This window comes from Bifidobacterium asteroides (assembly GCF_048001765.1).
In the GTDB taxonomy this organism is placed as follows: domain Bacteria; phylum Actinomycetota; class Actinomycetes; order Actinomycetales; family Bifidobacteriaceae; genus Bombiscardovia; species Bombiscardovia asteroides_K.
Genome location: NZ_CP181447.1, coordinates 865,071 through 1,326,443 on the forward strand (window position 1 = coordinate 865,071; position 461,373 = coordinate 1,326,443).

The window sequence follows — 461,373 nt, forward strand, 5'->3', positions numbered from 1 at the left end:
AGCTGCCTGGCGCCGACCTGAGCAATGAGGACTCTTCGGTGACCGTCATCCCCATGCAGGGCGATGAATTCATCTGCTCCAACTGCTTCCTGGTCAAGCATCGGAGCCAGCTGGCCTACACCACCCCTGACGGCAAGCCCGTCTGCAAGGAGTGCGCCGCCTGATGGCCTATGACGAGTCCTACAACGAGCCTGAAACGGTCGAGGTCCTGTTCAAGTCCTTGGATGGGGCCGAGGTGCCGGAATACGCCATGCCCGGTGATGCGGGAGCCGATCTGCGAGCCAGGGTGGCTGTAGATCTGGCCCCCTTCCAGCGGGCCTTGGTACCTACCGGCGTTGCCCTGGCCCTACCCAACGGCTATGTCGGCTTGGTTCATCCCCGCTCGGGACTGGCGGTCAAAATGGGTGTGACCGTGCTCAATGCACCCGGGACCATCGATGCCGGCTACCGGGGTGAAATCAAGGTTCCACTGATCAACCTGGATCCGCATGAATCGGTCCACTTCGAGCCGGGGGAGCGGATCGCCCAGCTGGTCATCCAGCGCTACGTGCAGGCCCGTTTCGTGCCCGCCGAACGCCTGCCTGGCTCGGTGCGTTCGGATGGCGGATTCGGCTCGACCGGCCGTTGAGGCACCCTTCGGACACGAGCGGCCAGAATGGGCCAGGCGCAAGTGTAGGATTGGTGCATTATATCGGGACATTGGAGGCTTGAATGGTCACTCAGGAGGGCAGCGTCTGCAGCAATGATGTCGGCGATCAGGCCCCTTCCGGCCTGTCCTCCAGAGCTCTGGGCTGCGAGGTCAGCGACGATCCGCTCAACCCCCTGATGCCCATCTGGGAGATTTGCGCCGCCCATCATCCGGGCGAAGATCTGTCCATGCTCCAGCGCGCCTACGACCGGGCTGTGGTCCAGCATGCCGATCAGAGGCGCAAATCCGGCGAGCCCTATATCATCCATCCGCTGGCTGTGGCACAGATTCTGGCCGACCTGGGCATGGGGCCCACGGTGGTTTCGGCAGGTCTGCTGCACGACACCGTGGAGGACACCGACTACACCCTGGAGCAGTGCAGGGACGAGTTTGGCGACACGGTGGCCGGCCTGGTGGACGGGGTCACCAAAATATCCAAGATGGACTACGGCGATTCGGCCCAGGCCGAGACCATCCGCAAGATGATCGTGGCTATGAGTCGGGATGTGCGCGTCCTGGTGGTCAAGCTGGCCGACCGGGTCCACAACGCCCGCACCTGGCGCTATGTCAAGGCCGCATCGGCCCAACGCAAGGCCCGCGAGACCCTGGATGTCTATGCGCCCCTCGCCAACCGGCTGGGCATGAATGCCATCAAGACCGAGCTGGAGGAGCTCAGCTTCAAGACCCTCTATCCCAAGATCTACAACGAGATCGTGGTCCTGGTCTCCCGCAGGGCCGGCCAGCGGGAGGTCTACCTGCAGCAGATCCTGGACGAGATCCACGAGGATCTGGATGCCCAGGGCATCAAGGCCCAGGTGACAGGTCGGCCCAAGGACTACTTCAGCATCTACCAGAAGATGATTGTGCGCGGGCACGATTTCGCCAACATCTACGACCTGGTCGGTGTGCGCATCATCGTGGATACCATTCGTGACTGCTATGCGGCCCTGGGTGCCGTCCATGCCCGGTGGAGCCCAGTGCCCGGGCGGTTCAAGGACTACATCGCCATGCCCAAGACCAACCGCTACCAGTCCCTGCACACCACGGTGGTGGGACCTGGCGGCAAGCCGGTCGAGATCCAGATCCGCACCTGGCAGATGCACCGTCGTGCCGAGTTCGGCATCGCCGCCCACTGGAAGTACAAGGAGAACGGGTCCGCCGGCCGCGAGCTCTCCCAGCCTGACAAGTCCGATGTCAAGCGTGAGCGACAGGAGGGGGAGCTGAGCCAGGAGGACAACCTGACCTGGATTCAGCAGCTGGCCGACTGGACCAGCGAGACTCCTGACTCCAATGAGTTCCTGGGCTCTCTGAAGGACGATCTGGGCGCGGCCGAGGTCTATGTGTTCACGCCCAAGGGCAAGATCATCTCCCTGCCGGCTGATTCGACACCGGTGGACTTCGCCTATGCCGTTCACACCGAGGTGGGCCACAGAACCATGGGCGCGCGCGTCAACGGCCGTCTGGTCCCCCTGGACACCAAGCTGCGCAACGGGGACACGGTTGAGATTCTGACCAGCAAATCGGACACCGATGGGCCCTCGCGCGACTGGCTCAGCTTTGCCAAGAGCCCCCGCGCCCGCAGTAAGATCCGTCAGTGGTTCAGTAAAGAACGCCGTTCGGAGACCATTGAGGAGGGCAAGGACGAGCTGATCCGCGCCATGCGCAAGCGGAACCTGCCCGTGGCCACCCTGCTTACCCCCGAAGCCATGGTGGGAGCCGCCGACGAACTCAACTATCCCAATGAGAAGGCGGTCTATGCCGCCATTGGCGATGGACAGGTCTCCACCCAGAACGTGATCTCCCGGCTGGTTCACGATGCCGGCCGTTCAGCCCTCGAGGATGAGGTCGAGCAGGAGGCCATTCCCCTGCAGCGGGTCACCAAGTCCAGTCGGCCGGAGACCTCCCAGGGAATCTCGGTCAAGGGCGTGGACGATGTCTGGGTCAAGCTGGCCCGTTGCTGCACTCCGGTGCCGGGAGACCCCATCACCGGATTCATCACCCGCAACCAGGGCGTCTCGGTTCACCGGTCCGACTGCCAGAATCTTCTGGATCTGCGCAAGAAGCAGCCAGAACGGATCATCGAGGTTTCCTGGACGGGCAAACAGGGCACCTTCATGGTCCAGATCCAGGTGGAGGCCCTGGACCGGCCCCACCTGCTCTCCGACATCACCCAGGTACTGTCCGACCATGGCGTCAATATCCTGTCGGGCAGCCAGTCCACAGGCAGGGACAGGGTGGCGGTCAGCCAGTTCGTCTTTGAGATGGGCGACCCCCAGCATCTGAACACCCTCCTGTCGGCTGTCAGGAAGATTGACGGGGTCTTCGATGCCTACCGGCTGACCGGAGCCAAGGGCTCGACCAGTCCCCATATGCGGGCCATCTGACCTTCCCCTGCACCCCAGCAATTACCACTTTGTCAGCTTTCCCTCCAGACTCCTGCGACGGCCTCCTTCATTCTGTTCTGTCGAAGTGATCCATTGCTTTCAGCCTTGATAATTCGCCTGGCCAAAGGCGAAAAGACGGTTATCAACGGCGGTTACAGAAGGACCCCCGGTGGTCAATGACCAAGCCGGGGGTCCAAGCTGAAACGGCTGCGATCAGCGCACGGCGTTCATCCACTGCTCCTTGGTGGCCTTCTCGGCCTCCAATTCCTGCTTCTTGGCCGGATCCTGCTCGGCGGCGATCCGCCGGTCCAGATCCTTAAGCTGGGCGGTCAGCTGCTGCTCGAAGCTGGAGACTCGGGCATCGGCCTCGGGGTCGGACTGATTCCAGGCGGCATCCTCAACGGCCTTGATCTGCCTGTCTACGGCATCCATCCTGCCCTCAATACGACGCACGTCGTCACGGGGAACGAAGCCAATGGCATCCCATTCCTCCTGAATCTTGGCCAGTTCCTGGCGGGCCTGCTTGGCGGCCTTGGTGTCCTTGACGGGCAGTAGGGCCTCAGCCTTGGCCACCAGGGCCTCCTTCTTGGTCAGGTTCTCACGCTCGTTGACCGAGGTCTTGTCACGGTCGGCCTGGCGGGCGTTGAAGAAGACATCCGCGGCCTGGCGGAAGCGAGCCCATAGAGCATCGTCATCCTGACGTCCTGCACGTCCGGCCTGCTTCCAGCGGTCCATGAGCTCGTTGAACTGGTGAGAGGTGGGTCCCCAGTCGGTGGAGTCCTTGATCTGGTCGGCCTCAGCGATGATCTCGTCCTTGATCCGCTTGGTTTCGGCCCGCTGGGCGTCACGCTGCTGGGCCCACTTGCGGTGGGCCTGGTTGAAGGTGGTGCGGGCGGAGGAGAAGCGCTTCCAGAGCGCGTCCGCATCTGCCTTGTCGATGCGGATGGTGGTGCGCTGGTGGTGCTGCCACTGCTCGAAGAGGGAACTGAACTTGTCCGATGTGGAACGCCAGTTGGTGGAGTCGCCCAAGGAGGCGGCCAGCTCTTCAGCCTTCTCCACAATGGCGGTCCGCTCCTTGATGGCCTTGGCCATGGCGTCCTTGCGGGCCTGTGCCAGCTCGGCCTTACGGGCCTGCCCCTGCTCGGCCAGTTGGTCCAGCTGTGTGCGCAGGGCGGCGAGGTCGCCGACGGCCTCGGGCTGGCTGGTCTCCTCCTTGAGCGAGGCTACGGACTCGTCGATTTCGTGGGCCTTGATCTTGGGGCTGCGCAGCCGGGAGGCGAAGAGGTTCAACTTCTCCTTGAGGTCCAGGTATCGGCGGGCATAGAGATTTAGGGCCTCCTTGGCATCAGCGTTGGGGAACTGGCCCACCTGGCGCTCCTGGTCGCCCTCGCGGACGAAGACGTTGCCCTGCTCGTCCACCCGGCCGAAGGCTTCTGCCTTGTCTATCTCCTCCTGGCTGTATGTGGGAGCGGCGGGAGCGGCCTTGACGTGAGGGGCCTTGCGGGCCAGGGCTGCAGGCGAGGGGACTGCTTTGGGCTTTGCCGGCTTAGGTGCAGCGGGTGCTGGCGCAGGCGCTTCGACAGTTGCAGGCTGGGGCTCAGCCGGCACCTGTGCGGTCTGTCCCTGTCCGGCTTCGGGTGTTGTCGCAGCGGCGACCTGGCCCTCCGCGTCCGCGGTGTGCTCCTCCTGCGGTGTCGAGGTGTTCTCGGGTGTGATGGCGGTGTTGTCGGCCATGGCCAGCTCCTTAGGCTTGTGTGTTGGAGAGATCGCAAAATATGGCAATACCATTTTCCTTGACCTCCTATAGTATAGGTTCTTATGGCAAAAGGCACATCTCTATCCGGTTTTCCTGAATGGCTTCCTTCACAAAGAGTGGTGGAGCAGCGCATCATCGACACGCTCCGCAAGGTCTTCGAATTGAACGGCTACATCGGCATTGAGACCAGGGCCGTGGAAGAGGGCTCCAGCCTGCTCAAGAAGGGGGAGACCAGCAAGGAGATCTACCTGCTCTCCCGACTGCAGGACCTGGGTCAGGAAAAGGATGTGCCGGTAGAGCGTCGGCTGGGCCTGCATTTTGACCTGACTGTGCCGTTGAGCCGCTATGTGGTGGAGAACAGCAACGACTTGACCTTCCCTTTCAAGCGCTGGCAGATTCAGAAGGTATGGCGTGGGGAGCGCCCCCAGGAGGGACGGTTCAGGGAGTTCGTCCAGGCTGATATTGATGTGATTGGCAACGGGGAGCTGCCCGACCACTACGAGGTCGAGGTGCCCCTGGTCATGCTGAGCGCTCTGGAGGAGCTGCGGGCCTTCGGACTGCCCAAGCCTACTGTGCACGCCAACAACCGCAAGCTTTCCGAGGGATTCTACCGGGGTTTGGGTCTGGAGGATGTCGAGGGCGTTCTACGTGAGATCGACAAGCTGGACAAAATCGGCCCTGACGAGGTGGCCAGCCTGCTGGTCAGTGAGTGCGGTGCCAATCAAGACCAGGCCAGGGCCTGCCTGGATCTGGCCGAGCTGACCGCCGACGATGGCAAGCAGCTGCGCCAGCGCTTTGATGCCCTGGTTGACAAGGTCGGCATCGACAAGGAGTCTTCTTCATATGCCCTGGCCATTGAGGGGCTGGAGACACTGGCCATGATCATTGATGAGGCCGCCCGCATCCGGCCGGGCTCGGTCATCGCCGACCTGAAGATCGCCCGCGGTCTGGACTACTACACCGGCTCGGTCTACGAGACCTTCCTGGAGGGGGCGCAGTCCCTGGGATCCATCTGCTCCGGCGGCCGCTATGACAACCTGGCCAGTCAGGGCAACCGCACCTATCCCGGTGTGGGGCTGTCCATCGGGCTTTCTCGCCTGCTCTCCTACTTGCTGGCCCAGGGCGTCCAGGCCTCCCGGGTCTCTCCGGCGACGGTCATGGTAGCCGTCTGGGACGAGGAGGATCGCACCATCAGCAACCACATCGCCCAGGACCTTCGTGCCAGGGGGATCGCCGCCGATGTGGCTCCCACCGCAGCCAAGATCGGCAAGCAGATCCGCTATGCCGACCACCTGGGCATTCCCTATGTCTGGTTCCCGGCCAAGGAGGGCCAACAGGAGGGTGACCAGGTCAAGAACATCATTACCGGCGAACAGATTCCGGCTGACCTGGTGTCGTGGACGCCGGATAGCCTGTATGCCCGGCAGAGTGTGGAATACCAGGCCTGACGCAGGGGCAGGCCGAGCATTATGGAGGTACAGGAAAGCATGGGCCAGTCGGCTTACAGAACGAGCTACGCCACGGATGTCACGCAGGATATGGTCGGTCGCCAGGTCACGGTGGCCGGATGGGTGGATCGGCGCCGTGATCATGGAGGTGTGGCCTTCATCGACCTGCGTGACCGCTCCGGTCTGGTGCAGATCGTCATCTACGACGAGGAGGAGGCCCGGCCCCTGCGCAGCGAGTACGTGATCCAGGTCACCGGCAAGGTTCGCGAACGTCCCGAGGGCAATGACAACGAGCACCTGTCCACCGGGCACATCGAGATCGTGGCGGACAAGATCGAGGTTCTGGCCAAGTCGGCAGCCCTGCCCTTCCAGGTGTCCACAGCCCTGGAGAACGAGGCCGAGAACAAGCTGCCCGGCGAGGATGTGCGGCTGCGCTACCGTTATCTGGACCTGCGCCGCCCTTCCATGCAGCGCAACATCCGTCTGAGGGCCGCCATGAACCGTGCCGCCCGTGCCGCCCTGGACAAGATGTACTTCTGCGAGATTGAGACACCGACCCTGATCAAGTCCACTCCCGAGGGTGCCCGCGACTTCCTGGTGCCGGCCCGTCTGGTGCCCGGATCCTGGTACGCCCTGCCGCAGTCCCCCCAGCTGCTCAAGCAGCTGCTGATGGTGGGTGGCTTCGAGCGTTACTACCAGATCGCCCGTTGCTACCGCGACGAGGACTTCCGTGCCGACAGGCAGCCCGAGTTCACCCAGCTGGACATCGAGATGAGCTTCGCCTCCCAGGAGGACGTCATGGCCATGGCCGAGCAGGTCATCGCCGAGGTCTGGAAGGCTGCGGGATTCGAGATCACCCTGCCCATCCCCAGGATCAGCTGGCAGGAGGCCATGGACAAGTACGGCTCCGACAAGCCCGACCTGCGTTTCGGCAATCCCATCGTCGAGCTGACCGAGTACTTCAAGGACACCCCCTTCCGGGTATTCCAGGCCCCTTACGTGGGTGCCGTGGTCTACCAGGGTGCGGCCAACCTGCCCCGCAGGCAATTCGATGCCTGGCAGGAGTGGGCACGCCAGCGGGGTGCCAAGGGACTGGCATACGTCCAGTTCACCGGCGACGGCACCCTCAAGGGCCCCGTGGCCAAGAACCTGTCCGATGCCGAGCGTCAGGGTCTCAAGGAGGCTGTGGGAGCCTCGGATGGAGATGCAGTCTTCTTCGCCGCCGGTCCCCGTGAGGCCTCGCAGACCCTGCTGGGTGCGGCCCGTGTGGAGATTGCCCGTCGCCAGGGGCTGCTCAAGCCCGACGAATTCGCCCTGACCTGGGTTGTGGACTTTCCGCTCTTCAAACCCACTGACGACCCGGACGACGACGATGTGGCAGTGGGCCATTCCAAGTGGACCTCCATGCACCACCCCTTCACCATGCCCTCGGCCGATTGGATCGACCGTTTCGACAAGGATCCCGAGCACGCCATGAGCGACTCCTACGACATCGTCTGCAACGGCGAGGAGATGGGCGGCGGCTCGGTGCGTATCCACCGCGACGACATCCAGGACCGGATCTTCAAGGTGCTGGGCATCGGTCCCGAGGAGGCCCAGGAGAAGTTCGGCTTCCTGCTGGATGCATTCAAGTACGGCGCTCCGCCCCATGCGGGCATCGCCTTCGGCTGGGACAGGACCGCACAGATTCTGACGGGAGCCGACTCCATCCGCGATGTCATAGCCTTCCCCAAGTCCGGCGGCGGCCAGGATCCCATGACAGGGGCTCCGGCACCCATCTCCGACCAGCAACGCGCCGAGACCGGTGTGGACTGGGAGCCGGATCAGGAGGATGCCGACTGAGCGCATTCCGTCACTGATCGACGAGAGTCTAAGAGGGCTGGAATCCTGCGGGGTCCCGGCCCTTATGTTCCTGTCCGTTTAAGCCTTGGCAGGTCGATCAGTCGCGCCTGGCCAAGGCCTCTGCTTTACAGGAGAACCGTTTCTATGGCCGTTCTGCAACAAAGGATGAGTAAACTGCCCAATATGAGCGAAACAACCAAACATCCGTCGGAGCGGATTCTGCCGGAGAGACCGGTCTCGGATCTCCCCGCCAAGGACAAGTCCGGGCCGCTGGTCGAGCTGGCCCACGTCGAGAAGCATTTTGGGAGCCTGCATGTCCTCAAGGACATCAACCTGCAGGTCGAAACCGGCGAAGTGCTGGTGGTGGTCGGACCCTCAGGCTCCGGTAAGTCAACCATGTGCCGGACCATCAATCGCCTGGAGTCCATCGACTCCGGTGTCATCAGGATCGAGGGGGAGCCTCTGCCCCAGGAGGGACGCGACCTGGCTCGGCTCCGGGCCGAGGTGGGCATGGTCTTCCAGTCATTCAACCTGTTCGCCAACAAGACCATTTTGGAGAACATGACCCTGGCACCCATCAAGGTGCGCCACATGGCCAAAAAAGAGGCCGAGGACCTGGCCATGGACCTCTTGGCCCGTGTGGGTGTGGAATCGCAGGCCTCCAAGATGCCCTCCCAGCTCTCAGGCGGTCAGCAGCAGCGAGTGGCCATAGCCCGCGCCCTGGCCATGCAGCCCAAGGTCATGCTCTTTGACGAGCCCACATCTGCGCTGGACCCGGAGATGGTCAACGAAGTGCTGGACGTCATGATCCAGCTGGCCCAGGAGGGCATGACCATGATCTGCGTGACCCATGAGATGGGTTTTGCCCGTCAGGCCGCCGACCATATCGTCTTCATGGCCGATGGGCGCATCCTGGAGAAGGACGACCCTGACGACTTCTTCGACCATCCCAAGACCCAGCGGGCCGCTGACTTCCTGTCCAAGATTCTGACCCACTGAAGCAGGAGGGAAGCATATCCGCATGAATGCAAGCATGCATGGCATGGGTCAGCCGCTGAAACGGCTGGCCAGGAATCTGACCGCAATCCTGTGCGCTCTGGGTTGCCTGGTCTCTTTGGCGGCCTGTGGCTCCGACAAGGAGGCAGGCAAGATCCGCGTGGGCATCAAGTTCGACCAGCCTGGTCTGGGCTTCAAGAAGGCCGGGACCTATGTGGGCTTCGACGTGGATGTGGCCACCTACATCGCCGACAAGCTGGGTTACAGCCCTGACGACATCGTCTGGAAGGAGGCGCCCTCCAAGCAGCGTGAGGCCATGCTCCAGAACGGTGACGTGGACATGATCCTGGCCTCATACTCAATAACTGACGAACGCAAGCGGGCTGTCTCCTTCGCTGGACCATACATCGTGGCCGGCCAGGACCTGCTGGTGCGCAAGGAGGACCATCATATCCGCGGCCCCGAGGACCTCAACGGCAAGAGGCTTTGCTCGGTGACCGGATCCACCTCAGCCGTCACCGTCAAGAAACGGTTCGCCAAGGAGGTCCAGTTGATGGAGCAGCCCGGCTATGCCGAATGCGCCACCGCCCTCTTCTCCGGCATCGTCGATGCGGTCACCACTGACGACATCATCCTGGCCGGTCTGGCCTCCGCCTCCCGTGGAAGGCTGCGGCTGGTCGGTAAGCCCTTCACCCAGGAGTACTACGGCGTGGGCATCAAGAAGGGCAATACCAAGCTGGCCCACAAAATCAATGCGGCTCTGGCTGACATGGAAGCCAACGGCTCCTGGCAGCGGGCGCTGGAGAACAACACCCGGGGCACCCACTACAAACCCGACCCGCGCTACAACCCGCCCAAGCCCAAGGAAGGGGAGTGAGATGTCAACCATCATCGAACTGTTTTCCGACTATGACATCCCGGCAGCCTTCTGGGTCAACATCCAGCTGACCCTCTGGTCGGCCCTCTTCTCACTGATTCTGGGCATCATCCTGGTGATTATGCGCATCTCGCCCATCTCCTCCCTGCGGGCCGTCGGCCGCGGGTACGTGGAGTTCTTCCAGAACATGCCTTTGACCATCATCATGGTCTTCATGGTCCTGGGTGCCTTCGCCCAGCTCAAGATCAGCTTCTCGCCGGAATTCTCCGTCAACTTCTTCTGGCTGGCGGTGACGGGCCTGTCCCTGTATACGGCGGCCTTCGTCTGCGAGTCCCTGCGATCGGGCATCAACACGGTGCCTCTGGGCCAGGCTGAGGCGGCCCGTGCCCTGGGCCTGAGCTTCTTCCAGTCGGCTTCGCAGATCATTCTGCCCCAGGCCTTCCGCGGTTCGGTGGCGCCCCTGGGCAACACCTTCATCGCTCTGCTGAAGAACTCCACCGTGGCTGCAGCAGCCTCAGTGGCCTCCGAGAGCTCCTCCCTGATGAGCGAGATGATCGAGTTCCACGCCAACGCCATCGTGGCCATCTTCCTGATTTTCGCCCTGGGATACGTGGTCCTGGTTCTGCCCATCGGGGCTTTGACCACGTACCTGTCCAACAAGCTGGCAGTGAGGAGGTGAGCAGCCATGGCACAGGACAATGAGAGCTCGCTGCTCTTCGATCAGCCCGGTCCCAAGGGTCGGCGCACCATACGAATAGTCAACTGGATAGCTGCCGTCATCTTCGCCATCGTGGTCATCCTGGTGCTGATGAGGCTGCACAACCCTCCGGAGGGTGAGAACCAGCTGAGCTGGGAGCTCTGGCGCCCGGCCCTGGACTACGAAGCCTGGTCGGACTTCTACCTGCCCGGGCTCTGGCTGACCATCAAGGCCTCGGTTGTTGCCGTGATAGGCTCGGTCATCTTCGGATTCGTCTTCGGCATCGGCCGTCTGCTGCCCAACGGGCTGGTAAGGGCAGTCTCGGGCGTCATAGTGGAGTTCTGCAGGGCCGTCCCGGTGCTGATGATGATGATCTTCTTCTGGCGTTGGTTCGCCTTTGCTGGAGTCAGCCAGGCCTCCTATTGGGCCGTCGTGCTGGGTCTGATCCTCTACAATGGCTCCGTGGTGGCTGAGCTCATCCGTTCGGGCGTGGGTAATCTGCCCAACGGCCAGCGTGAGGCCTCTCTGGCTCTGGGGCTGACCAGGACCCAGTCGCTGATACAGATCGAGGTTCCCCAGGCTGTCTATGCCATGTTGCCGGCGGCAGTAACCCAGCTGGTTGTGGTCCTCAAGGACACGGCTCTGGGCTCCATCATCATGTACACGGATCTGTTGCAGGAGTCCCGTCGTCTGGGCTCCATGTACTTCAACATCCTGCAGACCCTGGTGGTGGCCTCGGTGGTCTACTTCTTCGTCTGCTTCCTGCTGTCCCACTTCGCCCGCTGGCTGCCCAAGAAGATGCAGGAGCGCACCGCCGCCCCCGCCGACTTCGTGGAGCCGGCCGCGCCAGTGGCCATTATGGACCCCTCCAATGTCAATCAGATAGCCGTGGCCAAGGAGGTGGACGAGGATCGGTACGGAGGTGCACCGCGGCAGTACCACGCCCACCACCGTGGATCCAATGCCTCCATCCAGCACTGGAAGAAGACCCGCTATATCCAGGGCTATGACAGGACCCAGCCCGACACGCTGGTCGATCCTCGCAAGGGGATGGAGATTCCGGAATTCCTCAAGCCCGGGCGTGGCAGCCGCTCCAGCAGTGGTCAAAAAGCCGAAGGCGGAAATAGGAAAGGCGAGAAGAAGGAAGGCAGGAGTAATAGGGAACGCAAGGAAAAGGACTGACCGGTCCCCAGCCCCTGTAGCTTGCTTGGATGGCCCATGATCCGCAGCCAATCTCCGGCCGGACTTGTGTGCCTGGCCGGATAGACTGGTGGACATGGTCCAAGAACATGCTGATTCCCCAACCGCCTCAACCGACCAGCCTCCATCCCTGGGCGACCTGGTCCCCGAGGCGGGAGGCCCGCGCAACCTGACCGAGGATCAGATCTACGACCGCTTCTTCTCCTGGGTGGCTTCCCGAGGCATTACACCCTGGCAGCATCAGGAGGAGGCCGTCCTCTCCCTGGTTTCAGGCGACCATGTGATTCTGTCGACACCGACCGGCTCGGGCAAGTCCATGGTGGCCCTGGCCATGCACTTCATTGCCCTGTGCACTGGACGGCGCTCCTACTACACGGCCCCCATCAAGGCCCTGGTATCCGAGAAGTTCTTCGACCTGGTCTCGGTTCTGGGCCGCGACCGGGTGGGCATGATCACCGGCGACACCCACATCAACACGGATGCCCCGGTCATCTGCTGCACGGCCGAGATCCTGGCCAACCAGGCCTTGAGGGAGGGCAGGCATGCCGACATCGGTTGCGTGGCCATGGATGAGTTCCACTATTACGGGGATCCGGATCGAGGTTGGGCCTGGCAGGTACCCCTGCTGACCCTGCCCGATGTGCAGTTCCTGCTCATGTCGGCCACCCTGGGCGACGTGGATCAAATCGCCCAGGACCTCGAACGCAAAACCGGGGTGGGGGTGGATATCGTGGCCGATGCCCCCCGACCGGTGCCACTGGATTATCGCTACGTGGACACCCCCTTGCCTAACACTGTGGAGTCATTGCTGGCCGATGGGGATTCGCCCGTCTACATCGTTCATTTCTCCCAGGATGCCGCCCTGGAGACGGCCCAGGCCCTGTCCAGCACGGGGGTCTCCGACCGGGGGCAGCGGGACCGGATCAAGGAGGCCATGGCCGGCACACGCTTCACAACGGCCTTCGGCAGGATTCTGCAGCGGCTGCTGCGCACCGGGGTCGGGGTCCACCATGCGGGCATGCTGCCTCGATACCGGCGCTTGGTGGAGCAGTTGGCCCAGGATGGCCTTCTGCCGGTCATCTGTGGTACGGACACACTGGGAGTCGGCATCAACGTGCCCATCCACACCGTCCTGCTGACCGGACTGACCAAGTTCGACGGCTACAAGATGCGTCGTCTGCGGGCAAGGGAATTCCATCAGATTGCGGGCAGGGCCGGACGCATGGGCTTCGATACCAGTGGCCTGGTCGTGGCCGAGGCGCCTGAATACGAGATAGAGAACGCCAGGGCCGTGGCCAAGGCGGGCAATGATCCCAAGAAGCTCAAGCGGATCAAACGCAAGAAGCCCCAGGAGGGGTTCGTCACCTGGGGCAAGGGGACCTTCGACAAGCTGATTGAGGCTCGTCCCGAGACCCTGACGCCGCACCTGAAGATCACCCACGCCATGGTCCTCAACGAGGTCGACCAGGGCGGAGATGCCAGGAGGCGGGTGGAGGACCTGATCGAGGACTCACGCCAGACCCCACAACAAAAGGAGCATCTGCAGGACCGGGCCGACGAAATCTTCCAGACCCTGACCGACACCGGGGTCATCGAGACCGAAAGGAACCCGGACGGCGGCCTGGACTACTTCACGACCGTGGACCTGCCCGAGGACTTCGCCCTGGATCAGCCACTTTCCCCCTTCCTGCTGGCTGCCCTGGAGCTGCTGGATCCCGAGGATTCTGATTACGACATGGATCTGCTCTCCATGGTCGAGGCCACCCTGGAGGACCCCCGGCAGATACTCAAGGCCCAGCAGCGGCAGGCCCGCGACGCTGCCATCCAGCAGATGAAGGAGGACGGCCTGGAGTACGAGGAACGGATGGAGCGACTCCAGGAGGTGACCTGGCACAAACCCCTGGAGGAGCTGCTGGGGGAGGCCTTCGACCGCTACCGTCGGGACGTTCCCTGGGCCAACGACTATGAGATCCATCCCAAGTCCGTGCTGCGGGACATGATCGAGACGGCCTCGGACTTCAACGGCTACATCGCCCGTTATGGAATATCCCGGTCGGAGGGGACGCTGCTGCGGTATCTATCCGATGCCTATCGGGCTCTAAGCCGGACGGTTCCCGAAGAGTTCATGGATGAGCGGCTGGAGGACATCCTAGCCTGGCTTGGTCTGATAGTCCGTTCGGTGGACTCCAGTCTGGTGGATGAGTGGGAGGCCGCAGGCAGGGCCGAAAATGGCGAGGTCGCAAGCGGTCTGGATGCCGCCCCGCCCAAGGTGGAAAACCAGGTGGTGGCGGACCGGCGGGGGCTGACCCTGCTGGTGCGCAACGCCATGTTCCAGCGGGTGGAGCTGGTGGCCGCTGACCGCCCGGAGGCCCTGGCCGACCTGGATGCGGACTGGGGCTATGGCCTGCGGGCCTGGAGCGACGCACTGGACGACCTCTACGAGGACCATGAGCAGATCCTGACCGATGCCCAGGCCAGGTCCTCGGACTTCCTCAGCCTGGATGACCGGGACGAGCGTCAGGGACACACCTGGCGGGTCCAACAGATCTTCGACGATGTTGAGGGGGAGCGCGACTGGGGAATCGCTGGCATCGTGGACCTGGACGCCACTCAAGACAGCGGCCAGGTGGTCTTCAAGGAATACCGGGTGGGTCCCATCGAGGAACTGATGGACCTCTAGAACCGGGGCCTTACAGGACTTTGGAGAGGAATGACTGCAGCCGGGGGCTCTGCGGGTGACCGAAGATCTGCTCGGGAGTGCCCTCCTCTTCGATGATTCCGGCGTCGGTGAAGATCACTCTGGAGGAGACCTCCCGGGCGAAGGCCATCTCGTGGGTGACCAGGATCATGGTCATGCCGCCCTCTGCCAGGGAGCGGATGACCTGGAGCACATCGCCCACCATCTCCGGATCCAGGGCCGAGGTGGCTTCGTCGAAGAGCATGATGTCCGGGTGCATGGCCAGTGCGCGGGCAATGGCCACACGTTGCTGCTGCCCGCCCGACAGATCCGTGGGTCGTGCGTCCGCCTTCTCTTGAAGTCCTACCGTCTCCAGCAGGTCCAGGGCCTGCTGCCGGGCATCCTCCTTGGGCGTCTTGTGCAGCATATGGGGGGCCAGCATGATGTTGTCGGCCACGCTCATGTTGGGGAAGAGGTTGAAGTGCTGAAAGACCATGCCCACATGCTCGCGCAGTTTGTCGATGTTGGTTTTTGGATCTGAAATGTCGATTCCATAGACGCTGATCGTGCCCGAAGTCGGCATCTCCAGGGCGTTGATGCAGCGCAGCAGGGTGGACTTGCCCGCTCCCGAGGGGCCGATGATGGAGATGACCTCGCCAGGCTTGACCTCCATGTCGATCCCCTTGAGGACCTCGGTGTCGCCGTAGCGCTTGTGCAGGTCGCGGATGGATACTGCCGCCTGGGATTCTCCACGGTTGCGGCGATTCTGGTTCTGACGGATGCGACGGGTCAGTCGTCCGGTGTCCATGTCCGGGTCCTCGAAGTTCATCGATGCAGCCTCCTATCGAGCATATTGGCCATCCAGGTCAGGGCGCTGATGGCGACGAAGTAGATGACGCCCACCATGAAGAGGGTTTCGGTCACGCGGAAGTTGGCCGCGTAGATTTGCTGGGCCTGGTAGAGCAGTTCGCCGAAGCCGATGGCCAGCAGCAGGGAGGAGTCCTTGAGCATGATGACCAGCTGGTTGATGATGGAGGGCGTGGCGATTCTGACGGCCTGAGGCAGGATGACCCGGCGCAGGGCCATGCGACGTGTCAGGCCCAGACTGCGTGCACCTTCCATCTGCCCGACGTCAACCGAATCGATGGCCCCGCGCACGATCTCGACCAGGTAGGCTCCGGAGTTCAGGGACAGGGTCAGCGCGCCGGCCAGCCAGATGCTGATGCGGTGGCCGATCAGCTGGGGGACGCCCAGGTAGAAGAAGAAGGCCCAGACCAGGACGGGTGTGCCCCTGAAGACCGCTACGTAGATCCGGGCAATCCAGGACAGGATTCGGTTGGGGCTGATTCTCCACAGTCCCAGGATGATGCCGATGGCCAGGGCGATGACGAATGATATGGCCGTGATAGCCAGGGTGTTGCGCAGGCCCAGCATCAGGGAGGGGAAGGCCTGGCGGACCAGTTCGAAGAATCCTGGCCGGGAGGCGGAGGCCTTTTTGTCGGAATTGCTGCTGCCAATGTAGGTATCGACCAGCTTTTTATAGCTGCCGTCGGCCTTCATCTTGGCCAGACCCTCGTTGAAGGCGGCCACAAACTCCTTGTTCTCGCCCTTGCGGACGGCTGCCCCGTAGGAGGCGCCAGGCTCCTTCTTGGTCACGGTCTTCAGCCCGTTGCCCTGGGCGATGCCGTAGGCCAGGACCGGATAGTCGTCAATGACTGCTTGTGCATTGCCGGACTTGACCATCTCGTACATGGTGGAGGACTGGTCCACCGCCTTGACGCTAAATCCGTACTGGTCTGCCCGCTGCCTGGCGAAGGCCTCGCCCTCGCTGCCGGTCTTGACGGCCACCACGCTGCCCCGCAAATCCTTGTAGCTGTGGATCTGGTCGTTGTCCTGGGCGATGGCCATCTGCACGCCGGAGTCGAAATAGGGGTCGGTGAAGTCGTAGACCTGCTTGCGCTGGTCGGTGATGGTCATACCGGCTATGACCACGTCGGCCTGCTGGGAGTTCAAGGCCTGCAGGGCGGCGTTGAAGCCCAGGGACTGGATCTGCACTGAGAAGCCCTCGATGTCGGCGATCTTGCGGATCAGATCCATGTCGATGCCGACCAGGTTCCCGGAGGAGTCCCTGAATTCGAAGGGGGCAAAGGTGGTGTCGGTGGCGACGCGGAAGGTGCGTCCGTGGGCCGCCTGCGCGGCGGGGGAGTCCTGGGCCGCCTGCGCCGGCGTGGCCAGGGGGGCGACGATCAGGGCTGAGAGCCCCAGGACCAAGGCGAGCAGGCCCATGGCCCACCTGCCTGGACCCGATGTCCATCCCTGGCGAACATGCTTGGCGATCACTGGCGATTCTCCTTATTGTTCCGACTGTGCCGGTCCCGGTTTTCCATGGGCCTACCTGAAGATATTCAGGCGGATGACCAGTAAACTGTACACACACCGTGTTTCTGAGGCCCAACTACGCGCTGGGCGATACGGCCATATGGGTTCCCAGTCTAGCGCGTTCGTCTTTCTATTTGCGGCAGGCTCGGGCTTATGCTGGTGAGGGCAGGGAGCCATAGGGGCCCCGAGGAATGAGGTATTGCAGATGGTTGATGATCTCTTCCAGGCGGCGGATCCCCCCGAGGAGCACACACTGCCTCTGGCGGTCAGGATGCGGCCCAGAAGCCTGGACGAGGTGGTCGGCCAGGACAAGGTCACGGCTCCCGGAACCCCCTTGGAGCGGCTGGCCCGGTCGGATCCGAACAACCGTCTGACGGCTCCCAGCTCGGTCATTCTTTTTGGTCCTCCCGGGGTGGGCAAGACCACCTTGGCCTATATCGTGGCCCGACAGTCAGGGCGGCATTTCGAGGAGCTTTCGGCCGTCACCTCGGGGGTCAAGGAAGTGCGGCAGGTTCTGGCCCAGGCTCGGGAGCGGCTGGTCAGCCAGGGGCAGGAGACGGTCCTTTTTATCGATGAGGTCCACCGCTTTTCCAAGTCCCAGCAGGATGCCCTACTGCCCAGCGTGGAGAACCGGGATGTGACTTTTATCGCAGCCACCACGGAGAATCCCAGCTTTTCGGTCATTGCGCCCCTGCTTTCCCGCTCGGTGGTGGTCAAGCTGGAGGCCCTGGACGACCAGGACCTGGCCAAGCTGGTTCGCAGGGCCGTCAAGGACCAGCGTGGGCTCAAGGACCAGGTACGGCTGGATCCCCAGGCCCTGGACCAGATTGTGCGTTTTGCCGGGGGTGACGCCCGCCGCGCCCTGACCATTCTGGAGGCTGCGGCCGGGGCCGTCACCGAGGACGGGCCTCGTGCCAAGGGGGCGCGTCGACCTCTGATCAATGCCAAGGTGGTCTCCTCGGTCATGGACGTGGCCGCCGTCCGTTACGACAAGAAAGGCGACGATCACTACGATGTGGCCTCGGCCTTCATCAAGTCCATGCGGGGTTCCGACGTGGATGCGGCCTTGCACTACCTGGCTCGGATGATTCGGGCCGGCGAGGACCCGCGCTTCATCGCCCGACGGATCATGATTGCCTCAGCCGAGGAGGTGGGCATGGCCTCTCCCGAGGTGCTGGAGATCACGGTCGCGGCTGCCCAGGCCGTGGCTATGGTGGGAATGCCGGAGGCCCGGCTGATCCTGGCTGAGGCGGTCATCGCCGTGGCCACAGCGCCCAAGTCCAATGCCTCCTACCTGGCCATCAACCAGGCCCTGGAGGACGTGGATGCCGGGCATATCGGCCAGGTTCCCCTGCATCTGAGAAACGCCCCCACCAAGCTGATGAAGGCCTGGGGCAACCATGAAGGCTATCAGTATGCCCACGATGCGCCGGACGCAGTGGCACCCCAGCAGTACATGCCGGACGAACTGGTCGGACGACGCTACTACCATCCCAACGATCGGGGCTATGAACGTAAGCTGGGCCCACGTCTGGAGGCCATCAGGGCCATCCTGGACAGGGCTGCCGGGGCGGAGGGAAACGCCGGGTCTGGGCAATGACCGTCCAGCCTCCTATACTGGGCACCCAATAGACGTTGAGCAGCCACACAATGACCGAAACGCCGCAGGGTTCAGACCTTCCATATTGACGGTCGCCATGCTCCCACAAGGAGCCTGTCGCTGTCGGCAGGTCTGGCATGGACGCATGGGGCATGCCTGCCTCATGCACGGGCGCGAGGGTGACGATGTCGACAGCGGTCATTGACAATGCAGACATATCCGAACAAACGAAGGGCCTCGGCGTGGCCGAGGACGACCTGGCGGTCCGCGAGATTACCCGGCGAGTAGACAATGCTCGCGAATCGGCTACTTTTTACAAGATCGTGGCCTTGGTGGCCGCGGGAATGCTCATGGACAGCATCGATGTCTATGTGGGCAGCGCAGTAGCCAGTTCGGCCTTGAGCACCGGATGGTCCACGGTCGCCCAGAATTCCCTCTTCCTGTCGGCTGGATTCCTGGGGCTCCTGGTGGGCTCGCTGCTGGCCGGTTTCATCGGAGATCTGCGGGGGCGTAAGACGGCCTATCAGATCAACCTGCTGCTCTTCGGCGGCTTTACCCTGCTGGGCGCCTTGGCACCGAACATGGCCATTCTCTCGGTCTGCCGTCTGGGGGCCGGTCTGGGGCTGGGCGCCGAGATTGTCACTGGTTTTTCCATGGTCAACGAATTCGCTCCCATCAAGCACCGGGGCCGTTGGAGCGCCATCGTCTCGCTGGTGGCCAACACCGGAGTGCCCCTGGCCATGCTCCTGTGTGCTTGGATCATTCCGCGCTGGTCCTGGCGGCCGCTCTTCGTGGGCATTGGTCTGGCGGCGGCGCTGATTTGGTACCTGCGGCGTGACATCCCCGAGTCCCCCCGCTGGCTGGCCCTGCACGGGCGGATGGACGAGGCCGTCCAGGTGGTCCAGCTTTTGGAGGCCGATAATGGTCAGGGAAAGTCTGACTCTGGCTCTGGCAGTGGTGACGCCCTCGCCGGAAAGAATGAGGGCGTTAAGGCATCTGCCAAGGCATCGGGTAGCGTGGTTCGCGGCCTTATTGTGGCCACTGTGGCTGTCTCGGCCACCAACGTCTGCTCCTATGCCTTCACATCCTGGGTGCCCACCATCCTGCTCAAGCGGGGCATAGATCTGAGCGGATCCCTGTGGATCAGCACGCTGATGATGCTGGGCGCCCCCCTGGGCTGCCTGATCGGATCCCTGCTTCTGGACCGGATCGGCCGCAAGCGGATCATCGTCACGGCCTTCCTGCTGACGGCGGTCTTCGGTCTGCTCTACGCTGCGCAGACCAGCCAGGTTACGGCCATTCTGGTGGGCATCCTGCTTATGGCCAGCCTTTACGTCCTCATGTCTTCGGTGGTGGCCGTCTATGCGCCTGAGCTCTTCCCGACCACGGTCCGCTTCCGCTGCGTGGGCATCGCCAATGCCGTAGCCAAGCTCTGCAACGTTCTCATGCCTGTGCTGATTGGGGCCATGCTCAGCCAGTGGGGGAGCACCTCAATCTTCGTCACCATCAGCCTGGTTGCTCTGGCCTCCATGCTGGTTGTGGGCCTGATGGGATGGGAGACTTCCGGCCGTTCGGTAGGCTGATGGGGGCTGACCCAGGGGCGTAAATAGCCTAAAATCAAAAGACCCGGCATGAGCCTGGTACCGTCGAGAGGCGGTCAAGGAATCGGCCAGGTCTTTTCTCGATGAGAGAGATCAGAGCTGGTTGGCCAGCAACCGGTTGTATACGCAGCGCAGTTCACTCTCAAAGGTCTCGGGGTCGATATCGGGATTCTGCTTGAACAGGTCGATCCACCAGTTGTTGACCAATCTGATTCTCTTGCGCGCGATGTCTGCGCCTGACCTGGTCAGTGCGATGATATTGACCCGGTGATCGGCGGGGTTCTGTTCACGGCTGACCAGTCCCTGGGCCTTCAAAGCCTTGAGATCCCGGGCCAGCAGACTGGGGTCTACACACAGGTCCCGGGCTATCTGGCGCTGGCTGAGGCCTGGATGGTCATAGAGGTATACAATCAGATCACCCTGGGTGCCTCGTAAGGTGGTTTCGCCTGTGTACCGGCTGGCATCGTTGCGTGCATGCCGGTAGATTCCGGCTATACAGCTGCTCAGGTTGTGGTAGTGGCTCTTCTTCAACATCGCTGCTGCCCCCTAGCTGGTAAGGAAGATCAAAGAGTTCGGCGGGCATGATTGACCGCATAGACCCCTTCGGCGCCGTTCCCCTTCCAGACCTGTTTCCGGCAACTCCCTAGCCTCGGCCTAGCACGGACGACGCATTTTCATCATATCAATACCGTCGACACCATAGGTATCGTCCACGATCCAGACATGGGCCAGGCAAGCATGATTTCTCTGGTACCGATCCTGTTCGAAGCCATTCATCGTCGATTATCCAAGGATTGTCTGCCTACTTCGGGCCTGTGCTTAGGCTGGTGGGCTAACAGGAATTGCCTTGTTGCTCTGCCAAGGAGGTCTGCATCTGGCAGGGCAGGGCCAGCCGAGGTCAGGGACTATCACCGTCATTGCTCCACGGTATGCTAAGATGTCCCCTTTCGCGACGAGATCTGGAAAGGATTGGCATGCGGGTACTGGATTTCGACGGCACCATCTACGATGGCGAGAGCCTGCTTGACTTCTACCTGTTCACTGCCCGCAAGGATCCGCGGGTGTTGCACTACCTGCCGATTGCCCTCTTCTATGCAGTCCGCTACCGCCTGGGTCGGGTCACCCTGGAGCAGCTGGATTCGGCCATGCGTCGGGTGGGCTCGCGTTACCTGCGTCGGTTGACCTCGCGTCCCGGCTTTGACATGGACCGACTGGTCAGCCAGTTCTGGGATGCCAACATGCACAAGATCATGGATTGGTACACCCCCCAGGCCGACGATGTGGTGGTGACCGCCTCCTTCGATTTAGTGGCGGGGGAGGCCTGCCGACGGCTTGGCATCACCCGCTGCATCGGCTCCACCTTGGATTTGGAATCCCTGACCGTGGGCTACCTCAACTTTGGACCTGACAAGCCTCTGCATTTTCAGCGGATCCTGGGTCAGGAGACGGCCATCGACGCCTTCTACACCGATTCGGCCTTCGACCTGCCCATGATCGATCTTGCCCGGCGGGCCTACCTGGTCGAGCATGGCAAGGTTCGCCGCATCAAATAGGCAGGCTGGTCACCACAGCTTTAATCAGTCAGTTCATGATTCGAAGGGAAAGGCCAATCCCCACTGGCGGCGCAGGGAGTCCATGAGCTCCATGATGCGCAGGGTGTCCTTGTGGGGCATCTGGGCGCACTCGCTCTTCCCGTCCAGGATGGCCTGTGCGGCGCCGGCCACCTCGTACTCGTAGCCGGTCAGCTGGTCGGGGATGGGGTAGCGCTTCCTCAATTTGTGGTCCCCGTCGTACAGGTCAATGGACTCCACGTTGTTGATGTTGGCGCACTGCAGGTAACCCCGGTCTCCCCAGATGCTGCCGGTCCGGTCGCTGTCCGAGACCATGGAGCTGGTCGCCGCGCCCATGGATCCATCCTTGTAGAGAATGGTCGTGGAGTTCTGGCTGTCCACGCCCTCCGGACTGCGGACCCAATCTGTGCAGACCCGCTCGATGGGCTTGGGCCCCATGACCATGTCGATGAAGTTGAGAGGGTAGACGCCAACGTCGAGCAGAGCGCCGCCGGCAAGGGCCGGATCGGTCATTCTGGCCTTGCCTACGGTCACGTAACCCAGGTTGGCGGTGACTGTCCTGACAGTGCCGATTTCCCCTGAGGAGATGATCTCGTCGATGATGGAGCGCGAGGGCATGTACCTGGTCCAGATGGCCTCGGTGCAGAGCAGGCCGGTGCTTTCGGACGTCTCAATGACCTGCCTGGCCTGATCGGCGTTGGCTGTGAAGGACTTCTCGACCAGCACGTTCTTTCCGGCCTTCATGCAGGCGATGGCCTGCTCGGCGTGGAGGCTGTGAGGCGTGGCGATGTAGACCAGATCCACTTGGGGATCATCCAGGAGCTCCTGGTAGGAGCCATAGGAATGCTGGAATCCATATTTTTTGGCGAAGGCGGCCGCGCGATCCCCATCCCTGGAGGCCACAGCATAGGGGGCCACCAGGTGGCTATACCGTTGATCCCCAGCCATCATCACCACCGTCTTGGCCAGGGCGTTGGCTATCCTTCCGGCACCGAGAATGGCGAAGTTGATCCGCATGCCCTTCTGCTCAGCCTCTTGCCGCTTGCCGTTCAATCTGCTCATCCTTGACTCCTTCGTTTGGATCGCCATCTGCGGTGATGGCCTCATACAATTCCTGCAGGGTTTCCTCAGCATGGTGGGCATCCAGCTGGCACTCCCAGACAGTGAAGACCCGCCAGCCCATGGCTTTCAGCTTTTTGCGCTGCTCCTGATCCCGCAGACGGTTCCTCGTCAGCTTTGTGGTCCAAAACTCCACATTGGATTTGGGAAGGGAGAATTTGGCACACCCCTCATGCATATGCCAGAAACAGCCATTGACGAATACCATGGCCCGCCACTTGGGCAGAACCACATCAGGATGGCCCGGGTACCTCTTGTCGTTCTTGCGAAACCGCAGACCGCGCGAAAAGAGGTAGGACCGGACCTGGCGCTCTATTGATGTTTCCGTGCCCCTGATTCGGGACATGGTGTAGCTGCGTGTGCCGGGCTGGAATCTGCTGGATGTCTTTTTCGAAACCATCCCCGGCCCGGCTCAGAGGACTTCGACGCTGTTGATGAAGACCGGCTCCAGGGGACGGTCGCCCGAGTCGGTGGCCACGGCATCCAGCTTGTCGACCACCTTCCGGGAATCCTCGTCGGTAACCTGGCCGAAGATGGTGTGGTGCCCGTTCAACCAAGGGGTGGGCACGGTGGTTATGAAGAACTGAGATCCGTTGGTGCCGTGGGTCTTCCCGGTGGCGGGGTCCCGGCGTAGCCCCGCATTGGCCATGGCCAGCTTGTAGGGTTCCTCAAAGGTCAGGGAGGGATCGATCTCATCATCGAACTCGTAACCGGGACCGCCTGTGCCGGTACCCAGCGGGCAGCCGCCCTGGATCATGAAGTCCTTGATGATCCGGTGGAAGGTCAGCCCGTCATAGAAGGGATCCTGACGCTTCTGGCCCGTCTCGGGGTCGGTCCAGTCCTTGCGGCCGGCGGCCAGATCCAGGAAGTTGGCTACGGTTTCGGGGGCCTGATCGTCAAAGAGGTCCAGGCGGATGTCGCCTTCTGAGGTATGCATGATGACTGTGCTCATGTCCCCAATCCTTTCATAAGACGGCGACGCGAACCGAGGACCCGAAGGGCATCAGGGCCAGGCGGGCCATCTTGAAGGCCTGCAGGCCGAATGGTATGCCCACCACGGTCAGCATGGTGACCAGACCGGCCGCCAGATAGGCCAGAGCCAGCCACCAGCCGCCAAGGATGATCCAGAGCAGGTTGGCCAGCCAGGATCCCAGCCCGCCTCCATAGATGACCTGCCTGCCGAAGGGGGTCAGGGTGAGTCTGGCCATCTTGAAGGCCTGGACGCCTAGGGGGATGCCCACCACAGTCAGGCAGAGCACGATGCCCACCAGTGTCCAGGCCAGTGCGATGGCCAGTCCTCCCAGCAGCAGCCAGCAGATGTTGCCGATCAGGCGCATGTAGGTCCTTCCGTCAGGGTGGCGGTGACGGCCTCGGAGCAGGCGGTCACTTTCTCGATGATTGTGGTCAGTCGTTTCTGCCGTTGTTCGGGGGCCAGTTCCTGGTCCAGGGCATCAATCAATCGCATACCGGATTGGACAATGCCTCGCGTCACCTCCACGCCCATGGCCGGATCCGCTGGTCGCAGGGCTGTCCAAGCCTGGATCAGCGGCTTGTTGACCTGCCGGTGGAAGTCCAGCAGAGCCTGGACCTGCCGGCCTGTGGACCGATCGCTCCTTGTGGTGCTCTCATGGGGATTCGAGGTGCTCCCGTAGATCAGGGCCTGACGTAGCTGTTCGTCGTGCTGCTCGGCGTAGAGGTTCATCAGCCAACCGTGTCCGTGCAGTCCGGCCTGCTCCAGATTGGTGCGGGTCCAAATCTCGACTGTTCGGCGCGGGTCTTCTGCCTTGCCCAGGGCTTGGTCCAGGGCACGACCCCAGTCAGGCAGGTGTCGCTCCATGACCATGTCGCAGAGCTGATCGGCGTCCCGGGCGTAGCGGTAGAGGGAATTCCGTGCCAGATTGGCTCGTCGGGCCACCTCGGCCATGGTCAGCTGGTCGCGTCCGCCGGTGCGCAGGATGGCCTCGGCGGACGCGATGATCCGGTCCAGGGTTTTGGCTCGGTGCTCCTGGAGCGTGGATTCGCGAATCCTGGGCATGGTCCTCCTTGGTCTGGCCAGCCGGGTGCTGCGGTTGTGAATCGGGTTCAGCCGGTCTTGGGGCATATGATATGGCCTATTTGCAGCAGAGCCAAGCCGCCAAGGCCTCTTTAGCCTGCGGCTTGTCCGCGCTGAGTGAACTTGCCAGACAGGTTTTCGCGACGTATAGTCGCAAAAAATCGCAGACCATGGTGAGGGGAGATCTGATGACCGGATCGGCAAGCATAGACGTGAAGAAAAGCCGTCAGAAAGGCAGCCAGGAGTCTCCGGAGGCGGCACCGCCCTGGCGTGCACTCTGGGTGCTGGCCCTGGGTCTGGCCATGATTGTGCTGGATTCGTCCATCGTCAACGTCTCCATTCCTTCCATCATCGCTGCCATCCACATCAACCTGGCTCAAGCCCAGTGGGTGACCGCTCTCTACAGCATCGTCCTGGCGGCCCTGCTCCTGCCTTCCGGTCGGTTGGGGGACATGATCGGGCGCAAGCGGATTCTGCAGGTGGGCACGGTCATCTTCGTGCTGGGATCCGTCTTCGCCGCATCGGCATCCTCCGGTACATTGCTGCTTCTGGCGCGGCTTGTTCAGGGAATCGGCGGCGCCCTGGTCATGCCATCCACCCTCTCCACCGTGTCCGCAACCTTCCGGGGTCGTCACCGGGCTACTGCATTCGGCATCTGGGGGGCCGTCATGTCCTCCGCTGCGGCGGTCGGCCCCTTCCTGGGCGGGGTCTTCACCAGCACCATCGGATGGCGGTGGATCTTCCTGGTCAATCTGCCCTTGGGGCTGATTGTTCTTGTGGCCAGTGCATTTTTTGTGCCCGAAACCAAGTCAGCGCCCGGGCAGACTGGCAACCGCTGGGGGATGCTTGCCGACTGGAAGGGCATACTTCTTTCGGCCCTGGGATCGGCCCTGGTGGTCTTTGCGCTGATCGAGGGGCAGACCTACGGCTGGTGGCGTCCCCGTGCTGCACTTGAACTGGGCCCCCTGCACTGGTCTGCATCGGCAGCCCTGTCGCCGGTTCCGGTGAGTCTGATCCTGGGATTGGCCCTGCTGGCCGCCTTCGCGCTGATCGAGCTGGCCAGGGCGCGCAGGGGCAAGATGGTCATCCAGGACGTGTCCATGTTCGCCATTGGCACCTTCGGCTGGGGCAATCTCACGGCCGCCATTGTCAACGCCGGTCAGTTCGCGGTCATGTTCATCCTGCCTCTCTACCTGATCAACGCCAGGGGCCTGAGCCCCCTGGGGGCCGGATCCATCCTGGGTGTCATGGCCCTGGGGTCAGTTGTTTCGGGCGGTCTGGCCCGGGTGGTCTCAGCCCGTCTGGGAGCCGGCGGCACGGTTCAGACGGGCCTGCTGATGGAGATTGTCGGCGTGGCCCTGTCCATTCTGCTCATGCGTGGGTCGGTACCGGTCTGGCCCATGACCCTGACTCTTATCATTTACGGTGCCGGTCTGGGCTTTGCCTCGGCACAGCTGACCAGCCTGGTGCTCTCCGGCGTTCCGGTGGCCCAGTCCGGCCAGGCTTCGGCCACCCAGTCCACCATCCGCCAGTGGGGGACCGCCTTGGGCGCTGCAGTCTCAGGTTCTGCCCTCTCCCTGGCTCTGAGTCTGGTGCTGCCAAGGCATCTGACAGCACTCAAGGGAATTTCGGCGCAGATGGCCGATGGCCTGGTCAGATCTGTCCAGTCTTCAGCCGGAAACGCCATTGTCGGCATGCGGGCCCAGGGCACCCGGGGCCGGCTGGGAGTCCTAGGGCCTCAGGTGACCAACGCCCTGACCGAGGGGTTTACCCAAGGCGCCCAGTGGGCCATGGGCTTTGCAGTCCTGCTGCTTTTCCTGGGATTGGTCGCCTCGGTACTGGTGCGTCGGGCCGCGCGTAAGGCTGGTGCCGATAAGGTCTGACGCGTCCGCAATCCCGTCTTCTCCGTATCGCTCCCTATCCGGGACTGTCTGCCCGTGGGCCGGCCCTGACACGGTTTAGAATCATGGGTATGGGCATACAAGAGGAACAGCCGCGGCGGGATGGCGATCTGCTGGTGGCTCTGGCTCAGATCGACACCTGTGTGGGCGATCTTGACGGCAACGCCGACATTATTATGGACTACTCCCGAAAGGCGGCTGAGCAGGGGGCGACCCTGGTGGTCTTTCCCGAGATGAGCCTGACAGGTTACCCAATCGAGGACCTGGCATTCCGGGCCAGCTTCCGTCGGGCCGCCTGGTCTCGGGCCGACCGTCTGGCCAGGGAGCTGGAGGAGCAGGGTCTGGGCCATCTCTATGTGATCGTGGGAACCGTCGGCACCGACACGGATCAGGACAGGCCCCGCAACCGGCTGGTGGTCCTGCATCAGGGTCGGGTCGAGGCTGGCTACGACAAGCACTTCCTGCCCAACTACGGTGTCTTTGACGAGTACAGGATCTTTACCCCGGGGGATAGGACTGTGGTCCTGGAGGTGCAGGGGCACCGGATAGGGCTGGCCATCTGCGAGGATATCTGGCAGGATGGCGATCCCATCAGCGACCTGGCTGACCGGAACATCGACCTCCTGGTAACCATCAACGGCTCCCCATTCGAGGAGGGCAAGGGGCACGTCCGTTACGAGCTGGCGACTCGTCGGGCCAAGCAGGTCGGCGCGCCTCTGCTCTATCTGAACCAGGTGGGCGGTCAAGACGATCTGGTCTTTGACGGAGGCAGTTTTGTGGTGGACCAGGATGGCACCCTACTGGAGCGCTCGCCAAGGTTCGTCCAGGATCTGTCCACTTGGACCCTGCCTGCACCAGGGGAGCGGCCTCTGCCCAGTGAACCCTGCATGGCTGAAGAGATGCCTGGGGATGAGGAGGTCTATCGGGCCTGCGTGCTGGGTTTAAAGGACTACATGGCCAAGAACCGTTTCACGGGCGTCTGCCTGGGGCTGTCAGGCGGGATCGACTCGGCCCTGGTGGCCACCATGGCCGCCGATGCCTGCGGAGGGGAGCACGTGCGCGGCATCTCCATGCCCAGCCGCTACTCCTCGGAGGGCTCCCGGGATGATGCAGCCGACCTGGCCCAGCGTCTGGGCGTGCGTTACGTGGTGCAAGCCATAGGCCCTGAATTCGACGCCTTCCAAGGGCAGTTGCATCTGGAAGGGGTGGCTGAAGAGAATCTGCAGGCCCGGATACGCGGCGTCATCGTCATGGCCTACGCCAATGCCGAGGGGCTTCTGGCGCTGGCCACAGGCAACAAGTCCGAGCTGGCCTGCGGCTATTCAACTATCTATGGCGATGCGGTCGGTGGCTATGCGCCCATCAAGGATCTGCTTAAGACCAGGGTCTGGCAGCTGGCCCGCTGGCGCAATGCCCAGGCCCAGGCGCGGGGCGAACGTGAGCCCATCCCGGTCAACTCCATCGTCAAGCCACCCTCGGCCGAGTTGCGTGAAGGGCAGAAGGACTCTGATTCCCTGCCGGACTACAACCTGCTCGACAAGGTCCTGGAGGCGTACATCGAGCATGCGCATGGTCGGGCCGACCTTCTGGCCGACGGCTTCGACCCCGACACGGTCGACACGGTCATGCGGCTGGTGGATCGGGCAGAGTGGAAGCGGCGTCAGTACCCGCTGGGGCCCAAGGTCACCTCTCTGGCCTTCGGCCGTGACCGTCGGCTGCCCGTCACCAACGCCTTCAGGGAGTGATCACCATGGGTCTCCAAGAGGAGCAAACGGCCTGGTACTTCAACACCGTCACCGGCAGGCCTGAACAGGGCAAGCTGTCACCACAGGACAGGCGGATGGGCCCCTACCACAGCAGGCAGGAGGCTCTCGATGCCTGGAAGATCGCCAAGCGCAGGAACAAGGAATGGGATGAAGAAGACCGCCGTTGGCGGCAGGCCTGGGAGGGAGACCCCGGGCAGGGACAGTCGTCAGCTGACAGATGAAGCTCTTGCTGGATCGCCCTCTATCTTTGGCGACCTGTTGGTCGTACAGTCAGGGCGGTTCGGGACTCAGGCGGTGTGCCGGGCGACCTCGCAAGATATGGGCGTGGCGCCCATTGCGAGTCTGCTCGCAGTGTGATATAGCTCACGTCGCGATTCGGTTTCCCGTGGTAGTGCGCACCCTATACTTGAAAGTGACAGTGGTGTGAGGAAGCGCCATTGACCATATCAACAAGGAGTTGACTATGACAGCAGTTGAGACCAATACCGTCTCTCCCGCAGAGCTGCAAGCCAAGGCTTGGAAGGGCTTCAAGGGCGAGGACTGGAAGAAAGACATCGACGTTCGCGACTTCATTCAAAAGAACTACACTCCGTACACCGGTGATGAATCCTTCCTGGCGCCGGCTACGGAGAAGACCAAGTTCCTGTGGAACTACCTGGATGACAATTTCCTTGCCGTAGAGCGCAAGCAGCGCGTCTACGACGTGGACACCCACACTCCGGCGGGCATTGACGCCTTCCCGGCCGGATACATCGACGGCAAGCCTGCCGGCGAGACCCAAGACGACGTGATCGTCGGCATGCAGACCGACGTTCCCTGCAAGCGCGCGATGATGCCCTACGGCGGCTGGCGCATGGTTGAGCAGGCCCTCAAGGAGGCCGGCAAGGAGCCCGACCCCGAGGTCAAGAAGATCTTCACCCGGTATCGCAAGACCCACAATGATGGCGTCTTCGACGTTTACACCAAGAGGATCAAGCTGGCCCGCCACAACAAGATTCTGACCGGTCTGCCCGATGCCTACGGCCGTGGCCGTATCATTGGCGATTACCGTCGTGTGGCCCTCTACGGCATCGACGAGCTGATTGCCCGCAAGAAGGCCGACAAGGATTCGATTCCTTACCGCAACGACTTCACCGAGGAAGAGATCGAACACTGGATTCGCTTCCGCGAGGAGCACGCCGAGCAGATCAAGGCTCTGAAGCAGCTGCTGACCCTGGGCAAGGAGTACGGCCTGGATCTGAGCCGTCCTGCCATGAACGCCAAGGAAGCTGTCCAGTGGACCTATATGGCCTACCTGGCCTCGGTCAAGAGCCAGGACGGCGCCGCCATGTCCATCGGCCGTCTGTCTGCCTTCTTCGACGTCTACTTCGAGCGTGATCTGGCCGCTGGCCTGATCGACGAGACCGATGCCCAGGAGATCATCGACAACATCGTGATGAAGCTGCGCATCGTGCGCTTCCTGCGGACCAAGGACTACGACAACATCTTCTCGGGCGACCCCTACTGGGCCACCTGGTCCGACGCTGGTTTCGGCGACGACGGCAGGCCCATGGTCACCAAGACCTCCTTCCGTCTGCTGGCTACTCTGACCCTGGAGCACCTTGGACCCGGCCCCGAGCCCAACATCACCATCTTCTGGGATCCGAAGCTGCCTGAGGGCTACAAGCGCTTCTGCGCCCGTATCTCCATCGACACCTCCGCCATCCAGTACGAGTCCGACAAGGACATTCGCGCCCACTGGGGCGATGACGCTGCCATCGCCTGCTGCGTGTCCCCCATGAGGGTCGGTAAGCAGATGCAGTTCTTCGGCGCCCGTGTCAACTCCGCCAAGGCCCTGCTCTACGCTATGAACGGCGGCCGTGACGAGATGACCGGTATGCAGGTCATCGACAAGGACGTAATCAAGCCTGTCACCCCCAAGGAAGACGGTTCTCTGGACTTCCAGGAGGTCAAGGACAACTACGAGAAGGCCCTGGAGTGGCTGAGCGAGACCTACGTCGAGGCTCTGAACATCATCCACTACATGCACGATAAATACGACTACGAGTCCATTGAGATGGCCCTGCACGACAAGGAGGTCTACCGCACCCTGGGTTGCGGCATGTCCGGCCTGTCCATCGCCGCTGACTCCCTGTCGGCTATCAAGTACGCCAAGGTCTACCCGATCTACAACAAGGATGCCAAGGGCACCCCTGAGTATGTCGAGGGCGCTGACGACGACCTGATCGTCAACTACAAGACCGTTGGCGAGTTCCCGATCTACGGCAACGATGATGATCGCGCCGACGACCTGGCCAAGTGGACCGTGTCCACCGTCATGGGCCAGATCAAGCGCCTGCCCGTCTACCGTGGCGCTGTGCCGACCCAGTCCATCCTGACCATCACCTCCAACGTGGAGTATGGCAAGAACACCGGGTCCTTCCCCTCCGGCCACAAGAAGGGCACCCCGTATGCTCCCGGTGCAAACCCCGAGAACGGCATGGATTCGCACGGCATGCTGCCTTCGATGTTCTCCGTGGGCAAGATCGACTACGACGATGCTCTGGACGGCATTTCGCTGACCAACACGATCACCCCTGACGGCCTGGGCCGTGACGAGGATGAGCGCATCAACAACCTGGTGGGCATCCTGGATGCCGGCAACGGCCATGGGCTCTACCACGCCAACATCAACGTCCTGCGCAAGGAGCAGCTGGAGGATGCTGTCGAGCACCCCGAGAAGTACCCGCACCTGACCGTGCGTGTCTCGGGCTACGCCGTCAACTTCGTCAAGCTGACGCGCGAGCAGCAGCTCGACGTGATCTCCCGCACCTTCCACCAGGGCGCGGTGACCGACTGATCGCCCTTGTGGCGATAGCCAACCGTCTATGAGACGGTGAATCATGGGGCGGGGCGCACCAAGGCCCCGCCCCCTTTTCGTCTTTTTCAGGAGGATCCGATGACGGAGACCACCACCTTCCATACCACACAGCCGCACATGCTCAAGGAATCCAAGGTCTACCAGAGCCAGACCCTGATGGGCGGCCTTTCGGGGTTCGAATCGCCTATTGGACTGGACCGGCACGACCGCATGAATGCCCTGCGCACGGGCGACATCGGATTTGTTCACTCCTGGGACATCAACACCTCAGTGGACGGACCGGGCACAAGGATGACCGTCTTCATGAGCGGATGCCCCCTGCGCTGCCAGTACTGCCAGAATCCTGACACCTGGAAGATGCGCGACGGCCAGCCCGTCTACCTGCAGGCCATGATCGACAAGGTGGCCCGCTACCAGGACCTCTTCAAGAGCACGGGCGGAGGAATCACCTTCAGCGGCGGTGAGTCCATGATGCAGGCAGCCTTTGTCTCACGCGTCTTTCGCGCTGCCAAGGAGATGGGCGTCCACACATGCTTGGACACATCAGGTTTCCTCAATCGCAACTACACCGATGCCATGATTGACGATATCGACCTGTGCCTGCTGGATGTCAAATCCGGCGACGAGGCCACCTACAAGAAGGTGACCGGTGGTACGCTGGCCCCCACAATCGAATTCGGCAAGCGTCTGGCTGCCCGCGGCAGCAAGATCTGGGTTCGCTTCGTGCTGGTGCCGGGGCTGACCGACTCCGAGGAGAACGTCGAGAATGTGGCTCGGGTGTGCGAACAGTTCAAGGATGCCATCGAGCACATTGATGTGCTTCCCTTCCATCAGCTTGGACGGCCCAAGTGGCATGAGCTGCGCATTCCCTACCCGCTGGAGGATGCCAAAGGCCCTTCCGCGGCCCTGAAGGATCGGGTCAAGAAGCAGCTGGAGGCCCATGGCTTCGTGGTCTACTGAGGCGCAGAACTAGTTTGGTTCCCGGGTAGCCCAGGAACAATCAGAATAATTTTCTTATGACTCCCCACGGCTAACACCGTGGGGAGTTTTGTCTGCTTGTGTGAAGGCCAGCCGGTCAATCAGCGAATGGCGGACTCGCTGAATGGCGGAATCATTAAATGACTGGAACGTTGAATGACCGGCTTTATGAATGACCGATACTGTACATCGATAAATTGCCGACAAGGCATGCTTGGCAAAGGTCTTCCAGTGGGTTGAGGGCATGGACTATGCTTTCAGGCGTGTGTTTTCCGGGCCGGTCGGCCCGGTGTCGTGATGGAAGACAAACTACAAAAGAGGTTGAGCGCAGGTGACCACGGAGCCTAAGACGCAGCTGCTTTCAGAGCCCGCCCAGGGTGTGCCGTCGGTCATTGACGATATGGCCGGGTACAGCCGGGCCTGTCGGATGCTGTCCCAGGGCAGCGGTGCACTGGCCGCGGATGCTGAACGGGCCTCGGGCTTCCGCTATGGCCACGACGACTACCTGGTCCAGTTCAAACGCCGGGGGGCGGGGATATTCCTGCTGGATCCGCCCGCTCTGATGCAGGCCGGCTGTGACTGGTCGGAATTCAATAAGGCTGTTGATGGGGCCCAATGGATCATTCATGACTCCCCTCAGGATCTGCCTGGCTTCTATGCATTGGGCATGAGGCCATCATCGCTCTTCGACACTGAGTTGGCGGCCAGGATGCTCAATTTAGGTCATTACGGCTTGTCTGCAGTGACAGCACATTACCTGGGGCTGACGCTGGCCAAGGAGCACTCTGCTGCGGACTGGTCCTATCGTCCACTGCCGCGTGATTGGCGCAATTACGCCGCCTTGGACGTGGAGCTGCTGGATCAGGTGCGAGTGCGCGAGCTGGAGGATCTGCGCCGTCACGGCAAGGATGAATGGGCCAGGCAGGAATTCGCCTGGCTGCTGGAGCGGTGCAAAATCCCCAAGCCGGAGCCTGAGCAGCCCTGGCGGCATATCTCGCATATCAACGCCCTGCACAATGACCGTCGAGGCCAGGCTGTGGCCCGTTCCCTGTGGACCACCCGAGACCAGCTGGCCCGCCGCTACGACATAGCTCCGACGCTGCTCCTGCCCGACAAGGCCATCATCGAGGCCGGCAGGCTCAAGCCCCACAACAACGCCCAATTCCGGGCCATCAGATCCCTGAACGAGAGGGTCAGGATCCACACCGGCGGCGAGCAGGACCGCATGTTCGAACGCTATGCGCCCATACAGCGCCGGGTCAGGCCCTCGGTCTGGAAACAGGCCATTCTGGAGGCACTGAGTCTGCCTACCGAAGAGCTACCGGTGCCTCCCAAGCCGCGAGGGGAGGAGACCAACGCCCCCAAGTCCATGCAGGCCTGGAGACGCCGCCATCCGGACCGGTTCGCCAGGCTGGAGGCAGCGCGCAAGGCAGTGACTGAAGTGGGACACCGGACCAACACCCCCGACGAGATTCTGATTAAGCCCCGCTACTTGCGCAACCTCTGCTGGACAGACGAACCGGAGAAACGGGATGTGGCCGACTTCCTGCGTCAGGAGGGGGCCCGTCCCTGGCAGGTTTCGCTCCTGTCAGAGTCCCTGACTCGCGCTATTATGTAACGGTTGCCTTACTGGCAGATCAAACGGTTTGGATGAATTGGAGCGCAGCGTGAAAATCAGCGTCAGAAACCTCGAGCCCACCAAGGTCAGGCTCACCATCACCGTCGATCCCGATGAGCTGAACCCCTACCTGGATCAGGCCCGTAAGGAGATCGGCAAGCAGGTGACCATCCCCGGCTTCCGCAAGGGCCATGTGCCCGGACCCATCATCGATCAGCGCGTGGGCTTTGCCAGCGTGGCGGGCGAGGCCGTCAACGCCGGCGTGCCCGAGCTCTACTCCAAGGCCCTGGAGGAGAAGCAGCTGCACGCCATGGCCCAGCCGCAGATCGACGTCAAGGACATTCCTTCCTCGGCCAAGGACGACACCAAGCTCAAGTTCACCGCCGAGGTGGAGATTCGTCCCAAGTTCGAGCTGCCCGATATTGAGGGCATGGAGATTGAGGTCCCCAAGCCCGCCGTCACTGATGAGGACGTGGACAAGCGTCTGGACAACTTGCGTCAGCGCTTCGGCACCCTGGTCAGTGTGGATCGTCCCGCTTCCAAGGGCGACTACGCCAACATCGATCTGGATGCCGTCATCGACGGTGAGTCCGTGGACTCCCAGCAGGGGGTCAGCTACGAGCTGGGCTCCAACACCATGCTGGACGGCCTGGATGAGGCCCTGGACGGGCTGTCCGCCGGGGAAGAGACCACCTTCGAGGGCACCCTGGAGGCCGGTGAGCACCAGGGCGAGAAGGCCCAGATCAAGGTCAAGGTCAACTCGGTCAAGGCCGAGGAGCTGCCCGACCTGGACGACGAGTTCGCCAAGGAGGCCTCGGAGTTCGAGACCCTGGAGGAGCTGCGCGAGGACGTGCGCAAGCAGTGCCAGGTGGATGCCGAGGGTCGGCAGGCCACTGATGCCCGCGATGCCTTCATCGCCAAGCTCCAGGACGGCCTGGACATCCCGGTGCCCAAGGGCATCAAGCAGTCCATGGTTACCGATCAGCTTAAGAACACCGGCAAGGATCCGGACAAGGCCAGCAAGGACGAGAAGGCCGAGGCCGAGGAGAGCGTGGAGAAGGAACTGCGCGACCAGATGACCCTGGACGCTCTGGCTGAGAAGCTGGGCATCACGGTCAGCCAGGCCGACGTGACCAACTTCCTGGCCTCCATCGCCCAGCAGTACGGCATGGATCCCAGCGCCTTCATCAACGGCATCGTCCGCAACGGCCAGCTGGGTTCGGCTGTGCAGGAGGTCGGCCGCTCCAAGGGCATGCTGGCCGGCATGCGGGCCGTCACCTTCAAGGATCCCGATGGCCAGGTGGTGGACCTGAGCCGCTTCCTGGGCGAGGATGAGCCTGAGGCCCAGGAGGAGCAGGACGAGAGTGTCCAGGCTGCCTCCGCCGCGGCTGAAGTGGCAGACCAGCTCTCCCAGGATCAGGAGTAGCTTTCAAAGCAGCGAACAGGGCCGTACCCAGTGGCGAAACAGCCTGGGTGCGGCCCTGTCGTAGCGGTTGCGCAAAGAGCGGAAAGACCGAGACCGCGTCGATTGCGGGGGCTACTCTCAATACAGATACGTTTATCGAAGGAGACAGGGTGAACAACTCATTGGCAACCAGTCCCGTGATGGAGGAGGGGGAGGCCCCTACGCCGACCGATCCCATCTTCAACCGACTGCTCAAGGACAGGATCATCTGGCTGGGGGACGAGGTCAAGGACGCCAACGCCAACGTCATCTGCGCACAGATGCTGATGCTGGCAGCCGAGGATCCCAAGAAGGATATCTGGCTCTACATCAACTCACCTGGCGGATCCATTACGGCCGGCATGGCCATCTACGACACCATGCAGCTGATTGAGCCGGACGTGGCCACGGTCGCGGTCGGCATGGCGGCATCCATGGGCCAGTTCCTGCTTTCCAGCGGGGCCAAGGGCAAGCGCTTTGTCACCTCCCATGCAAGGGTGCTCATGCATCAGCCCTCTGGCGGCGTCGGTGGCACAGCCACTGATGTCAGGATCAACGCCGAGCTGATCATGGACATGAAGCGCACGCTCTCCCAGCTGACGGCCGAGCAGACCGGCCACACCCTGGAGGAGATCTACCGGGACAACGAATACGATCACTGGTTCACGGCCCAGCAGGCCCTGGAGTACGGCTTTGTCGACCGGATCGTGACCACCCACGGCACTATGACCGCGGATCAAGGGAAGTGAGCACTCCACATGGCATCTGAAGAAGCGCAATTCGTAGCACGGGCCCGTCGACTGGCCGGCCCCCGCGGCCTGGCCTCCATGCCCACCGACCGCTATGTGCTGCCGCAGTTCGAGGAGCGGACCCCTTACGGCTACAAGCGTCAGGACCCCTACACCAGGCTCTTCGACGACAGGATCATCTTCATGGGCGTCCAGGTGGATGACACCTCCTCGGACGACATCATGGCCCAGCTGCTGGTTCTGGAGAGCCAGGACCCCAACCGCGACGTGATCATCTACATCAACTCGCCGGGGGGCTCCATGACAGCCATGACCGCTATCTATGACACCATGCAGTACATCAAGCCCGATGTGCAGACCGTCTGCCTGGGCCAGGCTGCCTCGGCTGCCGCCGTTCTTCTGGCGGCCGGCACCAAGGGCAAGCGCCTGATTCTGCCCAACGCCCGTGTGCTCATCCACCAGCCGGCCATGGAGCAGGACTTCGGCAAGGCCACTGAGATCGAGATTCAGGCCAAGGAGATGCTGCGCATGCGCACCTGGCTGGAGGAGACTCTGGCCAAGCACACAGGCCAGGATGTGGAGAAGATCCGCAAGGACATCGAGGTGGACACCATTCTGACCGCCCAACAGGCCAAGGATTACGGGATGGTGGACGAGGTCCTGGAGCACCGCAATTAGCTCCGGTGACTGCACGCATGATTGATCGTCCGGATGGCGGCGGGTCCCTTGGACTCACGGCCTCCGGACGTTTTTGGCATCATGGTTGATGCCAGTTAAAAGGTTTGATTTCGGCGATCCTCGGGGATTCTCCGGGAAGGGAGAGCCATGGGCCGTGTGGTCAGCTACAATGACGGACTGAATCGCTGCGAGTTCTGCGGCAAGGACGAGCACCAGGTGCGCCGCCTGGTCAAAGGGCCTTCCTGCGCCATCTGCGACGAATGCATACGTCTATGCGCCCAGATCATCCAGGAGGACATGGCCAAGGATGCCGCCGACCAGAGGGTGACCCTGCCTGCGCCCTCGAAGATATTCGCCTATCTGAACCGGTATGTCATCGGCCAGGAGGCTGCCAAGCGCACCCTGTCGGTTGCTGTCTACAACCACTACAAGCGCGTCAATATGGACCTGGGCGACCGTGGCCGTGTTGCTGACACCGCGTTTGATCGAAAGGACGCGGCACCACGCGTCCAGGTGGACAAGTCCAACATCCTGCTCATGGGCCCCACCGGCGTGGGCAAGACCTACCTGGCGCAAACCTTGGCCACCATCATGAACGTCCCCTTCGTCATTGTGGATGCCACCAGCCTGACCGAGGCGGGGTATGTGGGCGAGGACGTGGAATCCGTCCTGCAGGGACTGCTTCAGGCTGCAGACGGCAACATGGACCTGGCCCAGCGGGGGATTATCTACATCGACGAGATCGACAAGATCGCCAGGAAGTCTGGCGAGAACACTTCCATTACCCGGGACGTGTCCGGCGAGGGGGTCCAGCAGGCCCTGCTCAAGATCATCGAGGGCACCCAGGCCCGCGTGCCGGTACAGGGTTCGCGGCGGCATGGGGATGTCCGTACGGTCGTCATGGACACAGCCAACATCCTCTTCATCTGCGGCGGCGCCTTCGTCGGCCTTGAGGAGATCGTCCGCCGACGGCTGGGTCTGCGAGAGAGCGGATTCTCGGCTACCCAGGGGACTGACAGGGTGCCCGACGACCGGGTCATGAGTCAGGTCAGGGCTGAGGACCTGGAACAGTTTGGCTTGCTTCCCGAGTTTGTGGGGCGATTGCCGGTAATCTCCACACTTGAGCCGCTGGGCGCCGATGAGCTTCGGCGGGTGCTGACCGAACCGGACAATGCCCTGGTCGACCAGTACCGGCGCATGTTCCTGGATGACGGGGCCGATCTGGTCTTCACCGATGCCGCCTTGGATCGGGTTGCCGCCATCGCCCTGGAGCGCAAGGTGGGCGCCCGAGGGTTGCGGGGGATTATTGAGCATACCCTTGAGGCAACCATGTTCGAACTGCCTGATAGGACGGATGTCTCCCGTGTTGTGGTGGATGCCGATGCTGTGGACGGGACGGGATCACCCCGCTATGAGACCGGGCAGGGCATGGCTGCAGCTGCTGGTCGTCGTTTGGCCTGACCCCGCCACGATGAGCTCTGCTGTTGGCCGGGCCCGATAGGATGTTCATTGTTGCCGGAAGGGAGGCCCCATGGGTGCTCGTAGCGCTGTCGTGGTCACGCACAGCCGGGTCCGGGCAAGCGGCCACCTGGTGGATGAGGTCGAGGAGCAGCTGCGCCGGGACGGATTTCGCGTCTCGATTGTCGACAATATTGCCGCCCCGGAATTCGGCAGCCCCAGCCAGAAGGTAGCCGACGACACCGAGATCGTCATCGTTCTGGGCGGCGACGGGACCATTCTGCGGGCTGCAGAGCTGGTCAAGGGCACCGAGGTACCCATCCTGGGGGTCAACCTGGGTCACGTGGGATTCCTGGCGGAGTTCGAGAGCTTCCAGATAGGGGAGGCCATTCGCCGGGTGGCCGATCATGACTACTCCATCGACGAGCGCATGGTGGCCCATGTGGACCTGTGGATACCCGGAGCCGATCGACCACTGAGCGACTGGGCCCTTAATGACATGACCCTGGAACGATATGATCGGGGCAAGATGATCGAGGTATCGGTCAGAGTGGACGATGTGGAGATGAGCTCCTTCGGCTGCGACGGCATGATTGTGGCTACCCCGACCGGATCGACAGCCTATGCCTTTTCGGTGGGCGGGCCCATCGTCTGGCCTGATGCGCAGTCGTTGCAGATGGTGCCCATAGCTGCCCACGCCCTTTTCGCCCGATCCCTGATCATCGGCCCAAAGTCGCAGTTCACCCTGGATATCCTGGGTGATTCCCAGTCGGCCGGCTGGATTTGTAATGACGGGCGCCGCCAACGGCCTGTGCCCAAGCGGTCCCGCATTGTGGTGCGGCAGTCCCACGACATCCTGAGGCTTGCCAGGCTGTCCGGGGTGCCCTTTACCAGACGGCTGGTTTCCAAGTTCGACCTGCCGGTGGTCGGCTGGAGGGAGCAGCATCGCCCCTCGGCGGCTGCGAATGGACAGGACCAGGGGGAGTCGCAGGAGTCGAACAAGGAGCACTGATGCTGGAAGAGCTGGAAGCACGAGACCTGGGTCCCATCCATCATGCCCTGTTACGGCCTGCCGCTGGCATGACGGCCATCACCGGGGAGACCGGGGCTGGCAAGTCCATGCTGCTCAACGCCATCAGACTGATCTCGGGGTCCACTGCCCGACCGCAACTGGTGTCGCCTGGGGCAAGCGAGTCCTGGGTGCAGGGGATTTTCGATGCCGGAGCAGCAGGAGTCGAGAATCCAGTGACCGCTGCCATAACCGAGGCTGGCCTGCCCTTGGAGGATGAGGGGCAGATCTTCCTGGCCCGAACCATGCCGGTCAAGGGTCGTTCCCGTGCCGCTCTGAACGGCAGGACGGCACCTCGTGGTCTGCTGGAGGAGGTGGCTGGGATGCTGGTCACTGTTCATGGCCAGGCGGATCAGATGCGTATGGCCAGTCCGGCCCGGCAGCGCGAATTTTTGGATGCCTATGCCGGTGACGGCCCGCAGCTGGAGGCTTTTTCCAAGGCCTTCAGGCAGTACCGACAGGCCCAGGACCATCTGGAGGAGCTGCGCAACCAACAGTCCGGCGCTATGGCCCAGGCTGATTATCTTCGTGAATCCATCGCCCGGATCGATCGCGTTGACCCCCATCCCGGTGAAGATCGTGAACTCAAAACCCAGCGGAATCGGATCGAGCATGCCGCCCAGATCAGTCAGGGAGTCATGTCCGCGCTGTCTGCCTTGGACTCCGGCCAGATCGACCCGGATGCGGACACACCTTCGGCTACGGCCCTGGTGGAACGAGCTATTGCCGCCCTGGAGGGCATCGGTGTGGAGGGGATCTTTCAGGAGTCGGCCCAGCGGTTGCGGTCGCTGAATGCTGATCTGTCTGACTTGGTCTTCACCCTGAGCAGCCAGTTGGATGACGAAGGCCAGGAGGGAGATCTGGACAAGATCAACGCCCGCATCCACGATCTGGATGAACTGACCCGACGCTGGGGACCGGACATCGACGATGTTCTGGCCTGGCGCAAGAAGGCTGCATTTGAACTTGAGGACATGGATGCCTCACCCGAGAAACTGGAGGAGCTCCAAGGTCAGGTTGAGCAGCTTCGCGGAAGCGCCTTGAAGGCGGCACGGAATCTGTCTGCGTCACGGGCCAAGGCTGCACGAAGGCTGAGTGATCTTGTCGATGGCGAATTGCACTCCCTGGCCATGGCGGGTGCCGGGCTTGAGATTCGCGTCAGGCCGCGTCAGGACCAGGACATGGACGGGCATGGTCTGGACCAGATCGACTTCCTCTTCAGACCGTATCCAGGTTCGGATCTTCTGCCCATGGGCAAGAGCGCCTCGGGCGGCGAACTCAGCCGGCTCATGCTGGCTCTGGAGCTGGTGGCCGCGGAAGCCCGGACATCATCGGGGTCTGACGGAGCTGATGCTGGGCATACTGGACTAGATTCCCAGGTTGGCGACCCGACGATGACCTTCATCTTTGACGAGGTGGATGCTGGTGTAGGCGGACGGGCTGCTGTAGAGCTTGGTCGTCGTCTGGCCCGGCTGGCCGTCACCGCCCAGGTGATTGTGGTCACCCACCTGCCGCAGGTGGCTTCCTGGGCCAATCGGCAGTTCGTCGTGGCCAAAGGGCGCGAAGGCGGCGATGTCGTAGAGACTCTGGTCCGCCAGGTAGAAGGCGAGGACAGGGAGCGGGAGATCGCACGGATGCTGGCCGGCAGCGAGTCTGCAACCTCCCTGAAGCACGCCCGAGAGCTTCTGGCTTCAAGCAGACTCCAGACCAGCTAAGTCTGGTTGTCGTCTGCTCTTTGCTGTACCTAAGTCCGACAATTCAGCGAATTTGACAAGCTTTTGTGGCCGTGCAATGCATGCTCGACATCCGTCATTCCGTTGCTTTTCATTCTGAGACTTTGACTGCAGGCAATCGGCTGTCAATGAGCCTGTGGCAATGGACGTGCCGGATTTTCGTTGATGACACCGTACCCGCCCTGGATATGAGCAATGCGGCGATGATCTGTTTCAAATGGATTTTCTCCGAAGTCGTAATCGGCCGGGATTTCAGCACTGCAGCACCGTTTCTGTCGATTCTTGAATCGCGCAGACAGAAGATCAATGGCGGATTGTCTTCATGGCGAAACTGTTATAGTGTATACATGAACACCGGTACAGCTCAGCCAGGGTCGTGCCGACAATCAATGAAAGGGGCTTGGATGAAGCTGATCATCTCATCCCTGTCCGGACAGCCGATTTACCGGCAGATCGAGGACCAGATACGTTCGGCCATCCTGACCGGAGACCTGAAAGCGGGGGAGGGACTGCCTTCTCTGCGACATCTCTCGCAGGAGCTCAGGGTGTCCGTGCTGACCGTGACCCGCGCTTATACCGAACTCGCCCAAGAGGGCTTGGTGGAGAACATCCAAGGCAAGGGGACCTTCGTGGCCGACAGCGGCGACAAGGTCATGCGGCAGCATTTGGAGGACCGCGTGCAGTCCCTGCTGGGGGAGGCGGTCGATACGGCTCGTCGGGCCGGCATGGAGCCGGACCGGATTCGCGGCCTGCTCGACGGCCTGCTCGGCAACAGGGGTTCTGCACCCGTGTCCGAAGAAGGAAAGGAATAGGAGTATGCGTGCATCACCGCCGATGACAACTTCCGGTGAAGAGGTCGACTATGCCCTGCGCGTCAGTGACCTGGGGAAAAGCTACGTCAAGGCTGACGGCACGGGTTTCCGTTTGCAGCAGGTCACCATGGACCTGCCCATGGGCTACATCATGGGATTGATAGGCCCCAACGGTGCAGGCAAATCCACCCTGATCCGGCTCTTGCTGAACATGACCCGCCGAGACAGCGGAGAAATCAGCATTCTGGGCCGTGATCCCTTGAGCCAGGAGGAGGAGGTCAAAGCGGATCTGGGTGTGGTCTTCGATTCCATCTATTTCCTTGAGGCATGGAAGGTCAAGGCCATCGAGCCAGTGATGGCACCCATGTATCCCTCTTGGAACAGTGAACGCTATCAGGACTATCTGCGTCGGTTCGGGCTGCAGGAAAACCGCAAAATCGGCAAGCTCTCCCGTGGCATGCAGATGAAACTGATGCTGGCTGTCGCCCTCAGCCACGACGCAAGGCTCCTGATTCTGGATGAGCCCACCAGTGGTCTGGATGTCCTGGCCAGGGACGAGCTCATGGATATTCTGCTGAACTACATCGGCGACGGTCGTCATTCCGTGTTGTTCTCCACGCACATCACTGCGGATCTTGAACGGGTGGCTGATTTCGTTACCTACATCAATCGAGGGTCTGTCTTCTACACCGGCCCCAAGGACGAGTTGATGGAGGCTTTCCAGATAGTGAGAGGAGGGCCGGACGATCTGGCCAGAGCGCAAATGCCGCATCTGATGGGCTTGCAGCGTTCCGCCACCGGTTTCGAGGCTTTGGTCCCCACTGAACACTTGAAGGATTTTCTGGCATCGGCTTCTCCTGCCGCCGTGGAGCCTTCGGATGGTCGTTACCTGGTGGAGCGGGCCGACTTCGACAACATCATCAGACTGACCGCGGGCTCACCTGCCGCGACTGACAGGTGTAAGGAGATGGAGTCATGAAGGCGATAGCCAAGCAAATCAGGTTGGACATGCAACGTTTCTCAGGAACAGGGAGACCTTGGGTTGGTGTGCTGATTTACATGTCTGTGCCCTGCATCGGAATCCTGCTGAACCTAGTCATGGTCCTGACAGGCAATGATGGGGAAGATGCAAGGACTGCCTTGACGGGAGCAGTGGCCGGCATGGGAATCGGACTGATTGTAGGCCAAGTATTCGGCTTGTTCGCCGATTTCAACAATACGGCAATTCGGTTGAACGGTCTGCTGCCCGTAACACGTGATCACCAGGTATTCGGACGCTATGCTGCTGTAATTCTGCTGGTCCTGGTTCAGTCTTGCGGCTATGCAATATTCTTCTTCTACGCTACTGATTCATTTTTGCATGGTCGGGACCATTGGCGTGACACTGTCTTGTTTGCTCTGGGGTTGTTCCTGTTGGAATCTTTGCTCTTTGCAGTAGCTACGCCCTTGTTTTATTGGCTGGAACCAGTTAAGGCAATGATAGTCTTCCTGGCGCTTCTTGGTTTGGTACCAATTATGGCCCTTATCGGCAGTTTGTTGCCCTTTGACTGGGGGACCTTCTGGAATTCAATCTTGCGATTTTTGACATCCGATCTGTGGCGGCCAGTGCTCCTCGGTTTGGCCTTGATTCTGGCGGTTGATATGGTTTCGATAGTCTTATCTCGCAAGGTCTATGTCAGGAAGGAGATCTGAGTCGATTCGCTCAGGCTTCAGGACTGCATGACCGCGTGGCGGACGTAGTCGGACATGTCCCCTGGATCGATGCAGTCCTGGAAGCGCACAGGTGCGTTTTCCAGGGCGCGCAGAGCCTTGGGGGGCCTGGTGTTGGTGGCCTCGGCCAGGATGTCCATACAGCCGAAATCGCTGTCCGGGGTCTCCAGGCCCAGGGATTGGCAGACCACCCGGGGGAACTTGTAAGGACTGGCCGTGGAAAGCAGCACACGGGGCACAGCGGAATCCCTGTCGGTCTGCCCGGTCATGACCTGGTAACCGCAGGCCGTATGCGGATCGATCAGGTATCTCCGGTCCTCCCAGCAGTTGCCGATGGCCGATGCCACCTGGTCCTCATCAGCCCAGCCGCAGGAGAAGAGTCCGCGGATTCTGGTCATAACGGCTTCGGGCACCTGGTATCGTCCCGTGGACTCCAAATCGCTCATAAGCGAGGCAATCAGTTTGGTGTCGCCGTCGGCCATGTAGTAGAGCATCCGCTCCAGGTTGGAGGAGATCAGGATGTCCATGCTGGGGGAAGTGGTGGTGTAGAAGGGACGGTTGCGGTCATAGATGCCTGTGGTCAGGAAGTCGTTGAGGACCCGGTTACGGTCCGAGGCCACGGTCAGGCGGGCCACTGGAAGCCCCATCATCTTAGCGTAGTATCCGGCCAGCACATCGCCGAAGTTGCCGGTGGGCACGCAGAACTCGACCGGATCCCCAGGTCTGATTACTCCCCGTTCCATCAGGAACCCATAGGCCCGGAAGTAGTAGACGACCTGCGGGGCCAGGCGGCCGACATTGATGGAGTTGGCCGATGAGAGCACGGTCGAGGCCTTCTCGCTCAGTTTGCGAGCCAGGTCAGTGTCGGCGAAGATGGATTTGACAGCGGACTGGGCATCGTCGAAATTGCCCCGAACCGCACAGACCTGGAGATTGCCGCCCTCCTGGGTGACCATCTGCAGGCGCTGGATCTGGCTGACCTTGCCCTGCGGGTAGAAGACGGTGATGCCCGTGCCCGGCGCGTCTGCGAATCCGGCCAGCGCAGCCTTGCCCGTGTCCCCGGAGGTGGCTGTGAGCACCATGATCCGTTCGCCATCGTCACCGGCCAGGGCCATCAGTCTCGGCAGAAGCTGCAGGGCCACGTCCTTGAAGGCCGAGGTGGGCCCGCGGAAGAGCTCCAGTACGAAGTCGTTGCCGCCCAGGTCCACCAGAGGGGTGATTGCCGGATCGGACCACTGTTCTCCGTATGCTGCATCCAGGCAGGAGTCCAGTTGAGCGGAGGAGTAATCACTCAGCAGTTCCGAAAGAACCAGCTTGGCTGTGCCCCTGTAGTCCAGACCGGCGACCGAGGCGGGGTCAATGGCTAGAGCATCCAGCTCATCGCTGACGTAGAGTCCGCCGTCAGGAGCCAGGCCTCGTCTGATGGCCTGCTTGGACTGCAGCTGCCCCTTGCCGCCTCGGGTGCTGTGGTATGTGCTCATGGTTGCCTGCCCCTCCGCCATGTCGCCGAACTGATCATTACCAGGGCATTCTACCCCGTGCTTGGGTCCGAACCATGGTCCTGCTCGGTTGGCGGAGCAAACCATCTATGGACGCGAGGGCCTGCCAGGGGTCGGCATGGCGTACAGTATTGCCCACCAGCCCCTGTATCCGAGGCTGTACGTTAAAGACAAAGGAGCGACCCATGGTCGAAGAGAACCCGGTACAGCAATCCTACGATGTCCTGAACTCTTCGATCTCGCAGGTGGATCCGGAGATCGCTGCACTGCTGGATGGAGAGTTGGAGCGTCAGCGCGGCGGTCTGGAGATGATCGCCTCTGAGAACTTCGTGCCCAAGGCCGTCTTGCAGGCCCAGGGATCCGTGCTGACCAACAAGTATGCCGAGGGCTATCCTGGCAGACGCTACTACGGCGGATGCGAGTGGGTGGACCAGGTCGAGAACCTGGCCCGGGACCGCGCCAAGGCCCTCTTCGGCGCCGAGTACGCCAACGTCCAGCCTCATTCGGGCGCCCAGGCCAACGCCGCCGTTTACCAGGCCCTGATCAAGCCCGGCGACACCGTGCTGGGACTGGCCCTGGACCATGGCGGCCACCTGACTCACGGAATGAAGATCAACTTCTCCGGACGCTTTTATCATGCCGAATCCTACGGGGTCGATCCGGACACCTTCCGCATCGAGCCCGAGATTATCCGTCAACGGGCCCTGGAGACCCATCCGGCCCTGATCATCGGCGGGTGGAGCGCCTATCCGCGCATTGAGGACTTTGCAGCCATGAAGGAGATCGCCGACGAGGTGGGGGCCAAGTTCTGGGTGGATATGGCCCACTTCGCGGGTATGGTGGCAGCCGGTCTGCATCCCAGCCCGGTGCCCTATGCCGATGTGGTCTCCTCCACGGCCCACAAGACTCTGGGCGGACCCAGGTCCGGATTCATCCTGGCCCGTCAGGAGTATGCCAAGAAGCTCAACTCCTCGGTCTTCCCCGGCAACCAGGGCGGGCCGCTCATGCATGTGATCGCCGCCAAGGCCGTGGCCTTCAAGCTGGCCGGCACGCCTGAATTCAAGGAACGCATGGAGCGCACCTTGGAGGGCGCAAAGATTCTGGCCGAGCGTCTGATGGCCAAGGATGTGGCCGACAACGGCATCACCGTGCTCACTGGAGGGACGGACGTCCACCTGGTCATGGTGGATCTGCGCAACAGCGAGATGGACGGTCGCCAGGGGGAGGACCTGCTGGCCAAGATCGGCATCACTGTCAACCGCAATACGGTGCCCTTCGATCCGCGCCCGGCCTCTGTGGCCTCCGGTCTGCGCATCGGGACCTCCGCCCTGGCTACTCGCGGATTCGGCCCGGCCCAGTACGAGGAGGTTGCCGACGTGATCGGCACTGCGCTGGCCCTGGGCCCCCAGGCGGATCTGGATGCCCTCAAGGCCCGGGTGGACCGGCTGGTTGAGGCCTTCCCGCTCTATCCTGACCTGGACCAGACCCACTGATTGGCCTTTGGAGGAGGGAGAGCAGCAATGCCCTCCCTCCTCCTGTCGTCATTGCCCCTGCTGAGGGTTACAATCGGTACAGAAATGGGTCTGGCGGACCCGTGAGGGCGAAAGGATCTGACGAACATGAGTGAAAGCGATAACTCCGGTCGCCAGGATGTGTTCGATCGGGTCTGTGCCATGGCCGATGCGGCAGCCGCTGCACAGGCAGGTCTGGCGGGCATGACCGGTCAGGCCAGGAACGCTCTCTTGCTGGCACTGGCCGATGCACTGATCGACCAGGCCGATCAGATTGCCGCAGTCAATGAGCAGGACTGCACCCAGGCTTTTGAAGAAGGAATGAGCGCCGGTCTGATCGACCGTCTGCGCTTGGACAAGGTTCGTGTCGCTGATGCCGCCCGGGCCGTGCGCATGGTGGCTGGGCTGACCGATCCCCTGGGCGAGGTGGTTCGCGGCCATGACATGCCCAACGGCATGCGGCTCAATCAGGTGCGGGTTCCTCTGGGTGTGGTGGCCATGATTTACGAGGCCCGCCCCAATGTCACCATCGATGTGGTGGCCCTCTGCCTCAAGTCCGGCAATGCGGCCCTCCTGCGAGGAGGCCATGCGGCCGATCGCACCAATCGGGCCCTGGTGGAACTGATAGGTGGGGTTCTTCGTGAGCAGGGGCTGGATTCGGCTCTGGTGGCTTCCGTGGACCGATACGGTCGCGAAGGGGCCCAGGCTCTGATGAAGGCACGCGGTCATATCGATCTGCTGGTGCCCAGGGGTGGCCGCGGGTTGATTCGCAGCGTAATTGAGCAGGCCACCGTGCCCACCATCGAGACCGGGGCTGGCAATGTCCATATTTACGTGGACCGCTCGGTGGACATGGATCAGGCCATTCCCATCATCGTCAACGCCAAGACCCAGCGGGTGGGCGTCTGCAACGCCGCCGAAAAGCTGATCATCCACCGGGATGTGGCCGCTGAATTCCTGCCCCGTGTGGCCCAAGCGCTGACAAGGGCCCAGGTCGAGCTGCACCTGGACACGGTCTCCATGGACATCCTTGCCGGACATGGTCTGCCTGAAGACCTGCTGGTCCGTGCAGAAGAGGCTGACTGGGATCGCGAATATCTGGATTTGAAGATGGGGGTCCGCGTGGTGGACTCCCTGGATCAGGCCATTGAGCACATCAACCGTCACTCCACTGGTCATACAGAGGCCATCCTGGCCCGGGACTACGAGGCTGTGGAGGAGTTCTCCCGCCGGGTGGATTCAGCTGTGATCATGGTCAATGCCTCGACGCGATTCACCGATGGCGGCATGTTCGGCATGGGTGCCGAGCTGGGCATCTCCACCCAGAAGCTGCATGCCCGAGGGCCTATGGGTCTGCAGGAGCTGACCACCACCAAATGGATCGGCTACGGCAGGGGGCAGGTGCGGCCGTGAACGAGAAGATCGAAGAGCTCTTCCAACGCGAACACGACAATCCGCGTATCTGGTTGAGGGTGGCTTCAGAGCGGTTGAGTCTGTTGCGGTACGTCTTTCTGGTCCAAATCGAGGACGGCATCCCGGATGCTGACCAGCGCTCCTGCCTGGAGTACGCCGATGCAGTCCTGATTGGTTGGCCTGACGAACATGCCGATGATGTGCGTGACTTGGATCAGGACCAACTCAACCAGGTCAGGCACGACATCACCGTCATGGAGGAGCGGGTGCCGGTCTTCCGTAAGCAGGAGCAGGAGGGGCGCATCGCCGACCTGTCCGACTCATTGGTAGCCATCACCGGCTGCGTGGCCCAGGTCCGTCGGGCCTATCAGCCGGGCTTCCCTCTGCCCACCTATTCCGAGATCCGCCGTGTGGTCCAGGAGGAGTGGAATGCCGACATGGAGCGGATCGATCCTGACCGGGTCAACCCCAGCGCCGAGCAGATGCGCCAGGAGGCCGAGTCTGAGAACGAGGAGAACGCCTCGGAAGCCAGACGGGAGGGCGAGCAGGCGTGAACCGGATGATGTCTGAACTGTCCAAGGAGGGGGAATCGGGGCAGGAGCCATCAGATATTGACGGGGCCTGTGGACCGGCCCACCCTAACCGTCCACCCCGGGTGGGAATCATGGGCGGCACCTTCGATCCCATCCATAATGGCCACTTGGTGGCTGCCTCGGAGGTGGCCTGGGTCTACAACCTTGATGAGGTCATCTTTGTGCCCACCGGCCGCCCGGCCTTCAAGCTGAATAAGACGGTGACCAATGCCGAGGACCGCTATCTGATGACCGTGATCGCCACGGCCTCCAACCCCAAGTTCACGGTCTCCCGAGTGGACATTGAGCGTCCTGGCATCACCTACACGGTGGACACCCTGCGCGACATCAAGCGGATGCGTCCCGACAGCGACCTCTTCTTCATCACCGGGGCGGACGCCGTGGCCGAGATCATGCGTTGGAAGGATGCCAACAGAATGTGGGACCTGGCCAAGTTCGTGGCCGTCTCCCGACCCGGCTACTCCTCCAGTCTCGACAACCTTCAGGTGCCTGCCCACTGCGTTGATACCCTGGAGATTCCGGCCCTGTCCATCTCGTCCACGGACGTGCGGCGTCGTTCGGCCCGGGGAATGCCGGTCTGGTACCTGGTCCCGGACGGGGTGGTGCAGTACATCAACAAGCACGGGCTCTACCGCTCGGCTTCCTGAGCTTCGCGTACCGTCGTACTCGCCAACACGGACTGCCCTGCTGTGTCAGCGCGCGCCATTATTATGGAGGCTGTCCGCTTCAGCGAAAACAACGTTTGGAGATATGGTGAGCGCGATACTCAAAGGCAGACCAGGAAAAAATCTCATACTTGTCACAGGCCGGACCCATCCCAGACTCGCGGCGGACGTGGCCGATCAACTCGGCATTGACGTCCTGGAGACGACAGCATACGACTTTGCCAACGGCGAGATGTATGTGCGTTATACGGAGTCGGTGCGTGGTGCGGATGTCTTCGTTTTGCAGACCCACTCCGACCCGGTCAACAAGTCCATCATGGAACAGCTGATCATGATCGACGCCCTCAAGAGGGCCTCGGCGCGGTCCATCACCGCAGTCTGCCCGCTCCTGGGCTACTCCCGTCAGGACAAGAAACACCTGGGCCGCGAGCCCATCTCCTGCCGACTCATGTTCGACCTGCTCAAGGCGGCCGGTGCGGACCGAATCATGTCGGTCGACCTGCACGCTGCCCAGTCCCAGGGCTTCTTCGACGGGCCTGTGGACCACCTGATCGCCATGCCTGTGCTGGTGGACTATGTGCGTGACCGGATGGATCTGTCCAAGGTGGCCGTGGTCTCTCCCGATGCGGGCCGCATCCGGGTGGCGGAGCAGTGGGCCCAGCGCCTGGGAGGCGTGCCCCTGGCCTTCATCCACAAGACCCGTGACATCACCCAGCCCAACAAGGCTGTGGCACATCGTGTGGTGGGCGACGTGCGCGGCCTGGATTGCGTGCTGGTGGACGACCTGATCGACACCGGCGGCACCATCGCCGAGGCCTGCAACGTCCTGGATGAGGCTGGCGCCAACTCCATCACCATTGTGGCCACCCACGGTGTCATGTCCGGACCCGCCGTGGAGCGGCTTAAGTCCTGCAAGGCCAAGGAGGTCATTCTGACCGACACGGTCCCCATTCCCCAAGAGAAGCGTTGGGACGGGCTGACCGTCCTGTCCATCGCCCCCCTGCTTGCCTCGGCCATCAAGGCGGTCTTCGAGGACGGCTCGGTGGCCCGGCTCTTCGACACCTATCCTGCCCATCATGGCCAGGGCTTCCTCTTTGCTTAAAGCCTTGCCTGCCCGCCATGGCGTGGCGTAATCGTCCGGCTGTGGCATAATGAACCTGGCGGGGCCCCAGGGTTCCGCCTTTCCCCCATGGTGTAAAGGCAGCACACGGGTCTTTGGAACCCTTAGTCTTGGTTCGAATCCAGGTGGGGGAGCTTACGCTCGCCGATTCCGGTCGGAGACGGCCTCCTAGGGGTCGGTGACCAACCGAAAGGAACTGTCTTGGCAGTCAAGAAGATCGAAACCTGGCTCACCGACATGGACGGCGTGCTGGTGCACGAGAACACGGCCCTGCCCGGCGCTGCCGAATTCATCGACACCCTCAAGCGCAACAACCGCCAGTATCTGGTGCTGACCAACAATCCCATCTACACCCCTCGTGACCTTTCGGCCCGCCTCGGTCGTTCGGGCATCGACGTGCCCGAGGATCGGATTTGGACCTCGGCCCTGGCCACTGCCGACTTCGTGTCCCGGACCATGCCGCGGGGATCGGCCTACGTGATCGGCGAAGCCGGGCTGACCACGGCCCTGCACGAGGCCGGATTCATTCTTTCCGACATCAACCCGGACTATGTGATCCTGGGCGAGACCCGAACCTACTCCTTTGAGTCCATCACGACAGCCATCCGCTTGATTCTGGGCGGCGCCCGCTTCATCTGCACTAATCCGGACGCCACCGGCCCCAGCGAGAACGGCGTCCTACCGGCAGCCGGCGCGGTGGCGGCCCTGGTGACCAAGGCCACCAATCGGGAGCCTTACTTTGTTGGCAAGCCCAATCCCATCATGTTCCGCACAGCCCTGAATAGGGTAGGCGGCCACTCCGAGACCACGGCCATGATCGGCGACCGGATGGATACCGATGTGGTGGCCGGAGTCGAGGCCGGCCTGAACACCTTCCTGGTGCTGACCGGTATCACCACACGATCCGAGGTGGAAACCTTCCCCTACCGCCCAGACCAGGTGGTGGACTCCATTCAGGATCTGATCGACATCGCCGAGAGCGGGGTGGTGGAGTTTTGAGCGGCGGGCAGACGCTGACCGCTGGCATCATTCTGGCCGCAGGCGAGGGCACTCGTATGCGCTCGGCCCATCCCAAGGTTCTGCACACCCTGGCCGGCAAGACCTTCCTGCAGAGGGTCATGACTTCGGTAACTGCACTCAATCCCGAGCTCACGGCTGTGGTGGTTCATCATCAGGCCGACCTGGTGGCGCAGGCTGCACGCTCCTATGATTCCCAGGTGCGCATCGTGCGTCAGGACAGCCGACCGGGAACGGGGCGTGCGGTCCAGTGCGCCGTGGACCAGCTGGATGGGGAGCTTCGGCACGACGGCCAGGTGCTGATCGTCGCCTCGGACATGCCCCTGCTGGACGCGGACACGCTGCGTAGCCTGCTCGACTACCATGTCAGCTCCGGCGACGGAGCTACGGTGTTGACCGTCAATCTGGACGACCCCACCGGATACGGCCGCATCATCCGTGACCAGGATGGACGGGTCCTGCGCATCGTCGAACAGCGGGACGCCACCGGCACCGAGCTGGCCGTCAAGGAGGTCAACACCTCCGTTTACGTCTTCGAGGCAGACCTGCTCCGACAGGCGGTCCGCGGTCTGGATGACAGCAACGCCCAGGGCGAGTTCTATCTGACCGATGCCCTGGAGACTGCCCGCCGCCTGGGCAGGGTCGGGGCCTTCGCTGCCCCTGATCCGCTCAAGGTCGAAGGTGTCAACGACAGGATCCAGCTGGCCGATCTGGCCAAGGCCCATAACCTGCGGGTCTGTCGAGAGTTCATGCGTCAGGGGGTGACCATCCTGGACCCGTCCACCACCTGGATCGAGGACGATGTGGTCATCCAGCAGGATGCCGTCATTCTGCCTGGATGCTTCCTGCAGGGTCATACCGAGATCGCCTCGGACGCGGTCATCGGCCCCTATACCACCCTGATCGATGCTATCGTCGAGCCGCAGGCCAAGGTGGAACGTTCCCGCGTGCAGGAAACCAGGATCGGAGCCCGGGCCAACATCGGTCCATGGACCTATCTGAGGGCTGGCAACGTCCTTGCCGAGGACACCAAGGCCGGGGCCTTCGTGGAGATGAAGAAGGCCACCATCGACCACGGGACCAAGGTGCCTCATCTTTCCTATGTTGGGGATGCCCACATAGGCCACGACAGCAACGTGGGAGGCGGGTCCATCACAGCCAACTATGACGGCGTGCACAAGAACCGCACCGAGATCGGATCGGAAGTACACGTGGGCGCAGGGAACCTCTTCGTAGCTCCCGTCCAGGTGGGCGACGGAGTTACAACCGGAGCCGGATCGGTCATCCGCCATCCAGTCGAGGATGGGGCCATGGTCTATTCCACCAACGACCAGCACCAGGTTCCGGATTGGAAACCCGCCTGGGAGCGGTAACCTGACAGCATCTGCTTGACAACAAGGAAAGGCGTGACAAGTGCCAGCATTGCAGGAATCCATCGACGCGGTCCGGGTGGCCGCTCGGGCCGCCAATGATGTCAAGGCCATGGACATAGTGGCTTTCGACGTCTCACAGCCCATCGCCATCACCGACATCTTCATGGTGGCCACCGGCAGCAATGAACGTCAGGTCCTGGCCATCGCCGAGGAGGTGGAGAAGCAGCTCCACCTGCAGAAGAATCTGGACCCGCGCTCGAGGGAGGGTGTCCAGGAGGCCCAGTGGGTTCTGCTCGACTACGGTGATTTCGTCGTTCATATCATGCACAAGCAGGCCCGTGCCTACTACGACCTGGAACGGCTTTGGAAGGACTGCCCGCAGGTGGACCTGCAGCTGGAGCACCCCTTTACCCTTGCCGATGATGACCCGGATGGCCGGGTGCCCTCCAAGGCGGATGACCTGAATGGGGATGATCTGCGCAGCCGTTTCGCTGACCCTCAGGAAAGCCATGACTGATTCGGATACCGCCGCTGAAAATGGCCAGCATGTGCGCTCCTTGACCGTGGTCCGTCATGGGCAGACCTCATACAATGCCGGACACAGGATGCAGGGCCAGGTCGACATTCCCCTCAACAGCGTAGGCCGCTGGCAGGTGGAGAGGACCGCCGAGGAACTTCGGGCTGAGTATGTGGATGGCGCCCCTCAAGACCGTCATCTGCTGGTGGTCTCCTCTGACCTGGGTCGGGCTGCCGCCACCGCCCACGCCTTCGCCGACCCCCTGGGCCAGACGGTCCATCTTGATCCCGGGCTGCGTGAACGCGGCTTCGGCGAGTGGGAGGGAGCCAGCGCCGAGGAGGTCCGTCAACGCTGGCCCGAGGATTACGAATCCTGGTCCCGGGGCGCCGGGGGAGAGCTGCTCCACGGTGCCGAGACCAAGCCTCAGGTGGGCAAACGAGGCCTGGAAACCCTGAACCGATGGATCCATCGGGCTGGTCCGGACACGGATCTCATGGTCTTCTCCCATGGGTCCTTTATTGCTGAGGCCCTTCAGGCCTTGCTGGGCATGGCTGCTGCATATCCCGAATACCTGGGTCTGGTCACCATGCGGAACGCCCACTGGGCGCGACTGATGCCAAGAGACCTGCCGGACGGCAGCCTGCGCTGGTCCATGATCGACTACAATCGCGGTCCGGCCATCGCCATGCGTGGGGACTGGGACAATCCCCGGGGGCTGGTCCAGACCGACTGAGGCTCATGGGCGGTCGGCATACCATCACAGTATCGCCATGACTACCAGCTACCATAAGAGCGCAGCCACCAGCCATAGGATCAAAAGGGGTCGGAGTGAAGCAGTTCTTTCATGACATTTCCTGGGCGCAGATCATCGCCGGCGCTCTTGCAGCCATGACCTCCTTCTGGCTGGCCGCCAAGATCGGCGTGGCTGGATCCATCATCGGCGTTGCCATCGGTTCCATTGTCTCTGCCGTGGCCTCGCAGATTTACAAGAATGTTTTGGAAGCCTCTGGCCAGAAGCTGCAGGAGTCCGTGGTCGGCGGTGCTGACCAGGACGATGACGACTCGGATTCGGATGGACAGACCACGACGAAACCGGCTCAGAGCAAGGATCGCCCTGGCGATTCCAAGGATGCTGCCGACGGGTCAACCCAGGTCATGGCCCCGGTAGATGGTTCCACGCAGGTCATGCCTCCCGTCGGTGACGAAAAGTCGGCATCCAAGACCGGCAGGACCATTTCGTCCAGCAATGGTCCACGAACACACGCGGCCTCAATCACGGCAAACAGCAAGAAGAAGCTGGATCAGCGCCGACGCAATGTCATCATCGTCTCCGTGGTCAGCGCCCTGGTGGCCGTGCTGCTGTCCGCCCTGGCCATCAATGCCCTGACCAAGGGCGAAGGCACCGACAAGGTGGTTCGCAACGTGGTCAGCCCACCGACCAGCCAGGTGGTAACCCCCAGCCAGGAGGAGGAGACCCCCTCCAAGCCCGCGCGGCGCACCGAGGAGCCTGAATATCAGGCGACTCCCGGTGCCCCTCAGAACCAGCCCTCCGGGTCAAATCAGAACCAAGGCAGCGAACAGGGATCCGGGCAGGGTCAACAGCAAGGAGGAAACCCCACGAGCTCGCCTTCGCCGTCTGCCGACGCGACCGGCTCCACGCCCAGTCCCTCCAGCACGACTCCTACGCCACAATCGTCACCGACGAGTACGGCCAGTCCTTCGGCTCGTAGCTAATAACCAACCTGCCGCTCGGCGTGGCACACCCATCCCACCATGTAATGTGACTAGGGTCACTTTCGGGCGGTTCAAGAGGCCCGTCCCTAAGGATCTGGTCCCGAAGGCGGAATCAGCAATGAGAAAGGTGTGTATATGCGCAAGGTTCTGTGCTCTCCAGGCTCCTATGTTCAGCAGGAGGGCGCCATGGGAAAGCTGGCCGAAGAATACACGGCTCTGGGCACCAAGGGCGCCCATCTGATCGTCGACCCGGTCATCGACGGGCTCTACCACGACGACATCGTCGCCTCCTTTGAGCACGATGGGATCCCCTACGAACTGATGAAATTCGGCGGCGAGTGCTCCATGGAGGAGATCGACCGTCATCGTGCCCATCTGGGTGACAGCGATGTGGTGGTCGGTATCGGCGGTGGCAAGACCTTGGATACAGCCAAGGCCGTGGCCCATTTCGCCAACCTGCCGGTCATGATCGTGCCCACGGCAGCCTCCTCTGACGCGCCCTGCTCACGACTGTCTGTGCTCTACACGCCTGAAGGTGTCTTCGATCGTTACCTGCCCCTGCCTGCCAACCCGAATGTGGTCCTGATGGATACCGACGTGATTGCCAAGGCTCCGCTTCGGTCACTGGTGGCCGGTCTGGGCGATGCCTTCGCCACTTACTATGAGGCAGCCGCCTGCGTGCAGTCGAACGCGGTGACCATGACCGGGGGACACGCCACCATGGCCGCCTTCGCCCTGGCCCGTCTCTGCCGCGACACCCTGCTGGAGGATGGCGTCAAGGCCGTGGCCTCCGTCAAGGCCGGTGTGCGCACAGCCGCCCTGGAGAAGATCATCGAGGCCAACACCCTGCTGAGTGGTCTGGGCTTCGAGAGCTCCGGCCTGGCTGCAGCCCATGCCATTCATGACGGAATGACCGCCCTGGAGGGTACCCATTCCATGTTGCACGGCGAAAAAGTGGCCTTCGGCACCCTGGCCCAGCTGGTTCTTGAGGATCGGCCTTTGGAGGAGACCCGCAGAGTCTACGACTTCTTCCGCAGCGTGGGTCTGCCCACCTCTCTGGAGCAGATCGGCATCGGTCAGGCCAGCGATGAGGACTTGCTCAAGGTCGGCGAGCACGCCTGCGGCCCTGACGAGACCATGGGCAATATGTCCTTCGAGGTGACCCCCACCGACGTGGCTCACGCTCTGCGTGCAGCCGATCAGCTCGGCAAGCAGCTCTGAGTTCTCCTGCCCTGATCCCCTGTAAAGGGCAGGCGGCCGCCGGCATGAAGTCGGCGGCCGCCTGTATTTTGACTGGTTTTGCGCTGGTCACCTTTGCAGGGAGGCAGCAGCCTTTCGTATGGCTTCCTCATCAGGGCAGGTAGCTGGACCGGGCTGTGTAGTGGAAAGGGCCCCTGCGCAGTTGGCCAGTGTCAGCGCCTCCTCGATGGGCAGGCCTTGGAAGATGCCCGCGCAGAGGACACCCGAGTGGGCATCGCCGGCACCGTTGGTGTCTATGGCATGGACCTGTGGTGTGGGAATGTACTCGATCTGCATCGAATCCTTGGGCTGGCAGTACCAGGCACCACGGGCACCGGCCCGCAGAACCACCGGACTGCCCAGTTTCTGCGAAAGCGAACGGCAGGTGGATTCCAGCTTGGTTTCACCGCGAACATCTGGTCGGCATCCCAGACGTTCCGCTAGGATTGGTCCCTCGCGTTCATTCAGCGACCAGATCGGATGCAGTCCGTTGACCGTTTTCAGCACATCCAGCGCAATATCGGCCACCATGGGTCCCAGGTCGAAGAGCACGGGGAATCCTTTGCCCTGGTGTCTGTGAGCGAATCCGACCAGGCTTCGGGTGTTGTCCCCGTGGCAGAAGGAATATCCGCTCAGGTAGATGACATCGCCGGCAACCAGGTCCATGCTTTCGTAGGTTCCCTCCGGCACGCGGGTCTCTGCGCCCCTTGTCGATACGAAGGTGCGTTCCCCCGAGGGCTCGATCATGGCCACTGAATAGCCGGTATCACAGTCGTCCAGCACAGGCCCTTGGGCGGGAACTTGAAGGGCGGCAAGGGCTCCACGGGCCATGTCCGCCATCGGACCTGTGCCAATCGCCCCCATATAGGCTATCGGTGCCCCCATCTGCCTGGCTGCGTGGATCACGTTGTATCCGCCGCCGACCTTTATGGCGCTCCGTCTGGCGAATATGTCCCCGCCACGTTCCGGAAGGTGGTCGATGTCCATGCTCAGGTCAATCACCACCTGACCCAGATGGAGAATCCTTGGCTCAGTCATTGCCGCTGCCCCTCACCGCCACGGAATCACTGGAGAGGAGGTGCAAAATGGCGTAGAGGATTCCTCCCAGGAGAAGGGATACCAGCCACGCCAGGCCGTTCCTTCCCAGGAAGCTGCCGGCCAGCGGTCCTGAGAACCAGACCTCGTTCTTGGAGACCTGGGCCGTCACGAACAGGAAGCCGACGACTATCCCGACCAGCCAGCTGATGATGGCAGGGAGGTTGACTCCGTGCCAGTACCAGTATGGGGAATCGGCTTGAAGGTTCAGAAGGCCGTCCGAATCGTAGCGTTTGCGGAAGATTATATCTGACAGGAAGATGCCTGCCCAGGTGCTCAGCGGCACTGCCAGTAGGGAGATGAAGGTAACGAAGGGGCCGTAGAATCCGTCGGAACCCAGCGTGAAGTACAAGGCTCCACAGGTGGTCACCACCACATCGACGATAACCGCATAGACACGGGGGATTCTGATGCCCAGAGTGATGGTGGTCAGACCGGCCGAATACACGGAAAGGTTGTTCGACATGAGCAAGCCGGCGAATGCGGCAATCAGATAGGGGATGGAGACCCAGGCGGGCAAAGCGCTTCGAACCGCGGCAACTGGATCAGCGGCGGAGGCAATGGTGGAGTTGCCTGCTGTCAGGACCGATCCCAGGCCGATGACCACGACCAGGGGGATGCCGGCACCGGCCGCTGCAGTCAGAATCAGAGAGCCGGATTTCACCGAGGTCTTCTGGTAGCGGGCCATGTCTGCGCCGGAGTTGACCCAGCCGATTCCCGTTCCCGCGGCTATGGTACCGACACCGATAAGGAAGGCGCTGGCTGAGCCGGGAGTATGGCCGATGAAGGAGGACCAGTCGACGGTCGTGGCCAGATAGATGGCAACCAGGAGGGTGAGGGCGCCGAATATCCAGGTGGCCCATTTCTGCACGGTGAGAATGAAGGCGTGACCGGCGGCCGAGACCACCACGGTCAGGGCTACGAAGACGGCGATGCAGACGAAGGTCAGGAAGGGGGAGCGCTTGGCATCAGCCGGGGTGCCGAAGATGATGGCGATCAGGGAGAGCAGTGCAAAAGCGCCGGTCATCGTGTTCACCGTCTCCCAGCCCAGTCTGGACAACAGGGCCACCAGGGTGGGGCCTGCATTGCCTCTGACGCCGAAAATGGCCCGGGACAGGGTCAGTGTGGGGGCCCCTCCTCTTCTGCCTGCTATAGAGATGATGCCGACCAGGGCGAAGGATCCGAAGGCTCCGATGGTGGTGGCAAGCAAGGCCTGCCAGAGGTTGAGGCCCTGGGCAATCAGTGTTGCTCCCAGAGGGATTCCCAGGATCGAGATATTGGCGGCGAACCAGACCCAGAAGAGCTGGCCGGGCGACCCGTTCCTCTGGTCCTCGGGCACGGGTTCTATGCCCCTTTGCTCAACCCTGGAGAGGATGGTGCCCTCTTTTGGTGCAGTTGACATGGATTGTCTCCTTTGACTCAAGATGTACTGAATGTAGTGAGGATTGCCTGGATTCTACATTTTCGTATTCCCGGCTGATTCAGTCTTATCGGTTTTACGCTTTACTGCCTTAGGGCAATCAGGCCTCGGGCTGTCCGCTGCAGGTCGAGGCGGGATACCGAAGCCACCTGGGAGCAGAGTGCAGGGTCGAAGACCTCGGGGCCGGTGCATGCGCCGGTCATTGCTCCGGTCATTGCGGCGATGGTGTCCGTATCACCGCCAAGGTTGACCGCAGTGAACAGAGCCGATTGGGGATCGTCGGCAAACCTCCAGGCCAGGGCGAAGGCGGCTGCCACGGACTCATTGGACTCGACCGAGGTTCCGCAGTCTTCAATGAGGTGGCGTTCGAAATCGTCCTCATCGCTGAATTCCTCAGATAGTCGTATTGCCTGGCGGGCGCGTGCGGGGACCGACGCCTTGGGAGTCCAGGCCCCGGGGGTCTCCATGGCTGGCACCAGGCGCAGGGATTCATTCAGTGCCTGGCGAACGGTCATTCCTTCAAGTCCCAGACTGACTGTCGTAGCGATCAGCGCGGCACTTTGAAAGCCTGCGACCGTGTCGTGGGTGACCTGGCAGGACTCGTAGATGCGATTGGCCAATCGTTTGGTGTCTTCGGGTCTGTTGGCTATGCCTACCGGGGTGACTCGCATGGCCGCCCCATTGGTGGTCCCGGTCCTTCCCGTGGTCATGATGTCTGCGCATCGGCGAACCTGTTCCAGAGCCAGCTTGGTTGAGGGCCCCAGCAGATCGAACGATCCGCGCGACTTCATGTCATCCTCCCAGGCCAGAAGGCACTTGGCGAATTCCTTTGGATCGATGTGTCCCTTGCCTTCGATGATCAGATTCGCCACAATCAGCGCCTGCTCGGTGTCATCGGTCACAGACCCCGCAGGCATACCGGGAGCTATAGGCTGATCCGCGATGGCATCACGAAGTGTGCCAACCCTGCCGTAGGCCTCATGGATAGCTGCTGGACTCATGCTCTGCGTGGGCATGCCCAGTGCGTCCCCCAAAGACAATCCAGTAAGCGCGCCCAGTGCGCCTTTGTCGGTTCTGGTCATTGTTGCGCAAGCCTCCGGAGTCGTTGCGATGGATCCATCAATCTGTCTGTAGATGGATTGCGAAATTTCTGATCGGAATCATTGTATGCCCTTGGAACATTGTCGGCACAGGCGGTGAAAGATGCCTAACTTGCAATGGAGAATGGGAGCCCGATTGAGTTCCATCCCTGTGAAGTGGGAGATAAAAACAGTGCAGGCACACCATGGTTACAGACTTGATCAAGGTATGGGTTCTATAGAGCGTGGACGACAATTGGCTGAGATTGCCCGTTGGAACCGTAACTGGGTTTGCCGCTGTGTCTTAGTCCAGGCTCTCGCAGTTGCAGAGGCGCTGGATATAAAAAAGAATCCCGAGGTGACCTCGGGATTCTATCTGTGGAGCTAGGGGGGTTCGAACCCCCGACCTTCTCCATGCCATGGAGACGCGCTACCAGCTGCGCCATAGCCCCGTGCTTGCCTTGCTTGGTGAAGCCTTGCTTATAGTACACCGGGATTGGCGAATGGAGCAACTCAGTGTGTTGCCCCGGAATTGCAGGGATTGTGAGCCATTTGATGGATTTTATCCTCGAATGGTCTTGAGTCATTCCTGAGCTTGCAAGTGCGCTAGCATGATGAACAAGGGGCGACCAAGGGGGTCGGCAGCAACGGAAAGGCGGCGGACCATGACCGGCAAAAACGATGCCGAAGTGCGGGCTGAAAAGCGGAACGGGAACCATCCTGGGGACCAGCTCATCATCAACTGCCTGCCCTTGGACCAGAGTGAACGACAGGAATTCCTCCAGGCGGCTCCAGGCGTTCGTCAGGAGTTCATTGTCGACACGGACATGCGGCAGAGCATGCATTGGCTCATCGATGTCCCTCAATCCCTCCGATCGGAGGCCACGATCATTTTGGGTAATCCGCCGGCCGAGCAGGTGGTTGCCTGCCGTAACCTGGTCTGGCTGCAGACCAGCAGCGCGGGTGTGGATGCCTACCTGAAACCGGGGGTTCTGCCTTCGGATGCCATGTTGACCAGTGCCTCAGGCGCTTACGGGCAGTCGGTCTCCGAGCATATGTTCGCCATGATGTGGGCCCTGATGAAGGACCTTCCTGGTTACCGGGACAATCAACGCATGGGCCGTTGGGAACCTCGCGGGGCTGTCCTTTCACCGCGCGGTTGCCAGGTTCTGGTGTTGGGCACGGGGGATATCGGAGCCTCCTTCGCCCGTCTGGCCAAGGCTGTAGGCGCTCGGACCATCGGCATCAGGCGGCATCCCGACCAGTCGGTGGAGGGGTTCGACCGTCTGGCTGGTTTTGACGATCTGGATGCCCTGCTGCCTGAGATGGATGTAGTGGCTCTGGCCCTGCCTTCAACGCCGCAGACCAGACATATCATCGACGGCCATCGTCTTGCATTGATGAAGTCCACCGCCGTGCTGATCAACGCGGGCAGGGGAGATGCCGTGGACTGCATGGCTCTGGCCCAAGCCCTGGATAAGGATGGCATTTTCGGTGCAGGGCTGGATGTGACCGAACCGGAACCTCTGCCTGAAGACCACCCACTCTGGAGGCAACCACGCTGCCTGCTCACTCCGCATGTAGCCGGGGGAGCCTACCTGCCCTCCAACATGGACAAGGTTCGGGAAATCTGCCTGGATAACCTTCATCGATTCATTGATGGCAGGCCCCTGCGCAACCGGATGAGGTGACCACTGTGCCTACAGAGCGAAACCGCAGCGGCCGCCGTCATCGGCGGACAATGGTTCTGCGGTGGGCGGCTGTCCTGCTGGCGCTCGCATTGATTGTGGCGGGCTCCTTGGCCCTGGCTGGCAGGCTGGTGGGCATCGGGCCTGCTCGCCATTCAGACAATCAAAACTCCTCCGCAAACGGCCCCAGGACCGCTTCTCACGGCCCGCCCGGGTATTCTCCAGAGCAGACCGCGGCCCATCCGCCTCTGACCTCGCCTGTGGACTACAACCATGACGGCGTGGATGACTACACGGCCATGGTGCGTGGAGCCCATCAGGAGGCCCGCCGCCATCCTCATTATGACAGTGGCTACTACCAGGGCGGCTATCCTCCCGATGACCGCGGCGCCTGCACCGACGAGATCTGGAGGGCCTTCCGGCAGGCCGGCTACGACTTGAAAGCCATGGTCGATGCCGATATCGCCTCGTCTCCTGGAGCCTACGCCGGAGTGATCAACAGCCCGGATCCGAACATCGACTTCAGACGCACCAACGTCCTCGGCGTATTCCTATCCCGGCATGCCCAGCGTCTGACCAACGACACCGTGGCCACCGACCAGTGGCAACAGGGCGACATTGTCATCTTCGACACCTCCTGGCACATCGGCATGGCCTCGGATAAAAGGGACAGCCAGGGCATCCCCCTGCTTCTGCACAACATGGGTCAGCGCGCCAGGGAGAACGACTACCTGGGGTCACCGGGCCATCGTCCCATCACCGGCCATTTCCGATTCGATGCCTCCAAAATCCAACCCGCCGTCCTGCGCCCATGGAGGGGGTGACCCGGGACTACCCTGCGAAATTGAGCACGGCGACAACTGGTTATCTGCTACTATCGGTTCGGCCAGACACGTCGGCCAGGTCCGAGCATGAGAGGCGGTGATGGCGATGATGAGAGTATTCAGCACCATGAACGGGCAGATCGAGCAGATCGGCAAGGCTTCCAAGGGCTCATGGATATGCTTATCGGCGCCCACCGATGTCGAGCTGGCCAACGTCTCGCAGACCACGGGCATAGACCTGGCTGACCTGCGTGCCCCCCTGGACGATGAGGAGCGTTCCCGCGTGGACGTGGAGGACGAGTACACCATGGTCATCGTCGACATTCCCCGGGCCGAGGAGCGCGACGGCCGGGACTACTACGAGACCATCCCTCTGTCCATCATCGTCACCGAGGATCTGATCGTCACCGTCTGCATGCAGGACACCGTCCTGCTCCACCCCTTCATGGAGGGCACCATCCGGGGTTTCAACACCTTCATGAAGTCCCGCTTCATCCTGCAGATCCTCTACCGCAACGCCACCCTCTACCTGCGATACCTGCGCATCATCGACCGCGAGTCGGACCGGCTGGAGCTCAAGTTGCGCCACTCCATGCAGAACCGAGAGATCCTCATGCTGTTGGAGCTCAACAAGACCTTGGTCTATTTCGCCACCAGTCTCAAGTCCAACGAGATCGTCCTTGAGAAGCTGACCGGCCTGGAGCGGATCAAGCGCTACCCGGATGATGAGGACCTTCTGGGCGACGTGATCACGGAGAACAAGCAGGCCATCGAGATGGCCAACATCTACTCAAGCGTGCTTTCGAACATGACCGATGCCTTCGCCTCCATCGTCTCCAACAACGTCAACAACGTCATGAGGATCTTCACCATCATCTCCATCAGCCTGTCGGTGCCTACGCTGATCTTCTCCATGTATGGCATGAACTTCAACCAGGGTATGTTCGGCATGCCCTTCACTGACAAGCCTTGGGGTTTTGCGGTCGTGGTGATTCTTTCGGGCCTGGTGACCGCCTTGGTAACCTGGTTCCTGACACGTTCGAAAATGTTCAAGTAGGGATCGATCATGTTTGCACGCAGGATTGCGGCGGCTCTGCTGGCACTGGTTCTGGCGGTGCCCCTGAGCGGGTGCGGATCGCAGGAGGATTCCTACCGTGCGGGTTCCATCGGTCCCAAGATCAGCGTGGGCATCTCCTTCGACCAGCCTGGACTTGGATTCGCCCAGTCCGGCCAGTACCGGGGACTGGATGTGGACGTGGCCCAGTATGTGGTCCACGAGCTTGGATACGCCGAGTCGCAGATCGTTTTCCGCCAGGTGAAGCCTGCGAACCGCGAGCGCATGCTCGAACAGGGCCAGGTGGACATGGTTGTGGCCGGCTACTCCATCACCCAGGAACGGCAGAAGCTGGTGGATTTCGCCGGGCCCTATCTGGCTGCCGGGCAGGATTTGCTGGTTCGCCGCACCCAGAACGACATCGCTGGAGTGGAGGATCTGGCCCAAAAGCGGGTCTGTGTGGCAGCGGGATCCACCTCCGGGGCACTGGTGCGCTCGCTGGCCCCGGATGCCCAGGTCCAGGAGCGGGATGAGTTCCCCGAGTGCATCACGGCCCTGCTCAGCGGGGATGCGGATGCTGCCAGTGGTGATGACTTCGCCCTGGCTGGCCTGGCTCATGTTCGTGGTGGCGGCCAGTTGCGCCTGGTCGGCAAGCCCTTCTCCCATGAACGGTACGGCATTGGCGTGCCCCACGGGGATCCTGAGCTGGTGGACGTCATCGACCAGGCCCTGAAGAGGATGATGCGGGACGGATCATTCAAGGCTGCCCTGAGCCGGGCATCCAAGTCGATTGGTTTCTCCGTGGATGGCGCCGCCCGCACCCTGCAGCCTGGCGATCACTGAGCACGGATTCCGCCAGGATGACGGATGCTGGACATCAGCCTGGCCGTGTCCATGTGAATGGCGATAATTCACCATATGAACGCGAACGAAGACAGGGATCATCAGCAGACCCAGGAATCCAATCAGCCTCAATTCCGCTACGATGCCGCCATGGCTCAGACCATCGAGGAGCACTGGCAGCAGCGCTGGGACAAGGAGGGCACCTTCTGGGCCGCCAACACCAAGGGTGACCTGACGGATGCCCACGGAGATCACGCTGGAGGCCGCAGTCCCTACTTTGTCATCGACATGTTCCCCTATCCTTCGGGTAAGGGCCTGCATGTGGGCCACCCCCTGGGCTACATCGCCACAGACGTGGTCAGCCGCTACCACCGGATGAAGGGGGAGAACGTCCTGCACGCCATGGGCTACGATGCCTTCGGTCTGCCCGCCGAGCAGTACGCCGTCCAGACCGGCCAGCATCCCAGAGTCACCACCGAGCAGAACATCGCCAACATGCGCTGGCAGCTGCATCGGCTGGGACTCAGCTTCGACGATCGCCGCTCCTTCGCCACCATCGATACCGACTATGTGCGCTGGACCCAGTGGATCTTCTCGCGCATCTACGAGTCCTGGTACGACCCCGACTACCGCCGTGCCGACGGGGGGATGGGCTCGGCCAGGCCCATCAGCGAACTGGTCGAGGCCTTCAAGTCCGGAAGCAGGCCCATTCCAGGCCATCCCGGCGCTTCTTGGGAGGAGCTGGACGAGGCTGAGCGCTCCGAGGTGCTCAACGACTTCCGCCTGGCCTACATCTCGCGCTCGCCGGTCAACTGGTGCCCCGGGCTGGGCACGGTCCTGGCCAACGAGGAGGTGACCGCCGAAGGACGCTCCGAGCGGGGCAACTACCCGGTCTACCAGCGCGAGCTCAAGCAGTGGTCCATGCGCATCACCGCCTACGGCCACCGGCTTCTGGAGGATCTGGACATTCTGGACTGGCCCGAAAAGGTCAAGCTCATGCAGCGCAACTGGATCGGGGAGTCGCACGGGGCTTCGGTGGACTTCGCCGTGCCCAGCCCTGACGGCGATCAGACCATGGAGGTCTACACCACCCGTCCCGACACGCTTTTCGGCGCCACCTTCGCCGTGGTCTCTCCCGAGCATGACCTGCTCCAGCACCTGCCCGAAGAGTGGCCCGAGGACGTGCCCGAGCAGTGGAAGGGCGGCTATGCCAATCCCACGGAGGGTGTACAGGCCTATCGGAGGGCCGCCGAAGCCAAGACCGCCAAGGATCGTGTGGACGAGGGCGGAGTCAAGACCGGCCTGTTTACCGGGCTGTATGCGGTCAACCCCATCACCGGGGCCAAGCTGCCCATCTTCACTGCCGACTACGTGCTGATGGACTACGGCACCGGAGCCATCATGGCTGTGCCCGGTGGCGATCAGCGCGATTACGACTTCGCCGTCAAGTACGGCCTGCCCGTCGTCTACACGGTCAGCCCACTGGCTGATTCCGGCCAGACCCTGGACGACTACCGGGGCAAGGCGCCTTTCGTCTCCCACGACGGCATTGTGGTCAACTCTTCGGTCCGGGCCACCCAGGCCGCTGGCGACCAGCTCAGCCTGGACGGCCTGCGGGTTGACCAGGCCATCGAGAAGGTCACTGCCTGGCTGGAGTCTGCCGGGGTGGGCCATGGGACGGTTTCCTACCGGCTGCGCGACTGGCTCTTTTCACGTCAGCGCTACTGGGGCGAGCCTTTCCCGGTGGTCTATGACGACCAGGGCCTGCCCCATCTGCTGCCCGACGATCAGCTGCCGGTGGCCCTGCCGGACGTGCCCGACTATTCGCCCAAGACCTTCGACCCCGAGGATGCCCAATCCAGCCCGGAGGCACCGCTGAGCCGCAACCAGGACTGGGTGAACGTGACCCTGGACCTGGGTGACGGGCCCAAGGTCTACCACAGGGACACCAACACCATGCCCAACTGGGCCGGCTCCTGCTGGTACTACATGCGCTACATCGATCCCAAGGATGACCGGCACATGGTTGATCCGGAGGAATACGACTACTGGCTTGGACCCAAGCACAATGCCACGGCCGGGGAGTCAGGCGGTGTCGACCTCTACGTGGGCGGCGTGGAGCACGCGGTGCTGCACCTGCTCTATGCCCGCTTCTGGCACAAGGTCCTCTATGATCTGGGTTACGTCTCGTCCAAGGAGCCCTTCCACAAGCTCTTCAACCAGGGGATGATCCAGGCCTACGCCTACACGGACCAGCGCGGCCAGTACGTGCCCGCCGCCGAGGTGGAGGAGCATGAGGAGGGCGGCAAGGTCAGCTACACCTGGCAGGGTCAACCGGTCAACCGCGAGTTCGGCAAGATGGGCAAGAGCCTCAAGAACATCATCACCCCCGACGACATGTACCGCACCTACGGGGCCGACACCTTCCGCCTCTACGAGATGAGCATGGGTCCCCTGGACGAATCCAGGCCCTGGAACACACGCAACGTGGTGGGTGGCATGCGCTTCCTGCAGCGGCTCTGGCGCAATGTTGTGGACGAGCAGACCGGCGAGGTGGTCCTGGACGAGGGTGAACCCGACCAGAAAACCCTGAAGCTGCTCAACACCACCATCCACGACGTGACTGCCGAGATGGAGGCCATGCGGCCCAACACGGCCATCGCCAGGATGATCGTGCTCAACAACCATCTGACCGGGCTGAATCCGACGCCCAGGGCGGCCATCGAGCCGCTGGTGCTCATGCTCTCGCCCATCGCTCCCCACATCTGCGAGGAGCTTTGGAGCCGTCTGGGTCACAATGAGTCCCTGGCACATGCCCAGTGGCCGACCTGGGATGACCGCTATCTTGGCGAGGACACGGTCACCGCCGTGGTCCAGGTCAAGGGCAAGGTCCGCGGCAAGCTGCAGGTCAGTCCCGATATCGCGCCCGACCAGCTCAAGGCCATGGCCCTGGCACTGCCCGCCGTCCAGGAGCGGCTGGGCGGCAAGGAGCCTCGGAAGGTCATCGTCAAGGCCCCCAAGATCGTGTCGGTCGTGCCAGCCTGACATATTGCACTGTCCGCAGCCAGGCCAGGCTGTGGACAGGCGACGACCTTTGACCACATAGCCCCTCGACTTCATACCGGGGGGCTTTTTCATGTCAGGCTGGGTCCATGAGCATCAACAGCACCCAGCCGCCGGCGCCGCCCCTTCAGGCGCTGGCCCTGAATCAATCGGTCCGTTCGGAGGGGCCAGCCTTTGGCATGGCCGAGTCCAAGGTTCGACGGAATCGGCCTGTCTGGTCATTTACGCCGTTGCAGGCCTTGACAGCCATCCTCATTCTGGTGGCGGCCCTTGCCCTAAGCCTCACCCTGCTGGCCCAACAGGGACGGGCCCTGGCTGCAGGAGTGACTGTTGACGGATCCGGGACCGGCTCATCGGCTCCAGCGAACGGTAATGTGAACAGCGCTGCACACCGAGACAAGCAAGTCTCGGGTAACGAACATGGCCGGAGCACTCCGAGTGAAACGGGTAGCGAGCAGGCCAATCCGGCCTTAGGTTCCGCCCAACATACGGAAAAGGCCGACGGTGCCGCTGCCGCTCCGGCCTCCAGTGCCTCCTCAGGTTCGGCCGATCAGGCGGGACGTGTGAATCTCAATAGCGCCAGCCAGCAGGATCTGGAAAACGTCAAGGGGATTGGTCCTGTCAAAGCTGCAAAAATATTGGAACATCGGCGCGCCATCGGCGGTCGCTACTCGTCAGTCGACCAGCTCCTGGATGTCCCCGGCATCGGTGCCAAGACCCTGGCCCGATTACGCCCATATCTGGTGGCGCAATAATGGCCGGTCATTCAAGAGTCCATGATGCAACTGATCGGGAGAACGGCAGCCGCAATCTTCGGATGCTCCCCGCTGCCTGTCTGGCCTGGGCGGTTGCACTACTAGTCCCTTGGCTGCTGGACCTGGGCAGGGGCGGTGATTTGACCAAGTCGTTGGGGGAGTCCAGAGGCGACATGGCCGGAGCTAGTACTGCCGGTGGAAGTATGGGCATGACGGTCTGGATGACACCGCTTGTCCTGGCACTTTCCTTATTCCTCGCAATGGTCCTGCTTGCCATCAGGCTCGTCTGCTTGGTCGCCACAGAGGACACCGATTGCAGGAGTCAGATATTTCGCCGGCCCCATCGCTCACGCAGACGGCACCAACTGTACCAGGTTTGTGTGCCTCGTAGGAATAGAGATGACCAGGGCGAAAGTCCTTGGAACGAAAACCATCGTGGTATCCGGTTTCGGTGGTTGCACCGGTTCTCAGGCCAACGCTCGCATGCTGTGTTCAGGCGCTGTTCCGATTGCAGGTCTTCCTCATTCCGCCCCTCTTCCGTGCTTGTTTCCGCCTTGCAGTCATTGGTGTCCACCTGGTCTGGTCCTCGGAGGCTACCAATGCTGGCCGTCCTGGCTGCGGTGGCTTTGGCTGTGGCAGTTGCCGCTGCAGTTGGTCATGAGTCAGTGTGCGGTGGGCCGGCGGCCCGTCAGATCCGTCAGGGGAAGGCGCTTGTCGAGGTGCGCGGCCGGGCTGTGGGCCCTATGAGCGCATCCTCTCGACGAGGTTGGGACTGTCAGGCGGAATTAAGGCTGCAATGGGTGACTGTGGCTGGGGTGCGCATGCCCTCCGATGAACGGATTGTCCTCTTCGCCCGTAGTCGGTCATGCCTGTTGCAACAGGGTGGACAGTATCGTGCGCAAGGCCTCTTGGAACCCTCCGCTTACGGACGTCCTATGCCTTGGCTGGCCGTGGAAGGCGGAATAAAAGAAGTCAGGCCGCCAGGCCCCAGTAGACAATTGATCGCTCGCATGCAAGGGGCTTTTCTTGAACAGACCAGCAGGCTGGACGACCAGGGGCGGATCCTGGTCCCGGGGTTGACCATGGGCATCCTGGGCAACCAGGCCCTGCCGGGTTCGGACGGGTCCTTGGGCAGAGCGGCAGTGGAGCCCGCCTATGCCGCCCGTCTGACCCAGGATTTCCGGGCATCAGGCATCCTTCATCTGATGGCTGTCTCCGGCGGGCACTTCATGATCCTGGCCTTGCTGCTGGTTTCGATCATGCGGGCCCTGCGCTCGCCGCCCCTGCTGATGGCCTTGGTTTTGTCTGTAGCCTATCTGGGTTTGGGAATGCTGATGGTCCCCGGGGATTCAGTCTTGCGAGCTCAGGCCATGGGGTTTCTTTCAACACTGGCTCTGGCCGCCTGCCGGCCTGCACAGTCATTGAATACCCTGTCCTGGTGCGTGCTGCTGGTCCTGATTCTGCGGCCTTCCATGGCCGCAAGCTACGGTTTTGCGCTCTCCTGCGGTGCCGTGCTGGGCATAGGTCTGGGCAACCGGCGGTTGACGAACCTTCTTGAAGACCATCTTCCGGCATTTCTGGCGCGTCCATTGGCCACGACCCTGTGTGCCCAGGCCGGGACGCTGCCTGTGCAGGTGCTCATGAGTCCCGGACTGCCTCTGCTGGCTCCAATGGCCAACCTTCTGGTCACTCCTGTGGTCGACGCTGCCACGGTGACCGGCCTGCTGGCTCTGCTCACCTCCTGGCTCTGGCCTCCAGTAGGGCTCTTGCTGGCACGACTGACCTCCCTGGGTACCGGAGTCATGGCTTTTGCCGCCACATGGCTGGGCGAGGCTGTTGCTCCGGCGGCCTGGCCATCGGGGCCAGTCGGCAGTGCCTGCCTGCTTGTTCTGGGTCTGATGGCCGTAATTGATCACAGGCTGATTCGACTCATCCGTGCCCGGAGGCGGGACTGTTCATGGTCATCTGTGACAGACGTGATCTCGGGGGTTCCCTTTCGTCCATCGGCCTGGGTGTCAATCAAGGGCTGGTTGCAGCAAACCTATGGTCTTCTAGCACAGTTGGCCTTCAAAAACGACCGAGGTTAATGTCCAGTGATGAAGGGAGATTTGAGTCATGACCAAAGCTCAGCAGGAGAACCCTTCCGTCCATCTGGTGGTCGGCGGCGATCCCTTCCTCAACGGGCAGCGTGTCAAGGAGCTGTGCGCACAGGCATGTGCCGCCCATCCGGACAGTGAATACATAGAGATGGACGCGGCAGACTGCGACGCTTACGCCTTTCAGGAGGCGGTCGGACCTTCCCTGCTCAGTCAGACGGCCGTGATCCTTCTGGATGATCTGCAGGCGGCCGACGAGGCCTTGACTCAGGCCTTGGTGGATTTCTGCCGCGAGCCGGCAGGTTCCGAATCCAGCATCGTCATCGCACACCATGACGGGGGCAACAGGGGCCGCAGGCTTTTGGACCAGATGGAACGGGCCGGAGCAGTCATAGAGCGTATGCCGGATCTGAAGAAGTTCGATGACAAGGTCGACTTCGTCTATGGACAATTCAAGGCTCATCAGCGCCGAATTCAGCCACGGGCGGCTCAGCGTCTGGTGGATGTCCTGGGCGAGCGTACTCCTGAACTGGCTGCCATGTGCTCTCAGCTCTGTTTCGATTTTGACCAGGATCCTATGACCTTGGAGATCGTCAATCGCTATTTGACCGATAACCCGGCTGTATCGGGGTTCGCCGTGGCGGACAGGGCCCTTGCTGGCCGACCGGCCCAAGCCGTCGTCGCCCTGCGTTCAGCTTTGGAACAGGGTAACGAACCGGTATCACTTATCGGAGTACTGGCTCTGAAGTTGCGGACGCTGGGCAAGGAGGCGGCCATCGAGTCAGGGTCCATCACGACAGCCGAGGCCAAAGCCGCCTACTGGCAGTTGCGGGAGGCAAAACGACAGCTGCATGGATGGACCTCCTCCGGTCTGGCGGCCTGCATTGAGGCCTTGGCCCAGGCTGATGAGATAAGCAAGACCAGCAGCGGCGACGCCCGCTATGCTCTGGAGCGGGCAGTGGAGTTGATTGCCGCCAAGGGAAGGACATTGGCATGAGCCTGCAGGACAGCGCCGGACATCAGGATGGATTCGAGCTGGCCGTTCCTACAGGTGAGGACATGCAGCGTCTGGGCAGAAACCTGGCCTCGTGTCTGCAAGGCGGGGATGTGGTCCTCCTGTCCGGGCCTCTGGGGGCGGGCAAGACCACGCTGGCCCAGGGACTGGGCAACGGACTTGGAGTGGACGGCCCTGTAGTCTCGCCCACGTTCACCATCGCAAGAGAGTTGCATGGCCATCTATCCGACGGCTCGCCGGTCACCCTGATTCACGTTGATGCATACCGGCTGGGCGGACAGGACTATCTGCCAGGCGAGGATGCCGTGGATCGGCTCCTGGATGAGCTGGAGTCCCTTGGTCTGGACGAAGAGCTGGAGGATCCGGGCCAAAGCACGATCATCCTGATGGAATGGGGTGAGCAGATGGCCTCGGCGCTGGCCGATCAACGTCTGGAGGTGATCATCGACCGACCCGTGGATGCCCGGGAAGATCCTGACGCGCCACCCAGCTCCCAGGGTCAGCGTATGGTACGTCTGCGTGGAGTGGGTCCTTCATGGGCCACCAGACTGGAGCAGCTGAGAAAGGCGATGACGGCATGAGCGGGAGCGATACGCCCCTTTTGGTGATCGATACCTCATATGGCTCGACTGTGGGGCTGCCCGGGAGTGAGCCTTGCATCGAGACTGACTCGCGCTCGCATGTGGAACGCCTCCAGGTCAATATCGCCAAGGTCATGGACCAGTCTGGGCTGTCTGCAGACGATTTGAGGACCATCGTGGTGGGACTGGGTCCTGCACCCTTCACTGGTCTGCGGGCAGGCATCGTCACTGCCAAAGCTCTGGCATTTGCCACGGGTGCTCGCCTGCTGGGACAGGACGTCCTGGAGCCGCAGGCCCGCTATGCTTACAGCCGGTTCAACCAGCAGGACCAAGACCATTCCCGGCTCCTGGTCCTGGCAGTCAATGATGCTCGGCGTCGGCAGCTCTACTATCGGCTCTTTGACGACTTTGGAGACGTGGAAGCCCCGGCCCGGCCGCTGACCGAAATGAGCATCGACTATCCAGCCGCTATCTGTGAGAGAATCACGGCCGTTGTAGAAGAGCGTGAGTCTGTGCACCAGGGTCCTGTCACTCTGGTCATCAGCGGCCACGGAGCCGGTCGCTACGCTGACCAGTGGGAACATTTGGATAAGGATTCTGATATACGGGTTGTGCTGGACGAAGGGTCCTTCCTGGAGGATAGGGCACAAGGAACGGGTCTGATGGCTGCTTGTGCATGCCGACGTGCCCAACAGGGGCTGATTGATTCGGTGGAGCCGCTTTACCTTCGCAGGCCGGATGTCTCCGTACCCAATCCGCTTAAGCACGTGGCAGTCCAGTCATGATTCGCAGGGCGGCTTTGGGGGACCTGGACCAGCTTGTCGATCTGGAGGCGTGCGTTTTCGGCGACCAGGCCTGGAGCCGGCATGAGCTGCGGTTTGAGTTGTCTGCGCCCTCGCGCACCTACCTGGTGTGGGATGGCCGGGGTGCCATCCTGGGCTACGGAGGTTATTGGTCGGGTGAAAGGGATGCCGAGCTGATGACTATAGGGGTGCTGCCGGAAGCCAGGAATCGAGGCATTGCGGGATCCCTGCTGTCCAGGCTGATCGCAGGAGCAGATCGCGAGGGTCTGCAGCGCATGAACCTGAAGGTGCGCGTAGATAATCCCGCGGCCATCAATCTCTACAAGGATTTTGGCTTCTCGAAGACGGGTCTATCCAAGGGCTACTATCAGCCTGAAGGCGTGGATGCCTGGGCTATGACCAGACCTTTAAGCTCGGTCGGGCCGGGTCCGGTGGGCTCTGTCGGCAACAGGCTTTCAGAAGGACAGGAAAGGATCATTGACCATGAGTGAGCCTCTGGTGCTTGGCATCGAATCCACCTGCGATGAGACTGCGGCCGCCCTGGTTCAGGGCAACCGGCTGCTGTCCAACGTGGTGGCATCCTCCATGAACGAGCACGCCCGCTATGGCGGTGTCATACCCGAGATCGCCTCGCGGGCACACGCTGAGTCCTTTGTGCCGGTCGTCTCAAAGGCCCTGAAAGATGCGGACATGGACCTGTCACAGGTCGATGCCATAGCGGTCTCGGCCGGACCAGGACTGGCCGGATGCCTGGCCGTAGGTGTTTCCGGTGCCAAGGCGCTGGCCTGGGCGGCGAAAAAGCCTCTGTATGGCATCAACCATGTCATCGGCCACATAGCGGTCACCCAGCTCCAATTCGGTCCCTTCCCTCAGAATGCCCTGGCCCTGATCGTTTCCGGCGGCCACACCTCGCTGCTGCAGGTTGATGACCTGGCGCGATCGGTTCAGGTGGTGGGTACCACCCTGGACGACGCGGCGGGGGAGTGTTTCGACAAGATTGCACGCCTGCTCGGCTTCCCCTATCCCGGCGGCCCCCACATCGATCGCCACGCCCGTCTGGGCGACCCTCACGCCATCGCTGTGCCCCAAGGGCTGACCAAGGGCCGGGCCGGGGCCGAGCATCCCTATGACTTCAGCTTCTCCGGAGTCAAGACCGCCGTGGCTCGATGGGTCGAACGCAGACAGCAGGCCGGGCTTGACATTCCTGTGGATGATATTTGCGCCTCCCTGGCGGATTCCGTGGCCACCGTCCTCTCCCGCAAGGCCATGGCCGCCTGTCATAGGTTCGACACGGATACCCTGATTGTCGGAGGTGGTTTCTCTGCAAACTCGCAGCTGCGCGTCAAGCTTCAGGAGTTCGGCGACCAGGAGGGCGTCAAGGTCCGTATTCCGAAGATCAACCTGTGCACGGACAATGGTGCCATGGTGGCCATGCTGGGCGTCAATCTGGTCCAGGCTGGCCTGTCTCCCTCTGCTCCTGACTTCTCCATTGACTCGGCCATGCCCATGGACAGGATCCTCATGTAATCGACACGCCAAGTTGTCGGATATGAAAGTCCGGACTATAGTATGGTAATTGTGTTCAGCGAGAGTTGAACGGGACATTCCCGCATAGCTCAGTTGGCAGAGCGTTCGACTGTTAATCGAAATGTCGCTGGTTCAAGCCCAGCTGCGGGAGCTCTCAACCGCCGGTGATCCGGCGGTTTTCTTTATCTGTCAGAGGTCTTTATATTGTAAAATCTGTCATGTAAATAGCCCTTTCCCTTCTCTCAAATACTCCTGGTTGTTGAAAATATAAGTATCGGAATCCTCAGCCGACTGAATTAATGTGAGGTCTCCTGACCCGAGGCCTGATGCCTCGGCATGTTGTGAGTATTCTCATCCCTAGTGTGAGATGAATGATTATGTAGCATTTCGTTCGGCACGAGGACAGGCGTTTTTGTGATTACATGGGACCACAGACGGATGGCTCGTCGAATTCACAACGTTGTACTATTCAGATGTTCCATAGTTCCAACATGGACGAAAAACGTGGACGATAAAGTCAGAACGAAGGAGTCAGACGGTGACGCAAGGGCAGCAAACTCACAGCGGCAGGGCACAGTTCAGGATGGACGAGGAGCAGGAGTCTACGCCCATTGACGATCGCCTCTTCGGCTCCTTTGTGGAGCACCTAGGCAGGGGAATCTACTCGGGCATCTATGAGCCGGGCCATCCAAAAGCGGATGAGCAGGGTTTTCGCAGGGACGTCATGGATCTGGTCAAGGAACTGGGCGTGACCACCATCCGATACCCGGGCGGTAACTTCGTCTCGGGCTATCGCTGGGAGGATGGCGTGGGACCGCGCGAAAGCCGTCCTCGTCGTCTCGACCTGGCCTGGCACTCCGGCGAAAGCAACGAGTTCGGCCTGCACGAGATGAGCGACTGGCTGGACAAGCTGGGCGGCAATGAGCTTATGGAGGCCGTCAACCTAGGCACCAGGGGCATGCAGGAGGCCCTGGATCTGCTTGAGTACTGCAATGTGCCATCGGGCACCGAGCTTTCGGAACGGCGTCGTGCCAACGGCCATGATCGCCCCTTCAACATCAGGATGTGGTGCCTAGGCAACGAGATGGACGGCGACTGGCAGATCGGCCACAAGAGTGCAGAGGAATACGCAGATCTGGCCAACCGGACAGCTGTGGCAATGCGCATGATCGACCCGGACTTGGAACTGGTTGTATGCGGCTCCTCCTCGCACACCATGCCCACCTTCGGCCTCTGGGAGCGTACCGTGCTGGAGCGCTGCTTCGAAAATGTGAACTTTCTCTCATGCCATGCCTATTACGCGCCCAAGGATGGGGACATGGCCAGCTTCCTGGCTTCCGGCGTGGACATGGACAGTTTCATCACCGACGTGGCGGCCATCATCGCAGCCTCGCGTGCCCGGCTGGGCAGTGATCATCAGGTTTTCATCTCCTTCGACGAGTGGAATGTCTGGTACCAGGATGCTGAGGCCAGCAGATCGCCCGAAGGTATCGGCAATTGGCCTATAGGCGCGCCGCTCTTGGAGGATGTCTATTCGGCGGCAGATGCTGTGGTGGTGGGCGACCTGCTGATCACCCTGCTTAGGCATGCCGACGTCGTTCATGCGGCCAGCCTGGCCCAGCTGGTCAATGTCATCGCCCCCATCATGACCAAGCCCGGCGGCCCGGCCTGGAGGCAGACCATTTTCTACCCCTTCGCCCTGACCGCCCGTTATGCACGAGGTGGCAGCGTGCTCAAGAGTCTGCAGAGCGGCGACACCTATGAGACATCCCGCTATGGCCAGGTGCCCATGACTGATTCAGTGGCCGTCAGAGGTGCCGATGGCTCCCTCAGCGTTTTCGCCGTCAACCGCAGTCTTGACCGTTCTGTTGATTTCAGCATCGCCCTGCCTGAACAGGATCGAAATCGGCATGCCACAGTCAGCACCCTGCACGAGGAGGACCCCTCTGCACACAACACGCTTGAAGACCAGGAGCGAGTCGTCATGCATGCCCGGAAGGACTTCAGGATGGATGAGGACGCCTTGAACCTTCAACTGCCTCCCATCTCCTGGACGGTCATTCATCTGGCTTAAAAGGCCGCTAAAAGCATCTAGGCCGGGAACCTTTCGAGGATGCTCGATTATGGTTCTCTTGCGGTCTGTGTTGATGTGGACGACTACATATTCGACCACATGCCTCCTTCCGGTTCACGTGGCTGCGGCATCCAATCCATCATGATGGTGGGCGCCCAATCGGGCATCCACGATGACGGAATGAAGGTGCGACTATGGCCTGTGCGCGTGACCATAAGAACAAGGGCATCAGGCGGGTTACCGGCCGGATGCCCATCATGCCTTCCGGCTGTCGGCCCCCATGGTTTCCCAGGACCCTGCTGGTGTTGATGCTGGCACTGGTCCTGTCGGCTGCGGGGCCGACGGCAACCGTCACGGCTCAGCCTGCGCCGACCCTGCCTTCGGCTGCAGCTCCGGCGCAGAGGGGTCGAGTTGCCTCGTCGACTGTAGCCTGCCGCCGGGGCTGGCTGTGGCCCCTTGAACCTCTGCCTGGTGACAAGGCCGCCCCGCTGGTTATGCGTCCCTTCGATCCCCCGGATCGTCCATGGCTGCGCGGTCATCGCGGGATAGATTTGGCGGCGGAGCAAGGCAGTGACATCCGTGCTCCGGCAGACGGGGTCATAGCCTTTGCGGGTTCCGTGGCAGGTAAGGACGTGGTCTCCATACGTCACGGCAACCTGATCTCCACCTATGAGCCTGCACAGAGCTCTCTGCCGACAGGAACCCGACTGCAGGCCGGTGCAGTCTGGGGAAGGGTGCAGGGAGCCTCCGACCACTGCGCCCAGGAGTGCCTGCACTGGGGCCTGAAAGACGATCAAGGCCATTATCTGGATCCTGGCGCTAGGGTCGGATGGCATCGCATTCGTCTCAAGCCCCTGTAGGAATGTGAGGTTTGCTTGCAGGACTCGCGCGTTTGCAGACCGGGTATATCGCCAGCCCGGCAGAGCGGTTAGAATCGTTATGCATAAAGCCGTTTCAGCAGGGAGTGGTCATGCAGAACATGCAGCAAGAATTCACGCGTCCGCTTGAGAAGCCGATAGATGCTGATGTCAGCGTCTTCTCTCTGCTTGAAGACAGGGTGGAGCGCCTGGGCGACGATCCCGTAATCGAATACCGGAGCGGACGTGAGTGGAACACCATCACGGCCCGTGAGTTCCGGGATCGTGTAGTCGGACTGGCCAAGGGGCTTATGGCCCGGGGGATAGGCCGGGGGGACTCGGTAGCCATCGTGTCGCACACCCGATGGGAGTGGACTGCCCTGGACATGGCCATCCTGTCCATTGGAGCGGTGACAGTGCCGGTCTACGAGACGGACTCGCCCGATCAGATCCGGCGCATCTTCAACGACTCCCATGTGGGCATGGCCTTTCTGGAGGATGACGACATGAGGGCCCGGGTGGACGCGGTTCGTTCCCAGTGCGCCTATCTGAACGACCTGTATGTGATCACCAGGGGGGCGCTGACCACCATGACCGCCTACGGACGGGCTGTGGACCAGGCAGACTTCCAAGCCCGGGCCGACTCGGTGCAAGGCTCCGACCTGGCCACTATCGTCTACACTTCAGGTTCCACGGGCAAGCCCAAGGGCATTGAACTCAGCCACGGCAACATCGTCTTCACCGTGCGGTCAGGCGCTCAGGCAGTCCCTGACATATGCTTGGGTGAGGGCAGACGGCTTCTGCTCTGCCTGCCCCTGGCCCACGCCTTCGCCCGCTGCCTGCAGTTCTTCGCCATCGCTACGGACCTCACCTTGGGGCTTACCGGATCCATCCGCAATCTGCTGCAGGACATGCAGACCTTCAAACCCACTTTCATCCTGGCTGTGCCCCGAATCTTCGAGAAGATCTACAACGCCGCCTCCCAGCGAGCAGGCACAGGCACCCGGGGCAGAATTTTCCTGGATGCCGCAGGAGTGGCCAGGCAGTGGTCCCGCCATCAACAGAACGGCACCCGCGTCCCCATGTCGCTGAAGACCAAGCACCTCATGTACACGGGAACCGTCTATGATCCCATCTTGGAGGCCCTGGGCGGCCGGGTCAAGTATGCCATTTCGGGCGGCGCCCCCCTGGACAGGGACATTGCGGACTTCTTCAATGGCATAGGCCTGCCCCTGCTGGAGGGCTACGGTATGACCGAGACCATGGGTCCTGTGACAGTCAACCCAACCGAAGGCTATCGGCTGGGCACCATCGGTCTGCCCATGCCCGGCATCACTGTGGGCATCGACCAGGAGGGCCAGCTCTGTGTCAAGGGCCCGGATGTCTGCATGGGCTACCACAACCATCCCGAAATCACCACCAGGCAGATTCGCGACGGCTGGCTGCTGACCGGCGATCTGGGCAGTCTGGACGAGGACGGGTTCGTTCGGCTGACTGGCCGGCGCAAGGAGATCATCATCACTGCAGGAGGCAAGAACATCTCGCCGGCGCTGTTGGAGACGGCTGTTGAACGCTCGCCCATCATCAGCCACTGCATGGTCATCGGGGACCGCAGACCATTCATCTCGGCCCTGATAACCCTCAATCCCGATGAGGTCGACCGCTGGCTGCGGGACCAGGGTGCTGAGCCCTTGAAAGATGCCGCTGCGGCCGGGGAAAACCCCATTATCCGCACCGAGGTCGATCGTGCCGTGGACGCGGCCAACGCTCAGGTATCCCGGGCCGAGGGCATCCGTCGCTATCTGATTCTGGACCAGGACTTTACTCGTGAAAACGGATTGCTGACCGCATCATACAAGCCCCGCCGTCAGGAGGTTCTCAAGCGGTATGAGGACAGGATTGAGCAGGAGATTTATGCTCAAAGACCTGCGTCGGCTGGCTTGATGTAGCCTGTATCGATCAGCGCCGCCTTGAGGTTGGAGGCCGAAACCGCGACCAAGGGTCTTGACAGGCGACGCACCTGTTTGCCGTCCTGGTTGACGGTCTGGATCGTCTCCATCGCTGGCGCCTTGCCCTGGCTGTTGAGGCCGACGCAGACCTTGGCAATATCAGCCGCAAGCCCCAGCCTGTCCTCCAGTCCGGTCATCCACTGCTGTCCGTCCACTATTTGAGGAATGTTGTCAACGTAGGCGCCGTATCCGCTGATGATGGGCCAGGCAGTGTGGTCGTCCGAGGGCGTTGATTCCTGGGTTTTGCCCGTAGTCTGCGAAGAATCCTCTTGTGACCCCGTCGAATTCTGGGGTGTAGGGCTTTGGGCGGGTTTGGGCACGCGCTGTCGATGCAGATCCTGGCGGCCGGCCATGGATCCCACGATACCGGATATGGAGATCTCCGGGTTGACGTCCGCTGACGAACCCCGGTATCCCAGATCCCCGAGCTCAGAAACCACTCCGGAAACGATGAAGTCGTTCATGGCCAGAATGCCATCCACTTCGGTGTGGGTCTTGGCGCCATTGTTCATGGCCAGGCGGGTCGCCAGCTCTTTGCCTGTAGCCGAAGCATCCTTGCCCGGATCGAAGGCGACCGCCGTCCAGTCCTTCTCGGTGCTATCTGCATTCAAACGTCCCGATGGACTGACAACCCGCCCGTCCTTGAAGTAAGGACCCAGCACCTGCCAGATTCCAGCGAAGGCCTGGGCGGGGAAAGAACTCTGCCCATCCTGCTCCTCTTGCTGGTCCTGCTCAGCCTGGCCGGATTCAGCATCCTCGTCAGCAGAGGGTGCATCAGAGGAGGATGTCTCGGCTGTGCGGTTCGGCAGCAGAATCTCGATGCGGCAGGGGTTGTTCCTGCTGACCTTGTCCAGTTCCAGCTTGCTGGCCAGCTTGTCCGCCTGCATCTGACCGATGGCCCGAGCATCGGACAGCTGTACAAACAAGTCCGGCTGAATGCCCGGAACCTGATTGGCCAGCAGCACCACATGCATACCCGAGCCCGCGGCCAGACGCAGAGATGAGACCAGACGTACGCGCGCCTTGTCCTTGGCATCGGCAACCAGTGACTTGCTGATGTAGTCGCCGTACTGGCGGGTAATGGAGTCTGGCGAGGTCATGGGTGCCACCACCAGTGTGGTCGGCTCCGAGGCCTTCCCGGCCCTGCGCTCCGAAAGACGGCTGACCACGTAATCCTGCAGTTCCTTGCTTTGGTCCTCCAGATTCCCGCTGGTATAGGTATCGATGCGCTTTCCGGAAAGATTTTCCTTGGTCAGTGCCGTCCTGAGCTCTGGAACCAGGGCGGCCCACTTGTTGATGGGCGTGTGCTGGGAGAGGGTGATACCGTCAGAGGGAGTGAAAATGGCCACCCGACCTGGTGCTTCGGCAGCTGCCGTTGAGGTCGCCGGGCTCTGCTGAGCGCTCGGGGATTGTTTCCCTCTGCCCATTGCCGGACCGCAAGCACCAGTCGATGCCACCATGACCAGGCATGCCAGCAGGGCCAGCAAGCCGGACAAATGCCGTGCAAAGCCGGTCTTCTTCACATTCGCTCCTTCGTTCCGACAGAGCCCGACTCTGGCCGGGTCCCGAGCAACCATTCTATGGGTTCTCGGGCAGGAGCGTATGGAGTCTCCTTGCTTTTGCGCACAAGGTTCGCGCCTAAGGGGCAGACAGACAGAACCGAACAGAGCAGATTAACCTCCTGCAATGGCCAGGAGATGATGCCCCGTCTGATATGTTAATCCGCCTTGGGTCCCGTGGCCCCTGTCGCAGCTGAAGCCATACGCTCGGCGAGGGCATGGTCCAGGGCATCCATGAACCCTTCGGTGTCCAGCCAGGGCTGATCAGGACCGACAAGGCTGGCCAGATCCTTGGTCATGCGGCCGGAGCGGACGGTCTCGATGACTACGGACTCCAGGGTTTGCGCGAACTGGGCTACCTTGGGCGTGTCATCCAGCCGTGCCCGTTGCTTGAGTCCGCCGGTCCAGGCAAAAATGGAGGCGATCGGGTTGGTGGAGGTGGTCTCTCCCTTGAGCCAGCGCCGGTAATGCCTGGTCACGGTCCCATGGGCGGCTTCGGCCTCTACGGTCTGCCCGTCGGCCGTCATCAGCATGGAGGTCATGAGGCCAAGGGACCCGAACCCTTGGGCTATTGCATCGGATTGAACATCGCCGTCATAGTTCTTGCAGGCCCAGACATAGCCGCCCTGCCATTTGAGCGAGGAGGCCACCATGTCGTCGATCAGCCGATGCTGGTAGGTCAGTCCCTCTTGTTCGAACCGACTCCGGTACTCCTGCTCGTAGACCTGGGCGAAAATGTCCTTGAACCGGCCGTCGTAGGCCTTGAGGATGGTGTTCTTGGTGCTCAGGTAGACCGGGTAGTGCCTCTGCAGGGCATAGTTGAAGCAGGAGCGCGCAAAGTCGCGGATGGAGTCGTCAAGGTTGAACTGCACCTGGGCCACGCCCGGACCTGGGTAGACGGTCACCTCTCTGGTCACCGGATCGTTCCCGTCCTCGGGGGTGAAGGTGACACTCAGCTTCCCCGGCCCAGGCACGGTGAAATCAGTGGCCTGGTACTGGTCGCCGAAGGCATGGCGGGCCACCACGATGGGTTTGGACCAGCCGGGGACCAGCCGGGGGATGTTGTCGATGACGATGGGCTCGCGGAAGATGGTTCCGCCAAGAATGTTGCGGATGGTGCCGTTGGGCGACTTCCACATGCGCTTGAGTCCGAATTCCTTCACCCGGGCCTCGTCAGGGGTAATGGTGGCGCACTTGACGCCCACATGCTCGCGCTGGATGGCCTGGGCCGCCTGCACGGTGACCTTGTCGTCGGTGGCGTCCCTGTTGCGGATGCCCAGGTCGTAATAGTCCAGGTCCACATCCAGATAGGGCAGAATCAGCCGTTCCTTGATCATTTTCCAGATGACCCGGGTCATCTCGTCACCGTCGAGCTCGACAATGCGTCCCTTCACGGCGATCTTCTCCATGGCGGTCTCCTAACAGTGGGCGGGTCGGGGGCCGGATCCTGCTCCCGGTGCCGCAGTTGCGCTCGCGAACAGTTCTATCCCAAGTTTGTTACTCTCCATTCCCCTGCTCGTAACCCGTTCGTAGCAAGCCGGAGCGTCATCATGAGGCGCTAGGCTGGCAGATATGACACAGGAAATCGAAATAGGTCTCGGCAAGAAGGCCACGGTGGCCTACACGCTCGATGATGTCTCCATACTCCCGTCAAGAAGGACCAGGGACCCACAGGATGTTTCCACGGCCTGGCAGGTGGATGCCTACGAGTTCGACCTGCCCCTCTTGGCAGCGCCCATGGACTCGGTGACCAGCCCCGAGACGGCCATCGCCCTGGGTCGGTTAGGCGGATTGGGCGTGCTTGACCTGGAGGGGCTGTGGACCCGATACGAGGATCCGCAACCGCAGCTGGACCGGATAGCCCACGCCTCGCCGGAACAGGCGACCGGGGTCATTCAGGAGGCCTACCGGGAGCCGGTCAAGGCGGAGTTGATCACCCGCCGTCTGCAGGAGATTCGCAAGGCCGGAGTCACAGTGGCCGGGGCCCTGTCGCCTCAGCGTACCCAGGAGTTCTACACCACAGTGGTCGACGCGGGCGTGGATCTCTTCGTAATCCGTGGAACGGCGGTCTCGGCTGAGCATGTCTCCACCAGTCATGAACCCTTGGATTTGAAGAAGTTCATCTACGACCTGGACGTTCCGGTCATCGTCGGCGGTGCCGCGACTTACCAGGCTGCCCTGCATCTGATGCGCACGGGTGCCGCCGGGGTGCTGGTCGGGTTCGGCGGGGGAGCATCCTCAACTGACTCCGCCACAATCGGAATTCAGGCACCTATGGCCACTGCCATCTCGGATGTGGCCGAGGCGCGTCGCGACTACCTGGACGAGTCCGGTGGACGCTACGTTCAGGTCATCGCCGACGGGGAGACCGGCACCTCGGGGTCCTTTGTCAAGGCCTTGGCCATGGGGGCCGATGCGGTCATGCTGGGCACGCCCCTGGCCAAGGCCACGGAGGCTCCTGGTCAGGGCATGCACTGGGGGGCCGAGGCCCATCATCCTGAGCTGCCTAGGGGTCGCAGGGTCCAGGTCGGCCAGGTGGGGAGCCTGGAGCGCATACTCTTCGGGCCCAGCGATCGCACCGATGGCAGCCTGAACCTGATCGGGGCACTGCGCCGGGCCATGGCCTCCACCGGATACGTGGATGTCAAGAACTTCCAGAAGTGCCGTGTGGCAGTGACTCCTGCTCCCCGCTGCTGAGCAGGACAGGGCATTCAAAGCCTATTTATCCACAATCCGTATCAAGGCCGGTTCAGGTTGACCACATTCCTGAACCGGCCTTTACATTGCCTGAGCGCATTCTTACTCTGGACGTAATCGCTGTCGTTGCGTCGGTCGCCCAGTGCACCTCGCCGGCATGAGAGGGGGAACAAGCACATCGAAGTGCGAGGGGAGAAGTATGACGGAGTATATGGATCTGGCGCCGACCTGGGATGGGGATCAGGCAATTGAGGATTCGCCGGGACAGGAGTTCGGCGGCTGGTGGCCGTCTACCTGTGCCCAGGTGCCGTTGGGGCTCGGGGACATCAACCTGACAGTGCGAACCGTCAACTTCATCCGGCCGGCGGATGCTGCTGGGCCTGAGGGTCTGACAGGGGATCTGAAGCGAATTCTCGTCAACCTGTGTGCGCTGGCATGCAGGGTCTTCGATGTACTGCGGGGCCGCCTGCCGATGAAGAGCCTGGACCGTATGCTCAACCGTGTCTGCATGGAACGGCTGGCTATGCTGGCACAGCTGATGCGTGATCGGCATCTGGGTATGGTTCGCACGTCAGATCATGTCGGCCTGGCCTACCTGCCACTGATTCCTAAACTGGTCGAACTCTACCGCGTTGACCGCGACCGGTACGAAACCACCATCGGATTCCTGGTCGGCGAGCGCACGGTGCTGACCAATCTGATCGTTGCAAGAAGCGGTTCGCGCTGGGTCTGTGTGCGCTTCGACATGGGCTAGACGGTGGCTTTGGCGGGGTCGCCCATATGATGGTGGGTATGTTGCGTGAATATACGGTCGAGCTTCAACACCCGACGACGGACAAGGACACCATCTATTCACTCCTGGCAAAACGCACTGCCCGCGATCCTGAGGAGCTGGTTGCCCAGTGGCAGGATCCCATGACCAGAAACTGGCATGACGTCAAGGCCGGGCAGATGTCCGCACGGGTTCGCGCCGTGGCCAAGGGCATGATGGCCCTGGGCGTGGAAAAGGGCAGCACCGTGGTCATCTACGCCTCAACCAGCTATGACTGGGGGGTCACGGACTTCGCCTGCGCCGCCATCGGAGCGGTTTCGGTGCCAATCTACGAGACCGACTCGCCCAGCCAGGCCCAGAAGATCGTCCAGGACGTGGACTGCGTCCTGGCCTTCGCCGGCGACTCGGAGCATGCACAGATTCTGGAGCAGGTTCGTGGGTCCTCGCCAAAACTCAAGTATGTCTTCAACTTCGAAGCCGGTGGCCTGAATGCAGTCAGCGAATTCGGCCAGGGGATCGACGACGAACGCCTTGACCGGGCCATCGCCCAGGTCAAGGCCGACGATCTGGCCACCATCGTCTACACCTCGGGCTCAACCGGTGAGCCCAAGGGCGCCATGCTCTCCAACCGGAACTTCGTCCACATCGTCTTCGTGGGCTGGGATGTGCTCTACCATATGCTGGCAGCGCCCTCGCGTCTGATGCTCTTCCTGCCCCTGGCACACTGCTTCGCCCGTTACATCCAGTACGTGGCCATCGGCGCCCAGGGCGTGGTCGGGTACGTCTCCAACGCCAAGCACCTGCTGACCGACCTGCGCACCTTCCGGCCCACCTATCTGCTGGGTGTGCCCCGTGTCTTCGAGAAGGTCTACAACGCCGCCTCGCAGAAGGCCGGCACAGGCCTGGCCGGCAAGGTCTTCGCCAAGGCCACCAGGCACTTCATCAAGTGGTCCAAGGACGAGCAGGAGGGGCGCGGCCACTCGCCGCTGACGCGCCTGGCCCACGCTTTCTATACCAAGACCGTCGGCAACACGATCGAGTCCGCCCTGGGCTCCAACCTGAGCTACCTGGCCTGTGGCGGCGCGCCCATGAACGCCGACCTGGCCCACTTCTTCAACGGGATCGACGGGATCACCTTCATCCAGGGCTACGGGATGACCGAGACGGCGGCACCCTGCATCGTCAACTTCGAGGATGCCAACGAGGTGGGGTCGGTCGGCCGCCCAGGTTCGGGCATCACGGTCAGGCTGAGCGACGACGACGAGCTTCTGGTCAAGGGACCCAGTGTCTTCATGGGCTACTACCACCAGCCCGAGCTGGATTCCACTGTTCTCGATAAGGACGGCTGGCTGCACACCGGTGATCTGGCCCAGATCGACGACCAGGGCTTCGTCTTCATCACCGGCCGCAAGAAGGACGTCATCATCACCGCCGGCGGCAAGAATGTCAGCCCGGCGCCTTTGGAGGATGTCATCAGCACCTGCCCGATTGTCTCCCAGGCCGTGGTCGTGGGCGACGGCAGGCCCTTCGTGGGCGCCCTGGTCACCCTGGATGCGGGCATGCTGAAGTCCTGGCTGACCTCCCAGGGTCTGGACGCTGACATGAGCATGGAGCAGGCCAGCCATAACGATGCCATCCATGCCTTCATCCAGCAGTATGTGGACAAGGCCAACTGCAACGTCTCTCGGGCCGAGTCGGTGCGCAAGTTCCTGGTGCTGGACCAGGACTTCAGCCAGGAGGACGGCACCCTGACCCCAAGCCTGAAGGTGGTGCGCCCCGAGGTGCTCCGCCAGTACGCCGAACTTGTGGACAAGGTCCTCTATGCGCCCAGGACGCCAGCCAAGCCCGCCTCCAAGGAGAATGACATTGTCAGCAGGGCACGGACCACCATGAGCGATTCCCTGGCCAGCATGACCGGACGCAAGCGTGATGGCCGTCCGGAGGGGGAAGCAGCCCCAGAGGACGAGAAGGACGGCCGCGACGGCCGGGATGACGAGGAGTAGGCAGTGGCGATTCGTACAATCAGAGTGGTTCCCGATCCGGTTTTGCGCACCCCCTGCGATCCTGTGACCAGTATCACCCCGGCTGTGCGCAGTCTGGTGCGTGACCTGGTGGACACTGTCGACGACCCGGGCAGGGCAGGCCTGTCGGCCAACCAGATCGGCGTGGGCCTGCGCGTCTTCTCGTATAACATCGGCGGCAAGGTGGGCTACATCATCAATCCGGTCATCGACAAGACCTCCGGCGAGCAGTATGGCGAAGAGGGATGCCTGTCCCTGCCCAACCTCTGGTATCCGACCCGGCGGGCCGATTACGCCCGGGCCCACGGCATCGATCTGGACGGCAAGACGGTGACCCTTGAAGGCCATGGCATCATGGGGCGGATGATCCAGCACGAGTGCGATCACCTGGACGGCCATGTCTACGTGGATCGGCTGGAGAGCGATGTCCGTCGCAAGGCCATGCAGCAGCTGAGATCAGCCAGGTAGGCAGAGAGCGAAAGCGATACCCGAGGTCATTGGCCTCGGGTATGATTGTTATTTGGCGTGTCATTGCGCAGGTCCGCTGTCACGGGTGGGCAGGCGCGTCCAGAGTATTCCCGAACACACGCCGCAAATTCGCGCCATGTCCGCGACGTCCTGTGTCGGTCGGCTCCTCGGAGTTGCACGCAGGTGCACATGGCCAGGCAATAACCGACAATGAAAGGTACGGACATGGCACAGATCACCATGAGCGAAATGCTGAAGGCCGGCGTCCACTTCGGACACCAGACCCGTCGTTGGAACCCCAAGATGAAGCAGTACATCCTGATGGAGCGCAACGGCATCCACATCATCAACCTCTTCAAGTCGCTCGGTCTGATCGACCAGGCCTATGACTTCATCAAGCAGACCGTGGCCCACAACGGCACCGTGCTCTTCGTGGGGACCAAGAAGCAGGCCCAGGAGGCCATCAAGGCCCAGGCCACCCGGGTGAACATGCCCTACGTCTCCGAGCGCTGGCTGGGCGGCATGCTGACCAACTTCCAGACTGTGACCAAGCGGGTCGGCCGCTTGAAGGAACTGGAGGAGATGGACTTCGACGACGTGCACGGCTCGGGGCTGACCAAGAAGGAGCTTCTGCTCCTGCGGCGCGAGAAGGACAAGCTGGAGCGTCAGCTGGGCGGCATCCGCAACATGAGCCGCACCCCTTCGGCCCTTTTCGTGGTCGATATCAACAAGGAGGCCCTGGCGGTCTCCGAGGCCAACAAGCTTGGCATCCCGGTCGTGGCCCTGGTGGACACCAACACGGATCCTGAGCTCGTCACCTACCCCATTCCCGCCAACGACGATGCCATCCGCGGCGTCGAGCTGCTGACCAGACTGATGGCCGATGCCGTGGCCGACGGTCTGCTGGAGCGCTCCGGCAAGGCCGCCAAGACCGAGGAGGCCTCCGACCAGCCCATGGCCGAGTGGGAGAAGAACCTGCTGGAGAACAAGGACGGACAGCCACAGGAGCAGGCCCAGGAGACCGCTCAGGCTCCCCAGGCCGAGCAGCCTGCGCAACCGCAGCAGGAGACCCCCGCTGCCGATCAGGCCGCCTGAAATCTGGCGTCTAGATAGGAGAGTTTCATGGCAAAAATCACCGCTGCACTGATCAAGGAGCTGCGTGATCAGACCGGCGCCGGCATGATGGACGTCAAGAAGGCCCTGACCGAGGCCGAGGGCGACATGGCCCGCGCCAAGGAGATCATCCGCGCCACCGGCATCCAGGCCGCAGGCGCCCGCGAGGGCCGCAAGGCCCAGGAGGGCCTGATTGCCTCCACCGTCGTCGAGGGCGGACAGGGCCAGATCGGCTACGCCGTCGAGCTCAACTCCGAGACCGACTTCGTGGCCAAGACCCCTCAGTTCATCGAGTTCGGCCAGGAGGTCATCGACGACGTGGCCAAGGCCGATGCCTCCAACGCCGAGCAGGTCGATGCCGCTCCATCCAAGTCCGGCACCGTCAAGGAGACCGTTGAGGAGGCCGGCGCGCTCTTCCATGAGCACGTCAAGGTCGGCCAGGTGGCCCGGGTCGAAGGTCCCCGTGTGGAGATCTACGCCCACCGCAAGTCCGTGGAGATGCCCCCCTCCATCGTGGCCATGATCGCCACTGATGAGGCCGGCGCCCAGGTCGCCCATGAGGTGGCCCTGCAGATCTCCGCCATGAGCCCCAAGTGGCTCAGCCGCGAGGATGTGCCTGCCGACGTGGTGGAGTCCGAGCGTCGCGTGGCCACCGAGAAGTCCCAGGCCGAAGGCAAGCCCGAGAAGATCATTCCCAAGATCGTCGAGGGGCGTCTGAACGCCTTCTTCAAGGAGACCGTCCTGCTGGAGCAGCAGTACGTCAAGGACACCTCCAAGACCATTGGCGACCTCTTCAAGCAGGCTGGCGGCAAGGCTCTGGCCTTCGCCCGTCTCGAGGTCGGTAAGGGCGACGAGGAGTAGTAAGTAGTCCAGCAATGTTTGACGACGTCTTGCCTGATCCTGTCTGAGGGACGGGCGGACGACCGGCATTGACGGTAGGGGAGTGGCTTTTATGGTCGCTCCCCTTCTTTTGTCCTGGGCCTCCTCAAGGAGGGGTTGTCGTCCAGCCTCGATACCCTAGTTAGCGGCGTATTCCGCCTGTCATTGTCTGGAGAAAGGGCTTTTATGACCGGATCCGATTCAGCACAAAACCCAGCATCGCCTCGTCGTGTGCTGCTCAAGCTCTCCGGAGAGGCCTTCGGGGGAGGCGAGGTCGGCATCGACGTGCAGGTGGTCAAGCGGGTGGCCAGGGAGATCGTCCAGGCGGTGCAGAGCGGCGTTCAGGTGGCCATCGTGGTGGGCGGTGGTAACTTCTTCCGTGGAGCCGAGCTCAGCCAGGCCGGAATCGAACGCTCGCGCGGCGACTACATGGGCATGCTGGGCACGGTCATGAACTGCCTGGCCCTACAGGACTTCCTGGAGCAGGCTGGACAGGCCACCAGGGTACAGACGGCCATCACCATGGGCCAGGTGGCAGAACCCTATATCCCGCTTAAGGCCATCCGTCACCTGGAGAAAGGGCGTGTGGTTATTTTCGGCGCCGGATCCGGTATGCCTTACTTCTCCACAGACACCGTCTCCATCCAGCGGGCCCTGGAGATCCACTGCGTCGAGGTCGTCATGGGCAAGAACGGGGTGGACGGCGTATACACGGCTGATCCACACAAGCAGGCTTCTGCGCGCATGTTCACCAATTTGAGCTACCAGCGGGCCCTGGTGGACAACCTGGCCGTCATGGACGCGGCGGCACTGTCCATGGCCCGGGACAACGACATGCCCATCCGTGTCTTCGGACTTGAAGGAGAAGGCAATGTGACCGGAGCGCTCGAGGGCCAACGTCTGGGCACCCTGGTCCACGGCGGTCCTGATCGTACCCTGTGACCGGTTGCGGGCACGCCTCGCGCCGCTTGGCCCCGTGGCCCCATGGCCGTAGAGTATAAGAATGACGGACCTTGCGCGCACAGGCGGATGGTCCATACAACAAGGAGCAGATCATGACCACAGTGGTGGACCAGGCCGGAAGGCAGATGGACAAGAGCATCGAGGCGACCAAGGAGAACTTCTCGGGGATCAGGACCGGGCGTGCCAACCCCTCCTTCCTCAACGACATCATGGTGGAGTACTACGGCACTCCCACGCCCATCAAATCGCTGGCATCCATCGGCGTCCCGGAGCCTCGCACCCTGGCCGTCACCCCCTTCGATCCATCCCAGGCAGGCGCGGTCGAGAAGGCCATCCGCGACTCGGATCTGGGTGTCAACCCCAGCCGTGACGGCAACGTCATCAGGGTCACCATGCCCGAACTGACCGAGGAGCGCCGTCGGGACTACGTCAAGCTGGCCAAGAACAAGGCCGAGGAGGGCAAGGTGGCCGTCCGCAACATCCGGCGCAAGGTCAAGGAGGAGCTGGAGGCCAAGGTCAAGGATGGTGACCTTGGCGAGGACGAGGGCAACCGGCTGCAGAAGGAGCTGGAGACCGTCACCAAACAGAAGAACGATTTGATCGATCAGCTCCTGGATGCCAAGGAGAAGGAGATCCTCGAGGTCTGATCCGCTCGGGGAGGATCCACTGTTCATGAGTACTAAGGAAAGCTCCGCCGAGAAGGCAGGCCAGGATGCCGTCGCAACCCTGAACAAGCGAACCGGGCGCAACATGCCGCAGGCGGTGGCCACTGGCGCGCTTCTGGTGGTCATCATCCTGGCCTGCATCCTGGTGCGCATCGACGCATTCATCTACCTGATCGTGATCTTCATGACCCTGGGGCTCTGGGAGCTCAGGGTGGACTTTGCCACGGCGGGCCTGCATATACCGGTGGTCGAGCTCTGGATCTGCTCGGCGGCCACCATGTTGGCCTCCTTCTACGCGCCGGACCATGTGGCGGCCATGACTGCCGGTGTTCTGGTGACTGCCTTGGTCGGGGCTCTTGCGGCCACACGCAACCATCGCCTGGGTGGCCGTCTGCTCAAGGCAGTGAACGCCAAGCTCTCGGGCAAGGATGCGCAGACCATGGCCGATGCCTCCTACGGTGCCGCCGAGGGGAACAGCCGATCAAGCAGCCTGGCCAATGTGGGTGTCACCCTCCTCACGGTTGTCTACATCACCCTTCTGGCCTGTCTGATAACCCTGCCCACCACCTTCGGCGGGCATCCTGCCGCACATGCCTTCATGGTGATTTTCCTGCCTGCCTTGAGCGACATCGGCGGACTTCTCTTCGGCTCGCTCTTCGGCAAGCACAAGATCTCGCCCCGCATCTCTCCCGGTAAGTCGTTGGAGGGACTGGCAGGCTCCATGCTCTGCTGTCTGATCGGCGCCCTGGTCATCTTTGCGGCCACCTATCCCATGGCGGATTGGGGACGGATTTGGTGGGTCGCCCTGCTCATGGGCATTATGGTCGGAGCCACAGGCACTCTAGGGGACCTGAGCGCATCCTTGATCAAACGCGACCTGGGGATCAAGGACATGGGCCATCTGCTCAAGGGTCATGGCGGGGTGCTGGACAGGGTGGATTCCATCCTCATGTCCGCACCGTTCATCACACTGGTTCTTTTGGTCACTGGCCTGTGATTGGAATTGATGGCGATACAGGATGAGGTAGAGGTATGACGGATGTCGATATGACCGGTGCCGAGCCTGAGACCGGCATCACCCCCGGAGGCAAGGATGGCGCTTTCCGCGACGTGCTGGCGGCCGACCATGCTAGGCGTGGCAAGCCGCCGCGCCACTTTACGGACATGGACCAGCAGGAGCGTCAGGAGATCTGCGCCCAACTGGGCCTGCCGAAATTCCGTGTCTCGCAGCTGGCCAACCATTACTTCAATCACCTGTCCACCAACCCGGACGACTTCACGGACTTTCCTGCAGCTAGCCGTCAGGAGGCCGCACGCCGCTTCTTCCCTGAACTGATCACCCCGGTCACCGTTCAGAAGGCGGATCAGGGTACCACCATCAAGACCCTCTGGGAGCTCTTCGACGGGTCCAGGATCGAATCGGTGCTTATGCGCTATCCCTCCAGGGCCACCCTCTGCATCTCCAGCCAGGTCGGCTGCGGCATGGGTTGCCCCTTCTGCGCCACCGGTCAGCTGGGACTGACCAGGAACATGTCGACCGGTGAGATTCTGGAACAGGTCAGGGCCGCCTCCAAGATGATGAGGTCCGGACAGGTCGCCGGAGGACCCGGGCGCCTGAGCAATATTGTCTTCATGGGGATGGGCGAGCCCATGGGCAACTACCGGGCTGTGCTTTCCGCAGTCAGGCAGATCAGCGCCCTGCCACCCAAGGGATTCGGCATCTCGGCCAGGAACATCACCGTCTCCACGGTCGGCGTGGTCCCCGGTATCCGCAAACTGACCAAAGAGGGAATCCCGGTTCGTCTGGCCGTCTCCCTCCATGCTCCCAGCGACAAGCTGCGCGACGAGCTGGTTCCCATGAACCGCCGCTTCAACACCACCCAGGTTCTGGATGCAGCTCACGACTACTACCTGGCCAGCGGCAGACGGGTCAGCATCGAGTATGCCCTGATGCGCGGCATCAATGACCAGGCCGAGCATGCCCGCCTTCTGGCCAAGCGCCTCAACCACTACGGGGACGACTGGGCGCACGTCAATCCCATACCTTTGAATCCGATTGAGGGGTCTCGTTGGACGGCCTCCAAGCCTGAGGATGAGCAGCGCTTCCTGGACATCCTTCACAAGGCCGGCATCACTGCAACCATGAGGGACACCCGCGGATCGGACATCGACGGCGCCTGCGGACAGTTGGCAGCTAAGGCCGTCAAGCTCCAGGCCTGATTCAGCGTTTGCAATGTGGTCATGCCATAGTGTGGACATGCGGCAGTCTTCAGACACCGCAGAAGCTAGTGTCGTGACTCAAACAATTCGGTTCAGGCAGGAAGGCAGGTCGCATGACGGTAGCGGTTCGTGTCATTCCCTGTCTTGATGTCGACCAGGGCCGTGTGGTCAAAGGCGTCCACTTCAAGAACCTGCGCGATGCGGGTGACCCTGTCGAACTGGCTTCCGCCTACTACCAACAGGGAGCCGACGAACTGACCTTTCTGGATGTGACCGCTTCGGGCAGCGGGCGAGCCACCATGGTTGACCTGGTCAAGAGCACGGCCGACCAGATTTTCATTCCGCTAACCGTCGGCGGAGGCGTGCGCACCCCGCAGGATGTCGACACTCTCCTGAGATCCGGGGCAGACAAGGTCGGGATCAACACGGCAGCCATCGCCAATCCGCAGGTCATAGGCGACATCGCACAGCGGTTCGGCCGCCAGGTGCTGGTGCTCTCGGTCGATGCCCGCCGATCCGATGCAAGGGGGATTACCTCAGGATATGAGGTAACCACCATGGGCGGCCACCAGTCAACCGGCATCGATGCCATCGACTGGGTCAAGCAGGCCCAGGAACTTGGGGCCGGCGAGATCCTCCTCAACTCCATGGATGCGGACGGCACCCGTCAGGGATTCGATCTGGAGATGATCTCCGACGTGCGCAAGGCCGTATCCCTTCCGCTCATCGCCAGCGGCGGGGCAGGCAAGGCCGCCGATTTTCCTCCTGCTGTCAAGGCCGGAGCCGATGCTGTCCTGGCGGCTTCCGTCTTCCATTTCGGCCAGGTGTCCATCCAGGACGTCAAGCAGGCGCTCCATGCGGCCGGGTATCCGGTTCGATGGCAGGCCTGAACCAATCCACGCAGATAATTTCGGCACCGCACGGTGCATGGCATTTGCAGACCGTGTTGGCAGCCATCGGGAAACCATACCCATACCTTGAACAATCAACTGACAAAGGTAAGTCGGACAAATCAGGAGAATGAGGATCAATGTCACAGTCTTCGAAGGACCAGGAAGCACGTTTGGATCCGAGCATAGCGGCCAGGCTCAAGAAGGATGCCAAGGGACTTGTTGCCGCTGTGGTCCAGCAGTATGACAGCCGTCAGGTCCTCATGGTCGGGTACATGGATGAGGAGGCCTTGAGACGAACCCTGACCACGGGTAGAGTCACCTTCTGGTCCCGCTCCAGACAGGAATACTGGCGCAAGGGAGACACCTCCGGGCATGTCCAATACGTCAAGGGAGTCAGCATCGACTGCGACGGGGATGCGCTGCTTATCGAAGTGGACCAGGTGGGGGCGGCCTGCCACACCGGAAGCAGGTCGTGTTTTGAAGCCGGAGGACCCTTGCCGGCGGTGCAAGGCAACCGTACGCAGGCACAAATGCAGAGTGAGGAAGGGTAATCCAGTGCAGAAAGACGCTAAGGTTGTGGCAGGGAACATACAGGAAACTGGAGGGAAGGGCTCTATGACCGTCTTGGATGAACTGGTGGCCGGCGCCGTGGAGGATGCAAGGAGCCGGGTACAGACGATTCCCTTGGAAAGCCTCAAGCAACAGGTCAGGAGTATGAAGCGCAAACCTCTGGACGCCGCCCGCCTGCTCAGGGAAAGCGTCGGCATTCCGATAATCGCGGAAATCAAGCGCGCCTCGCCCTCCAAGGGGTATCTTGCCGACATCAAGAATCCCGCCGCCCTGGCCCGGCAGTATGCCAACGGGGGCGCTTCGGCCATATCGGTCCTGACCGAGGGCAGGCGCTTCCTGGGGTCCTTGGAGGATCTGCGGCAGGTCAGACAGGCCGTGGGCATTCCCGTGCTCAACAAGAACTTCATTGTTTCCGACTATCAGGTCTGGGAGTCCAGGGCCAATGGGGCCGATATGATCCTGCTGATTGTGGCTGCCTTGGATGACACCCGTCTCAAGCACCTGCTCGACCTGGCCGGGAGCCTGGGTATGACCGCCCTGGTCGAGACGCATGATCGCCAGGAGATCGAGCGGGCCATTGCGGCCGGCGCCAGGGTGATCGGCATCAATGCCCGGAATCTGAAGGACCTGAGCGTTGATGTCGACCAGTATGCCCGGTTGGCCTCCAACCTGCCCAAGGACGTGGTCAAGGTGGCCGAGTCCGGAGTGTTCGGGACGGTCGAGTTGGAGCGCTATGCCCGGGCAGGTGCCGATGCGGTCCTGATAGGTGAAGGTCTGGTCACCTCCCAGGACCAGGAAGGGACGGTCCGCCTGCTGGTTCAGGCTGGTCACCGCTTTAAGGCCGCCGAGGCCAGGCCCCTCTCGACCCATGACGGTCCTTATTTCGGCCCCTATGGCGGACGTTTCGTTCCTGAGGCCCTGGTTGGCGCCCTTGACGAGCTGGAGCGGGTCTACAAGGAGGCCAAGGCCGATCCGGCCTTCCGTGAGGAGCTGAACAGGCTCAACCGGGTCTATGTGGGGCGTCCCTCGGCCCTGACGCCGGCTCCCAGGTTCGCCGAGCTGATCAGCGACCGGGTCGGCGGTCAGGTCAGGGTCTTCCTGAAGAGGGAGGACCTGAACCACACGGGCGCCCACAAAATCAACAACGCACTCGGCCAAGGGCTCCTGGTCAAGCGCATGGGCAAGACCCGGGTCATCGCGGAGACCGGCGCCGGGCAGCACGGCGTGGCGACGGCTACGGTCTGCGCCCTCCTGGGCTTCAAGTGCCGAATCTACATGGGGCAGGTCGACGCCCGTAGACAGGCCCTGAACGTGGCCAGGATGCGAATGCTGGGAGCCGAAGTCGTCGAGGTGACCACCGGTACCAGGATTCTCAAGGACGCCATCAATGAGGCCCTGCGCGACTGGGTGACCAACGTGGAGTCCACCCACTACCTGCTGGGCACGGTGGCCGGCCCACACCCCTTCCCGACCATCGTCAGGGATTTTCAGAAGATCATCGGCGAAGAGGCCTCCGCCCAGCTTTCCGCATACGGCATCGACCATCCTGACGGGGTTGTGGCCTGCGTCGGCGGAGGTTCCAACGCCATCGGCATCATGAACACCTTCCTGGACGATCCCCGGGTCTCCCTCTATGCTTACGAGGCCGGCGGGAACGGGCCCGGTTCGGGCGAGCACGCCATACGCCTGTCGCCCGGCACCGGTCAGGTCGGCGTCTTCCAGGGGACCAAGTCCTATCTCTTGGAGGACGACCAGGGCCAGACCATGGACACCTACTCCATCTCCGCCGGTCTGGATTACGCCTCGGTGGGACCTGAGCATGCCTGGCTGCACGACCTAGGCCGGGTCAAGTATGACTATGCCACCGACAAGGAGGCCATGCAGGCTTTCAGCGACCTCTGCCGGACCGAGGGCATCATCCCCGCCCTGGAGTCCTCGCATGCCTTGGCCGGAGCCAGCAAGGCGGCAACCGACCTTTTGCGCAAGGGAATCAGGAATCCTGTCATTCTGATCAACATCTCCGGCAGGGGCGACAAGGATGTGGCCACGGCGGGCAGATGGTTCGGCTACCTTTCCGAGCAGGAGGCCAGCGCTCTGGAAGCCCAGGCCGGGCACGCCAAGAGCAATGAAGCAGAAGAGGAGGCCCGTTGATGGTCAACCAGCAATGGCAATGGCAGAAAGCCCCCGTCCAACCTGTCCAGCCCAAGGGGTTCAGCCGCGCGACCAGCCCGGTGGCGTCCACGCTGCAGGCCCTCCGCCAGCAGGGCAGGCCGGCCTTTATCGGTTATTTCCCCTATGGATTCCCAGATGTGCCCACATCCCTGGAGGCCATGAGGGTCATGGTGAGAAGCGGGGTCGATATCGTCGAGATCGGACTGCCATACAGTGACCCGGTTATGGATGGTCCGGTCATCCAGGCGGCCAGCAAGTGCGCCATCGACAATGGCGTCAAGGTCGAGGGTGTTTTCGATGCGGTGCGTCAGGTTCAGGCGGACGGCGCAAGGGCTCTGGTCATGAGCTACTGGAATCTGATACTGCATCACGGTGTGGCGGATTTTGCACAGAGCATGGCCGAGGCCGGTGGGTCCGGGCTGGTCACCCCGGATCTGATCGTCGACGAATCCGGGGAATGGATAGAGCAGTCGGACCGCTATGGCCTCGATCGGGTCTATCTGGTCTCGCCCGACTCCACCGATGCACGTCTGCAGCTCACCTCCCGGGCTGCCAGGGGCTTCGTCTATGCGACCTCACGGATGGGAGTGACCGGCGAGCGGACCAGCATGTCCAATTCAGCCCAGAACCTGGTGGCTCGGGTCAGGCATGCGGGTGCTCCTTATGTCTGCGTGGGCATCGGGGTTTCGACCGCCCAGCAGGCCTCTCAGGTCGGCGCCTACGCGGACGGGGTCATCGTCGGCTCGGCTCTGGTCCACTGCCTTCTGGATGACGAGGGCAGGCCGCGGAAGGACCGCAGAAAGGCTCTGGAGGCACTGGCTGAGGTCTGCTCAGATCTACGCTGGGGCATCTCCCAGTCCAGGAAGTGAGTGGGGCTGTAAGGTCCAGGGGCTAGATTGGGGCTTTATGACGCTTGCCTACATTCCATCGCCGGGAATATCCAGCTTCCAACTGGGGCCGGTCACCATCAGGTTCTATGCGCTGACCATGCTCCTGGCCATCATCGTGGCTGCCTGGATCACGGCCAGGCGCTGGAAGAAGGAGGGTGGCAGGACCGACCAGATTCTGGACATCGCCATCTGCGCGGTACCGGCCGGCATCGTCGGTGCAAGGCTATATCACGTCATCACCACCCCCGAACGCTACTTCGGAGCCAACGGCAACCCGGCAGACATCCTGCGCATTTGGCGTGGAGGGCTGGGCATCTGGGGTGCGGTCCTCCTGGGAGCTCTGGCAGCCTGGGCCTGGTGCCGTCACAAGAATTACCCGACCGCCCTGCTGGCAGACAGCGTGGCTCCTGCCCTTCTGGTGGCCCAAGCCATCGGGAGGCTGGGCAACTGGTTCAATCAGGAGCTCTACGGGGCTCCCACCACGCTGCCCTGGGGATTGAAGATCGACGCGGCAGGTTCCGCCATCGGCAGCAGCGAACAGTGTTATGACGGGGCCACCTGCCCGACCGGCACCCTCTTCCAGCCCACATTCCTGTATGAGATGATCTGGAACCTGATCGGCGCAGCCCTCCTGGTCTGGATCGGCCACAAGGCGGTGAACGTCCTCAAAGCCGGATCCCTTTTCGCCCTCTATGTCATGTGGTACACCCTGGGGCGCACCTGGATCGAGGCCCTTCGCATCGACTTCGCCCACGAATTCCTAGGTGTCAGAGTCAACGTCTGGGTGTCCATGACGGTCTTCTTCCTGGCGGCCGCAGCCTTCGTCCTCATAGCGCGCAAGGGCAAGCCGACCTCCCTGTTGTCCGAAAAACTTAGGACCATCACCGAGCTCGAGGTCCGTCAGGAATCCGAGGCCCAGAGCAAGTAGGGCAGTGGTCGGCCACCCAAGGGCCGGGACCTGTGCAATTGAGCCACAAACCGGTGCCACCCGTCTTCCGTACAACATAGAATAATCTCCATGAGCATTCAGATAGCACCCAGCATTCTTTCCGCCGATTTCGCCAACTTGGAGCGGGATCTCAAGGCTATTGCCAATGCCGATATGGTCCACGTGGACGTGATGGACCACCATTTCGTTCCCAACCTGACGCTTGGCGAGCCTGTGGTGGAGCGCATCTGCCAGGTGACCGACCTGCCGGTTGACGTGCATCTGATGATTGAGGACCCCGACCGCTGGGCTCCTGAATTCGCCAAGCTGGGTGTCGCCTCCGTCACCTTCCATACCGGAGCCGTCCATGCCCCGGTCCGTCTGGCCCGCCAGTTGCACGACATGGGGGTCAAGGCCTGCCTGGCCGTGCGCCCCGCCGAGCCTGTGGAACCGATCTTCGATATTTTGGATGAGTTTGACATGATTCTGGTCATGACCGTGGAGCCAGGCTTCGGCGGCCAGAAGTTCCTGGACAATCAGATGCCGAAGACCCGCCGCCTGCGTGACCAGATCACCGCCCGGGGCCTTAAGACGCACATCCAGGTGGATGGCGGGGTAAGCCCCACCACGGCTCCCATCGTGGCAGGGGCTGGAGCCGATGTGCTGGTGGCGGGCTCAGCGGTCTACGGTGCTGACGACCCGGCCAAGGCCATTGACCAGATCAGGCAGGCCGCGCAGGTAAGCTACAAGGACTGACAGGTTTTGCAGGAAGAATGGAGATAGCCAGATGAAGACCTTCGATGGGTTGTTTGAGGAGCTCTCGACCAAGGCCAAGGAGCGCCCGGAAGGATCCTTGACTGTTGAAGAGCTGGACAAGGGCACGCATTTCATCGGCAAGAAGATCAATGAAGAGGCCGGAGAAACCTGGATCGCCGCTGAGTATGAGGGCAAGGAGCGGACGGCTGAGGAGATGAGCCAGCTCCTGTATCACATCCAGGTCATGATGATCGATCGGGGCATCACCCTGGAGGATGTCTACAGGTACCTGTGACTTCCAATCCCATCCCGCAGTAGATTCGCTTCCGCAATTAGGAGGTTGGCCGTGTTGAAGGTCGCGGTGCCCAATAAAGGCATGTTGTCCCAGCCCGCATGGAGGCTGCTGTCAGAGTCTGGCTATCGTCTTCGTTCCAACGATCGGCAGCTGGTGGTCGATGACGTCGACAACGACATCCAGCTCTTTTACTTAAGGCCCAACGACATAGCGGTCTATGTTGGCCTGGGAACCATTGATTTGGGCATCACCGGGCGTGATCTTCTGCTGAACTCGGGTACCGGGGCTGTAGAGGTCACCCAGCTGGGATTCGGCGCTTCAACCTTCAGGTTCGCCGCTCCCGAGGTCAGCGCTATCAGGAGTCTGCAGGATGTGGACGGCAAGCGGATCGCCACCACCTTCGACCGGCTTCTTGGCGATTACCTGGCCGGCAAGGGACTCAAGGCGGAACTGATCCACCTGGATGGGGCGGTGGAGTCCTCCGTCCAGCTTGGCGTGGCCGATCTGATCGCTGATGTGGTCTCCACCGGCACCACCTTGCGCAACGCCGGGCTTCGCGTCTTCGGCGATCCCATCCTGAAATCCGAGGGGATTCTCATCAGGTCCCCGCACCTGGATCCGAATGATGAGCGTCTGGCGGTCATGTCCCGCAGGCTGGAGGGTGTGCTGACAGCCCGCCGCTATGTGTTGATGGATTATGACATCCCGGTCGAGCGTGTAGCCATGGCTGTAGGCATCACGCCCGGTTACGAGTCTCCGACAGTCTCCTCCCTGCACGACAAGCAGTGGGCGGCTGTCAGGGCCATGGTACCCAGGGATCAGGTGAACAATCTCATGGACCGTCTCTATGAGATTGGTGCGCGCGCCATCCTTGTAACAGCCCTTCAAGCTTCTAGAATGTAGTCGGATGGCACTGATTGATCGAATTTCACGCAGCAGGTACAGCCCTGAGCCGCGGTCGGTAATTTTCACCGTACCGAATGTCATCAGCCTGCTTCGCATCCTGTCCATACCTCTTATTGCCTACCTGGTGGCCAACCGGCATCTGATCATTTCCCTGGTGGTCATGCTGATTTCGGCCCTTTCGGATGGTGTGGACGGAATCATTGCTCGCAGGTTCAACCAGGTCAGCAAGCTGGGTCAGATTCTTGACCCGGTGGCCGATCGTCTGCTCATCCTCTGTTCCGTCCTGGCTCTGAGCATCGCCTCCATACTGCCCTGGTGGCTTCTGGCTCTGGTCGGTGCCAGGGATGTGCTCATGGGACTGCTGGTTCTGGCTCTTGCCCAACACAACTACGGCCCTCTGCCGGTGCACTTCGCGGGCAAGACCGGGACGGCCGTGCTCATGCTGGCCATACCTGCTCTGATTTTCGCGGATGTGGGCACCTCTGCCTTCTTCCGCGTCTTCCATCTGGTGGCTCTCGCGGCCGTCATCTGGGGTGTGGCGCTCTACTGGCTGGCAGGGCTGATCTACGCACGTCAAGGCATCGGGCTGCTTCGCCAGGACCGTCAGGACCGCCACGATGACTGAACCGCAGATGACGCCTGAGTCCTTCCCCGTGCCGCCCGACCGTGCCCTCATTCATCGGCGGGCGGCTTTTTCGCACTCCAGTGCCGGCCTGGAACGCCACTATGTGGATGAGGAGAGCTCTGAGCCCTCCCAGGAGTCCATCCGGCGGCGCATGGCCGATGAGTCCCTGAGGCTGATCGATGACCTGACCAACCGCCCCATGGATCCCATGTTCGAGGATGCCCGCCTGTTGCCCGCTGAGCGTAGATCACCGGTGAGCGTGTGGGTGAACAGGATTCTGGTCTTCGTCATCTGCGTGTTGGTCGGCTTGGCCGGCACTGGCATAGTGCAAGTGCTCCACAGGGACCCGCGTCAGAAGGTGCGCGAAAAGCTGATTACCCAGGTTGAAGCAGTCAGCAAGCGCGCCAACGACCTTAACGGACAGATTTCGGACCTTAACGGCAATATCGACACGCTTTCGGGTCAAGTGGGCGGCCAAGGCCAGGACGGCACGCAGACAGCCGACGATCTGACCAACGGCACCAGCAAGGTGCAGGGCCAGGGCATCGTCATCACCCTGGCCAACCCTATAGCCTCCAAGGATTCCCGGGATAATGCCGATCAGATCAAACTGGTCACCGACCAGGACCTGCAGTGGTTTCTGACCAAACTCTGGTCTGCAGGAGCAGAGGCCATCGCCATCAACGGCAATAGAATAGGAACACAGACATCAGTGCGCACGGCCGGTCAGACCATCCTGGTGGGTACCGCCTCCATCGAGGCCCCCTACAAGATCGAAGCCATAGGAGACCAGGGTGCCCTGTCTGATCTGATGTCTCGCAGCGATTTGCAAAGTCGCTTGCGTGACCTGAAGAATGCGAATATCACCGTCAATGTGAACAAGCAGCGACGGCTGAACCTGGATGCCGTCGGTCTGCCCAATCTGTCCTATGCCGGAAGGAGTCATTGACATGTCGGCAATTCTCGGCCTGATTCTAGGCGTGGTGGCGGGCATCTTTCTCAAGCCCGACATTCCCATCGTCCTGCAGCCCTACCTGCCCATTATGGTGGTGGCCGCCCTGGATGCATTGATGGGCGCGGTCCGTTCCTACTTCGAGCGCAGTTTTTCGGACAGGGTCTTCGTGGTCTCCTTCATCTCCAATGTGATCACGGCCACCCTTCTGGTCTTCCTGGGCAACCAGCTGGGCGTGGGATCTCAGCTGTCCACGGCTGTCATCGTGGTCCTGGGCATCCGCATCTTCTCCAACGTATCCGCCATTCGACGTTTCATTTTCAAGGGGTGAGCATATGAGACATACCCTCAGGAAGAAACGCGATGAACAGATGCCCAAGAGCATTCCACCAAGGCGGCCTGGGCGGGTAAGGGCTCCATCCGACGATACGCAGACCGGCGCCTTTCCGGTGGTCCGTCGGCGTCCTCTGCGCACGCTCAACTCCAACGCCACCAGGGTCAGGCTGGTCACCAGCGTCCTGGTAGCCCTTATGTGCGCCCTGCTGGGCTTCGGGTACGCTGTCCAGGTGCGCAATAACCAGTCCTCCTACCAGAGTCTGTCTGAGGAAGAGCTGGTGCGGGTGCTGGACGAGACCAGCAACCAGGTCGATAAGCTGGAGGAGCGCAAGAGCCAGCTCAACCAGCAGCTGACCTCCATCAAGTCCGCCGCCGACAAGCAGAAGGAGGCAGCCCGCATCGCACAGCAGAACGAGCAGAGCAGCGGCATCCTGTCCGGACGGCTGCCGGCCCAGGGCAGGGGAGTGGTGGTGACGGTCACCGAGGACAGTGATCGTGTGGATGCCTCCACCATGTTCAACCTGATTGAGGAGCTGCGCAACGCCGGGGCCGAGGTCATATCCTTCAATGATGTCCGGGTGGTCACGAGCACCTATCTGCTGGATACCCGCACCGGCCTGCAGTGCGATCATGCCAAGCTGCACAGCCCCTACGTCGTCAAGGCCATCGGGGATCCGGACAGTCTGCAGAACGCCATTCAGATCGCCGGGGGAGTGGGCTCGCGGATCAAGGTGCAATTCCATGCATCCGTGTCCGTGGATCAGTCCGATAGTGTCAAAATCGACCAGGTTCGACGCGTGCAGGACTACCAGTATGCAAAGCCTGTAGAATAGGCAGTTATGACAGAACCTATTCCCACTGCGGGCGAGACGACCATCATCGGCATGCCGGCCCTGAACATTCCAGTCACCTCCAACGGTGACCGTCCACTGACCAAGGACGATTTGGAAACCATGGCCCGATTGCCCGAGGGTACAGCCCTGCTGATCTCTACCAGGGGAGCGGTGTCGGGATCGCGCTATCTGTTGGACGAGGACCAGGTCAGCGTAGGCCGCGATCCGAAGGCCGACATTCTGTTGGATGACTCGACGGTCTCCCGGGCGCACGCCATATTCGTAAGGACCGATGACGGCTTCCGTGTCGAAGATACGGGCAGCCTCAACGGCACCTACGTCAACCGTGAACGCGTGGACCAGGCTGATTTGCACAACGGCGACGAGATTATGATCGGCAAGTTCCGGTTGGTCTACTTCGATAATCGGGCAGTCATCGCCAAGAACTGACAGGGGGCTTGACATGGCCGAAGAGGTGCCGATGCTGGTGCAGGGGGAACTCTTTTCGCCTGAGCAGGCCGAGGGCACGACCCGTGGCTATCGAGGCACGGTTGCGGCCAAGGTGGCCGGCATCACCTATCGGCAGCTTGATTATTGGGCACGCAAACGAATCGTAGAGCCCTCGATCAAGGCTTCGCACGGGTCAGGCTCCCGCAGGCTTTATTCCTTCAAAGACGTGGTCATCCTGGCTGTCCTTAAGCGGCTTCTGGATGCAGGTGTCAATCTGGTCAACGCTACAAGCACCGTGACTTACCTTGAGCGTCGTACCGTCGGTCAGCTTGAGCATGTGACCGTGGTCTGCGACGGTGATCAGGTAACCGAATGCACAGGCCCCGATCAGGTCTTCGCCTTGATGCAGTCCGGGCGCGCCGTTTTTGCTATCTCTGTGGGCGCAATCTGGCATCGTATGGATCTGGAATTGCAAACCTGTGACCATGTGGATTTGACTACTGGACAGCTGACCCCAGGACTTCCTGAGCGGCCCATTGACGAGCTGACGGCCATGCGCCTGCGTCAACGACTGGAGCACCAGCACGAGCAGCGCCAGCGGGCTGCATGATTGATGGGACAACATTGTGCGACGGCATGCAGCGCGGCCAAAACAGGGGAGAAAAACAATAAGTAATTTGACATAACGTACATTATCGGCCTATTAGATCATGATTATGATTTTGCCATTTTCCAGAGATTCATGGTCGATCTATTGTGGTCAAACTTGGTGACGCTTCACTAGCTTCACTCAAAGATTGCAAAGGGCCACCCAGGTAATCTTGGGTGGCCCTAGGTGGTCCTAAAAGGCAGGATACAGTTCTGGTCGACTCAGTGCTGAGTTTGATCGTTATCGAAGTAATCTTCGGCGGCCTGGGACAATTGGTCGACTTGATCGATGACTCGGTAGCATCCGTGGGACTCAAGTTCTCCGGGCTCGGCATAGCCCCAGCCGCATCCCAGACAGTCCAGACCGGTTTCCTGCGCACCATCCGCATCGGTCCAACGATCGCCGACCATAAGGGCCCTGTCGCTGAGCTTTGCATTGAAGCCAATCTGCTCTAGCGCGTAGGTGATGACCTGATCCTTGGTGACCCTTGTGGAGTCCTTGCTGGCGCCATAGACTCCATCTACCAGTGGCCTCAATCCGAAGTGGTCACAGACGGGCAGGGCCTGGTACTCGGGTTTGCAGGTGGCCACGGCCAATGTCAGTCCACGCTCGTGCATACGATTCAGCTGCTCTGGGATGCCATCGAAGACGGAGGCGAGCAGGCGTCCAGGTATGTGTTGTCCAGGATGCTCTGGATCCTCGAATGTTGCCATCTCGCTGTAATAGCGCCGGTATATCTGTACGCCCCTGTCGAGGTCTTCCTCCCTGACGCCGTTGCGTCGCAACGATACTTTCACGGCCGGTCCGATGAATCTGCGAAGCTCGCTTTCATCGGGCACGGTATAACCGAGATCTTTAAAGGTTTGTACCACGGAAGCGATAATGCCTGGGTGTGAGGCGGTCAGGGTGCCGTCGAGGTCCAGAAGAACCAGACGGCGCGGTGATTTACTCATAGTCGGGGAACCATCCTTCGCGATGCATTTTCAGGCGCTTGTCCAGTACGGCCTTGAGCTCGTCCTCGGATCGACGCTCCAGCAGCATGTCCCAGTGGGTCCTGGTCGGCTTGCCGGTCTTACCGGAATCCTGCTCGTCATGTCCTTCAAGGTGAGCGATCTGCCCGCAGCGGCACTCCCACTCCTGCGGCACCTCAGCGCCCTCAGCCAGCGGCAGAATGGTCCGATGGCCCTTGGGGCAGATGTAGGCGACCTCGCTGCGTGCCGCGAAGTCCACATTCTGATCAGATTCCAGGGACTTCGCCCCAATACTCATGCCGCGAAGACTGCGCTCTGCCATGATTCCTCCATACTCGTGTCCGTCACTGCCTCCAAGCTACAGAACAGTGTTGACCTGAAACTTATTCCCTGATCGGGCCTGTGTTCACTCCACGCCCGTGTAAGCCACAATGCCGCGATTGACCTGGTCTGCGGCGATGCTGGCAGTTCTGGCTAGGTGATGCCCTCCCCTGCCCAGGTAGGGTTCCACCTGGACGATTTGGGTGAGCACATCGGACAGGCGTTTGGCATTGCGCACGAAGTCCCCCGCCGTCAGATCGCTGTCATGCAGAATGGTGGTCAGCGAGTCGCCGCATGCCCAGTCGTAGATGGTCGGTCCCAAGCCAAAGTCGATTTCCGGCGGCAGTTCCAATCCAGCCTGATCACAGCGTTCCTGCACTTGCGACCACTGGCGCTTCATATCCTCCATAGCCTCGACCAACCTGGGAGCTCGATACCCGGCCCTCTCCCCCGGCTGCTCCCCTACCCCACGGCGGGATTCGTAGACCAGCCCGGAGACTGCGGCTGCCAGTTCTGCCGGCTCCAGATCGTCGAGGATGCCCCGATCCAGAATCTCGGCAAGGCTCAGATCCTGCTCGCTGTAGATGCGCCGGAGTAGCTGGCCTTTCCTGGTCATTCGGCAGTCGTCAGGCTCCACGGGGCGGGTGTAGCGCAGGTCAGCCAGAATCTGGCAGATCCTGTCGAACTGGCGTGAGACTGACCCGGTTTTGGACTCGTACTGTTCCCGGGTGTGCTGCAACTCCTTGTCCATGCGGATCCACCGGTTCCCCCAGCGCAGATGCTTGGGCAGGTCCGGGCACTGGCGGCAGGGATGGTTGCGTTCCTGCTCGCGCAGCTGGTCGATGTGCAGGTCAAGGTCACGGAATGCCCGGTCACGAGCCTTCTCGCTGGTAAACCTTTGACGCTTCAAGCGGCGGCGATCATTCTTCTGTGCCGAGGATAGGGCCGCACGGATGCGCATGAACTCGATCAGATCGCCACGGCTGCATTGGGCTGCCTTCCGGTAGTCCTCCAGGCCGCTGGTCAGGGTCTCGATGCGCTCCTCCAGCTCCGAAGCTGATCGATTGGCCTCCCACTGGGCAAAGGAGTGGTCCAGGGTGTCCCTGGCCCGGCTGTAGCTGGATGAGTTGAGCAGGTTGACGGCCATGTTGAAGGTGGGCCGGAAACTTGAGTGCAGCGGGTAGACCCTTCTGCTGGACAGGGCTGCCATGGTCTTGGGGCTGAAGTCCCGGTGATCAACCACCACCACATGGCCGATGTCGTCGATGCCCCGCCGGCCCGCCCGACCGGTCAGCTGGGTGAACTCGCCAGGCGTCAGGGCTACATGGCCGGTGCCGTCGAACTTCTCCAGTTTTTCGACCACGACGCAGCGGGCGGGCATGTTGATGCCCAGGGCCAGGGTTTCGGTGGCGAAGACCACCTTGAGCAGTCCCAACTCGAACAGATGTTCGACTATCTGTCGGAAGAGGGTGACCACGCCGGCATGATGGGCGGCAAAGCCCTGCTCCAGAGCGAAGCGGAACTGGGAGAATCCCAGCGCCTTGAGATCCTCCTTGCTGAGCTGGCCGGCGGCCATGGAGTCCACGATGTGCCGTATACGGCGGGCCTCCTCGTCAGTGGTCAGTTGCAACCCTGCCCGGATGCATTGCTGGACGGCCTGGTCGCAACCGGTGCGGGAGAAGATGAAGTAGATGCCGGGCAGCATATCCATGAAGTCCAGCTCGTCGACCACGTCGGCCCGGCTTGGACGATACCGCTCCCCCATCCTTCGCTCCGGCCTGCCGCCTCGGCCATGGCGATGGTGATGCCCCTTGTCGCGGACCTGGAGGCGCTCCTGTCCGGCCTTGTCCAGCTGAGCCAGTCGGGAGACAAGCCTCGGGTTGATCTTTGGCGTCTGCCGTCCTGAGCCGTCGTGTCGATATAGGTCCAGGATCTCGGGCTCGGTGTGTCTGTCGGCCTGGACCAGGACATGCTGCTCCAGCGGCACAGGCCTGCGCTCAGAGACCACCAGATGGGTGCGTCCACGCACCGAGGATATCCAGTCGGAGAATTCCTCCACGTTGGACACGGTTGCCGACAGCCCCACAATCCGGGTGGAGGCCGGAAGATGGATGATGACCTCCTCCCAGACGGGCCCCCGGAAGCGGTCGGCAAGATAGTGGACCTCGTCCAGGATCACGTACTTCAGGGCCGTCAGGGTGGAGGACTGCTCGTAGAGCATGTTGCGCAGGACCTCGGTGGTCATGACCACGATGTCCGCCTCGGAGTTGATGGAGGTATCACCGGTCAGCAGCCCCACTCGGTCCTCGCCGTAGCGGTCGACCAGGTCATGGTATTTCTGGTTGCTCAGCGCTTTGATGGGGGTGGTGTAGAAGGTCTTGACGTTCTGTTCCTGGGCCAGGAATACTGCGAAGTCGGCCACGATGGTCTTGCCGGCACCGGTGGGAGCGGCCACCAGGACGTTGTCACCATCCTCCAGGGCGGTGATGGCCTCCAGCTGGAAGTCGTCCAGAGGGAAGGGCAGCTTGGACTGAAAGCGTGCGGACGCACCGGTCATGCGTTTGCGGTGACGACTGAAACGGGCGTAACGTTCCGCCGGCCCCGGTTCGGATGTCGATGAATCCTGTCCGTGGTGACGATGACCTGACATGTTCCTCCAAGAACTACCTATTGAACTGCTTCCACCGCCGCCAGATGCGGCCGTGGTTCCTCCTGCGCTGCTCCTTGCGTTGCAGGACCAGGGCATGGGCCTGGCTGTAGCGCTCTGTTGACTGCGACAGGGGCAGGGCGAAGGCCGGACCTTTAGTCCTATCCGTAGCCTGTGACTGCCCTGCTGCCGGGGGCTGTGGCATGTGACGGATCAGATCGTCCGAGACCCGCCCGATCGAGCGGCTGGCTGCCATGGCGTGTCGGATGGCGTAGATTGCTCCGCCGATCAGCATGGCAAGCATGAAGATCACCAGAAGAATCCAGATCCATCCAGGCATGGCACTCCTTTCCGACCGGAATTAGTGCCGGTCCTGCTCCTTGTCGTGAGCGTCGCTGATGGTGATCTCGCGCTGGGCACGGGCCAGGATCATGGTGCGCAGGGTCTTGGGCGCCACTGCGGTGATGTGTTTGGCGTGGGCGATGCAGAAGGCCACGAACCAGGAGTCCGAGGAAACGGTCAGGTGAACCTTCTGCCCGGACCCGCAAGGCTCCACAGAGGCACCCGGCAGGGACTTGATGTAGGGCAGGTCCGGCCGGTCGGTGATGAAGACCGCAGCCGTGCCGTTGTCGAAGGACCACTTACGCAATTCGCTGACCGGTACGTCCGGGAACTCCACCTTGTGGCTGGGCTTGACGATGGTCGCATGCTCGATTCTGGCGATTCGTAGAACCTGCCACTGCCGGTTGCGCCCGGTGCCCTGCTTGAGGTGGCGGCTGGAATCCGAGGGAGCGTCCGCAGCCTCGGTGCCCTCTGCGGCGTCACCGATGTCGGTCCAGGCGGCGACATAGTAGACGCCCTCATCCACGAAGATCTTGGCTGGGGCCACAACCTTGCGGCGGGTACGGCCGGCTGCGTCCGTGTACTCCATATCCAGCAGGGACTCGGTCTTGATGGCCCGGCGCACCACCGAGAAACTCTTGGGTTCGGTCTCATACCCGGTAAGGGAGAGCCAGGGTGTCTCGCCCGGCCCAACATGCGTGCGCAGGCGCTGGTAGAGGGACTCGGCCTGGCTGCGGGACTCTTCGGGCAGCAGGGGCGAATGGGCCAGGTAGTTGAGCGAGGCGGTCAGCATGCTCAGGTACTGGGGTGAAATGCCAGCTAGCCGCTCCAAACCCAGTGAGTTGGTGGCCGAGACGATGCCGCTGTCGTCCAACAGGGACCAGTCGATGTCGAAGAACTGGCTGCCGGCCATCTCCCCGTCGTCCGAGACCGTGGTCAGGGTGTTGATGTCCTTGTGGATGGTATTGACATACTTGCGCAGCTCTTCCTTGCTGTTCGGGTGGCCGATGAAGCGGTCAGCCAGCTCGGCCAGGGAGAATTCCTCGCCCAGGTGTGCGGACAGGAAGAGCATGAGCCGCAGTCGGCGGTCCACCTCGGACCCGGTCTGGAATGAGGATGCACTGGCCCTGCGGGCGTGCCGTAGGTCGGTGTCGTCGTCGCTCAGGTCACTGGCGAAATGCTCGACGCTGGTCCGGGCGATCTCCGGGGAGATGACCGTTGCCGCGCCGGGGCTCTGCGACTCGTCGGCCAGCTTGAAGCGGGTGGCTGCATCCAGACGGCGCCGGAAAGCATCCGCAGCCTCCTGTGGGCTGACGATGGAGGCATCGGGGTGCTCCAGGACGAACATGGCCAGATCGTCCGAGTCGGCATAGGCCACGTTCAGGTTCTCCCCGTCCACGTCCACGGTGGCGGCGAAGCGTCGGGAATCGATGACCTTGACCAGGTTATCGGGAATACGCTGAGTACCCAGTCCCGGAGCTATGGAGTCCAGACCCAGGCCAGGGATGGGCACCTGCGGCACTCGGGGCGTGGTGCGTGAGACTGGTCGGGTCGGCTCTTCGCTGGCCTCCTGGGACATGGCAATGGATCGCGCCAGGTAGTTGGCTGCGGCCAGTACCGGCATGTCTTCCTGGTTGAAGTGCATACGGATGCGGGGCTCGTCCCCCAGCTGCAGACGGTAGGAGGCGAAATCCTGGCCCTCGGACTTGGAGGAATACTCGGGCTGGCGGGATTCGATGGCAATGCCCATGGCCGCCAGCTTGGCCCGGTCACGCTGGAACTGCTTGGCGAAGGCAGCCTTGGCGGCCTGGTCGGCCAGCTCGCCATAAGAGTCGGCATAGGCCTTGACCCGTTGCGCTATTTGCCGTGATGTAAGCCATTGCGGGAAAGCGGACGATAAGACGGCCAGGACATCAAGTTCGTGCTTGCCCCACTTATCCGAGAAACGCCGTCTTCCGTTCGTGCCTTCTGCCATCAGTCCTCGCGTATCGTTAAAATTTTGTGTATCAGTGCGCCTAACGCACATCTATCTATCATAGATTGATTTTCAGAACCGTGGGAGCCAAACACCCAAATATGGTCCCTTTTCTTGACAGGCTGAACCCTGATGCGCCCGGCCTTAGACCCACTCGTCCGGTTCGATTCCTTGGGGTCCTACATACTGACCATTGGGTACGTATGAGGAGCGCCCCTGATCGCTCAGATGGGCATCCGCATACAGGGTCACATCCCTGCCGAAGGTCCAGTCTCCCTCGATGGTGACCGTGTTGGCGGCTGCCAGGCTGGGAACCCCGTAGGGGAAGCGCTCATCGAAGTCGGCGATGTACTTGTAGTAGCGCTCATCCAGCTGGACGTTGGGGAAATCGTAGTTGCCGTCCTCCATTTCATAGGAGTCGGTCAGATGGAAGCGGTCGGAGCGCATGATGAACAGATCATCGGTGGTCTTGACCGGCAGGAAGCGCATACGGTCCACCTGTACACAGATGGCTCCCTCGAAGAGCGTGGCGGCAGAGCCCATGGCGGTCTCCAGTTGTACCACGGGTCTGGTGGAAGGATCAGTGGGGTCGACGGTCTTCCGGTTCTCGATGATGGGAAGGGGCAGCACGCCGTCATATTCGGCCAGCTTGTCACGCAAGGCATCGACCCTGACCCAGATGCTGTTGGTATTGAAATAGGGATGCTTGCGGATGGACGTGGCCGAGCTGCGGTCGTGCGGGTCCACCTGGGACATCTCCCGTAGGATGAGGCGTCCGCTGGCCTTATCGATGACGATGTGGCCGCCTTTGCGATCTGCCTCGGTCCGCTTGGCCACCTCGATCATGAAGGGCGCTCCGGACTGTGCGAAATAGCCGGCCAAGGTCCTTGAAGGCCTGGCGCCCAGGTTGTCGGAGTTGGAGATGAACAGGTAGTCGATTCCCTGTTTTTTGAGTGTGTCCAGCAGGCCGGTCTCCCAGATTGTCGAGAAGATGTCGCCGTGGCCGGGAGGGCACCATTCCAGGTCGGGATTGGCCGGGAAGTCGACAGGACGGCCGGTGTCGGCATCGATCTTGGGTTCGATGTGCTGAATGATCTCCATGGGCACGTCGTTCTGGACGAAGCGGCGATCCTGTTTCACCACGCGCATGGTGTCTCGTGAGGTGCGGAAGGAGTTCATGAAGATCAGCGGCAGCGGCACCCCTAGACGCTTGCGTGCAGTCAGCACCTGGCCCATGATGATGTCCAGGAAGCGCATCCTACGGGCCTTGTGTCGGCGGATGGGCAGCAGGGACTTTGCCTTCTCCAGACCCATGGAGGTGCCCAGCCCTCCGTTGAGTTTGATGAAGGCGGTGCGGGAGAATGCGTCCAGAGCCATGTCCATGTCCATGGCGTCGTGGATGTCCTTGGTGCGGGGCACGTCCTTGAGCGGGGTGACGTCCTTCTCGCGCACGCAGGCCTTGGCATCTCCCCGTTCCCAGGTTTCGTAGAGGTGCTTGAACTGGTTGATGGAGACTTCGCTCATGCCCTTGTCTCGCATCTTCGCGGCCGAAAGGTCGAAAACGTCTGTGCTCATGGAACCCCTTCCGGGCTGGGACGACTTGCGGCCGACGCGGGTTGCGCCGACCGTCCAGAATCATGATAGCAAGTTGAGCATGGGACCCGGCCTGTCTGGTCTAGTCTGCCAGGACTCGCCGGACCGTTGTCGGCCCGGTGACGCTGTGCTACTATCTCTACTCGGTGCTGATGCACCGTCGGGCCGTAGCGCAGTTTGGTAGCGCACTTGACTGGGGGTCAAGGGGTCGCGGGTTCAAATCCCGCCGGCCCGACCAAATAGCAACGATTCCAAGGTCTTAGGCCTTGGAATTTTTTGTATGCCTCGAATCGGGCACATATCGGGCACATCGCCCTCCAATTCGGAAGAGTTTCAGCTCATTCGGGCCGCACGGTGTTACGGCATATCAGGGCCGCCACATCCTCGGGCCGGTATCTGACCAGTTGTCCTATATGTACGTATGGGAGCTCGATTTCCTGCGCCCTCCAGGCGTTCAGGGTGCTTACCGGTATCACTAGGATCTCTGCCGCTTCTGCTGGCGTCAGCATTCTGGCCGGAGTCGGGGCCGGGTTTTCGCTAATTGTCTCGTGTGTTTGGTTCATACCTGTTCCTATGCGTCAGCGTGGGCCGCCTCGGGGTCGTGCTGGTTATCGCTAATTGGAATGAGTTGGTATCTGACGCATAGAGGTTGTCATGGCAAAAGCATGGATAAACGATAGGTGGTTGAAGGCCGCCCAGGTCACGACGGGGCAGGACCGTATCTGCAAGGAGGAGCCGTCCGCATATATGAAACACTCCCTATCCAAATACACGGATGACCCTGAGAACGCCAAAGTCCCTGTGCAATACAGGGCCAAGGATTTCGGAAAGGGTCGCGTTGGGAGGTGCGATGGAGGACTGATGGCACCACCCGAAGAAAACTGTTCCGCTACTACGGCGAAGCTGAGGCTTTCATGGCCGAGATCGAGGACCGGATACGGTCAAACCGGTACATGGATTCCAGGGACTCACGCCGGTCCTTGCGGCAGGCTGCGGACTTATGGCAACAGGGTCTCGCAGGTACGATTAAGGGTTCGACCGAGGGACGTTACAGGTGCGAGCTGTGCGTTTGGGTCATGCCCCGATGGGGGAATGTGGCCTTGAGGGATATTACCACGGTGCAGATCCAGCACTGGTATGTCAGCCTGGCCGAGGGGACTGCGCCTTATGGAGGTGAACAAGGTTCCGCCTCCACACTGTCTGCGTCGTCGATTCGCTCAGTGGGTAAGATTGTGCTGGGGTCCATTCTGGATGTAGCGGTGGAGAACCGTTGGATTGACTCAAATCCGGTGGCGAAGGCCAAAGTGCCACATGACAGGACGGTTCAACGGCGGATATATTTGACTCCACAGGAGATCAGGATTATTGCTGGGCAGATGGACTCGGCTAACGCCACGGTCGTCTACCTGCTTGCATACACGGGGCTGCGTATCGGTGAAGCCTTGGCCCTGAGATGTGGAGACGTGGATCTGAGCAGGAACCGGCTTAACGTGCTTCGTACCCAGTCGGTCGATGCCAACTCACACTTGGTCGAAACCCTTCCGAAGGGGAACCGGACCAGGTTCGTTCCCATACCCAGCAAGCTGTTGCCCATGGTCAAGACTTTGCTGGAGGACCATGGTACTGAGAATTATCTGCTGCGTGGACCGCGAGGTGGCAGGCAGACCACCACCAACTGGGCGGAATCGCATATGTGGGCGCCGGCCCTGCGTGATGCCGGCATGCAGGATATTGAAGGATTGGTCATTCACTCTCTGCGCCACACCTACGCCTCTCTTGCGATCAAGGCCGGCGCGGATGTGAAGAGGGCTATAGGAACTAAACGCGTTGTTTATGTTGGGGGTTTGGCCTTGTGGCTGTAAGCGTGTTGGGTGGTTGTTAATAGGTCGGGTTGTTAATAGGGGTCTTGCAGGGGTGCCCGTTCCTGTTCGATTGGGGAATGAGAACCAGATCGAAGAGGGCCAGGCATTGCCCCATATGCCATGGGCGGATGCGCAAGCATGGGCGCAACAGATCAGGCACGCAGCGCTGGATGTGTCCGTCCTGCTCGATCGCGTCCACCGCGCGCAGGCAGGACCGGGCCCGCGCCGCGCAGTTGAGGGAGTTCCTGGACTGGCCGCTGACGGGCAGGACCCGGGAACAGATGGGGGCCATGGGCGCCAGGGCCTGGCGTAAACGGGTCGGCTGGTGCTGGAACATCAAGCCGGCAATCACACCGGACGGGGTGGTCCATCACACGCTCATGGCCGACGGCACGTATATGGCACACGGCTGGTGCCTCCTGATAGCGATCGACGGGCAGACGGGCCAGGTCATCGACCGGCAGTGGTGCCATCAGGAGAACACGGCGGCCTACACGGCCCTGTCCTCCCGCATCCCCGGGCCCGACGTGCTCATCACCGACGGCCTTCGCGGCGTGCAGAAAGCCTGCCATGCCTGCTGGCCGGGCACGCGCATCCGACGCTGCCTGGTGCACGTGCAACGCACCACCAAAACCGACCTGACACTCAAACCACGACTTCAGGCCGGCAAGGAACTCAAGCGACTCTCCGACCAGCCCACCCGGGTCCATACCATCGAGGAAGCGGTGCGTCGGGGTGAGGCCTTGAACGCCTGGCACGAAAGATGGAAAACCCTCATCGACGAACGCACCATGGCCAAGGACGACCCAGCCAACCCCAAAGCCAGCCACCAATCCTGGTGGTGGACCCACCAGGAACTCCGCCGCTGCTACCGCAGGCCCGAACACCTCTTCCAAGACAGGCAGCTCTTCGCCTTCCTGGAACCCGAACCCACCGCCGGCGGGCCAGTGGAACGCACCACCAACCGGCTGGAAGGAGGAGTCGACTCACCCATCAAACGCACCCTCCTGCAACACCACGGCCCACCCGAGAGCCACATGAGACGCGCCTGCGAACGGCACTGCTACATGAAAACCGACAACCCCGACCCCGCCAGCCTGATCAGGGACGAACACCACCAGCCACAACCAGCACCCAAACGGGAAACCAGACAGGAACAGGACGAGCCCGAACACTACGGCACCGCCATCAACTGGAACGAGTTCCACACACCAGTCAGATACCCCAACACCACACTCTGACCAACACACAACCAAACCCACACACAGAACCTAAAACAACGCGTTTAGTTCCTATAGCCCCTGATGCCGGAGAGACCGTTCTGTATCAGCATAGAGGCTAGATTGGCTGAGCTCTGATAAGGATGCGAAGGGTAAGGAATACGAGCGGTGTCCATCTCAGTTACACCCCTTTAGATAAAAAAGTGCCGCCCTAGTGTGCATATCATATAAATATGATAGAGGCAGTGGCGGCTTCTAACAAGCTTTAATATACTCGGGATATCAGTTAGAAAGCTTCATCAAGATAAAGCTTCACAATATAAACACATTTCTTATCGGATGGTCTTTCTTCTATCATGAGCTACTGCAGATCACCCTTCAATCGGCAAACATAAAACTGGTCGGCTCGGCCGGGGTTGTGGTCATCGGCGGCTGCGCCTTGATGTCTGGCCGCCGCTGTCGCACGCCTGCGGCGTGCTGCTGAAGGGGTTGGGAATGTGGTGTTTGTGCCGCCCCCTTCCATTCTGGCCCGGGCCGCTGCGACTCAAGCCCCGAGCGTCTCCGCCCACACCCCGCTCCGGCCGAGGGGGCCGAACAGCATGCCCCCTCGGCCTCCGGGGGAGTGTTCGGATCCACGCGGGGGCTTGACTCTCCGCTATACCCGGGCCGCCATTCCAGGCGTCGGCACAAACAGTCCCGGCACCAAGGAAAGGAACACCCATGAACACCACAACCACAGTGACCATGCTGCCCATCGACGCCATCAGGCCCAACGACGCCAACCCCCGAAGCGAGATAGGAGACGTGTCGGAGCTGGCCATGAGCATCGCGTCCCAAGGCATACAGCAGGCCCTGGTCGTCACACCGGCGAACCAGGAGGGGCGGCACACCCTGGTCATCGGACACCGGCGGCTGGCGGCCGCCGAGCAGGCCGGCCTTGCAACCGTGCCCTGTATCATCACCGACATGGACGAGCAGACCCAGGCGGAGGTGATGCTGGTAGAGAACATACACCGTGACCAGCTCACCGCCCTGGACGAGGCACGCGGATACGCCCACCTCCTGGACCTTGGCGAAGACGTGGACCAGATGGCCAAAGCCACTGGCCGCAGCCGCAGCACCGTGCAGCGACGGCTCAAAATATCGTCCATCGACGACGAGAAAATACTCGCGCTGCCATCCCAGCTGAGCTTCGAGGAATTGGAGACGATAGCCGACTTCCGCGACGACGAAGGCCTGCAAGACCAGCTCATCAAAGCCGCAGGCACCAACAACTGGAACATGACACTGCACCAGGTCCAGGCCAAACGGTCGCTGGACAAGTGGATCGAACAGGCCCAGGAAGCCATCAAGCAGGCCGGGCTGCCCATCGTGCCGCTGACACCATCACAATCCTGGTCTGACCCGGAAGGTTGGCGCACCATCGCCCGATTCTCCCCGGATACCGACCCCGACCCCAAGCAGGCCCTCGACACATGGCTGGAGGAATGGGAAGGCGACAAACCCACGGCCGCCGGACTGCTCGACCGTGGCGGACAGTGGCGCGTCAAAATCACCCTGCTGGAGCCATACACCCAACAGGACCAGGAGGACGAACGCCGGCAAAGAGAGGATGACCTGGCCAGGTGGCAAGCCGAACAAGAAGCCGAAATCGCACCGGCCAAGCAACTGGACACGGCAAGCCACGACCTGCGGCTGGCCTACACGCAACGGCTCATGTCCCTCAAACGCCCCGCCAAAAACCAGTCCCAGGCCCTGTCCATGCTGGTCATCGCCCAAGCGAGCCAACGCACCTGGTGGGTCAGCCGGGACCAGGTGCGGGACACATGGCGCGCCATCGTCCAGGACCAGGAAGCCGAGCTGGCGCAAAAGGCCGACCTTGACGAGAGTCGCCGCACCCAGACGGCCTTCGCCCTGTGCCACGCCATCATGGAGACACAGATCAACCACGAGACCTGGCGCAGCCAAGACGACATAGACGGCCTGCTCAAACCCCTCTACCGTGCCCTCCAAACCGCAGGCTACGCCATCAGCGACGAAGAGCAATCCGGTCTCGACGGCGACCTGGTGCCCCGACCTGAAGAGGAAGACAACGAAGGGAACGAAGATGAAACAGACGACGGCGACCAGGAGGAGGACACCAAAGAGTGAATGAACCCCGCAGCCGGCGGCGGCGCAGCGATGCCTCGCGCCACCCCACGGGGTGGAATCGGCATCGTCGAACGCCCCGCGTTCGGACAGCCAGACCGCAACGCGAGGAACGCACGACTGGTTTGTATGTGCAATTTGTACTACACTCATGGTCATGGAGATCGAGATAGAGCAATCAGCCCGCAAGCACGGCTGCGCCGACGACGAAATCAGGCACGCGGTCCTCCACTCCATAGGCCACGAACAAATCGAGGGCTACGGCGACGAGATGACGGTGGTCTTCGTCGGCCAGCCACACCCCGGGGCCCTACCCGACAACCTGCTCGAAGTCATCGTCAGCAAATGGCAGGACGGCCAGCTCCACGCCTTCCACGCCATGCCGCTGACCAGCCGGTGGCAACATCTCAGATACCAATAGACACAACCAACAAGGAGCCAGACCATGACCAACACACAGACACCCGCCGACAGGGCAGCACACGCCGAAGCACTCGACCGCATGGCCGACGCCGGCCAATTCACACCCATCGAAGGCACCCGGGTATACCGGGGCTACGACGCCGGCCCCCTGACCGACGACGACCTGCTCTCCATCTTCGCCGGCCGCCCCCGCGACGAACTCAAACAACCCACCAGCAAAACCTGGCAGGTACGCACCACCCCGGCCCTGGACCAATGGGCCGAAGCCGCCGTCAAAACAGAAGGCACCAACCTATCGGCACTGATCCGCCAAGCCACCGCCGAATACCTGGCACACCACTACCCAGGACTCCGAAGCCAGATGGCCTGACCCATCAGGGCAACATCATCAAGGGACCCCTCAACGGGGTCCCTTTTTCCATGCTCGGCTCGGCCGGGGTTGTGGTCATCGGCGGCTGCGCCTTGATGTCTGGCCGCCGCTGTCGCACGCCTGCGGCGTGCTGCTGAAGGGGTTGGGAATGTGGTGTTTGTGCCGCCCCCTTCCATTCTGGCCCGGGCCGCTGCGACTCAAGCCCCGAGCGTCTCCGCCCACACCCCGCTCCGGCCGAGGGGGCCGAACAGCATGCCCCCTCGGCCTCCGGGGGAGTGTTCGGATCCACGCGGGGGCTTGACTCTCCGCTATACCCGGGCCGCCATTCCAGGCGTCGGCACAAACAGTCCCGGCACCAAGGAAAGGAACACCCATGAACACCACAACCAGCCTCCAGGACGACGTCAAGCAACTGAGCCAGGACCACCAACTCATGCTCACCGCAGGCCGACAGGCCCTCGACAGCATCATGCGCATACTCGACGGCACCCACCAGCCCGAAGCCATAGGACACGACCGGCTCACCCGCATGGCCGCGCTGATAGAAACCTCACTGCCGCACCGCGACGCGCTCCTGGTCGCCGCCATCAACCCCGACACCACCCGAGACGACCTGACCACCATCACCGAACAACCCCACGACCCCGCCGCCGTCAAACTCATCTTCACCAGCCTCACCACCTGCTTCGAAGGCCGGACCCCCGTCAACCAGGAACGCGCCGACAGAGCCTACAACCTCTTCGACCAGCTCACCGCCGCCGTCGGCCCCACCCCACACCTCAGCGCCTCCAGAGCCTACCTGGCCTGGGCCGCCCGCGACCCCGACCAAGCCAGCTCATACATGGTCCAAGCCCTCACCCTCGACCGAACCAACAACCTCGCAGCGCTCATCGCCCTGGCCCTCAGTAAGAACATCAACCCCACCGACGACTAACACCACACACAACCAAACCGAAGAGGTCTCCTCCCAAACCAAGGAGGAGACCTCTCCGCGTCCGATGCGTTTCTCCCGCCCCATAAAAGGGGCACTCGAATCCGCTTCATTCCCTAGGAATGATCGTTGTTTAGATTAATCATGCTTGTCTGCAGCATCAACGGCATGAATGACGAGTAGGGAGATGAGAATGGTGAGAACCTCAGTTATCAAAGATGAGAGCGCCATGGCTTCCCACCTGCTGAAGGCCAAGGCCATCAACCCCATGAGAAACACAAAACTCACAACTTCGCTAACAAGCTTCTTCAAGACCTTGTGACTGCTCATGCTAAACAACACATCCACCAACGCATCAGTTATGTAGGTACCAAAGAACCACAACAGAAAGATAACGATGGTACCCAAAACCCCACGCCACCCATGCACCCAGGAACGAACGCCACCGAAAGGGAGCAAGCGATAAGTGACACCAATGCCGACCGCAAAAGGAAAGACAAAACCCAACAACACAGTTCCGAAAAAACCAACACCGGTAATCGCATCCGAAACCGTTACATGGTCTGATCGTCCACGGTCACTCATCGCTCACCCCTCTCTCCATGAATCAGAGGAACAAATCAACCCATGTCGCCGTGTATTCAGCAATATCGTAAGGGATGCCCAGCTGCATCAAACCTGAGACGATAGCGGCATGAGTCCAGACGCCGGTGGCTTCCAGGAAGTCTGCAATCCGACCGGCCCACGGAGCAATCTTGGCAGGAAGCTTGGAACCTCCCCAGCGCAGAAGCTTAATGACAGCTTTCTTGGCGATCGTCGTAGCCCAATTCCTCGATTGGAAGCCATTACCGGCAGTGCCATCATGCATCGAGAATGCATACTCGGTCAGGATGCCAGCACCTTCATAATCACCGTTTTCCCATGCGGTATCCGCTATCTCCAGCACATCCCTCGGAGTCAGCGAATCGGTGACTTGACTCACGATAGATGTCGAAGCGGTATCCACAGGCTCTGCAGCCATCGCCTGACTGGGAACCATGGCGACTCCCATAGACAGCGCAAGTGGAACAGCAACGCTGGCGAGCAACCTACTTTTGATAGTGTTCAGAGCTTTCATCATAAGCCCCTTTCCGTTTGTTGAGTCAATTCATCCTTGATAACCAATAACGAAGTCAGCGGTGTCAGCCATGGCACCTCTGACAACCCAGCTAAAACTGGAATACTGCACTGATAGATAGGCCTAACTATCATTCTTGAGTTATTACATCAACGGTGACAGTAGCACCACCGTTACACCATCATAGGGCTATAGGAACTAAACGCGTTGTTTATGTTGGGGGTTTGGCCTTGTGGCTGTAAGCGTGTTGGGTGGTTGTTAATAGGTCGGGTTGTTAATAGGGGTCTTGCAGGGGTGCCCGTTCCTGTTCGATTGGGGAATGAGAACCAGATCGAAGAGGGCCAGGCATTGCCCCATATGCCATGGGCGGATGCGCAAGCATGGGCGCAACAGATCAGGCACGCAGCGCTGGATGTGTCCGTCCTGCTCGATCACGTCCACCGCGCGCAGGCAGGACCGGGCCCGCGCCGCGCAGTTGAGGGAGTTCCTGGACCGGCCGCTGACGGGCAGGACCCGGGAACAGATGGGGCCATGGGCGCCAGGGCCTGGCGTAAACGGGTCGGCTGGTGCTGGAACATCAAGCCGGCAATCACACCGGACGGGGTGGTCCATCACACGCTCATGGCCGACGGCACGTATATGGCACACGGCTGGTGCCTCCTGATAGCGATCGACGGGCAGACGGGCCAGGTCATCGACTGGCAGTGGTGCCATCAGGAGAACACGGCGGCCTACACGGCCCTGTCCTCCCGCATCCCCGGGCCCGACGTGCTCATCACCGACGGCCTTCGCGGCGTGCAGAAAGCCTGCCATGCCTGCTGGCCGGGCACGCGCATCCGACGCTGCCTGGTGCACGTGCAACGCACCACCAAAACCGACCCGACACTCAAACCACGACTTCAGGCCGGCAAGGAACTCAAGCGACTCTCCGACCAGCCCACCCGGGTCCATACCATCGAGGAAGCGGTGCGTCGGGGTGAGGCCTTGAACGCCTGGCACGAAAGATGGAAAACCCTCATCGACGAACGCACCATGGCCAAGGACGACCCAGCCAACCCCAAAGCCAGCCACCAATCCTGGTGGTGGACCCACCAGGAACTCCGCCGCTGCTACCGCAGGCCCGAACACCTCTTCCAAGACAGGCAGCTCTTCGCCTTCCTGGAACCCGAACCCACCGCCGGCGGGCCAGTGGAACGCACCACCAACCGGCTGGAAGGAGGAGTCGACTCACCCATCAAACGCACCCTCCTGCAACACCACGGCCCACCCGAGAGCCACATGAGACGCGCCTGCGAACGGCACTGCTACATGAAAACCGACAACCCCGACCCCGCCAGCCTGATCAGGGACGAACACCACCAGCCACAACCAGCACCCAAACGGGAAACCAGACAGGAACAGGACGAGCCCGAACACTACGGCACCGCCATCAACTGGAACGAGTTCCACACACCAGTCAGATACCCCAACACCACACTCTGACCAACACACAACCAAACCCACACACAGAACCTAAAACAACGCGTTTAGTTCCTATAGGCCCATTTAAATCAGTTGAGTCAACATTGTTGTATAGGATATGCCCCGAATCCGGCCTATAAAAAGCCTCCAATAGGGAAAGCAGCGTAGTTTTACCTGAACCCGACGAGCCCACGATGACGGTTCTTTGGTGTGGGACTGCGCTAAAACTAATGTTCTGCAGAGTGGTATTTCGTTCATCATCTTTGTCCGCTGTATTGTAAGAAAAGCATACATCTTTGAACTCCAGCGTAATGTTGGCTGTATCAAACGAGGAATGCCCATCTGGGGAAAGCATATTGCTCGAACTTACGGTTTCGCTTTTATCGCGCAAAGATTCAATGTCTTCTATTCTCCTGAGTGGTCCTAAAGCTTTGAAAGCCGTGGTTATAGATGAGGAAAAGGAGCTTAGCGAAGAAACAACCATAGTCAAATACATTGAAAAGGAGATGAAATTAGAAATATCAAGATCCCCTTTCGCTATTTCCGCGCCGCCAAAGGAAAAAACGATTAGTAAGGTCAGCTGTATGGCGCAGTTCACAATGGACCGAATGATTGTTTCCTTGTTGGCCACTTTTACTGTTGCCCGATACACTTCTTCTGCGGTACCGACTACTCTTTTCGTTTCAGGCACTGTTGCCATAAAGGCCTTAATTGTGCGAATTCCAGCTAATGATCGCAGTATGGCATTAGACAGTCTTGCTGTCTTAGCTTGTACCAGTTCGGTATAGGCCTGCAGACGAGAAGAAGCAGCAATCATCAACAGAATGGATGTGCACGAAGTTATAAGTGCCACGGCAAAGAGTCTGGTATCAATGAACAGCATAGCGACAGCTGATCCGCAAGCTGTTAACAGATTCGCGGCCACTTTAAAGAAGTCTGATGACAGGGCTGAGCGTAACTCATTAGTATCTGAGATGACAGTTGAGACATAGTCACCCGACTCCCTCTTATCATACTCTTGTACCGGCAGGCCGAGGATACAGGTAATGAGATTGCTACGTTTATCGAAAACTATTTTCGCCGCAAGGCGGTTTGCCATATTGGATCCCAAACCATCCAGGACGATGCCTGCTACAAACAAAAGCGCCAAGACTGCAATTGGTCTCACCAACTTCTGACTCTGTTCTATGGCGTGTAGAAGATAATTGACACACAGAGGTTGTAGTAACGCCAGACCTGAAGACACTATACCCACAGACATCACAACAACAGTGATAGCTGTGTGCGGTTTCAATAGTCTGAATACATTAAAAATTGTGGTTTTTTGACGTTGCTGAGTTTGCATAGTTGACATGATTTCCGCTATTCGCCTATGGCTGTTTGGACGGTTTCAATTGCCGATCGCTTCAAACTAGAACGTGCAGAGAAAAATGTGGAAAGTGTTCCCGCGGCGATAATGGGCACAGCAAGGATAATGAAGAACTTCCAGGGGAAGACCACTACAAAGAGATTCTTGGAAAGAGGGAGGAATGTCACAGCGGTGAAAACTCCGACGAGCAAGGTGGCCCCCGCAGAGATAAGGATACCGGTGGTCACGAGGATGAAACCATCCAAGGCCGATATGGCAAGTAGCTGTCCGGGCACAGCGCCCGCGATGGAGATAAGGGCCAGATCAAGGTTGCGTTCCTTGGCAGAGATGGCGAAACTGGCGACCGCACCGATTACAGCAATGAGCAAGGCCGACCACAGGCTGGACATAAGCTCTATCGGTGTGGCTGATCCCATGTCTTTCAACTGGGGAAAGCCACTTATGGCAGCAGTACTGGTTTGACCTGTGATTAACAATCCACCGAGCAGGAACAGGCAAGCAGTCAGTGAGATGATGGTGGAGCCGAATGCCTTCCCGCGACTTCTCACAATGGCTTGTGCCCGTGCGATCTTCCAGACATCGGATTGCACAGGAACCAGATTCGTCCATGTTTTGGTGGCCCATTGGATGATGGGTCCTCCAGAATAGGCCAGAGCGACCAGAAACAGCAGTATCGCGATGATCGGGCCTAATGACATGGGTTGCATGATGATGCCCAATTGGGTCTTACTCAGAGTTTTGGGGTCGTTCAACACCAGGATGACGGCAGCGACAGCCGGTGCCAGCAGGGCGATGAAACCACCGATAATAAGGAATCTCCTCAGACCGCGCCCAGCTCTCGTGACGTGGACTTCCTCAGTTCCTGAACCTCTCAGCAGCTCAACCGGAAGCACTTTCCTCAAAGCACGCAGAGTAAAGAGAGCACCCAACAAAGCCACAATGAAACCGACTGCAAGCCCCCTCAAAGCAAAGTCTAAGAAACCCTGCCAAGTAAAAGTGATAAGCGGCGGTAACAGCACGGCCTCCAACTGGAACTTTAGAATCCGTGGGGCAAGAATTGGCGCCAGCGCCATACCAACGATGGAGGAGATCAGAGTCAGCACGAACACCTGCACCATGGTGAGGGTCAGCACCTGCCTAGGTGTGGCACCAAGCAGGGACAACAATGCAAGTCCCTTCCGCCGCTGCCTTATGGAAGCCTGAATCGTCACCATAATGACCAGGCAACCCAGGACCATTGCTATCTGGTAGACCGAGTCCACGTTAGTGCTGAGATGGTGAGATACCACACCCACTTCCCCCGGGGAATCATGTTTGAGATCATTGATTCCCTTGCATACACTCATGGCGCACAGAATCGTCTGCGTGACCACAAGCACAAGAAACACACCGGCCCAGATTCCTCTATTGGCTTTCAGATCATTCAACGCCCACTTCATGACTTACACCTTTCACGCCGCATCGCCATACAGAATCAGGGCAATAACTACGCTTGCTCTTCCACATTCCCTGATGCGACAAATCCGCCATCACTCATGGTGTATACGACGTCGCATTGCCGGGCCAGGCGGAGATCGTGTGTGACCACGACCACGCATTTACCGGGTCGATGGGAGAAGTCCCGCAACTGCGAGAAAACCAACTGTCCGGACTTCTGGTCAAGAGCACCTGTCGGCTCATCGGCGAACACAACATCGGGATCCGCGACCAAGGTGCGAATCAAGGATACCCGCTGCTGCTCACCACCTGAGAGCGAACTAGCTGCGTCATTGTCGTGCCCGCTCAAGTGGAACTTATCCATGAGGGCATCGATGCTTCCTTGATCGACCTTGCGATGGCTGAGAGTCAAGGGGAGCAGGATATTGTCACGAACGGTCATGGACGGGACAAGATTGTAGGACTGAAACACAAACCCGATATGCGATCTGCGAAACAAAGCCAAGTTACGCTGGTTCTTCTTAGTTAGTTCCTCACCCAGCACCCACACATTTCCTTGAGATGGCTGTTCAAGACCAGAAAGGCAATATAGCAAGGTGCTCTTACCACATCCAGAGGGCCCTGTAATTGCGGTCATGGCACCACCAGCAGCAACAAAAGAAAGATCATTGAACACCACAGTGGGAGTCCCGTCACCCGAGACGAAATTCTTACTTAGCTGTTCAGCTACTACCACACCATCACGCATAATATTAACCTTCATGGTACTGAGATCAGAGTATCGCCAGACCTCATGCGATTATAAAGCCCCACGACAACGAGTACTGAATCGGACATTTCTATTGAAACAAACGCCCCATATCTGAAAAAGATAGGTCCGTTATTGTACCTTAAATCACTGAGGATATAAGGTCCTGGTTCACCGCCTATTGCTTCCTCTAGTTTGAGGGTTAATCTTTCAAGATGCTCATCAGAAAAGGGATATATGGTTATGAATTTTCCACTAGAGCTGCGTCCTGCATATTTGGTATTGGAGGATCGGTACTGTTGTTTATCCCTGAGATATTTGAACATAACATGCTCTGAAATACAGATTTTAGAAACTTTTTCTAAAACTGATTGTGCATTGTCAAGGGAAGCCGTCACATGAATTTTCCATCCGTGGGTCCTCATTATGCAAGCAGTCGGCTGCATATATGTCCATACTACGGATTTATTTGAAGCCCATCCTATCGGACAGTCAGGTTCAGGATCCCATGACTCTTCGGCATGTGCCATGAGACTACGGCTATCGACAAAGAAAGGAGATCCTGGGTGCGTCGCCCGCATGTATACAGCTTCCCCAATCATTGCGTCTCCCATCGTTGCGGACTATGCTTTGTAGTAATATTATCAGAACCCGGTTCAGTGTCAACTTCTGTTTTAACTCGCTTCTTGAATATTAATAACTTGCTCATTGCCTTTGATAGCTAAGTACCCATACGTCGCCTTTTAAGATGGCAACTTTCCTTTGAGTAGAGATGGACCTTCAATTGCTGCATCCAATGATGTCAAGACACCAAGCCGTTTGCATAGCAAACTTTTCCCAGCGTCTATACTTACCTGATCCTCCCCCGTGGCTTCCATTCTGAATGATATTAACGACTGCGTCTGCACCGATTTCCTGGAGCAGTGACACCCACTTCAGAGATTCTGGGCTATAGGAACTAAACGCGTTGTTTATGTTGGGGGTTTGGCCTTGTGGCTGTAAGCGTGTTGGGTGGTTGTTAATAGGTCGGGTTGTTAATAGGGGTCTTGCAGGGGTGCCCGTTCCTGTTCGATTGGGGAATGAGAACCAGATCGAAGAGGGCCAGGCATTGCCCCATATGCCATGGGCGGATGCGCAAGCATGGGCGCAACAGATCAGGCACGCAGCGCTGGATGTGTCCGTCCTGCTCGATCACGTCCACCGCGCGCAGGCAGGACCGGGCCCGCGCCGCGCAGTTGAGGGAGTTCCCGGACCGGCCGCTGACGGGCAGGACCCGGGAACAGATGGGGCCATGGGCGCCAGGGCCTGGCGTAAACGGGTCGGCTGGTGCTGGAACATCAAGCCGGCAATCACACCGGACGGGGTGGTCCATCACACGCTCATGGCCGACGGCACGTATATGGCACACGGCTGGTGCCTCCTGATAGCGATCGACGGGCAGACGGGCCAGGTCATCGACTGGCAGTGGTGCCATCAGGAGAACACGGCGGCCTACACGGCCCTGTCCTCCCGCATCCCCGGGCCCGACGTGCTCATCACCGACGGCCTTCGCGGCGTGCAGAAAGCCTGCCATGCCTGCTGGCCGGGCACGCGCATCCGACGCTGCCTGGTGCACGTGCAACGCACCACCAAAACCGACCCGACACTCAAACCACGACTTCAGGCCGGCAAGGAACTCAAGCGACTCTCCGACCAGCCCACCCGGGTCCATACCATCGAGGAAGCGGTGCGTTGGGGTGAGGCCTTGAACGCCTGGCACGAAAGATGGAAAACCCTCATCGACGAACGCACCATGGCCAAGGACGACCCAGCCAACCCCAAAGCCAGCCACCAATCCTGGTGGTGGACCCACCAGGAACTCCGCCGCTGCTACCGCAGGCCCGAACACCTCTTCCAAGACAGGCAGCTCTTCGCCTTCCCGGAACCCGAACCCACCGCCGGCGGGCCAGTGGAACGCACCACCAACCGGCTGGAAGGAGGAGTCGACTCACCCATCAAACGCACCCTCCTGCAACACCACGGCCCACCCGAGAGCCACATGAGACGCGCCTGCGAACGGCACTGCTACATGAAAACCGACAACCCCGACCCCGCCAGCCTGATCAGGGACGAACACCACCAGCCACAACCAGCACCCAAACGGGAAACCAGACAGGAACAGGACGAGCCCGAACACTACGGCACCGCCATCAACTGGAACGAGTTCCACACACCAGTCAGATACCCCAACACCACACTCTGACCAACACACAACCAAACCCACACACAGAACCTAAAACAACGCGTTTAGTTCCTATAGGCCTGTGAAGACCCTCCAGGCCGTCCTGGGCCACGCCTCTGCTACCGAGACCCTGGCACTTACGCTGATCTGTGGCCGAATCGCACCGGTGAAGTGGCAGTAGTTATCGGAAAGGAGATCCGAATTTGACAATGGAAGTTTGCCCATAGCTGCGACCATGCTGGACGGCAATCAGGCTCTTGGAGCTTCAAAATAACGAGACGGTGCTTCTGCTCAAAAATGTGCCCAAGCACTGTCTTCTGTGAATTTGTTAATACCTCAGACTTTTGCAATAACTATGCAATAATGCGCAATTCTTTGACGTTTTACGCCTATTCGTAAATAACAATGGAAAGCTATAGGAGCGCATCCCAGGTGCTGGTCCAACGTGGGACAGGGGCATCCGAGCATACCTGCGTCATCGCTGACGCATGCGGGAGTTTTTTATGACTGTGGTCGTTATTAATTGGCTCACTCATTCTTTGATGTAACCCCCTTCGACGATTGATTTGACTGTTTTATAATCAACTTTCCATGTATCGCCCTCTTTAATAAATCCCAAGTCCATGACGACAGGAGTAGTCAAGACCGCGGTTCGGCCATCTCTACCTTTCATCACTTTGCCTTCATCGATTCCGTTCGTGATTTTATTGAAATCTTCTGTACGGTTCTTCGTAAAACGCATAAGGGTCGATCCGGTGGCATACTTAGCTTTCACCGAGGAATCCTCTAAGCACTCATGACTTCCAAGGCTAAGAGCTTTCTGTCCATCACCCATATAAATGTTTTTAAAGTATTCCTTGGCAACGCCCTTAATCTGAGAACTCTCTTCTACTGATAAAGATTGGTTACTATGCGATAGTTTTCCAGAGTCCTGACCGCACCCGGATAAAATTGAAATACACAGAATAGCAGATAGCAGCGCAGCCAGGAATGCTTCGGCTTTCCTGGACGTTTTGATGCTCATTAATCGAAGAAGCATTGTCGTCTCTTTCACTTATTTTGGTGGTCTCAAAAATAAAAGATCCGGCAGGCAAATAAACTAGGATTCACTCGCACAGGCCTTTCAATTAATGATAAAATTCCTTGTTAATTCAATACGAATCCTACTATGAAGGTACTATTCCATTGAATTATCTACACCAAGCAACACTCGGCGTACTGCAGAAGCAGAACGAGTAAGAGCTCATACCTCTGCCTCGGCTTGCTTTAGATTGAGTCTCAGCGGTTTTTTGTAAACTGAAGACGTAACCCATGTTCTTTCACCTCCTATTCTACTGTTAGTGGCGGCGTTGGAATTTTACAATGCACCAGGCTAAAACTACTGGGGCAAAAGAAGAAGCTGTAGGAACTGTATTTATTGCCCCTTTGATTTTCTCCAGCCTGCTTCTGCAACGATAAAACAAAACCCATTTTGACTCTTTAAGATGCACTACATATGAATATGTGGCATTGCAAACAATTCTTAACCATCCATAGACTGTGGATTATCGAAGACACCGACTCACCAGCGAATCTATTTTCACAATTTTAAAGAAAAGTGGTTACTGGCGCAACCTACAGACTAAATGAAATTCCTTTGTTGTTCTGGTAACAGACAGAATTCTAAGCATAACGCGTGCTGCTGAGCCGTTCTATCTTGTGGAGCTTGCGCCATAAGGTATCGCGAGCAGCTCGCCACTGATCGCTGAAAAAGTAAACACAATACTCCAAGAATCTTCCTGAAAACTTACACACTTATTGCCACAGTCCCGAGGCCACAAGAGATGCCATGTTTGACAAGTGGGGCGAAAAGTATCCTGCTATTCAACGACTATGGGAGAACGCGTGGGGGCAATTCATTCCGTTCCTGCACTATGATGCGGAGATCCGCACGGTCATCTGTTCCACTAACGCTATCGAAAGTTTGAATGCTAGGTTCCGAAGGTCGGTGCGAGCCCGGGGTCATTTCCCGACCGAGCAAGCAGCACTCAAATGTCTCTACCTCACGGCACGCTCACTGGATCCTACTGGGAAGGGCCAAGTACGCTGGACCATGCGATGGAAACCAGCATTGAACGCGTTCGCCATCACTTTCGCTGACCGCTGGCCCGACGCGAAAGACTACTAAATGAAAATCGCCAGTTACACACATAACGAGACAGTCCCATTATCGGGGTTGTCAGAGTACATTTTGATGCTTTTCTACATTTCTTGACCACCCGACGACAGGTGTTCCTGCCTTGAAATCAGAGCAGACTAGATGCTTACTCGTCATTTCATGCTCACCGTTATTTTCAAATCTTCTTATACTGCTGGCCGCAACCAACAACCCACTTGTCGTTACACTGTCGGGGAGCTATTGACTAACTACCCTATGCGAGGGTGAAATAAAATCGGGCACATTTCGGGCACCTCGCTACTCATAAGTACCTGCGTCAGTTCGTATCAGTTAGTACTCGGAACATGCTAGGATTGGCTGTATACCTTGGATTATTAGCATCAGTTAAAGGCAGATCGCATGTACCAGAACAGCGGCTTATCTTACAATGGGTCGCGGGTTCAAATCCCGCCGGCCCGACAAGAAACCAATGGTTCCAAGCCGCTTGGGCTTCGGAACTTCTCTTATTTCCAGAGTCGGGCACATTTCGGGCGCATTGCTTGTGCAAGGTTCCCTTCCCAGCTCATTTCGGCCGTACTGTGTTTCGGGTTATACACCAAAACAAAGCTTATGGAACTGTACTGAGTCAAGTGTGCTGTATGGCAAATCAGGCTGCATGCTTGTATGAGAGCCCGCTATCACTCTGCAACGGTTGGCGGCTGGACCTTAAATGCACCTGAGGTCAAAGCAAGAAGAAGATCTGCCCGGGCTGCTTGCTGGGACAAAGCTACCTTCTTGTCGTGGCCTTATCCGGCCAGTTGGTACAGGTAAAGCCCCCGTTTCCCGTTGCCAGCCGAGGACGGCTGTCACCAGAGCAGGGCCGCAAGAGCGTACCCGGCAACAGCGCAGACCACGATTACGAGCAGCAGAAACAACAGCCTCTTCCTCAGGCTGGGCATATGGACACGATCAGATCGGTCCACCTCTTCACCCGCCAGGAAAGCCTTGATCTCCCTGTAGGTCCGGATATCGTTTCGTCGTTTGATGTTCTCCTCAAGGCCGATGATCATTCCGAACAGGACCAGGAGGGCGAGGAGCCCCATGAGTGAAAGCGGCCACGGCCACTCCCGCTTGGCAACTGCGACCCCATACAGCACCAGCCCATCCACGATGAAGATGACCGCGGCCAGGCCAGAGAGGATCATGTTCAGGATCTTCATGCTTCGTACGTCTTTATCGAGCGCCTGCTTCATGGTGTCGAGGTCTCCTTTGATCAGCTGGTCGACGCTCACGTCGAAGAGGTTGGACAGGAGGAGCAGGTTCTGCACGTCCGGGTAGGTACGGTCGTTCTCCCAGTTGGATATGGTCTGGCGGGACACAAATATCCTCCCCGCAAGATCGTCCTGGGACATGCCCCGCTCCGAGCGATACCGGCGAATCTGACTGCCCAGTTCCATACCCCTGCCACCCGCCTTCCCCGGCCATCGTCCGCTGATCGATGTTAGTTGATGACCATGCGCCTGCATCATCGAGGCCTGCGCAGGTCCGACCCCTTCAAGCTATCAACACACCCCCCTCCATACCAAAAATTCCCCCGCCAAAAGTCTTTGACACCCTTGTTTTTCAAGGATTATCGGCATAATTCAGTCTCAATAGAGGTTGGACAAACATCCCCAGATGGGCTATCAGCGCCGCACCAAGCACTCTCCTCTTATTGCCCATTGCCTAGCTGCTGACCTCGGCGGAGGCGGTGGTACATCATCCTTGAAGTGAATCTTCGCACAGTAGGTCGTCGAGTTCACTCGCGAGGCGGATGTTGCCGCCGCTGGATTTCATTTCTGTCGCCATCGCCGCCAAGGATTCGCGGATCCGGTGGCTATTCATGACCTCTCGGGCAGTATGGGCCAAGGTCTTGGAGGACAGGTCCTGACGGCGGATGACCCGGCCCAGTTCCAGCTCCTGGACCCGCCCGGCGACGGCTGGCTGGTCGTCGGCCATGGGCACCAGGACCATGGGCACCTGGCTGTAGAGGGCTTCGTTGACGCTGTTCATGCCGCCGTGGGTGATAAAGAGAGAAGTGTGGTCAAGTACCGCCAGCTGGTTGACTGAATCGTAGATGTGGAAGTTGCCGGGGATGCGGCCGAGCTTGGATCGGTCGAACCTGGAGCCGACGGCCATGACCACCTCGACCGGCTGGTCGCCGAAAGCCCGGATGCAGTCCAGGTAGAACTTGGTGAAGTCGTTGAAGAGCGTGCCCAGTGAGGCATAGATGATCGGCCGGTCCCCGGCCTCCTCCACCAGCCGGTCGACCGTCTCGTCTGTGCGAGGTCGCCCGTCCAGGGAGGGGCCGATGAAGTGGAATCGATCCGCAGGCAGGCTCTCGTGGTCCATCTGGAAGGACTCGGCCGTATAAACGTAGGTCATGGTGGGCAGGTTGGCGACCATCTCCCGAACCAGGTCATCGCTCTCGATCAACCCCCGGCGATGCATCAGGCGGGAAAGCAGCTTCAACGCCAAGCCGCCCTTGAGCATGAGCGAGACATGCCAGCCGCCGGTGGCGGTGATTGTTTCCAAGACTTTGGGCGTGTATGCGAAGATGGAGTTGAGGCGGATGGAGGGCAGCCCGAGTCGGTCGGCCAGTGTCTTGCCGTAGACGAAGAAGCCCTCGTAGAGCAATGCGCTGTACTTTCCCTCCCTGCCCACTCGTAAGACAGTGCGCGCGGCCTGGGCGATCGACTTGACTGAACTCTCGAACCTGCCGGGGTGCTCACTATAGGAATCATAAGAGATGAACCGCGCTCCGGTGGCCTCCACCGCCTCCCGCCAGCGCGGATCAGCGATATAGTCAACCCTGTATCCCTTCCCCATCAGAGTCCGAACCGTAGCCAGAGTCGGGTTCATGTGCCCCTGATAAGGCAGATTCACCATCAGCAGTCTCCTTGGCCGGTGGGCGTAGATCTCGGTGTTGTCCAATACCCTGTCACTGCCTTGCTCCATACACCACACCGTCCTCTTACTGTGGATCCAACATCATCGTCTTACTGGAATAACGTACTTATTCGTTCTCTGGGACCTAGAGAATTTCCACTCGTGAAGCATCACTTTCAATCACATATAGTGGGGTGCCTGCTTTTTTCTCAACAACAGTTCCAGACAAACACCGAGACCCTAGAAGCAATGATCCATTAATAGACTTTACATGATATCCGTTTTCTGGTTGATGACTTTCATATAAAGTCACCCTTGATGATGAAGCAGAAATTGAACACTCTTCCTTCACCTGTAATGATGTTGAGCTGATACTGCTGTTGGTTACGGAGAACGTCGCGGATATGCATGAACTGTGCTGTATCTGTAAGGATCCACCGGAAAACTGACCTCCAAGTTTTCGGACATTGATGCCATCAATACGGGCGGAACCAGATGAAACCTGAATATTCAGCTCATCCAGTATGTGATGCTGCGATAGAGCGATCACCAGCGAAGGATGAGTCCACAACCAAAATAATGAGGGTCTTCCCCTATCTGCCTTGTTTCTCCAGATCGGAAACCGTTGTGCAATGGTCAGAGTATTTCCATGCGTCTTGCTTGTGGTGAAGTTGCCTTGGTCACAAGAGCGAAAATAAATACCAGGATATTGCGAAGACAAAACAATTATTTGTATATCACTGGTTGATGTTGATATCGAACTGAGTTGATCCAATTCCATATATTTATGAAGGCTTTTTACGTCTATCATGTTCTACTCTCCCCCCTGAACGCTTGTACGGCTGCCTCGAAACAGATGACAGCAAGGACGAAGGCGACAACTATGGACACCGTCATTCCTCCATCCATTCCGAAGCCTACCGCTTGCCTGGCACCTTCAACAATGTAAGTAAGTGGGTTGAAACGAAATTCCAGCCGGATCAATCGGGCCTAGTGCAAGCACTACATATTAGACAAATTTGACTACATATTCATTCTGTCGAACGGTCAACTATAAGACAGATACACTGATAGTCAGCTTTTACTATCTGAATGGACGAATATTGGCGGTATGGAGTTACGGTGGGCGTAAACATCACAAGACTTTTGGTTCTCGGAGTGGTCATCCTACGGGAACCGTCATACGGATACGAAATCGAGAAGGAACTCAAAAATTGGAATGCGAATCTATAGGCCGGCATAGCGAAAGCTTCCGTCTACAACCAGTTGAAAACCCTGGCAAATAATGGCATGTTGAAATTCGATTCAACCGTAAAGACGAAATTCGGCCTACACAATATCTGTATTGCACAACTGAACAAGGGAAGCAAGAGTTCAATACCACCAACCCTCAGCCAGGCGGCCTCATGTCGATACTGTTATTCATTCCTTTCCTGTCTCAGGAAGAAATATCAAATGCTTGCCAAAACCGTTACAGTATTATTCCTCATTTATCAAATCATTCAATAAAGAAATGGAGAAATGGTTTCCACCGGAGACAGAGAGGATATCGTATATAAAAGAGATTTTTATTGCGAAAAAGCCGCAATCGAAGCAGAGCAAACGTGGTTGCTGGATTTTCTCGACAGACTCCCTTCATACTTTCGCCACTGATGACCGTCTCCGAATACAATCGATAAGATTCTCTGCACTGAAATAAGGCTGCAAACCAAATCGGGCATATTCCGGGCACATTGATACACTGACGTACCCGTTCAGCTCGTATCAGTTAGTACTCGGAATACGCTAGTATCGGCAGTATTCCAGTCGTTATTAACAGCAGTTACGGGCAGCTAGTATGTACACGTACAACAGCCTTTTTCAACAAGAGGTCGCTAGTTCAAATCCCGCCGGCACGGTCAAATCAACGAATCCAAGGTTTTTGGCCTTGGAATTTTTTTTATTCCCGGACGTTGGGCGCGTATTTGGTATTTCGCCGGCCTTCCGGTATTATTTGCTCTTTCTCTGCACTGCGCTGTGGCAGATTGAGGGTGGCATTTTTATATGAAGGCACAATACAACCGGAATTTCACTAACTCGCGCCCCCTACCCTGCACACCAATATCAGGCTGCTGGGTGTCCTGGAATCATTTGGCCTCCCAGCGTATCGAACTTACAGCGTCCAGGAGGCTTTCGTCGTGGGAGACGACCACTAGGGCTCCTTTGTAGGGTGCCAGTACCTCGGCCAGAGCTGACTGGGAACGTAGGTCCAGATGATTGGTCGGTTCATCCAGGATCAGTAGCTGGGGATGCTCCAAGAATCCCAGGCACAGCAATAATTTGCGGCCCTCGCCCGCAGAGAGTTCGTGGCCGGCCAGGAGATCTTCCGGGTCAGCGTTGAGCTGGGCGTAAGCCGTCATCAGTTTCTTTCTCTGAGCTCCAGGCAGTGCGGCCGCGTCCTTCAAGGCCCTGTGTATTCGTGCCGAGCCAATGATCTGAGGCAGGATCAGGCGGGGTAGATCCGTGGGCAGACCGGCGACCAGCAGCTCGAGCAAGGTGGATTTTCCACGTCCATTCGGACCACTGATGCCGATGTGGTCTTTCGGCCCGATGCTGATGGTCTCTAGGGCTGGCCCATGCTGGCTGTCTGTCCCGCTGTCTGTAGCTGCATTCCCGCGAAGATACAGGTTGAAGTCTTCGACGCCGTGTCTCTCCATCCAGTCACGTAGGTCGCTGCCATCAACCCGGACCAATTCACGTTTGTGGCTGGCTTCGGCCTGCAGGCTCATGCTCCCGTCATAGCGTTTGGCGGCAGTCTGTAGGTCGGCGGTTTGTCTGCTAATTGCGGCGATGCGAGCGTCGGCCTGCCGGTAGCTGCGGGCGGCTGCCGTTCCCGAGGCTCCGGGCCTGGCCAGTTTGTGACTGTTTCGGGCGTCGTGGTCGTGGGGGTCGATCCTTCCTCCCTGCTGTCTCAGAGCATCTACATGCTGGAGTTTCTGGAAGCGGGCAGCCTTGAACTGATTGAGCCTGTTCAATTCCCGGCGGTTGCTACCCAATTCCTCCTGGACGTGACGATCCTCGGCCTTTTCCTGCTCCTCGATCTGCGCCAGACTGCCCTTGAACTGGGTTAGCGTCAACACATTGCCGTCCTGTGTGTGACGTGTGCGGAAGACCAACGACCGAGGGCAGCTGGCATCAATCAGGGCCCGGTCGTGAGAGATTAATAAACCGATGCCTGCGAAGCTGTCCATGGCCTGGCCGATACGAGTCCTAGATGCTGCATCCACATGGTTGGTCGGCTCATCCAGGATCAGCAAATCAGGTTCACGGCTGAGGGAGCAGGCTACTTGGATGCGCTTCGCCTCGCCGCCGGAGAGGGTCGAATACCGGTAGGCCCAATCATCTGCTATGCCCAGGGTCCGCCTTACGGCTACGGCCCGCTGCGACCAATCGTTGGCGAAATCGTCCAGGTTACGAGGTTGTTCGGCGATGGCCTGGGGGCAGTATTCGCAGATCAAGCTGCTGGGTTCCGGACTGATTCGTCCTTGGGTCGGCGATAGGCGTCCGCACAGAAGCAGAGCCAGGGTGGTTTTGCCGCAGCCGTTGTCGCCGAGCAGGGCGGTCCAGCCCCGCTCCAAGGTCGCGGACAGATGCTCAAAAATGTCGTATGGGCTGTCCGGGTAGGCGAAGCTGAGATTGGTGATGGTGATGATACTAGGGTTCGACACGAATTTCCTCCTGATGGTGATGCGGTCTGGTTCATCATTAGGGGAATCGTCGGCTGTGACTGGTCAGCCGGTTGCTCAGCCAATCGTCGTGTAGCTGTGGCACACTGGCATCATGCTGGCATGAACGCAGTGGATGGTGCGAATACGAGTGACATAAGTTTTGGCCTGAAAACTCCCCTGCTGGCGACAGTCGCCGCAAAGAACCGCGAGTCCGTACTTTGATCACTACGCGTGGTTGGTGCATTGGAACAGGACTCACCAATTCCGGCGGTCTACGCTGACCGCCTGGGCAACTGTCTCATCACAGGCGCAAGTCGAGATCCTCTTTCTCTCGGAACACCTTGGCATATGGGGCTGTTCCTCAAAATAGCTTTCTTCCCTCAATTTTAGCCCAGAGTCTCCTCCTTTGCATCGCAGTTTCAGACAGATGTTGGTTGCTGGGCTGCCTGTGGCGAATTGGTTGAGAAATCAGCATGATTTTGTCCCTCATCATTAGTCGTTGTGAACTTGGGAGATGGTAGAGCTGATGTACTCCAACAGGGCTGCGGTTGCTGGTCCCCTCCTGTTCTGTTTACAAACACCAGGAGTGGGCTGGGGACCGCTACGGGGTCTGTAAAAGGATCGAAAATCAGGTTGGACAAAGTGATGAACTAACCTACCGGTTTCAGCTTGTATCGGTTGGTAGTGGGACTTGCTCGCGTCGGCTGAGTTCCAGTCGTTACTAGCAACAGTTAAAGGTGACTAGCATATACACGTACGGCAGCCTTTCTTAACAATGAGTCGCGGGTTCAAATCCCATCGGCCTGGCAAGACATCTGAGTCGCAAGTAAAGTTGTTCGACAGCTGTGAGAGAAAGTGTTATGCCAACTCGCCTGACATATAGCTTTGAGCTTTGCTGATTATGAGTTCTTGCAACTATTCTATTACGCTATACCAAGCGTTATTGTCAGAAATTTTGATTGAGACAAACTTATTAAATGTTATAGTCGCTGTGATCAATGGTATGAAATATGACGTGCTTGAAACGTATATTAGGCATGGGGAAAGAGAAAGGCTTCGCCGCGCTTATTGAATCGGCGGCTTTCGTTTTGCCTGTTCTGCAAAGTAAATCAGCATTGAAAGTGATAATAAGAAAAGAATGAAAAATAACAAGGCACAAATCCACGCAAGATCTGATTGCGACGAATCGAATTGAGTGAAAAGACTAGGGTGCTCGTCGCTGTAATAGCCAGCCTGAATTTGTATGGTAGCTGTGACAATCAAGCCTAATATGCTCACCGCATTCATTATTATTGCAACCACTTTCATAACTACCCCTTTTCACCGGTATTGGCCTGCGACTACTAATGGTGATTTAATTTTAGGGTATTTAACTTGACGGTAAATGTAGTCTGCACACAGCTATCACGGGCACTATCGAGCACACATCAAACGGCGCATCTAAATTAGTGCCTACTCTGTTTAGCTCGCCTCATCAATGAGCCTTAACGGTGATAACGCCACATGGCGTGTATTCTCTCTAATGATTATCAGCATTGCTTTACCTTCCAGTATCTACACTTTCAACACATAAGCCACTTCTAATGATCTGCGTTCGAAACTGGCATCGCTTCGACAAAGGAAGACGGACTTTCCTTATTGCATTAGCATGCACGAATCCCAGCACGGGACTACCCACCTCCGAAATCGGACAAGCACATAAAAGAAGCTATTTCAGATACTTGAACCGTGGCTCAACTGCCTCTCATCCTCCTGTGGTGTAGCGCTTTCTGATGCAGCACTGTAATAATCTCCCAGATCGCTGGGGGCTGTTTTTCGCCGCTATAGCTTATCGCCGATATCCCTACAAGCCGGAGTGAGTATTCTCATTCCTTCCCATTTTCAACCCTTTCGCAGGCACTGACCAATGGGGAGAACTTTCCAAGATTATTTCCATATCGGGCAGAGCTTGGATGTCAATGTGGGTGATATCACCTGAGATCGAAATGTTATGACTTGGAGCGCGGCAGGCTTAAATCCGCGAATCGTCCTCATTGTTATAACCGCTAGATGCTGTTGTAATTGCATTCAATAATAGGTCGGCACTCATTTTCAATCCCCTGCAGCTAGTAAAGATGGAATGATACGTATTATGTGCAAGCGCATCGACTCACCTTGTTTTGCTTTCTTTGGTCAATTGAGGTTTGATTGCTGGGTGAGTTTCAAGGCCGAAATATGTTTTCGATGGTTGAATCGAATACGTACGCCAGGCGGAAAGCGAGTGGCAGTGAAGGGTCGAAATGGCCTTTTTCGATCGAAATTACTGTTTGACGACTTACTCCCAGTTTTTTTGATAGTTGCTCCTGGGACCAGCCACGCTCCTTTCGCATTTTTGCCAGGCGGTTATCCATGATGGGCGAACCTCACAAGTGCATACGACAGGGCAAGGATCAAGAGCATCCCTATGAGAACAAACACCAGCATAAGAGCCCATTGATCGGCTCCCATCAAACTGGCCAGCAGGCAACCAGCCGACACCAACCCGATGAAAATACGGTATGAAAGTTGCTCGGCCTTTCCGTACCAGTGGCTCTCTATGTTCTCTTCTGCATGCGGATTTGATCCAGGCAAGGTATCGGGGTCCACCAAAATTAACCACCAAAGGCTCACGGATATGGGACAAAGTACTACGGCCACTATTAGAGCCTTGATCATCCATGGCACGGACTGTGGCATGAAGCCAGCCAGAAGGATTCCCAGAACTATGCTGCTTGCTAGGCCTGGAACCAATGCGGTTGTGAGCGCTGGCATCGAACGGGAACCGAAACGAACAGTGCCAAACGATCGGTGCTGCACATCGACAGTTGCGTCATTGCTCTTCTTGTCCTTCATGGGCTTCTCCTTTTTGGAACTCAATTCAGGATCGGGCGACCTGTATGAGCATCAGAATAAAGTAAAGTAAACTTTACGTCAAGCCAATTTGATATCTTTAACTTTACGTGGTTTACCTAACGTCTTTTACTGCGACATTTGACGTGGGACTCGAGTTTATTTTCGGTCTTACGGTCGCTATGAAACCAGGCTGTTGGGGAAAGCCACTCTGGGTGTCAGCGAAAGATCTTTCTGCTAAAAAGAATCTTAGAAACCCTTGCCCCTGATACTGTGGAAACAGTGATGGGCTCACGCATCAACCGAAGAAGATTGATATGTTTGCATTAATCAAGATTTGGCGCACGGAAGATCTTGTGACCTCAATAGGATGAGAAAATTTCTGTCTATACCGGTTACGCAGGGTTTTGCCTATTACCGATAGCAACTATTTCCTGGGCCATGGGAAGATCTGGAAGGACTTTGTAACAAGTCGTTATACAATAATTAGTTTAATTTGCGGGACCATAACCTATTGTGCGATTGTGTTTATCCTACCTTTACTGTGCAGAAAGCTTGACTGTAGTTATTAGACCGAGTATTCCAAACTCGCGGTTTTGTCATGGTAATGACGCAGGTGATTATTGGGATGACAGTTTGCTCATCGTGTTGTTCGGGATGCCTCTCTTACTTGTAATTCGACTTGTATGTTTTCGCTGAACTTGAGTGCCCATTGAGGACACCTGTTGTCTTTTGTATTAGCAGAGGAAGCCTGGTTGCGTTTGAACCCAGTTGCCATTGAGGCACGCTTGGGACAATCGACAACCCATATTGCTGATTGCGGTTTTTGCAGGACTTGATCTAAGCCTACTAAGTAGGCAAATCCAAGAATGCTTAGCTGTGGGATGCATTGCTCATATAATCATTGCTTCATTATTCTTTATGCTATAGATGTAGCTTAAATGTGCATGATTATGGCCTTTGCCTAAATGTAATTCAGAGATTGGTCTTGGCCCAATCCCTGAAACAAGCCAAGCAAAACAATGCTGATCGGTCTCAACAAACGATATTGATTGCTGCTATTTGGTACAGCTGTTTCAGCAAACATTGAGAAATCCTCATGATTCTTTTTAAGGAGTCCAATCAGTTTATAAAGGCAAGTTCGAGGAATATCCCAAGCAGACGCTGTTTACTATGAGTCATGAACGCAACGAATATTCTCGAAAGAAACATCAGCGAGCAGCACTATGTACCTGACAGGCGCCCTGCTGGCAACAGGCAAATCCCACTGGGTGAGGTTGATTCGCCTGTCTTTTACGGCAGTCCAAAACCGGTCGACGCCGATATTGTCATTCCCATATACAACGAGGATGTTCAGCTGGCTGATTCCGTATCCACTTTATGCAGCTTTCTGGATCGTCACGCCAGAGACCTGGCACCCTTCAGCTGGAATATCGTGATTGCGGACAATGCCAGCACAGATTCCAGTTGGCAGATAGCCAAGTCCCTGTGTGACTGGTGTCCCAATCAGGTACGCGCCTTGCACCTCGCGAGAAAGGGTCGCGGGTACGCTCTGAAACAAGCCTGGCTTAGCTCCAGGGCGGCAGTCGTCGCATATATGGACGTGGATCTATCCACCGACATCGGCTCTACGGGCAGCCTTATTCTTCCCCTGCTCCAGGGCGGGGCTGACATCGCCTTTGGCTCGCGTCTTATGCCGCAGTCTCAGGTCACCCGCTCCCCCAAACGTGAATTCATTTCGCGCACCTACAACCTCATGCTCCGCTCATATCTGGCGGTCTCCTTTCATGATGCCCAGTGCGGCTTCAAGGCCATCACTGCCCAGGCTGCGGATGCTCTGCTGCCGCAGGTAAAGGATGATGAGTGGTTCTTCGATACGGAGCTGCTTGTGCGCGCCCAGCAGGCTGGAATGACCATGTTGGAGCTTCCTGTTCGTTGGGTGGAGGATGCCGGCTCGACAGTCGACATTCCAGACACGGTAAAGAAGGATCTGGAGGGCATGCATCGGGTCAGGGAGGGTATGGAGGCCCGAGCGGTCGAGGAGCTTCGCGTCGACCTGGACTCCCCTGCCGTCTGGGATCAGATACGTCAGCATGAGCTGCGCGGATCCCTCTTGCCTGCCAAAGAGGGGGATTCGCATTCACGTATGCAGAATCCAGGCAAAGAAGCTGCCGCTTGCTGAGCGGCTGACAGCAAATGAAATTTCATACAGAAAGAGCAAACTTCACCTATCATGAACGCTTCATTGGCTTCTAACAGCAGCTATGGCTTTTCCCCGTATTCACAGGCTTGCAATCCGCCACAATCGACAAGCGCAGATGCAGGCGCTGATGAGCACGCTTCCCGCGCGTATATCCTGCCGCGGCGGACTCGTGGAGACTGGGTGGCAATGGGTGTCATGCTGCTTGCGGCCTGTGCAATATTCTTCATCAACCTCACGGCCTCCGGGTATGCCAATGAGTTTTATTCGGCTGCGGCCCAGGCAGGATCGGTCAGCTGGAAGGCCTTTCTCTGGGGTTCCCTGGACTCGGGTAATGCCATCACTGTGGACAAGCCGCCGGCAGCCCTCTGGCTGATGGCGCTTTCCGTGCGCATCTTTGGCCTGAATTCCTTTGCCATCCTTCTGCCGGAAGCACTGATGGGGGTGGCAACCACCTATCTGCTCTATGCCACCGTGCGTCGATACTGGGGCAACTGGGCGGGCATTGTCACCGGATTCATCTTCATGCTGACTCCGGTAGCCGCGCTCATGTTCCGCTTCAACAACCCCGATGCCTTGCTGGTGTTATTGATGACCGGTGCCACTCATGCACTCCTCAGATCTCTGGAGTATGCCAACCATCCTTCTGGCAATCGAAAGCGCACCTGGTGGATGGTCTTGGCCGGTGCTCTGATTGGATTCGGCTTCCTTACCAAGCAACTGCAGGCGCTGCTCGTACTGCCTGGCTTTGCCCTGGCTTTTCTTCTGGCATCGCCTACAGGCATGGTTCGTCGCATCCTGGATTCACTGGCTGCCATTGGTTCCATGATCGTCGCCGCTGGCTGGTGGGTACTGCTGACGGTCATCGTGCCAGCCAGCGACAGACCTTATATAGGCGGCTCCCAGCGCAACTCCTTCCTTGAGCTCACCTTTGGCTACAACGGTTTTGGACGCTTGACCGGCAGCGAAGAAGGATCCGTCATACCTGGCCACGGTCATGAGGGAGGCGGCATGCCGGCTGGCGGCGGTCGCGGTGGTAGCATGTGGGGCCAGACTGGCCTCAATCGTCTGTTCAGCGGCGAGTTCGGTACGCAGATTTCCTGGTTGGCTCCTTTGGCTTTCGCAGGCATTGTCATCAGCTTGCTGGTTATCGGCAGGGCCGTTCGCACTGACGTGCGCAGGGCCAGCGTCATTGCGTTCGGAGGTTGGCTCACCGTCACCTGGCTTATTTTCAGCTTTATGGCCGGCATTTTCCACCAGTATTACACCGTGGCTCTGGCTCCTGCCCTGGCTGCTCTGGTGGCTATCGGTGCATTCAGTCTGTGGATCGCCCGGGATAAGCTCTGGGCCAGGATCGTCACGCCGATTCTTATCGCCTTCACGGCCTTCTGGGATTTCAGCCTGGCAGGTCGATCCCAGTGGCTCCCCTGGCTCAAGTGGGCCATTCTCATAATCGGTCTCATGGGCGCCCTCGGTTTTGCCCTGGCTGGACTGTTGCGAATACGACGACTCGCTCTTGCAGCCTTGATTCTCTCAGTCATAGGGCTTATGGCTGGCCCTGCTGCATGGACGCTGTACACCGTATCCCAAGGACACATGGGATCAATCGTCCTGGCCGGACCCAGCCTGACTTCAGGGAGCATGGGTGGCGGCCCCGTTGGTATGCCCGGGGGTGCTCCTGGTGGCGGTCAGCCTGGCGGTGGGCAGGCAGGCGGCATGGCACCTGGCAATATGCAGCAAGGCATACCTGGTGGTGACGGCGGTCCCATGGGTTCATATTTAATGGGCCAAGACCCGATGAATCAGCAGGGTCAGTCACGCCAGCAGGGCCAGATGCCTGGCGGCAGTTCTAATGGTCAACAGGCTCCCAGCATGGGTTCTCAAGGACCAGGTCCAATGGGCCAGGATTCCTCGGGGCCACAAGGGGAATCCAGCCCTTCGGGTGCGCCCTCCATGCGTTCACAGCGCAGAAGCCAATCTGGATTCCAGGGTGGACCAGAAGGAGGAAGGATGAAAGGAGGAAGTCTGCTTGGTGGAGGCCGGTCCAGTTCCAAGATCGTCGCCAAACTGGAAAAGTCATCCGACTCCTATCGCTGGGCCGCGGCCACGACAGGATCCCAGCAGGCGGCGGGCTATCAGCTGGCTTCTCAAAAGCCGGTCATGGCCATTGGCGGGTTCAATGGTTCCGACCCCTACCCCAGCTTGGAACAGTTCAAGCAGTACGTGAAGGATAAGCAGATTCATTACTACATAGCTGGTGAGATGGGCGGCCATCAGATGGGGGGTTCAGACACTGCCACGCAAATCTCACAGTGGGTGGCCAAGCACTATACCGCAAACACGGTTGATGGCGTCACCATTTATGATTTGACCCAGTAGCAGGCCAGCTGAGCGCAAAGAGGGCCGAACTATCCAAAAGCTACTCCCTTCGTTTGCGATAACAGGATAAAGATGAGACGAGCTACTGACTTCTAATCTGTAGGTTGCGAGTAGTTGCCTCGTTTGCGCGGTGAAAAGTGCAAAGCAGTTAAGAGCTAAGCAGTGAGCGGACTGGGACTATCCCAGCCCGCTCATTTCTTATTGATCAATATAGGACGGTATTTACGTCTGATTAGTGCAAGACCAGTTATTGCAGACCAAGTCACTTCAGGTCAAACTCAATAGCGCCATTGATTTCATCACGCTGGTCTGCGTTGCAATGGTCTGCATTGCACGGTAGTGCGTGATTCTTACAAATAGAACCATTCCCAAATGAGCGAGGATCAATAAGACTTTGACTACCTCTGTGACGCAAATAGAAGGACAAATACTCACAAACAGCCGATTGCAGCGCTGAGATACCATTTAATCGGCCTGGCTTCATAGTTATAGAATTTATAACTATACAAGCAGACAATGGGGTGTCGATCAGGGAGTGAAATGTCCAAAAAAACGGACGGGACAAAGTCCAAACGCAAATGGAGGTGGGTCCTCCTTGCCCTGGCAATAGTACTTGTTCTCGTCTTGGCAGTCATTCTGCCAGGGGCTTCCATTTTGGTCTATGAGGACACTTTCGGAAAACGGTATAACACTCCCGGCTGGATGCGATATACGCTCGCAGACTTCCCCGGCTTGCGCATGAAGCGTTGCGTCTTTAGGTCCAAGGAGGGTAAGAAACTGGCTGGATATCAGTATTCAAGAGAGAATCCAAACCAGCCTGGGGACAAGGCTGAGGGCCTCGTGGTCATTGCTCATGGTTTCGGTGGCGGCGGACAGAATACCTACATGGATGTTGCCAACTATTTTACCGCCCAAGGCTTCCTGGTCTTCGCCTATGACGCCACCGGCAACGATGAAAGCGCCGGCAAGTCCGTCAGGGGCCTTCCTCAAGGAGTCGAGGATCTTGATCAGGCTCTTCGTTTCGTCGAGGGTGAGCAATCATATAAGGGCCTTCCTCTTTTCCTGTTCGGACAGAGCTGGGGAGGCTATGCTGTTGGCGCTGTTCTCAACCTTCACCCAGAGGTCAAGGCTGCAGTCATGGTTTCTGGATTCAATCGCTCGATTGATATGATGCGTCAGCCTGGTAGAAAAATCGCTGGCCCTGCCGTCTCGCTCATCCTGCCCTGCTTGAGCTTGTATGAGCATGTAAGGTTCGGGAAGTTTGCGGGCTATACCGCTTTGGATGGCTTGAAGAAATCCAAGGCGGGAATTTTCATCACTCAGAGCCGGGATGATCAGGTGGTACCGGTCAGATATAGTTATGACCTCTTCCATGAGGAATTTCAGTCCAATCCACGATTCCGGTTCCGTGAATACCAGGATCGCGGGCACGCCTATGTCTACTATTCCCAGAACTCGGTGCGATACCGAAAGCAATTCGACCAGGAATACAAGGAGCACATGAAGCTACTCGGTCAAAAGCCTTCTAACGAAAGCTACAACGCATATTCAGCTAAGCATTTCGACAAGTCGAAGGGCTTCGAAATGGATGTGCCGTTGATGAACCAAATGGCAGACTTCTATCGCCAATATATGGATTAAGCTGAAAAAATACAGCTGGATGTAGTCCTCTTCCATCTACGGATAAGCCCGCTTGCATTCAGCACTATTCAGTGGTTTGCCATGTTGTCCTGGTACCAAAGGACGGCGATGTTGATCCGATCCCTGACCTTGAGTTTTGCCAGTATACGACTGACGGTCTTTTTGACCGAGTCAGGTTGTAGCTGGAGGCGCTCGGCAATCTCCGTATTCGTCAGGCCTTGGCTGACCAGCGAAGCTACCTCAAGTTCGCGTTTGCCCAGTCGCGCGAATTTATGGCGAGCCTCCGATTCATCATTGGCTTTTGGCCTTGGAACTCCTTTCCTGATCACTTCGGCCGTGATGCGCGGCGTGAGAATGGCATCGCCTGCATGCACCGCGTGGATGGCTCTGTTCAGATCGGCTGTCTTGACATCCTTGAGCAGGAATCCGGATGCGCCTGCCCCTAAGGCTGTGAACGCATAGTCGTCCTCGTCGTAGGTGGTCAGAATAAGAATGCTCATTTCAGGATGGAGCTTTTTAATACGGCTGGTGGCATCCAGCCCGTCCATGACAGGCATGCGCACATCCATCAGAATCACATCGGGCAGAGGCTGCTGATTTTCGGCGGCTGTAGCCAGCTGATCCAGAGCGTCTTGGCCGTTGGCCGCCTGTGCTACGACATGCAAGGTTGGATCCTTGGCGACCATGAGTGCCAGTCCCATGCGGGTCGGGCGCTGGTCGTCGACGATCATGACACGGATCATGCACTTTCCTCCTTACCCTTGTTGTCAGCTGCCGTAGCAGCTAGTGGGGGTATGCGAGCCTGCAAGGTCCAACCGTCAGGACCAGGGCCCGAACGGAAGCTGCCGCCATGAGCTTGCACTACGGCTCTTAACCTGGCAAGGCCTGTACCGTTGTCACCGTTGTCGTCAGCATCATTGTTCAAGAGCTGGCCATCATCACGAACGATGATGTCTATACAGCCCCGGCTGTCGTGATCCCAGGAGACCACGATGCGGTTGACCTTCCGTCCATGGCGGAGGGCATTGGTGACTGCCTCCCTAGTCACGGTGAAAGCGAGGTTGGCCTGTTCGGAATCCTGCGGTCGATGGCCAGTCTCTGTCAGGGCAGTGCTGATTCCGGCTTGGCGGGCGTGGTCGAGAATGGGTTTGATGTCATCCCAGCCATGCCCCTCCCCTATGGACTGCGCTGGGTTGTTTTCAGTTCTTGCCTTTGATTGCAGGGTTTTTACAGCTGTTCGGGTGTCATCCAATCCCTGCCGTGCCAGGTTGTTGATCATCGAGATAACCTCATCGATTTCCGGCTTTCCGCTGGCATGATCCATCCCCTCGGATAGGGCGATGATGGCGGTCAAGTCGTGACCCACGCTGTCGTGCAAATCGGCGGCGACCTTGGACTGATACACGGCCTCGTCCCGCTCATGGGCCAGGGTTAGAGCATGCGAGTGCTCCTTCTCCAATGCCTGCTCTGACAAGTGTGATTGCCTTACGGAGCGTGAGAGGAAGGCGACTGTCAGGCATAGGGCGAATGCCAGACCGGTTGGATATAGAAGGTCAGTGAAGTGGACATCATGATGCCAACTGGCACAGAGTGCGATGCTGAGCAGGCCCAGAATGGCGGAACTACACAGTCCAGCTGCCAATGATGTCATGGTCTTGATTTCTACAGCGCAGGCGTAGAGGCTGACGAGCCAGGGAATGATCAGATAGGTGCATCCCGAGCCATAGATTGCGGCAGAGAGCGCAAGCAATCCACTGACCGCCAGTAGGGTCGCCAAGGGATATAGTCGGCGCAGGCATAGGGTGACAAGTGTGAGAAAAATAATGACCACAAACAGGGGCAATCCCCAGCTGGCGGACTTCATTACCTGGTAGAGGGTCCGGTTGGCGCTGCTCGGGGCGAGGATCAGCCTGGTCAGCATCATCGTCTCGTAGAGGGCGCAGAAAAAGACTGCCACGAAAGCCGTATATGGCCGGGTCCACAACTGAAACCAGCCTTGAGTTTTCTTGCCTGCTCTCATCGGTGAGCCTCTTCCTGATAACTGCCGGTATTCCATTATGCTGTCAGACACTGAGATATGCGACCTTGCGAGTGCTGCATCCTCTCATTATTGATTTTGTATTTGAGGCTAAATGGCTCTGCGGGCCTGGTGTCGGAACATGAGGAGGCTAATCAGCACCCAGAGGATTGCCGCCATGCACGAACCCGCCATAGAAATCGTGGATGCGATATTGCCCATGTCGCGGGCTGCGGATGCAGTGGTGATCAAGGCCAGAGGATAAGGCAGCGCCAAGGCTGGTGCGGCAATCGACAGCGCACAGCCTGCCAGGGTGAGCAGAAACATGATACTCATGGTTGAGGCAAAGGATTCGGCTCTGGCAGCTATGGCCTGGGTCAGAGTCATAATGGCCCACATTGCCAACGTCATCGGTAAGCCACGCATAAGATAGGGACCAAGTTCCACTGGGCTGAATCCTCCTACCAGAACACCCACGAGTATGAATTCGGATTCGAAGATGGCGACGGTAAGGAGGGAGGCCAGCAGTCCATGCATCACCTTCCCGGCTAGGGCAGTCCCGACCATGCCTGAGGCATTAAGACGCTGCCAGTTTCGTCCCTTGTGCTCGTTGGCTTCAACCTGGGCTGCAAAGGCCGCGACCAGGACTGGCATGAAGACCATGCTTGGCAGAAGGATCGCCTGCCCCCAGACCGCAGCCCAGGTCACCCCTTGAGCCTGGAAGTCCGGTTTGTAGCTCTGATACTGGTCCCAACCGTTGAAGATTCCTATGGCGTCGAAGAGCATGGTGGCCAGCCAGTACCAGAGATTGCCGGCCTTGCGAATCTCCCATTTGAAGGCGGCGGCGATTGATGGCTTGTGGCGATGCATTGGGGTGATGGTTATAGCGTTTGCAGGGTGTTGCCTGTTCATCGGCCTGACTCCTTGACCTTGATGATGAATGCTGATATTCCCGACCAGATAATGCAGACCAGAAGGCTAGTCAGGACTTTTGGCCAGGGATTGGCGACCAAGGTCATTCTGGCAAAACCATCAGAGCTGGATGAAAACAGGAACGGGCTGGCCGCGGAACTGATCCCGGCTGGGAAGAACCAGCCCAGAGCCGGCATATTCATCGGGCCCAGTCCAGTCCCGATCAGACCGGCTATCACACCCAGACCTAGGCCTATGGCCTGTCTTTCGATAGTCAGGGAGAGGGCGAGTTGTATGGCCGTGACAGCCATGGATGAGAAACAAGCAATCAGTGCCGGAAGGAGTATGTATTCGGCCAGACTGCCATCGAGATGGAACCCTTGTGCTGAAGCTGCCAGCGGTATCCACGCCAGAGGAATCACGAAGCATAGCGAAATCACACACCCCGTAACTACGAGCTTGACAAGAAACCTCCCAGTCGCACTCTGGCCTAAGGATTGCCATTTGAGATCCATGCGCTCGCTGCTCTCCATGACGGCAAGCCGGCTGGTCAGCAGGGCCGCGAGGATAGGTGCCAGCAGTCCGACAGTTTGGAATATCTCACCTTGAGCAAGAGCTACGGTACGAGTGGCGGGGTTCGCAGACTCGGCTCGTTTCATAAAGGCCAAGCCCGACCATGCCGAAACTAGAGCAATCATGCCCAAGGCCATCCACCAAAATGAGGAGCCTTTCAACTTGCGAAGCTCCATCGAAAGCAGAACAAGCAGCCTTCCTGGATGGGATGAGCGTGGCGGTTTTCCCGATCGAAATTCTTCGGGCCACATGGAGAATGATTCGACAGAGCTCATCGTGCGCTCCTCCGTTTAAAACCGGACGGCTTCATATCACTCTGCGCTACATGGTTCTGTAAGACATAGTTTTGTGGAATATGGTTCTGCGGGTTTTCCACGAGTTCGAGGAAGGCCTCTTCCAAGCTCTTGCGTTTGGAAGCGACACGGTATACCTGCAGGCCATACGATACCAGCCGAGTCACCAGCGCCCCGATTCGCGGATCGGGTATCTCGGGAATGCGCAGGGTTGCACTCTTCCGGATATATTCGTGGTGAATTCCTTGAGCTTCGAGCACCTCTGATGCGAGTCCAGGATCGGACACCCGTAGATCGATATGGCCCTCTTCGCGCAGATTTTCCAAAGTCCCCTGGTAGAGCAGGTGACCACCGGCAATGATGCCAACTATTGGAGCCATCTTTTCGATTTCGGACAGGATATGGCTGCTGATGATGACGGTGACTCCCTCGGAGGCGGCCAAGTCCATAATCATCTGTCGCGCCTCGACCACCGCCTCTGCATCCAAGCCATTGGTGGGCTCATCCAGGAGCAGGAGCTCCGGCTGCGAGATCAGCGCCATGGCGATGCCCAGCCGCTGCTTCATTCCCAGGGAGTAGGCGCCCGCCTTCCTCTTCTCGTATCCCCGCAATCCAACCTTGGTGAGCACTTCTGAGGCAGCTGAAACTGGCAGACCCAGATAATCGGCTACCATGCGGCAGTTGTCCAGGCCCGACAGGCCTGGGTAGAAGCTGGGTCCTTCAATCATGGAGCCCACACGGCCTGGCTGGATCGTGGTCTTCTTTCCTACCTGCTGTCCCAGCAGCCACATGCTCCCCGCAGTCGGTTTTGTCAATCCCAGAAGGAGCTTCATGGTGGTCGATTTTCCTGCCCCGTTTGGTCCCAGCAGTCCGTAGACCCCGCCAGCCGGCACCCGTAGGTTCATCCCATCCACGGCTTTAAATCCGCCATAGACCTTGACCAACCCCTGTGTGGCCACAGCCAGCTGTGGGTGATCGCTTCCGTCTGCATATGCCATTGTGCTTACCCTTCCAATAGGCGTTCAACTGATTTCTATGCAAGTTCGGCGGGCGCAATCCTTCAACGCCGGAAAAGAAAATGTCCCCGACAGGGGACAAGTCGCTGCTGACGAGACTGGTTTACATCAACGGGAAAGGCTCCTCGCTGGATTTGGTCGTCTTCATGATCAGGGAATACTTCGCAAACAAGCAGGGCCAAAAGCGTCCTCCTCAAGAACCTGTTATTGGGATGCTTGAGGCCGGTGTTTGCATGCATTCCCTCACCCCCATCCTCAGGAAACAATTGATTTGACCTTGACATGATGGCAGGGTTTAGGGTCAAGACATGACACGAGAGAGCGAATTCAGTGGCGAGGGCAGCAAGAGCGGCTTGAGCATCGGTCAGATGTCTGAGCTTATGGGGGTCAGCCGGAGAATGCTGCGACACTGGGAAGAGGAAGGACTGATTTCTCCCATTCGTGGCCAGTCGAATTACCGGCAATATATGCAGGATGACGTCGCACAGCTGGAGCGAATTGTGACCTACAGGGAGATGGGATTCAATGCGCGACAAATCAAGGCATTGCTCAATTGCACGGCAACCCTGGCCTTGGACGAGTTGCAGGGACAGCGCTCGCGAATTGATGAGAAAATCCAGCTTCTCAGGAAAGCTGCAAATCGTTTGGACCGGCTCATAGCCCTTGCCCAGGGGAAGTCAGGCAATGATTCAGCCGCTGCGAAGACCGATCAGGAGGACCAGTACTTTTCGGAAGCATACGAACGCTGGGGTACCGGCAGGCAGTGGCTTGAGTATGCGGAGCGAAAAGCCATGTGCTCCGAGCAAGAGCAGAAAAAGGACACTGCCCGGCTCAAAGACGTGGAAACCGAGCTTGCACAAGCAAAGCGAAAAGGTCTGGCTCCCACCTCGGACGAGGTTCTCGAACTGATTGACGAGCATCGGCAGGCTTTGTCATGGTTCTATGTAACGCCGTCCATGCACGTCATTCTGGGGCGGATGTATGTGGCCGACCCGCGTTTCAGGCGCCATTACGAACAACTGGAACCTGGATTGGCGAAATGGATGCTGATCGCAGTAGAAACTGCAGCGCGTGCAAACGGGATAGATCCAGCCAAAGCCAGATGGGAGTGACGCAGTCAGTATCCTCCATCTACGTGTCACATTTTTTGTTTGACAACCCAATTGAAAATCCTTCAACCAAGGAACGAGGTAACCATGCACAACCATGGCCAGACCAAAGGTTCTGCTTATACAGGAGCAGCAATCATCAGTCCCGTGCCGGAGCCAGGAAAGAATGCGGAACCGCCGGAGCCATATAGGGGCATCTATCTCATGCCCATGTTCATGTGCCTGTATAGCCATGATCTAGAAGAATCAGAGGTTTTCTGGACGCAGGGATTGGGTTTCATCAATTTATACACCATGCCAGGCATGATGATTCACTTGCGGCGCTGGGCCTTTCAGGATGTGCTGATCCGCAAGAGTGGCCTCAATGCTGGCACCCCTGATTCGGATATGGAGTCCGTAGGAAGCCTGAGCGTAGCAGTCACGGAAAAGCAGATCGGCAGGATTGTGGATGCATGCGAGCGCCTTCGTCCGGGATCCACCTCAGCTCCAATACGTAAGCCGTGGAACTCGCTTGAAGCTAGGATTCACACTCCGGAAGGCCTGGCCCTTACCCTTACGGCTGCCTTGGCTGTCGATAAAAGGCAGACCGAAGTTTATCTGAACTCGCACGGTCAATGAGCAAAGATCAAGCCCTTCTCCCCCGTCATGATTTGATTCTAAGAGCAACGATTAAATGTCTCGAGCGGCGGAGGGAAAATGGAAATAACTATAACGTTGGTTCTTCTATAACGTTGGTTCTTGCCCCAGATCCAAAAGAGGCTATCGGTTAAGAGACTATTGGTTATTAACGCTAGTCGTTCTGGTTTACTGATCGGGTCTTAGGCCTAGAGTTTCGATGGCCTCCGCTACAGCAGCCGTGCGATCGCTTACCTCCAGCTTGGCGAAGATCCGGCTGAAATATGTTTTCACTGTTGCCTCGCTGATGTATAAGTGCTCTGCAATTTGCCGATTGGTCATGCCTTTGGCGGCCTCGCGCAGCACACGCGTCTCTTGTTCGGATAGTGCTGGTCTGGTCGCTGGACGCAGTGCCTTGCTGACTGCTTTCGCTGCGGTCGGATTCAGTACCGTGGACCCTGCAACAGTGTCACGGATGGCTTGGGCCAAAACATGAGGTTCGACGTCTTTCAGCAGATATCCGTTGGCTCCGGCTTCTATGGCCGGCAGAATATCGTCGTCGGAATCGTAAGTGGTCAGGATTAATACCTTGGTTTTGGGATAAGAAGCCAGCACCTTCCGAGTGACTTCAGGCCCGTTCATGTCAGGCATCCGCAGATCGAGTAGCAACAAATCTGGCTGTGTTTTCGCTACAGCCGCTATAGCCTGGGCGCCATTGCATGCTTCGGCAACCACTTCAAGATCCGCATGGCGCTTCAGCATGCTGCGTATACCCTCCCGAACCATGGGGTGGTCGTCGGCCATGACAAGTCGGATCATTCTTTCTCCTTATCTGGTCGAACAGCATTACTTGGTCTTTCGACAGGGATATTTACAGTTAAAGAGGTGCCTTGCCCGGGAACTGAGGTTACCGTACAGCGCCCACCCGCATCTTGAGCTCGTTTGGCCATATCTCGCAGACCATAGCCATGTCCGGCCTTTTCCATCTCCTGGAAATCCAGGTTTTGAATATCAAAGCCACAACCATCATCCTTGATCTGAAGCTGCAATAGTTCCTGCCCTTTCAAAAGCAAGCTCACTTGTACATGCTTGGCATTGGCATGCTTGGAAATATTAGTCAGGGACTCTTGGACTATACGTAGCAGATTGACTTCGGTCTGCTTAGGCAAGGGCGGCAAGGTTCGTTGAATCAGGCACTGTGATTGACAACCTGTCTTTGCTGCAGTGGCATGCACCGTCCGCTCCAGGGCCGTCCTCAGGTCTCTACCATCCAGATCAGCCGGTGCCGAATCCGCGATCATCCTTCTGGTATCATCCAAAGAACTTTTCGACGTGCTGGAGATCATTTCCAGATGCTTTCGCGCTGTAGGCAGGTCGTCATCCAGTTCTTCATGAGCGACCCTGGCCAAGGCCAGAATGGAAGTCAAAGACTGGGCGATTGTGTCATGCATTTCATTGGCCACACGTTCCCGCTCAATGGATGCTCCTTCAGCTCTGCTGAGTCTGCGAATCGTCTCTTGTTGAGACTCCATTTTGTCCAGCAGCATTTGATTATGCCCGTTGGTCAAAGCCAGGACATTGAAGGACTTTCCAATCATTGCCGAGAATACCACCACGAGAATCATGAGCATAAGATTGCCGGTTAGGTCGGTACTTAAGAATCTCTTTCCAGCCAAGACCATGCCCAGATAGGCTATATTCAGGACTCCTACCAATCCCAGAGCAGGAAGGTAGGCAAAAGCAATGAAGAGTTGTGGCACGATAAAAAGCTGAGCCAGAATAACAGTACCATCCAACCAAGCACCCATGGGCAGGCAGACCAGTGACAGCAGGGCAAAAATCCAACCATATGCTCCTGTTTTGCTTACTGGCTGATCTGCCGTTTGCCGGTCAGACCCTTGAGGTTTGTCAAATACCCTAGGCAGAACCAAGATCATGAAAAACAAGCAGGGCAATAGGATGAGAAGGCTTGAAACAAGCTTGTGCGTCATGGTTGCAGTCGAGAAGAAGCAATCGGCTCCTGTTACGCAGCCTGCTTCCACAATGAAATACCAGTTCCAGGTGTTATGAAGACGTCGGCGCTGGGCATCCGTTCTTGTAGTCGCGTCAAGTTGACCGTCACTGCAATCACCATCCAGATTCATCGAGAGCCGGTCTTGCCCTTGGCCTTCTCGATTGATTTCCTCAGTGATCTTCACTCAGGTCTCCCATGTCTTGCACACTTATTCACCCTACTGCCAAAGATCGAAAGAGATTGTTGGGTTTTTCTGTTCCTAAGTCTCGAAACCTGGATCTTCATTGGCTATCGATCGGCTTCTCAGTGAAAATCTGCTTACTTTTTCGGGGATACAAGAGAGCCAAGGGAATGAAAAGTAAAGACATACAGGCCATAGCTAGGAAGACCTTACTGCTGCCGCTGGCATAGGAGGCCCTGATCAGAGGCATGATCATATTCCGCACGGATTGGGGCATGCCTGTCAATTGTGATCGAGCACCTGCTGAAGTTCCAGATCCAATAGTATCTGCGATGGCTTGCGCTCGGGATGTACTTACTCCATACTTACCCAAGGCCTTATGAATATCCAAGGCAAAATAATGGGTGCACAATGGTCCCAGCATTGCCATGCCCAAGGCGCCGCCGAAGTTTTTGAAGGTCTGATTGATGGCAGTGACTTCGCCATAGGAAGCGTCGATGGCCCGATTGACCGCATCAGTGGATGATGGTGAGAACATGAATCCGATCCCTGCGCCTGCAACCACCATGGAAAGCGACAGCCAGACAGTATTTGAGGGCAGTCCTTTATCGAGTGAACCGGCTGTAAGTGACATGAGGGAGAAACCCGTTGCGGCTATCAAGCCGGCAATCAGCAATACCGGTTTCATGCCATGTCTGTTGAAGAGTTGGGCGCCCAGCAAGGCGGAAACCAGGAAACCTAAGAAAAAGTAGAGGATGAATAGGCTGGTCATCAATGTTGACCGGTTGAGTGCAAGGAGCCCATAGACGCTGAGGAAGTACATGATGGGTTGGAAGATCACGGCGGCTACCAACATGGCGAGCTGGGAAATGTCGAATGGTGGGTTGCGGAAGATTCTAAGTTTAATGATTGGATTGTCAACGTGCGAATCCCAGAAGCCGAACACCAGGAATAGCACAAGGCTGGCACCAAAACTGGCAATAATGCGCCAATCCGACCAGCCAACGGTGCTGCCCTGTTGAATTGGCACAATCAAAGCTATCATGGCGAGTCCTACGGCTAGGCCGCCAGCCCAGTCAATATGCTGACTGCCGTGTTCGGTTGTGGGCGAGTCCTTCGGAATCATCGAGACGATCATGACGATGGCCACCAGAGCCAGAGGCAGGTTGATAAAGAAGATGTCGCGCCAGGAGTATTGAATCAGCCAAGATCCCAGAATGGGGCCCAAGCATGTCATGGCTCCTGTGATGGCGAAGAACAAAGCCATGTTCCCGGCCCTTTTGTTTTCGGCCGAGTAGGAGAACAGAATACCGATGGCGGCCGGGAACATCATGGCTGAACCGATTCCTTGCAGTGCTCGGGAGAAAATCATTAGCATCAGTGACAGTGAATTTGCAGGAACAAGTCCGCAACATAAACTGCCCATTCCAAAAAGGAATGTACCTGAAAGCATGATGCGTTTGTAACCTGCTAGATCCGACAGATGCCCGCAGATGGGGAAAGTGGCGGCTGCAGCCAGCATGTAGGCGTTGACAATCCACTGTATGCCGCTTGCGGTCAGACCCAGACCTGATTGGACTGCCTGACTCGACAAGGAGACGATTGTCGAATCTATGTTGGTCATAGAGACAGCCACAATAAGTCCAATCATGATCAAGCTGAGTTTTTTTTTGTGAGTGATCGGAGGTTGTGAAGCCCCGATCACTGGCAAGGGGTCTTCTTGTCTCTTGACTTCGCGAGTTTGCATACTGTCTCTCTTTCGTGTTTGCGCAACTGGTATCGCCGGAATCGGCTTTGGAGGCGCTACACCATGAGAGTAAAAAGATATTCTCGCTTCTTATGTCATCCCAGTCGCTATATCTATGTCCCCCATTCGGATGACATGTTGACTGCTGTGTCAGAGCTGGGACTGGAAGATCAGCAATGCACCTAGTCGCAGAAATCAGACTGTGTGAGTTATAGGGCTGTCTGGTGCTGAAAAGTACTGTCTTGCAGTTTATCGAGTGATTCTATAAACCAATTGATGAGCAAATCGATAGTTATGGGAGGCAGATTACCCAGATGACTCTTGGGCAATTGCCCTCTCAACTGGCCCATATTGAACGGGATCCGCCTGACGCTGCGAATGAATAACCTCAACGACAGACAATGCAATGTGAGGATATTCTCCACGCGGTCAACCTGGTTGACTTGTTGTTATTGCTGCCCACCGTTTAGCCACCTTTTGGGCTCTGTAAAACTTGTTTATTTTGAGACGTCACAGACCGAGAAGGCGAAACTCATAAGAGTTCCTACTGACTTACTCTTATCTGATTTTAGTGTTTCAATGCTTTTGAGATGCTCATTGTCTTGTACCTGGTTCAGTGCGTACTGTTCGCCATCCGAGGTGGTAAAGCGGAGGATGGGGTCTCCCTGCTTGTTGAGCTTGCATGACACGGTGCCCTTATCAACTTTAAGAGGCCAGGTGTGCCCCAGATCTTCTTTCGAAATTGTTTGCGGGTTACTGGTAGCTGCAACCTTATTGCTTCCGTCAGTGGAATATTCTTCAGGGTGCCTCATGCCATCAGTGCAGCCGACAACCCCTACTGTCAGCATAAGTGTGGCGCATATCATGGAAAGGGTCCTGAGGCTCTGCTTGGTTCGCTTCATAATTATCGACGTTCTTTCATACTTGCGTTCTTTCATACTTGGAGACGGTTTCTAGCGCTCGCTGGCCAAAGCCATATATCCGTCCTCAAGGTTGGGCGCAGTTTCTACAGAGCCTGCCGGCGGTGTATCGGTAACTATGCGGTATCTTGTCCCCTGTGGGGTGGGTTCCGCGTTGATGATTGTGGCATTATTCGGTGGGGCCGCGATGGGAGGTGTGACCCAGGTGTGACCGGCAGCTTCATGGATCAGCCCCTCTGTTGGCCCGTCATACTGTTTGCGTCCGAAGCGTAATACGCACACCCAGGGGCAAGTTTGTGCAACGTCATCGAGTATGTGGGTAGAGAGGATAACGGTTCGATCCTGTCCCAGCTGGGCAAGGAGCGCGCGGAACCGCATGCGCTCTTCGGGATCCAATCCCGCTGTTGGCTCGTCGACTACCAGTAGCTGGGGGTCGTCCATAAGGGCCTGTGCGATGCCAACCCTGCGCCTCATACCCCCGGACAACCCTCCGATAGGTTGGTTCATCACGTCTTCCAATCCCACCTGTTCCAGGAGGGTATGTGCCTGCTCCTGCCGTGCACGTTTATTCTCGATCATTTTCAAGATGCCGATATAGTCAAGGAATTCAAGTGGCGACAAGTTCTCGTAGGGGGTGATGTGCTGTGGGAGATAACCCAGGTGCCGTTTTAGGTTTCGCCTGTTGGCCAGCGAAGACAGGTCTTGTCCATCAATAAAAACTTTACCTGTAGTCGGTTTGATTATTCCAGTGAGAATGCGCATGAGGGTTGTTTTGCCTGCACCATTTGGTCCTATGAGTCCTATCATGCCCTGTGGAAGATCAACGGTCAGATCGTATAAAGCGGCCGGTCTCCCCCGAAAATCCTTGGTCAGATGGTCAATCGAGATAAACATGTGGGTAATTCCTTTCAAAGTCGGTAGATAGTCAGACCTGAACTTTTATGTGGTTGGAGGCCATATTTGCACCAGTGAAAAGGAGGAAGATAATACACACCTGCCAGAGCAGGGATATGACTCCTGATTGGACGGTAAAGGGGCCGTTCGCCGGTATGTACATAGGATTGGTATGGAACCATCCCTGGGCAATGGGATCGCCAATGACTGCCAGAGGGCCGCCATTGAGCGTTGGGAGTGGTAAGAGGGGGGTATAGAAAGCCAGCCAGGCCCATATCAGGACTGCAAGAATTCGGGCTACGATTGTGGGCAACAGGGCTCCAAGCAGGGCGGATATTCCCATAGCAATCAGTATTGATGGTGAGAGTATGACAAGTGCTACTGCCAGGGCCACCAGTATTTCCTTACCGTTGCCGTGGAAGGCTTGGTGGACCGCGATCAATAGAAGGAAAAGCATGGAAGATGATATGCAGATAACCCAGGCTCCCAAGACATGAGCTGAGCGGATGACGGCCATCGGAAAGGGGGAGGTGAATTCAAGTTCGTCCATACCTGTTCGCCTGCCGGCAGTCATAAGGTCGCTAAAAGATGCTGCGTATGCCAACGGGGTGAACATAGCAAGAACCTGTCCGGTAAAGACAAGACCATCTGTGTTGCTGAATCCAGGTGACATAGGAGAGGCATAGGCCAAAAAGAGGGCGAAGAGCGCCAGCGGCATGCTGGCTATCCATAAGGCTTTACGCCGATAAAACATCAGTAGCGTGATGCGTACAAGACTCAGTATTCTCATAAGGCTGCAACCTTTACGACATTGCGCTCCGCATCACTGCAGATTTTCCATCCGAAGGTGGCTCCTGCTGCTGCAATAATCATTGGGACGAGTCGTTGACGGACCGGATTGGTTATGTATGGATCCCATATAAAACATAAAAACAGCCAAATAGCTATGGAAGCCAGCGATGATGTTGGCATAGACATGGTAAGTACGGCTATAAGGAAAACCAGACAGTTGACCATGAATATACTGCCAACAGGGGTAATGATGCTCACCCATCCCTGGTCGCGTGGCCAAAGTCGCATCATATGCAAGCCGGTGAAAAGAATGCTCGCGGCAGTAAGATTTGCTCCGGTAATGATCAGCAACCTGGTCACTTGAACCTTCCGCCATCCAGTTGGAGTTGACTCAGCAAGTTCAATGATTGGGTCACCATTGAGCACAAAAGCTGCGCATAGGCCAGCAGCAATTACTGGCACCTGAGTGAGAACCATCATAACTGGTCGTATGCGGCCCGGTGACCAACTGCCTTCCAGTAAGAGGCCCGCAAGAAGAATACATGCGGTCAGTATGAACGGCAGCAATACAAGCCTATAAAGCCTCTTGAGCTGTATACCTACGAAAGCCAACCTCATCCGCCTTCCTCATGTCTGGTTTTGGCCCTCGGCTGCCGCCAGACATTGCTCGCTGCTTGTCCTGTCTGCTTAGTTAGTAGCGAGAGAGGATGAAAAGGTTCATTAATTTTTATCTCCGCCGGCGAGTTGAGTATGCCAGGCAAGAGGGGCTGTAAGGATAACAGCAGATAGGAGTCCCACTGTCAGTAGGATGGTCCCTGCCCAGGCTGCGGTTGTAGTGGGTGCCGAATTGACCCATGCCGGTAGGAAAAATGATGACCTAAAGTTCTGCAAAGTTCTCAATAGTGGTGCAAGTACCCCTAGGAGTAGGGCAATCCAAGAGCATTGCCATATGCATAAGAGGGCCACGATATTCGCCAGGAGTGTTATGGGAGCTATGGTTTGGGCAATAACCGGCAGGGGCCTTATTCCAGGGTTGATTGCAGTGACAATCAATAAGGCTACTGCCCCGACGAAGATATTGGAGATAAAGGCCAGAAATAGCCTAGAAGCTACTACAACTTGAGGTCCCAGGGGCATACTGAGCATTAATTCACAATCATCCTTAATGGAAAAGACCAGGATCATGGTCAGTGCCATGTTGAGCATGAGTATATTTGAAAAGATATGCAGACCGAGACTGCCATACCGTGCACCTTGCATAAGGTTGCTAATTAAAACCGCGCATGCTGCTATCGCAATTTCCACCAGTAAGATATATCGCGGTATGAGGCGGAATTGTGCCAGAACAAGTGGGCCACAGGAACGCACTCGACGCATGAATGGTATCGGTTGATCCGTTGCCAGCGACGGCTTCTGGTGGATGGCCTTCATTACGCTAGTAAAAGCCGGAACTGCCGGTTGGGCATTCTGCTCTTTTTCCCTAAGCGCCTCTTGAACTTCACGCTGGTATTCTTCGATAACTGGGCCTGTGCTGCCTGGGCTTGTGCTCTTATATTTGTCTGTCATAATCACCCCTTCAATTATCTCTGGCTCTGCAGTTTATGGGGTTTGACTGGAGCGAGGTCGGTCAACTGCGGGCGCAGGATCTGCCTTGCCCGGGCAATGCGAGATTTCACAGTCCCAATCGGAACGTCGAGCAGGGAGGCAATTTCCGGGTAGGGTAACTCGTGGAGCCAAGCCAGGGTTACCGTATAGGCCATTTCTGCTGGGAGTGCATCAATCCTTTGCCGTATTATTTCCATCGTCAGATCCTTATTGACCAGTTCTACAGGCTCCAACTGGTCATCGGTTATCGAGTCAAGTTCCACCTGATCCATTTGGTCAGGTGGTTTCGGTTTGCGACGTTTCATATAGATTTGCCGTCGGGCAATGCTGAGTATCCAGGTAAGCACCTTGCTGTCTGCGCGGAAGGTTTTTGAGGAACGCCAGCAGCCCAGCCATGTGTCAGCAAAAACTTCACCGGCATCCTCATCGTCGGATATTCGCAGGGAAATAAAGGCTTGGACGGTATGAGCATACTTATTGTAAAGCGCTTCAAAGGCCGATTCATTTCCGTCAGCCACCATCCTGATCAGCCTTATATCATCAGCATCTGGATCAATGCGAGATCGTTTCACTGATGATGTCCTTCTCTGTTTTGTCTAGATCCCAGATATCGTCTTGCTTACGGCTATGCAAGCGGTTATCGCGGTTATGCTCCAGTGCTATTACGAATATGCTGAGATGCTGCTTCTGGGGTCGCCCTACTGTGAATCTGGTCGCAGGGCAACCCATTACTGTTTTGTATGAAGCTGATTCTTTTCAGGTGTCCTAGCGCTTATTTACGCCCTTTCAAGTACTTCCGTATCTTCTTCAGGGCCCAGTCGTAGTGGCTGGAGGTCGAAGAGATGAAGGCAGAGCCCAAGGTAGAGTTTCCGGTCCATGGGAGGGCGCCCTTGGTGAACAGCTGTTCGTTGGTGAACGATTGCGCCAAGGCCATGACCTTCTTATGGGATTCGACGAACAGGTTCAAGGCCTGATCGTAGGTGGTGTCATCATGCTTGTCCCGTAGCTTCACATTCATCTCGCCGTAATTACGCCAGTTGTAGCCGTCAGGAAGAAAGTCGTGGGTCCTGCCCTGCTGGTTGTCCTCCACCCAGTTCAACAGCAGCTGATGCCACTCATAGAGATGAACGAGCACATCCTTGATGTTCCTGTCGCGTGCCCAATGGGCCCCCTTCTCCTTGCTCAGGTCGAAGGAAAAGCGGCCATTGCATTCTTCAGGTGTTAGCGGCTCAAGCAGCGCCATGATTTTGTCGAAGCCATCATCAGCCGCCTTGATGAGTTCTTCCTTGGTGGTAGGTCGCGCCATGACGGTCCTCCATTTGTCTGTTGTTGACAAGATTTGACTGGTTCATCGTCACCTGTCACGGTTTGTCATTGACTGTACCCTATATGGGCCTTGCAAATGCTCGTGTGTAGGAAATCGTCGCATACTTCAGTGTTTACCTGTATTGGCGGAAAACCATCAAGTGCTCACAGTTGCACCTACCTAACAATTAAATTCATCAAGCCAAGCTCTGCATATACCCGACTTAATTTATTTAACAAGAGGCATGAGGGAATGGCAGATGTCGGCAGGCTTTGCTTGGCTCAAATATGTATTCGGGTGCATACAGCAGGATTTTTTTTTTACTCGCCTATGGCATGCGATATGACACTGACAGAGTTCTCGAATCTGGTGGTCAGAGCTTGGATTCCTGTGGCTGCGGCACCAAGCACGGATGCAATGAGCACCACTACGATCCAAGCGCCCCATTGCACGCTCATCTGTGCTTTGCCCATGAAGCGCGAGAACATGAAGGTAAGGGATGAGGTGCAGAGCAAGGTGATGACCAGGGAGAACAGTGTGCTGGTAATCATAGTGATGATGCCGTCAAGTGCGCCCAATACTCTGAGCTGACCGATTCCAGCACCTGATACGTAGGTCAGCGCCAGATCAAGTCCTCTGCCTTTGGAAGTGATCAAGGTGCCTGCAATTGCACCTGTTATCGCGATGATCAGTGGCGGTCCAGTGAGCGCCAAGAGACTCGCAAACATGTCTGCGGTCGCCGGAACAGTACTGCCTGGTTTGGGGGGCAAAGCGACTTGGATGGTGGTGATCATCGTGCTCAATCCTCCGCTGACGGTCATTAGCAATGACAGACCTGCAGTCATCGGGATGATCGCCGCTCCCTGGCGCTGTATGCTGCCGACAGCCTGCTGGCCTGCCAGCCTCCAGGTTCTGGATGGCAACGCTACAATACGCGTCCATATCGCAGTGAATCTGGGCAGGAGGTATGGCGTGAAAGCCGCTAGAGAGAATACCAGGAGGAACATGCCACCCATGGCGAAGGCGAGAAATACCGTCATCCGATCTGGAGCGGCATCGCTGCTCATCTGACTGGCACGAGGGTTAGTTGCAAGTGCAAAAGCTGGAATCAGCAACATGCAGCCAGCGCCAATCAAGCATACGATTCCCAGGAGGAAGCGGAAGACGCCTATCTGCTTTGGCGGATTCTGGGATTGCCTGAGGGCTTCCATTGGTCGTATTTTCGAGAGCGAACGGATAGTCAACAAGGTGCTTATGAAGATGGGCGCAGCGCTGAAAGCGAGGCCTTTGCCCGGCGAATCGAACAGGTGGCTGCCGGCATAGGTCAAATGCAAATCTAATGGATTTGTCACCATGGCGAAGATCAAGGGCGTAATCACTGGCAGCAAAAGGCAGGTGGCTGCAATAGACAGGATGAATAATCCCATGACTATCAGCAGATTCCAGGCCAGCAGTTGCCAAGGCAGAGCGCCTTGTAAAACCATGAGCGCCAGTTGATGCCGTCGTTGATTCAGTGCTGAGTTCATGACCCATAGCAGCACAGCTACGGTGATGATCACGCTGAATGCTAAGGCGGGACCAGTGAATGAGGATCCAAGTTCCTGCTCCGGGCCCTGATAGTCCTGATCAATGATTGCGGCGACCGCAAAGAGGGAGCAGATGACAGTCTGGGATACGACCATGGCCAGCAAGACGGCGCTCCAGACCGTAGGCGCTGCTTTGAGTTCGGACAGAGCGCCTCTCATACCATGGGCGCTTTCGCAGAGAATGATTGGCTGATTTGGCCATCGCGCACGGCAAACAGCCGATCGCACTGACCTGCCACCTCATTGTTATGCGTCACCAGTACGATGGTTTTCTTTTCGTGGTTGGCAAGTTCCTTCAGCACCGATATGACCTTTTCTCCGGATTCCTGATCCAGGGCGCCAGTTGGCTCGTCCGCGAATACCACGTCTGCGTCGGATAACAGGACCCGGGCCAGGGCAACACGTTGCTGCTCGCCTCCTGACAGCAGGGTGACGCTTTTCTTTTTCTGATCGATCAAGCCAAAGTACTTCAAGAGGGAATCCGCCGTTTTTCTGGGAAAGCGGGATCCACGAAGGGTGAATGGCAGAGCCAGATTCTGTTCGACTGTCATGCTGGTGATCAGGTTGTAGGACTGAAATACGAAGCCTAGATGCTGGCGTCTGAACTTGGTCATGGCCGACAGCCCCAGACGGGTTATGTCCTTGCCCAGCAGAAGCACGGTGCCGCTAGTGGCCTTCTCCAACCCAGCCAGGCAGTACAGCAGCGTCGATTTCCCGCTGCCTGACGGCCCGATGATACCGGTCATCTCCCCCGGATAGGCAGTGAATGCGATGTCATTGAGAATGGTCAGCGAATCGCCGCGGCGCGGGGAGACCACCATGGACAACCCCGTAGCTTCAATCGTTGGTGTCGGTCCTCTGCTCGCGCTTAGGTTGGGGTTATTCATAGTTGCATCTTTCCCTTGGATGATCATCGACGACCTTCCAGACCGAGGCATCTACGCTCAGTAATGCTGATTCGCCTCGCAGATGTCATGTGCCTTCGTTCGTCGCTTGACCCTGTATGACGGTCATCCTTGTCGTCATCAGTCAATTCCATTGATATCAGTGAAAGAAGGGATGAAATACCCTGATTTACCCTGAATTATCCCTGAATCGGCCCTGATTTTTTCGAAATAACGGACATGTTCAGGCAGGCACGCTTACGCGGCGCCACCGGTAATGTCAGCAGCGCCGAGAATCAGCTGATTACTGCTGCAGGCTCATTCGCTAAAAAGCAGCAGGGATTTGATGGCGGTGCGCTGGTCCATGGCCTCATAGGCCTCCTGGATGTGATCCAAGGCAAAGCGCTTGGTAAAGACCTTGCCTGGCTGGATGCTGCCCTTGAGCACCTGATCAAGCAGCAGATGCCTGTCATATGTGGTGACTGCGGCCGTGCCTCCTCGCAGCCCAACATTGCGCCAGAACAGCTTAGAGGTGTCCATGGTAGCCTGCTGCGGCACACCCACCCTGCCGACCACTGCGCCGGGCCGGGCCACCCTGACGGCGGTATCGGTGGACAGTTCGGTGCCCACGCATTCCAGAACCGCATCGGCTCCTGCTCCGTCGGTGAGGGCCATGACCTGCTCCACAGCAGCGTCGCCGCGTTCAGCCGCGATGTCAGTGGCTCCGAATTCACGCGCCAACCTCTGGCGGTCCTCATGCCGGCTCATGGCGATGATGCGTTCGGCCCCACGCAGCTTGGCTGCTAGGACACCGCACAGACCCACCGCTCCATCGCCCATGACCACGACCGTATCGCCTTCTTTGACCTGGGCTGTAGCGGCTGCATGATAACCGGTGGCCATCACGTCGGAGAGGGTCAGCAGAGAGTCAAGCATGTCGTCGCTGTAGTCCTCAGGTTGGCCTGGAATCTTCACCAAGGCCCAGTCCGCGTTGGTGAATCGCAGATACTCGCTCTGATAGCCGCCGCTCCCCCGCTTGTCCGGATCAAGGCAGTCACCGTCGAAGCCGGCTCTGCAGACCGCGCAGTGTCCACAGCCATGAGTGAAGGGCGCTATGACGAAGTCGCCCGGTTTGATGTGGGTGACATCCGAGCCCACCTTTTCGACCAGGCCGATGGCCTCGTGCCCTACGTGACTGCCTGAGGGCATTGAGGAAATCCCCCGGTACCACCATAGGTCGGATCCGCACACGCAGGCTCGAATGACCCGAATCACGGCATCTTTAGGCTTTTCGATGGTCGGCATCGGTGCTTCCTCCAGCTCGATGCGGCCTGGCTTCACAAACTTTGCTGTCTTCATGCTCCTGCTCCCCATTCTTCACTACCTGGCGTATTCGTCTGCCAAGTATGCGGATGAAACATAGTTTATGGAGTTCAATCCGCTCGAAGTCAAGTCAAATCCTTATTGTGCGCGATTCACTGAGGTACGGACAAGATTGTCGCACGGGAATACGGTCACAAGACGCAGCCATATATAGGTGCTTTAGAGGGGTGCTGCATAGGGGATGGTCATATAAGGGTTGCTATGTAGAGGCGGCGTATGGAGGTATCTTCATACGCCTTGTGACAGATCACATACATTCCTGCATGCATGTCATAGGCCGAACCGCTACGGTTCAACTCATTTGGTAGAGCTTTCATGACCGCCAAGCTCCTTAAGGAAAGCAGCGTAGGCCTGGGGGTTGCGATGGTTTTTGCCCGCTTGAACGATCAGCCCGTGATATTCACGCAGATCGTTCAGTGGCCATTGATCAACCCGTATAAAATCCGCTTCGTACTCTTCGCCCTCCCGGTATGACCGCAAGGAGGCCCATCCCAGACCGTCCAGCATCCGGCGTGCATAGGCGTCCCAGATGAAGCAAGGCTGGCCGAAGGCATAGAGCCGTATGACATCCGCTGTCTCGCGTCCGACTCCGGCAATAGTGAGCAGGTCGTCACGCAGGCCTTCATCCGCGCAGTCCTCCACATCGGCCGTGCGGATGCCATGAGCCAGCAGCCACTGAGCCAGGGCCTTGCAGGTGCGTGCCTTGGCCTTCATGAAGCCGCTTGATCTGATCAAGTTCGTCAGCCTTGTCAGGTCAACGTCGGCCATGTTGCAGGGGTTGAGCAGATCGGCCGTGCGCAGCTGCTCGATGGACATGGCCGCGTTTCCCCAGGCTGTATGTTGGACCAGCACCGCTCCGATCATCATCTCGAAGTCGGTCTCTGCCGGCCACCAATTCTGCAATCCCAGACGAGCGAGCAAACGTGAATACAGCCACTTTGAGCAATCAGCATTTACTTTGCCTGAATTGCCCATAACGCCTCCACCGAATTATTTGACGCTTTTCATGGTAACAGTTGGCTCCAGCCGGTGCGGAGCGAGTCAGAGGATGGCAGGCGCCTGGGTGAAGTCTGTCATAGCGCCATCGGCCTTGGAACGGATGGCATCCCAGTCCTTGGCCGAAGACTGGTCGTACATGGCCCAGACCTTCATCCCAGCCCGCTTTGCGGAATCGACGGCGACCAGAAGATCCTCGAACACTGTGCAGTGGTCGGGCGCAACGCCCAACATCCGTGAAGCCAGCAGGTAGATTTCCGGTTCCTCCTTGCCGATGCTTTCGGCGTCATCCACGCTGCAGACCTGGTCGAAACAATCGGTCATCCCAGCGTGCTTCAGAGCAGCCTGTCGCAGGCGCGGAGGGAGGCTGGTTGCCACCGCCAGGGCGGCACCGCTGGCTTTTAGCGCCTGCAGGTAATCAAGTGCATGTGGCTTGGGTTGTACAGCTGTGGCGTAGAGCAGAAGTACATCCTCGTTCCACTCCTCCACAAGATCTTCTGGGCGCTCGTCAAGGTGGAAGCGGTCGATGGTGTATCTGGCGATGGCACCGGTCTGCATGGAGGCCACTGCAGATGCGTAATCGTCCGGCATGGGGATGTTGCGACGAGCGAAGAACCGTTGGTCGATTTGCTTCCAAACTCCCATGGAATCCAGAAGTGTGCCGTCGAGATCGAAGATGGCGGCCTTGCCAATATTGACTTTTATTCTATTTTCGCCCACGCCGCAAGTTCTCCCATCTGTCGAAGTTATTCATAGTAGCATGACCTCGGATCAGGTCCGGCTCACCGGGTTTGAGCCAATGTTCATCTCAACCAGCCTTGGCTTCAGAAAAGTAGGTATGTTCAACAGTTTAATGTTGTCGCGCAAAGCATCAATCCCGGCGATTGTCAATTATTTTGCGCTCAGTGAGTGAAAAGCGCATAAAAGTCGAAGAAAATATACAATATTGATTGAAACAATGTTAGCATGCAAATACTAGAGAAAATCACCGAAAAAGGAGACTTATGGCTATTCAGGAAACAACAGCGGCCTTGGCTGATCCACTGCGTCGTCGTGTGCTGGATCTCTTGGAGCAGGGCGGCATGGAGGCCGGACGTCTGGCCGAAAAGCTGGGAATGACGCCATCCAAGCTGTCCTATCATCTGCGGAAGTTGAAAGAAGCAGACCTGATTGTCGGCCACAAGCAGGGCACCAGGGTCATCTATGAACTCAATCTGAGCGTGCTGGATAGCACCATTCAATGGCTCTACCGTCTGCGGACAAGCGCCAGTGACAAGAGAAGTCTGCCCGAGCCGCAGACTGTGAATAAGGAAACTGGTGCGACGGCGGTTTCTGAGTCCTAAGGAGACTCTCATGGCTGATGGCGGCAAAGCGGGTCGGTTCGTCCCGACCCTGGTCGTGGCTCAGTGGTTGCCGGGGATGATCATGCTGGGTGTAAGCTGCTTAGTGGTCAATCGTCTGCCAAACGAAAAGGTCCCGCTTCATTGGAACGCACAGAACCAGGTGGATCGCTGGGGCTCTCCCCAGGAGCTGGTTTGGATGCCCTGCTTCTGTCTTGTCATTGCGCTGATTTGGACCATCATGATGCTTGTCCTGCGCGCATATTTGATTAAACGTGGTGATGAAGCGGGACATACCTTAACCGTTTTTCTGCTGGGTGGGCTAGGCATGCAGATTGTTTTCGCTGTTATAGATACGTTCTCCATAGCCGCTGCCGATTCTCATTGGGACTGGTGGCCGACGGATTTCGGCATCGATAAAGTCGCCATGCTATTGACCGGTCTGATTCTAATAGTCATCGGCAATCTTGCTCCTAAAATCAGACCCAACGGCATCAGCGGTTTTCGAGTGCCAGGTGCCTACTCCAGCCGTGAGGCTTGGCGTCGTTGTCAGCAGTTTGGCGGTGTGCTCTTCATGATTCTGGGCGTGGTCATAATCCTGTCTGCCCTGGCTTATAACGGAGTCAGACTCTACTGGACCTGCGGAACCGCTCTGGCAATCGTCCTTGTACTCATTTTTGCCTATGGTTCATACGCTGGCAGAAAGCATGCCGGGCAGGGAGGACCTATCTACCACCGTTAGTTCCTGTATGCAATGCGTGAGCTAAAAGAGGCTGTAAATGACAGATCAGGATACAAGTAAGAACTTCCTGGATTCGTTGAAGGACTCAAAGCTGATTTAGATTAAATCAAGTATCCGGCAGCATGGTGCTTTATCGGCAGCGTCAGTACACGAGTCAAATTCGACAGTCCGACCAGTCATCAGCTTTCACGCTGAAGGCCCTATTAGCGGCTATGGCGCACAGCCTGTATTTCATGGAAACCAGCTTGCCGAAAACAAGGATTAAAGTCAGCGCGCTTCTGTCGGGGATATTGAGGAAGTAAGACCATCCCCGGTATCTTTCTCGTCTGACTTAACCCAAGAATGACTGGCTACACGCCCAGCAATCACCCGCGCATTTACACTCTTGAATCTGCACAGCTATCTAGCCAGTTTAGATCTCAGGGAAATTCTTGCTTTCTTAGCAACGATTCACAGTTTTACTTAAATTAATGAATTCATATAGGCCATCGTTTGATTTCTGCAGTTTAGAACCATCTATTTTAAATCCTGCTCTTTGATAAACTTTAATTGCACGTTTATTGAAGCTAGCTACTGATAAAACTATTATTCTGTAATTAAAATTATTCTGTATAAATGCTTCGATCTCTGTAACGAAATTCAATCCCAGCCCTCGTCCGGTTAAATCCGGTCTCAATCCCAATCCGACTTCCACTTTTTGCTCTGACAGCCTTTCCAAGCAAAAATAACCAACCAGTTCATCTTTATCATCCAAAATCTGATAATACTTATTTCCCCGTAACTTCGGAGTGATTATCTCTTCAAAATCCTCTGGATCATTTTCCATATCATAAAAACTATAAGTATCGCTGTAATGCCATTTTCTGGCGATCTTGTCTGCATTTGCCTGAGTTAAGTGTGCTATTTTCTTAAATTTCATATTTGATCCTTACTCAATCTTCAGATTCAGGATTATTACGGTTAGTAATGGTACAAAGACCTCGTTCAAGTGTTCCAAAAGTGGATCAATAAAATCTAAACCGCGAGATTGACACGGATCCCGTCAGCCAATTACGAATTGCGCTGTGGCTGGAGTGAGATGGTCGCGATGTTGCGCCCGAGCTGCAGGGTTATGGAAAGGTCCCTGGGCCGACTATAGAACCGGGCCAGGGACCTGCTTCACTTGTGCTTCTTCTTTTCACGGATATGCACGGAGATCTGAATGGGAGTGCCCTCGAATCCGAACTCCTCGCGCAGGCAGCGTTCCAGATAGCGGCGGTAACCGTGCTCCAGGAAGCCGGTGGCGAAGATAACGAAACGCGGCGGCCTGGTTGAGGCCTGGGTGGCGAAGAGAATCCTCGGCTGTTTGCCGCCCCGCAGCGGATGCGGGTGCGCGGCCTGAACCTTGCCCAGGAAGGAGTTGAGCTTGCCGGTCGGTATGCGCTTGTCCCACGATTCCAGAGCGGTCCGCATGGCCCTGGCCAGCCGGTTGGTGTGCCAGCCGGTCTTGGCAGACAGGTTGACCCGCTCGGCCCAGGTGACCCGGTCGAACTCGGTCTGCCAGAGCCGCTCAAGACGTTGCCGGCCGAAGTCGTCCAGCAGATCCCACTTGTTGAAGACCAGGACGATGGCCCTGCCCGCATCTACGGCCTGGCTCATGACCTTCAGGTCCTGGTCGGCGATGGGCTGGGAGGCGTCGAAGAGGATCAGCGCCAGTTCCGAGCGTTCAATAGCCGCCTGGGTGCGCAGGCTTGAGTAGTACTCGGCACCCGAGATCTTGTGTAGGCGACGCTTGATGCCGGCGGTGTCGATGAAGAGCCAGTCCTCGCCGTCCACCTGAACAACCTCGTCAACCGGGTCTCTGGTGGTGCCGGCCACATCGTGGACCACGGCCCGTTCCTCGTGGGCCAGCTGGTTGAGCAGGGAGGATTTGCCCACGTTGGGCCGGCCGACCAAAGCCACCCGGCGCAGCCCCTCCGGGGTGAGGAATCCCGAGGTCTTCTCGGCCTTGCTGAGCTGTTCCAGCGCGGCATCCAGCAGGTCACCTATTCCCCGACCGTGCATGGCGGAGATGGCATAGGGTTCGCCCAGGCCCAGCTTCCAGAATTCCGAGGCGGTGTAGTCGGCCATCCGGTCATCCAGCTTGTTGACAGCCAGGACGACTGGCTTGCCGACGGCCCGCAGCATGGTGACGATCCGCTCGTCGCTGGCGGTCAGCCCAACCTGGCCATCCACGACCAGAATGACGGCATCAGCCAGGGATACGGCTACCTGCGCCTGGGAAGCGATGGCGGATTCGATGCCCTCCACGTCGCTCTCCCAACCGCCGGTGTCCACCAGCTTGAATTGGGTGCCAGCCCACTCGGCCTCATAGCTGACGCGGTCCCGGGTCACGCCAGGGGTGTCCTCGACCACGGCGGCACGGCGGCCGAGAATCCTGTTGACCAGGGTGGACTTGCCCACGTTGGGCCTGCCCACCACGGCCAGCACGCCTACGGCCTTGGGGCCCTGGTCCTGGTCATCCTGGTTTTCGGGGCCGCCCTCCAGCAGGGCGCGGTCCTCCTCGTCCAGCTCATAGTCGTCCAGGTTCCGAGCGTACTGGTCGTAGGAGTCCTCCTCCATGGCCGAGGAGACCAGATCGATCAGGACCTGCAGGGTCTGTTCGAAGGTCAGATCGGAGTTGTCCACGGTGGTGACCCCGTCGGCAGCGCTCATGAAGGAGGTGACCTTGGAATCCCGGGCATCCCGTGCTGCCAGATTCTCGGCGCCGGCTGACCCGGACTGGGCCTGGCCGCTGCGGCGGGCCTGACGGACCTCCTCACGGGCTGTCAGCAGCACACGGACCTGGGCATCCGGGGCCACCACGGTGGTGATGTCCCGTCCTTCGGCCACAACGCCACGCTCCTGGTCGGCCATGATGGCCCGCTGGGCGGCGATGAGAACCCGGCGCACGGCCGGAATCGAAGAGACCACTGAGACGTGTTCGGAGACCCTGGTGGAACGTATCTCTTCATCCACGTCCCGGTCATCCAGGCTGACTCTGGGATGTTCGGGGTCAAGCCCCATGACCAGGTGGCCACCGGTGATGGAATCAGCCACGGCCTCGGTGATCGCCTCCTGGTCGGGCTGGTCTGCGTCCAGGTCCAGCCCGCGATCCATGCACCAGAGGGTGACCGCCCGGTACATGGCTCCAGTGTCCAGATAGGCCAGGCCGAAATGCTTGGCCAGGGCACGCGAGGTGGAGGACTTGCCCACTCCCGCAGGACCATCGATGGCGACGGTGATCACAGTCCGACCTCCTTATCAAGAGCCTTGATTTCGGCGGCGGAGAGCACCCGGTAGGAGCCCGGACGAATCTCGCCCAGTCGGATGGGTCCGATCTGGGTGCGCACCAGACGGGTCACCGGGTAGCCGATGGCGCCGAAGATGCGTCGGACTATCCGGTTCTTGCCCGAATGCAGGACAACCTTGACGATGGTGTGCTCGCGGTTGTGATCGATGATGGCGCAATGGTCCAAGCGAATCAGGCCGTCATCCAACTCGACTCCCTGGGTGACCAGCCGTCGGCAGACGTTGCCGCCAATGTGGCCGCTGAGCGTGGCTATATAGGTCTTCTCCACCTCGTAGCGCGGGTGCATGACGTGCTGGGCCAGCTCCCCGTCGTCGGTCATGAGGATCAGGCCTTCGGAGTCATAGTCCAGCCTGCCCATGTGGAAGACCCGCTCGTAGCGGTCCCCGATGATGTCGCGCAGGGTGAACCGGCCCTTGGGGTCGTCCATGGTCGAAAGGACATTACGGGGCTTGTTCAGGGCCAGTGTGACATGCTTGTCGTTCAGATGGATGCGGGATCCATCCACCCGGATCTGCTGGCGGGAGGGGTCCACCCGGCTGCCGAGCGTGGTGACCAACTCGCCGTCGACCTCGACCCTGCCCTGGGTGATGATCTGTTCGCATTTGCGACGAGAGCCGAATCCGGCCTGGGCCAGCACCTTCTGGAGGCGGATGCCCTCCTCCCCCTGTTCGCGCGCTCTGATCGCCTGTGTGTATGGATGTGGCATCGTTCTCCCAACGTGGCCTGATAGATATGTAACGGATACCGTTCTGGACGACTGCAGCCGCCGAAAGGTCATATCATACTATATCGGAGCCTAGGGAAGTGTTGTTGGCTTGCTCTAAGCTGGAAACTGTTATTGTTCATTGTTGTCGAAGGGATTGCAAGGTGGGGAACATGACTATGGAAGCAAGTGCTGAGCCGGTCCTCGAACAGGCCGACGAGCAGGTTGCCGCAAAGCCCGTCCGCAGGCGGATCAGGCCCCGTGATGTTCGTTGGATTCGTGCGGCAGCAGAGTTGGCGGGCACCTTTCTGATCTGCGCGGCCATCTACCTGTCCTACATCTTTGGCCAGATGACCATGGGCCAGGCCAGCGTGGTGCTGCCGGTCCTGGGAACCGCCCTGACCTACCTGGTCGTTACGGCCATGCTGGGCGGCGTCTCCGGCGGGCACTTCAACCCCGCCGTGACCGTGGCAGCCATGTTCACCTCGCAGATCAGCATGGTGGATGGTCTGATCTACATCGTCGCCCAGGTAATCGGCGCTATTGGTGCCGGTGCGATCGCGGTCGCCCTTGTTCCGGTTAGCAAGTCTGTGCCGGCAGCGAAGTGGCTCATACTCTCGGTCAACGGTTTTTCCGGCGGCTCACCTACTGCAGACTCTCTGGCTCTGCGGCACATCACCTTCGGGGCGCCCATGGCCATCGTAGTTGAGCTGATCGGCTGCATAATCGTGGTGGCTACGGCCATCACCACCCTGCGCTCCGACGGCCGCGCCCGTCGCAATCATGCTCTCTACACTGGGCTGGCCTATGGCGTCGGCGTGCTGGTCACCTACCCCATCACCTGCTCGGGACTGAACCCAGCTCGCTCCACTGGCATCGCCATCTTCGCCCAGTCCAAGCACATGGCTGTCAGCCCAATCTCCCAGCTCTGGCTCTTCTGGATCTGCCCGCTGCTGGCTGCTTCTCTTGTGGCCTTGGTCATCATCATGACCAGCATCGTCACTGACAACATGGCCATGCGTGCCATGGGTGCCGCTACTGATGCCCAGCCGGAAGCACAGGCACAAGTTGATGCCTTTGCTGCGACCGGCGTTCAGGCTCAGACGGGTGCAGATGCTCAGGCTGATGCCTTTGCTCCTGCAGGTGCTAAGACTCAGGATCAATCGGCCCAGGCCTCTCCTGCTCCAGTTGAAAGCCCCGCCGCTGATGCTGCCGACACCGTCACTCCTGCAGACACCTCAGCTCAGACTGTCGATGTGTCAGCTCTTTCCGACGTCGATGCTGGCCAAGATGCCGATGCAAGTAAGAATGCTGATGCTAACCAGCATGCTGTTGCACATGTCGATGCGGGAACCATTCCCGATCTGCAGGCCGAGCCCCTTCACACTGCATCTGAAAAAGAAGACAGTGACGTTGAACCCAAAGACAAGCCAACTGAAGACTGAACCACTAAGGATCGAAAGCCCGGAGGTGGTCACAGCAACAGCTGAATGCTGAAGTAGGTGATCAGAAGGCCGATACCCAGGGCGATGCAGATAAAAGCGTCGAAGGTTACTGACCGCACCTTCCAGGGGCTGCGATTCTTGAGAATCAGGCGCAGGGCGCCGCAAACCAGGGCCGCGATGGACACCAGTCCAGTCGCGGCCCAGGTGTATCCGCAGAAGGCCACGAGCGCGGCGACAAGGACCACCAGAAAGATGATGCCCTCACAGATAGGACGGCCCTCCTGAGCCTCCGAGACGAAGGGATGGCCTCGACCAGATGTCTTGGGCGGCTGTGGGGGCTTGAGGTCCAAGTTCTCGGTCTTATTTGCGTCTGCCATGCTCTCCTGCCTCTGCACTTGCTCTGCCAGTTCGAGCCTACCAGCGCTGCTGACGCAAAGCGACCGTGCCGCCATCGCCCTCGGACGATGATGGCACGGTCGCCGTTTCAACAAGGAGTGAGAGCAGTCGTATCAGTTCTTGTGCTGGAAGATCAGATGCTCATTGGCGAAGGTGTCGAAGCCCAGGCTGTAGAGCTCGCGGCCGTAGCCGGAGTTCTTGATGCCGCCGAAGGGCAGCTCAGGCATGGTCACCCAACTGCCGTTGATGAAGGTCATGCCGGTCTCGATACGACGGGCCAGGGCATCCGCATGGTCGGTATCCGAGGAGAATACCACACCACCCAGGCCATAGCTGGAGTCATTGGCCAGTTCAATGGCCTCATCCTCGTTGGCCACCTTGTAGATGGAAGCCACGGGGCCGAACATCTCCTCGTTGTAGACGGGGTTGTCACGGTCGATGTCCGTCAGAACCGTCGGGGTGAAGAAGGCCCCCGGCGAATCGTAGGGCTTGTTGCCATAGGCGACCTTGGCTCCACCGGCCACAGCCTTTTCGACCTGCTTGGCCAGATTGTCGCGGGCGGAGACCATGCACATGGGGGCCAGCGTGGTTTCGGGGTTGCTGGGATCGCCTAGAACCGCGTGCGAGAAGGCATCGACGATGAGCGAGACGAAATCGTCGTAGAGGCTCTCCGTGACGATGAAGCGCTTGGAGGAGGTGCAGACCTGACCTGCGTTCATCAGCCTGGCACTTGGGGCCACCTTCTTGAGCAGATCCCAGTCAGCGTCATCCAGGACGATAAAGACGTCGTTGCCGCCCAGCTCCATGGAGGACTTCTTCAGGTTGGCTCCAGCCGACTTGGCCACGGAGGCGCCTCCGCGCTCCGACCCGGTCAGGGCCACGCCTGAGACGCGGGGATCGGCGATGGCACGGTCCACCTGGTCATAGTTGACAAAGAGGTTGGTCAGGCTCCCCTCGGGGGCTCCTGCCTCGGTCACCGTCTCCTCGAAGGCCACAGCCGAGCCTGGCACGTTGGAGGCGTGCTTGAGGATCATGGGGTTGCCCAGAATGAAGTTGGGGGCGAACACACGCATGATCTGGTAGTAGGGGAAGTTCCAGGGCTCAACCATGAACACGATGCCGGTGGCCTGCTTGATGTAGTAGGCCTTGCCTGCGGGGTTGTCCAGGGGAACGGGAGCCAGCAGCTCCTCGGCGTGGTCGGCGAAGTAGTCGGCGATGTCCGCGCACAGCTCCACCTCGGCGCGGGCCTCGCCCACCAGCTTGCCCATGTCCAGGGTCAGGTTGGCAGCCAGGGCATCCTCGTTCTGGCGGAAGAGCTTGGCAACCTGGCGCAGTTGTGCGGGACGGTCTCCGGGGCCTTCTTGCTTACGCCAGGTCTTGTAGAGGTCATGGCCACGGGCCAGGGCGTTCTCCAGGTCCTCGTCGGTGGCATCCGGATAGGTCTTGATCAATTGGTTGTTAAAGGGATTGACAGTCTGATAGGTCACAATTTCTCCTTCGAATGATTGATAACCAGTCAGCATCTTCGCTGGTCAGTCCATTCAGCATAGCACCGCATCGGACCCCGCGGTCAAGAATTTTGTCGCAGGGCGACATTCGGCCGCGGGATCCGGTTTCATCAGTGGAAGAAGTGGCGAGTCCCGGTCAGATACATGGTCAGATCGGCATACTGGGCGGCTTTGATCACCTCAGGATCACGGATGGATCCACCAGGCTGCACCACGGCCCTGATCCCGGCTTGGATCAGATATTCCAGACCGTCTGCGAAGGGGAAGAAGGCGTCGGATGCGGCCACCGATCCCCTGGCGCGGTTACGACCCTCGTCCAGGGTGTTGGCACGCTCGACCGCCAGGTGGCTGGAGTCCACCCTGTTGACCTGGCCCATGCCGATGCCCACGGTGGCTCCCTGGTTGGCCAGGAGCACAGCGTTGGATTTGACCGAGCGGATGGCCCGCCAGGCGAAGGTCAGATCATCCATGGTCGCCTGGTCGGCGGGGCTGCCGGAGACCAGACGCCAGGTGGAGGGATTGTCTCCAGGGGCATCGATCAGGTCGGGCGTCTGCACCAGGGCTCCCCCGTCGATTTGACGGATGATCGGGCGCTGACGCGGGCGGCGTTCCACAGACAGGATGCGCAGGTTCTTCTTGGTCCGCAGCAGGTCCAGAGCCTCGGGCTCGTAGCCTGGAGCCACAATCACCTCGGTGAAGACCGGCTTGATCTGCTGGGCCATGGTCAGGGTGACCGTGCGGTTGGCAGCGATGACCCCGCCATAGGCGCTCATGGGATCGCAGGCGTGGGCACGGCGGTGGGCCTGGGCGATGTCCTCCCCCACGGCCAGACCGCAGGGGTTGGAGTGCTTGACCACGGCCACTGCGGGCAGGTCGGGGAAGTCCCAAACCGAGCGCCAGGCGGCATCCGCGTCCACATAGTTGTTGTAGCTCATTTCCTTGGCGCCGCCCAGGTGCTCTGCTGCGGCAAAGCCGTCCCGGTCCAGCGGGTCCAGGTAGAGGGTGGCCTTCTGGTGGGGGTTCTCCCCATAGCGCAGTTGGTTGGCCAGACGCCAGGTGCGAGTCAACGCCTGGGGTGGTTTCTGCTCCTCGGCCTTGTCCTGCTTGTCGTCGACCCATGTACGCGCTGTCCACTCGGCGATGGCCGTGTCATAGGAGGCGGTCAAGGCGAAGGCTTTTGCAGCCAGACGTCCGCGCTCGGCCAGGCTGAACCCGATGCCGGAGGCGATGCGATCGGCGGCCAGGGCATAGTCATCCGGGTCGGTGATTACTGCGACGCTGGCATGGTTCTTGGCGGCGGCCCGGATCATGGCAGGTCCGCCGATGTCGATGCGCTCCAGGCACTGGTCCGCGTCGGCGCCCTCAAGGACAGTCTGCTCGAAGGGGTAGAGGTTTACCACGACCAGGTCGAAGGGGGCAATGCCCAGCTCCTTGAGCTGCTGGACATGGTCGGGGTTGGTCATGTCGGCCAGCAGTCCGGCGTGGATGTGTGGATCCAGGGTTTTGACCCGGCCGTCCAGACTCTCTGGAAAGCCGGTGACCTTCTCCACCGGGGTGACCTGGACGCCCAGATCCTGCAGCTTCTTTGCGGTGCTGCCGGTGGAGACGACCTCGGTGCCTGCCTGGCGGAAGGCCGATGCCAGGGTCTCAAGTCCCTGCTTATGGTAGACCGAGACCAGCGCTCGGTTGATGGTTCGATTCGTGGTGACCATGGAAACTCCTACTCCTATGCTTGAATGCCGAGGCGCCCCGCCACCTTCGGACCTACTTTCCCGGTCTGCGGGTGGACGAGACCTGTCGTGGTGTGTCTGCTCGGTCGGTTGCCTTGGGCTCCTTTCCCTCCTGACCGCGTGATTGGTTGTGTTTTTTCTTGTTTTCCGCCTGGGCGGAAGTCTTTGTGTCACCTGCCTGGCGCAGATAGTTGACCAGGGCGTCCTTGATGACGATCAGAGCGGCGATGACGAGGGCCAGCAGCCACACTCCCAGCAGGCCGACGCCCAGGGAGGTCCCGATCATTCGCAGGGAGGAGGCTATGGGCACGCCCACTCCTGTCAGTCGCTGACGGCCCAGGGCCCCGTTGGAAATCTGGAAAAGCAGGGCAAGGCCGAGCAGAGTGACCAGCCAGGTCAGGGCCATGGACAGGGTTGCCATCAGGAAGCAAACTGCCGTATCTCGGGATTTCAGCCCTGCCTGGCGCACGGCAGCGTGAATTCTGACCCCCCAGGGCCCGGTCAGCAAGAGAATGCCGGCAACCACGCCGGCCAGCAGCGGAAGGTTGAGCAGGAGCAGACGAACCTCCTGCCGGGAAACCGGCTCCGGGAAAAGCCCAAAGAGGGGCAGCGAGGGCAGACTGGACGCGTGGCCCGACCAGAGGGTGAAGGTCGCCAGACTGCCGATGTTGAAACCGTTCCCGAAGAGCCATGAGGCGGCCCATATGATCAGGTTGGGCAACCAGGCCAGGGACGCCAGGCTGGTTGCCACGGCCGAGGCGGTGCCCATACGTGTCAGTTTGAACAGGCGGCCCACGTCTGTGTGATAGAGGGCAATCCAGACAATAAGGGCAATCAGGCCGGCGGCGAGCATGGCAGCCAGGAGGATCATGCCCGCCGTGAGACCGAGCCGAACGGTCCTGCGGACCTGAACAGGCACGGCCTCTTTGATTCGTTTGGCAAAAGCCTGGCGGAAAGGTTCAGAACGAATCCAGGCCCAGCCGTAGCCCAACAGAAAGACCAGGCTGGTCCGCAGAAGAATGACCGGGGTGGTATCGACCTGGATAATCTGGCTACCCTGCATGAGGATGATGTTGCACAGCACCCAGACGACCAGGCCCGCGATGCAGCCGCCGACTGACATGCCCATGCGGCCTACCAGAGTGCGGATCACCCATATCAGCAGACCTGTCAGCAGCAGGGGGATGATGGTCAGGGTCAGGGCCCCGGCCGTGAACCCGCAGCCCTGGGTGAGCAGGGTGATGGTTTCCGTCAGGGCCACAGTGGCCATGGACAGGGAAGGCCCGCCCTCCTCAATGGAAATGATGAGCAGGAGCAGGGCCATGCAGGCACCGAGGGCGACGGTGTAGATAAGCATGGCTAGGAAGGCCTCTAGGGCCCCTCTGAGCCATGCTTTCACCCTGTCGGTCATATGATGGCATGCTCCCGCAGCAGGTTGCGGGTCAGCCGGGCGGTCTCGCCGGGTGTGGTGCCCACCTTGATGCCGACGGACTCTAGCACTTCCTTCTTGTCGGCGGCCGTGCCCTTGCCGCCCGAGATGATGGCCCCGGCGTGGCCCATCTGCTTGCCCTCCGGGGCGGTGAAGCCGGCGATATAGGCCACGATGGGCTTAGTCATGTGGGTGGAGGCCCAGTGGGCGGCCTCCTGTTCGGCAGAGCCGCCGATTTCGCCGATCATGACGCAGGCCTTGGTCTCAGGATCGCGGTTGAAAGCCTGCAGGGCCTCCAGCATGGTGGTGCCGACGATGGGGTCGCCGCCGATGCCCAGGCAGGCGGTGAAGCCGATGGAGGACAACTCCCCCATGAGCTGATAGGTCAGGGTGCCGGACTTGGAGACCAGGCCGAGCGGGCCTCGACCGGCGATGCCCTGCGGGATGATGCCCAGGTCCACGCCAACGCCGTTGGGCCGGTCGGACATGGTCATCAGTCCCGGGCAGTTGGGGCCGACGATGCGGCAGCCGTGTTCCTTGGCCAGGGCCACGCAGTATGCGGTATCGGCCACGGGAATACCCTCTGTGATGACCACGATCAGGGTGATGCCGGCTTCTATGGCCTCGACCATGGCATCCTTAGCGAACCTGGGCGGGACAAAGACCACAGAGGTGCGGGCTCCGGTCGCCTGGCGGGCGGTTGCGCAGTCGGCGTATACGGGCACATGACGGGTCTGGCCGTCCGGACCGTCGAAGTCGACCGTCATTCCGGCCTTGCGGGCGTTGACTCCAGCCACGATGTTGGTGCCTGCCGCCATCATGCGGGCCGTGTGGACCATGCCCTGGTGACCGGTCATGCCCTGGACAATGACGGGGGCGCCGTCTTCAACGAAGAGGGTCATCGTCCCGTCTCCTTTCCTACCTGAGCGGCCAGGGCCACGGCCTGGTCCGCCGCCTCCTCCATGGTGCGGGCCACCTTGAGCCGAGGCTGTTGGGCCTTGGCCAGCAGGTCCAGTCCCTCGGCAGCCTCATTGCCGTCGAAGCGGACCACGATGGGCCGGTCGTCGTTCTGGTCTTGCTCGCCCGTAGCATTCACGGCTGCCAGGATGCCCTGTGCCACCTGCTGGCAGGAGGTGATGCCCCCATAGACATTGACCATGACCGAACGGACCTTGGGGTCGGAGAGGACCACGTCCAGGCTGGTGCGCATGACCTCGGGCGAGGCGCCACCGCCGATGTCAAGGAAGTTGGCCGGTCCTATATGGACGCCCTGGCGCTGTCCTGACCCGGCCACCGCATCCAAGGAGCTCATGACCAGTCCCGCGCCATTGCCGATGACGCCCACCTGACCGTCCAGATGGACGTAGTGCAGGCCTGCGGCCTTGGCCTTGGCTTCCAGTGGGTCAACCTGAGCCGGGTCCGTGAAGCGCTTCCAGCCGTCGTGCCGGAAGGCTGCGTTCCCGTCCAGGGAGATCTTGGCATCGAGGGCGTCCAGGTGCTTGGTGGCCTCGTCGTCCGGGTCGCCCACCTTGGCCAGGGGGTTGATTTCGACCAGGGTTGCATCGCTGTCCTGGAAGGTGTGCCACATGCCCAGAAGAATCTGCGCAGCCTGCTCCAGATCGGCATGGTAGAAGCCGATGCGCTCGGCCATGGTGCGGGCGGCTTGTCTGTCGAAATCCTCCAGTGGGCCGATATGCAGGCGCCGGACCGATTCGGGATGCTCGCGGGCGATGGTCTCAACCTCGGTGCCACCGCTGGCCGTGGCCAGGACATCGTAGTCCCGGGAGGTGCGGTCCACTGAGATGGACAGGTAGTACTCGTGCAGGATGTTGCGGGCTTCGGTGACCAGAATCCCGCTGACCGGATGACCGTCGATGTTCATGGGCAGGATAGCCTCGGCCAAGGCCACAGCCTGCTCGTGATTCTCGGCCCGCTTGACGGCTCCCGCCTGCCCCCTATGACCGATGGTGGCCTGACCCTTGATCATGCAGGGGTAGCCGATGACATCGGCCGCCTGGCCGGCCTCTTCTGCCGTTGAGGCATAGATGGCCCTGGGCTGGGAGATGCCATGTTCAGCGAGCAGTTGCCTGGCCTGATATTCGTACAAATCCATGATGGAAGTCCCCCAATTGTGCTCAGGCGGGCATGTTCATCAGGCAGGTGACCGGATAGGCACCCAGGGCCTTGCGGCCGTCCAGACCGTTGAGCTCCATGACGAAGCTGAAACCAGCCACCTGGCCTCCGGCCTGCTCCACCAGACGTGCAGCCGCCTGGGCGGAACCGCCGGTGGCGATCAGATCGTCCACTATCAGGACTCGCTGGCCTGGTTTTAGGCAGCCCTGCTCGATTTCGATGCGGGCGTTGCCGTATTCGAGGGCGTATTCCTGGCTGTAGGTGGGGTCAGGGAGCTTTCCGGCCTTGCGCATGGGCAGGAAGCCCTTGCCCAGATCGCTGGCAAGCTGGGGACCGATCAGAAAGCCGCGTGCCTCAAGGCCGGCTACCAGGTCGAAATCCTCTGGCTTCACGGGCAGGGTGCGCTTCATGGCGTCGAGGATGATGGCCAATCCCCTGGGATCCGACATGGCCGGGATGAAGTCCCTGAAAAGGATCCCCTGTTTGGGAAAGTCCGGAATGGTACGGATCAATGAGATCAGATAAGCGGCGTCGTCATCGCCCACCTGCTTAAGTTCTCCAACCTTGATATCGTCCGATTGAGCCATGATCTTCTTTCTGTCTTGCTCCTAGGAAGTGGTTGCCGGGGCCATCATACGCGCGCTGCGTTTCCGTTCAGAATCAGCCTGACGGAAGGTGTGGCGCGCGCATGAGTTTCAGGACTTGGCGGAAGTCAAATCTGAAGCCTTGGATTCTTTGGATTCATCGGAATCCTTGGACGCATCCGAATCGGCGGCATCATCGGATTTCTCCGTAGTCTCTGCCTTTTTTGATTCGTCTTCAGGCTCCGGTTCGGAATCCGACTTGGATTCGGCCTCATCCTTGCGCTCTGAAGCGGCAAAGTTCTGTGTGGCGGTATCGTCGGCGTTGTCATCGTCTTCAGCGGCGGTGACCTCGGCGGGAGCATCCGCGTCCTCGGGCAGGGGGTTGCCGTTTTCGTCAACCTCGTCGTCGTGGATGTAGGCGGGTACGATGGGGGGCTTGGTGATGGCCTGGATACGCCAGCGGGACAGCGAACCCTCGGAGTCAATGACCACCTGCTCCTTCTCCAGGTCCACGGAGACGATCTTGCCCAGAAGACCTTGGGTGGTGGCCACCTCGTCACCGGGCTGCAGGGACTGGCGGAAGTCCCGTATGGCTTCCTGCTGTTGCTTGCTCTTGCGGGAGCTTCCCCACATCATGGCGATCATCAGGGCGATGATGACGATCATGAAAATCATGGATCCCATGGTTGTTTCCACTCCTTGTTTCGACGGGTATCAAACGGCGATATACATTGCTGCGAAGACCCCAGTCTAGAACAGCTTCATGACATCCTCGGGCGGTTTGCGGCCCAAGTGCTCCCAGGCCCTGGAGGTGGCTACACGCCCTTTGGGTGTGCGTACCAGGAAGCCCTCGCGCACCAAGTAGGGTTCACAGACCGTCTCGACGGTTTCGGCCTCCTCGCCTACCATGGCGGCCAGGTTGTTCAGGCCCACGGGACCGCCGTCGAAACTGTTGACGATGGCCTTGAGAACGGCCAGATCGAGGCGGTCCAGCCCCTCGGAGTCAATCTGGTAGAGGGCCAGGGCCTGCTTGACGTCATCAGGGCCGACCTCGGGAAGATCGTGGACTATGGCCCAGTCGCGCACACGGCGCAACAAGCGGTTGGCGATCCTGGGCGTGCCGCGGGAGCGCAGGGCCAGCTGATGGGCGGCGTCATCCCGCAGGACGATGCCCAGGACCTTGGCCGACCGCTCGACCAGCTTCTCCAGCTCGTCCTGCGGGTAGAAGTCCAGATGGGCGGTGAAGCCAAAACGGGCGCGCAGGGGCGATGGCAGCATGCCCTCGCGGGTGGTGGCGCCGATGACCGTGAACCTGGGCAGGGTCAGCGGAATGGAGGAGGCTCCTGGGCCCTTGCCCACCATGACATCCACCCGGAAATCCTCCATGGCGATGTAGAGCAGCTCCTCGGCGGCCCTGGGCAGGCGGTGGATCTCGTCTATGAAGAGCACCTCGCCGGCCTCCAGGGAGCTGAGGATGGAGGCGAGGTCGCCAGCGTGCTGAACAGCCGGCCCTGAGGTGACACGGATGGGCACCTCCAGCTCGTGGGCAACGATCATGGCCAGGGTGGTCTTGCCCAGGCCTGGAGGACCTGCCAGAAGGATGTGATCCGGAGCCACATCCCGCTTTTTGGCGGCCTTCAGGAAGAGCCCCAGCTGTGCCTTGAGCCTGGGCTGGCCAATGAACCCGTCCAGAGTTTCAGGACGCAGCTCCTCGTCGCTGACCGGCTCGCCTTCGATTGGTCTGGCCGAGACCATCCGCAGGGATTCCTTCTGGGCCTCGCCGTTCTGGGAGTCGATGTACCCCGTAGACATCTGCTTGTTGGCCATGGGTCAGCGCCCCCTGTCCAGCCGGGTCAGAGCCTGCTTGAGCACCTTGGGAATGTCGGCCGACTGCAGGGGCAGGGTGTAGTCGCCCTCGCTGCAGGTCTGCTCCACGGCCTGCTCGGCATCACGCTGCAGCCAACCCAGGGAGATCAGTCCCTCAACCACCTGGTGGGCGCCATCGTCGGTCTGGGCGGGTCCCTGCTTGCCTGTGCCGGCATCCAGATCCAACTTGCCGGAGAGTTCGAGGATGATCTTCTGAGCGCCCTTCTTTCCCAGGCCCGGCGCACGGGACAGGGCCGCAGCATCGCCGTCGGCCACGGCCTGGGCCAGCTGGTCCGAGTTCAGGGTGGCGAGGATGGACAGGGCCACGCGCGGTCCGATGCCGCTGACCTTCTGCAGCTGGGCGAAGAGGGATTTGGACGTGCGGCTGAGGAATCCGTAGAGGGTCAGCGCGTCCTGGGTCAGGGACAGGGCGGTGTAGACAGTGACCGTGGATTCGGCCCGCATGGAAGCCAAGTCCGATTGGGGCATGCGCACCTCGAAACCCACCCCTGAAACATCGATGATGGCAGAGCCTGTTTCGATGGCGGCCACCCGCCCGGTCAGCATTGCCAGCACTTGATCACCCCTCGATGAAATCGAACGTCTGTTCGAATCAGCTTACATGTCTCGCTGGACTCCCCGGTGCCTGCCGTACTTTGCAGAGGCTTCGGCCCACTGACGCTGGGCCTGGGTCAGATGCTCCTCGCGTTCCCCGCCCTGGATGGCTCCAGCAGGCCTTAAGGCATGGCAAATCGCCTGGGCCAGAGCATCGGCGGCATCAGCGGGCTTGGGCAGTTGGTTGAGCCCTAGGATGCGGGCCACCATCCGCTGCACCTGGATTTTGTCAGCCTGCCCGTTGCCGGTCACGGCCATCTTGGCCTCGGTGGGGGTGTGCAGGGCCACGGGAATCCCCCGCTGCGCCGCCCCCAGCATGGCCAGCCCCGCAGCCTGGGCGGTTCCCAGCACGGTGTTGTGGTTGGACTGGGCGAAGACCCGCTCGATGGATACCACGTCGGGGCTGAAACGGTCCAGGGCGGCCGTCAGCCCCTGGTAGATGGCCAGCAGGCGCAGGTCCTGGCTCTGTTCGGGGTCCGAACGCACGACGTCCACATGAACAAAGGAAAGCCGGCGCGATGCACCGGCTTCAATAACGCCAACGCCGCATCGGGTGAGCCCCGGATCGACGCCGAGAACGATCATGAGGTCACTCGTCGTCCAATTGGGCCATAACCTCGTCGGGGGCGGTCCAGTTGCTGTAGATCTCCTGCACGTCGTCCAGGTCGTCCAGGTTGTCGATCAGCTTGGAGACCTTGCGGGCGGAGTCCAGGTCCAGGGTGACCTCGCTCTTGGGGTTGAGGACCAGATCGGCGGAGTCGTAGTCCATGCCGGCATCCTGCAGGGCCTTACGGACTGTGACCATGTCACCGGGGGCAGTCAGCACGGTGTAGCTGTCGCCGTTGTCTTGCACGTCCTCGGCACCGGCCTCGGCGGCCTTCTCGAAGACCGTATCGTAGTCCAGGCCCTCCGAGGGGACGATGATCTGGCCCTTGCGTTCGAAGTTGAAGCTGACCGACCCGTTCTGGGCCAGGGAGCCACCGCCCTTGGTCAGGGTGGAACGGACCTCGGCGGCCGCACGGTTGCGGTTATCGGTCAGGCACTCGATGATGATGCCCACGCCGGCAGGAGCGTAGCCCTCGTAGACTATGCTCTCATAGTTGGCCGCTCCGGCCTCCTCGCCCGAGCCGCGCTTGACGGCCCTGGTGATGTTGTCCGCGGGCACGGAGGACTTCTTGGCCTTGACGATGGCGTCGTAGAGGGTGGGGTTGCCGTCGGGGTCACCGCCGCCGGTGCGGGCAGCGATCTCGATGTTCTTGATCAGCTTGGCGAAGAGCTTGCCACGCTTGGCGTCGATGGCTGCTTTCTTGTGCTTGGTGGTCGCCCACTTCGAATGCCCTGACATATGTCTCCTGACGGTACGAATACGTAAACGAATGGAATTCTAGTTCCGCTCTTTGACAATTTTACGGGTTTTCAGGCCCTTCCGTGAGGGCTTCATCGTAAGGAGAACCAGCCTTCCGGCCCACCAGTCTGCCCAACAAGCCACGGCGATGATCGGGCCGGGCTGCCAGGGCCCGGGCATAGACATCCAGAACCTGGTCGGTGACCCGCTCCCAGTCATAGTCGCTGGCCCGACGCATTCCGCACGAGGCCAGGTTCAGGCGGGCAGATCGGTCATCAAGCAGGTCCAGAACCACCCGGGCGCAGTCCTGGGGGTTTCCGGTGGCGAACAGACGCGCACTGCGCCCGTTCTGGGAGACATCCTTAAAGGCTGGCAGGTCCGAAGCCACCACCGGGCATCCTGCCGCCATGGCCTCGACCAGCACGATGCCAAAGCTCTCCCCCCCGGTCTGCGGGGCCACATACAGATTCAGGCTGTGGTAGAAGGAGGCCTTGTCCTCGTCGCTGATCCGACCCAGGAAGGTGAAGTGCCGGGCCAATCCGGGATCGAAGGCCTCGAGTATCTTCCGAGCCTCCCCCTGGCCGTCTCCCGCACACAGGAAGCGGGCTCCGGGCACGCGCTGCAGAATGGCAGGTGCGGCCTGGGCCAGAATCTTGAACCCCTTGCGCTCCTCCTTCATCCGTCCCAGGAATCCGATGGTGGGTTCCCGCTCGCACCCTTGCCATTCCGGGCGTGGCCGGGCATTGCGCAGGGCACTGGTCTCGATGCCGTTGGGGATGATCTGGCTGGGTATGCCCGGCTCCAGCAGGTTCTTGGCGTTCTGCATGGCTGAGGGGCTGACGAAGATGGCCTGGCTTATGTTGGCCAGGTATCGGCGCAGGTAGCGCCTGGTCAGCCTCAGGGCCAGCGGGGTCGAATCGAAGGCCGCATGGAAGGTGGCCACATAGGGGCAGGGAATGAATCCGGGCCTCAAGGGCTTGTGGCTCAGGGATGGCACCTCGGGCTCGTGCAGGTGCAGAATGTCGAAGTGGCCCTGCCTGACCCACTGCCGGGTCTTGTGGCCGGCCACGCCGAAGTAGCTCAGGTTGGCCACGGATCCGTTGTAGGGAATGGAGAAGGAGGAACCGGTGGTCTGCACCCAGAGCGGCATGTCCTGTGTGCGTCGGCCCGGGGCCAGGACCTGCACCTGGTGGCCACGGTCCATAAGATGCCTGGCGAAGTCGCGGATGTGCAGTTGGACGCCGCCCGGGGTCTCGAAGGAATAGGGTGAGATGATCCCCACCCGCAGAGGCGCCTTGATGGCGGCCCGCTCTGTCTGCTCAGGCCTTTGCTCGGGTGCCTTCATGCCCGTCACCTCCCTTGTTCTTGGATGCCTGGGCCAGGATGAAGTCCGGCAGGTCGTGCATCCGGGAAAGATCCAGATCCTCGAGGAAAATCGGCTGGAGCATGTGCCAGTCCTCGGGATGCTCGCGAATACCCTGGGCCCACTGGTCCACCCAGGCCTGGGTCAGGTCGTTGATGGCCTGCTCCCGGGGCATATCCAGGTAGGGTTCGATGGCGATGGGCCCGTCCACCTGGCAAACATAGCCGTAGGGGGTCTTGGCCTGCCGGCGGCGCTCCCTCGTCAACCTTTCCCTGTGCATGTTCACGGTATAGAGGGGCAGACGGGCATCCAGGGCGATGACGGCAGGACCTGCGGCCACGCGAATCCAGGAGTCGAAGGCCTTGACGAAGACCCCTCGGCGGCTCAGATCGCGGTCGGCCAGCAGGGGCACCACCTGATTGGGCTCTCGCAGCAGGGTTGTCAGACGGCCGGTGATGTCAGGCTCGCCGGTCAGCAGGATGTTCATGCCCAGGCGGCGACGGATGTCCGCAAAGGTGTTGAGCATCCCCTGGTCCCGCAGTCGCTCAGCCACCGTGGTGACCTGACCGACCGTGGAGCAGGCCCAGAAGCCTGCGTAGTCCCAGTTGCCCTGGTGGCCCATGCCGATGGGCAGGGAGCGCAGGCTGATGTCGGTCTTGGCCGGAGCCGGGTAGGCGTTGCCGCCACCGTGTATGCGTGCCAGCAGCTGCTCCTTGGTTCGGGCCCCTACGGTCAGAGCCTCGACGAAGTAGACGAAGTAGGAGCGCATGCCCTGGCGTGAGATGTGCCGCAGACTACGACGGTCGACCTCTGGCATGACATGGGCCAGGTTGCGCTCCAGCTGTCTGACGCCGCCTATCCGGAAGAGCCAGCAGAGGTCGGCTGCCGCCAGAAAGAGGCCGCGCAGCAGCCTCTCGGGCACCAGACGCGCGTGCTGCGCCAGAAAGATGAGCAGTCGATCCGGCATAGGCTCACTCGTGGTTGGGGTTGGCAGGCTGCGGGTTGCGGCTCATGTCCTTGGCGACGTGACTGATCCGCTGCCAGACAGTGACGACGCCCAGCAGGGCCAGCAATACCAGGAAGCAGCTGAGCACGGCCAGGGGCAGCCCGGCCCCGGTCAGGGCCATGCCCACCAGGATGATGACCAGCCGGTCGGACCTGGTGGCAATGCCGTTCTTGGCCTCGAAGCCCTCCGCCTCGGCCCGGGCCCGGGCGTAGGAGGTGACGAAGGAGGTCATGATGGCGAAGAGTGCGGCAGCCATGCCCACCTGGGCCCAGATGTCGGGTCCCTGGTGGCTGCCATCTGCCACCCAGGCCAGCTCGTGGCGGCGCAGGTAGATGATGACCCCGGTCAGGACGGCCCAGTCGGCAATCCGGTCAAGGGTGGAGTCCAGGAAGCCCCCGAACTGGGTGCCACCGCCGGTCAGCGCGGCCACGGAACCATCCAGGGAGTCGAAGGCCACCAGGATGGCCAGGACGATGGCCCCGGGCAGGAGCCAGCCGGTGAACCCGGTCAGGATGGCAACCAGTGTGGTGCCTACGGCTCCGCTGATGGTGACACCGTTGGCGCTCACGCCCAGACGAACCAGGCCGCGGGCGATGGGGGCGATGATGCGCTTCCAGGGGCGCCGTAGATGCTCGAACATTGGTCAGTCCTGACTGCAGGAGGTGTTTGCTCGGAAGTCGTCTGCCGAGTTGATCTGGGCGCGGACCTTGATGGCCTCGTTGATCCAGGCGCGGGCCTGCTCCATGGGTACGCCGTTGAGCTGGCTGCCGTCCCGGAAGCGGAAGGAGACCGCGTTCTTGGAGACATCCTCCTCGCCGGCGATCAGGATGAAGGGGGCCTTGGACTTGGCCGCGTTGCGGATCTTCTTGCCGAAGCGGTCGTCGGAGCGGTCGATCTCGCAGCGGACCATGTCGTCGCGCAGCAGATCAAGCAGGTGCTCCAGGTGGGGGGCAAACTCGTCGGCCACGGGCACGGCCTGCACCTGGACCGGGGCCAGCCAGGCCGGGAAGGCGCCGGCGTAGTGCTCCAGCAGGATGGCGAAGAAGCGTTCGATGGAGCCGAAGAGGGCCCGGTGGATCATGACCGGCCGCTGGTGGGAGCCGTCGGCGGCGATGTACTCCAGCTGGAAGCGCTCGGGCAGGTTGAAGTCCAGCTGAATGGTGGAGACCTGCCAGGTGCGTCCGATGGCGTCGCGTGCCTGGACGGAGATCTTGGGCCCATAGAAGGCGGCGCCCTCGGGGTCGTCGACCAGTTCCAGCCCGGAGTCCTTGGCCACCTCGGCCAGGGTGTTGGTGGCCTCCTCCCAGACCTCGTCGGAGCCGACGAACTTGTTGGGATCCTTGGTGGACAGCTCCAGGTAGAAGTCGTTGAGGCCGAAGTCCTTCAACACCTTGAGCACGAACTGGAGCAGGTTGGTCAGCTCCCCCTTCATCTGGTCCCTGGTGCAGTAGATGTGGGAGTCGTCCTGGGTCAGGCCGCGCACGCGGGTCAGGCCGTGGACCTCGCCGGACTTCTCGTAGCGGTAGACGGTGCCGAACTCGAACAGCCGCAGGGGCAGCTCCTTGTAGGAGCGCTGGCGGGACTTGAAGATCAGGTTGTGCATGGGGCAGTTCATGGGCTTCAGGTAGTAGTCGAAGCCCTGGCGGGTGACCTTGCCGTTGGCGTCCTTCTCCTCGTCCAGGTGCATGGGCGGGTACATGCCGTCCTTGTACCACTGCAGATGGCCCGAGATCTCGTAGAGGTGGCCCTTGGTGATGTGCGGGGTCTGCACGAAGGAGTAGCCGTTGCGCCGGTGCATTTCACGTGAGTAGTCCTCCATGGCGTTGATGACGGCCGCGCCCTTGGGGTGGAAGACGGGCAGACCGGGCCCGATCTCGTCCGGGAAGGAGAAGAGGTCCATCTCGGCGCCCAGCTTGCGGTGGTCGCGGCGGGCGGCCTCCTCCAGACGGGCGGTGTAGGCCTTCATGTCGTCCTTGTTGGCCCAGGCGGTGCCGTAGATGCGCTGGAGCATGGGGTTCTTCTCGTCCCCGCGCCAGTAGGCGGCGGCCGTGCGCATGAGCTTGAAGCTGCGGATGTAGCGGGTGTTGGGCAGGTGGGGGCCCCGGCAGAGGTCCTTCCAGACCGTGTTGCCCTCGCGGTCCAGGTTGTCATACATGGTCAGCTCGCCGCCGGTGGCCACCTCGGTGGCCTCCTCGCTGTTGATTTCGGCCTCCTTGGCTCCGATCAGCTCCAGCTTGTAGGGCTGGTCGGCCTCCTCCTTGCGGGCCTCCTCTTCGGTGACCACGCGCCGGCGGAAGCTTTGGGAGGACTTGATGATCCGCTTCATCCGCTGTTCGATCTGCTTGAGGTCGTCGGGGGTGAAGGGCTTGTCCACATCGAAGTCGTAGTAGAAGCCGTCCTTGATGACCGGGCCGATGCCCAGCTTGGCGTCCGGGCGGATCTCCTGGACGGCCTGGGCCATGACGTGGGTGGCCGAGTGCCGCATGATGGCCAGTCCCTGGTCGCTCTCCAGGGTGATGGGCTCGACCTTGTCGCCCTCGTGCAGGGGTGTGTAGAGGTCGCGTGGCTGCCCGTTGAGGTCGACGGCGATGATGTCCTTGTCGTCAGCAAAAAGCTGGACGCCAGTCTGATCCGCCGCCACCTCCTTCCGTTCACCCTTGACGATGATGGAGATGCTCGACTGTGTCATGAATGCCGTCCTTGCTATCGGAGCCCGCGTTACAGGGTGCAGGCTGGACATGGTTATCGAGCCACAGCCTAGGTCGTCACTCAGACAAGGAGGGGCCTTTGTTGCCCATGGAGCGCAGATAATCCTCGGCTTCCCGGACCAGCTCTTCGGCGGCCGGCTCGTCCACCTGGGCCTGGTCGACGTCCATCTCCAGACGGTGGACGTAGTTGGCCAGGTCGTCGTTGCAGCGCAGCAGCATTCCGGCCTGGGCCTTCCACTCGGCGGCCTTGCGGGGCAGCTCCCCCTCGTCAAGGTGGACGCCGAGCATGGCCGAGAGCCTTTGCAGCAGCTGCAGGGTGCCCTGGGCGCACTCGTCGCTGCCCAGGTACTGGGGAACGGAGACCCAGATGGACTCGGTGCTGTAGCCGTCCTGGGTGGCCAGGGCGTCCAGAACGGTGGGGATGCCTATGGGGCCGGAATGGCCGTCGGTGTCGGTCTTGGGCTGGTCGCCGGCCAGGTCGTCGATGGGCAGGGGCCTGGTGTGGGGGCAGTCGGCGAACATGGCGCCCAGGGTGATGATGGCCTCGGCCTCATCGTCTTCGGCCCAGTGGATGCTGCGCCGGCAGAAGTCGCTCCAGTGGTAGTTGGGCTCCGGGCCCATCTCCAGCAGGAGGGTGTGGGTGTCATCAATCCGCACCCGGTAGATCTTGGCGGAGGGCCAGATGATCCGCCGCCTGCCCTGCACATGGCAGAGCATGGGCCGTGACATCTGGTAGTCGTAGAACCCGTCGCCCGGAATGCTGCCGATCTCGTGGGACTCGTAGACGTTCAACAGGTGGCGGATGACGTTGGTCGAGGCTGAGCACGCATCGTTCCAGCCATCGAAGGCGGCCACCATGGTGCAGTGCTGCCTGGCTTCTTCACTCATACCTCTCACACTACCGGGAGGAAGCCTTGTATTTCGCGGCTTTGCCATCAGCGGAGGGTGGCTCTATGACGCGGCGACACGCGCTTTTTGCCAAGTGCGGAGGTCTACGCTACAGTAGTGCAACGTGCTTCGGCAGTCACCACCACGGTGAAAGTTGAAAGTGCGGGCATAGCTTAGTTGGTAAAGCGCGACCTTGCCAAGGTCGAGACCGCGGGTCCGAGTCCCGTTGCCCGCTCGAGGTTTCGAGCAGTTTAACCAATACGGTGGGTTAGCCAAGCGGTTAGGCAGCGGCCTGCAAAGCCGTATAGACGAGTTCGACTCTCGTACCCACCTCTCTCTCGAAACGAGAATGACCCGGGCGGTTGGCGCAGAGGTAGCGCACTTCCCTGACACGGAAGGGGTCACTGGTTCGAATCCAGTATCGCCCACGAGGATCACTTCGGTGGTCTTTCCCAATCCGGGCGATTGGCGCAGCGGCTAGCGCACTTCGTTCACACCGAAGGGGTCGCAGGTTCGATTCCTGCATCGCCCACCTGGATTTTCCCCTCTCCCCTATCTTTCATCCGGTAACAGTTCTCAGTCAACAACCGGCAGTTTATAAACCTTCTGAATTGTCAGTGATCGAATCCCCGATGATCCCTGGCTAATGATTCCTTCAGCGGAAATTCAGGTAATAAATTATTGTTAGCAGACGAGCTGAGATTTAGTTTTCAGGCTCGCTTTAGGCAGCCGACTGCGCTGAATTATGCACAAACCGCCCTGCAATGCCGGTTGTTGCGGCAGATAGCGAACGGAGTGTTGAGCATGTCCGGGACCTTGTGATAATTTGCTCTTAGCAACAGGTCGGGGGACCTGCCAGAAACGGGAGTACCTGATGCATCCTTGAAGAGGTGATAGCATGAAGAAAGGCCTAGGCCAATGAGGGCACGTAACTAGCCTGGCTGAATCTGCAATGCACCACAGCTTGAGGAAACTGTGGTCTCCCTGTTTTATCTATGCAATTACTTGCGTGGTCTGTTTGCGTGGCCACGTTCCGGTTGTCGCCAATGGCGGCGGCCGCGCTGTAAAGCTCCTCCGGCGGCACAGAAATATACCCCCCTCTCCTGCCGCCGGAGGTCTTACTTTTCAGGCCCTATTTGAGGGCCTGCAGGTACCGGTAGAGGGTGGGAATCGATATCTTGAGCTCGGGGGCGACGATGCCCACCGCGCCCTTGATGAGGAAGATGCCCCGGTCCTTGATGTTGCGGATGATGTCCAGCCTGTCCTGCTTGGTCAGCTTGTCCATGGGGATGTTGAACTGGCGGACCTCGTCCCTGGTGATCCTGCGGATGTTCTCCGCGGGCTCTTCGCTCACGTGGCGGCGCGAGGTCTCGGTGGAGATCTGCACATCGTTGGAGTCGATCGAGGACAGGGTCTGCAGCACATGCGCCGCCTGCTGCAGCTCGGTGATGTTGATGCTGATGCAGAGCAGGCCAATGACGGTCTGCTCCTGGTTGCGGATCAGGTAGGAGGAGACGCGGAACTCATGCTTGTTCAGGCGGCGCCCACGGTAGTCGGAGACGAAGTCGGCCCCGTCCTGGTCGGCCCGTATGGCCAGCTGGAACGTCTGGTCCGTAACCCCGTCGCCCAGGGAGCGTCCGGAGAGCTGCCCGTTGCGGATGAAGACGATGGAATTTTCCGGGCGGGTGATGTCATGCACAACAATCTCGGCCATGGGACCGAAGGAATCGGCTATGAATTCTGCCAGGGGAAATACCTCTTCAAGGTTGTCTACTGTGAAATGCATGGCTGATCCTCAACATCCTAACAGGGCGGCTTGTAGCCACCGGTTGGTGCTGCGGGAAGCGAAAGGTATTGGATGGCGTGATATGGTTCATCACCTCCATACCAGCCAATCGGCCTCCTCTAATCCCGTATATTAGACCTTCTTTTGCGCACTTCAGTTCTTTGGATACGGCCTATTGAGACCGCAGGAGTGCTGAAGTGCCGAAGGGATTTTCATGGTAACGCAAGAAGGCGGCTGAATCTTGCTTTTCGCCAACCCGGCCAGTCGTAACGGACTCGGTGTCGTGGCGGAGCTGCTTGACACGAATCCTGCAGGCCAGAAAGAGGGCGGAAACCTGGTAATCGTGGAAAACTGAGTGATTCAGAAGCCGAGCATCATTGCCTGTAGCGTGTCTATGACAAAGTACAGGAATAATGTGAACCTGGTCATATTATTCGGGATCGGCTGGATTTGAAAGCGACTTTGCCATAGATGTTGAACGGGCTGATACGATACATGCCTATATGAGAAAACGGTAGCCGGGCTGGCTGTGGGTTTCTGCCAGTGGCCAGCCTGGCCGCTGTTTCCTCCTCTCCGAGGTATGGCGGGGGCGTGCATGCCTGCCCTTGGCTTCTTTCTGCAGAAGTGTGGTGGGGGCGCGAGAGGAAGTGTCAGCTTTCTTGGGGCTGAGCCTTCAGGGACACTTTTCCTCCCAGCTCCCCCTATGTGGCCGGGGGCGGGGGATTGATACGCCGCCCGGCCGCTCTTACTCGTGCGAAGCGTGAAGCAGCTGGTGCTGTTCTCTTCGGTGGTGGCGTGAGGCCAGGACCCCGCCCATGCCGGTCATGCCGGTGGCCAGGGCGAGCAGGATGCCCTCCCCTCCGGCATTGGGGAGCACGCCAGCGGGCAGGTACGTGTATCGGAGGGAGGTGTCCGGCGTTTGGGGTGTACCGCCCAGCGTGTAGTCCACGCTGACCGTGACCATGCCCGGCTGATGTGCGGGTGTGAGCATGCTGACGCTGCCGTCATCACCGCTTTTCAGGTTCGTGCCGGGGCTGGTGTCGAATCTGACCCCGGTTATCACCGGCGGCAGGTTGAACACCACCGGCACTGGAACAGGACTCCGGGCTTTGTTGTTATTTGAGCCTGTAGGGATGCTGTTGTTGCCGAGCTGGCCATAGCCGTTGTCTCCCCAGGCGTAGGCGTTGCCGTCACTGCCCAAGGCCAGCGAATGATATTGCCCGGTGCTGACCAGTACGGCTTTCAGTCCCTTGCTTGTGTCAGTGGGGCTGGCGGAATCAGACACAAGCACAGGAACAGTCGAATCCTTGCTGCTGTTGTTACCGAGCTGGCCCTCGCTGTTGTATCCCCAGGCGTAGACGTTGCCGTCGCTGCCCAAGGCCAGCGAATGCCAGAATCCGCCTGTGACATTTACAGCTTTCAGCCCTTTGTCCGCATCATTGGGGCTGGCGGGGTTGCGCACGCGCACAGGATTAGGATTCGGGCTAAAGAGTCCGCCTATGCTGTTGTTTCCGAGCTGGCCACGGTAGTTGTTTCCCCAGGCGTAGGCGTATCCGTCGCTGCCAACGGCTAGCGAATGCTGGTATCCGGCACCGATCTGTGCATAGGTAAAATCCGTGGGCGTGCCTGCAGGCTTCTTGACCATGACCGGCGTAGCTCGGTCGGTGCTCGTCCCGTCGCCGAGCTGGCCAAAGTTGTTTAATCCCCAGGCGTAGGCGTTGCCGTCGCTGCCCAGAGCCAGCGAATGAAAGGCTCCGGTACGGATCTGCACGTAGGTAAAATCCGTGGGCGTGCCTGCAGGCTTCTTGACCATGACCGGCGTAGCTCGGTCGGTGCTCGTCCCGTCGCCGAGCTGGCCATACCTGTTGTCTCCCCAGGCGTAGGCGTTCCCGTCGCTGTCCAGAGCCAGCGAATGACGGTATCCGGCGCTGACCTGCACGTAGGTGAAATCCGTGGGCGTGCCTGCAGGCTTCTTGACCATGACCGGCGTAGCTCGGTCGGTGCTCGTCCCGTCGCCGAGTTGGCCATATTCGTTCCATCCCCATGCGTAGGCGTTACCGTCGCTGCCCACGGCCAGGGAATGCCGGGTTCCGGCGCTGACCTGCACGTAGGTGAAATCCGCAGGCAGGTCCGGATACGTCTTGCGATCAGGCTGCTTCACCATAACCGGCGTAGACCGGGCGTTTTCGGAGGTTGTCCCGTCTCCGAGCTCACCCTCTTTGTTACCTCCCCAGGCGTAGGCGTTGCCGTCGCTGCCCACGGCCAAAGAAAAACCAAAGTCTGTAGTCGGGACGAATGATGATGCGCTGACCTGGCTGAATCTGATGCCTCGCCTGGCGCTGTCAGGCGGGGTGATGGTCGTGGATTCGCCGCCCAGTTGACTGCCCTTGTCGGGACTGATGCTCCACGTGCTGTTCCGGCTTTTCGGCGTCCACTTAGCGGTCAGGGTCAGGTTTTTGTCGACGGGCTTGCTGAAATCATAGGCAATCTGCCCGATGAACCATCCGTCGAACAGGTAGCCTTGGCGCGCCGGGTCGGGGGAGGGCCTCTTCACCCTGCCGTTCGGTGCAGGGAAATGCTGGTCTGCTGGTTCGGGGTTCCCTCCACCCGTGTCGAAGTGGACCGTGAGCGTGGATCGTGGTTCGACGTCTCGTGTCAGCGGCTGGTCGACCGTGTACTTCAGGCTCCTGGTGAAGGGCTGGTCGTCCTGCCTGCCGGTGATGAGGATGGCGGCTGGTCCCGGCTTGCGGGCGGGTATATTTGTCTGCCAGGAGTCGTTGTTCCTGGTGAGTTTGAGCAGCTGGCCGTCCATGCTGGCTGTTTCCAGGCTGGGCACCTGAGTTGTGTCGAGTCTGGCTGGCTTGCCGGGCTGTCCCTGCTCGTCCAAGCTCCACGCGAACATGTTGCCTTGCCGGTCGATGGCGGTGATCCTGCTGCCGATGCTGGCGGCCTGCATGTACTGCTGGTTCCCGTCGTCCGCCCGGATGGGTGTTTCACCGGGCTTCCAAGCCCAGATGCGGCCTTTGGAATCAACCAAAGCTGCTTGTGTTGTATTGACGCTTATTGCTGTCACGGCAGAATGGTCGGGCAAGAACAGCGATTCTGCCTGGCTTTGTCCATTGTCTAGATAGCTGGTCTGTCCTGTCGAGTCCAGCAGCACGAAGCCATAATCCATGGCTGATACCTGAACAATGCGGTTGGCAAGCTTGATTGGTTGGATCTGTTTAGCATCAGTAGCCGCCGGCTTCCAAGTCCAGACCTGGCCCTTGTTATCCAAGGCGAGCAGGCGGTCCGCATTGCCAGTCACCTTGACTGCCAATGCCTGTCTGGGCAAACTTATGGCCTTTCCTGTTGACTCACCCATACTGGTCCAAACATGGACTTTACCGTTTTGGCCCACAGCTATGAGGTGGTCAGCAGCTATGGCAATGCTGGCGTACGTTGTGGAGTCTGAGCCGAGCAAGGCTGGCGTATCCCCGCTCTTATTCCAGGTGTAGATGCGGTGGTCTTGGCTCAAGGCCGCGTAGCTATCACCAACGACTCCAGCTATGAATCGCATGTCCTCGGACGCATTTGGAGGTGGTGGCACCTGAACAGGCATTTTAGCGTTCGGTGTCCAGGTGAATAGGCGGCCATCGCCGGTCACGCCGATTAGCTTATCGTCATGGGCTTCCAATGCACTGAACGATGGTGAGTACGCACGCGGGGGTGTGATGGTGATGCTGGTGCCGCCGGAAGCCGGACCATGGTCGGGGCTGAGCGCCCAATCAGTCACCGGAGTCCACTTGGCCTTCAAGGTGATGTCCCTGGTGATCGAAGTGCGGAAATCCATCATTGCGTCATGCTCGGACCAGCCGTTGAAACGGTAGCCGTCACGCTTCGGATTATCGGCAGGCGGCGACACCAAAGCACCGTCCTGCACAGTTACACGTTCCGCTTTGCTTCCATTAGCAGGTTCGAACACCACAGTATGAGGATCAGCAGCAGACTGGGTCCCAGCAAATGAATAAGAGCTGGATGGCGAGATTCCCAGGGGTTCGGAAGAACCTGCTGGGGTTTGAACAGGTGAGGAGGAAACAGATGAAGTTGTCAGTGGCGAGGGGGAAGGCAGGCTAGAAGGTTGTAAATCGCTCAGGGAACCGTTATCTGCCTGAGCGGTATAGCGACCCCCCCCCCCCGTTGACATCTGAGCCGGAGGCGAAGACGGTGCCGGTGGCCATGCCGGTCAGCAGCAGGGGAATCAGCACCAATGCTGACATGAGCGACCGCAGGCCAAACCCATGCGTACGAGAATCGGCAGACGTCGACGACGAAACCACGGCAAACCTCCCCAAAGGATTCAAAACGCTTCACCGACCAGTCCCCCGCGAACATGGGCAGCGCATGAGCAAATCCTATCACGGGGCCATGTGAGCGTCGAATCCCCCGGCAATTCACCCAGGCTCAGCTGGCCGCCACACCACCTACTGCGGGCAGGGCGCCGACCATGAGCATGATGGCCACGAAGATGGCCAGGCCGATCCGGTAGATGACGAATCCCCGGTAGGAGAAGCGAGAGACGATCTTCAAAAAGGCGATGATGACGATGTACCCCAGCAGGAAGCTGACCACGGTGGCACAGATGGTGGCCCCCCAGCCAGGGAAGGCGGCGTCCGCGTTGATGTTCTTCAAGGACTTGACCGTCTCGAGTATGCCGGCACCGAAGACGGCGGGGATGGCCATGAGGAAGCTGACCCGGGTGGCGGACTCGCGGGTGTAGCCCATGGCGCGGCCGAAGGTCATGGTGCCGCCCGAGCGGGATACGCCGGGGATCAGGGCCAGCATCTGCCCGATGCCGAAGAGCAGGGCGTCCCGGGCGCTCATCTGGCGGATCTCCTTGTTCTGGCGGCCGTGGCGGTCGAAGTAGTCCAGCAGCAGGCCGAAGACGATCAGCACCACCACGGTGATCCAGAGGTTGCGCAGCTTGGTCTCGATTATCTTCTGAAAGAGCAGGCCCGCCACCACGATGGGCAGAGTTCCCAGAATGATGTACCAGCCCAGGGCCGCATCATGGTCCTTGGAACCCATCCGCTCACGCCAGGAGGAGCCGTCCTTGCCGGCCAGGCAGCGGAACCAGTGGGTCAGTATGCGGGCAATGTCATGCCGGAAGTAGAGCAGGACCGCCAGCTCGGTGCCGAATTGGATGATGGCTGTGAAGGCCGCGCCCGGGTCCTGGCCCAGCAGGCCGCCCACGATGCGGATATGGGCGCTGGATGAGACGGGGAAATACTCCGTCAGGGCCTGCACCAGGCCGAACAGAATGGCTTCGAAGAAATTCATGGACCCCTCTTGCTATGTCGGACAACAATGGCAAGCATAGCCACCGCGCAGGGCAGGCAGAGCCAAGGGCCGGGCATGTCTCGCAGAATGCCCACAATGGGTCTTGTCGGAATCGACGACTCGACGAATAGGGGTGTGGATCATCATGGCCAAGACCTACAGAAAATCCAGGGGCGGGGCCCCGGCGGGATTCTTCGAGTGCGAGGGGCGCGGGCTGCAATGGCTGGGCCAGGCCCAGGCGCAGGGCGGTCCCCGGGTGGTGGACGTCTACGACTGGGGCCCGGACTACCTGGACATCGAGGAGGTGACCTCCGCCTCCCCCACGCCCGGCGCGGCCTACCGCTTTGGCGCCCAGCTGGCCCACATGCATGATGTCGGGGCCGACCACTTCGGTTCCGCGCCCGAGGGCTACACGGGCACCTGCTACTTCGGACCCCTGCAGGATCCGCTGCCCATGGACGTGGGCGCCTGGGAAGACCCGGCCACCTACTGGGCCAAGGGGCGGCTGGAGCCCATGGTGGGCATGGCCATGGATCGGCGCGCCCTGAACCGCGATGACATGAAGATGACCGAAGAGGTGATCCAGGCCCTGCCGGAGCTGCTGGGCGCTGCCGCCAATGACAAGCCCGCCCGGGTCCACGGGGACCTCTGGAGCGGGAACGTCATGTGGACCAGGAACGACGGGAACACCCAGGCCGTCCTGATTGACCCTGCGGCCCACGGCGGCCACCGCGAGGAGGATCTGGCCATGCTGCAGCTGTTCGGCATCCCCTACCTGGGGCAGATTCTGGACGGCTACCAGAGCGTGCATCCCCTGGCGGCCGGCTACCGGAACCGGACCACGCTCTGGCAGCTCTACGCCATCGCCGGGCACTGCGCCTTCTTCGGCGGCGGCTATGTGAGCGAGTACCGGTCCATGTGCCGGTCGCTGCTGGACTGACTCAGCCGACTCAGCTGAAGATGTCCTTGAGCTTGCCGAAGATCCCCTTGCGGCCCCCGACTCCGGCAGGCTTGGCACTCTGCGGGACCTGCCTGGCTTCAGAGTCGTGGCTGTTGGCGAAGTCCTCAATCAGGCGGCGCTGATCGTCGTCCAGCTTGGTGGGGATCTGGACCAGCACGTGGACGATGATGTCGCCGCGCTCCTCCCGGTTGCCCAGCCTGGTGACGCCCAGGCCCTTGATGGTGATCTCCTGGTCAGGCTGGCAGCCGGCGGGGATGTCCACCTGACGCTGGCCGTCGAAGGTCTCCAGGTCAACCTGGTGGCCCAGCACGGCCCAGGTCATGGGCACGGCGATCCAGCAGTGCAGGTCCTGGCCGCTGCGGGTGTAGTGCTTGTCGGGCTTGATGCTGATGTCCACATACAGGTCGCCGGCGGCACCGCCGCCCTCGCCCACCTCGCCCTGGGAGGCCAGCCGCAGCCGGGAGCCGTCAGCCACGCCAGCGGGCACGTTGACGCCCACCTCGCGCCGGGTGCGCACACGGCCATGGCCGTTGCAGACCGGGCAGGGGTGCTCGATGATGGTGCCGTGGCCCTCGCACCGCTCGCAGGGTGCCTGGCTCATCATCTGCCCCAGCAGGGTCCGCACCACCTTCTGGGCATAGCCCTTGCCGTTGCAGACCGGGCAGGTCACCGGGGAGGTCCCCTTCTGGGCCCCCGAGCCGCCGCATTCCTGGCAGAGGCCGTAGGTGCTGATGGGGGTGCGTACCACGCCGCCGAAGATGGCGGTCTTCATGTCCACGGAGACCTGGGCCAAGGCGTCCCGGCCGGGCTGGGTGCGCGGAATGGGCCCCTGGGTGGTGCCCCCGAAGCCGCCGCCGAAGAACTGGTTGAAGACGTCGCCCATGTCGAAGGGGCTGCCCCCCTGGGAGGCCTGGGGATCGTTGGGGTCCACGCCCGCGTCGTACATGCGCCGCTTCTCGGGGTCGGAGAGCACCTCGTAGGCGCTGTTGACCTCCTTGAACTTGTCCTCGTATTCAGGCCCGGCGATGTCCGGGTGGTACTTGCGGCTCATCTTGCGATAGGCGCGCTTGATGTCCTGATCGCTCGCGCCGCGCTCGACTCCCAAAACCTCGTAGTAATCTGCCACCGATCATCCTTTTCGTTTGATGCCCTCTCGACCCATAGTTGCATGGGCCCACGATACCTATGACTTATGCTGCTGCCCTGACGGTCACGGCTCCCCGTCGCCGGCCAGGAAACCGGTCAGATAGGAGGCCACGGCACGAACCGCGCTCATGGTCGCCGGATAGTCCATATGGGTCGGGCCGATGGAACCCACGAAGGCCACGGGCTCGTCCGCTTCGGAGCCGTCGGTCTGCCTGGACCGGGCATGCCCGTATCCGCTGGTTACCACCGAGGCGTGGGCCAGCTCCGGGGTCCGGGTCTCGGTGCCGATGGCCACGCTGACTCCGTTGCTTTCACGTGAGAGCTCACTCTGGGCCCGCATGAGCCGCATGAGCACCACCTGCTCCTCCAGGGCGTCCAGCAGCGAGCCCAGGTCCCCCAGGGAGACGGCCTGGCTGTGGGTCAGCTGGGAGGTGCCGGCCATGTAGAGGCCGCTGGTCTGTTCCCGAGTGGCCATCTCGTCAAAGACCGTGGCCACCAGGCGCAGCATGGACTTGTCTCGGCCCTCGGTCAGGGAGTCGGCCAGCATGCGGCAGCGGTCGGCGGCGCGGTCCAGGGGCAGGTCCTGGCACTGTCTGTTGATCTTGTCGGACAGGTCCGCCAGGGCGTTCGGGTCCTCCTGCAAGGGCCCGTGCAGGGTGCGCTGGACCACCCGGCCGGTGTCGGTGATGACCACCATAAGTACGGTCCCCCGGCTCAGTCCTATAAGCTCGGCCCGGCGCAGGTTCGAGCTGGCCAGGGAGGGCGAGGCCACCACGGCGATCTGCCCGGTGATCTGGGCCAGAAGACGGGCGGCGTGCTGCAGGGTGTCCTCAAGGTTGACCGACCCGGACAGGAAGGCGTTGATCCCCCGGCGCTGGGCGGCGGACAGGGGCACGATGGTGGCCAGCCTGTCGACGAAGTAACGGTAGCCCTTCTGGGTGGGGATGCGGCCGGCCGAGGTGTGGGGCTGGACCAGGTAGCCCTCGCTCTCCAGGGCCGCCATGTCGTTGCGCACGGTGGCGGAGCTGACTCCAAGCTGATGATTTCTGGTGAGCGAACCCGACCCTACCGGCTCGCGAGAACGGATATAGTCCTCGACGACCGCGCGCAGCACCAGCATGCGTCTGGTATTAGGCAATGTCGCTCCTTCCGTCATGGTTTCATTATTAGCACTCGGGCCATGAGAGTGCCAAAACGTCGTGCGAAGAGCCGAATTGTGTCGTCTCAAACCGATACGATGGAAACGCATAGTGAAGGTAATCGAACATTTTCGACACAAGTCGAACATGGAGACCTCTACATTGGAAGGAAAGCAGCACCATATGGCAGATTTCACATGGTCCGAACTCGATGAGCGGGCTGTCAAGATGGCCAAGGTCCTCTCGGCCGACGCGGTCGAGAAGGCCGGAAGCGGCCACCCCGGCTCCCCTATTTCGCTGGCGCCCATCGCTTACGCGCTCTACCAGCACTTCATCCGTCACGACCCCAACGACCCCGACTGGGTTGGGCGCGATCGGTTCATTCTCTCCGGCGGCCACGCCTCGCTGACCCAGTACGTGCAGCTCTACTTCTCCGGGTACGGACTGACCCTGGACGATCTGAAGCGCTTCCGCACCGCTGGCACCAGGACCCCCGGCCACCCCGAGTACGGCCTGACCCCCGGCATCGAGATGACCACCGGCCCGCTGGGCCAGGGTCTGGCCTCGGCCGTGGGCTTCGCCTATGGTCAGCGCTACGAGCGCGGTCTGCTTGATCCGGACGCACCCGAGGGGCAGTCCCCCTTCGACCATAAGGTCTGGGTCATCTGCGGCGAGGGCGACGTCGAGGAGGGCGTCTCCTCCGAGGCCAGCTCCCTGGCCGGCGACCAACGCCTGGGCAACCTGACCGTCATCTTCGATGCCAACCACATCCAGATCGAGGGCGATACCCGCATCTCCCTGGGCGAGGACATCCTCAAGCGCTACCAGGCCTACGGCTGGTACACCGACGAGTTCAGCTTCATCCAGCCCGACGGCTCCTACAAGGAGGACGTCGAGGGCCTGGCTGCCGTCCTGGAGAAGGCCGAGCAGGTCACCGACCGGCCCAAGTTCATCAAGGTGGACACCCTGATGGCCTGGCCCACCCCCGGCAAGACCAACGATCCTTCAGCCCACGGCTCCGCCCTGGGTGCCGAGGCCGTCGCCGGTCTGAAGAAGACCCTGGGCTACGACCCTGAGCAGAGCTTCCAGATTGACGAGGAGGCCCTGGCCCACGCACGCGAGGTCGCCCAGCGCGGCCTGGCCGCCCACAAGGACTGGGACGAGAAGTACCAGGCCTGGCGCAAGGCCAACCCCGACAAGGCTGCCCTCTACGACCGCATCCATGCCGGCAAGCTGCCAGAGGGCTTCGACAAGGCCCTGGACGACCTGGAGGCTGGCTTCGAGCCCGGCTCCAAGGTGGCCACCCGCAAGGCCTCCGGCGCAGTCATCAACGCCCTGGCCCCCATCATGCCCGAGCTCTGGGGAGGATCCGCCGATCTGGGCGGCTCCAACAACACCAACATCAACGGTGCCGTCTCCTTCGCCCCGGAGGCCGACAAGACCGTCCAGTGGCCCAAGGCCAGCAAGTACGGCCGCCAGCTGCACTTCGGCGTGCGCGAGTTCGGCATGGGCGCCATCACCAACGGCATCCTGCTGGGTTCGGACACCAGGCCCTACAACGGGACCTTCTTCCAGTTCAGCGACTATGAGCGCCCCTCGGTGCGCCTGGCCGCCCTGATGGACATCCCCAACCTGTATGTGTGGACCCACGACTCCGTGGCCCTGGGCGAGGATGGCCCCACCCACCAGCCCATCGAGCACCTGACCGCCGTGCGCGCCATCCCCCAGATGGAGGTTGTGCGCCCGGCCGACCAGTACGAGACCGCTGAAGCCTACCGCGCCTTCTTCAAGAAGGACAACACCCACCCCACGGCCATGATCCTGACCAGGCAGGGCGTGCCCACCCTGGAGGAGACCAAGGCCAAGGCCCGCGAGGGCGTGCGCAAGGGCGCCTACGTGCTGGTCGACACCGAGGGACAGCCGGATGTGCTGATCATGGCCACCGGTTCCGAGGTGCAGCACGCTGTGGCCGCCTCCAAGACCCTGGCTGAGCAGGGTGTCAAGGCCCGCGTCATCTCCGTGCCCTCGCTGGAGTGGTTCGAGGAGCAGGACGACGAGTACAAGGAAGCCGTTCTGCCTGCCTCCGTCAAGGCCCGTGTCTCTGTTGAGGCCGGACTGGCCACGCCCTGGTACAAGTACCTGGGCAGCTATGGCAAGCCCGTCTCCATCGAGCAGTTCGGCCTGCAGGGCAGCGGCGACGAGAACATGCGCGACCTGGGCATCACCGCTGATCATGTGGTCGAAGCAGCACAGGCCTCCCTGGAGGAAGTCCGTCGGGCCCGCTGAACCCGGCATCGTGATCAATCGGGGGCCGTCCGTGACGCCGGCCCCCTCCCCCGCAGGCACACCCGAAACGCGGGCCTACGGGAATACAGCAACAGACTTCCCGGTAGTGCATAGTGAATGTGATTCCATCGGGAACCCAAATAAGGAGTGACAAGATGGCAGAAAATGCAAACACCCAGCGCACCAGCGATTCAGGTGTCTCGATTTGGCTGGACGATCTGAGCCGCACCCGCATCGAATCGGGCAATCTGCAGCAGCTGATCGCCGAGCGCAATGTGGTGGGCGTGACCACCAACCCCTCAATCTTCCAGAAGGCCCTGAGCCAGGTGGGTCCCTATGACGAACAGCTCAAGCAGTTGGGCCGCATCCCCGTCGAGGAGGCCGTCCGTGAGCTGACCACCACCGACGTGCGCAACGCCACCGACATCTTCCGCGAGGTTGCCGAGAAGACCGATTACGTGGATGGACGCGTTTCCATCGAGGTCGATCCTCGTCTGGCCCACAACACCGAAGAGACCGAGAAACAGGCCGAGGAACTCTGGGCCAAGGTCGACCGTCCCAACGCCATGATCAAGATTCCCGCCACTTTGGAGGGCCTGCCTGCCATCACCGCCACCCTGGCCAAGGGTATCTCGGTCAACGTGACCCTGATCTTCTCTCTGGAACGCTACAAGCAGGTCATCGACGCCTTCATCGAGGGCATAGTTCAGGCCGACAAGAACGGCCATGACCTGAAGCACATGGGCTCGGTCGCCTCCTTCTTCGTCTCCCGCGTGGACACTGCAGTTGACAAGCTGCTGGAAGCCAACGGCTCTGACGAGGCCAAGTCCCTTGAGGGCAAGGCCGCCGTGGCCAACGCCCGCCTAGCCTACGAACTCTTTGAGAAGGCCTTCGACAGCGATCCTCGCTGGGCCGACCTGGAAGCCAAGGGTGCCAAGCGTCAGCGTCCTCTCTGGGCCTCCACCGGCACCAAGAACGCCGCCTACTCAGACTGCAAGTATGTGGACGAACTGGTGGCCCCTCATGTGGTCAACACCATGCCTGAGAAGACCCTGAACGCTCTGGCCGATCACGGCAACGGCGCCCCCTCTGTCAAGGGTACCTATGAGGAGAGCCACCAGGTGATGCAGAAGCTGGCTGACCTGGGCATCAACATCAAGGATGTGACCGACAAGCTGGAGGCCGATGGCGTCGCCGCCTTCATCGACTCCTGGGATTCGGTCCTCTCCGATGTGCAGAAGGGCATCGACCGCGTCAACGGCTGAGCGCCATAAGTATCCATGAAGCATTCCCAAATCCTACTGGAATGGGGGAATGGAAAAGGATCCCGCCGACAACAGCCAGAGGGATCCTTTTCCATCATGTGTAATGAAGTCACTTTGTTGGAGTTGAACTTTCGACAAACATACTTAAAAAAATCAAGGTACTCAAAGAGAAAAATGTCGCCTTATTCAACAATTACGATATTTGCTTAAAATCTTGAGCTATGACTACCCCACCGATCAATCCGTGGATCATATGTAGCTACTGCCAAGGTAGTATCAGATTGACCATAATAAGCAAGCCATACTCCATGGAATTGAACCAGGCCCTCAACAAACGTTACATTAGGAATCATCCCATTTAGGTCCTCAAAGGATTGAGGGGCCAGCCATGGAATCTGCATTCTAGCAATAACCTGCCCGGGTCGGTCCGGATCAATTGCAAACTGTCCGCACCTGTAATCAACGTCGTATGTCCCATCGCTTCTAAGAGTGCGAACGGCCCCGTTTACAAGGAATATTAACAAGCCATTGTCAGCCATTACCGGAGGGGCACCGATCTCAACTAAATCAGCATCGAAGCTGCCGGGTGTAGGACTATAAATCGGATGCTTGTCGTCACTTAAAGGTTGCCAATGAATCAGATCACTACTGGTTGCAGCGTAAATGCAGCCTTCTCCGAAGTACATCCACCACTTATTCTGAATGCGGAACGGAACAATTACTCCAGCCTTGGACCAATCAAATCCTCTGGCATCTTTAGTGGCTGCAAAAGTGTCAAAATCACTAAAAATCGGGCCATGCTTGGTCCAGTTGTGCAAGTCTGTTGATGTCGCTAAGCACAGTAGGGCGCTATGCCGATCCCAACCGGTATAGGTTAAATAGTATGTGCCATCAATCTTAGTTATACGTGGATCCTCGCAGCCATATCGGTCATAAGCCTCGCTAGGCGATAAAATCGGATTCTTTTCTCGATCGAAATGAAGACCGTCTGAGCTACGGGCTAGGCCAATATGAGAAACTATGTCAGTTGAATGAGCACGGTAAAGTAGCACAACCTCATCGTCAACTACGATGGCCGCAGGATTATATAGGTTTGCTGATTCCCAGCCTTTCCCTAATGGACTGAGGATCGGATTGTTCTCATAAGGTGTGAATGGCCCTAAAGGGAACGCTGCTCTACTGTTCATGAAATTCTTGTCGTTAGTCCGGTTCATTCGTTAATTAACCTTTCGTTGCTGAACCTATATCAGAGGCAGTGAAATATTTCTGGAAGAGGCAAAAGATGATAATTATAGGGAAAGCCAGGACTGTTGCACCCGCTAGGATGGCACCGTTTGGATTCGCCATGCTCTGCGAAGCTGTAGTGATGAAATTAGCCAAAGAGACAGCCAATGGCTGCATAGATGCGTCCTTAGTGATAAGGAAGGGCCAGAGAAATTCGTTCCAAGGGCCGATGAACGTGACCAAAACAGCTGTTACAAGTGCTGGTCTGACCATAGGGATGGCAATAGACCACAAAATTCTGATTTCACTGGCTCCGTCTATTCGAGCCGCCTCAAAAATAGAACGAGGCAGACTTTTGAAAAACTGAGCAAAGATGAACACTGCTGTAGTGTTGATGGCAAAGGGAAGAATCATGCCCAGGTAGGTATCTCCCAAGCCATAACTGCGAGTGATTTGAACATAGAGGGGAATCATGAGCAGCTGAAACGGAACCATCTGAACTAGCAGTATTAAAATCCATGTGAAACCACGACCAGAAAAATCAAGACATGCTAATGAGTAACCAGCTAACAGTCCAAAAACCACAGTCCCAAGCAGAACGCCCCCCACGAAAATCAATGAGTTGAGTAAGGAACCCCATAGATTGATTCGACCATTGATCGCTACGAAGTTATTAAAGGTCCAACCGCTCAAGGGCACCAAACGAGAAGGAGTGTTGGTTGGATTGCTCTGGAAAGCTCCTATGACCATAAAATAGAACGGAAAGGCAAAGATTAGTGCAGCGATAGTAAGCAGACCGTAACGCATTACTCTGCCCACAGTTTGTCTATGTTGTCTGTTTTTGCCTTCGGATAGCTGATTATGATCCTTGCGGACTTTTTCTTCCTCGTGGAAATCATCAGGTTTAGCAGATGATTCAGTACCAAATTTGAAACGTTGATCGATGTCGCTCATGTTAAGTCTCTTTGTTCAGACGATTAGTCAATAGCGAAATGAAGCCGACCAAGATAACTAGCAACATGCCTATGGCTGAAGCCAAATCAGGATGCTGTTGCTGGATACCAAGCTGATAGATCAGGAGCACGGGTGTATTGCTGGCTCCATTCGGCCCACCTCCATTGGTCAACAGATAAGGTTCTGTGAACATGTTTGCCCCTGTGATAATGGCTAACAGCAAAACCAATGTAGTGGTTGGACGAACACCAGGCACTGTAACATGAAGGAAGCGCTGAACCGCGTTCGCCCCATCAACTGCTGCAGCCTCATGCAACTCTTTGGGCACATTTTGAAGCGCTGCCAAATACAACAAAATATAAAAGCCCAATTGTTTCCATGTCACATAAAAGGCTATAGAGGGCATGGCAAGATGTTCGTTGATCAACCATGAAGGATTTGGCGCCAGAGAACCTAATAAAGCGTTCACCAACCCTTTCTGCGAAAAAAGCAGCATCCATACACCCACCAGTGAGACACTGGCGGTGATATATGGCAGGTAAAAAGCAATACGGAAAGCCGTAGCCCATCGGATACCTGCATTAAGTGCCGCTGCTAGCACAATCGAAAGAACAACTGTTAAAGGAACGTTGATAATCAGAAACACTAGTATATTTTTGAAGGATTGAAGCACATCAGGATTTGCCAACACCTGTGAGAAATTTCTGAATCCCACGAAAGGCTTATCAACTTGCGCTCCAGGAGCTGTGAAAAAGTAATCGTGGAAAGCCATATAAGTGGCGAAACACAGAGGATAGGCAAAGATGAACAAGACGAAGATGGCATAAGGCAGAGCAAATAACCCACCAATGGGTTCTTTCCCCAGCCACCGCCGCCACCCTTTAACGGGTGACGACGAACGCTTAAAATACTTAACACTCAAAGTTTAGCCCTTCCTGGCCAACTCGTTGATCGACTTTGCAGCAGAGTCGACAAACTCCTGTGATGAAGTTTTTCCAAAGATCACATCGTTCGACCAGAGTTTACGGAAGGTCTGCCAAACTTCTACAGAATTCATCAAACTTGGTACATCGCCAGTTCGTAAAGCCTGATCAACATAAGGTTTATAAGCCGGGTTTTCTGCTACGAAGTTCTGGTATATTGATTCGCTGTCGCTGCGGATGGGAATCTGTCCTGTGGCTTCAATAAAGCGCTTGTCCTGGTCTTTACCAGTCGAGTATTTGAGGAATTTCCAAGCAGTACCTTGAGCCTTGCAGGAAGTAAACATAGAGATATTCTTTGAATCAGCAAACGTAGTTACATCCTTTTTCCCGTCTTTGGTAGGTATGGGCATCACTCCTGTGTTTACCTTGCCTTTGTATGCAGCGACAGCCCAAGGGCCAGCCAGTTGCATTGCCGTAGTACCTTGAGACATAGCATCATCTGTTGGTTTCTCTTTAGGTGCTAGATTTTCTGCGTAAAGAGTTCGGAAGAATTCTGTGACATCACGTCCATTCTCGTCATCGAATGTGGCTTTTTTGTCCTTTATCAGCGGAACACCATCAGTAGCAGCGAGATAAAGCGGGTAAAAGTCGTTCCACGGCTGGTAGAACTCATTAGTCGGTGCAGGCCAGATGGCGCTTTGCGAGGCACCAGAATTAACGATTTTACGAGCGCCTTCCAAGAAGCTAGCGTAAGTATCCATCTTGGGGTTCTCTGGATCAATCCCTGCTTTCTGGAAAATGTCTTTGTTATAGATGAGCATGATGGGATTCTGTTTCCAAGGAAGTTGGTAGTAATCACCATTGGTTTTATAATGCTCAGCGCTTTTACCGCTGCGTCCTTCGATATAGCTGTTTCCATCCGATATCTTCGATAGGTTCACCAGCCCACCTTGACGAACCCAACCTGGTACAGCCGAACTAGAAATATTGTAGATAAGGCATGGGCTTGTTCCGGCAGTTATGGCAGCAGTTATCGCTTCCTCTGACGATGATGAGGCCGGGATTTCCTGAGCCTTGACTTTTTCGTTAGGGTGTTTTTCATTCCACGAAGAAACCACGGCTTTGCCCCATTTAAGCTCTTGTTCATTGTTGGAGAGCCAAATCTTGATGGGCCCTGTAGAACTTGTTGTGTTTTTATCCGAATTGGCATCAGGAGCACCACATGCCGATAGTCCGAGCGTAAAGGCTAGTACAGTAGTTATAGTTGTCTTCAGGAAAATAGGATTCTTCTTCAACGTATTCCTCCTTGAATACATTTCAAATAACTCAATTCGATTTATCGCCCGATTAACAACCTCCTTTCACCGGGCATATGTCTCCCCCAAATATCCAAAGTCTTGGTATGTCCCATACTTTTAGGCGGATTAGTTCAATCGAGCATGGTGCCCTCCGTACTTTTTCGCCAGCGAACTTTCGGTCGCTGCACTTCTATCGATTGCGGAGTACCGCCTTGGATTACAGCAAGCAACTGTTCAGCGGCCAACTGTCCACGTTCGTATGCGTTGGTTGAGACGCTGGTCATTGGCGGATTGAGGTGAACAGAAATAGGATCATCATCAAAACCTGCTATCGACAGATCTTCGGGTATACTCATGCCAATGCTTTGCGCATACGACAGCCCGGCTATGGCCATGACATCATTCGAGTAAATTATGGCCGTGGGCGGCTGCTCAAGCGACAGAAGCTCTCGTGTCAGTTTTAGTCCACTTTCTGCAGTGAAGTTTCCTTCCCTTAAGAACTCGTCTGTTCCAGTTTCGTCCAAATAAGATATGACTCTTTCATTGGAGTGAACGTAACGCAGTGGGCCTGAGATATGAGCGACTCTGTGGTGACCCCGAGTTTTCAAAGTACGAACCAGCGTACGCATAGGAGCCCTGTCATCCACCCACACACTTGAAAAATCGGGCGCTTGGTTATCATTGCTCGATTGCACCAAAACTACTGAAGCTTCCAGCTCACGTAAAAGATCGATACGCCAGTCGCTGTATGTGAGATCCAAAACTATGAACCCGTCGACCCGACCTTGATACATTGAACGATAAGCTCGAGCTTCTGCTTGTCGGTCAGATACCATTTGTAGGACCAATGCCACTTCGCTTTTAACCAAAACTGATTCCACGCCAGACAGAAAGACCGAAAAGAACATGTCTGAATGGAGAACCTGAGGATCTCGCGCCAGCACGATGCCAATAGCATTGCATCTTTTAGCTGCGAGTGCCCGCGCACTGGAATTAGGAACCCAACCCAATTTTGCCGCGGTATCGATTACTCGTTGCCTTGTTGTTTCCGATATCGGTCTGTGACCATTGAACACATGAGAAACTGTGCCCTTTGTGACACCTGCCTCACGCGCTACATCGTCTATCGTCGGCTTTCGCTTCATCATTCCTCCCTCCCTTATCGGCCAGTGACTTCATTGTTGCGTTGAAATCGAGATTATACCGGTTTGATAATTGGGTCAAAGCGGTTTGATTATCGGCGTGTCAAAGCGGTTTGATAGAGGTTTGATATGTCTTGGTTTGTTGCCTATTGACATAGCTTTAACACACCGAGGATGTTATTAATTCAATAATAGTTATGTTGTCTTGTGATACAAGAATGATGCCTTAATAATTAAGCTCTCGGAACATTAAGACAATGGTGTTTGCCATGAATCGTATAAGAAGATTCTTTTATACATATTTTGAATTTATACCTTCTGCGAGAAGGTCATTCACTTGTCAAAAGCTGGAACTATTAAGCATTGTGCACAGCCCGGTGTTCCCGAACAGTGCACAATGCGCATCTAAAACCAAAATGAAGAATTTATATTCTATCTCTGGCTTTTTATGTCAACGAGCTTTATTCACAAAACAAAGATCGTTGCTTAGATTTGGTGGTTTACTCTGCCTTGGTCTCCTCAACCACCTGCTGCAGGGTGGCGATCAGGGCGGGACTGTCGTTGGGCATGTTCAGCCTGGTCAGGGTGCCGCCGGCGGATTCGATGGCCTTGGCCAGCTCCTGATCGACGTCGTAGCAGATCTCCAGGTTGTCGGCGATGAAGCCGATGGAGGCGGAGACGATGGTCTTCATGCCGCTCTTGGTGATCAGATCCTTGGCTACGGTGACGAAATCAGGACCGATCCAGGGCTCCTGGGTGCGTCCCGCCGACTGCCAGGCCAGCACGTACTGGTCCTCATTGAGGCCGGCTGCCTGAGCCACGGCATTGGTTAGGCCGACGACCTCATCCTTGTAGGGGTCCCCTCCCTGGATGATGCGCAGGGGCAGTGAGTGGGCGCTGAAGATCACCTTGGTGTCCGGTCGGTCGGTCAGATCCTTCTTGGCCACCAGCTGATCGCTCCAGAAGTGGATCAGCTCCTGGTGGTTCCACCAGGACCGCACCGGCAGGTATTCCATGCCCGGATGGGCCTCGACGGCCTTGCGGGCGCGGTTGTGATAGTCCTCGCTCGAATAGGAGGAGTACTGCGGGGCCAGCGGCAGGCCGATGATCTTGGTGATGCCATCGGCGGCAATCTGGTCGACTGCGTCCTTGATGAAGGGGGCGATGTACTTCAGGCCCTCGTAGACCTTGTAGGCACCAGGATGGGCCTTGTCCAGCGCAGCTTGGAGACCGTCGCGCTGGGCTGTGGTGATCGTGGCCAGGGGCGAGGGCAGGCCGATGGCCTTGTAGCGGCCGACCAGCTGGTCCATGAGCGGCTTGGGCGGCTCCTGCCCGTGGCGGATATTGGTGTAGTACCCCTTGATGTCGGACTCCTGGTAGGGGGTGCCGTAAGCCATGAGGAGGACTGCTGTAGGTTCAGTCATTAGCAACTTCTTTCTGTGAAAATGGAATGCAGTATGTCAGGCCGATATTGACCAGGGCTATGACGATGACCACCAGGAACATGTTCCTGTAGGAGGCCAGCCCGGCCTGTCCGCCCACCTTGCCCAGTTCAATGGCTGAGGCGAAGAGCAGAGGGGCGATGGTGGTGCCGATCTTCTTGCAGGCCGACAGCCCGCCGATGGCCTGCATACGGTTCTCTGGTCCGGACAGCCTTCCGGCGATGACCTGGAGCGGCGAGGACATCATGGAGCCCATGCCCACCCCCATCAGGAAGGACAGGACCATGAAGAGCTGCAGGTTGTGAAGGGTCAGAGTGATCACCAGGGCCATCAGGCTTATCAGCGATGAGGAGAAGACGAGCGTGGTCCGGTAGCCGAACTTGTCGACCAGGAGCCCGCCCAGCCAGGACCCGACAACGGAGCCCAGCCCGACGCCGACCATGACCATGCCGGCCGAACGGACCGGAAGCCCGAAAACGGAGTGGACATAGGTTGGGATGTAGACGAAGAGGGAGAAGAACATGCCTCCCAGCGTCCCCAGTAGCAGGGTGAGCCCATAGGAGGGTAGCTTCAGCAGGCGGATGGGCAGGAAGGGCATGGTGTCCTTGGCATCGCCCAGGTTGCGCTCATGCACCAGGAAGATCGCACCGGCCACCACTGCGACCAGGAGGCATCCGATGATCAGGGCCAGGTAGGCGGTTCCGTACTGGAGGAAGGTGATGGCCACCATCAGCAGAGCCAGAGCGATGCTGAAGGAGCCCAGACCCAGGTAGTCGGTCTTCCAGGCGCGGTCGGTTTGGGAGTCGCCCATCATCAACCAGGCCAGGATGAAGAGGATGGCCAGGAAGGGCAGCATCATGAAGTAGTAGGCCCGCCATCCGTGGGTGATGCCCAGAAGCATGCCCGAAAGGACCGGGCTGACCATGGCGGAAAGACCGGCGATGATGCCCACCGTGGAGACCTTCCTGCCCTGGTTGTTCCTGCGGGCACGCTGCAGAAGGACGTTCATGGACAGGACCATGATGCCGCTGTCCCCCAGGGACTGGATGAACCGGCCCAGCAGCATGACCGCATAGTTGGGCGAGACCGCCGTCATCAGACATCCAAGGAACCAGAAGGCCAGCTCCCAGAGGAAGACCTTCCTGGTCCCGTGGGCGTCGGAGAGGTTGGAGGTGATGGGGGTGCCCACCACCAGGCCCAGGGTGTAGAGTCCGACCACCCAGGAGGAGCCCATAGTGGTCAGGCCGAAGGTCCGAGTGATGGACGGCAACATGGTCGGCACCGCTCCCCCATCCAGCTGGGTGATGAAGACGATGACCATGAAGAACCATATGGGCGTGGAAAGGATCGATCTTCTCTCTCTTGTCGACATGGTGTTACTGAACCATCCCATCCGTGAGTAGCTTGTCAATGCGCTCAGGATCGGTCTTGGTTCCTACCAGGAAGTAGGGGAATTCGCCGTAGATGGAGCTGGCTTCGATGTAGCGCATCTCGGTGACGATCTTCTTGAACTCGACGGGGTCGTCGGCAAACAGGGTGACGCCCCACTCGTAGTCGTCCAGGCCGATGGAACCCGTCAGGATGATGGAGACCTTGCCGGCGTATGAACGACCAATCTTGCCGTGGTCGTGCATGTAGGCCTTGCGCTGGTCATAGGGCAGCGTGTACCAGTTGGCGCCCGGGACTCGGGTCTTCGACATGGGGTAGAAGCAGATGTAAGGCTTGTCAGGTGTCTTGGGATGCAGACTGGCATTGACGTAGGACCAGCCACGGTCCGTGGTTGGCTTACCCGAGTAGAGGCCCACCTCGGTGACCGACACATAGGAGAGGGTCGGCTCCAGATAATCGGACAGGCGCAGCTTCTCCAGGGAGGTCTCGACCTCCTGCAGCTGGTCCAGGGTCTCCCTGAGGACCATCAGGCCCAGGTCGGCCTTTTGCCCATTGACCTGGCACCAATAGTGGCTTCCCTTGCCCTGGGACTGGACCGCGTTCAGTTGTGCGGCCAGGGCCTTGAACTCATTCAGATACACCCGGCGTTCGTTCTGCGGCACTCGGCGCCAGTTGGCCCAATCGATCTTCCAGAAGAGGTGAAGGCAGAACCAGCCCTCCAGACTCGGTGCAGCTTGCTCAGCCATGAGCACATCCTTTCGCTTGCTTAGCTTGCACGACATTGTGTGATGTGCCGCTCGTCGGGCACACCGGTACCCACTCTATCCGTCAGGCGGCTGAATCGTTGGATTATCGGTGCATAGTGAATGACATATTGTGGTAATAGTCAAGGACTAAAAGCCCCGCATTAAAATCATCCGGATATGGAAAAGCCCCGGTCAATGCCGGGGCTAAGTAATTCAGGTATGGGTTGCTGGAATCAGGCCAGCTTGTACTTGGAAATAAGATCCAGGGCGATGATGATGGCCACCCAGATCAAAGCCACGATGATGGTCAGCCGGTTCAGGTTCTTCTCGGCTGCGCCCGAGGTGCCGGCGTTGGAGCCGATCCCGCCGCCGAACATATCGGACAGGCCGCCGCCCTTGCCCTTGTGCAACAGAATCAGCATGGTCAGCAATATGCTGGCGAGGATGACGACGACTTGAAGCACAATCTTGACAATGGTCACGGGACATACCTCCATGTAAGGAACTGGGAACAAGTATACATACACCCGTCGAAAAACGCATCAGCCCTTGGCGGCCAGTCGCACGATTCGTGCGAACTCCTCCACATCCAGGGAGGCGCCACCCACCAGAAAACCGTCCACGTCCGGCTGGGTGATCATCTGCGAGGCGTTCTTGGAGGTGACCGAGCCGCCGTAGAGAATGCGCACGGCCTGGCCGGCTGGCTCCCCGAACTTGCTTGAGATGTGGTCGCGGATGGCCCGGGCGGCCTGCTGGGCGGTGTCCGGGGTGGCCACCATGCCGGTGCCGATTGCCCAGACCGGTTCGTAGGCCACAATCAGATTCTCCATGTCCTCCTTGGCCAGGTCTCGGGTGACGTCATTGACCTGGCCAACGGCGAAGTCCAGCTGGATGCCCTGGCGGCGCTCCTCGTAACTCTCCCCCACGCAGAGGATGGGCTTCATGTCAGCAGCCAGGACGGCTCGGACCTGGTCGACGATGTTGGCGTCGTCCTCCGGATGGTACTTGCGCCGCTCGGAGTGGCCCACGATGACGTAGCCGCAGCCCAGCTGAGCCAGCATGTCAGCAGACACGTCCCCGGTGAAGGCCCCCTGGGCGGTGACGGAGACGGCCTGGGCCCCATATTCGATGGGCAGGTTGTCGGCCTCCACCAGCACCTGGACGGAACGCAGGGCGGTGAAGGCGGGCATCAGAGCCACCTGGCAGCGCCTGCGGTCGAAGTGGGCGTCGCGCAGGAGCCAGGCCAGCTTCTGCACGAAATAGGTGGCTTCCAGGTGGTCGAAGTTCATCTTCCAATTGCCGGCCACCAGGGGAATGCGTGCCATACCAGACCTTTCCATCCGCGCAACAACAGCAATGCCGGGCCGCCGGATGCGAAACCCGGTGACCCGGCATTGCCCGTCTGTCTGCCGATTTTACTCCAGCACCTTCAGACCCGGAAGCTCCTTGCCCTCAAGGAACTCCAGGGAGGCGCCGCCGCCGGTGGAGATGTGCGAGAAGCCATCCTCGGGGAAGCCCAGGTTGCGCACTGCCGAGGCGGAGTCGCCGCCGCCGACGATGGTGAAGGCTCCGGCCTTGGTGGCGTCGACCAGGCCCTGGGCCACAGCCCGGGTGCCGTCGGCGAATGCCGGGAACTCGAAGACGCCCATGGGGCCGTTCCAGACCACTGTCTTGGAGTCCACGATCTTGTCGTGGAAGAGCTTCTGGGAGTCGGGACCGATGTCCAGACCCATCTTGTCTGCGGGGATGCCGTCGGCAGGAACCACCTGGTGGGGCGAATCCGCCTTGAACTCGTCAGCCACCACGATGTCGGTGGGCAGGACCAGCTCCACGCCCTTCTGGCGGGCGGTGGCGATGTAGCCCTTGACGGTGTCGACCTGATCCTCCTCCAGCAGGGAGGAGCCGACCTCATAGCCCTCGGCCTTGAGGAAGGTGAAGACCATGCCGCCGCCGATGACCAGACGGTCGGCCTTGCTGAGCAGGTTCTCGATGACGCCCAGCTTGTCGGAGACCTTGGAACCGCCCAGGACCACAGTGAAGGGCCGCTCGGGGTTCTCGGTAGCCTTGGACAGGGCCTTGACTTCCTTCTCGACCAGCAGGCCTGCTGCGGAAGGCAGGAACTTGGCCACGGAGTAGTTGGAACCCTGGGCGCGGTGGACCACGCCGAATCCATCGGAGACGAAGACATCGCCCAGGTCGGCGATCTTGCGGGCGTAGGCATCGCGCTCGGCCTCGTCCTTGCTGGTTTCCTCAGGGTTGTAGCGCACGTTCTGCAGCAGGACCACGTCGCCGTCGTTCATGGCGGCCACCTTGGCATGGGCATCGGGACCGTAGGTGTCCTCGGCCAGAGGAACCTGCACGCCCAGCAGCTCACCCAGGCGAGCGGCCACGGGGGCCAGGCTCAGCTCGGGAACGACCTTGCCCTTGGGGCGACCCAGGTGGGCCATGAGAATGACCTTGGCGCCCTGGCCACGAAGCTGCTCGATGGTTGGCAAGGCGGCGCGGATGCGGCCGTCGTCCGTAATGGTGGTGCCGTCCAGCGGCACGTTGAAGTCCGCGCGGACGAGCACGCGCTTGCCCTTGAGATCACCGAGGCTCTTCAGTGTTTTCATGCGTATCCTTTCTGACTGCGGGTCCATGCGCCCGCTCCCCTGCCATGGTACTCAGGCAGACCGACCTATGTGAGCTATCTCACTCTTGTTTGGCCTCTTCCTCGGCCCTTTTCTTTTCGACCTTGGTGGCCAGCTGCAGCAGGCGGCGGATGCGTCCGGCAATGGCATCCTTGGTGACCGGCGGATCGGCCAGGCGGCCCAGCTCTTCGAGGGAGGCCTCACGGTGGTCCAGACGAAGCTGACCGGCAGCACGCAGGTTCTCGGGAATATCGTCGCCCAGAATCTGGAAGGCCTTGGTGACCTTGGCGCTGGCCTCGACGGCGGCCTTGGCGGAGCGACGCATGTTGGCATCGTCGAAATTGGCCAGGCGGTTGGCCTTGCCGCGGGATTCCCCGTCGCTGCGCTTGCCGGTCCACTCCCTGGAGGACTTGGGTGCGCCCATCAGGTTGAGCATGCGTTCGATGACATCCGGGTCGCGCAGGGTGACGCGCTCGGAGCTGCGCACCTGGCGGGCCTTGGCGTTGATGCCCAGCCGGCGGGCGGCGCCCACCAGGGCCAGGGCGGCCTCGGATCCGGGGCAGACAATCTCCAGATAGGAGGCCTTGCCCGGGTCAGACAGCTCGCCATGGGCCAGGAAGGCCCCTCGCCAGGCAGCCTTGACCTGGGCGATGTTGCCGGAGACGATGTCGGCGGGAAGACCACGAACCGGATGCTTGCGGCGGTCCAGCAGACCGGTCTGCAGGGCCAGGGCACCGCCTGCCCGCAGTACGCGGACCGAGTAGCGGGTCAAGTTGCCGGTTGGGGCCTGCCGCTTGACCTGGATCAGATCGGAATCATGGCCGTAGACGTCCCTGATGGTGTTCTGCAACCACTGCGCTGCCGGCAGGGAGTCGAATTGCGCTTCCACCACAATGTGACGCTGAATGATGTGTAGACCGCCACCGAAGCGGATCATCGCCGCCGATTGTGCTTTCTTGGCAGAGGGGGGTTCGTTGTCAATCGCGGCCAGCTCGCTTTTGACATCATCAAGTAGGGCCAAGAGCCGTCCTCCTACGAAAAAATACTGAAAAATGAATACTTCCAGGCCGCGCGACACACCTGCCGTGCAAACCACCGGATTACTGTGATACCGAATATCTTGGACAAATTGCGCCTTTGGCTATCCGCGAGAACGGTGCGGCAGCTCGCGGGCCGAGACCGTCACCTCCATTCCCCGGGACCGCAAACGGGCGGCCAGAGCGTCGGCCATGGCCACCGAGCGGTGCTGTCCGCCAGTGCAGCCAAAGGCGATGGTCACATAGTGCTTGTCCTCACGCGCATAGCCGCTGAGTGCGGTCAGAATAGCGGTGGTGTAGGCATCCAGGAACTCCTTGGCGCCCTTGCTGGCCATCACATAGTCCCGGACCGGACCGTCATGGCCGTTCAGATCGCGCAGCTCGGGGACCCAGTAAGGGTTGGGCAGGAAGCGCACATCGGCTACGAAGTCGGCATCTATGGGCAGGCCGTACTTGAATCCGAAGCTCATGATGTGCACTCCCACGGTAGTCGGGCCGGAGCCCAGGACCATTTCGTAGAGACGGGTGGAGAGCTGGTGGATGCTCAGGTTTGAAGTGTCGATGACCATGTCGGCACGTTCCTTGAGCCCGGCCAGCAGGCGGCGTTCCTCGCGGATGCCGTCGATCAGGCGGCCCGAGCCCTGCAGTGGGTGGGGTCTGCGGACGGACTCATAGCGTTTGACCAGCACCTGGTCTGAGGCGTCCAGAAAAAGAATGCGGCAGCGCACGCCCAGGTCGTCTAGGTGGCTGAGCACAGCCGATAGGTCGTCGAAGTAGGAGCGGGAGCGGACGTCGATGACGGCAGCCAGGCGGTGCAGTGAGCTTCTGGCCGAGGTCATCATGTCGACCAGGGGCACAAGCAGGCGCGGGGGCATGTTGTCTACCACATACCAGCCCATGTCCTCCATGGAGTCGGCGGCGCGGGAGCGGCCTGCACCGGACATGCCTGTGATCAGCAGTACCTCGAAGCCTGCGAAGGGCGGTTTTTCCGTCGTCATCGTCATGCCTCCCTCAAGGCTCGGTCCATGGCGGCCACCGGAACAGCGGCCAGGGGTCGGCCGGTCATCAGCGCCACCTGACGCACGGCTTGATAGAGCAGCATTCGTTCACCGCTGATGGCCCGGCCACCCGGTCGGCTGCAGAAGGCCTTCATGAGTGGGGTGGGCCGGGGGTCATAGACCACATCCAGCAGAACCGGGCCTAGGCGTTTGTCGTCATGGGCCTCTGGAGTCTCAGCTGTACTGAGCAGATCAGCCAGGGGGTCGGCTGCCCCAGAAGGCAGGGTGGAGACGATAATATCGGTCCCGATCAGTGCTTTTTCGGCTGACTCAGACCGGTCCATGGCGGTGACGGTTGGCTCAGGCAGGTCAAGCCGGGAGGCAAGGGCCAGCATGTGGTCGCAGTGCTCCGGGTTGCGGACCAGCAGGTCCACACGCTCGACCCCCAGCACCTTCAAGGCGCAGAAGGCGGACTCGGCGGTGTTCCCGTTGCCGATGACCAGGGCTCGCGTTCCCCTATATGGTTGGTCGGGAAGCCGGTCCTGCCTTCCCTGACCGGTAACCTCCAGCAGGGCAGCCAAATCGTCAGGATCTTCATCGGCCCGGCAGCGGTCGGCCGCCTCCAGCAGGGCAGCTACGATCCCCTCTACATCCGTGTTGTACAAGGACGGGCCTTTGGCGGGGCCGCCCTGCGCAAAGACCGCCGTGTTGGCCACTCCTAGGGTCTTGGACCAGTAATCACAGAAATCACCCAAGGGGCCGACGGCATTTTTCAGGGGCATGGTCAGGCTGAGTCCTGCCCAGGACGGGTCAAGGCCGTGGATAAAGTCCGCCAAACCGTCAGCGTCCATGCGCACACGGTCATAGCGCCAACCATCCAGGCCCAGTGCGTCATAGGCTGATCTATGCAGGAGGGGCGAGAGGGAATGGCTGATTGGGTCGCCCAGGACGGCACAACGACGATCAGGTCCATTCATATCCGCAATCACGCACCAATCAACTCAGGGCATGGCCCTCTGCCAGCCTCCTGAGCCATTTTATCGCTGGCTGTCCCCGGTCTGGTCCTGATCACTGTGCAGGGCCTGGTAGATGGCCTCGGCCTTCGCTGAGCCAATGCCTTTGACGGCCTCCAGCTCCTCCTGGGATGCCTGGCGCATGCGCTTGACCGACCCGAAGTGATTGAGCAGCTTCTTCTGGTAGGCGGATCCGATGCCCGGAATCTCATCCAGGGCCGACCGGAGGGCACCCTTGCGCCGGGTCTGCCGGTGGTAGGTGATGGCAAAGCGGTGGGACTCGTCGCGCACCCGCTGCAGCAGGTACATGCCCTCGGACTGACGCTTGAGGATGATGGGATAGTCGTCGTCAGGCACCCAGACCTCTTCCAGGCGCTTGGCCAGGCCACACAGTGCCACATCGTCCACTCCGCAGTCGTGCAGGGCCCGGGCAGCAGCAGTCACCTGGGGCTTGCCTCCATCGACAACGATCAGATTGGGCTTGTAGGCGAAGTGGCGGGCGGTGGTGTTCTGCTGGACGATGGCTCCCTCCTCCTGCTCCACAAGCTCGGGTGCCTTATCGTTGGCCTTTCGCTCGGCCTCCATGCTGTCACCGCTGTCACCGGCGATGTTGCCGTGGCGGAAGCGCCGGGTCAGGGTCTCGTAGATGGCTCTTATATCGTCCACAGCGCCCTTGCGGTCCTCGCCGCGGATGGCGAATCGACGGTATTCGGACTTCTTGGGGACCGCGTCCTCGAAGACCACCATGGAGGCCACCTGGAACTGGCCGCCCACGGTGTTGGAGATGTCGTAGCACTCGATGCGCAGCGGGGCGCGGTCCAGTCCAAGGGCCTTGGCCACGTCATTCATGGCCTGGGTGCGGGTGCCCATGTCGCTCATGCGGCTGAGCTTGCTGCGCTGGAGGGCCTGGCGTGCGTTTGCGTTGGCCCGGTCCATCAGAGACTTCTTCTCCCCCCGGCTGGCCACACGGATGGTCACTGCGGATCCGCGCAGCTCCCTCAGCCACTCCTGCAGGTCGCCGGTCCGATCCGGCTGGATGGGGACGATGACCTCGGGAGGCACCGGCGAGATGGGAGCCAGCAGGTCGGCACGTCCGGTCTGATCCTGATGCTGGTGTCGGCTCCTGGTGGCCTTGGCCCGGGCCTCGGCATCCAGGGCCGTGACTTTCTGGGTGGAGCCCATGGCATCCCTGTCCTGGCTGATGGAGACCGGGGCGTCGGAATTCTCTGGAAGCTTGTGCAGCTCGCTGTCATTCTCACTCATCAGGTCCGAATAGACCTGCACCAAGAGGTCGCTGATCAGCTCGCTGTCGGAGACGTCCTCCACCCGCTCCACGCTCCAGTTGCGTTCGCCGCGGATGGCTCCGGAGCGCACGAAGAAGGCATGGACCGAGGCCTCCAGTTCGTCCGAGGCCACTCCGAAGACGTCCACATCCACGTTGGAGGCGAAGGCCACGGCATTCTGCTCGATGACCGTGTCCAGCATGGCGATCTGGTCGCGTAGGCGGGCGGCCTTCTCGAAGTCCAACTCCTTACTGGCCTTCTGCATGCTCCTGGTCAGCCCCGCACGGTAGCTCTTGCCCAGCCTGCCGGTGATTACCCCGGTCAGCTCCGTGCATAGACGACGGTGGTCGCTGGCACTGATTCGGCCCACGCAGGGGGCCGAGCACTTGCCAATGGAGGCCAGCAGGCAGGGACGGCCGCTGAGCTTGGCCTTGCGGAAGACGCCGGGAGTGCAGGTGCGCACCGGATAGGTCTTGAGCAGGGCGTCCAGGGTGTGCTTCATGTCCCAGACCTTGGCGTAGGGGCCGAAGTAGCGGGTGTCGTGCCGCTTGCGCACCCGGGTCATCCATACCCGGGGGAACTCCTCCCCCACGGATACAGCCAGGTAGGGGTAGGTCTTGTCATCGCGCAGCTTGACGTTGAAGCGGGGGTCGAACTCCTTAATCCAGGTGTATTCCAGGGTCAGGGACTCCAGGTCGGTGCCCACCACGGTCCATTCCAGGCTCCGGGCCGTCAGGACCATGGTCTGGGTGCGCGGATGCAGATTTTCCAGGGGCTGGAAGTAATTGGCCAGGCGGTTGCGCAGGTTCTTGGCCTTGCCCACGTAGATGACCCGGCCATCGCCGTCCCGCCACTTGTAGACCCCCGGCTGGGCGGGGATGTCAGAGGTCTTGGGACGGAAGAGGTCCCGGCTGTCCCCCAGCAGGGGCGCGCCGTTCTTGTTGACGCCGGTCCTGGTACCGGTGGCGGACTCCTCCTCCAGGGCTTGGGCGGTGCGTCGCCATACCTGCGGCGTATGCCGCTCGAAGCAGCTGCGGGTCATGATCGCGCAGCCTTGGCGGCCTTGTCGACCTTGGCGGGATCCAGCATGGGCTTCAGATACTTGCCTGTCCAGCTATTCGGATTGGCCGCCACCTGCTCGGGAGCGCCCTGGGCCACCACGGTGCCGCCGCCGTCGCCGCCCTCAGGGCCCAGGTCGATGATCCAATCGGCGGTCTTGATCACGTCCAGGTTGTGCTCGATGACGATGACCGTGTTGCCCTTGTCAACCAGGCCGTGCAGGACCTTGAGCAGCTTGCGGACATCCTCGAAGTGCAGGCCCGTGGTGGGCTCGTCCAGGATGTAGACGGTCTTGCCGTCGGAGCGCCGCTGCAGCTCGGTGGCCAGCTTGACCCGCTGGGACTCGCCTCCGGACAGGGTGGGCGCCGGCTGGCCCAGGCGGATGTAGCCCAGGCCCACGTCCACCAGGGTGTCCAGATAGCGGGCGATGGAGGGATAGGCCTTGAAGAAATGCGCGGCCTCCTCGATGGGCATGTCCAGCACATCCGAGACGGTCTTGCCGTTGTAGGTGACCTCAAGGGTCTCCCTGTTGTAGCGCTTGCCATGGCAGGTCTCGCACTGCACGTAGACGTCGGGCAGGAAGTTCATCTCGATCTTGATGGTTCCGTCGCCGTGGCAGGTCTCGCAGCGGCCGCCCTTGACATTGAAGGAGAAACGACCTGGGCCGTAGCCGCGCACCTGGGCCTCGGGGGTCTTGGCGAAGAGCTGGCGGATCTTGTCCCAGACGCCGGTGTAGGTGGCCGGGTTGGAGCGCGGGGTGCGGCCGATGGGGTTCTGGTCCACGTGGATGACCTTGCGCACCTGGTCCACGCCTTCCACACGGGTGTGCTTGCCGGGCACGATGCGGGCGTTGTTGAGCTGGTCGGCCAGAACCGGATAGAGGATGGAATTGACCAGGGTGGACTTGCCGGAGCCGGAGACGCCGGTGACCAGGGTCATGACCCCCAGCGGGAAGGATACCTTAAGGTTCTTCAGATTGTTCTCTCGAGCCCCCACCACGGTCAGCTGTCGCGTCTTGCTGGTCTTGCGGCGGCGCTTGGGCACCTCGATGGACCGCCGTCCGGCGATGTAGTCGGCGGTGATTGAACGGGGGGCCTTGACCAGGTCCTGCGAGCGTCCGGAGAAGATGACCTCCCCGCCATGCTCGCCGGCCCCCGGGCCGATGTCGACCAGCCAGTCGGCCTGGCGGATGGTGTCCTCATCGTGTTCGACCACGATCAGGGTGTTGCCCAGGTCGCGCAACCGCTGCAGGGTCTTGATAAGCCGGTCGTTGTCCCTCTGGTGCAGACCGATGGAGGGCTCGTCCAGCACGTACATGACGCCCACCAGGCCCGAGCCGATCTGGGTGGCCAGGCGAATGCGCTGGGCCTCGCCGCCGGAGAGGGTGGCCGCAGCCCGGGACAGGGTCAGATAGTTCAGGCCCACGTCGTTGAGGAAGCGCAGACGGGCGCGGATCTCCTTGAGGACCTCCCCGGCGATCTTGGCCTGGGCGCCCTCCATGTGCAGGCCCTCCACCCATTTCAGGCTGGCGGATACGGCCATGTCGCAGACCTGGGCGATGGACAGGCCGTCCACGGTCACGGCCAGCACCTCGGGCTTCAGACGCTTGCCCTGGCAGACCTGGCAGGGCACTTCGCGCATGTAGGACTCGTAGTACTGCTTCATGGGCTGCGAGTCGGTCTCGTCGTGGCGGCGCATCAGGGTGCGGACCACACCCTCGAATCCGGTGGTGTACTCGCGCAGGCGGCCCCAACGGTTGCGGTAGGAGACGTCCACCTTGAAGTCGTGTCCGTACATGACGGCATGGCGGACTTCCTCGGGCAGGTCCTTCCAGGGGGTCGAGGTGGAGAAGCCCATCTCCTTGGCCAGGCCGTCCAGCAGGTGGCCGTAGAAGCGCTGCTGGCTCTTGGTGCCGCTCCAGGGCTCCACGGCCCCGTCCTTGAGGCTCTTGTCGGGGTCGGGCACCACCAGCTCGGGGTCAATCTCCAGGTTGAATCCCAGGCCGGTGCAGGCCGGGCAGGCTCCGTAGGGTGCGTTGAAGGAGAAGGTCCTGGGCTCGATCTCGTCCAGTTCCAGCTCGTGGCCGTTGGGGCAGGACCGCTTCTCGGAGAAGGGCTGGCGACGCTCGGGGTCCTTGGCATCCAGATCCACGAAGTCGGCCACTACCGTGCCCTTGGCCAGTCGCAGGGCGGTCTCCACGGAGTCGGTCAGGCGTTGGCGCATGCCCTCGCGAATGACCAGCCGGTCCACCACCACCTCGATGGTGTGCTTCTTCTGCTTGGTCAGTTTGATGGACTCGGACAGCTGGTGCATGTCCCCGTCGATGATGGCCCGGGAGTAGCCGTCGGAGCGTAGGAGCTCCAGTGTCTCCACGAACTCGCCCTTGCGACCCTTGACGATGGGGGCCAGGAGCTGGAAGCGGGTCCCCTCAGGCCTGGACATGAGGGTGTCGACGATCTGCTGTGGCGACTGGGCACGCACCTCGGCCCCGCAGACCGGGCAGTGGGGGATGCCGGTTCTGGCGAAGAGCAGGCGCAGGTAGTCGTAGACCTCGGTGATGGTTCCGACAGTGGACCGGGGGTTGCGGTTGGTGGTCTTCTGGTCGATGGAGACGGCCGGGCTCAAGCCCTCGATGAAGTCCACGTCGGGTTTGTCCATCTGGCCCAGGAACTGGCGGGCATAGGCGGAGAGGGACTCCACATAGCGGCGCTGACCCTCGGCGAAGAGGGTGTCGAAGGCCAGGGAGGACTTGCCCGAGCCTGATAGGCCGGTGAAGACCACCATCCGGTTACGGGGTATGGACAGGTTGACGTTCTTAAGGTTGTGGGCCCGGGCGCCCTGGATGACGATTTTGCGATCGTTGGGCACCATGGACAGGTCCGCCACCAGGGACCCCTTGGACTCGATCATGCGCGGGTTCTCGATGGCCGCGTCCACTGTCGACTTAGGCTTGTTCTGCTGCTTCACGTGCTTCCCATCCGCTTCCCTGAAGACCCATGGCCAAGGCTGAGGCCAAAGCCTGACCATAATATCGCCGGGGCCGAATAATTCGAACAGGTGTTCGATGACGGCTTAGATGGCCGGGGCAGGCGGATCCAGGGGCGGACGGCCGCAGCCATTCAGGAAGCAGTCGTGCTGGTGGTCGTTGATCATGCCTGCCGCCTGGAGGAAGGAGTGGACCGTCACCGGTCCCAGGAAGCGCAGGCCCAGGTCGCGCATGTCCTTGCAGACGATGGCCGACAGGTGGTCGTAGCGCGGTATGGAAGGGTCGTCCGGATAGTCGTGGTTGATAGTGAGCCCACCGGTGAAGGACCAGCAGTAGCGGTCGAATTCCTCTCCGGGAAATTGGCGGGCGATCAGGGCGGCGTTGGCCACCGTGGCTTCGATTTTCCGACGATTGCGGATGATGGCCGGATCGGCCATGAGAGAGTCGATCCGGTCCGCGTCGAATGCGGCGACGGCCTGAATATCGAAGTTGTCGAAATCCCTGAAGAGGGCCTGACGACGATGCAGGACCAGCTTCCAGCTGAGCCCGCACTGGAATATCTCCAGGGAGAGCATGGCGAAGAGCCTCCGGGAGCCGTGCAGGGGGCGGCCCCACTCATGGTCGTGGTAGCTGCGCATGAGTGGGTCGTCCACCCGTGCCCAGTCGCATCGATGTGAAGGTTCGGCCATGCTGCACTCCCCTCTCCTGTGTTCGGCTTCAGGCTAGCACCGGCGGCCGCCCGGACCGGGTGGTCAATACCACCGAGCCAGACCGGTCGATTTAGAGTTGGAGCAGAGGCCGGTCGGCCCAGGCCCGGGGCAATCCCCATGGCGGCAGTACGGTTGCGGCCGGCAAGGAGAGGAAGCATGTGCCATGACCGACAAGGACAATCCGCGCAAACTCTGGACCGACAATGAGGATCCGGTCGAGAGGGCCAAGCGCACCTCCCCTGCCATGCAGGGCAGCCAATCAAATTCACACTCGTCATCGGCGACCCAGGAATCGAGAAATGGAAGTTCGGCATCTTCGGGTGCATCGGCTTCAAATTCATCGACTCCAAAGTCGTCTACTTCAAGTTCGTCTAGCTCAGGTTCATCGCCTTTGGGTGCACCGGCCAAAAGGTCTGATGATTCGTCGAAGAAGGCATCGACCGGAAAAACCGATGTCGATCAGACCACCAAAGGAGGCGGCGCTCGCTCTGGAAGCAGCAGCAATGAGGCAGCGCAGGGATCAAATCAAGCAAAGCAGGGTGAGCCTGAAAAGGAACAGGAATCCTCCAAGGGTCGCGGCTGGAAGCTCTTCGAGGACATTCTGCTTTGGGTGGCCTGGGTGGCCATGGTGGGCTTCAACGGCTATGCGGAGGTCTACCACTTCAATGGCACCACAGTTGGTGGCCTGGCTCGCAAGGTCGACCTCTGGATCATGCCCGCCGGCTACGTCTTCGCCATCTGGGGGATCATCTACATCGCTCTGGCCATCTGGCTCTTCCGCTTCTGCCTGGCGGGTCCCAGCCGCAAACGTCTTGGCTTCCTGCCCTTCACGCTGAGCGGGCTGCTCTTCGTGGCCACCTGCTGCCTGAACATCGCCTGGCTGGCCCTGTGGCATATGGAGCGCAACTTCTGGGCCCTGGTCATCATCCTCATTCTGACCGTGCTGGTCTGGATGCTCTACGCCCTGGTACGCAGGGATGCCACCAAGGCCGGAACCCCAACAGCCGCCAAGGCCCTGGACTGGATTCCCCTGTCCATCTACGCCAGCTGGCTGAGTGTGGCCACCCTGGTCAACGCTGGATACATGGTTGTCGCCGGGCACAAGGTCGGCAATGCAGTACAGGGATTCGCCACCATCATCGTGGTCGGCGCCCTACTGGCCGTCGCTTATCTGATGAACAGGCATGGCAAGGACTGGGTCTTCGGCCTGGTGGTCATCTGGGCCTGCCTGGGCATCGGCATCAGGATCTTCTCCTTCGCGGCCGCCATGGGCGTGCTGGTCATCGCTCTGACCGCCGTGGGCGCCTTCCTGGTCTACTTCCCCTGGAACAAGTTCAGGCTGGTCCGCCGCTGACCTATTCATGACTGATCCATTGCCCCGTCAGCCGAGACGCACTGGCGGGGCTTGCTTCTTGCTACCATGGTCCCTTGCAAGTTTTGAATCCACGAGGAAAGCGGGGTCGGAGGCGGCATGGCTATTGAGGCGCAGGGACTTGAGATCCGAATAGGTGCCCGACTACTGCTGCAAGCCACCGATTTCCACGTGACCAAGGGCGACCGGATTGGCCTGGTGGGCCGCAACGGTGCAGGCAAGACCACGCTGACCCGGGTCATCACCGGCGATATGCTTCCTTCGGCCGGCAAGGTGCGGGTGACCGGACAGCTGGGCTACCTGCCCCAGTCCACCCATGCGGGCGACTCCGAGCAGAGCGCCCTGGACCGGGTCATGAGCGCCAGGGACATCGCTTCCATCATCCAGCGGATGCGCAAGGCCGAGACCGAGATGACCAGTCCTGATCCCAAGGTCATGGAAAAGGCCATGAAGCGCTACGACAAGGCCCAGCAGGACTTCGAGAACGCTGGCGGCTATGCGGCCCAATCGCAGGCCATCGTCATGGGCGAGAGCCTGGGGCTGAGCCAGGAGACCCTGCAGCAGGCACTGGGCACTCTCTCAGGCGGTCAGCGCCGGCGGGTCGAACTGGCCAGAATCCTCTTCTCCGACGCTGACACCCTGATTCTGGACGAGCCCACCAACCACTTGGATACCGACTCCATCGAATGGCTCAAGGGCTACCTGCGGCGGTTCGAGGGCGGCTTCCTGATCATTTCCCACTCCACCGAGCTGCTGGACGAGACCGTCAACCGCATCTGGCACCTGGATGCCCAGCGCTCCTGCATCGACATGTACACCATGGGATGGAAAGCCTACCTGCGCCAGAGGGTGGTGGACGAGGAACGCCGCCGCCGTGAACGCGAGGTGGCCGAGAAGAAGGCCGATCGGCTGATGCGGCAGGGCATCCGTCTGCATGCCAAGGCCACCAAGGCCGTAGCTGCTCAAAATATGATGCGCCGTGCCCAGCGTCTGCTGGCCGACACCCAGGAGGCGGAAAAGGCCGAAAAGGTGGCCGATTTGCGCTTCCCGGATCCAGCACCCTGCGGCCGCACGCCCATCATGGCCGAGGACCTGTCCAAGGCCTACGGCTCCAACATCGTCTTCGCCGGCATCAACCTGGCCATCGACAAGGGCTCCCGGGTGGTCATCCTGGGATACAACGGCGCTGGCAAGACCACTACCCTGCGGTTGCTGGCAGGCATCGAGCAGCCCGACACGGGCAAGGTGACCCTGGGGCATGGAGCCAAGATCGGCTACTTCGCCCAGGAGCATGACACCCTTGATAACGACGTCACCGTTCTGGAGAATCTACAGCATGTGGCCCCCGACCTGGACAACACCCAGGCGCGGACCATTTTGGGCTCCTTCCTCTTCTCAGGGGACGATGCCATGAAGCCCACCAAGGTGCTTTCCGGCGGCGAGAAGACCCGCCTGGCCCTGGCCACCCTGGTGACCAGCCGGGCCAACGTCCTGCTGCTGGACGAGCCCACCAACAACCTGGATCCCGCCTCGCGTGACGAGATACTCAAGGCCATAGCCAAGTACGAGGGAGCCATCGTGCTGGTCACCCACGATGAGGGTGCCGTCAAGGCCCTCAACCCTGAGCGGGTGCTGCTTATGCCCGACGGTGACGAGGACCTCTGGAGCGACGACTACCTGGATCTGGTGGCCGAGGAGTAGGTAGCCACAATAGTCAAAAGCGGGTCAGTCGTCCTCCCCCAGGACCTCCACCTCTTTGACCCCTGGAGTCTGGCCTATGGATTCGACCAGCTCGGTCACGTCGCCCTTGCCCAGCAGGTTGACAGTGACATCGGCGCCCTTCCAGGCGTCCCGGTGGAGCTCATGGATGGTCAGCACCCGGGACTCGAAGCCCATGCGGGTGGCCAGCAACAGGGATTCACGCAGACAGCCGTGGCCGTCCTGATATACGATGCGCAGGACCGTATTCTGACGGTTGCGCAGGAACCACTTGAGAATGGGCGCGATAACCAGAACTGCCAGAAAGTAGAAGACGACCGTCAGGATGGCGATGGCGAAAAGCTGGACCCCGCAGGCCATGCCAACGGCAGCGGCCACCCAGATGGCGCTGGCCGTGGTCAGACCCTTGACCGAATCATGGTTGAAGAAGATGACTCCGGCGCCAATGAAGCCGATGCCCGAGGCCACCCCGGCTGCAATTCGCGAGGCATCCCAGGAATAATTCCCAACAGCGGCCTGGATGCCGTAGAGGGAGACCATGGTGAACAGGCAGCTGCCCAGGCCCACCAGAATATGGGTGCGGATGCCAGCGTCGTGTTTGAGGAACTCACGCTCGAAGCCGATCAGGCCGCAGAGAACCACCGTCAGGACCACTGCCAAAATTTGGCCCTGGTTCGGCATTGCGAATCCCTGCATGATTTCCTTTCCTGCCCTCGTAAATAGGCTGACTTTATAACGCTTGCAGGACAAGGCCATCGGATAGAGTGGAGCCAGCACGTGGACCTGTTGAATGAGGGGTGTGATGCCATGAAGCCGTCACCAGATGAACGCCGCGAAGCCCGCCGGACCCTGGCTACCAGCGCCTATACCGCCGACATGATCCGATCCTTGGAGCAGCCGTTTTTGGACGACGGGGTTCCCCTGATGCGTATCGCCGCCGGGTCCCTGGCCTCCGTGGCTGACATCATGCTGACCCAGGCCGGGCTGGAGCCGGCAGGAGCCAGGATCGTCCTGCTGGCAGGGGCTGGCAACAATGGCGGCGACGGGCTCTATGCCTCGGCGGATCTGGCCGGGCACGGGGCCGATGTGACGGTGGTGGCGACCGGGCGAAGCCTGCACCAGGGCGGATTGGATGCCCTTTTGCGCGCCGGTGGAGTCGTCACGGCCCTGGATCCACAGGCAGCCATCCAGGGCTGCGAGGCACCAGCTGGGCCGGACCAGGCTTCCGAGGAGCTGGACCAGGCCCTGGATCTGTGCCGACAGGCGGATCTGATTATCGATGCCATGACCGGTATCGGTCTCAAGGGGGCGCTGCGCGGCATTCCAGCCGCCCTGGCCGCAGAACTGGGTATGGAGAGCGGCCTGCCCGACAGGCCAGCCTGGCACGACCCCGCCGGACAGGATGGGCCTCTGGTGCTGGCTGTGGATACTCCCTCCGGCGTGGACATCGATGAAGGCACCCTACCCGGGGCCTATATCCCGGCTGATGTGACCGTGACCATGGGGGCCATGAAGCCCTGCCTGATGTTGCCCCCGGCCGCCTACGTCTGCGGCAGAATCATCCTGGTGGACTTCGGCTTCGATACCTCGGCACTGGTTCCCAGCGTCTCCTGCATGGAAGCCGAGGACTGCGCGGGACTTATGCGGGCGCCCCGGGTAAATGACACCAAGTACACCAGGGGTGTGGTCGGCCTGGTCACTGGATCCGCTCTCTACCATGGTGCCGGGCTGCTTTCCAGCAGGGCTGCGGCCAGCGGCAACGTGGGTATGATTCGCTACTGCGGCCCCGAACAGGTGGGCAACCTGATTCTTCAGGAGCTGCCCGAAACGGTTCTAGGTCTCGGAAGAGTCGAGTCCTGGGTGCTGGGTTCGGGCGTGCCCACCCGACAGGCCCAGGAGGCTGCCGGGCCTGAGGGCCAGGACGAACAGCGGGACCTGATTGCCGACATACTTAATCGTCAGGCTGCGGACCTGGACGAGGATGATGCAGCGGCCGACCCGCCGGTGGTGGCCGATGCCGGAGCCCTGGATCTGCTGCCGGACCGGCTGGGCCCGCGTACCGTGCTGACCCCGCATGCCGGCGAGATGGCCGCCCTGCTCAACTCGCATGGAGAGAACGTGGACGGCGACCAGGTCATGGCCGAACCCCTGCGATGGGCTGTCCGCGCCTGCCAACTGACCGGGGCCACCATTCTGCTCAAGGGGGCCATCACTCTGGTCGTCGGCGAGGACGGCACCGACCGCCCCCGGGTCATGACCACCGGTTTCGGCCCGGCCTGGCTATCCACGGCCGGATCAGGGGACGTGCTCTCCGGAACCATCGGGGCCATGCTGGCCCAGAATGCCGGACCGATCCAGGATGATGCCACACTGATGGTGGATCTGACGGCTGCCGCGGCCTTCCTGCACGGACTGGCAGGCTCTCTGGCCAGCGGCGGCAGGCAGACCGGTTGGGAGCAGCCGCTGATTTTCGACCCCCGCAAACCCCAGGATTTCGCCGATTTGGTAGCCGAGGACAACCAATCGGAAGGTCACGGGACTGTTGCAGGACCCATGGGACAGCCAATTCGCGCCGGACAGGTTGCCGATGCCCTGCCCAGGGCCATAGGGCTGGTCATGTCAAGAGCCGAGGGGGCTGCTGACCAGATGGACCAGTCCGCCCAGGATGGGGACGATGCCTCCCTCTTCTTCGAGAACAGCTCGCTCTGGTTCTAAACACGTCATCAGAAAAGGAGTCGATTTGGTGACCTCGCAGCTCATCGTCATGCGTCATGGGGAAAGCGTCTGGACTCAGAAGTCGGTCAACCGTTTCGCAGGTTGGGTGGACGTGCCTCTGACGGAACGCGGACTGCAACAGGCCCGTCATGCCGGACAGCTGCTCAAGAAATCGGGCCTGCTGCCTGACCTGGTCTTCACCTCCCTGCTGACCCGCAGCATCATCACCGCCAACACGGTCCTGGACCTGGTCGATCGGGCCTGGATTCCGGTGGAGCGCACCTGGAGGCTGAATGAACGCCACTATGGCGACTTCCAGGGACAGACGCGACCGGCCATGCTGGAACGCTACGGTCAGCAGCAATTCGATAGCTACCGGCGTTCCTATGATGTTCGGCCGCCTGCCATCGCAACCGATTCACCATACTTTCAGGGACAGGATCCGCGCTATGCCCCGTTCATGTGCGATGGACTGGACAGCCAGAATCCGGCAGACATCCGCGCCGAGTGCCTCAAGGACCTGCTGCTCCGCCTGCATCCCTACTGGCGTAGCCGGATAGCACCCAACCTGGCCCAGGGCCGTACTGTGCTCATCGTCACCCACGGTTCCGTGGTCCGCAGTCTGATCAAGGTCCTTGAAGATGTTGACGACAAGGATATCCGATCCATTAACGTGCCCACCGGCGTACCTATGGTCTACAGCTTCGAGACCGATGGGGACGGCAACCCCCAGGTCCAGGGTCCGGGTCGCTATCTGGACCAGGAGGCCGCCAAGCAGGGTATGGCTGAAACCGTGGCCCTGGGCCGATAGAGCCTTGGGTATAGATTGGCTTATATGACACTGCTCCAACTGCGCTACATCGTCAAGATTGTCGAATGCGGCTCCATGAACGAGGCCTCGCACGAGCTCTACATCTCCCAGCCTGCCCTGAGTTCATCGGTCAAGGAGCTGGAGAACGAGCTGGGCATCGAGATCTTCACCCGCCACTCCCAAGGGATCGCTCTGACCGTGGACGGGGCGGAATTCCTGACCTACGCCCGGCAGATCCTGGACCAGACCGACCTGCTGGAGGCCCGCTATCGGCAGGTCAGGCCCCGCAAGCAGCTCTGCCGGGTCTCCACCCAGCACTACATGTTCGCAGTGGAAGCGTTCGTGGAAATGATCAATTCCATCGATTCGGACGAGTACGAATTCACCATTCGGGAGACACGCACCAGGGACATCATCGACCAGGTAGCCACCCTCCAGTCCGAGATCGGCATCATCTACGAGTCCGATTTCAACAAACGGGTCCTTTCCAAGATGCTCCGAGAGAAGCACCTGGACTTCCATCCACTCTTCAGAGCGGACCTGCATGTCTTCATCGCCCGGACCAACCCCCTGGCCGATCGGGCCATGGTGACCATGAAGGATCTGGAGCCCTATCCCTTCCTGCAATATGAGCAGGGCGAGGAGGGCTCCTTCTACTTTGCCGAGGAGGCGGTCTGGCCCGACTACTCCCCCAAGCAGATCACTGTGAGCGACCGGGCCACCATGCTCAACTTCATCGTGGGACTGAACGCTTACACGGTCTGCACCGGCATCGACAACGAGGACCTGAACAACGAAAAGATCGTCAGCGTTCCCCTGGAGTCGGATGAATCCATGTTGGTGGGTTGGATCGTCAACAGCCGGACCAAGCTGTCCCACGCCGCCGAACTCTACTTGGACAAGCTGCGCCAAGTGGTATCCAAGCACGGATATTCGCTGATCGAACAAGAGCCAGGCGAGTAACAGCAAAACAAGCGACGGGTTACCGTACTTTCAGCGCTTTTCCTTGGGCACCGATGGAGGGCATCTTACCCTGGTGGCCCACATCCTGCGATTTGAGTCCCAGGGCCTTGAGCAGGGCCCGGTCCAGATGTTCCAAGCCTCCCTGGCTCTTTGCGGCTGCGGTCAGATCCCAAACCTTGCCGTTGATCATGATGGTGGGTGTTGAGAACTCGCCCTTGGTGTCCTTGGCATCCTTCCGGGTGATGGCGTAGTCATTGACCTTGTCCACCCATGGCCTGTAGGTGCCCTGGGCGAAACGGTCCGCCAAGGACCTGGGCACCCCAGCTCCCACGGCCTGGTCGGCCAGGCGCGCGTCGGAGACGGCCTGATAGGAGCGTTCATCAGGCTGGAAGTCGGTGGCAAAAATGGCGGCGGCGAAGGCCGGCAGATGATCCGGGTCCTCCTGGGCCACCATAGCCAGGGCGTTGTCCACGCGACTGGAGTACTCGTCACTTGAGGCTGAATCCAGGAAATTCAAAAAGTTGTAGGTGACGTTGATCTGGCCGGCGCTGATCATGTGCTGCAGCTGGGGATCGATGACCCGGCCCACCTTGCCGCACCAGGGGCACATGGGGTCCATGAAGATCTCAAGGGTGGGCGCATCGGCAACTTTCTTCTTGCTACCGACCCCCTTGGCCGAAACGGTCAGCCCTCCCTGGTCGTCGGCCACCGATGGCTTAACAGCGACCTCCTGCAGATCCTTATAGGCCGTGGCGTCTCCGCTGGGAGCCTGACTGACTTGCGCGGTCGATGCTCCGGATGAAGCCTTTTGGGCAGACTGGCCGACTCCAGAATGTTTTGCCCATAGCATGTATATGCCTGCCGCAAGCACCAGCACAAGAGCCACCGCCACCAGTATCAACGGAAGCCTCCGCAAGCGCTGTGCAGACGCACTTTCTTCAGGCTCGCTCTCCTGAGGCTGGGCTGTTTCGGCCGGTTTCCCATCAGTCGCAATATGACCATCGGCAGGTTCTGCTGCATCCGAAGGTTTCACTGCGTCAGCTGCTGTGGCCGAAGCGGCGGGCTTGGCCGCATCCACCGCGTCGACCTCAGTCCGGTCCGGTTCCTCATGACCGTTCTGCTCCAGTGGTTTCGTCATGATCCATGGCCTTCCTTGCGATGATGATCCGTCGGCCTGCCCGTCGGATCCTTACCAATCTACACGAGGGTCATCCGGCAGAATGACCCTCCGAAGAATGTGCGTCAATGTGGCCTGAATGCACAATTCGCATGACGATATGTGTCTGGCATTCGCTCAGGCCCCGTAACGCTTCAGATAGTGCCTGGCGGCATCAGCCGTGCGCTGGTCCAGAATGGGCGACCCGTCCGAGCCCTTCATCGAGGAAGCCGCATCGAAGATCTGGCGGACGTTGACGATGCTGATGACCGGGAAGTGGAACTCGTCCATGATTGACTCCACAGCCGAGCCCTGGCCCTGTCCGGTGCGCTCCATCCGGTCCACGGAGAGCACCAGGCCAACGATGGTCACCTTGGCCTGGGACATGATCTTGGGCACCACCTGGCGAACCGCGGTCCCGGCGGTCATGACATCATCCACTAGCAGCACCCTCATGCCGTCCTTGAGCTGCGTGCCGACCATAAGGCCGCCGTCGCCATGGTCCTTGACCTCCTTGCGGTCAAAGGTGTAGCCGACCGGCATGCCGTGAGCCCCGCTCAGTGCTATGGCTGTGGAGACGGCCAGGGGAATACCCTTGTAGGCCGGGCCGAAAACCGTGTCGACGTCGGCGGGCAGGGTCCCCTGCTTCACAGCCTGCACAATGGTCCGGGCGTAGAACTCCCCCAGCAGGGCAATCAGCCGTCCGTCGTTGAAGGCCCCGGCGTTGATGAAGTAGGGCGAGCGCCGCCCCGACTTCAGGGTGAAGTCACCGAACTTGAGCGCTCCGCTCTGGAGCAGGAAGCTGGTGAAGCCCTCCTGGACGCGGCGGGTCTGCTCCTGGGCATCCCCGTCATGGTTGGCCTTGTCTTCTGGTGCGGATGCGCTCATCTCCAGCATTCCCCTTTCTTAAGCAAATCGGCCAGTTCGGGCCGCTCGTCCAACAGATCGTCCAGCTCACGGGCCACCCGCATGGGAGCCACAGGATCCACCAGGGCCGCGGCCCCCACCTCCACGGCATTGGCCCCCGCATAAAGGAATTCCAAAGCCGTGCGTCCCGAATCGATGCCTCCGATACCGATGATGGGAATGTCGGGAAGTGCCTGGCGCACCCGCCAGACGAAGGACAAGGCAATGGGCAGGATGCAGGGGCCGGAAACGCCGCCGGTGCCCTGGGCCAGGATGGGTTTACCCGTAGTAATGTCGATGCGCATGCCTACCAGGGTGTTGATCAGGCTGAGGGCATCCGCTCCCCCGTCGACAGCTGCCCGGGCCACCTCCACCATGTCGGTGACGTTGGGGGTCAGCTTGACCACCATGGGTTTGTCGGTCAGAGCCCGCAGCCGGGTGATCAACCGGTTCAGGGCCTTGGCATCGGTGCCTACGGACATCCCCCCATGAGAGACATTGGGGCAGGAGACGTTGATCTCCAGCATGTCCGCTGGGGAGTCGGCCAAGCGTTCCACAACGATGGCGTAGTCCTCGTCGCTATGGCCGGCCACATTGGTGACCACGTTGGCTCCCAGGGCCTTGAGCCTGGGCAGCTCGTCCACCAGGTAATGGTCCACGCCCGGGTTCTGCAGGCCCACGGAGTTGACCATGCCGGCGGGGCTCTCGGCGGTCCTGGGCGTGGGATTGCCTTCCCAGGGTACCGGCGAAACCCCCTTGGTGGAGATGGCACCCATCTGGGAGACGTCATAATAATCCCCGCAGGCATCCAGGTTGAAGGTGCCCGAGGCGGTGCCCACAGGGTTTTTCCAGGGCGTACCGGCTACAACCGTGCCATGCCGCCAGACGTGTGGCTCCAGAGGATCCATGATTGTCTGCTGGCTCATCGCTGCATCTCCTTGCTTCCCTCTGCATCCCAGATCAGACGGTCGGCGGCGAAGACCGGGCCGTCCTTGCAGACCTTGAGTCGGCCGTCCACGGTGTCGACCACGCAGGCCACACAGGTGCCGTAGCCACAACCCATCCGGGACTCCATGCAGCACTGGGCCGGCAGGCCTGTCTTGCGGGCCCAGGCGGCCACGGCCCGCATCATGGGCAGGGGTCCACAGGTCAGGATGATGGTCCGCTCGGGATCGATGTCGCCACGAACACGGTCCAAGAGGGTTATGACATCCCCGGAGGCATCGTTGATGGACTCCAGCTGATCGGTCAACGGGCCCATGATGGCATCGGCGAACCGATGGTCCCGGTAGCCCAGCAGGGCGGTGGTGCGCACACCGGACCGGCCTTGCAGGCACTGGGCTGCGCGGATCAGCGGAGGAACACCCAGGCCACCGCCCACCAGCAGATAGTCTGCCGGCTTCTCCAGGTCGAAGCCATGGCCCAGGGGTCCCAGCAGGTCCACAGCCATACCAGGCTGCAGGCGGGAGAATTCATAGGTCCCCTGGCCGACCACGGCGAAGATGATCTCTATCTGCTCGTCCTCCAGGACCCTGCTGATGCCGAAGGGCCTGGGCATCATGGTCATGCGGTCGGACGAGTAGAGGTTGATGAAGGCTCCTGCCGGAGCGTGGGCCGCCAGGTAGGGGTCGCAGATGGTCATCCGCCAGACCTGCCGGTCCAGGGGCTCCATACCGGTGACCTGTGCCGTGCGGCGTCCGGGCATCCGGCCCGCCTGTCGGGCCTGATCCTCCACCCGGCTGGTGGATATGAAGAGGTTGGGTTTCATCGGGCCTCCTTGATCGCCTGATTGAGATCGTCCTTCATGGCCTCTGCGGCCCGGCGGGCATCGCGGGTGACCATGCCCAGGGCCGCCTGGACGCTGAGCTGCGGACTGTAGTCCGGGTCCTTCCTCCAGGCTGCGATGATCCCCCGGGAGGAATTGACCACAGCGCCGCCGCCGGACCGGTCGAACATGGGCGCCACGTCGGCTGCCGAACCGCCCTGGGCTCCGTATCCGGGGACCAGGAAGAAGGTGTGGGGCATGGCCTTACGCAGAAGGGCGCCGTCATCGGGGTGGGTGGCGCCGACCACTGCCCCAAGTCTGGAGTAACCCGATTCGCCGATGGAGGGCTGTCCCCAGGATTCGACCAGGTCGCCCAGGCGCTGATAGATGGTGCCGCCGCCCGAGCTCACGTCCAGGCCAAGCTCCTGGATCTGGCTGCCCGAAGGATTGGAGGTGCGCACCAGGGCGAAGAGGTCTCCTTGGATGTGCTCGGCCGCCTGCAGGAAGGGTTCCACACCATCTGAACCCAGGTAGACATTGATGGTCAGGGCATCCTCATACCAGGGGAACCTTCCGCCTGCTCTGGTCGGCCCATCCGCTGGCTGCCCAGGATTGAAGGGCAGGGGAAGCCCGTCAAGATGGGCGGCATAGGCCTCAGCCGTGGAACCGATGTCCCCGCGCTTGACATCCCCTATGACATAGAGGCCACGTTCGGCTGCGGCCCGGCAGGTACCGGTATAGGCCCTGATGCCCCAGGCTCCCAGGGCCTCGTACATGGCGATCTGGGGTTTGACTGCAGGCACCAGGTCGGCCACGCCCTCCAGGATGGCCAGGTTGAAGCGTAGATAGGCCCGGGCCAGGTGGTCCGCCCAGACAGCCTGAGCCTGCTCACCCTGGGTCTGCTGGGGATCCTTGGGGTCCAAGCCCATCTGGGCCATGCTCCCGGCGGCACGTTGTCTGGCTTGTTCGATCAGCTGGCTGGGCAGCAGTTCCGGTCGCGGATCCAGACCGACCACGGTCGGATTGTTCTTGTTCTGGATGAGCGCGGTCAGTCGGTCCATGCTCAGATCCTTTCCCTGGTGATGACACGGCTTGCAGGCAGACGGGAGAAGACCAGACGCCCATCCTTGATGGTGGCCATGACCCTTCCGGTCAGTTCTGCCCCGGCGAATGGGGTGTTTCTCGCCTTGGAATGGAAGCGGCTCGGATCAACCTTCCACCTGGCCTCAGGGTCCAGAAGGACCAAGTCGACGGGTGGCTGGTCGGCATCGCTGTGCCGGCCGACCTCCAGCTGAAGGTGACCGGCCTTATTAACCTTGTTGGCCTTGTGCGAGTGCAGGCCTTCGGGCAGGAGCCGACGCATGCCCATGAGCTCGGCTGGAGCCAGGGACATGAGTTCGACCAAGCGTTCGTGGCTGATGAGTCCGCTTTTGACCAGGACCTGGTTGCAGACCGCGTAGGCAGTTTCCAGACCGATGATGCCGTTGGGGGCATCCTTGAGTCCCAACGCTTTTTCTGCAGCGGTATGGGGGGCGTGGTCGGTGGCAATCATGTCCACAGTGCCTTCGGCCACGGCCTCAAGGGCTGCCTCTTGGTCAGCGCGGGAGCGCAGCGGAGGGTTCATCTTGGCCATGCTGCCGCAGCGCAGCAGGTCCTCGTCACAGAGGGCCAGATAGTGGGGCGCGGTCTCGCAGGTGACCGGCAGACCTCGGGCCTTGGCCCGTCGGACGGCTTCGAATCCCCCGGTAGTGCTGACATGCTGCAGATGCACCCTGGTGCCGGTGCGTTCCGCCTGTTCGATGTCGCGATTGATGATGGCGGTCTCGGTTGAGGCGGGAATCCCCTCCAGTCCCAGTTGGCGACTGATGGCACCCAGGTTGACCTGACCGTGCTCGTGGTGTTCGCAGTGATCCAGGATGGGCAGGTAGAAAGCCCTTGCGTTGGCGGCCACGGCCTCCAGTGTCTGATTGGTGACGGCCGAGCCGTCGTCGCTGATGGCCACTACGGGGTGTGTCCATCCGTGGCCGGGCAGGTAACCCGACCAGTCGTCTGGGTTCGAGGCCTGACGGCCGGCCCGGTCCATGGTTGCCGCCACGCAGAGGGCGTAGTCCACCGGCAGGCGCAGCCCGTGGTCCTGCTCGTAGGATTCCAGGTAGTCAATGACCGTGCGCCCGTCGGCCATCCTGGCACGTCCGTCCATGGCTGGCTGGGTGTTGGGCATGAGCAGTATCAGCCCGTATCCTCCGGCGGCTGCGGCAGCTGTGCCTGTGACCATGTCCTCCTTGTCGGTCTGACCAGGGTCCCGCAGATGGACGTGGGGGTCGACCAAGGCGGGAGCCAGCACAAGCCCCGAGGCGTCTATCTGATCAACCTCTGCCGACATGGCACCGGTCTCGTCAATCAGCGCACTATCAACGGCTTGGGGAAGCACCAGATCGACCGCCCTGCCGCTACGCCAATCAGTCAACCCCAGCAGCCGCATATCAGTCTTCAGCCTTTTCGTCGCAGTAGTCGCAGCGGTAGACCCCTGCAGCGTCCAGGTGGAAGCGCTGGTCCACGCCGGTCTCCACTGTGGTCACACAACGGGGATTGACGCAAGTGATGACGTTGACCAGATGGTTGGGGCGGTCAGGTTGATGCTTGCTGACGATCCTGCCATCCCGAACCACGTCCACGGTGGCCTCGGGGGCGATGAACCCCAGGGCGGTCAGGTCCAGATCCCCGGTCTGTTCGATCTTGATGATGTCCTTGGACCCGTACTTGCGGCTGTCCGTATTCATGATCAGGGCCAGCCGGGTCTTCGCCGGGTCCACGCGCAGGTAGTGCAGCACCTTCAGGGCAGTGCCCGCACGAACGTGGTCGATGATGATGCCGTCAACAATGCTGGTGACCTTCATGCCGCCACCTCCTTCTGCTCGCGGTAGCCGGGCAGTTCGTCACCCAGCAGGGCGCTCTCCAGGGCCATTCTGACCAGCATGCCGTTGCGAACCTGCTGGAAGTAGGCCGCACGCGGATCATCGTCCACCTCCACGGCGATCTCATTGACCCTGGGCAGGGGGTGGAGGATGGCCATGTCGGGGCGCGCAGCCCTAAGCTTGTCGGCATCCAGAATGTAGGTGTCGCGCAGACGCAGGTAGTCGTCCTCGTTGAAGAAGCGCTCCTGCTGGACACGGGTCATGTAGAGCACGTCCAGGTCCCCGATGACCCCGTTCAGGTCCCCGGTCTCCCGGTAGGTGCAGTCGGCCGAGGAGCGGATCCTCTCCAGGACGTATTCGGGGGTGCGCAGTTCGTCGGGGCTTATCAGGACGAAGTCCACGTGGCCTAGGCGGCAGAGAGTGGTGATCAGGGAGTGGACCGTGCGGCCGAAGGTCAGATCCCCGCACAGGCCGATGGTCAGGTGATTCAGCCGACCCTTGCGGGCGCGGATGGTGGCCAGGTCGGTCAGGGTCTGGGTCGGATGCATGTGCCCGCCGTCACCGGCGTTGATGACCGGGACCGTGGCTGCCTGGGAGGCTACCAGGGCAGCCCCCTCCTTAGGATGGCGGATGGCCACGATGTCGGCGTAGTTTGAGACCGTCTTCAAGGTGTCGCTGATGGACTCACCCTTGGAGACGCTGGCCAACTGTGCGCCGGCGAACCCGATGACCTGGCCACCCAGACGGAGCATGGCCGTCTCGAAGCTGAGCCTGGTTCGCGTGCTGGGTTCATAGAAGAGCGTGGCCAGGACCCGACCGTCGCAGGTGTGGGCCACCTGACGGCGATGGGTGTCGATGTATGCCGCCCGATCCAGCAGATCCAGGATCTGGGTGATGGGAATGTCGTCGAGGGTTACCACACTTCGCCCACGAAGCGGAACAATGGTGGAAGAGGTTTTGGATGCGTGATCAACTTGTTGGGACAACGGCTCACCTTCCTCAAGGTGGCCACCTTATGTGACCTGAACAAGCATACGACCCCGGATGGACCCAGGGTCAGCCTCCGTAGAAGAGCCGTTCCATAACCTGCCTGCAGCGGCGCATGGCCGCCAGCAGCTCGTTGACAAAGTGCTGCCCCCGGTGGGCCGGGTAGCCCAGACAGACCGCGATGCCTCCCAGAACCTGACCGTCGTCCGGCAGGATGTCCGCCTGGGAGACGCGTCCGGACCAGAGGAAGTTGGCGTTGCGGGCTGCGGTGCAGAGTACCCAGCTTCGGCGCAAGGCCTTGGCATCCTTGGCTTCGATAAGTCCCGCAGCCTCCAGGGCGTCCAGGGCGGTCAGCGTGCCGGTGACCTGCAGATCAGGCAGATCGTGGGCGTAGCGCAGCTGGAGGAGCTGAACCGTCCACTCCACGTCAGACAGCCCTCCCCTGCCCAGCTTCAGATGCCGGTCCCGACGCACCCCGCGCGGCAGCCGCTCTGCCTCCATTCGGGCCTTGAGACGGCGGATCTGACCCAGTTGCTCCTCATTGGGCGGCTGCTCTGGGTAGCGCAGTGGATTGGCTGTGCCCACCAGAAAGTCCTTGGCCAAGTCGGCATTCCCGGCTGCGAATCTGGCACGGATCAGGGCCTGATGTTCCCAGGTTTCGGACCAATCCCGGTAGTAGCGCTGGTAGGAGTCCAGGGAACGCACCAGAGGCCCCTGGCGTCCTTCGGGGCGCAGATCGAAGTCTAGGTCGATGCCTGGCTCCAGGCTGGCCGGTCCAGCCAGGACGGCCCGCAGATCGGCGGTCACTCCACGCGCGAATTCAGCCGCTTGGTCCTGGTCTGCGCCTGATGCGGGACGGTAGATCAGCATGATGTCGGCGTCCGAGTTGAAGTTGACCTCCCTGCCCCCGTAACGGCCCATGGCAATCAGGGCCATTTCTGCCGGCGCACTAATCTGTTCCAGACGGTGAGCCACGGCCCAGTCCAAGGCGGCGTCGATGGCGGCATCGTAGACATCCGACATCCCAGCCAGACAAGCCTGCTGGTCGTCCACCCCGCTCATCCAGCCCAGCCCGATCCGCTCGATCTCCTGGCGACGCATGGCCCGCACTGCGGTCGCAAAATCCTCCAGCGAGTCCGCATGTCGGGTTCGATAGGCAGCGGTGCGCTTGTCCAAGGTGACCCGATTGCGGGGAATCATGTCCTGGTCATGGCCCAGCCAGGTCACCGACTGAACGGACCGGGCCAGGGCGCCGGACAGGTAGCGTGAGTTGGACAGGACGTGGCAGAGGCGGCGGGCGGCCGAGGTTGAGTCCCGAAGGAAGCCCAGATAGGTGCTCTTGCCGCCGAAGTGCTCCTCAAGGGTTCGCCAGCCCAGGAGCCCCATGTCCGGATCCTGCCCCTCCCCCAGCCACTGGAGAACGGCGGGCATGAGAATCCGGTTGATCCGTGCTGACCGGGTGACCCCCGTGGTCAGGGCCGTGACGTGGCGGATGGCCGCATCGGGGTCGGCAAAGCCGATGGAGGCGAATCTGGCGCGGGCTGCCTGGGGGCGCAGGCTGACCTCGTCCTCATCCACCTGGGCGTTGATGGGCAGCATGGGACGGAAGTATATGGCCTGGTGAAGGTTGCGGACCTCGATTCTGGTGGCCTGGTATTGGGCCAGCATCTGGTCGGCATGCAGGCCGAATGCCCGGGCCAGCCGCCTCAGATCTCGGTTGCTCTCAAGTTCCTCCAGACTGGGCGGCCGCTGGCCGGGAATGCCTGAGCGGTTGATTTTCGGAAAGAGGTGGGTTCGACGCAGCTGCCACATCTGCAGACGATGCTCCATGACCCGCTCAAACCGATAGTCATGGTCCAGCTGGTCGCCGTGCTTGCGTGAAATGTAGCCGCCGCGGGACAAGGCCTGCAAGGCGTCAAGAGTCGCTGGACAACGCAGATCCTCGTCGCTGGAGCCATGGACCAGCTGGAGCATCTGGACGGTGAATTCCACGTCCCTTAGTCCACCCTGGCCCAGTTTGATCTCGCGCTCCTTGCGGTCCTCGGGTATCAGCCTCTCCACACGCTGGCGCATCCGCTGGCAGTCATAGACGAAGTTGGGCCGCTGGCAGGCACCCCAGACCAGAGGCTCGATCATGGCCGTATAGTCCTGGCCCAGGGCCTTGTCGCCCGCGACCGGACGGGCCTTGAGCAGGGCCTGGAACTCCCAATTCTCGGCCCATTGTGCATAGTAGTCAGCGTAGGAGGCCAGACGACGGACCAGGGGGCCATCACGCCCCTCAGGCCTCAGGGCAGCGTCGACTTTCCAGAGCGGCGGCTCGGTCGAACCGGGGATGACCGACTGGCAGACCCGCTGCAAGAGAACGGCCATGGCAGTGCCCACGGCGATGGGATCGGTCCCCTTTGAATCCGCTCCCGATGCCGGCTCCACCAAGTACATGAGATCCACATCGGACACGTAGTTGAGTTCCTGGGCGCCCAGTTTGCCCATGCCGATGACCGTCAGACGACATGAATCCGCCTCGGGAACCTGACGGTAGGCAATGCTCAGAGCCCCCTGAAGCGCTGCGTCAGCCATGTCGGACAGGGCTCGGCTGATTGCCGGCTCCAGCTCCAAGGGATCCTCGGCTGCCAGATCCCGGGCCATAACAGCAGCCAGCTGTAGCCGATATTCGGACCGTAGCGCATCGGCGTAGGCCACCAGCGAGGGCAGGGATTCTGAATTCTTCTCCACCCTATCCAAGGCGTCCAGGACACGCTTCTGTCTCGTTTCCGCCGGGCAATCAGCCAGGTGATCGGGGTCCAAGGCGGCCGCATTTACCAACTCCGGCCGCGAACGCATCAGTCGGCCCATGGCCTCCGAGGCCCCCAGCACCCGGATCAGCAACTGGGCAGCCTCTTGGTGTTCCTGCGGCGATCCGACCAGGAAGTCCGGCCGGGCTCCTTTCGGATACTGCTCCAGAATTCGTATCAGTCCAGCAAGGGCTTCGTCAGGATCGCAGGCCTGTCCCAGGGCTTGGACCAGGGTTTGCGCCAGAGCCTGATCGTCCACGAGACGGGCAAGCCGATCCAACCGAACCCGGGCCTTGTCCAGGTCGTGCAGCCCGAGATGGATCAGGGTCGAAGTGGTCGGTTGCACCGGATCTTCCATGAATTATCCCCTGCCTTCCTCAGGCCCGCAAAAACTGTGAAGTCTGCGGAACCAGTACAGGCATTATAGGGGTGACGGGTCGTCAGCCCTTGCGGCCCTCCCGGAAGGCGCAGACGGCGCAGTATACGGTGACCACAGCTAAGCAGACGGAGAAAATCAGTGTGGGCCATGTCAGCAGGCTGCCGTCCCGCACAGCCTCAGCCAGGGATTGGACCAGCCAGATGGCGCAGGCCGCAGCAGTCAGGCCATACATTCGAGAACGAGCCTTGCCGGTGATACGCACGATTATGCTCCTTTTACTGATATTTCAAAGATGATCGACCGGCATGAGGGACAGCCAATGCCCATCCCTCATGCCGATAATTGGTCAGCTCTTGCGGCGCTTGGACATGACGTCAATGGCCACGGCCAGGAGGAGCACCAGCCCCTTGATGGTCTTGACGATGGCCGTGTCCACGCCCATGATGGACAGCCCCTGGTTGATCACGCCCATGACGAAGGCTCCGACGACAGCCCCGGGAATGGTCCCGATGCCGCCGGTGACAGCCGTGCCACCGATGAAGCAGGATGCGATGGCGTCCATTTCAAACTCCATGCCAGCCTGGGCAGTGGCCGAGGCCAGTCGTGAAAGCATGCAGATGGCCGCCACAGCCGACAGGAAGCCCATGTGCACGAAGAGCGTGAAGTCCACCCGTTTGGCGTTGATGCCCGAAAGCACAGCAGCCTTGCGGTTGCCGCCCACTGCGTAGACATGCCGGCCGAAGACGGTCCTGGTGAGGATGAAGTTGTAGATCAGGACCAATACGGCCACGATGACCAGCATTATGGGCGTTCCGCCCTGGTTCTCATTACCGGAGGAGGCCAGCAGGTAGGTCACGAAAAGGATGACGACTGCGGCCACGATGATCTTGCCGGTCATCAAGGCCTTGGGCTCGGGAACCAGACCTACAGCCAGGGTCTTACGACGACGGGCAATCTGCGACCAGGCGTAGGCCAGGATGCAGATCAGGCCCAGTACCACGGTCAAGCCGTCGAAGGGCCCCCACCATCCCAGGATGTTGGGCAGGTAGTCGCGGGCGATCCCTCTGAACTGCGCGGAGGTAATGGGCACGGACTCGCCGACGATGACTGTGGCCAGACCACGGAAGATCAGCATGCCGGCCAGGGTGGTGATGAATCCTGGAATGCCGATGACGGCGACCCAGAATCCCTGCCAGATGCCGATCAGCAGACCCACGATCAGGGACAGGCCGATGGCCACGATCCAATTGACCCCCATATGCTCCATAAGGATGGCGCACACGCCTCCGATGAAGGCCACCAGGGAACCCACCGACAGATCAATGTGGGTGGCGATGATGACCATGACCATGCCGATGGCCAGGATGATCACGTAGGCGTTCTGCTGGATCAGCGAGACGAAGCTGTTGGGTTTGAGCAGCACCCCCTTGGTCAGTATTTCGAAGACGACCACGATGACCACCAGGGCGCCGACGATGCCATACTGCCGGGCGTTGCTGGCCAGGGAGGCCAGAATGCCGGGTCCTGCCTGTTCTTGTTCCACCGCCTGGGCGGTGCTCTTGTTGCTGTTGGGCGAGCTCATCTGGCTGCCACTCCCTTCTTTTCCTGGGTCATGCCCTTCATCAGATATTCCTGTGAGAAGTCCCGGCGCTCCACGTCGTTGGTGATGACCCCCTGGCTGACCGTATAAATACGGTCACAGATGCCGATCAGCTCTGGCAATTCCGAGGAGATGACCACCACAGCCTTGCCCTGGTCGACCAGCCGGTCGATGATCTCGTAGATCTCGTACTTGGCTCCCACATCAATGCCTCGGGTGGGCTCGTCCAGGATGAGCACATCAGGATCCGAAATCACCCACTTGGCCAGCACGACCTTTTGCTGGTTGCCGCCGGAAAGGGTGGAGACGGGTACATCGATGTTGCTGCACTTGATGTTGAAGTCCTTGCGGTACTCCTCCACCCGTGCCCTCTCCAGGTTCTCGTTCATGACTCCATGACTGCTCAATTTCTTGAGCGAGGCCATGGAGGCATTTTCCCGGATGTTCTGAAGCAGGTTGAGTCCGAAGACCTTGCGGTCCTCAGTGGCGTAGGCCAGGCCCGAATCGATGGCCGACTGGACGTTCGGCAGCTCGACCTGACGGCCATGCATCTCTATTCTGCCGCTGATGTGGCTGCCATAGGACCGCCCGAAGATGCTCATGGCCATCTCGGTGCGGCCCGCACCCATGAGTCCCGCCAGTCCGACGATCTCACCCTGGTGAACCACCAGATTGGCATGATCGACCACGGTGCGGGAGGGATCCTGCGGGTGGTGGACAGTCCAATCGCTGACCTTGAGCACCTCCTTGCCGATGTGTGGCACATGCTCGGGATAGAGGTTGGTCAGCTCACGGCCGACCATCTTCTGGATAAGCAGATCCTGATCCAGAGGGTGATCCGCGTCGATTCGCATACCGCCCACCGTGGAACCATCGCGCAGAATGGTTACCCCATCCGCAATCTGTCCCACCTCGCCCAGCTTGTGGGTGATGAGGATGCTGGTCACTCCCTGCTTGTCACGCAGCTGCCTAACCAGGTCCAGCAGATGATCGGAATCATCGTCGTTCAAAGCAGCTGTGGGCTCATCCAGAATAAGTAGCCTGACATGCTTGGACAGCGCCTTGGCAATCTCCACCAGCTGCTGCTTGCCCACTCCAAGGTCCATGACCCTGGTGTCGGGATTCTCGTCCAGCCCCACACGCTCCAACAGACGCGAGGCCTTGGCCCTGGTGGTGTCCCAGTCCATTACGCCATTGTGGGCCTGTTCATTGCCCAGGAAGATATTCTCGGCAATGGAAAGGAAGGGGCTCAGAGCCAGCTCCTGATGGATGATGACGATGCCGTCGTCCTCCGAATCATTGATGGTCCGGTAGTGGCAGGGCTTGCCGTCGAACAGGATTTCGCCGGTATAGCTGCCGTGTGGGTAGACTCCGGACAGCACATTCATCAGGGTGGACTTGCCGGCTCCGTTTTCCCCGCAGATGGCATGGATTTCGCCCTTGCGCACGTCCATGTCGACATTGGACAGGGCCTTTACCGGACCGAAGGTCTTGGTGATTCCCTGCATTCGCAACAAGATGTCCTCGTCGGACATGCTTTCACCTCCTGTGCGCCGACCGTCCCTCCCCTAGACCGGAAGCGGGATGGTCGGGCGCGACTGTGATGCCAACCTCACTTGGTCAGCTGATCGAATCGTTCCTGGGTCAGGTAGTTCGCCTTGACCAGATCGGTCAGGTTGTCCTTGGTGATGGCTTTGGGGTCCAGCAGCTTCGAAGGCACCTTGATGCTGTTGTTGTCAAAGGTGCCGTTGATGCCGGTGACCTTCTTGCCTTGGGCGATTTCGATGATCATGTCGTAGACGGCCTGGGCCAGCTTGTTGACGTCCTTGAAAACGGTCTGGCCCTGCAGTCCCTTGGAGATGTTGGCCACGGAGATCTCCATGGCGTCCTGCCCGGTGATCTTGGGCCAGCTGTCGGTATTGGGCTGGATGTCGGGCCGCTTGGACTGGATGGCGTTGATAACTCCCTGGCTGATGCCGTCATAGGGGCTCAGCACCGCATCCAGCCGCTCGCCGTGGGCGTAGGTTGAATCGAGAATGGACTCCATGTCCTTCTGGGCCTGTTCGGTCTTCCAGGACTGCACCGAGATCTTCTGCCAGTCGGAGAGCTTGAAGTCCTTGGTCACACCGCCGCCATGCTGGGAGGGGCTGACCAGAACGCCTGACTGGAAGTAGGGCTGCAACAGCTCCCAGGCGCCCTTGAAGAAGTACTTGGCGTTGTTGTCGTCGGGAGAACCGGTAAAGAGCTCAATGTTGAATGGACCCTTGGCTCCGTTTTTGAGCCCCAGCTGGTCAATCAGCCAGTTGGCCTCCAGAACGCCGGTGCGCTCAAGCTGGAAGGTCGCATAGTAGTCGACGGCCTTGGTGTTCATGATCAGCCGGTCATAGGCAATGACCTTGGCCCCGGCATCCTTGGCCTTCTCGACAGCCGGCCCTACGGCGGTGCCGTCCTTTGAGGCCACCACCACGATCTTGGCGCCCTTGTTGACCATGTTCTCGATGTCGGCGTTCTGCTGGGCGGGCTTGTCGTCCGCAAAGGAGAGCACTACCTTGTAGCCTGCCTTCTCCAGTTTGCTCTTGAGGTTGTTGCCGTCCTTGTTCCAACGCTCCTCGGACTTGGTCGGCATGGACACACCGATGGTGGCGCCTTTGCTGATCGCCCCTCCCTCCTGGGAGGAACTGGAGGCACGTGATCCTCCGCAGGCGCCCAGTCCGGTCAGCATGGCGACGCCAATGGCCGCCGCCATGGCACGTTGCATCATCTTCATGAAGACTCCTTCATCCTTGAATTCTCTGGCAGGCATCTCCGTCTGCCTGGGCCCCTTCATTGCAGGCCCAGTGGTCAGCATACCCAATTGTGTTAACTTTATCAACTCAATAAAGCATATTTTCTAATTATCTGTTTTGTACATGAATTCAATAATTCACTCGAATCGTTCACTGCCATCGGCGAAAGGGCTGCTTTGGGCGGGGGCAAGCCACGATCTTGGCTACACTGGAACCTATGGCACATCGATTGTTCGGTTCACAGTCCTCATTGCGTGAGGCCAACCGTGCACTACTGCTGGATACGATCCGAAGATTCGGCGCCATGACCCAGATCGAATTGGCTGAAAATACCGGGCTTTCAACAGCAACTGTCTCCAACCTGGTACGTCTTATGGGCGATCAGGGACTTCTGGAGACATCCTCAACCACCAGAAACGGTCGTCGCGCCACCCTGGTCATGCTGGCCCGCCGCAAGGGCCTCGGGGTAGGTCTCTACATCGGCCGTCACGAGATGCGGCTGGAAGTGGTCGACGCCAGCCATGCCATCCTGGCAGAGCATGATATGGCTCTGCCGCGCCAGCACAAACCGGACACCACCCTGGAAAGGGCCATGATCCTGATCAAGGAAACGCTGACTTCCATTGGTGCCCAATCGGACGAGCTTGTCGGTCTGGGCTTGGCCATGGGGGCCCCAGTGGACTGCAGAACTCACCGGCTGGCCATTCCCGGCATCCTGCGAGGTTGGGACAAGGAGGATCTGATAGGCACCTTCCACGAGGCTTTCCAGGTACCGGTCCAAGTTGACAACGATGCCAACTTCTCGGCTATGGCCGAGCTAAGAATGGGGGCAGCAGTCGGCAGACGAAACTTCGTCTACATCCACGCCAACGACGGTGTGGGCGCGGGAATCGTCATCAACGGAGAGGTATGGCGGGGCACCACCGGGCTTGCCGGCGAGATAGGCCATGTTCAGGTGGACCCCTTGGGCGACATCTGCATCTGCGGCAACCGTGGGTGCCTGAATACGGTGGTGGATGAGAGCCGCCTGGTCTCCTTGCTCAGCGTGACCCACGGGAACATGACCCTGGAGGATCTGGTGGCCAACGCCGTCAAGGGTGACCCGGGCTGCAGGCGGATCGTGGGAGACGCGGCCATCCGCATCGGCAATGTAGTAGCCGATCTGTGCAATGCTGTGGATCCTGAAGTTGTGGTCCTTGGAGGCATCCTGAGCACAACCGAAGACGTGTTTCTGGAACCCCTCCGGGAGACTCTCCAACGCATGCTTTTCCCTGACGCCATGGTCCCCATGGAGGTGCTCCCTGCCCGGTATCCGATTACCGGTTCCGCTCTGGGGGCGGCTATGATGGCTGTCGATAGCGTCAACGAACACATTGATGTGTCCACCAAATCCGCAGGTCGATCATCGTAGAGGAGGTGACCTGGATTGCATGAAACCTCTGTCTTGATGCAGATGGAAGACCTCTGCATCAGGTTCGGGTTCGTTGAGGCCCTCAAACATGTAAACCTGGATATTCGTCAGCACGAAGTGCTCGCCGTTGTGGGCGACAATGGAGCAGGCAAGTCCACACTGGTCAGGATTTTATCCGGCTTGGTCCGACCCGATCAGGGTAGGCTGCTCTGGAAGGGCCGGCCGACCAGCATTCCCTCGATCAGAGTCGCCAATCAGTTGGGCATTGCAGCCGTCTTCCAAGGACAGGACTTCTGCGACAACCTGGATGTCTCCTCCAACCTCTTCCTGGGCAAGGAGCTGCGCGATCGTCACCATCGCCGTGATGACGAAGCCATGCGTCGGCGCACCCGTCAGGTCCTCCAGTCGCTGTCCTCCCCCATCCGCGTCGGGCAACCCATGGCCACCTTGTCTTTGGGACAAAAACAGACCGTATCAATCGCCAGGACTTTGCTGGACGATCCCGAGCTGATCCTGCTGGACGAACCGACGGCCTCCTTATCCGTCATGCAGTCCGCCGAGGTGCTCAACTACATCAAGCGTATGCGTTCCGAGGGCCGTAGCATCCTGATGGTCTGTCACGATCTGCCGGACGTTTTCGCGGTTTCTGACCGCATAGCAGTCATGCGCCAGGGACGGCTGGTAGGAGTCCTTCCTACGGTCAAGACATCTTATGAAACTGTAATAGCGCTGATTTCAGGCATTGATCCCGAGGATGTCATACAGGACCAGGAGCAGCTGGATGCCATGGCCAGAGCCAACGCCCGCGTCCACGCCCTGCGCGGCACCAGAAAGGCCTTGCCCGAGCAATCATGAAAGAAGGAACCCTAGAATGCACCTCACCGATACCCTCCTGACCATCGTGTGCGCCCTTATAGGGCTGGCGATAGGACTGATCTACGGACTTCTGCCGAAGAAAAACGACCGAATGACCGATTCGCAGCAACGCTGGATGCCGGTCCTATCCTTGATCGGCCCCGGCCTTGTGGTAGTCATGATTCTGCTGGGACATGACCTGGCCTCCTGGTTGACCATAGGAGGGATGTTTCTTGGTCTCTTGCTAGGCATGATACCGCCGCTGAACAGGGCTCTACTCAAGGTCTGGCCATGGGTGAGGCCCCGCACCGACAATCAAAGCCGAAAGCGCCGCTGAAGGCAGAAAATCGCGCTTTAGCAGTCATCGGTGCGGGGCCTCCCCCGCTTTTATGCAGTTATTTTTGGCTGCTGACCGGCTCCTCCTTGGCACCCACCTGACGGAAGAGGTGGCGGACGTTGTGCCAGATGCGCCTGGTGACCCCTGAGTGGTTCATGGAGTAGAGATGGATGCCGTCCACCCCATGAGCCACCAGATCGGCGATCTGCTGTGAGGCGTAGATGATGCCCGCCTCGCGCAGGCTGGCCCGGTCGTCACCCCAACGTTCCAGGATGGATTCAACCGCCGCCGGGATCCGCGCCTTGCAGACCTCGCTCATGTGCCGGACCTGGCCCTCGTTGGTGATGGGCATGATGCCGGCCTCGATGGGTACCTGGATGCCCGCTGCCCGAGCCCGGTCCAGGAAGTCCAGAAAATCGGCGTTGTCGTAGAAGAGCTGCGAAACCAGATGATCCACGCCGGAGTCGACCTTGATTCGCAGATTCTCAATGTCCTCCACGGGCGAGGCGGCTTCCGGATGGGTCTCCGGATAACAGGCTCCGTAAATCGACAGGTTTGGCCGACGCGAACGGATGTAGGCGGCCAGGTCGCTGGCGTGGTCGAAGACCCCGGCGGGCTCACGGCCCTCCACGCTGTCGCCGCGCAGGGCCAGCACCGCTGCCACCCCTGCGTCGTCGAACATGTCCAGGGCCTGGTCGATCACCTCGCGGTCCGCATACTGGGCAGTCAAGTGCGCCACGGCAGGAATGCCGTATTCGGTATGGATGGTCTTGGCTATGCGGGCCGTGGCCGTGCGGTCCGAGCGCCGGCCTGTCCCGTAGGTCACCGAGATGAAGTCGGGCATCAGTCCTTCCAGACCATCCAAGGTGTCGTAGATGGTGCCCACCGGGGCATCGCGCTTGGGGGGAAAGACCTCCAGGGAAAAGATAGGCTCATGCATGATCCGACTCCTGACTGGACGATAGTTCCGCACGCACCTGATGGGCGGCGGCCACCATGTGCTCCAGGCTGGGCCAGGTCTCCCTATCGCCTCGGGTCTTGAGTCCACAGTCGGGGTTGATCCAGACCTTGGCCGCGTCCAGCTTCTTCAGGATGGCATGGATCCGATCCACAATCTCCTCGGTGGAGGGGATGCGCGGCGAGTGGATGTCGTAGACTCCGGGGCCTGCCTCGGTCTCGAACTTGGCCTCCTGGATGGCATCCAGGACGGTCAGGTCGGAGCGGGAGGCTTCGAAGGAGATCACATCGGCGTCCATGGCATCAATGTCCTTGATGATGTCGTTGAACTCCGAGTAGCACATGTGGGTGTGAATTTGGGTAGTGGGTTTGACGCCGGAATGCACCAGCCGGAAGGCGGGGATGGCCCAGTCCAGGTATCGGCTGTGCCAGTCGGAGCGCCGCAGCGGCAGCTTCTCGCGCAGGGCGGCTTCGTCAATCTGGATGATGCGGATGCCCGCGGCCTCCAGGTCCAAGACCTCGTCACGTATAGCCAGGGCCAGCTGGCGGGTCTGCTGCTTGTGATCGATATCCTCGCGTGGCCAGGACCAGTTGAGAATGGTCACCGGACCGGTCAGCATCCCCTTGACCACATGGTTGGTGCGGGACTGGGCATAAGAGGACCAGCGCACCGTGATGGGCCGGGCGCGGGAGATATCCCCCCAGACGATGGGAGGCTTGACGCAACGGGTGCCATAGGACTGGACCCAGGCATTCCGGGTGAAGAGGTAGCCCTTGAGGTTCTGGCCGAAGTACTCGACCATGTCGTTGCGCTCGAACTCGCCATGGACCAGGACGTCCAGGCCGATCTGCTCCTGGTGATCGATGACCTGGTCGATCTTGCGGGCGATGAAGTCGTCGTAGTCCTCCTGGCTGATCTCCTTCTTACGCAGGCGGGCCCGCTCGGCGCGGACCTCGGCGGTCTGGGGGAAGGAGCCGATGGTGGTGGTAGGCAGCAGGGGCAGACCCAGCTCCTGGGCCTGGATCCTTTGGCGCTCGGGCCGGGCCGGGGTACGTACAAAGTCCTCGTCCTTAAGACCGGCCAGGCGCTGTTGCACCTGGGGGTCGGGCTGGACGCGGCTGCCGTCGAAGAGCTTCTGGTTATCGGCAAGGGCCTTGCTGGAACGGCGCTGGTCCTCGTCGGCATCGGCCAGCTGGGCCAGGTCGTGCAGCTCGCCCAGCTTCTCCAGGGCGAAGGCGAAGTGGGGCCGCACGGTGTCGGCATCCAGCCCGTCCTCGTCGGCCACCGTGTAGGGCACGTGCAGGAGGGAACATGCGGTGGACACCACCACATTCGGGGTCACCTGGTGCAGTGCATCCAGAAGGCCCAGGCTGACTGCATAGTCGTTGCGCCAGATGTTGCGGCCGTTGACCAGGCCGGCGAAGATGGTGGTTCCCTCGGGCACGCCGTGCTCCTTGAGGGCCGCCAGATTCTCATCTCTGCCCTCGACCAGATCCAAGCCGATCCCGTCGAAGCCCAGGTCTATCAGTTGACCACAGCAGTCGCCCACATGGCCGAAGTAGGTGTTGAGCAGAATACGGACCTTGCCCTGGTCACTTTGTCGGGCCTTGAGAATGGGCTGGTAGAGGGTATCGAAGAGGTCCTGGTCGCCAGGCTCCTTGTCCAGGACCAGATAAGGCTCGTCCAGCTGTACCCAGTCGGCGCCCAGGCCGATGAACCGCTCAAGTATGGTCGCATAGGCCTTGGCCAGATCCTGGACCAGTGCCGGGTCAGGATCCAGCAGCTCGCCCTGGGGACCGCGTGCCAGCTTGAGGAAGGTGTATGGTCCGATCAGCACCGGCTTGGCGGCGATGCCCTGCTCGCGCGCCTCCTGGAACTCCTTGAAGGGTTTGTCGCCTTCCAGGGCGATTTTGGTGTCCTGATCGATCTCGGGAACCAGGTAGTGGTAATTGGTGGTGAACCACTTCTTCATGGGCAGGGCGGTCACATCACCCTGCTCCCCCTGGTAACCACGGCCCATGGCGAAGAGGGTGTCCTCAGGGCCCAGGCCCAACTTCCGATAGCGCTCGGGCACGACGCCCAGGAGGATGGATGTATCCAAGATCTGGTCGTAGTAGCTGAAATCATTGACGGGAATCAGGTCGACGCCGGCCTCCTGCTGAAGCTGCCAGTGCCTGGCCCGCAGGTCGGCGGCCGTGCGCCGAACCTCGTCCAGATTCCGTTCGCCCTTCCAGTAGCCCTCGATGGCCCTCTTGAGTTCGCGGTGCGCACCGATGCGCGGGAACCCGGACACGGATGTAATCGCTGCCATGAAACCTCCCAGTTTCGTCCTGATGTCTCCGGTCAGCCTATCAGCGGCGGGTGGAGGCGGGTAATTGGTGCAAATAAGGTGTCGCCATAAATTGAACCGATAACGACATGACAGCAGCCAGGTGATTATTGGTCGCTAAGACTGCCTATGGAAGATCGTCTACGGCTTCTTATGCCGGTCAGTCCCCCAGGTCCTGGGGGCCCAGAATGCCAAGCAAACGGGCCTGGTGGGTTCCCCAGTTGGTCAATGGGCGCTCAGATCCCAGCACGACCATGGTCGCCGGCGGCAGTCCAAGATTGAGCAGGTCCAATAGGTCGGGGTCGGAGTTGTCCTCGGCCAGCCACTGTGAGCAGATAGACATGGTGGGCTCATGCCCTAGGATGAGGACCCGGCGGTCACGGTCCTCGGTCTGCGCCAGCTCGTCGAAGACCGCCTGCATGCCGGATTCATAGAGGGATTCCCGGTAATCGACCCGCGGCCCGTCCCCCAGGGGCTTGAGCATGCCGTCCAGGGTCTGACGGGCCCGGGGCGCTCCCGAGCAGATGATGCGGTCGGGCACCAGACCCAAAGCGGACAATCCACGACCCATGATTCGGGCCTGTTTCTGGCCCCGGTCGGTCAGCTGACGGCCGCGATCACCCTGCGACCCCTGGCGTTCGGTCTTGGCATGACGCATGAGCATGAGGGTTCTGCTGCACCTTCGCAGATCCTCGGCCTTCAGACCTTTTCGCAAACCCATGCATACTTCCTTTCCCGGAGTTCCTATCAGGCGTCTTCTCCATTATGACAGAGCTGGCTGAAGGTGCGGGTCATGGGCGATCAGCTTTCCTGCTCCTTGCCGCCTTCCAGAGTGCGCACCTGATGGTCCAGGTCGCGCAACACCTTGCGCAGCTTACGATCGGAGACCCGGCGCAACTCCAGATCCTCGAGATCCTCCAGATCCTGCATCTCACGCTCGTGATTGGATCCACTGATCCTGGCAGGCCGCCGGCCCTGATCCACGTCAGTCCGGTAGTCCTTGGTGGCCCGGATATGTTTGCGTAGCGCCTGCTGGCCGGGAGCCATGGCCCTGCTGGTCAAGAGGAAGCCGGTGTGCCCGATCATCTCATGCTCGGGTCGGACCGCCAGACCGTCGGCCTTCCAGGAACGCTCCAGGCTCTCCATGATTTCTGGCTCGGTCCATCGGCCGTCTGCGCGCAGGGCCTCGGCAAGTCTGCTGAGCTGGGTGGTGGTGGTCACGTAGGCGGTCAGCACGCCACCGGGGGTCATGACCCGATATGCCTGCTCCAGGCGGTTCCAGGGGTCCAGCATGTCCAGAACAATACGGTCGAATCCGTCCTCGGGCAGGTCGGCCGCAACGGTGTCGAGGTCGCCGGTACGCAGATCCCACTGGGCAGGGCGCTGCCCAAAGAAGACCGTGGCATTGCCCATGGCTATCCGAGCGAATTCCTCCCGTCGCTCGATACTGGTCAGCTTCCCTTCCGGACCGATGGCATCCAGCAGGCCCAGACTCATGGCCCCTGAGCCGGCTCCCGACTCCAAGACCCTCATGCCGGGACGGATGTCGCCAAGGAGAATGACCCTGGACACATCCTTGGGGTACATGATCTGGGCGCCGCGAGGCATGGAGAGAATATAGTCCTCCAGCCGAGGACGCATGACCGTGAAGGCCCATCCTCCGATGCCTCGCGAGGACTTCCAGGGCTTGGCCCTGTTAGGCGCCTCTGTGTTTGTGCCGGCATCCTGCTCGTGACGCATCCGGCGCCACTTGTCTGCCGAGATGGTCACCACCACGGACCCCTCGGGCAGACCGATCATGGCCTCGTGCGGCAGGAGTCCGTGGTCGGTCTGGGTCAGGCCGCCTGGTTCCAGCATGACCGTCAGCTTGCGGCCACGCCTATCAGTCAGCTGGACCCGCTCCCCTACGCTCAGCGGACCGCGTCTCAGGCTCATGCCTAATCAGCCCTCCTCGCCCTTGGTGAACTGGGAGTTGTAGAGGGAGGCGTAGGCACCACCACGCTCCAACAGCTGGTCGTGGGTGCCCTGCTCGATTACTGAGCCGTGGTTGACCACCAGGATCAGGTCGGCGTCACGGATGGTGGATAGCCGGTGCGCTATGACGAAGGAGGTCCTGCCCTTGCGCAGGGTGTTCATGGCCTGTTGGACCAGCAGCTCGGTCCTGGTGTCCACCGAAGATGTAGCCTCGTCCAGGATCAGGATGTCGGGATCAGACAGGAAGGCCCGGCAGATGGTCATCAGCTGGCGTTCGCCCTGGCTGAGCTCGCTGCTGTCCTCATTGAGAACGGTATCGTAGCCCTGAGGCAGCTTGCGGATGAACTCGTCCACATGCGTTGCCTTGGCACCATCGATCATGGTCTGCTCTGGGATGGTCTGCCCCTCGTCCAGCCCGTAGAACAGGTTGTCGCGGACGGTCCCGTCGAATAGCCAGGTGTCCTGCAGAACCATACCGAAGTGGCTGCGCAGGTCGTGACGGGTCACCCTGGAGGTATCCACGCCGTCTATGGTGATGCGCCCGCCCTGGATCTCGTAGAAGCGCATGAGCAGGTTGACCAAGGTGGTCTTGCCCGCCCCGGTGGGCCCGACGATGGCGATGGTCTGCCCGGGCTTGGCTTCGATGGACAGGTCCTTGATCAACGGCTCGGCCGGATCGTAGGAAAAGCGGACGTGGTCGAAGCGGACATGGCCCTCGACCTTGCCTCCGGTCTCCTGCCCCAGATGGTCGGGATGCTCGATGTCCGGCACCTCCTCGGCCTCGTCCAGGAAGTCGAAGACCCTGCGGCAGGAGGCCAGGGAGGACTGGAGCATGGTGCCCATGGAGGCCAGCTGGCCGATGGGCTGGGAGGCCTGACGGGTGTACTGGGTGAAGGCCTGCAGGCCGCCCAGGCTCATGCTGCCGTTGAGCACGTGCACACCGCCGATGATGACCACGATCACGAAGCTCAGGTTGCCGAAGAAGGTTGACATGGGCGTGACCAGGGCGGAGAAGAAGGAGGCCTTGAAGCTGGCCTGGTAGAGCTCCTGGTTGCGCTCCTCGAACTCCTCCTCCGCCTTGCCCTGGTGGCCGAAGGCCCGGACCACCATGTGGCCGGAGAACATCTCCTCCACGTGGCTGTTGACCTGGCCGGTGCGGATCCACTGCCTGGTGAACTGGGGCTGGGTCTTCTTGAGGATGACGCCCGCGCACAGGGCCATGACCGGGATGATGATGAAGGCGATCAGGGTCAGCAGGGGCGAGATGGTCAGCATCATGATGAAGGCGCCGATGATGGAGAAGACGGAGAAGAGCAGCTCGCCCAGGATCTGCTGCAGGGTGCCCGAGATGTTGTCGATGTCGTTGGTGGTCCGGCTCATGACCTCGCCGCGCGGGGTCCGGTCGAAGTATTGCAGGGGCAGCCGGTCAAGCTTGTCCTCTATCTGCCTGCGCATGGTGTAGACCGCGTCGGAGACCAGCCGGGTCATCAGGAAGTTCTGCACCAGCCTGACCAGGATGGAGATCAGGTAGATTCCGATGACGAACATGAGGATGGTGCCGAAGCGCCCCCAGTCGATGCCTACGCCCACCTGGACGTTCATGGAGTCGATCATCCGGGCGAACTTGTCCTGCCCTCGGGACTGCAGGTAGGTGACCACAGCCTGCTTGGGGGTGCCGGGCTTGGCGCCCATCTTGACCAGCATGGACCCCAGCAGACCCTCGAAGAGGACGTTGGTGGCCTCGCCCATGACCTTGGGGCCGATGACGATCATGGCCACGGCGGTCATACCGGCGAGGACCATGACGATGACCCTCCAGGGGCTGGCCAGCAGATAATGGACCAGCCGGCCCACGGTGTGACGGCGGCCGCCCACGGCTTGCGAGCCTGTATTCGTGCTCAAGTTCCTTGCCATCTACTCGGGCCTCCCCTCGTCAATGCTGAGCTCTTCCACGTCGGGACCCTGCCCGCCCTGGGACTGGACGATCTCCTGGTAGGTGGGGCAGTCCTCCATGAGCTCGTCGTGGGTGCCCCGGCCGACGATGCGGCCGCGGTCCAGGACCAGAATCTGGTCGGCCTGGCGGATGGATGCCGCCCTCTGGGCCACGACGATCTGGGTGGCCTCGCGGGTGACCGGGACCAGGGCCTTGTGCAGGGCACGGTCGGTGGTCATGTCCAGCGCGGAGAAGGAGTCGTCGAAGGTGTAGATGCGGGGGTTGCGCAGGATGGCCCTGGCCATGCAGAGCCGCTGCTTCTGCCCGCCGGAGAAGTTGGTGCCGCCCTCGGCCACGCGGGCATCCAGGCCCTCGGGGATCTCCCGCACGAAGTCCTCGGCCTGGGCGATGCGCAGGGCCTGCCAGATGCGGTCGTCGTCGGCGTCGGGGTCCCCGTAGTGCATGTTGTCGCGGATGGTGCCGGTGAAGAGGATGGCCTTCTGCGGGACGGGCCCGAAGATCAGGGCCAGCTGGTCGGGGTCGTATTCGCGCACGTCGTGGCCATCCACCAGGACCTGGCCGTCGGTGACGTCGAACATGCGGTTGGCCAGCCGGATGATGGTGGACTTGCCGGATCCCGTGGCCCCGATGATGGCCGTCGTGGTGCCCGGCCGGGCGGTGAAGGAGATATCCGAAAGGACCGGATCCTGGGCACCCGGGTAGCTGAAATCCACGTGCTTGAACTCCAGCAATCCCTGGGGGTGCTCGTTGCGGTAGGGATGCTCGGGAGCTGCGATTTCGCTGGTGGCCTCCAGGACCTCGTTGATCCTTCGGGCGGCCACAGCGGCCCTGGGCAGCATGACCGACATCATGGCGGCCATCATCAGGCCTGACAGGATGATCATCAGGTACTGGATGAAAGCCTGCAGGGCGCCGATCTGCATGGCACCGGAGTCGATGCGGCGGCCGCCGAACCACATGATGGCCACGTTGGACATGTTCAGCAGGAACCACATGAGCGGCACCATCATGCTCATCAGCCTACCGGTGGAGATCAGGACGCCGTAGACGTCGCGGTTGGCCTTGTCGAAGCGGGCTGCCTCGGTCTTCTCTCGGACGAAGGCGCGGATGACCCTCACGCCGGAAATCTGTTCGCGGACCAGACGGTTGACCGAGTCCAGCATGTTCTGCAGGCGGGTGAACAGGGGTCCCATCCTGCCCATGAGCACCAGGGCCACCAAGAGGATCAGGGGGACAATGACCGCCAGGGACCAGGTCAGAGGGCCGTCCTGGCGTAGGGCCAGAACCAGCCCGCCGATCAGCATGACCGGGGCCTGCAGGATGATCATCAGGGTCTGCATGGTGGTCATCTGCATCTGCTGGACGTCGTTGGTGGTGCGTGTGATCAGGGAACCGGCCGAGAAGCGCTCGATCTCGTTGAGGCTGAAGCCCTCCACCGAGGCGAACAAATCCCTGCGCAGCTCGTAGCCCATCCTCATGGCCAGCCGGGTGGCGCAGTAGACGGCTACCACGTTGGCCACGATTTGGATGGCTGTGATGCCCATCATCTCCCAGCCGATCCTGTAGATGGCATCCTGGTCGCCCACGGCCACGCCCTTGTCGATGATGTCCGCCTGCAGGTTGGGCAGGTAGAGGTTCAAGGCCGTCTGCGCCACCTGAAAGAGCACCAGAACGGCCACCTGGAGCCAGTAAGGCCGCAGGTAGCGGGTCCATATCTTGATCACGTCAACATCCTTCACGCATATAGGTCTGCCCCGGTCCCCGGGCAGACAAACCACCACAGTCTATACCCGTGCCTTGGCCAACGAATTTGCTATTCCTTGAGCTGATACGGGCGTGTCAGAACGGGTCCGCAGGCAGTGAAGTTCAGAGGGCGAAGGCACCCCAGCGTCCGTCGCGGTGAACCACGGTCAGGTCCAGACCGAAGAGCTCGCTCAGACGTGGACCGGTCAGCCCGCCCTCCAAAGGGCCCTGGTAGACGATGGTGCCCGGATCCGGGTCGCCGGTGTCCGCAGTGTCGGCAGGACGCCGACCCATCATGGCTATCCGATCGAAGCCCAAAGGAATCTCCTCAAGCCTGTGGGTGACCAGGATGACCGTGCGGTCCCTGTCCTCCCGGCCGATGTCGCTCAAGGCCCTGAGGACCAGCTCCCGGCCGCCCAGGTCCAGCCCGGTGGTCGGCTCGTCCAGGATGAGCAGGTCGGGATTGGCCATCAGCGCCCGGCATATCAGCACCCGGCCGCGCTCCCCCTCAGAGAGCCGGTACATGCGCTTGCCCTTGAGGTAGGCGATACCGAACCGGTCCATCAGGGCCAGGGTGGCCTCCTCCTGCTCGGGCGTGAAGGTCTCCCTCCAGCGGCCGGTGGTGTCGCTGAAGGCGGTCAGCACCACGTCATAGGGATCCTCCTGGGGGCTGATGGTCTTGGCCAGACCTGCCGAGGCCAGACCAATCCGATGCCGGTAGGAGAAGACGTTCACCTTGCCCAGCCGGTTACCCAGGATCTCCACGCTGCCGGTGCTGGGGAAGCCTCGGGTGCTCATCATGGCCACCAGGGTGGATTTGCCCACGCCGTTAGGCCCGAAGAGCACCCACTTCTGCCCGCGGCCCACCTCAAGATTGACATCGTCAAGAATGACCCGGCCCTGACGGCGGAATCCCACATGCTGCATGAGCACGGCCTGTTTTTCTGCCGCGTTTTCCGTCATGGTCACAGGGCCGTTCCGTAAGAGTCCAGACGGGGATTGTCCCGGTTGCCGCCGACCAGGAAGAGCCCCAGTACGCCCAGGCAGAAGACCGCCGCGATGGCGATGGTGGCCCAGATGGGAACGTGTGGCAGCCACATGCAGACCAGGAAGGCCAGGCCGGAGCAGATGATCAGGGCCCAGACCAGGATTCGCAGCCACTGGCGCACGCCGCTGGGAGCCTTCAGCAGACGGGGGTTGCGGTCATTGGGGTCCACGGAATCCTTCTGCACCAGCTCATCGGTGTGCCCGGTGGGCTTCCACTCGGCGCCCTGGCCAGCCTCCAGCCGACGGGACCGCTCCTGCAAGGCCCGTTCGTCCATCACTCCGGCCCTGCCCTTGGCCGTCATCCTCCGGTCGTCGCTGCCGCCACGGCGGCTCCGCTTGGCCTGCGCCCTACGTTCAGCGCGGTTGGTCATATCCCACTGCCTCCATCCCTTCGATCGGCACCATTCCTTTTCATATTAGCGTGGGCGCCGGTCGGCCGCAGGCAGGGTCATGGCTCGCTCATCGGCTCGGATGGGGGCAGGCAGTTCGGTAGCGCCGGTCAGATACCGGTCCACGGCCGCAGCGCAGGAACGGCCCTCGGCCAGCGCCCAGACCACCAGGGACTGGCCACGTCCGGCATCGCCACAGACGAAGATGCCATCGCGGTCAGTGGCATAGTCGGCATCCCGGGCCACGTTGCCGCGAGGGTCCAGTCCTACGCCGGTCTGTCCGGTCAGGGTGGCCGTCTCCGGGTGGGCGAAGCCAATGCTGATCAGTACCAGGTCGGCGGGCAGGACCCGTTCGGTGTCAGGATGTGGAATGATTCGGTCCTGGTCGTCCCGGCTGACATCAACCACGCGAACGCCGCGCACCCGTCCCTCGTGATCCCGGTCGAAGCCGGTGGGGGCACTGGTCTGGTCCAGGTTGATCCGCTCATCGGAACCGTCGCCCAGGTACTCAAGACTGTCCACCGCGTACTCGTAGTGTCCACCCTCCTCCATGGAGGAGGTGGGATTGTAGAGCCGGGCGTAGGTCGGCCAGGGCCGGTTATCGGGCCTGGAAGAGGGCTCCTTGGGACGGATCTGCAGAACGGTGACCGACTTGGCACCCTCTCGCAGGGCCGTGCCCAGGCAGTCCGACCCGGTGTCGCCGCCGCCGATGATGATGACGTCCTTGCCGGCCGCGTCGATGTTGTTGATGGGCTCGCGGCCCATGAGTTTACGTGTGGGATCGGGCAGGAAGTCCATGGCGTAGTGGATGCCCTGCAAATCCCGGCCGGGCAGGTCCACCCGGCGGGGCTCGGTGGAACCGATGGCCACCACCAGGGCGTCATAGCGGGCCCGCAACTGGTCCCAGGTCAGGTCTCGGCCCACCTCAATACCGGTGCGGAATCGGGTCCCTTCGGCCTCCATCTGCTCCAGTCGACGGTCCAACAAGGACTTCTCCAACTTGAAGGCAGGAATGCCGTAACGCAGGAGGCCGCCTATGGCGTCGGCGCGCTCGTAGACCACCACCGTGTGCCCTGCCCGGGTCAGCTGCTGGGCGCATGCCAGCCCTGCGGGACCGGACCCGACCACGGCCACGGTCATGTCGGTCAGCCGCTGCGGAGGCCGGGGCTTGACCAGACCCAGGGACCAGGCCTGGTCGATGATGGTCTGCTCGTCCAGCTTGATGGTGGTGGCCGGCTGGTGGATGGAGAGCACGCAGGAGGACTCACAGGGAGCCGGGCAGATCCGTCCGGTGAACTCCGGGAAGTTGTTGGTCAGGCTCAGCCGTTCGTAGGCCTCCTCCCAGCGGCCCCGTGACAGCAGGTCGTTGAACTCGGGGATCAGGTTGCCCAGGGGGCAGCCGGTCATGCAGAAGGGGGTGCCGCAGTCCATGCAGCGGGCGGCCTGCTCGGCGGTCCAGGGCCCGGGGCCTGTGGTCTGGTGTACATCCCGCCAGTCCTTGAGACGCTCAGCGACCGGGCGCTCTGCCAGCTCGTGCCGGGTACGTACCTTGAGGAATCCTTTGGGATCGACCATATCAGTGCGCTCCTTCCATGACCTGGGCGTAGGTGGCGTCCCAGACACCGGGCGCGTTGAAGTCCACCTGCTCGCGTTCGGCCTCTTCCATGGCCTTTTTCATGGCCAGATAACGACGGGGAACCAGATGAGTGAACCTGGCCACTGCTCTTGGCCAATCCTCCAACAGGGCGGCCGCAGTCCTTGACCCGGTCAACCGGACATGCTCGGCTATCAGTTCCTTGAGCATGGCCGCCTGGTCCTGGTCGGGCTCCAGGGCCAGCAGGGAGCCGTCATTCCAGGCTTCAGGATTGAGCCGGGAGACATCCATGTCCAGCAGGTAGACATCCCCTCCCGAGAAGCCGGCGCCGAAGTTGCGTCCTGTGGAACCCAGAACCACCACCAGACCGCCGGTCATGTACTCACAACCGTGGTCGCCCAGGCCCTCGACCACGAAGCGGCCGCCACCGTTACGCACGGCAAAGCGCTCCCCGGCCCGTCCAGCCACGAACATGTCGCCTGAGGTGGCTCCGAATCCTGCCACGTTGCCGCAGATGACGGTCCGGTGCGGGTCGAATCGAACGCCTTTGGCGGCGTGGAGGACCAGACGGCCGCCAGACAGGCCCTTGCCTGCATAGTCGTTGGCCTCGCCGATCACCCGGATGGTCTCGCCCCTGGGGATGAAGGCGCCCAAGGACTGTCCTGCAGAGCCCGTCAGCGTGATGTCCACGGTGTTCTGCGGCAGGCCGGAGGCTCCGTATTTCCGGGTGATTCTGTAGCCCAGCATGGTGCCCACGCTCCGGTTGACGTTGCGCACGGTTGTCTTGATAGCCACCGGCCGGCCCTCGTCCAGGGCATCGACGGCCTGGTTGATCAGGTCCACATCCAGGGACTTGTCCAATTCGTGGTCCTGGGCCTGGGTGTGGTGAAGCACAGTGCCGGGGGTAGGGCCCGGCTTGCGCAGGATGGCATCCAAGTCGATACCCTGGCTCTTCCAGGTCTGCACAGAGGGGTCCCGGCGCAGGCACTCCACGTGGCCGACCGCTTCCTCCAGACTGGCGAAGCCCAGGGAGGCCAGGATCTCCCGCACCTGGCGGGCCATGAACATGAAGAAGTTGATCAGATCCTCGGGCCGACCGGTAAAGCGCGAGCGCAGCTCCGGATCCTGGGTGGCTATGCCCTGGGGACAGGTGTTCTTGTGGCAGGCCCGCATCATGACGCAGCCCTCCACCTGCAAGGCTGTGGTGGCGAAGCCGAACTCCTCGGCCCCCAGCAGGGCGGCTATGACCACGTCGCGGCCGGTCTTGAGCTCCCCGTCGCACTGGACCACAATCCGCGAGCGCAGATCGTTCATGACCAGGGTCTGCTGGGTCTCGGCCAGGCCCAGTTCCCAGGGGGTGCCCGCGTGCTTGATGGCGTTGAGCGGGGCTGCTCCCGTGCCTCCGTCCTGGCCGGAGATGAGGACCACATCGGCATGGCACTTGGCCACGCCCGCGGCCACTGTTCCCACCCCGTGCTCGGAGACCAGCTTGACGTGGATGCGGGCTCGGGGGTTGGCCATCTTCAGGTCGTGGATGAGCTGCTTGAGGTCCTCAATGGAGTAGATGTCGTGGTGGGGCGGAGGCGAGATGAGCTCGACCCCGGGTGTGGAGCGCCTGACCTGGGCGATCCAGGGTGGGACCTTGGCGCCGGGAAGGTGGCCGCCCTCCCCTGGCTTGGCTCCCTGGGCCAGCTTGATCTGCAGATCAGTGGCCGAAACCAGGTAGTCGCTGGTGACCCCGAACCGGGCGGAGGCCACCTGCTTGATGCGGCTGGTCCGGGCCGGGTCCGCAATTCGGTCCGGGGACTCGCCCCCCTCACCGGAGTTGGACCTGGCTCCCAGCCGATTCATGGCCAGAGCCATGGTCTCATGGGCCTCCTGGGAGATGGACCCGTAGCTCATGGCTCCAGTGGAGAAGCGGGTGACGATGGACTCGGCGGCCTCCACCTGGTCCAGCGGTATGGGCGCCCTGTCGGAGTGGAGCTCCATGAGGCCACGGAGGGTCATGCCCTGCTTGGCCGCCGCGTTCACATGGTCCGTGTAGGCACGGAAAAGCCCATAGTCCCCTCGCTTGGTGGACTGCTGGAGCAGGAAGATGGACTCCGGGTCGTTCAGGTGATCCTCACCAGTGCGCCGCCAATGGTAGTTGCCGCCTGTCTCCAGATCATGCCCGGATCCTGCGGTCCACTCAATGGGATAGGCCACCCGATGGCGCTGGGCCACCTCGGCGGCGATCTCATCCAGTCCTATGCCGCCCACCAGGGAGGTGGTGCCGGTGAACCAGCGGTCGATGACCTCCTGACTCAGCCCTACGGCCTCGAAGAGCTGGGAGCCGCGGTAGGACATGATGGTGCTCACGCCCATCTTGCTCATGATTTTGAGGACCCCGGTGCTCAGAGCCCGGACCAGGTTGTTTGAGGCCTTTTTGGCATCCACGTGCAGGTCCCCGCTGTTGGCCAGATTCTCCACTGACTCCAAAGCCAGGTAGGGGTTGACGCAGGCTGCGCCGTAGGCGATCAGCAGGGCCACATGGTGGACCTCACGAACATCGCCGGCCTCCACAGCCAGGGAGACCTGGGTGCGGGTGTGCTGACGGAGCAGATGGTGCTGTACGGCCCCGGTCAGCAGCAGGGAGGGAATGGGTCCCCAGATGTGGTTGGAATCGCGGTCGGAGAGGACAAGCACGTTGCAGCCCTCCTCGATGGCCTGATCCACCTCCCTTTCGATGGCTTCCAGACGCTCCTCAAGGGCCTTGCCACCTCCGGCCACCTGATATAGGCCGCGGATCAGACGGGGGCGGAAGCGCCCTTCCAGGACGGGCGCCCGGTCCAGACGCTTGATCTGGGCCATCTGGACGGAGTCCACCACTGGCAGGTCGATGTGGATCTTCCAGGCGTGCTCGGGGGTGTCCTCCAGAAGGTTGGGCTCGGGCCCGATGGCCGAGGCGATGCTGGTCACCAGTTCCTCACGCTCCCAGTCCAGGGGCGGGTTGGTGACCTGGGCGAACTTCTGCGTGAAGTAGTCGAAGAGCATGCGGGACCGGCGTGAGAGCACGGCGATGGGCGCGTCATTGCCCATGGACCCGATGGGCTCGCTGCCGGTCTCGGCCATGGGGCCCAGCAGCATGGTCAGGTCCTCCCGGGTGTAGCCGAAGGCCTGCTGCCGGCGGTGGACCGAGATGCGCGAGTAGTTGACATGCTCGCGCTCGGGCAGATCGTCCAGGCGGACGGTGCGCTCGGAAACCCACTTCCTGTAGGGATGCAGGCTGGCCAGCTGGTGCTTGATCTCGCTGTCGGGCACTATCCGGCCCTCTTTGGTATCGGCCAGGAACATGCGTCCCGGCTCCAGCCTGCCCTTGGCGACGATGGATTCCTGGGGCGTGTCCTCAAGGACGCCGGCCTCCGAAGCCAGGACCAGGTGGCCGTCGTCGGTCAGCTGCCAGCGGCCAGGACGCAGGCCATTGCGGTCCAGCTGGGCACCCACCAGGGTTCCGTCGGTGAAGACGATGGCCGCAGGGCCGTCCCAGGGCTCGATCAGGGTGTCGTTGTACTCGTAGAAGGCCTTCAGGTCCGGGTCCATGTCCGGGTCCTGCTGCCAGGCGGGAGGCATCATCATGGAGACGGCGTGGGGCAGGGACCGTCCTGCCAGGTGAAGCAACTCCAGAGTCTCGTCGAAGGTGCCCGAGTCCGAGGCTCCAGGGGTGTTGACCGGCAGCAGCGGGGCCATGTCGCCCAGCAGCTCCGAGCTCAGCATCCCCTCCCTTGCTGACATCCAGTTGCGGTTGCCCTGGATGGTGTTGATCTCCCCGTTGTGGGCGATCATCCGGAAAGGCTGGGCCAGAGGCCAGGAGGGGAAGGTGTTGGTGGAGAAGCGGGAGTGGACGATGGCCAGACGGGCCTTCATGGCCGGATCGCTCAGGTCCGGGAAGAAGCCTTGCAGCTGCTTGGTGGTCAGCATGCCCTTGTAGGTGATGGTCCGGCAGGACAGGGAGGCAAAGTAGACGCCCAGCTCGTGCTCGGCCCGCTTGCGGACCCGGTAGCCCAGCCGCTCCAGCTCCAGGCCTCCGCGGCCTTGATGCCCGGCGTCACACATGATGGGCATGAGGAAGCGGGGCATGGAGGCCAGAGCCTGCAGACCCAGTCCGTCAGGATTGGTGGGCACTGACCGCCAGGCCAGGACTCGCAGCCCCTCCTGACCGGCAATCGATGCTATGGCCTCCTCCTGGCTGGCAGCCTGAGCCGGGTCCCTGTCCAGGAAGGCCATGCCCGCCAGATAATGACCGGCTTCGGGCAGATTCCGGTAGACGCGGGTGCGCATGAACTCGTCAGGCATGGAAAGCATGATGCCGGCCCCATCGCCGGTGTTGGGCTCGGCTCCCACGGCTCCTCGGTGGTCCAGGTTGACCAGGACACGGATGCCCTGCTCGACGATCAGCCTTTCATCCCGTCGGTTGAGGGTGGCCACCATGCCGAAACCGCAGGCATCATGTTCCGTATCAGGGTCATAGAGCCCTTGAGGGCCGTGGACATGCAGATCGAGAGGGGCCGTGAATGACACCGCAATCACCTCATTCGTGGACGGGGGCGGGGCCGGCATGCTCCGCCCTTGAAGAGCCTTGTCAATAGTGAATCAACAGAATAATGCATCCACAGGTGACATCCGTGTAACGTTCCGCAGTGTCTAACGAATTCCTACCGCCTCCAGGACCTGATCGATGACCAGATCGTTGAGCAGGCGGCCCCGCCGGGTCACCTGGATTCTGTCACCCACGGGCAGCAGGAGGCCCTGGTCGACCAGATCCTTAAGGATCTTCGGGTCCACCGGACGACCCGCCAGCCTGGTCAGCCGATCCAGTCCCAGGCCTTCAGGCAGGCGCAGGGCCAGCATGACCGTCTCCTCAAGGTCCTGCCTCCAGCCCAGGAGCTCGGCATCCTGCCAGGGCACACGTCCGTCATCCATGGCGGCTGCCCAGTCCCTGGGGTGGGCGATGTCCCAGGAGCGGATGGCCCGGGCACGTCGCTCCCCCAGGCCGGGCTCCGGCGAAAGCCACCAGCGTGCCCCAGGATCGGCCTCTTCCGTTGCTGCTTTTCCGGTGGCCCTGAACCCGGGCGAGACGGACGGCATAGGTTCCTGTTCCCGGGCTTGGTCCACCGGCGCCATGCCCGTGTTCTGGCCATCCAGAGCACGATAGTGGGAGTGGGCCCCGGGCCCGATGCCAGCCCAGTCCACGTTGTGCCAGTAGCCCAGGTTGTGGCGGCTCTCCTGGCCGGGACGGGCCCAGTTGGAGATCTCGTACCAGTAGAGGCCCGCCTGGGAGAGCATGTCATCGGCCATCTCGTACTTGGTGGCTTCGTCATCGTCATCGGGGGCGGGCAGCTGGCCCCGGCGCACGGCACGGCCCATCGTGGTGGTGGGTTCCAGGGTCAGGGCGTAGGCAGAGACATGGTCCACACCCAGGTCCAGGGCCGCCTGCAGGCTGGTCCGCCAATCCTCAAGCCGCTCCCCCGGCGTCCCGTAGATCAGATCCACGCTGGCCCTGAGCCCCAAATCTTCAGCGGCGGCCACATCAGTGGTCACATTGGCCGGGGTATGGGTGCGGTCCAGGGTGGCCAGGACGCTGGGCACCGCTGACTGCATGCCGAAGGAGACCCGGTTGATGCCACCCCTGAGCAGCTGCTCCAGGTAGGCCCGATCCACGGTGTCGGGATTGGCCTCGGTGGTGATCTCGGCCCCTGGGGACAGACCCCAGAGGTCGGCTACAGCCTCGACCATGCGCACCAGATCCTGGGCAGGCAGAATGGTCGGGGTACCTCCGCCGAAGAAGATGGTCGACACGGGAGGCTCTATCAGGCTTCTGGAGGTCTGCCAGTCCCGGACCATGCGCATCTCCTGGATGGCCAGGTCGGCGTAGTGCTCCCGGCTGGCGCCCCCGCCCAGGTCCCGGGCAGTGTAGGTGTTGAAGTCGCAGTAGCCGCAGCGGCGCATGCAGAAGGGCACATGGATGTAGACCTGGTAGGATCCCACCCGTTCAGCCCTCCTTCTTGGCGGCGGCCCGGATCTTGTCCTTGGTGTCCCGGTCCTGGGCCTGGCCTGTACTCAGGGCGGCGATGAAGGCCTCCTGAGGTACTTCGACATGTCCCAGCATCTTCATGCGCTTCTTGCCCGCCTTCTGCTTCTCCAGCAGCTTGCGCTTGCGGGTGATGTCGCCTCCGTAGCACTTGGCCAGCACGTCCTTGCGCAGGGCACTGATGGTCTCCCGGGCGATGATTCGCGACCCTATTGCCGCCTGGATAGGAATCTCGAACTGCTGGCGCGGAATCAGCTTGCGCAGCTTCTTGGTCATCATCACCCCGTAGGCGTAGGCCTTGTCCTTGTGGACGATGGCCGAGAAGGCGTCGATCTTCTCCCCCTGGATGAGGATGTCCACCTTGACCAGGTCAGCGGACTGGGTGCCGTCGGGCTGGTAGTCCAAGCTGGCGTATCCCTTGGTCCGGCTCTTCAGCTGGTCGAAGAAGTCGAAGACGATCTCGGCCAGGGGCATCCTGTAGTGCATCTCTACGCGCTCGGGACTCAGGTACTCCATGGTCCCCATCTGCCCACGATGGTCCTGGCAGAGCTCCATGACCGGCCCGATGAACTCCTTGGGGGTGATGATGTCGGCACTGACCACCGGCTCCAGAATCTGACGAACCTTGCCGTCGGGGAACTCGCTGGGGTTGGTCACCGTGTGCTCGCTGCCGTCCTCCATGGTCACCTGGTAGGTGACGTTGGGGGCTGTGGCAATCAGATCCATGCCGAACTCCCTGCTCAGGCGTTCTGTGACGATCTCCATGTGCAGCAGTCCCAGGAATCCACAGCGGAAGCCGAAGCCCAGGGCCACCGAGGTCTCCGGTTCATAAACCAGGGCGGCATCGTTGAGCTTGAGCTTGTCCAGGGCGTCACGCAGCTCGGGGAACTGGGCGTTATCGATGGGGAAGAGCCCGGAATAGACCATGGGCTGGGGATCCTGGTAGCCGGGCAGGGGTTCCTTGGCGGGATTGGCCTCGGTGGTGACCGTGTCTCCCACCTTGGACTGGCTGACGTCCTTGACGCCGGTGATCACGTAGCCGACCTCACCGGCACCCAGGGCCTTGGTGGGTGTCATGTCCGGGCTGATCACGCCCAGCTCGATGGGGTCGTGCACGGTCCCCCGGCCCATCATGCGGATCTTCTGGCGGTCCTTGAGCTCGCCGTCCACCATCCTGATGTAGGTGACTATTCCCCGATAGGAGTCATAGACCGAATCGAAGATCAGGGCCCGGGCCGGGGCCTTGGGATCCCCCTTGGGGGCCGGTACCTGGTCCACGATACGGTCCACCAACTCGCGGACCCCCTGGCCGGTCTTGCCCGATACCCTCAGCACCTCGTCCGTGGAGCAGCCGATCAGGTTTGCGATCTCCTCGGCGTGCTTGTCCGGCTCGGCCGAGGGCAGGTCGATCTTGTTGAGCACGGGGATGATGGTCAGGTCGTCCTCCAGGGCCATATACAGGTTGGAGAGGGTCTGCGCCTCGATGCCCTGGGTGGCGTCCACCAGTAGGACCGCGCCCTCGCAGGCCTCCAGGGCCCGGGAGACCTCGTAGGTGAAGTCCACATGACCGGGGGTGTCAATCATGCCCAGGGTGTATTCGATGCCGTCCTTGACCCAGGGCAGGCGAACGGCCTGGGACTTGATGGTGATGCCGCGCTCCTGCTCGATGTCCATCCTGTCCAGGAACCGGTCGTGCATCTCGCGCTTGGGCACGATCCCGCTCAGCTGCAGGATCCGATCGGCCACCGTGGATTTGCCGTGATCGATATGGGCGATGATGCAGAAGTTGCGGATCAGCGATTGGTCGGTGAATCCTGGTTGGTTCTTGGCTTCCTGCACCGGTCTGCTCTCCTCACGTACGTCTGGTCTAACGATTCTAGACGATGCCCTGGGCCGAAGCGCCCGCCTCTGGCGGATTCTTCTCCCGGTCGGGTGCTACTATGGTGGGTTGTCTGTACAGATACATTCATCGTTTGGAGCAACATTGGCAAACATCAAGTCGCAGAAGAAGCGGGTCATCACCAACGAAAAGGCACACCTGCGCAACAAGGAGGTCAAGAGCGCAATCAAGACCTCCGTGCGTTCCGTGCGCAAGGCCGTGGATGCCGGTGACAAGGAGGCCGCTCAGGCTGCCTACCAGGTGGCCGCCCGCCGTCTGGACAAGGCCGCCGGCAAGGGTGTGATTCACCGCAACCAGGCCGCCAACCGCAAGTCCGGTCTGGCCAACGCCGTCAACGCCCTCTGAACCGGGTGCCCTATGGGGGCCGGTGATCCAAGCGCTTGGGTCACCGGCCCTTTTTGGTATCCGGATCCTCGTCGGTGTGCTTGATGGTGACACTGATGTTCGACCGGCCACGCATCAGGTGACGGATAGCCCTAGCCAGCTGGGCATCATTGAGCGGCAGCCGGGCCTAGTGCCGGTCCACTGCTCCAGGCACCAGGATGTCGAATTTCACCGAGATGATGCGCAAGACGACCACCAGGGCCACGATGGCCAGGTCCAGGGCCATATCGACCCGGGCCGGATAGAGCCCATGCTGCTGGGCGCGCGTGGAGGCCAGGGTCAGTAGACAGCCAATCAGGGAAGGCAACGCGTACCAGTGCTGGTCCTGAATGACCGCCGGCACCTGGTTAAGCAGGATGTCTCGCAGAAGTCCGCCGACCAGGGCCGTGGCCATGCCCATGAAGATGGCCGTCATACCGCCGGTTCCGCACATCAAAGCCTTGGCGGTCCCGTTGACGGCGAAGGATCCAAGGGCCATGGCATCGGTGACCAGCATGGACCAGGTCATACGGCTGATTTCGGGATGGGCGACAGCCACCACCAGGCCGGAAGCCAGGGTGACGATGACCGAGCCCTTGTCGGTTATACCACTGGGCGGCACCTGACCCAGGAGGACGTCACGGACCACCCCGCCGCCCAGAGCGCTAATCCAGGAGACCAGCAGGATAGCGATGATGTCGTAGCCCTTGCGCACTGCAGCCAGACCGCCCGAAAGCCCGCAGCTCAAGATGCCCAGGTACTCGATGACCATGAAGATCAGGTTCCCCTCCAAGGCCGTCTTCATCCCGCGCTTCTCCTCCCGGAATAGTCTCTCACTCAAGTCTGTCTATAGATTAGCCAAACACCCAACAGAACAGGCCGGAGATGTGTGCAAGGCCACAAATATGAGGGAAGGCGGCCCAGGGCGAAGTGTCGCCCCGAAGCCGCCTTCCTTTCAAGATCTGTCAGGCTGGAAGGAGTCAGCGCTCAGCAGACCTTCCACATCCAGTCGTGCGGATCCTCGATCTCACCCAGCTGGATGCCCAGGAGCTCGTTGCGCAGATCCATGGTGACCTTGCCTGAGCCACCGTCGGCCACCTGGACGTCGAAGTTCTCGGACTTGAAGCGTCCGATGGGGGTGATGATGGCAGCAGTTCCGCAGGCGAACACCTCGGTGACCTCGCCGGAGCGGATGTCGTCCAGCAGGGTGTCCAGACGAATCATGGTCTCGACCACGTCACGACCATGATCCTGGGCCAGGGCGATCAGGGAGTTGCGGGTGACGCCGGGCAGAATGGTTCCGGTCAGGCTGGGGGTCTCCAGGTGTCCGTCCTTGTGCACGGTGAACATGTTCATGCCGCCCAGCTCCTCCAGGTAGGTCTTTGTGGCAGCGTCGACGAAGCAGACCTGCTCGCAGCCGTGCTCGGCACCGCGGTTCTCCCCCAGCAGGGAGGCCGCATAGTTGCCGCCGCACTTGGCGAAACCGGTACCGCCGGGACCGGTGCGGAACCACTTGTCCTCCACCCAGATACTGACCGGCTTGACGCCGCCGGCGAAGTAGGGTCCCGAAGGCGAGGCGATGACGCAATAGTCCACTGCATGCGGGGCGCGCACACCCAGGAACGGTTCGGAGGCGAACATATAGGGGCGCATGTAGAGCGTGTACTCGCGCCGCTTCGGTACCCAGGCCGCGTCACGGCGGACCAGGGCAGCGACCGATCCCAGGAAGTCATCGGGCTCGAGCGGGGGCAGGGCCAGACGCTTTGCTGAGTTGTAGAAACGCTGGGCGTTGGCATCAGGTCGGAAGAGCCAGATGGAGCCGTCGTCGTGGTAGTAGGCCTTGAGTCCCTCGAAGGCCTCCTGGGCGTAGTGAAGCACCGAGGCCCCCGGATCCAGGTTGATCGGTCCGTAGGGCTCAACCCTGCGATCCTTCCAGCCACCTTCCGAAGTCCATCCCATGTGGGTCATGTTGTCTGAGAAGAGCTGGCCGAAAGCGGGCTTGTCAATCAGCTGGGCACGCTGCTCGTCAGAGGCGGGATGATCGTTGGGAATGACCTTGAAAGCGTCCGCCAACTCATTGAGTGCCTTCGGGTCATGATGTGATTGCTCTGCCATTATCTACCACTTCTTCTTGCTACTGTATTCGGTTGCTCGGGTGCGATGCTTGTGGCGATGCCCGGTATCCGAACTATCGCATAGGCAGGCCTTGACCTGTCCGGCGCATTTCGCATTGTGACCGTCTTAGACAAAAAGGCCGCAGGATCGTGAGATTCCACGGCCTTGTACAGCCAGTCTCTGGGCTCACTCGCCCTGGGCGTCTGCCTCCGGAGCAGCTTCTGCATCAGCCTGTTCGGTCGCCTCGGTGGGGGTCTCCAGGCTTTCCTCCTTGGGGATCTCAACGGAGACGATGGAGTCCTCCATGTCGTCGATGATCAGCTCGGAGCCTTCTGGCAGCTTGATATCCTTGGCCAGGATCTTGTCACCCTCGGACAGGCCCTCCACGCTGATGTCGATACGCTCGGGCAGGTTGGACACGTCGGCCCGAACCTGCAGGTTCTGGGTGTCGATCAGGGCCACGGCAGCGCCCTTGGTCTCGCCGCTGACAAAGACGGGCACCTCCACGGTGACCTTCTCGCCGGCGCGGACCTCATAGAAGTCGATGTGCTCCACCTGGCGCTTGACCGGGTTGCGCTGCACGTCCTTGACCACGGCTGTCTTGGTCTGCCCGCCGAAACTGATGGAGAAGAGGGCGTTGGCGCGGCGCAGGGCCAGCGTGGTCTCGCGCATGGGCAGCTTGATGTAGTCGGGCTGAGCGCCGCCGGCGTAGATGGTGGCTGGAATCTGCTGGGCCACGCGCATGCGGCGTGCCGCTCCCTTGCCGAATTGGTCGCGGACTTCGCCCTCGAGCTTAATTGTGTTAGCCATGTTGGCTTCCTTCCTTGAGTGGTTCCTCAAGACCGACCTGGGCCGGTCCTGGCGCATCGCCGCGTCGGATTCCGGACCGCCAAAGGAAAGGCCGCCGATGATCCAGCCGAGTCGATAACGGAGGCCGTGCGGTCTCCCTCGCCAAAGCAACGTGCCTACTCTAGCACCGGGCCCGCCCTTCTCCAAGTGGGCGGCTATTCTGGACATATCCCGCGATTATTGAAGGAGACAACGTGTCGTTACTAGCATCGGTCAAATCTTTTGTGGCACACCAGGTGGGTCATGGGGAGGGACCGACTGGCGAGGAGGCCGCGGATCCATCAGGTGCCGCCAAGGAAGCCCTCGCCCTGCCCAATACGCATTTCTGGTCAGCTGACTACGCCACCACCACGCGCATGGATCCGGCCTCGGGACTGCTTTCGGCCACCACCGCCGGCATGGGTCCGGTTCCTGACGACATGACCGTCTACGACATCTACGCCGACCGGGCCCGCCGCACCCCCGACCAGCCGGTTCTGCACTTTGCAGAGAACGGCAGCTGGACCTACCGTACCGGCCGAGAGATCCTGCACGACATCAGGACCACCGCCAAGGGCTTTTTGCACTACGGGCTGAAGAAGGGCGATGCCGTGGCCTTCATGTGCAGGACCAGCTACGAGTGGGACATCGTGGATGCCGCGGTCCTGTCCATCGGCGGGGTCATCGCCACCATCTACGACACCGATTCGGCCGAACAGATCCGATTCATCGTCAACAACTCCGACGCCAGGCTGCTGGTGGTGCAGACCGCCGAGATGCGGGCCAAGGCCGAGGGGGCCGACAAGGAGTGCCCCACTCTGGAGCGGATTGCATGCCTGGAGTCCGGTGCCCTGCAGGAGTTGCAGGCCTATGGGGAGTCGGTCAGCGACGCCGAACTCGACGAGCGGATCAACTCCATCCGTAAGACCGACCTCTGCTCCATCGTCTACACCTCCGGTTCCACTGCAGCGCCCAAGGGCGTGGAGATGACCCATGAGCATTACTGCCAGCTGGCCAGGAACCTGAACGCCTTCATCCCCAATCTGACCCACGATCCGGATGGCTCCATCCTGCTCTTCCTGCCCCAGGCCCATACCTTCGCCCGGGCCATCAGCTACGGTGTGGTCTACGGGACCATGCACGTCTACATCTCCTCCGGACTGGCCACCCTGCTGTCCGACCTGCAGGAGTCCAAGCCCACGGTGATCATCGGCGTACCCAGGGTCTTCGAGAAGGTCTACAACGCCGCCTCCCAAAAGGCCGGGCACGGCATCAAGGGCAGGATCTTCAACGGAGCGGCACGGGCGGCACGCACCTACATGGAGGACATCTCCCGCCAGGGCTGGCCGACCAAGCGCAGCGCCTTGCGGCGAGCCTTCTACGACCCGCTGGTTTATTCTTCCCTGCGCCAGGTCCTGGGCGGACGGGCCAAGTGGATCGTCTCAGGAGGCGCTCCCCTGGACCCGGAGCTGCTGGGGTTCTTCCGCGGATCCAATGTTCCGGTCTATGAGGGCTACGGCCTGACCGAGACCACCGCGCCCTGCGCCTTCAACCCCCTGGGCACCCCCTACCACAGAGGCTCGGTGGGCATCCCCTTCCCGGGATTCACCATCCGCATCGCCTCGGACGGCGAGGTGCAGATCAAGGGCGTCTGTGTGTTCCACCGCTACCACAAGAATGAGGAGGCCACTCGCGATTCCTTCACCGAGGACGGCTGGTATGCCACCGGCGATCTGGGACGGCTCTCCCGTGATGGCTTCCTCTTCCTGACAGGGCGCAAGAAGGACCTGATCATCACAGCAGGAGGCAAGAACGTCTCACCCAGGCCTATCGAGGAGGTCATCGAGCGTTCCGAGATCGTCTCCCAGGCCCTGGTTCTGGGCGACAAGCGCCCCTTCATTTCAGCACTGGTCACCCTGAATGAGACCGCTTTACGGCCCTGGCTGGCCTCCAAGGGACTGGATCGGAACATGTCGCTGCAGGAGGCGTCGCAGAACGCCGTGGTCCGGGCCGAGGTCCAGGAGTATGTGGACCGGGCCAACGAGGGCGTCTCCCGGGCCGAATCGGTGCGCAAGTTCATCATCCTGCCCGAGGAGTTCACCCAGGACAACGGACTGATGACACCATCCATGAAGGTGATCCGGCCCAAGGTCATCGAGCGCTACGCCGACCTGCTCAACACCCGGATGTATACAGCCAGGCGCACCCCGGCACCCCGCCGCTGAGCACGATCAGAACCCCAGGCGCTCCAGCTGCTTGGGGTCGGTCTGCCAGTTGCGGGCCACCTTGACGTGCAGATCCAAGCGGACCTTACGACCCATGGTCCGGTTGACGGCGGTGCGTAGCTTCTTCTTCACCCGGACCAGGTGCTCGGCTCCCCGCCCGATGACGATGGGCTTCTGCGAATCGCGCTCTACGTAGATACCTATATGGACAGTGTCGCGCCCGCCCTCCGGATCCGGCTCGATGGACTCCACACGGACAGCCAGGGAGTGCGGCAGCTCGTCGTCGAGCTCCTCCAGGTAGGCTCCGCGGACCAGCTCGGCGATCATGTCCTCGGGACGCTCCTCGGTCAGCTGGTCATCCGGGTAGAGCTGAGGGCCCTCTGGCATGGCATCCATCAACACCTGGGCCACCTCGTCCACATTGTCAGCCTTCAGGGCGCTGACCGGAACAATCTGGGAGAAGTCGGCGAAGGCGCCAATCTCAAGGAGCTTGTCCACCAGTTGCCCCTTGCTCAGCTGGTCAATCTTGGTCACTACGGCGATCAAGGGCTTTCGCCAGACCCACTTGCCGTCCTTGTCCTTGCGGGCGAAATCGGACCGCAGCCGACTGAGAATGCGACGGTCGCCAGGGCCGATGGCCTGGTCGGCAGGCAGCAGAAAGGCAATGGCATCCACGTCCGACAGGGAGGCTTCCACCACATCATTGAGCCGCTGGCCCAGCAGGGTGCGCGGACGGTGAATGCCTGGGGTATCAACTAGGACCACCTGGGCTTCGGGACGGGTCATGATCCCCCGGATGGCCTTGCGGGTGGTCTCCGGCCGGGAGGAGGCGATGGCGATGGGCCTGCCCACCAGGGCGTTCATGAGCGTGGACTTGCCCACATTGGGTCGGCCCACTACTGCCACGAATCCCGATCGGTGGACCGGTGCCTTGGCCTCGCTCTGTTCTTCCTTGGTCATGAGTTCTCCTGACTGTCCTGATCGGGTTGGTCCCTGTCGGCCTGTTCGTCTTCCTGCTCGGCACCGTCCTCCAGGGCGATGCTGGATCCGTTGGCCGGCTCGACCTCAATGGTGGCGATCTTCTTGCGGCGGCCGACCGCTTCGCCCGCAGTCAGCCTGATTCCCCGGGTCACCGCCGATGAACCTGAGACCGGTACGGAGCCCAGCAGCTTGGTCAACAGGCCATAGACCGTATCCACGTCGTCCTCGTCGATGGTGATCTCGTAGAGCTCCTCCAGGTCGGCGATGGGCGTGCGGACCGGCAGTTGCCAGGTGTGCGGGCCGATCTGCTTGGGCTCGTCGTGCTGGACCCGGTCATGCTCGTCCTCCAGCTCGCCCACAATCTGCTCGATGGCGTCCTCAATGGTGACCAGGCCGGCGATGCCCCCATACTCGTCCACAACCACGGCCAGGTGGTGGCGGGAACGTTGCATGTAGTGGAAGAGATCGTCCACCGGCTTGGACTCAGGCACCAGGACAGGTCGACGGATGATGGAGGCGACCGATCTGTCGCCCTTGCGGTTGAAGGCCAGGGCTCGGACCACGTCCTTCAAATAGACGATGCCGACCAGGTCATCCACGTCGTCCCCAATGGCGGGAATGCGGGAGAACCCAGACCGGGAGAAGAGCTTCAGGGCTGAGTCCAGGCTGGCATCCTTGGAGATGCAGATCATGTCGGTGCGAGGGACCATGATCTCGCGGGTCAGCGTGGTCGACAGGGTCAACACGTTCTTCAGCATCTCGGAAATTTCAGGATCGAAGGCACCGGCCTCCACCAGCTGGTCGACCATGGCCCGACCCTGTTCAATCTGGATTTTCTCCAGCTCCTCGTCGTCGGAAAGATCGCCACGATGGTTTTTACGGGCACTGGCTTCAGCCTGTCGCCGACGCTTGAAGGGAGTCAGAAGAACGGCCAGCCCGACCAGGCGCACATGCTTGAGCAATGCTTCCATGGGCTGACGGGAACGCCCACGAGGACCCAGGGTGACGGAGACGGCGGCCACCAGGATGGCCATGACCACTCCGCACAGCAACTGTTCCCAGAGGGGCAGGCCACCAAGAGCAGCCATGCAGGCCACCAGGACGCCGACCAGGATGTCACAGATGATGCGGAAAAAGGCACAGGCACTTCCCGTCACCTGTCGCTGGGAGATCAGACTCTGGGCCCGATGAATGCGGTCAATTCGCTTCATCCTGGAGAACTGGCTGAGTTCCTGGTCAGTCTGCAGACCCAAAATCAAATTGTTGAGACTGGATCGGGTCACTCGGTTAAGCGCCCCCTGGGCCTCGGCCAGCGCAAGCGAGAGCACGACCAGGGCGATGATGGCCAAGGCCATGACCACCATGGCGGCTATGGTCCGCTCATTCATGGGATTTGCCTCTCTGATGGGCACCACGGCCGTACCGCTCATAGATCTCCAGAGCATTGGTGGCCCCGGCCGGAAGCGCAGCATCCGCAATGGGTCCCTGGCGCAGGGCCAGGAAGGTCAGAAGCAGCTGGCGTTGCAGCCCGAACATCTGCGCCTCCTGCTCCCTGCTGGCGTGGTCATATCCCAGCAGGTGCAGAGTGCCATGGATGGCCAGCAGCAGCATCTCCTCCATGGTGGAATGGCCGGCAGCCAGAGCCTGCTGGGCCGCCACCCAGGGGCAAATGACGATGTCGCCCAGGATGCCCTCCTGCCGATGGTCCTCGTCGCCGGGACGCAGCTCATCCATGGGGAAGCTCATGACATCGGTTGGACCGGCCAGATTCATCCACCGCTCATGCAACACGGCCATGGGCTCGGGATCGTTGAAGATGATGGTCATGTCGGACTGGGTACTCACCCGCATCTGGTCCAGCACCCATACCCCCAGGTCGGAGAAGGTCTTGGCATCGATCAGCCACTGGGTCTCGTTGGTCACTTCTACGCTCATGCCTGCTCCCGTCCCCGACTGTGGGCTCGATCGGCGCGATCATAGGCCCGGACAATCTGCCCGACCAGCCGATTGCGCACCACGTCGGCCGCCTGCAGGTGCACGAAGGCGATATCATCAATGCCGTGCAGTACCTGTTCGATGGTCGCAAGACCAGATGCGGGCCCACCCAAATCCACCTGGGTGACGTCGCCGGTGATGACCATCTTGGTGTTGAAGCCCAGGCGGGTCAGGAACATCTTCATCTGCCTGCGCGTGGTGTTCTGCGCCTCGTCCAGGATGACAAAGGCATCGTTCAGGGTGCGCCCGCGCATGTATGCCAACGGGGCCACCTCGATGGTCTCATCGGCCAGAAGACGGTGGAGCCTTGAGGTGCCCAGCATGTCAGCCAGTGCATCGTAGAGGGGCCGCAGGTAGGGGTCGACCTTCTCATTGAGGGTGCCGGGGAGGAAGCCCAGGCTCTCCCCCGCCTCCACGGCAGGCCTGGTCAGAATGATGCGCCCGATACTCCCGGCCCGGAATTCCTGAACGGCCTTGGCCACCGCCAGATAGGTCTTGCCGGTGCCGGCCGGACCGATGCCAAAGGTAATGGTATGTGTTTCTATGGCGGCCACGTAGGCGGACTGGCCGGCGGTCTTGGGCCGAATTGGGCCCTTGGAGGCCTGGGTCAGGGGGCGGCGACGAAGAGCAGCAGGAGCTGCCTGGCGGGGTTGGCCGATGCCTTCCAGGGCGTTGTCCCCCTGCGACGCTGTAATGGCTGTCTCATGATAATTGCGGTCTGCAGAAGCATTATCCACAAAAGTACTGCTTGCGGTATTGCGATCCTGAGTTTTGTAGTCTGCAGAGGTTTGGTCCGCAGTATTGCCGTCTGTAATTTTCTGGTCTTCTGAACGGGAGTAATCGTCTGCATCGGCGGTCCCCAGGCGGCGATGGTCCAGTATTCGCCCCACCTGATCGGCATCCAGAGGAACCTGATCGGCTGTCTGCATGAGTTCGGTCAGCAGGTCCCGGATTTGAGCCGCCTGAACGTCTCCTTGCCGGTCCTGTGCCCGCAACATGATCTGGTTGCCACGAACCAGGATGGACACTGCCGGGAAGGCGCGCCCTATCCTGTCAATGACAGCATCTTCCGGCCCCAGTACCTGAACCGGGTCGATCCCCTTCGGAATCTCCAGGGTTCGCGTAGTTACCGCCACGGATTCCCTTCCTGCACGATGACGATGGTGAACACGTGCCTCACTCGGGCAGCACCTGTCCGGTCAGGACGTGGGCGTGGACATGGAAGACCGACTGGCCGGCATCCTCCCCTGTGTTGAAAATCAGCCGGTAGGCTCCGTGGAAGTCATGGTCGGCGATCTGCTGCGCTACCTGGACGATGTGGGCCAGAGTTTGAGGATCGGCCTTGGCCAATTCGGCCACGGAAGCGTAGTGGTGACGCGGAACGATCAGAACATGGACGGCTGCCTTGGGGTTGGCATCCTTGAAAGCGTAGACGGTCTCATCCTCATAGACCTTTTCGCTTGGAACCTCCCCCGCCACGATTCTGCAGAAAATGCAGTCCTCCTGTCGATCGTCATCGCTCATGACCACTCCTCCACTGTTTGCTGACAATGCTGTTTTCGTTGTTTCCATCTTATGGGCGAGGATGTATATTGCGCGCGACTTCATGCGCTGGGCTCAGGGGCTTCGGACTGCCAGCGACCCAGCATGTCCGCCAGCAGGGTCAGGGCCACAGGTCCGGCCAGGGCTGCCCGGAGGATGTTGCCGCCCAACCGAACTGCCAGGCCCCCCTCCCTCATCATGGTCTGAACCTCCTGATCGGCAATCCCTCCTTCCGGACCCACAACCACAGCAACAGGCGAGCTCGCTGGAAGCTTGTCTACGCGCTTGCGGACAGCATCCCATCCAAGGTCGGCGTCCTGGTGCAGTACCAGCACCAGACCTCCCTGGTCGGTCGCCTTCCGGCACCAGGAGGCAAGACCCCGGCTGTCCACCTTGTCCAGCAGTCGAGGACGGTAGGCCCTCCGGCTCTGCTCAGTTGCTGCATCCAATGTGGCCTGCCAGTGCCGATCGTTGCGGCCGGGCCGCCATTTGGCTATGGATCGGTCGGCCTGCCAGGGCATGACCTGATCAACTCCGATTTGGGTAGCCATGTCGATGGCCTGCTCGTCCCTGCCGCCCTTGGCCAGGGCCTGAACAAGTATCAGTTCCTTCTCGGGAGGCGCCTGGCGGCCTACAGCGGTGACCTCCACCAGGCCGGTCGAAGCATCCCTGACCAGGGCGCTGATGCGCAGTCCGTCTCCGTCTGATAGATCCAGCTGGTCCCCGTTCTTCAGCCTCATGGAGCCCAGGGCATGGCGACGGATGTGCTCGGGCAGGGTCAGGCGCCAGCCGGTATGAAGCTCATCGCTGGCCAGCGGGGAGTCATCGTGGTCGGGATCCAGCAGAAAGAGGGGTGCAGTCATGGTGTTAGGCTACAGCCCGCCGCCGAAAAGGACCCTCCCGTGACGACACGCTCCCTCAACCGCCCAGTGCGCAATATCGTCTGAGATGCTATTATTGTCTCCGTTGCGATTACGCACCTGTCCGGGTGGCGGAATGGTAGACGCGCTAGCTTGAGGTGCTAGTGCCTATATATATACAGGCGTACGGGTTCAACTCCCGTTCCGGACACTTCTTATCTAAACTAATGCCTCTGTAGGGGCATTATGCTACTACATTGCCTTCCAGAATTGTGTTGGCACGTCCTTAGAAAAGTATGGTTGATGACCCCCCCCCCCTATGGCATCAACCATGTCCGCATAGACATCCCAGGCGATGGGCCGCCAGAGCGTACACGACTTGAGGTTACACTACCTTTACGTCGGCCCCGCTACCCACCATCAGGCTCGCTGCAGTATGCCGAGGTCATGGATCAACGTTCCTGGGTATCCCGACGACGACATCCCAGACAGCGGGGAATCAGTCGCCACCCTTGGTTGGAGAGCGGACATGGCACATTTAACCACCTTCAAGGCTACCGGTGAACAATAGCGCATCCAGAACGTACCTACGATGAGAGTTTTAATAAGGTCGTCGAGACCTAGAGGAACACACCCCACCGCGCATCCCTCCCATCTTGGTAGTTCCCACATTTTTGGCCATTATTTGAATGGCCGACCTGTCAGCCTTCACCAGATACCGGCTGAAAACCCCTGATCCACCCTCGTGTTATCCCCGATGTTTAGCAGGCCGATACCCTAACAGGCTTCGCCACCTTCCTCTCGAAATATCAGGTGAGACTGGCCACTATCGACGTGAGTCCACGACCGTCAAATTTTTTGCACTACATGAAAACCCGACTGGCTTCACTCCTATTACGAACCACAAGCATAATATTCTCACCAATCAACACAAAAGCAATGGCGGCATATGCTGGCGATTAACAAATCAAGAACGATTCCATACAAACAGTTCTCCACACAAAAGCAGAAACTCAATCATTGGCGCTCGCGAAAGAGGAAAAGTGACATGTTCAATATAATGAAAAAGGAGAATCATGCCACATAGGAAAAGTCCGAATCGCATAGACTACCATATTTATCCAACCTACGTTGAATTGTCAGAGAGCAGTAGAACAAACAGGCCGTCTGTGGCGACTGTGAATTAGCCGCGAATGCCCACACCCATCTTGATCATGCTGGGTCTACCCAGATGACGGCCGGCGGATCAAAACGCGTTCAGTTTCCGCGAAGTACTCAAAACAGACATGAACCCACATGGTCCAAAGGCCGCCCAGGCTGGTCCCATTTACAAAATAAGGCTAGTCATCCGAGAGGAATTGGATTGTTACACACGCATAACCAACCCACACCCATTTAAGAGTTTGATGAATTTGATGCCACATAATCTTATGCCACCTGCAAAACATTGCATCTCAAACTCACAGCTCAATTAACGAATAAGAGCAAATCAACTGATATTCATATTCCTCGTGATTTCCTTCAAATAATGATTTATGGACCATTGATACTCCGCAATCCCTTCTACAACGGTTGACAATTCAATTAGACACTGCTGTATATCGTTGCTTTGCGCAGCGTTCAGAGCGTCCTTTGCAACATCACAAGGTTCTTTCCGCATATCCCCGCTTCCCTTCTTTGCGTACATGCCCTCGTGCAGCGCAGACGAAAGCACTCTAATGGAGGTAGATGAATGATGGATTACTAAAAACTTGCGGAAACAATCTGAACCTTGTGGTTTATCTCAAAATAGAGATGCCAAAAGACCTTCACAAGCTGATGATGAACGGAGTCCTGTCCAAAAGCCCCTTAATGGCTTAACAATAGAACAATATAAGTTTTTGGCAGCCGTCAGGATCCTATCGGCGGGAAAACCTGCGCTGCAGTCATCAAGAGACTAGGAGTTTCGACTATGAAACCTATCGCCAAATCATGGAATATCTTCCGCACACCATTCCACCTATCCTTTTTCTCCTCGGATGTTTTCTCAATGGCTATATTCAGAGACTCGCGTAGTCGGGTAAAAGCTTTTTCTAAGACGAAATCACCGGTTATTGAATATTCATCTAAAGCAATTTCCGTCTCATGCATTAGACGGTTGATATACAGCGCCAAGCCGGTAGGCAAATCCTCACTCACTTCGCCCAAGATCTTTCTGGCCCGTTCAATCAAATCGGCAATCGTCTCTCTTTGGGGTTCAGTGAATTGCAAAGAAGATTCCTTCATGCGACCGCTTAGAACCTTCAGACCCAGAAGATCGCCGGATTGTAATTTTTCCCGAGTTTTCGATCCCCTGACCACCGACCAATCCAACTCATACCCTCCGAAAGGTTTGAGTGCAGACTGTTTGATGCGGGACATGCAATCGTCAAAGAGTGTTGTATCTTCACCAAGTTCTTTCAACGAATCAACAAAATCATTTACTTCTTGCACAGCATCAACGATATCTGCAAACCGATACCCAGACGCCTCTGCTGTTGTCGCCCATTCATTCTCGAAAAAACCCAATAAGTATTCAGCAGCATTCATTGTTTCCTATCCTTCGTTGAAGGCCGTACCCGACATACGGCTTTGCACTCCATCATAGGGGAACTGGATGGACCTTCTCCTCGCTCCGACATCACATTTCATAAAGCAATGACCATTACGACGGAGGGCAAACGACTCAAAACAAGAGAAAATCCAATATCCATAAATATGCTACACCTGATTGGCGAACGCACCATTCTGGTGTCCAGGCAATCCCTTCGCCGACGCAAGAGTGATATTCTGAACGAAAGTCCGAGACATGGACGCGTCCCCCAGTTTACGTTATGCCTAATCGACTATTTCCATCGCTTTCGTAGGCGATGCCGTCGCGGTCTTATAGCGCTACTTGCCGATTCTACTGCGGCTGTATTGAACCCGTCCACCTGCCCGTACGTTCAGGGAAGCGGACATCGGTACATTATATGTGTTGTAGGCCTGGCTATAGAGCAATGCCCGATGAGCAATGACCAACTCTGGACAGCGCATGAGATTGTCCTCGTACCTGGAAGTGGGTGTAACACACTGGTCTGGTGTTGTTTTCGGGGAACGACCTCCTTGAGCATTTCGAACTCGGAGAATCGGTCCGTTACGACACCACACAGGTTCGCAGGTATCAACCATAGAGCGAAATACAGGTCACATATGAGTAGGACTGAAACCTGAAAGCGATAATTTATTGACACGAAGCACTTTAGAATTCTATAGTTTAGGGGCTATGCCCCCCACGACAGGGTTACAGCCGCGACTGGGTCGATATGTTCCTCAACCAGATGTAAGACCACCATCCACTCCCTGACCATAACTGTGTGCTTCCTAGGGTGCGCCAATTTTGACGAGGGACATCAAATCGCAGAGGGCGAGGTTATGAATAACGTGGCTAAACCGGCCGCATTACAGAAACTATGGGAAGCATGGATGAGCAACCAAGCGCAGATGGCCTTGAGGAAGAAGGAATTTATGTTCTTCTGCCATTCCGAATCTTTCCATATCATTCTCAAACCCAGAGACCTGATTGAAAATCACTCAGGCTCAGTTTTCGGTTGCGCCACATATGATATTACCAGGACCAAAAGGAGGAACGGCAGACGTGCTCAGGGTGAGAATCGACTCCATCGAGGATGACAGAATTGAGGCCTACACCAGGCTGACCGAGCCTCAGCTGCGCAATCGTCTGGAACCCACCAAGGGCCTGTTTATCGCCGAGTCCCCCAAGGTTATAGCCCGTGCCCTGGCTGCCGGGGTGGAGCCCATTTCTTTCCTGGTGGAAGAGCCCTGGCTTGAGGGAATGCGCTCAACGTTCGACCAAGTGGACGCAGCCTTCGGATCGAAAGTTCCGGTCTACGTGGCCAGCCCTGCACAGCTGAAGACCATTACCGGCTACCGGCTGCATCGAGGCGCGTTGGCCGCCATGCGACGCTGGCCTTTGCCCACTGTGGAGCAGATCTGCCACTCAGCAAAGCGAGTGGCCGTCATGGAAAACATAGTTGATCACACAAACATCGGCGCACTGATGCGTTCTGCGGCAGCACTGCAGGTGGATGCGGTCCTGGTCACCCCCTCCTGTTCCGACCCTCTTTACCGCAGGGCCGCACGGGTCTCCATGGGCACTGTCTTTCAGGTTCCCTGGACCAGGATTGGCGGCGACGACATTCACGCTTGGCCCGATCAGGGCTTGAAACAGTTGCATGATCTGGGCTTCACCACGGCGGCCATGGCCCTTAACCCGGATGCCATCAGCCTGGATGAGCTGGCTGAACGGCTAAGGCCAGGGCCTGAGCAGATTGATCGTCTGGCTCTGATCTTCGGTACCGAAGGCGACGGGCTAAGCCACAGGACCATCGCCCGAGCGGACCTCACCGTGCGCATACCCATGAGCCACGACGTGGACAGCCTCAATGTGGCTGCCTCAAGTGCCGTGGCCTTCTATGCGACCAGACCCGAGCGTGCTAGCTGACTAAGCCAACGTCGGAGCCCTCTGACATGTAGTAAATTCCTACTACCCTCCGCCGCCTCGCTTCATAGCCGGGCACCTAATATCGGGGAACCATTGACATTAGGTATCTTCCAGTATCAGACAACCGCGAAATGTCGAATGCCCTCGACGAAATCAGTTCTGCCGGGAGACGGCCTGCGAATCCTCATGGATGTAGTCGTCCGGGTCGATGGTCCCCCGCCAGCGGCCGATGGCTTTAAGACCGTGGTACATGACCAGCGTGGCCACCGATCCGATGGCGATGCCGTTGAAGCTGACCCCGGCCATAGCGAAGGTGAAGTCCGCGATGCCCACGATCATGACGACGGCGCCCACGGTCATGTTGACGGACTTGCCGAAGTCCACCTTGTTCTCCACCCAGATACGGATGCCCAGCATGCCGATCATGCCGTAGAGCATGGTGGTGACCCCGCCCAGAACGCCGGTGGGAATGGTGTTGATAATGGCTCCGAACTTGGGGCAGAGGGAGAGCAGGAAGGCGAAGATGGCGGCGCACCAGTAGGCGGCCGTGGAGTAGACCTTGGTGGCGGCCATGACGCCGATGTTCTCCGCGTATGTGGTGGTGCCCGAGCCTCCGCCCAGTCCGGCCAGCGTGGTGCCCAGTCCGTCGGCCATCAGGGCGGTTCCGATCTGATCGTCATAATCGCGGCCGGTCATCAGGGCCACCGACTTGACGTGACCGATGTTCTCGGCCACCAGGACCAGCACCACGGGGATGAACATGGCCAGGACGGATGGGTCGGCCTGAGGCGTGTGGAAGTGAGGCAGACCGAACCAGGCGGCCTTTTCCACAGCCGCGAAGTCGACTTGCCCTTGGGTGACCGCGAAGATGTAGCCAACGATGACACCCAAAAGGATGTTGAGACGGCCGATCAGGCCCTTGAAAAGGACGGCTATCAGCATGACGGCCACCAGGGTGACCAGGGCGGTCAGCGGGGCCGATTTAAAGTTCTTCCATGCCGAGGGAGCAAGGTTAAAGCCGATGATGGCTACAATGGCACCGTTGACCACCGGGGGCATGATCATATCGATCCATCGCGAGCCCGCAAAGTGGACGATCAGGCCGATCAGGAAGAGCAGGGCCCCGGTGACCATGATTCCGAAGGAGGCCACAGCCAGACCCTTGTGGGCTGTGGTCACTGCCAGGACCGGAGCGATGAAGCCGAAGGAACTGCCCAGGTAGGAGGGCAGACGGTTGCGGTTGATCAGCAGGAAGAGGGCCGTGGACATGGCCGTGAAGAAGAGGGTGGTTGAGGGGTCGAATCCGGTCAGGATAGGGACCAGGAAGGTGGATCCGAACATGGCGATGACATGCTGGGCACCAATACCCGCTGTCCGTGGCCATGTGAGTCGCTCATCGGGTTCCACAACCTCACCCGGAGCCAATGTTTTCCCGTCGCCGTGCAGTTTCCAGCCCATGGACAATGCCATTTCACTGTGCTTTCTCTCGTGCGCCGTGCCGGTCACGGCGGACCGGAATCATCAGTATATTCGCATGGGAGGACCCGAAGCGACCTATCGGGCAGATGGTCTCACTGATAGGTGGGCATGTTCTCGAAGTTGAAGCCGATGGCGGCCAGCTGCTCACGACCCTCAGGGGTGATCATGTCCAGGGTCCAGCGCGGCGACCATGTCCAGTCGATGCGGAACTCCTCGACCAGGCCCGCCAGAACGCTGGCGCACTGATCCTCGATCAGGTCAGTCAGTGGGCAGGCCGGCGTGGTTAAAGTCATGGTGATGATGGCCCTTCCCAGTTCGTCGATTTCGATGCCATAGACCAGTCCCAGGTCAACCACGTCAATACCCAGCTCGGGATCGATGACTTGGTGCAGGGCCTCTCTGACATCCTCGGCTGTGGCCCGACCGATGTCGTCGACGGCCTTGAGGGGGATGGCCTCCTCGGCGGCTGCCTCAGCATCAGCGGCATTCTGGTCTGCATTCTCCTCGCTATCGGCAACCGACGCACTGGCCGAGGTTTGATTATTCAAACCTTGGTCCGCAGACGCATCTTGAGGGGAAACTTTCGATGTAGCTTCTTGGGCATGCTGATTGTCGGACTTGTTCATATCGGACTTCTTGCCCGCCTGGCCATCGACCTGACGCATGGAACCACCCTCGGCCGATTTCAGAACCGTTTCAGCACCCAAGGGATTGCTGGCCAGCGCCTGTGCCGTGCCGGGATCGCTGATGGCTCTGCCCACTGAGGCCAGGATAGAGTCCTGGGGTTCGGGCACCAGATTCGTATTATCGCTCATACCTGCTCCTCCTTCTCACCTTTGTTGCCTTCTTTTCCAGCTGACAGGGCTTGGGCTACCGAGGCCTTCATGCCCTCCCAGCCCAACAGGGCGCACTTGATTCGCATGGGGTACTTGGACACGCCCTGGAAGACCATGGCATCGCCAAGAGCGTCCTGGGCCTGCTCGTCCTCGAGTCCAGCTCCACGCGATTCCATGAGCTTGCGGAAGTCGGCAGCCAGGTCCAAGGCATGATCAACGGTCTGCCCCTGGACCAGATCCACCATGATGGACAGACTGGCCTGGCTGATTGAACAACCCGAACCCTGCCAGACGATTCGCTGGATGAGGTCGGGGCCTCCCTGCTCGCCGGGCGCCACCTCCACATGGATGGTTGCCTGATCCCCGCAGGTGGGATTGAACTGATGGGACTCGGCAGCCAAGCAGGCCTCGTGCTCCACCCTGATGGTCACGCCGTCGCCATCCGGATCCTCCCCCGCATCAGCCTGATCTCCTACACGTCCGTGAGGTTTCCGGGCTGCGTCCAGGATCACCTCCTGGTACATCTGCTCCAGTTCCTCGTCATCCATCCCGAAATCCGCCATGTCCTTAAACCTACCAGTATGTCCTTGCTAAATCGGTCTATGCGCTGCCGGTGAATGCCCTCAGGCCACTCGGAAGAACTTGCGGACTCCAGAGACGGCATCCAGCAGGGCATCCGTGTCGGCCACGGTATTGTAAACGCCGGTCGAGGCCCGGTTGGATGCCATCAAGCCAAAGTGACGATGCACCGGTTGGGCGCAGTGGTGCCCTACGCGGATGGCAATGCCGCGCGAATCCACATACTGGCCCACGTCATGGGGATGAACACCTTGCACATCAAAGGCGACCGTACTAATCCGGTCCTCTGAAGTGGTCGGTCCCAGGATGCGTACTCCGTCCAACTCCCCCAGCCTCAACAGACCGGCAGTGATGGCTTTCTCGTGTTCGGCCACGTTCTCCATGCCCAAATTCATCAGCCAATCGGCAGCTGCACCAGCACCTATCATCTGGGCCACCGGCTGGGTGCCGGCCTCAAACCGGGCAGGAGGATCCATGTAGCTGGCTGGGCGGTCCAGATAGGCCAGCTCCACCATGGATCCGCCGAACGAAGCAGGAGGCAGGGCCTCCAGCAACTCACGGCGGCCATAGAGGAAGCCCACGCCCGTGGGGCCATACATCTTGTGGGCACTCCAGGCGGCGAAGTCCACGTCCATGGCGTGCAGGTCCACAGGCAGATGAGGCACCGACTGGCAAACATCCAACACCACCAGAGCGCCCACTTGGTGGGCACGGCGGACGATGGGCTTGATGTCTGTGATGGCACCGGTCACATTGCTGACGTGGGTGACGGCGACCACCTTGGTCCGCTCCGTAATGACCTGATTGGCAGTATCGGCCAGAACGCGGCCCTCCGGATCCAGATCGAAGTACCTGAGGACCGCCCCGGTCCGGTAGCAAAGCTCCTGGAAGGGCAGGAGGACCGAGTGATGCTCAGCCTTGCTGACCACGACCTCATCCCCGGGCTTCAGAGCGAATCGACGGGCCGCCTTGCCTCCGCGACCCAGGCTGGCATTGCCAAAGGCGGTGGCCAGCAGGTTCAGAGCGGCAGTGGCCCCGGCAGTGACCACGATCTCCTCGCCGCCCTCTTGGCCCTCCGCGCCGACCAGGGCGGCCACGCGGGAGCGGGCATGCTCGAAGGCCATGGTGCTGCGGGCTGCCAACTCATGGGCCCCCCGGTGCACCCCGGCGTTGTCCTTCAAGTAGAAGTCCCGAACGGTATCGATGACCGCCAGGGGCTTCTGAGCCGTTGCGGCCGAATCCAGATAGACCAGAGGGTGTCCGTGCACCTGCTGGTCCAGAATCGGAAACTGCTGACGAATGCTGTCATCGATAACCATTGCGGACCTCTTCTCTTATCCTCAGGCCAGAGCCGATTCGGAGTCGGCACCCTCGGGCAGGTACTGGTCGTACCCGGTCTCCTCCAGGGTGTCGGCCAGCTCGGGGCCGCCGGTCTTCACAAAGCGGCCATCGGCGAAGACGTGGACGATGTCTGGCTTGATGTACTTGAGAATCCTGGTGTAGTGGGTGACCATGAGCACGCCCATACCCGTGTTCTCCTTGGCTCTGTTGACCCCCTCGGAGACGATGCGCAGAGCGTCCACGTCCAGCCCCGAGTCGGTTTCATCCAGAATGGCGAACTTGGGCTTAAGCAGCTCCAGCTGCAGGACCTCGGCCCGCTTCTTCTCGCCGCCGGAGAAGCCCTCATTGACCGAGCGCTGTGCGAACTTGGGATCCATGCGCAGCCGCTTCATGGCCTCATTCAGATCCTTGGTCCACTGGCGGATGGCCGGAGCCTTGCCGTCGACCTCGGTCTTGGCGGTACGGAGGAAGTTGGTCATGGACACACCCGGCACCTCGACCGGGTACTGCATGGCCAGGAAGAGCCCGGCCTTGGCCCGCTCGTCCGGGGTCATCTTGAGCAGATCCCGCCCATCCAGCAGGGCCTGGCCCGAATCCACCTCGTACTTGGGATGTCCGGCCAGGGTGTAGGCCAGGGTGGACTTGCCCGACCCGTTGGGGCCCATGATGGCGTGTGTCTCGCCGGAGTGGACGGTCAGCGTGGCACCCTTGAGGATCTGCTTGCGACCCTCTTTCGTCTCCACTGAGACGTGCAGATCCTTGATTTCCAATGTGGACATGTCAGTTCTCCTCCAAAACGTGCTGCATCTCTTGATCCTCGCCGGCCGCCAGCCTGCGGTCGATGACCCCCATCAGGTGCCCGGAGACGCTGGGGACGTCAATCTCCTCCACCAGTTCACCGAAGAAGCCTCGAACCACCAGCTTGCGGGCCTCCTGCTCGGGAATGCCGCGGGACTGCAGGTAGAAGAGCTCCTCGTCGTCGAAACGTCCGACCGAGCTGGCATGGCCGGCCCCGATGATGTCGCCGTTCTCGATCTCCAGGTTGGGCTCGGAATCAGCGATGGCCCCGGGGGTCAGCACCAGGTTCCGGTTGAGCTCATAGGAGTCGGTTCCAGGCGCGGTCGGCTGGATGAGCGCGTTACCCACCCAGGTGGTGTGCGCGCCGATTCCGTCCAGGGCTCCCTTGTAGACCACACGGGACTTGCAGTTGGGATGGTTGTGCACCACCATGGTCCGGTGCTCCATGTGCTGACCGGGGTCGACGAAGTAGATGCCCAGCATGTTCAGGTCGCCCTGCTCGCCGCCGAAGTCCTGGTCCATGCGCAGCCGCACGACATCGCCACCCAGGCTGACTACGGAGTGACGCAGAGAGGCCTCAGCGCCCAGGTGAATGCGGTGGTTGCCTACATGCTTGCTGCCCTTGTCCCACTCCTGGATGAAGGTGGTCGACATCTGCGAATTGTCACCGATGTCGATTTCAACGCCCTCGGCCAGACGTGCCTGGCCCTGGTGCTCGACCACCAAATCGGCCTTGGTGCCAGCCTCTGCCTTGATGACCAGGTGGAAGGCATCCAGCTCAGGGCCGCCGCCATTGACACGGACCAGCACAGGCTGATCCAGAGTGCCTTTGAGGTTGACCACAGTCGCCTGTTTGCCGCTTGCCCATTCCACAGCGGCTGCTCGGTCGCTGGGCTTGAGGACGGTGCCGCAGGGGGCCTGATCCATGGGAATCTGGCTGTAGCTGACCTGATCTGTGGGCGGTTCGGACCCGTCGATCATGGAGACCGAGACCTTGGTCAGACCGCTGGGTTTGAAGACGGTGAAGAACTCCTCCATCCGGTCGATGGGGGTGAACCGCCAGTCATCCTGCTTGCGGGTGGGCATGGGGAAGTCATCAGGGTTGAAGGAACGTGGCTCCTTGTCGGCGCTGGACGGCATCGTAGCCGGGAAAGCATAGGGATCCTTGGGATCCGCATGCGGAATGGTTATTTCGCTGTTCTGTGACATCAGCCTACCGAACCCTCCATCTGCAATTCGACCAAGCGGTTGAGCTCCAACGCGTACTCCATGGGCAGCTGCCGGGAGATGGGCTCTACGAACCCGCGTACGATCATGCCCATGGCCTCCTTCTCTTCGAGGCCGCGGCTCATCAGGTAGAAGAGCTGGTCCTCGGATACCTTGGAGACGGTGGCCTCGTGGGCCATGGAGACGTCGTCCTCACGAACATCCACATGCGGGTAGGTGTCCGAACGGGAGTAGTCGTCCACCAGCAGGGCGTCGCAGACCACCGAGGAGGAGGACTTCTCAGCCCCCTTGATGATCTTGACCAGGCCTCGGTATGCGGCCCTTCCCCCGTTGCGGGAGATTGACTTGGAGACGATGGTGGAGGATGTGTGGGGTGCCAGGTGGATCATCTTGGCCCCTGTGTCCTGGTACTGTCCCTTGCCGGCGAAGCCCAGGGAGAGGGTCTCGGCCTTGGCGTATGGCTCGGCCAGGATGCAGGCGGGGTACTTCATGGTGGCCTTGGACCCGATGTTGCCGTCCACCCATTCCATGGTGCCGCCCTCGCGCACATAGGCACGCTGGGTGACCAGGTTGTAGACGTTGTTGGACCAGTTCTGGACCGTGGTGTAGCGCACACGAGCATGAGGCTCTACCACGATCTCCACGTTGGCCGCATGCAGGGAATCGGTGGAGTAGATGGGGGCCGTGCAGCCCTCCACATAATGGACGTAGGAACCCTCGTCGGCGATGATCAGCGTGCGCTCGAACTGGCCCATATTGGGCGTGTTGATGCGGAAGTAGGCCTGCAGGGGGATGTCCACATGGACCCCCTTGGGCACATAGACGAAGGATCCGCCCGACCAGGCCGCCGTGTTCAGCGCGGCGAACTTGTTGTCATCCGGAGGAATGACCGTGGCGAAGTATTTGCGGAAGAGGTCCGGGTACTCCTTGAGAGCCGTGTCAGTATCCAGGAAGATGACCCCCTGCTTGCGCAGATCGTCGCGGATGGAGTTGTAAATGACCTCGGACTCGTACTGGGCGGCCACGCCGGAGACCAGCCGCTTCTTCTCGGCCTCGGGGATGCCCAGCCGGTCATAAGTGGTGCGGATGTCATCGGGTAGGTCCTTCCAGTCCTTGGCCTGCTCCTTCAGAGGCTTGACGTAGTACTTGAAGTCGTCGGCATCGAACCCGCTTAAATCCACGCCCCACTTGGGCATGGGCTTCTCCATGAAGGCCCGATAGCCCTTGAGGCGCATCTGCAGCATCCAGTCAGGCTCGCCCTTGTCGGCCGAGATGGCCCGGACCACATCCTCGTCAATGCCCTTGTGGGCGTTGCGACCGGCATCGTCGGAGTCGTGCCAGCCATAGGTATAGTCACCGAACTCGGAGATGATCTGGTCATCTTTTTTGATTTTCTCTTCATTGACGCGGGAGCGGTCGGCCACGTATTGGCTCATTTCCACATCCCGCGATGTGTCTGTCCGCTGCGAGGTGCTGTCCACGAGCTGAGACCTCCTAACACACGCACGGCCGCCATATGCGGCCGTTCACACCATTACAGGATAACCGGGACAGTAGTGAACCGCCAGACCCGGGCTTACGCTCTCTAAGGAATCCAGCCCGCCCTCTTGACAAAAGCACTGATACGGACGATCGCCCGCCTCCCCATAAGAGGGAAACGGGCGATCTTAGTCAACGTTTTTGAAAACGAATCGACCTCAGGCGGCCTCCTGGCCTCCGTGCTCCAGGCTGGCCTTGACCAGACCGGCGAAGAGGGGATGCGGCTTGGTGGGCCGGGACTTGAACTCCGGGTGGGCCTGGGTGCCCACATAGAAGGGATGCTGGTCCTGGGAAAGCTCCACGAACTCGGTCAGCTGCCCGTCCGGGCTGGTGCCCGAGATGTGCAGGCCGGCCTTGTCCAGCCGCTCCTTGTAGGCCACGTTGACCTCATAGCGGTGGCGGTGGCGCTCGGAAATCTCGGTGGAGCCGTAGAGCCGGGCCACCAGGGAGTCAGGCTTGAGCACTGCCGGGTAGGCGCCCAGCCGCATGGTGTGGCCCATGTCACCATGGCCGGCGACGATGTCCTTCTGCTCCTCCATGGTGGCGATGACCGGGTTCTCGCAGTCGGGTTCGAACTCCGAGGAATTGGCATCCTCCAGCCCCAGGACGTGGCGGGCGAACTCGATGACCATGGACTGCAGGCCCAGGCAGAGACCCAGGGCGGGCAGGCCGGTCTCACGGGCGTAGCGCAGGGCGCCGATCTTGCCCTCGATGCCACGGATGCCGAAGCCACCGGGGACCACGATGCCATCCACGCCCTCCAGGGCCTTGCGGGCGCCATCCATGGTCTCGCAGGTATCGGCCGCCACCAGCTTGACCTGGACCTGGGACCGGTTGGCGAAGCCGCCGGCTTTCAGCGCCTCGATGACCGACAGGTAGGCGTCAGGCAGGTCGATGTACTTGCCCACGATGGCGATGGCCACCTTGGTGCGGGGGTTGTGGACACGGTCCAGCAGGTCCTCCCACTCGTTCCAGTCCACGTCGTGGAAGGGCAGCCCCAGCTTGCGTACCACATAGGCATCCAGACCCTCCTTGTAGAGGATCTTGGGCACGTCATAGATGCTGGGAGCATCAACGCAGTTGACCACGCCCTCGGCATCCACGTCGCACATCAGGGAGATCTTGTCCTTGATGGCCTGGTTGAGCGGCCGGTCGGAGCGCAGCACCAGGGCATCAGGGGCGATGCCCAGCTGGCGCAGGGCCATGACCGAGTGCTGGGTGGGCTTGGTCTTGAGCTCGTGGGCTGCAGCTACATAGGGCACCAGGGAGACGTGGACAAACATGCAGTTGTCCGGGCCGATGTCCCGACGAACCTCGCGTGCGGCCTCCATGAAGGGCTGGGACTCGATGTCACCCACAGTCCCGCCGATCTCGGTGATGATCACGTCCACATCGTCGCTGGCCTGGGCCCGCATGCGGCTCTTGATCTCGTTGGTCACGTGGGGAATGACCTGGACGCACTGGCCCAGGTACTCCCCCGCCCGCTCCTTGCGCAGAACGGACTGGTAGATCTGACCGGTGGTCACATTGGCCTTCTGGGAGAGGAAGACGTCGGTGAAACGCTCATAGTGGCCGATGTCAAGATCGGTTTCGGCCCCGTCCTCAGTCACGTAGACCTCGCCGTGTTGGAAGGGGTTCATGGTTCCCGGATCGACGTTGATGTATGGATCCAGCTTCTGTTGAAGAACGCGGATTCCGCGGCTTCTCAGCAACCGGCCAAGAGAGGATGCGGTCAGTCCCTTGCCCAGTGAAGAGACCACGCCGCCGGTGACGAAAATGTGTTTGGTGATATGCCCTTGCGAATTTCCATGTTCTCTGACCATGGAACTTCAGCCTATCAGGCAGGAACGACCAGAAAGCTGCCAACACTCGAGGAGGAGGGACGAATTCAGACACGCTTCAGACGCAGGTGGTCGGCCAGGTAGCGGCCGGTCACCGAATCCGGGTTGCGGGCCACTGATTCAGGGTCACCCTGGGCCACGATTCTTCCGCCACGATCGCCACCGCCCGGGCCCATGTCGACCACATGGTCGGCGTTGGCAATCATGTCCAGATCGTGCTCGATGAAAATCACCGTGGCCCCCTTGCTGACCAGGCGCTCCAGCACTCCGATCAGGACGCGCACATCCAAGGGATGCAGGCCGGTGGTGGGCTCGTCCAGGACGAACATGGAGCCATTCTGCCTGCGGCCCAGCTCGTTGGACAGCTTCAGACGCTGGGCCTCCCCGCCAGACAGGGAGGGGGTGTCCTCCCCCAGGGTCAGGTAGTCCAGGCCCAGGTCCTTCAGTGTCTGCAGGCCTCGGCGGATGGCCGTGTACTCGCGGCCCTGCGCGAAGACCTCCAGGGCCCGGCCCACCTCCATGGCCAGCAGATCGGGCAGGCTCATCGGCTCCGGGTGTGCCGGCGTGGACAGACGGTAGTGCTCGGCCTCCGGACGGTATCGACGACCATGGCAACTGGGGCAGGTGATGGGGATGTCCGGCAGGAACTGCACATCCAGGCTGATCTGGCCGGTGCCGTCGCACTGGGGGCAGCGCAGCGATCCTGTGTTGTAGGAGAAAGCCGAGATGCCCAGCTTCTCCCTTTTCGCCTGGTCAGTGGCCGCGAAGAGGCGGCGCAGCCGGTCCATGAGCCCCGAGTAGGTGGCCACCGTGGAGCGCACGTTGATGCCAATGGGCGAGGAGTCCACCAGGCGAACCCTGTCGATGCCGGCCGGGTCCAGACTGTGCACATGCTTGGGCATGGGGTCGCCCTGGATGCGGGCCTGCAGGGCCGGGACCAGGGACTCCAGGATCATGGTGGTCTTGCCGGATCCGGATACGCCGGTCACTGCCGTCATGCACCCTCGAGGAATGGCCAGGTCCAGAGGATGGACCGTGTGAATGGGTCCTGACTGCATGCGGATCCACTCATCCTCTGCAGGCATGGGATGTCGATCGCGCACCAGTACAGGCTCGCGTCCATCCAGAAAACCTGCGATGCGCGAGTCCGGGGCTGCAGCGATCCGCTCAGGGGAACCCTGGGACAGAATCCTGCCGCCGCGCTCCCCAGCTCCGGGACCCATTTCGATCAGATAATCGGCTGATTCCAGAACCTTGACGTCGTGGTCTACGAAAACCACCGAATTGCCGTCGGCCAGCAGATCGCGCATGACCCCTATCAGCCCCTCCAGGTTGGCAGGATGCAGGCCTGTCGAGGGCTCGTCCAGCACATAGAGCACGCCTGTGGTCTCATTGCGCACGGCCCTGGCCAGTTGGGCCCGCTGTCGCTCGCCTGTGGACAGGGAGGCGCTGGAACGGTCCAGGGTCAGATAGCTCAGTCCCAATTGGATCAACCGTCTGCCCATCTCGTCCAGCGTCTTGCAGAGGGCCAAAGCCATGGGCCGCATTGGTTCGGGCAACGTGGGCGGCAGCTTCCGACCCCAGTCCAGCACCTTATCCAGGGGCCAGGAGGTGACCTCGGCCAGGTTGTCACCGTTAATCTCGGGCATACGCGCCCGCTTGTTGAGCCGGGTGCCCTTGCAGTCCGGGCAGGTCCGTTCGGTAAGGAACTTGGCCACCTTGGCCAGGCGCTTGTCGTCGTTGGCCCTCTTGAGCTCCTCGGTCACGGTCAGCCGTGCGTTGCGGAAGGTGAAGTCCAGCTCGTGGACACCCTTGATTGAAGTAATGGTGATGTGCTTCTTCTCGGCCGGCCCCTCGAAGACGATCTTCCGCTCCCGATCGGTCAGATCCCGCCAGGGCACGTCGGTGCGGACTCCGAACTCACGCACGATGTCGGGCTGGACGTTGAAGCCGAAGGTCCGCCAGGGCACGACGGCCCCCTGGTCGATGGTCAGGCTGTCGTCGGGAACCAAGGTGGCATCGTCCACCTCGCGCACGGTCCCGGTCCCCTGGCAGGTGGGGCAGGCCCCAAGAGAGTTGAAGGCCAGCTCCTCGGCGCTGGGAGGCTCCACTTTAGCGCCACAGACCGGGCAGGTGATGGGCATCTCAGCCGCCACTGCCAGGGTGGGCTCCTGGCGATGGCCATTGGGGCAGACATGGCTGGACAGCCGGGAGAACATCAGCCTGAGCACGTTGAGCAGTTCGGTGGCGGTGCCGAAGGTGGAACGCATGCCACCAACTCCGGGCCGTTGACGCAGAGCCAAAGCCGGCGGCAGGAAACGCACCGAGTCAACCTGGGGGCGCTGGGCCTGGGTCATCCGCCTCCTGGTGTAGGTGGACAGGGATTCCAGGTAGCGGCGGGAACCCTCGGCATAGAGGACCCCCAGAGCCAGGGAGGACTTGCCGGAGCCCGAGACCCCGGCGATGCCCACCAGGCGATTCAAAGGAATGTCGACATCCAGGTCGCGCAGGTTGTGGACCCTGGCGCCGCGGACAAGGATGGCCTTGGGCGGTGCGGGGAGTTTCCTGCCGGTCTCCCCGCCCTCGCTCATGCGGTCTCCAGCAGGTGGGCCACAGCCTCCAGGGCCAGCCGGTAGCCGTAGAAACCCATGCCGGTGATGGTTCCGGTGGCCACTGGCGAAATGACACTGCGCCGACGGAAGGCCTCTCTGGACGAGGGATTGGAGATATGGACCTCCATCAGCGGCAGCCCTGCCTGGGTGACCTGGACGGCGGCATCGGCAAGTCCGTAGCTGTAGTGGGTGAAGGCGGCGGGGTTGAGCACCACTGCGCTGCCCTGGTCCACGGCCTGATGCATCCAACCGATGACCTGGCCTTCGTCGTCCGATTGCAAAACCTGAACATCCAAACCCAGCTGCTGACCCCAGTCTTCGCAGTCACGGGTCAGCGTCGCCAGATCCTGACGACCGTAGACATCAGGGTCACGCACACCCAGCCGACCCAGGTTGGGTCCGTTGACCACCAGCACCGTCTGCCTGCCCTTTTCGGCATCCGCCATCTGTCATTCCTCCTTGCGTATGGCCTGGAAGGCCTCCTTGAGCGCCGAGACCGGCGGGTCGTCCAGGTGGGTGGGTTTGCCCAAACCATCAAGAATGATAAACCGCAACTTGTTGCCACGGGCCTTTTTGTCCCGATGCATGAGGGCGAGCACCTGGTCGAAGTCCCCGCCATTCCACCAGGTTCGCAGGCCCAAGGAGGAAAGAAGCCGCCGGTGGTAGTCGACCGCCTCCTGATCCAGATGGCCCGTGATCCTGGCCAGCTCGGCTGCAAAGATCATGCCCACAGACACGGCCTGACCATGCCGCCAGGTGAAATGTTCGATTTTCTCGATGGCGTGGCCCAGGGTGTGCCCATAGTTGAGAAACTCCCGCAGGCCGGACTCCTTGAGGTCCACCGAGACATGCCGGGCCTTGACCTCGACGGTGCGTTCGATCAGATCCTGAACCACCGTTCCCAGCCACTGGTCAGACTCCTGTCCGTCGAAGGAGCGAAGGGACTCGGCGCGCTCCTCCAGCTCACGCAGGATGCCGCCGTCCATGATGAAACCGGACTTGGCCACCTCGCCCAGTCCCTCTACAAAGATCTCATTGGGCAGGGTCCGCAGGGTCCGCAGATCAGCCAGGACGCCAGCAGGGGTATAGAAGCTGCCGACCAGATTCTTGCCCTGCTCCAGGTTGATACCGGTTTTTCCTCCGGTGGAGGCGTCTACCATGGCCAGCAGGGAGGTGGGGCAATTCACATAGCGGATGCCCCGCATCCAAGTGGCGGCGATGAACCCGGCTTGGTCTGTGGCCGCTCCCCCGCCCAGTCCCACAACCGCGTCGGAACGGGTGAAGCCCTCGGTAGCCAGGCGCTCCCAGATTCCTTGGCTGACCTGGATGGTCTTGCCGGCCTCCGCATCCGGAATGGTCAGATCCACCACCTGATACCCGGCCTGGCGAAGCAGGGCCCGGGCATGGTCGGAATGGCGTTGGACCGGCTGGGTGTGAATCAGGGCGACCCTCATCGTCTGATCGCCAAGCAACTCATGCAGTCGCCCGGTCACCCCTGCGCCGATTCTCACATCGTAGGGGTCGGGACCGCTGACGTGAACCACACGCTCAGTCAATGCATCGGCCAGCCGTCGAGCCAGAGCGCGAGGGGTGGTGTTCCTGGATTTGAGGGTGATGGTGGCCAGCTCCTGGTAGACGCTGCGACGCTCGCGGTAGAGGGCCATCCAGCGTTCCGATGCGCCCCCTCGAAGAAGGGGGCGATGATCCGACCGAGCCGCCCGGCTGACCCCTTCCTCGGGGTCGATCTGCAGGTAGACCACAGCACCGCCTGCCCGCCGATAATCCTGCAGCGCCTGGAAGACCCCGGTGCTCATGGGAGCCCCTCCCCCCAGGGAGAGGATGCCGCCGGGAAAGTCCTTCAAAAGGTCCAGGACCGCCCGTGTCTCCATGTCACGGAAAGCCTGCTCGCCTTGAGTGTCGAAGATCTCGCTGACCGATTGGCCTGCCTCTTCCTCGATGCACTGGTCCGTATCCCGGAAGGGCGCCTTGATCAGGGCGGCCGTCTCCTTGCCCAGACGGGTTTTGCCCGCACCGGGCATGCCGATGACGATGGCCTTGGGCATGCTGCTGCTTTCAATCATGCGATTCCGCCCCTCACCGCAGATGCTCGGGCCAGGACTGCAGGTAGGCCTGGGCGTTGCGCCGAACCTCCTCGAGTGAGTCTCCGCCGAACTTTTCCATGGCGAATCGCGCCAAGGTCAGGTTCATCATGGCTTCGCCAATCACTGCTGCGGCAGGCACGGCGGTCACGTCGGAACGCTGATGGATGGCCTGCGCAGGCTGACCTGTGGCCACATCCACCGTGCGCAGGGCCCGAGGAACCGAAGAGATGGGCTTCATGGCGGCCCTCACCCTGATGGGCTGACCGTTGGAGGTGCCGCCCTCCAGACCGCCTGCATGGTTGCTGAGCCTGCGGATGGTGCCGTCCGGACCCGGCTCCATCTCGTCGTGGGCCTGTGATCCGGGGCGATCAGCCTCGCTGAATCCATCGCCGATCTCCACGCCTTTGATGGCCTGAATGCTCATAAAGGCACTGGCCAGGGCCGCATCCAGACGTCGGTCGTCCTCGACATAGGTGCCCAGTCCTGCAGGCACGCCATAGGCGATGACCTCGAAGACCCCGCCCGCGGTGTCGCCGTCCTTCTTGATCTGGTCGATTCTGTCCATCATCCGCTTCTCGGCGTCCTTGTCCAAGGTCCTGACCGGCGAGGCGTCCAAGGCGGGTCCGTCCTCAGGGCCGGGCGTGACCTCATGCCCCTCCAGGCCGACCCCGGCTATGGAGATGACGTGGGAAACGGTCCGTATGCCCAGGGCCTGCTGCAGGAAGTCGGCGGCCACCGATCCCAGGGCCACCCGGGAGGCGGTCTCCCTGGCTGAGGAGCGTTCAAGGACCGGACGCGCATCCGTAAACCCGTACTTGCGCATGCCGGTCAGATCGGCGTGACCGGGCCTGGGCCTGGTCAGTGGGGCGTTGCGACCGGTCGCCGGGGGCTCCTGATCGGCAGGCAATTCGTCCACGCTCATGACCTGCTCCCACTTGGACCACTCCGTATTGCCTATCTCGATGGCCACCGGTGAACCTAGCGTCCGTCCATGCCTGACTCCGGTCAACAGCCGAACCTTGTCCTGTTCAAAGCCCATTCTGGCCCCACGGCCGTAGCCCAGCCGACGACGGGCCAGGGCCGATTCGATGTCCTTGGTGGACACGGCAACCCCGGCGGGCAGACCCTCCATCATGGCCACCAGGGCCTCTCCATGGGATTCCCCTGCCGTCTGCCAGCGCAACATATTCAAGCTCCTCGTTCGTTCCTCGTTTGCCAGGTTAGGGCTACGTATGATTATCTTAGAAGATGGTCTACCTCATCCCAGCGCCGGGACTGCTGACCGCGCTCCTCCTGGCCCTGATCGACATCCGCTCCCGGCGAGTCCCACGTCTTTTGGTGCTCTTGGGACTGGCGTTGCAGACCATAACGCTGTTGGTCTTTTCTCTGATCCAGGCCCGGCCGATACTACTCGCGCAGGGCCTCCTGTTGACTTTGGCCTCTGCAGGCCTTCAACTTCTGCTGGCCCTGGTCCGACCCGGCGCGCTGGGACTGGGCGACGTGACCGCTACGGGTCTGGTCGCGCTGAGTCTATCAGTTCTGGGGTGGACAGCCATCCTCATCTGGTGGCTGATGATGGGCCTGCTGGGACTGGTTGCACTCGCTCTGGTCTGGTTGGCTCGCCGACGTAGACCCGACAGAACGAACAATCCTCTCTCACTGGCCTACGTCCCGGTCATCCTCGTCGCAGCGGTGGTGACCCTGATCATTGATGCCATCTAGGACCGGCAACTGAGTTCCAGGGACAAAGCACTAGTTGCTCTGCTGGTTGTGCTGGGACTCCCAGGCCTTGTACTCCTTGACATCGCGGTTGAACTGATCAGGGTTGTCGCTGAACCTGGTCTCTCCCGTGTCCATGTTGACGGTCACGAAATAGAGCCAGTCGCCCGACTCAGGGTGCATGACCGCCTGGATGGCCTCGTCCCCAGGGCTACCGATGGGGCCTGGTGGCAGACCCTGGTGGATCCTGGTGTTGTAGGGGTCGTTGGCATTCTTCAGCATGGCGTCGGTAAGCTTCAAGGCCGAGACATTGTTGGAGTAGGCCACGGTGCTGTCCATGCCCAGGGGCATTCCCTTGGCCAATCGGTTTTCGATGACCCTGGCCACCTTGCTGTAGTATTCCGACTTGTTGACCTCGGCCTCGGTGATGGAGGCCGTGTTGAGTATGGTCTGCCGATCCTGACCTCCGGGAACGCCCAACTGGTCCAGGTGCTCAATCCGCTTGGAGACCAGGTTGCCCAGGATGACCTTGGCCGACCCGGCCTTGCGCACGTCGTACTCGCCAGGCTGCAACCAACCCTCAAAGTTGCCCTGCGCCTCCTGGGGCAGGATGTCCTCGCCCTTGGCCTGGATCAGAGCGTCGAATTCGCTCTGCGGAACCCCGGAAAGCTGGGCGGCCCGGGCAACCACATCGCGGACCCGCTCACCGGCCCTCACCTGCAGGAAGCCTCCGGCCTTGTTCCGGTCGGTCAAGATGGCCACAACATCCGAGGCCTTCATCCGCAGACGCAGATCGAAGGTGCCGGGTAGGAGCCTGGATTCGGACTGGGTGCTGGTGATGGCATGCAGGAAGGCAGCCGTGGACTTGACCACCCCGGCTTTGACCAGATTGGCACCCACCTGATCAGCCCCCTGGCCGCTCTCAACCGTAAACTCCAAGGGCTGACCGCCAGGGCCTGGATAGTCGGGAGCTACCTCCTTGGTGGCTACGATCCTTGGGGCGCCGTGGCGCAGCCCGCCTACCAGAATCACCACGCAGGAGGTGGCCAGCACAACAGCCAGGGCGATGATGACAATCATGATCTGCTTGCGATGCTTACGCCTTTCCCGCCGACGACGCATCTCACGACGCGAACGAGGAGGACGCGGCGGCATGGCGGAAACCGGGGTCTGCCCATCGGCAACCCACTGGACCTTGTCCTGGAAGAATTCCTGCATGTCGTCGGCCAATTAGCACTCCTTGTCGGCACGTTGGTCGTCAAGGGCCGACTGCAACAGCACAACAGCGGACTGCTGATCGACCACGGGACGATGTCTTCGCCCGTCCACGCGGGCATCGTAGAGCTGACGATGGGCGCTGACGGTCGTCAGTCGTTCGTCTCGCAATACTACACTGGGCAGCTGCGCAGGGGCAACGCCGGAATCTTGTGCAGCCTCCTGCAGGCGTCCGGTCAGGGCGCGCACCCAGCGGGCCGCCTTTTTGGCGCTGCGACCAGCCTGGCCGCTCAGCAGCAGGGGGTGTCCGACTACGACCTTGGACACACATTTATCCATAATCAGGTCTTCCACCTGGTCCAGGGCCTGAAAGTAGTCGCCCTGAACCCTGATGTTGCCAGCGGGAAAGGCCAGGGTCAGCTCCGGGTCCGACAGGGCCAGACCCACCCTGGCTTCACCAAGATCCACCCCCAACCACACGGCTGTCTGTGATCCCACGAGGAACTCAGCCTTCTTGAACCTGATCACTCAGGTCTCTCAAGGCCCGATCGATGGCCGAAGCATCCTGTCCGCCGCCCTGGGCGAAGTCAGGCTTTCCACCGCCGCCGCCTCCCAGGACCTTGGAGGCCGTCCTGACCAAGTCGCCGGCCCTGAGACCGCGGTCACGGGCCGCCTGGTTGGTGGCTACGAAGATGACTGGCTTGTCGTCCTCGCTGACACCGGCCAGAGCAACCACTACCGGGTATTCATCGCCCATGCGGGCCCTGGTGTCGGTCACCGCCTTGCGCAGGGCATCGACCGAGCCGAAATGTCCCATATTCCGGGATGCAACCTTGACCTCACCCGGGGCATGCAGCGCCTGGTTGGCCAGCTCGGGCACAGCCTGCGCCATCTGCCTCTCATAAGTGGCCGCCAGTCGGCGGTCGGACTCCTTGAGCTTGGCCAGCAGGGCCGAGATCCTGGACTCGAGCTCGTCAGGGCGGGCATTGAGTTTGTCGGAGAGCTGGGAGACCAGTGCGTGCTCACGGGCGTTGTACTCGTAGGCTCCCTGGCCCACCACGGCATCAACACGACGAACGCCAGTGCCTACCGAAGCCTCGGACATGATGGAGACCGCACCGATCTTGCCCACGTGATCCACGTGGGTTCCACCGCACAGCTCCCGGCTCCAGCCGTCCTCGCCAATGGAGACCACACGGACCACATCGCCGTACTTCTCCCCGAACAGGTGCATGGCACCCAGGGCGATAGCGTCGTCGTACTTCATCTCCTGTGCGGTCACGGCAAGGTTGTCGCGTAGGCGGTCATTGACACGGGATTCCACCGCATCCATGGCCTGTCGGCTGGGGGCCTGTGACCACTGGAAGTCGAAGCGCAGCCTGTTGGGCGCATCCTCGGAACCGCGCTGCGTAGCCTGGGGACCCAGCTCCTCACGCAGGGCCTTGTGGACCATGTGCGTGGCGGTGTGCGAGCGGGCGATGGCCCCGCGCCGGTTTCTGTCGATGGTGGCCGTGACCTTGGCCTGCAGGGTCAGCGTTCCCTCGGTCAGCCGGCAGCGGTGGATGGTCAGCCCCTTGATGGGCTTCTGCACGTCATCCACCTCCAGGACGGCACCATCATCGGTCAGTATCTCCCCCTGATCGGCCAGCTGACCACCGGCCTCGGCGTAGAAGGGCGTGCGGTCCAGAATCACCTCAACCTGGGCAGGTGCCTTGACGGCCGGAACCGCTCCCTTGCCCTCCTGGATGATGCCCAGGACGGTCGAACGACTGGAGAAGTCGGTGTAGCCCAGAAAGACCTGAGGCTCGTCCAGGCTCTTGCGCATATCGTCGTAGACGCTCAGATCCACGTTGTGCCGTTTCTTCATGGCATCGGCGCGGGCCCTGGACTTCTGCTCATTCATGAGCTTCCGGAACTCGGCCTGATCCACCTTGACGCCCTGCTCGGCGGCCATCTCCAGGGTCAGTTCGATGGGGAACCCATAAGTGTCATGCAAGGTGAAGGCATCCTTGCCGGAGACCTCGGGATCGCCCTTGCCTTTTTTGGCCTTCTTGACGGCCGTGTCCAGGATGGTGGTTCCCTTGTCCAGGGTCCGGCGAAAGGCCAGCTCCTCACCATAGGCAGCTTCGGCAACATCAGAGAAGGTGTCGTTCAGCTCTGGGTAGCTGGGAGCCATGGCATCCTTGGAAACCGGGAAGAGCTGGGGCAGAACCTCCTGGTCCACGCCCAGCATCTTCATGGAACGGATGGTCCGGCGCAGCAGACGGCGCAGCACGTAGCCGCGACCGACGTTGCTGGGGCGGACGCCGTCACTCATGATCATCAGGGCCGAGCGGACGTGGTCGGCCACCACACGGAAGCGCACGTCATCCTGGGCATCGTCGCCGTAGTGCCGGCCAGACAGACCCTCGGCCGCCTGGATGACGGGATACACCTCGTCGGTTTCATAGATGTTCTGCTTGCCTTGGAGCAGGTAGGCCAGGCGCTCCAGTCCGGCGCCGGTGTCGATGTTCTTGTGCTCCAGCTCGCCCACGATGTGCAGGTCGGTCTTGGAGCGGACATTGTCCACCTCGTAGTTCTCGAAGACCAGATCCCAGATCTCGATGTACCGGTTCTCGTCGGCCGAGGGACCACCCTCCTTGCCGTAGGCAGGGCCGCGATCCACGTAGATCTCGGAGCAGGGGCCGCCGGGGCCAGGACCGCCGGTGGTCCAGAAGTTGTCCTCCATGCCCAGGATTTCCATATGCTCGGGGTCGAAGCCCTCGTTCTTCCACAGGGAGCGGGCCTCGTCATCGTCGGTGTAGGTGGTCACCCAGATCGTTTCGGGATCGAAGCCGTAGCCGCCCTGGTCCTGGGGCTTGGTCAGCAGGTCCCAGGCATAGTGGATGGCCTCCTCCTTGAAGTAGTCCCCGAAGGAGAAGTTGCCCAGCATCTGGAAGAAGGTGCCGTGACGGGTGGTCTTGCCCACCTCGTCGATGTCCAGGGTGCGCACGCACTTCTGGTTGCTGGCCATCCGGCTCTTGGGCGGGGTCTGCTCCCCCAGCAGGTAGGGGATGAATGGGACCATGCCGGCGATGGTGAAGAGCGTGGTGGGATTGGGCGAGATCAGGGAGGCGGAGGGAACCACCAGATGATCCTTGTCCTGGAAATAATCGAGGAAACGCTTGGCGATTTCCGATGTGCGCATACTGCTTCTGCTCCTTCAGACCCGGTGAACGCCGACTGGATTACGGGTTGTCCAAATGACTCGGTTGTCCGGGGTGCGAACAGGGCGCCCGCACTCCGGACTGATAGCTGAATATGGTGATTTTACACCGGCCAGACGCATCTGTCCTGGCCTGTCCGCCCCGGGCTCAGCCCTGGAAGCGGTCCAAATAGCGGCGGTTCAGCTCGTCCTGCCGCTGGTGCATTGTCTGGGTGAAATCGCGCACCAGACCGGACAGGGTCCGTGAGGCCACCTGATCCTGGTCCTCGCCCAGCACGAATTCCCTCGCACGCTTGGGGGTATTGGCCCTCACATAGGCCTCGGCCTTGGTCACCAGGACCACGCCTGCCGTGACGCCCAGACCCATCCAGAAGATCCGTTTGAACATCAGCGGGTCCTCCCCTCGTTCCCTTGGCCGTCATCGGCCTTTTTTGCTGTGGAGGGTTTGGATTCGGCGCTGTCGCGACCTCCTGAAAGGAATGACGAGATCGTCTTGCGCAGGGCATAGAGGAAGGCTGCCACTTTGATGACCGGCTTGCCCAGCATCGATCCATACAGATCGGTCAGGGCGCCGACGTTACCTGCTGTGGTCGAGGCCGCTGCGGAGATGCGATTGACGTCGGTCAGGGTCTGGTTGAGCTGGGTGACCGTGCTGGCAGACTCGTCCAAGGTAGGCACGACATGGTCGCCCGCCTGCTTGATGGTCTGCGCCAGCTGATCGAAGAGCTTCCCCAGACGAATCAGGGGATAGATCAGAAACCCCGCCAGGATAGCGAAGGCAATGGCCGCTATCAGGCCGGCAATCTGTCCTACGTCCATCTGCTACCTCTCTTCCATTGGTACGATACTGGGGACAACGCTAGCACGCGCTGTCTATCAGTCCAGGCCATGACCGGCCTGTTGAAGCCGGTTCATTGATTGAAGGACCGAACCTGCAGGGCGCGCTCAAAAGGGGCCTCCGTATCGAAGTCGAATATGGTGACGCTTCCGTTGCTCGGACGGCTGCTGGTGTCGTACCGACCGCCGCCGAAACGGTTGACCAGACTGAGCAGGGTGTTGCCGTGCGAGATCAGCAGGACGCGGTCGTCATTCCTCAGGTGTTGGTCGGCTGCAATCAGGGCAAATCCGCCGGCAATGCGCGTCCAGTACTCGCTGTCGGACTCGGCATCGCCAAATGGGTCGGCCTCCTTGAGGAAGTCCCTGGTGGCGGACAGACCGAAATGGTCCACAATCTGCTGGTAGGTGCCTGCTCCATGGGGCGCGCCTGCAGCCCACCAGGCCATGGCCATGTCCTGCCCCTCGAAGTAGCCGTAGAACTGCTCGCGGAAGTGGCTGTCGCTGACCGGTTCAGGCTTGTTCTCAGACTGGTTCTGGGCCAGGATCCTGCGGACTGTCTCCTGGGCCCGGGTGGTGTCCGAGCAGTATGCGGCCGCGAAACTCACCTTGCTTAATTTACGACCTGCACGGTCGGCATCCTCCAGCCCCGATGAAGTCAAGGGCGAGTTGGACCAGCCCTGGAGACGGTTGTAGCGATTGAAATAGGTCTGCCCATGGCGGACGGCATACAGATGGAGCAACATGCCCCTATTATCGCACCCATTACCCCAGCAGGGGCGGCAAATCCTGACATGCAAAGGGCCCCGGACGAACCGGGGCCCCAAAGTTCCTAGTGCTCAGCGAGCGTAGAACTCGACCACGTACTGGATGTTGATCTGAACCGGAATCTCCTCCGGCTCGGGCTTGCGGACCAGGCTGGCCTTCAGTGAGGCCAGGTCCACGTCCAGGTAGCCGGGGACTGCGGGCAGCACATCCCGGTGGACACCTTCAGCAGCGATCTGGAAGGGCACCATGGTCTGGCTCTTGGGCTTGACCTGAATGGTCTGGCCGGGCTTGACCCTGTAGGAGGGACGGTCCACGATGTTACCGTCGACCAGGATGTGGCGGTGAACCACGTACTGACGGGCCTGGGCGGTTGTACGGGCGATGCCGGCGCGCAGGACCAGGTTGTCCAAGCGGCACTCCAGCTCGCGAAGCATGGCGGCACCGGTCTGGCCGGACTCGTGGGTGCCCCGCTCATAGGCGGCACGCAGCTGCTTCTCGGAAACGCCGTACTGGGCGCGCAGCCTCTGCTTCTCACGCAGACGGACGGCGTAGTCGGACTCGGTGCGACGGCGGCTGCGGCCGTGCTCGCCGGGGCCATAAGGGCGCTTCTCGAACAGGCGCTGGGCCTTGGGAGTCAGGGCGATGCCCAGAGCGCGGGACAGGCGGACCTGGCGACGCGCACGCTGAATGTTAGTCATTGATGCAATCCTTACTTGCTTCTGTCGTTATCTGAACGAAGACGGCCGAAACCGTCGAGTCAGGCCTCTCCAATGCTTCACCGTGCCAAGCACGAACGACCTTGCGGCCGCCGACCCATTGATGGGCTGAGACTCCAGATAGGTCCGCGCACAAATGCGCAAACCAAGTGTTTATTAAACCACATGAGCGCGACCGACGGCAGAGCCAATGTTGTGATATATTCATACCAACGGTCGGTATGTAATTGATCCACGGCATGAAGACTCCCCCAACCGATCAATGACGATTCAACTCAGCGACCTGAAAGGAAGACAACCATGGCCCGCAACGCACACCCCGAGCTGACGCAGGAGCGGATCATAAAAGCCGCCACTGAGCTCTTCACCAGCCAGGGCTACGACAAAACAAGCATGCAGGACATCATCAATGCGACAGCAGGCTTGAGCAAGGGAGCCGTCTACCATCACTTCCAGTCCAAGGAAGATCTCTTCGACGCCGTGGCCAATAGGTTGATGAACACCATGAGCGAGACGTCCGGCAAAGCCCAAACCCGGTCGAAGCAAGGCACGGCTTTGGAGCAGCTGCAGTCGCTCTTCTCCCCTGAGCGAGCGCGAAAGAGACTGGAGGCCGCGGATCTGATGTTCCGCAAATTCAACCCAAAAGCCAATCCCAAGATGATCGGCATGGAATTCACCGCCGTGGTGGACGAGCGGGACGACTTTGTCGACCTCTTGGAAGAGGGCAACCAGGACGGCTCACTACATGTGGAACACGTCGAACAAGCCGCAGAGATCCTCCGCCTACTGGCCAACATGTGGCTGCTGCCCTTCTTTCGCCGGGGCACGCAGGCAGAACTGCGCACCAGAGCCGCTTGTTTCTTCTCGATCATGCAAGGCTTGGGCATCCCCCTGCAAGATCAGGGATTCTCCGACCTATTGGCCTCCTTCGGCACCGACACCAAGGGCAACAAGAAGGAAAAGACCGAAAGCGAAGTCGCGATATGAACCCGCCCGCTCACGACCAAGCCTCAAGTAGGGGCCGCTCCAAGGGCAGGGGGCTGCTGACTCCGCCCTTCATTGCTCTTCTGACGACTGAGATTCTCTCCAATCTGGGGCAAACATGCTTGGTCTTCGCCCTGCCGCTTCATCTGCTCAATATTTCAGGATCGGCATCCCTCTATGGCATGGCCTCCGCTCTGGCAGTCCTTCCATCCATACTCCTGACCCCTCTGGGCGGAGCTCTGGCCGACCGGCTGCACAAGCAGTCCACCATGGCGGTTCTGGACATTCTGTCGGCATTGACCGCCTTCTTGTACATCCTGATAAGCCGCAAGGTTGACCCGGTTTTTTTGACCGTGGCCTGCATGATGCTGTTTAATGCCTACAGAGCCTGTTACAGCCCAACGGTGCAGGCAGCCCTTCACTATCTGGTGGACAGAAAAGACCTGACCCGTGCATCAGCCCTGGTTTCCCAGGCGATCTCCCTGGTAGGAATGATCGGACCAGTATTGGCCGGCATGGTCATGGGATTCTTCGGAATCATGCAAGTGGTCGGGGTCGCCGCCTTGGTCTGTCTTCTTTCTGCCGTCTGGATCAGAATCGCCGTCAGGATTCCCGAACCAGCGCAGGGCCCCTCACAAGGCCCAAGAGCGCTGGTGAGCCACCTGGTCGAGGACACCAAAGCCGCTGCACAATTTTTGGTCAGACATGGCAACCTCAAAGTGGTCATAGGACTCAGCCTGGCGGCCAACCTGATCTTTGCCTCCTACATCAACGTGGCCCTGCCATACATGATCACTCGCACGCTGGGTCTGAGCAATGCCATGCAGGGGCTGGCCGAAGGAATACTGGCCAGTGGGAGCCTGCTTGGAGCCATCTTGGTGTCCATCCGTCCAGACTGGTTCTATCTGCAACGGATACCCATACTGCTCTCGGGCAGCGCCCTGGTTCTCCTGCCCATTGCGGCAGGACTGCTTTTGCATTTGCCTACATATGCCCTCTTCGCCCTGGTAACCGGGTGCATGGCTCTGGCTGCGGGAATGGTGCAGACGGTCAACATCACTTCCCTGTCATATGAGCAGATTCATACCCCTTCAATGCTGATAGGCAAGGTGATAGGGTTGACCAACAGTCTATGCATGTGTGCGATTCCGCTGGGACAGGCCGCCTTCGGCCCACTGATCGACCACTGCCCCATGACCCTGATTATCACTGGAGTGGTCATAGTGACACTGCTTACCTGTCTGATAGCCAGACTGGCCATGAAACCGGACGAATGACTGGCAAGATGGATACTGATTAAATGCCACCACGGCGCTTTTCTTCCTGGCGATCAGGGCCCCATCGCTTAGCAGCAGATATACGGAAGGATCTCAAGAGGGCTGGCATACCTCACTTTGCTGGAGGCACTGTCTTGCATATCTTCTGAGTGAAGGCTTGGCGGCGTTCAGGCGTATCAACCTTCGAGTCGATGCGGCCCAGAATGCTGGCTCCAGTGAATTTGATACCGCAGAATTTTAGGATGGAGTACTTCCATCGGGTCACAGTGGAACCATACATCTTGGAGACGAAGGCCGGGCCATGGCTGCTGCTGATGATTTGTGCGGTCTTGCCCTTGAGCAGCCCCTCCGATTTGAGGCTGCTCTCATACCGATAGGCAAATTGTGGCGTGAGTACCCTATCCACCCAACCCTTGAGGATGGCCGGCTCACCCGCCCACCAAATGGGGAAAACAAAGACCAGATGATCGGCTCGGGCGACCATACCTTGATAACGCTTGGGGGCTGATTCGTCCTCCATGTGCTTGGCGTAGCCGTAGCGAAGCACCGGGTCAAAGTCTTCCTGGCTGAGGTCGATCATTTCGACCTTGTGACCCTTGCGCCGGGCGGCTTGTGCATAAGCCTGGGCGTTGGCATGGCTAAAACTACCGCCATAGGGTGATCCTTGAATAACAAGTATGTTCATATCATTTACTTCTTCAGTTATGCCGCATTTGGTTTTATCTATTGTCCAAAATAGTTTTATATTCGATAGATTACCGTAAGCAAAACCGCTGACAGAAAGATGATATGAATGCAGGAAAGCTACCCGATCATACTGGGGTCGGAGCTGACAGGAGCGACCAGAGTGGCCCGGGTGCGTGTCAGGCGGGAGACCATGAGACCGACACAGGCATAAGCCAGAGCGAACAAGGCAACCACAGTCAGTGGAAGGCCCCAGGAGGCCGAACCTGTTGTGCTTGAATCCATTATTGATTGGACTGCAGTGTTGTACCACCAGCCCGGCGTCAATTTGCCGATGGTCTGCATGACCGGAGGCAGGGGGCCGCCGGAACTCGATCCGGAGGTGAACATAACCACCAGGCCGAAGGTGACCCCGACGGAGTTTATGAGCGAAGAAGAAGGATTGAACTGAGAAAGCATGAATCCAAAGGATGCCGCCGATACAGCGAATATCAGCATGACGAAAAAGCTCAGCAGCACCCTCTCCCAGCCAAGTGAAACCAGGGACACCCCCGATGCCGCCATACCGAAGGCAACAAGTGCCACGTAGTATGCCCAGGAGAAGCCTGCCACAATGATGGCTGCCGTGAGTTCCTGTCCATTCAGGCTGGTTGATCGCATTGGAGAGGCAAGCAGGCGTCGATGTCGGTCAGGAGAACTGAAAGCTCCGAAGAGCGTGGCAACGCAGACCGTCAATGCCGTCATCAGGGGAAAAGCAGCCAGGCCGACTGTCGTAGCGAAGCCTTTCAACAGGGCTCCATGGCCATCAGTCTTCGGGCTGGCATGGATGCCCACATGTGGCTGGTTGCCGGCATAGTGGGCCACTGCATAGGCAGCCGCATCCTTGACCGCAGCAGATGAATGCAGCTCCATCGAACCGTTTTGGCCTAGACCCGTAAGCCAAGCAGTACGAAGAGCATCAAAATAACTATCCACCTGCAATTGTGCCAGACTGCCGCGGCTGGAATTATAGGAGGCGGCCGTTTCAACTTTAGGAAAATCAGACGTCTTACCGCCACTGTGAGCTTGGGCAGCAGTGTCTTCAAGCGCCTCAAGGAACCGTTGACCATATCCCTTAGGAATGATGACAGTTAAATCACTTTTGCCGGATACGTTGGCATCCTGCAGAGCTTGAGGTTTATCTTCTACTGTCTCCAGATGGGCCGACTTGCCCAAATACTTCTTCAGACCCTGGCCCAGCTCGCAACCAACCTGGTTACCGCAATCCCTGTTGATGACGACCACCTTCGCACGTGCGGGTTCAAAGCGACCAACCGAGCTTGAGGCATTGGCACGCACCGCGGCCTGCATATTCGCGGAACCGACGACAATCATGATCAGGCTCATGCCCACCAGGTACAGGAGGAGGTAGAACTTATGCGCCCAGATGACGCGCAGTGCTGTTTTACAAGTATTCATACCGTTGTTTCCTTAGGAGCAGACCACAGGTGGTCAGGAAGAGGGCGGCCATAATGGCCAGGATGCCGCAGGTGCGGGCGAAGGGTGCCAGGCTGTCGTAGTAGACAATGTCGTAGAAGAGGTTGGAGACCTGCTTGACTGGGTTGAGCAGGTGAAGGATAGGAGCATGCTCCTGGATGGCGTTGTTGAGGTCCATGGTCATGCTGCCATAGAGGCCGATAAAGGCACTCAGGGTGCAGTCGATGCCTATGACCAGGCCAACCTTCGTTTCGGTGGGGAGTTTGGGAATCGCGCCCATCATAGAGCCGAAAGCGGTGGCCATAAAGGTGCCCACGGCGATGGCTATGAGGGCTATCGGGTCACGACCACCGGTTTGCACGCCGCAAACTGTGCGGACGAAGATGTAGGCGACCAGGAGGCTGACTGCGGAGACGAGCCAGGAGGCCAGGAAGGCGCCCGCTGCCTGCCTCCACTTCGGGCTGGGCGAGCTGGCCCGTCGGGCTCCTAGGGCTGAAAGGTTGGGCTGAGTCTTGGCTATCATCTCGGCGGCGGTGCTGGCACCGATAAGGCAGGCCATAGCGAGCACAGCGAAGAAGTAGGGTGCAGTCATTGAAGGGTGGATGTGCGTCAGGCGGATCTGCTTTGTGTACAGAATTTGGTTGCTTGGTGGGGCAATGGCTGCCCTTGCGGAGTTGGCCTGGTTGAAGCTGCCCAGAGAGGCGGACAGAATGGAGACCGCTATGCCTTCGGAGGCGGTTGCATCGGATTGGATGCTGGCGGCTTCTCGGTCGGACAGGACCATGTTGACCAGTCCGTCAGAATTCGCGTACAGGTAGCCAATATCCTTCCGGCTATCTAGACGCGTATCTGCTTCGGCCTTGGTAGCCACCGTCGTCGGGATGAGCAGCTGAGTGTCATCGGACCCGGCCTTGGGTTTCTTCGATAGTGATGAAACCAACTCGTCAGCGCCTGGGCTGGCTTTCCAGTTGGCATCCGAAACTACAGCGAAATGTTGCGCCTCTGCAGTGTAACTGTCTTGCAGGTTGCCCATGATTCCCAGCATCAGAGCGGCCAGAATGACTGGAAAGGCCAGGACCCAGAAGAGGGAGGAGGTGTTGCGTATCGAGGTCTTGACGTTGATCAGGAATGAGTTCCACATAGATAGGTGCTCCTTACGGCAATTGAGCCTTGGGACCGCGCTCAGTCGCGCAGTTCCTTGCCGGTCAGTTCCAGGAACACGTCGTTCAGGGATGGCGGGCGGCTGGTCAGGTGGCCGTAGCTGGTCTTGGTGGATTCCAGGACCGTCAGCACGTCCTGGAGGTTGTGCTCGCCCTGGCGACAGTGGATGACCAGTTCCTTGCCGTCATAGTCGACGGATTGGGTCAGGGGCAGGGCACGAATCCGGGCCAGGGTGGAGTCCTGCAGATCCAAGGTCTCGACGGTGACCTGCTCGCCGGCCTGCACCATGCCTTTGAGCTCCTCGGCAGTGCCTAGGGCGATCTGACGACCATGGTCCATGATCATGATGCGCGTACAGATCTCCTCCACCTCTTCCATGTAATGGCTGGTGTAAACCACCGTGGCCCCTTGGGCATTCAGCCGTTCGATGCCTTCCAGGATGGCGTTGCGGCTCTGGGGGTCAACGGCAACGGTGGGCTCGTCGAAGAAGATGAGGTCGGGCTGATGGGCGATGCCACAGGCGATGTTGAGCCTGCGCAGCAGACCGCCCGACAATTTGCCGGGACGGAACTTGCGGAAGTCGCCCAGTCCCACGAAGTCAATGGCCTGCTCAACCAGATCCCTGCGGTCGGCCTTCTTGGGCACATAGAGGGAGCAGAAATAGTCGATGTTCTCCTGCACGCTCAGTTCGTTGAAGACGGCCACATTCTGTGGAACCACGCCTATATGACTTTTAAGGTCGTAGGAGGTCGGGGTCATCTCCTGCCCGAATATCCGAACCGTCCCCGATTCAAAGCTGAGCAGGGCCAGTATGCAGTTGATGGCGGTTGACTTGCCTGAACCATTGGGGCCAAGCAGTCCAAATACCTCACCTCGGCTGACTTCCATGTCGAAGTGGTCCAAGGCCACCATCTCGCCATAGCGCTTCACCAACGCGCTGACCTGCAAGGCTGGCTCTTGCTCACGTGAACTGTTCATGATTCCATCATCCCAGCTACGGCTGGCCCAACACCATGACAGCCGTCATCAAAGTTATGGAAGCTCAAACTAATCTATGACATTTGTCATGGGTGGTCGCCTGCGCTAAGGCTCAGGAACGGGTAGCCCGCCAATTACTATTTGAGACAATAGAGCAAACAGGGCGAGGAGACATTCATGGGCAGGATAGCTGGCTGGCTGCTCCTGCTTGGTCTGGGGACCTTATGCGGATCATGGTACGGTTCAGGGGTATCAGGAACCCTGATCGCCGGCCTCTTGGCCTCAGTAGCCGCGGGAGCCCTGTGTGAATGGCTGCTGCCTGCGCCAGGTTCCATGTGGGGCGGCGCTCTGGTATCGCTTTTGGCAACGTTCATACCAGACTGGCTCTTCTTCCTGCCAGCCTTGGCCTTTGAGGCGGGCGTCGGATTCGGAACCATGGTTCCGGTCACCAGGTCATTCGGCATGAAAGATCCCCAAGCCAAGAATTCCGGACTGGCCTGGCCCAGGCTGCTCTTGGCCTTGATGCCGGCATTCTTTTGGTTGATACCTGCCATGGCCGACCTCATACTCTTCAGAGGCCTCCCCCAACGCTATGCCCTGCTGGCTTTATTGACCTCGGCACTGGCGCAAGGCGGCGGACTGTCGTGCGCGCACTTAGCCGTGGCTAAAGGTCGCGTATGGCAGATTGAAGACACCGAGCGCTATAGGATTCGCCAGCTGCATGGCCGCATCAGCGATCTGGACGAGGAGAGAGCCCAGGCGACCCGGATGGCGCATTTATCGGAGCGGACCCGGATCGCCCGAGATATTCATGACAATGTGGGCCACCTGCTCACCCGAGCCATCATGCAGACACAGGCTGGCCGGGTGGTTGCTCAGAGCAAGGGCGATCATGGTACCGAGCAGGTCTTTGACAGTGTCGGCAAGACCTTGGACCAGGCCATGACTACGATTCGTCGTTCGGTGCATGACTTGGAGGATGAGGGCACTGACTTCGCATCCCAGATGGAGGATGCCAGCTCCGAGGCTTCTATGGGACGGCTAAAGATTGATTTGAACAACGGTATTAAGACAGCCCCTGCACCAGTGTGTCGTTGCCTGGCCACCATTGTTCGCGAGGCCCTTACCAATACGGTCCGGCATTCTTCAGCCAGGTCGGCACAGGTCATTCTGCGCGACCTCCCGGCCTTCTGGCAGATGGTGGTGCAGGATGACGGCGGGATTCAGCAATCGCAGCCTGACAGCTCGCACCTAAAAAAGCCAGAGCTCCAGCGTGGCATGGGGCTGGCCGATATGGAAGCCAGGGCCAGAGCCTTGGGAGGCACGGCCAACAGCGGACCCAACCGACAAGGATGGAAGGTTTTCGTATCCTTGCCCAAGGAACCCTGGACCAACCAAAGCACAACTGAGCACGTAGAGAATAAGAGGGTAATGGCATGAAAGTCGCTATCGCTGATGACGATCCGATCGTTTGCTCGTCCCTATCAACGATTTTGACGGCAACCGGTACTGCAGACGTGCTCTGGACTGCCAATGACGGTCAGTCAACCCTGGATTGTTACCAGGCCGCCGGTGGGAGGCCTGACGTGCTGCTGCTTGACGTGCAGATGCCTGGCATGGACGGTCTGGAGGCGGCGGAGCACATCATCGCCATGGATTCGGCTGCCCGTGTGCTCTTTCTGACCACCTTTGCAGACAAGGAGTATATTTCCCGTGCTCTGGCCTTGGGTGCCAAGGGCTATGTGATCAAGCAGGACGTGGCTTCGGTGGTGCCGGCCCTCCAAGCCGTCATGGCGGGACAGACGGTTCTTGGCGCTGAAGCAGTGGCTAATCTCTCACTTGGCAGGCAGGAGGAGCAGACACGAAAAGACCCAGCAGAACCTGCTACTCGGCGCTTCCAAACACTGACCGACCGTGAGCATGAAATCGTCGCTCTGGTGGCCGACGGCCTCGACAACCAGGCCATTGCCAAGCGGCTCTATCTCAGTGAGGGCACCGTCCGCAATCACATCTCATCCATCCTGGCCAAGACCAACCTGGCCAACCGGACCCAGCTCGCCGTGGAATGGCTGTCCTCGCAAGAGTCGTGAGCATACAGCTTCTGAGGTCTCAAGTGTTCAGAGCTTTTCGATCGGAGCCAAGCGCAACATCAGCCTCTTGGTCCCCTCGGAGCCGAAGTCCACTGTCAGAACCGAGTTGTGCCCCTTATCCTGAATGTCGACAACCTTGCCCAGGCCATACTGGTCGTGGGCCACCCTGTCGCCCAAGGAGAAATCCTGAATGGACAGGCCATTCGACTTGGGCTGGGCCGAGGCCCTGCCAGCGTGTGCGGATGACGGTGAGCCTGCTGTGCTCCTTCTAGTTGTAACTCTTCCGCTTCTGGAAGAGGAGTTACGAGAGCCGTACCCGGAAGAACCGAATGACCGCTGCGAGGAGGCCCGCGAGCGCCCGTACCCATTGCGGGAAGAGCCAAAGCCGGAACCGGAGCCAAAACCGCCGAATGAACGATGACCGAATGCGCGGCCATCGCTTTCATTCTCGAAGCCGCCGAATTCGTCCTCGTCGTCACCCAGGTCCCAGCCTGCGCGCATCCGCTCGTTGCCGGCCTGCCGACGCTTCCAGTCAATCAGATTGTCAGGGATGTCATCCAGGAATTGGCTGGGCAGCATCTCATTGACCTGCCCCCATTGAGAGCGGACGGCCGCCCTGGTCAGGTAGAGACGCCTCTTGGCACGGGTTACGCCCACATAGGCCAGTCGACGCTCCTCCTGCATCTCATCGGCATCCTCAAGGCAGCGGGAGTGCGGGAAGGTTCCTTGCTCCATGCCGGTCAGGAAGACCACTGGATACTCCAGGCCCTTGGCCGTGTGCAGGGTCATCAGCGTCACCTTGCCCGAGTCGTCGCCCAGACCCGGCAGCTGGTCCGAGTCGGCCACCAGTGCCGTGGTCTCCAGGAAACCAGCCAGCGTAGCGTCAGGGGTCTTCTGCTCGAACTCGGCGGCCACGGACTGCAGCTGGCCAAGGTTCTCCAACCGGGAGGCATCCTGCGGGTCGACCGACTTGCGAAGCTCGTCCAGCATTCCGGACTCCTCCAGCACTTTCTCAACAATCTGGGACGGCTTGGTATCGTGCTCTGCGGCGAAGTCGGTCAGGGAGGTGATCAGATCCCTGAAAGCCTTCATCCGCTTGATCATCAGCGTGGAAGCTCCGGGCACCTCCTCGATATGCTTCACCCCCTCCCAGAAGGAGACCTGATGCAGATCCGCATAGGAGGTCGCCGCAGCCTCGGCACGTGCGGCCAGGCCCCGCTTGGGCACGTTGAGTATCCGCCGCATATTCACGTCATCCTGAGGGTTGGCAATGGCATGAAGGTAGGCCAGGGCGTCCTTGATCTCCTTGCGCTCGTAGAACCGGGTACCGCCAACCAGCTGATAAGGCAGACCGGCGTTGATCAGCCCCTCCTCCAGGGCGCGGGACTGGGCGTTGGCCCGGTACATGATGGCCATGTCGGAGTAGGGAATGCCCTCCTCGCTTCGCAGCCTGGCAATCTCGGTGGCAATCCAGGCGGCCTCCTGCTGGGCATTGTCGGCTGCATAGCCCACGATGGGCTCCCCCTTGCCCAAGGCGGTCCAGAGTTTCTTGGGCTTGCGCCCCTCGTTCTTGACGATGATTGCGTTGGCCGCATCCAGAATGGTCTGGGTGGAACGGTAGTTCTGCTCCAGGAGGATGGTCCGGGCTCCGGGGAAGTCCTTCTCGAAGTCCCTGATGTTGCTGATGTCGGCCCCACGGAAGGCATAGATGGACTGGTCCGAATCCCCTACCACGGTGATCCAGGCAGGATCCTGCTTGTCGACATCGGCACCGGCCAGCTCACGCATGAGCACGTACTGGGCATGGTTGGTGTCCTGGTACTCGTCCACCAGCACGTAGCGGAAGCGATGGTGGTAATACTGCGCCACCATTGGGGACTGTTGGAGCAACTGGACCGTGCGTACGATCAGATCGTCGAAGTCGACGGCGTTGGCCTGAGCCAGCCGGTGCTCGTACTCGGCGTAGACCACGGAGTAGAGCTCTTCCTCGTTGCCGAAGCGGGCGGTGATCTGCTGGCCGCGCTGCCCGGGACGATAGTCGGGGGCGTACTCCTGCAGCTGCGTGCGCCAATCCTGCAGGTTGTTCTTGTAATCGGATATGTGGCTCAGAATGTTTCTGGGGGTGTAGCGCTTCAAATCGATGTTGAGATCCTTGCCGATCAGTTTGATCAGGCGCTCGGAATCGGCCGTGTCATAGATGGTGAAGCCTGATCGCAGGCCGATCTCCTTGCCGTCCCGCCTCAGAATACGCACGCAGGCCGAATGGAAGGTGGACACCCACATGCGGTCGGCCACGGGCCCGATCAGCCGACGCAGACGTTCGCGCATCTCGGAAGCCGCCTTGTTGGTGAAGGTGATGGCCAGAATCTGGCTGGGCCAGGCTCCAAACTGACTGAGAATCCAGGCGATTCTGCGGGTCAGCACCCTGGTCTTGCCTGAGCCTGCGCCTGCCCCGATCAGCAGGGCCGGCCCCTGGTATTGCACTGCCTCGGCCTGACGATCGTTGAGCCCCTTGAGCAGCTCCTTGGCGCTGCGCTGGATCAAGTCCGGTTCCTCGTTCACAAGCCACCTCTTGCCATCTGGTCTCGGTCACCGTCACAGGCCGGATGGCGCACACCCGGCAAACAACTATTTCTACCACAAAGCGGTGTCATCGACCCTGGCTCACGGGTTAGCCAGCAGACATAAAAGACCCCGTCCGCTTTAGAAAGGTAAAGCGAACGGGGCAAGTCGGGGAAGTCGAGATGACCCAGTCAGTTGCGCATTTGGTCCTTGGCGTTGTTGACAGCCTCGGTGGCGCCCTGCTCAGCCTTGGCCTTGCCGACCTTGACATCGGCCTTGGCCTGGTCCATCTTGTCAGAGGCGGCGTCCTTGGCGTCGCCCATCTTGTCCTGGGCAGCGTCCTTAGCGTCGCCCAGCTTATCGGCAACGGCGTCCTTGGCATCGGATGCCTTGTCCATAACGGTGTCTTTTACATCGCCAGCGACGTCGGAAATCTTCTCGCCGGCAGACTTCATGGCATCCTTTGCATCATCAAGAATCCCCATATGGTCCTCCTTAGGTCCTTTAACGCACCGCGACGATGCGTGACCATTGCGGTCAATTTTCACTGTAACAGTCAGGGCCTTGAATCCGCGGATTGACGGGCTGACACGCCAGGAAGACACTCCAATCCGCCGGAGGTGAAACCCAGCGGATCCGGGCAGCCGGACCACAGTCCCAGAACCGGGTTATCTTGGTGTCTATCCGTCGGGACCAGAGGGGTCCCGCTTTCATGACGACAAGGACGATGACATGCAGGAACTTGAGGAGCGAATCCGCCGCCAGGGCACGGTCAAGCCTGGCAATGTACTCAAGGTGGACGCCTTCCTCAACCATCAGTGCGACGTGCGACTCTTTGACCACATGGGGGCCGAATGGGCCCGCCTGTTTGCCGGTCACCGGATCGACAAGATTCTGACCATCGAGGCATCCGGCATCGGCATCGCCTGCCTGGCCGCCCGCCACTTCGGGGACGTGCCGGTGGTCTTCGCCAAGAAGACCCAGTCCATTAACCTTGACGGCGACCAGTACACGGCCCGCATTTATTCCTTCACCAAGCAGCGTGAGTACCCCGTCATCGTGGCAAAGCGCTTCCTCAAAGAGGGTGAGCATGTGCTGATCCTTGACGACTTCCTGGCCAAGGGCAACGCCCTGCATGGTCTGATCGACATCTGCCATGATGCCAAGGTCGTCATTGAGGGCATCGGCATCGCCGTGGAAAAGGGATTCCAGGAGGGCGGCCGCACCCTGCGCAAAGAGGGCTACAATCTCAAGTCCCTGGCCATCGTGGAAAGCATGGACCCGGACCAGGGCACCATCACCTTTGCTCACAATCCTGCCTGAGCAGGTCGGCGCCTGGTCCGGGTCGTGGAAATAATCGGGTCAGTCCACCTGGTGCTCGCTGGTGCCGCCCTCCAGAATGGTCTTCACATCGTTCAGAGAGATATTGACCATGGCGGTCACGGCGGCATCGGTGTAGAAGCCGATATGAGGCGAGACCTCCACATTGGGCATGGCCTTGAGGGTCTCCAGGGCCTGGTTGTCGACCTTGGTCCCGCTTAGATCCTTTTCGAAGATGCCGGCCTCCCCTTCGATGGTGTCGATGGCAGCACCGGCGATGGACTTGGTCTGCAGGGCCTCAATCAGGGCCGTGGTGTCAACAATTGGGCCACGGGCGGCATTGATCAGAAAAGCCGAGGGCTTCATGGCATCCAGGGCCTGCGCGTTGATCAGATGGTGGGTAGTCTCGTCCAGTGGCGTATGAACAGTGACAATATCGGCCCGCTTCAGAAGGGTTGGCAGATCCACATAGTCCAGGGTGTCTGCCAGCTCGGGGCGGTGAACCGGGTCATTGGCGATGACGGTGGAGCCCAGGGCCCGGAAGATTCTGGCCACGGCCGATCCGATCTTGCCGGCTCCGATGATCCCCACCGTCAGGTTGTGGATCTCATGGGCCTGAAGCCCGGTCCAGGTATAGTCGTCCTTGGCCTCGCGAGCGCTGGCCTCCCCCAGATGCCGAACCAGACGCATGACCTGGGCCAGAACCAGTTCGGAGACCGACCTGGGCGAGTAGGCAGGCACGTTGGTGACGACCAGTCCGTTCTCACGAGCGGCCTGCAGGTTGACGATGTCGTAGCCCGTAATCCGCAGAGTCAGCTGCTTGAGGCCATACTCCTTGAGCCGCTGGTAGAGCTCTGGCTCGGGCAAAGCCGCATGCTGCTGGATGACGATGCCGTCGTATCCCTTGATCATATCCACGGTCTTCATCCCCAGATCACGGTCTGTGGTATCCACCTGAATGTCATTGGCCTGGGCCCAGGCCTGAATGGCCTCCTGCTCGTCGGGCCGTACTGAATACATGAGAATACTGGTCATTTTTTGTCCTTGGTAACTGTCTTCGTTGATGGTTGTAATTTAAATCGTCAGAGAAATCAGCCGCGATTCTGACGCATATAGTCGCCGATCCGCTCCACGGCGGTGCGCAGATTCTCCATGGAGGCCGCGTAAGAGATGCGAACGTAGCCTTCTCCCCCGGGCCCGAAGCTTGCTCCAGGGATTACAGCCACCTTGGCCTTGTGAGCCAGGTCGTAGACGAAGCTCCAACTGTCGCGCATGCCTTCGGGCAGCCGGGCAAAGATATAGAAGGCCCCCTTGGGATCGATCACGTCCAGCCCGACCTCCGGCAGGGCCTTGACCAGATAGTCCCGCCGCTTGCGGTAGGCTTCGCGCATCGGGTCCGTGTCATTCATGCCCTTGGTCAGAGCTTCCTGGGCTGCATACTGGGCGTTGGTGGTCACCGAGGTAACAGTGAACTCGTTGACCTTGCTGATCTGATCAATCACGTCAGCGGGACCAGCGGCGATGCCGACCCGCCATCCAGTCATGGCATGGGACTTGGAAACACCGCCAAGAACGACCGTTTGCTCGGGCAGGATGGTGCCCATGGATACGTGGGTACCCTGGTAGGTCAGCTCGGCGTAGATCTCATCACTGAGCACGAAGAAGCCATGCTTGCGCGCCACCTGGGCCAGGGCCTCCAAATCCTCTCGGGCATAGGTCACGCCGGTGGGGTTGGTCGGATAGTTGAGCACCAGGGCCTTGACCGGACCATCACTGTTTTCAACGGCGGCCTCCAGCTTGTCCGGCTTAAGTATGAAGCCGTCATCGGATGTGTCGACGAAGACGGTCTTGGCGCCGCTCAGCTGGGCAATGGGGATATAGAGGGGGAAGATAGGCGTGGGCAGAATGACCGTATCCCCCGGGTTGATCATGGCGGTCAGGCCCGAGAAGATGCCCCCGGTGGCCCCTGCCGTGATCACAATCTGGCTGTCAGGGTCGTAGTCCAGTCCGTACTTAGAGTGGAGATAATCGGCAGCCGCCTTACGAAGACTGGGCATGCCGCGACTCTCGGTGTAATGGCTGTGGTTGTCCTGGATGGCCTGGATGCCCGCCTGCTTGACATGCTCGGGGGTAAAGAAGTCCGGCTCGCCCAGAGTCAGCTTCACGATGCCGTCTATTCCGGCGATCTCCTTGTTGAACTCGAGTATGTCGCTCGGCGCCAGAGCTTTGACTCGGGCATTCATATGATCCGCCAATGTCATTGGCTTGTCCTTTCCCATGCCGTTACTACAACCATTGTCGCTGGTGCTGCCCTACCGACTATGCGGTGACGAATGCACGGGAAATGCTGTCGACGACTGCAGGGCCGGTGGGTTCCGATCCATGCAACCGTTCCTACAAGGCACGCGGCGTCACAGATGGAATCCGTGCCACCAATAGGTAAATCGTGTGCCCTGCATGCTGAAACCTCCTGCGGTATCTACAATCAGCATTGATAGTAATCGTACAGCGAAGTTGCGGCAATCCTATATACCCGACCATTATTTGACCATGTGCCTCCATTTTACGGACGCGACAAGCATCCAAAATAAACGTGCTCATGGCAAGCGACCTGGTGCCAGGCAATATTAATCTTGAGTTTTCCGAGATCTATCTTGATATTCCTGTAAGGTTTCCTCGGATTACTCATTCACCAGGCTGGCCAACCGCAGCAGGCGAATCTTTAATCTCCCTTCACACACAATCTTTCATCTCACCACTTCTCACCACATCTCATCCCACCCCCATCGCATTCCGAAACAGTGATTGGTTGCATCTTGAGCTTGCTCTCTTCTCCATGGTCGGCAAGAGCAGATTCGAGTAAAAAGTCATGTCAAAGCAATCTCGTACTGCAAAACTCGGTCACGAGGCTGGCATTGTCTGATTGTCAGGCCCATGCATTGAGATCGCTGTCATATACTTTGCTTCAAAGACATGTAAGAGACAGGATTCTTGGATGTTGGTCAAAAGAGGTAAGGAAATGACCAATCGAGTAGCGCTGGTCACTGGAGCCACCAGCGGCATCGGGTATGAAACTGCTCGGATGCTCGCCGAACATGGATACCGGGTGTATGCGGCAGGACGACGCATTGAACGACTGAAGCCACTGGCCAACAAGGGGGTGACAGCCGTGCAGATGGACCTGACCGATTCTGCATCTATTGAGAAGGCTGTCGGACGAATTCTGCAGAAGGAAAAGCGGGTCGACCTGCTGGTCAATAACGCCGGCTACGGCTCCTATGGCCCGGTCGAGCAAGTCCCCATTGAAGAGGTCCGTCGACAATTCGAGGTCAACCTCTTCGGCCTTGCCCGATTGACTCAGCTGGTGCTGCCCGCCATGCGCCGAGCCCGACACGGCCGAATCATCAACACCTCGTCCATGGCAGGCCGGATGGTCACCTATATGGGTGCCTGGTACCATGCCACCAAGTACGCCCTTGAAGCCTTCAGCGACGCCCTGCGTATGGAAATACGTCCCTTCGGCATCGACGTGGTCCTGATCGAGCCCGGAGCCATTGCCACCAACTGGGGCGCAATCGCAGCCGATCATCTCCAGACAGTAACCCGCAAAAGCGTCTATCAAAAGTCAGGATCCCGTGCTGCTGCCGGGTTGCGCAAACTCTACTCCAGCAGGCATTTGACCCAACCATCAGCTATCGCCAAGGCCATCGTTCATGCCTCGACGGTACGCCATCCGCGCCCACGTTACCTTCTGGGCTTCGGCGCCAAACCTCTGGTTGCCCTTCATGCCCTGCCCCCCACCCGTGCTTGGGATTACCTGATGGTCCATGCCAAGGACTTGTAGGGAATAAACGAAGTATCAAACGATACCCCACGGTCGAATTCAAAAAAATACGGGCATCGAGGGCATGCTCATTCAGATGAACCCGTCCACAGCCTATTGGATTCACAGCTGCTGGACACAAAAGCTCGCTCTTGAAAGTCACCAAGCTATGCAAAATGAAGTAGACAGTTAGCAAGGGATTCTGTAAAGCAGGATCAGCATCCTTACGACAGGGTCCCTCACTAATTGGCAGAATTCCGACTCCTCAAGCCTCCAGAGCTCGCGCTCCCAAGAGCGCCTGCTCGGCCGCCATCGGAACGCGTCCCAGTCCGTCAAGACCGACATTGAGCAGGTAGTTGATGCCGTACTTGTTCAGATGGGCCTTGTAATCATGAATGGTCTGCGGGCTCTTCCAGTTTTGGTCATGGTAGCAGAATCCCCAGGAATCGTTGATCGTTCCTGCAGTTTCATATAGGCCAAGCTTGGAAGGTTTGAATCCTTCGACGGAATTGTAATCGACATCTTCCCCCGCGGAGGCCTTGGTGCTGGCATCCGAATCCTCAGGAATCTCGTTGTCGCCCAAAGAGACATAGTCGTATCGGCCATTGCCCAGTCTGGAATTGATCAGACAGTCGGGCTGCAGGCGCTTGACCGTCTCGTAGATGGTCTGGCTCTGCTCGTCGCTGAGTGTCATGGGCATGTCGAACCAGGCGACCGATATTTCCCCGTAGTTGCTCATGATCTCTTCGATCTGCGGCATGATCTTGTGTTTGAAGGCCCGATCGTAGTTTTTCTCCCCCGTGAAGTCCCAGCTATTGTCCCAAGTGGTGCCCGCCGTCTCGATATCATTTGAGAGGTATCCGCCGCCATCAGGTTCATGCCAGTCCAGATCCTGAGAATAGTAAAGGCCAAATCGCAGACCAGCCTTGCGGCATGCCAGGGACAGCTCGCCAATTACATCCCGGTGGAATGGCGTCGCATCATAGACATTGTAGGGATCCACCAGCGACCTGTACATGGCGAACCCGTCATGATGCTTTGCGGTGACGACCAGATATTGCATGCCACAGCGCTTTGCCAGGTCGACTATGGCATCGGCATCGAAATAAATTGGGTTGAAAGCTTGGGCCAGGCGTTCGTACTCCTTGTTGGGGATCTGGAGCTTGGATTGGATCCACTCTGCGTAATTGCTTGACGACTTCCCCTGGTACTCCCCTGCCAGGAGTGAATAGAGACCCCAGTGGATCATCATGCCGTACTTGGCCTGCTTGAACCATTCCACGGTATCGCTCATTATATTTACCTCTGTTCTGCTGATTAACACGAAATGTCTGAGCTGGACCTCAATTGGTCAGCTTGCGCTTCCTGACAACGAAGGTATATCAAGGGTCAGGCGCACCTAGCAGACTGCTGCACACATGATCACGAAGCCGGCTTTTTCCTGGCAAGTATCCAAACCAAGACAAGGAGACAAGGCTGATCGGAACGATCACGAAGAGGAATGCCAGGTAAGCGAAATTCCAGGAGATATTGGAGAAGTACCGCTTCATCAGTGTGGCGGTCGCTAAGACAGCATTGCCGATCGACACCAGAAATGATGTAGATGAGACGCCTGGCATCAAAATCGTTGGACCGCCCTTCAATGTATCCCTTTTGACTTCATGAAGGTCCCTTCCTCGGAACTGTCGTCGCTTTCCCATTCGCGATGGCCAATGATCGTTTCACTCATGTACTGCAAACAACTAGATTCCATGAACCATCTTGGTCCTGAGGTAATTCGACAGATGATTTTGTTAGCAGTATATACATAATTAAGAATTGTACATGCCGAAGACTTTACGCCAGTCTGAGTTAACGGAATCTGCCATCCGGCGATCACCAATAAATTGTTGGGACCCAGACTTCAAAGCGAACTTACGGCATGTAAGCAAAAATTGATGCCAGTCAAACTATTAAGAGCACCAATATGACATTAAGCAAAAACAAGAAGTATCTCTAATAATTGTCACTGCCGGGAGGCTTGGGAGTTGACAGCTGCCAAGGCCGTGACAGTCTGCCAGCCGCTACGTGATACCAATAGTGGAATGTTGTTATACAATTGCTAAACAATTGAGTCACAGGCGATTCATGGAAGCGTTGGGTTTCGGCGAGTTCTGTGACGACGACTCTCTCGGTTGGATTCTTGAAGTGGTCAGCACTCCAGCGTCCAAAAATGAGCACCAGGAATTGTGAGAGGAAAAGCCATGAGCTTGACGAATGACAACAATCCGAGGGTTGAAGTCACAATGATATTTGCTGACTACGAAGACCCGATGGCTGCTGCAGTGGAATGGGCTCAAAGCATCGCTACATCTAGGGGAATAGATCCCTGCGAGGATCAGGTTGTGTTTATCCGTGAACTTAGGCGTGCGGAACCGAGTTTCAGTCTGAAATCAGCCGTGTACCTTGCCCAGATGACAGCTAGAGCTTCCAGAAGCGAAGGCAAAACAGATGGAACAGGCATAAAGAATCTGCTGGACACCGATCGCAATATTCCGTGAGCCCCACCATCCCCATTCAAGCGAACTGGGCATATGGGTATTCCTCGAAGTCATCTAAGGCGACATGTTCGGCTCACTGTGATTGAGACTCATTTGTTTTGGCCTACCTTCTGTCCCAATGGGGATAATGCTTCTCGCTTTCCCCGCTGCTTTGTGGCGATGAGCCATCTACCCTCTGACCGGGTGTAACACCAGTATGGCCGTACTCTGGTCTTAATGATGTTGATGGTGCTTGCCAGAACGCTTGCGTGGATTGCTGAAGATCTCGGTCCGACTTGGCTTAGAGCACTTGCCAACCTTACCAACGCATTACTCGGAGCCAATGAAGCATTCCCCAATTGTGCTATAGAAGACTTCGAATCATCTCGTGTCTTTCCTGCAGGATTGATCTCATCAGCAATCATGTCGATTTTTGTTTTGCCACAGCACTGTATGGCTATGCCATTGGGCATTCATGTCAACGGAACAATATTGATATGCAGTCAAAGAAAACACAAGCTACTGGCCCTAGTACCAACAAGTGCGTCAGCGGCGCAGATGTTGGTGTTACTGGAACAGCGAGCGCCTCTGAACTCACTACACAACTGCGCTGAAGCCAATAATTGAACAGGTTCCAACTAGAGAAGATGCCCCCAATGTGCTATTGGGAATAATTGGGATTTGACTGCCTAATACGGCGGTGCTTCAGCTGATTTATGCTCTGAGCATTTGCAATTCTGGCAAGGACTGACATTAAAAATGTTGGCAGTCGCCGACTTTACGTGTAATTAAAGTGTGTCGAATGGAACCAAGAAGCGACGCGGAGCGATTTCGGCCTTCACTTATAGATATCTGGATTGGCAATATCATCCTTAGTGGCGTTGAGGGGGTGATATTTACACTAATCTTTCTCGTTGTAACCATTTTTTGGAAAACTGCGCATACCGGCTCAGCAATGTTCGTGAACACCCAGCTGATCCTCGTATTCCTGATTGGTTCCCTGGAAACCCTGAATATTTTCATTCAATCAAAAAAAAAAAAAATAACACAGAAAGTCCTTCAGGGCCAGCAGTGTCATTGGGATTCGTAATTATTACACTGGTTATCACTCCCTCCTATCCCAATCTTCATGCTCGGATTGGTGCCATCTTCATGGCTCTTAATTCTTGTGTCCATTATGGGTGCTTCGCCAGCGAATTACTATTCCCAGCACCGACAGCTTCAAATAAGGAAAGATATTCATGAGAAAAACTGCCATTTATCATTCTTGACTGTTTAGTCAAATAATGCTATCTTGGCGAGCATGGGTCGCAAGAGAAGTTTCGATGATGATGAGGTACTTGCCCGTGCCCGCGAGGTCTTCCTGGAGCATGGCTATGAGGGCACCTCGATTGATGCTCTCGTCAAGGCCACGGGTCTGCTCCGGGGCAGTCTCTACGGTGCCTTCGGCAGCAAGCGCGGCATGTTCGTGGCTGCGCTACGTGATGCAACAGATTCGGAGTCGCGCGATTCAGGAGTGCTCAATCTGGTATTGGTGGCACTCATGGAGCTGTCAGATCATGATCTTGAGGTTCGCAGGCTGGTCAGGGATTACCTTGCGAAGCTGTCCAGTTCGGGATCTGACGATACCAATGCTGTGACCGTTGATGTCGCCACGCTCCTTGGTGAGACGCTGCTGCAGCGTGCACATATTCGGTTGCAGTCTGATGATGAAAGAAGATAAGTCATGAACAACAAGGTGGCAATTGTCGGACAAACGCTGGAGATTGAACCGCAAGGCTTGGATAAGATGTGGTCGTTCAAGGGGAAACTGGTGGTGCCGCTCGAGCATGTTCTCGGTGCCAGCGAGGATCCGGGCATTCTTGATGATGCCAAGGGGCTGCGTTCGCCCGGCCTTCATGTTCCCGGTAAATGGGCCGGCACATACATTGAGCATGGGGAAAAGACATTCTGGAATGTCACCAGACTGGAAAGTCCCATCGTCATCCAACTCAAGGACGAACACTATGACCGACTGGTGCTCGGGGTGGAACATCCCCGTGATCTGGTTGACCAGATTAACGCGGCCATCACAAAGCAGTAAACAATGAAATGCAGCACCTGAGTTCTTCCATCGACTATCGACATTCAATAGCCCGAGAACCAAATAACTAGGCCGACAAGTCATATGTGACCATACTGTCTTGGACGTATTGCGGTATGGCTTGTCGGCCTAGATGCTCACTCCCACTCGATGGTTGCCGGTGGCTTGGAGGTGCAGTCCAGGACCACGCGGTTGATGCCCGGGCACTCGTTAGTAATGCGTGTGGAAATAGTGGCCAGCACGTCATAGGGCAGACGCGTCCAGTCAGCAGTCATGGCGTCCTCGGAAGAGACCGGACGCAGCACAATCGGCGAGCCATAGGTACGCTCGTCGCCTTGCACACCTACTGAATGCACATTGGCCAGCAGCACCACCGGGCACTGCCAGATCTGCCGATCCAGCCCAGCCTTGGACAGCTCTTCCCGAGCGATGGCATCGGCCTCGCGCAGGGTCTCCAAACGTTCCTGGGTGATTTCACCGATGATGCGGATGCCCAGACCGGGGCCCGGGAAGGGCTGACGCCAGACGATCTGGTCAGGCAGGCCCAATTCGGTACCGATGGCCCGGACCTCATCCTTGAACAGGGTACGCAGGGGCTCGATCAGCTGGAACTTGACGTCTTTGGGCAGACCGCCCACGTTGTGGTGTGACTTGATGTTGGCCGCTCCATCTCCACCGCCAGACTCGACCACGTCCGGGTAGAGCGTGCCCTGCACCAGGAACTTTACTTCCTTGCCCGTCTTGCCGGCCTCCTCGATCACCTGCTGCTGGGCTTTCTCAAAGGTGCGGATGAACTTCTCCCCGATGATCTTGCGCTTGCGCTCAGGCTCGGAAACGCCCTTGAGGGCGGTCAGGAAGTCCTGCGAGGCATCCACGGCGATCAGCTTGATGCCAGTGGCGGCCACAAAATCATGCTTGACCTGCTCGGCCTCCCCCTTGCGCAAGAGCCCATGATCCACGAAGACGCAGGTCAGCTGGTCGCCGACGGCCCTGTGAACCAAGGCGGCCGCCACAGCTGAATCGACGCCGCCTGACAGACCGCAGATGACCTGGTCGTCACCCACCGTGCTACGGATCCTCTCAACCTGCTGCTCGATGATGCCCGAGGCGTTCCAGTCCGACGGCAGTCCGGCGCACTGGTGCAGGAAGCGGTCAATCAGGTCCTGCCCCAGAGGGGTGTTGGTCACCTCGGGATGCCACTGGACCCCGTACAGTCCACGGGAAGGGTCCTGCATGGCTGCCACCGGAGCACCCTCGGTATGCGCCAGAACCTCAAAGCCTTCAGGCGCACGATTGACGGCGACGCCATGGCTCATCCACACGTCCTGGCGGGCGGGCGAATCCTGCAGTATTCCCTTGGCGCTGTCGATAAAGGCCTCGGTCTTGCCGTACTCCCCCAGTGCCGCCTTGTCCACCTCGCCGCCCAGCTCATGGGCCATGACCTGGAAACCGTAGCAGATGCCCAGCACGGGCACCCCCGACTCGAAAATCCGCTTGTCTATGGTGGGCGCCCCGTCCACGTAAACAGATGCCGGGCCGCCGGAGAGGATGACCGCCTTGGGATCCTTGGCCAGCATCTGGTCCAGGCTCATCGAATGAGGCACCAGCTCGGAGTAGACCCCTGCCTCCCTGACTCGACGAGCGATCAGCTGGGCGTACTGTGCACCGAAATCGACCACCAGGACGGGACCCTGTGCCATAAGACTCCTTTATATATGTATGCTGTATCTGCCAAGGCTGTCCGAGAGCGACGATTCAACGCCCGCGGACAAGTCCAGTATGGTTGCAGTTTTCGACAATGCTACCGTTATTGAGCCCTGATTGGCACCCCCGACGTCAGCCCTTACCTGCAAGCAGACAATTCCATCGCATTTTCTCACAAGAGCGAACACACTATGCAAGAAAACGTTCAGAAAAGTCTGCTCGTTCACGTACCATGTAGGCATTGGGTACGGACCCGACAGATGCCTGAAATGACACTGAGCGAGCCCGTAACCGAGGTAAATAAACAATCGCACTAAAGTGCAGGAGTACACATGACGAATCCTGTTATCGGCACCCCTTGGGCGAAGCTGGAGACCCCAATCGCCGAGGAGACCCTCGAGGCCGTCGACAAGTATTGGCGGGCGGCCAACTATCTTTCCATCGGACAGATTTATCTTCGCAGCAACCCCCTGATGAAGGAGCCCTTCACCCGGGAGGATGTCAAGCATCGTCTGGTCGGCCACTGGGGCACCACCCCCGGCCTGAACTTCCTGCTGGGCCATATCAACCGTCTGATCGCCGATCATCAGCAGAACACCGTTATCATCATGGGCCCCGGCCATGGCGGCCCCGCCGGCACCTCGCAGTCCTACCTGGATGGCACCTACAGCGAGTACTACCCCAAGATCACCAACGATGAGGCTGGTCTGCAGAAGTTCTTCCGCCAGTTCTCCTACCCGGGAGGCATCCCCTCCCACTTCGCGCCTGAGACCCCCGGATCCATTCATGAGGGCGGCGAGCTGGGCTATGCCCTCTCCCACGCCTACGGCGCCATTATGAACAACCCCAGCCTCTTCGTACCCTGCATCGTGGGCGACGGCGAGGCCGAGACCGGCCCTCTGGCCACCGGCTGGCAGTCCAACAAGCTGGTCAACCCCCGCACCGACGGCATCGTCCTGCCCATCCTGCACCTGAATGGCTACAAGATCGCCAACCCGACCATCCTCTCGCGCATCTCCGACGAGGAGCTGCATGAGTACTTCCATGGCATGGGTTATGAGCCCTTCGAGTTCGTTGCAGGGTTCGACGACGAGGACCACCTGTCCATCCACCGTCGCTTCGCCGACCTGCTGGAGACCGTCTTCGACAAGATCTGCAACATCAAGGCCCGGGCCGAAACCGACGATATGACCCGTCCCTTCTACCCCATGATCATCTTCCGCACCCCCAAGGGCTGGACCTGCCCCAAGTTCATCGACGGCAAGAAGACCGAGGGATCCTGGCGCGCCCACCAGGTGCCGCTGACCTCCGCCCGCGACACCGAGGCCCACTTCCAGATCCTCAAGAACTGGCTGGCCTCCTACAAGCCCGAGGAGCTCTTCGACGAGAAGGGCGCCCTGCGTCCCGAGGTCACCAGCTTCATGCCCAAAGGTGACCTGCGCATCGGCGAGAACCCCAACGCCAACGGCGGGCGTCTGCTCAAGCCGCTGGAGCTGCCTGACATCCACGACTACGAGATCGATGTCAAGAAGCACGGCCATGGCTGGGGCGCCACCGAGGCCACCCGCGTCCTGGGCTACTACACCCGCGACGTGCTGGCCAAGAACCCCACCGACTTCCGCATCTTCGGGCCCGACGAGACGGCTTCCAACCGTCTGGCCGCCGCCTATGAGGTGACCAACAAGCAGTGGGATGCCGACTACCTGTCGGAGCTGACCGACGAGCACATGGCCCACACCGGCCAGGTCATCGAGCAGCTCTCCGAGCACCAGATGGAAGGCTTCCTGGAGGGCTACCTGCTGACCGGACGCCATGGCATCTGGAGCTCCTACGAGTCCTTCGTGCACGTCATCGACTCCATGATCAACCAGCACGCCAAGTGGCTGGAGGCCACCGTCCGCGAGATCCCGTGGCGCAAGCCCATCGCCGGCCTGAACCTCCTGGTCACCTCGCACGTCTGGCGTCAGGACCACAACGGGTTCTCCCACCAGGATCCCGGCTTCGTCGACATCCTGCTGAACAAGAACTTCAACAACGATCACGTGGTCAACATCTACTTCCCCGCCGACGCCAACATGCTGCTGAATGTGGGCGAGCGTTGCTACAAGTCGACCAACTGCATCAACGCCATCTTCGCCGGCAAGCAGCCCGCCGCCACCTACCAGAGCGTGGACGAGGCCGCCGCCGAGCTGGAGAAGGGGGCCGCCCGCTGGGATTGGGCCTCCAACGCCAAGGATGCCGAGGATGCTGATGTCGTCATCGCCACCGCAGGCGACATCCCCACCCAGGAAGCCCTGGCCGCTGACGACATGCTGCAGAAGCTGGGCGTGAAGGTCCAGTTCGTCAACGTGGTCGACCTGCTGAAGATCCAGGACACCGAGGAGAACGATCAGGCCCTGTCCGACGAGGAGTTCACTGAGCTCTTCAGCAAGGACAAGCCGGTCCTGTTCGCCTTCCATGCCTACCCCGGCTCCATCTACCGCCTGATCCACGGACGTCCCAACCACGACAACTTCTCCGTGCACGGCTATGAGGAGCAGGGCTCCACCACCACACCATTCGACATGGTGCGCGTCAACAACATGGATCGCTGGTGCCTGGCCGCCTCCGCCCTGAAGTTGGTGGACGCCGGCAAGTACGCCGACCAGATCGACAAGTGGACCAAGTTCCGCGACGAGGCCTTCCAGTTCGCCGTGGACAAGGGCTACGACCACCCCGATTACACCGATTGGGTCTGGCCCGATGCCAACCGCGCCGGTCAGGAGACCATCTCCGCCACCGCCGCAACCGCCGGAGACAACGAGTGATACGCTGATCCGCCCCTGGAACCGCCCGTCATGCGCAGCCCGCATGGCGGGCGGTTTCTGTATACTGGTCAAGGTTGTGAACAAAGCAGTCATCAAGGCAACCACGTCCGGACAGGAGAAGACACAGTGAGTCTTGCAAGCATCACCATCATCAGCCCAGAAGCCGCCAACGGCCGCAATGTCGTGGCCTACGGCCTGACCAAGGCCCTGAGCGCCAAAGCCAAAACGGCCGTATTCAGGCCAATCGCCTGCAGGAAGCACCCATTGACCCCGGAACTGGTTGCAGCCAGCTCATTCCCCGACACTGACCCGGAGATCTGCCGTGGCAAGTGCCCCGGGCACGCCACTGAGGATCCCATGCAGACCCGGGCTGATGTCCTCAATGCCTATGACGGGCTGGTGGAGGCTACCCATCCCGAGCGCGTCCTGATCGTGGGCAGCGATGCTTCAAAACTCTTTGACCCCGGCTTGTTCGCTCTGAATGCGCAGATCGCCGCCGATCTGAGGTCCCCAGTCATGCTGGCCGTCTGCACCATCGGCAGGGAACCCCGCCAGGTCATGAAGACCGTGGCCGCCTGCCGTCGGACCATCGAGGCCCAGGGAGCCGTGCTTGCCGGAGTCTTCATCACCGGATGCCAGACCGAGCAGAAAGCGCCTCTCACCCAGGCCTTCCAGGAGTACGACCTGCCGACCTGGACCGTCTCCAAGATGGACTTCGACACGGATCCGTCCGCCGATCAGGCCCGCCAGGCCACCAGTCAGACATTCCAGCAGGAGGTGGATGTCGACCAGGTGCTGAAGGCGGCCGATGCCGCCAGTCCCAAGGCCACTACGCCTTTGGCCTTCCAGAACGATCTGCTGGCCAAGGCCAAAGCCAACAAGAAGACCATAGTCCTGCCCGAGGGTGGCGAGGACCGCATCATCAAGGCGGCCGACTACCTGCTGGCGCGCGACATCGTCGACCTGATCATCGTGGGCGACAAGGATTCCATTCTGTCGCGAGGCAAGGAGCTTGGCCTCAACAACCTCGACAAGGCCTCATTCCAGTCCATGGACGACGAGCAGGTGCTGGCCCCTATGGTTGATCGCCTCTGCCAGCTGCGCGCCAAGAAGGGCATGACCCCGGAGCAGGCGCGCAAGCAACTGGCTGACCCCTCCTACTTTGGCACCATGCTGGTGGTGCTGGGCAAGGCTGACGGCCTGGTGTCCGGATCCATCAACTCCACGGCCAACACGGTCCGCCCAGCCCTGCAGGTGATCAAGACCAAGCCGGGGGCCTCGCTGGTCTCCGGAGCCTTCCTCATGTGCTTCCCCGACCATGTGGCGGTCTTCGCCGACTGCGCCATAAACCTCAATCCATCGTCGGAACAGCTGGCAGACATCGCCATCCAGTCGGCCCAGACCGCTCGCTCCTTCGGCGTGGATCCGCGCGTGGGCATGCTCTCCTACTCCACCCTGGGCTCAGGCAAGGGTCCGGATGTCGACCTGGTCGAAGAGGCCACCCGCCTGGCCAAGGAGAAGGCGCCGGACCTGCCCATCGTGGGCCCCATTCAGTTCGACGCGGCCTGGTCCCCCACTGTGGCAGCCACCAAGGCCAAGGGCGATCCGGTCGCCGGAAAGGTCAATGTCTTCGTCTTCCCAAGCCTGAGCGCTGGCAACATCGGTTACAAGGCCGTACAGCGCACCTCGGGAGCCCTGGCTATCGGACCGGTCCTGCAGGGGCTGAACAAGCCGGTCAATGACCTCTCGCGCGGTGCCCTGGTAGCCGACATCATCAACACGGTAGCCTTGACCGCCGTCGAGGCCCAGGACTGATCACCATCCCTGTAACGTCTATATAAACCTCTGGGGCTGCTGTTGGATCCTATCTTCAAGAAAGGTCCGGCAACAGCCCCAAAACCATGTCGGTCTGGCAATATACCGCGCCTTGTAAGGGCCGACGAGTAATCTGGAAGACTGATTGAGAGCGCAGGCTCTATACAAGCACATCAGGAGGATGCCCCAATGGCGAAAACCGTCCTAGTCATCAATTCGGGTTCAAGCTCGATCAAGTACCAGCTGGTCGATCTGGAGACCAGCCAGAGCCTGGCCTCGGGTCTGGTCGAGAAGATCGGTGAGCCCACCGACGGCCATTACAAGCACGAGGTCAACGGCGAGAAGCATGAGCTTGAGGAGCCCATCCACGACCATGAGACCGGCCTCAAGCGCGTTCTGGGCTTCTTCAAGGAGTATGGACCTGATCTGGACAAGGCCGGGATCATCGCCGTCGGCCACCGTGTCGTCCAGGGTGGAGCCATCTTCCACAAGCCTGCCCTCCTGACCCAGAAGACCCTGAGCCAGGTCAAGGATCTTGCCGTGCTGGCTCCCTTGCACAACGGACCCGAGGCTGAGGGCGCCGAAGTCATGAGCCGGCTGATGCCTCAGACCCCGCAGGTCTTCGTCTTCGACTCCTCCTTCTTCTTCGAACTGCCCAAGAAGGCCTCCACTTACGCCCTCAACAAGGACATCGCCAAGCAGTACCACATCCGTCGCTACGGTGCCCACGGCACCAGCCACCAGTATGTAGGCCAGCTGGTTCCCGGCCTGCTGGGCAAGCCCGCAGAAGGCCTGCGGCAGATCGTCCTGCACATCGGCAACGGGGCTTCCGCTTCGGCACAGGTCTCCGGACATCCTGTTGAGACCTCCATGGGCCTGACTCCCCTGGAGGGCTTGGTCATGGGCGGCCGCACCGGCGACATCGACCCCGCCGTCGTCTTCCACCTGATTCGCAACGCCCACATGAGCGTAGATGAGCTGGACACCCTCTTCAACAAGCGTTCAGGCATGACCGGCCTGACCGGCCATGGCGACATGCGCGAGGTCCACAAGCTGATCGCCGAGGGTGACGAGGACGCCAAGCTGGCCCTGGATATCTACATCCACCGCATCGTCGGCTACATCGGCAACTACACGGCCCAGATGGGTGGCCTGGACGCCATCACCTTCACGGCCGGCGTTGGCGAGAATGATGAAATCGTGCGCCGCCGGGTCATCGAGCAGTTGGAGCCCTTCGGTGTGAAACTGGACCAGGAGAAGAACGACCAGCGCTCCAAGGAGGCCCGGATCATCTCCACCCCCGACAGCACGGTCGCCGTCTGCGTCATCCCCACCAACGAGGAGCTCTCCATCGCCCGCCAGGCCGAGGTCGTCGCCAGCCAAGGCGACGCCTACGGCAACAAGTTCCAGGCCTGATCGCTGAGAACCAAATAGGCCGGTGACCACATACATTGCTGCGGCTGCCGGCCTTCTTGTATCTGTCAGTCGCCTAGGGCCGCCAAGGCCTCCTCGTGTAGAAGACCGTTGCTGGCAAGGCCATTACCACCCCAGGGACCCGGGTTGCCTGCCAGGTCGGTGAAGCTGCCCCCTGCCTCGGTCACGATGGGAACCAGCGCACCCATGTCATAGAGGTCCAGTTCCGGCTCGGCAGCCAGGTCGATGGCTCCCTGGGCGAGAAGCATGTACTGCCAGAAGTCGCCAAAACCACGCAGGCGCCAGATCCGATCGGTCAAATCCAGAAGCCGCCCCCGGCGACCTATGGCCTTCCACCCGGTCAGCGACGACAAGGACATGGAAGCCTCTTCCAACCGGTCCACTCTCGATACGTGTATGGGCTTGGGAGATTCACCCTGGCGCGCCATGTAGGCTCCCTGACCCTGCGCGGCGTACCAGCGGGTACCCAGCATGGGGGCAGAGACGGCGCCGACCACCATCTGATGGTCTGCCTCCAAGCCGATCAGGGTCGCCCAGACCGGGACTCCGCGCACATAGTTCTTGGTCCCGTCAATCGGATCGATGATCCACCGTCTGCCGTTGGACTCCTGTCTTCCCAGCTCCTCGGCGTAGATGGTATCGTCCGGTCTGGCTTGGGCCAGAACGCGACGAATCACCGCCTCCGCCTCCCTGTCAGCCTGGGTGACCGGAGTATTGTCCGCCTTGCGCTCCACGTGAAGATCCGGCGACTTGAAGTAGCCCATGGTGACCTGATCCGCCTGGTCGGCCATGGCAATGGCCAGATCCAGATCCTCCTGCCAGGTCTGCCTTTCAGCCTCGATATTCATGACACGGCTCCTTACGCTCGAATCTCGCCTGCCAGCATCCGCTTCCACATACCCGGGAAGTCGGGCATGGTCTTGGCTGTAGTGCCGATGTTGCGCACTCGGATGCCAGGTATCTTGAGCCCAATCATGGCTGCGAAAGTAGCCATTCGATGGTCGGCATAGGTCTCTATAACAGCCCCGTGCATACTCTGAACAGGCACAGGCTCGATGGCTAGACCATCATCCAATTCACTGGCTCGGCCGCCTATTCTGGTGATTTCCATGGCTAGCGCCTTCAGCCGGTTGGTTTCATGACCGCGCAGGTGGCCAATGCCGTGCAGGCGGCTGGGTCCGTCGGCAAAGACCAGAATGGCCGCAATTGAGGGCACGATCTCCCCTGCCGGAGACAGATCGAAGTCACCGAGTCCATGAATAGCCTCTCCACCTGTCACTGTGCAGGTGACGCTGCCCTGCCCGTCGGGAACCATCTCCACCTTCGCGCCCGTAGTCTCCAGATACTTGGGCAACAAGCCGCCTGGCTGGGTGGTCCGGTCTGGCCAGTTGGGTACGCTGACTTGTCCGCCTCCTATCAGGGCCGCTCCCAGGAAGGGAGCCGTATTCGACAGGTCGGGCTCCACCTGGACCTGATTGGGCAGCCGCGTCCCGGCAGATCCTCTGCCTTTCACGCTCCACCTGCAGCGGTCGGGATTGGCCTGGACCTGGACTCCAGCCTGACGCAGGTCCTCAACGGTCATGGCGATGTGTGGGAGGCTGGGAAGATGCTGGCCAGAGTGGACGATGGTCATAGTGCCCTCAGCTCTGGCAGCCAGGAGCAGGAGGCCGGAAATGAACTGCGAGGATGCCGAGGAGTCTATGGTCACCTCTCTGCCCACCAGGCGATCCGGCGGTGTGAGCACAAAGGGCAGGAAGCCTTCCTGGCCCAGGTATTCGATTCTGGCTCCCAGCTGGGTTAGGCCGTCCAAGAGAGGCCTCATGGGGCGCCGATAGGCCTGCTGGTCTCCATCGAAGTGCGTGGCGCCATCGGCCAGCATGGCCAGGCCCGGCACGAAACGCATGACGGTTCCAGCCAGTCCGCAGTCCACCCGGGCGCCGCCGCGAAAACGTCCCCCTTCCGGTGGAACAATTGTTACATTCGTAGGGTCGTCCGGATCGACCCGACAGTTCACGCCGAGAGCCTCCAGAGCCTGAATCATCAGGTCTGTATCACGCGATCTGAGCAAACCAGTCAGCCTGACAGGGCAGCTTCCCAGGGCCGCCAAAATCAGATACCTGTTCGAGAGGGACTTGCTTCCCGGTATGGTCACCGTTGCATCTAAGGGCCCATCGGCCTGCGGCGCCGCCCATGTCTCTTCCATTGTCATGGTCACCATGGTAACCGCAGGCGCAGAGCTGTTTCTGTCCCCTGCTCATCCCGCAGGACCAGCCGGGACTCGACCCTGTGCTATATTGATACATTGTGCCCATACGGTGATGCTGATGGGCGCCGGGCTATAGCGCAGCTTGGTAGCGCGCCTGCTTTGGGTGCAGGATGTCGCCGGTTCAAATCCGGCTAGCCCGACTTTTGCCTTCGTCCCATTTCGGGAGTCGGATCCTTGGCGTTCATGCCCAGCAATCCCGTAATGAAAATCACGAGAGCAAGAAAGCCCGTCAGGCCCGCATAAATGGACATGGTGATGGCGATGCCGACCAGATTGCCCAGCGTCAAAAAGATCATCTGCCCCAGAGGCGCCCCGATCATCATGACAGTCTGTACCACTCCCATAGTTGCGGCCAGGTGGTCCTCGCCCACTGTGCTGATGAGCATGGTCATGAACCGAGGGTTGATCTTGCCCAGAAGATAGTTCATGACCAAGAGCGGAACGAAGAGCAGGGCAGGGCTGCGCAGCCAGACCAGGTTGACCCCTGCCACGGCAGCTGCTGCCATGACTCCGGTCAGCAGGTGGGCTATGGGCAGCCGTCGGAGCGGATCTGCGGCAAGGAGTGCGCCAAGGATCAGCCCCAGGGAGGAGATGCCGTTGACGGCGGCTATGGTCGTGCCATAGCTTCCCCACCAGACCTTGGGCATGGAGATAAGCCCCAGGTTGAGCAGGGGCTGCAGAGCCGCCCCCAGAAGGTTGACCAGGCAGCCGAAGCCCACCATCAGAATCAGGAAGGTAGAGCTGCGGAACTCCCCCAAGGTCACGCGGAGACTGGATGCCAGGCCCGAAGGTTTGTCTGCCGGTGAACCATTGCTCGCAACCTCAACCCTCGTGAATTCTCGATAGCCGATGGCCACCAGAATCCCCGCCAGAAGGAAGGTGGCGGCGTTGATCAGCGCAAATACAGCGAATCTGTTGCCCAGGAGGGCAATCAACACTGCGCCTCCGCCTGCACTGATGACGGCCGCAACACTGGAGGCGGCCGAGGTGATCGAAGTAGCCTGGTGAAGCTGGCCAGGCAGGACCAGATGTTTGAGGATAGGCATCCACAGACTGCCTGCATACCCCTCCAGCATGGAGGATGCCATGTCCATGGCTACCAACAGCAGAAAGACAGGCAGGCTCTTGGACCTGCCAATCGTCATGGCCATGACAAGATAGACACATACCTGAATCAGCTTGATCACCAGCTGCATCCGCGTCTTGTGCACGGTCCTGTCGGCCAGGTATCCGGTCAGGATGGCCGTCAGGGCCGGAGCCACCCAGGCCATTGAGGCTATGGAGACAGCCAGTCCGGCGAAGGGCATGGTCTGGGCATAGACGATGAAGACGATGTTGAAGAGCTCGCCTCCGACCGTATTCAACAGACTGGCCAGAACCATGGTCACAAAGGGCTTGTTCTTCAGAAGCTCCTGCATGGTCAGCCCCCGATCAGGACAGTTCAATATTCATAAGGGTGCGGTGAAGCAGCCACCAGGCCGGCAAAGAGGCCAGAAAAATGAGCAGCAGCACCAGCGCAGCCAACAACGGGGAGAGGGAGAGCAGGTTGCCAACCACAGCGTCAAGCAAGAGCAGGACAGTAAACATGATAGGCAGCGAGCGCTTCCAGAAGCCTATAGAAAGGGCTATGCCGACAAGCCCCATCAGCCCCACAAGACTGATAACCATCATGAGGAGAACCTGTCCGAACAGACTGCCTGGCGAACCCGTCCCGAGCGAACCCACAAGGCGGTCGACCAGCAGCAAGACGGTCAGGGTAATGGCCGTCCCCGCCAGGTAGGACAGGGACGTGAAGAAGCCGACGAAGATCAGCTTGGCCAGCAGGATTCGGTCCCGCGAGATAGGGCACGACAGGGTGAGCGCCAGATTCCTCCCCGTGTAGGGGTCAATGAAGACCAGGTTGCAGAGGGCAGCGGCCACCAAAGAGAAACCCACCAGAAGGATGACCATGGCCATCTGCAGCACGAAGGCCAGGCTGGACAGTCGAGGATCAGATCGGCCGCTCGTGTGGCCAATGGCCAGGAACATGCCTCCCAGGGCCAAGGCTGCGGCTACAACTGCCAGCCCTCCAAGGATGCAGGGCCAGAGTCTCGTCTTTTTCAGCTCCAATTTCAGCAGCGTCTTCATATCAGCCCTCCATAGCCTTGATCAGGGTCTGCTCGGCACCCTCCTGGCCGTTATTGAGGAGCTCCGGTACGCTGGCCCGCAGGCTCACCCTGCCGCCCGCTATGACCATGACACGGTCGGCAGTGTGCAACACCTCGGAGAGGATGTGGCTGGAAAAGAGAATCGCACTCCCCTGGGCAGCCAGATTTCGCAGGCTGTCTCGCAGCTGTCCGATAGCTATCGGGTCTAGTCCGTTGAGTGGCTCGTCCAGTAGATAAAGGTCGGGATGATGGCCCATGCACCTGGCCAGGGCCAGCCTCTGCCTCATACCCATGGAATACCTGCCAACAGCAGTGGCAGAATCGGCTGTCAATCCAACCTTCTCCAAAAGTTGGCTGATCCCGGCGGACTCGACCGCCCTATGCCCCGCGTTTGCAAGCGAAAGGTAGGCAAGGTCAATCTCCAGATTCTCCCTGGCACTCAGAGATTCGTAGAAGACAGGTTCGTTGATGGACACCCCCATCCTCGCCAGACTGCCCGGGTAGCCTTCGCTGAGAGGCTTCCCCAGAAAACGGACCCGTCCGCCGACAGGTCTCTGCATTCCGGTCAGAATCTTCAACAGCGTGGACTTACCAGCCCCGTTGGCTCCCAGCAAGCCCAGAATCTCGCCCTGTCCCAGGGTCAGGTCCAGCCCAGCCAGCACCTCCCTGCCTTCGAATACCTGGACGATACCGTCCGCCTCCAGCACCTTCATAAAACTCCTTCCAAAAATACCATCGGTATGTTTTCTGGAAACAAAAACCATTCACTCGTTGAGTGCCCGAATCTTGCTAGTAGCCATAGCCCTCTTGGCCTTAAGAGATCTATCGGCTCTAAGAGACCCCTTGATCCTGATTCTTGCCAGATTCCTCTTGCGTGGATTCCCCGCCTGTCGCAGTCAGAGGATTGCTCTTCAGATGCGCATGCAAGTGCACGGCTGCTCGGATGACCCGATCATCGATGACCGGTGCCCCTATCCCCTTGAGCATATCGGCCAAGAGGGTGAACTTGGAGACCACCTGGTCCCGGTTCATGGTCGAGAATCGAACCCCTATCCACATGTTGAGCAGGATATAGAGCACCTGGGCCAGATCCTCGGGATTGCAGGGGGCGATGGAGCCGTCCTCCACGCCTTCTCGGACGTAGGGGGTGATCACGTCCACAATCCTGTCCATGGATTTCAGGTACATCTCCCCTACCATGCGGGGACTCTTCAGCAGGGTTCTGGCGGAAAAAGTCACATCGAGACGCGAGTATGCCGACAGGGAGGCAATCAGTTCGTTGCGCAGCTTGTCCAGCCCGGTCTTGCCAGGCCAGTCCCCCAACCAGTCCTCCTGGGATGAGGACGAAGCCATGCGCTCGGTAACCGCATGGAAAATGGCCGTCTTGGAAGGAAAATGGTAGTAGACCGCTCCCTTGGTCATTCCGCCCAGGCCGTCGACAATGTCCTGGATACTGGTTCCGTCGTAGCCCTTTTCCAGGAAGAGCCGCTGGGCTACATCGAGGATCTGATTGCGATGTCCTTCGGGATCCTTCGGCGTGCCCATGCAGTGCTCCTCTCCCTGTCAGCGCATCGATGCCGACCATCTTGGCCTAACCATCCAGCCCGACAAGAATCTATCATACCACTGGTATGTTATGCCTATCTGTTCAAGGATCTTGCCAACTTGACCTTATCTCTTCTGCAGACGGCGGATTGCCTCGTGCTGGATGGCCACCACCGCCTTGGCATCGGCGACTCCAGCTGCGCAGAGCTCCTGCCAGGAAACCCAGGCCGACTGAATATGCTCGCCCGGGTCGAAGTCGGTGGGCCCCTGATGCCAGCGACGCAGGTGCAGGACCACAATGTGGCCGAGCTCGTCGCTCATGCCCAGGGAAGAGTAGACATCGGGAGCAGCATCGATCCAACCGTCTTCTGGATCCAGATGGCTTTCTGAGGCCGGTGCACCCTCAGGTCCAGGCACCAGACCAGTCTCCTCACGCAGCTCGCGCAGAACAGTCTTGGCCGGACTCTCCCCAGGGTCGATGAAGCCGGCTGGCAGGCCGAATACGTAGGCATGAGCACCCACTCGATACTCCCGGGTCAGCAAATAGGCATCGCCGGTGCAGTCGTGCACCAACATAACCACACAGGGGGCGTGGCGAATGAGCTGCCTGTCAATGGTTTCCTTGGAACCGTCACGCCGGAACATGGCCACCTGCTGCTGGTCGATAACGAATATCGGGCCGCGGAAGACCTCCTTGTCATCCATCAGCTCGGGAGCGCGGGTCATATCGATGCCCTTGGGTCCCTGGCCATCGCGGCCGTCCAGTCTGGCAGCCAATCGTGCCTGCAGATCCTGTGCTTCATCGCTCATGAAATCACTCTCCTCAACCATCAACCCTCAGCCATCAGCGCACCACCATGGTCCAGGGGTCGGTGATGATGGATGAGACCTCCACCTGCGGGCGAACACCGGTAGCCGTCTCCAAGGTCCTGGCAATGTCTCCCTTGGCGTAGCGGAACCAGAGACCCTCAATGGCCGAATGCGGTGTATTGATCAGCATGGGTCTGGGCTGATTGGGACGACCGGCCATCCGGGCCTCGTAGAGGGCCTGCTGGTAGGCGTCCGTGGCAGGGTGATGGCGCAGATCGCTGGTGATGTAGACATCGGCCCCCGTGGACCGGACCAGGTCGAACTCGGAGTCTCCCGAGCCGGGCAACAGGGCGACTGTGGAGACCATGGCCTCGGACGGACCAACCGCCTGGACGCCCAGAGCCGTCCTGGGCAGTAGGTCTGCCACATTATGGACCAAATCCTCAAATGGCGTAGGCTTGGGAAGCCGTCCCCAGCGGCCCAGTCCTACCTGAATCCCCTGATCGGCGTGCAGGTCGCGCTTGGAGACCGGCTGAGGGGCCAACGGCCTCGCCTCCTGCAGGTCCAGGGCATCGGCAGCAGCCTGAGCCACGCCACGGTAGGCGGCGTCAGCGTTGGTATGCCCCACCCAGAGCCCGCAGTGGCCTTCAATCAGCTTGGTTACCATATCCCCTCGGAAGTCCAGTCCGGAGACCTGGTGGACCGATCTGAAGAAGAGCGGATGATGGGTGATCAGCAGGTCGGCCTTATGGTCCAGAGCCTCCTGGACCACATCGGGCCGAGGGTCCACGGCGCACCAGATCCGCCTGACCGGCCAGGACGGATCCCCTGCCACCAGACCCGGGTGATCCCAGTCCTCTGCGTAATCCAGAGGGTAGAGCCCCTCAAGCAGATCCACCACCTGGCCCAGAGGCACCGATGGCCTCTGAGCCTCATCCTGCCCATCAGGCATAACAATCCCTCCTCGGATCCTGCTGGGCCCAGGCCACCCCATGTCAGGTCAGTGAGCAGCCAGCTCCCAGTCCTGGCCGATGCCGGTGGACACGTCCAGGGGCACGGCCAATTCAACGGCATGTTCCATGGAATCCTTGACCAGTTTGGTGGCCTTGTCGGTCTCGCCGGGAGCTATCTCCACCAGCAGTTCATCGTGGATCTGCAAGGAGATGCGGCTCTTCAGCCCCTTCTCCGACAAGGCACGGCTGGCCTTGATCATGGCGATCTTCATGATGTCGGCAGCCGACCCCTGGATGGGCGCGTTCAAAGCGGCCCTCTCGGCGGCTTCGCGGGTGGGACGACGCTTGGAGCGCAGCCCGGGGAAGTAACGCCGTCGGCCGAACATGGTCTCGGTGTAGCCCTTCTCCCGGGCGTCGGCCACCAGGGACTCCAGGTACTCATGCACCTTGCCGAAGGTGGCGAAGTACTTGGCGCGCAGCACGTCGGCCGCGGCCGGGCTGATCTTGAGCTGCTGGGCCAGGCCATAGGTGCTCAGGCCATAGGCCAAGCCGTAGCTCATGGCCTTCACGTGGGATCGCTGATCGCCGGTGACCTCCTCCATGGGGATGTCATAGACCAGGCTGGCCACGTACCGGTGGAAGTCAGCGCCAGACTTGAAAGCGTCGATCAGGGCCTGGTCCCCGGAAAGATGGGCCATGATCCGCAGCTCCACCTGGGAGTAGTCAGAGGAGAGCAGCGCCTCATACCCGCTACCAGGCACGAAGGCCGAACGGATCTCGCGGCCTCGGGCATCCCTGTTGGGAATGTTCTGCAGGTTGGGATCGACCGAACTCAGCCGGCCAGTGGCGGCCACAGTCTGCTCGTAGGTGGTGTGCAACCGCCCATCCCGGGGATTGACCGCCTCGCGCAAAGTCTGCACGATCTGCTTGAGCTTGTTGGTCTCCCTGTGCTTGAGCAGCGCACCCAGGAAGTCGTTGGCCCGCTCATTGTTGACCGATTTGATGTAGAGGTCCTGCAGGACCGAGACGTTGGTCGAATAGGACCCGGTCTTGGTCCTGTGGGTGGGCACCAGGCCCATGTCATCGAAAAGCACCTTGCTCAGCTGCTTGGGGCTCTGTAGGTTGACACGGCTGCCGGCCTTATCCCAGGCGATCTCCTGAGCCTGGCGAGCCTCGGCGGCGAACCGGTCGTGCATCTCCTTCAGGCGGGCATCGTCCACCTTGGCGCCCTCGGTCTCCATCTGCGCCAGGACTGCCGAAGTTGGCAGCTCGATGGTGCGTAGCAGACCGTACTGGTGACGCTCGTCCATAAGCTCCTGCAGACGCTCGGAGACCATCATGACGTACTGAGCCTGACGCAGAATCCGGGTCCCCCGTCGGCGTTCGTCCTCATCCTCTCGCCCGTCCAGTGCCAGGGCTCCCTGGGTGGCCTCAGGTTCCTCCTCTACAGGGATGGCCAGGAAATGGGCGACGGCCTGTTCCAGATTGTCGGCATGGAAATCAGGCTCAGCCAGATAGCCTGCCAACTTGGTGTCGAACAGGGGCAGGGGCATGTGCAGGCCCTGGCTCTCCAAGAAGTGCAGATGCTCCTTGTAACCATGGACCACACAGGTGCCGATCCGCTGGTCAATCAGCTCCTGGATGGCCGCGCGCATGTCTTCGTCTATGTCTTCTGCCATCAGGACCAGGCCGTGCCCGCCCATGGAGAGAATGGCCAGCTCCTCCAGACCATAGTCGCCGTGCTTGGCCCAGCCGATGGCGTGGAGAACCCAGTGCTCCTTCATGGCCTCGCTGCATCGCATGGCATTCTGGTCGGAGTCGCCGATATCCTTGACCTTGTCCAGGGAATCGGCCATGGCCTTGACATGGTCTGCCGACCGTCTGCAAAGGGCCTTGTCCGGCAGATGTTTCTCGCACCAGTCCCGCAGCTGGTCACCAGAGTCCGCCTTATCGCGCTCAGGCTGTGTGAACTCCTCCTGTTTGTTGCTGACATCGACCAGTGCCGAGGCTGGAGAGTAATCGTAATCGGCGACGGTATTGAATCCGCGCAGGATCTTCTTTCGGGTCTGCGGACCGAACTGCAGCTGCTCGAAGATGGGCAGGACCTGATCGGTATGGATGGTGCCGAAACGCAGATCCTCCACCTTCACGCCCAGGTCAAGGTCGCGAACCAGGGCGTTGACCTTCCGGTTGAGCCGCACCTGGTCTGCGTTCTCCGCCAGGGCCTGGCCCTTCTTGCCGCCGATCTCGTCGGCGTGCTCCAGAATCGAATCCAGGGATCCGTACTTGTTGATCCACTTGGCGGCATAACCGTCGCCCACCCCCGGCACACCGGGAATGTTGTCGGCTCCCTCGCCGCGCATGGCGGCCAGATCTGGATACTGCTGCGGGGTCACCTTGTAGCGATCCACGATGGCCTGGGGCGTCATGTGCTTGAGGTTCTTGAAGTGGTGGCCCGGGTAGAGCACGGTGATGTCGTCGTCCACCAGCTGGAAGGCATCCCTGTCCCCGGACAGGACCAGGGTCTTGAACCCGGCCTGCTCGCCCATGGTGGCCAAGGTGCCGATGATGTCATCGCCCTCATAGCCTGGCTTTTCGATATAGGTGATGCCCAGCCCCTTGAGCAGGTCCTGAATCAGGGGCAGCTGGCTCAGCAGTTCCTTGGGAGCGGCCTCACGGGTGCCCTTGTACTGGGGCAGCATGGCATTGCGGAAGGTGCCGCCCTTGACGTCAAAGGCCACGCCCATGTGGGTGGGCTTCTCCTTGGCCATGACATCCGCCAGCATGGTGGCAAAGCCCCACACCGCGTTGGTGGGCTGCCCGGTCGAGGTGGTGAAACTCTCGACCGGAAGGGCATAAAAGGCCCGGAAGGCCAGCGAATGTCCATCGACGACCAACAGGGTGCGGCCGTCCTTGTCCTGCTTCTTCGTCTGGTCTTCCATACGAGGGCTAACGGTCGTTCTGGTTGGCCACGTTGTTGATGACCACGTCGGCCACCTCCTGCATGGTCAGCCTGCGGTCCATGGAGGTCTTCTGGATCCAGCGGAAGGCTTCGGACTCGGTCATGCCCATGCTCTCCATGAGCAGACCCTTGGCCCGGTCCACCCGCTTGCGGGCCTCGAAACGGGCCTTCATATCGGTGACCTCGTCCTTCAGGGCGTTGATCTGATCGAAGCGGGAGATGGCCACCTCAAGGGCCGGCAACAGCTTTTCCGGAGCGAAGGGCTTGACCACGTAGGCCATGGCTCCTGCATCAGCCGCCTTCTCGACCAGGCTCTGCTGGGAGAACGCCGTCAGCATAACCACCGGGGCCAGGTTCTCTTTGCCGATCTCAGTGGCTGCGGTAATGCCGTCGGTACCGGGCATCTTCACATCCATAACCACCACGTCGGGCCTCAGCTCGCGAGTCAGATCAATGGCCTCCTGACCGCTGGCCGCCTGGCCGACCACGTCATAGCCGGCATCCTCGAGAGCTTCGACGGTATCGAGCCTGATCAAAGCCTCGTCCTCCGCCACAACCACGGTCCGCCCTTCTGGGGAATCGCTGCGGTTCTTACTCTCTGAAGCCACTTTCAACCTCGTTTCCTGAAAGTCCATCCGATCTTCACCGGAAACCGATGAATGACGGATGGGGTTCGCTTTATCGTGCCCCCGGTGAGACTCGAACTCACACTGCACGGATTTTGAGGCCGTTTCCTCTACCAATTGGGATACGGGGGCTTTTCATTACCACAGAGAATCTACCATACTTTGGCGACGACGCAAGGTTATTCGTGTTGAATCTGCCTTAGAATGAAGACAGTTATGTATACAGGCACATCAGCAGTCGAAGGAGAGCATGATGACCACTCAGATCTATCGACGGTTCGATCCTTGGCGCACCTCCCCCGTCCAGGAGAAGGCCCGCAAGCAAATTATGGACAGCCACTACTTCAGCGTCGACAGGGTCACCTTTGAATCCAGCGACAATCAGACCTTCGATCGCAGCATCGTCAGCGAGAAGCATGGGGACACCATCGCCGTCCTGGCCATCACCGACGACGGGAGGATACCCTTGGTCGAGCAGTACCGCCTGCCCACCCACCGTTGGACCCTTGAGCTGCCGGCCGGCCATCCGCTCAACGATAAAGAAGCCCCCATCGATGTAGCCACCAGACGACTGCGCGAGGAGGCCGGGTACAAGGCTGCCTCCTTTAACCAGTTCGCAAGGTTCATCAACACCCCCAGCTTCTCCACGCAGCACACCACCCTCTTCTATGCCGAGGGCCTAACCCCGGTCCAGCCTGCCAGCCTGGCGCCAGAGACCCCCCATCAAAATGTGCGGCTCTTCACTGTGGATGAGGCCTACGACATGGTGATCGCAGGAACCATACTGGATGCCAAGACCACCATTGCCATCCTTCGGGCCAAGATCGGACTGTCCGACCTGCACTGAGGCAGGAACCCTCACACAACGAACCGGTGACCTGTCCCCCTACCTTGTTAGGCGGGGAAAGACCACCGGTTCTTTGCTGTGTCAGTGCTGAATGACCCTAACGGACCAGCTGCCTGACTGACTCAGTCGACAGTCAGGCAGCAGTCGGGAGAATCAGTCGTTGGCACCCACTGTGTGCACGTAGATGCAGTCGGTGTTTCCTGGCTCATACTCGCCCTGGGCGCTGCTGAGCACCACCAGGCAGTCACCGTCGGAGACCTTGCTCTGCTTCTTCAGGGTGGCGTCCACAAAGGCCATGAGGCCTGCACGGTTGAAGTCGTGGTAGTCCTGTTCGCACATGAAAGCCTCGGTGCCCCAGCTCAGAGCCAGCCAATGATAGGTGTGCTCATCGGTGGTCAGTGCGTAGATGGGGGCAGCAGGACGCTCACGGGAGACGCGGTGCACGGTGTTGCCGGTCTGAGTAAAGGCCACGATGGCCTTGGCGTTGATCTTGTCAGCCAGATCCACGGCGGCGGAGGAGACGGCACCGGAGTTGGACATGTCCAGGTTGTGCATATCCGGGATGCGGTCAAACCCGTGGGTGGTGGCGTACTCGGAGATCCGGGCCATGGTGGAGACAGTGGTGTCGGGGTAGTCGCCCACGGCGGTCTCGTTGGAGGTCATGGTGGCATCGGCGCCGTCCAGGACGGCGTTTGCGCAGTCGGAGGCCTCGGCGCGGCTGGGGATGGGCGAATGAACCATGGAGCCCAGGACCTCAGTGGCGACGATGACCGGCTTGGCATACTGACGGGCCAGCTCGATGCAACGCTTGGTCACCAAGGGGACCTGCTCGAAGGGCATCTCCACGGCCATGTCGCCGCGGGCCACCATGATGCCGTCGAAGGCCTTGACGATCTCCTCAAGGTTCTCAACGGCCTGGGGCTTCTCGATCTTGGCCACGATGGGGATGCGGCGACCCTCCTCGTCCATGATCTCATGGGCGCGGTCGATGTCGGTGGCAAAGCGGACGAAGGACATGGCGATGATATCGGCGCCGGTGCGGATGCCCCAGCGCAGGTCCTCCTCGTCCTTGGGGGTCAGTGCCGGCAGGCTCACGGCCACGCCGGGCAGGTTGATGCCCTTGTGGGAAGAAACCGGGCCAGCCACGACCACCTTGGTGTGGACCTGGTTGCCCTCGACCTTGGTGACCTCCAGACGGACCTTGCCATCATCGATCAGGATGGGATCGCCGGGATGGCAGTCCCCGGGCAGACCCTTGAAAGTCGTGGAGGTCATGTGTTCGTCACCCTCGACATCGTCGGTGGTGATGGTGAACTCCTGGCCCTCCTTGAGGATGACCTTGTCTTCGCCCTGCTCGTTCTTCTTGAACCAGCCACAACGAATCTTGGGACCCTGCAGATCGACCAGGACCGCCACGTTGCGTCCAGTCTCCTTGCTGGCCTGACGCACGTTGTTGTAAACCTTGAGGTGATCTTCGGGGGTGCCGTGGGACCGGTTGAGCCTGGCCACATCCATGCCGGCCCTGACCAGCTTGGTGATGTTATCCAACGACTCCGAAGCCGGCCCGATGGTATCGACGATCTTGGCTTTGCGCATATGCTACCTGCCTGTTCTTTGTATCACTTACCGTTCCATTGTACAGACTCAAGCCGATGGGAACCAGTATTTCCCGTTAGCGCTAACAATCCTTGTGGCTCAAGGGATTGTTAATCACTTTGCTCCCTGTGAAGCTGATTCAAGGGACTGATGGCGGCTCTTGAGCACCGAGGCCAGGGCGGCTATGCCGATGGCCAGGACTATGACCAGCAGGGATGCCCAGGTCGGTATCTCCGGCACGGCTTCCAGGGGCTGTCCTCCATTGATAAAGGGCAAAGTGTTGCCGTGCAGGGCCTCCAAGATCAGCTTGACTCCGATGAAGGCCAGGACCACAGACAGCCCCAGGGGCAGATACTCCAGCTTGTCCAGCAGGGATCCCAACAGGAAGTAGAGCTGCTGAAGGCCCAGCAAGGCGAAGACATTTGACGTGAAGACGATGAAGGGATCCTTGGTCAGTCCAAAGATGGCCGGAATGGAGTCGAAGGCGAACATGACATCAGTGGTGCCGATGGCCAGGAAAACCACCAGCATGGGTGTGAAGTAGCGCTTACCCTCAAAGGTGGTCCGCAGATGCTCACCGTCGTAATGGCTGGTAATGGGAATGACCCGGCGCAGCACCCTGATAAGCCCGTTCTCGTGGTACTCCTCCTTCTCGCCACGGCTGGAGACCATGTTCCAGGCGGTATAGAGCAGAAAGAAGCCGAAAATGAAGAAGACCCAGGTGAAGCGGGTAATCAGCGCCGTTCCGGCCAGGATGAAGACACCGCGCAGCAGCAGGGCGATGGTGATGCCGACGCTGAGCACATAGCGCTGAAGCCGCAGGGGCACAGCGAAATTGCCCATAATGATGACGAAGACAAAGAGGTTGTCGATGCTGAGCGAGTACTCGGTCAGCCAGCCCGAGTAGAACTCGATGGCCGGCTTGGATCCTGCCACCTTCCAGATCAGCGCACCGAAAATCAAGGCCATGACCACAAAGAAGCCAATATGCCTCACACATTCGCCGGTCGATGGCACATGCGGACGCCGCCCGATCACCAGAAGATCGACCACGAAGAAGACGGCAAGCACAACCAGGCTCACAACCATGAACGGCAGAGGTGTCTCGGACATACCACCAGACTTTAGCGGCAAGATATGACGTGCTCATCTCTCGTCCGCATGTCTGGGAATCCTTACGGACGGCGCTCCGGAAAGCGGGTCTGCGATGCTCTTGCCTGACATCACAGACCCGAAACATGGCCGGGGCAGGCCACTAACCAAGGGCTCCGGGCCAAGGGCCGGACTTACTTTTTGGCCTCGGTCATCTGCCGCAGCTCCTTCTTCAGATCCTTGATCTCGTCGCGCAGACGGGCAGCGAGCTCGAACTGCAGCTGTTGTGCAGCCGTGTGCATCTGGTCGCTCAGCTGACGGATCAGGTCGGCAAGGTCCTGTGCCGGCAGACCGGCCTGGAGGATCTCCTGATGCCGCTTGTCGGCCTCCTCCTTGTCGTAGAGGGGCACACCCAGGTGGGAGTTGCCGGCCTTGTTGGCATTGCGGTAGCCGCCCGCCAGCAGGGTCTGGGTGTCCACGTCTTCCTTGGCCAGCATGTCGTTGACGTCGCTGATCTTCTTGATCAACGGCTTGGGATCCACTCCGTGCTCCTTGTTGTAGGCGATCTGCTTGGCCCGGCGACGGTTGGTCTCGCTGATGGCCTTGTCCATGGAGTCGGTGACCTCATCCGCGTACATGATGACCTTGCCGGACACGTTCCTGGCCGCACGGCCGATGGTCTGGATCAGTGAGCGGTAGGAGCGCAGGAAGCCTTCCTTGTCCGCATCCAGAATGGCCACCAGGGAGACCTCGGGCAGGTCCAGACCCTCGCGCAGGAGGTTGATGCCCACGATGACGTCGATCTTGCCCTCACGCAGCTCGCGCAGAAGTTCCACCCTCCGCAGGGTGTCCACGTCAGAGTGCAGATACTCCACCTTGATGTCGCGTTCCAGCAAATAGTCGGTCAGGTCCTCGGCCATCTTCTTGGTCAGCGTGGTCACCAGGACCCGCTCATGGCGATCCACCCGGGTTTTGATCTCGTCCAGAAGGTCGTCCACCTGACCCTTGACAGGCCTGACCTCCACCTCGGGATCCAGGAGGCCGGTGGGCCTGATGACCTGCTCCACCACACCGTCGGACAGGCCCATTTCATAGTCGCCAGGTGTAGCCGACAGGTAGACGGTCTGGCCCACCTTGTCAAGAAACTCGGGCCACTTCAGCGGACGGTTGTCCATGGCCGAGGGCAGTCGGAAGCCATGTTCGACCAGGGTCCGCTTGCGGCTGGCATCCCCCTCGTACATGGCTCCGATCTGGGGAACGGTCACGTGGGACTCGTCGATGACCAGCAGGAAATCGTCGGGGAAGAAGTCCAGCAGGGTGTGGGGCGGTGTCCCGGGTTCGCGCCCGTCGAAGTGGCGGGAGTAGTTCTCCACTCCGGAGCAGGTGCCGATCTGGGTGAGCATCTCCAGATCATAGGTGGTGCGCATGGTCAGTCGCTGGGCCTCCAGCTCCTTGCCCTGCTTGCGCAGCTGGCCCACACGCCAGTCCAGCTCCTCCTTGATGGTCTTCAGGGCGCGCTCCATCCGCTCGGGACCGGCCACATAGTGGGAGGCAGGGAAGATGTGAACGGAGCTCTCATGGGCGATTTCGTCCCCGGTCAGTGGGTGCAGGGTGGAGATGCGGTCGATCTCATCACCGAAGAATTCGATACGGACGGCCAGCTCCTCATAGACGGGGATGATTTCGACCGTGTCGCCGCGCACGCGGAAGGTGCCTCGGGTGAAGGCGATGTCGTTGCGCTTGTACTGCATGTCCACGAACTTGCGCAGCAGGTCGTCCCGGTTGATCCGGTCCCCCTCGTGCAGGAAGAGCATGCGTCCGGCGTACTCCTCGGGCGTGCCCAGGCCATAGATGCAGGAGACGGTGGCCACCACCACGCAGTCCCGCCTGGTCAGCAGGTTGGCCGTGGCGGCGTGCCGTAGCCGCTCCACGTCGTCGTTGATGTTGGAGTCCTTCTCGATGTAGGTATCAGTTTGAGGGATATAGGCCTCAGGCTGGTAGTAGTCGTAGTAGGAGACGAAGTAGGAGACCGCATTGTCTGGCATGAGTTCGCGGAACTCGGCGCAGAGCTGGGCGGCCAGGGTCTTGTTGGGCTCCAGAATCAGAGTGGGCCGCTGCAGGCGCTCGATCAGCCAGGCCGTGGTCGCGGTCTTGCCGGTGCCGGTGGCGCCCATGAGCACCACATCATTCTCACCATTCTCGATCCGCGTAGCCAGTTCCTCGATGGCCTCTGGCTGGTCGCCGGAGGGCTTGTAGGGAGACTTGACCACGAAGGGCTTATTGATCCGCTCAATGTTGAACCCCATGAAACTCCCTTCCAGGATGCGTCATTCGCCGAGGCCGTCAGTCACGGTGCGAGAATCCCTTGGCCAAGGCCTTCAACTCTTTATATATTCTATCAACAGACTCGAACATTTGTTCGATAGGCTGGGACCCGTCCACCAGCAGGTCGGCCTGAGCGCGTCGCGCACTGCTGTTGGTCTGGGAGCCGATGCGCTCAACAGCCTGACTCGTGGTCATATGCCGCTGATTCACCATGCGCGCAATCCTCACCTGGCTGGGGGCCTCTACCAGCAGAACCCTGTCGAAATGAAAAGGTATGGCTGATCGCACCTCGGTCAGCAGAGGCACCTCATGGACCACCACCTCGGAACCCTCCAGCCAGGGCTGCTCGGCCTTGGCGGCCAGGTCATAGACCAGCGGATGGATGATCTCGTCCAGGTCCCTGCGGTCCCGGTCAGCCGTCGGCCCTCCGAAGACCCGTGCAGCCAGGGCTGACCTGTCCACTCCCCCATGTCCGTCCCCGAAGTCTGCTCCGAACCGCTCCAGGACGGACCGAACTCCCGGTCCGCCCGGAGCGATGACCTCGTGGGAGAGCCTGTCGTAATCGATGATCCTGGCCCCGTCCTGAGCCAGCCGAGCCGCCACCGTGCTCTTGCCGGCTGCTATCCCGCCGGTCAATCCCACACGTATCATCCAGACCTCCCGCATATACCTTATGGCGGCACATACAAATGGAGGGGCCCGACCGAGGCCGGACCCCTCCATTCACTACTTAATGCTCACTTCTTTTCCTTGAGCAGCTGCTCGCGCAGGGCGGCCAGCTGGTCGTCGGAGGCCAAGGTGCCCTCGGAGCTGGACTCCGAGCTGTAGTTGGTGGTCTCCTCGGAGCTCTGACGGTGGGAGTGAGAACCGGCGGCAGGCGCCTGGGAGGACCGGCTGTCCTCGGCGGCCGAAGCCTCGGCGTTCTCCAGCTCCTTGGCCACGAAGGCCTTGTGCTGCTCCCAGAGGTCGTGGGCGGCCGCATACTGGGACTCCCACTCCTCGCGCTGCTTCTCGTAGCCGGCGATCCACTCGTTGGTCTCGGGGTCGAAGCCCTCGGGGTACTTGTAGTTGCCGTCCTCGTCGTACTCGGCAGGCATGCCGTAGATGGCCGGATCGAAGTCCTCGGAGGTCGGGTCGACGGAGTCATCGGCCTGCTTGAGGGACAGGGAGATACGGCGGCGATCCAGGTCGACGTCGATGACCTTGACGAAAATCTCCTCGCCCTGCTTGACCACGGTCTCGGGGTTCTCCACGTGGCGGTTGGCCAGCTCGGAGATGTGGACCAGGCCCTCGATGCCGTCCTCGACGGAGACGAAGACGCCGAACTGCACAATCTTGGTGACCTTGCCCTTGACGATCTGTCCTGGCACATGGGTCCGGGCGAAGCGCTGCCAAGGATCTTCCTGGGTGGCCTTCAGGGACAGCGAGATGCGCTCGCGGTCCATATCGACATCCAGCACCTCGACGGTGACCTTGTCGCCCACCTTGACGACCTCGCTGGGGTGATCGATGTGCTTCCAGGAGAGCTCGGAGACGTGGATCAGGCCGTCCACACCGCCCAGGTCGACGAAGGCGCCGAAGTTGACGATGGAGCTGACCGTGCCCTCGCGGATCTGGCCCTTCTTGAGCTGGGCCATGAAGGTCTCGCGCACCTCGGACTGGGTCTCCTCCAGGTACTGGCGGCGGGAGAGGACCACGTTGTTGCGGTTCTTGTCCAGCTCCAGGATCTTGGCCTTGATCTTCTGCCCGATGTAGGGAGACAGGTCGCGCACGCGGCGCATCTCGACCAGGGATGCGGGCAGGAAGCCACGCAGGCCGATGTCGACGATGAGTCCGCCCTTGACGGCCTCGATGACGGTGCCCTCGACGACCCCGTCAGCCTCCTTGATCTTCTCGATGTCGCCCCAGGCACGCTCGTACTGGGCACGCTTCTTGGACAGGATCAGACGACCTTCCTTGTCCTCCTTGGTGACGACCAGAGCCTCGATGGTGTCACCGACCTGGACCACGTCGTCGGGATCGACATCCTTCTTGATGGAAAGCTCGCGGGAGGGAATCACACCCTCGGTCTTGTAGCCGATGTCCAGCAGAACCTCGTCATGGTCGATCTTAACGACCGTCCCCTCGACCAGATCCCCATCGTCGAAGTTCTTGATGGTGGAATCGACTGCCTTGATGAAGTCTTCCTCGGACCCGATGTCATTGACCGCGACCTGGGGGACTTCCTTCTTGTTCTCTGCCATTAATTAAATTGTTTCTTGTATAGTTGGTGGATATTTTTCCGTATTGAGTTATGCGTTCCCGCCGGCGGGCGCGAACATTCTCCATGATAGGAGACACCACGGTCATTGTCGCCGGGGAGCCTCGGGCGTGTCGCCGGCAGGGATTCCTGCGGCCCGCTCAGCGGATTCGACCACATTGACCAGGAGCATGGCCCGGGTCATGGGCCCCACCCCGCCGGGATTGGGCGTGTAGGCGGATGCAGACAGCCTGGCGGCCGGGTCGATGTCGCCCTTGATCCGCCAGCGCCCCTCCTGCTGATCCCAGATCCGGGAGACGCCTACATCCACCAGGACAGCACCCTGGCGAACCTGATCCGGGCCAACCAGCCCTGCCCGGCCCACGGCTGCGATGATTACGTCAGCCATGCGCAGGTGGGCATCAACATCTTTGGTGCGGGTATGGCAAAGCGTCACGGTGGCATCAACCCCGCGGTTGGTCAGAAGCAGCCCGATGGTGCGGCCCACGGTCAGTCCTCGGCCCAACACGCAGACCTCCTTGCCGGTCAGGTCAATCCCGTAATGGTCCAGCAGGTACAGGATTCCCCGCGGAGTGCAGGGCAGGGGGGTCTGCACCCGGCCGTCGGTATGCAGAACCAGCTGGCCCAGGTTGTAAGGATGCATGCCGTCGGCGTCCTTGGCCGGATCGATGCGCTCGATGACCTCAGTGGGATCCACGCCATCGGGCAGGGGCAGCTGGACGATGTAGCCGGTGCAGTCAGGATCCTGGTTGAGCTGGTCCACCGCAGCGAGAATCCGCTCCTTACCGGCATCAGCAGGCAAATCCACTCGGATGGACCGAATGCCTACCTCGCGGCAATCCCGGTGCTTGCCCTCTACATACTTGAGCGAACCGGGGTCATCCCCCACCAGAATGGTCCCCAGGCCAGGAGTGCGTCCCATGGCCGTCAGCCTCGCCACACGAGCGCGCAGGTCCTCCTTGAGTTCCGCAGCCGCCGCTTTTCCGTCCAGTTTCACTGCAGTCAATACATCTCCATCATCCAAGCGGGCACAAACCCTTGTCGAAGTCGTCTGAGCCAGACTAGCGCAGATTCCTCTCCGACTGGAACCACCGTCCAGGAGCCGGTACGGGAAGACTTGGCTGACCAGGTTGCGCGCTGTCCCGTCCACAGCGATAATGAGAATCATGCTCAATAAGAGCAGGATTACCGTTTTGAATCCTTGGTTGCATTGCGGATCCCTGCCGGAAAGGACGTCATGGATACGGACACGGATAGAACATCCAAGCAGGCCTGCATCGTCTTCGACCATGCCGCTATCCGCAGATCCGGTCGACTGATCTGGTCGGAGGGGACCTTCACCATTCCATCGGGGACCGTGACCGCCATCGTGGGCACCAACGGCACCGGCAAGACCAGCATGATGCAGGCCGAGCTGGGTCTGCTCCCCCTGGATGCCGGCAGTCTGCAGGTCCTGGGGCAGCCGGCCGGCCAGGCCAACGACCGTATCGGCTACGTGCCGCAGAGTTATACCTCGGACATCGACTCCAATCTGACAGCCGAACAGTCCGTCCTGCTGGGGCTGACCGGCACCCGCTTCGGCATCCACCCCGTCACCCGGCAGGACCGCGAGCGCGCCAGAAAGGCCATGCGCTTCGTCGGCGTGGAGGACAGGGCCCACCTGCGCCTCTCCCAGCTCTCCGGAGGCCTGCGCCAGCGGGTGGCCATAGCCCAGGCCCTGGTCTGCGATCCTGATCTGCTCATGCTTGACGAGCCCCTGGCCAATCTGGACCTGGCCGGGCAGCGCGCCACCGTCCACCTGCTGGCACAGCTCAACAGCCGTCTGGGCATGACCATCCAGGTGGTGGCCCATGACCTGAACATGCTGCTGCCTGTGCTGACCGGGGCGGTCTACCTGCTGGACGGACACCCCCACTACGCCCGCATGGACGACGTGCTGGACTCGGACCTGCTCACCCACCTCTACGGCACCAAGGTGGAGGTGGTCACCACTCCCCAGGGGGACATGTTCGTGGCCCCCGACATGGACGAGCCGATCGGACCCGTCCACAATCGCTACCAACCCAGCCAGGTGGCCCGCCTGCACGGGACGGACCGGGAAAGGACCTCATGACCACACCAGTCTTCGACCCCCATTGGATGGAGATCCTCGCGGCCCCCTTCATGCGCAACGCCATGGTGGCTGGATTGTGCATCGCCGTGGCCGCCGGAGCCATGGGCTACTTCACCATCGCCAGACACTCCACCTTCGCCGCCCACGCCCTGGCCCATATCGGCCTGCCCGGCGCCACTGGAGCCGTCCTGCTGGGGCTGCCTGTCTCTGCCGGCATGGGCCTGTTCGCCCTGGGAGGGGCGCTGGTCATCGGAGCCCTAGGCAAACGGGCCTCCCAGAGGGAGATCGCCACGGGCACGGTCCTGGCCTTCGCCACCGGCCTGGGACTCTTCTTCGCCAGGATGTCCAGTTCGGCCTCCCAGCAGATGCAGGCCATCCTCTTCGGATCCATCCTGACCATCACCCGGGGGCAGGTCATCGGCTTCATCATTTTCGATGCAATCCTGCTGATCCTGTTGGCCCTGATCTACCGACCTCTGCTCTTCAGTTCCCTGGATGAGCAGGTGGCACAGGCCCGCGGCGTGCCCATCGGGCTGATGAACCTGACCTTCATGGCCATCATGGCCGGGGTCATCACCATCGCCGTACCAGCTGTGGGGACCCTGCTCATCTTCGCCCTGGTCGTCACCCCGGCGGCCACGGCCAACATCCTGGTAGCCTCTCCCCTACGGGCCATGCTCCTGTCGGGACTGATCTGCCTGGCTTCCATCTGGGGAGGCCTGGTGATTTCAGCCATGGTGCCGGCTCCTCCAAGCTTCATCATCGTGACCCTCTCCACCCTCTTCTGGGCTCTGGCCAAGGGATGGGCGGCCCTGCGCGCCTGATGCCGGTCAGTCCACCAGCGCAGTGGCCATGACGGCGATGCCCTCGTCGTGACCGGTAAAGCCCATGCCATCAGTGGTGGTGGCGGTCAGCCGAACCGGTGCCCCGACGGCCTGGCTCATGGCTTGCTGGGCCAGGTGACGGCGGGAGGAAATTCTGGGGCGCTGGCCGACGATGACCAGGGAGGCGTTGAGCAACCTGCGACCGTGCTCATGCAGGCTGTCCATGGTCTTCTCCAGCATGGCCGCCCCGTGCATTCCCGCTCCGGGGGCCTGTGCTCCCAGGCCGAACAGGGTGCCGATATCGCCCAGGCCGGCGGCTGACAGGACGGCATCAATCAGCGCATGGGCGGCTACATCGCCGTCAGAATCTCCCAGCAGGCCGGGGGTTCCGTCATTCCAGGACAGGCAGGCCAGCCAGAGGGGACGCTCACCAGTTGGATCGAAGCGATGCGCGTCAAAACCCAGTCCGACGCTTGGATGGCCCATGACCAGTCCCGACCTCAGCGCTTGGCCTTGGTCTTACCCTTGCCCTTGTTCTTGGCGGCCTCCTGGGCCACCCGTGCCAGGGTCTTGGAAGCCGGCTCCTTGGGGGATTTGGTATGGTGCTTGTCGTCACCGGGCATGGGCTCCGCATAACCCAGGTTGACGTCCAGCAGACGCTGGGCCTCGTCCTCGTCCAGCTTCTCGGACAGGGCAATCTCGGAGGTCAGGATCTTGCGGGCCTTGATCAGCATCCGCTTCTCGCCCGCCGACAGCCCATGTTCGTCCACGTCGCGCTGGGAGAGGTCGCGCACCACCTCGGCGATCTTGTTGACCTCGCCGGTGGCGATCTTCTCCACATTCAGCTTGTAACGGCGGGACCAGTTCATCTCCTTCTCCTCGACCACCGGGGTACGCAGGATCTCGAAGACCTTGGCCACCGCCTTGGCGTCGACGATGTCCCTGACACCCACCTTGGCCGCGTTCTCGACGGGGACGTTAATGACCAGCCCATCAGAGGAGAGCACGGACAGCTGCAGGTACTTGCGGGTGACGCCCTTGACTGTCCGTTCGGTGATGGCATCCACCCTGGCGGCCCCATGACGCGGATAGACGACCATGTCACCGACCTTGTAACCCATATGTCCTCCAGAACGAGTCGATAAAATACCATATAATAATGTCATTGCGCATGGACTTGCCGACGGGGCTCGGAGGCGACGCGATTCTCTGCGAGCACACTTCCCCTGGAGGCTCTGAAGACTATTCTGGAAGAAACGACGGTGGTGGAACGAATGCCGACAAGGCTCCACCCCGCATGACGAGCATCGTTTTGCGGATCAGTGATCGAAGACAGAGGTAGGCATGATCAAAAACACAAGCCGTTACACTACACCCAGCACCATCCTGGTGGTTGAGGACGAACCCACCCTGGCCACCGCCATCGCCCAGCGCATCACCGCCGAAGGGTGGACGGCACGGGTGGCCTCGGACGGTGCCAGCGCCGTGCAGGCCGCATCCCAGATCAAACCTGACCTGGTCATCATGGACATCATGTTGCCCGTCATGGATGGACTGGAGGCCACCAAGCGGATCGTGGCCGAGCGGCCGGTGCCGGTGCTGATTCTGACTGCCAGGGACGACGAGGCCGACAAGGTGACCGGTCTGGGCGCCGGAGCCGACGACTACATGACCAAGCCCTTCTCCATGCGCGAGCTGATCGCCCGTTGCAAGGCCCTCCTGCGCCGGGTGGAGCGCGCCAAGGTCATCGCCAAGAACTCCGAGAACGAGAAGGTACTGGACTTCGGATCCCTGGTCATCGACCCAGCCCAGCGCATCGTAACCCTGCGTGGGGAGCAGATTCACCTGACCCCCACCGAATTCGATCTGCTGGCCACGCTGGCCCGTCGGCCCAAGTCCGTACTCACCCGTGAGAAGCTGCTGGAGGAGGTCTGGGACTGGGTGGATGCCTCGGGCACCAGGACGGTGGACTCCCACGTCAAGGCTCTGCGCCACAAGCTGGGTTCGCAGATGATTCGCACCGTGCATGGTGTGGGCTACGCCTTCGAACCGCCCGAGGACCAGGAGCAGGAGAAAGACCAGCGGTAGCGACCGCGGATGCACACTATGAGCAAGGACGGCAAAGGCCGGCGCAAGGGGCCCAGCCTGAGTGCGCGGGTGGACCGCGAACGGCCCATCGGATCCTTCGCCTCACTGAAGGTGGAGCTGAGCGTCCTGATCATCATCTCCACAGCCATCGCCTTCGTGATGGCCTGGTTCCTGCTGAAGATGGGCTGGAGCGGCTGGATCGCCATGCCGCTGACCCTGGTGGTGGCCCTGGGGATCACCTATTTCTTCTCCCGGGGGCTCACCGCTCCCCTGCGGCAGATGCGGGATGCGGCCGAGGCCATGGCCGACGGGGACTACACGGTCCGGGTCCACGCCACGACGACCAGCCATGACGAGGTGGGGCTCCTGGCTCAGTCCTTCAACGAGATGGCCGAGGAGCTCCAACACGCCGACCAGATGCGCCGGGACATGGTGGCCAATGTCAGCCACGAGCTGCGCACCCCCGTCTCGGCCCTGCAGGCCATGGTGGAGAACATGGCGGACGGGGTGACCGAGCCCACGCCAGCCAACCTGGAGGGGATCCTGGAGCAGACCCACCGCCTGTCCGATCTGATTGCCTTCCTGCTGGACCTGTCGAGGATGGAGGCCGGGGCCGCCAGCCTGCAGATCGAGGACTTCGACTTCGGGGACTTCATTGACGAGACCCTTCAGCCTCTGGCCATAGCCGACGCCGGGCACGCCCACGACATCCAGGTGGACCTGGAGAAGGGGCTGAGAATGGAGGGCGACCAGGACCGGTTGCGTCAGCTCTTCACCAACGTTATCAGCAACGCCCTGAAGCACTCGGCCGACGGCACCACGGTGCTGATCCAGGCCCACGAGGACCGGCAGCAGGAGGCCATAGTCACCAACGTGGTCAACTTCGGCTCGCAGATACCCCCCGAGGCCCGCACCGACATCTTCCGGCGCTTCGTCAAGGGCAAGGCGGGACCGGGCACGGAGTCGGGAGGCACCGGGCTGGGGCTGTCCATCGCCCGCTGGGCGGCCCAGCTGCACGGAGGCCAGGTGCAGGTGGTGGATGATCCGCGCGGAGCGGACTTCGAGATCACCCTGCCCAGATATCACCGCGATCCCGACGAGGACGAGGGGGACGGGGATCGCTCCGGCGGGTCCGACGCGCCGCATTGACGGGGAGGCACACCTCGACACATAATGAAATCGAACATTTGTTCGAATGCCATCGAGTTCGAGGTGTGCCATGGTCGCTACCATTCATGGGTCGCCGGATGCGGCCCCTGCTTCCCTGCCGGAGTGCCGGGTCGATGCCCTGAGCCTCTTCCGAGGACATCCCAGCCCTGTCCCGCAGGCCCTGGAGGCCGTCCACGCCGGCTTCCCCTCAGTGGCCCAGGACTACTTCAGCGGCGACTTCAGCTTCGACCAGAACGTCATCGTCCACCCCGACTCCACCTTCATCATCCATGTGGCCGGCGATTCCATGACCGGCGCCGGCATCTTCGATGGGGACCTGCTGGTGGTCGACCGGTCCCTGGAGCCGCGCGAGGGAGACATTGTCATCGCCATCCTGGACGACGAGCTGCTGGTCAAACGGCTGGCCAGGCGCAAAGGAAGGACCATGCTGCGGGCCGAGAACCCCGCCTACCCCGACTTCCTGCCCCAGGAGGGCGAGGAACTGGTCATCTGGGGGGTGGTCATCGGCAACTACCACTGGCAGCGGGTGGATGCCAAGGGTGAATCCCGGAGCGACTCTCCCCTGCCGCAGGTCACCTATCCCGGACATACCCCGCACGGACGCGGGCGCACGGGAAGTCAAAGCCGGAAGCCCGTCTACCCTTCCACGGGCTGGGGGTCGGCATGAGCGCGCAGAGACCGGACGATCCTGCAGGCGGGACCGCTCTGACCAGTCAGGTGGTCCTGGCCGACGCCAACTCTTTCTTTGCCTCCTGCGAGGCAGTCTTCGACCCCTCCCTGGCTGACCGTCCGGTGGTCGTGCTGTCCAACAACGACGGCTGCGTGGTGGCCCGCAACCGCCCGGCCAAGGCCCTGGGCATCACCAACGGCACACCCTGGTTCACCATTCGTGAACGGGCCCTGCAGGACGGGGTGGTGGCCCGCAGCTCCAACTATGAGCTCTACGCCAGCCTCTCCAGGCGCATGATGGCCATCATGGCCCATTTCCTGCCCAACCAGGAGGTCTACTCCATCGACGAGTGCTTCATGGACAGCATCTGGAACGACAGGCGCACTGTCGAAATCTGCCGGGAACTGCGCGCCGCGGTCCTGCGATCCACCGGCATTCCCGTCAGCGTGGGGGTGGCACCCACCAAAACCCTGGCCAAGGTGGCCAACCACTGGGCCAAGGATCACCCCTCGACCGAGGGGATCACCCTCTGGAGCCAGGTGGAGGCCCAGTATGGCGACCAGGCTCTGGCATCGGTGCCCGTCGACCAGGTCTGGGGGGTGGGTCGACGGCTGACCGGCAGGCTCATGGGCATGGGCATCACTACCGCCCTGGATCTGCGCGATGCCGATCCCTCTCTGATCCGGCACCGGTTCTCCGTCATGCTGCAGCGCACCGTGCTGGAATTGAGGGGACGGCCCTGCATCGAGCCCGAAGGAGATGCCGCCAGGGGCGTACGCACCAATCAGATTTTGTGCTCGCGCATGTTCTCCCACCCTATAGAGGGCTACGCCACCCTGGCCCAGGCGTTGAGCATATACGCCCAGAAAGCCTGCCGCCGTCTGCGTCGGCAGCATGGCCTGTGCGGAAAAGTGCAGGTTTTCTGCTCCACCAGCCCCTATGCGCCCCAGCAATTCTGCGCAGCCGGCCGGACCGTCGTCCTGGAGGATCCCAGCGACGATCCGCTGGTCATCGCTGGCGCAGCCAGCCGGGCGCTCAAGGGCCGGGTGGATCCGCACGCCCGCTGGATCCGGGCCGGGGTGGTTCTACTGGACCTGACCGATGCCGACCACTTCCACACCCTGGAAGGCCTGGATGCAGCCCGGGACACCCATGGTCTGGGGGATGTCCTGGAGGATGCCACCCGTCGTTTTGGCCCCTTCCGTGTGGGCGTAGGCTACGGAGGCATCCGTGGCCAGGGCCGGGGCGACGAGGACACAGGGGCCGATTGGGCCATGAACCGGGGCATGCTCTCCCCCCGATCCACCACCCGTTGGGATGAGATGGCCGTGGCTCAGGCCCGTTAGAGATCCTCATGGCCGGGAGGAACGGCCGCCAGAGCCAAGGCAGCCAGCGGCAGGGCACCTGCGGCCTCCAGGGCACGGGCGCACTGGCGGATTGTGGATCCCGTAGTGATGATGTCGTCCACCACCAGGACGGGATGACCGGCCAGCTGTGAGGGATCCGCAATCGCAATCCGGCCTGCCAACCGACGCGAACGGTTCCGACGGCCGCCCGCCTGGACAGACTTGGTTCTCACGGAGTTCATGATCAGAGCCGGTCCCACCCGGGCGTCCAAACCCAGCCGCTGTAGGGCCTGGACCAGGGATAGAAGGATCGGCTGCAGATGAACCCTCCCCCGCCTTCGCAGGGAGGCGGCCGAGGATGGGGCGGGAACCACCAGAATCGCCTTCGCAGGCTTGGATCGGAGCAGAGGATCGATCAGCCTGGACAGGGCCGGAGCCAGACCGGCCATGGCCTGGCCCAAGGGTCCATCCAGGGGCCGGTTGTCGTGGTCCTTCCAGGCCAGAATGATCCGCCGGACGGGTCCGCGATATGGAGCGCAGGCCAGGGCCAGACCAAGGGCATAGGCGGGAGCAGGCACGGACAGAGGTCGGAAGAGCAGGAATCCGCAAGCGGGACAGAGCAAGAAATCAGGACGGTCACAGCCGGCGCAGGCCCGAGGAGCCAGCAGGTCTAGGGCCGAACCCGCCAAAGCTGTGGTCACGGCACAAATGGCCTGGCGGAGTCGGCCGGATTGCAATGAATGGTTGCGCATATCGTCCAGCCAACCCTCGAACAGTGAGAATAGGCAAGCAGAGAAAGCCATGTGCATGAACAGGCATCTGTTCACAGGCTCGCCGTTCACAGACTGGTCTGCGGACAGGTTCAGCAGGTTCAGGCCAGGTCAGCTTCCAGGGCCCGGATCAAATCCAAGGCATCAGCAGGATTGTGCACACGCAGTGCCATGGCCCCGGCTTCAGCCGCAGGATAATCGTTGCCGTCCGGATCCATCCGGTCGCCCACGAAGGCGATCTGGCCGACATCCACGCTCAGTATCTTGGCCAGGGAGGTCATGGCGTAGGCCTTGTCGATACCCTTGGCCGAAATGTCCACGCTGGTGGAGCCGCCGGATCGCACCTGCAGGTGAGGCAGATCAGCAGCCACAGCCCGGGCCAGGGCATCCTTGCGGCTGTTGTCCGGATCCCAGGCTTCCTTGGCTTGGACGGGTGCCTGCTGTCCCAGTGCTGAAAAGGTTATCTGGCTGCCGCGATCCTCGATGCGAGGACCCCAGACCTGCTCCTCCCAGTCGCCCAGCTGCCTGGCCCTGCGCTCCAGACTGGCCTCGGCAGCCTGCCGGTCCTGGGCGCTCAGGTCATGGGCGTAGACGCAATTCCAGCTTCCGTCCTGCCAGCGGTAGTAGCGGGTGCCGCTGGTGGGCATCAGATGCAGCTGGTCGAAACGGGTATCGTCGGGCAGGGCATCCAACACCTGGTCGCGGAACTGGCTGAACCGCCCGCCAGAGACGATGGCCACGGGCCGAAGCCGGGTCAGGGCGGCGAAATGGACGGCCATGGTCTGGTCCATGCGGGTCTTGGACAGTGCCAGGGTATTGTCCAGATCGAAGGCCAACACCCGTGCCCGTGCGCAGATGGACCTTATGTCTTGGCTGCCCCACCAGGCCACATTCACCGCACCGTCCTCCGCCATGATTGCTCCCATCCGCTTGTCGATCATCGCTCCATGCTACAAGACACCCTAAATCGAAAATGCCTCCGAGTCGGGAGCTATGGTGAGTGTCATGATCAACGATCAGCCGCCTTGGGCCCGCACCGTTTACCGGGACAGCCATGGCCGTGGAATCCGTCGGCCCACCTTCGGCACCCGCCTACCCCGCTATCGCACCAGATGCGGAATCTTCGACGATCTGACCGCAGCCCAGATCCGGCGGCTGGGCGCCGGCTGGCCTCAACTGGTCAAGCCCGTCCAATTCGCGGTCGAGGATGTGCCGCCCTCCGACCCCACCCCCTGGGAGGACAGGTCGGACCTCTTCTCACGCAGTTTCCCGGCAGGCCGCGGCATTCCCGCAAGAATCGTCCTCTACCGGATGCCCATCCAGAGCAAGACCAGGGACCGCACGGAGCTGGAGCTGATCATCCGTGACGAGCTGGTCCTGCAGTTGGCTGACCTCTACGGACGCGACCCCGAGGAGATCGACCCCATGTGGGGACGCTGAAGGCTGAATCTCAGGACAGGACGGCGGAGTCCGGGCCGGAGCGGATCACGGTGGTGGTGGGCATGAGCCCGTCAGGAGCCATGACCGCCAGACCGGCCAGGCCAGCCTGGTTGACCGCGTCCACACTCAGGCGGGCATTCCAGATCAACCGGGAGGAGCCATGCTCGGAATCCTGATTCAGCCGTACAGCGGCCACCTGGTCACCCAAATCGTGGGTTGAAAGCTCATTGGCTCGACCTGCCTCAACAGTCAGCGAGCGCTCGCCCAGCTTGTTGCCCTTGTCATCGAATCCAACCAGTTCGGCCTTGATTGAATCCGCCGATGGGTTGACCAGGGTCAGCGCAGCCTGGGCAGGCTGGGATATGGTCAGGGCCGAGGAGGCGGCGGCAGTCCCGGCAGGGATCAGAGCCAGGTCGGACTGCGACTTGTCCTGACTGCCCTGGGCGGTCACCTGCAGGACCGCATGGACAGGCCGGTCGGTATGCACCTGCAGAGCCAGCTTGCCGTCGGGCACGCCACCCAGGTCCACCGCCGTGGCCTGAGAGCCCTGCAGATCCACCCGCCGCAAGGATTGCTGGCCGCCTTCATCCACCCAGGACAGGTCCACTGCCGTGGCATGGGAGCCCTGCAGAAGAAGGGTGGCCTGGTCTGCCCCGCGCAGGCCGGGAATGACCAGATCACGGCCAGGAGCCGCCAGGGCAGTCACCTGATCCGAGCCGCGCGGATCAAGCCCAGACATGACATTGACCGAGACCGACATGGCCACCGGTGCCTGTGAGCTGCGAGCCCGGACATAGATGGCCTGCTGTCCGGGAGCCGCCGCAGACAGGTCGTATGAGGCGTGGCCGCCGGGAGCCACGGTCATGGTCTTCCCGGTCTCCAGTGACAGATGGCCCGAGGAGTGCGAACCCTGGACCTCCAGGCTGATCACCGTGGCCTTGGATGACGGGTTGTAGACCACCAGCCGCTGGGTGGTCCCTCTGCTGGTGGCAGGCAGCAGGAAGTCCGCATTCATTACGGCCCGGGGGCATGCCAGCGCCTGGATTCCTCGAAGATCACCCTTGGTAGCCCAGGAGACCATGCCGACGGCAGCCCCTGTGCCCGGCTGGGACTTGAGCATCCGGGAATCAAAGGCAGTGGCCGAAGCACCAGGGTCGAGCGAGGCGGCCATGGCCTTCTGCCCGTCCAAGAGATCGGGATCAGTCACCGTGGTGCGTTGCCCGCCTGCCATTGGTGTCAGGCTGGAACTGCCGATGGATCCGAAAGCGGCGGCCGTGACACGGGAGCTCAGATCGCCCTCCGATGCCTTGAACTGATCATCGCCGACCTTGTCCTCGTCCGCTACCGCCATGCGAGCCGGGCAGTAAGCCGCCATCTCCCGCTGACTGACCTGGCTGGAAACGACAGTCGAACCCTGGGCACCATCAGCCAGGAAGGCCGGAGGCGTCCAGATCAGCAGGGCGGCAATCAGAACCGCCGCCAGGGGCACTGTGACCAGGGCGGCCATCAGGGATCCCTTGCTTCGTGCACTCATAGCTGTTCCTCTCCAAAGTATCCCGGACGCGGCAGTGCCACCAGGCAGTATCCCAGCAGGATCAGGCCCAGGGTCCATAGCCAGATCCTCCTCCAGGTGCTGGCCTCTGCTTGCGTCACCCCAGCCATGTCAACGCCCACATCCTTGCCGGCCTGCGAGCTCAGACGGAAATAGGTTCCCTGGGCGTTGGCTACCACCTGCTGGGCGCCATCGCTGGCGGTGATGTTGGAAACCAGGTCATCGTTGGGTGTGGACCCCAAGCCCGCCACCCCGTATCGGTCGACAGGCACATAGATTCCGCCGAAGCCCAGGTCGGTCACCGCAGCTACGGCCTTGGAGTCAGCGTTGGCCATCAGAGCTGCCGCCGAGTGCGAGAGGACATCCTCGCCGGTCAGCTGACTTCCATTGACCCTCTGTACCCGCAGGGAAGGCGAGGCATCGACCAGCTCTCCTCGCGAAGTGTGCAGACCGGTATAGGCTACGCGGCCATGGGAGGGCGAGGTCAGCACCAGCACCCGGTGGGATGGATCCTTGTCCAGGTAGTCCACCGCCACTGCCGGAAGCTGCCGGCCGTCGGCGGAAAGGGGGCCACCGACAGGCGCCGTCAGACCGACCAACGCCACGCCCGCAGCGACCAGGGCCAGGACCAGGCCCAGCAAGAGTCTCAGAATCCGTCCGCCACCATCAACCGCGACTGCTGACGTTGGGGAGGACTGTGCAGGAGGCAGGGGCGGACGATCAGCATCGTTGTCAGGGGTCTGATCATGCCCGGGGGCAAGGGGCGAGAAGGGACGGACAGCCCTGCCGGCCAGGAGGCCCAGACAGGTCAGCAACCCCATAAAGGCCATCATCACGCCAGGCAGGACCGAACCTGCCACTGGACCGGTTTCATCCAAACCGGTGCAGACCGCCTGCGAGGCCAGCCCCAGGACCAGGCCCAACAGAACCGTGATCCAGAGAATCCTGGCAGCCCTGAGCGCCCGGGGCACAACCAGAGCAACAAAGGCCAGCAGGGCCACCGTCAACAGGCAACAGGCAAGCGTGGCCGGACGCCAAAGCTCAGGTCGCCATCTGATGGGCCGCCAAGCCGAAACATCCAGGCCCAGCAGGCGGGCCAGCAGTTCTCCCAGACTTCCGGTTCTGGGCTGGCCAGTCAGGTCCCCCGAGGGAACCATCAGGTCTGCGAAAAGCTGCCTCCAAAGCCCATCCTTGGCATGATGCAGGGAGTTGACCAGGGTGGGCGCCAGAGCCAGCAGCGAAGGCAGGGGCATCAGCAGCAGCATGATTCGATGGGAGGGCACCAGGCAGATTGCCATGATGAAGAGCGGAATCATGGCCAATATGAGCTGAGGCTCGGCTGCCAGGACCGGCAGGAAGCAGATGGAGGCCAAAGCCGCCTGCTGCACCGAGGCCTTGGGGTGCACGGGGGCCTCGGTCTGATACAGTCCCACGGCCTTGAAAACGAAGGCAAAGGCGGCAGGCATGAAGGCCATGACCGTCAGCATGGGCAGCTGCAGACCATCCACGATGCCCAGGGCAAATGCCAAGCAGGCCCAGATCAACCCCAACAGCACACGAATGGGATTGGACCTGGTGACCACGCCGGCCAGGGCCCAGAAGGACAGAGCGGCCAGTCCCGTCTCCGCCAGAAGCATCAGGGCCATGGCCTGGGCCACGTGACCGCCGGTCAACAGAGCGAAAGGCAGGAGCACCAGGAGGAAGGGAGCAGGAACTGCGGGCTGTCCCACGCCTCCGGCCCAGGACCAGGAGGTCGTGGCCGCCGCCAAGAGACGGGACCAGTCAGCTCCTGACGAGGGCAGGGAGGGCGCATGGATGGCCCCTCCCGAGAAAATGGCTCTGCAGAGGGGCCAGTGGGTGGCCACCAAAGCCGCCAAGACCGCTAGGGTCATCCCTGAAGCCCAGGCCAGGCGACGCAGAAACTGCTGGCGCAGATGAGCCAGGGCCAGATGGCTGAGCATGGGATGTTCCTGCTGGTCGCGGAAGGCCTGCCTGCGCTGCCGCCACTGCCGGATCTGCTGACTGTTGGCCTGCAGAATGTCCAATCGGCGGGGACCGCCATGGCAGGCAGAGGCCAGACGACGACGCATGGTCAGCAAGGCTGCAGGACGGGCCAGAATCCGCCAGGGCGCGCACAGACGGCAGAGGGCCCGGTAGGGTCGCTTGCCGATAAGATCAACCGCCATGAACCACAACGCCGCCAGAACCCGCCAGAGCCAGACCAACGGCCACCGGGGCAGGGCAAAGTCGGTCAACAGGTAGCGTTCCCGAGCCAGTACGGGACCCATGGAGGCATCCAATCGGTGGTCAGGCGGCACCGACCGTCCATTCCGGTCACGCAATCCGTTTATCCGGGCGCTGGCATGGGCCATGTGAACGCTGGGCACCACCACCACCCGTCCTCCCGACAGGCAGATGCGACGGCAGAGGTCGTCGGCCTGGCCGAAAGTGCCAGCCCAGGCGCCTGGTCCACCCAGGTCCTTCATGGTCTGCATGGGCACCAGAGCGCCAGCCAGGCTCACCGCGAAGACATCCTGACGCGCGTCATACTGCTCCTGGTCGGGCTCGCTGTCCACTACCAGGCTCACCGTCCGGTGGTGGTAGGCATAACGACCCACGTCACGCAGTCCCTCGCCTTGCCAGTCATACTGCTTGGCGCCCAGCAGGGAGGCAGTGGGATTGCTGTGCCAGGTGTCCACCAGCTTGTCCAGGCAATGGCTATCCAATGGGCGGCAGTCGTCGTGTAGAAGCCAAAGAGCGCGGATCCGACCAGGCAGACGGGCATAGCCAAGCGCCTTGTCGACGGCATCGCCAAAGGAGGAGGCGCCTCGGGCGCGAACCACCTGCACTTCCACCCGCGCGGGCCCGTCCACCGGGAACTGCGCATAGAGGGGTTCCACAGTGGCCCCCGAGCAGTCGGCGATTACCAAGACCCTGGGCAGGAGGCTCTGTCGCAAGAGGGCACGCAGGGTATCCGGCAGGTAGGTCAGGTCATGCTCGACCGTGATCACCGCCGCCACAGCATCCTCTACATGAGGACTGGCGGCAGGCGAACATTCATTCATTATTGCAGAGAGGACCTGCCGGACATCCTGGGCTTGAGGCGCGACGAAACTCATGCGTTCCAGTCTACGCAATCCAGGTCACCGGATGCCTCGCTGCGGCACCTGCGGCGATTCAGACCTGACGCTGCGCGCGAATCCTCTTCTTGTAACGGCGGCGCTCCCGCTCACTCATGCCGCCCCAGATGCCAAAGCGCTCGTCATGTTCGACCGCCCAATCCAGGCACTGCTTTCGGACGGTGCAGTCGGCGCAGACCCGTTTGGCCTCCTGAGTGGAGCCTCCCTTACCCGGGAAGAATGCTTCCGGGTCGGTCTGTGCACAGAGCGCCTCGCTTCGCCAGGATGGTCCGATGTTGACTTCGAACCATTGCATCAGCGGCGTCAGCCTGTTTTTAGTTGTATTGCTGTATCGAGTGTCTACAAAACCACTCATAGCGACCCCCCAGTCCCTAGTGTGTTTTACACACTTTTATTACAGCCGCTGCGGGGGTCTTCTGTCAACCCCCAAATGACTGCAAGCGCAACTTAACAACACGTGGAGGAGACCGTATCGCCCGAAGAGGAGCTGCGGATGGGGGTCAGACTATACTGTGACTGGTTCAAGCACGCGCCAGCGCCATCCCGGTTCTTCCTGCCGGAATGGCCCCTACAGCGACAGCCGATGAGGAAGGCATACCATTGACGTCCCCAACCAGAAAGATGGGTCTGCCCAACATCAAGGCGGGCAGGAACGGCAAACCCCAGCACAGCGACGGGTTCCGCAGCAGCCACTCCCTGCGCACGGGCATCTGTCTGGCCCTCACCTTCGTTCTTTGCTTCCTGGCCTCGACCGTGGCAGCCTTCTGGACAGACATCAACGGACACATGCACGTGCTCGAGCCCATCAACCTGACCCAAGCCCACAAGGCCCCGGAAGATATCTACAAGGGCAAAACCCTGAACGTCCTGGTGTTGGGCCAGGACACCCGCGACGGCAAGGGCAATTCGGAGGTGGGCGGCAGCGGGGACGGCCTGGAGGAGAACCACCAGTCTGACACGGCCATGGTGGTCCAGATCGCCGCCGACCGCTCCTATGTGAACGTGGTCTCCATCCCCAGGGACTCCATTGTGAACGCCCCGGCCTGCGTCACCAGCAAGGGCGAGACCATCCCGGCCCGCCGCCAGGTCATGTTCAACTCCATCTTCGCCGAGGGCTACAACCAAGGCGGGGATGCGAATTCGGCCGCCAGCTGTTCCCTGGCTGCAGTCCGCTCCCTGACCGGCCTGGACATCCAGCAGTTCGTGGTGGCCGACTTCAACGGATTCAAATCCATCATCGACGCCCTTGGCGGGGTCGACGTATGCATCCCCAAGGACACCAAGGACAACTACACCGGCATTGACCTGAAGCGCGGTCTGCACCATCTGGACGGAACCCAGGCCACCGAGTACGCCCGAATGCGCCACGGCACCAGCGCCGACGGATCGGACATCATGCGCACCACCCGCCAGCAGTACCTAATCAAGAGCCTGGTCAACGAGGCCAAGACCGTCGACATCTATTCAGACCTGCCCAAGGCCTACCGTCTGGCCACCACCTCCATGTCAACCCTGCAGTTGAGCGAGGGGCTGGGCAGCTTCCAGACCTTGCTGGGCCTGGGCAACTCGCTCAAACACATAGACACCGCCCACATCTACGCGCGGACCATACCAGTCAAGGAATGGTCACAGGACCGCTACCGGGTAGTCTGGACCGAGCAGGCCGAAACCATCTGGCGCCTGCTGCGCCAGGGCAAGCCCTTGACCCAGGCCAATGAGGAAGCCGAGGCAGCCTCCTTGTCAAGCGCCTCCTCATCAGATACCCCCTCGTCAGATAATCGGACCCAAGGCACCCAAGGGGCGCAGGGGAAGGCTCAAACTCGGAGCAAGAGCTCTGAAACACAGTCCGCCACCCAGACCCCCTCTGCCTCCGCCACCGCTCTGCCCGATCCGGACCCGCGCACGGGACTGATTACCATGCCCAATAAGACCCTGATTGATCCGAGCACAGGGGGGATCGTCGACCCGAATGACGGGACCATCAAGGATGCGAACACCGGCCAATACATCGGCATGGCCGACCGCTACCTGTTCGCCACGGTCTGTGCGGTTCCGGCACAGAGATAGCCGATTTACTCCCTCGGGTCGTTCAGGCATGCTATTGCTTGCCTAGTCGGTCAAAGCTATGGAGGTTGAAGGCATGCGGACTGGTTCAGACCAAGGCGGACAAGAGCAGGAGCCACCCAGCTTCATGCCCTCCAGGCATCGTCGTCCCGAAACCACTTCCGGCGCACCCGCCGCCTCTGCCAGGCACAGCCGCAGACAGCAGGAGCTTCCAAGCTTTACTCCCTCCTCAGGCGGCGCGACTCAGCCGACGCAAGTCGACAGGACCCGAGCAGCCAGACGCACCAGCGGCTCTTCAAGAACCACGCCCAGACCGGCGACGCAGGCGGCTCCTGGCAGGAACGGCTGGGGCAACGGCGGTGGTCGAAGCAATCGGGGTAACCGGAGTATGGGCACCACTACTGCCATGGCCCACAAGCATCCAGTGCGCAGGTTCATAGGCATACTGCTCCTGGTCATCCTGTTGGCCCTGGTCGTACTGGCGGGTGGCGGATGGTTCTGGATCAATGCCAGGCTCAACCGCGAGCAAATGCTGACGGACGCCCCAGGCTCTGGAGCCACTACCTGGCTGCTGCTGGGGTCGGACCAGCGTGACGGCTCTCCGGGAGCCGGCCAGGATACCAGCATCACCGGTTTCCGTACCGACACCATCCTGGTGCTGACCAAGCCTCGGCACGGAGCTGCTTCACTGATCTCAGTCCCCCGTGACTCCTTGGTCAAAGAGGACGGGAGATACATGAAGATCAACGCCGTGGCATACACTTCAGGCTACCGGTCCCTGACCAGCCAGATCGAGGACATCACCGGCCATAAGGTCGACCATGTGGCTCTGATCCGCTTCGGAGGCCTGAGCAAGGTGGTCGATGCCATGGGTGGCGTCAATCTCTGCTATGACGCCGATGTCAACGACGCCAGATCAGGCATGGTCTGGTCCAAGGGCTGCCATCAGGCCGATGGCGGCATGGCCCTGGCCTTCACCCGCATGCGTTACTCGGATCCCAAGGGTGACTTCGGGCGTGCCGAGCGGCAACGTCAGGCCATCTCGGCCATCACCTCCAAGGCCCTGCAACCTTCGGTCCTGCTCAACCCCGTCACAGCCGGCAAGGTCCTTTCGGCGGGCCTGGATTCCTTGGTGGTGGATGAGCGGGCCAACGCCATAGACCTGGTGCGCATGGTTCTGGCCTTCCGAAGCGCCAGCGGCCCAAAGGGCGTCACCGGAAGCCTGTATTGGACCAACCCCAACTACTTCCCCAACAGACGGGTCGGCTCCACCGTTTTGCTGGATCAGGCCCGCAACACCGAGCTGTTCGACCAGTTGATCCAAGGCAGTCACGAGCCGGGCACCGTCGGGGGCATCTGACCGCCCATCCGGCAGGCGCCATCCACATTCGACCACATATCCGGTTCATTCTGGTAATCGGCAGCTGGATCTTTCATGCTGGAAGCATGACCAAAGCCCTTCTGTCAGCAACCGCAGTCACCTCATCGGGGGCGGTCGGTCCCGTGCCTTCGACCGAGACCGGGGATGACAAGCCACGCTCCGCCAACAAAGGTAGGTCCCGGGTCATTCTGACCCTGGTTGCGCAGACGGCTCCGGCTCTGGCACAGGCGGGCATGATCTGGTACGTGGTGGGCCAGGGCCGCTGGATGCTGCTCCTCCTTTTGATACCCAGCCTGACCGGCACCCTGGCCATGGTGCTTCTAAACCTGCTGCGAGCGCATCGTCAGCCATCACTTGCTTCCCCTGCCCGCGCGCAGTTGGCATACAGCCCAGCACCGGATCGTGCATCCCCATCGACGACAACAGAGGACCAGACCCGGCAGGACCTGGCTGAGCTGGCCGCTGATCCAGGTCTTCAGCTTGAGTCCCGACTGTCAAGATCTGGGGCTTCGGGAGCACATGGTCAGCTCTGGCAGGGCATCGTTCACGCCTGGCTTGCAGCATCAGGTTCCACAGCTCCGGCAGTCATTGGCATCCGTCCTGATCACAGTCCGTTAGTCATTGATCTGCCCCGCGACGGACCCCACGCCCTGGTGGCGGGTACCACCGGGTCAGGCAAATCGGTCTTTCTGCAGACCTGGTGTCTGGCTCTGGCCGCCAGCCAGCCGCCGGACCGGCTCAATCTGGTCCTGCTGGACTTCAAGGGCGGTGCCGGGTTCGGCCTGCTGGCCCGACTGCCGCACACCGTGGGTTGCGTGACCAATCTGGATCTGGACCGAGCGGTGCGGGCGCTGAACGGCCTTCAGCGGGAGTTGGAGCGACGTCAGCGGCTGGTTGCCAGAGCAGGAGTGGAGGACACTGCGCTGATGCCCGATCCACCGGCGCGCCTGGTGGTGGTCATCGACGAGTTCCAGGCCCTGCGCCAACTCCTGCCTGACTATCTGGATAGGCTGACCTCGCTGGCCTCCCAGGGCAGGTCCCTGGGTATGAACCTGGTGGCCTGCACCCAGCAGACCATGGGGCAGATCAGTGCTCAGATGCGGGCCAACATGAACCTAGGCATCTGTCTGCGGGTGCGCGATCCTCTGCAGTCCAGAGAGTTGCTGGGGTCCTCCTGCGCCACGGCGATCGACCCTGCCTGTCCAGGTCTGGGCTTCCTGGAGGAGGGCAGGGGCCCTCAGGCCTTCCGCACATGCCCAGCGGCTGACCCGCACTCCCTGGTGGATCAGATCATCAAAGCCAGTCGCTTCTGCGGCAGCCGGCCGCCAGCGCCGCTCTTCTCCCCTCCCCTGCCTGAGCACGATCCGTCCTGCGGTAAGACCCTCTGGCAGTCAGGACGGCCCCTGATACCCCTAGGACACATGGACGACGGGGTCCTGCTCCACCTCTATCGTCTGCCGCTGAGGGGTCATACGGCCCTGATCGGACCGCCAGGGCACGGCAAGAGCACCCTGCTGGCCCTCCTGGCTCGTTCCCTGCTCACCCTGATGAAGCCGGGAGCCCGACCAGAACCCAGCTTTGATCTGCGCGTCACACGTCGGACAGGTCATGGCTACAGCAGCCGGGACTTTCCAGGTCCGGTGCCGGCACCGCCTGACGGTCGTCAGGATGAAAACCGAGGACTGGTTTGGATTCTTGACGATGCCCAGGATCTGCTGGATCCGCTCTGCCGGGATCCTCTAGCCTCGCTTCTGCAGGAGGCGCTGGGACAGGAGGGAACCACCGTGGTCCTGGCTGTGGATGCGGCCAGCGCCCTGCGCAGACCGGAACGTTTCAGCCGCCGCCTGGTGTTCCCCTGTGGCGAACGGGGGGCCGACCTGGCAGCTGGCATCCCTGCCGATCAGCCGGCCACCCTATCCACCCGGGCCAGCGCCATTCCTGGACGGTGTCTGGTTCTGGAGGCAGGTCTCGCCATTCCGCTACAGGTGTTCTCTTTAGCCGTAAAACAAATGGACCCTTGAAAAAAGTCACTCATCGTGCTTATCTTGCATAGGGTAGTGATAAAGCATCGATAAAAACTTCTTGGAGGCTTAGGTAGATGAGTAATGCGTTTGATTGGCGCGCCAAGGCTGCTTGCCGTGACAAGGACCCTGAGCTGTTCTTCCCCGTCGGCAACACCGGTGCAGCCTATCAGCAGATCGAGGAGGCCAAGGCTGTCTGCAGGACCTGCAAGGTCATTGACGCCTGTCTGAAGTGCGCACTGGACACCAATCAGGATTATGGTGTCTGGGGCGGGCTGAGCGAGGACGAACGCAGGGCTCTGAAGCGCCGGGCCATGCGCGCGCGCAGGTCCCAGGCCATGCAGATGCAGTCCTGACTCCTTCCCGATTGCGCCAAACAGCAGAGGGGCGATGGCTCGATGCCATCGCCCCTTTCTTTTCCTGAAAAGTACCCTTCGCTAAAAGGTTCCCAGCATCACACGTCCTGAGCCACGCGCAGCTTGATGTTGATGACCACACGAGTGCCGCCATCACGGCGGGGCTCCCACTTGACTGTGCCGCCAAAGTCGTTGGTGACAAAGGTGTTGATGATCTGCGTGCCCAGACCGGACCCAGTGGCACGAGCCTGGCCCTGATCCGACTCGGTGCTGTAACCGTTGCCGTCATCCTCGACTACCACGTTGAGGTTGTTGCCGCCCCGGCCCACCGATATGGTGATATGCCCCTCGTCACGGCCCTCAAAGCCGTGTTCGACAGCGTTGTTGACCAGTTCGGTCAGTACCAGAGACAGGGGTGTGGCATCCTGGGCCGGCATCATCCCGAACTTGCCCACGTAGGAGATGGTGATGTGCTGGTCGCTGGTGGTGGCCAGGTCCACACTCATCTTGAGCAGGTTGGCGATCACCTTGTCGAAGTCCACAATCTCGTCGGCGGTCTGGCTGAGCCCCTCGTGGACCACGGCGATGGTCTGGACGCGGCGCTGGGCCTCCTCCAGCTCCTTGCGGACCTCGTCTGACTTGGTGCGCCTGGCCTGCAGCCGCAGCAGTGCTGACACGGCCTGGAGGTTGTTCTTGACCCGGTGGTGGATTTCGGAGATGGTGGCATCCTTGGTCTGCAGCTCCTTCTCACGGCGGCGCAGCTCGGTCACGTCCCGGCAGAGCACAATGGCGCCGGTCCTGCCCTGCTTGCCGTACAGGGGCAGGGAGCGCATGGAGACGGCCGATCCGTTGGCATCCAGCTCTGAATCCACGGCCGCCTTGCCCGACAGGACCAGCGGCAGGGAGTCGGGAACGGGATCGTTTTCCTGGAGCAGGGAGGTACCGATCTCGCTCAGGTACTGTCCGATCATGGTCTCCACCGAGCCCAGCCGGCGGAAGCAGCTGATGGCGTTGGGCGAGGCGTAACGCACCACACCGCTTGCCGTCAGCACAAAGAAGCCATCGGCCACCCTGGCGTTGTGCCGTTGGTTGAGCACTGAATCCGCGTAGGGGAACTCGCCGCGGGTGATCATCTCGAAGAGCTCCTTGCCCGCGTTGATGCTCTCGCTCTCGTAACGTCCGTTGGACTCGCGGGTAGCCATGTTGGTCTCACGGACCACCAGGCCCAGGGTTTTGCCTCGGTGACGGATAGGGGCAAAAACGTCGCATACCGTGGCGCGGCCGATGGTGCGCAGCTTGTTGGAACGCAACACCCCCTTGGACCGCATGGCGGCCTCCAGCTCTTCACGTTGATCCGCCGGGAAGTGCTCCCCCACCACATCCTCGGTCCGCAGGGACATGACCGTGGAGGGCCGGCACTGCTCGGCCACAGTGAACTCCCCCTCGCCCGTGCGCAGCAGGAGCAGCAGGTCGGCAAAGCTCAGATCGGCGATGACCTGCCAGTCGGCCACCAGGTGGTGGAGCCACTCACGGTCCTCCTCATTGCAGTCGTCGCAGGATGCCAGAATCTCGGAAAAATCAGCCATGCCCTCCATCATACAAAGGGCCCTGGGAAGCAGACAGGCGGGTCATGCCAAAGGCGATGATGACATGCGCGTCCAATACACAGGTCTGCGGTAGGGTGGTTCACGGATGTTTCGCCCCGGCGACCGGACCCGACAGGTCGGAGCCAGTCAAGGGGCCAAGGGAGGGCCATGGCAACCAGGACCAGCGAGGACGGCAGACCGCCCGAGGATCAGGAGGTCGATCCTGATCTCGAACGCCGCCGCCAGCAGCGTCGCCAGGAGCTGACCTACCTGCGAAAGGACGCAGAGGTGGCCCACGAGGCTCATCTGCAGGCCAAGGCTGATGCGGTGCGTGCCAAGGCCAAGGCCAAAGCTGCGCGGATCATGACCAAGGCCGAGATCAAGGCCTCACGGATCGAGGGCATCCCCGACATGGAGATCGAGCGCAAGGTCCGCCTGGATGTCCACGGCCGTCCCAAGCCCCTCTTGCGCGGCTGGATCCACGCTGTGGCCGCCCCCCTGGCTCTGGCAGCCGGCATCGTGCTGATCTGCCTGGCCCACGGCACTGGCCTCAAGCTGGCCTGTGCGGTCTTCATGGTCGCCTCGCTGGCCCTCTTCGGCAACTCGGCCCTCTACCATCTGGGCGACTGGACCCCGGGCACCACGGACGTGCTGCGCCGCCTGGACCACGTCAACATCTTCCTGCTCATCGCCGGCACCTACACGCCGATCTCCTTCGCACTGGACCCCTTCTGGCGGCGGATCATCATCCTGGGCATGTGGGGAGCCAGCCTGGTGGCCATGATCGTCCATGTCTTCTGGATCGATGCTCCCCGCTGGCTCTACACCCTGGTCTACGTGGTCTTCGGAGTCTCGGGGGTGGGCTTCCTGAAGCTCTTCTGGGACTCCCCCATGGCCGGTCCGCCTGTGGTGTGGCTGATCGTGGCCGGTGGCCTGGCCTACATCCTGGGGGCGATTGTCTACGGCCTGCGCCGGCCGGACCCCTGGCCCCGGGTATTCGGCTTCCACGAGATCTTCCACTGCGGCACGGTCATCGGCTACGCCTGCCATATCGTGGCCATCTACCTGGTGGTCTGCAACCTCCGCTGAGCAAATCCCCAGCCTGACTCAAGAATCGAAGAGTCATTCATAGACGAAGCCGCTCTCCGTCGACCATGGCGGGGAGCGGCTTCATTCAGGCCGGGTTGGGACAATGAGGGGTCGTCCCGCTACTTGAGGGGCTGGGCATCCTTGACGGTGACCGAGATGTCCTTGCCGTTGGGGGCCTTGTAGGTCACGGTCTGGCCTTTCTTGGCACCCATGAGGGCCGCGCCGATGGGCGACTCGGGGCTGATGACGTCGTAGTCGGTGGCCACGGTCAGATCCCTGGAGCCCAGCACATAGACCATTTCGTTGCCGGCCATGGTCAGGGTGACCAGGGAGCCATTGCCCACCGTGCCCGCCTTGGGCGCTTTGAGGATCTTGGCGTTGCGCAGCTTGACGATCAGCTCGTTGATTCGCCCCTCGTTCTTGCCCTGCTCCTCGCGGGCAGCCTGGTAGCCGCCGTTCTCGCTCAGATCCCCCTCGGCACGAGCCGCCGCGATGCGTTCGGTGATCTCGTCGCGGTATTCGCCCTGACGGTGGTCAAGCTCCTCCTTCAGCTTGTCGTAAGCGGCCTGTGTCAGCAGAATCGTCTTTTCCTCAGCCATGTGATTCCTCCTTGTTTGATGCACTTGTCTCGTGGCCCGACCTGAACAGCGAAGTCAATGGTATGAAAAAGGCGCCGGCCCTCACCGGCGCCTTGGAGACCCTTGTCTACCGTGTCGATATGATGTCGATCACGAAAACCAGGGTATCGTCGCCGCCGATGCCCGCCTGGGGCATCCCCTGACGACCATATCCGTACTCCGGCGGAATGGAGACCACCAACCTGGACCCCACGTTGTGACCGGGCACCGTCTGGTCCCAGCCGCGAATGACCTGCCCCACGCCAATGCCGAAGCTGGCCGGCTGATGACGCTGGAAACTGGAGTCGAAGACCTGATCCGAACCCCAAACGACACCGTGATAATTGACGGTGACGGTATCGCCCTTGCGGACGACCGGCCCGTCCCCCTCGACCAGCTCCACGGCGCGCAGCCCGCTGGGCGCCGGACCATGGAAGGTTATGGTCGGCGTGGCGCCGAATTCGGCGTTCACCTCGGGCATGGATTGGTCACTCATGACAACTCCTTTGGTTTTCTTGCGTACCAGAGTATCGGTTCGTCGGCCGGCTGACAAGTTGCGACACTGCCGTCCAAGCCGATGAGGCCTTGGTGCCCCGGGTGGGAATCGAACCCACAAGCCGGTGAAGGCGGCGGATTTTAAGTCCGATGCGTATACCATTTCGCCACCGGGGCCATAACCCATAACGCCTTAGTATATCATTCGCGCAGGAGGGCCCGACCGTAGTCCAGGACCAGACCATCCAGGAGGCCGTGCTCGCTGGCCACATAGGTTCCCGAAGCCAGCGCACTCGGACTGGCCTGGCCCAGGCGCTCCAGCAGGCGGCTCCAGATCAGGGCCCCACCGCCGATAACATCCACACGACCGGGATGAATGGCCTTGAGCTCCCGACGCCCCTGCCGGCTCATGTTCAGCACCTGGTTGTCAACCCGCCGGGCCGCATCGACAGAAATGGACCGGCCGTCGACTGCATGGCGATCATAAACCTGGCATCCCAGGGCCAGGGCGCTCATGGTGGTGACTGTGCCGGAGACTCCGATTACACTGCCTACCCCGGATACAGGGACCTGACCGAAGGCCTGGTCGATCCAGCCGTCAACATCCTCAAGCGCCTGGTCGATCTGCTCCTGGCTGGGCGGATCGTCCAGCAGATGACGCTCGGTCATCCGGACAGAGCCGATGTTCATGGAGTAGGAGGCCCTGACCTGGTCGACGGGCAGATCGCTCCCGTCCCCGCCCAGGACCAGCTCGGTGGAGCCTCCACCCAGGTCGACAACCAGGTAGGGCGCAGGAGGCATGCCGTCGCTGCCCCGCTGCTCCAGCACACTGACCGCTCCTAGAAAACTCAGCGAAGCCTCCTGGGAGCCGCTGATGACCTCGGGCGTAACCCCCAGGATGGAGCGCACCCCCTCTTCGAAACTTTCACGGTTGTCGGCATCCCTGGTGGCCGAAGTGGCCACAAAGCGCAGGCCATCCACCGGGTGCTCCTGCAGTTGCTGGGCGAAGAGCCGACAGGCCTCAAAGGCCCGCTCCAAGGCCTGATCGGAGAAGCGGTGATTGCGGTCCACGCCCTCCCCCAGCCGGATGACGCGCATCAGCCTGGGAGCCACCGGATGGAGCCCCTGTCGGTCCACCTGGGCTATCAGCAGACGTATGGAGTTGGTGCCGCAGTCCACGCCCGCCACTGTCACCTGATCCATGGAAACCCCCTTCATCGCTTCTCTTGCCGGTCCTCTTGTATGGATGCCTCGGCCCAGGGCTGGGCGCACCTACAGACATGCGGATCGAACACCTGGCGTACCTGGCCCAGAACCCGGTCGCCCAAGGGATTGACCCCGGGACCCATAACCAGAGACTGGGCGGTCAGAGCATGCAGACACTTGACCCGCTTGGGCATGCCCCCAGCCGAGATTCCGGCTATGTGACTCTCGTCGTCGCCCAGCCGCTGAGCCAGGGCAGAGCGGAAGGCCAGATAGAGCTCGTGGGCCCTGTGATAGGCGCTGGCCAGATCAGGATCCGAACCAAGCTCGGTATTCCAGTCGGACATGATGCCGTCGGCCTCCAGCCGGGAGACGGCCTTGACAGCCTCGGGGCTGGTCAGATAGCAGGTGGTCGGAAAGGGTGTGCCATCCTCCAGCTGAGGCCGGGTAACCACGGCCAGGGGGTTGCCACAGACGCAGCGGGCGCCCACGGCCACCATGCCCCGCGGAAAACGTCCCAGCTGCTGGTTAACAACGGCTATCTGATCCGGTGTGGCCGGCGTCGCCAGAAGCTCCTGGGCTCGATCTCTTACCATGGCCAGGTCCCGGTCAGTAACCAGGCCGGAGGCTTTAGGTTCGACCCGGACCTTGTCTACGGCTTGAGATTCCACTGCTGTCTGGGGCCTTTCCTGGGCCTTGATCACGCTGTCCTCATCTTTCCTGATGGTTTGCTGCTGCTAAGTCCATTAACCGTTGGCGCGACGAAATCCGAGCCTTCGGAGTTCACTGCGTTCCCACGCCCTTGGATGGAGAGGGACCATCAGGGCCACCTGGGCTGTTGGAACCAGTCGGACTGGCGGATCCGCTCGGACTGGCTCCGTCGCCTGGTTGCTGACCTGTGCCCCCCTTGCTCCCATTGGCAGCCGGATCCTGGTCGGCCTTGGCAAAGGAGTAGGCCATCTCCTGATACCAGGGCAGGGAGTTCTTCCTAGGGGCCCGGACCCCCTTGCTTCCGGCCTGGTCCTTGTCCTTGCTGCCCGTAACCGCCTCCGGATGCAGGACCCGGATGGCTTCCTCGTCGGGGAAGACGAATCCCAGCCGGTCCCGGGCCTGGGCGGTCACATAGGCCTTGTCGTCCCAGCGCCGGATCTGGTTCTCCAGGTCACGTTTGTGCTCGACAAGCTGGGCCTGCTGGTTGCGCAGGCCGTTGAGCTCGGAAAGATTGATGGCGTAGGCGTGGAAGGTGGAGACCAGCTGGATCAGCCCCAGAGCCACGATGATGACCGCTACAAAGAAGGTGATGGGTCCCGACGACCGCCTGCTTGTCCGCCGGTCGGCGCCGTCACGTTTGTTCTTGGCCATACCCATAAAAATACCCGCGGCAGCCGACGCGGACCGCCACGGGTGAAAGACTTCACAGTCGGGTCAAAACCTGCAAAGGCTCCGTCCCAACCGGCAAGGCCTTACTTGATGTACTTCTTGCAGGCCTTGAAGGCGCTGTAGCCCGCGTACTCGGCGGTGGAGCCCAGCTCCTCCTCGATCTCCAGCAGACGGTTGTACTTGGCGATGCGCTCGCCACGGGCCGGAGCACCGGTCTTGATCTGGCGGGTGTTCTTGGCCACGGCCAGGTCGGCGATGGTGGTGTCGGAGGTCTCGCCGGAACGGTGGGAAACCATGGAGGTGAACCCGTTGGCGGTGGCCAGCTCGATGGCATCCAGGGTCTCGGTCACGGTGCCGATCTGGTTGAGCTTGACCAGCAGGGAGTTGGCGGCCTTCAGGTCGATGCCCTTCTGCAGCCTCTTCGGGTTGGTCACCAGCAGGTCGTCGCCCACGAACTGCAGGCGGTCGCCCATGGCGGCGGTGATCTTCTGCCAGGCGCCCCAGTCCTCCTCAGCGAAGGGATCCTCGATGGAGACCAGCGGGTAGCGCTCGACCAGGCCCTGGTAGTAGTCCAGCATGTAGTCGGCGTCGCGATCCTCGCCGTCGAAGTGGTACTTGTCGGTGTCCTTGTTGTAGAACTCCGAAGAGGCCACGTCCAGGCAGAGGCCGATCTGCTTGCCGGGCTCGTAGCCGGCAGCTTCAATGGCGTCGACGATGTACTTCAAGGAGTCCTCGTTGGACTTCATCTTGGGGGCAAAGCCACCCTCGTCGCCCAGGCCGGTCTCGTGGCCGTCCTTCTTCAGGATGCCCTTGAGGGTGTGGTAGACCTCGACACCGGCGCGCAGGGCCTCCCGGTAGGAGTCGAAGCCGTAGGGGGAGATCATGTACTCCTGGATGTCGGTGGCGAAGTCAGCGTGGGCGCCGCCGTTCATGATGTTCATGTTGGGCACAGGCAGGATATGGCCGTTGGTGCCGCCCAGGTAACGGTAGAGAGGCAGTTCGGCGGACTCGGCGGCCGCATAGAGTGCAGCCAGGGAGACGCCCAGAATGGCGTTGGCACCCAGCTTGCCCTTGTTGGGGGTGCCGTCCAGATCAATCATGGTCTCGTCCAGGGCGCGCTGATCGGTGGCGTCCATACCGATGACATTGGGAGCGATGGTCTCATTGACCGCCTTGACGGCGTCCAGCACACCCTTGCCCTGATAGCGCTTCTTGTCGCCATCCCTACGTTCCCAGGCCTCGGCCTCGCCGGTGGAGGCACCGGAGGGAACCAGACCACGCCCCTCGGCGCCGTCCTCAGTCTGCAGAACGACCTCGACGGTCGGGTTGCCACGGGAATCAAGAATTTCGCGCGCGAACACGCTTTCAATTGCTGCCACAACTGCTCCTTCAATAAGTTGTTGTGATGTCTCTTACAGGATACTAGTTTTGTTGGACGGGCGAGGGACCCGCTGGCGTGCCATCGTCGGAGGCCTTGGGCGGCCCCCAGGCCAGGTCGTCCAGCAGGGTGTCCACCCAGGCGGTCATGGCCGCCGAATCCATGGGTCCTGAACCTAGTGAGCCCGCGAAGGGCGCCGGAATCAGCAGGGTCTGCGTCACCGGGCGGTACTGGCTGCCCTTGTAGATGCGGGCGATTCGGGCCTGGAGGGAGTCGGGCATGGTCACGGGCCTGATCCGCACCCTGGAGCCCTGGGAGGCGATCTCCGCAATGCCCAGGGAGCGAGCCTTGGCCCGCAGCCTGGCCACTGCGAAGAGGGTGTCGAACTGGGCCGGCGGACGTCCGTAGCGGTCGGTCAGCTCCTCGTGCAGGTCGCGCAGATCCTGCTCGTTGCGGGCCGAGGCCAGCTTGCGGTAGGCCTCCAGACGCAGCTTGTCCGAGTCGATATAGTCCACAGGAATGGAGGCCTCCAGGGGCAGATCGATGCTGACGGTGACCGGCTCGGTCCGCCCGGGATCCTTGTACTCTTCAACCGCCTCGGAGACCATGCGCACATAGAGGTCGAAGCCGACCCCCTCGATGTGGCCGGACTGCTCGTCGCCCAGCAGGTTGCCGGTGCCACGCAGCTCCAGGTCCTTCATGGCCACGTCGTAGCCGGATCCCAGGGCCGTGTTCTGGGCGATGGTGGCCAGCCGGTCGTGGGCGGTCTGGGTCATGGGCTTGCTGGGGTCGTAGAGGAAGTAGGCGTAGGCGCGCTCCCGTCCTCGCCCCACCCGGCCGCGCAGCTGATGGAGCTGGGAAAGCCCGAAACGGTCGGCCCGGTCCACGATCAGTGTGTTGGCGTTGGGAATATCCAGGCCGGTTTCGACGATGGTCGTGCAGACCAGCACATCGATGTCCCGGTGCCAGAAGTCCCGGATGACCCCGTCCAGCTGCTTCTCTCCCATCTTGCCGTGGGCCACGCCCACCTTGGCCTCGGGAACCAGTGTCTGCACCTTGGCCGAGACCTTGCCGATGTCCTCCACCCGGTTGTGGATGTAGAAGATCTGGCCCCCGCGCAGGAGCTCGCGACGAATGGCCGCCGTCACATGGGCATCCTCGTAGGCGCCCACATAGGTCAGCACCGGCAGACGATCCTCGGGGGGCGTGGCCAGGGTAGACATCTCCCGGATGCCGGTCACCGCCATTTCCAGGGTGCGAGGGATGGGCGTGGCCGACAGGGACAGGACGTCCACGTTGGTCCGCATGGCCTTGAGGGTCTCCTTGGCCTCCACGCCGAAGCGCTGCTCCTCGTCCACGATCATCAGGCCCAGATCCTTGAAGCGGATGCGCGGGTTGAGCAGCTTGTGGGTGCCGATGACCACGTCCACGGCCCCACTGGCCAGGCCCTCCATGGTGGCCTGGTTCTCCTTGGCGGTCTGGAAGCGGCTCATGGCGGCCACATCCACCGGGAAGCCCTCGAAGCGCTCGGTAAAGGTCTGGTAGTGCTGCTGGACCAGCAGGGTCGTGGGCACCAGGACCACCACCTGCTTGCCGTCCTGGACGGCCTTGAAGGCGGCACGGATGGCTATCTCGGTCTTGCCGAAGCCCACATCCCCGCAGATCAGCCGGTCCATGGGCACCGGCTTCTCCATATCAGCCTTGACATCGTCGATGGCGGTCAGCTGGTCTGGGGTCTCCTGGTAGGGGAAGGCATCCTCCAGCTCCTTCTGCCAGGGGGTGTCGGGACTGAAGGCGAAGCCCTTGGTGCGTTGCCTGGCCGAGTAGAGCTTGACCAGGCCCTGGGCGATCTTGTGAACGTGCTTGCGGGCCTTGGCCTTGGTGGCCGACCAATCGGATCCGCCCAGCTTGTTGAGTCTGGGGATCTCGGCACCGATGTAGCGGCTGACCTGGTCCAGCTGGTCGGCAGGCACAAAGAGCTTGTCCGGCGGGGCGTTGCGCTTGGAGGGGGCGTACTCCAGGACCAGATACTCCCGGCTGCCCTTGCTGGGGCCCACGCCCACGCTGCGCTGACGCATGCCCAGGAAGCGGCCGATGCCGTGCTGGTCGTGAACCACATAGTCGCCGGGCTTGAGCTCGTCCAGGTCGATGGCCTTGCGCCGACGGTTGGAGGTCTTGCTTCCGGCAGCCACGCTGGTGCGCCCGGTCAGGTCACGCTCGGTCAGCAGGGCCAGATGGGCGGACTGGTCCACAAAGCCGTCCACCGCCAGGGAGCGGTGGTACTCCAGCCCGGTGATTCCCGTGGTCTGCACGGCCCGACGCAGGCGACTCAGTGTTCCCTGGGCCGGAGCGGTCACCACAACCCGGTCGCCGCGCTCCAGCAGGGAGGCGATGCCCGAGGCGGCCCGATCCTCGTCGCCGCGGTACTGGTCCGGGGCCAGGGCATCCAGACGCTCGGCCCCCTCCCGGTCCGGGTCCACCGACAGGTCGGTCAGCTTCCAGACCTCACCCTTGCGGTATTCCAGGGATGAGATGACCTCGTCGTAGTCCAGGAAGCTGGCCCTGTCGAAGCTGATGGGTGCACCCGAGCCCTGTCCTGAGGCTGCCACATGCCAGCTTGCGGCCAGGAACTCGTTGGCGGTCTTGACCAGATCCTGGGCGGAGCGAGCCAGCAGCTGCGGCTCCGACAGCAGAATCAGAGCGCCCTCGGGCAGCATGGACCCTACCGGCACCAGGTCGTCGACCAGGGCAGGCAGGAGGGATTCCATTCCCTCCACCGGAATGGCCTGGGCGATGGACTCCAGCATGTCATCGGCGTTGGGGATGCTTCCGATCAGGGAACGTGCGCGGGCGCGGACCTGGTCGGTCAGCTGCAGCTCGCGGCAGGGCGGCGCCCATATCCGGTCCAGGTCGGGGCCGTAGGTGCGCTGGTCGGAGGCGTGGAAGCTGCGGATGGTGTCCACCTCGTCGCCGAAGAACTCGATGCGCACCGGGTGGGCCATGGTGGGGACGAAGACATCCAGGATGCCGCCTCGGACGGCGAACTGGCCGCGCTCCATGACCAGGTCCACCCGGGTGTAGGCGTTGCGGACCAGAGCTTCGACGGCCTGGTCCAAGGGCAGCTCCTGGCCACGCAGAAAGACCAAGGGCTCCACATCCTGCAGGCCCTTAACAACCGGCTGCAGCAGGGAGCGCACGGGCATGACCAGAATGCGGATGGGCCCGAAGTCGGGATCGTCCTGGACCGGATGGGCCAGCCGCCTGAAGACGGCCATCCTGGAGGCCACGGTGTCTGCACGAGGCGAGAGCCGCTCATGAGGCAGGGTCTCCCAGGAGCGCAACAGGGCCACGTCACCCGGGTCGCCCTCATACCAGGAGCGGATGGCGCCGGTCATTTCCTGGGCGTCACGCTCGGAGGGGACCACCAGAACCACCGGAGCCCGACCGGCTGCAGCGGCTGCAAGGGCCGGCCTGATGCCCTGGGGAGCCTGGACCATAAGGGAGGTGTCGGTGTCAGCCGCAGGTTCGGAGTCTCCTTGGACCAACCTCTTGAAGGCAGCATCCGCCTGCAGGTCGTCCAACAATGGACGCAGGGACCCGTTCAACGGTTCCTGGGGTTCCGCCTTCTGTGTATGCTCATCGACCATTGAACTGCTCCTGAGCCTGGCTGAGGCCCTTGGTGATCACGATTTCTGCGGCATCTGCGCCGTCGGCCAGGAACTCGGGCAGGCGTTTGCGTTGATCGCCGACAAAGGTGCCCAAAACCCAGTCCACAGTGCGGCGGTGGGCGTCAGGACCTCTCCGGGCATGACCCACGCCCATGCGGACCCGTGCGTAGGCGTTGCTGCCCAGGGAACGGTCGATGGAACGGATGCCGTTATGCCCGCCCGAGGACCCGCCGGCCTTGACCTTGATCCGGCCGAACTCCAGGTCCATGTCGTCATGGATGACCACGACCCGGCCAACAGGTATGTGGTAGTAGGAGCAGATGGAGGCCAGGGCATCGCCGGAGTCGTTCATGAAGGTCAGCGGCTTGGCCAGGAAGAAGGGTGTGCGGCGTCCGTCAAGATCCAGGGTGCCCCTGCCCAGCTGGGCCAGACCCTTGTGGTCGCGCAGGTTGACCGACCAGCGTTCGGCCAGCAGATCGGCGCACATGAAGCCCATGTTGTGCCTGGTGCCCTTATACTCGTCACCCGGGTTGCCCAGTCCGGCTATCAGCCAGAAATCGGATGCCATGTAGGTGATACCTCCTACTCTCAAACGCGACGGTGAGATTCTACACAGGCTCCCCGACCCCGTTTCGCTCAAGGGACAGGCTCCAGTAGGAGACGTCATGCAGGGCGAACCGGTCCCAGGCGGCCTGGGGCAGGAGGCCGAAGCGGCTGAAACCGAACCGGTGCAGCAGGGTCTTGGAAGCCGAATTGTCATCGAAGATGATGGCCACGGCCAGACGCATGCCCACCTGCTGGGCGCGCTCCAGCAGGGAATGGACCATCAGGGCGCCCATACCCCGTCTACGGCTGTCGCGATTCACGTAATAGCTGAGCTCGCAGGTCTCCTGGTAGCCGGGCCGGTCGTAATAGGCCGACAGGGAGCCGAAGGCCAGCACCTTGCCCTCCTGCTCCAGAACCAGGACCGGATGGCCCTGGTCAGGATCGTGGTCCAGCCACCATTGCAGGCGCTGGTCCAGGCTGACCGGGGCCATATCCGCCGTGGAACCACCATCCATGACCGCCTGGTTGTAGATGGCGGTGACCGCCTCCAGGTCCCCGCGGCGGCAGAGCCGGATGCGCGGGGTGGCGCTCACTTGTTGCCGCCCTCCTGGTCGGAGGCCTCCTTGAGGGCTTCACGCAGACGGTTCTGAGCCTCGCCGTAGGCGCTGAAGTCGCCCTTCTTCAGGGCGGCATCCCCGTCCCTCATGGCCTGGTTGGCCTTGTCCAAGGCCTGTTTCAGGGCCTGCCCTTCTGTGGCCGATGTCCCGCCGGACCCGGCTGTCTTGTCAGGGGCCTTGTCGGATTGCTCGCTCTGGTCAGCATCGGAATTGGTGCGTCCGGTGTTGTCGGCATCGCCTGCCGATGCGCCCGAGTTGCCCTGGAAGGTCTTGTCAAGGGCCGCATCCAGCGTGGCCGAGGAGGAGACCTTGTCTCCGAATGCCACCAGGACCCGCTTGAGCAAGGGGAAGCTGGTGGCGCCGCTGGACTGCACATAGACCGGCTGGATGTAGATCAGTCCGCCGCCTATAGGCAGAGTCAGCAGGTTGCCACGTTTGACCTTGGTGGATCCGGACTGCAACAGGTTGAGCTCGGTGGAAACAGCAGCATCCGAGTTGAAGTTGTTCTGGGCCTGCCCAGGGCCGGGCACATTGGAATTCTTGGGCAGCTCCATCAGCCGGATGGTCCCGTAATCCGGGCCTATCACCCCCTTGGTCGACCCGGCGTCGGAATCCACGGACAGGAACCCGGTCAGAATCTCCCTGGTGGAGGTGCCGGCGGGAATGAAGGTGGAGGTCAGCGAGAAGGCGGGCTTGTCGGTCCCCGGGGTCTGCAGGGTCAGATAGTAGGGAGGCTGCTTGATCCCGGCCTTCTGCTCCTTGCTGGTCCCGGTCGGATCCACGGGGGTCTGCCAGAAGTCCTCGCCGGAGAAGAACTGGCTGGCCGAGTTGACGTGGTACTGGGACAGGAGCTGACGCTGTACCTTGAACAGGCTCTCCGGGTAGCGCATGTGGCTCATCAGGTCGCCCGAGATGGATGAGAGCGGCTTGAATTGGCCGGGGAAGACCTTCTGCCAGGCCTTGAGCACAGGATCCTTGGCATCCCAGGCATACAGATCCACCGAGCCGTCGTAGGCATCGACCGTAGCCTTGACGGAGTTGCGGATGTAGTTGGCCTTCTGGGAACCCAGGCCCTTGACGGCCTCGGAACTCAGAGTGGTCGTGTCCTGGGTGATGGGACCCAGGTCGACCTTCTGCGAGTAGGGGTAGGCGTCAGATGTGGTATAGCCGTCGACGATCCACTTGACTCTGCCGTCCACCACAGCCGGATAGACGCGCCCGTCCAGGGTCAGATAGGGGGCAATCTGGGCCACGCGCTCCTTGGGCGAGCGGTTGTAAAGGATCTGGGAATCGGGCGTGACGCGGTCCGAGAAGAGGATCTGGTCGGATCCAAAGCGGATGGCGTAGAGGACCCGGGCCAGGAAGTTGCCCACCGAGGGGCCGCCGTTGCCCTTGAAGGTGTTGGTGGCCCCCTTGGAGCCGGTGGGATAGTCGAACTCCCAGCCCGATGAGCCCTGGGGCGCGCCGACGATGGAGTACTCGGGCGCGTTGGGCGAGAAGTAGATTCGCGGCTCGTAGTGCTGGCTGTCGGTCAGCTTGCCCTTGGTGGGGATGTCCTGCTCGAAGAATTCGGGCTGCCCGTCCGGGGTGACCTTGTTGCCATAGGCGGCCACAATGCCATAGCCGTGGGTGAAGACCGTATGGTCGTTGACCCAGTTGCGGTTGTCGTTGCCCTCCAGGTCCAGCTCGCGAGCGCCGATGACCGTATCCTGGCTGACTCCGTCGATGTCGTACTTGTCTACGGCCAGGGTGTCCTCGAAGGTGTAGTACTGCTTGGACTGCTGCAGCTGCCGGAAGGTGGGCGAGACCACCTGGGGATCCAACAGACGAATCTGGGCTGTGGTCTCCGCATCACGGGAGAGTGCACCCGACTGGACCTCGGTTGTGGCGTCATAGGCCTCGGTCTTGAGCTTGTCCAGCCCATAGGCCTTGGTTGTGGCGGCGATGTTGCGCTGGATGTAGGCGGACTCCATCTCCTGGGCGTTGGGGTTGACCCGGAAGCGCTGGACCAGTGCCGGCCAGAAGACGGTCAACAGCAGGGACAGAACAACGGTGACGGCCACAGCCAGGACGGGCACCCGCCACTGCTTGACGGCCGAACCCAGGGAATCTGCATGGACACGGCCGGGTTCCAGGGTGCGCGAGCGCAGAATCCAGACGGCCAGAATGATGCCCAGCAGGGCCATGACCACGGCCATGATCAGGGTGACGGGGATGGCCGCCTTGACCGAGGTGTAGGAGGCGCCGGTGATCCGATCGCCCTCCTCGGTCAGCCTGCCGAAGACGCCCAGGGCGGTGTCACCCGCCCAGACCAGCATGAACAGGACCAGCCAGACGGCCACCTGGCGACGGGCGGGACGGGTCATCTCCAGAATGCCGCGTCCATGCACGGGCATGGTCAAGCGTATGCCGCCCATGAGGAAGTTGGTGACCAGGCTGAATATCGTGGCCGCCAGCAGCATCATCAGCAGGGAGGAGACCAGCAGCTGCAGGCCGGGCAGGATGAAGACATAGAAGCCGTTGTCCAGGCCGAACTGTGGGTCGCGCACCCCGAAGGACTGGGCGTTGAAGAGCAGGAGCACCTGCTTCCAGTCGGCGTTGAACTGGAAGCCGAAGAAGACGCCGACGACCAGGGAGACCACCACGGCCACCTTGAGTGCTGAGCGTGAAGAGACTCCCTTGCCCACCTCGATCAAATCGCCCCTGACTCTGATGGTGGACCCGTCAGGCGAATCGGGACGGCTGTGGATGGCCAGGATGGCCGAGAGTAGGGTCACCGCAGCCAGCAGCAGTGCATAGGCCAGCCACAGACCCACCTTGATGCCCAGCTGGGTCCAGACGATCTGTGCCGCTCCCAGCTGGGAGAACCACATGACATCAGTGATGAAGCGGCTGAGCGCGAACAGGAGCAGGAAGACGACCAGGATGACGGCCACAACCACGGCCAGGATCTTCGAGCCCCGGGAAGGCCCTTCATTACCCTTCTTGCGGGAAGTCAGCCGGGGGTCACCTGGTCCGGGAAAGCGGAAGCGGGGTGTACCGCCGCCCTCCTGGCCGGAACCCTCCCCATCGGTTTGCACGTGCAGGATGACCGGGTCGTCTTCATTGCGACGCCGGCCTGGTCCGCCTGGACCACCCTCAGGGTCGAACATGGAACCGAAGAAATCAAAGAATGACATGTACCTACCCTACATGAGACGGCGGTCTTGAATGGCTTGCCGATAGACCTCCTCCACCTGATCGGCCACGGTGTTCACATCGTAGCGGTCCAAGAGCGCAAGCTGGTCATGGCGCACCTTCCGCCTCCAGGACGGGTCCCCCAGAGCCTGGGCAACTCGCCGGGCCAGCAGTTCGGGGGTGTTGGGCGAGTCGACGGGCACCAGAGCCCGCTCATCGCCCATCAGGGTGGACCGGTAGCCTGGATTGTCCCCAGCCAGCACCGGAGCCGTGCCCGAGGCGATGGCCTCCAGCAGGACGATGCCGAAGGACTCACCCCCGGTGGAGGGAAAGACGGTCAGGTCGGAGGAGGCCAGCAGGGCGGGCTTGTCCTTCTCGTCCACAAAGCCGGGGAAGGCCACCGGTGTACGCAGGGCGGCAGCCTTCCGACGGCAGTCCTCCAGCAGCGGGCCCTTACCGGCCATGGTCACATGCAGGCCTTCGGGCAGGACACCGGCCCGCTCCCCCGCCTGGAGGGCTGACAGCAGGATCCCCGCCCCCTTGCGGGCCACGAACCGTCCCAGAAAGACCAGATGCGGCCCCTGGCCGTGCAGTCGCGCCACCTCCTGGTCGCCAGCGGCCTGTCGGGCCCGGCGCAGGGCAGCCACGTCCACGGGGTTGGCCACCACCCTGCTGGGCACACCTGCAGTCTGCCGGGCATAACTGGCTGCCACAGGCGAGACCGCGATGACCCTGTCGATGCGCCTATGGGTCCTGCGGTTGATCATTCCCAGCAGCCGACCGCCCAGCAGCTGCAGGTTTCCCGTGGGGGCGATGTGATAAGTGGCCACCAGGGCCGTGGCCGGGTTGGCGGCGCGGATGACCCGGCCGGCCAGGAAGGGGCTGTAAGGAGCCTGGACGTGCAGCAGGTCGAAGTGCCCGGCCTCCAGGACCCGGCGGATGGGCGCCTTGGGCGCAGGCAGAGGTATGCGCATCCTGTTGCCGTTGAAGGAGACCATGACGTTGCGGGACAGGGAGTGGACTCCGTCAACCGGCGGATGGGCGGTCTGACCGACCAGGTACTGGACCCTATGGCCCCGTCTGCCCAGCTCACGTCCCAGGGTCAGAATGTGCTGCTGGACCCCATCAAACACATCCAGGGTGTCATCGAAGACGAACCCAATGCTGAGCGTCACTGAGCGTCCTGGCCTGCTTCAGACTCGGTCCCTGCGGCCAGCTGGCGACCCTTGAGGGCCAGGGCCACCAGGTGCCGGTCGGCTGCCTCGCGCGCCTGCTGCTCGTCGTTGCCCGAATCCAGATTGTCCACATAGATGGTCTCCACCTGCGCGACCTGGCAGTACTTGAGGAAGGTCTGCCTGCGCAGCTGGTTGTCCAGGGCCTCTCCGATGCCGCTGGACTGGTACCATTCCTTTTCCCCGCCGGTCAACATGACCAGCTCCACACGCCGTCCGGCCAGGGCCCCCGGGGTTCCATCAGCGTTATAGGCGAATCCCCTGCAAATGACCCGGTCGATGAAGCCCTTCATGATGGCCGGCATGCTGTACCAGTAAATGGGGAAGACCAGGGCCAGCACGTCCGCATCCTTGATCCGCTCCTGCATGGCCTGGACATCCTCGGGCATGGGTCCCTGGCCCAGGTAGTGGGTCCTGTCCTCCATGCCGAAGACGGGATTGAACCCCTCGGCGCAAAGGTCGATCAACTCGGTGCGAGCCCCACCCTCGGCCGCACCGTCCAGCAGGGCGTTGCCCGCCGCATCGGTCAGACTCTTGGATTCGGGGTTGGCCGTGACTGCCACGATCTTCATAGGGATTCGCTCCTTACATTCCATTTCGCACCTGCACCGACTGCGTGCAGACCTTTGTCATTGTCAGTCCTGGCAAGGACGGCAACACTGGTTAGGCAAATGCTTGACACTGCCCCCAGGGCCCATCTATGTTATTGGGTGGTCGGTAGGTGAAGCTACCGCATGGACAAGGCATGCTGCCGCAAAGTGGTGGAGACACCCCGCGCAGGTCAACAGTCCCCGTCGGATCAAGGCAGGGACTAATGCAGGGCCAAATACCATGCGAAGCCGAAGCTTGAACGATGACAATGATCGGCTCATGGGCCGATTGCCACGCCGTCTTCGAGGCTGCCGACAGGGATGTTCCGCACCTTGGAGGGAGGCCATCGTGAATACTGTCGCACTGCCGGGAATGCTCCGTTCTCCACTGAACGACGACCGCAGCCAGGCATCGCGCTCCACCCGTATATGGACGGGCCTGGCCGTAGCCATAGGTGCAGTGGTCCTGCTGGGGGCCCTGGCCTATCTGCTGCCGGCCCTGGGCGCGCCCATCGGCCCGGCCGGCGTACCTTCGCATGTCTCCACCGACCCGGCCAACCTGCCTTACTACGCGCTGCGCTCCCTCTTCCGCATGTTCGCGGCCCTGATCATCTCCCTGGTCTTCGCCTTCGTCTACGGACTGGCCGCCGCGCGTTCCCGCCGCCTGGGCGCCGTGCTCATCCCCCTGCTGGACATCCTGCAGTCGGTGCCCGTCCTGGGCTTCCTGTCGGCCACCATCTCCATCTGGCTGGTCCTCTTCCCCGGGTCCATCATGGGCGTGGAGGCGGCCTCAATCTTCGCCATCTTCACCAGCCAGGCCTGGAACATGGCCTTCTCCTTCTACAACTCCCTGACCAGCGAGCCCGCCGACCTGGACGAGGCGGTGAGGCTGATGCGCCTGACCCGCTGGCAGCGCTTCTGGAAGCTGGACGTGCCCAACTCCATGATCCCCCTGCTCTGGAACTGCATGATGAGCATGGGCGGCGGCTGGTTCTTCCTGACCGCCTCCGAGATGATCTCGGTCAACAACAGGACCCTGGCCCTGCCCGGCATCGGCTCCTTCGTGGAGGAGGCCACCGCCGAACAGGACCTGGGCAAGGTGGGCCTGGCCATCCTGACCATGATTGTGGTGGTCCTATTGATTGACTTCCTGCTCTGGAAGCCGCTGACCGCCTGGGCCGAAAAGTTCCGCTACACCAACAGCCAGTCCACCGAACCCCGGCGCAGCCTGGTGCTGACAATCATCCGCCTGTCCGGAGTCAAGGACCTGCTGGGCCTGGTAGGACACCCCCTGGCCGACCTGCTGGATCGGATCACCCGCCCCCTGGGTCGCACAGGAGCGCGCTGGAGCCGTGGAGGCGGACGCAGGCGGGCAAGCGATCTGGCCTGGTGGATTGGCCTGGCCCTGATCGGCCTGTGGGGACTTTGGCAGCTGGACCGTCTGGTCATCCGTCCGCTGGGCCTGGGCGAGGTCGGGCATGTCTTCCAGCTTGGTCTGCTGACATTCCTGCGAGTGCTGATCCTCATGGTGGTCTGCACCATCGTCTGGGTCCCGATAGGCGCCCTGATCGGCATGAATCCGCGCATCTCCCGCTACCTGCAGCCCTTGGTGCAGATTCTGGCCTCCTTCCCGGCCAACTTCATCTTCCCCTTCGTCACCATGATCTTCATCATCTGGCGGATCGACATCAACTGGGGCAGCATCCTGCTCATGGCCCTGGGCACCCAGTGGTACATCCTCTTCAACGTCATCGCCGGAGCCTCAGCCATCCCCGACGACCTGCTGGAGATGTCGCGCAGCCTGGGCCAGAACCGCTGGCAACGATGGAAGACCCTGATTCTGCCGGCCCTGTTCGGCTCCTGGTGCACCGGCGGCATCACAGCGGCCGGCGGGGCCTGGAACGCCTCCATCGTCTCTGAGGTGGTCTCCTACGGCAAAACCGAACTGACGGCCAAGGGCCTGGGTGCCTACATCGCCCAGGTGACCACCACCGGCGACACCCCACGCATCATCCTGGGGGTGGCCGTCATGAGCATCTTCGTGGTCCTGGCCGACCGGTTCTTCTGGTCTCCCCTGCAAACACTGGCACAACGGCGCTATTCCCTGACATGAGAAGTCTGAGAGGTTCGACAATGACCAAGATCAATTCCAACGGGATCATCACGGCCGAGCACGTGACCAAGACCTACCAGTCCGACAAGGGCGCGGATCTGACCGTCCTTGACAACATCGACTTCACCCTGCACGAGGGCGAGGTGGTGGCCATCCTGGGCCGGTCAGGCGCCGGCAAGTCCACACTGCTGCGCATCCTGGCCGGCCTGGTCCCAGCCAGCAAGGGCAGCGTCGAATACCGGGGCAAGCAGCTGGACGGGCCCAACCCCGGCGTGGCACTGGTCTTCCAGAGCTTCGCCCTGATGCCCTGGCTGACCGTCAAGGACAACGTTGAATTGGGCCTGCAGGCCCGTGGCGTGCCCAAGAAGGAACGCGAGAAACTCTCCTTGGCCGCCATCGATGCCATCGGCCTTGACGGCTTCGAGAGCGCCTACCCCAAGGAGCTCTCCGGCGGCATGCGCCAGCGCGTGGGCATCGCCCGGGCCTTGGTCCTCAAGCCGGACGCCCTCTTCATGGACGAACCCTTCTCGGCCTTGGACGTGCTGACCGCCGAGAATCTTCGCCAGGAGGTCCTCAAGGTCTGGTCCGAGGAGGCTGGCAGCGTCAAGTCGGTCCTGATCGTCACCCACAACATCGAGGAGGCCGTGGAGATGGCCGACCGTGTCCTGGTCCTGGACTCGCATCCGGGCCGGGTCATCGCCAACGTGCCCATCAACCTGGACAGGCCTCGGGACAAGCAGTCCGACCTCTTCCAGTCCTGCGTGGACTACCTCTACTCCATCCTGACCGGCCAGCGCGACAGCGAGGACATCCGCCGCCGTCTGCAGACCAAGGTGCGCAACCGTCAGGCCGTGCGGGACTCGGTTCGGGATGAGGACACCGCCGAGCGCAACCTGCCCGACGCAACCCCCGGCGGCCTGGCCGGTCTGGCCGATGTCATGGTCAACCAGCCCAACGGCATGGACCTGGCCGACCTGGCCGCCAAGCTCTCTTTCGAGGTGGACGACCTCTTCCCCCTGATCGACGCCGGACTCATGCTGGGCATCTTCCAGGCGGACAACGGGCACGTCAGGCTGACCGACCAGGGCCGTGCCTGGCATGACGCCGACATTCTGGAGAGCAAGGAGATGTTCTCACGGATGCTGATGGACCACGTTCCGCTGATCCGCATCATCGACCGGGCACTGAAGAACAGCGACGACAAAAGCCTGCACGGCTCCCTGATCCTGGACCTGCTGAGGGCCCACCACTCGGATAAGGAGGCCGTACAGCAGTTTGACACCGCCATCACCTGGGGCCGCTACGGTGAGCTCTTCGACTACGATGCCGACGACGACCGACTGACCCTGGACCCGGAGAACCACACCGAGTGAACAGTCGCGGCAGCTATGGCAGTTGCGGTCCCCTTGGGCTCCTAGAATGAGCATCGGGCGATGGAACCCGCCCGGGGCTTGAGCCCCGAACCGCAAACTGCTGATAGTTCCTGCACCATGATTCGACGACCCCGTCTGCGGGCCGGGTGCAGGCGCATGTCTTTCAGCCCGACCCTGCGGACGCTGATCGTCGGGAACCGAGCCTCCAATGACCAAACCCCCTACCGGACCTGACATGGCCACGGCCCTGGTCGTAATTCTGGGCGGAACCCTGGGCACCGGCTGCCGGTACGCCCTGAGCCTGCTGCCGGGCCAGAGCGGCCCACTGCATCCGGGAACCCTCCTGGCCAACCTGATCGCCTGCGCAGGCTACGCCCTGCTGACCGCCTTCCTGGCCGGACTGCCCAAAAACGCACATGCGCACCGAAGGCAGCTGACCAACAAGGGCCTGGGCATGGGCCTGTGCGGAGGGCTATCGACCATGTCCACCCTCTCGGTGGAACTGGTCCAAGGCCTGTCGGGCGGTCAAGTCCAGGCAACCCTTGCCTACCTGCTGGTCTCCTTCGTCGGAGGCCTTTTGGTTTCCTGGGCTATGGCAGCGCTGGGAGCGCATCTGGCCGCAGGCATCCAGGCGGGTGCGCGATGACCATTACGTTTACGTTGCTGATTTGCCTGTGCGGCGGCATGGGGGCCGGACTGCGCTACCTGCTGGATACCCTGGTCAAGGCCCGCTGGCAGGTGGATCTGCCCATGTCGACCATGATCATCAACCTGCTGGCCGGATTGGCTGCAGGGATGGTGGCCGCCCTTGCCGCCTTCCACGGACTGCCTAACTGGGGACGGCTGCTGCTGGCCACAGGACTGCTAGGTGGCTTCTCTACTTTCTCGACAGCGGTCAATGAAGTGTTGGCCCTGGCTCGGCAGAGACGACATCTGGCAGCCCTGGGCTATCTAGCAGCTTCGATCTTCCTGCCACCTCTGTTGACGGCCCTGGGCTTTCTGCTGGCCGGGCCGAGCCTTTAGAAACAGGGTTTTAATCGGTCCGGTTCGCCCAGCAGAAAGGCGTTCCAGAATCAGGCGCGAGCCGGTTCCGGACGACCCTGGGCGGAGTCGGCGGCAATCCCCAACCGGTCGTCATGCCAACGCCACCAGGCGGACAGCACCGAGCCGGAGATGTTGTGCCAGACGCTGAAGAAGGTGGAGGGGATGGCCACAATCGGGTCGGTCGCGAAGGCCTGCAGGGCCAGGGTCGCACCCAGCCCGGAATCCTGCATGCCCACCTCGAAGGTGATGGCCTTCTGTTGGGCGTAGCGGAACCCCTTCGGATAGATCCGGTACATGAATCTGCTGAAGAGGAAGCCCAGCCCGTATCCGCACAGGTTGTGGAGCATGACCACCGGCAGAACCAGGGCGGTGGCGGCGGTGAAGAGCTTGGCATGGTTGACCGAGACCACCACACCGATGATGACCAGGATGGCAATCTGCGAGACGGCCGGCAGGGCCACGGTCACCTTCTGCACCTTCTCCTTGAAGATGGCGTGGACGGCCAGGCCCAGGGCGATGGGGATCAGCACCACCTCAAGGGCGGTCAGGAAGAGCTGCTTGGTGGGGATGGCCACATACTGGCTGGCCAGCAGGTTCATCAGCATGGGGATCATGAAGGGCGCACACAAGGTGGAAAGCAGTCCTATTGATACGTCCAGGGCCACATCGCCACGAGACAGGTAGGACATGACGTTGGAGGAGGTCCCCGAAGGGCAGCAGCCCACCAGGATGACTCCCACGGCGATCATGCCGTCCAGCCGGAAGATGCGGCAGAGCAGCACGGCCAGCAGGGGCATGATCAGGTAATGGGCTATGGTGCCCACGATGACCATGAGCGGCATCTTGACGATTCGCTTGAAGTCGTCCAGGCTCAGGGTCAGTCCCATGCCGAAGAGAATAATGCTCAGGAAGTAGTTGGTGTAGCTACGGGCCCAAATGCTAATCTGCGGGACAAAGAAGTTGATGGCGGCCCAAACCAGGACCACCAGAATGAACCACTTAGTCAACCAGTCACTGAACCGCTGCACCTTTTGCATGATTCCTGACCACTTCCTCTCGATAGTTCTCTCTGTGGTAGAGCAAAGTTAGAAAACCGAGGGCAGGCACGACGGCGAATGGTCACATTTTGGACGAGGCTGTTCCGGCTCGGACTGGAATTCAGTTGACCAGGACGGGCGTGCCGATGGGCACGGACTTCATGATCCACAGAGCATCAGGTACAGTCAGCCGGATGCAGCCATGGGAGCTGGGACGGATGCCCAACAGGTTGGCCTCCTCCTTGATGTAGCTGCCGCTGGAATCAGTGGGGACCGAGTGGAAGAGGAAGACCCCGTGGTTCAGAAAGCTGGTGTAGTAGTGGGCGCCCATCCCCTCCCTGGGGTTGTAGAAGTGGTCGCCGCGCTCAGACTGGATACGGAAGCTGCCCCTGGGCGTGGAGTCATCCATGCCCGTCGAGGCATACATGGTGTAGAGCAGTTGAGACCCGTCACGCACATAGACCCGCTGATCCTGAAGGCTGACCTCCAGGGAGAGGCCAGGATGGGCCGCAGGATCCGGGTAATCGATCTGCTGCGAAGGCTTGAGCCAATCGACAGGCTGTGCAGATGCGCCAGCAGGCTCGGTCTTCTGAACCTTTGTCTGCTCCTCATCTTGTTCCTTTGTGTGCCTCTTTGTCGCTGATGAAGAGGAGGACTCGGATTTAACGGAATGATGCGCCTTGGGAAATTGTCTCGCCGAAACAGTGGCTGTGCTGGAAGCGCTCGCACCTGCTGATCGTTCCGCATGAGCCGCATCCACCGGCTGAATCAGGTTGACAATCATGACTGTCAACAACAGCGTCAACAGGGCGGTTGTCACCACCACAGGCGTGCGGCGGACAGGGTCCAGCAGCCAACGGAGCATGGCAAGCACACGCCGCTTAAGGCGTTTGCTATCCAATCCCCAGACAGCCATGTCCTTCCCCTTCGTCGCCGTCGAACGAACCTGTATGCACAGTTCATTTTAGCGGCAGAAGGAAACAGGAAGGACTCAGCCTTTCAGCACCTGCCTGGCCCAATCCTCCAGCAGGTCGCAGACCAGGGCGGTCTGCTCGATCTGCACATTGTGGCCGGCCCGATCCAGCACCGAGTATGAGGCCCGGGGGAAGCGGCAGGCCAGGTCGAATTGGTCCAGGTAGCCCACACGGTCGTCCTGGCGGCCGCAGACGAAGAGCACAGGGGCTATGAACCCGGACCAGACCTGGTCGAAGCCCATATCCAGCTGGTAGCGCCCCTCCATTCGAGCCACCGTATCGGCATCGGCAGAACGAACACCAGGCATGATGGTGCGTTGGTAGGCCTCAAGATGCTCTCGGGACTCCACCACGGCCATCTGCCGGTAGGCATGCCTGGTGAACTCGTCCACGTCGGCCAGTCCCTGGTCGTCCCGGACCAGCACCTGACGCGGGGGCAGACGTCTGTGTGCGGTCACCGGGTCGACCACTGAAGAAAGCAGGGCCATCCCCCGGCAGCGGTCCAACCGATCGGCGGCAGCATGGCGGCTGAGCAACCCGCCCAGGGAGTTGCCCACCAGGGCGAAGGGGCCGCCACTGCTGAAAATGTCCACCTGATCATCCAGCCACCGGGCCAGACCGTCCAGATCGAGGATGGACGGGTCAGGCGGTGTGCGGCCGAAGCCGGGCTGGTCCAGGTAGATTCGCTCGAAGCCGCCCACCCGCTCGAAGACGGGGTCCAGGTCGTCGAAGATGTGGTGGTCCACGCCGGACCCATGCACGAAGATCAGCGGCAGCCCATGACCCCGGCGAATGGCGAACCCGGGCCTGGCGCTCACTTCTTGGAACCGGAGGGAATGCCGGTCTTGAACTCCACGATGTCGCCGTCCTGCATGACGTAGTCCTTGCCCTCAAGGCGCATCTTGCCCTCCTCGCGCACCTTAGCATAGGAGCCGTCGGCGGCCACGAAGTCGTCGTAGGAGACCACCTCGGCCTTGATGAAACCCTTCTCGAAGTCGGTGTGAATGACCCCGGCAGCCTGAGGGGCGGTCCAGCCCTTGTGAATCTGCCAGGCGCGCACCTCCTTGACCCCGGCGGTCAGGAAGGTCTGCAGGCCAAGGATGTCGAAGCCCACACGGGCCAGCTGGTCCAGGCCAGACTCCTTGAGCCCGGCATCGGTCAGCATCTCGCGGGCGTCGGCCTCGTCCAGCTCGGTCAGCTCGGACTCGAATTGGGCGTTCAGGAAGATGGCAGGCGCAGGAGCCACGGAGTCAGCAAGTTGCTTCTTCATGTCCTCGTTCTGCAGCTCGTCGTCGTCCACGTTGAAGACGTAGATGAAGGGCTTGGCGGTCATCAGATGCAGGTCGTAGAGCTCGTCCTTGTCGATGTCCCCGGACTGGGCCGCCTGGTCGATGGTCCGGCCCTGGCCCAGAATCTCCTTGGCCTTGCGGACGGTGTCCAGGTAGGCGGGCTTGATCTTGCCCCCACGCTGGTCCTTTTCCAGTTTGGGCAGGGCCTTGTCAATGGTCTGCATGTCGGCCAGAATCAGCTCGGTATTGATGGTGTCGATGTCGTCGGCCGGATCCACCTTGCCGTTGACGTGGACGATGTCGTCGTCATTGAAGGCACGGACCACCTCGCAGATGGCGTCGGCCTCGCGGATGTTGGCCAGGAACTGGTTGCCCAGCCCCTCCCCCTCCGAGGCCCCCTTGACGATGCCGGCGATGTCCACGAAGGTGACCGTGGCGGGCACGATCTTGTCTGTGTGGACCAGCTTGGCCAGGACGGGCAGCCGGTCGTCGGGCAGGGGCACGATGCCGGTGTTGGGCTCGATGGTGGCAAAGGGATAGTTCTCCGCCAGAACGTTGTTGCGGGTGAGGGCGTTGAAGAGTGTGGACTTGCCGACGTTGGGCAGCCCGACGATTCCTATGGTTAACGACATATGCACCAGTCTATTGCCCGGACTGCCCCGGCGTGGCTCCCCCTAGTCGCCGCGCTCCACCGCATCGATGGCCTCGATGACCGCTCCACGGAAGCCGTGCTTCTCCAGGGAGGCGACTCCTTTGATGGTGGTTCCGCCCGGCGAGCAGACCGCGTCCTTCATGGCCCCGGGGTTGGTGCCGGTGGCCAGATAGAGGGCTCCGGTCCCCTCCACCATCCGCGCCGCCAGCCGGTAGGCCGCCTGCCTGGGCAGCCCATGCTCCACCCCGGCGTCGGCCAGGGCCTCCATGTACATGGCCGTGTAGGCGGGCGCGCATCCGGCAATGGTCGTGCCCACCGAGACCAGCTCCCGGGGCAGCCGCTCAATCATGGCCACCGGGTCGAAGACCTGGGTGAAGAGCTCCCGCTGCTGGTCGGTCAGGGTATCGTCCTCCTGGGTGACCAGAACCCCCTGCCCTACTGAAATAGGGGTGTTGGGGATGGCGCAGATCAGGTGGGTGCCCTCCTCCAGGAGGTCGGCATAGTCCTCAAGGGTCATGCCGCCCACCACCGAGAGGACCATGCGGTCCGGGTCAGCCAGCTCATGGCGGATGGGTTCGCAGACCTGGGTCACCTGCTCCGGTTTGACGGCCAGAATCACCAGGTCGGCGGCCGCAGCCACCTCGGTGCCCGAGTGCATGGGCCGCACCCCAAGCTGGGCCGCCCGCTCCACCAGGCGATCGTAGTGGGCTGCGCAGGCCACAATCCGGCCGCCGGGCAGCACACCCGCATCGACAAGCCCCTGGGCCATGGCCTGGGCCATGTTGCCGTATCCGATGAATCCGAGAGTCAATGAGTCCGTGTTCATGCCCTCAAGTCTAGCCGCGCGCCGGGAAGAGCCCCTCCAGATCGCCGCGCTCCAGGGCCAGCCGGTAGAGGTGGGCGAAGACCCTGTCCCCGTGCAGGCCGTCGTGCTCGAACTCGTTGGTCACCCAGGCATGGGCGTGACCCACGCGCGAGAGGGTGTCCAGCTGGAGCTCCGAGGGCACATAGAGGTCGTCGGCATAGACCGCGGCCTGCAGAGGAACCTGATTGTCGGTCAGGCGGTCGGGATCGTACAGGTGACCCCAGGAGCCCTCCTCCATGAGCAGACTGACCGCCGGTCCGAAGGGACGCAGGGCCGACTCCTGCTCGAACATCCAGGGGAAAATCGCCTCCCCGGTGAACATGAGCGGACGGGCGGCAGTGTTGAATTCAGGACGAGCATCGCGCACCCGCTGCCCCGCCCAGCGCAGAGGTCCGCAGTCTCCGTCGGCGTAAATGAACTCCTGCAGGGGCCAGTAGAGCGGTGTAACGGTAGTGGCCTCCCGCACCCCCTCCAGGAAGGCCTGCGAGAGGGTGGCCCGGGAGCTGCTAGCGCCGGAAGCAGGCAGGCTGCCGTCGCCGTCCAGGAAGGCCGTGTCCAACAGCCAGTGGAGACGCTCGAACCCGCCACTCTTGCCCAGGTCGGCACCCAGGATCTGCAGCCGCTCCACGCTCAGGGGGTCGCCTCCGGGCAGAACCACATCGCCCTGTGACAGCCGGTCGGCAATGGCCGCCACACGGTCTCGGTCCCCTGGATAGCGCTGATAGAAGATCTGGGACCGCTGGGCCATCTTGGTGAAGGTATGGGAATAGAGCTCATAGGCATCAGCAGGGATATGCGGCACGCCCCCGGTAGTGAAAGCCGCAGCAATACCTTCGGGGAAGTTCGACAGGTAGGCCATGGTCAGGAAGCCGCCGAAACTCTGCCCAAGGGTCACCCAGGAGCGGCCGGCGAAGACCGTGAGACGCAGGTGCTCGAAGTCCCGGATGATGGAGTCCGCCAGAAAATGCTTCAGATAGTCGGCCTGGGCCCGGGGCTCGCCCAGGGAGGCCATGGTGGAGCCGTCGATGGCGCTGGACCGGCCCGTACCCCGCTGGTCGGGCAGGACAATGCGGAAGTGGCGCAGGGCCTCGGCCATCCACCCGTCGGCAGTGGCGTTCAGCGGCCGTGGGGCACCCGAGCCGGGTCCGCCCTGCAGGTAGACCAGCAGCGGCAGGTCGTCGTGGATGTGCTGGGGGGCGCAGACCACGCGGTAGAAGCAGCGGATGACCGCCTGGTCCGAATGATCTTCGGCTCGCCAAACGCCAGGTTCACTGCCCGCCCAGTCCAAGGGAACGGGGATGGACCCCTCCCGAACGTAGAGTCCCGGCAGATAGTATCCCTGGTTGGTCATACGCTGGCTCCTTTCTCTTTGGGATCAGTCGGATTCATTGTCTCCGGGCGGTTGGACCTGGCTCGTGTGTGTTGTCTGCTGACCGGGTGGTATGGTGAGAAGCAGGGGATGTCAAGAAGGCGACTGACTTCCGCCATTGGACTCTGCGATTTGATGCAGGACCGGCATTGAGAGACAGCACGGCTTTCCGACAAGAAGAACTCACATAGATAAGCGGTGTGTGCTCCGCTTGGTGTTTGGTGAAGGGGCTTACGAGTCGTGCATCTGGTTTCCCGTCTGCGTCGCATCCTGGCGATGGCGACCGTCCTGATCGGCCTGCTGGCAGGCCTGGGCGTCGCGTCCGCCCAGGCGGACGCTCCCATCCTCACCGTGGGAGGGGGGTCGTCAGACCCTCGCGTAGCTGAGCAAACCCCCAGCAGCGCCACCAGCACCCCACTGCCCACACCATCGCCGATACAAGCCACCACGCCATTAAACCCCACGACGGGCACCCCGTCATCGACGGCGGGAACACCTGATAATACAGACTCCGCTCCAGCTAAATCAGCCGGTAAGACGGATGATGAACCTTCGCACACGGTGCGCTTCGACCCGGCCGACGGAAGCAAACACACCCAATCAACTGTGAAGACCGGGACGCTGGCCACCGCCCCGCAGCAGAATCCGCAGCGCGAGGGATTCAAATTCGACGGGTGGACGCTTGACGGCCAGCCCTACGACTTCCGGACGCCCATCCTCCAGGACACGACCCTGAAAGCCCAATGGTCGAGGATCACGGACTGGACGCTGAGCCCGGACCACGGGCCCGCCGCCGGCGCCCGGCTGACCATCAGCCCGCCCAGCCCGCAGGAGCACTACTACGTCAACGTCCAGGCCGCAGGCGAGCGGACAGTCGGCCTGACCGGCGACGGGCGCATCCACACCTGGACGCAGGAGGGCGCGCCCAAGCAGGTCCCCTTCCCCACGCAGGCTCCCGACGGGTTCCGCTGGCTGCAGGCCGCGGCAGGCGGCCGGCTGCAGGCCGCGCTCGGATCCGACCAGCGGATCTACGCCTGGGACAACGGACAATCGACACCCACCATCCTCGATGCCAACCAGGACGCCCGGTTCACCGGCATCAGCATGGACGGCGACCTTCTGCTGGCGGTGGACCGGCAGGGACAGGTCCACGCCTACCAGGCCAGCCGGAAAGACAGTCAAAACACGAACCCGAAATTCCTGGAGCAGGCCACGACCGGCCTGCCCGGACAGGCGCGGGCCGTCACCGCCGCCGCCTCCGGCGGCCGGGCCCTCGCCCTGGACGCGGACGGGCAGGCCTGGGCCTGGGACGCGAGCAAGACCGGCAACGTCAAGCCCGCACGCATCAGGCAGGACACACAAATCCGTATCGTCCAGGCCCAGGCCCTCAACCAGGGGTTCCTCCTCCTGGACGCGGACGGGCAGGCCTGGCACCAGGCCGACGGCACGACCAGCCTTACGGCCGCCGGCCTGCCGGAAAACCTGAAGGCCAGCCGAATCACCACCGGCAATGACCAGGCCGTCATCACCAGCAGGGACGGCCGCCTCTGGGCCTGGAAGCCCGGCGAAGCGCCCGCCCGGGCGGACGACGGGAGCCGGGCCTACACGCAGGCCGTCCTTGCAGGCGGCAGGATCACCGCCACCAGCAGGCAGGGCGGCCTATACCAGTGGAGCCTGGACAAGCAGGGCCGGCCCGGCCAGCCGGCCCGGCTCGACACCGCCACAGCGCCCACCCTGGAAACAGCCGGCACGGACGGCCAGCCGCTCAAACTCAGCAGGACCGGCGACGCCTGGCAGACGGACATCCCCGCCCGCCAGCCCGGCCCGGCCGCCATCACCATCACCGGCAGGCAGGACGACCAGCCCTTCACCAGAAGCCTGACGTACACCGTCGACCAGACCCTGACCAGAGACCTCCGCCAGGGCTCCGCCTACACGGTCCGCTTCGACACGGGCGGAGGAAACCCGACCCCACAGGACCAGAGCATCCAGCCGGTCTACGGCAGAGTCCAGCGCCCCTCCCCCGACCCGACGCGCCCAGGCTACCAGTTCGACGGATGGTTCACCGGCATCACCGCCTACGACTTCAGCAAACCCGTCACCGACAACATCACCATCACCGCCCACTGGACACCCAACAAACAGTGGAGCATCAGCCCCGACAAGGGCGGCCAGTTCGGCCACGAATCCACCACCATCACCCCGCCGGACAAAATCAGCGGCATCCAGTTTAACCAGATCAGTGGCGGAAAAGGCGTCATGATTGACACGCAGGGGGTTTCGCTGGCTGTGGGCAGCGACGGCAACGCCTACGCCTGGGGACGCAACAACTGCGGCCAGCTCGGCGACGGGACAACCACCACCCGGTATACGCCGGTCATGGTGAAGACACCTGACCGCAGCACGTATCCGGACCTGCCCAAGGATTTCACCTACGTGCAGGTCAGCGCGGGAGGCAGTCATTCGCTGGCCATCGGCAGCGACGGGTACGTGTACGCCTGGGGGAATAACGACCACGGGCAGCTCGGCAACAACACCAAGTCCAATTCCTCAACCCCCGTGCGCGTGCACGGGCCGAACAACTCCAGTGAGGGACTGAAAGCCATCCAGGTCGCCGCCGGATCATGGAACTCCATGGCGTTGGGCGCCGACGGCACCGTATACACCTGGGGCAGCATATCCAAAGGGTACAGCGAGGACTGCTCCAGTCCGCAGACCGTGCCCACAACGGTCGAGGACCCCTCGGATGCCAGCGGCGTCTTCCACGCCGTGCAGATCAGCACCAGCTGGTCCTTCGACATGGCCCTAGGCCAGGACGGGTACGTGTACACGTGGGGCTACAACACCAACGGCCAGCTCGGCAACAACACCAGCGACACTACCACCACCAACATCTTCCACCCCACGCCCAGCCGCGTGTTCGCCTCAAGCCAGTCCACGGCTGCTGCGGGCCCCTGGCTGAAGGCCGTCCAGGTGAGCGCCGGCGGCTGGCATGCGCTGGCCATCGACGAAGACAGGAACACCTGGGCATGGGGACGCAACAACAATGGCCAGCTCGGCGACGGGACTACCATCGACCAGACTGCGCCGGTCAAAGTGGGCAAGCCTGCAGGCACGCCCACAGACTTCACCTACCTGCAGGTCAGCGCCGGAACCTTTCACTCGCTGGCCCTGGGCAGCGACGGCAACGCCTACGCATGGGGATCCAACAACTATGGCCAGCTCGGCGACTGGACGACCGACCAGCGGCGTACGCCGGTCAAAGTGAGCAAGCCTGCAGGAGCGCCCGCGGACTTCACCTACCTGCAGTTCAGCCCCGGATTTTATCATTCGGTGGCCCTGGGCAGCGACGGATACGCCTACGCCTGGGGATTCAACAGGTATGGCCAGCTCGGCGACAACACCACAAACAGCAAGCGGACTCCAGTGCCGGTGGCGTTCAACCCGCTGCCGCTGATCACCGGCGTCAGATTCGACCAGACCCCCGCAACAGGCCTGACGCGCGGCGACGGCAGCAGCGTCACCGTGCTCACGCCCGCGCACCTGCCGGGCACGGTCACGGTCAGCGTGGACTACACGCTGGGCCGCCTAGCCCAGCAGCCGGACACCTCCCTCAGGTACACGTACCTGCCAGCAGGAGTGCTCCCCCGGGCGGGCGGGGAGGGCATCCTGCTGGCCCTGGCCACCGGCATGACCGGCATGGGCGGGGTCCTGGCATCCCGCCGCCACCGGAGGGAACAGCACCAGCTGCTTCACGCTTCACTCGAGTAAGACAGGCCGGGGGCGGGTCAATCTCTCGGCCCTGGCTTATCGGGGGCGCACGGAGGAAAGTGTCACTGGAGGCTCAATCCCCAAGGGAGCCGGCATGCCTCCCGCGCCCCTCCCACCACACATATGCTTAACTTCTTCCTGATTGGCATCGCATCATGTACACAGCCACACAACATCCAAAGTAGACTCTATTCCGAGCGTTTCACGGCCCCCATATGCTGGCGATAAACCGGCAGACACAATCTGGGAGGTTGAAATACTGGCTGCCGTGCGATGGCCGCTCATTTTTTCATCAGTGGGGCGATGAACGGAGACCCTGTGTTGGCACGAAGCCCGAAGACGGCTTGGCCTGCATGGATCCTATATCACAAACGCCTGCGTGTTCTCTTGTCTTTTCAGGTAGCATGTCGAGTGCAATGACGCGGGGGAAGTCGATTGGGTTCGTTGTGGCCTGCACGGCTGGCAGGGGTCGGTTTGAGGGCTGGACGGCATCTCGACAGGTACGTTGCATGCAAGGGTCATCGGCACGCTTTAGGGGTGTTGGAAGCGATCGTGTCCGGTGCTGGCGAAAGGTATTCGGCTTATGCATCTGGTTTCCCGCCTGCCTCGCGTCCTGGCGGCACTAATCCTCCTTGTGGGCCTTATGGCAGGACTGGGCGTCGCGTCCGCCAACGTGGACGCTCCTGTGCCTGCCGGGGGGGAGGGCCACACAGCCGAGCAGACCCCCGTGACCAATCCCGGCAGCGCGTCCGGCGCTCCCCTGCCCTCACCCTCGCCGCTGGAGACCGCCTCGCCCCTGAACCCCACGACATCAAGCCCGGTTGCCCCGTCAACGCCGGCGGCCAGTCCAAGCGGCACAGACTCCGCTCCAGCTAAATCAGCCGGTAAGACGGATGATGAACCTTCGCACACGGTGCGCTTCGACCCGGCCGACGGAAGCAAACACACCCAATCAACTGTGAAGACCGGGACGCTGGCCACCGCCCCGCAGCAGAATCCGCAGCGCGAGGGATTCAAATTCGACGGGTGGACGCTTGACGGCCAGCCCTACGACTTCCGGACGCCCATCCTCCAGGACACGACCCTGAAAGCCCAATGGTCGAGGATCACGGACTGGACGCTGAGCCCGGACCACGGGCCCGCCGCCGGCGCCCGGCTGACCATCAGCCCGCCCAGCCCGCAGGAGCACTACTACGTCAACGTCCAGGCCGCAGGCGAGCGGACAGTCGGCCTGACCGGCGACGGGCGCATCCACACCTGGACGCAGGAGGGCGCGCCCAAGCAGGTCCCCTTCCCCACGCAGGCTCCCGACGGGTTCCGCTGGCTGCAGGCCGCGGCAGGCGGCCGGCTGCAGGCCGCGCTCGGATCCGACCAGCGGATCTACGCCTGGGACAACGGACAATCGACACCCACCATCCTCGATGCCAACCAGGACGCCCGGTTCACCGGCATCAGCATGGACGGCGACCTTCTGCTGGCGGTGGACCGGCAGGGACAGGTCCACGCCTACCAGGCCAGCCGGAAAGACAGTCAAAACACGAACCCGAAATTCCTGGAGCAGGCCACGACCGGCCTGCCCGGACAGGCGCGGGCCGTCACCGCCGCCGCCTCCGGCGGCCGGGCCCTCGCCCTGGACGCGGACGGGCAGGCCTGGGCCTGGGACGCGAGCAAGACCGGCAACGTCAAGCCCGCACGCATCAGGCAGGACACACAAATCCGTATCGTCCAGGCCCAGGCCCTCAACCAGGGGTTCCTCCTCCTGGACGCGGACGGGCAGGCCTGGCACCAGGCCGACGGCACGACCAGCCTTACGGCCGCCGGCCTGCCGGAAAACCTGAAGGCCAGCCGAATCACCACCGGCAATGACCAGGCCGTCATCACCAGCAGGGACGGCCGCCTCTGGGCCTGGAAGCCCGGCGAAGCGCCCGCCCGGGCGGACGACGGGAGCCGGGCCTACACGCAGGCCGTCCTTGCAGGCGGCAGGATCACCGCCACCAGCAGGCAGGGCGGCCTATACCAGTGGAGCCTGGACAAGCAGGGCCGGCCCGGCCAGCCGGCCCGGCTCGACACCGCCACAGCGCCCACCCTGGAAACAGCCGGCACGGACGGCCAGCCGCTCAAACTCAGCAGGACCGGCGACGCCTGGCAGACGGACATCCCCGCCCGCCAGCCCGGCCCGGCCGCCATCACCATCACCGGCAGGCAGGACGACCAGCCCTTCACCAGAAACCTCAACTACACGGTCGACCAGACCCTGACACGAGGCGCCGAACCAAGATCCACGCTCACGGTCCACTTCGACACGGGCGGCGGAAAACCCGAACCAGCAGACCAGACTGTCTCCACCCCGAACGGCAGGGTGAAGCGGCCCTCCCCCGACCCGGCGCGTGAAGGCTACCTGTTCGACGGATGGTTCATCGGGCAGGTCGCCTACGATTTCAGCAGGCCCGTCACCCAGAACCTGACCCTGACCGCCAAATGGACTGAAAGCCGGAACAGCACGTGGAGCATCAGCCCTGATAAGGGCAGCCAACTCGGCGGCGAATCCACCACCATCACCCCGCCAGACACCAGCCGGAGCATCAGATTCAACCAAGTCAGCGGAGGAAGAAACTCCAACGGTTATGGTTTTTCCTTGGCTGTGGGCAGCGACGGGAACGCCTATGCCTGGGGAGACAACAGCAACGGCCAGCTCGGCGACGGGACAACCACCCAGCAGAACACGCCGGTCAGGGTGAAGACGCCAGACCGCAACACGTACCCGGACCTGCCCAAGGATTTCACCTACCTGCAGGTCAGCGCCAGAGGCTCTCATTCGCTGGCCCTGGGCAGCGACGGGAACGCCTACGCCTGGGGATACAACAACTCTGGCCAACTCGGCAACGGGACAACCAGCTACAACGCCCAGACTACGCCGGTCAGGGTGAAGACGCCAGACCGCAACACGTACCCGGACCTGCCCAAGGATTTCACCTACCTGCAGGTCAGCGCCGGAGGCTCTCATTCGCTGGCCCTGGGCAGCGACGGCAACGCCTACGCCTGTGGATACAACAACTATGGCCAGCTCGGCAACGGGACAAGCAGCTACAACGCCCAGACTACGCCGGTCAGGGTGAAGACGCCAGACCGCAACACGTACCCGGACCTGCCCAAGGACTTCACCTACGTGCAGGTCAGCGCCGGATCCTGGCATTCGCTGGCCCTGGGCAGCGACGGATACGCCTGGGCATGGGGATTAAACAGCAACGGCCAGCTCGGCAACAACACCAGCAGCGGGACCAGTGACGCGAATCCTGTTCCTAAGCGCGTGCGCGACCCCGCCAACCCCACCGACACGAGCAAAGGACAGCAAGCCACACAGGTCAGCGCCGGAGGCTCTCATTCGCTGGCCCTGGGCAGCGACGGCAACGCCTACGCCTGGGGATTAAACAGCAACGGCCAGCTCGGCACCAACAGCTACAGCAATTCGACTGTTCCTGTGCCGGTGTCGTTCAACCTGCAGCTGGTGATCACGGGTGTCAGATTCGACCAGACCCCCGTATCAGGCCTGACGCGCGGCGACGGCAATAGCGTCAGCGTGTTCACGCCCGCACACCCGCCGGGCACCGTCACGGTCAGCGTGGACTACACGATAGGCGGCGCACCCCAAAAACCGGACACCTCCCTCAGGTACACGTACACACCTTTAGGCGTGCTCCCCAAGGCCGGCGGGGAAGGCATCCTGCTGGCCCTGGCCACCGGCATGACCGGCATGGGCGGGGTCCTGGCATCCCGCCGCCACCGGAGGGAACAGCACCAGCTGCTTCACGCTTCACTCGAGTAAGAGCGGCCGGGCGGCGTATCAATCCCCCAACCCCCGGCCCACATAGGGGGAGCAGGGAGGAAACGTGTCAATCAAGGCTCAAACCCCAAGAGAGCCGACACCTCCCTCCCGCGCCCCCACCACACTTCTGCAGGCGGAAGCCGAGGGCAGGCATGCACGCCCCCACCCCCGCCTTGGAGAGGAGGAAACACGGCCAGGCCGGCCACGGGCAGAACCCCACAGCCAGCCCGGCCGCTGTCCATCTCCATATCCCAGCATAATCACACAAACAGTAACCTTTCCCCAAGCATTCAGCCTCGCCTACCTTCACTCAAAGCCAAGCCTCGACGGGCCATGCTGTGAAAGTTGCGGTATCGTTACCGCACTGATATAACTGAAGGCTGTCAGAACCGTTCGCCTGCCCATGGCGGCGGTCAGGCAACCGCCGAGGTCGGCAGTCCGGCCCGGCGGCCGACCACTTCGACGAAAGGCCATGATGGCGTACGCGACGATCAGGGATGTGGCCCAACGGGCCGGTGTCTCCGTATCGACGGTCTCCCGAGCACTCAACGACTCCGGGCGCATCTCCCCCGCCACACGACAGCGCATCAACCAGGTCATCCACGACCTGCACTATGTGCCGGACTCCCGGGCCCGATCCATGCACTCCGCCCACTCGCGCACCATCGGCCTGCTCATCCCCGACATCCGCAACTCCTACTTCGCGGATCTGGCCTATCTGATTCAGGGCCAGCTGCTCAACCACGACTTCCAGACCCTGATCTGCACCTCCACCCAGGGCGACCCCGGCGAGGACCGGGCCCAGGTGCGCAACCTGCTGGGCCAGCACATCGACGGAGCCATCATCGTGCCCGGGCCGCGTTCCTCGCGCACCCTGGAGGAGCTGACCCGACGCGGACTGCCACTGGTCTGCGTGGACCGTGCCGCCGAGGGTGCCGCCGGACGCGACGGACGGGCCATTCCTTGTGTAGACGCCGACCCTGAGCCCGGCCTGCGGCAGGCCCTTAAAGATCTGCACGCCCAGGGCCACCGACGCATCACCCTGGTGCCCGGACCCCTCAAGGAATCGGCCACCTTCCGCGAACGCCTGAACGTCTACCGGGACCTGCTGGCAGGCATCGAAGGCATGGACGACCCCCTGGCCGACCAGGTAGAGCCCGGCACCTTCGACCCCGACATGATCGACCTCTGGGCCCGGCAGGGCATCACCGGCGTCCTCTTCGGATCCTCCCTGGATGCCATACGCGCCATCAAAACGGCCCAGTCCCGAGGAATCAGCATCGGCGAGGACCTGTCCATGGTCACCTTCGACGACCTACCCGTCTTCCGCATCCTGACCCCGGCCGTGTCAACCATCTCCCAGCAGATCGACACCATGGGGACCCGCTGCGTGGACATGCTCCTGGCTCTGATGGCAGGCTCGCCCGTGCGGTCGGTCCGGCTGCAGACCAGCTACCGCCACTGCGCCTCGGTGGGTCGCCCGCCCGCGCACACCGGCCAGGATCCCTGAACCTGTCACAGCGTGATCATCAAGGCGGACAAGCTCATCAAGGAACGGAGAAACATGATTCAAGATATGGCGGCGGCACCCGACCAGGTGCTCAAGGGACTGGATACCATCACGGGATCCATCTCGGTGGTCGGATCCATGAATGCGGACTACACCGTCAACACCGACCGGCTGCCCAAGCCCGGCGAGACCATCAACGGCGGTCCCCTGCAGGTGCTGCCCGGAGGCAAGTCGGCCAACCAGGCGGCGACCGCGGCCCGCATCGGCGCCCAGGTCAGGCTCTTCGGGGCCGTGGGATCCGACTCCAACGCCGACTTTCTGCTGGGGCAGCTGGGCAACGCCGGGGTGGATGTCTCCCATGTGATGACCGTGCCGGGAGCCAGCGGAACCACAGTCATCACCGTGGATGCGCGCGGCGAGAACACCATCGTCTACTCCCCCGGCTCCAACGGCAAGGTGGATGTGGACTACGCCCACCGCTCCCGCCAGGCCCTGACCTCGGCCAAGGTGCTGGGCCTGTGCCTGGAGAGCCCCATCGAGACGGTCACCGAGGCCGCGCGCATGGGCCACGAGGCCGGCATGACCGTGCTGCTCAACGACTCCCCCTTCCGCGCCGACCTGCCCGCCGACCTGATTGCCAACTCCGACCTGATCCTGGTCAACGAGCATGAGATGGCCCAGCTGCTGGGCATCGACGAGCCCGAGGACGGCGACTGGCTGGGGGCCGACTGGGACCGGATCAACCAGACCATGCAGGACTTCGGCTTCCACAGGGCCATCGTCACCCTGGGCGGCGAGGGGTCCATGGTGCTGGACCAGGGCCGGACCTACCGGATTCACGCCGTGCATGTGGACGCTGTGGACACCACCGGCTGCGGGGACGCCTTCATGGGCACCGTGCTGGCCGGCCTGGCCTCCGACATGACCCTGGTTGAGGCCGCCCAGCTGGCCTCCTACGTCTCGGCCTACGCCGCCACAGGGCAGGGGGCGCAGGCCTCCTACGGCACGGCCGAGCAGATTCGGCTGCGCTTCTCCTGAGACTGGGCGCTCGTGGTCGGAGCCATTGGAATCCTGACCACCGGGGTCTTGTGACCGGGGTCCGTTGGTCAGGGTCCAACGATTAGGCAAGTAGAGCGCGCTGACCCCTCCCCTGCGTTGTCAGGCCGATGAACCGTTGCGGAATGCACCACGATTCGTCGGCCTGACTGGTATCTGTGCGATACAGGCTGGATGGATGGATACCGGATGCATACTTGTTGCCAGTTGAGCGCAAATATGGAATCCATACCCATTACCAACTGAGGGCAAGTCCGATATCCGCTTTTATTGCCGTCTGAATCCAAGCACTGAATCTGTTCTTATCGCCAGTGTTAAATGCATCCAAGGGTCGCGACCTGCATTGGAGAGTACGCGTGTGTCTTGGACGTGCAAGCTATGCAGAGAGCCATTCGATGCGAGAATGCGTAAACAGCACCTCGGCAAGGAGCGGCAACAAGTCTCTCCAAGCGTTAGGCAGCTGACCACCAATCGTCATATGCAAGGCCGCCATCTTTTGACTCACCACTAGGCGCCCATTCCCGATTACAACTGCTCAGGCTCATCCGCCTTGCGACAGCCTGGGACCGCGTTTGACCTCATCATCCCTCGGACTGATGGCACCTCCCGCTGTCCCCGAATATTGTTGATTCCATGAACACAGTCAGTCAAACAGCGCAGCGACCAATCACCAGGTCCAATAATCGAATGCTACTGACTGACGCTCTCTTCGCCATCCTTCTGTTTCTGCTGGTGAGCGGCTCCAGCGCCAATCTACAAGATGGGGCCCTGATCCTGATGTGGACGGTCCTGCTCATAGCCCCTGTGGTTATCCGTCGCCGATTCCCGAACGTAGCTGCCGGGCTCTTCGTCGCTGTGGCTCTGGCTCAGCTCCTGTTGGGACCTGCCATCATGCTCTCCGACGCAGTCTGCCTGGTGATGGTCTATTCCTGTCTGCTCTACGGACGTCCATCCTGGCGCCGACTCTATCTGACTGTGGCCTGGGTCATGACGCCCCTATCCTGCCTTATCTTCACATTGGTCGATCTGGGGTTTCTGCCTCCGGGCAAGACGTGGCCGGACCACATCTCAATGTTGCCGAGCTCATTCAAAGATCTGGCAATCACCTTCCTATCGAATTTACTGATCGAGGGGCTTCTGCTACTCATAGCCATCGTTGCAGCCTACTGGACGCGGACCAGAAGGGATGCCATTGATGAGGCCCGGCGACGCAACCACGCCTTGGCCCTGCAGGCAGAGCAGAGCGCGGCCCTGTCTGCCAGCGCTGAGCGGGCCCGCATAGCGCGTGAAATGCACGATGTAGTCGCTCACACTCTGTCCATTGTCATTGTGCAGGCAGATGCCGGCAGGTACGCAGCCACTGCCGATGCGAACCTTGCTCTCAAGACCATGCGCACCATTGATCAAGAGAGCCGCCGCGCCCTACGTGAGCTGAGCTCGCTTTTTGGCAAACTCAAGGCTCCACCCAACCCGGCATCCGAAACCAGCCAAAAAACAGCGGATTCTCTTCCAGGCCAACCCTCTTCCTCCCCACCACCAACGAACCCAGCCCATATCCAGCCGCCTGACCAATCTCAAGCAACTGCCCAAACGAATTCCGCTAGTCAATCCGCGAACGCTCATAATCTGAATCCAGCCGGAACAGATTGCACTCAGCCGAGCCAAACCAGCGGCCATCTTCCCACAATCAAAGAGATTCCAGCTGCCAACACTGCCAAGGCCAACATGGATACGGCCGACAATGCGCGTACCTGGCCCTCGGTTGCCACCTCTTCAAACAATCCGCCGACCAGCTATAAATCATGGTCAGACCTGATAGATGCCGCCCGACTTGCTCAGCCGAAATCCCAATTCAGCCGACGCATTAAAGGCCGACCATGCCCAGAAAAGCTGGATCGCAGCCGCGCCATAACTGCTTACCGGGTCCTGCAAGAAGCATTGACCAATGTTCGCAAGCATGCCGCTCCGGCTTCGGCTGTGCTAGTTGAAGAACAGTGGCTCACGGACGGTTTGTGTCTAACCATTGACGACCGCCCATTTGACCATGCCTCTACCAATTCAGATTCTCCGCCACAGATGGACCGACCTACGCATTCAGGTTTCGGTCTTTTAGGGATGCGCGAACGACTGACTTCTCTTGGAGGCAACCTTCAAACTGGTCCCGAACCAGAAGGCGGGTACCACCTCCAAGCGTGGATTCCTTTTGCCACTCCGCCAAAGTCCGACCCTGAAGCGGGGGTACGTGCCAATCGACAAGCTCAATGGTCCCTGCGCTCAATTGTCTCCACGCTCTTCGTCTGGTTTCAACGCCATCCATTGACGGCCGACCTGGGTTTGGTAATCGGACTCGTATTGATAGAGAATCCAGGTCAAGCTCTTGCTATAGCACCTGTCACGCGACAATATGATCCAGGCCGACCAGTAAAGATCATCGCCACGCTAGGTATTGCTTTGCCTCTGATTGTGCGCAGGGTCCGTCCCGGCATTTGCGCCGCCATAGTATCTGCAGTTGCCGCCCTGCTGCTGCTCTTCTCGCCCTGGCTGCCAGAAGCTGCAGTCTTATCCCCAGTCGCCGTCTATTCAGCAATGGTTTACGGTAAATACACCACCCGGCGGTGGGTTCCGTTGGCGGTCATCGCGGATACGGTTTTATGGGCTGTAAGATGTGTAGCCAATAACCAAGGATGTCCAACCATTCTGGCCTACATGATAGAAGGCCCGGCAGAATCATCTTTCTCTGAATCCCATTTAATACTTTTCATAGTGATGGCCGCACCGGCCTTGATCTGTCTGCTGACCATGCTGATTGCCTCACGCCGACGTACTCGTGGTTCAGTCCTGCTCCTCCAGCAGGAACGCGAGCGCGCGCTAAACCAGACCCTGCAGGAAAGCCAGGCTCTGGCAGCCAATCAAGAGCGCGAACTCATTGGCTCTACTATGCAGGTAGAAGTGGCCGCAACCCTGAATACAGTCATTGCATCCACTACCAAAGCCATCTCCGAGTTGAACCATTATCAAGTCAAGGGGATGAACCCTCCCCCAGAGCAGGTAGCGCAAGCCTTCGGCGACATTGCTTCTCAAGGACGCCAGGCCCTGGCTCGCATGCGACAACTGCTCACCGTCCTGCGTCACAGTTCCAGCACCGGTTTGCGATCAAACACTGACACCGCCGATTCCCCAAACAAGAGCCTCGACTCAGACAGGAACCATATTGGCGAGCCCACCCGTAAAAACCCACATATACCGGCTCTTCACCCAGCCAAACCCCTGCCAGTAGATCTTGATGATCAGCTTGACAACTATTCGCAACAATCGCAACAGGATAAGGAACCAGAGCATGCCCCATCGGACCAACAGGACCACCCAATCTCCAGGCGTGAACGTTCTTGATGATGAGCACCTCCTATGAATAGCAAACAGGAAAATGACCGTGTCAGGTAATCAGCACAATCGAAAAATTGAGCACTCCATGAACCACGCACCCGAAGATTAGGCACTCGGGGAATCGATTGCTGACGAACATAAGTTCACCAGTTGAAAGTCTCTCCGACGACAGTCGCTTAGCCAACAATTACTCAATCAACAATCAACCAGACAGCGATTACCCTGGATCCAAGTTAAATCCAGTTGTAATTCCAAGCAACACTCAACTCAGATAAAATTGGATGGTGGCGCTGGCCACCATTTAGCGGAAAGAAGCAGGCAGTCATGGAACGGACCGAACCCATCAGCGTTGCCATCGTGGACGACCAGGATCTGGTCCGGGCTGGCTTTGCCATGGTCATCGGCTCCCAGGATGACATGACCGTGGTCGGCCAAGGCGCGGACGGCGAGCAAGCAGTGGATCTGGCCTCGCGCCTGCGGCCCGATGTGATCCTCATGGATGTCCGCATGCCCGGCATGGACGGTTTGACAGCCACCCACCGGATCACTGCCTTGTCACCTGACCGCCCCGAGCCCAGGGTCATTGTGCTAACCACCTTCGATCTTGACGAATACGTCATGGCGGCTATAAAAGCCGGCGCATCAGGATTTCTGCTCAAGGATACCGAGCCTGAAACCCTCCTGACCTCCATCCGTACAGTTCACCAGGGCAATGCGATCATCGCTCCTTCGGCTACAAAACGCCTGATCGAACATATGGCCCATGACATGCCTCCGACCGGGTCCATGCCATCGGGATCGATCTATCGCGATCCCGAGGCGGACCTGCTCACTGATCGTGAGCTGCAGGTCCTGGTTCACATAGCCCAGGGCCTGAGCAACCAGGAGATCGCCGACAATCTGGGAATCTCACTGCCCACGGTGAAAACTCATGTCACTCACATTCTTCAGAAGATCAATGCCCGCGACCGCGTCCAGGCGGTGGTCTTCGCTTACGAAAACCACCTGGTATGAACCCAGCCATCAGGCAGCATCAATCATCACTGAGCGCCTCGATAGGTGAAACCTTGACTGCCTCCCTGGCTGGCAGCACACTGGCTGCCACCGCAGCCAGCAAGGCCACTGGCAGTATCAGCGCAAAAGTCGACCATGGCACGGTGAAGGTCACGGATCCTAAGGGCACAAAGACCTGGTAGGCTCCTATCCATCCGAAGAGCATTCCTAGAACGATTCCAGCCAGGCTGGCTCCTAGGGCTATCATGCAGGCCTCGACTCCCAAGGATCGACGAACCTGCACGCTGCTCATGCCGATTGCCCTGAGTGTGGCAGTCTCACGACGGCGCTCCAGCACCGACATCATCAAAGTATTGGAGACCCCTATCAGGGCGATAATGACGGCAACCCCCAGCAATGCCACCATGATCGCCAACAAGGAATCGATTGTTTCACTCCATCGTTTCTTTTGCGTCAGCCCTCCGCTGATGGCCATGTCGTCATGCTCTCCAACAGCCTGACGTATGTCATCCAAGAGCAGTGCAGCATCGCGATCTCCCTGCGTCCTGATCCAGATTTCATGCGTCTTGGTGTCAATCCCGGCAACATTTTGAGAGTCCGTGATTGCATAGACGCCACTGGTATCCAGCCCGCCGAATCCAGCAAAGACCCCAGTCAGTGTTCTTCTTGCATCTGTCTCTTTTCCAAGTTCATCGTCCGTCTGAGGATCAGCTATCAACAACTTCAACTGACTTCCATCCCGGTAACCGGAATGCTTGGAAATCGTTCTGGTCGACACCAACAACGCATCAGACCTTTGCATACCTGGACCCAGATCGCCATGAAGCACACGCCTAATCCGTGGAGTATCCAAGGCATAGACAGTCATGGAATCTTGTGAGGGGCCACCTGACTCGACCTCGGCATTGAACCGCTGCACCAGCTCTGCATCAGCAACACCTTCGATACGCTCAATGGCCCGCACATTATTCTTGTTCAGCCCCTGACCGGATATTTCAATATCCAAGGAATAACGCTGATCAATATCCTTGGCCAAGGTCCGTTTAGTGGTTACCGCACCTGTAGCCAGAGTGGAAACCAAAGTTACGCCGATCAGCAGAGCAACACCTGTGGCAGCGACTCGTGAGGGATTTCGAGCGATATTCGCCACTCCGACCCTGCAAGATGGTCCAATCCGGGACACAGGTCCACCCAGGCAACGCAGAAGAGCCGGAATCCATCGACGAGCCCCTATCAGCGCACCCAGAAAAATCAGCAAAACACCCAATACCGCGAGACCTAGCAAGAGTTCCTGCTGATTACTGGTCTGGACTGTATCGCTAGAGTTTGTCCTGACTAGCTCTGTGACGCGCCAAGAGGACCAGATCACGAATACCAAGCCGCTGGCTGCCAGCAGGATGCTGATCAGCAGACCGGTCCGCTTCCTGCTGCCTGACTCCTGATGATCCACTGGTTGCAGGGCTTCAAGTGGTCTGACCCTGATAGCTGTACGAGTAGACCCAAAGGCAGCCACCAAGGTTGCCAGAACGCCGAGCACAAACGGAACCAGAAGGGCTGTAGGTGTAAGCAGAAGTTCAAGCTTCATGGTGCCCGAATGCAAACCTAGGCAACCGGCAAGGCCCATCAATCCCATAGCCAACAAGATGCCGACCAGGGAAGATATAACGCCAAGGAGCAGGGCCTGCTGCAACACGCCTGCCCTGATCTGCCATCGATCAGCACCAATAACCCTCAGCAGGGCCAGATGCCTGCGCTGTCTGGCCACCATGATCTGGAAAGTGTTGGCAATCACCAAGGCAGCCACCACCATGGCCAGCACACCGAAAGTCATGAGGAAGACGGTCATGAAGTTCACACCATTGCCGGTCTGCTCACTAAGCAGCCTGTCCTCCATGGCACGACGGTCCTCTAACCGGTATCCATCAGGAACGTATCGCCTGATATTTTGCAGAGTGTTCTGGAGTTCCTTGCCCTGGCCATCAACCTGCAGATAGATGTTTCCCACAGGAAGGGACTCCGGTCCAACCATTCCTGCCATACTCAGCAAACGTTCAATCCGAGAACCCGTCAGCACCACAGCTCCGCCGAAATCGTCGTACTTTCCTCCATGGCTCTTGCTGATGCCTGAGATGGTCAAGTCCACAGTGCCTTGGTTAACAAGGCGTTCTTTACTTGAAGAATCCTGAGCACTATCGCTATCACTACCTGGCAGCATCGCCGAGGACAGATGCAGGCGCACCTTATCACCCAGAACAGCCTGGAGCCTGTTGGCGACGGAATGCGGCAGCACAACCTGATCGTCTGAATCAGGCCATTGCCCCCGATCCAGATCGATAGGCATAAGCTCCTGCCTGGCACCCACAATGGCCAGAATCCCCTTGCTGGACTGACCGTTTGCTTCCGTATCCACCATAAGGTCGACATCAGGGCGCAAACCACTAACACCGCGCAGTTTCGACAGCCCCTTGCCATTGAATTCGTCGAGCAGGATCGGCTTGTCCTGATCCCTTCTGGAGGTCACAGCATAGTTGGCGTGACCTGCATCCATACTGATTTCGCGACGCATGGAGGCATTCGCCACGTTGCCAAAAAGGAGCGTCAAGCACATAAAGATGGTGCCGATCACGATGGCCAGACCAGCCGGCATCATCATACGTGCATCGCGCTTCATCATCGTACGGGTTATCCGCCACACAATGCACCCCTTAGTCCTGGGACTGGGAATCGCCAGCAGTGCCGGCCGAGACTTGTTCAGCCAGAAGATCGTTCATGGCTTTCACTGTCGGATCTTTTCGGTCCGAAACAATCCGTCCGTCGGCAAAGACAAGCGCGCGATCTGCGTAGGATGCGGCATAGGCATCATGAGTGACCATGATGACGGTCTGCCCCAGCTCGCGGACCGAATCCCGAAGGAAGCCGAGCACCTCGGTCGATGAGGCCGTGTCCAGGTTTCCCGTAGGCTCGTCAGCAAAGACAATCGAAGGCTTGGTGATGAGGGCCCTGGCGATTGCCACACGCTGCTGCTGACCACCCGAAAGCTCACTGGGCCGATGATCCAATCTGTCCGACAATCCCAGAGTCTCTACCAGCTGCTCCATCCACGAGGTGTCGGGCCGAACGTCGTCCAGTACCAGCGGCATGAGGATGTTCTGTTTGGCAGTGAACATAGGCAACAGGTTGAAGCTCTGGAAGATGAATCCCAGATGCCGCCTCCTGATCAGGGTCAGCTGACGGTCGTCCATTCGTGTCAGGTCGACTCGGCCGGCCTGGTCAATCGATGGATGGTGACGATCTCCGCTCTTCGAATGCAGAAGATCGGCGGCCATATAGACATGGCCTGAGGTGACAGTATCCAGACCAGCCAGAACGTGCATGAGCGTTGACTTGCCCGAACCTGAAGGTCCCATGATGGCCGTGAACCGGCCACGCTCGAAATTCACGTCGATTCCACGCAGGGCATGGACGGCGTTCGATCCTTGCCCATAATCCTTGGTCAGCTGTCTGGCACTGACAGCCGGCGGTCCCGCGACGCCTGGACCTGCTCTGTCGATCAACCCTTGTGAAGACGAAGTATCCGCTTTGTTCTGCATGGTGCTCCTTATCCGCGAGGAAACCTTTCTCCCGTCAGCTTCCGACCCTATGCGGCTATTAGCTGCCGCGATATGCTCCCTGGGAGCGATGAAGATAATCATCCTTACGGATGAGTGCGATGAAGAACTCCTCCTGTTAGGCTGACACCATCCAAACCAACGCGGGGCGACGGGGATAAACATTTGCGGAGTTGAAGAACATCATGTTCAGCACAAAAGACACGAGCCACAAGACATGCAACCATCGGACCAAGGGATTGAAACAGTTGCCTGGATTCCCGTGATTGACTACAGGAACGCCCAAGCAGCATCAAGGAAACCATCACCCGGCAGAATGAGTCATTCATTCCCGGCTTCAACCAAGATGCGCCTGGGTGAAGGCTGGCTTGTCGTCATTCCTCTGCTAGAGCCACGACCGGTGGAGTCCGGTTGACGCGTCTTGCAGGCAGGACGCTTGCCAAGATCGCGGCTACGAGCGCCACCAGCAGAATCACTATGCCTATGGTCCAAGGAATGGGAAAAGCCACCGTACCCAGAGAGGAGAAAATCTCATAGGCTGCAGCCCAGCCGAAGAGCAGGCCCAGGATCATGCCAGACAAGGACGACACCAGAGCTATCAGCCCTGACTCCACAGCCAGGGACCGCCTGATCTGTTTCCGGGTCATCCCGATAGCCCGCAGGGTGGCGGACTCCCGTCGGCGTTCCAGCACCGAGAGGGAAAGCGTGTTGGCTACGCCAATCAGGGCGATGGCGACCGCCACCGCCAAGAGAGCCAGGATGATCATGAGCAGGCTGTCGATGGTCCGATCCCACTGCTGCTTTTCAGCCAACCCACCCTTGACGGCAACAGCCGAATAACCAGAAAGCGCGTCTTTCACCTTGTCGATGAATGCCGGGACTGTTGGTGAACCATCGACCTTGGCCCAGATCTGCACGGTCTGAGGCTGAACGCCATTTAGCGAGGATGAGTCAGTCAGACCATAGAAATTACTGGCATCAATCCCCTGGAAGGGCGCATACACACTGGTCACGAAGAGTCTTTGAGCCACCGATACGGATCCGCCATGAGCATCGCCTTGAATCGGGTTGAGAATATTGAGTCCCAGATTCCCGCCGTCGTGAAAATCCTTCTGTTTGTCCATGAGGCTTTCCGGGAGCAAAAGGGCATCCTGTCCGGAAAGATCCTTGCCGACCTTGGCGTTCAGGAGACGATCGATCTTGTGTGAATCCAGGGCGAAAATAGTCATTCCCGCACCGTTCTCACCGCCTGATTTGACCATGGCAGCATACTGGGGCACCAGCTCGGCCTGCGCGACCCCGTCGATTCGACGAATGGCATTCAGAGCCTTGTCATCCAGACCATCGGCGCTGATCTGCAGATCGACGGAGTAGTGCTCGTCCAGCATGTCGGCCATGGTCTGCTTGGCACTGGCGGCGCCCGTGGCCAGGGTGGCGACCAGTGTCACGCCAATCAGGAGGGCGGTACCCGTAGCTGCCACACGGGAATGATTCCGTGCGATGTTAGCCACGGCGATTGTGGACGAGGGCCCGATCCGAGAAACCAGGGACCCGACTTCCCTGAGCATGAAAGGAATCCAACGATTGGCACTGAACAAAATGCCCAGGAAGGCAAGGACAATGCCGATGACAGCCATGGCAGCAACAATGTTCGGCCCGTCTCCGGATCTCTTGCTGGCCTTGTCTGCCGTGACACTGAGCCTGACCTGCCAGAGGGACCAAACCGTCATGGTAATGCCCATCAGAATCATGACCACGCTGACAAACAGACGCATCCTGCTCGTCCGCTTGTTCTCCAGAACATCGGCAGGCCTCAGCGCCTCCAAAGGACTGACCCTGGTGGCGGCCCATGAGGAGCCCAGGGAGGCCAGGACCGTGACAATGATGCCGAAAACAAGAGGCACCAGGAAGACTGCCGGAGTCAGCTTCAATTGGAAGTAGAGGGAACTCGTATGTGCCTTGGCTGCACCCAGAACAGCCATGATGCCGATGGCGACGCCAACCCCGATCAGGGATGCCACAGCGCCCAGGATGATTGAACGCATCAGAACACTGGCCCTGACCTGGCTCTTATTGGCGCCTATCGTCCTCAGGAGGGCCAAATAGCGACGTTGCCGAGCGACCATGACTTGGAAGGTGTTGGCGATGACGGTGGCAGCCACGAACATGGCCAGTGTGCCAAAGACCAGAAGGAAGGTGGTCACGGGATTTTGGGAACCGCCGAGCGCGGTCTTGACCAGTCGGTCCTCCATAGTGCGACGGTCCTCTAGGGAATAGCCCGAAGGCATGAGCTTGCGCAGAGAGGCCAGAACCCCATCGAGGTCGCTGCCCTGCCCGGCAACATTCAAGTATACATTTTGGGCATACAGATTACCCATGTTGCCAAGGCCTGCTGTAGCCATAAAGTCGTCTATGGTCTTGGGGGTCAGCACGATTGCACCGCCCGACTCGCCAAACTCGCCGCCTTCGTTCCCCCGGTTCGAACTGACGCCCGACAAGGTCAGGGGCTTCGATATGAACCTGCCCGCCACCTGGTCGGCACTGGCCTGATTTTTCGACCCAGGGCCCTCGGATATGTACAGCATGTTAGGCGACAGGTTCAGATTCACCTTGTCGCCCAGAGAGAGCCTGAGCCTGGACACAGTCGGTCCTGGTAGGACCACTTGGTCATCGGCGCTGGGCCAGGATCCCTTGGCAAGACCGACCGGCATCAGCGATGAATCCGCCATAGGAATGGCGATTACACCCTCGCTCTTAATCTTGCCGGCGCGGACATCCGCCATGAGCTGGGTGTCTGATCTGACTGCGTGAACTCCTGGGACTTTTGCCAGCTCCTCGGTTTTGAAGTCCTTCACTCTCTTCTGATCGGGATGGCTGCCCTCCGCGGGGATGATGGAGTAGTTGGCCTGGGCAGCATCGGATGAGACCATCCGCCGCATGGAAACGTCCATGGTGTTGCCGAATAGGAAGGTCATGGCAATAAACAGTGTTCCGACGACAATGGCGATGCCGGCGGGAACCATCATGCCCAGGTCATGCCGCATCATTTTTCTGGCAACGAACCACATGAGCATTCCCCTCAGCGATGAGCAGCTGAGCCAGCTGTATCTGCGGAGGCCATGACTTCCTCGGAGAGCAGGGAGTTCATGGAATCCACAGTGGGTCTGTCCTGGTCCGCCACGATCCGCCCATCCGCAAATACCAGGGCACGGTCGGCAAAGGAGGCCGCAAAGACATCATGCGTGACCATGATGATGGTCTGCCCCAGCTCGCGGACCGAGTCCCGCAGGAAGCTGAGCACCTCGGTCGAGGAGGCCGTGTCCAGGTTTCCCGTGGGTTCGTCCGCAAAGACAATGGAAGGCTTGGTGATGAGGGCCCTGGCGATTGCCACACGCTGCTGCTGACCACCCGAGAGCTCACTGGGCCGATGGGTCAGCCTCTCCTCCAGGCCCAGGGTCTTGGCCAGAACGTCCAGCCAGGCTGTGTCTGGCTTGGCCCCATCCAGAATCAGAGGCATGAGGATATTCTGCTTGGCCGTAAACATGGGCAGGAGGTTGAAGCTCTGGAAAATGAAGCCCAGGCTCTGGCGCCTCAAGAGGGTCAGCTGATTGTCATTGAGCTTGGTCAGGTCGACCACGCCCCTCCGCCCTCCTTGACGGTGGGCCCGCCTGCCCTTCACCCCGACGGCATCGGTCCCGTTCAGGTAGACATGTCCGGAGGTGACGGTGTCCAAGCCGGCCAAGGTATGCATGAGGGTGGACTTGCCCGACCCGGAGGGACCCATGATGACCGTAAACCTGCCCCGTTCGAATTCGACATCCACACCCCGCAGGGCATGGACCAGGTTCTCCCCACTCCCATAGTCCTTGGTCAGTCCCTTGGCCTTGATGGCCACCTGGGCGATCTGCCTCGGTTTCCCCGAACCGGACGACGAATCAGAAGACGACCTCGTCTTTGCTCCATGTTTCATGCCCCCATCTTACCCATCGCAATATTTCCGCTTCACATGTCAGGTGCTGCCTGCCACTGGGGAGAGGTGAGGAGAGGACATATGCAAAGGTGCCCATCGAAACGTAATGAGGTTTCGACAGGCACCCTGTGCTTCTTCGCCTTCTTGGTCATATATCACGCATATACGGGACCAAGAAGGAAGTGTGATTGCCGGCTACTTGGCCAGACCGGACCCCTTCAATGCCTGGAAGGCGCCCTTGAGGTCATCCAGGATGTCTTCGATGTTCTCCGTGCCAATGGAGAGCCTGATGGTACCTGGATGGATGGCCTGATCCTCCAGCTCCTCCGGCGTCTCCTGGGAGTGGGTGGTCGATGCCGGGTGGATGGCCAGCGACTTCACGTCAGCCACGTTGGCCAGGAGGGAGAAGAGATGCAGGTTGTTGATGAAGACCCTGGCCGCATCCTTGCCGCCCTTCAGATCGAAGGTGAAGATGGAGCCGGCACCGTTCGGGAAGTACCGCTTGTAGAGCTCGTGGTCGGGGCGCCCCTCTATGGCCGGATGGCTGACCGACTCGACCTCCGGCACGGTCTGCAGGTAGTCCACTACCTTCAGGGCGTTCTCAACGTGGCGCTCAACCCTCAGCGAGAGCGTTTCAATCCCTTGCAGGAGGAGGAAGGCTGCAAAGGGCGAGATGACGGCGCCAGTGTCGCGCAGGAGGATGGCGCGGATACGGGTGACGAAGGCCGCAGCTCCAAGATCCTGGTAGAAGCGCAGACCATGGTAGCTGGGGTCGGGTTCGGTCAAGGTGGGGAACTTGCCGGGCACTGCAGCCCAGTCGAACTGTCCGCCTTCCACGACGACACCGCCCAGGGTGGTGCCATGGCCGCCGATGAACTTGGTGGCCGATTCCACGACGATGTCAGCTCCGTGCTCCAGCGGCCGGAACAGGTAAGGAGTGGCGAAGGTGTTGTCGACAATCACCGGCAGGTTGTGGTCATGGGCGATCTTGGAGATGGCCTCGAAGTCGGGCAGGTCGGCATTGGGGTTGCCGAAGGTCTCAAAGAAGACCAGCTTGGTGTTCTCCTGGATGGCCGCCTCGAAGTTGGACGGATCCGAAGGATCCACGAAAGTGGTCTCGACACCATCACGGGGCAGGGTGTGCTTGAGGAGGTTGAAGGTTCCGCCGTAGATGTTCTTGGAGGACACGATATGGTCTCCGGTCTGGGTGATATTCCGGAAGGCATATTCCACGGCGGCTGCTCCCGAGGCCACGGCCAAACCGGCAGTGCCGTTCTCCAAGGCGGCTATCCTGTCCTCGAAAACCCCCTGGGTGGAGTTGGTCAGACGGCCGTAGATGTTGCCCGGGTCCTTCAACGCGAACCGGGCCTCGGCATGGTCGAAGTCGTGGAAGACGTAGCTGGTGGTGGCGTAGATGGGCACGGCCCGGGAATCAGTGGCGGGGTCGGCCTGCTCCTGGCCCACGTGTAGCTGAAGCGTCTCGAAATGGTACTTGTGCGGGTTCTGGTCGGTCATGTCGATTCCTATCTGTTGGTGAGGTGCGTCATCTTCTAAGTTCTTGAATGTGACCATAAGCGGCCCAAGCCCACCTGTTCAAGCCAGAAAGGACTTTTCGGTATCGTCCTTTTTTATAACAGCTTCCAAAAGGTTGAAAGCAGGCCTTTTTCATCTCAACATTCCACACGCGGCGGTGCCCCTTTAACCGCTCCGCTGTAGAGTCGAGTAAGCAACGGAGAAGGCTCCGCTGCGAACAGCCTCAGCAGGCATGAAGGAGTTCAAAAGATGGCCGGACAGTCGGACGATCAGAACAGGCTCTACCAGCGCGACAGCAAGTACATTCCCCGAGTCGCCGCTGTGCATGACATGTGTGGGTATGGCAAGTGCTCGCTGACGGCCGCAATCCCCATCCTTTCGGCAGCCGGATGCGACGTTTGCCCGGTGCCCACAGCCCTGTTCAGCGCGCACACCATGTTCAAGGACTACTCCTTCCACGACACCACCGAGATGCTGCCGGGATACCTGGATGCCTGGCAGAAGGAGGGTGTCGAACTGGACGGGATCTACAGCGGGTTCCTGGGCAGCGCTGAGCAGGTAGACATCATTCAACGCATGTATCGGGAATATCCCAAGGCCCTGCGGCTGGTCGACCCGGTCATGGGCGATGGCGGATCCATGTATCCCACCTACACCGAGGAAATGTGCCGGGCGGTGACCAATCTGGTCGATGGGGCCGACCTGCTCATGCCCAACCTGACCGAGGTCAGCCTGCTGACCGGCATAGACTACGAAGGCCAGGACCTTGACGATGCCCAGGTTGGTGAGCGCCTGGGCCATCTGCTGGACATGGGCGCGAAAAATGTCATCATCAAGGGCATCGACCGGAAGGATGGCAAGCTGCGCAACTTCGTGGCCTCAGCGGATCATGGCGGAGTCAGCAAGCGCACCGAACTGGTCCACGACAAGCTGCCCTTCATGATTCATGGAACCGGCGATGCCTTCGCCTCCAGCCTCTGCGGGGCGCTCTTTGCAGGACGAGACCTGGCCGATGCGGCCCGAATCGCCGGCGAATTCGTCCGCTCGGCCATGCAGCACACACGCAACCAGCCTGACTATCAGCAGCGCGGGGTCAGCTTCGAGCTGGACCTGGGCCTGCTGACCGGATTGGTCAGGTAAGGCGGTCACCTGCGCCTATGGTCATCGCATCATAGATCAACAGATGAACTGACCACAGGTTTCCCTAGGACCCCGAAGCATTCTTCGCTTCGGGGTCTTCTTATATTCCCCCACCCCCAGCATGGGGCGAAACCCGGTAGCTTCCTGCAGATAAGCATCCAGGCAAAATTGACACTTTGTCAAAGTCGGTTTTATACTTGTGACGTCAATGTTGACAAAGTGTCAAAGTTCAGTTTCTGGAGTCAGCAGACTCCGGAAGGACGGGAAGTAACCATGCAGGCATCAGCTACAGAAGACGAGTCAGGCTTCGCTCAGCGACCCTCGGGCAAGAGGTCCAGGAAAAGCGACGAAATCGTCCAGGCTGTGATCGATATCTGCAGGAACAAGGGATTCTCCCACATCACCATCAAGGACATCGCCAAGCAAGTGGGGATGACCAGGTCCCTCTTCTACCACTACTTCCCCGACAAGGAGACCCTGGCCCAGGCCATGGTAGACAAGTCCGTCAACCAGGTCCTGGCCCGGATGGAGGAATGGAACAGGAAGCGGACACCCGGTGATGTCAAGGGAGCCCTGGAGACCGTCGTACAGGTGGCCCGATCGGTCATCGCCGACAACAGCCCACTCCGACAGCAGATGATCCACTCAGGCAACGGAGGGCTCTACACGCGATTCGTGGACCAGGTCTCCAAGGCCATAGCCGACTACTTCTGCCGGACGGCGGTTCAGGACTTCGCCAGACACCACCGGGATCAATTGCCCATCGACCATGTGCGCGAAATGCTGATCGTCCTGATTTCCGGGTTCATCACCCTCCTTAGGGTGCAGCCGGACACCAGCGACGAAACCTTCATCCACATGGCCGCCCAAACGCTCCACCTGGAGCCCTACCTGTAAGGCGACGGCGTCCTTCCCGACATCCGCTGCCAAGAACCAAACCAACGAACACCTGACACAGAACAGAAGAAAGGACATCGTCATGTTGTTCCAAGTCTACGGAGCCAACGCCCCCTACCAATGGTTGGGCTGGATCCTGGTCTTCGCATGCCTGATCGGCCTCAACGAGGTCGCCAGGCGGAGCAAGACTGGAGGCATCATCTGCTTCCTGGCCATTCCCGCTGCTTTGACCGCATACTTCCTGACCATCTACGTATCGGCGGCCTTCGGGGCCGATTGGGCGCTCCATAACCCGACCTACGTCCATATGACCAGCTGGTTCCACTATGCCAAGCTCTATGCCGCCACCGCCGGCTGCATCGGCTTCATGGCCCTCAAGTATGGATGGGGCAAGATCGGCAAATCCCACTGGTTCAAGTGCTTCCCCTTCATTATCGTCGCCATCAACATCCTGATCGCCGTGGTCTCCGACTTCGAATCCGCCTTCCGCGGATGGGGCGGAACCTGGGTGTCCACCGAGGGCATCACCCTGATGGGCGGTTGGCACAACATCTTCAACGGGGTGGCGGGTCTGATCAACATCTTCTGCATGACCGGAATCTTCGGCATCTACGCCTCCAAGGACCGTCGCGACATGCTCTGGCCCGACATGACCTGGGTCTTCATCATCTCCTATGACCTGTGGAACTTCTGCTACACCTACAACTGCCTGCCCAACCACGCCTGGTACTGCGGCCTGGCCCTCCTCCTGGCGCCCACCTTCGCCAACTTCCTTTGGAACAAGGGAGGTTGGATCCAGAACCGGGCCAACACCCTGGCCGTATGGTGCATGTTCGCTCAGGTCCTGCCCATGTTCCAGGACTACTCGGTCTTCTCAACCCAGTCGGTCAACAAGGCCGGGGTCAACCTGACGGTCTCCATCCTCTCCCTGGTCGCCAACGTGCTCGCGCTGGGCTACATCCTGGTCCGTGCACGCCGTCAGCACATCAACCCCTGGACCCAGGAGGTCTTCAAGGGCACCAGGGACTTCGACCAGGCCATCGCCCGTGCCGACATGAATGTGATCACTGCGGCCTGATTACTCGGACTAGGTCAGCAGACCCGATATGGATGTGATGTGGTTCCTCAGGGGCCGTGTCACATCCATCTGACCCGCTTCAATCAAAGCATACGTGTCGATTAGAAATCCGATCACTACCTAACCAATCAGCCATATAGGCCATAAGGCAATTCAACAATGGGAGACCAGAAGCTGCTTCTCCGGAACCAATTGGTTGCACCTCCTGGTCTCCTTTAATCTCTTTTAATCACCTATTTATCATCCGAATGCAGGACTGCAACTACGACCATCGAGGGCTCTTTTGTCGTGTTCGCTGATTCCTCCACCTGCTTGCTGTCCAGCGTCCCTTACCTGCTCGCTTTTCCTTGGGCTGTTTTGGTTTCCTTGGCCTTGTGTTTCCTCGGCTTTCTATTTTCTTGGTTTCTATTTTCCCTCGTTTATGCCTTCACCTTTGTTTCAATATTTTTCATCCTTTGCCTTCGCTACCCCTGTTGATAGCGAAATGAGCGCAATCAATACAAGATCAGCATCGGAAATCCACTCGTTCATCCACTCTCTCCCTATCACAGGCTCATTCGACCACATGCCTGGTTCGACTAGTCGCCGACTTCCTTCCGGTGGTCTTCTAGAAACATGAACACACAAGCTCTGACCAGACCAACCAATCACCACACACTCACCAGCAACAGGAACGATGGAACTGATGCCGACGCTATAATCGCAGACTCATCGATCGCACAGCCCATAAGCGCCCTCCCCGGTCTCAAAAGATCTGCTGATGATCCAGAAACCATCCAATCTTGGACAAATACATCAGATGCAGGCAACCGTGAATCTATCGGCATAGATCTGGCAGATATTGAACGACAGATCAGGGCCAAAGACATCAACAGCCGTGAGCTCGGACGATTGGGTGAGGACTACGCCTGCCAGTGGCTGCGGGAACGAAACTGGAAAATCCTGGCTCGGAATTGGCGAAGCCGGTTCGGCGAGCTGGACATCATCGCTCTGGATCCCGAGGCGACTCTGGTCTTTGTAGAGGTCAAAACCAGACGCACCGGTCGGTTCGGATCCCCAGAGCAGGCCGTCGGCCCGCGCAAGCAGACCCACCTTCGTCGCGCTGCAGTCCAATGGCTGATCAGCCATGACCGAGATCCCAGCGCACGGCATCGTGGCACACGTTTCGATGTCATCAGCCTGTCAGTCAAATCCGCCCCTGGCAAAAGCATGCATTCCGAGAGTGCCTATCCCCCGGCTTCCTGTCAGACTTCCGCCAAGGCCGTCAGAGGAACCAACCATTCGAGCAGAGACGGATGGAATCCGGGATCAGTCTTCCTCAGGCACACCAGGGAGGCCTTCTGATGCGTCTTGGATCTGCTGAATCCGTGGGATTGATAGGCCTCAAGGCCTTTCTCATCCACGTGCAGTCCTTCATCTCCCCAGGTCTGCCCTACTTCTCCATCATCGGTCTGCCGGATGCCTCCTTGTCGGAGTCACGAGAACGGGTCAAATCCGCCTGCTCGGCCTGCGGATTCCGGTGGCCGCAGACCAGGGTCACCGTCAACATGTCCCCTGCTTCAAAACCCAAGCATGGCTCCTCACATGATTTGGCAATTGCGACCAGTGTCCTCGAGGCCGGCGGAGCACTGCCGACGGAAGGCCTGGATCATACGGTCATCCTGGGCGAACTCAACCTAGACGGCACGATTCTGCCCATCAATGGTCTGCTGCCCATTCTGACGCAGGCCAGAGCCCAGGGAATCACACGGGCTTTCGTCCCTGCAGACAACCTTGACGAGGCCCGTCTGGTTCCCGATATCAAAGTCATGGGACTGCGCCACCTGGGCCAGCTCATCCAGGCATTGGGTGGAAGAAGCAGGATCGCCATCCCCGAAGCAGACACTCGCCAAGACTCTGACAAATCGACCCCCGTAGCGAGCGTGCACCACATGAGCTCAGATCATGAAGCCAACTCCCCCGCCAAGGCCGACCCGGCTCCGCCCAAGCCGGACATGGCTGACGTGATAGGCCAGGAAGAGACCAAGTGGGCCATGATGGTGGCCGCAGCCGGCGGTCATCACATGCTCATGGTCGGTCCACCGGGGGCCGGCAAGAGCATGCTGGCGGAACGGCTTCCCAGCATCATGCCCGCTCTGGATGCTGTCCAACAGCTGGAAGTGGCCTCCATCCGATCCCTCTGTGGCACGCTGAGCCAGTATGGGATCACCGATGTGCCACCATTCGAGGCCCCTCATCATACGATCTCCATGGCGGCCATGGTCGGGGGCGGCGCAGGACTGGCCACGCCTGGCGCTATCACCCGCGCCCATCGTGGTGTCCTCTTCATGGATGAGGCACCGGAATTCTCCCCAAGAGTGATCCAATCCCTGCGTGAGCCCCTGGAGATCGGGCAAATCTTCCTGTCCCGGGCCAAGGGCAGTACCACCTTCCCAGCTCGTTTCCAGCTGGTCATGGCCGCCAATCCCTGTCCCTGCGGATACGGATACGGAACCGGCGAGCGCTGCACCTGCACGCCCCGCGAGCGCCTCCGCTACTGGAACAGGCTGTCAGGCCCCATTATGGACCGCATCGACATACAGACCACAGTTCCTCCGGTGACCGACCCGGGATTCGATGACCACCGTCCACGCCAGCGCAGCGCCCAGATCCGTCAGCGTGTGACCCGCGCCCGCCAGGCAGCAAAAGAGCGTTTTCACAAGGAAGGCTGGACCTGCAACGCCCAAATTAGTGGCGAATGGCTGCGTCAGAACACATCAGCCAAGGCACGTTCGGTCGTGGATCAGGCCCTGCGCAAGCAACGGATCAGTCTGCGCGGGGCCGACAGGACCATGCGCCTGGCTTGGACTCTGGCAGACCTGGACGGACGGACCAGCCCCGGTGCCGACGATGTGACCACCGGCATCCTGCTCAGAACAAGGGCCGTCTGAGATGGCTGAATCCTTGATGAAGACCATGCCCGACGGCCAGCCGAGACCGATGACCATGGTTGAAAGCGACTGGCTTGCCAGAGCTGTGCTGACCCTGGCGGCAGATGGCCCCGATGCCTTCATGATCGCTTGTCTGTTGGGCTCGGACCAAGCGGCCGACCTGTGCCGAAACCTGATCGAGCTGGGGGTGCCGAACCAGTCAGAGAGAGGCGACACACAGGATGCTGCTTGTGCCAGACTAGACGAACGCTTTCTTAAGGGGACTGCTCGATGGGGACGGCAAACGAGCCCTGAAGACCTCACCCGGTTCCACAAGACCAGCGACACCTGGCGAAGACGCCTGACTCCCTTGCTGGCCATGGACACTGGCCAAGTACGGACCATGATGACTGGTGGAGGCCAATTCTGGGTGATGACCCCAGGTGACTCCTGCTGGCCAGGCCAGATGGATGACCTGGCACGCCGATCCGACTGGGCTCCTCCCCTCTGTCTATGGGGACGTGGCGATCCTGAAGCATTGATGTGCTGTGACCACCCCTTGGCCGTGGTCGGGTCCAGGGCCTGCGACGAGTATGGCCGGTCCATCGCCCACCAGATTGCCAGACAGGCCGCCAGCCAAGGCCACTTGGTCGTCTCCGGCGGAGCCATGGGCACGGACGCCGCAGCCCACTGGGGAGCTCTGGCCGCTGGCGGCGGGCGGACGGTGGCAGTTTTTGCCGGAGGCTTGCTGCATGTAGGCCCCAAACGCAACAGCCGTCTGTTCGAGAACATTGAGGCAGATGGCGGCACGCTGATAAGCGAACTGCCACCTTCTGTCATCCCCGAACCACGTCGTTTCCTTTTACGCAACCGGATTATCGCCGCACTGGCCTCCGACATCGTGGTGACACAAGCCCGTCACCGGTCCGGGGCGCTGAACACAGCCAACTGGGGCGTGGAATTGGGCCGTCGCGTACTGGCTGCGCCCGGCAGAATCGACCAGCCGGAAAACACCGGCTGCAACCGCCTCATCCATGAGGGCAAGGCGGAGTTGCTCCTGTCGGCATCCGACATCCAAGACATCTGCCATCCCGCCCATGCACCTATCCACCCTGGAAGGTCTGTTCAACAAGGAGCCAGCGGTTCAGTCAAAACCACCGAAAATCATGAGCACCAAGCAAGTAGACAGCCCACACAGCGCACAAGACCGTTTGACTCCGATCATCCGATCCAAACCATCCATAGCAATCAACCGCTGCCGATCACACTCAAACAATCCCGGACAGATATAGTTGGGCTTTCGGCCCGCTCTCAGCACAAAGAGCCGCCTTCAACCCCGCCATCGAATCCAGATAAGGACCGTGAATATGAAAAAGCCGACAACAACCGTCTAGCCGATGAAGAGGCAACCGTGCTTGCGGCTATTCGCACCTGCCAGCGTCGGGAAGGTTCGCCCATGACGGGACAACTACGCGCCGAGCTGGCCAATCAGGGGCATGAGCTCTCAGTCAGGCATCTGATGCAACTGCTGGGGTCCCTGGAGATTTGTGGTCTGATCAGGCTGCAGAACGGATGCGTCGTAGCTGAAGATCCGAAGAATCAGGCCTTCCAGCGACAGCGATCCAAATCAACCACCCAACCATCTGCACCAGCAGATTCATCACTACGGGGAGGAACAAAATGAACACCCTCATCCTCCAGCAGCTGACGCTGACGTTCAGGACCGCCAAAGGCGAATCCCGGGGCCAGAGAACCATCGCGGAAGACCACACGATGACAGGGAATCACCCCAGGTTCAGGATTGTCATGAAGTGCATACCCCACGAACCTGGCGTTACGCGGATGACCAGTCAGGGAGGCGACCTGACCATAGGTGGCCACCTTGCCGCGAGGGATCCGCCTGACGACCTGATAAACCTGCTGTGAGAAGGAAAGCTCGGTCATGAGACCTATTCTGCCCACGCAAGCAGACATGCACTGGTAGGGCTGCCGGTATCAATAGGTCGTGACAGTATCGATGGTATGAATCCGCAGAAGGTCAGAAACCGCTATGATGCCGTCATCGTCGGAGCCGGAGCGGCCGGGTTGTCAACGGCTCTGGGACTGTACAGAGCTTTAGAGGGCAAACAGAGCGAAAACAGCTCGTCGCCAAAGGTCCTGGTTGTCTCCAAGCTGCAGCCCCTGCGATCCCACACCGGATCGGCGGAGGGCGGCATTGCGGCCAGTCTAGGCAACCAGGAGAAGGACGACTGGCATTGGCACTACTACGACACCGTCAAGGGCAGCGACTGGCTGGCTGACCAGGATGCCGTGCGGATTCTGGCCGAGCAGGCCCCGAACATCGTCATCGAATTAGAGCATGACGGAGTGGCCTTCTCAAGAACTGAAGACGGGCACATCGCCCAGCGGAAGTTCGGCGGCCATACCGCTGATTATGGCGGGCATCCAGTCAGGAGAGCAGCCTATGCAGCCGACCGTATCGGCCACCAGATCCTCCACGCCCTTTGGCAGCAGTGCCTGCGTCAGGGAGTCGAGTTCGCCGAGGAATGGTATGTGACCGATCTGGTCGTTGACCCGCCCGCTGATGAGGAATCCGGGGGCCATGCCCGAGGACTGATCGTCCTGGACACCCATACCGGCAAGCTGCAGGCCATCCAAGCCGACAAGATCGTCCTGTGCACGGGAGGGGCCGGCCGACTCTTCCATACGACCTCCAACTCCTGGGACCTGACCGGTGACGGCATGGCGCTCGCACTACAGGCCGGTCTGCAGCTGGAGGATGTAGAGTTCATCCAATTCCATCCCACAGGACTGGGCCACACTGGCATCCTGCTTTCTGAGGCCTCCCGAGCAGAAGGCGGCGTGCTCAGGAACAGTCAGGGGCGGGCTTTCATGCAGGACTACGCACCGGGACACGGCGACCTGGCCGCCAGGGATGTCGTCAGCCGTTCCATCATGGCAGAGATTGATGCAGGCCGAGGAGTTGCTGATCCATCGGACCCGGACGGGCCTCATGATTGCGTCTGGCTGGACATGACCGGCATTGACGGCCAGCGCATGACTGCCCTGCTCCCCCAAGTCACTGAGACCATCCATCGCTACGCCCACCTGGATCCCACTGTGGACATGGTTCCGGTCAAACCCACCGCCCACTACACCATGGGAGGCATCCCCATTACCGATCGTGGTCGCGTCTACCGCTGGCAGAATGGCCACCGTCGAATCGTCGACGGACTGTTCGCCGCCGGGGAATGCTCCTGTGTCAGCGTTCACGGAGCCAACCGACTGGGCGGCAACTCCCTGCTGGACGCCTGCCTCTTTGGCACCAGAACCGGGCAGAACATCGCCGCTGCCATGACCAATGCCGACGAGCCAAACGACATGATCGACACTTCTTCGCTCAAACAAGCTCTGGAAAAGCGCCAGGCCTTCCTGGACGAGTTGCTGGCTGGCCCGAGTAAAGCTGCCCCCTCGGAACCAGCATTGGCTGACGACCAAGGCGAAGCCTCCGACCCTGGTGACAAGGCCAGCCTGAACAACCCTTATGCGCTGATGGGCCGACTGGGACGGCTGATGGAGGAGGCCGTTGCCGTCCGATGCGATCAGGGCAGCATTGAAAAGGGTTTGCGCGGTCTGGAACAACTGGATGCTGACGCAAAACAGCTGCGTGCGCACAGTGAGACAGCAGTACTCAACCAGGAAATCACCGCCATCATGGAGGTGGACAACCTGCTGACACTGGCCCGGGCTGTGTTGAATGCCAGTCTGCAACGTCAGGAATCCCGCGGCGCCCTGTATCGCAGCGATTATCCGCAGCGCGATGACGAACACTATCTGGCTCACACCATGATCGATGCTAAGGAAGACGTCTCCTGGCAGCCTGTTCATATCGTCGACATGCCTCCCAAGGGCCGCAACTACTGATGGACCCCGATTATGGACTCTGAATCCAATCTGGTCAGACAAGCACCTAATCGAGACCTATCCAGGTCAGTCAGGGATTAGGATGGAGTCCGCGCATATCAATGGGCATCGGGCCATATCCCGAGCAAGGACAGGAGCAACCGTGACATCACAGTCCACCGGCTCAGACGGATCCGAGGCATCCGCACCGGGCCGCGATCCCCGTCCGGTGACCTTCCGAATAGCCCGGTTCACCCCACGACCCAAATCAGAGCGTCCGGCACGAACCAACCCATTCGCCAAGAGCAACCCCTTTGCCACAGCTGGCAACCGACGGGCCCGAGGCCGCCGCTGGACGCAGGAGTACACGATCCGCATTGCCCCACAGCGCACTGTTCTGGATGCCCTTCTGCAGATCAAGCGGGAGGTGGACCCCACACTGAACTTCCGGTATTCCTGCGGACATGGCATGTGCGGATCGGATGCCGTGCTCATCAACGGCCGTCCGGATCTGCTCTGCACAGCCACCATCGCCGACTGCCTTGCCGCATCCAAAACCATGCCGAACGCATACACCACACCCGGGGTAGCTACTGGAAATCCGCAGGCTCAGAAGCCTCCAGCCTTCCGTCGCACCGGCACAGCGACCACCGCAACGGCCGTATCCATGTCGGCATCGCATTCGGATTCAATCTCAGACTCTACGGCCACAGACTTCTCGGCTAAAGATCCTGCAGAAACCGCAGCCGTCACAAAAGCTAAAGGCCTTACAGACACCTCGCATCCTACAGAAACATCAGGTCTTACAGAATCTTCAGTAGTAGAGATCCGCCCACTTCCTGGCTTCACCCCGCTCAGAGACCTGATCGTGGACACCGACGCCATGTTTGAGCAGATTCGACGCTTCAAACCTTATCTGGCCCATGATGATTCCTCTGCTGATAGCAGCCAAGCAGACCAGGCAAAGGCAGCCGGCGCAGAACCAGCGTCAGAGTACCGGCAAACTCCAGAAGAGCTGGCCCGGTACGAACTGCTCAGCACCTGCATCGCCTGCGGGCTCTGCCAGGGGGCATGTCCTATTTATGCGGGTGGTGAGGCATTTGCCGGCCCTGCGGCCATGATAGCAGCGGCTCGATTCATCAACGATTCCCGCGACAGTCATCGGAAGGAACGCCTTGAGGCCATCGACCAGGTGGACGGAATCCAGGCATGCCAGTCCATACGGGCCTGCACCCGACCCTGCCCCAGAGGCATCGACGTGGGTGAAGAGATGTGGAAGCTGGTCGAAGCCGTCAAGGAGTAGTCAGACTCATGCGCACACGGGTCAGCAAGAGCTGGCGACAGGCTTGTGCCCTCTAGTCGTTACCATGGTTAGCATGGACAAAACCTCGTACAACAACATCGCCAAAGGATGGGAATTCGCCGAGGCAAGCGCTCTGAACGTCGAATCCGACAAGTTGCAGACCTTGCGAGACAAGGCTTCGGAGGCCGGATTCGCCCAGTGTTCCCGGTCTCAAGGCGCCTTTCTGCAGTTCTTGGCCGGCCGGAACGCTCCGGCATCCATCATCTTGGTCGGCAACGGCTCCGTAGTCGAAGCCCTGCGCCTGATGACAGGCCTGCATGGCCATGGTCAATTCACGGCCGTCGACTCCACAGCCCAAGGCACTTCTCTGGTCAAAAAAATATTCGCGGGAATGGAGAAAGCCCACCCCGGCATGAGGCTGCGGGCGGTCAACGCGGCTGCCCGAACCTACTTTCCCAGGCTCAACCCCAGCGACTACGACCTTATCGTCGTCTCGGGCAATGGGGACAACTACCAACAGGTTATGGACCAGGCCCCGCGCCTGCTCAAGGACCGGGGACAGCTGATCTTTACCGATGCCTTCGATCTGCTGGACGAGCCTGACAAGGGCGGCGTGCTCAACCCGGCCAATAGATCCGAGAAAACGACCACCTTACGCACCATCATGGAAGACATAAGCAAAGACAATGCCTGGGAATCCTGCCTGCTGCCCATCGGCACGGGCATGATCATGGCCACCCGCGCCCGCTGACTGCCGCTCGCCTAATTTTCAGGCACGGTGACGCAGGATAGCCTGGACAGCCTCTTCGGGATCATCAGTGCGGATGACCAGATCGGGGTCCAGATCAGAGATCATGCCCCGCTGCCTCACCGTGTCTGAGATCCAATCGAAGAGCCCCTGCCAGTAGGCCCTGTCGAAGAGGACGATGGGCATGCTGGGTGCCTTATGGGTTTGGACCAGGGTCAGCACCTCGAACATCTCGTCCAGGGTGCCGAACCCACCGGGGCAGACGATGATGCCCGAGGAGTATTTCATGAACATCATCTTGCGCACGAAGAAGTAGCGGAAGGTGATGCCCAGATTCACCCAGCGGTTCAGTCCCTGCTCCATGGGCAATTCGATGCCCAGGCCGACGGACTTGCCACCGACCTCAGCGGCGCCCTTGTTGGCCGCCTCCATGATGCCAGGCCCTCCCCCGGTAATGACTGCCATACCGGCCTTGGCCAAGTCGCCGCCCATCTTGCGAGCAGCAGTATAGTTGGGATCCTCCCTGCCGGTCCGTGCCGAACCGAAGATGGCGGCTGCCGGCCCCAGCTCCGCCAATGCACCGAACCCGTCGACGAACTCAGCCTGGATGCGCAGCACCCGCCAGGGGTCCATATGCAGCCAGTCCGTATCACCGCCCGATGAGAGCAAACCAGCGTTGGCGTCCGCCTCGGGAATCATGGGCCCGCGCATGATGACCGGACCGCTGTGGTAGGTCCTGCCCAGGTCCGGGCCTTCATCGTCATTGTGATTGTCAACCATATCCGCCATGTACGCATTCCTTCATCGGGCCCCAATCCGAAGGACCCGCTCGATCCTGTTCCGGCTCTCATGATAGCGGCCCCCGCCGCCCGGCTGGCGGCAAGATCAGATTCATATCTGAAGAAATCGCCCCAAGCGATGAGTGTAGCGTGGACGACTCGAATCAGATCAACGGAGTATGGTGTTGCAGTCTCAGACATGGACAAATAACTAAGAGAAAAACCTAGTTCAGCCCTCCAACCGTCTTATGGCTGGCGGCATAGATAACTTACGACTCACTTTGACAGTTCAACTGTTATACATGCTTAATAAAGGAACATGACCAGGCCCAATAAGGACAGGACAAAAACTAGACCAACATCCCTGAACGAAAGCAGATTGGGCAATACTGATGCGCCTACTATGACAAGAATCTGTACGGTCGCCAAATGTGAGTCTTATTGTTTCACCGGCTGCTCATATGGCAAGCCAAACGGCGAACGCCAGGCATGCTACGCCCAATATGCACAGCGCAAACCAGCGCTTGTCATTCTTGCCCCGAACGACTCCCGGAATTAGAAGCACCAGCCCGAGAAAAGCCTCGAATACCATAATCCAGAAACCCATATTCTAGACCTTTCGTTGAAGTTTGATGATTCGATCATGTTGGTCAGCCAGTGAGGCATCATGGGTAACGGTGACAATTGTGGATCCCGAATCGCGGTTCAGGGCAAAGAGCAGGGCGATGATCCTCGACCGGTTCTCTGAATCAAGTGAGGCAGTGGGCTCATCGGCGAGAACAACCTCGGGGTTCATTATGACGGCCCGCGCGAAGACTGCTCTTGATTTTTCCCCTCCGGAGCATTCAAGCGGTTTTTTGCTCAGTATCGACCCGATGCCTAAAGAGTCCACCACCTGGTCGAATCTTCGAGAATCCCCCTTGCGCGGTTTCCGCGCGTAAAGCAGGGGCAGCTTGATGTTGTCCTCTATGCTCAAGGAGCTGATAAGTGCTGATTCCTGCAGGACGAATCCGATTTTCTCATTCCTCCATGCGGCCGATTCGAGGTCCGACAGCGTGCGCGCGGATCTGCCCAGCAGCCTGTAAGAGCCTTCATAGCGTGTATCGAGCAGACCGAGGATGTTCAGCAATGTGCTCTTGCCAACGCCGGACTCTCCAACGATTGCGACCTTCTCGCCCTTGGCGACCGTCAGCGAGAAATGTTCAAGAAGAGTGACTGAAGATGAGCCCTTCCTGTATGTTTTATGATCCAGGTTGAGATCGATGACCTTGTCCATTATTGCAGCACCCCCAATGAGATAGGAACACGCCTGAGCCTCCAGGTGATCAATTGAGCGAGCATAGCAACCAGAAGAAAATCGAACAGCGACGCGACAAGTAAGGCCAGCCAGTCCATCCTGATCATTCCCCACAAGCCATAGGTCATTAAGAATGCATCCTTCCTTCGCCAGTAGCTATGCCGCGAATAAGCTGCCATAGCCAAAACGGCAAGCAATGCAATTAAGGAAAGACCCGCATAATATGCGTAGAAAAGCCGACGAAGTCTGCCATAGCTCAGCCCCACCATGAGGTTGATCGTGAAATCACGCATCATTACCCGCACACTGATCAGTGCACTCCAGACAGACAGCAAAACGATGAGAATAAGCAGTACACCGGAAGCCACGGTCAGAAAACGCAAAGAAGAGAACAAATATTCGTTGTAATAGTCAATGTTGTCCTGATAACTGTAAAGGTTGAACTTGGCCCCAATCGTCTTGTCTATGTAATCGCCCAATTCGGACACGTCCGCACGATCGGTATCAGATAGAACGAGATCGTTGAGCGCGTTGATATTAAAACTGACATCAGCCTGTTTGATGAAAGCCGTGGTGACGGGCACAACTACTGAAAAATTGTAGTACTTCTTCGAATTAAGCGCGTAGAAGTTTGAACGCACCGAGTTCTCGGCGATGACACCGACGACCTTCACCCTTACTTCTCGCAGCAGGGCAGGGTCATACATCTTGAATTGCGTGCCAAGCGGATAGTCGTCGGCCAGTCCCTCGCCCACCAACACGGGAATGGCATCGTTCCGCACCAGGCTGTAATCAAACGTCAACCCGCTTCCTTGAGCAATGGGAAACCCATCCAGGTCGTTATATCGCTGATTCATATAACTCACTGGAACCTTAACCCCGCAACCATTGGCCAGATTGGTCATCATTCCGTCCGTATAGAGCGCGTAGTGATATCGGCTGTCCAGACGATCGTAGACTTTCTGAATCGATGCTTTTGAGATGTCCTTGTTACCAAAATCTGAATTCGGATCCAGGTTCGCTACGAATGTTCCCTCCTTGTCAAAATGCGCCATTTGCTGGTATCCCTCACGCGTGGACAAAACACTATGAGCTGTCAGGAATGCCATGTAGTTGGCCATCAAGAACAAGACCAGCGCACCTATGGCAAAGATTGGTTTCCTGAGAAATACACGAGTCAGAAAGAAGCGGAAAACCTTCATCTTGCCCCCAAGAACGCAGCGCTCAACAGTACGTATGCGGCCAGGGCCAAGAGCACAGAGAAGCTATCGACTATCTCGAAGCCCAACAGCAGATGGCCCACAGTCGAAAGCAAGAAAGAAATGCCGAGCAATATCAGGCATTCGACAAGATACCGGAGTTTTATCTGCCTCAACGTATCTCCCACCAGTACCCGGCATCTGACCTCAGTTCTGGCTTTTGTCACCAATTGATAAAGAAACACCAACACAAACGCAGAAAACCCCAGAACGAAAGCGCGCCGTTTTTCGATCATGAATTTGATGTAACTCATCAACACTTCCGAATCATCCGCCTGGTGTTTCAAATACACGAAAAACCCAGCCAATAGAAAGCAGCCCAAATACAGAAAGACCAACTCCAGGCGATTGTTGAGCCTCAGTATCGATCTATCCATAAAGCGTCTCACCGTGCCACCTTTCGCAGACGCCACCAGGCTAATTTCGACATGTCCGAGCTGCTTGAATATCCAGTGATACTTACCCTTGATGATGCTGATCAAATTTCATGACTTGTTTCGAGCGGCAGAAGAGGCTCAATCAAATCCAATTCTCTCTGTAAAGCCACCTCCTTGTGAAGCATGTGAGCTTACACTAAAACTTATAAATTAAAACTTTATACTACGCGTTGATAGAAGTCAGCAATATAAATGCAAACAGTTCAAGCTTACTCGGAACAGTCTTAGGAACAATCAATTTTGGAATGAAATCTCGAATTCAGCCACTCGTTCCTCAGTTTGTTCGGAAATATTCTGACTGCCTATGATGTAGTGCTGCCCTTCTCTGCCATTTGGCGATACCAAGAGTCGGTCCAAGCCCTCTCTACAAGGACCAGTCTGCGCTCTCTGCCTGCAAACGAACCATCCGCGCAAATTCACCATCTGCGGCCATGAGCTCCTGCGGGGAACCTTGCTCGACCACGCGCCCATGGCCCAGAACCACAATCTTGTCAGCCTGCTCGACAGTGCGCATCCGGTGGGCAATGACCATGACGGTCTTCCCCACCAGCAGTTGTGACAGGGCTTCCTGCACCTGCGTCTCGTTCTCCACATCCAGGGAGGAGGTAGCCTCGTCAAGCAAGACAATCGGTGCATTCTTGAGGATGGCTCTGGCAATGGAGATTCGTTGCCGCTCGCCCCCGGAAAGTCTGGAGCCGTTTTCACCAATCTTCGTCTGGTACCCCTGTGGCAGGCACGAGACGAACTGGTCGCAGTTGGCGGCCCTGGCTGCAGCCAACACTTCCTCATCAGTTGCACCGTTCCGACCCATCCGAATATTGCCCATGACCGTGTCATCAAAGAGCATCACGTCCTGGAAAACCACGGCATAGTCGCGCAGAAGAACCTCCGGATCCACTTGGCTCACATCCACTCCTCCTACGGTGATGGAGCCTGCAGCAGCATCCCAGAAGCGAGCCGCCAGCCGAGCACAGGTCGATTTCCCGGAACCCGAAGGGCCGACCAGGGCCGTAATCTCCCCCTCCTTGGCAGTGAAACCAACATCTTCAAGAACCGGCTCACCTGCCGCCTTACCAGCAAGGCCGGGATAGGAGAAGGCAACGTGGTCGAAGACGATATCGTGCCCATCGGGATGAAATTCCGTACTCCCCTCGACTACAGGTTCCTCGGTGATAGAGCGAATCCGCCGGGCCGAACTCTGGGACTGGAAGAGCTCAGAAACCAGCATCAGCGCCTGATCAAACGGGGAATAGATCCGTGAGACCATCAGGAGGAAAAGAAACATGACCATGAAGTCGATCCTGCCCTCAATGATCAACCCGGCAGCCACCAGGAAGGTCGTTGCCACACCCAACCTCAAAACCACCATGGCGGAGTTCAATATGAGGCCATTGGTCAACTCGGTTCGGACTGTAATGGCTTCGGTGTCATCGATGATCGAGAAGAGCCTGTCCAGATACCTGTCTTCCTGGTTGGTGGCGTGAATCTCCCTAACGCAGTCAAGTGCCTCCTGAATGCCATCACTGACCCGAACCTGGGCCTGCCTCGTGCGCCGTGACGAGGCTTCAACGAATCGTCGAGTGGCAAAGATGATAGCGAAGGCCACTGGCACACTCCAGAATGCAGCCAGGTCAAGAGCCCAATTGATGGGCAGAAGCGACAGGAATATCAGGACGGATGAAACGACTACGCCATAGAGCTGGCTCAGCGCATGGGCGTAGGCATGTTCCATGGTGGCCACGTCACCCAGAATTGTATCGGTCAGATCAGCCAGGTCACGCCGCCCGAAAAATGAGAGCGGCAGTTTGCGCAGTCTCTCGGCCAGGTCGATCCGCTGGGTTCCGGTCTGACTGAAAACCGCACCGTAGGAATAACTGTACTGGAACCAGGAGGAGCCGAAGAGAAGCAAGGCAAAAGCCAGGAGACCAGCCAGGTAGGGCAAGATCTCCGGCAGGGGTGCCCCTGCCGTCAGGTGCTCGACAAAAACGTTCATGACCAACAGAAGGAAGGCGGTTCCCGCCATGATGATCAGATTGGTCAGCGTGGTCCACAGCGTTCCCAGAACCACGATCTTCATGCCTTGGTCGGACAGTGCGTACTTCTTCTTGAATGAGGCGAGCACTTATGCCTCACCTCCTTCCCTCTGGATGGCGGAATCACCGGTAGACGAGTCCGCAACGAATGGCCCTGTACCGGGAACGACGTGCTTCTCACCCGCAATGGGGCCTGCGGGATTTTGACCCGCTCCGGCGGCAGCCTTCGGAGAATTGTCGACCTTCCAGGAGACCGCCCGTTCGTAATCAGACCAGATACGGGCATAGGTACCCTGTACGTCAAGAAGCTGGCGATGAGTGCCCTGCTCTACCAGGTGGCCCCCATCCAATACCAGGATTCGATCGACATGAGCCACAGTCGATAGACGGTGGGCGATCATGAGAACGGTTCGCCGTCGGCCCCCTTCGCCGCGTGTCAATTTGGTCAGCGCCTTCTGTATCAAGAATTCATTCTCGGGATCGGCAAAAGCAGTCGCCTCATCCAGGACCACAATGGGAGACTCCTTGAGGATCGCCCTGGCCAGGGCCACACGCTGGACCTCTCCCCCGGAAAGATAGGTTCCTCCCGAACCGAGCATGGTATCCAGCCCCTCGGGAAGCTTGTCAACGATGTCCATGCATTGGGCCGCTCTCAATGCCTCCATAACCTGCTCAGGAGCGGCGTCCGGTCTGGCTGCGCGAACGTTCTCCAGGAGGGTGGTCGAAAAGAGCCTGTTGGTCTGGAAGACAAAGGCGACCTGCCCCATCAGATCATGTGGATCGATGGATCTGACATCAATGCCGCCCACAGCGACCCTGCCCGAATCCACATCCCAAAAACGTGGCAACAGACTGGCACAGGTCGATTTGCCGCCTCCCGAGGGACCGACCAGAGCGACCATTCCACCCTCCGGCACCTTGAAGTCAATCCGATCCAGTGCCGGGAGATCAGCACCTGGATAGGTATATGACGCCTGTTCCAGGGAAGCATCTGCTGACTTCGGGCGTTCCGGTTCGTCAGCTACCGTCAGAGGATCACTGCTGAGCACGCCGGCAATCCTGTCCAAGGCATCGTCGGCCTTGCTGAAGGACTCACTGGAGAACTGCAGACAGGTCATGGCCGTGGGGACCATGCCCGAGAAGACGGCGTAGAAGGCGAAATCGGCCACAAAAGAGGTGAAGTCACTCTGCCCCGAAGCCAGCAGGATGGCCACAGGAATCAGGAAGATCACGGTCCCGTTCAGGGCCGTCATCTGAATGGTCTGGGGCAGGTGGCAGATTTGCATGGCATAGTTCCTGGCTATTCGGCTGTAATGCTCGATGGCCTCATGGAACGCCTTGAAGGAGTACACCGTCTGTTGGAAGACCTTGACGACCGGAATACCACGGACATATTCGGTCCCGGTCTTCGACATCCGCACCAACGCATCCTGGTATTCCGTCATAAAGGACTGTCCCTGATCGTTCATCATGGCACGGATACAGACCAGGGCTATCAGAATGGGAAAAAGGCAGGACAGGCCCATACGCCAGTCGAAGACCAGCATCAGTATCGGCATGCCTAGAATCATGGCGAAGGAGCCAGCCGCGTCGGGGAGGATATGGGCGAGAAGATTCTCGGTATCACCCGCCGAGCCATCAATGGTGCGACGCAGCTCGCCGGAGGCATGGAGGTCGAAATACCCCAAGGGAAGGCTCAGCAGGTGGCCTATGGCCGCTTTGCGCATGTTGGATGCGCTCCGGAAAGCCGCCAGATGCGTCATCAGCAGCCCTGCACAGTACAGAACGACGGAAGCCGCCGCAAACCCGAATCCCAGCCATCCATAAATGGCGATTTCCGTAGCCTGAGACCACCCCGGAGCAACGGCGAGGAGGTCTTTTACCGCCAGCCATATGCAGATGTAGGGTCCAAGGCCAGCAATCGTGGAGAGGGCGGACAGACCACAGCCGAGATAGGAGCACACCTTACGAGGGCCGGCGAAATCAAGCAATTGCATTAAGGAACTACGCCCATGCGACCTCTCCCGGTCAGACGCACCTCCCCCGCCCTGTGCCCTGCCTTCTACAGGATTCGGCTTGCTTCCCGAATCCGACTGGTCTGTGGTCATCTCTTTCCTCCTGATTTTCATCCAAAACCCTTGTCGTCCGCTGCCATCGAACGTAATCTGAGAAGTCAATGCCCGGAAGACCGTCACAGAGCGACGGATGAATCCATAAAAGGTGCGAACGAAAACGAAAGTCCGCCGAGATCGCCATAAAGACGGCAGGATGAAACCAGGTGAGCCATGACAGACCACACGATATACTCCGAATCCCGCGAGATTCAGACCCTCTATCGCCCCCAGGCGGAGCAACTCGGCATGGAACTCCATCACCGATCGGGAGGATTGGAAGGGCAGGTCAATGGCGACATCTGTCAGGGAAGATTCCAAGCCAATCCAGCGGGTCCTCATTGCCTGGTCATATGGCACGACATCACCTTCCTGCGCGAAATGAACTTTAACGAGTACGCCATGACCGACTATGCCTGCCTGACCCTGGATGAAAGCCCGGCAGCCAACCCCGCTCCTTATGGGTTGCAGCCATGTACAAAGCAGGAGGGCAATATGGTCTCCCTAATCCAGCAGGCGGGATCGGTCACCAACCGCATACCGGCAGGCTCTCGCTCGCGGACCCGGAGCATCTGCATCCTGCCCGGCTATTTCATGGAGCTGGAAAACCAATGGCCTAGCCAGGTCAAGGGACTCTTTGACGCCTTCCGCCAACCCTGGCCATCCGATATTGCCCTGGCCGCTTTAACCGCCATGTCAAAGTTGTCCCCCGGAAGGCCGGGCCAGACGGACTTCCTCATCAAAGCACACATCGACCTCCTCATGGCAATGTTGGCCCAGGCTTCCTCTGCCCCTGAACAAAGCCACGAATCATCACACGACCACGACCTGGTCCAGCAGGTCAAAACCCACATCCAATCCCATCTGGGCGGCGACCTCTCCATCGATCAGATAGCCCAATCCCTGTATGTAGGACGCACACGTTTATGCCTTGCCTTCAGACATCAGACCGGCACAAGTCTGGCCAGGTACATTAGAGAGCAAAGAATGGACCAGGCCCGCCTCCTTCTCTCGTCAACCACGGAAGACATTGCCCGGATTGGCAGGCGGGTCGGATATACGCGTCCCAGTTCATTCAGCGCGGCTTTCACCAGGGAAACCGGGATCGCTCCAATCACTTGGCGCGAGCACTGCAACCGTGTTCGTTAGTCTCGCCGCAATCGAAGCTTCCGCAGTTGCGAAAGTCAAGTAGACGGTCACAGACCCGAGGACTATGACTTTATGAACGTTCCCCTAGCTGAGACCATTGTCCGATTTTGGCGTCCAGGCAGAGGAGCTGTATGGAGCGATGGTGATGTTCCCGTCCTGGCAGTGGGGAACCAGATCACGTTCCTCCTCACATATAGATCAAGTCCATATGGCTCCGCATCGAAACTGAGGAGCCCATCCGCGGCTTGCCGCCACGAATCGTTATTTCCAGAATTTCAGGCGTACATGGCGCTTGCTCCCAGGTAACGTACTTTTCCCGCTTTCACCAGATTGTGCAGAGCATCCACATTCACTTCGATGATATGAGGTATTCCCAGCGTTGACTGATTTAGAACTACGTAGTCTACTGTCAAACAATCCAGGCTATGGTCGATTTGCTGCATGATAGGCTAACGGGAATGCACGCGCTAGTTGGAGTGATTCGACGGGGAGAAAGAAGACTTTGGTGGCAACGGCGCTCCCGTCCTACTTCCCTACTTCTTCAGGCCCTGGACCAGGTATCGTTCAGAATTCCTATGCGGATAGACATTGGCAATGTCAAAGAAACTGGATGGGTCTTCGAGTAACAAGATATGCTTCTTAACCTTTATTCTCGATAACCGAACGCAGCCCCTGCCAGGCTTTCGCCCTTTTCAAGATGAGTGCACGACCGGAGAAACTTGACCAAAATCTAGTCCGTTCCACTTCATCGACAGTGGCTCCCTGGGTTGAAGGATCATCGCAGCAGCAGACTTCACCTTCTGTGCTAGACACTCGAGTGCCGCGAAATACGACCAAGTGGCCGTAAGTTGCAAAATACAGAGACTATATGAGCAACGTGGACTGCGGGTAGACTTTCCAGAAAACCGATTGGGGCTTCAGGGGAAACCTCACCATCCAAGCAATAGGAACGTCCCAATTCAAGAAGCCCCCTCAATATCCACCCTTTGGCGACATCGTAGGATCCGCTCTCAATCTCCTTAGCAAACAAGGTGTCGAGAGTCGGTACAGGAAGTCCTTTGGCATCCAAAATCGACTGGACACATGCCGGACCGCAACAGTTGTCCTCCCACTCCACCTGCGGCAAGGTCGTTCCATCGGGCAAGACGAGGTCCTGGAGCAAAGCACGTTGCGGATATCGATGAGACTCTATAAAGGTACCGGGCATGGTCACTTTGTACTCCTTCGTTGAGTTTCATCTTTCCCATACAGTATTTACAGAGAATGTGGCGCGCCAGCCTCAGACAACAACGAGCACACTTTTCAGAAGTCCCTCTTCACTAAACCGGAACCAACATGCAAATAAACCTGTACAATACTGAAGACATGACACGGATGTCCAGACCGGTCGACAGTGGTCGCCAGCTCGAATCGCAGGGTGTGGCGGACTATCTCGCCAAACGAGTTGAAGCAGGTGAACCGCTGAACGGTGATCGACTCGCCTTGAAACAACAACTTGCCCAAAAGTCGGGCATAGCACGAGGCACCATTTGGTGCACCGTAGTGCCCAGGCGTTGCTCAGATTCCTTAGGTCTCATCCGAGCCCAAGACAGCTCACAACGATTTTCGATGCCTCACCCATGCTCAGTCAGGCTGAGGATACGGCTCTGCAGGCCCTGGTGGGCTACTCCCCCATCTGGTCTTCCAGCCATGGTGAAGTACCGATCATCGCGTAGAAAGTTGGTATGGAATAACCGGCTGATACAGGCGAAACAAAAGATGGCGGCACAGTTGCCTTCCCGCAACTATGCCAAACCCTTGACTCGACTCTGATCGTGTAGATCGGTCCTTACGGTTCCTGGCTCTGTCAGGGCAGCCAGGTCCGAGACATCCTTGGATTCCCCTCCTCATCCCTCTGGATACCAAAAGGCAGGCGACTGCCATAGGTGCTCTGCACTAAACCATCCAAGTGGTTCCCCGACCCGAAACAAACCCCTACGCCAAACCGGTCGCAGCCTTGTCTGTAACAAAAGCCGATCCGGCCACCCGCCCACACCACAGGAAATCCAAGACTTTATCAACACCAGCATGGCGTTCGTCAGACAATCCGTCAACGAACACCACAAGATATAAGGAATCAACATGAATGAGCACAATGCATCCAAAGAAGGAACCGGCAAAGGCTCAGCCCTGAGCGTTGAGGCCCAAGGCATCGACACCATTGCCGAGTCTGAGCGTAAGGGCAAGCCATCAAGTCTCTTCTGGCCATGGTTCTCCGCCAACATCTCAGTACTGGCCATGTCCTATGGCGCCTGGGCACTGGGATTCGGCATCTCCTTCTGGCAGGCCACATTAACCACCGTTGCCGGTGTCGTCATCTCATTCCTGCTTGTTGGCATCATCTCCATCGCAGGCAAGCGCGGCAACGCCCCGACCATGGTCCTCACCCGAGCCATTTTCGGCGTGGAAGGTGCAAAAGTGCCGGCCGCCATGTCTTGGATAGCCACACTAGGGTGGGAGATATCCCTAACGACCACGGCCGTACTGGCAGCGTCTTCGACCATCGAAAAACTCGGCTGGGGATCCGGCGCAAGTCCGAAAATAATCTCTACCTTGGTAATCATCGGGCTGGTTGTGGTTGCCGGCATTTACGGCTACGACCTGATCATGCGCCTCCAACAGATCATCACCATCGTCACCGCGATTGTAATTGCAGGCTTCTTCATCATCGGTTGGGGCAATATCGACTTCTCCGCCATCTCATCCGCCCACTCCGGTTCCTTGCCAGCCATGCTGGGCTGCTGCTTCTTCGTGATGACAGGCTTTGGCCTGGGATGGGTCAACATCGCAGCGGACTACTCGCGATACCTGCCCCACAGCGCCTCCAACACCGGAATCGTTGTCTGGACCACCTTCAGCGCCTCCATCGCCAATATCTTCCTTATCGTCTACGGCCTGCTCCTGGCCGTCTCCAACAAAGGCCTGGCCGAAAACGTGGGCAACGACCCCATCGGAGCCATGGCTAGCATATTGCCGACCTGGTATCTGGTTCCATTCACCATCGTTGCGGTGCTGGGGTTGATAGCTGGGGCCATCATGGACAACTACTCCAATGGTCTGGCCCTGCTCTCCTTCGGCATCAAGCTCCCGCGGACACTCGCAGCGGCCATCACCGCCGTGCTGACCGTAATCGGAGTAGTCTATGTAACCTTCTTCTCCTCCACATTCATCGGCCCCTTCCAAGGCTTCCTGATTACGCTCGGCGTACCCATGGCCGCCTGGGCGGGCATGTTCGTAGCCGACATCCTGCTTCGCCGGAAGGACTATGACACCACCGACCTCTATCAATCCGAGGGACGATATGGTTCCTGGAACATCACCGCTTTCGCCATCCTTGCCATCGCCACCTTCCTTGGCTGGGGACTAGTGGTGAACTCTTCCGCCAACTGGCTCAGCTGGCAGGGATACCTACTGGGCCCCATCGGAGGTAAGGACGGGACCTGGGCAGCAGCAAACCTGGGTGTCATCGTAGCCCTGGCTGTCGGATTCCTCGGAACGCTCCTCTTCCAGAAGGGCGATATCCGTCGTCAGGAGAGCACCGACTGAAATCACAAGGGGCGCAGAAGGATGCGCTCCATACTCCACTACAGGAAAGGAAATTGTCATGATCAACGATGATGAATGGCTGGTGGTGATTGACCGCCAGGAGGTATTCGCCCACAACGAGTGGTCCCGTTGGGCATGCTCCGACGGCACCTACTATCAGACCAACAAGAACTACATCCGTCTCGCCAAGGCATACGGCGACCGCGTTGCTTACACCAGATACATTGCGCCGCAGCCGCCAAAAGGCGTATGGGTGGAATATATGAACGAATGGCCGGAATTCCAGGTCCCCTCCGACGATCCCATGTATGACCTCACACCAGAGACCGCCGAGCTCGCCAAGGGGCATCCAATTGTCTCGCTCAGCACTTTCGGCAAGTGGGGGCCGGAATTGCAGGCGGCAATAAAGGGATCCCAGAAGATAGCCCTGTGCGGTGTCGCCACCGATGCCTGTGTGTTGCAGACCGCCTTGGCGGCTGCAGACCAAGGTATCGCCGTTCGATTGGCAGCAGATGCCTGCGCTGGATCCACACCGGAAAACCACAAGCTGGCAATCGATACGATGGCCCTGTTCACACCACTCATCGCCATCACCGACACCGGTTCACTGCTAGTGAGCCGCAAAGCAGACTAGTCATCATTATTTCAATATATATTTAACTGGAAGATGGTTCTTCTCTTACAAACCGAAGAACCACCTACAGCATAAATCAATGATACATTGAGTACTTTGAGCGTCTGCTGATCACCTGATTACACGTTACCTATAGTATTTAACTGCCACACGTATCGTTAAGTGAATTGCCGATCAACCAAATGGCAGAAGGTAAAATACAACAGACCCCCAGCGAAGTGCGCCCGTTAGTGCATAAATAACATACACAGACATCAAAAGAATATATGAAAAATATAAGAGCTATACGAGGTGTACACACGGTAATACAACGCGTCAAAAGCAATGGCTTACTCACTGCTCCACTGGCATACGTAAGAAGCTAACGAACCCCAAATCCATGCGCCAAAATTGCACTCAAGAAGCTGGCTATCAATGAAGCCCCAGTCAAAGCAGTAGTCAACGACGCACGCAAAGCAGCCCCTGAGCTGCATTTGTTTTAGAAAACTGTCGCTTTGTAGGTCGATGCACTATAGCATGCCCTGAAAACTCCGTGGAAATTGGATCGATAGCTTTATCAAAGCATCCCGCCCCTATCTCAGATATAACTATTCTCTTTAACGATAAAGTCCTCATGGATATCTTTCAAGGTGAAACTAATCGTTATGCACCCTCACAAAAGTCATCAACAGTATACCTACTATTGAGACTACGAAAAGTTCAACCGCTGATATTCCGATACCTAATCTTGAACCTATCTTATTGGCAACAAATCCGCCAAGTAAATAGCCTATAGAATTCACACCGATTAGCACTGCCTTGTATATACTCGTGACCCTACCAAGATATTCTTGCCCAACTTCATTCTGTCGATTCGTGATTATACTGATATTGAGAATCGACTCATTAATCGCAATGCATGCAATAGAAGAAACTAAAATTACTAAATTCGTGCTTAATGCAAATACTGTCCGAAATAGAGATCCAGCAATAATCGACAGTACCAAAAGTTTACCAAACTCGATTTTTTTATTTAACCAATTTACTACGACTGTTCCAATTAGGGCACTGACTGCTGCGATGGACAAAATCAAACCAATTTGGTCAGAAGAAAGACCTATTTGTTGACGTAAGACAATCAGACTATCGTTCTGAAAGTTAGCCGATGCTATATTAACCAAGGCGGCAAGCACAAGAGGGTACAGAACAGCGCGAATTTTAGCAGTGTATCGCACCCCATCCTTTATATCTGTGAATACTACATTTATACTGTACTTGACAGAGGATAACCTTGCAGAAGGGTCGCTCTGGGATACCAGAATTATATTATTCACCAGCAATAGGCTAATTAAATAGAAAACCGCGCAAATTGCAGTCAGCAAACTGTGAGGAAAATATTTATACAGCACTCCCCCTAGTATGGGTAAAGCGAAATTGACACCATACTGTATTCCGTAAACCGTACTGTTTAATTTCGAAAAATCCTCTTTTTTGACTAAGAATGAAACAAAAGTAATTTCCGACACTGTACTTAAAATATTCATAACACTTACTGCAAGCGAAACTATGTAAATGACAAAAATCATAAATGCTAACGGTATTTTCAACGCCAATGCGAGAGCAAGAACCGAATAACTCAGCAACCTGATCAAATCACTAAAGACAATGATCTTCTTTACATCTAATCTATCTATTATCGCACCTATCGGAAGACCCAAGATAAGGAACGGTATTGTTTCGATTGCAGAGATAAAAGACAGATGTATTCCGCTATCTGTTATATCCAGTACCATGAGAGGTAACGCAAACATCATTAAAGAACTCCCAAAGTTATCTGTAACTACTGAGGAAAGATATAATCTGTTGTTCCTATTCTTTAATAAATTGTCCATGAAAATATCCGAGGCCTTTATCTCCAATTAGTATTACTTTATATGAGTGAACGTCTCGCTCTAGAGCGACAGCATCCATACAAATTACGACTATTTAATCTAAATCTACTAGTTTCTCCACCATTAGCTCGTCCATAGTGTTATTCGATACAGTCAAATAGTAGCAATTGTATATGTCATAATTTATTTAAAATCTTGATCAACCACGGTAGATAAACGGATATAAATGACTAACAAAATCATTATTACCCTCTTGTATCGAACCAATTCTGCAAGTAGGGCATGACCGGGGAATGAGTGAGGGTTCCCCATCAGTTGCTGCCCCCCCCCCCGCAAGCGTGGTACCGGGCGACAGGGGGGGGGGGGGGCATTTTTGCTCAAAAGAATTGATGGTTTGGGTCTGCCGAACATGTTTTGTATAGAATTCCAAGGTGTCACCTAAAGTTGATAGATTAATTGAATCTCTGGGTTGAGATCTGGATAGTTGCTCTAAATGATCAACTTACGTTAACGATTTTTTACCTCAGATTAGAGACAATCGTCATATGCTGTCTATCGGTAATCCTTATCTGCTTCAAAAAAAAAAATTAAACTGTCTGTTTACCTGAGCAACGCAAAAGTCTCTCTCGTTCTCCTGGATTTTGCACAAACGAACAGCTGACGTATGAAGAAGTAAAATTGTTAAAATACTATAGTTCAACAACTACTAATCTATAGTTTTGAATTTGCCAGCAATAATAGGACCACTTCGGAGCACAAAGGTAACGGCCTTACCAGAAAAATGATAAATAATTTGCATATCATTTTTCGAAGATTGCAGACATCAAACTTTTATCCAATACAGGATGGTTATTAACAATCCCACGGTCAATCCCTTGACCGTACCAGGCTGACCCAGCTGCCACAGGTCTGTGACCTTGCTGAAAAGCCTTCAGGAATATCGGAGATCCGCGCATCGGTTCGAACATATTCGGTTCTCAACTCCTATGAACATCTCATCGTCTGCGTGCCATCGTTCAGAAAGCACCAATCCGACAAACCATTAAGAACCATCACGAACACTTACAGTGAAGACCAAATCCATTCAATGACATGCTTCATCCGGCTTCAGATAAGAAGAACAATGATCAAGATTCCGGAGAACATCACGTCGAACCGGAACCCGCTTAAGGTCTCAAATACAAAAGTCTTAGCCAGCTACGATCCTGCCATATCTGCATCATGCCCTGCTTCGAATATTGCCTCAGCATTAGTGAACCACCTATTCCTATGACGCATCCCAAGCGTAGCTCTTTGTCACTAGAGCTTGAAGCCATCTTGATGCGAATCAACTGGATTGAACGACATTGTATTAGGCGAAGGATCAACGCTCCGTATTTACCACACAGTGTAGGGTTTATACGAAGGCGAATATAGAAAACCTGATTGAAATTGCAGACTCATTCGTAGGTCCAACCGTGAGCGTTTTTGGATACACTCACGATACGGAAAAGTGACCGGACAAATTATATTCTCAATCAGCCCAAGAAAGAGAATCATAATAAAATGAGAACTAGTTCAACTGCAAGATTGGCACTGAAAGAGTCTAAAGGTCTTTCCACGATAGCATGTGGCCAAATTTCTTCTGCCCTTACTTTTTATACTCCTGTAAGTGCTGTCTTCCTTACTTCCAGAGGCCTGGACTACTCGGAAATTTTCACGCTGGAAAGCATGCCCCTTCTCTCAATATTCTTAGTCGAGGTACCCTCTGGTGTTTGGGCGGATAAGGTCGACAGAAAAGCGCCGATTATATTGGGGTTTACGCTTAGTGTTGCTTCAAACATAATCTATGCACTAGGACAGGGCTTTTCTTGATATGCGGTGTCCTACAGCATGAGTGGTTTCAGCATTACGCTAATCTCAAGCATATTAGAAGCATATGTTTACGAATCTCTTAATAAGGATGCAGACAAGCTTGCAATAGGGGTCTTCGGCTTCTGTAAATCACTGGAACTCATAAGTGGCATGCTTGCCTCATTGTGCGGATCATACCTCGCTCACCTAAATATCTCGTTTCCCGCATATACAACCGCTATGGTCTCGTTCATCGGGTTCTTATTCATGCTTAGACTGCCTTCTATTCCCGTGAACAATCGCAAACACAGTATAAGTAAGAGGTCATTTCTGTAGTATTTGATAAAAGGAGCAAGCGTATTGATAAGGACGCCTGTTCTCGCTTCCGCCAGCATTACATCTAGCGCTTCGTTCGTGCTTTCAACGCTGTTTATACGTTAAATCAACCCTTATATGAGCAAACGAATTTGCCTATGTCATACTGGGGCTTGCTGGCGTCCGTTGCTCTTATTTTAGCCGAAGATTATAGCTACCTTTCTAACAAGCTTGAGGTATACCTGGGAAGATCAAAAGCTCTCTTCTTAGCCTATACTATCGGGGCAGCTGGTTTCGCACTCATGGCAGTTCCTTCGCCATCGTCGTAGCGATCGGATTCCTGCTTGTCGTGGTGGGCATGAATGGAAGAGGGCCCATAACTCCGGCAGTTGCGAATAGTTTGATTCCGTCTGATTATCGCTCCACTGTTCTTAATATTGCGAGTTCATTAGGAAGCTTGATCGGCATGGCATGCAACCCAATCATAGGTTGGAGCGCGGATCGAAATGTCGCAATCACTACCCTTGGGATCGCCGGGATTTTAGTTCTGATTGCCCTCATGTGGTTGCCGATTGCGAACGAATATATGAAGAATACCTAATAGCTGTACGCATATCGAGCAGTAGCACCAACATGGGAAATCTGATATATAAATGCCGCAAAGATGCAGCATGTCGCTTTCAAGAAGACAAGATTTAATTAAGCAATCCCCGTAGCACTTGAACCTAACCTTGTGGAGCATAAAATGCAGTACTGAGCCGAAGCACGGATTCTACTAGACCCAAATTGGCCATTTTGAAATCAAAGATGAACAAGTCACGGATGGCATAATATTATCTATTACGAAATTTGAATTCCACACGATGAAATCCTTGAAAGTTTAAACCAATCTGCTGACTGAGCCATAAGTAGACGAAGGATGTATGCCACATGTTAAGTAAAGCAGCGACAACATTCGTAGCCCTCAAAGACGTTTTGAGACACAAACCATTGGTTACATTATCGCTTGGTGCTTTCTTTACCAGTCTTGTCGGTGGAATCGTTAATCTCTTACTGACCATTCATGTATACGATATTTCGGGATCGTCTCCGCTGGCGGTCAGTGCCCTCTTTTTAGTTACCTTTATGCCAAATTTAATTGTAGCTCCGCTGTTTTCTGGTATAGCTGACAAATACAATCGCAGGATTGTTTTAGCAGTGGGCGGAACGCTACGAGCTCTTTGTTGTCTGTTGCTCGCATTTAACCATAACATTGCTCTTTCATTTATTCTTGCTTTTGTTATAACAAGCATAGCTGCGGTTATGAAGCCAGCACGATATGCAAAAGCTGCTGAACTAGTTTCAGATTCAAAACTGTCAGTTCTCAATTCTGTTTTATCTTTCATGATCAATGCTGCAGGTATCGCCTCGGCGCCCTCGCCGGTTTGCTCACCAATTTCAACAGTGTCGCTGCATTTGCGGTTGCTGCTTTTGGCAGCTTAATTGCGGCTTCACTTGACGGTTGCTATTCACATGAGGAGCATAATTCGAAGCGAGCTGTCGATTCACACAATGGTTTTCGCGAAAGTCATAGTATTTCCTTCTGGGTTAAGTTAAAAGGGATAATTTCTTCAACCACCATTCGATTAAAAAATGTTTTAGACCTTATCAAAAAGGAACGACTTCTTGCTGCCCTGTCCATTGTTGTTCTTGCACTTTGGTTCGGCCTCGGACTACAAGAAACTCTACTCGTTGTTTTCACCCGTACGGTGTTACATGCTCCAAACTCTGTTTACGGGTATTTGAACACGATTGGATCCATTGGGGCACTTATCGGAGCAGCACTAGCTGCACCTTTTTCCTCAAATACCCGATCAGCAATAAAAAGTTTGCCAATGTCCCTCATCGCTTCTGGAATAGCCTTCTGCGCGTTTGC

376 protein-coding genes, 12 tRNA genes, 5 pseudogenes and 2 riboswitches (2 of these 395 running past the window's edge) are annotated in these 461,373 nt (G+C 60.2%); of the genes and pseudogenes, 170 read left to right on the plus strand and 223 right to left on the minus strand.

What is annotated here, in order from left to right:
- The 3 genes from ACNAOV_RS03240 to ACNAOV_RS03250 all read left to right on the plus strand — a co-directional run.
- A protein-coding gene (locus ACNAOV_RS03240; protein ID WP_024627827.1) for a DUF4193 domain-containing protein crosses the window boundary here: on the plus strand, window positions 1-164 show its 3' portion. It extends 130 nt beyond the left edge of the window; 164 of the gene's 294 nt are visible here — the last part of the coding sequence; its start codon lies off the left edge, out of view; it ends in the stop codon at window positions 162-164.
- Entirely contained in the window at window positions 164-628 is a 465-nt protein-coding gene (gene dut / locus ACNAOV_RS03245) for a dUTP diphosphatase (RefSeq protein WP_045935267.1), read from the plus strand. The genes ACNAOV_RS03240 and dut overlap by 1 nt, the downstream gene beginning before the upstream one ends.
- An 83-nt stretch (window positions 629-711) precedes the next feature.
- Window positions 712-3,072: a RelA/SpoT family protein gene (locus ACNAOV_RS03250; protein ID WP_416517940.1), complete on the plus strand. Its 2,361-nt coding sequence runs from the start codon at window positions 712-714 to the stop codon at window positions 3,070-3,072.
- Window positions 3,073-3,285: 213 nt separating this feature from the next.
- Here ACNAOV_RS03250 and ACNAOV_RS03255 read toward each other — a convergent pair whose 3' ends face one another.
- Complete coding sequence (locus ACNAOV_RS03255) at window positions 3,286-4,806, minus strand: DUF349 domain-containing protein (protein ID WP_416517941.1); 1,521 nt, start codon at window positions 4,804-4,806, stop codon at window positions 3,286-3,288.
- A gap of 84 nt (window positions 4,807-4,890) precedes the next feature.
- Here ACNAOV_RS03255 and hisS point away from each other — a divergent pair, with 84 nt between their 5' ends.
- The 7 genes from hisS (at window position 4,891) to ACNAOV_RS03290 (ending at window position 14,568) form a co-directional block, all read left to right on the plus strand.
- Entirely contained in the window at window positions 4,891-6,276 is a 1,386-nt protein-coding gene (gene hisS, locus ACNAOV_RS03260; protein ID WP_416517942.1) for a histidine--tRNA ligase, read from the plus strand.
- A 39-nt stretch (window positions 6,277-6,315) separates the two neighbouring features.
- Window positions 6,316-8,118 (plus strand): aspartate--tRNA ligase, encoded by a 1,803-nt coding sequence (gene aspS / locus ACNAOV_RS03265; RefSeq protein WP_416518139.1) that lies wholly within the window; start codon window positions 6,316-6,318, stop codon window positions 8,116-8,118.
- A gap of 183 nt (window positions 8,119-8,301) precedes the next feature.
- Window positions 8,302-9,117 (plus strand): amino acid ABC transporter ATP-binding protein, encoded by an 816-nt coding sequence (locus ACNAOV_RS03270; RefSeq protein WP_416517943.1) that lies wholly within the window; start codon window positions 8,302-8,304, stop codon window positions 9,115-9,117.
- Window positions 9,118-9,160: 43 nt separating this feature from the next.
- Window positions 9,161-9,991 (plus strand): glutamate ABC transporter substrate-binding protein, encoded by an 831-nt coding sequence (locus ACNAOV_RS03275; RefSeq protein WP_198218323.1) that lies wholly within the window; start codon window positions 9,161-9,163, stop codon window positions 9,989-9,991.
- Window position 9,992: 1 nt separating this feature from the next.
- On the plus strand, window positions 9,993-10,670 hold the full coding sequence (locus tag ACNAOV_RS03280; protein ID WP_416517944.1) for an amino acid ABC transporter permease: 678 nt from the start codon (window positions 9,993-9,995) through the stop codon (window positions 10,668-10,670).
- A gap of 6 nt (window positions 10,671-10,676) precedes the next feature.
- Window positions 10,677-11,870: an amino acid ABC transporter permease gene (locus ACNAOV_RS03285; protein WP_416517945.1), complete on the plus strand. Its 1,194-nt coding sequence runs from the start codon at window positions 10,677-10,679 to the stop codon at window positions 11,868-11,870.
- A gap of 94 nt (window positions 11,871-11,964) precedes the next feature.
- Window positions 11,965-14,568: a DEAD/DEAH box helicase gene (locus ACNAOV_RS03290; protein ID WP_416517946.1), complete on the plus strand. Its 2,604-nt coding sequence runs from the start codon at window positions 11,965-11,967 to the stop codon at window positions 14,566-14,568.
- Between the two features lie 10 nt (window positions 14,569-14,578).
- Here ACNAOV_RS03290 and ACNAOV_RS03295 read toward each other — a convergent pair whose 3' ends face one another.
- Both ACNAOV_RS03295 and ACNAOV_RS03300 read right to left on the minus strand, forming a co-directional pair.
- The gene (locus tag ACNAOV_RS03295; protein ID WP_416517947.1) at window positions 14,579-15,394 is read right to left on the minus strand and encodes an amino acid ABC transporter ATP-binding protein; all 816 of its coding nucleotides are present in this window, start codon (window positions 15,392-15,394) and stop codon (window positions 14,579-14,581) included.
- Entirely contained in the window at window positions 15,391-16,905 is a 1,515-nt protein-coding gene (locus tag ACNAOV_RS03300) for an amino acid ABC transporter substrate-binding protein/permease (RefSeq protein WP_416517948.1), read from the minus strand. Before ACNAOV_RS03300 ends, ACNAOV_RS03295 begins: the two co-directional genes overlap by 4 nt.
- A gap of 244 nt (window positions 16,906-17,149) precedes the next feature.
- Between ACNAOV_RS03300 and ACNAOV_RS03305 the strand changes: the two genes are divergently transcribed.
- Window positions 17,150-18,544 carry a replication-associated recombination protein A gene (locus tag ACNAOV_RS03305; RefSeq protein WP_416517949.1) on the plus strand — a complete coding sequence of 465 codons (1,395 nt, stop codon included), beginning with the start codon at window positions 17,150-17,152 and terminating at the stop codon, window positions 18,542-18,544.
- 185 nt (window positions 18,545-18,729) lie between these two features.
- Window positions 18,730-20,127 (plus strand): MFS transporter, encoded by a 1,398-nt coding sequence (locus ACNAOV_RS03310; protein WP_416517950.1) that lies wholly within the window; start codon window positions 18,730-18,732, stop codon window positions 20,125-20,127.
- A 111-nt stretch (window positions 20,128-20,238) separates the two neighbouring features.
- Here ACNAOV_RS03310 and ACNAOV_RS03315 read toward each other — a convergent pair whose 3' ends face one another.
- Window positions 20,239-20,679 carry a MarR family winged helix-turn-helix transcriptional regulator gene (locus ACNAOV_RS03315; RefSeq protein WP_416517951.1) on the minus strand — a complete coding sequence of 147 codons (441 nt, stop codon included), beginning with the start codon at window positions 20,677-20,679 and terminating at the stop codon, window positions 20,239-20,241.
- Between the two features lie 440 nt (window positions 20,680-21,119).
- Here ACNAOV_RS03315 and ACNAOV_RS03320 point away from each other — a divergent pair, with 440 nt between their 5' ends.
- Window positions 21,120-21,698 carry a haloacid dehalogenase-like hydrolase gene (locus tag ACNAOV_RS03320; protein WP_416517952.1) on the plus strand — a complete coding sequence of 193 codons (579 nt, stop codon included), beginning with the start codon at window positions 21,120-21,122 and terminating at the stop codon, window positions 21,696-21,698.
- Window positions 21,699-21,731: 33 nt separating this feature from the next.
- Here the strand turns inward: ACNAOV_RS03320 and ACNAOV_RS03325 are convergent, their stop codons facing one another.
- Genes ACNAOV_RS03325 through ACNAOV_RS03345 form a run of 5 tightly spaced genes read right to left on the minus strand, consistent with a single transcriptional unit; the run spans window position 21,732 to window position 24,870 of the window.
- Complete coding sequence (locus ACNAOV_RS03325) at window positions 21,732-22,778, minus strand: Gfo/Idh/MocA family protein (protein ID WP_416517953.1); 1,047 nt, start codon at window positions 22,776-22,778, stop codon at window positions 21,732-21,734.
- Window positions 22,744-23,235, minus strand: coding sequence for a very short patch repair endonuclease (locus ACNAOV_RS03330; protein ID WP_416517954.1), 492 nt, complete (start codon window positions 23,233-23,235; stop codon window positions 22,744-22,746). Before ACNAOV_RS03330 ends, ACNAOV_RS03325 begins: the two co-directional genes overlap by 35 nt.
- A 12-nt stretch (window positions 23,236-23,247) precedes the next feature.
- Complete coding sequence (locus ACNAOV_RS03335) at window positions 23,248-23,787, minus strand: peptidylprolyl isomerase (RefSeq protein WP_416517955.1); 540 nt, start codon at window positions 23,785-23,787, stop codon at window positions 23,248-23,250.
- Window positions 23,788-23,800: 13 nt separating this feature from the next.
- Window positions 23,801-24,172, minus strand: a complete 372-nt coding sequence (locus ACNAOV_RS03340; RefSeq protein WP_015021694.1) for a YccF domain-containing protein — start codon at window positions 24,170-24,172, stop codon at window positions 23,801-23,803.
- Complete coding sequence (locus tag ACNAOV_RS03345) at window positions 24,163-24,870, minus strand: TetR/AcrR family transcriptional regulator (RefSeq protein WP_416517956.1); 708 nt, start codon at window positions 24,868-24,870, stop codon at window positions 24,163-24,165. Before ACNAOV_RS03345 ends, ACNAOV_RS03340 begins: the two co-directional genes overlap by 10 nt.
- Before the next feature lie 206 nt (window positions 24,871-25,076).
- Here ACNAOV_RS03345 and ACNAOV_RS03350 point away from each other — a divergent pair, with 206 nt between their 5' ends.
- The 15 genes from ACNAOV_RS03350 to ACNAOV_RS03420 all read left to right on the plus strand — a co-directional run bounded on the left by ACNAOV_RS03350 (window position 25,077) and on the right by ACNAOV_RS03420 (window position 43,646).
- Window positions 25,077-26,771, plus strand: coding sequence for an MFS transporter (locus ACNAOV_RS03350; RefSeq protein ID WP_416517957.1), 1,695 nt, complete (start codon window positions 25,077-25,079; stop codon window positions 26,769-26,771).
- Window positions 26,772-26,854: 83 nt separating this feature from the next.
- Window positions 26,855-28,534 (plus strand): NAD+ synthase, encoded by a 1,680-nt coding sequence (locus tag ACNAOV_RS03355; protein WP_416517958.1) that lies wholly within the window; start codon window positions 26,855-26,857, stop codon window positions 28,532-28,534.
- Window positions 28,535-28,539: 5 nt separating this feature from the next.
- On the plus strand, window positions 28,540-28,776 hold the full coding sequence (locus ACNAOV_RS03360; RefSeq protein WP_416517959.1) for a hypothetical protein: 237 nt from the start codon (window positions 28,540-28,542) through the stop codon (window positions 28,774-28,776).
- 242 nt (window positions 28,777-29,018) lie between these two features.
- Window positions 29,019-31,394, plus strand: coding sequence for a formate C-acetyltransferase (gene pflB, locus ACNAOV_RS03365; RefSeq protein ID WP_024627933.1), 2,376 nt, complete (start codon window positions 29,019-29,021; stop codon window positions 31,392-31,394).
- Window positions 31,395-31,493: 99 nt separating this feature from the next.
- Window positions 31,494-32,375, plus strand: coding sequence for a pyruvate formate-lyase-activating protein (gene pflA / locus ACNAOV_RS03370; protein ID WP_015021700.1), 882 nt, complete (start codon window positions 31,494-31,496; stop codon window positions 32,373-32,375).
- Between the two features lie 349 nt (window positions 32,376-32,724).
- Window positions 32,725-34,011 (plus strand): HRDC domain-containing protein, encoded by a 1,287-nt coding sequence (locus tag ACNAOV_RS03375; RefSeq protein WP_416517960.1) that lies wholly within the window; start codon window positions 32,725-32,727, stop codon window positions 34,009-34,011.
- Window positions 34,012-34,060: 49 nt separating this feature from the next.
- Window positions 34,061-35,437 (plus strand): trigger factor, encoded by a 1,377-nt coding sequence (gene tig, locus ACNAOV_RS03380; protein WP_416517961.1) that lies wholly within the window; start codon window positions 34,061-34,063, stop codon window positions 35,435-35,437.
- A 179-nt stretch (window positions 35,438-35,616) separates the two neighbouring features.
- Entirely contained in the window at window positions 35,617-36,204 is a 588-nt protein-coding gene (locus tag ACNAOV_RS03385) for an ATP-dependent Clp protease proteolytic subunit (RefSeq protein ID WP_029678947.1), read from the plus strand.
- A 9-nt stretch (window positions 36,205-36,213) separates the two neighbouring features.
- The gene (locus ACNAOV_RS03390) at window positions 36,214-36,882 is read left to right on the plus strand and encodes an ATP-dependent Clp protease proteolytic subunit (RefSeq protein WP_110412721.1); all 669 of its coding nucleotides are present in this window, start codon (window positions 36,214-36,216) and stop codon (window positions 36,880-36,882) included.
- Window positions 36,883-37,029: 147 nt separating this feature from the next.
- Window positions 37,030-38,343 carry an ATP-dependent Clp protease ATP-binding subunit ClpX gene (gene clpX / locus ACNAOV_RS03395; protein ID WP_416517962.1) on the plus strand — a complete coding sequence of 438 codons (1,314 nt, stop codon included), beginning with the start codon at window positions 37,030-37,032 and terminating at the stop codon, window positions 38,341-38,343.
- Between the two features lie 70 nt (window positions 38,344-38,413).
- Window positions 38,414-39,352, plus strand: a complete 939-nt coding sequence (locus ACNAOV_RS03400; RefSeq protein ID WP_416517963.1) for an NAD kinase — start codon at window positions 38,414-38,416, stop codon at window positions 39,350-39,352.
- The gene (gene recN / locus ACNAOV_RS03405) at window positions 39,352-41,124 is read left to right on the plus strand and encodes a DNA repair protein RecN (RefSeq protein ID WP_416517964.1); all 1,773 of its coding nucleotides are present in this window, start codon (window positions 39,352-39,354) and stop codon (window positions 41,122-41,124) included. Before ACNAOV_RS03400 ends, recN begins: the two co-directional genes overlap by 1 nt.
- 422 nt (window positions 41,125-41,546) lie before the next feature.
- A complete protein-coding gene (locus ACNAOV_RS03410; RefSeq protein WP_416517965.1) occupies window positions 41,547-41,954 on the plus strand; it encodes a GntR family transcriptional regulator in 408 nt (135 codons plus the stop codon).
- 22 nt (window positions 41,955-41,976) lie between these two features.
- The gene (locus tag ACNAOV_RS03415; protein WP_416518140.1) at window positions 41,977-42,933 is read left to right on the plus strand and encodes an ABC transporter ATP-binding protein; all 957 of its coding nucleotides are present in this window, start codon (window positions 41,977-41,979) and stop codon (window positions 42,931-42,933) included.
- Window positions 42,930-43,646: an ABC-2 transporter permease gene (locus ACNAOV_RS03420; RefSeq protein WP_416517966.1), complete on the plus strand. Its 717-nt coding sequence runs from the start codon at window positions 42,930-42,932 to the stop codon at window positions 43,644-43,646. Before ACNAOV_RS03415 ends, ACNAOV_RS03420 begins: the two co-directional genes overlap by 4 nt.
- 17 nt (window positions 43,647-43,663) lie before the next feature.
- Here the strand turns inward: ACNAOV_RS03420 and thrC are convergent, their stop codons facing one another.
- Complete coding sequence (thrC, locus tag ACNAOV_RS03425) at window positions 43,664-45,145, minus strand: threonine synthase (RefSeq protein ID WP_416517967.1); 1,482 nt, start codon at window positions 45,143-45,145, stop codon at window positions 43,664-43,666.
- A 203-nt stretch (window positions 45,146-45,348) separates the two neighbouring features.
- Here thrC and glyA point away from each other — a divergent pair, with 203 nt between their 5' ends.
- From glyA to ACNAOV_RS03485, 12 genes are all read left to right on the plus strand, one after another.
- On the plus strand, window positions 45,349-46,656 hold the full coding sequence (gene glyA, locus ACNAOV_RS03430; protein WP_416517968.1) for a serine hydroxymethyltransferase: 1,308 nt from the start codon (window positions 45,349-45,351) through the stop codon (window positions 46,654-46,656).
- 117 nt (window positions 46,657-46,773) lie between these two features.
- On the plus strand, window positions 46,774-48,087 hold the full coding sequence (locus ACNAOV_RS03435) for a glutamate-5-semialdehyde dehydrogenase (RefSeq protein WP_416518141.1): 1,314 nt from the start codon (window positions 46,774-46,776) through the stop codon (window positions 48,085-48,087).
- Entirely contained in the window at window positions 48,084-48,641 is a 558-nt protein-coding gene (locus tag ACNAOV_RS03440; RefSeq protein WP_324612097.1) for a phosphoribosylglycinamide synthetase, read from the plus strand. Before ACNAOV_RS03435 ends, ACNAOV_RS03440 begins: the two co-directional genes overlap by 4 nt.
- A gap of 5 nt (window positions 48,642-48,646) precedes the next feature.
- On the plus strand, window positions 48,647-49,327 hold the full coding sequence (gene nadD / locus ACNAOV_RS03445; protein ID WP_416517969.1) for a nicotinate-nucleotide adenylyltransferase: 681 nt from the start codon (window positions 48,647-48,649) through the stop codon (window positions 49,325-49,327).
- Between the two features lie 103 nt (window positions 49,328-49,430).
- Window positions 49,431-50,447: a ribose-phosphate diphosphokinase gene (locus ACNAOV_RS03450; protein ID WP_029678934.1), complete on the plus strand. Its 1,017-nt coding sequence runs from the start codon at window positions 49,431-49,433 to the stop codon at window positions 50,445-50,447.
- An 81-nt stretch (window positions 50,448-50,528) separates the two neighbouring features.
- A tRNA-Gln gene (locus ACNAOV_RS03455) sits at window positions 50,529-50,599 on the plus strand.
- Between the two features lie 67 nt (window positions 50,600-50,666).
- Entirely contained in the window at window positions 50,667-51,464 is a 798-nt protein-coding gene (locus ACNAOV_RS03460; protein ID WP_015021717.1) for an HAD-IIA family hydrolase, read from the plus strand.
- A 14-nt stretch (window positions 51,465-51,478) separates the two neighbouring features.
- On the plus strand, window positions 51,479-52,855 hold the full coding sequence (gene glmU / locus ACNAOV_RS03465) for a bifunctional UDP-N-acetylglucosamine diphosphorylase/glucosamine-1-phosphate N-acetyltransferase GlmU (RefSeq protein WP_416518142.1): 1,377 nt from the start codon (window positions 51,479-51,481) through the stop codon (window positions 52,853-52,855).
- 40 nt (window positions 52,856-52,895) lie between these two features.
- Entirely contained in the window at window positions 52,896-53,372 is a 477-nt protein-coding gene (gene rsfS / locus ACNAOV_RS03470; RefSeq protein ID WP_324612098.1) for a ribosome silencing factor, read from the plus strand.
- Entirely contained in the window at window positions 53,365-54,105 is a 741-nt protein-coding gene (locus ACNAOV_RS03475) for a histidine phosphatase family protein (RefSeq protein ID WP_416517970.1), read from the plus strand. The genes rsfS and ACNAOV_RS03475 overlap by 8 nt, the downstream gene beginning before the upstream one ends.
- A 95-nt stretch (window positions 54,106-54,200) precedes the next feature.
- Complete coding sequence (locus tag ACNAOV_RS03480; RefSeq protein WP_416517971.1) at window positions 54,201-55,106, plus strand: hypothetical protein; 906 nt, start codon at window positions 54,201-54,203, stop codon at window positions 55,104-55,106.
- A gap of 135 nt (window positions 55,107-55,241) precedes the next feature.
- Complete coding sequence (locus tag ACNAOV_RS03485) at window positions 55,242-56,327, plus strand: glycerol dehydrogenase (protein WP_416517972.1); 1,086 nt, start codon at window positions 55,242-55,244, stop codon at window positions 56,325-56,327.
- 87 nt (window positions 56,328-56,414) lie between these two features.
- On the opposite strand, the gene ACNAOV_RS03490 is transcribed toward ACNAOV_RS03485, so the two are convergent.
- From ACNAOV_RS03490 to ACNAOV_RS03505, 4 genes are all read right to left on the minus strand, one after another.
- The gene (locus ACNAOV_RS03490; protein ID WP_416517973.1) at window positions 56,415-57,383 is read right to left on the minus strand and encodes a PfkB family carbohydrate kinase; all 969 of its coding nucleotides are present in this window, start codon (window positions 57,381-57,383) and stop codon (window positions 56,415-56,417) included.
- Window positions 57,376-58,842 carry a purine-cytosine permease family protein gene (locus ACNAOV_RS03495; RefSeq protein WP_416517974.1) on the minus strand — a complete coding sequence of 489 codons (1,467 nt, stop codon included), beginning with the start codon at window positions 58,840-58,842 and terminating at the stop codon, window positions 57,376-57,378. The genes ACNAOV_RS03490 and ACNAOV_RS03495 overlap by 8 nt, the downstream gene beginning before the upstream one ends.
- Before the next feature lie 101 nt (window positions 58,843-58,943).
- On the minus strand, window positions 58,944-59,942 hold the full coding sequence (locus ACNAOV_RS03500; protein ID WP_416517975.1) for an ADP-ribosylglycohydrolase family protein: 999 nt from the start codon (window positions 59,940-59,942) through the stop codon (window positions 58,944-58,946).
- 376 nt (window positions 59,943-60,318) lie between these two features.
- Window positions 60,319-60,391: transfer RNA gene (locus ACNAOV_RS03505), tRNA-Ala, on the minus strand.
- A gap of 213 nt (window positions 60,392-60,604) precedes the next feature.
- Here ACNAOV_RS03505 and ACNAOV_RS03510 point away from each other — a divergent pair.
- The 16 genes from ACNAOV_RS03510 (at window position 60,605) to ACNAOV_RS03585 (ending at window position 79,068) form a co-directional block, all read left to right on the plus strand.
- A complete protein-coding gene (locus tag ACNAOV_RS03510; RefSeq protein ID WP_416517976.1) occupies window positions 60,605-61,630 on the plus strand; it encodes a D-2-hydroxyacid dehydrogenase in 1,026 nt (341 codons plus the stop codon).
- Between the two features lie 5 nt (window positions 61,631-61,635).
- Window positions 61,636-62,451: a DUF1287 domain-containing protein gene (locus ACNAOV_RS03515; protein ID WP_416517977.1), complete on the plus strand. Its 816-nt coding sequence runs from the start codon at window positions 61,636-61,638 to the stop codon at window positions 62,449-62,451.
- 106 nt (window positions 62,452-62,557) lie between these two features.
- On the plus strand, window positions 62,558-63,508 hold the full coding sequence (locus ACNAOV_RS03520) for a magnesium transporter CorA family protein (RefSeq protein ID WP_029678922.1): 951 nt from the start codon (window positions 62,558-62,560) through the stop codon (window positions 63,506-63,508).
- A gap of 9 nt (window positions 63,509-63,517) precedes the next feature.
- A complete protein-coding gene (locus ACNAOV_RS03525) occupies window positions 63,518-64,348 on the plus strand; it encodes a glutamate ABC transporter substrate-binding protein (protein WP_416517978.1) in 831 nt (276 codons plus the stop codon).
- Window positions 64,349-64,423: 75 nt separating this feature from the next.
- A complete protein-coding gene (gene leuS, locus ACNAOV_RS03530) occupies window positions 64,424-67,393 on the plus strand; it encodes a leucine--tRNA ligase (protein WP_416517979.1) in 2,970 nt (989 codons plus the stop codon).
- 107 nt (window positions 67,394-67,500) lie between these two features.
- Window positions 67,501-68,166, plus strand: coding sequence for a ComEA family DNA-binding protein (locus ACNAOV_RS03535; RefSeq protein WP_416517980.1), 666 nt, complete (start codon window positions 67,501-67,503; stop codon window positions 68,164-68,166).
- A gap of 599 nt (window positions 68,167-68,765) precedes the next feature.
- The gene (locus tag ACNAOV_RS03540) at window positions 68,766-70,253 is read left to right on the plus strand and encodes a ComEC/Rec2 family competence protein (protein ID WP_416517981.1); all 1,488 of its coding nucleotides are present in this window, start codon (window positions 68,766-68,768) and stop codon (window positions 70,251-70,253) included.
- Between the two features lie 28 nt (window positions 70,254-70,281).
- Window positions 70,282-71,259, plus strand: a complete 978-nt coding sequence (gene holA, locus ACNAOV_RS03545) for a DNA polymerase III subunit delta (RefSeq protein ID WP_416517982.1) — start codon at window positions 70,282-70,284, stop codon at window positions 71,257-71,259.
- Window positions 71,256-71,858 (plus strand): tRNA (adenosine(37)-N6)-threonylcarbamoyltransferase complex ATPase subunit type 1 TsaE, encoded by a 603-nt coding sequence (tsaE, locus tag ACNAOV_RS03550; RefSeq protein ID WP_416517983.1) that lies wholly within the window; start codon window positions 71,256-71,258, stop codon window positions 71,856-71,858. The genes holA and tsaE overlap by 4 nt, the downstream gene beginning before the upstream one ends.
- Window positions 71,855-72,643, plus strand: a complete 789-nt coding sequence (tsaB, locus tag ACNAOV_RS03555; RefSeq protein ID WP_416517984.1) for a tRNA (adenosine(37)-N6)-threonylcarbamoyltransferase complex dimerization subunit type 1 TsaB — start codon at window positions 71,855-71,857, stop codon at window positions 72,641-72,643. Before tsaE ends, tsaB begins: the two co-directional genes overlap by 4 nt.
- Window positions 72,640-73,152 carry a ribosomal protein S18-alanine N-acetyltransferase gene (gene rimI / locus ACNAOV_RS03560; protein WP_416517985.1) on the plus strand — a complete coding sequence of 171 codons (513 nt, stop codon included), beginning with the start codon at window positions 72,640-72,642 and terminating at the stop codon, window positions 73,150-73,152. Before tsaB ends, rimI begins: the two co-directional genes overlap by 4 nt.
- A complete protein-coding gene (tsaD, locus tag ACNAOV_RS03565; protein WP_416517986.1) occupies window positions 73,145-74,188 on the plus strand; it encodes a tRNA (adenosine(37)-N6)-threonylcarbamoyltransferase complex transferase subunit TsaD in 1,044 nt (347 codons plus the stop codon). Before rimI ends, tsaD begins: the two co-directional genes overlap by 8 nt.
- Window positions 74,189-74,266: 78 nt before the next feature.
- A tRNA-Asn gene (locus tag ACNAOV_RS03570) sits at window positions 74,267-74,339 on the plus strand.
- A 432-nt stretch (window positions 74,340-74,771) separates the two neighbouring features.
- Entirely contained in the window at window positions 74,772-76,262 is a 1,491-nt protein-coding gene (locus tag ACNAOV_RS03575; RefSeq protein ID WP_416518143.1) for an alpha-N-arabinofuranosidase, read from the plus strand.
- 194 nt (window positions 76,263-76,456) lie between these two features.
- Window positions 76,457-77,122, plus strand: a complete 666-nt coding sequence (locus ACNAOV_RS03580) for a M23 family metallopeptidase (RefSeq protein ID WP_416517987.1) — start codon at window positions 76,457-76,459, stop codon at window positions 77,120-77,122.
- Window positions 77,123-77,241: 119 nt separating this feature from the next.
- Window positions 77,242-79,068, plus strand: coding sequence for an AMP-dependent synthetase/ligase (locus ACNAOV_RS03585; protein ID WP_416518144.1), 1,827 nt, complete (start codon window positions 77,242-77,244; stop codon window positions 79,066-79,068).
- Here ACNAOV_RS03585 and ACNAOV_RS03590 read toward each other — a convergent pair.
- Together ACNAOV_RS03590 and ACNAOV_RS03595 are read right to left on the minus strand one after the other, a co-directional pair.
- Window positions 79,038-80,651 carry a hypothetical protein gene (locus ACNAOV_RS03590; RefSeq protein WP_416517988.1) on the minus strand — a complete coding sequence of 538 codons (1,614 nt, stop codon included), beginning with the start codon at window positions 80,649-80,651 and terminating at the stop codon, window positions 79,038-79,040. The genes ACNAOV_RS03585 and ACNAOV_RS03590 overlap by 31 nt on opposite strands.
- 194 nt (window positions 80,652-80,845) lie before the next feature.
- Entirely contained in the window at window positions 80,846-82,096 is a 1,251-nt protein-coding gene (locus ACNAOV_RS03595) for an NADP-dependent isocitrate dehydrogenase (protein ID WP_416517989.1), read from the minus strand.
- A 163-nt stretch (window positions 82,097-82,259) separates the two neighbouring features.
- On the opposite strand from ACNAOV_RS03595, the gene ACNAOV_RS03600 reads away from it, so the two are divergent.
- The 24 genes from ACNAOV_RS03600 (at window position 82,260) to ACNAOV_RS03715 (ending at window position 103,701) form a co-directional block, all read left to right on the plus strand.
- The gene (locus ACNAOV_RS03600; protein WP_416517990.1) at window positions 82,260-83,384 is read left to right on the plus strand and encodes a GuaB3 family IMP dehydrogenase-related protein; all 1,125 of its coding nucleotides are present in this window, start codon (window positions 82,260-82,262) and stop codon (window positions 83,382-83,384) included.
- Between the two features lie 199 nt (window positions 83,385-83,583).
- A complete protein-coding gene (locus tag ACNAOV_RS03605) occupies window positions 83,584-84,138 on the plus strand; it encodes a hypothetical protein (protein WP_416517991.1) in 555 nt (184 codons plus the stop codon).
- 38 nt (window positions 84,139-84,176) lie between these two features.
- Complete coding sequence (locus tag ACNAOV_RS03610) at window positions 84,177-86,159, plus strand: AMP-dependent synthetase/ligase (RefSeq protein ID WP_416517992.1); 1,983 nt, start codon at window positions 84,177-84,179, stop codon at window positions 86,157-86,159.
- Window positions 86,160-86,162: 3 nt separating this feature from the next.
- On the plus strand, window positions 86,163-86,645 hold the full coding sequence (locus ACNAOV_RS03615; protein WP_015021747.1) for a peptide deformylase: 483 nt from the start codon (window positions 86,163-86,165) through the stop codon (window positions 86,643-86,645).
- A 225-nt stretch (window positions 86,646-86,870) separates the two neighbouring features.
- Window positions 86,871-87,740 (plus strand): 30S ribosomal protein S2, encoded by an 870-nt coding sequence (gene rpsB, locus ACNAOV_RS03620; protein WP_416517993.1) that lies wholly within the window; start codon window positions 86,871-86,873, stop codon window positions 87,738-87,740.
- A gap of 27 nt (window positions 87,741-87,767) precedes the next feature.
- Window positions 87,768-88,619 carry a translation elongation factor Ts gene (gene tsf, locus ACNAOV_RS03625; protein WP_029678902.1) on the plus strand — a complete coding sequence of 284 codons (852 nt, stop codon included), beginning with the start codon at window positions 87,768-87,770 and terminating at the stop codon, window positions 88,617-88,619.
- Between the two features lie 204 nt (window positions 88,620-88,823).
- The gene (gene pyrH / locus ACNAOV_RS03630; protein WP_416517994.1) at window positions 88,824-89,579 is read left to right on the plus strand and encodes a UMP kinase; all 756 of its coding nucleotides are present in this window, start codon (window positions 88,824-88,826) and stop codon (window positions 89,577-89,579) included.
- 113 nt (window positions 89,580-89,692) lie between these two features.
- The gene (gene frr / locus ACNAOV_RS03635; RefSeq protein ID WP_416518145.1) at window positions 89,693-90,247 is read left to right on the plus strand and encodes a ribosome recycling factor; all 555 of its coding nucleotides are present in this window, start codon (window positions 89,693-89,695) and stop codon (window positions 90,245-90,247) included.
- Window positions 90,248-90,272: 25 nt separating this feature from the next.
- Window positions 90,273-91,262, plus strand: a complete 990-nt coding sequence (locus ACNAOV_RS03640) for a phosphatidate cytidylyltransferase (RefSeq protein ID WP_416517995.1) — start codon at window positions 90,273-90,275, stop codon at window positions 91,260-91,262.
- A gap of 35 nt (window positions 91,263-91,297) precedes the next feature.
- A complete protein-coding gene (rlmN, locus tag ACNAOV_RS03645) occupies window positions 91,298-92,485 on the plus strand; it encodes a 23S rRNA (adenine(2503)-C(2))-methyltransferase RlmN (RefSeq protein WP_416517996.1) in 1,188 nt (395 codons plus the stop codon).
- Window positions 92,486-92,598: 113 nt separating this feature from the next.
- Window positions 92,599-93,375 carry an imidazole glycerol phosphate synthase subunit HisF gene (hisF, locus tag ACNAOV_RS03650; protein ID WP_416517997.1) on the plus strand — a complete coding sequence of 259 codons (777 nt, stop codon included), beginning with the start codon at window positions 92,599-92,601 and terminating at the stop codon, window positions 93,373-93,375.
- Window positions 93,376-93,515: 140 nt separating this feature from the next.
- Entirely contained in the window at window positions 93,516-93,929 is a 414-nt protein-coding gene (gene hisI / locus ACNAOV_RS03655) for a phosphoribosyl-AMP cyclohydrolase (RefSeq protein WP_416517998.1), read from the plus strand.
- A gap of 64 nt (window positions 93,930-93,993) precedes the next feature.
- Window positions 93,994-96,099, plus strand: coding sequence for a tryptophan synthase subunit beta (trpB, locus tag ACNAOV_RS03660; RefSeq protein WP_416517999.1), 2,106 nt, complete (start codon window positions 93,994-93,996; stop codon window positions 96,097-96,099).
- A complete protein-coding gene (gene trpA / locus ACNAOV_RS03665) occupies window positions 96,099-96,989 on the plus strand; it encodes a tryptophan synthase subunit alpha (RefSeq protein ID WP_416518000.1) in 891 nt (296 codons plus the stop codon). The genes trpB and trpA overlap by 1 nt, the downstream gene beginning before the upstream one ends.
- 37 nt (window positions 96,990-97,026) lie before the next feature.
- Window positions 97,027-97,938, plus strand: coding sequence for a prolipoprotein diacylglyceryl transferase (gene lgt / locus ACNAOV_RS03670; RefSeq protein WP_029678893.1), 912 nt, complete (start codon window positions 97,027-97,029; stop codon window positions 97,936-97,938).
- 90 nt (window positions 97,939-98,028) lie between these two features.
- Window positions 98,029-98,694: a ribulose-phosphate 3-epimerase gene (rpe, locus tag ACNAOV_RS03675; protein ID WP_416518001.1), complete on the plus strand. Its 666-nt coding sequence runs from the start codon at window positions 98,029-98,031 to the stop codon at window positions 98,692-98,694.
- 31 nt (window positions 98,695-98,725) lie between these two features.
- The gene (locus tag ACNAOV_RS03680) at window positions 98,726-98,989 is read left to right on the plus strand and encodes a phosphoribosyl-ATP diphosphatase (protein ID WP_416518002.1); all 264 of its coding nucleotides are present in this window, start codon (window positions 98,726-98,728) and stop codon (window positions 98,987-98,989) included.
- 51 nt (window positions 98,990-99,040) lie between these two features.
- On the plus strand, window positions 99,041-99,892 hold the full coding sequence (hisG, locus tag ACNAOV_RS03685) for an ATP phosphoribosyltransferase (protein ID WP_416518003.1): 852 nt from the start codon (window positions 99,041-99,043) through the stop codon (window positions 99,890-99,892).
- Window positions 99,893-99,896: 4 nt separating this feature from the next.
- Complete coding sequence (locus ACNAOV_RS03690; protein ID WP_416518004.1) at window positions 99,897-100,520, plus strand: CDP-alcohol phosphatidyltransferase family protein; 624 nt, start codon at window positions 99,897-99,899, stop codon at window positions 100,518-100,520.
- Window positions 100,513-101,469 (plus strand): DUF881 domain-containing protein, encoded by a 957-nt coding sequence (locus tag ACNAOV_RS03695; RefSeq protein ID WP_416518005.1) that lies wholly within the window; start codon window positions 100,513-100,515, stop codon window positions 101,467-101,469. The genes ACNAOV_RS03690 and ACNAOV_RS03695 overlap by 8 nt, the downstream gene beginning before the upstream one ends.
- A 1-nt stretch (window position 101,470) precedes the next feature.
- The gene (locus tag ACNAOV_RS03700) at window positions 101,471-101,803 is read left to right on the plus strand and encodes a small basic family protein (protein WP_015021764.1); all 333 of its coding nucleotides are present in this window, start codon (window positions 101,471-101,473) and stop codon (window positions 101,801-101,803) included.
- 4 nt (window positions 101,804-101,807) lie between these two features.
- Window positions 101,808-102,641 carry a DUF881 domain-containing protein gene (locus tag ACNAOV_RS03705; protein WP_154313664.1) on the plus strand — a complete coding sequence of 278 codons (834 nt, stop codon included), beginning with the start codon at window positions 101,808-101,810 and terminating at the stop codon, window positions 102,639-102,641.
- A 6-nt stretch (window positions 102,642-102,647) separates the two neighbouring features.
- Window positions 102,648-103,091, plus strand: coding sequence for an FHA domain-containing protein (locus tag ACNAOV_RS03710; RefSeq protein WP_416518006.1), 444 nt, complete (start codon window positions 102,648-102,650; stop codon window positions 103,089-103,091).
- A gap of 13 nt (window positions 103,092-103,104) precedes the next feature.
- Window positions 103,105-103,701 carry a MerR family transcriptional regulator gene (locus ACNAOV_RS03715; protein ID WP_416518007.1) on the plus strand — a complete coding sequence of 199 codons (597 nt, stop codon included), beginning with the start codon at window positions 103,105-103,107 and terminating at the stop codon, window positions 103,699-103,701.
- 260 nt (window positions 103,702-103,961) lie between these two features.
- Here ACNAOV_RS03715 and ACNAOV_RS03720 read toward each other — a convergent pair whose 3' ends face one another.
- The 7 genes and pseudogenes from ACNAOV_RS03720 to ACNAOV_RS03750 all read right to left on the minus strand — a co-directional run bounded on the left by ACNAOV_RS03720 (window position 103,962) and on the right by ACNAOV_RS03750 (window position 111,571).
- A complete protein-coding gene (locus ACNAOV_RS03720) occupies window positions 103,962-104,693 on the minus strand; it encodes an HAD hydrolase-like protein (RefSeq protein WP_416518008.1) in 732 nt (243 codons plus the stop codon).
- On the minus strand, window positions 104,686-105,033 hold the full coding sequence (locus tag ACNAOV_RS03725) for an RNA polymerase-binding protein RbpA (protein WP_029678882.1): 348 nt from the start codon (window positions 105,031-105,033) through the stop codon (window positions 104,686-104,688). The genes ACNAOV_RS03720 and ACNAOV_RS03725 overlap by 8 nt, the downstream gene beginning before the upstream one ends.
- A gap of 84 nt (window positions 105,034-105,117) precedes the next feature.
- Window positions 105,118-107,682, minus strand: coding sequence for a DEAD/DEAH box helicase (locus ACNAOV_RS03730; protein ID WP_416518009.1), 2,565 nt, complete (start codon window positions 107,680-107,682; stop codon window positions 105,118-105,120).
- Window positions 107,683-107,695: 13 nt separating this feature from the next.
- Window positions 107,696-108,019: a hypothetical protein gene (locus tag ACNAOV_RS03735; protein WP_416518010.1), complete on the minus strand. Its 324-nt coding sequence runs from the start codon at window positions 108,017-108,019 to the stop codon at window positions 107,696-107,698.
- 21 nt (window positions 108,020-108,040) lie between these two features.
- Window positions 108,041-109,138, minus strand: a pseudogene (locus ACNAOV_RS03740) (helix-turn-helix transcriptional regulator); the annotation flags it as partial.
- Between the two features lie 74 nt (window positions 109,139-109,212).
- Window positions 109,213-109,996: pseudogene (locus ACNAOV_RS03745) on the minus strand (WYL domain-containing protein); the annotation flags it as partial.
- A 144-nt stretch (window positions 109,997-110,140) separates the two neighbouring features.
- Window positions 110,141-111,571, minus strand: coding sequence for a UTP--glucose-1-phosphate uridylyltransferase (locus ACNAOV_RS03750; protein ID WP_416518011.1), 1,431 nt, complete (start codon window positions 111,569-111,571; stop codon window positions 110,141-110,143).
- Window positions 111,572-111,750: 179 nt separating this feature from the next.
- Between ACNAOV_RS03750 and ACNAOV_RS03755 the strand changes: the two genes are divergently transcribed.
- A tRNA-Pro gene (locus tag ACNAOV_RS03755) sits at window positions 111,751-111,827 on the plus strand.
- A 100-nt stretch (window positions 111,828-111,927) separates the two neighbouring features.
- Here ACNAOV_RS03755 and ACNAOV_RS03760 read toward each other — a convergent pair.
- Window positions 111,928-112,152, minus strand: coding sequence for a helix-turn-helix domain-containing protein (locus tag ACNAOV_RS03760; RefSeq protein WP_416518012.1), 225 nt, complete (start codon window positions 112,150-112,152; stop codon window positions 111,928-111,930).
- A 531-nt stretch (window positions 112,153-112,683) separates the two neighbouring features.
- Here ACNAOV_RS03760 and ACNAOV_RS03765 point away from each other — a divergent pair.
- The 6 genes from ACNAOV_RS03765 (at window position 112,684) to ACNAOV_RS03790 (ending at window position 118,546) form a co-directional block, all read left to right on the plus strand.
- On the plus strand, window positions 112,684-113,451 hold the full coding sequence (locus tag ACNAOV_RS03765; RefSeq protein ID WP_416518013.1) for a tyrosine-type recombinase/integrase: 768 nt from the start codon (window positions 112,684-112,686) through the stop codon (window positions 113,449-113,451).
- Window positions 113,452-113,528: 77 nt separating this feature from the next.
- Window positions 113,529-114,692 carry an IS1249 family transposase gene (locus tag ACNAOV_RS03770; RefSeq protein WP_416518014.1) on the plus strand — a complete coding sequence of 388 codons (1,164 nt, stop codon included), beginning with the start codon at window positions 113,529-113,531 and terminating at the stop codon, window positions 114,690-114,692.
- 699 nt (window positions 114,693-115,391) lie between these two features.
- A complete protein-coding gene (locus ACNAOV_RS03775; RefSeq protein WP_015022037.1) occupies window positions 115,392-116,822 on the plus strand; it encodes a ParB/RepB/Spo0J family partition protein in 1,431 nt (476 codons plus the stop codon).
- Between the two features lie 154 nt (window positions 116,823-116,976).
- Window positions 116,977-117,240, plus strand: a complete 264-nt coding sequence (locus ACNAOV_RS03780) for a hypothetical protein (protein ID WP_141650026.1) — start codon at window positions 116,977-116,979, stop codon at window positions 117,238-117,240.
- A 24-nt stretch (window positions 117,241-117,264) separates the two neighbouring features.
- The gene (locus tag ACNAOV_RS03785) at window positions 117,265-117,612 is read left to right on the plus strand and encodes a hypothetical protein (protein ID WP_015022035.1); all 348 of its coding nucleotides are present in this window, start codon (window positions 117,265-117,267) and stop codon (window positions 117,610-117,612) included.
- A 373-nt stretch (window positions 117,613-117,985) separates the two neighbouring features.
- A complete protein-coding gene (locus tag ACNAOV_RS03790) occupies window positions 117,986-118,546 on the plus strand; it encodes a hypothetical protein (protein ID WP_416518015.1) in 561 nt (186 codons plus the stop codon).
- A gap of 135 nt (window positions 118,547-118,681) precedes the next feature.
- Here ACNAOV_RS03790 and ACNAOV_RS03795 read toward each other — a convergent pair whose 3' ends face one another.
- Window positions 118,682-119,128: a hypothetical protein gene (locus tag ACNAOV_RS03795; RefSeq protein ID WP_015022033.1), complete on the minus strand. Its 447-nt coding sequence runs from the start codon at window positions 119,126-119,128 to the stop codon at window positions 118,682-118,684.
- Between the two features lie 22 nt (window positions 119,129-119,150).
- A complete protein-coding gene (locus ACNAOV_RS03800; protein ID WP_045925197.1) occupies window positions 119,151-119,663 on the minus strand; it encodes a hypothetical protein in 513 nt (170 codons plus the stop codon).
- Window positions 119,664-119,979: 316 nt separating this feature from the next.
- On the opposite strand from ACNAOV_RS03800, the pseudogene ACNAOV_RS03805 reads away from it, so the two are divergent.
- Window positions 119,980-121,142 (plus strand): annotated as a pseudogene (locus ACNAOV_RS03805) (IS1249 family transposase).
- Here the strand turns inward: ACNAOV_RS03805 and ACNAOV_RS03810 are convergent.
- The 4 genes from ACNAOV_RS03810 to ACNAOV_RS03825 are packed head-to-tail and all read right to left on the minus strand — an operon-like array spanning window position 121,117 to window position 125,205.
- Window positions 121,117-122,466 (minus strand): ABC transporter ATP-binding protein, encoded by a 1,350-nt coding sequence (locus tag ACNAOV_RS03810; protein ID WP_181415147.1) that lies wholly within the window; start codon window positions 122,464-122,466, stop codon window positions 121,117-121,119. The pseudogene ACNAOV_RS03805 and the gene ACNAOV_RS03810 sit on opposite strands and share 26 nt — an antisense overlap.
- Window positions 122,467-122,483: 17 nt before the next feature.
- Complete coding sequence (locus ACNAOV_RS03815; protein ID WP_045924218.1) at window positions 122,484-123,929, minus strand: FtsX-like permease family protein; 1,446 nt, start codon at window positions 123,927-123,929, stop codon at window positions 122,484-122,486.
- A 47-nt stretch (window positions 123,930-123,976) separates the two neighbouring features.
- Complete coding sequence (locus ACNAOV_RS03820) at window positions 123,977-124,690, minus strand: ABC transporter ATP-binding protein (protein WP_101433110.1); 714 nt, start codon at window positions 124,688-124,690, stop codon at window positions 123,977-123,979.
- Window positions 124,687-125,205 (minus strand): hypothetical protein, encoded by a 519-nt coding sequence (locus tag ACNAOV_RS03825; protein ID WP_141650093.1) that lies wholly within the window; start codon window positions 125,203-125,205, stop codon window positions 124,687-124,689. Before ACNAOV_RS03825 ends, ACNAOV_RS03820 begins: the two co-directional genes overlap by 4 nt.
- 549 nt (window positions 125,206-125,754) lie before the next feature.
- On the opposite strand from ACNAOV_RS03825, the pseudogene ACNAOV_RS03830 reads away from it, so the two are divergent.
- A pseudogene (locus tag ACNAOV_RS03830) lies at window positions 125,755-126,917 on the plus strand (IS1249 family transposase).
- Between the two features lie 511 nt (window positions 126,918-127,428).
- On the opposite strand, the gene ACNAOV_RS03835 reads toward ACNAOV_RS03830, so the two are convergent.
- Window positions 127,429-127,950, minus strand: a complete 522-nt coding sequence (locus tag ACNAOV_RS03835; RefSeq protein WP_416518016.1) for a hypothetical protein — start codon at window positions 127,948-127,950, stop codon at window positions 127,429-127,431.
- Window positions 127,951-128,709: 759 nt separating this feature from the next.
- On the opposite strand from ACNAOV_RS03835, the pseudogene ACNAOV_RS03840 reads away from it, so the two are divergent.
- Window positions 128,710-129,063: pseudogene (locus ACNAOV_RS03840) on the plus strand (transposase); the annotation flags it as partial.
- An 836-nt stretch (window positions 129,064-129,899) separates the two neighbouring features.
- Here ACNAOV_RS03840 and ACNAOV_RS03845 read toward each other — a convergent pair.
- The 7 genes from ACNAOV_RS03845 to ACNAOV_RS03875 all read right to left on the minus strand — a co-directional run bounded on the left by ACNAOV_RS03845 (window position 129,900) and on the right by ACNAOV_RS03875 (window position 138,539).
- Entirely contained in the window at window positions 129,900-130,490 is a 591-nt protein-coding gene (locus tag ACNAOV_RS03845; protein WP_416518017.1) for a helix-turn-helix transcriptional regulator, read from the minus strand.
- 301 nt (window positions 130,491-130,791) lie between these two features.
- A complete protein-coding gene (locus ACNAOV_RS03850) occupies window positions 130,792-132,030 on the minus strand; it encodes a macrolide family glycosyltransferase (protein ID WP_416518018.1) in 1,239 nt (412 codons plus the stop codon).
- 76 nt (window positions 132,031-132,106) lie between these two features.
- Entirely contained in the window at window positions 132,107-132,772 is a 666-nt protein-coding gene (locus ACNAOV_RS03855) for a hypothetical protein (protein ID WP_416518019.1), read from the minus strand.
- A gap of 1,315 nt (window positions 132,773-134,087) precedes the next feature.
- Window positions 134,088-135,668 (minus strand): ATP-binding cassette domain-containing protein, encoded by a 1,581-nt coding sequence (locus tag ACNAOV_RS03860; protein WP_416518020.1) that lies wholly within the window; start codon window positions 135,666-135,668, stop codon window positions 134,088-134,090.
- Window positions 135,669-136,733: 1,065 nt separating this feature from the next.
- Entirely contained in the window at window positions 136,734-136,976 is a 243-nt protein-coding gene (locus ACNAOV_RS03865; protein WP_416518021.1) for a hypothetical protein, read from the minus strand.
- 893 nt (window positions 136,977-137,869) lie between these two features.
- Window positions 137,870-138,058 carry a helix-turn-helix transcriptional regulator gene (locus ACNAOV_RS03870; protein ID WP_416518022.1) on the minus strand — a complete coding sequence of 63 codons (189 nt, stop codon included), beginning with the start codon at window positions 138,056-138,058 and terminating at the stop codon, window positions 137,870-137,872.
- Window positions 138,051-138,539: a hypothetical protein gene (locus tag ACNAOV_RS03875; RefSeq protein ID WP_416518023.1), complete on the minus strand. Its 489-nt coding sequence runs from the start codon at window positions 138,537-138,539 to the stop codon at window positions 138,051-138,053. Before ACNAOV_RS03875 ends, ACNAOV_RS03870 begins: the two co-directional genes overlap by 8 nt.
- Before the next feature lie 1,177 nt (window positions 138,540-139,716).
- Here ACNAOV_RS03875 and ACNAOV_RS03880 point away from each other — a divergent pair.
- From ACNAOV_RS03880 to ACNAOV_RS03890, 3 genes are all read left to right on the plus strand, one after another.
- Entirely contained in the window at window positions 139,717-140,718 is a 1,002-nt protein-coding gene (locus ACNAOV_RS03880; RefSeq protein ID WP_416518024.1) for a dolichyl-phosphate beta-glucosyltransferase, read from the plus strand.
- Between the two features lie 207 nt (window positions 140,719-140,925).
- Complete coding sequence (locus tag ACNAOV_RS03885) at window positions 140,926-143,115, plus strand: ArnT family glycosyltransferase (protein ID WP_416518025.1); 2,190 nt, start codon at window positions 140,926-140,928, stop codon at window positions 143,113-143,115.
- A 624-nt stretch (window positions 143,116-143,739) separates the two neighbouring features.
- Entirely contained in the window at window positions 143,740-144,756 is a 1,017-nt protein-coding gene (locus ACNAOV_RS03890) for an alpha/beta hydrolase (RefSeq protein ID WP_416518026.1), read from the plus strand.
- Window positions 144,757-144,824: 68 nt separating this feature from the next.
- On the opposite strand, the gene ACNAOV_RS03895 is transcribed toward ACNAOV_RS03890, so the two are convergent.
- From ACNAOV_RS03895 to ACNAOV_RS03915, 5 genes are all read right to left on the minus strand, one after another.
- Window positions 144,825-145,499, minus strand: a complete 675-nt coding sequence (locus tag ACNAOV_RS03895; RefSeq protein WP_416518027.1) for a response regulator — start codon at window positions 145,497-145,499, stop codon at window positions 144,825-144,827.
- The gene (locus tag ACNAOV_RS03900; protein ID WP_416518028.1) at window positions 145,496-146,713 is read right to left on the minus strand and encodes a sensor histidine kinase; all 1,218 of its coding nucleotides are present in this window, start codon (window positions 146,711-146,713) and stop codon (window positions 145,496-145,498) included. Before ACNAOV_RS03900 ends, ACNAOV_RS03895 begins: the two co-directional genes overlap by 4 nt.
- Before the next feature lie 171 nt (window positions 146,714-146,884).
- Window positions 146,885-147,685, minus strand: coding sequence for an ABC transporter permease (locus ACNAOV_RS03905; RefSeq protein ID WP_416518029.1), 801 nt, complete (start codon window positions 147,683-147,685; stop codon window positions 146,885-146,887).
- On the minus strand, window positions 147,682-148,533 hold the full coding sequence (locus tag ACNAOV_RS03910) for an ABC transporter permease (protein ID WP_416518030.1): 852 nt from the start codon (window positions 148,531-148,533) through the stop codon (window positions 147,682-147,684). The genes ACNAOV_RS03905 and ACNAOV_RS03910 overlap by 4 nt, the downstream gene beginning before the upstream one ends.
- Entirely contained in the window at window positions 148,530-149,549 is a 1,020-nt protein-coding gene (locus ACNAOV_RS03915; RefSeq protein WP_416518031.1) for an ABC transporter ATP-binding protein, read from the minus strand. The genes ACNAOV_RS03910 and ACNAOV_RS03915 overlap by 4 nt, the downstream gene beginning before the upstream one ends.
- Before the next feature lie 326 nt (window positions 149,550-149,875).
- Here ACNAOV_RS03915 and ACNAOV_RS03920 point away from each other — a divergent pair, with 326 nt between their 5' ends.
- Together ACNAOV_RS03920 and ACNAOV_RS03925 are read left to right on the plus strand one after the other, a co-directional pair.
- On the plus strand, window positions 149,876-150,679 hold the full coding sequence (locus ACNAOV_RS03920; protein WP_416518032.1) for a MerR family transcriptional regulator: 804 nt from the start codon (window positions 149,876-149,878) through the stop codon (window positions 150,677-150,679).
- 84 nt (window positions 150,680-150,763) lie between these two features.
- Entirely contained in the window at window positions 150,764-151,294 is a 531-nt protein-coding gene (locus ACNAOV_RS03925) for a VOC family protein (protein ID WP_416518033.1), read from the plus strand.
- 186 nt (window positions 151,295-151,480) lie between these two features.
- On the opposite strand, the gene ACNAOV_RS03930 is transcribed toward ACNAOV_RS03925, so the two are convergent.
- The 15 genes from ACNAOV_RS03930 to ACNAOV_RS04000 all read right to left on the minus strand — a co-directional run bounded on the left by ACNAOV_RS03930 (window position 151,481) and on the right by ACNAOV_RS04000 (window position 166,292).
- Complete coding sequence (locus tag ACNAOV_RS03930) at window positions 151,481-152,095, minus strand: response regulator (RefSeq protein ID WP_416518034.1); 615 nt, start codon at window positions 152,093-152,095, stop codon at window positions 151,481-151,483.
- An 11-nt stretch (window positions 152,096-152,106) separates the two neighbouring features.
- The gene (locus ACNAOV_RS03935) at window positions 152,107-153,489 is read right to left on the minus strand and encodes a sensor histidine kinase (protein WP_416518035.1); all 1,383 of its coding nucleotides are present in this window, start codon (window positions 153,487-153,489) and stop codon (window positions 152,107-152,109) included.
- A 97-nt stretch (window positions 153,490-153,586) separates the two neighbouring features.
- A complete protein-coding gene (locus tag ACNAOV_RS03940; RefSeq protein ID WP_416518146.1) occupies window positions 153,587-155,314 on the minus strand; it encodes an MFS transporter in 1,728 nt (575 codons plus the stop codon).
- A gap of 416 nt (window positions 155,315-155,730) precedes the next feature.
- Window positions 155,731-156,171: a DUF2511 domain-containing protein gene (locus tag ACNAOV_RS03945; protein WP_416518036.1), complete on the minus strand. Its 441-nt coding sequence runs from the start codon at window positions 156,169-156,171 to the stop codon at window positions 155,731-155,733.
- A 15-nt stretch (window positions 156,172-156,186) separates the two neighbouring features.
- On the minus strand, window positions 156,187-157,047 hold the full coding sequence (locus ACNAOV_RS03950) for an ATP-binding cassette domain-containing protein (RefSeq protein ID WP_416518037.1): 861 nt from the start codon (window positions 157,045-157,047) through the stop codon (window positions 156,187-156,189).
- Between the two features lie 31 nt (window positions 157,048-157,078).
- Complete coding sequence (locus ACNAOV_RS03955) at window positions 157,079-157,837, minus strand: murein hydrolase transporter LrgB (RefSeq protein ID WP_416518038.1); 759 nt, start codon at window positions 157,835-157,837, stop codon at window positions 157,079-157,081.
- Entirely contained in the window at window positions 157,834-158,319 is a 486-nt protein-coding gene (locus tag ACNAOV_RS03960) for a hypothetical protein (protein WP_416518039.1), read from the minus strand. The genes ACNAOV_RS03955 and ACNAOV_RS03960 overlap by 4 nt, the downstream gene beginning before the upstream one ends.
- Window positions 158,320-158,559: 240 nt before the next feature.
- Window positions 158,560-159,405, minus strand: a complete 846-nt coding sequence (locus tag ACNAOV_RS03965) for a hypothetical protein (RefSeq protein ID WP_416518040.1) — start codon at window positions 159,403-159,405, stop codon at window positions 158,560-158,562.
- A 14-nt stretch (window positions 159,406-159,419) separates the two neighbouring features.
- Window positions 159,420-160,016: an RNA polymerase sigma factor gene (locus ACNAOV_RS03970; protein ID WP_416518041.1), complete on the minus strand. Its 597-nt coding sequence runs from the start codon at window positions 160,014-160,016 to the stop codon at window positions 159,420-159,422.
- Window positions 160,017-160,216: 200 nt separating this feature from the next.
- Window positions 160,217-160,750 carry a ClbS/DfsB family four-helix bundle protein gene (locus ACNAOV_RS03975; protein WP_416518042.1) on the minus strand — a complete coding sequence of 178 codons (534 nt, stop codon included), beginning with the start codon at window positions 160,748-160,750 and terminating at the stop codon, window positions 160,217-160,219.
- Between the two features lie 320 nt (window positions 160,751-161,070).
- Window positions 161,071-162,495, minus strand: coding sequence for a hypothetical protein (locus tag ACNAOV_RS03980; protein WP_416518043.1), 1,425 nt, complete (start codon window positions 162,493-162,495; stop codon window positions 161,071-161,073).
- Window positions 162,492-163,157, minus strand: coding sequence for an ABC transporter ATP-binding protein (locus tag ACNAOV_RS03985; RefSeq protein ID WP_416518044.1), 666 nt, complete (start codon window positions 163,155-163,157; stop codon window positions 162,492-162,494). Before ACNAOV_RS03985 ends, ACNAOV_RS03980 begins: the two co-directional genes overlap by 4 nt.
- Before the next feature lie 381 nt (window positions 163,158-163,538).
- Complete coding sequence (locus tag ACNAOV_RS03990) at window positions 163,539-164,579, minus strand: zinc-dependent alcohol dehydrogenase family protein (protein WP_416518045.1); 1,041 nt, start codon at window positions 164,577-164,579, stop codon at window positions 163,539-163,541.
- A gap of 321 nt (window positions 164,580-164,900) precedes the next feature.
- Window positions 164,901-165,524 (minus strand): endonuclease III domain-containing protein, encoded by a 624-nt coding sequence (locus tag ACNAOV_RS03995; protein ID WP_416518046.1) that lies wholly within the window; start codon window positions 165,522-165,524, stop codon window positions 164,901-164,903.
- 120 nt (window positions 165,525-165,644) lie between these two features.
- Window positions 165,645-166,292 carry an HAD family hydrolase gene (locus ACNAOV_RS04000; RefSeq protein WP_416518147.1) on the minus strand — a complete coding sequence of 216 codons (648 nt, stop codon included), beginning with the start codon at window positions 166,290-166,292 and terminating at the stop codon, window positions 165,645-165,647.
- A 311-nt stretch (window positions 166,293-166,603) separates the two neighbouring features.
- On the opposite strand from ACNAOV_RS04000, the gene ACNAOV_RS04005 reads away from it, so the two are divergent.
- Complete coding sequence (locus tag ACNAOV_RS04005; RefSeq protein WP_416518047.1) at window positions 166,604-166,942, plus strand: metalloregulator ArsR/SmtB family transcription factor; 339 nt, start codon at window positions 166,604-166,606, stop codon at window positions 166,940-166,942.
- 10 nt (window positions 166,943-166,952) lie between these two features.
- Window positions 166,953-167,681 (plus strand): SdpI family protein, encoded by a 729-nt coding sequence (locus ACNAOV_RS04010; RefSeq protein WP_416518048.1) that lies wholly within the window; start codon window positions 166,953-166,955, stop codon window positions 167,679-167,681.
- Window positions 167,682-168,120: 439 nt separating this feature from the next.
- On the opposite strand, the gene ACNAOV_RS04015 is transcribed toward ACNAOV_RS04010, so the two are convergent.
- The 3 genes from ACNAOV_RS04015 to ACNAOV_RS04025 all read right to left on the minus strand — a co-directional run bounded on the left by ACNAOV_RS04015 (window position 168,121) and on the right by ACNAOV_RS04025 (window position 171,718).
- Window positions 168,121-168,600 carry a GNAT family N-acetyltransferase gene (locus ACNAOV_RS04015; protein WP_416518049.1) on the minus strand — a complete coding sequence of 160 codons (480 nt, stop codon included), beginning with the start codon at window positions 168,598-168,600 and terminating at the stop codon, window positions 168,121-168,123.
- Between the two features lie 239 nt (window positions 168,601-168,839).
- A complete protein-coding gene (gene der, locus ACNAOV_RS04020) occupies window positions 168,840-170,948 on the minus strand; it encodes a bifunctional cytidylate kinase/GTPase Der (protein WP_416518050.1) in 2,109 nt (702 codons plus the stop codon).
- Window positions 170,945-171,718 carry a pseudouridine synthase gene (locus ACNAOV_RS04025; RefSeq protein WP_416518051.1) on the minus strand — a complete coding sequence of 258 codons (774 nt, stop codon included), beginning with the start codon at window positions 171,716-171,718 and terminating at the stop codon, window positions 170,945-170,947. The genes der and ACNAOV_RS04025 overlap by 4 nt, the downstream gene beginning before the upstream one ends.
- A gap of 170 nt (window positions 171,719-171,888) precedes the next feature.
- On the opposite strand from ACNAOV_RS04025, the gene ACNAOV_RS04030 reads away from it, so the two are divergent.
- Window positions 171,889-173,160: an aquaporin gene (locus tag ACNAOV_RS04030; RefSeq protein WP_416518052.1), complete on the plus strand. Its 1,272-nt coding sequence runs from the start codon at window positions 171,889-171,891 to the stop codon at window positions 173,158-173,160.
- A gap of 29 nt (window positions 173,161-173,189) precedes the next feature.
- Here the strand turns inward: ACNAOV_RS04030 and ACNAOV_RS04035 are convergent, their stop codons facing one another.
- The 17 genes from ACNAOV_RS04035 to ACNAOV_RS04115 form a co-directional block, all read right to left on the minus strand.
- Window positions 173,190-173,537 (minus strand): DUF3017 domain-containing protein, encoded by a 348-nt coding sequence (locus tag ACNAOV_RS04035; RefSeq protein WP_416518053.1) that lies wholly within the window; start codon window positions 173,535-173,537, stop codon window positions 173,190-173,192.
- A 132-nt stretch (window positions 173,538-173,669) separates the two neighbouring features.
- The gene (locus tag ACNAOV_RS04040) at window positions 173,670-175,043 is read right to left on the minus strand and encodes an NAD-dependent succinate-semialdehyde dehydrogenase (RefSeq protein WP_416518054.1); all 1,374 of its coding nucleotides are present in this window, start codon (window positions 175,041-175,043) and stop codon (window positions 173,670-173,672) included.
- 131 nt (window positions 175,044-175,174) lie between these two features.
- Window positions 175,175-176,776: a bifunctional phosphoribosylaminoimidazolecarboxamide formyltransferase/IMP cyclohydrolase gene (purH, locus tag ACNAOV_RS04045; protein ID WP_416518055.1), complete on the minus strand. Its 1,602-nt coding sequence runs from the start codon at window positions 176,774-176,776 to the stop codon at window positions 175,175-175,177.
- A 52-nt stretch (window positions 176,777-176,828) separates the two neighbouring features.
- The gene (locus ACNAOV_RS04050; protein ID WP_416518056.1) at window positions 176,829-178,205 is read right to left on the minus strand and encodes a DUF6350 family protein; all 1,377 of its coding nucleotides are present in this window, start codon (window positions 178,203-178,205) and stop codon (window positions 176,829-176,831) included.
- Entirely contained in the window at window positions 178,202-179,125 is a 924-nt protein-coding gene (gene sucD, locus ACNAOV_RS04055; RefSeq protein WP_416518057.1) for a succinate--CoA ligase subunit alpha, read from the minus strand. The genes ACNAOV_RS04050 and sucD overlap by 4 nt, the downstream gene beginning before the upstream one ends.
- Window positions 179,122-180,336, minus strand: a complete 1,215-nt coding sequence (sucC, locus tag ACNAOV_RS04060) for an ADP-forming succinate--CoA ligase subunit beta (protein ID WP_416518058.1) — start codon at window positions 180,334-180,336, stop codon at window positions 179,122-179,124. The genes sucD and sucC overlap by 4 nt, the downstream gene beginning before the upstream one ends.
- Before the next feature lie 22 nt (window positions 180,337-180,358).
- Entirely contained in the window at window positions 180,359-180,943 is a 585-nt protein-coding gene (locus ACNAOV_RS04065; protein ID WP_416518059.1) for an adenine phosphoribosyltransferase, read from the minus strand.
- 108 nt (window positions 180,944-181,051) lie between these two features.
- Complete coding sequence (locus tag ACNAOV_RS04070) at window positions 181,052-181,624, minus strand: preprotein translocase subunit YajC (protein WP_416518060.1); 573 nt, start codon at window positions 181,622-181,624, stop codon at window positions 181,052-181,054.
- A 66-nt stretch (window positions 181,625-181,690) separates the two neighbouring features.
- Window positions 181,691-182,767: a Holliday junction branch migration DNA helicase RuvB gene (gene ruvB / locus ACNAOV_RS04075; RefSeq protein ID WP_416518061.1), complete on the minus strand. Its 1,077-nt coding sequence runs from the start codon at window positions 182,765-182,767 to the stop codon at window positions 181,691-181,693.
- 3 nt (window positions 182,768-182,770) lie between these two features.
- Complete coding sequence (gene ruvA / locus ACNAOV_RS04080) at window positions 182,771-183,382, minus strand: Holliday junction branch migration protein RuvA (RefSeq protein ID WP_416518062.1); 612 nt, start codon at window positions 183,380-183,382, stop codon at window positions 182,771-182,773.
- A gap of 42 nt (window positions 183,383-183,424) precedes the next feature.
- Window positions 183,425-184,006 (minus strand): crossover junction endodeoxyribonuclease RuvC, encoded by a 582-nt coding sequence (gene ruvC / locus ACNAOV_RS04085; RefSeq protein ID WP_198184167.1) that lies wholly within the window; start codon window positions 184,004-184,006, stop codon window positions 183,425-183,427.
- Between the two features lie 4 nt (window positions 184,007-184,010).
- On the minus strand, window positions 184,011-184,766 hold the full coding sequence (locus ACNAOV_RS04090; RefSeq protein WP_029678838.1) for a YebC/PmpR family DNA-binding transcriptional regulator: 756 nt from the start codon (window positions 184,764-184,766) through the stop codon (window positions 184,011-184,013).
- Between the two features lie 61 nt (window positions 184,767-184,827).
- On the minus strand, window positions 184,828-186,111 hold the full coding sequence (locus tag ACNAOV_RS04095) for a glycosyltransferase family 4 protein (protein ID WP_416518063.1): 1,284 nt from the start codon (window positions 186,109-186,111) through the stop codon (window positions 184,828-184,830).
- Window positions 186,086-187,096 carry a phosphatidylinositol mannoside acyltransferase gene (locus tag ACNAOV_RS04100; protein WP_416518064.1) on the minus strand — a complete coding sequence of 337 codons (1,011 nt, stop codon included), beginning with the start codon at window positions 187,094-187,096 and terminating at the stop codon, window positions 186,086-186,088. Before ACNAOV_RS04100 ends, ACNAOV_RS04095 begins: the two co-directional genes overlap by 26 nt.
- Window positions 187,097-187,100: 4 nt before the next feature.
- Window positions 187,101-187,775: a phosphatidylinositol phosphate synthase gene (gene pgsA, locus ACNAOV_RS04105; RefSeq protein ID WP_029678833.1), complete on the minus strand. Its 675-nt coding sequence runs from the start codon at window positions 187,773-187,775 to the stop codon at window positions 187,101-187,103.
- A 3-nt stretch (window positions 187,776-187,778) separates the two neighbouring features.
- On the minus strand, window positions 187,779-189,824 hold the full coding sequence (thrS, locus tag ACNAOV_RS04110; RefSeq protein ID WP_416518065.1) for a threonine--tRNA ligase: 2,046 nt from the start codon (window positions 189,822-189,824) through the stop codon (window positions 187,779-187,781).
- Between the two features lie 76 nt (window positions 189,825-189,900).
- Complete coding sequence (locus tag ACNAOV_RS04115) at window positions 189,901-190,731, minus strand: PAC2 family protein (RefSeq protein WP_045924425.1); 831 nt, start codon at window positions 190,729-190,731, stop codon at window positions 189,901-189,903.
- Between the two features lie 162 nt (window positions 190,732-190,893).
- On the opposite strand from ACNAOV_RS04115, the gene ACNAOV_RS04120 reads away from it, so the two are divergent.
- The 4 genes from ACNAOV_RS04120 (at window position 190,894) to ACNAOV_RS04135 (ending at window position 191,263) form a co-directional block, all read left to right on the plus strand.
- Window positions 190,894-190,966: transfer RNA gene (locus tag ACNAOV_RS04120), tRNA-Gly, on the plus strand.
- Between the two features lie 27 nt (window positions 190,967-190,993).
- Window positions 190,994-191,064: transfer RNA gene (locus ACNAOV_RS04125), tRNA-Cys, on the plus strand.
- A gap of 23 nt (window positions 191,065-191,087) precedes the next feature.
- Window positions 191,088-191,159: transfer RNA gene (locus ACNAOV_RS04130), tRNA-Val, on the plus strand.
- 31 nt (window positions 191,160-191,190) lie between these two features.
- Window positions 191,191-191,263: transfer RNA gene (locus ACNAOV_RS04135), tRNA-Val, on the plus strand.
- A 600-nt stretch (window positions 191,264-191,863) separates the two neighbouring features.
- Here the strand turns inward: ACNAOV_RS04135 and ACNAOV_RS04140 are convergent.
- The 3 genes from ACNAOV_RS04140 to ACNAOV_RS04150 form a co-directional block, all read right to left on the minus strand.
- Window positions 191,864-192,517 carry a helix-turn-helix transcriptional regulator gene (locus tag ACNAOV_RS04140; protein WP_416518066.1) on the minus strand — a complete coding sequence of 218 codons (654 nt, stop codon included), beginning with the start codon at window positions 192,515-192,517 and terminating at the stop codon, window positions 191,864-191,866.
- A gap of 745 nt (window positions 192,518-193,262) precedes the next feature.
- The gene (locus ACNAOV_RS04145) at window positions 193,263-196,484 is read right to left on the minus strand and encodes an InlB B-repeat-containing protein (RefSeq protein WP_416518067.1); all 3,222 of its coding nucleotides are present in this window, start codon (window positions 196,482-196,484) and stop codon (window positions 193,263-193,265) included.
- Between the two features lie 476 nt (window positions 196,485-196,960).
- Complete coding sequence (locus ACNAOV_RS04150) at window positions 196,961-197,836, minus strand: undecaprenyl-diphosphate phosphatase (RefSeq protein ID WP_416518068.1); 876 nt, start codon at window positions 197,834-197,836, stop codon at window positions 196,961-196,963.
- A 145-nt stretch (window positions 197,837-197,981) separates the two neighbouring features.
- On the opposite strand from ACNAOV_RS04150, the gene ACNAOV_RS04155 reads away from it, so the two are divergent.
- On the plus strand, window positions 197,982-198,776 hold the full coding sequence (locus ACNAOV_RS04155; RefSeq protein WP_416518069.1) for a fructosamine kinase family protein: 795 nt from the start codon (window positions 197,982-197,984) through the stop codon (window positions 198,774-198,776).
- A 10-nt stretch (window positions 198,777-198,786) separates the two neighbouring features.
- Here ACNAOV_RS04155 and dnaJ read toward each other — a convergent pair whose 3' ends face one another.
- The gene (gene dnaJ / locus ACNAOV_RS04160) at window positions 198,787-199,923 is read right to left on the minus strand and encodes a molecular chaperone DnaJ (protein WP_198184175.1); all 1,137 of its coding nucleotides are present in this window, start codon (window positions 199,921-199,923) and stop codon (window positions 198,787-198,789) included.
- An 84-nt stretch (window positions 199,924-200,007) separates the two neighbouring features.
- Window positions 200,008-201,081 carry a heat-inducible transcriptional repressor HrcA gene (hrcA, locus tag ACNAOV_RS04165; protein WP_144085722.1) on the minus strand — a complete coding sequence of 358 codons (1,074 nt, stop codon included), beginning with the start codon at window positions 201,079-201,081 and terminating at the stop codon, window positions 200,008-200,010.
- Between the two features lie 184 nt (window positions 201,082-201,265).
- Here hrcA and tkt point away from each other — a divergent pair, with 184 nt between their 5' ends.
- Entirely contained in the window at window positions 201,266-203,368 is a 2,103-nt protein-coding gene (gene tkt / locus ACNAOV_RS04170) for a transketolase (protein WP_416518070.1), read from the plus strand.
- Between the two features lie 155 nt (window positions 203,369-203,523).
- Complete coding sequence (gene tal, locus ACNAOV_RS04175) at window positions 203,524-204,633, plus strand: transaldolase (protein WP_416518071.1); 1,110 nt, start codon at window positions 203,524-203,526, stop codon at window positions 204,631-204,633.
- A 206-nt stretch (window positions 204,634-204,839) separates the two neighbouring features.
- Here tal and ACNAOV_RS04180 read toward each other — a convergent pair whose 3' ends face one another.
- From ACNAOV_RS04180 to ACNAOV_RS04260, 17 genes are all read right to left on the minus strand, one after another.
- Window positions 204,840-205,820: a glycoside hydrolase family 130 protein gene (locus ACNAOV_RS04180; RefSeq protein WP_416518072.1), complete on the minus strand. Its 981-nt coding sequence runs from the start codon at window positions 205,818-205,820 to the stop codon at window positions 204,840-204,842.
- A gap of 34 nt (window positions 205,821-205,854) precedes the next feature.
- Window positions 205,855-206,811: a carbohydrate ABC transporter permease gene (locus ACNAOV_RS04185; protein WP_416518073.1), complete on the minus strand. Its 957-nt coding sequence runs from the start codon at window positions 206,809-206,811 to the stop codon at window positions 205,855-205,857.
- 1 nt (window position 206,812) lies between these two features.
- On the minus strand, window positions 206,813-207,733 hold the full coding sequence (locus ACNAOV_RS04190) for a carbohydrate ABC transporter permease (RefSeq protein WP_416518074.1): 921 nt from the start codon (window positions 207,731-207,733) through the stop codon (window positions 206,813-206,815).
- A gap of 3 nt (window positions 207,734-207,736) precedes the next feature.
- Complete coding sequence (locus tag ACNAOV_RS04195; RefSeq protein ID WP_416518075.1) at window positions 207,737-209,029, minus strand: ABC transporter substrate-binding protein; 1,293 nt, start codon at window positions 209,027-209,029, stop codon at window positions 207,737-207,739.
- 134 nt (window positions 209,030-209,163) lie between these two features.
- Window positions 209,164-210,180 (minus strand): LacI family DNA-binding transcriptional regulator, encoded by a 1,017-nt coding sequence (locus ACNAOV_RS04200; protein ID WP_416518076.1) that lies wholly within the window; start codon window positions 210,178-210,180, stop codon window positions 209,164-209,166.
- Between the two features lie 494 nt (window positions 210,181-210,674).
- Window positions 210,675-211,598 (minus strand): ferrochelatase, encoded by a 924-nt coding sequence (gene hemH, locus ACNAOV_RS04205; RefSeq protein WP_416518077.1) that lies wholly within the window; start codon window positions 211,596-211,598, stop codon window positions 210,675-210,677.
- Complete coding sequence (locus ACNAOV_RS04210) at window positions 211,591-213,009, minus strand: MFS transporter (RefSeq protein WP_416518078.1); 1,419 nt, start codon at window positions 213,007-213,009, stop codon at window positions 211,591-211,593. The genes hemH and ACNAOV_RS04210 overlap by 8 nt, the downstream gene beginning before the upstream one ends.
- The gene (gene hemQ, locus ACNAOV_RS04215) at window positions 212,993-213,751 is read right to left on the minus strand and encodes a hydrogen peroxide-dependent heme synthase (RefSeq protein ID WP_416518079.1); all 759 of its coding nucleotides are present in this window, start codon (window positions 213,749-213,751) and stop codon (window positions 212,993-212,995) included. Before hemQ ends, ACNAOV_RS04210 begins: the two co-directional genes overlap by 17 nt.
- A 233-nt stretch (window positions 213,752-213,984) precedes the next feature.
- The gene (gene secG, locus ACNAOV_RS04220; RefSeq protein WP_416518080.1) at window positions 213,985-214,233 is read right to left on the minus strand and encodes a preprotein translocase subunit SecG; all 249 of its coding nucleotides are present in this window, start codon (window positions 214,231-214,233) and stop codon (window positions 213,985-213,987) included.
- 60 nt (window positions 214,234-214,293) lie between these two features.
- A complete protein-coding gene (tpiA, locus tag ACNAOV_RS04225; protein ID WP_416518081.1) occupies window positions 214,294-215,076 on the minus strand; it encodes a triose-phosphate isomerase in 783 nt (260 codons plus the stop codon).
- 90 nt (window positions 215,077-215,166) lie between these two features.
- Window positions 215,167-216,363 carry a phosphoglycerate kinase gene (locus tag ACNAOV_RS04230; protein WP_416518082.1) on the minus strand — a complete coding sequence of 399 codons (1,197 nt, stop codon included), beginning with the start codon at window positions 216,361-216,363 and terminating at the stop codon, window positions 215,167-215,169.
- A 79-nt stretch (window positions 216,364-216,442) separates the two neighbouring features.
- Window positions 216,443-217,402 (minus strand): DNA-binding protein WhiA, encoded by a 960-nt coding sequence (gene whiA, locus ACNAOV_RS04235; protein WP_416518083.1) that lies wholly within the window; start codon window positions 217,400-217,402, stop codon window positions 216,443-216,445.
- 120 nt (window positions 217,403-217,522) lie between these two features.
- Entirely contained in the window at window positions 217,523-218,416 is an 894-nt protein-coding gene (gene rapZ, locus ACNAOV_RS04240; protein WP_416518084.1) for an RNase adapter RapZ, read from the minus strand.
- Window positions 218,417-218,418: 2 nt separating this feature from the next.
- Window positions 218,419-219,393 (minus strand): shikimate dehydrogenase family protein, encoded by a 975-nt coding sequence (locus ACNAOV_RS04245; RefSeq protein ID WP_416518085.1) that lies wholly within the window; start codon window positions 219,391-219,393, stop codon window positions 218,419-218,421.
- 60 nt (window positions 219,394-219,453) lie between these two features.
- Window positions 219,454-221,754: an excinuclease ABC subunit UvrC gene (gene uvrC / locus ACNAOV_RS04250; RefSeq protein ID WP_416518086.1), complete on the minus strand. Its 2,301-nt coding sequence runs from the start codon at window positions 221,752-221,754 to the stop codon at window positions 219,454-219,456.
- Complete coding sequence (gene uvrA / locus ACNAOV_RS04255) at window positions 221,751-224,681, minus strand: excinuclease ABC subunit UvrA (RefSeq protein WP_416518148.1); 2,931 nt, start codon at window positions 224,679-224,681, stop codon at window positions 221,751-221,753. The genes uvrC and uvrA overlap by 4 nt, the downstream gene beginning before the upstream one ends.
- A 162-nt stretch (window positions 224,682-224,843) precedes the next feature.
- Window positions 224,844-225,446, minus strand: a complete 603-nt coding sequence (locus ACNAOV_RS04260) for a DNA-3-methyladenine glycosylase I (RefSeq protein ID WP_416518087.1) — start codon at window positions 225,444-225,446, stop codon at window positions 224,844-224,846.
- Window positions 225,447-225,630: 184 nt separating this feature from the next.
- Here ACNAOV_RS04260 and ACNAOV_RS04265 point away from each other — a divergent pair, with 184 nt between their 5' ends.
- Window positions 225,631-226,821 carry a TspO/MBR family protein gene (locus ACNAOV_RS04265; protein WP_416518088.1) on the plus strand — a complete coding sequence of 397 codons (1,191 nt, stop codon included), beginning with the start codon at window positions 225,631-225,633 and terminating at the stop codon, window positions 226,819-226,821.
- A 117-nt stretch (window positions 226,822-226,938) separates the two neighbouring features.
- On the plus strand, window positions 226,939-228,540 hold the full coding sequence (locus ACNAOV_RS04270) for an ABC-F family ATP-binding cassette domain-containing protein (RefSeq protein WP_416518089.1): 1,602 nt from the start codon (window positions 226,939-226,941) through the stop codon (window positions 228,538-228,540).
- A 24-nt stretch (window positions 228,541-228,564) separates the two neighbouring features.
- Here ACNAOV_RS04270 and ACNAOV_RS04275 read toward each other — a convergent pair whose 3' ends face one another.
- Window positions 228,565-229,254: an MgtC/SapB family protein gene (locus ACNAOV_RS04275; RefSeq protein WP_416518090.1), complete on the minus strand. Its 690-nt coding sequence runs from the start codon at window positions 229,252-229,254 to the stop codon at window positions 228,565-228,567.
- Window positions 229,255-229,365: 111 nt separating this feature from the next.
- Between ACNAOV_RS04275 and ACNAOV_RS04280 the strand changes: the two genes are divergently transcribed.
- Genes ACNAOV_RS04280 through ACNAOV_RS04290 form a run of 3 tightly spaced genes read left to right on the plus strand, consistent with a single transcriptional unit; the run spans window position 229,366 to window position 233,047 of the window.
- Window positions 229,366-231,273 carry a bifunctional ADP-dependent NAD(P)H-hydrate dehydratase/NAD(P)H-hydrate epimerase gene (locus ACNAOV_RS04280; protein ID WP_416518091.1) on the plus strand — a complete coding sequence of 636 codons (1,908 nt, stop codon included), beginning with the start codon at window positions 229,366-229,368 and terminating at the stop codon, window positions 231,271-231,273.
- Window positions 231,274-231,301: 28 nt separating this feature from the next.
- Entirely contained in the window at window positions 231,302-232,084 is a 783-nt protein-coding gene (locus ACNAOV_RS04285) for a 2,3-bisphosphoglycerate-dependent phosphoglycerate mutase (protein WP_416518092.1), read from the plus strand.
- A 24-nt stretch (window positions 232,085-232,108) separates the two neighbouring features.
- Window positions 232,109-233,047 (plus strand): LysR family transcriptional regulator, encoded by a 939-nt coding sequence (locus ACNAOV_RS04290; protein ID WP_416518093.1) that lies wholly within the window; start codon window positions 232,109-232,111, stop codon window positions 233,045-233,047.
- A gap of 19 nt (window positions 233,048-233,066) precedes the next feature.
- On the opposite strand, the gene ACNAOV_RS04295 is transcribed toward ACNAOV_RS04290, so the two are convergent.
- The 13 genes from ACNAOV_RS04295 to ACNAOV_RS04355 form a co-directional block, all read right to left on the minus strand.
- On the minus strand, window positions 233,067-234,185 hold the full coding sequence (locus ACNAOV_RS04295) for a DsbA family protein (protein WP_416518094.1): 1,119 nt from the start codon (window positions 234,183-234,185) through the stop codon (window positions 233,067-233,069).
- 156 nt (window positions 234,186-234,341) lie between these two features.
- Window positions 234,342-235,091, minus strand: a complete 750-nt coding sequence (pyrE, locus tag ACNAOV_RS04300) for an orotate phosphoribosyltransferase (protein WP_416518095.1) — start codon at window positions 235,089-235,091, stop codon at window positions 234,342-234,344.
- Complete coding sequence (locus tag ACNAOV_RS04305; RefSeq protein ID WP_416518096.1) at window positions 235,088-236,035, minus strand: dihydroorotate dehydrogenase; 948 nt, start codon at window positions 236,033-236,035, stop codon at window positions 235,088-235,090. The genes pyrE and ACNAOV_RS04305 overlap by 4 nt, the downstream gene beginning before the upstream one ends.
- Window positions 236,032-236,877 (minus strand): dihydroorotate dehydrogenase electron transfer subunit, encoded by an 846-nt coding sequence (locus tag ACNAOV_RS04310; protein ID WP_416518097.1) that lies wholly within the window; start codon window positions 236,875-236,877, stop codon window positions 236,032-236,034. The genes ACNAOV_RS04305 and ACNAOV_RS04310 overlap by 4 nt, the downstream gene beginning before the upstream one ends.
- Window positions 236,874-237,935: an orotidine-5'-phosphate decarboxylase gene (gene pyrF, locus ACNAOV_RS04315; RefSeq protein ID WP_416518098.1), complete on the minus strand. Its 1,062-nt coding sequence runs from the start codon at window positions 237,933-237,935 to the stop codon at window positions 236,874-236,876. The genes ACNAOV_RS04310 and pyrF overlap by 4 nt, the downstream gene beginning before the upstream one ends.
- Window positions 237,936-237,937: 2 nt before the next feature.
- On the minus strand, window positions 237,938-239,356 hold the full coding sequence (locus ACNAOV_RS04320) for a dihydroorotase (RefSeq protein WP_416518099.1): 1,419 nt from the start codon (window positions 239,354-239,356) through the stop codon (window positions 237,938-237,940).
- A gap of 1 nt (window position 239,357) precedes the next feature.
- On the minus strand, window positions 239,358-239,771 hold the full coding sequence (locus ACNAOV_RS04325; RefSeq protein ID WP_416518100.1) for an aspartate carbamoyltransferase regulatory subunit: 414 nt from the start codon (window positions 239,769-239,771) through the stop codon (window positions 239,358-239,360).
- On the minus strand, window positions 239,768-240,733 hold the full coding sequence (pyrB, locus tag ACNAOV_RS04330) for an aspartate carbamoyltransferase (RefSeq protein ID WP_416518149.1): 966 nt from the start codon (window positions 240,731-240,733) through the stop codon (window positions 239,768-239,770). Before pyrB ends, ACNAOV_RS04325 begins: the two co-directional genes overlap by 4 nt.
- A gap of 112 nt (window positions 240,734-240,845) precedes the next feature.
- On the minus strand, window positions 240,846-243,926 hold the full coding sequence (locus tag ACNAOV_RS04335; protein WP_416518101.1) for a bifunctional [glutamine synthetase] adenylyltransferase/[glutamine synthetase]-adenylyl-L-tyrosine phosphorylase: 3,081 nt from the start codon (window positions 243,924-243,926) through the stop codon (window positions 240,846-240,848).
- An 82-nt stretch (window positions 243,927-244,008) separates the two neighbouring features.
- Window positions 244,009-244,209 carry a hypothetical protein gene (locus ACNAOV_RS04340; RefSeq protein WP_024627988.1) on the minus strand — a complete coding sequence of 67 codons (201 nt, stop codon included), beginning with the start codon at window positions 244,207-244,209 and terminating at the stop codon, window positions 244,009-244,011.
- Between the two features lie 84 nt (window positions 244,210-244,293).
- Entirely contained in the window at window positions 244,294-245,529 is a 1,236-nt protein-coding gene (mmsB, locus tag ACNAOV_RS04345) for a multiple monosaccharide ABC transporter permease (protein WP_024627987.1), read from the minus strand.
- The gene (locus ACNAOV_RS04350; RefSeq protein WP_416516744.1) at window positions 245,526-247,082 is read right to left on the minus strand and encodes an ATP-binding cassette domain-containing protein; all 1,557 of its coding nucleotides are present in this window, start codon (window positions 247,080-247,082) and stop codon (window positions 245,526-245,528) included. Before ACNAOV_RS04350 ends, mmsB begins: the two co-directional genes overlap by 4 nt.
- A 77-nt stretch (window positions 247,083-247,159) precedes the next feature.
- A complete protein-coding gene (locus ACNAOV_RS04355) occupies window positions 247,160-248,314 on the minus strand; it encodes a substrate-binding domain-containing protein (RefSeq protein WP_416516745.1) in 1,155 nt (384 codons plus the stop codon).
- Window positions 248,315-248,550: 236 nt separating this feature from the next.
- Here ACNAOV_RS04355 and ACNAOV_RS04360 point away from each other — a divergent pair, with 236 nt between their 5' ends.
- Genes ACNAOV_RS04360 through ACNAOV_RS04370 form a run of 3 tightly spaced genes read left to right on the plus strand, consistent with a single transcriptional unit; the run spans window position 248,551 to window position 250,936 of the window.
- Window positions 248,551-249,744, plus strand: a complete 1,194-nt coding sequence (locus ACNAOV_RS04360) for an ROK family transcriptional regulator (RefSeq protein ID WP_416516746.1) — start codon at window positions 248,551-248,553, stop codon at window positions 249,742-249,744.
- Window positions 249,745-249,780: 36 nt separating this feature from the next.
- A complete protein-coding gene (locus ACNAOV_RS04365; protein WP_416516747.1) occupies window positions 249,781-250,599 on the plus strand; it encodes an ATP-binding cassette domain-containing protein in 819 nt (272 codons plus the stop codon).
- Window positions 250,600-250,615: 16 nt separating this feature from the next.
- Window positions 250,616-250,936: a hypothetical protein gene (locus ACNAOV_RS04370; RefSeq protein WP_416516748.1), complete on the plus strand. Its 321-nt coding sequence runs from the start codon at window positions 250,616-250,618 to the stop codon at window positions 250,934-250,936.
- Window positions 250,937-250,994: 58 nt separating this feature from the next.
- Here ACNAOV_RS04370 and metF read toward each other — a convergent pair whose 3' ends face one another.
- From metF to lepA, 12 genes are all read right to left on the minus strand, one after another.
- On the minus strand, window positions 250,995-251,876 hold the full coding sequence (gene metF / locus ACNAOV_RS04375; RefSeq protein WP_416516749.1) for a methylenetetrahydrofolate reductase [NAD(P)H]: 882 nt from the start codon (window positions 251,874-251,876) through the stop codon (window positions 250,995-250,997).
- Entirely contained in the window at window positions 251,869-254,205 is a 2,337-nt protein-coding gene (metE, locus tag ACNAOV_RS04380) for a 5-methyltetrahydropteroyltriglutamate--homocysteine S-methyltransferase (RefSeq protein WP_416516750.1), read from the minus strand. The genes metF and metE overlap by 8 nt, the downstream gene beginning before the upstream one ends.
- A gap of 178 nt (window positions 254,206-254,383) precedes the next feature.
- On the minus strand, window positions 254,384-254,944 hold the full coding sequence (locus ACNAOV_RS04385) for a SixA phosphatase family protein (RefSeq protein WP_416516751.1): 561 nt from the start codon (window positions 254,942-254,944) through the stop codon (window positions 254,384-254,386).
- Between the two features lie 80 nt (window positions 254,945-255,024).
- The gene (locus tag ACNAOV_RS04390; protein ID WP_416516752.1) at window positions 255,025-256,158 is read right to left on the minus strand and encodes a tRNA (adenine-N1)-methyltransferase; all 1,134 of its coding nucleotides are present in this window, start codon (window positions 256,156-256,158) and stop codon (window positions 255,025-255,027) included.
- A gap of 6 nt (window positions 256,159-256,164) precedes the next feature.
- Entirely contained in the window at window positions 256,165-258,099 is a 1,935-nt protein-coding gene (locus ACNAOV_RS04395) for an ABC transporter ATP-binding protein (protein ID WP_416516753.1), read from the minus strand.
- A 12-nt stretch (window positions 258,100-258,111) separates the two neighbouring features.
- Complete coding sequence (locus ACNAOV_RS04400) at window positions 258,112-259,890, minus strand: ABC transporter ATP-binding protein (RefSeq protein WP_416516754.1); 1,779 nt, start codon at window positions 259,888-259,890, stop codon at window positions 258,112-258,114.
- A gap of 127 nt (window positions 259,891-260,017) precedes the next feature.
- Window positions 260,018-260,857, minus strand: a complete 840-nt coding sequence (locus ACNAOV_RS04405) for an ABC transporter ATP-binding protein (protein ID WP_416518150.1) — start codon at window positions 260,855-260,857, stop codon at window positions 260,018-260,020.
- Between the two features lie 2 nt (window positions 260,858-260,859).
- Complete coding sequence (locus tag ACNAOV_RS04410) at window positions 260,860-261,312, minus strand: tripartite tricarboxylate transporter TctB family protein (RefSeq protein WP_416516755.1); 453 nt, start codon at window positions 261,310-261,312, stop codon at window positions 260,860-260,862.
- 45 nt (window positions 261,313-261,357) lie between these two features.
- Window positions 261,358-262,905, minus strand: a complete 1,548-nt coding sequence (locus ACNAOV_RS04415; RefSeq protein ID WP_416516756.1) for a glutamate synthase subunit beta — start codon at window positions 262,903-262,905, stop codon at window positions 261,358-261,360.
- A 1-nt stretch (window position 262,906) separates the two neighbouring features.
- Window positions 262,907-267,481 (minus strand): glutamate synthase large subunit, encoded by a 4,575-nt coding sequence (gene gltB / locus ACNAOV_RS04420; RefSeq protein ID WP_416516757.1) that lies wholly within the window; start codon window positions 267,479-267,481, stop codon window positions 262,907-262,909.
- A 123-nt stretch (window positions 267,482-267,604) separates the two neighbouring features.
- On the minus strand, window positions 267,605-268,948 hold the full coding sequence (hemW, locus tag ACNAOV_RS04425; RefSeq protein WP_416516758.1) for a radical SAM family heme chaperone HemW: 1,344 nt from the start codon (window positions 268,946-268,948) through the stop codon (window positions 267,605-267,607).
- Window positions 268,949-268,952: 4 nt separating this feature from the next.
- The gene (lepA, locus tag ACNAOV_RS04430) at window positions 268,953-270,830 is read right to left on the minus strand and encodes a translation elongation factor 4 (RefSeq protein ID WP_416516759.1); all 1,878 of its coding nucleotides are present in this window, start codon (window positions 270,828-270,830) and stop codon (window positions 268,953-268,955) included.
- A 145-nt stretch (window positions 270,831-270,975) separates the two neighbouring features.
- On the opposite strand from lepA, the gene rpsT reads away from it, so the two are divergent.
- Window positions 270,976-271,236: a 30S ribosomal protein S20 gene (gene rpsT / locus ACNAOV_RS04435; protein WP_015021872.1), complete on the plus strand. Its 261-nt coding sequence runs from the start codon at window positions 270,976-270,978 to the stop codon at window positions 271,234-271,236.
- Between the two features lie 166 nt (window positions 271,237-271,402).
- On the opposite strand, the gene ACNAOV_RS04440 is transcribed toward rpsT, so the two are convergent.
- The 3 genes from ACNAOV_RS04440 to ACNAOV_RS04450 form a co-directional block, all read right to left on the minus strand.
- Window positions 271,403-272,095: a trimeric intracellular cation channel family protein gene (locus tag ACNAOV_RS04440; RefSeq protein ID WP_416516760.1), complete on the minus strand. Its 693-nt coding sequence runs from the start codon at window positions 272,093-272,095 to the stop codon at window positions 271,403-271,405.
- 146 nt (window positions 272,096-272,241) lie between these two features.
- A complete protein-coding gene (locus ACNAOV_RS04445; RefSeq protein WP_416516761.1) occupies window positions 272,242-273,369 on the minus strand; it encodes a branched-chain amino acid aminotransferase in 1,128 nt (375 codons plus the stop codon).
- Window positions 273,370-273,555: 186 nt separating this feature from the next.
- A complete protein-coding gene (locus ACNAOV_RS04450; protein ID WP_416516762.1) occupies window positions 273,556-274,179 on the minus strand; it encodes a 50S ribosomal protein L25/general stress protein Ctc in 624 nt (207 codons plus the stop codon).
- 233 nt (window positions 274,180-274,412) lie between these two features.
- On the opposite strand from ACNAOV_RS04450, the gene ACNAOV_RS04455 reads away from it, so the two are divergent.
- Window positions 274,413-276,422, plus strand: a complete 2,010-nt coding sequence (locus tag ACNAOV_RS04455) for an AMP-dependent synthetase/ligase (protein WP_416516763.1) — start codon at window positions 274,413-274,415, stop codon at window positions 276,420-276,422.
- A 6-nt stretch (window positions 276,423-276,428) separates the two neighbouring features.
- Here ACNAOV_RS04455 and era read toward each other — a convergent pair whose 3' ends face one another.
- From era to ACNAOV_RS04485, 6 genes are all read right to left on the minus strand, one after another.
- Window positions 276,429-277,382 carry a GTPase Era gene (era, locus tag ACNAOV_RS04460; RefSeq protein ID WP_416516764.1) on the minus strand — a complete coding sequence of 318 codons (954 nt, stop codon included), beginning with the start codon at window positions 277,380-277,382 and terminating at the stop codon, window positions 276,429-276,431.
- Window positions 277,379-278,791: a hemolysin family protein gene (locus tag ACNAOV_RS04465; RefSeq protein WP_416518151.1), complete on the minus strand. Its 1,413-nt coding sequence runs from the start codon at window positions 278,789-278,791 to the stop codon at window positions 277,379-277,381. The genes era and ACNAOV_RS04465 overlap by 4 nt, the downstream gene beginning before the upstream one ends.
- On the minus strand, window positions 278,784-279,338 hold the full coding sequence (ybeY, locus tag ACNAOV_RS04470; RefSeq protein WP_416516765.1) for an rRNA maturation RNase YbeY: 555 nt from the start codon (window positions 279,336-279,338) through the stop codon (window positions 278,784-278,786). The genes ACNAOV_RS04465 and ybeY overlap by 8 nt, the downstream gene beginning before the upstream one ends.
- Window positions 279,335-280,534: a PhoH family protein gene (locus ACNAOV_RS04475; protein WP_416516766.1), complete on the minus strand. Its 1,200-nt coding sequence runs from the start codon at window positions 280,532-280,534 to the stop codon at window positions 279,335-279,337. The genes ybeY and ACNAOV_RS04475 overlap by 4 nt, the downstream gene beginning before the upstream one ends.
- 40 nt (window positions 280,535-280,574) lie before the next feature.
- Window positions 280,575-280,922, minus strand: coding sequence for a histidine triad nucleotide-binding protein (locus ACNAOV_RS04480; RefSeq protein WP_416516767.1), 348 nt, complete (start codon window positions 280,920-280,922; stop codon window positions 280,575-280,577).
- 80 nt (window positions 280,923-281,002) lie between these two features.
- Entirely contained in the window at window positions 281,003-281,803 is an 801-nt protein-coding gene (locus ACNAOV_RS04485; RefSeq protein WP_416516768.1) for a 16S rRNA (uracil(1498)-N(3))-methyltransferase, read from the minus strand.
- 119 nt (window positions 281,804-281,922) lie between these two features.
- On the opposite strand from ACNAOV_RS04485, the gene ACNAOV_RS04490 reads away from it, so the two are divergent.
- A tRNA-Leu gene (locus ACNAOV_RS04490) sits at window positions 281,923-282,011 on the plus strand.
- A 1,679-nt stretch (window positions 282,012-283,690) separates the two neighbouring features.
- On the opposite strand, the gene ACNAOV_RS04495 is transcribed toward ACNAOV_RS04490, so the two are convergent.
- Window positions 283,691-284,368 carry a hypothetical protein gene (locus tag ACNAOV_RS04495; RefSeq protein ID WP_416516769.1) on the minus strand — a complete coding sequence of 226 codons (678 nt, stop codon included), beginning with the start codon at window positions 284,366-284,368 and terminating at the stop codon, window positions 283,691-283,693.
- Between the two features lie 1,051 nt (window positions 284,369-285,419).
- Between ACNAOV_RS04495 and ACNAOV_RS04500 the strand changes: the two genes are divergently transcribed.
- Window positions 285,420-286,322, plus strand: a complete 903-nt coding sequence (locus ACNAOV_RS04500; protein WP_416516770.1) for a TrmH family RNA methyltransferase — start codon at window positions 285,420-285,422, stop codon at window positions 286,320-286,322.
- Between the two features lie 153 nt (window positions 286,323-286,475).
- Here ACNAOV_RS04500 and ACNAOV_RS04505 read toward each other — a convergent pair whose 3' ends face one another.
- The 12 genes from ACNAOV_RS04505 to aroC form a co-directional block, all read right to left on the minus strand.
- A complete protein-coding gene (locus ACNAOV_RS04505; RefSeq protein ID WP_416516771.1) occupies window positions 286,476-287,792 on the minus strand; it encodes a uracil-xanthine permease family protein in 1,317 nt (438 codons plus the stop codon).
- Between the two features lie 101 nt (window positions 287,793-287,893).
- Window positions 287,894-288,616: a metal-sulfur cluster assembly factor gene (locus tag ACNAOV_RS04510; RefSeq protein ID WP_416516772.1), complete on the minus strand. Its 723-nt coding sequence runs from the start codon at window positions 288,614-288,616 to the stop codon at window positions 287,894-287,896.
- Window positions 288,613-289,200 (minus strand): Fe-S cluster assembly sulfur transfer protein SufU, encoded by a 588-nt coding sequence (gene sufU / locus ACNAOV_RS04515; protein WP_416516773.1) that lies wholly within the window; start codon window positions 289,198-289,200, stop codon window positions 288,613-288,615. The genes ACNAOV_RS04510 and sufU overlap by 4 nt, the downstream gene beginning before the upstream one ends.
- Window positions 289,201-289,260: 60 nt before the next feature.
- Window positions 289,261-290,535 (minus strand): SufS family cysteine desulfurase, encoded by a 1,275-nt coding sequence (locus tag ACNAOV_RS04520; protein ID WP_416516774.1) that lies wholly within the window; start codon window positions 290,533-290,535, stop codon window positions 289,261-289,263.
- A 21-nt stretch (window positions 290,536-290,556) separates the two neighbouring features.
- A complete protein-coding gene (gene sufC, locus ACNAOV_RS04525) occupies window positions 290,557-291,336 on the minus strand; it encodes a Fe-S cluster assembly ATPase SufC (protein ID WP_144177151.1) in 780 nt (259 codons plus the stop codon).
- A gap of 1 nt (window position 291,337) precedes the next feature.
- Window positions 291,338-292,564 carry a Fe-S cluster assembly protein SufD gene (sufD, locus tag ACNAOV_RS04530; RefSeq protein WP_416516775.1) on the minus strand — a complete coding sequence of 409 codons (1,227 nt, stop codon included), beginning with the start codon at window positions 292,562-292,564 and terminating at the stop codon, window positions 291,338-291,340.
- Window positions 292,564-294,018: a Fe-S cluster assembly protein SufB gene (gene sufB, locus ACNAOV_RS04535; RefSeq protein WP_081581024.1), complete on the minus strand. Its 1,455-nt coding sequence runs from the start codon at window positions 294,016-294,018 to the stop codon at window positions 292,564-292,566. The genes sufD and sufB overlap by 1 nt, the downstream gene beginning before the upstream one ends.
- Window positions 294,019-294,279: 261 nt before the next feature.
- Window positions 294,280-295,944 carry a CTP synthase gene (locus ACNAOV_RS04540; RefSeq protein ID WP_045924507.1) on the minus strand — a complete coding sequence of 555 codons (1,665 nt, stop codon included), beginning with the start codon at window positions 295,942-295,944 and terminating at the stop codon, window positions 294,280-294,282.
- Between the two features lie 65 nt (window positions 295,945-296,009).
- Window positions 296,010-298,553 carry an excinuclease ABC subunit UvrA gene (locus ACNAOV_RS04545; protein ID WP_416516776.1) on the minus strand — a complete coding sequence of 848 codons (2,544 nt, stop codon included), beginning with the start codon at window positions 298,551-298,553 and terminating at the stop codon, window positions 296,010-296,012.
- Entirely contained in the window at window positions 298,550-299,020 is a 471-nt protein-coding gene (gene aroQ, locus ACNAOV_RS04550; RefSeq protein ID WP_416516777.1) for a type II 3-dehydroquinate dehydratase, read from the minus strand. The genes ACNAOV_RS04545 and aroQ overlap by 4 nt, the downstream gene beginning before the upstream one ends.
- 3 nt (window positions 299,021-299,023) lie before the next feature.
- The gene (locus tag ACNAOV_RS04555) at window positions 299,024-300,655 is read right to left on the minus strand and encodes a bifunctional shikimate kinase/3-dehydroquinate synthase (RefSeq protein ID WP_416516778.1); all 1,632 of its coding nucleotides are present in this window, start codon (window positions 300,653-300,655) and stop codon (window positions 299,024-299,026) included.
- A gap of 13 nt (window positions 300,656-300,668) precedes the next feature.
- Window positions 300,669-301,862: a chorismate synthase gene (gene aroC / locus ACNAOV_RS04560; protein ID WP_416516779.1), complete on the minus strand. Its 1,194-nt coding sequence runs from the start codon at window positions 301,860-301,862 to the stop codon at window positions 300,669-300,671.
- Window positions 301,863-301,924: 62 nt separating this feature from the next.
- Here aroC and ACNAOV_RS04565 point away from each other — a divergent pair, with 62 nt between their 5' ends.
- Complete coding sequence (locus ACNAOV_RS04565; protein WP_416516780.1) at window positions 301,925-302,398, plus strand: hypothetical protein; 474 nt, start codon at window positions 301,925-301,927, stop codon at window positions 302,396-302,398.
- 30 nt (window positions 302,399-302,428) lie between these two features.
- On the opposite strand, the gene mltG is transcribed toward ACNAOV_RS04565, so the two are convergent.
- The 7 genes from mltG to rpsD all read right to left on the minus strand — a co-directional run bounded on the left by mltG (window position 302,429) and on the right by rpsD (window position 309,115).
- Complete coding sequence (gene mltG, locus ACNAOV_RS04570) at window positions 302,429-303,625, minus strand: endolytic transglycosylase MltG (protein WP_416516781.1); 1,197 nt, start codon at window positions 303,623-303,625, stop codon at window positions 302,429-302,431.
- Window positions 303,626-304,108 carry a Holliday junction resolvase RuvX gene (ruvX, locus tag ACNAOV_RS04575; RefSeq protein ID WP_339346455.1) on the minus strand — a complete coding sequence of 161 codons (483 nt, stop codon included), beginning with the start codon at window positions 304,106-304,108 and terminating at the stop codon, window positions 303,626-303,628. It lies immediately after the preceding gene.
- A 7-nt stretch (window positions 304,109-304,115) separates the two neighbouring features.
- Complete coding sequence (gene alaS, locus ACNAOV_RS04580; protein WP_416516782.1) at window positions 304,116-306,797, minus strand: alanine--tRNA ligase; 2,682 nt, start codon at window positions 306,795-306,797, stop codon at window positions 304,116-304,118.
- 166 nt (window positions 306,798-306,963) lie between these two features.
- Window positions 306,964-307,203, minus strand: coding sequence for a hypothetical protein (locus tag ACNAOV_RS04585; protein WP_416516783.1), 240 nt, complete (start codon window positions 307,201-307,203; stop codon window positions 306,964-306,966).
- Window positions 307,203-307,634 carry a DUF948 domain-containing protein gene (locus ACNAOV_RS04590; protein ID WP_416516784.1) on the minus strand — a complete coding sequence of 144 codons (432 nt, stop codon included), beginning with the start codon at window positions 307,632-307,634 and terminating at the stop codon, window positions 307,203-307,205. Before ACNAOV_RS04590 ends, ACNAOV_RS04585 begins: the two co-directional genes overlap by 1 nt.
- Window positions 307,635-307,726: 92 nt before the next feature.
- Window positions 307,727-308,395, minus strand: coding sequence for a histidine phosphatase family protein (locus ACNAOV_RS04595; protein WP_416516785.1), 669 nt, complete (start codon window positions 308,393-308,395; stop codon window positions 307,727-307,729).
- A gap of 93 nt (window positions 308,396-308,488) precedes the next feature.
- On the minus strand, window positions 308,489-309,115 hold the full coding sequence (gene rpsD / locus ACNAOV_RS04600) for a 30S ribosomal protein S4 (RefSeq protein ID WP_015021916.1): 627 nt from the start codon (window positions 309,113-309,115) through the stop codon (window positions 308,489-308,491).
- 318 nt (window positions 309,116-309,433) lie between these two features.
- On the opposite strand from rpsD, the gene ACNAOV_RS04605 reads away from it, so the two are divergent.
- Window positions 309,434-310,120, plus strand: a complete 687-nt coding sequence (locus tag ACNAOV_RS04605) for a TetR/AcrR family transcriptional regulator (protein WP_416516786.1) — start codon at window positions 309,434-309,436, stop codon at window positions 310,118-310,120.
- Window positions 310,117-311,394, plus strand: coding sequence for an MFS transporter (locus ACNAOV_RS04610; RefSeq protein WP_416516787.1), 1,278 nt, complete (start codon window positions 310,117-310,119; stop codon window positions 311,392-311,394). Before ACNAOV_RS04605 ends, ACNAOV_RS04610 begins: the two co-directional genes overlap by 4 nt.
- Before the next feature lie 112 nt (window positions 311,395-311,506).
- Here the strand turns inward: ACNAOV_RS04610 and ACNAOV_RS04615 are convergent, their stop codons facing one another.
- The 4 genes from ACNAOV_RS04615 to ACNAOV_RS04630 all read right to left on the minus strand — a co-directional run bounded on the left by ACNAOV_RS04615 (window position 311,507) and on the right by ACNAOV_RS04630 (window position 315,693).
- On the minus strand, window positions 311,507-312,079 hold the full coding sequence (locus ACNAOV_RS04615; protein ID WP_416516788.1) for an NAD(P)H-dependent oxidoreductase: 573 nt from the start codon (window positions 312,077-312,079) through the stop codon (window positions 311,507-311,509).
- 119 nt (window positions 312,080-312,198) lie between these two features.
- On the minus strand, window positions 312,199-313,536 hold the full coding sequence (locus tag ACNAOV_RS04620; RefSeq protein WP_416516789.1) for an ABC transporter permease: 1,338 nt from the start codon (window positions 313,534-313,536) through the stop codon (window positions 312,199-312,201).
- Complete coding sequence (locus tag ACNAOV_RS04625; protein ID WP_416516790.1) at window positions 313,523-314,695, minus strand: ABC transporter permease; 1,173 nt, start codon at window positions 314,693-314,695, stop codon at window positions 313,523-313,525. Before ACNAOV_RS04625 ends, ACNAOV_RS04620 begins: the two co-directional genes overlap by 14 nt.
- A gap of 41 nt (window positions 314,696-314,736) precedes the next feature.
- Window positions 314,737-315,693, minus strand: coding sequence for an ATP-binding cassette domain-containing protein (locus tag ACNAOV_RS04630; RefSeq protein ID WP_416516791.1), 957 nt, complete (start codon window positions 315,691-315,693; stop codon window positions 314,737-314,739).
- Between the two features lie 177 nt (window positions 315,694-315,870).
- Here ACNAOV_RS04630 and ACNAOV_RS04635 point away from each other — a divergent pair, with 177 nt between their 5' ends.
- Window positions 315,871-317,133, plus strand: a complete 1,263-nt coding sequence (locus ACNAOV_RS04635) for a sensor histidine kinase (RefSeq protein WP_416516792.1) — start codon at window positions 315,871-315,873, stop codon at window positions 317,131-317,133.
- Window positions 317,130-317,783, plus strand: coding sequence for a response regulator (locus tag ACNAOV_RS04640; protein ID WP_416516793.1), 654 nt, complete (start codon window positions 317,130-317,132; stop codon window positions 317,781-317,783). Before ACNAOV_RS04635 ends, ACNAOV_RS04640 begins: the two co-directional genes overlap by 4 nt.
- Before the next feature lie 27 nt (window positions 317,784-317,810).
- Here the strand turns inward: ACNAOV_RS04640 and ACNAOV_RS04645 are convergent, their stop codons facing one another.
- Together ACNAOV_RS04645 and ACNAOV_RS04650 are read right to left on the minus strand one after the other, a co-directional pair.
- Window positions 317,811-320,345 (minus strand): UvrD-helicase domain-containing protein, encoded by a 2,535-nt coding sequence (locus ACNAOV_RS04645; RefSeq protein ID WP_416516794.1) that lies wholly within the window; start codon window positions 320,343-320,345, stop codon window positions 317,811-317,813.
- 191 nt (window positions 320,346-320,536) lie between these two features.
- The gene (locus ACNAOV_RS04650) at window positions 320,537-320,830 is read right to left on the minus strand and encodes a hypothetical protein (RefSeq protein WP_029678544.1); all 294 of its coding nucleotides are present in this window, start codon (window positions 320,828-320,830) and stop codon (window positions 320,537-320,539) included.
- Window positions 320,831-321,077: 247 nt separating this feature from the next.
- Between ACNAOV_RS04650 and ACNAOV_RS04655 the strand changes: the two genes are divergently transcribed.
- Window positions 321,078-321,668 carry a xanthine phosphoribosyltransferase gene (locus ACNAOV_RS04655; protein WP_416516795.1) on the plus strand — a complete coding sequence of 197 codons (591 nt, stop codon included), beginning with the start codon at window positions 321,078-321,080 and terminating at the stop codon, window positions 321,666-321,668.
- 39 nt (window positions 321,669-321,707) lie between these two features.
- Here the strand turns inward: ACNAOV_RS04655 and ACNAOV_RS04660 are convergent, their stop codons facing one another.
- Together ACNAOV_RS04660 and ACNAOV_RS04665 are read right to left on the minus strand one after the other, a co-directional pair.
- A complete protein-coding gene (locus ACNAOV_RS04660) occupies window positions 321,708-322,700 on the minus strand; it encodes a D-2-hydroxyacid dehydrogenase (protein WP_416516796.1) in 993 nt (330 codons plus the stop codon).
- 56 nt (window positions 322,701-322,756) lie between these two features.
- On the minus strand, window positions 322,757-323,926 hold the full coding sequence (locus tag ACNAOV_RS04665) for an aminotransferase class I/II-fold pyridoxal phosphate-dependent enzyme (protein WP_416516797.1): 1,170 nt from the start codon (window positions 323,924-323,926) through the stop codon (window positions 322,757-322,759).
- 338 nt (window positions 323,927-324,264) lie between these two features.
- Between ACNAOV_RS04665 and ACNAOV_RS04670 the strand changes: the two genes are divergently transcribed.
- Both ACNAOV_RS04670 and ACNAOV_RS04675 read left to right on the plus strand, forming a co-directional pair.
- The gene (locus ACNAOV_RS04670) at window positions 324,265-324,528 is read left to right on the plus strand and encodes a hypothetical protein (RefSeq protein ID WP_416516798.1); all 264 of its coding nucleotides are present in this window, start codon (window positions 324,265-324,267) and stop codon (window positions 324,526-324,528) included.
- Window positions 324,529-324,684: 156 nt separating this feature from the next.
- Complete coding sequence (locus tag ACNAOV_RS04675) at window positions 324,685-325,509, plus strand: oxidoreductase (protein WP_416516799.1); 825 nt, start codon at window positions 324,685-324,687, stop codon at window positions 325,507-325,509.
- Between the two features lie 244 nt (window positions 325,510-325,753).
- Here ACNAOV_RS04675 and ACNAOV_RS04680 read toward each other — a convergent pair whose 3' ends face one another.
- Complete coding sequence (locus tag ACNAOV_RS04680) at window positions 325,754-326,782, minus strand: alpha-L-fucosidase (RefSeq protein ID WP_416516800.1); 1,029 nt, start codon at window positions 326,780-326,782, stop codon at window positions 325,754-325,756.
- Window positions 326,783-327,731: 949 nt separating this feature from the next.
- On the opposite strand from ACNAOV_RS04680, the gene ACNAOV_RS04685 reads away from it, so the two are divergent.
- The 4 genes from ACNAOV_RS04685 to ACNAOV_RS04700 all read left to right on the plus strand — a co-directional run bounded on the left by ACNAOV_RS04685 (window position 327,732) and on the right by ACNAOV_RS04700 (window position 330,090).
- Window positions 327,732-328,028 (plus strand): hypothetical protein, encoded by a 297-nt coding sequence (locus tag ACNAOV_RS04685; RefSeq protein WP_416516801.1) that lies wholly within the window; start codon window positions 327,732-327,734, stop codon window positions 328,026-328,028.
- 216 nt (window positions 328,029-328,244) lie between these two features.
- The gene (locus ACNAOV_RS04690; protein WP_416516802.1) at window positions 328,245-328,634 is read left to right on the plus strand and encodes a hypothetical protein; all 390 of its coding nucleotides are present in this window, start codon (window positions 328,245-328,247) and stop codon (window positions 328,632-328,634) included.
- A gap of 676 nt (window positions 328,635-329,310) precedes the next feature.
- Entirely contained in the window at window positions 329,311-329,730 is a 420-nt protein-coding gene (locus ACNAOV_RS04695) for a helix-turn-helix domain-containing protein (protein WP_416516803.1), read from the plus strand.
- A gap of 3 nt (window positions 329,731-329,733) precedes the next feature.
- On the plus strand, window positions 329,734-330,090 hold the full coding sequence (locus tag ACNAOV_RS04700; protein ID WP_416516804.1) for a hypothetical protein: 357 nt from the start codon (window positions 329,734-329,736) through the stop codon (window positions 330,088-330,090).
- Window positions 330,091-330,227: 137 nt separating this feature from the next.
- Here ACNAOV_RS04700 and guaA read toward each other — a convergent pair whose 3' ends face one another.
- Entirely contained in the window at window positions 330,228-331,790 is a 1,563-nt protein-coding gene (gene guaA, locus ACNAOV_RS04705; protein WP_416516805.1) for a glutamine-hydrolyzing GMP synthase, read from the minus strand.
- Between the two features lie 336 nt (window positions 331,791-332,126).
- Between guaA and ACNAOV_RS04710 the strand changes: the two genes are divergently transcribed.
- The 3 genes from ACNAOV_RS04710 to ACNAOV_RS04720 all read left to right on the plus strand — a co-directional run bounded on the left by ACNAOV_RS04710 (window position 332,127) and on the right by ACNAOV_RS04720 (window position 337,832).
- On the plus strand, window positions 332,127-334,601 hold the full coding sequence (locus tag ACNAOV_RS04710) for a phosphoketolase (RefSeq protein WP_029678531.1): 2,475 nt from the start codon (window positions 332,127-332,129) through the stop codon (window positions 334,599-334,601).
- Window positions 334,602-334,727: 126 nt separating this feature from the next.
- Window positions 334,728-336,416 carry a phosphate acetyltransferase gene (gene pta / locus ACNAOV_RS04715; protein ID WP_416516806.1) on the plus strand — a complete coding sequence of 563 codons (1,689 nt, stop codon included), beginning with the start codon at window positions 334,728-334,730 and terminating at the stop codon, window positions 336,414-336,416.
- Between the two features lie 189 nt (window positions 336,417-336,605).
- Window positions 336,606-337,832, plus strand: a complete 1,227-nt coding sequence (locus tag ACNAOV_RS04720) for an acetate/propionate family kinase (protein WP_416516807.1) — start codon at window positions 336,606-336,608, stop codon at window positions 337,830-337,832.
- A 65-nt stretch (window positions 337,833-337,897) separates the two neighbouring features.
- Here the strand turns inward: ACNAOV_RS04720 and hisN are convergent, their stop codons facing one another.
- Together hisN and aroA are read right to left on the minus strand one after the other, a co-directional pair.
- On the minus strand, window positions 337,898-338,698 hold the full coding sequence (gene hisN / locus ACNAOV_RS04725; RefSeq protein WP_416516808.1) for a histidinol-phosphatase: 801 nt from the start codon (window positions 338,696-338,698) through the stop codon (window positions 337,898-337,900).
- 11 nt (window positions 338,699-338,709) lie between these two features.
- Window positions 338,710-340,068 (minus strand): 3-phosphoshikimate 1-carboxyvinyltransferase, encoded by a 1,359-nt coding sequence (aroA, locus tag ACNAOV_RS04730; protein WP_416516809.1) that lies wholly within the window; start codon window positions 340,066-340,068, stop codon window positions 338,710-338,712.
- 114 nt (window positions 340,069-340,182) lie between these two features.
- Here aroA and ACNAOV_RS04735 point away from each other — a divergent pair.
- A tRNA-Pro gene (locus ACNAOV_RS04735) sits at window positions 340,183-340,256 on the plus strand.
- On the opposite strand, the gene ACNAOV_RS04740 is transcribed toward ACNAOV_RS04735, so the two are convergent.
- The 9 genes from ACNAOV_RS04740 to ACNAOV_RS04780 all read right to left on the minus strand — a co-directional run bounded on the left by ACNAOV_RS04740 (window position 340,248) and on the right by ACNAOV_RS04780 (window position 349,291).
- Complete coding sequence (locus ACNAOV_RS04740) at window positions 340,248-341,534, minus strand: MFS transporter (protein ID WP_416516810.1); 1,287 nt, start codon at window positions 341,532-341,534, stop codon at window positions 340,248-340,250. The two genes, ACNAOV_RS04735 and ACNAOV_RS04740, sit on opposite strands and share 9 nt — an antisense overlap.
- A gap of 13 nt (window positions 341,535-341,547) precedes the next feature.
- Entirely contained in the window at window positions 341,548-342,243 is a 696-nt protein-coding gene (locus ACNAOV_RS04745) for an ABC transporter permease (RefSeq protein ID WP_416516811.1), read from the minus strand.
- Window position 342,244: 1 nt separating this feature from the next.
- On the minus strand, window positions 342,245-342,976 hold the full coding sequence (locus ACNAOV_RS04750) for an ABC transporter ATP-binding protein (protein WP_416516812.1): 732 nt from the start codon (window positions 342,974-342,976) through the stop codon (window positions 342,245-342,247).
- 118 nt (window positions 342,977-343,094) lie between these two features.
- A complete protein-coding gene (locus ACNAOV_RS04755; protein ID WP_416516813.1) occupies window positions 343,095-343,808 on the minus strand; it encodes a TetR/AcrR family transcriptional regulator in 714 nt (237 codons plus the stop codon).
- Window positions 343,809-343,934: 126 nt separating this feature from the next.
- Complete coding sequence (locus ACNAOV_RS04760) at window positions 343,935-344,618, minus strand: NUDIX hydrolase (RefSeq protein WP_416516814.1); 684 nt, start codon at window positions 344,616-344,618, stop codon at window positions 343,935-343,937.
- A 34-nt stretch (window positions 344,619-344,652) separates the two neighbouring features.
- Window positions 344,653-345,570 (minus strand): Nif3-like dinuclear metal center hexameric protein, encoded by a 918-nt coding sequence (locus tag ACNAOV_RS04765; RefSeq protein ID WP_416516815.1) that lies wholly within the window; start codon window positions 345,568-345,570, stop codon window positions 344,653-344,655.
- Window positions 345,571-345,618: 48 nt separating this feature from the next.
- Complete coding sequence (polA, locus tag ACNAOV_RS04770) at window positions 345,619-348,513, minus strand: DNA polymerase I (protein ID WP_416516816.1); 2,895 nt, start codon at window positions 348,511-348,513, stop codon at window positions 345,619-345,621.
- 7 nt (window positions 348,514-348,520) lie between these two features.
- The gene (locus ACNAOV_RS04775) at window positions 348,521-349,168 is read right to left on the minus strand and encodes an ANTAR domain-containing response regulator (RefSeq protein ID WP_015021953.1); all 648 of its coding nucleotides are present in this window, start codon (window positions 349,166-349,168) and stop codon (window positions 348,521-348,523) included.
- Between the two features lie 49 nt (window positions 349,169-349,217).
- Window positions 349,218-349,291 (minus strand) — tRNA-Leu (locus ACNAOV_RS04780).
- 121 nt (window positions 349,292-349,412) lie between these two features.
- On the opposite strand from ACNAOV_RS04780, the gene ACNAOV_RS04785 reads away from it, so the two are divergent.
- Window positions 349,413-350,006, plus strand: coding sequence for an NUDIX domain-containing protein (locus tag ACNAOV_RS04785; RefSeq protein ID WP_024627356.1), 594 nt, complete (start codon window positions 349,413-349,415; stop codon window positions 350,004-350,006).
- Window positions 350,007-350,159: 153 nt separating this feature from the next.
- Here the strand turns inward: ACNAOV_RS04785 and pyk are convergent, their stop codons facing one another.
- The 6 genes from pyk to ACNAOV_RS04815 form a co-directional block, all read right to left on the minus strand.
- Window positions 350,160-351,602: a pyruvate kinase gene (gene pyk, locus ACNAOV_RS04790; RefSeq protein WP_416516817.1), complete on the minus strand. Its 1,443-nt coding sequence runs from the start codon at window positions 351,600-351,602 to the stop codon at window positions 350,160-350,162.
- A gap of 114 nt (window positions 351,603-351,716) precedes the next feature.
- Window positions 351,717-352,715, minus strand: a complete 999-nt coding sequence (locus tag ACNAOV_RS04795; protein ID WP_416516818.1) for a TerC family protein — start codon at window positions 352,713-352,715, stop codon at window positions 351,717-351,719.
- Between the two features lie 173 nt (window positions 352,716-352,888).
- Window positions 352,889-355,000 carry an excinuclease ABC subunit UvrB gene (gene uvrB, locus ACNAOV_RS04800; protein WP_416516819.1) on the minus strand — a complete coding sequence of 704 codons (2,112 nt, stop codon included), beginning with the start codon at window positions 354,998-355,000 and terminating at the stop codon, window positions 352,889-352,891.
- A gap of 37 nt (window positions 355,001-355,037) precedes the next feature.
- Window positions 355,038-355,670, minus strand: coding sequence for a dephospho-CoA kinase (gene coaE, locus ACNAOV_RS04805; RefSeq protein WP_416516820.1), 633 nt, complete (start codon window positions 355,668-355,670; stop codon window positions 355,038-355,040).
- A gap of 86 nt (window positions 355,671-355,756) precedes the next feature.
- Entirely contained in the window at window positions 355,757-357,262 is a 1,506-nt protein-coding gene (gene rpsA / locus ACNAOV_RS04810; RefSeq protein ID WP_110413025.1) for a 30S ribosomal protein S1, read from the minus strand.
- A gap of 102 nt (window positions 357,263-357,364) precedes the next feature.
- A complete protein-coding gene (locus ACNAOV_RS04815; RefSeq protein ID WP_416518152.1) occupies window positions 357,365-358,285 on the minus strand; it encodes a bifunctional methylenetetrahydrofolate dehydrogenase/methenyltetrahydrofolate cyclohydrolase in 921 nt (306 codons plus the stop codon).
- Between the two features lie 231 nt (window positions 358,286-358,516).
- On the opposite strand from ACNAOV_RS04815, the gene ACNAOV_RS04820 reads away from it, so the two are divergent.
- Window positions 358,517-359,392 (plus strand): ABC transporter ATP-binding protein, encoded by an 876-nt coding sequence (locus ACNAOV_RS04820; RefSeq protein ID WP_416516821.1) that lies wholly within the window; start codon window positions 358,517-358,519, stop codon window positions 359,390-359,392.
- Window positions 359,389-360,216 (plus strand): metal ABC transporter permease, encoded by an 828-nt coding sequence (locus tag ACNAOV_RS04825; RefSeq protein WP_416516822.1) that lies wholly within the window; start codon window positions 359,389-359,391, stop codon window positions 360,214-360,216. Before ACNAOV_RS04820 ends, ACNAOV_RS04825 begins: the two co-directional genes overlap by 4 nt.
- A gap of 6 nt (window positions 360,217-360,222) precedes the next feature.
- On the opposite strand, the gene ispF is transcribed toward ACNAOV_RS04825, so the two are convergent.
- Both ispF and ACNAOV_RS04835 read right to left on the minus strand, forming a co-directional pair.
- Window positions 360,223-360,702 carry a 2-C-methyl-D-erythritol 2,4-cyclodiphosphate synthase gene (ispF, locus tag ACNAOV_RS04830; protein ID WP_416516823.1) on the minus strand — a complete coding sequence of 160 codons (480 nt, stop codon included), beginning with the start codon at window positions 360,700-360,702 and terminating at the stop codon, window positions 360,223-360,225.
- Between the two features lie 14 nt (window positions 360,703-360,716).
- Entirely contained in the window at window positions 360,717-361,337 is a 621-nt protein-coding gene (locus ACNAOV_RS04835) for a CarD family transcriptional regulator (RefSeq protein ID WP_045935472.1), read from the minus strand.
- A 223-nt stretch (window positions 361,338-361,560) separates the two neighbouring features.
- Between ACNAOV_RS04835 and ACNAOV_RS04840 the strand changes: the two genes are divergently transcribed.
- The 4 genes from ACNAOV_RS04840 (at window position 361,561) to ACNAOV_RS04855 (ending at window position 365,490) form a co-directional block, all read left to right on the plus strand.
- Window positions 361,561-362,304, plus strand: coding sequence for a response regulator transcription factor (locus ACNAOV_RS04840; RefSeq protein WP_198219964.1), 744 nt, complete (start codon window positions 361,561-361,563; stop codon window positions 362,302-362,304).
- A gap of 18 nt (window positions 362,305-362,322) precedes the next feature.
- Window positions 362,323-363,453: a sensor histidine kinase gene (locus ACNAOV_RS04845; protein ID WP_416518153.1), complete on the plus strand. Its 1,131-nt coding sequence runs from the start codon at window positions 362,323-362,325 to the stop codon at window positions 363,451-363,453.
- Window positions 363,454-363,523: 70 nt separating this feature from the next.
- Window positions 363,524-364,141: a LexA family protein gene (locus tag ACNAOV_RS04850; protein ID WP_416516824.1), complete on the plus strand. Its 618-nt coding sequence runs from the start codon at window positions 363,524-363,526 to the stop codon at window positions 364,139-364,141.
- Complete coding sequence (locus ACNAOV_RS04855; RefSeq protein WP_416516825.1) at window positions 364,138-365,490, plus strand: DUF4113 domain-containing protein; 1,353 nt, start codon at window positions 364,138-364,140, stop codon at window positions 365,488-365,490. The genes ACNAOV_RS04850 and ACNAOV_RS04855 overlap by 4 nt, the downstream gene beginning before the upstream one ends.
- Here ACNAOV_RS04855 and ACNAOV_RS04860 read toward each other — a convergent pair.
- Together ACNAOV_RS04860 and ACNAOV_RS04865 are read right to left on the minus strand one after the other, a co-directional pair.
- Complete coding sequence (locus ACNAOV_RS04860) at window positions 365,487-366,242, minus strand: ComF family protein (protein WP_416516826.1); 756 nt, start codon at window positions 366,240-366,242, stop codon at window positions 365,487-365,489. The two genes, ACNAOV_RS04855 and ACNAOV_RS04860, sit on opposite strands and share 4 nt — an antisense overlap.
- Before the next feature lie 119 nt (window positions 366,243-366,361).
- Window positions 366,362-367,201 carry an HAD-IIB family hydrolase gene (locus tag ACNAOV_RS04865; protein WP_416516827.1) on the minus strand — a complete coding sequence of 280 codons (840 nt, stop codon included), beginning with the start codon at window positions 367,199-367,201 and terminating at the stop codon, window positions 366,362-366,364.
- A 64-nt stretch (window positions 367,202-367,265) separates the two neighbouring features.
- On the opposite strand from ACNAOV_RS04865, the gene ACNAOV_RS04870 reads away from it, so the two are divergent.
- Entirely contained in the window at window positions 367,266-367,700 is a 435-nt protein-coding gene (locus ACNAOV_RS04870; protein ID WP_029678500.1) for a metallopeptidase family protein, read from the plus strand.
- Window positions 367,701-367,710: 10 nt separating this feature from the next.
- Here the strand turns inward: ACNAOV_RS04870 and ACNAOV_RS04875 are convergent, their stop codons facing one another.
- Genes ACNAOV_RS04875 through ACNAOV_RS04885 form a run of 3 tightly spaced genes read right to left on the minus strand, consistent with a single transcriptional unit; the run spans window position 367,711 to window position 372,687 of the window.
- Window positions 367,711-369,234 (minus strand): DUF5719 family protein, encoded by a 1,524-nt coding sequence (locus ACNAOV_RS04875; protein ID WP_416516828.1) that lies wholly within the window; start codon window positions 369,232-369,234, stop codon window positions 367,711-367,713.
- Window positions 369,231-372,371, minus strand: a complete 3,141-nt coding sequence (locus ACNAOV_RS04880; RefSeq protein ID WP_416516829.1) for a glycosyltransferase — start codon at window positions 372,369-372,371, stop codon at window positions 369,231-369,233. The genes ACNAOV_RS04875 and ACNAOV_RS04880 overlap by 4 nt, the downstream gene beginning before the upstream one ends.
- A 58-nt stretch (window positions 372,372-372,429) precedes the next feature.
- Window positions 372,430-372,687, minus strand: a complete 258-nt coding sequence (locus ACNAOV_RS04885; protein WP_416518154.1) for a WhiB family transcriptional regulator — start codon at window positions 372,685-372,687, stop codon at window positions 372,430-372,432.
- A 305-nt stretch (window positions 372,688-372,992) separates the two neighbouring features.
- Here ACNAOV_RS04885 and ACNAOV_RS04890 point away from each other — a divergent pair, with 305 nt between their 5' ends.
- The 4 genes from ACNAOV_RS04890 (at window position 372,993) to ACNAOV_RS04905 (ending at window position 378,214) form a co-directional block, all read left to right on the plus strand.
- The gene (locus tag ACNAOV_RS04890) at window positions 372,993-374,459 is read left to right on the plus strand and encodes an LCP family protein (protein ID WP_416516830.1); all 1,467 of its coding nucleotides are present in this window, start codon (window positions 372,993-372,995) and stop codon (window positions 374,457-374,459) included.
- A 73-nt stretch (window positions 374,460-374,532) separates the two neighbouring features.
- Window positions 374,533-375,816, plus strand: coding sequence for an LCP family protein (locus tag ACNAOV_RS04895; RefSeq protein ID WP_416516831.1), 1,284 nt, complete (start codon window positions 374,533-374,535; stop codon window positions 375,814-375,816).
- A gap of 86 nt (window positions 375,817-375,902) precedes the next feature.
- The gene (locus ACNAOV_RS04900; RefSeq protein ID WP_416516832.1) at window positions 375,903-377,858 is read left to right on the plus strand and encodes an FtsK/SpoIIIE domain-containing protein; all 1,956 of its coding nucleotides are present in this window, start codon (window positions 375,903-375,905) and stop codon (window positions 377,856-377,858) included.
- A 77-nt stretch (window positions 377,859-377,935) separates the two neighbouring features.
- The gene (locus ACNAOV_RS04905) at window positions 377,936-378,214 is read left to right on the plus strand and encodes a WhiB family transcriptional regulator (RefSeq protein WP_015021978.1); all 279 of its coding nucleotides are present in this window, start codon (window positions 377,936-377,938) and stop codon (window positions 378,212-378,214) included.
- A gap of 98 nt (window positions 378,215-378,312) precedes the next feature.
- On the opposite strand, the gene ACNAOV_RS04910 is transcribed toward ACNAOV_RS04905, so the two are convergent.
- Window positions 378,313-379,800 (minus strand): sensor histidine kinase, encoded by a 1,488-nt coding sequence (locus ACNAOV_RS04910; RefSeq protein WP_416516833.1) that lies wholly within the window; start codon window positions 379,798-379,800, stop codon window positions 378,313-378,315.
- Window positions 379,801-379,968: 168 nt separating this feature from the next.
- Between ACNAOV_RS04910 and trhA the strand changes: the two genes are divergently transcribed.
- The gene (gene trhA / locus ACNAOV_RS04915; RefSeq protein WP_416516834.1) at window positions 379,969-380,889 is read left to right on the plus strand and encodes a PAQR family membrane homeostasis protein TrhA; all 921 of its coding nucleotides are present in this window, start codon (window positions 379,969-379,971) and stop codon (window positions 380,887-380,889) included.
- A gap of 119 nt (window positions 380,890-381,008) precedes the next feature.
- On the opposite strand, the gene ACNAOV_RS04920 is transcribed toward trhA, so the two are convergent.
- The 13 genes from ACNAOV_RS04920 to ACNAOV_RS04980 form a co-directional block, all read right to left on the minus strand.
- Window positions 381,009-381,488: a GreA/GreB family elongation factor gene (locus ACNAOV_RS04920; protein WP_024627331.1), complete on the minus strand. Its 480-nt coding sequence runs from the start codon at window positions 381,486-381,488 to the stop codon at window positions 381,009-381,011.
- A gap of 106 nt (window positions 381,489-381,594) precedes the next feature.
- On the minus strand, window positions 381,595-382,002 hold the full coding sequence (locus ACNAOV_RS04925) for an FKBP-type peptidyl-prolyl cis-trans isomerase (RefSeq protein WP_024627330.1): 408 nt from the start codon (window positions 382,000-382,002) through the stop codon (window positions 381,595-381,597).
- A 90-nt stretch (window positions 382,003-382,092) separates the two neighbouring features.
- Window positions 382,093-382,178: transfer RNA gene (locus tag ACNAOV_RS04930), tRNA-Leu, on the minus strand.
- A gap of 24 nt (window positions 382,179-382,202) precedes the next feature.
- Entirely contained in the window at window positions 382,203-383,204 is a 1,002-nt protein-coding gene (locus ACNAOV_RS04935; RefSeq protein ID WP_416516835.1) for a Ppx/GppA family phosphatase, read from the minus strand.
- 11 nt (window positions 383,205-383,215) lie between these two features.
- Window positions 383,216-383,824 (minus strand): DUF501 domain-containing protein, encoded by a 609-nt coding sequence (locus ACNAOV_RS04940; protein WP_416518155.1) that lies wholly within the window; start codon window positions 383,822-383,824, stop codon window positions 383,216-383,218.
- A gap of 163 nt (window positions 383,825-383,987) precedes the next feature.
- Window positions 383,988-384,572 carry an FtsB family cell division protein gene (locus ACNAOV_RS04945; protein ID WP_416516836.1) on the minus strand — a complete coding sequence of 195 codons (585 nt, stop codon included), beginning with the start codon at window positions 384,570-384,572 and terminating at the stop codon, window positions 383,988-383,990.
- Window positions 384,573-384,667: 95 nt separating this feature from the next.
- The gene (eno, locus tag ACNAOV_RS04950) at window positions 384,668-385,963 is read right to left on the minus strand and encodes a phosphopyruvate hydratase (RefSeq protein WP_416516837.1); all 1,296 of its coding nucleotides are present in this window, start codon (window positions 385,961-385,963) and stop codon (window positions 384,668-384,670) included.
- Window positions 385,964-386,006: 43 nt separating this feature from the next.
- On the minus strand, window positions 386,007-389,609 hold the full coding sequence (gene mfd / locus ACNAOV_RS04955) for a transcription-repair coupling factor (protein WP_416516838.1): 3,603 nt from the start codon (window positions 389,607-389,609) through the stop codon (window positions 386,007-386,009).
- Entirely contained in the window at window positions 389,599-390,198 is a 600-nt protein-coding gene (gene pth / locus ACNAOV_RS04960; RefSeq protein WP_416516839.1) for an aminoacyl-tRNA hydrolase, read from the minus strand. The genes mfd and pth overlap by 11 nt, the downstream gene beginning before the upstream one ends.
- 40 nt (window positions 390,199-390,238) lie before the next feature.
- Window positions 390,239-390,769, minus strand: coding sequence for a GNAT family N-acetyltransferase (locus ACNAOV_RS04965; protein WP_416516840.1), 531 nt, complete (start codon window positions 390,767-390,769; stop codon window positions 390,239-390,241).
- A complete protein-coding gene (locus ACNAOV_RS04970) occupies window positions 390,766-393,972 on the minus strand; it encodes a UPF0182 family protein (protein ID WP_416516841.1) in 3,207 nt (1,068 codons plus the stop codon). Before ACNAOV_RS04970 ends, ACNAOV_RS04965 begins: the two co-directional genes overlap by 4 nt.
- Window positions 393,973-393,981: 9 nt before the next feature.
- Window positions 393,982-395,145: a glycosyltransferase family 4 protein gene (locus tag ACNAOV_RS04975; RefSeq protein WP_416516842.1), complete on the minus strand. Its 1,164-nt coding sequence runs from the start codon at window positions 395,143-395,145 to the stop codon at window positions 393,982-393,984.
- Window positions 395,142-395,774: an NAD(P)H-dependent oxidoreductase gene (locus ACNAOV_RS04980; protein ID WP_416516843.1), complete on the minus strand. Its 633-nt coding sequence runs from the start codon at window positions 395,772-395,774 to the stop codon at window positions 395,142-395,144. The genes ACNAOV_RS04975 and ACNAOV_RS04980 overlap by 4 nt, the downstream gene beginning before the upstream one ends.
- Window positions 395,775-395,908: 134 nt before the next feature.
- A riboswitch (M-box (ykoK) riboswitch) is annotated at window positions 395,909-396,067 on the plus strand.
- 98 nt (window positions 396,068-396,165) lie between these two features.
- Here ACNAOV_RS04980 and ACNAOV_RS04985 point away from each other — a divergent pair.
- The 4 genes from ACNAOV_RS04985 (at window position 396,166) to ACNAOV_RS05000 (ending at window position 400,301) form a co-directional block, all read left to right on the plus strand.
- Complete coding sequence (locus tag ACNAOV_RS04985; RefSeq protein WP_416518156.1) at window positions 396,166-397,905, plus strand: ABC transporter permease; 1,740 nt, start codon at window positions 396,166-396,168, stop codon at window positions 397,903-397,905.
- A 20-nt stretch (window positions 397,906-397,925) separates the two neighbouring features.
- Window positions 397,926-399,278 carry a nitrate/sulfonate/bicarbonate ABC transporter ATP-binding protein gene (locus tag ACNAOV_RS04990; protein ID WP_416516844.1) on the plus strand — a complete coding sequence of 451 codons (1,353 nt, stop codon included), beginning with the start codon at window positions 397,926-397,928 and terminating at the stop codon, window positions 399,276-399,278.
- Window positions 399,279-399,325: 47 nt separating this feature from the next.
- A riboswitch (Fluoride riboswitch) is annotated at window positions 399,326-399,398 on the plus strand.
- 88 nt (window positions 399,399-399,486) lie between these two features.
- Window positions 399,487-399,924, plus strand: a complete 438-nt coding sequence (locus ACNAOV_RS04995) for a FluC/FEX family fluoride channel (RefSeq protein ID WP_416516845.1) — start codon at window positions 399,487-399,489, stop codon at window positions 399,922-399,924.
- Entirely contained in the window at window positions 399,921-400,301 is a 381-nt protein-coding gene (locus tag ACNAOV_RS05000; protein ID WP_416516846.1) for a fluoride efflux transporter FluC, read from the plus strand. The genes ACNAOV_RS04995 and ACNAOV_RS05000 overlap by 4 nt, the downstream gene beginning before the upstream one ends.
- Before the next feature lie 50 nt (window positions 400,302-400,351).
- Here ACNAOV_RS05000 and ACNAOV_RS05005 read toward each other — a convergent pair whose 3' ends face one another.
- From ACNAOV_RS05005 to ACNAOV_RS05030, 6 genes are all read right to left on the minus strand, one after another.
- Window positions 400,352-401,359, minus strand: a complete 1,008-nt coding sequence (locus ACNAOV_RS05005) for a bile acid:sodium symporter family protein (RefSeq protein WP_416516847.1) — start codon at window positions 401,357-401,359, stop codon at window positions 400,352-400,354.
- Window positions 401,360-401,480: 121 nt separating this feature from the next.
- Window positions 401,481-402,275 carry a L,D-transpeptidase gene (locus ACNAOV_RS05010; RefSeq protein ID WP_416516848.1) on the minus strand — a complete coding sequence of 265 codons (795 nt, stop codon included), beginning with the start codon at window positions 402,273-402,275 and terminating at the stop codon, window positions 401,481-401,483.
- 75 nt (window positions 402,276-402,350) lie between these two features.
- On the minus strand, window positions 402,351-403,151 hold the full coding sequence (locus ACNAOV_RS05015; protein WP_198184378.1) for an alpha/beta fold hydrolase: 801 nt from the start codon (window positions 403,149-403,151) through the stop codon (window positions 402,351-402,353).
- Window positions 403,148-404,254 carry a redox-regulated ATPase YchF gene (gene ychF, locus ACNAOV_RS05020; protein ID WP_198184379.1) on the minus strand — a complete coding sequence of 369 codons (1,107 nt, stop codon included), beginning with the start codon at window positions 404,252-404,254 and terminating at the stop codon, window positions 403,148-403,150. The genes ACNAOV_RS05015 and ychF overlap by 4 nt, the downstream gene beginning before the upstream one ends.
- A gap of 42 nt (window positions 404,255-404,296) precedes the next feature.
- The gene (gene proC / locus ACNAOV_RS05025; RefSeq protein ID WP_198184380.1) at window positions 404,297-405,100 is read right to left on the minus strand and encodes a pyrroline-5-carboxylate reductase; all 804 of its coding nucleotides are present in this window, start codon (window positions 405,098-405,100) and stop codon (window positions 404,297-404,299) included.
- Window positions 405,101-405,110: 10 nt separating this feature from the next.
- Window positions 405,111-406,490 carry an alpha/beta fold hydrolase gene (locus ACNAOV_RS05030; RefSeq protein ID WP_198184381.1) on the minus strand — a complete coding sequence of 460 codons (1,380 nt, stop codon included), beginning with the start codon at window positions 406,488-406,490 and terminating at the stop codon, window positions 405,111-405,113.
- A 258-nt stretch (window positions 406,491-406,748) separates the two neighbouring features.
- Here ACNAOV_RS05030 and ACNAOV_RS05035 point away from each other — a divergent pair, with 258 nt between their 5' ends.
- The 6 genes from ACNAOV_RS05035 (at window position 406,749) to ACNAOV_RS05060 (ending at window position 421,066) form a co-directional block, all read left to right on the plus strand.
- Complete coding sequence (locus tag ACNAOV_RS05035; RefSeq protein ID WP_416516849.1) at window positions 406,749-410,279, plus strand: InlB B-repeat-containing protein; 3,531 nt, start codon at window positions 406,749-406,751, stop codon at window positions 410,277-410,279.
- Window positions 410,280-410,862: 583 nt separating this feature from the next.
- Window positions 410,863-414,102 (plus strand): InlB B-repeat-containing protein, encoded by a 3,240-nt coding sequence (locus ACNAOV_RS05040; RefSeq protein WP_416516850.1) that lies wholly within the window; start codon window positions 410,863-410,865, stop codon window positions 414,100-414,102.
- A 475-nt stretch (window positions 414,103-414,577) separates the two neighbouring features.
- A complete protein-coding gene (locus ACNAOV_RS05045; RefSeq protein WP_416516851.1) occupies window positions 414,578-415,612 on the plus strand; it encodes a LacI family DNA-binding transcriptional regulator in 1,035 nt (344 codons plus the stop codon).
- Window positions 415,613-415,666: 54 nt separating this feature from the next.
- Entirely contained in the window at window positions 415,667-416,650 is a 984-nt protein-coding gene (locus tag ACNAOV_RS05050; RefSeq protein WP_101432793.1) for a ribokinase, read from the plus strand.
- 750 nt (window positions 416,651-417,400) lie between these two features.
- Window positions 417,401-420,058 carry a histidine kinase gene (locus ACNAOV_RS05055; protein WP_416516852.1) on the plus strand — a complete coding sequence of 886 codons (2,658 nt, stop codon included), beginning with the start codon at window positions 417,401-417,403 and terminating at the stop codon, window positions 420,056-420,058.
- A gap of 318 nt (window positions 420,059-420,376) precedes the next feature.
- Window positions 420,377-421,066, plus strand: a complete 690-nt coding sequence (locus ACNAOV_RS05060) for a response regulator (RefSeq protein ID WP_416516853.1) — start codon at window positions 420,377-420,379, stop codon at window positions 421,064-421,066.
- A gap of 19 nt (window positions 421,067-421,085) precedes the next feature.
- On the opposite strand, the gene ACNAOV_RS05065 is transcribed toward ACNAOV_RS05060, so the two are convergent.
- From ACNAOV_RS05065 to ACNAOV_RS05085, 5 genes are all read right to left on the minus strand, one after another.
- Entirely contained in the window at window positions 421,086-423,740 is a 2,655-nt protein-coding gene (locus ACNAOV_RS05065) for an ABC transporter permease (RefSeq protein WP_416516854.1), read from the minus strand.
- Between the two features lie 31 nt (window positions 423,741-423,771).
- Complete coding sequence (locus ACNAOV_RS05070) at window positions 423,772-424,617, minus strand: ABC transporter ATP-binding protein (protein WP_416518157.1); 846 nt, start codon at window positions 424,615-424,617, stop codon at window positions 423,772-423,774.
- A 431-nt stretch (window positions 424,618-425,048) separates the two neighbouring features.
- Entirely contained in the window at window positions 425,049-427,742 is a 2,694-nt protein-coding gene (locus ACNAOV_RS05075) for an ABC transporter permease (RefSeq protein WP_416516855.1), read from the minus strand.
- A gap of 11 nt (window positions 427,743-427,753) precedes the next feature.
- Complete coding sequence (locus tag ACNAOV_RS05080) at window positions 427,754-428,644, minus strand: ABC transporter ATP-binding protein (RefSeq protein WP_416516856.1); 891 nt, start codon at window positions 428,642-428,644, stop codon at window positions 427,754-427,756.
- A gap of 195 nt (window positions 428,645-428,839) precedes the next feature.
- A complete protein-coding gene (locus ACNAOV_RS05085) occupies window positions 428,840-430,159 on the minus strand; it encodes an O-acetylhomoserine aminocarboxypropyltransferase/cysteine synthase family protein (RefSeq protein ID WP_416516857.1) in 1,320 nt (439 codons plus the stop codon).
- 267 nt (window positions 430,160-430,426) lie between these two features.
- On the opposite strand from ACNAOV_RS05085, the gene ACNAOV_RS05090 reads away from it, so the two are divergent.
- From ACNAOV_RS05090 to ACNAOV_RS05115, 6 genes are all read left to right on the plus strand, one after another.
- Window positions 430,427-431,317: a pyridoxamine kinase gene (locus tag ACNAOV_RS05090; RefSeq protein WP_416516858.1), complete on the plus strand. Its 891-nt coding sequence runs from the start codon at window positions 430,427-430,429 to the stop codon at window positions 431,315-431,317.
- Between the two features lie 273 nt (window positions 431,318-431,590).
- Window positions 431,591-432,214 (plus strand): TetR/AcrR family transcriptional regulator, encoded by a 624-nt coding sequence (locus ACNAOV_RS05095; RefSeq protein ID WP_416516859.1) that lies wholly within the window; start codon window positions 431,591-431,593, stop codon window positions 432,212-432,214.
- 82 nt (window positions 432,215-432,296) lie between these two features.
- Entirely contained in the window at window positions 432,297-433,292 is a 996-nt protein-coding gene (locus ACNAOV_RS05100) for a DUF5692 family protein (RefSeq protein ID WP_416516860.1), read from the plus strand.
- 615 nt (window positions 433,293-433,907) lie between these two features.
- The gene (locus ACNAOV_RS05105; protein ID WP_416516861.1) at window positions 433,908-434,636 is read left to right on the plus strand and encodes a YraN family protein; all 729 of its coding nucleotides are present in this window, start codon (window positions 433,908-433,910) and stop codon (window positions 434,634-434,636) included.
- Window positions 434,636-436,222 carry a YifB family Mg chelatase-like AAA ATPase gene (locus ACNAOV_RS05110; protein ID WP_416516862.1) on the plus strand — a complete coding sequence of 529 codons (1,587 nt, stop codon included), beginning with the start codon at window positions 434,636-434,638 and terminating at the stop codon, window positions 436,220-436,222. The genes ACNAOV_RS05105 and ACNAOV_RS05110 overlap by 1 nt, the downstream gene beginning before the upstream one ends.
- A 1-nt stretch (window position 436,223) precedes the next feature.
- Entirely contained in the window at window positions 436,224-437,885 is a 1,662-nt protein-coding gene (locus tag ACNAOV_RS05115; RefSeq protein WP_416516863.1) for a DNA-processing protein DprA, read from the plus strand.
- Here ACNAOV_RS05115 and ACNAOV_RS05120 read toward each other — a convergent pair.
- A complete protein-coding gene (locus ACNAOV_RS05120; RefSeq protein WP_082067705.1) occupies window positions 437,801-438,145 on the minus strand; it encodes an MGMT family protein in 345 nt (114 codons plus the stop codon). The two genes, ACNAOV_RS05115 and ACNAOV_RS05120, sit on opposite strands and share 85 nt — an antisense overlap.
- Before the next feature lie 78 nt (window positions 438,146-438,223).
- On the opposite strand from ACNAOV_RS05120, the gene ACNAOV_RS05125 reads away from it, so the two are divergent.
- The 3 genes from ACNAOV_RS05125 to ACNAOV_RS05135 all read left to right on the plus strand — a co-directional run bounded on the left by ACNAOV_RS05125 (window position 438,224) and on the right by ACNAOV_RS05135 (window position 442,158).
- Window positions 438,224-440,125: an FAD-dependent oxidoreductase gene (locus ACNAOV_RS05125; RefSeq protein WP_416516864.1), complete on the plus strand. Its 1,902-nt coding sequence runs from the start codon at window positions 438,224-438,226 to the stop codon at window positions 440,123-440,125.
- A 142-nt stretch (window positions 440,126-440,267) separates the two neighbouring features.
- Window positions 440,268-441,407 carry a succinate dehydrogenase/fumarate reductase iron-sulfur subunit gene (locus ACNAOV_RS05130; RefSeq protein WP_416516865.1) on the plus strand — a complete coding sequence of 380 codons (1,140 nt, stop codon included), beginning with the start codon at window positions 440,268-440,270 and terminating at the stop codon, window positions 441,405-441,407.
- Window positions 441,408-441,480: 73 nt separating this feature from the next.
- Window positions 441,481-442,158: an O-methyltransferase gene (locus ACNAOV_RS05135; RefSeq protein WP_416516866.1), complete on the plus strand. Its 678-nt coding sequence runs from the start codon at window positions 441,481-441,483 to the stop codon at window positions 442,156-442,158.
- A gap of 18 nt (window positions 442,159-442,176) precedes the next feature.
- On the opposite strand, the gene ACNAOV_RS05140 is transcribed toward ACNAOV_RS05135, so the two are convergent.
- The 6 genes from ACNAOV_RS05140 to ACNAOV_RS05165 all read right to left on the minus strand — a co-directional run bounded on the left by ACNAOV_RS05140 (window position 442,177) and on the right by ACNAOV_RS05165 (window position 449,957).
- Window positions 442,177-442,944 (minus strand): TIGR00730 family Rossman fold protein, encoded by a 768-nt coding sequence (locus ACNAOV_RS05140; protein WP_198205471.1) that lies wholly within the window; start codon window positions 442,942-442,944, stop codon window positions 442,177-442,179.
- A 600-nt stretch (window positions 442,945-443,544) separates the two neighbouring features.
- On the minus strand, window positions 443,545-444,210 hold the full coding sequence (locus ACNAOV_RS05145; protein WP_416516867.1) for an ABC transporter ATP-binding protein: 666 nt from the start codon (window positions 444,208-444,210) through the stop codon (window positions 443,545-443,547).
- The gene (locus ACNAOV_RS05150; protein ID WP_416516868.1) at window positions 444,210-445,433 is read right to left on the minus strand and encodes an ABC transporter permease; all 1,224 of its coding nucleotides are present in this window, start codon (window positions 445,431-445,433) and stop codon (window positions 444,210-444,212) included. Before ACNAOV_RS05150 ends, ACNAOV_RS05145 begins: the two co-directional genes overlap by 1 nt.
- Window positions 445,430-445,972 carry a hypothetical protein gene (locus ACNAOV_RS05155; protein WP_416516869.1) on the minus strand — a complete coding sequence of 181 codons (543 nt, stop codon included), beginning with the start codon at window positions 445,970-445,972 and terminating at the stop codon, window positions 445,430-445,432. The genes ACNAOV_RS05150 and ACNAOV_RS05155 overlap by 4 nt, the downstream gene beginning before the upstream one ends.
- Window positions 445,973-446,291: 319 nt before the next feature.
- A complete protein-coding gene (locus ACNAOV_RS05160; RefSeq protein ID WP_416516870.1) occupies window positions 446,292-448,049 on the minus strand; it encodes an ABC transporter ATP-binding protein in 1,758 nt (585 codons plus the stop codon).
- Entirely contained in the window at window positions 448,050-449,957 is a 1,908-nt protein-coding gene (locus ACNAOV_RS05165) for an ABC transporter ATP-binding protein (protein WP_416516871.1), read from the minus strand. It lies immediately after the preceding gene.
- Between the two features lie 288 nt (window positions 449,958-450,245).
- Between ACNAOV_RS05165 and ACNAOV_RS05170 the strand changes: the two genes are divergently transcribed.
- Window positions 450,246-451,220, plus strand: coding sequence for a helix-turn-helix domain-containing protein (locus ACNAOV_RS05170; RefSeq protein ID WP_416516872.1), 975 nt, complete (start codon window positions 450,246-450,248; stop codon window positions 451,218-451,220).
- A gap of 275 nt (window positions 451,221-451,495) precedes the next feature.
- Here the strand turns inward: ACNAOV_RS05170 and ACNAOV_RS05175 are convergent, their stop codons facing one another.
- A complete protein-coding gene (locus tag ACNAOV_RS05175; RefSeq protein ID WP_416516873.1) occupies window positions 451,496-451,663 on the minus strand; it encodes a hypothetical protein in 168 nt (55 codons plus the stop codon).
- 1,678 nt (window positions 451,664-453,341) lie between these two features.
- On the opposite strand from ACNAOV_RS05175, the gene ACNAOV_RS05180 reads away from it, so the two are divergent.
- Together ACNAOV_RS05180 and ACNAOV_RS05185 are read left to right on the plus strand one after the other, a co-directional pair.
- The gene (locus tag ACNAOV_RS05180; protein ID WP_416516874.1) at window positions 453,342-454,805 is read left to right on the plus strand and encodes a purine-cytosine permease family protein; all 1,464 of its coding nucleotides are present in this window, start codon (window positions 453,342-453,344) and stop codon (window positions 454,803-454,805) included.
- 58 nt (window positions 454,806-454,863) lie between these two features.
- Window positions 454,864-455,439 (plus strand): cysteine hydrolase, encoded by a 576-nt coding sequence (locus ACNAOV_RS05185; RefSeq protein ID WP_416516875.1) that lies wholly within the window; start codon window positions 454,864-454,866, stop codon window positions 455,437-455,439.
- A gap of 635 nt (window positions 455,440-456,074) precedes the next feature.
- Here the strand turns inward: ACNAOV_RS05185 and ACNAOV_RS05190 are convergent.
- Window positions 456,075-457,310 carry an MFS transporter gene (locus tag ACNAOV_RS05190; RefSeq protein ID WP_416518158.1) on the minus strand — a complete coding sequence of 412 codons (1,236 nt, stop codon included), beginning with the start codon at window positions 457,308-457,310 and terminating at the stop codon, window positions 456,075-456,077.
- Window positions 457,311-460,388: 3,078 nt separating this feature from the next.
- Here ACNAOV_RS05190 and ACNAOV_RS05195 point away from each other — a divergent pair.
- Together ACNAOV_RS05195 and ACNAOV_RS05200 are read left to right on the plus strand one after the other, a co-directional pair.
- The gene (locus ACNAOV_RS05195; protein ID WP_416516876.1) at window positions 460,389-460,940 is read left to right on the plus strand and encodes an MFS transporter; all 552 of its coding nucleotides are present in this window, start codon (window positions 460,389-460,391) and stop codon (window positions 460,938-460,940) included.
- On the plus strand, window positions 460,883-461,373 hold the 5' portion of the coding sequence (locus tag ACNAOV_RS05200; protein WP_416516877.1) for a hypothetical protein. Its footprint extends 307 nt past the window's final position; the window shows 491 of its 798 coding nt (coding positions 1-491); it begins with the start codon at window positions 460,883-460,885; its stop codon lies off the right edge, out of view. The genes ACNAOV_RS05195 and ACNAOV_RS05200 overlap by 58 nt, the downstream gene beginning before the upstream one ends.

What these genes read in the sequence shown, in the direction of transcription:
- dut (WP_045935267.1), top strand. Translation starts at nt 164, where the DNA reads ATGGCCTATGACGAGTCCTACAACGAGCCTGAAACGGTCGAGGTCCTG.
- ACNAOV_RS03250 (WP_416517940.1), top strand. Translation starts at nt 712, where the DNA reads ATGGTCACTCAGGAGGGCAGCGTCTGCAGCAATGATGTCGGCGATCAG.
- ACNAOV_RS03255 (WP_416517941.1), bottom strand. Translation starts at nt 4,806, where the DNA reads ATGGCCGACAACACCGCCATCACACCCGAGAACACCTCGACACCGCAG.
- hisS (WP_416517942.1), top strand. Translation starts at nt 4,891, where the DNA reads ATGGCAAAAGGCACATCTCTATCCGGTTTTCCTGAATGGCTTCCTTCA.
- aspS (WP_416518139.1), top strand. Translation starts at nt 6,316, where the DNA reads ATGGGCCAGTCGGCTTACAGAACGAGCTACGCCACGGATGTCACGCAG.
- ACNAOV_RS03270 (WP_416517943.1), top strand. Translation starts at nt 8,302, where the DNA reads ATGAGCGAAACAACCAAACATCCGTCGGAGCGGATTCTGCCGGAGAGA.
- ACNAOV_RS03275 (WP_198218323.1), top strand. Translation starts at nt 9,161, where the DNA reads ATGGGTCAGCCGCTGAAACGGCTGGCCAGGAATCTGACCGCAATCCTG.
- ACNAOV_RS03280 (WP_416517944.1), top strand. Translation starts at nt 9,993, where the DNA reads ATGTCAACCATCATCGAACTGTTTTCCGACTATGACATCCCGGCAGCC.
- ACNAOV_RS03285 (WP_416517945.1), top strand. Translation starts at nt 10,677, where the DNA reads ATGGCACAGGACAATGAGAGCTCGCTGCTCTTCGATCAGCCCGGTCCC.
- ACNAOV_RS03290 (WP_416517946.1), top strand. Translation starts at nt 11,965, where the DNA reads ATGGTCCAAGAACATGCTGATTCCCCAACCGCCTCAACCGACCAGCCT.
- ACNAOV_RS03295 (WP_416517947.1), bottom strand. Translation starts at nt 15,394, where the DNA reads ATGAACTTCGAGGACCCGGACATGGACACCGGACGACTGACCCGTCGC.
- ACNAOV_RS03305 (WP_416517949.1), top strand. Translation starts at nt 17,150, where the DNA reads ATGGTTGATGATCTCTTCCAGGCGGCGGATCCCCCCGAGGAGCACACA.
- ACNAOV_RS03310 (WP_416517950.1), top strand. Translation starts at nt 18,730, where the DNA reads ATGTCGACAGCGGTCATTGACAATGCAGACATATCCGAACAAACGAAG.
- ACNAOV_RS03315 (WP_416517951.1), bottom strand. Translation starts at nt 20,679, where the DNA reads ATGTTGAAGAAGAGCCACTACCACAACCTGAGCAGCTGTATAGCCGGA.
- ACNAOV_RS03320 (WP_416517952.1), top strand. Translation starts at nt 21,120, where the DNA reads ATGCGGGTACTGGATTTCGACGGCACCATCTACGATGGCGAGAGCCTG.
- ACNAOV_RS03325 (WP_416517953.1), bottom strand. Translation starts at nt 22,778, where the DNA reads ATGAGCAGATTGAACGGCAAGCGGCAAGAGGCTGAGCAGAAGGGCATG.
- ACNAOV_RS03330 (WP_416517954.1), bottom strand. Translation starts at nt 23,235, where the DNA reads ATGGTTTCGAAAAAGACATCCAGCAGATTCCAGCCCGGCACACGCAGC.
- ACNAOV_RS03335 (WP_416517955.1), bottom strand. Translation starts at nt 23,787, where the DNA reads ATGAGCACAGTCATCATGCATACCTCAGAAGGCGACATCCGCCTGGAC.
- ACNAOV_RS03340 (WP_015021694.1), bottom strand. Translation starts at nt 24,172, where the DNA reads ATGCGCCTGATCGGCAACATCTGCTGGCTGCTGCTGGGAGGACTGGCC.
- ACNAOV_RS03345 (WP_416517956.1), bottom strand. Translation starts at nt 24,870, where the DNA reads ATGCCCAGGATTCGCGAATCCACGCTCCAGGAGCACCGAGCCAAAACC.
- ACNAOV_RS03350 (WP_416517957.1), top strand. Translation starts at nt 25,077, where the DNA reads ATGACCGGATCGGCAAGCATAGACGTGAAGAAAAGCCGTCAGAAAGGC.
- ACNAOV_RS03355 (WP_416517958.1), top strand. Translation starts at nt 26,855, where the DNA reads ATGGGTATGGGCATACAAGAGGAACAGCCGCGGCGGGATGGCGATCTG.
- ACNAOV_RS03360 (WP_416517959.1), top strand. Translation starts at nt 28,540, where the DNA reads ATGGGTCTCCAAGAGGAGCAAACGGCCTGGTACTTCAACACCGTCACC.
- pflB (WP_024627933.1), top strand. Translation starts at nt 29,019, where the DNA reads ATGACAGCAGTTGAGACCAATACCGTCTCTCCCGCAGAGCTGCAAGCC.
- pflA (WP_015021700.1), top strand. Translation starts at nt 31,494, where the DNA reads ATGACGGAGACCACCACCTTCCATACCACACAGCCGCACATGCTCAAG.
- ACNAOV_RS03385 (WP_029678947.1), top strand. Translation starts at nt 35,617, where the DNA reads ATGGAGGAGGGGGAGGCCCCTACGCCGACCGATCCCATCTTCAACCGA.
- ACNAOV_RS03390 (WP_110412721.1), top strand. Translation starts at nt 36,214, where the DNA reads ATGGCATCTGAAGAAGCGCAATTCGTAGCACGGGCCCGTCGACTGGCC.
- clpX (WP_416517962.1), top strand. Translation starts at nt 37,030, where the DNA reads ATGGGCCGTGTGGTCAGCTACAATGACGGACTGAATCGCTGCGAGTTC.
- ACNAOV_RS03400 (WP_416517963.1), top strand. Translation starts at nt 38,414, where the DNA reads ATGGGTGCTCGTAGCGCTGTCGTGGTCACGCACAGCCGGGTCCGGGCA.
- recN (WP_416517964.1), top strand. Translation starts at nt 39,352, where the DNA reads ATGCTGGAAGAGCTGGAAGCACGAGACCTGGGTCCCATCCATCATGCC.
- ACNAOV_RS03410 (WP_416517965.1), top strand. Translation starts at nt 41,547, where the DNA reads ATGAAGCTGATCATCTCATCCCTGTCCGGACAGCCGATTTACCGGCAG.
- ACNAOV_RS03415 (WP_416518140.1), top strand. Translation starts at nt 41,977, where the DNA reads ATGACAACTTCCGGTGAAGAGGTCGACTATGCCCTGCGCGTCAGTGAC.
- ACNAOV_RS03420 (WP_416517966.1), top strand. Translation starts at nt 42,930, where the DNA reads ATGAAGGCGATAGCCAAGCAAATCAGGTTGGACATGCAACGTTTCTCA.
- thrC (WP_416517967.1), bottom strand. Translation starts at nt 45,145, where the DNA reads ATGAGCACATACCACAGCACCCGAGGCGGCAAGGGGCAGCTGCAGTCC.
- glyA (WP_416517968.1), top strand. Translation starts at nt 45,349, where the DNA reads ATGGTCGAAGAGAACCCGGTACAGCAATCCTACGATGTCCTGAACTCT.
- nadD (WP_416517969.1), top strand. Translation starts at nt 48,647, where the DNA reads ATGATGTCTGAACTGTCCAAGGAGGGGGAATCGGGGCAGGAGCCATCA.
- ACNAOV_RS03450 (WP_029678934.1), top strand. Translation starts at nt 49,431, where the DNA reads ATGGTGAGCGCGATACTCAAAGGCAGACCAGGAAAAAATCTCATACTT.
- ACNAOV_RS03475 (WP_416517970.1), top strand. Translation starts at nt 53,365, where the DNA reads ATGACTGATTCGGATACCGCCGCTGAAAATGGCCAGCATGTGCGCTCC.
- ACNAOV_RS03485 (WP_416517972.1), top strand. Translation starts at nt 55,242, where the DNA reads ATGCGCAAGGTTCTGTGCTCTCCAGGCTCCTATGTTCAGCAGGAGGGC.
- ACNAOV_RS03490 (WP_416517973.1), bottom strand. Translation starts at nt 57,383, where the DNA reads ATGACTGAGCCAAGGATTCTCCATCTGGGTCAGGTGGTGATTGACCTG.
- ACNAOV_RS03495 (WP_416517974.1), bottom strand. Translation starts at nt 58,842, where the DNA reads ATGTCAACTGCACCAAAAGAGGGCACCATCCTCTCCAGGGTTGAGCAA.
- ACNAOV_RS03500 (WP_416517975.1), bottom strand. Translation starts at nt 59,942, where the DNA reads ATGACCAGAACCGACAAAGGCGCACTGGGCGCGCTTACTGGATTGTCT.
- ACNAOV_RS03510 (WP_416517976.1), top strand. Translation starts at nt 60,605, where the DNA reads ATGACCGGCAAAAACGATGCCGAAGTGCGGGCTGAAAAGCGGAACGGG.
- ACNAOV_RS03520 (WP_029678922.1), top strand. Translation starts at nt 62,558, where the DNA reads ATGATGAGAGTATTCAGCACCATGAACGGGCAGATCGAGCAGATCGGC.
- ACNAOV_RS03525 (WP_416517978.1), top strand. Translation starts at nt 63,518, where the DNA reads ATGTTTGCACGCAGGATTGCGGCGGCTCTGCTGGCACTGGTTCTGGCG.
- leuS (WP_416517979.1), top strand. Translation starts at nt 64,424, where the DNA reads ATGAACGCGAACGAAGACAGGGATCATCAGCAGACCCAGGAATCCAAT.
- ACNAOV_RS03535 (WP_416517980.1), top strand. Translation starts at nt 67,501, where the DNA reads ATGAGCATCAACAGCACCCAGCCGCCGGCGCCGCCCCTTCAGGCGCTG.
- ACNAOV_RS03540 (WP_416517981.1), top strand. Translation starts at nt 68,766, where the DNA reads ATGCTGGCCGTCCTGGCTGCGGTGGCTTTGGCTGTGGCAGTTGCCGCT.
- holA (WP_416517982.1), top strand. Translation starts at nt 70,282, where the DNA reads ATGACCAAAGCTCAGCAGGAGAACCCTTCCGTCCATCTGGTGGTCGGC.
- tsaE (WP_416517983.1), top strand. Translation starts at nt 71,256, where the DNA reads ATGAGCCTGCAGGACAGCGCCGGACATCAGGATGGATTCGAGCTGGCC.
- tsaB (WP_416517984.1), top strand. Translation starts at nt 71,855, where the DNA reads ATGAGCGGGAGCGATACGCCCCTTTTGGTGATCGATACCTCATATGGC.
- rimI (WP_416517985.1), top strand. Translation starts at nt 72,640, where the DNA reads ATGATTCGCAGGGCGGCTTTGGGGGACCTGGACCAGCTTGTCGATCTG.
- tsaD (WP_416517986.1), top strand. Translation starts at nt 73,145, where the DNA reads ATGAGTGAGCCTCTGGTGCTTGGCATCGAATCCACCTGCGATGAGACT.
- ACNAOV_RS03575 (WP_416518143.1), top strand. Translation starts at nt 74,772, where the DNA reads ATGGACGAGGAGCAGGAGTCTACGCCCATTGACGATCGCCTCTTCGGC.
- ACNAOV_RS03580 (WP_416517987.1), top strand. Translation starts at nt 76,457, where the DNA reads ATGGCCTGTGCGCGTGACCATAAGAACAAGGGCATCAGGCGGGTTACC.
- ACNAOV_RS03585 (WP_416518144.1), top strand. Translation starts at nt 77,242, where the DNA reads ATGCAGCAAGAATTCACGCGTCCGCTTGAGAAGCCGATAGATGCTGAT.
- ACNAOV_RS03595 (WP_416517989.1), bottom strand. Translation starts at nt 82,096, where the DNA reads ATGGAGAAGATCGCCGTGAAGGGACGCATTGTCGAGCTCGACGGTGAC.
- ACNAOV_RS03600 (WP_416517990.1), top strand. Translation starts at nt 82,260, where the DNA reads ATGACACAGGAAATCGAAATAGGTCTCGGCAAGAAGGCCACGGTGGCC.
- ACNAOV_RS03605 (WP_416517991.1), top strand. Translation starts at nt 83,584, where the DNA reads ATGACGGAGTATATGGATCTGGCGCCGACCTGGGATGGGGATCAGGCA.
- ACNAOV_RS03610 (WP_416517992.1), top strand. Translation starts at nt 84,177, where the DNA reads ATGTTGCGTGAATATACGGTCGAGCTTCAACACCCGACGACGGACAAG.
- rpsB (WP_416517993.1), top strand. Translation starts at nt 86,871, where the DNA reads ATGGCACAGATCACCATGAGCGAAATGCTGAAGGCCGGCGTCCACTTC.
- tsf (WP_029678902.1), top strand. Translation starts at nt 87,768, where the DNA reads ATGGCAAAAATCACCGCTGCACTGATCAAGGAGCTGCGTGATCAGACC.
- pyrH (WP_416517994.1), top strand. Translation starts at nt 88,824, where the DNA reads ATGACCGGATCCGATTCAGCACAAAACCCAGCATCGCCTCGTCGTGTG.
- frr (WP_416518145.1), top strand. Translation starts at nt 89,693, where the DNA reads ATGACCACAGTGGTGGACCAGGCCGGAAGGCAGATGGACAAGAGCATC.
- ACNAOV_RS03640 (WP_416517995.1), top strand. Translation starts at nt 90,273, where the DNA reads ATGAGTACTAAGGAAAGCTCCGCCGAGAAGGCAGGCCAGGATGCCGTC.
- rlmN (WP_416517996.1), top strand. Translation starts at nt 91,298, where the DNA reads ATGACGGATGTCGATATGACCGGTGCCGAGCCTGAGACCGGCATCACC.
- hisF (WP_416517997.1), top strand. Translation starts at nt 92,599, where the DNA reads ATGACGGTAGCGGTTCGTGTCATTCCCTGTCTTGATGTCGACCAGGGC.
- hisI (WP_416517998.1), top strand. Translation starts at nt 93,516, where the DNA reads ATGTCACAGTCTTCGAAGGACCAGGAAGCACGTTTGGATCCGAGCATA.
- trpB (WP_416517999.1), top strand. Translation starts at nt 93,994, where the DNA reads ATGACCGTCTTGGATGAACTGGTGGCCGGCGCCGTGGAGGATGCAAGG.
- trpA (WP_416518000.1), top strand. Translation starts at nt 96,099, where the DNA reads ATGGTCAACCAGCAATGGCAATGGCAGAAAGCCCCCGTCCAACCTGTC.
- lgt (WP_029678893.1), top strand. Translation starts at nt 97,027, where the DNA reads ATGACGCTTGCCTACATTCCATCGCCGGGAATATCCAGCTTCCAACTG.
- rpe (WP_416518001.1), top strand. Translation starts at nt 98,029, where the DNA reads ATGAGCATTCAGATAGCACCCAGCATTCTTTCCGCCGATTTCGCCAAC.
- ACNAOV_RS03680 (WP_416518002.1), top strand. Translation starts at nt 98,726, where the DNA reads ATGAAGACCTTCGATGGGTTGTTTGAGGAGCTCTCGACCAAGGCCAAG.
- ACNAOV_RS03690 (WP_416518004.1), top strand. Translation starts at nt 99,897, where the DNA reads ATGGCACTGATTGATCGAATTTCACGCAGCAGGTACAGCCCTGAGCCG.
- ACNAOV_RS03695 (WP_416518005.1), top strand. Translation starts at nt 100,513, where the DNA reads ATGACTGAACCGCAGATGACGCCTGAGTCCTTCCCCGTGCCGCCCGAC.
- ACNAOV_RS03700 (WP_015021764.1), top strand. Translation starts at nt 101,471, where the DNA reads ATGTCGGCAATTCTCGGCCTGATTCTAGGCGTGGTGGCGGGCATCTTT.
- ACNAOV_RS03705 (WP_154313664.1), top strand. Translation starts at nt 101,808, where the DNA reads ATGAGACATACCCTCAGGAAGAAACGCGATGAACAGATGCCCAAGAGC.
- ACNAOV_RS03710 (WP_416518006.1), top strand. Translation starts at nt 102,648, where the DNA reads ATGACAGAACCTATTCCCACTGCGGGCGAGACGACCATCATCGGCATG.
- ACNAOV_RS03715 (WP_416518007.1), top strand. Translation starts at nt 103,105, where the DNA reads ATGGCCGAAGAGGTGCCGATGCTGGTGCAGGGGGAACTCTTTTCGCCT.
- ACNAOV_RS03720 (WP_416518008.1), bottom strand. Translation starts at nt 104,693, where the DNA reads ATGAGTAAATCACCGCGCCGTCTGGTTCTTCTGGACCTCGACGGCACC.
- ACNAOV_RS03725 (WP_029678882.1), bottom strand. Translation starts at nt 105,033, where the DNA reads ATGGCAGAGCGCAGTCTTCGCGGCATGAGTATTGGGGCGAAGTCCCTG.
- ACNAOV_RS03730 (WP_416518009.1), bottom strand. Translation starts at nt 107,682, where the DNA reads ATGTCAGGTCATCGTCACCACGGACAGGATTCATCGACATCCGAACCG.
- ACNAOV_RS03735 (WP_416518010.1), bottom strand. Translation starts at nt 108,019, where the DNA reads ATGCCTGGATGGATCTGGATTCTTCTGGTGATCTTCATGCTTGCCATG.
- ACNAOV_RS03750 (WP_416518011.1), bottom strand. Translation starts at nt 111,571, where the DNA reads ATGAGCACAGACGTTTTCGACCTTTCGGCCGCGAAGATGCGAGACAAG.
- ACNAOV_RS03760 (WP_416518012.1), bottom strand. Translation starts at nt 112,152, where the DNA reads ATGAACCAAACACACGAGACAATTAGCGAAAACCCGGCCCCGACTCCG.
- ACNAOV_RS03770 (WP_416518014.1), top strand. Translation starts at nt 113,529, where the DNA reads ATGAGAACCAGATCGAAGAGGGCCAGGCATTGCCCCATATGCCATGGG.
- ACNAOV_RS03775 (WP_015022037.1), top strand. Translation starts at nt 115,392, where the DNA reads ATGAACACCACAACCACAGTGACCATGCTGCCCATCGACGCCATCAGG.
- ACNAOV_RS03780 (WP_141650026.1), top strand. Translation starts at nt 116,977, where the DNA reads ATGGAGATCGAGATAGAGCAATCAGCCCGCAAGCACGGCTGCGCCGAC.
- ACNAOV_RS03785 (WP_015022035.1), top strand. Translation starts at nt 117,265, where the DNA reads ATGACCAACACACAGACACCCGCCGACAGGGCAGCACACGCCGAAGCA.
- ACNAOV_RS03790 (WP_416518015.1), top strand. Translation starts at nt 117,986, where the DNA reads ATGAACACCACAACCAGCCTCCAGGACGACGTCAAGCAACTGAGCCAG.
- ACNAOV_RS03795 (WP_015022033.1), bottom strand. Translation starts at nt 119,128, where the DNA reads ATGAGTGACCGTGGACGATCAGACCATGTAACGGTTTCGGATGCGATT.
- ACNAOV_RS03800 (WP_045925197.1), bottom strand. Translation starts at nt 119,663, where the DNA reads ATGATGAAAGCTCTGAACACTATCAAAAGTAGGTTGCTCGCCAGCGTT.
- ACNAOV_RS03810 (WP_181415147.1), bottom strand. Translation starts at nt 122,466, where the DNA reads ATGCAAACTCAGCAACGTCAAAAAACCACAATTTTTAATGTATTCAGA.
- ACNAOV_RS03815 (WP_045924218.1), bottom strand. Translation starts at nt 123,929, where the DNA reads ATGAAGTGGGCGTTGAATGATCTGAAAGCCAATAGAGGAATCTGGGCC.
- ACNAOV_RS03820 (WP_101433110.1), bottom strand. Translation starts at nt 124,690, where the DNA reads ATGAAGGTTAATATTATGCGTGATGGTGTGGTAGTAGCTGAACAGCTA.
- ACNAOV_RS03825 (WP_141650093.1), bottom strand. Translation starts at nt 125,205, where the DNA reads ATGGCACATGCCGAAGAGTCATGGGATCCTGAACCTGACTGTCCGATA.
- ACNAOV_RS03845 (WP_416518017.1), bottom strand. Translation starts at nt 130,490, where the DNA reads ATGGAACTGGGCAGTCAGATTCGCCGGTATCGCTCGGAGCGGGGCATG.
- ACNAOV_RS03850 (WP_416518018.1), bottom strand. Translation starts at nt 132,030, where the DNA reads ATGGAGCAAGGCAGTGACAGGGTATTGGACAACACCGAGATCTACGCC.
- ACNAOV_RS03855 (WP_416518019.1), bottom strand. Translation starts at nt 132,772, where the DNA reads ATGATAGACGTAAAAAGCCTTCATAAATATATGGAATTGGATCAACTC.
- ACNAOV_RS03865 (WP_416518021.1), bottom strand. Translation starts at nt 136,976, where the DNA reads ATGAAAGTGGTTGCAATAATAATGAATGCGGTGAGCATATTAGGCTTG.
- ACNAOV_RS03870 (WP_416518022.1), bottom strand. Translation starts at nt 138,058, where the DNA reads ATGGATAACCGCCTGGCAAAAATGCGAAAGGAGCGTGGCTGGTCCCAG.
- ACNAOV_RS03875 (WP_416518023.1), bottom strand. Translation starts at nt 138,539, where the DNA reads ATGAAGGACAAGAAGAGCAATGACGCAACTGTCGATGTGCAGCACCGA.
- ACNAOV_RS03880 (WP_416518024.1), top strand. Translation starts at nt 139,717, where the DNA reads ATGAACGCAACGAATATTCTCGAAAGAAACATCAGCGAGCAGCACTAT.
- ACNAOV_RS03885 (WP_416518025.1), top strand. Translation starts at nt 140,926, where the DNA reads ATGGGTGTCATGCTGCTTGCGGCCTGTGCAATATTCTTCATCAACCTC.
- ACNAOV_RS03895 (WP_416518027.1), bottom strand. Translation starts at nt 145,499, where the DNA reads ATGATCCGTGTCATGATCGTCGACGACCAGCGCCCGACCCGCATGGGA.
- ACNAOV_RS03905 (WP_416518029.1), bottom strand. Translation starts at nt 147,685, where the DNA reads ATGAACAGGCAACACCCTGCAAACGCTATAACCATCACCCCAATGCAT.
- ACNAOV_RS03910 (WP_416518030.1), bottom strand. Translation starts at nt 148,533, where the DNA reads ATGAGCTCTGTCGAATCATTCTCCATGTGGCCCGAAGAATTTCGATCG.
- ACNAOV_RS03915 (WP_416518031.1), bottom strand. Translation starts at nt 149,549, where the DNA reads ATGGCATATGCAGACGGAAGCGATCACCCACAGCTGGCTGTGGCCACA.
- ACNAOV_RS03920 (WP_416518032.1), top strand. Translation starts at nt 149,876, where the DNA reads ATGACACGAGAGAGCGAATTCAGTGGCGAGGGCAGCAAGAGCGGCTTG.
- ACNAOV_RS03925 (WP_416518033.1), top strand. Translation starts at nt 150,764, where the DNA reads ATGCACAACCATGGCCAGACCAAAGGTTCTGCTTATACAGGAGCAGCA.
- ACNAOV_RS03930 (WP_416518034.1), bottom strand. Translation starts at nt 152,095, where the DNA reads ATGGCCGACGACCACCCCATGGTTCGGGAGGGTATACGCAGCATGCTG.
- ACNAOV_RS03945 (WP_416518036.1), bottom strand. Translation starts at nt 156,171, where the DNA reads ATGAAAGAACGCAAGTATGAAAGAACGTCGATAATTATGAAGCGAACC.
- ACNAOV_RS03950 (WP_416518037.1), bottom strand. Translation starts at nt 157,047, where the DNA reads ATGTTTATCTCGATTGACCATCTGACCAAGGATTTTCGGGGGAGACCG.
- ACNAOV_RS03955 (WP_416518038.1), bottom strand. Translation starts at nt 157,837, where the DNA reads ATGAGAATACTGAGTCTTGTACGCATCACGCTACTGATGTTTTATCGG.
- ACNAOV_RS03960 (WP_416518039.1), bottom strand. Translation starts at nt 158,319, where the DNA reads ATGATGGTTCTCACTCAGGTGCCAGTAATTGCTGCTGGCCTATGCGCA.
- ACNAOV_RS03965 (WP_416518040.1), bottom strand. Translation starts at nt 159,405, where the DNA reads ATGACAGACAAATATAAGAGCACAAGCCCAGGCAGCACAGGCCCAGTT.
- ACNAOV_RS03975 (WP_416518042.1), bottom strand. Translation starts at nt 160,750, where the DNA reads ATGGCGCGACCTACCACCAAGGAAGAACTCATCAAGGCGGCTGATGAT.
- ACNAOV_RS03980 (WP_416518043.1), bottom strand. Translation starts at nt 162,495, where the DNA reads ATGAGAGGCGCTCTGTCCGAACTCAAAGCAGCGCCTACGGTCTGGAGC.
- ACNAOV_RS03985 (WP_416518044.1), bottom strand. Translation starts at nt 163,157, where the DNA reads ATGGTGGTCTCCCCGCGCCGCGGCGATTCGCTGACCATTCTCAATGAC.
- ACNAOV_RS03990 (WP_416518045.1), bottom strand. Translation starts at nt 164,579, where the DNA reads ATGAAGACAGCAAAGTTTGTGAAGCCAGGCCGCATCGAGCTGGAGGAA.
- ACNAOV_RS04005 (WP_416518047.1), top strand. Translation starts at nt 166,604, where the DNA reads ATGGCTATTCAGGAAACAACAGCGGCCTTGGCTGATCCACTGCGTCGT.
- ACNAOV_RS04010 (WP_416518048.1), top strand. Translation starts at nt 166,953, where the DNA reads ATGGCTGATGGCGGCAAAGCGGGTCGGTTCGTCCCGACCCTGGTCGTG.
- ACNAOV_RS04015 (WP_416518049.1), bottom strand. Translation starts at nt 168,600, where the DNA reads ATGAAATTTAAGAAAATAGCACACTTAACTCAGGCAAATGCAGACAAG.
- ACNAOV_RS04025 (WP_416518051.1), bottom strand. Translation starts at nt 171,718, where the DNA reads ATGCCACATCCATACACACAGGCGATCAGAGCGCGCGAACAGGGGGAG.
- ACNAOV_RS04030 (WP_416518052.1), top strand. Translation starts at nt 171,889, where the DNA reads ATGACTATGGAAGCAAGTGCTGAGCCGGTCCTCGAACAGGCCGACGAG.
- ACNAOV_RS04035 (WP_416518053.1), bottom strand. Translation starts at nt 173,537, where the DNA reads ATGGCAGACGCAAATAAGACCGAGAACTTGGACCTCAAGCCCCCACAG.
- purH (WP_416518055.1), bottom strand. Translation starts at nt 176,776, where the DNA reads ATGGTCACCACGAATCGAACCATCAACCGAGCGCTGGTCTCGGTCTAC.
- ACNAOV_RS04050 (WP_416518056.1), bottom strand. Translation starts at nt 178,205, where the DNA reads ATGACCGACAGGGTGAAAGCATGGCTCAGAGGGGCCCTAGAGGCCTTC.
- sucD (WP_416518057.1), bottom strand. Translation starts at nt 179,125, where the DNA reads ATGACCCTCTTCGTTGAAGACGGCGCCCCCGTCATTGTCCAGGGCATG.
- sucC (WP_416518058.1), bottom strand. Translation starts at nt 180,336, where the DNA reads ATGGATTTGTACGAATATCAGGCCAGGCAACTGCTCGCTGAACATGGC.
- ACNAOV_RS04065 (WP_416518059.1), bottom strand. Translation starts at nt 180,943, where the DNA reads ATGGCTCAATCGGACGATATCAAGGTTGGAGAACTTAAGCAGGTGGGC.
- ACNAOV_RS04070 (WP_416518060.1), bottom strand. Translation starts at nt 181,624, where the DNA reads ATGGGATCCATGATTTTCATGATCGTCATCATCGCCCTGATGATCGCC.
- ruvB (WP_416518061.1), bottom strand. Translation starts at nt 182,767, where the DNA reads ATGGCCAACAAGCAGATGTCTACGGGGTACATCGACTCCCAGAACGGC.
- ruvC (WP_198184167.1), bottom strand. Translation starts at nt 184,006, where the DNA reads ATGATCGTTCTCGGCGTCGATCCGGGGCTCACCCGATGCGGCGTTGGC.
- ACNAOV_RS04090 (WP_029678838.1), bottom strand. Translation starts at nt 184,766, where the DNA reads ATGTCAGGGCATTCGAAGTGGGCGACCACCAAGCACAAGAAAGCAGCC.
- ACNAOV_RS04095 (WP_416518063.1), bottom strand. Translation starts at nt 186,111, where the DNA reads ATGAAGGCACCCGAGCAAAGGCCTGAGCAGACAGAGCGGGCCGCCATC.
- ACNAOV_RS04100 (WP_416518064.1), bottom strand. Translation starts at nt 187,096, where the DNA reads ATGCCGGATCGACTGCTCATCTTTCTGGCGCAGCACGCGCGTCTGGTG.
- pgsA (WP_029678833.1), bottom strand. Translation starts at nt 187,775, where the DNA reads ATGTTCGAGCATCTACGGCGCCCCTGGAAGCGCATCATCGCCCCCATC.
- thrS (WP_416518065.1), bottom strand. Translation starts at nt 189,824, where the DNA reads ATGACACAGTCGAGCATCTCCATCATCGTCAAGGGTGAACGGAAGGAG.
- ACNAOV_RS04115 (WP_045924425.1), bottom strand. Translation starts at nt 190,731, where the DNA reads ATGAGTGAAGAAGCCAGGCAGCACTGCACCATGGTGGCCGCCTTCGAT.
- ACNAOV_RS04140 (WP_416518066.1), bottom strand. Translation starts at nt 192,517, where the DNA reads ATGCATTTCACAGTAGACAACCTTGAAGAGGTATTTCCCCTGGCAGAA.
- ACNAOV_RS04150 (WP_416518068.1), bottom strand. Translation starts at nt 197,836, where the DNA reads ATGAATTTCTTCGAAGCCATTCTGTTCGGCCTGGTGCAGGCCCTGACG.
- ACNAOV_RS04155 (WP_416518069.1), top strand. Translation starts at nt 197,982, where the DNA reads ATGGCCAAGACCTACAGAAAATCCAGGGGCGGGGCCCCGGCGGGATTC.
- tkt (WP_416518070.1), top strand. Translation starts at nt 201,266, where the DNA reads ATGGCAGATTTCACATGGTCCGAACTCGATGAGCGGGCTGTCAAGATG.
- tal (WP_416518071.1), top strand. Translation starts at nt 203,524, where the DNA reads ATGGCAGAAAATGCAAACACCCAGCGCACCAGCGATTCAGGTGTCTCG.
- ACNAOV_RS04180 (WP_416518072.1), bottom strand. Translation starts at nt 205,820, where the DNA reads ATGAACAGTAGAGCAGCGTTCCCTTTAGGGCCATTCACACCTTATGAG.
- ACNAOV_RS04185 (WP_416518073.1), bottom strand. Translation starts at nt 206,811, where the DNA reads ATGAGCGACATCGATCAACGTTTCAAATTTGGTACTGAATCATCTGCT.
- ACNAOV_RS04200 (WP_416518076.1), bottom strand. Translation starts at nt 210,180, where the DNA reads ATGATGAAGCGAAAGCCGACGATAGACGATGTAGCGCGTGAGGCAGGT.
- hemH (WP_416518077.1), bottom strand. Translation starts at nt 211,598, where the DNA reads ATGACTGAACCTACAGCAGTCCTCCTCATGGCTTACGGCACCCCCTAC.
- ACNAOV_RS04210 (WP_416518078.1), bottom strand. Translation starts at nt 213,009, where the DNA reads ATGGGATGGTTCAGTAACACCATGTCGACAAGAGAGAGAAGATCGATC.
- hemQ (WP_416518079.1), bottom strand. Translation starts at nt 213,751, where the DNA reads ATGGCTGAGCAAGCTGCACCGAGTCTGGAGGGCTGGTTCTGCCTTCAC.
- tpiA (WP_416518081.1), bottom strand. Translation starts at nt 215,076, where the DNA reads ATGGCACGCATTCCCCTGGTGGCCGGCAATTGGAAGATGAACTTCGAC.
- ACNAOV_RS04230 (WP_416518082.1), bottom strand. Translation starts at nt 216,363, where the DNA reads ATGAAAACACTGAAGAGCCTCGGTGATCTCAAGGGCAAGCGCGTGCTC.
- rapZ (WP_416518084.1), bottom strand. Translation starts at nt 218,416, where the DNA reads ATGACGACGGAAAAACCGCCCTTCGCAGGCTTCGAGGTACTGCTGATC.
- ACNAOV_RS04245 (WP_416518085.1), bottom strand. Translation starts at nt 219,393, where the DNA reads ATGAATGGACCTGATCGTCGTTGTGCCGTCCTGGGCGACCCAATCAGC.
- uvrC (WP_416518086.1), bottom strand. Translation starts at nt 221,754, where the DNA reads ATGACCCGCAGCTGCTTCGAGCGGCATACGCCGCAGGTATGGCGACGC.
- uvrA (WP_416518148.1), bottom strand. Translation starts at nt 224,681, where the DNA reads ATGATCGAGTCCAAGGGGTCCCTGGTGGCGGACCTGTCCATGGTGCCC.
- ACNAOV_RS04260 (WP_416518087.1), bottom strand. Translation starts at nt 225,446, where the DNA reads ATGGCCGAACCTTCACATCGATGCGACTGGGCACGGGTGGACGACCCA.
- ACNAOV_RS04265 (WP_416518088.1), top strand. Translation starts at nt 225,631, where the DNA reads ATGACCGACAAGGACAATCCGCGCAAACTCTGGACCGACAATGAGGAT.
- ACNAOV_RS04270 (WP_416518089.1), top strand. Translation starts at nt 226,939, where the DNA reads ATGGCTATTGAGGCGCAGGGACTTGAGATCCGAATAGGTGCCCGACTA.
- ACNAOV_RS04275 (WP_416518090.1), bottom strand. Translation starts at nt 229,254, where the DNA reads ATGCAGGGATTCGCAATGCCGAACCAGGGCCAAATTTTGGCAGTGGTC.
- ACNAOV_RS04280 (WP_416518091.1), top strand. Translation starts at nt 229,366, where the DNA reads ATGAAGCCGTCACCAGATGAACGCCGCGAAGCCCGCCGGACCCTGGCT.
- ACNAOV_RS04290 (WP_416518093.1), top strand. Translation starts at nt 232,109, where the DNA reads ATGACACTGCTCCAACTGCGCTACATCGTCAAGATTGTCGAATGCGGC.
- ACNAOV_RS04295 (WP_416518094.1), bottom strand. Translation starts at nt 234,185, where the DNA reads ATGACGAAACCACTGGAGCAGAACGGTCATGAGGAACCGGACCGGACT.
- pyrE (WP_416518095.1), bottom strand. Translation starts at nt 235,091, where the DNA reads ATGAGCGCATCCGCACCAGAAGACAAGGCCAACCATGACGGGGATGCC.
- ACNAOV_RS04305 (WP_416518096.1), bottom strand. Translation starts at nt 236,035, where the DNA reads ATGAGCCAGCAGACAATCATGGATCCTCTGGAGCCACACGTCTGGCGG.
- ACNAOV_RS04310 (WP_416518097.1), bottom strand. Translation starts at nt 236,877, where the DNA reads ATGAAACCCAACCTCTTCATATCCACCAGCCGGGTGGAGGATCAGGCC.
- pyrF (WP_416518098.1), bottom strand. Translation starts at nt 237,935, where the DNA reads ATGGACCGACTGACCGCGCTCATCCAGAACAAGAACAATCCGACCGTG.
- ACNAOV_RS04320 (WP_416518099.1), bottom strand. Translation starts at nt 239,356, where the DNA reads ATGCGGCTGCTGGGGTTGACTGATTGGCGTAGCGGCAGGGCGGTCGAT.
- ACNAOV_RS04325 (WP_416518100.1), bottom strand. Translation starts at nt 239,771, where the DNA reads ATGAAGGTCACCAGCATTGTTGACGGCATCATCATCGACCACGTTCGT.
- ACNAOV_RS04335 (WP_416518101.1), bottom strand. Translation starts at nt 243,926, where the DNA reads ATGGAAGATCCGGTGCAACCGACCACTTCGACCCTGATCCATCTCGGG.
- mmsB (WP_024627987.1), bottom strand. Translation starts at nt 245,529, where the DNA reads ATGAGCTCGCCCAACAGCAACAAGAGCACCGCCCAGGCGGTGGAACAA.
- ACNAOV_RS04350 (WP_416516744.1), bottom strand. Translation starts at nt 247,082, where the DNA reads ATGTCCGACGAGGACATCTTGTTGCGAATGCAGGGAATCACCAAGACC.
- ACNAOV_RS04355 (WP_416516745.1), bottom strand. Translation starts at nt 248,314, where the DNA reads ATGAAGATGATGCAACGTGCCATGGCGGCGGCCATTGGCGTCGCCATG.
- ACNAOV_RS04360 (WP_416516746.1), top strand. Translation starts at nt 248,551, where the DNA reads ATGGCACATCGATTGTTCGGTTCACAGTCCTCATTGCGTGAGGCCAAC.
- ACNAOV_RS04365 (WP_416516747.1), top strand. Translation starts at nt 249,781, where the DNA reads ATGCAGATGGAAGACCTCTGCATCAGGTTCGGGTTCGTTGAGGCCCTC.
- ACNAOV_RS04370 (WP_416516748.1), top strand. Translation starts at nt 250,616, where the DNA reads ATGCACCTCACCGATACCCTCCTGACCATCGTGTGCGCCCTTATAGGG.
- metF (WP_416516749.1), bottom strand. Translation starts at nt 251,876, where the DNA reads ATGCATGAGCCTATCTTTTCCCTGGAGGTCTTTCCCCCCAAGCGCGAT.
- metE (WP_416516750.1), bottom strand. Translation starts at nt 254,205, where the DNA reads ATGGCAGCGATTACATCCGTGTCCGGGTTCCCGCGCATCGGTGCGCAC.
- ACNAOV_RS04385 (WP_416516751.1), bottom strand. Translation starts at nt 254,944, where the DNA reads ATGGGTTTGCGAAAAGGTCTGAAGGCCGAGGATCTGCGAAGGTGCAGC.
- ACNAOV_RS04390 (WP_416516752.1), bottom strand. Translation starts at nt 256,158, where the DNA reads ATGAGCCTGAGACGCGGTCCGCTGAGCGTAGGGGAGCGGGTCCAGCTG.
- ACNAOV_RS04405 (WP_416518150.1), bottom strand. Translation starts at nt 260,857, where the DNA reads ATGACGGAAAACGCGGCAGAAAAACAGGCCGTGCTCATGCAGCATGTG.
- ACNAOV_RS04410 (WP_416516755.1), bottom strand. Translation starts at nt 261,312, where the DNA reads ATGACCAACCGCGCTGAACGTAGGGCGCAGGCCAAGCGGAGCCGCCGT.
- ACNAOV_RS04415 (WP_416516756.1), bottom strand. Translation starts at nt 262,905, where the DNA reads ATGGTCGATCCCAAAGGATTCCTCAAGGTACGTACCCGGCACGAGCTG.
- ACNAOV_RS04445 (WP_416516761.1), bottom strand. Translation starts at nt 273,369, where the DNA reads ATGGCAGAGCAATCACATCATGACCCGAAGGCACTCAATGAGTTGGCG.
- ACNAOV_RS04450 (WP_416516762.1), bottom strand. Translation starts at nt 274,179, where the DNA reads ATGGCTAACACAATTAAGCTCGAGGGCGAAGTCCGCGACCAATTCGGC.
- era (WP_416516764.1), bottom strand. Translation starts at nt 277,382, where the DNA reads ATGACCAAGGAAGAACAGAGCGAGGCCAAGGCACCGGTCCACCGATCG.
- ACNAOV_RS04465 (WP_416518151.1), bottom strand. Translation starts at nt 278,791, where the DNA reads ATGAATGAGCGGACCATAGCCGCCATGGTGGTCATGGCCTTGGCCATC.
- ybeY (WP_416516765.1), bottom strand. Translation starts at nt 279,338, where the DNA reads ATGAGCGTAGAAGTGACCAACGAGACCCAGTGGCTGATCGATGCCAAG.
- ACNAOV_RS04480 (WP_416516767.1), bottom strand. Translation starts at nt 280,922, where the DNA reads ATGAGCGATGACGATCGACAGGAGGACTGCATTTTCTGCAGAATCGTG.
- ACNAOV_RS04485 (WP_416516768.1), bottom strand. Translation starts at nt 281,803, where the DNA reads ATGACTGCACCCCTCTTTCTGCTGGATCCCGACCACGATGACTCCCCG.
- ACNAOV_RS04495 (WP_416516769.1), bottom strand. Translation starts at nt 284,368, where the DNA reads ATGAATGCTGCTGAATACTTATTGGGTTTTTTCGAGAATGAATGGGCG.
- ACNAOV_RS04500 (WP_416516770.1), top strand. Translation starts at nt 285,420, where the DNA reads ATGATATTACCAGGACCAAAAGGAGGAACGGCAGACGTGCTCAGGGTG.
- ACNAOV_RS04505 (WP_416516771.1), bottom strand. Translation starts at nt 287,792, where the DNA reads ATGGCATTGTCCATGGGCTGGAAACTGCACGGCGACGGGAAAACATTG.
- ACNAOV_RS04510 (WP_416516772.1), bottom strand. Translation starts at nt 288,616, where the DNA reads ATGAGCGATAATACGAATCTGGTGCCCGAACCCCAGGACTCTATCCTG.
- sufU (WP_416516773.1), bottom strand. Translation starts at nt 289,200, where the DNA reads ATGGCGGATTTCGGGATGGATGACGAGGAACTGGAGCAGATGTACCAG.
- ACNAOV_RS04520 (WP_416516774.1), bottom strand. Translation starts at nt 290,535, where the DNA reads ATGGTTATCGATGACAGCATTCGTCAGCAGTTTCCGATTCTGGACCAG.
- sufC (WP_144177151.1), bottom strand. Translation starts at nt 291,336, where the DNA reads ATGTCCACATTGGAAATCAAGGATCTGCACGTCTCAGTGGAGACGAAA.
- sufD (WP_416516775.1), bottom strand. Translation starts at nt 292,564, where the DNA reads ATGTCACAGAACAGCGAAATAACCATTCCGCATGCGGATCCCAAGGAT.
- sufB (WP_081581024.1), bottom strand. Translation starts at nt 294,018, where the DNA reads ATGAGCCAATACGTGGCCGACCGCTCCCGCGTCAATGAAGAGAAAATC.
- ACNAOV_RS04540 (WP_045924507.1), bottom strand. Translation starts at nt 295,944, where the DNA reads ATGGTCAGAGAACATGGAAATTCGCAAGGGCATATCACCAAACACATT.
- ACNAOV_RS04545 (WP_416516776.1), bottom strand. Translation starts at nt 298,553, where the DNA reads ATGAGCGAGGGCGGGGAGACCGGCAGGAAACTCCCCGCACCGCCCAAG.
- aroQ (WP_416516777.1), bottom strand. Translation starts at nt 299,020, where the DNA reads ATGGCGGATGCCGAAAAGGGCAGGCAGACGGTGCTGGTGGTCAACGGA.
- ACNAOV_RS04555 (WP_416516778.1), bottom strand. Translation starts at nt 300,655, where the DNA reads ATGATTGAAAGCAGCAGCATGCCCAAGGCCATCGTCATCGGCATGCCC.
- aroC (WP_416516779.1), bottom strand. Translation starts at nt 301,862, where the DNA reads ATGTTGCGCTGGCAGACGGCAGGGGAATCCCATGGAGAGGCCCTGGTG.
- ACNAOV_RS04565 (WP_416516780.1), top strand. Translation starts at nt 301,925, where the DNA reads ATGGTCTACCTCATCCCAGCGCCGGGACTGCTGACCGCGCTCCTCCTG.
- alaS (WP_416516782.1), bottom strand. Translation starts at nt 306,797, where the DNA reads ATGCGCACATCGGAAATCGCCAAGCGTTTCCTCGATTATTTCCAGGAC.
- ACNAOV_RS04585 (WP_416516783.1), bottom strand. Translation starts at nt 307,203, where the DNA reads ATGTTCAAACGGATCTTCTGGATGGGTCTGGGCGTCACGGCAGGCGTG.
- ACNAOV_RS04590 (WP_416516784.1), bottom strand. Translation starts at nt 307,634, where the DNA reads ATGGACGTAGGACAGATTGCCGGCCTGATAGCGGCCATTGCCTTCGCT.
- ACNAOV_RS04595 (WP_416516785.1), bottom strand. Translation starts at nt 308,395, where the DNA reads ATGTTGCTCCATCTGTATGCCGTCCGCCATGGGCAGACCTATTTCAAT.
- rpsD (WP_015021916.1), bottom strand. Translation starts at nt 309,115, where the DNA reads ATGACTAACATTCAGCGTGCGCGTCGCCAGGTCCGCCTGTCCCGCGCT.
- ACNAOV_RS04605 (WP_416516786.1), top strand. Translation starts at nt 309,434, where the DNA reads ATGGCCCGCAACGCACACCCCGAGCTGACGCAGGAGCGGATCATAAAA.
- ACNAOV_RS04610 (WP_416516787.1), top strand. Translation starts at nt 310,117, where the DNA reads ATGAACCCGCCCGCTCACGACCAAGCCTCAAGTAGGGGCCGCTCCAAG.
- ACNAOV_RS04615 (WP_416516788.1), bottom strand. Translation starts at nt 312,079, where the DNA reads ATGAACATACTTGTTATTCAAGGATCACCCTATGGCGGTAGTTTTAGC.
- ACNAOV_RS04620 (WP_416516789.1), bottom strand. Translation starts at nt 313,536, where the DNA reads ATGAATACTTGTAAAACAGCACTGCGCGTCATCTGGGCGCATAAGTTC.
- ACNAOV_RS04625 (WP_416516790.1), bottom strand. Translation starts at nt 314,695, where the DNA reads ATGTGGAACTCATTCCTGATCAACGTCAAGACCTCGATACGCAACACC.
- ACNAOV_RS04630 (WP_416516791.1), bottom strand. Translation starts at nt 315,693, where the DNA reads ATGAACAGTTCACGTGAGCAAGAGCCAGCCTTGCAGGTCAGCGCGTTG.
- ACNAOV_RS04635 (WP_416516792.1), top strand. Translation starts at nt 315,871, where the DNA reads ATGGGCAGGATAGCTGGCTGGCTGCTCCTGCTTGGTCTGGGGACCTTA.
- ACNAOV_RS04640 (WP_416516793.1), top strand. Translation starts at nt 317,130, where the DNA reads ATGAAAGTCGCTATCGCTGATGACGATCCGATCGTTTGCTCGTCCCTA.
- ACNAOV_RS04650 (WP_029678544.1), bottom strand. Translation starts at nt 320,830, where the DNA reads ATGGGGATTCTTGATGATGCAAAGGATGCCATGAAGTCTGCCGGCGAG.
- ACNAOV_RS04655 (WP_416516795.1), top strand. Translation starts at nt 321,078, where the DNA reads ATGCAGGAACTTGAGGAGCGAATCCGCCGCCAGGGCACGGTCAAGCCT.
- ACNAOV_RS04660 (WP_416516796.1), bottom strand. Translation starts at nt 322,700, where the DNA reads ATGACCAGTATTCTCATGTATTCAGTACGGCCCGACGAGCAGGAGGCC.
- ACNAOV_RS04665 (WP_416516797.1), bottom strand. Translation starts at nt 323,926, where the DNA reads ATGACATTGGCGGATCATATGAATGCCCGAGTCAAAGCTCTGGCGCCG.
- ACNAOV_RS04670 (WP_416516798.1), top strand. Translation starts at nt 324,265, where the DNA reads ATGGCAAGCGACCTGGTGCCAGGCAATATTAATCTTGAGTTTTCCGAG.
- ACNAOV_RS04675 (WP_416516799.1), top strand. Translation starts at nt 324,685, where the DNA reads ATGACCAATCGAGTAGCGCTGGTCACTGGAGCCACCAGCGGCATCGGG.
- ACNAOV_RS04680 (WP_416516800.1), bottom strand. Translation starts at nt 326,782, where the DNA reads ATGAGCGATACCGTGGAATGGTTCAAGCAGGCCAAGTACGGCATGATG.
- ACNAOV_RS04685 (WP_416516801.1), top strand. Translation starts at nt 327,732, where the DNA reads ATGAGCTTGACGAATGACAACAATCCGAGGGTTGAAGTCACAATGATA.
- ACNAOV_RS04690 (WP_416516802.1), top strand. Translation starts at nt 328,245, where the DNA reads ATGATGTTGATGGTGCTTGCCAGAACGCTTGCGTGGATTGCTGAAGAT.
- ACNAOV_RS04695 (WP_416516803.1), top strand. Translation starts at nt 329,311, where the DNA reads ATGGGTCGCAAGAGAAGTTTCGATGATGATGAGGTACTTGCCCGTGCC.
- ACNAOV_RS04700 (WP_416516804.1), top strand. Translation starts at nt 329,734, where the DNA reads ATGAACAACAAGGTGGCAATTGTCGGACAAACGCTGGAGATTGAACCG.
- guaA (WP_416516805.1), bottom strand. Translation starts at nt 331,790, where the DNA reads ATGGCACAGGGTCCCGTCCTGGTGGTCGATTTCGGTGCACAGTACGCC.
- ACNAOV_RS04710 (WP_029678531.1), top strand. Translation starts at nt 332,127, where the DNA reads ATGACGAATCCTGTTATCGGCACCCCTTGGGCGAAGCTGGAGACCCCA.
- ACNAOV_RS04720 (WP_416516807.1), top strand. Translation starts at nt 336,606, where the DNA reads ATGGCGAAAACCGTCCTAGTCATCAATTCGGGTTCAAGCTCGATCAAG.
- hisN (WP_416516808.1), bottom strand. Translation starts at nt 338,698, where the DNA reads ATGAATATCGAGGCTGAAAGGCAGACCTGGCAGGAGGATCTGGATCTG.
- aroA (WP_416516809.1), bottom strand. Translation starts at nt 340,068, where the DNA reads ATGGTGACCATGACAATGGAAGAGACATGGGCGGCGCCGCAGGCCGAT.
- ACNAOV_RS04740 (WP_416516810.1), bottom strand. Translation starts at nt 341,534, where the DNA reads ATGCAGGAGCTTCTGAAGAACAAGCCCTTTGTGACCATGGTTCTGGCC.
- ACNAOV_RS04745 (WP_416516811.1), bottom strand. Translation starts at nt 342,243, where the DNA reads ATGAAGACGCTGCTGAAATTGGAGCTGAAAAAGACGAGACTCTGGCCC.
- ACNAOV_RS04750 (WP_416516812.1), bottom strand. Translation starts at nt 342,976, where the DNA reads ATGAAGGTGCTGGAGGCGGACGGTATCGTCCAGGTATTCGAAGGCAGG.
- ACNAOV_RS04755 (WP_416516813.1), bottom strand. Translation starts at nt 343,808, where the DNA reads ATGGGCACGCCGAAGGATCCCGAAGGACATCGCAATCAGATCCTCGAT.
- ACNAOV_RS04760 (WP_416516814.1), bottom strand. Translation starts at nt 344,618, where the DNA reads ATGAGCGATGAAGCACAGGATCTGCAGGCACGATTGGCTGCCAGACTG.
- ACNAOV_RS04765 (WP_416516815.1), bottom strand. Translation starts at nt 345,570, where the DNA reads ATGCCTGATGGGCAGGATGAGGCTCAGAGGCCATCGGTGCCTCTGGGC.
- polA (WP_416516816.1), bottom strand. Translation starts at nt 348,513, where the DNA reads ATGGAAGACCAGACGAAGAAGCAGGACAAGGACGGCCGCACCCTGTTG.
- ACNAOV_RS04775 (WP_015021953.1), bottom strand. Translation starts at nt 349,168, where the DNA reads ATGGACTTTCAGGAAACGAGGTTGAAAGTGGCTTCAGAGAGTAAGAAC.
- ACNAOV_RS04785 (WP_024627356.1), top strand. Translation starts at nt 349,413, where the DNA reads ATGACCACTCAGATCTATCGACGGTTCGATCCTTGGCGCACCTCCCCC.
- pyk (WP_416516817.1), bottom strand. Translation starts at nt 351,602, where the DNA reads ATGCGCAAAGCCAAGATCGTCGATACCATCGGGCCGGCTTCGGAGTCG.
- ACNAOV_RS04795 (WP_416516818.1), bottom strand. Translation starts at nt 352,715, where the DNA reads ATGTCCGAGACACCTCTGCCGTTCATGGTTGTGAGCCTGGTTGTGCTT.
- uvrB (WP_416516819.1), bottom strand. Translation starts at nt 355,000, where the DNA reads ATGGGGTTCAACATTGAGCGGATCAATAAGCCCTTCGTGGTCAAGTCT.
- coaE (WP_416516820.1), bottom strand. Translation starts at nt 355,670, where the DNA reads ATGATACGTGTGGGATTGACCGGCGGGATAGCAGCCGGCAAGAGCACG.
- rpsA (WP_110413025.1), bottom strand. Translation starts at nt 357,262, where the DNA reads ATGGCAGAGAACAAGAAGGAAGTCCCCCAGGTCGCGGTCAATGACATC.
- ACNAOV_RS04820 (WP_416516821.1), top strand. Translation starts at nt 358,517, where the DNA reads ATGGATACGGACACGGATAGAACATCCAAGCAGGCCTGCATCGTCTTC.
- ACNAOV_RS04825 (WP_416516822.1), top strand. Translation starts at nt 359,389, where the DNA reads ATGACCACACCAGTCTTCGACCCCCATTGGATGGAGATCCTCGCGGCC.
- ispF (WP_416516823.1), bottom strand. Translation starts at nt 360,702, where the DNA reads ATGGGCCATCCAAGCGTCGGACTGGGTTTTGACGCGCATCGCTTCGAT.
- ACNAOV_RS04835 (WP_045935472.1), bottom strand. Translation starts at nt 361,337, where the DNA reads ATGGGTTACAAGGTCGGTGACATGGTCGTCTATCCGCGTCATGGGGCC.
- ACNAOV_RS04840 (WP_198219964.1), top strand. Translation starts at nt 361,561, where the DNA reads ATGATCAAAAACACAAGCCGTTACACTACACCCAGCACCATCCTGGTG.
- ACNAOV_RS04845 (WP_416518153.1), top strand. Translation starts at nt 362,323, where the DNA reads ATGAGCAAGGACGGCAAAGGCCGGCGCAAGGGGCCCAGCCTGAGTGCG.
- ACNAOV_RS04850 (WP_416516824.1), top strand. Translation starts at nt 363,524, where the DNA reads ATGGTCGCTACCATTCATGGGTCGCCGGATGCGGCCCCTGCTTCCCTG.
- ACNAOV_RS04855 (WP_416516825.1), top strand. Translation starts at nt 364,138, where the DNA reads ATGAGCGCGCAGAGACCGGACGATCCTGCAGGCGGGACCGCTCTGACC.
- ACNAOV_RS04860 (WP_416516826.1), bottom strand. Translation starts at nt 366,242, where the DNA reads ATGCGCAACCATTCATTGCAATCCGGCCGACTCCGCCAGGCCATTTGT.
- ACNAOV_RS04865 (WP_416516827.1), bottom strand. Translation starts at nt 367,201, where the DNA reads ATGATCGACAAGCGGATGGGAGCAATCATGGCGGAGGACGGTGCGGTG.
- ACNAOV_RS04870 (WP_029678500.1), top strand. Translation starts at nt 367,266, where the DNA reads ATGATCAACGATCAGCCGCCTTGGGCCCGCACCGTTTACCGGGACAGC.
- ACNAOV_RS04875 (WP_416516828.1), bottom strand. Translation starts at nt 369,234, where the DNA reads ATGAGTGCACGAAGCAAGGGATCCCTGATGGCCGCCCTGGTCACAGTG.
- ACNAOV_RS04880 (WP_416516829.1), bottom strand. Translation starts at nt 372,371, where the DNA reads ATGAGTTTCGTCGCGCCTCAAGCCCAGGATGTCCGGCAGGTCCTCTCT.
- ACNAOV_RS04885 (WP_416518154.1), bottom strand. Translation starts at nt 372,687, where the DNA reads ATGCAATGGTTCGAAGTCAACATCGGACCATCCTGGCGAAGCGAGGCG.
- ACNAOV_RS04895 (WP_416516831.1), top strand. Translation starts at nt 374,533, where the DNA reads ATGCGGACTGGTTCAGACCAAGGCGGACAAGAGCAGGAGCCACCCAGC.
- ACNAOV_RS04900 (WP_416516832.1), top strand. Translation starts at nt 375,903, where the DNA reads ATGACCAAAGCCCTTCTGTCAGCAACCGCAGTCACCTCATCGGGGGCG.
- ACNAOV_RS04905 (WP_015021978.1), top strand. Translation starts at nt 377,936, where the DNA reads ATGAGTAATGCGTTTGATTGGCGCGCCAAGGCTGCTTGCCGTGACAAG.
- ACNAOV_RS04910 (WP_416516833.1), bottom strand. Translation starts at nt 379,800, where the DNA reads ATGGCTGATTTTTCCGAGATTCTGGCATCCTGCGACGACTGCAATGAG.
- trhA (WP_416516834.1), top strand. Translation starts at nt 379,969, where the DNA reads ATGGCAACCAGGACCAGCGAGGACGGCAGACCGCCCGAGGATCAGGAG.
- ACNAOV_RS04920 (WP_024627331.1), bottom strand. Translation starts at nt 381,488, where the DNA reads ATGGCTGAGGAAAAGACGATTCTGCTGACACAGGCCGCTTACGACAAG.
- ACNAOV_RS04925 (WP_024627330.1), bottom strand. Translation starts at nt 382,002, where the DNA reads ATGAGTGACCAATCCATGCCCGAGGTGAACGCCGAATTCGGCGCCACG.
- ACNAOV_RS04935 (WP_416516835.1), bottom strand. Translation starts at nt 383,204, where the DNA reads ATGGATCAGGTGACAGTGGCGGGCGTGGACTGCGGCACCAACTCCATA.
- ACNAOV_RS04945 (WP_416516836.1), bottom strand. Translation starts at nt 384,572, where the DNA reads ATGGGTATGGCCAAGAACAAACGTGACGGCGCCGACCGGCGGACAAGC.
- mfd (WP_416516838.1), bottom strand. Translation starts at nt 389,609, where the DNA reads ATGGTCGATGAGCATACACAGAAGGCGGAACCCCAGGAACCGTTGAAC.
- pth (WP_416516839.1), bottom strand. Translation starts at nt 390,198, where the DNA reads ATGGCATCCGATTTCTGGCTGATAGCCGGACTGGGCAACCCGGGTGAC.
- ACNAOV_RS04970 (WP_416516841.1), bottom strand. Translation starts at nt 393,972, where the DNA reads ATGTCATTCTTTGATTTCTTCGGTTCCATGTTCGACCCTGAGGGTGGT.
- ACNAOV_RS04980 (WP_416516843.1), bottom strand. Translation starts at nt 395,774, where the DNA reads ATGAAGATCGTGGCAGTCACGGCCAACCCCGAATCCAAGAGTCTGACC.
- ACNAOV_RS04985 (WP_416518156.1), top strand. Translation starts at nt 396,166, where the DNA reads ATGCTCCGTTCTCCACTGAACGACGACCGCAGCCAGGCATCGCGCTCC.
- ACNAOV_RS04990 (WP_416516844.1), top strand. Translation starts at nt 397,926, where the DNA reads ATGACCAAGATCAATTCCAACGGGATCATCACGGCCGAGCACGTGACC.
- ACNAOV_RS04995 (WP_416516845.1), top strand. Translation starts at nt 399,487, where the DNA reads ATGACCAAACCCCCTACCGGACCTGACATGGCCACGGCCCTGGTCGTA.
- ACNAOV_RS05000 (WP_416516846.1), top strand. Translation starts at nt 399,921, where the DNA reads ATGACCATTACGTTTACGTTGCTGATTTGCCTGTGCGGCGGCATGGGG.
- ACNAOV_RS05005 (WP_416516847.1), bottom strand. Translation starts at nt 401,359, where the DNA reads ATGCAAAAGGTGCAGCGGTTCAGTGACTGGTTGACTAAGTGGTTCATT.
- ACNAOV_RS05010 (WP_416516848.1), bottom strand. Translation starts at nt 402,275, where the DNA reads ATGGCTGTCTGGGGATTGGATAGCAAACGCCTTAAGCGGCGTGTGCTT.
- ychF (WP_198184379.1), bottom strand. Translation starts at nt 404,254, where the DNA reads ATGTCGTTAACCATAGGAATCGTCGGGCTGCCCAACGTCGGCAAGTCC.
- proC (WP_198184380.1), bottom strand. Translation starts at nt 405,100, where the DNA reads ATGAACACGGACTCATTGACTCTCGGATTCATCGGATACGGCAACATG.
- ACNAOV_RS05030 (WP_198184381.1), bottom strand. Translation starts at nt 406,490, where the DNA reads ATGACCAACCAGGGATACTATCTGCCGGGACTCTACGTTCGGGAGGGG.
- ACNAOV_RS05040 (WP_416516850.1), top strand. Translation starts at nt 410,863, where the DNA reads ATGCATCTGGTTTCCCGCCTGCCTCGCGTCCTGGCGGCACTAATCCTC.
- ACNAOV_RS05045 (WP_416516851.1), top strand. Translation starts at nt 414,578, where the DNA reads ATGGCGTACGCGACGATCAGGGATGTGGCCCAACGGGCCGGTGTCTCC.
- ACNAOV_RS05050 (WP_101432793.1), top strand. Translation starts at nt 415,667, where the DNA reads ATGATTCAAGATATGGCGGCGGCACCCGACCAGGTGCTCAAGGGACTG.
- ACNAOV_RS05060 (WP_416516853.1), top strand. Translation starts at nt 420,377, where the DNA reads ATGGAACGGACCGAACCCATCAGCGTTGCCATCGTGGACGACCAGGAT.
- ACNAOV_RS05065 (WP_416516854.1), bottom strand. Translation starts at nt 423,740, where the DNA reads ATGATGAAGCGCGATGCACGTATGATGATGCCGGCTGGTCTGGCCATC.
- ACNAOV_RS05075 (WP_416516855.1), bottom strand. Translation starts at nt 427,742, where the DNA reads ATGTGGTTCGTTGCCAGAAAAATGATGCGGCATGACCTGGGCATGATG.
- ACNAOV_RS05080 (WP_416516856.1), bottom strand. Translation starts at nt 428,644, where the DNA reads ATGAAACATGGAGCAAAGACGAGGTCGTCTTCTGATTCGTCGTCCGGT.
- ACNAOV_RS05085 (WP_416516857.1), bottom strand. Translation starts at nt 430,159, where the DNA reads ATGACCGACCAGAACCCGCACAAGTACCATTTCGAGACGCTTCAGCTA.
- ACNAOV_RS05090 (WP_416516858.1), top strand. Translation starts at nt 430,427, where the DNA reads ATGGCCGGACAGTCGGACGATCAGAACAGGCTCTACCAGCGCGACAGC.
- ACNAOV_RS05095 (WP_416516859.1), top strand. Translation starts at nt 431,591, where the DNA reads ATGCAGGCATCAGCTACAGAAGACGAGTCAGGCTTCGCTCAGCGACCC.
- ACNAOV_RS05100 (WP_416516860.1), top strand. Translation starts at nt 432,297, where the DNA reads ATGTTGTTCCAAGTCTACGGAGCCAACGCCCCCTACCAATGGTTGGGC.
- ACNAOV_RS05105 (WP_416516861.1), top strand. Translation starts at nt 433,908, where the DNA reads ATGAACACACAAGCTCTGACCAGACCAACCAATCACCACACACTCACC.
- ACNAOV_RS05110 (WP_416516862.1), top strand. Translation starts at nt 434,636, where the DNA reads ATGCGTCTTGGATCTGCTGAATCCGTGGGATTGATAGGCCTCAAGGCC.
- ACNAOV_RS05115 (WP_416516863.1), top strand. Translation starts at nt 436,224, where the DNA reads ATGGCTGAATCCTTGATGAAGACCATGCCCGACGGCCAGCCGAGACCG.
- ACNAOV_RS05120 (WP_082067705.1), bottom strand. Translation starts at nt 438,145, where the DNA reads ATGACCGAGCTTTCCTTCTCACAGCAGGTTTATCAGGTCGTCAGGCGG.
- ACNAOV_RS05125 (WP_416516864.1), top strand. Translation starts at nt 438,224, where the DNA reads ATGAATCCGCAGAAGGTCAGAAACCGCTATGATGCCGTCATCGTCGGA.
- ACNAOV_RS05135 (WP_416516866.1), top strand. Translation starts at nt 441,481, where the DNA reads ATGGACAAAACCTCGTACAACAACATCGCCAAAGGATGGGAATTCGCC.
- ACNAOV_RS05140 (WP_198205471.1), bottom strand. Translation starts at nt 442,944, where the DNA reads ATGGCGGATATGGTTGACAATCACAATGACGATGAAGGCCCGGACCTG.
- ACNAOV_RS05145 (WP_416516867.1), bottom strand. Translation starts at nt 444,210, where the DNA reads ATGGACAAGGTCATCGATCTCAACCTGGATCATAAAACATACAGGAAG.
- ACNAOV_RS05150 (WP_416516868.1), bottom strand. Translation starts at nt 445,433, where the DNA reads ATGAAGGTTTTCCGCTTCTTTCTGACTCGTGTATTTCTCAGGAAACCA.
- ACNAOV_RS05165 (WP_416516871.1), bottom strand. Translation starts at nt 449,957, where the DNA reads ATGCAATTGCTTGATTTCGCCGGCCCTCGTAAGGTGTGCTCCTATCTC.
- ACNAOV_RS05170 (WP_416516872.1), top strand. Translation starts at nt 450,246, where the DNA reads ATGACAGACCACACGATATACTCCGAATCCCGCGAGATTCAGACCCTC.
- ACNAOV_RS05175 (WP_416516873.1), bottom strand. Translation starts at nt 451,663, where the DNA reads ATGCAGCAAATCGACCATAGCCTGGATTGTTTGACAGTAGACTACGTA.
- ACNAOV_RS05180 (WP_416516874.1), top strand. Translation starts at nt 453,342, where the DNA reads ATGAATGAGCACAATGCATCCAAAGAAGGAACCGGCAAAGGCTCAGCC.
- ACNAOV_RS05185 (WP_416516875.1), top strand. Translation starts at nt 454,864, where the DNA reads ATGATCAACGATGATGAATGGCTGGTGGTGATTGACCGCCAGGAGGTA.
- ACNAOV_RS05190 (WP_416518158.1), bottom strand. Translation starts at nt 457,310, where the DNA reads ATGGACAATTTATTAAAGAATAGGAACAACAGATTATATCTTTCCTCA.
- ACNAOV_RS05195 (WP_416516876.1), top strand. Translation starts at nt 460,389, where the DNA reads ATGTTAAGTAAAGCAGCGACAACATTCGTAGCCCTCAAAGACGTTTTG.